Below are 461,373 nucleotides of genomic sequence, written 5' to 3' on the forward strand. Positions count from 1 at the left end.
CAGTTCGCCGTTAATGTTGATGCCTTCGCCGTACAGAATCTGGAACTCAGCTTGCTTAAATGGCGCGGCAATTTTGTTTTTCACGACTTTAACGCGAGTCTCGCTACCAACAACCACGTCACCATCTTTTACTGCACCAATACGGCGGATATCCAAACGTACAGACGCGTAAAATTTAAGCGCATTACCACCGGTGGTGGTTTCAGGGTTACCGAACATCACGCCGATTTTCATACGAATCTGGTTAATGAAGATCAGTAAGGTATTGGCGTTTTTCAGGTTACCAGCCAGTTTACGCATGGCCTGGCTCATCATACGAGCCGCGAGGCCCATATGAGAGTCACCAATTTCGCCTTCAATTTCGGCTTTTGGTGTCAATGCTGCCACGGAGTCAACAATGATTACGTCAACAGCACCGGAGCGGGTTAACGCGTCACAGATTTCCAGCGCTTGTTCGCCCGTATCTGGCTGAGAACACAGCAAGTTATCAATATCTACGCCTAATTTCTTGGCATAAATTGGATCAAGCGCATGCTCTGCATCGATAAATGCGCAGGTCTTGCCTTCACGCTGTGCGGCGGCAATAACCTGTAATGTTAGTGTTGTTTTACCTGATGATTCAGGGCCATAAATCTCAACAATACGCCCCATTGGCAGGCCACCAGCCCCCAATGCGATATCAAGAGAAAGTGAACCGGTAGAGATGGTTTCAACATCCATTGAGCGGTCTTCGCCAAGACGCATGATAGAGCCTTTGCCGAACTGTTTTTCAATTTGGCCCAGTGCTGCTGCTAACGCCTTTTGTTTATTCTCATCAATAGCCATTTTTACTCCCTCTCTGGTATGCCGGGGTTACCCCTACCATCACCACTGAATGTTGTTTTGTACAGGAAATTAACGCTAATTATACTGTACAATCATACAGTATCAAGCCTATTTTTACAGAAAATCATCGAATAGTGTTTGTAGTGCGAAAACAGCCGCTTGCAGCCTCACGGTGTCACGGTCACCGGAGAAAAGCTGCTTGTACGCCACGACTCGCCCTTCGCGCGCCGCAAAAGCGAACCACACAGTTCCAACCGGCTTATCCGCACTACCACCATCGGGCCCTGCAATACCGCTGATAGCGACCGCAAAGTCGGCGTTGGCCGCGCTCAGTGCCCCAAGCGCCATCTCTCGCACCACGGCCTCACTTACCGCACCATAATTTGCCAATGTGGTTTCGTCGACACCCAGTAAATCATGTTTTGCCGCATTGCTGTATGTCACGAAACCACGGTCAAAGTACGCGGAACTGCCTGCGATATCTGTCAGTGCTTTGGCAACCCAGCCACCAGTACAGGATTCAGCACAAGTCACCCAGGCAGCACGCGCTTTCAATTTATTACCGACCGCAATACTGAGCTGACGTAATTGTTTCTCGCTCATTGTTGCCCCCACAGTCATTAACTCTTCGCCGCCGATAGTAGCACTTCTTTGGCTCGAATCGACAACAGCTGTCAGTTATGCGAAACAGTTCGCAGGGTGAAATGAAAAAAAGCACTTTCCCGTACAAAGCTTTACCTCAGAGACTCAGCTGTTAGTATCGAAACAAAGAGATTCAGTTGGCGGCATCTGTGGTGCCGGTCATTTTTCCGGGATGATGAACAAAGGACGTGACAGTGAAAAAAATTCTTAACGCCTTCTTCCCGCTTTATAGCGCAACCGTTTTGATGTTACTTGGCTCTGGTTTACTGACCACCTATATCTCGCTGCGTTTGACCGCCATCCATGTATCAGGGGCATTAATTGGGGCAATCATTGCTGCCAACTATATTGGTTTGGTTATCGGCGGCAAGGTCGGTCACTTCCTGATTGCCCGCGTAGGGCATATTCGCGCTTATGTGGCTTGTGCCGGTATTATCACCGCCGCCGTGTTAAGTCATGGACTGACTGAATACATCCCCGCCTGGGTGGTTTTGCGCTTGATTATCGGCCTCTGCATGATGTGCCAGTTCATGGTTCTGGAAAGTTGGCTGAATGATCAGGCAGAGTCTAATCAGCGCGGCACTGTGTTTGGTTTTTATATGGCTGCGACCTATGCCGGTATGGCGCTAGGTCAAGTGGTGCTAATGTTCCAACCTGAGCTAGGTTTGAGCACCCTAATGATTATCGCGCTATTTTTTGCCCTCTGCCTGGTCCCTGTAGCACTAACCACACGCAGTAACGCCCAGCAGATGTCTCCGGCCCCTATGGAGCTAAAATTCTTTATCCACTCGATCCCCAAGATACTGGCATCAACCTTGGTCATTGGCATGATTGTCGGTTCGTTTTATGGGTTAGCGCCGGTCTATGCCAGCCTGCAATCGCTATCAACGCAACAGACCGGGCTGTTTATGGCACTCTCTATTTTTGCCGGTTTAGTGGCACAACTGCCACTCAGTTGGTTGTCAGATCGCTATAACCGTACGCTATTGATCAGAATTAACGCATTATTACTGGCATTAACGGCCCTACCTCTGGCATTGGTACCCCATATTTCGTTCCATTTATTACTAAGTCTGGGCTTTATCGTCAGTATGTTGCAGTTTACCCTTTATCCACTAGTGGTTGCGTTAGCAAATGATCTGATTGCCCCCGAGCGACGAGTGTCACTGGCTGCCTGTTTACTGATGTCATTCGGTGTTGGTGCCAGTATCGGGCCACTTGCCGTGGGTGCGCTGATTGCGCCACTGGGTGGCAATATTCTGTATGCGTTCTTCTCGCTCTGTGGTCTGGGTTTGATAGCACTCAGCAGAACCGTTAAGCAGGATCAAGACGAATTCGTTAATGATGCACCGCTGCCACATATGGCGATACCCGATAGTCTGGTGAGTTCGCCGCTATCTCCTGCGTTAAACCCCAGTTTTGATGAGCAGATGATTCACGACATCATGCCACCGCCCGATCAACCCGAAGTCGCCACTGCGCATAAAGAGCAGGAACCTGAACCATAATGCGGATAACGGTAATCACCACTATCCACTATTGGTCGGTGTAGAGCCTTAATGGCTATAAATACAAAAAAACGTGAGAATTCGGTACTGCTTGTTATTTATTCGGCTTTGAATAAAAATACCAACTCAGGTATTTAGCGGGATGGAACCATGTCGAGACAAGATGAACAACGGTTGTTGGTGAAAATAGCCACGCTGTATTACACCGAGGGCATGAAGCAATCTGAGATTGCTGACAGCCTGCATTTGTCTCAGTCATTCGTGTCCCGTGCGATAACCCGTTGCGTCAAGGAGGGGGTGGTTAAAATCAGCGTTATCCAGCCCGCCAATATGTTTATTGGTATCGAATCACAGATTCAAAAACACTATGGTATCGACCAGGCCATAGTGGTTGACGTTGCAGATGACGCCAATCCAGCCCAGTTAAAGCAGGCTATCGGCTCTGCTGCTGCTCACTATATGCAAACCAGTATTCGCCCAAATGATATGGTCGGTATCTCCTCATGGAGCAGCACTATCCGCGCGATGGTGGACAATCTCCATCCGCTGAACATCAAAACCAGCGGTGTTATTCAGCTGTTGGGTGGGGTCGGCCCCAACGGCAACGTGCAGGCCACATTGTTAACCCAAGCTTTGGCAAATATTTTGAATTGTCCGGCCTACTTGTTGCCAGCACAGAGTATTGAGCGATCCACTGAAGATCGTGCCCGTTTGATATCCAGCGGCGAAGTCGCCGACGTAGTGAATAAATTTGCTGAAGTTGATTTGGCATTAGTGGGGATTGGTGATTTGGAGCCATCGCAATTATTGAAAAACTCCGGCAACTATTACCATGAAGAGATGCTGAAGTTGCTGGCGGAACGTGGTGCCGTAGGCGATCTGTGTCTGCACTATTTTGATGCCGCCGGAAACGCCGTACTCAGTGATGAAGAAGATCCGGTAATTGGCATGTCACTGCCACAATTACGTGCTTGCCCACGGGTAGTGGCACTGGCGGGTGGCGTCGGAAAAAGTGCCGCTATTCGTGGTGCACTGACCGGTAACTATATTGATGTCTTGATTACTGACCGTTTAACCGCTGAGAGACTCCTGTAATGACCTCAATAGCCGCACCCTCTCGGGTGCGGAATGACTCAAACTTCGCATGTTCGCGGCTTGAAGTACCTCTATTTCCCATGCCAATAGCAATCAACACCCAGATATTTACTGAATGCTTCTTGCAGCACTTGAGCTGTGGCTGAATGGTTCATCGCCACATGGTGTTCGAAACCGTTGTTGCAGATATGCGTGAGTAAGCTTTCCAGTTGTGGAACCTCCACCACCGCGCGGCAGCCAACGGTATCCAACTCATCACTGACAGAGCGGCCTTCTCCCACATACGCCCGCACTTGCCCAGTAAAATCATCGGAAGAGAGGCGAAAATAGGTTAATGGCCCAGACTTCATGCGGCCATGAACGGCACCACATGTATTCTCACAGCCAACGGTTGTCCCGATAATATCTGCGGTACCCATGGTTGAGCTTTCCAGACTTTCGCTCGCAAAGTTGCCACAATGGAACAGCACGCATTTATCGCGTTCAGCGCCAAAGTTGTTATTCCAGTCGGCAATAGATGCTGGTGACAGCGAACAGCTGGCCAGCGCGTACATCGATAGCGCCCCCATTACATCCACTTCACAGGCGCTTGGCATCAGTTGCCCCGACATCACACTCATAATGGAGCAGACGTTGATCCCCAAATTCTGTTGCAGCGAGGTCCAGCACTGCATGGCGGTGGTATCAATATCATTGGCGATGATCCATTCGCTGATAACCACAAACAGCTTCGCCATTTTATGCAGCTTATCTTGCGGGATAGCGCTGGTGTCGCCATTGGCTTTTAATAACGCCAGTTTTTCACCCACGCGGATATCATTATCACTGAGGTTAGCGACGCGGAAGAACACCTCAGATAAATCGAGGGTTTCAACCGTAATCCCCAAATTCTCTAATAATTTTTCACTGTAGCGCACAGTATTAAAGTTAGTCGGGCGAGCACCGATAGCCCCCACACGCACCCGTTTCATGGCGTGAACCACGCGGCACAACTGCACAAATTGCTCTACGTCATGGCTAAATATTTCGCTGTTCAGGCTGCACACATGCTGTCTGGTCAAAGTGAATGGAATGCCGTATTGACGCAGGTTATTACATAGCGAGATTTTACCGCAGAAACTGTCACGACGGGTCGCCAGCCCCATTTTGTCCAGCGCATCTTCTTCGGCCTGCACCAGTACCGGCACTTTCAGGCCCGACAGGCGGATAGCATCGGAGACACTTTTTTCATCGCCAAAGTTGGGCAGAATAACCACTACACCGTGGATCTCTTCGCTGTGTTTACGGAACAACTCGGCACACACTTTGGCATCACGCCAATTCTCTACCCCACCCAGGGGCGTTTGCTCTTCATTGAGCATAATGATGTTGATGCCCAATCTATCGAACAGCGCCTGTGCATCACGGCGCGCGTCGGCGACCAGATAGCTTGGGAAGAAACCCCGGTTGCCGATAATCACCGCGAAAGTTAACTTACGAGGTATTGCTGACATATGCTTACTCCTAGTGTGGGTTATTTCGGCTGAAAACGCGCACGCGCGATGGCCGTTTGCCAGAGGCGATAGTTATCTTGCATCTCCGCACTTTGAGCGCGCGGTTCGATGTACTCCACTTCACGGGGTAGCGCCGCGAGTTGCTGGCTATCCTGCCACCAGCCAAGGGTTTTCCCGCCTAAATAAGCCGCCCCCAACGCCGACACTTCTGCGGTGTGATTGCGGATCAAAGTGCGTTGCAACAAGTCAGCTTGAAATTGCATCAGCCAGTGATTGCTGGTCGCGCCACCATCCACCCGTAGCTGTTCAAGGCGATGATTACCCGCCCGTTCCATGGCAAAAAAGACATCCGCGATTTGGTAAGCGATCGACTCCAATCCTGCGCGAGCCAGTACTGCCGGTGTCGTCGCATCGGTCAAACCACAAAATAGCCCCCGCGCCTGACTGTCCCAATAAGGTGCACCTAACCCGGAAAGTGCGGGGACGAAATAGACCCCCTGGTTACCTGGTTGGCTCTGCGCCATTTCGGTCAGGCGAGCTAAATCAGTGATGCCCAACATGCGTGAAACCCACGCCACACCTGAGCCGGTATGGGTGATATTGCCTTCGAGGGCGTAACGTAATTCGCCGTCATGCCAGGCAATAGTGGTGCTCAAGCCATTGCTCTGTGTCACGGCCTGTTTCACGGTAGTCATTAGAGAGGAGCCAGTGCCGTAGGTGGCTTTGATTTCACCGGCGCGGTCACCGCCCTGCCCATAGAGCGCGGCATGTGAATCACCAATTTGCGCCACAATTGGCACACCCGGTGACAAGCCGATAATACCGGTATTGCCAGTGTGTCCGTGGATAGCCGCCGAGGGTAAGACCGCCGGTAGGCAGAGGCTAGGGATACCAAATAGCGCCAACAGATCAGGGTCCCACTGCCCCGAATGGATATTAAACAGCTGAGTGCGCGCCGCATTGGAGAAATCGGTAGAGAAGCTTTGACCGCCAGTGAGTTGCCAGGTTAACCAACAATCAATAGTGCCGACACACAACTTGCCGTGAGCCGCCCGTTCAACGCCCCGTGGGATCTGCGCTAACAGACCGTGGACTTTAGCCGCGGGGAACAGGGGATCAATCTGCAATCCGGTGCGCTCTGCAATCATGGCCGCTTCCGGCAACTGACTCAGGGTCTGGCAGAAAGTCTCAGAACGCCGGCACTGCCAACTAACCACTTGCGTCAGTGGGTTGCCGGTTGCTCGTTCCCAAATCAGCACCGATTCGCGCTGGTTGCTGATAGCAATACCCGCAACGCGCGCGCCAACCAATTGACTCAGGCAGCCTTCAATCGCCAGAGAAACCGCCTGCCAGATTGCTAGCGGATCTTGCTCCGCCCAGCCGGGCTTTGGGTGCTCCAGCTGTAATGGCTGCGAGGACTTAGCCAGAATCTGTCCTGCCATATCCACCGCAATAGCTTTAGCATTGGTGGTGCCTTCATCAATAGCCAAAATAATCGGCGTCGACACCGCCGACCTGCTCGGCGTTAGCATAGTTACTCTCCTCGGCAAAACCGCAGCGCACGAGCCACAATGCCTGCCGTATCAAAGCCATGATAGGCACGCATCTCTGCTCTATCGGCAGCAATCGCATAACCGCCATCGGGAATACCGAGTCTAACCAGCGGAATAGCACAACCCGCTTCAGCCAGCACTTCAGCCACCAGACTGCCCACACCGCCATTAATATTGTGTTCTTCGATGGTAATCACCCGCTGGCTGTTTTTGAGGATGGTTAACAGTTGTTGAGTATCACACGGACGAATCGAAGAAACATTGACCACCGCAGCAGAAACCTGGTTATCCGCCAACACTGCCGCGGCACTAACAGCCTCATGCACTGTAGAACCCATTGCTACCAGAGCAATATCCTGCCCTTGCTGTAAAACATCAATCTGGCCGGGGATAAATTGGTAGTGCTCATCATGTAGTTGCGGTAAAGATTTACCATCGAGACGGATATAGACCGGCCCTTGATGGGCCAGGGCATAATCGATTATCTGGCGGCACTCTTCTGGGTCTGAGGGCGCATAGATTTCGATATTGCCAAAGCCGCGCAAGATAGAAATGTCGTCGATACAGTGGTGGGTACTGGCCAGCGGCCCATAACTGGCACCTGAATTGAGGCCAAACAGTTTTACATTGCTGTTGTTGTAGCAAACATCAATTTTGAGCTGTTCGTTGGAGCGCGAAATCAGGAATGGCGCGGCATTACAGGTCACCGCTACTTTGCCGCCCATGGATAGACCCACCGCCGTGCCGACCATCGCCTGCTCGGCAATACCGACATTCACCACCCGATCAGGAAAGCGGGTCATAAATGGCCCGATTTTGGCCGTCGAGGTGGAGTCTGCCACTACTGGCACCAGATCCACGCCGTTATCCACCGCGTTAATAAACTGCTCAACCATCACTGAAGCCAAATGTTCTGCGTTACTCATCATTTAATTCCTCCAGTGCCAGATCAATTTCAGCACCTTTTGGCACCCGGTGGTGCCACTCCACACGCCCTTGAATAAAGGAGATCCCGGCCCCTTTTTCGGTGTTAGCAATCACCACATTGGGTTTGCCGTTTTGTTGCAGCCCCTCCAGGGTTTCCACCACCGATTGCATATCATTGCCACGACATTCAGTGACTTGTAGGCCAAATGCCTGCCACTTATCCGCCAACGGATCAGTGTTCATGATTGATTTAGTGGTTCCTGCCAGCTGGAGCTTATTTTTATCGTTGATGATTATCAGGTTATCTAGTTGGTAGTGAGCAGCCACTAGCGCGGCCTCCCAGTTGCTCCCCTCCGCCAGTTCACCATCACCAGTCAAAACAAAGACCCGACGTTTGCTGTTGGCACGTTTTGCCGCCAGCGCAATCCCCACCGCGACCGGCAGGCCATGGCCCAAAGCACCGGTATTTAGCTCAATACCCGGCGTTTTATGTTTTACCGGATGGCCCGGTAGATGGGAGTTCGCATGTTGATAGGTCGCCAACCAAGCTTCGGGAAAATAGCCGGCCTCGGCCAGGCAGCAGTAATAACCGCCCACCGCGTGGCCTTTAGATTGCACGTAGATATCGCGCTCAGGATCAGTGGTGCGATCTGGTGCGCAATTAAGGAGGCGAAAATAGAGTGCGGTCAGAATCTCTACCTGCGAAAGATCAGCACCGGTATGCCCCCCTGCCGGGCTATTCGCATTAAGCAGGACTATCCGGCGGCGGATAGCACGCGCCTTTTTCACCAACTCATCGACTGACAATGAATACGGATTCATGACATTACCTCTCTTTAATTTTTATCCGCCAATGAATTTTTACTCATTACCGAATATTTATTCCTGATAGTGCTAAAAAATAGCTCTCATCAAGCCTGTCCGGAAAACGCCCTCCGGCATGACATCTTCACTGTTCTGTGGCCCACAGGTCGATATCGCCCGTCGGCCGGTGATAGGTGCTGCTATCTATTGACGCTAGATTTTTGCGAGACTATCGCCGCTTTGTGCTGCATCCGGTTTTGCATTTGGTCGATAATGACCGCCACAATAATCACGATACCTTTGATGACCATTTGCCAGAATTCACTGACCCCCATCATCACCAGCCCGTCGGCCAAAATACCGATAACAAATGCGCCAATTAATGTCCCGAGAATGGTGCCCCGGCCCCCGGCCAGAGAAGTTCCGCCCAATACCACCGCGGCGATGGCATTCATCTCAAAGCCACTGCCATTCGCTGGATGGCTCGCCACCAGTTGAGCAGAGACGATGATCCCGGCAATGGCAGCGCAGAAACCAGAGATGGTGTAGACCCAGACTTTGACCTGCCGAACTTTGACGCCGGAGAGCTCTGCGGCCCGCTCGTTATCACCAATGGCGTAAACATGGCGGCCAAAAGGCAGGCGACGTGCCACATAAGCAATCACTAACGCCAGAATAAACATAATCCAGATGGCAATCGGCAACCCCAGTAGCGTGCCGGAACCCAGTAGGTCAAAGCCGGTATTCCCCAGTTGCGGATTCCCTTGTAAACCTGGGAAGGTTTCGCCGCCGGAAATCAACATCGCCGCACCGCGTACCACATACATGGTGCCGAGGGTGCAGATAAAGGGCGCGACGTTATAGCGGGTGATGATCCAGCCATTGAGCGCGCCTATCAGTGCACCAATAACCAATACCACCGGAACCACAACCCAAACACTGGGGAAGATGGCAATACCAAACATCGGTAAAACAATACCTTGGGTGATCATCCAGCCAGCAATCATGCCGCACAGGCCCAAAGTTGCACCGATAGAGAGGTCGATACCGGCGGTGATAATGACAAAGGTGATGCCCAAGGCGAGGAAGGCATTGATTGCAATGTGCTTCACCATAATGATCAAGCTACCGGTCGCCAAAAATCCCGGAACCATCACGGAGAAGAAACCCAGAATCAGGAACAGGGCAATAAAGGTGCGCATCTTGAGCAGAAGCAGCAGCATATTTTCCCGTGACCAAGACGCGCCACCGGGCTGGTGACTCGCCAACGCAGTGCCAGTTGTTGCTTTCATCATTCAAACCCTTGTGCGCTTGCCGTAACCAATGCCGACTCATTGGCCGACTGACGAGAAACATTCGCGGTCAGTTTGCCGTTCGACATCACCAGAATGCGGTCAGATACCGCCATGATCTCTTTCAGATCTGAGGTGGAAAACAGAATGCAGATCCCCTGCTCAGAGAGTTTCACCATCATTTCAAACACATCTGCTTTTGCGCCGACATCAATACCCCGTGTCGGCTCATCCAGCAGCAAAATGTTCGGACTGGTAAGTAATGAGCGCCCAATCACCACTTTTTGCTGATTGCCACCACTGAGTGCCTGAATCTCCACCTGCGGCGAAGAGACTTTGATCGACAGATCACCAATCACCGTCGCCACCACCTGCGCTTCACTCTCCTGCCAGATAGCAAAACGATGTTTTAGCCGACGCCATAAGCTGGAGATAGTCAGATTATTCGCCACCGATGACACCGGGAAAATACCGGTTTTTTTACGATCTTCCGGTACTAAACTCATGCCCAAGCGGATGCGTTCTGCGGTAGAGGTTTTGCTGCTAATCGCCGTGCCATTGAGCCGGATGGTGCCGAGATAGTTCTGTTGTGTGCCCAACAGGCACTCAAACAGTTCGGTGCGCCCCGCCCCCATCAACCCGTAAATGCCGACAATCTCCCCCGCCCGCACTTGCAGTGAGACTTGATTTACCACGGTGTTACCGGATTCATTGATTAAAGTGACATTATCGACTTCCATCATTGGCGCGCCGAAAGTCCGGTCCGGATGGAGGAAACTGGATACCGGGTCGCTGCCTAGCATTTCACGCACAATCCACGGCACATCAATCTCTTTGACCGCCGCTTCGGCTTGAAAACGACCATCACGTAAAATGGTGATGTAGTCGCCAATCGCCATCAACTCCTCCAGCCGATGGGAGATGTAGACGATAGAGACCCCCTGCCGCGTCAGCTCGCGAATCACCCGGAACAGAATATCGACTTCAGTTTTACTCAGTGCCGAGGTCGGCTCATCCAGAATCAAGATATCCGCCTGCTCAGCCAGCGCCTTGGCAATCTCAATCAATTGCTGCTGGCCCACTTTCAGGTTGGAAACCATCTCTTTCGGCGAGATGGCCTGATCCAGACGCACCATCAACTGTTCTGCGATCAACTCCTGTGCAGCCTGATTAATCGGTTTCAAACCTTGCTGGATCTCACGCCCCAGAAAGATGTTCTCCGCGACGTTGAGATTCTCCGACAAATTCAGCTCCTGATGCACCATGCCGATACCCAGCGCTGCTGCCTCGCGGGTATTGGCAATGGTCACCGACTGCCCGTTCAGGTAGATCTGCCCTGACGTTTGCTGCTGTACTCCAGCCAGAATCTTCATCAGTGTCGATTTACCCGCACCATTTTCACCGATGATCACATTCACTTTGCCGCGATACACGTTATAACTGACGGCATCTAGCGCCAATGTGCCGGGAAAACGCATCGAAATGTCCTCAGCACGCATGACGATGTCAGGTCTGTGGTCCATTAGTGGCTCTCCTTATTTAAGCTGAGCGGCACCGCATTACTGAGACCGGTAGCGGTGAGTGTCACCGCCGCCAAGACTTCGACTTGCTGCCCCACCCAACTGGCGTCGGGTTTTGCCACATCCTGTAAAGCACGTTTACTGAGCGCCTTAGAGAGCTGGGCGTATTGCACCTGATTTTTAAAATCTTCGAAGCGGATAAAAGTTGATGCATCACGAATAGCATTGCCCTTGACGATTGGCCCCAATTGCAGCACTTGCTCATCGCCATCGACCGCCAACTTAATCGCCCCCTCCCGCCCTTCGGTGTCTAGCGCCACCACTTTGCCGCTGAAGCGGACAAAATGACTTTGGCTATTTTTCCCTATTGCTGGCTGACTTTGCTGCTGTTTCACTTGCTGCCAACTGAGTGCATTGCTGTTGGCAAACGGCATCACTTTACTCACCCAAATGGTGGCGGCGACTTTGTCCGATGGTTGGTTATAGTCACTGACTACCGCATTGGGATCGACCGGCAGAATAGGTTTGCCGTTCTCATCTAAATCCACCACGGTGCAAGCCACCAGCAGCGCACTTATCACCAACAAACCGCCTGCTTTCGCTAGAGCACTGAACCACATACTGCCTCCTGTCAGGAGGGGCTGTTACGCCCCTCATTGCCTTTTAATCGCGCGTTTTAGCAAACCCGCTCAAAGGGTTACTCTTTCAGCGCAAAGACATTCAGGTTTTTGGCATTGTTTTCATCAATCAATACGCAGTCCATCAGCTGTTTTTCTTCCTGACCGGTAGAACCGGTTTTCAGGTATTTATCCGCCTGAACCACCGCCATCTGGGCCTGTGCCCAACCTGGCTGAAGCACGGTGGCTTTGATATTGCCTTTGTTGATGATGGAGTCGCGAACATAGTCGCTGCCGTCAAATCCAACCACGATGACATCCTTGCGGCCTGCGGCTTTTAATGCAGCTTCAGCGCCTAATGCCATGGTGTCGTTACCGGAGATAACCCCAGTGATATCTGGGTTAGCCTGCAAAATGGACTCCATACGGTTGAAAGCTTCAGTCTGGCTCCAGTTTGCAGTCTGTTGGGCGACCATCTTCATGTCGCTATGTTCATCGATCACGTCGTGATAGCCCTGTGAACGGACGTGGGCGTTGGTATCAGATTCACGCCCCAACAACTCAACATATTTGCCTTTGCCACCCATCAAGGTGACAAATTTCTCTGCGCCCAGCTGTGCGCCCTGGTAGTTATTGGAGACTATTTGTGAAACGGCAATCCCGGTTTCATTGATTTCACGATCAATCAGGAAGGTCGGAATACCAGCGGCTTTAGCTTTTTTCAATGGCCCGATAGTGGCATCAGAGCCGGCGTTATCCAGAATGATCGCCTTGGCTTTACGGGCGATGGCGGTCTCCAGCAGTTGGTTCTGTTTGTTCACATCGTCATCATGAGAGGCCACCAGGACGGTGTATCCCAACTCCGTCGCTTTGGCTTTAGCACCTTCTGCCTCGGCTTTAAAAAAGGGGTTGTCGTGAGAGGGGGTGATGATGGCGATCAGGCCATTACTGGCGGCACCAGCAACACCTGCCATGGAGATCAATGCTGCGGTAAGACAGGATTTCAGTAGGGTATTTTTCATTATTTTTCTCCGCATTGAATATATATTCACTATTAAATTTATATTCAATCTAATAATACAAACCCCTCTCGGCTTGTCCAATATGAGAGCAAGGAAAGTAGAAGCCGGTCACAAATTGGTCGATTGTCGGTAGGGATAGGTTGGAGAAAAATCGTTTTTTTAGCCGGTAGCCACAGTAAAAGCGTATTGATTATCCCAACAAACGGTATAAAATTTTATACATGCATCAAGGAGTGATGAATGAGTAGAAAAGTAATAGATTGGCGTGGCAGTGCACTTGAAGATTTGAAGGCTTTTCCGGAAAGTACGCGTGCAGTGGCAGGAAAGCAGCTAAGGAATATCCAATATGGCCTAGAGCCTAACGATTTCAAACCAATTAACAATTGGGGTGCAGGCGTCATTGAGATACGATTGGATGATAATTCAAGAGCTTTTCGTGTCGTGTATGTCGCTAAATTTGAAGAAAAAATTTACGTCTTACATAGTTTTCAAAAGAAATCACAAAGTACCAGTCTGAGAGACGTCAACATTATTAAAGCGCGTTACAAAGAAATTATTCATGAGCGGAGGACAAAAGATGAGAGATAAAATTGACACAGCATCACGTCACATTACAACCGCTGAAGACAATATTTTTGCTGATTTAGGTTTCTCAGATATTGAGGCAACTCAGTTGTTGGCTGAATCAAATGCAGAAATTGAACAGGCTTTAGCAATGAAAAAAACACTGATGACGTCAATTGCCAGTTGGATCAAATCAGAAGGAATACGGCAAGTAGACGCGGCCACATTATTGCATGTGTCGCGTCCAAGAGTTTCCGATGTGGTTAATCAAAAAACTGAGAAATTCACCCTTGATTCATTGATAAGCATGGCCGGACGTATTGGTAAAAAAGTCACGCTAGTTATCAAATAGCTCAATCTTTTAATTCAGCGATATAACTCAACCACAGTCGATGTTACCTGTAATTCATCTTGCCAATGGGTCAGTGTGAGGGTCGTCAGCTCAGCCAGCCCCTGATAAAACGGGTGGTTGGCATCGGCTTGTAGTAAGGCCAGATAGCGATAACTCCAGGGGAGCAAGTGCTCTGCCAATAGAACAGGTAAATCCGTCGGTTGATGCTCAGCCAGCCAGGCGGCCATCATCAGCAATAAACCAATATGATCCTCCGGCTCTTGCTGTGCCAAGGTCACCTCCACCTGCTGTTGCGCCATCCAGCCACGCAGTTTTAGCGTCGAGTCGCCAAACAGCACATTTTCTTTATCCCGATAGACCGACCCCCATGGCGGCGCGGGCAGTGCATAGGGGCCGATAAATAGGCGCTGCCAAGCCTCTTCCCGCGTCTCTTCCGGCTGATGTTGCGCCAATAGTGCAGCAATGGGCATGAGCTGCGCTTCAAGGCCATAAGGCCACTCCGCGCCCCACGCACCGCAGCTCAGTTGCGCCACCATATCACTGCACGCCGGACTGTCCGGCGCATAATAAAACAGCGCACCCAACACCTGTCCCGTCAGCGCAATCCGTTGATAAATAGAATCTATTTCAACCATCCCTCAGCCTCCCACCGCCATACCCACCGTCATATACAGCCCGTAAAACACCCCGCGCCCAATCAATTCACCAGCAATAATGAGCAGCATGGCAAATATCAGGCCGAGCATCATCGGCGTGCGGCCTCGGATCAGCGGACAGATCCAGCACCCCAACCCCAGTACCAATAGCACCAAGCGCCAGACCATCAGTGTGCCGTAATGGGGGATGAGGTAGGCTGCCTGCTGAACTGAGCTGTAGAGAGTCGACAAACTCGCCGCCTGCATGATGACACTGGCCACACTGACAATCAGCGCCAGGAGAGTGATCATCGGCAGTTGTAGCATCATGCGCCCATTAATATCAGCCAGTTGCAGCAGCAGATAGCCCAACAGCGGCCCACCAATCAGCGCGGTCAAGACAAAGCCCAGCGGGGTGTAGAGGTTGTCCCAAGTCGGCACCGTATCAATGGCATAGACTCGACACATGGCATAAACAAATACCACGCCCAAGACCATTGCCACCGTCAACCATATTTTGCCAAGCATAGCGGGCATTTTGCCCCAGACCGCCAACAGCCAGTAAAAGCCAGCCACCGCAAAGAAGGCTGAACCCGCGGCAATCTCATTGCTCAGCGCCGACTCACCAACCTGACTGAGTGAATTGAATGCCCGCATTGGCGAACCTAAATGCAGTGTCGAGGCGATAAAGGCCAGTGCCATCAGTAGCCACAGCACCAACATGCTGCGGTGCAGCCGCTGCTGCTGCCCGCGACTCAAATCGCCAAATATTAGTGCCAGACCGAGCACTATAAAGCCCCCGACCACACACTGCCCCAGAACTGTAAAGAGCATCAGTGGCCATTCATGCCATCCCGTACCCATGTTATACCTCCTTCGGATTTGCCAGATGACCGGTGGTATCTCTGACCGGGCGGCTGTTGGCATTCGGTTTCACGACAATATTGGGCAGCGTGAAATGGGCGGCGGGCAGTGGCGCGACCTCAGCCAACTCGCCATACTTCTCACGCAGTTCATCGATCGGCGCCATATCCAGCGCTCGCAGTGGGCAGGAGTCGACACAAATCGGCTTTTTACCGGCGGCGACGCGCTCGTAGCAGCCGTCACACTTGGTCATATGCCCTTTTGTTTCGTCATACTGCGGCGCGCCGTAAGGGCAAGCCATATGGCAGTAGCGGCAACCGATACAAATGTCTTCGTTCACCACCACAAAACCATCATCCCGCTTATGCATAGCACCACTCGGGCAGACCTTGGTACAGGCCGGATCACTACAGTGGTTACAGGCGATGGAGAGATAGTAAGCGAACACATTCTGATGCCATGCGCCATTATCCTGCTGCCAATCACCACCGGCATACTCGTAGATGCGGCGAAAGCTGACGTCAGTGGATAAGTTTTTGAAATCCTTACAAGCCAGCTCGCAAGTTTTGCACCCAGTGCAACGGCTGGAGTCGATGTAAAAACCATATTGCGTCATCTGTTAGCTCCTTATGCCTTGCTGACTTGAACGAGGTTGGTGTGGGAGGGGTTCCCTTTCGCCAATGGAGAAGGGCGCTGCGTGGTCAAGACGTTGATACTGCCCGCCCGATCAATGCGCTTCTCATCCGGGCTATACCACGCCCCCTCACCCAGTGCGACCACCCCCGGCATCATACGTGGCGTCACTTTGGCATTGATTTGCACTTCACCACGCCCATTAAAGATCCGCACCATATCGCCGTTTTTGATCTCGCGCTCTCCGGCATCTATCGGGTTAATCCACATCTCCTGGCGGCAGGAGGCTTTCAGCACATCAACATTGCCGTAAGTGGAGTGAGTTCTGGCTTTGTAGTGGAAGCCCGTGAGCTGCAACGGGTATTGCTGATTAAGCGGGTCGTCAAAGCTCTCAAAACCGGCGGCATAGACCGGCAGTGGATCGATAACGTCATCGGGTTGCAGCTCCCAAGTGGCGGCAATCTGTGCCAACGCAGCGGAATAGATCTCAATTTTGCCCGAGGGAGTGGTGAGTGGATTGGCCACAGGATCAGCGCGGAAAGCTTGGTAAGCCACATGGTGACCCGCCGGATCGCGCTTTTTAAAGATGCCCTGTTCGCGGAACGTCTCGAAAGAGGGCAGCTCAGGGATCACTTGCTGCGACTGCTGGTAGAGGTGACGTAACCACCCCTCCTGTGTGCGCCCTTCGGTAAATTGCGCCTCGACCCCCATGCGTTTTGCCAGTTCACTGGTCATTTCATAGATGTTTTTACACTCAAAGCGCGGTTTGATCACCTGATCAGCAAAAATCACATACGCCATGTTGCCACTGGAGGCATCGAGGCAGAAATCCATCTGCTCGGAGGCGGTGCAATCGGGCAAGATAATATCGGCGTACTTAGCCGACGAGGTCATGTGGTTATCGATTACCACAATCATTTCGCATTTCTTATCATCTTGCAGAATGTCATGGGTGCGGTTGATTTCAGCATGCTGATTAATCAGGCAGTTACTGGCGTAGTTCCAGATAAACTTAATTGGCACATCCAGCTTATCTTTGCCCCGCACACCATCACGGGTGGCGGTCATCTCCGGGCCACGCTCAATGGCATCTGTCCACAAGAACATGGAAATACTGGTTTTGACGGGATTTTCCAAGGTGGGCATCCGCACAAACGGCAAACCATAAGAGCCTTCACGCGCGCCGGAGTTGCCGCCATTAATGCCCACATTACCGGTCAGGATAGCTAGCATCGCAATGGCGCGGCTGCTGTTTTCGCCGTTGGCATGGCGCTGCGGCCCCCATCCCTGCGCGATATAAGCCGGTTTGACCGAACCTATTTCGCGCCCCAACTTAATGATTTTTGCAGCTGGAATGCCGGTGATGGCGGCCGCCCACTGCGGGGTTTTGGCGGTTTTATCGGCCCCCTGCCCCAAAATATAGGCTTTATAATGGCTATTTTTGGGCGTACTTTCCGGCAGGGTTTTCTCGTCATAACCGACGCAGTATTGGTCGAGGAACGGTTGATCGACCAGATTTTCGCTGATCATCACATGGGCCAGCGCAGAGGCGAGTGCGGCATCAGTGCCCGGTCGCAGTGGGATCCACTCATCCTCACGGCCCGCAGCGGTATCAGTATAACGGGGGTCAATCACAATCATCTTGGCATTGGATTTTTCCCGCGCCTGCTCCAGATAATAGGTGACACCACCGCCACTCATTCGTGTCTCACCGGGGTTGTTGCCAAACAGCACCACCAGCTTGCTGTTTTCGATATCTGACGGGCTGTTGCCATCAGCCCAGCCACCATAGGTGTAGTTCAAACCGGCGGCAATCTGCGCGGTGCTGTAGTCACCATAATGATTGAGGTAGCCGCCACAGCAATTCATCAGCCGCGCAATAAGGGTTGAACCCGGCGGCCAGGAGCGGGTCATGGTGCCGCCCAGTGTCCCTGTGCCGTAATTCAGATAAATAGCTTCGTTACCATAATCTTTGATGATGTGTTGTAGGCTGGCGGCGAGAGTGTCATACGCCTCCTCCCACGAAATCCGCTTGAATTTACCCTCTCCGCGCGCACCAATGCGCTTCATCGGGTACTTCAGGCGGTCTGGGTTATAGACCCGTCGGCGCATCGAGCGGCCACGTAAACAGGCTCGCACCTGATGCAGCCCATCAAAATCATCATCACCGGTGTTATCGGTTTCGACATATTTTATTTCGCCATCCACCACATGCATACGCAGCGGGCAGCGACTGCCGCAGTTAACCGTGCAGGCACTCCAGACAACTTTGCCATCGTCAGCAGTGGCGGGGTTAATGGCAGATTGAACAGCCTGAGCGGTACGGGAAAAGGGTAGCGAAAATGCCCCTGTTGCCACGGCAAGGCCGCCGACCAGTGTGGTTTTGACCAGTTTGCGGCGCGTGACTTCTGCCGTTAACAGTCGGGATTCGTTGGTCTCTTTCATAAGATTCCCACTTGGTTGCATTCCAGAAAAGGGAGGACACCCGCAATGGGTGAAATCCGATTAATTCAAAAAAATGAGTAATTCCGCGGGAGGGGAAGAGAGATCAGAAGCGGCACCTGAGTGCCACTACAGCAATTGTTATAATTAGGATAATAAATAGACCGCCCCCGCCAGTATGACCCTACCCTTTTTGGGTAGTGCGGGAGTTGTTTGGTATCAATAAAGCAATGAGGATTACCCCCTCCTCACGGCTTTATGATGAATTTGTGATGGATAACCGTTCTAATCAGCACGCTTGATGATACAGCGCCATAATCTCATCAACTGAGGCTTCACGCGGATTTCCCCCGGTACAGACATCAGCAAATGCAGCGGCGGCCAGTGCCGGAATATCATCGGCCTGCATCCCTACGGCACTCAAGGAGGCTGGAATGCCAATATCACGATTCAATGCAATTACCGCCTGAATAGTTTGTTCCCGCACCTGTTCCAGCGGCGAATTCAACGCATTATCGACCCCCATCGCCATAGCGATTTGGCGGAAACGTTCCCCGGTATAAGCGGCGTTATAGCGCATGATATAGGGTAATAAAATGGCATTGGCGACACCATGGGGCATGTTATAAAACGCCCCCAAAGGGTGCGCCATCCCATGCACCAACCCTAGCCCCACATTCGAAAATCCCATGCCGGCAATATACTGCCCCAGTGCCATATCTTCGGTTGCGGCCGCATCTCCTTGCACCGAGGCACGCAATGAGCGACTGATGACCTCAATGGCTTTAAGATGCAGGGCATCGGTTAGCTCCCACGCCCCTTTCGTCAGGTAGCCCTCGATCGCGTGGGTCAAGGCATCCACGCCAGTGGCCGCTTTAAGGGCGGCTGGCATACTGTCCATCATATCGGCATCAATAAACGCCACCGCCGGAATGGCATGGGGATCGACACAAACAAATTTGCGCCGCCGCTCTTCGTCGGTAATCACATAGTTAATGGTGACCTCTGCCGCAGTACCGGCGGTGGTTGGGATAGCCAGAATCGGCACACTAGAATTGTGGGTGTCGGCCACCCCTTCCAGACTGCGCACATCAGCAAATTCAGGGTTATTAATGATGATACCGATGGCTTTGCAGGTATCTTGCGGTGAACCACCGCCTAGGGCTATCAGGTAATCCGCCCCACTTTGGCGAAAGGCGGCAACCCCTTGCTGCACCATGTTGATGGTGGGATTGGGTTTGACGGCATCAAAAACCGTAAAATCCAGGCCAGCCTGCTCCAACCGATTGATTAGGCGAGTCGCGACGCCACATTCGAGTAGCATTTTATCCGTCACCACCAGCGCTTTTTGATAGCCACGCCGCTCAACTTCATCGGCCAGTGCTGCCAGTGAACCACGACCAAACCACGACATCTCATTTAAAATCATTCTGTTCATGATGACTCCTCGGTGTTTTTAACCGCCACTAATTTTTACCCAAAAACGCCTCTTTTGGCCTCAAAGCTACTCTTCGACGCGCAAACCGTAGGTTTTGAATTTTTCCAAAACCACACTGATCTCCTCTTTGGATAACACCGGAACCTCATCGACAATCGGCAAGATAGCCAACAGCAGTGTTGCCAACACCTCTACCTCATGGGCCAGCCACAGCGCTTTAGCCAGACTCTCCTCACAGGCAATTAAACCGTGGTGTTGCAGTAGTGTCGCCTTACGATGTTTCATCGCCACCGCGACATGCTCCGACAGCGCTTTGGTGCCAAAAGTGGCGTATGGGGCGCAAGGAATATCATCACCACCCGCGGCAGCAATCATGTAGTGAATCGCCGGAATTGGGCGGTTAAGAATTGAAACCGCCGTGCAATGGACAGAGTGGTTATGGACCACTGCATTCGCATCTGGCCGGGTCTGATAGACCGCCTGATGAAAACGCCACTCGCTGGAGGGAACTTTGCCCGCTTCATGGTGACCGCTAGCATCGATATAAACGATGTGCGACTCGGTCAGTTTGTCGTAAGCAATACCGGATGGTGTAATCAGAAATCCATCCTGATAGCGCACACTAACATTGCCGGCCGTCCCCTGATTTAAGCCCAAGCGAGTCATTTCCAGGCAAGTATTGATAATATCGCGCGCCAGTGCTTCTCTCTTCATTTGTTCCTCTCTTAGGATACGAATACCTAAATATAAAATTAATTGAATAATAGATACGAGCTAATGAACATTACGATGGTTAATATGAGATATATCATTCGCTCATTTAATTAATCTTAAAAATAAATCATATAAAAATGTGAGCCATGTCATGACTATTTATGACTTAACTGGCATTTCGTGATTATCTTTTTTTATAAAATGTCCGTTTGGAAAAACAATATAATTAAACGGTCAAGGCGCTGCTGATTGGTTAAATAAGCAGTTAGCCTTCAAGAATTGACCGTTTGTGATGAAAATAGAAAAATCGGTCATTGCAGTTGTGTATTTGAAACACAATTCATTTCAAACGGTCATGAAATGCTTTTATTTAAAGTGACTATCATCACAAAATATCAGCATTGAGTTATCAATGTGATTCAGCTCATACTTTTTAGAATCTTTTACCTTATAAATAACGGAACTTATCGCAATGAGGATATTTTAAATTTGTCACTCTGCGACTCATATCAGTCATGGGAAACAAAAATATCATTCATTAAGTAAAAGATTTTCGCCGATTATTACGTTTCATTGAATAGTTAAAAACAGTTAAAAATAGCTAAATAAGTGCAACTTCATCCGACGAGGGCACCATGGGAAACATACTCATACAAACAGATAGCACCAAAATTTCCGCCTCGATAAGTAACGAGTCGGCTAATAAAAAAAGATATCTGATTCCTTTTGCATTGCTGTGCTCACTGTTCTTCCTTTGGGCAGTAGCAAATAACTTGAATGATATTTTATTACCGCAGTTTCAACAGGCATTTACCTTAACCAATTTTCAAGCCGGATTGATTCAGTCATCCTTCTATTTTGGCTACTTTTTGATCCCCATCCCCGCAGGGATCTTGATGAAAAAATTCAGCTATAAAGCGGGGATCATTACTGGATTGCTGTTCTACGCCTTTGGTGCTGCTTTGTTTTGGCCTGCCGCTGAAACAATGAATTACACCTTGTTTTTAATCGGCTTATTTATTATCGCCGCAGGTTTAGGTTGCCTTGAAACTGCCGCCAACCCCTTTGTTACTGTATTGGGGCCGGAGGAGACCGGGCATTTCCGTATCAATCTGGCACAGACCTTTAACTCCTTCGGTGCCATTATTGCCGTGGTGTTCGGACAAAGTTTAATACTCTCCAATGTTCCCCATCAGACACAGGAAGTATTAGATAAATTGTCGGCCGAGGATTTAAATAGCTACCACCATAGCCTGGTAAAAGCGGTTCAATTGCCCTATTTGATTATTGTGGCGGTGGTCATTTTTGTTGCGCTATTAATTCTTATCACCCGCTTCCCAACAATAAAAAGTGAGTCTGACGATACACATAATGGATCATTCTTCTCTTCATTGCCGCGCTTATTAAAAATAACTCATTGGCGTTGGGCTGTATTAGCACAGTTCTGTTATGTCGGCGCTCAAACTGCATGTTGGAGTTATTTAATTCGCTATGCTATTGAAGAGTTGCCGAATATCACCCCTGGCTATGCAGCTAATTATCTCACCGCGACCATGGTCTGTTTCTTTATTGGTAGATTCAGCGGCACCTGGTTAATTACCCGCTTTGCGCCAGAGAAAGTATTAGCAGCATATGCATTTATTTCGATGCTGTTATGTATTGTCTCCGCCGCGTTTGGTGGCCATATCGGATTATTAGCACTCACGTTATGCAGTATGTTTATGTCAATACAATATCCGACCATATTCTCTTTAGGGATTAAGAACCTAAATCAAGACACAAAATATGGTGCGTCTATTATTGTAATGACCATTGTCGGTGGCGGTATTGTCACCCCTATTATGGGTCTGGTCAGTGATGCTGCGGGGAATATACCGACAGCTGAACTTATTCCAGCACTCTGCTTCGCCATTATCTTTATTTTCGCCAAATTCAAAACTACGCCGGTGAATTAACTCCATCGGCGAATGATAAATCAAATTTCGCTAAAGAACACAAGGATCAATGATGAAAACAACAATTAAGTTACCAAAAATTGGCATTCGCCCGGTTATTGATGGACGCAGAATGGGTGTCCGTGAATCACTGGAAGAGCAAACCATGAAAATGGCCCGCGCCACTGCGGAATTTCTGCAAGAAGTGGTGCGTCACCCTTGCGGTACGCCAGTTGAATGTGTGATTGCCGACACCTGTATTGCCGGAATGGCCGAGTCTGCCGCCTGTGACGATAAATTCAGCGCCCAAAATATCGGGCTGACCATCACCGTGACACCTTGCTGGTGCTACGGCAGTGAAACTATCGATATGGATCCGTTCCGCCCGAAAGCCATTTGGGGCTTCAATGGTACTGAGCGCCCCGGCGCGGTTTATCTGGCGGCGGCACTGGCGGCACACAATCAGAAAGGGTTGCCTGCTTTCTCCATTTATGGTCATGACGTACAAGATGCCAATGACACCCGCATCCCCGCCGACGTACAGGAAAAACTGCTGCGATTTACCCGCGCAGGTTTGGCGGTTGCCAGCTTAAAAGGCAAAAGTTATCTCTCCCTTGGCGGGGTGTCGATGGGGATTGCCGGTTCTATCGTTGACCACAACTTCTTTGAGTCTTGGTTAGGGATGAAAGTCCAGGCGGTTGATATGACCGAACTGCGTCGGCGCATTGATCACAAAATCTATGATGAGCAAGAGTTGGAACTGGCACTGTCATGGGCGGACAACAACTTCAAATATGGGCCGGATAAAAATGCCGAACAGTATCGCCGTTCAGCAGAGAGTAGCCGTGCGGTGCTGCGCGAAAGTTTGCAAATGGCGCTCTGTATTCGCGACATGATGCAGGGCAACCCAACACTGGCAGCTAAAGGTTTTGGTGAGGAGGCGCTGGGCTATAACGCCATTGCCGCCGGTTTCCAGGGTCAACGCCACTGGACAGATCAATACCCCAATGGCGATACCGCCGAAGCCTTGCTCAATAGCTCATTTGACTGGAATGGGGTGCGCGAGCCAATGGTTATCGCCACCGAAAATGACAGTCTGAACGGCGTGGCGATGCTATTTGGCCATACCCTCACGGGCACCGCGCAGATCTTTGCCGACGTCCGCACTTACTGGTCACCCGAGGCGGTGCAACGGGTCACTGGTCATCAACTGGAGGGGGTTGCTGAACACGGCATTATCCACCTGATTAACTCAGGTTCAGCCGCACTGGATGGCACTTGCCGCCAAAATGATGCCCAAGGTAAACCGACGATTAAGCCGCACTGGCAAATCAGTCAGCAAGAGGCCGATGCTTGTCTGGCGGCCACCGAATGGTGCCCGGCGATCCATGAATATTTCCGTGGCGGCGGCTTCTCCTCCCGTTTCCTGACCCGTGGCGGTGTGCCATTTACCATGAGCCGCATCAACCTGATTAAAGGTGTCGGGCCAGTGTTGCAAATTGCCGAAGGCTGGAGTGTTGAGTTGCCAAAATCAGTTCATGACACCCTGGATAAGCGCACCGACTCAAGCTGGCCAACCACTTGGTTTGCGCCGCGTCTGACCGGTAAAGGGCCATTTAACGATGTCTATTCAGTGATGGCAAATTGGGGCGCGAACCACGGAGTGCTGACTATCGGCCACGTGGGTGCGGACTTAATTACACTGGCATCAATGCTGCGTATTCCGGTCTGTATGCACAATGTGGAAGAGGAGAGTGTTTACCGGCCAACGGCTTGGGGCGCACACGGTATGGATATCGAAGGGCAGGATTACCGCGCTTGTCAGAATTACGGCCCGTTATACAAAAAACAGTGAGTCGCGATTTTTGAATGACGTTAGCTGACCTGACTCAGGTGGGGGACGCGCCTCACCTGAGTCAAATAACAATCCTTGCTGTTAGCAGGAGTATTTATGAAGCGCGATGTGGTCATTGTTTTGGATTGTGGCGCAACCAATATTCGGGCGATTGCCGTTGATCCCCATGGGGTGGTGGTCGCTAAAGCGGTGCTACCTAACCAGAGTTTGCCCGACCCGGCCAATCCGCAATGGCAGTTATGGCCGCTGGAGGGCATATTGCACAGTTTCGCCCAGTGTTGCCGCCAATTATTGCCACAGATTCAGCAGGATAAGATCCATGCTGTCACGGTGACGACCTTCGGCGTAGATGGCGCACTGGTGGATGCCAAAGGCAATATGCTCTACCCGATTATCAGCTGGAAGTGCCCGCGCACAGTGGCGGTGATGGAGGATATCGCCCGCTATATCTCGGCTGAAAAATTGCAGCAGATATCCGGCATTGGTCAGTTCAGTTTCAACACGCTGTACAAGCTGATCTGGCTACAAGAGAACCGGCCCGATTTAGTTGAGCAGGCCCATGCCTGGCTCTTTATTTCCTCGTTGATCAACCAGCGCCTCACCGGAGAATTTACCACCGACCGCACCATGGCGGGCACCAGCCAACTGCTGGATGTGAAACGTGAACAATTCAGCAGCGCAATTTTACAAAAAATAGGTATTCACGCCGATCTCTTCCCAGCGATGGTCGCTGCCGGTGAAATCATCGGCCCGCTACTGCCGGGCAGCGCCGCCGAACTGGGGCTACCACCAGGTATACCGGTCATCTCAGCCGGTCACGACACTCAGTTCGCCCTATTTGGTTCCGGTGCCGAGCTAGATCAACCGGTGCTGTCATCTGGCACCTGGGAGATTCTAATGGTGCGTACGCCGCAAGTGAACACCGCCCTACTACCCCAGTTTGCGGGTTCCACCTGTGAACTGGACAGCTGTCCACAGCTCTTTAACCCCGGTTTGCAGTGGCTGGCATCAGGTGTCCTGGAGTGGGTTCGGCAGCTGTATTGGCATGATGCCGCCTGTGCCGATGTTTACCAGCAGATGATTGCCGAAGCCAAGATGATAGCTCCGGGGGCTGACGGCGTGCGCATGGATTGTAACTTGCTGGGCAACAGCCGCCACCCTCTATCCGGCGGCTGGCAAGGGGTATCACTGTCGAGTGGGCGTGGGCATTTTTATCGTTCCGCACTTGAAGGACTGGCCTGGCAATTGAAAAACAATCTGGCCGTGCTGGAGAAAATTGGTGAGTTCCGCACTCGTGAGTTGCTGCTGGTCGGCGGGGGTAGCCGCAATACATTGTGGAATCAGATCAAAGCTGACGTACTCAACTTGCCAGTGAAAGTGATTGATGAAGCCGAAACAACAGTGTTGGGTGCGGCACTGTTTGCCTGGTGCGCGGCCGGTTACTACGCCAGTGCTGAAGAGGCGCGGGCGCAGGTCAACTATCGTTACCAATATTATCAGCCGGGTGACCAACAACCGCTCTATCAGGCATTGACCACCAGCACCGCCCTAATAGCCGAAACTATGCCATTTGAAACTATGTCATTGTAAACTATGCCTTTGAAAGGAGAGTGTCATGCTTAAAACCATCTCGCCGTTGCTGTCGCCACAACTGCTAAAAACCTTGGCTGAAATGGGACACGGTGATGAGATTATCTTCTCAGACGCCCATTTTCCGGCCCATACCTTGGGTAGAAATGGCGGGCCGCAGGTGATTCGTGCTGATGGGTTATCCGTCAGTGCACTGCTGGAAGCCACCATTCCACTGTTTGAACTGGACAGTTACGCACCACCACTGGTGATGATGGCCGCCGTTGATGGCGACACACTGGATGCCTCGGTTGAGAGACGCTATTTACGCGCCCTGTTTGGCACTCAAAAGGCGTTACCCGTAGAGCGCATTGAGCGCTTTGCGTTTTACCAACGTGCTCAGCAAGCATTTGCGATCGTTATCACAGGAGAGACCGCCAAGTACGGCAATATTCTGCTAAAGAAGGGGGTAACGCCTGTTTTTTAATCGAGTGATCACGTAACCTCACCCCTTTAGCCATCTATTTCATGTTGGTACTCTTTGGTATGAAATAGATGGCTTTGCTGACGGAGAGGATCATGAAAGCGTCTCGTCACCAGGAAATTCTGCAACACCTCAAACAGCAAGAGACATTGACGACCGCCGATCTGGCCCGCTTGCTGGCGGTCAGTCAGGAAACAATTCGCCGTGATCTGAATGAGTTACAGGCTCAGGGCTTGATCATCCGTCAGCATGGGCGCGCAAAAAGCATCAAGCGAGCAACCAAAGATAGCGGCGACCCCTTCACCACTCGGCTGAAAAGCCACCTCTCCAGCAAAGCCAGCATTGCCGACCATGCACTGTCACTGATTGAAAGCGGGATGGTGATTGCGCTGGATGCCAGCTCCACCTGCTGGTATTTAGCCAAAAAGCTGCCAGATATTGATATCACGGTGTTTACCAACAGCGTGCGGATTTGTCAGGAGTTGGCGAAACATCAGAATATCGAATTGATAAGTGCGGGCGGCCACTTACAGCGCAAATATGCCTGCTACGTGAATCCAGCGCTCTTTTCGCTGCTGAAAACCATCGAGATTGATCTGTTTATCTTCTCCTGTGAGGGCATGGATACTGATGGCATTTTGTGGGACTCAAACCCCTTTAACGCCGAATTCAAAACCATGCTACTTAAGCGCGCCACACAATCCATTTTATTGATTGATAAAAGTAAAATGTGCCGGACTGGGGAAGTGAAAATCGGCTCGCTGGAGGATGTGGAACAAGTTATCTCGAATGTGGATGCCGAGTAACTCACCGCAACTTGTGCTGCATTGAGGGCTGATTGCAGCGATATATCATGGCGGTCAGCCAGTTTCCCACTGTGATGCTGTCAGAGCCATCGATAAGTGCGGAAAATGAGATCCACCCTTTATAAAGAGGGTGGAGCCATCGCGTCACCATCACAATCTATAGTAGGATCATGACCAAAGTCATAGTTAAAAATATATCGGCTTGGTTCTGCTAACGATTGTTTCTGTTATCGAACGCTTTCGCTAACTGATGTTGAATGTGAGAAAAATATGTCAAACAAACCGTTCCACTATCAGGATCCCTTCCCGCTAACGGAAGATGATACTGAGTATTACCTTGTCAGTAATAATCACGTCTCGGTTGCACAGTTTGAAGGCCACGACATGCTGAAAGTCGAGCCAGAAGCCCTGACCCTCCTCGCCCAACATGCTTTCCACGACGCCTCCTTCTTACTTCGCCCCGCTCACCAAAAACAGGTCGCCGCAATTTTGGATGACCCAGAGGCTAGCGAAAACGATAAATACGTAGCCCTACAATTCCTGCGCAACTCCGAAATCTCCGCCAAAGGGATTTTGCCGACCTGTCAGGATACCGGCACTGCGATTATCGTGGGGAAAAAAGGCCAGCGCGTCTGGACTGGCGGCAATGATGCCGAAGCGCTATCTCGTGGCGTGTATAACACCTTTATCGAAGATAACCTGCGCTACTCACAAAACGCAGCGCTGGATATGTATAAGGAAGTGAACACCGGCACCAACCTGCCAGCACAGATCGACCTCTACAGCACCGAAGGGGAGGATTATAAGTTCCTGTTCGTCACCAAAGGCGGCGGTTCGGCGAACAAAACCTATCTGTATCAGGAGACCAAGGCACTGCTCTCACCGGGCAAGTTGAAAGAGTATCTGGTTGAGAAAATGCGCACCTTGGGTACTGCGGCTTGCCCGCCCTACCATATCGCCTTTGTTATCGGCGGCACCTCCGCTGAAAGCACCCTCAAAACTGTCAAACTGGCCTCAACCAAATATTATGATGGCCTGCCGACGGAAGGGAATGAGCATGGGCAAGCTTTCCGTGATATCGCGCTGGAGCAGGAGCTGCTGGAAGCCGCCCAAGAGTTGGGGCTGGGTGCGCAATTTGGCGGCAAATACTTTGCTCATGACGTGCGCGTAGTGCGCCTCCCTCGCCACGGTGCATCCTGCCCTGTCGGGATGGGGGTCTCTTGCTCTGCCGACCGTAATATCAAAGGCAAAATTAACCGCAAGGGCATCTGGCTGGAAAAACTGGAGCAAAATCCGGGGAAATATATCCCAGAACATCTGCGCCAGAGCAACGAAGGTAAAGTAGTTAAAATCGACCTTAACCGCCCGATGCCAGAAATATTAAAAGAGCTGTCGCAGTATCCGGTCTCAACCCGCCTGTCACTGAGCGGCACTATTATTGTTGGCCGTGACATTGCCCATGCCAAATTAAAAGAGCGGCTGGATAATGGCGAAGACTTGCCGCAATACATTAAAGATCATCCGATCTACTACGCAGGCCCGGCGAAAACACCGGAAGGTTATGCTTCGGGATCACTCGGGCCAACCACCGCGGGCCGCATGGACTCTTACGTCGACCTGCTGCAATCCCACGGTGGCAGCATGATCATGCTGGCAAAAGGTAACCGCAGCCAACAGGTCACCGACGCCTGCCATAAACATGGCGGCTTCTATCTGGGCAGTATCGGCGGCCCTGCGGCGGTATTGGCGCAAAATAGTATTAAGAGTCTGGAATGTGTGGAATATCCGGAACTGGGTATGGAAGCCATCTGGAAGATTGAAGTGGAAGATTTCCCCGCCTTTATTTTAGTTGATGATAAAGGTAATGACTTCTTCCAGCAGATTCAGGCATCAAGATGTAATCGCTGCGGTTAAGATTACTATTCAGCCCCAGTGGTTTCACTGGGGCTGAATAAATCACCCAGGGCAGTTATTTCAGATAAAAATTTGAATATTTTTTAAGCACCCTACTGGTTGACGAGTCCTGATATAGGTTGACACATTTCAGCCTTAAAACGCCTGATGAACTTCATCGGGTGTTTTGTATTTTAACGACAGATGCGGCCGCCGTTGACTCATCCGTGGTTGCATCATTCTCTACTGCACTCAGCAACACAGCCAACAGCCCGGGGAAACGGGCATCAATATCCTCACGCCGCAGTGATAATAAACTCTCACGTCCGCAGGGCCGCTGCCAGATAACGCCACTTTCACGCAACACACGCCAATGATGGGTCAGGGTTGATTTAGATAGCCCCTGCACCAAGGTGCCACAAGCATGTTCGCCCCCGGCGGCTAGCCGACGAACCACCGCTAACCGCAGCGGATTACCTAAAGCCGTCAGCACATTTTCCAAACGGATCTGCTCACGCTCAGGGTGATTTGCAATCATAGTGTTCCTATTGATAAACGACAGCCTTGGGCAAATATCCCCCACATGGTCTGATTTGGCCACATCGACTGGCCCTTAGCCGGCGGCAATATAGCCTATACTTCATCTCGACCCTACTCATAATTCTAGTGTCATGCTGAAATCCTCTCCAACCCTGACTTATCGCCATTATTGCACACTTTCAGAACAAATAATTAAATTGTACGTGTATATTAGTACAATGAGACTATACTGATCGCGATCATGTGATCATCAAGGATCACCTGGCACATAACCACACAACTTCCCGGCAGAGCATCAAACCGCCCGCCCCGAAATTGCCATTATCTACTAAGGACTTCATATGGCACGTAAAACTCCTATCGAGCGCTATCGCAACATCGGTATCTCAGCCCACATCGACGCCGGTAAAACCACCACCACTGAGCGTATTTTGTTCTACACCGGCGTTAGTCATAAGCTGGGTGAAGTGCATGATGGCGGCGCAACTACCGACTGGATGGCTCAGGAGCAGGAACGTGGCATTACCATTACATCGGCTGCCGTGACCTGCTTCTGGCAAGGGATGGACCATACCTTGCCGGAGCACCGCATTAATATTATCGACACCCCTGGGCATGTGGATTTCACCATTGAGGTGGAGCGCTCCATGCGGGTACTCGACGGTGCAGTCATGGTGTATGACGCGGTCGGCGGCGTACAACCGCAATCAGAAACCGTCTGGCGTCAGGCCAATAAATACCGGGTGCCGCGTCTGGCGTTCGTCAACAAGATGGATCGTCCCGGTGCTGATTTCTTCCGCGTGCGCCAGATGATGATTGATCGCCTGAAAGCCAATCCGGTGCCGATCGTAATCCCGATCGGCAGTGAAGATCACTTCACCGGCGTGGTGGATCTGCGGCTGATGCGCGCCATTATCTGGGATGAAGCTTCGCAAGGCATGACCTTCAGCTATGAGCCAATTCCAGAAAACTTGCTGGCGACCGCCAATGAGTGGCGCGAGAAGATGGTTGCTGAAGCGGCTGAAGCCTCTGAGGCGCTGATGACAGAGTATCTGGAGAGCGGCGATCTGACCGTGGATGAGATAACCCTGGGTCTGCGAATCCGTACTATTGCCGGTGAAATCCAGCCGATGATGTGTGGCAGCGCCTTTAAAAACAAAGGGGTGCAGCGCATGTTAGATGCCGTGGTTGAACTGATGCCATCACCAGTGGATATTCCACCGGTCAGTGGCACCGATGAAGATGGCAACGAAGTGAGCCGTCAGGCCGATGATAATGAGAAATTCTCGGCGCTGGCGTTCAAACTGATGACCGACCCCTATGTCGGCCAGCTGACTTTCGTGCGCGTCTACTCTGGTGTACTGCGCAAAGGCGACAGCGTTTACAACCCAATTCGCGGCAAGAAAGAGCGTATTGGTCGTATCGTCCAGATGCATGCCAATACCCGGATCGAGGTGGACGAAATACGTGCCGGTGATATCGCCGCCTGTGTCGGTTTGAAGGATGTTACCACCGGTGAAACCCTGTGTGACCCAGATGCGGTGATTACACTGGTGCGCATGGAGTTCCCTGAGCCGGTGATTTCGCAGGCGATTGAGCCGAAGACCAAAGCGGATCAGGAGAAGATGGGGATCGCGCTGCAACGGCTGGCCTCGGAAGATCCGTCGTTCCGCATTCGTACTGACGAAGAGTCCGGCCAGACCATTATCTCCGGTATGGGTGAGTTACATCTGGAGATCATTGTCGACCGCATGAAACGCGAGTTTGGGGTGGAAGCCAATATCGGTAAGCCGCAGGTGACCTATCGTGAGACAGTGCGCAAAACCGTGACCGATGTGGAGGGTAAATTTGTTCGCCAATCCGGTGGTAAAGGGCAATATGGTCATGTGGTCTTTACCCTTGAGCCACAGCCGGCGGGCAGCGGCTTTGCCTTTGTCGATGCCACCAAAGGCGGCGTGGTTCCCCGTGAGTTTATCGGCGCAGTAGAAAAAGGGGTGATCGAAGCCACCAATACCGGGGTTTTAGCCGGTTATCCGGTGGTAGATGTGAAAGTGACCCTAACATTCGGCTCCTATCACGAGGTCGATTCATCTGAGCTGGCGTTCAAAATGGCGGCGATCTTTGGCTTCAAAGAGGCGGTCAAACGAGCATCACCAGTGATTCTGGAGCCGATTATGAGCGTCGAGGTGGAAACACCGGAAGAGTACGCCGGTAACGTGATGGGTGATCTCTCTTCACGCCGTGGCATGGTACAGGGCATGGAGGAGATGATTGGCAGCGGGAAGATTATCCGCGCAGAAGTGCCGTTATCCGAAATGTTCGGTTACTCCACCGTATTGCGCTCAATGTCACAAGGCCGTGCAACCTACACCATGGAGTTCAAGCACTACGCCGAAGCACCACGCAATGTTGCCGATGCCATTATTGCGGCACGAGGCAATAGGGGCTAAACCAGGCCCCTATAGATTTCGTGGTGCAGGAAGGCGGCAACTGAGGGCATCCCGATGAGCTGACACCCGTCAGTGATTCGGGTAACCGAGGGCAGTCAACACACCTGCAACCTGAAAGATGACCATCGAATTAGGCAATCCCCTATAGATTTCGTGGTGCAGGAAGGCGGCAACTGAGGACATCCCGATGAGCTGACACCCGTCAGTGATTCGGGTAACCGAGGGCAGCCAACACACCTGTAACCTGAAAGATGACCATCGAATTAGGCAATCCCCTATAGATTTCGTGGTGCAGGAAGGCTGCAACTGAGGGCATCCCGATGAGCTGACACCCGTCAGTGATTCGGGTAACCGAGGGCAGCCAACACACCTGTAACCTGAAAGATGACCATCGAATTAGGCAATCCCCTATAGATTTCGTGGTGCAGGAAGGCTGCAACTGAGGGCATCCCGATGAGCTGACACCCGTCAGTGATTCGGGTAACCGAGGGCAGCCAACACACCTGTAACCTGAAAGATGACCATCGAATTAGGCAATCCCCTATAGATTTCGTGGTGCAGGAAGGCGGCAACTGAGGACATCCCGATGAGCTGACACCCGTCAGTGATTCGGGTAACCGAGGGCAGCCAACACACCTGCAACGTGAAAGATGACGGGGATTTTAGAAGGTGACGGGCGTATTCACCCACAACACCCTCGCGGCGGTCTCACCGATATTGCGGTAACCGTGGGGGACATTACTGGGGAAATAAAATGAATCGCCCACACTGAGAGTATAGGTCTCCTCGCCGAGATAGAGTGCTATCTCCCCCTCCAGGACATAGCCCATCTCCTCACCATGGTGCTCTATTTGCCCATCACTGGCGACACCTGCCTCGATGATGTGAATGTTTCCCTGTAGCAACCCACCTTTGTGGTGATGAGTCAGATTCTCCAGTGCAATACCGCCGCGCTTATTTCGGTGGACAAAGTGCTTACGAATGCGCTGCTCTGGCTTCAATACCGGCGAATCTGCCACCCAGCTCTCTGCCATCAGATCTGAAATATTGGTTTCCAGTGCGCTCGCCAGCCGATGCAACATGGCAAGGGAGGGCGATGCGACCTCATTTTCCAGTTTGGAGAGCAAACTCTCTGAGCAGCCGACTTTCTGCGCCAACTGTTTTAGCGTGATCTCTTGCGCCAAACGAGCATGGCGTAAACGCATCCCTAAATCAGATAAAACAAAACCGCCGTTATCGCCGTTTTTTTTCATAAGTTGATATCTGCTGCTGAAAGAGGCTCAAACGCCCGGCGTATCCATGCCGGGCAACATTATCGATATCTGTACCTGCGCAAGCAGAGTGGCCGATTATTCGGTCACACTAAAATGCACATCCTGCGGGTTACAACCATTGATTGGCACAATGTCTTGCGGGCAAGCAGACATAACCACAATACAATCTAGCTCGGCGCGGATCTCGACGTAATCCCCAGCTTTGCTCACGGTCGGTAACCAAGAGATCGTGTAATCCGGATTAACGGGGATATTCATCCACAGATTCAAGGGCTGCGGCACTTCGCGCGCCCGTAAACCGATAGCATTTAGCGCCAGACGCATATTATCGGCACAACTGTCGTGGTATTCAGTGATCCCCATATTGCTATAGCGATAAAGGTCGCAAGCGGCAATCAGAGTATCGTGCACACCCGGCGAAGTATCGGTGAGTAATGTCCCAATGGTACGACGCTGATTGGTCACCAGCGCATCTCCCGGCTGTGGAATGATTTTATCAATAAATGCGCGCGTATGTTCCATTGATGAGAACTCACTCAGATCGGCGCTATTGAAGAGCCAAGTGTCACACACCTGACTTCCGGGAGTATTGGTAATGCGAATAACCTGCCCTTTATTTAGTTTCACCGCCCGCCCACAGCGGGCAGGCACGGTATACACCTCACCAATGACCGGTGTACCGTCGGCAGAGATCGGGGAAGATAACGTGGCATTGGTGCCCAGCGCGCTACCATTGTCTTTTTCACAGCAAGCAGGATAAGTGTGGGTGCTCATGGGAGACTCCTATGGGTTGATTGGCCAGTTCTGTCAGGCAACAGGCTAATGCCTTCGCGCCAAGATACAGATACTGAGGGTCGGTATATTCAGCCGGGTTATGGCTGATGCCGTTATGGCTAGGAACGAAAAACATACTGGTGGGGCAATGAGTGGCCAGATGCATCGCATCATGGAATGCACCGGAGGTTAGGGTCGCGGTATCTATCTGTAGCGCCTGCGCACAAGCATATTGTTGAGTCAGCAGTTGGGCATTGAAGGCCACCGGCTGATGGCTGAAAACAGACTCAACCACCACATTGTCAGCGGCAACCTGCTGCATCCAGCCATCAAACTGCGCCAATACCGCAGGATCAGCATGACGAAAATCCAGAGTAAAGGTGGCACGACCGGCAATCGTATTGATGGCATTTGGCTCCACCTCCCAGCGCCCAAAGGTCAGTCGTAATTGATCTGCCGGCAGTGTCGCGGCCTGTTTTTCCAACTGATCGACTATTTGGCGCGCCAGTGACATGGCATCTTGGCGATCGGCCATCGGGGTAGTCCCTGCATGGGCTGATTGCCCCAGGCAGCTCACCTGATACCAGCGCACTCCCTGAATCCCTTGTACCACCGCTAAGGGTTGATTGGCCTGCTCCAGCACCGGCCCCTGCTCAATATGCAGCTCAACAAAAGCCGCCATCGGCACCGTGGCGCGTCGCGGGAGATGTGGAAAACGTTGATGACAGTCCGCTAGCGCTTGCCGGAGCGTAACCCCTTGGGCGTCCTGATTATTCAGGTAATCTGACAGCCGCTGCGGCTGCACAAAGGCGCTCGATCCCATCGCACCGGGGGAAAAACGGCTCCCCTCTTCATTCATCCAAATAGCCACTTCAATCGGGCGCAGTGTGGTGACCTCCGCCTGAACCAATGCGCTCAGGCACTCCATCCCTGCAATCACGCCATAACAGCCATCAAGGTTGCCACCACATGGCTGCGTATCAATATGACTGCCGGTGACCACTGGTGGTAAATCTTCGCGACCCGCGCGGCGAATAAACAGATTTGCGCAGTCGTCGGTCATCACTTCACAGCCCAATGCAAAAGCCCAATCTATCAACCAGGCCCTGGCATCCAACTCCTCGGTGGATAGTGCCTGCCGGTTCACTCCGCCGTTCGCCAGTGCGCCAAATTCGGCCAGTTGCGCCAATCGCGTCATCAAGCGCTGCTGGTTGATGTGACCGGCAAGCTGTAAGCCTGCGGAATTAAGCATGGCCAACCTCCGTTTCATCCAGTTGCAGTGGGCGCTTAAACCACGGAGCCAGAAATGCTTGCAGACGGGGGGTTTGTGGTTGACGGAACATCGTGGCAGGCGCACCACTCTCCACAATGGTGCCATCGGCCATAAACACCACGCGGGAGGAGATTTTGGCTGCAAATGACATTTCATGTGTCACCATCACCATGGTCATCCCGTTGTTTGCCAAAGTTTTGATCACATCGAGCACCTCTTCGACGCGCTCAGGATCAAGCGCGGAGGTAGGTTCGTCCAGCAGCAGTAATTCCGGCTCAAGGGCCAATGCTCGGGCGATCCCCACTCGCTGTTGCTGTCCACCGGACAGACGTGATGGGCGGGCCTGTGCTTTGTCTGACATCCCGACCTGCGCCAGTGCAGCGGCCGCTTTTTGGCGCGCTTGCTCCCGTGGTAGTTTTTTGCCTAGCATCAACGGCGCGCAGACATTTTCCAGCACCGTCATATGGGGCCACAGGTTAAATTGCTGGAACACCATGGCCAGCGGGCGGCGCACCTCGGCAATTAATGCCGCACTGTCGCGGTGCTTCAGCTCGCGCCCCGCGCTGCTATAGCCCAGCAACTGCCCCTTGATCAAAATCTCCCCTGCGTCATAGGCTTCGAGAAAATTCATGCAGCGTAACGCGGTGGTTTTTCCTGAACCGGAAGGGCCGATCAAGGTGACAATCTCGCCGGCATTGACTGTCAAATTCACTCCCGTCAGTACCCGATTGGCGGCGAACGATTTGCCCACATTACGTAATTCAATGATAGGTCCAGTACTCATCATGTTATCCCTCCACGGCCTGACGGCTAAGTAAGCGCACACTGACACTGATGCCTTGCGCCAACAGCCAATAACTGAGGATCAACAAGGTATAGGGCACAATGTAGGTATAGGTATTCGCGACTATTTGCCCGGTGGTCATGGTCAGCTCAGGCACGGTGATAATGGAGGCCACCGCGCTCTCTTTGATGGTTAAAATAAATTGGTTACCTAATAGCGGCAGACTAAAACGCAGGGCTTGCGGTGTCTGAATGTGCCAAAAACTCTTCCAGGCTGAAATATCATGCACTTGCGCTGCTTCCAACTGCCCCTGCCCAATGCTTTTCCATGCCGTGCGGAAGATTTCACCAAAATAGGCCGAGCTGTAGATGGCCAGTGATAGCACCGTGGCTTCGACCGCCGTTAATGTCACGCCAATGGCGGGCAAGCCAAAATAGAACAGCGCCAGCTGTGCCAGATAGGGGGTGCCACGGATAATCCACACATAGGTGCGCCACGGCCAATAGAGCCAAAGGTGGTGGCGACAGAGGGCTTGCAATATAAATCCCGCACATGCCCCGATGATCGCCGCACTCATGCTGATACCCAGTGTGACACCTAATGCGCGAGCAAAATCAGGCAGATAAAGGAAGAGATCGTTCATCGGGTCTCCTTATGCCAGCGCCGTTCAACATAGCTGCCTAGCAGGGCCAGCAAGCTGGTCAGCACCAGATACATCAACGCAATCGCCACATAGACCTCTAAAGGCCGGTAAGTTGCTGATGCCAGTTGCTGCCCTACTCGCATCAAATCGGTAATCGCGATCACCGACACCACCGCCGAAGCTTTGATGACATCAATCAGCTCTGAAATCAGTGATGGCAGGGTCAACCGCAGCACTTGTGGGATCTGGATATACCACAGTGTCTGGCGCGGACTTAGCCCGCACATTGCCGCCGCCTCTAGCTGCCCCGGCGGGATAGCGGCAAAACCGCTGCGCAGGATCTGCGACTGATAGGCTGCCGTATTGAGTGTTAGTGCCAATACGGCAGCCAGATAACCGGGTAGTGACACCCCCAGTTCACCCGGCAGGTAGAAGCACAACAGCACTTGTGCCAAAACCGGGGTGCCACGGAATAAGCTGATGTAGACCTGGGCGAATCCTCTGCCAAATCGTGAGCGGCCGCTTTCCATCAGGTAAATCACCACACCGATAAAAAAACCGGCCACAATGGCGACGACACACAGCGAGGCGGTAGTCAGCGCGCCGTCTATCAACATCGGCAGCCAAGCCGTCAGCCGCTGGAAAAAGTCCGCCATAATCTCTCCTCTTACAGGCTGGGGGCTGGCATCTGATCAGCGGGAACATCCATCACGAAGCCAAACCATTTTTGCTGTAACGCTTTCATTGTGCCGTCACGATTGGCCTCGCTGATGCCATCACTGAACAGTTTGACTAAGGTGGCGCTGTCGTCGCCCTTACGCCCGACCCAGCCAAAATAGGTAGTTGGCCCCAACATCGGTTTCAGCGTGGTGAAAATACCCGGGCGAGTTTTGATTAATGGGCCAAGGTTCGCCAACGATTGGGCAACACCATCCAGGCGCTTGTTGGCCAAATCGGCATAAGCTTCATCGAAGGAGACGTACTGCTTGATCTCTTTGAGGCCCGGCTTGCCGCTGGCTTTCAGTTTTTCGTTAAACTCTTGCAGCACCTGAAGCTGACCAGAACCGGCTTGTGAACCGACAATTTTGCCACTCAGATCCTCTAACGTACTGATCGAGCTGTCATTATCACGTTTGAGCAACGCCACAGTAGATTCGGCAATGGGTACGGTAAAGGCGAAGTGATCCATCCGCTGCTTGTTCACTGTCACGGCGGTCACGACGAAATCGAATTTTTTGGCATCCAGACCCGGCAAGATGCCCTGGAAAGGTAAATCAAGCTGTTTGACCGCCACACCCGGCAGGCTTTTATTCAAAATATGGTTCATTAAATCAACGTCATAGCCTACTATCTTGCCATTTTCTACCGACTCGAACGGCGCATAACGCGCTTCTGTAGCAATGGTCATCGTCTTATCGGTTTTAATGCGATCCAGCAAATCTGCGCTATGAGCAGTAGCAGAGAATACGCTGGCAGCACACAGCATTGCCCAGCACAGAGGTATCGCCTGTTTACGTCGTGTCATGATTGCCGCCCTATTTAAAGTGGTGTGAAGTGTATTCAAGTGACTTGAATATAATGACATAAGCATGAACTATGCCATCCACAAAAAAGTGCGCGGTAAAATGAAATCAGGGCGTATAACATCATGTAATAAAAGTGATATTTTTTCGCTTTCACTTAACTGCGGAAATAGCTAAAACGGAAAAGTGGCAGATAACGTCAGCCAAGGTGATGACTCATTGCACAGTTAGCGCACAGTAAAAGTGCAAAATTGCGCTCTTTCTGTGCATCGCGATAACATGGCGGAGTTGGAGAATTGGAGAGTTGGAGAATTGGAGAATTGGAGCGGAAGTTGGCGCTTCCGATCAGAAGCGCCAATGTGGGTTACGACATTTCAGCGGCTTTCTGCGCCAAATCACGGCTGTATTGGCGGCTGGCGTCTACCAGCATATGGGTATAGGCGGTTTTTTCGCAGTCAGTGGTTAAATCTGCGGTGTTCAGGGTTTCCAGAATTCGGCCATGTTGCATCACCGCCACCCGATGGCAAAGGTGGGCAATAACCCCTAAATCATGGGTCACCATCAGATAGGTCAGCTTCTCCCGCTGTTGCAGTTCAGCCAGCAGATTCAGAATTTCGGCCTGTACCGACACATCCAGCGCCGAGGTGGGTTCATCAAGCAGCAGGACGCGCGGCTCCAGAATTAACGCCCGTGCAATGGCAACGCGCTGGCGCTGACCGCCGGAGAGTTGATGTGGATAGCGCTGGCGAAATAGGCTGTTGAGGCCCACCTTCTCCAACATAGTGTCAATCCGCTGCTCGCGGTCACCAATACCGTGGATCATCAGCGGCTCAGACAGAATGTATTCGATGGTATGACGCGGGTGCAGCGAGCCATAGGGGTCTTGGAACACCATCTGGACATGGCGGCAGCGATCACGTTCAATCCGGTGCGCCAGGGGAATTTGGTTGAGGGTTAACTGCCCCGTCCAGTGGTTAAATAGCCCCGCCAGACATTTTAGCACCGTGGTTTTACCGGAACCGGATTCGCCCACCAAACCAAAAATCTCGCCATTTTTTACTGCCAGATTGACATCAAATAGCACCTGATTCTGCTGGCTACCCTCGCCAAAGATCAGGTTAAGATTATTGATTTCAATCATCGCGTTTGCAGACATAGCAGGCTCCTTAACCATTCATCCAAGCGGGATCGCGCACCATCACGGGCAAACGATCACGGCGGTTATTCAGATCAGGCAGCGCATTGAGCAAGCCACGGGTGTAGGGGTGCTGCGCATGGTCAAGATCACAAGCGGCAATAGACTCCACCACCCGTCCGGCATACATCACCAGTACCCGATCACAGAAGCTGCGTACCAGATTGATATCGTGGCTGATAAAAATAAGCCCCAGCCCGCGTTCTTGCACCAAATCATCCAGCATCGCCAGCACCTGCAACCGCACCGAGACATCCAGTGCCGAGGTTGGCTCATCGGCGATCACCATCTCCGGGCCGGTAATCAGCATCATCGCTATCATGATGCGCTGCCCCTGACCGCCAGAGACTTCGTGCGGATAGAGGTTATACACCCGCAGCGGTTGGCGGATGCGCACCACTTCGAACATCGATAGCACCCGATCTCGCGCCTCTTGACGTGAAACTTTATGGTGCGCCAGATAAGCCTCCGCCACCTGATCGCCGACACACACCACCGGATTCAATGAGTATTTGGGATCTTGCATAATCATCGACATCCGCTTGCCGCGCACCTCGCGCATTTTGGTTTCGTTGGCGCGCAGTAGATCCACTTCAGCAAAGCGCAAGATATTGGCATCAATCCGCGCACTGCCGGGATGTAGCTTGAGCAGCGCCCTGCCGACCGTTGATTTACCTGAGCCGGACTCACCGACAATCGCCAGCTTCTCTTTGCCGAGGGCAAAGGAGACACCGCGCACCGCGTCGGTGACCTGTTTACCATTGACGAAACTGACCCGCAGGTCGTCCACTTCCAGCAAGGGCACTGATTTATTCTGTTCTGGGATCGAGAATGTCACGTAGGCCATCTCCTAGGAAGTTAAACGCCAGACTGTTCAGCAGAATCGCCAAACCCGGGATGGTCACTAACCACCAGCACTCCATCATGTAGCGGCGACCACTGGAGATCATCGCCCCCCACTCAGGATCTGGCGGCTGAGCACCTAAACCGAGGAAGCCCAACCCTGCGGCGGTCAAAATAATACCGGCCATATTCATGGTGATACGGATGATCACCGACGGTAGACACAGTGGCACAATATGGCGCAACAGGATCCGCAGCGGCGATGCCCCCTGCAATTTCACCGCAGAGACGAAATCGGCATTGCGCAAAGAGAGGGTCTCAGCCCTTGCCAGACGGGCAATCGGCGGCCATGCCGTTAAGGTAATCGCGATCACCACATGCTCCAGGCCGGGGCCTAAAGCGGCGACAAAAGCCAGTGCCAACACCAAGCTGGGGAAGGAGATGAAAATATCGGTAATGCGCATCAGGATGCTGTCGACTTTACCGCCGAAATAGCCCGCCACCACGCCAAGTAATAGCCCAATTGGCCCGACGGTCACTGACACCAACGCCACGATATATAAGGTGGTGCGAGCACCATAAATCAGCCGACTGTATTGATCGCGGCCAAACTCATCGGTGCCAAACCAGTGTTGGCTACCGGGTGCCTGCAAAGCATTGCCGAGATCCTGCACCAGCGGATCATGGGTTGCCAGCCAGGGGGCAAAAAATGCCACCACCAGTAGCAAGCCGATGATCGAGACGCCGATGGCGGTCAGCGGATTTTTCATTAAGGTGCGCATAAAGTTCAGCACCCGCCGGAGTCCGCGCCTCCAGCCCTGATTGTTGTGCTCAGAGCGGGTGACAGTGTTATCCGGTTCAGAGGAAAGCATCATTGATTCGTCCTCGGGTCAAAGATCTGATACAGCATGTCAGAGAGTAAATTCAGTGAAACGAAGATCAGGCCAACCAGCAACACGCACCCCATCACCGCATTCATATCGCCGAGCAGTAAACTGCCGGTCAGATAGGAGCCAAAACCGGGCCACGAGAAGACGGTTTCGATCAGTACCGCGCCTTCCAATAGTGAGCCGTAGGCCAGTGCGACCACCGTCAGCAGCTGCACCAGAATATTGCGGAATGCATGGCCCCACAGCACCTGAAACTCAGATAACCCCTTCACTTTGGCCGTGATAATGTACTCCTGCGACAGCTGCGCCAGCATAAAACTGCGGGTCATGCGGCTGATATAGGCCAGCGAGTGGAAGCCGAGAATGGTAGCAGGCAGCACCAGATGATTGAGTGCGCTGCGGAACACTTCCCACTCCCCCGCCAGCGCCGAGTCAATCAGCAGCAAGCCGGTACGACGATCCACCAGACCGTCATAAGCCATATCGACCCGCCCGGCACCGCCCACCCAATTTAACCAAGCATAAAACACCAGCAGCCCCATCATGCCGACCCAGAAGATCGGCGTGGAGTAGCCCGCCAGACTAATAAAGCGCACCACATAGTCAGCAAATTTGCCGCGTCGCGCCGCAGCCATCACCCCCAGCGGAATCCCCAGACCGGCACCGACCAGAATCGCCATGGTCGCAAGTTCGATGGTGGCAGGGAAGACGCGGATGATGTCATCCACCACCGGCCGACCGGTCAGCAAGGCATTGCCGAGGTCACCGTGGATCAGCGAGTTAAAATAGATAAAAAATTGCGTCCAAAGTGGCTTATCCAGCCCCAATTGCAGGTAAACCTGCTGATAGGTGCTTTGATCCGCATCCTGACCAACAATTGCCAATACCGGGTCAATTGGCATCACCCGACCAATGATAAAAGTCAGAATCAATAAGCCAAATAAGGTCACCACCACTTGTAAAATGCGCTTTGATAAGCGCCGCGCGATGCCATGGGGGGCCAACCAGTCTGAAACCTTCATGCTATCCTCCCGAAACGGGCAAGGCACACAACACCCTGCCCCTTAGGTTGCGTGCAGTGAGTTAGCGCTGCTTGTACACCTGTAGCAGGCGGGTCGTGGTTGATGGGTGCGGCACATAATCCATCACGTCTTTGCGCACCACCACGGAATCAACCATTTGTGAGATGGGTAAAATGGCAGGATATAGCGCGTCGTAGCGCTCCTGAACTTCAATGTACATTTGCTTTTGTGTGGCCGGATCTTTCTCGATTAATGCATTATCAATCAGGTCGTTAAGTTGCTTATCATAGAAAGAGGTGCGCCAGCCTTGGAAGTTGGTCAGCTTGGCGGCATCACTGTTATCCGGGTTATAGGCAATTGAGCGCAAGCTAGAGTGAGGATGCGGGTCAACGCCACCACCACCACGGCCGACCAGCATGTCGAATTGACGATCACGCATCGCGCCATAGACCTGATTACCAGTGCCGGTCAAAATTTTGGCCTGAATCCCCGCCTGTGCCAGTGTGGATTGCACGGAAGTCGCCACATTGATAAAGGGTGGATCAGAGAGTACGCGCAGTGTGGTGGTGAAACCCTCTGGATAGCCCGCTTCGGCTAACAGCGCCTTGGCTTTCGCGACATCCAATTTATAGCCAGGATCCGGCAGTGTGACATCCATCCCTTTCTGAATGGGGCGCTGATGGAAAATCCCATACCCCGGCATTATCGTGCTATTAATACCATCATAATCAATTAGATAACGTACCGCCTCGCGCACTTTAGGATTAGCGAAGTGCGGCTCCTTCAGACTCATGGCCACATAGTAAATGGTGCCGCGCTGGACCTCATCGACCTTGATTGCAGGGTTACTTTTCAGCGCGTTGATATCCGGCACCGACATGCCACTGGCAATATCAATATCACCTTTTTCGATCATTAACCGCAGCGCCTGTGACTCCGTCATATGGCGGAATATCGCCCGTTTTATCTTGGCATCACCCTGCCAGTAGTTCTCTACCCGACTCATGCGCAAGACATCTTTCGCCTGCCAGACATCAAGCTTAAAGGGGCCGGAACCCGCTTCGTTGGTGGTCAGCCAGCCATTGCCCCAGTCGCCGTTTTTCTCATGTTGCATTACGGTGGCACGATCCAGAATCGAACCACTACCTAAGGTGCCCAGTGAATAGATCACCAGTTTCGGGTCAGTGGGTTTAGGCAGCTCCACTTCCACTGTTAAAGGATCTTTGGCGCGAATCAGTTGTTCCACGTTATCGGCAGTGAAACCGTAGGATTTCCAGGTGGTGGCTTGTGCCAGATTGAGGTGCATCAGGCGATTCATCGACCAGGCAAAATCGGCTGCCGTCACCGGGTTGCCGGAGTGGAACTTCATGCCATCCCGCAGGGTAAAGGTGATTAACTGACCATCATCACTGATGCTCCACGCCGTCGCCGCACCGGGCAGCACTTTACTCGGCGTGTGTGGGTCCAACTCCACCAGTGAGTCATACAGGTTCACAATGATAGAAACCGCATCATTGCCAGTCATAGCTGCCGGATCAAGAGACAGTAGGTTATTCATATTCATGCCAACAATCAGTTGGTCATCGGGTGTTTTAGCCACACTGACGCCAGCCGATGTCAGGGTGACCAGCAGGGTAAGGAGGAGTGTTCTAACTATTATTATCGCGTTCATGGACCATCTCCGGTAAGAAAAGGCTAGATCTGAATGCTTATTTTTATAGTCGATACAACGGGTTATTATGACCCAAAGACATTAGTGTGCCGGTGAGCTACCGGGTTAAAGGTTATTGCGCACTCAGGGTATGGGCCTTGATATAGTCGAAATTGATATCCTCACCCAGGCCAGGGCGTGTTGGCAGTGAGACATAACCTTCACTGTCCATTGGGTCGATGATGCTATTGAGGTAAGCGGCTGGCTCGTCGTAATCGAGGAACGGATGCAGTAGCCCGCGCTCATACCAGCGGCAGTTACGGATAGCCCCGACCACCGCCAAATTAGGCGCGCCGTTACCGTGGATTTCGCAATCCATGCCGAAAGATTCCGCCAAATGCGCCACTTTCAAGCAAGGGGTAATGCCGCCCACGCCCTGAACACCGGCACGTAAAATATCGCAGGCGCCAGCCTTCACCCAATCAGCACGGCTAAAGTATTTACCCGCCAGACTTTCAGGCCCAATAATGTCAATCTGTAGGTTCTCCCTTAACCAGCAATAAGAGGCCATGCTCTGCTCCTCCATCGGCTCTTCAAACCAGCTGAAATTCAGCTTTTGTAGCTCACGGCCAATATAGAGTGCGTCGCTGCGGCTGTACCAGTGGTAGCCATCGAGCATCAGAGCAATATCCGGCCCAACCGCTTCGCGCACTGCGGCACAGGCACGGACGTCCATTTGTGGACTCGGCGCAAAGGAGACCGGCGGCATCCAGGTATGCAGCTTAATCCCCTTGTACCCTCTGGCGACCAGCTGCTCGGCAAAGCGCGCATACTCATCGGGTGTCGACAAGCCATCGGCCAACTCGTCACCACACATGGTGCTGCCGTAGGCCAACACTTTATCGCGATAGCCGCCGAGTAACTTATAAACGGGCTGGCCCAGCTTGCGCCCTAACAGATCCCAGATAGCTTGCTCGGCAATCGCCAGCGCCCGATCGGTTAGTTGATTGGCGCTGCCCCGCTGCCAGTGTACTAAATCATTCCATAGCCGCTCGCGGTCAAAGGGGTTCTGCCCAATCAGCACTTTTTTAAAAAAGCTATTGATGATGTGCGGGCGAATAACTTCTGGCGGAGCAAAGGCGTAGCCACAATCGCCTTCATCGGTGGTCAAGGTCAGCATCGCCATTTTGGCCTGCGACTCCTCACCGGGATGCGAGTGCCCGGCAGTATCAGAAACACGCCGGGTGGGATAAGAAAAAACGGTTACATCTACTGAGATTATTTTCACCTGATTACCTGCCTTTAAAGTTCATCTCGTTTTCAATCGAAACTGGGGTCGCTTCGCGACTTAGGCTGCTAACAAACCTATTTTATAGCTCGGTGACTCGCGGGGTGACTGCACCGATGGGCGCTCCGACGGCTTACGCCGTTACGACCCATTCGGCACATTTCCCCGCTGACCAACCTGGTCAATGGTCTGGGTCTATTCGCGACTGTTTTCTGACTAAATGGCCTTCATCCCTTGGCGCGAGAAACAGCAATCCCTTATTTTTAATAATGATTTAATCACCTAAAATATTAGAACGGCAGATCTTTTTAAGTGGAATATCATTTCACTTACTCAGTATTGAAGATAACCATCAAATAGTCATTAGGAAATTCGCTGCAAAAGTAGCAATAAAGGCGAGGTTTTTTAGGCAAATGCCCAGTTTGTTGTGAGCAGTATCACGATGAGATCGAGGGAGGGTGTCATACATCACAAAACAGGGCATAACCCTAGGGTTCAGCCTTGCTTTTTAAATGAGTGGCGAGCCAACCTGGCTAACCATTGCCCGCGAAGGGTTAGCCAGGATCTATTGACGCCAAACTTAAGCCGTTAACCCGCCATCCAGCACCAGTGTCTGGCCAGTCATGTAGCGGCTATCATCGCCAATCATAAAGGCGCTAGCGCGGGCGACTTCCTGCACCTCACCCAAGCGCCGTAACGGTATCTGTTTCCGCAGCCCTTTTAAGGCATCGGCAGGCATCGCGCGTGTCATGTCGCTGTCGATGATCCCCGGCAGTAGGCAGTTAACCCGAATACCAAAACGCCCCATCTCCAGCGCCAGCGAGCGGCCAAGGCCAATCATCGCCGCTTTACTGGCACCATAGGCGCTCTGCCCGATATTGCCTTTGATGGCAGTGACTGAAGAGATCAGCAGCACCGCACCCTCGCCCTGCATCATCATCTGCGGCAATAGATGCTTATTCCAGTAGAAGACCGCGTTCAGATTGGTGTCCAGCACATTGCGCCAGTTATCACCATTTTGCTGAATGTGTAAGCTGTCACCGGTAATGCCAGCATTATGAATTACCGCACCGGGCGGGCCATATTTCGCCAACAGCTGCGGGGCCAAGTGGTCAACATCCGCCTCGTGACTACCATCACAACGGTAACTGGTCACCGAGCCGGGTAGCCCTGCACAGCTTGCTATCACCTCGCAGCTCTGCTGCTCACCGCTACGCCAGGTAAAAACCACATCCCACTCTTTAGCCAGCTCTTCGACCAATGCGCGGCCAATGCCACGGCTGCCGCCGGTAATCAATACCCACTTCCTGCTCATTATATTATCTCTTCTGCTCAGCTAATTTCTGGCAAAGCTCGCCTAAAGTCATGTCTGGGTTTTCCATAAACATCTCGGCATTTAGCGTGGCCCCGAATTCGCGCTTTGCCAAAACCATCAATTCGACGTAATCCAGGCTGTCGAGTTTCAGTTGATGCAGCGACATCTCAGGTGATAGCGCTGACATTTCCAGATCTTTGGCGTCACACAACATTTCGCAAACGGTGTCATAAACGTGTTGATAATTTTCCATGGTCAAATCCTTATTGAGTTCGCGGCTAGCGGCCACGTTTTTAATGTTACGGCGGTGGTGATTAAAGGCCCGGCGTCTGACCGGGCCTGAATAGCCGCGCGCAATACCCAGCCATCCTCGGCGTTACCGACGATTAATGTCGGTTCGATGCTGTATTGCAGCGCACTACGGACAAATAGATGCGGGTTGGTGCGCAGTAAATCCGCACTGAAATGCACGTCATGATGTGTCTGGATGACCGGCACATGCTCGAAAATATCAATCAAGGTGTCCGCCTGAATCCCCGGCAACACTGCTTTCGCGGTCGCTAAGGTTTCAGGGGCGGCCACTAACAGCTTAAACAGCAGCGCGTCGAAAAATCCCCAACACTCTGCGGGTTCTGCCGCATTGCCAGGGAATTGCTGACTGAACTGATGCACTTTTTCAGCCGATAGCGAACTCCATTGGTCACTTTTCATCTGTTTCAGCGCAGGCCCGCTGCGCAATTTGCTGTTGAAGCAACTTTCGCCAGTGCCAATATCCAGCAAATTGCCACTAACCTGTCCCACCGCCTCACTGAGTTGCAGCTGATAGGCGGTGTGGCACTGCACTGGCTGGCGCAAGCGCACGTTAAACCGCAGGAAATCCGCCTGAGGCATAGCGAGTAATAGCGCCGCACTGAGCTGATATTTAATATCCAGCATCGCGCGCATACCGTGCACAGTCAGTTGCTGTAGACCAAGGTGCTGCGCATGTTGCAGATCAAAATGGATCGGGTTGTAATCGCCGGAAAACTTAGCCCAGCGTTCAGCATCACTGAGGGTGTAGTTAAAGATCATGCTCAATCCAGCCCGATAACCAATGCCGCGTTCGCCCCACCAAAGCCGAAGCTGAGATTTAGCGTATTACGCAAGGCTTTTGGCCGATGTCCTTCGCTGATGTAGTCCAGATCGCACTGCGGATCGGCATTTTTCAGGTTACAGGTCGCCGGCATAATCTGATGCTTCAGCGCTTGCAGGCAGATGATCGATTCAAAGCTGCCAGCCGCTGCAATCAAATGGCCGGAGTAGGATTTAGTGCTGGAAAGTGGCGTGGTATAAGCCGCGTCACCAAACGCCTGCTTGATAGATTGAGTTTCATTCAGGTCGTTAAGCTGAGTCGAGGTGCCGTGCAGGTTAACGTAATCGATCTCTTCGGCGCTCAAACCCGCCTGCTGTAAGGCGTGACGAATGGTTTTCACCCGTGCCACCCGGTCTTCTGCTGGTGCAGTAAAGTCAAAGGCATCGGAGTAGTTACCGTAGCCTTTGATCTCGCCGAGGATAGTCGCGCCGCGTGCCATCGCCCCTTCGCGCTCTTCAAGGCACAAGACTGCCGCCCCCTCTGAGAGTACAAAACCGTTGCGATCCAGACTAAACGGGCAGCTGGCTTTGGTCACATCCTGTTGCTCGCGCGCCAGTGCACCCAGAATATCGATATTCCACACCGCCGCATCGCTGCGCAGTGATTCACCCGCCCCGGCTAGCATCATTGATGCGCGGCCGCTGCGGATAATTTCAAATGCATCACCAATGGCAATAGTTCCGGTGGCACAAGCGGCGATCGGTGAGTTCTGATAACCCCGTAGTCCCCAGTACAAACTACAGGCGGCAGTACCGGCATTCGGCATCGACAGGAAGCAGCCGAAAGGTGTGCCCAGCCCGGTTTCCAGATAGCCTTCGTAGTTATCATGGGTCTCATCTTGTCCCGCCCAGCCGCTGCCGATGATGGTGCCGCAATCTAGCAAATCATAATAGGCCTCTGGTGACTGTTCGCCGAACGCCATACCCATGGCTTCACGTGCGGCCGCCAGTGCCAGTCGGGCATAGCGCGGTAGGCGGCGGCGAATGGCCGCAGGAACCGATTTCAGATTGGGTTCAGCGTCAAGCAAGCCAAAAAAGCGCGACTTGATGCCTTGCTCAGATTTATCGTAATAGCGGTAGCCCAATTGGTAATCCATAATGGCATCCCAACTCTGCTGTGCGGTCATGCCCATCGGGGTCACGCTGCCGTAACCGGTCACGACAACACGGCGCTGTGTATCTCTCTTCGTCATGGTTTGGTTCCTTTACTGTCCTTATCAACTCCGCTGCTAACCACACCGCCGCCGAGGGCTAACCACAATTTCATAGTGGCATTCAGGTAGTTATATTGCAGTTCGAGCAAACTGGTTTCACTGGTCAGCAGGGCGTCCTGCGCGTCCAGTAAGGTCTGAAATGAGATGGCCCCCGCCTGATACTGACTGTTGGTCAGGCTCAATCGGCGTTGGCTGAGTTGCAGGTTCTGCCACTGATTCTGTTTCTGTTTCTGGTAGCTCAGCCGCTGCATCATCGCGTCATCCACATCTTTGAGCGCGCTATAAACTTTGCGGCGAAAATCGACAGCAGCCAATTGCACCTCCAGTTTTGACTGGTCGATGGTGAGCTGCACACTATTCCACTGTAAGAATGGCAACGCGCCGCTGGCACTTAGGGTGCGGCTCGGGTTACTAAACCATTGTGAAAACACCGCACTACCGGCATCCAATGTGGCCCCCAGCGAGAGTGTCGGGTAGAAGTTCAATTTAGCCACATCCGATCCGGCCAATGCGGCACGCAAGCGCCACTCGGCGGCCTGTACATCGGGTCGCAGGGCAATCACCTGTAGTGGCAAACTTTCCGCTATCGGCACCTGCTGCTGTAGATCCAATGAGTGACGTTCTGCCTGACGATAATCAGGCGCACGGTTAAACAGCAGCGCCATAGCATTACGCGCCGCTTCCCGCTGCTGTTCGAGATTTTGGTACTGGTTTTGGCGATCCAACAACGTCTGCTGCGCCTGCAACAGCTCGATCTCACTGGCATCACCTGCTGCCAGCCGTGATTGCACCATGTTTAGGGTATCCTGCGAGATAGCCAGTGCCGCCTGTTGATAGCCCAATTGCTGATTGAATTTGGCAATCTGCCAGTAGAGATCCGCAGTAGTACCAATGAGCGAGAGCGCCGTTTCCTGGCGATCCTGTTCGGTGGCATTCACCAGCCACGCTGATTGCTCGCGGGCGCGGGCCAGTTTGCCCCACAGATCCAGCTCGTAGCTCAACCCCAGCGAGGTGCTATAGCTCTCTCGTGGCTGAGTATTTTCATTCAGCGCGCGGGTATTACTGCCCGCACCGCTCAGCGTGACATTGGGGGTCATATTGGTATTGGTCAGCCCCGCAGTTAGCCGCGCCTGCTGCAATTTCAGCCCTGCGGCGGCCAGATCGTTGTTGCTGAGCAACATGCGGTTGATGCTTTCCGATAGCTGTGGATCGTCGAAATTCTCCCACCAGTGCACACTGTGATTCAGATAACCGCCGCCACTCTCCTTAACCCGCCACTCGTCGGGTACTGACAACATCGGCCGCTGATAATCACTTTTCAGCAGGGAGCCGCAACCGGTGAGCAGCAGTGCCATAAGCCCGGCATTAATCAATCTATTCATTCTCTAGCCAACGCCTCGGTCGGGTGCAAACGAGCGGCATTGCGTGCTGGGAAAAAGCCGAATCCCAGCCCGATAAGCGCAGAAAAACTGCACGCCAGCGCCAACGGCTGCCAAGTGAAAATCATGGTGAATGTCTGCGTCACCCACGAGAAAACCACCCCAGCCAGCGCCGAGCCAGCAATGCCAATCAAACCGCCAAGGGTGCAGATCACCACCGCTTCAATCAGGAATTGGAGCATGATGTCACTTTGGCGCGCACCCACTGACAGGCGAATCCCTATTTCGTGGGTGCGCTCGGTTACCGACACCAGCATGATGTTCATCACGCCAACCCCCCCGACCAGCAGTGAAATAGCGGCGATTGCCGTGATCAGCAGTGTCATCGAATCAGAGGTTTTCTGGATGGCTTTGCTCATTTCATCATTGCTCAGAATAAAAAAGTCACGCTGACGGTGGGCCTGATCCAGCAACACCTCAACTTCGCGCTGTGCTGCATTGAGTTCGAAACCGTCACGCACCCGCAGGGTGATCGACTCCAATGGCATCTCACCAGAGATGCGCTCCGTCAGCGAGGTATAGGGCATCCACGCGCTCAGTAATCCACCAAACTGCATACCTGAACGTTTGGCCACCCCCATCACCCGCAACGGAATACCATCGAGCTGCACAATCTCACCAATCGGGTTTTCCCCACCAGCAAACAGGGTGTCACTCAGTTCAGGTTGCAGCACCACGACCGGCTCACGGGCGCTGACATGGCCTGGGTCAAAACCCTCGCCGTTAATAAAGTTCAGCCCTTCCACCTGAAAATAGCCGCTGCTGACCCCAGCAAGATTGATCATCACTTTTTTATCGCCCCGCACCGCAGTCACCATTTTGCTGACCACCGGCGACAAGCTATCGACATAAGGTTGCTGGCTGAGCAATGCCACATCCGCTGGCGTGAGGGAGCGTTCCAGGTCAGGGCGTGGTTTATCCCAGCCCAATCCGGGGCGAATATCCAGCGTACTGGTGCCAAGTTGACTGATTTCGCTAAGGATCTCTTGTCGTGCCCCCTCCCCTACAGCCATGGAGGAGACCACTGACGAAATGCCGATAATGATGCCCAGCATCGATAAAAAGGCACGAATGCGGTGCCCAAGCAGTGAGCGCCAGGCCATTTTGATAGCCTCTCTGACACTCAACCACCAGTGTGGGCGGCCAGTGGCAACAGTGGCGGGTAACGCCGCATGAGCCACCGCGCTTTCGGCGACGTCGTTATGAGCGTCGGCGATGATCTCACCGTCGCTTATCTCGATAATGCGCTGCGCCTGATTGGCGATATTGCGGTCGTGGGTCACGATAATAATGGTGTGGCCGGACTGATGCAGGCCGTGGAGTATCCCCATCAGCTCCTGCCCGCTGGCACTGTCCAGCGCACCGGTCGGTTCATCCGCCAGAATAATTCCCGCGCCATTCATCAAAGCGCGAGCAATACTGACCCGCTGCTGTTGCCCCCCTGAGAGCTGTGCCGGTTTATGCAACAGGTGCTGGCCCAGCCCCAAGCGGCGCAGCAAGTAGGCGGCACGTTCCTGGCGCTCGGCGGCAGTCATGGCGGTATAGAGTGCCGGAATGACCACATTTTCGCTGGCCGTTAAGTAGGGCATCAGGTGGTAGCGCTGAAAAATAAAACCGATGTACTGGCTTCTTAATTGCGCCAGTTGTTCACTGTTGGCTTCGCGCGTTGGGATGTTATGAATCGACATCTCGCCCTGCGTCGGCTTATCCAGACAGCCGATGATATTCATCAGCGTCGATTTACCGGAACCAGAAGCGCCGATGATCGCCACCATTTCACCGCGCTGAATCGACAGAGAAATGTTCTTCAGCACCGCGACAGAGTGCGCGCCAGAAGTAAAATGGCGATAAATGCCCTTGAGCTGGATCAGCGGCCCCACGCCCGCCTGAGCAGGGTTATGGCTCATGGGTCGCTCCCGATGGCGCACCCATCAGCACCACCTGATCACCCTGAGCTAACCCCTCTTTCACTTCAGCATATTGACCATTGCGCAGGCCAAGGGATACCCAGCGAGTCGCTATCTGTTTGCCGTTAACCACCTGCACTCGATAGCGCTTATTCGGCTGCTGTTCACCCAGCGCGGAGAGTGGCACCCGCAACACACTCTTCGCCTGCGCGGTGATAATAAACACCTGTGCCGTCATTGAGGTACGCAACAGCCGCTCGTGGTTGGCGATATTAAATATGCCAGTGTAATAGATAGCCGAGGGCCGCTGGTTGGGCTGCTGTCCGGCGCTATCTTCGCGCAAACTCTCCGCTGACGCTTCCTGAATAGCATCCATTTGGCTTTCATAACGGCGCTCAGGATCGGCTACCACATAGAACCATAACGGCTGCCCGACACTAACTTTAAGAATATCGGTTTCGGAAATGCGGGTATGTACCGTCATGGTATCGACATTCGCCAGTACCAGAATGGTGGGTGCACTTTGTGAGGAGACAATGGTTTGCCCCTCTTTGGTGACGATGCCCAGCACTTCGCCATCAATGGGTGCCATAATGCGCGTAAAGGCCAGATTGGCTTTGGCGGTTTCCATCGCCATTTGGCTCTGCACAATCAAGGCTTCATTAACGCGTAACTGCGCCACTTGGCTATCATATTGCGCCTGCGCTTTTTCCAGGGTGCTTTGCATACCTGAACCCTCTTTTATCAAGGTCTGCTGGCGGCGAAGCTCCAGTAAATATTGGCGTAACAGTGCCTGCGCGGCCTGTTTCTGCGCCTGTGCACTCTCTAATTCAGCTCCGGTTTTACGTAATTCGTTCTGCTGTAACGTGGGGTCGATCTCAGCCAGCAACTGGCCTCGGGTCACGCGGTCGCCCTGCTTGACATAAAGTTTGGTCAACTGCCCGTTGACTTGCGCACCAACATTGACTTGCAATGAGGGTTTTAAGCTGCCGGTTGCCATGACATTTCTTTCAATATCACCGCGACCAATGGTTTCAGTTAATGGTGGTGCGACCTGCTGGCTATCCGATAACCACAGCGCAACCCCAGCGCCCACCACCAACAGCAGCACAATCAGCAGGATCAGTGCTAAGCGCCCTGTTTTGCTCGTCATATTGATGCGCATCAGTTAACCGCCGCTGGGGTGAGGTGGTTTGAGGTCACCGATTGAGAGAAACGCACCAGTTGGCCGTCGTGCAAGCGGAAAACCCGATCAAACATCGGCAGTACACTGTCACTGTGGGTTACGGTTATCAGTGTTTTCTGGTATTCGCGGCAGTGAGCCAATAGGGTCTGCATCACCTGATGGGCGGTCTCTTCATCCAGATTGGCGGTGGGTTCATCCAGCACCAAAACCGAACAATCGCTGTACATCGCGCGGGCCAGTAATAACCGCTGGCGCTGCCCTAAAGAGAGCGCGGCGTGACTTTCACGCACCAGTGCACTAAGGCCGCCCGGTAATCTATCGATGACCGAGGTTAATTGCAGCCCTTGCAGTGAGCACTCAATACGTTGGCGCTTATCCGCATCTAACTGACCATCAAACAGGGTGATATTTTGTAATACCGAGGCGTTGAACAGGATGTCCTCCTGACTTTGCAGGAAGAACAGTGCGTGGGCCTGCTGAAAATCAACCGCTTCGCCATCGACCAACACCTGCCCTTGCTGTGGTGGCATCAATCCCGCCATCACTTTCAGCAAGGTGCTCTTCCCGGCACCGGACTCACCGATGATCGCCACACTCTCTCCACGGGTCAGTGACAGTGACAAATCGCGCAATACTGGCTGGCTGGCGTCGTAGGCAAAACGGATATGCTGGTAATCCAACTGGCGGGTAAACGCCGGGATCGCCGGAGGAATCGACGAGCTGTTTTCAGGCGGCGTTGATTGCCCCGCCGGGAACAGATCACGGGCGCGGATATCAATCACATGTAATTGGTTTTTCTGCAAAATCGCATAGAAAATCTTGGTGATATATGAGGTGAAAATTTCGCGCACAAAACTGTAGGCAAAAAACTCGCCCAAGCTGAGGGTGCCCTGCTTCAACATCGGTAGAGCCAGCAGCATAAAGAACACCATTTCGAGGCTGCCGATCAGTTGATAGAGGCTGTTTTTGACCTGATCGTAGATTTTTTTCTTCTGTAGTGCGCTGAACAGTGACAGCGCCAGACCGGCAAACACCCCTTGCCGTTGGCTGGCTAAACCGGCAGATTTAATGGTGGAGAAGCCCTGAATGGTTTCTAAAATGAAATCACTTTGCTCAGCACCTTTGACCTGCAACTGCTGGGTGTAATAGCGGTCACGGTAGATGGCCCAAATACTGATAAGCCCCATCAACATCACGCCAACCGCAGAGACCATCGCCAGCAACGGGCTCATATAGCACATCACTACTAATGCAATGGCGCCGATAATCCAGTCGGTGCGCAGGCCATTATCCAACTCAATTTTTTGGGTAGCGGCCATTTGCCAGTTCGAGAAGCGGCTGAAGATATCGCCCGGTGCCCGCTTATCAAAGAAGTTGAGTGAATGGCTGAGCAGACGGGCGAAACCCGCGACGCTATTGAGCACCACGAACTGCTTGATGTAGCGCTCGGTGATGTACCGCACACAGAAAGCGAGTGAGGTGGAGACCACAAAGGCCAGCAGAAAATAGAAGTAGGGGAACTCTTTATCACCCGCAGAGGAGAACACATCATTGATAGCGCTGCTGACCATGGTCGGCATGATAAATAGCGTCAGGGAGATCAAAAACGCCAGCGTCATCAGCCAGTAGATACCACGAACACTCGCGGTCTCTTTTAGGCTCATGCAGTCGAGTGCACTAAGTCGCTTGCTGTGCTCCATCTTCTTCACCGCTTCAGGCGAGGCTGGAGTTTCGGGGTCCAGCACCAGTGCATAGCCGCTGATTTCTGCTTTTAGGGCATCCATCGGCAGTAGCTGCTGCCCGATCGCCGGATTCATCACGCAGACATAGTTACCTTTACGGTAAGCGAGCAGCACATAGTGGCTCGCACCGTAGTGCAAAATGGCCGGCAGCGGAATAGCTGACAGCTCTTGATGCTCAAACACCACCGGATAAGCGGGTATCGCCAGCTCAGACAAAATAGTGCACAGCGTGGCCAGTGAGGTGCCATGCTGTGAGGCAGGATAGCGCTCCCGCAAGCTTTCCAACGGTGCATTGATGCCCTGCGTCTGTGCCAGCATCGAGATACAGGCCAAGCCGCATTCATTGGTTTCGCTTTGAAAAACTTGCGTCGGGATTATCTTTTCCATTTTCTACTATTCTTGATGAGTGACATTATTCATTAATAAAAAATAACGAATGCGAGTGCCATAACAGCCAATCCTGTGGATGCTGCTTCATTGACGTTTCGATCAATTCGGGTAATCTCTTTTTGACTTCCCGTGCGCTAAGCGCAGGGTAAATATGGATTTTTATCCCTTTGTCGTAATACAGGTAATAAAAAACCACCTGTGCCGACAGTGCTCTGGCAATGCGAATAATGCCACTGTGCAAATTGGCGGCTCGGTTAAACAGCTGGCAGGGCATTTTGGCGGTTTCTGCCATCTGGTTATTGATGGTGTAATCCGGCGTAATATCCGGAAAAACCATGATATTTCGCTTATGCTCAGCCGCTTCCATAATGGCGTCCATCAGGTTACCGGCAATCGCCCGACTATCAGCATGAATGGAGCAATAAGAGATATTCACCCCACCCATTTGCCGCGCCTGCTCTTCATAAACCTCAGCGCTAGCCGAGACCACAACTGTCGCCTGCCCCGGATAAGCCCCGGCGCCCACCATGCCGGCGAGCACATCCGAAACCATGTGCAGTGGTGCCAAAACAACCGGTGAACCGGCGGCGTGCAGTGCGCTGACCTGACAGTCCAACTGCTGGGTACAGGCAGCCAACTGCGCTAAAATCCGCCGATTCTGCCCATAGGTTGCCGCCAACTCCAACACCTGACGCCGCTGTGCGGTGCGAATAAAATGGTGCGCCGACGGGCTTTTCTGACCGGCCAATAAGCATTGGCTATTGGCCGCCGCCACATGGGCCAGATTCTTCTGCCGCCGTGACACCAAACCGAAAGCCCGGCGCAGAGCACCGAGCATCAGTAGAAAGCGATAATCACCGTGCCGTAATAGCCAGATAGCCAGTTGGGCCTGCCTGCGGGTGAATGCTTGCCCGCTAAAAGCCAGCTTATCCAGCTGGTTTCTCCAGGCAAAATACCCCCATACGGCTAGCAGTCTCATTATTTCTCCAGCGCCTTATCGTGCTCGAGCAATGACAAGAGGTGATCCGAGAATGCCGGGAACTCACGATCCTGCAACGCTATCCATTTTTTGCCGACAATAAAGGTCGGGGTGGCGTCAATTTTGTAGTGCGCCGTCACTGCCGTCATATAAGCGATTAGCGCTTTGGCTTCCGCAGACTGGCTAGCTTGCTGATATTTGCCGACATCAATGCCATTAGCTTTTAACCAGTTCTCGAGTTGACTGTTATCGCTGAAATCGATGTTATCTTCGAGTACCGCTTTGTAAGCACTTTGCCGATGCTGCGACTCAATGCCCATCACAGATAATGTGGCGAACATTGGCGCGAAACGCCCCAGCCCCGTGGTTTTATCACTGCTGATATGTAGGCGAATAAAGCGGCTGCCCTCTGGCATACGTTTTTCTAATTGGGCGACGTTCTCTTCATTAATGGCGCAGTAATGGCAGCCATAGGAGAAGATTTCAATAATTGTTTTATCGTCTTTGATTGGGCTGTTTGCAACTTCACTTTCGCTGACAGAAAACAGCGTTTCCTGGGTATCTTGATTAAGCACGAAATAGTGAAAATAGGCTGTTGTTATCAATGAAGAAATAAGGATAACCAACAGTGTGTAACCGATAAAAAATCCCTTATTTCTAAATATACTGTTTTTTGTCGACATATCGTTTTTTATAGACATAAAGGTGTATTCACATTCAAGGTTCAGGTAAAGACATAAACAAGTGTTAAATCATATTTATGTCGGCTTAAATTCGTGTTTCTTAACATTCAGTTAATGCGAAAATTCTTGAATCTGAAAATCAATTACGCATTAATAAAAAATAAAGCAGGCAAGCACAGTCATTCGCCCTGCACTTGCCAGAGGCATCGTTAAATATCAATAGAAATTAACGAAGACTTAAAGCCACATCTTATTTGCAGTTAGCAACATTAGAAGGTGCAACTGTACGGCTAACAACTTTACCGTGTTTGTCAGTACAAGTCGTGATTGCCTGACAAGTTAAAGTGGTGCTACCAGTCAACCACTCAAAAGTATCTTTACAAGTAGTCCCAGTACCGCCAACGATTGTATTGGCATCAGCCAGGTTCATTTTTTTCATGAGTTTTTCCTTAAAGAAAAAATAAAAAATTACAGCCTATTATTTAATAGCCCATTGAAGTATGCGTTTTTAGCTATAGATTTAAATCTTAATAACCAACCACCAAAACACAGTGGATTTATACTATATAAACGCAATGAATTACAACTCAAAAATAACATTTATTCATTTTAAAATAACACACAAATAAATGCCGAGCGGGTTCGCTATTATATTTAAATAACAGTTAAACACCTCGATTTATGAAACTTAAAATAGCGCATTTGAAACGCTATTTTATCTTCATAATAATCACGCACTCAGATTAAGAGTGCATATAATTCTATATTTAGAGGTATGACATAATCACCACTCCACTTCCGCTAAATGTGCCCGCGTCAGGTAATGCTGGCGCATGAAGTGTTGATTCAATCAGGAAAGGGGTGTTTCCCACCGCAGCGGTTACCGTGACACCGCTGGACAGGTCTTGCCCCGACACTTTCAATGTCGAGGTCAAATTCCCATTTTGTCCAAGATTGATACTTTTGCCACCCACCAGTGTCAATATCACTGATGTTCTGGCGGTGCAGTTGATAATCAATGGCTCAGTTTTTATTGCACCATCAACAGATTGCTGATTAAGCGAACCATGGTTGATATAGACATCACCGGTGACTTCACAGGTCTCAGGTGTTGGTGGAACCGCGCCGCAGTAGGAGCCGGGAATGACTCTACCGGTGAGATTTCCATCATTGGATCCCTGCCAATACATCACACCAAAGCAGCTGCCAGCAGCACGTAATGGATCAGGTGTCACGGTGCCCCAACTTCCTGATACTCCATTTTTAGCCACAAAAGCTGCTCTCATCATCTCCGCAGTCGCCCCCTGCGAAACAATAACCCGGGTCAGGGCATTGGATGGGTTACCACATATTTCAGCATTCGCCGCCGTCGAGTAGTGACATATCGCCACAGAACAAGATGCAGCCGTACAAAGTACCCCCTGCATCTCCTCAGTCGGCCAGGCGAATGTCCCCTGATATTGGGTTCCCACTCTTGTTTGGGTAGAAACCCAGGCACTGGCCTGGCTATAGAGCGGCAATAAGAACAGCACGCAAGCTATTAGCCAGCAATATCCAGTATTCGATCGCATATTAGGCTGTTCCATTTATTTAAGTTCCATTGTCCTATCAGCATTCGTGCTGTTGATAATAAATTTCAGCGGCAACAACTTGGCGTTGGAATAACATCAGGCGGGAGAACTCACCGCTCAATAGTATTGCAAGCTAAATGTAGCAACTGCATTAAACTCACCGCGCTTAATCGTGCGCTGGGTAATGGCATCTGGCTCACCCTGAACATAAGCTTTCAGAGTAATAATATTGCTATCCGCGTTTAGTGAAATATCTTCACTGGCCTGGTCTAGAGGTAGGGGTCTACCCGCCAATGTTTCGATACCAATACCTATTCCCATATCAGCATCAGTAACCGACAATAACCCCGGTAATTTAAGATTATTGTTACCGGTAAACATTATCTTGGCGGCATTACCCAAACTAATATCACAATCGACCAGATGAATTTGAAATTGCTTACCTAAAGTACGTTGATTCGAATACAGATATTTATCGACCACCGTGCCAAAATTCAACGCAATAGCTTCGTCACCAGGGCGTATTGTGCAAGGCTCCGCGACTAATGCACCGTGAAAACGCATATTATCAGCGGCCCATGTTGGCATCGCCCAGACAATATTCAGCATCAGAATGCTGAATATAATTCGTTCAGGGCGCATCAACAGATTAAAATTAGCCATCATGTGATCCTATTGATAATCCACTAATAGTGTGGCGGTGGCGGCAAAGGCCCCTTCAGTTAATGTCGCACCCGGTGCCTGGACCGGTACTGCCTGAAGTACCGGCGGGTTATTTTTGTCATATGGAACACGTGTATTCAGTGTAAAAGCGGTGCCATTTTTCAGTATTCGAATACCCAGATCCGAGGTATCAGTTTGGATCGCGGCAGGATCAAATGTGGTCACAGAACCGCTAATAATCGTCAGACCCAATTCCGAACCACCGGCCGGCGTATCACAGGTGACGGTGTAGGGCACATTCTGGGTATAATTGATGCCATTAATTTTGTTCACCCCCAGATTTTCCCCGAAAGGCACATCAATGGTGTTGCCACCACTAATAATGCAAGGTGGGGGATTAATTAATGTGCCCGAGAACGTCATATTCTCGGCAAATGCCAGCGAGCCACTCAGAACCAAAACCACCGCAGCAGAAACGCGCGATATCAATACGCTGTTTTTCATTATTGATACTCCACAACCATGGTGGCTGCTGCGGTAAAAAGACCGGTTGCCAGCGCAGCACTTGTTTGTTTTATCGGTACAGCCTGCAACACAGGGATTGTCGGATAGGTAAAGTTGAATGTGCTATTGAGCGGTAATGCTTGCCCACTGCGCATCAACTTGATCCCTAAACCCGTGTTACTCGTTCTTAAATAGCTGGCGTCGAGCGCAGCGCCATCACCTTTGATGCTCATTTTCATGGCATTGGATGCTGCCGCAGTACAGTTCAGGCTATAGCTTATTGGCTTCATGTAATTAGCGCCGTCGATACGCGAAGTCAGTAGGTCATCACCAAAATCGACGGTGATCATACTGTTGCTGTTAATCACACAAGGCGGCGCAGCAAAAATATTGACCGTGACATTGACTGCCGCAACTTTATTCAGCGCCCATGCAGAGCTGCTTAACAGTGTCGTCGCGCCGATGAAGGTCATCATGACCATCGGGACCAGCCGACTAGCTATGTAGCGACCAACCGGGCCGCGACAAACAGAGCGGCGATAAACAACACTCATCCCATATTCCTTTTTCATCGTTCAGTCTGACATCCGCGCTGTCGTCTCATCTGCTCAACTAAAGCCATACCGAGATAAACAGCTATTTAACGCTTTCAACCACTGAGCAGGTGCTGCCAGTACAACCAAAGATCATTTTTGGTCGGCCACCGAAATCATTGACATAAGTCAGTACCGGTTTGCTGCCCAATGCGCCTGCGCTGACATCTAACATGCCCTGTGATTTTGGTGCGATCATCAGCGGCTTGAAGCCCGCAGCTGTTTTGCCATTTTTGCTCTCACTGGCATCAACCAGCGTGATGTAATACGGCGTCGGGTTATTCACCTGGTAGCGATCGCCCTGTCGAGTCAGCTGTACTTTTTCTTGCCACGGTGTCGCCATGTCGGCCTTTTGTGGCACGATGCTGACTGGGCGGTAAAACAGCTTGATGCGGGTTTGCAGCGCAATCTGCAAGGTATTGGCTTTTTCCGAGCGCGGTGGAATTTCACGCAAGTTAAAGTAGTAGAGCGTTTCGCGGTCTTGCGCCAACTGGCTCACCGCCGGTAACGTCTGTATTTTTAACTGGCTGAGCGCACCCGGCTCCACACGCTGAACCGGTGGAACCACCGTCAGCGGGGAGTTAATCTTGTTCCCCTGCTCATCTTCAATCCATCCCTGCGCCAGATAAGGTAATTGCTTATTCTGGTTGCTGATGTTCAGGCTGATCGACTTATCGCCGCCATTGAGGATCACCCGGGTTCTGTCCAGTGCAATCGCTGCTGTCGCCTGTTGGGCCATCAATGCCGTCACCAAAAGGGTGGCGATGCGCAGTTTGTTATTCAATTTCATTACCTTTTCCTTCGAATTAATCATGTCAGAACCTAGTGGCGCCGATCGTTTTCTATTCTCTAAACGAGCTGTTATCCGCAGGTCCATTGCTAAACCTTTCTACTGTGATACCGGGGGTTTATCCCCTTCCGTTATCGGCTGACAAGGCAACAGTAGATTCGTCAGTACTGCTGGAGTCAGTATCTTCGGAAGTGTCACGCTACATTGCGCCTTCCCATTCCAGTGCACTGACATGGTTTCACCGGCTTTGATCCCACTGAGATAAGTAGAACCATCGTCATTAACTATGCCGGTCTCTTGCTGATTTTCATTTAATACCGTGGCACCGAATGGCGGTGCTGAACCATCAGCCATGCGCAGCATGGCCATCGCTTTCTCACCAGCAATCACATTAAAGCGGCGATAACCGATAGCGCCTTCAGTCAGTGTGACTTGTGCTACCGTGCCTCGGGCTTCCACGTTATCCGACAAGTTATCGATATCAATACTCGCTCGGTTGCGGTGATAACTGTTCACATCACTGACGATGGCTTTACCAAAGCGGTTGGTACGTACAGTTGAGCCATAGCCCTGAACCGGAACATCCTCCACACCTTGAGTATCAAGTAGCAGTCGCGTGCCGCCCATGACATTTGCCCGATGCAGTGCCGCACCTTCAGCCGTGACGGTAGCGCCCCCCTGAATACCTAAACCGACGGAGGAGTACTGCCCTGCCTGATAGCTGGCGTTGGCGTTAATATCTGCGCTATTGCCAATATGGTTATAGTTACCACTCACCAACGCGCCGCTACGTGCTACACCGGTATTAATCTGGTAGTTGTTGTGAGCATCCGGACGATTGGCGTATCCGACTCGATGCGTATTTTCACCACTACTGACTGACGCGCTATAACTCAAGGTTGCGTTGTTGCCAAATGGCATAGATAAGGACAAGTACATGCCGTCATCATTGCTGTCGTTATACCGGTTACGGAAAGCAGACAGTGACAGACTGACATTCTTGAATTTACCCACGTCAAAATAGCGAGCTAATGAGAGGTTATAGCGGTCATTCGCCGAACGATCCCAATAGGTCTGATGGCTATAGTTCAGATAAGCACTTAACCCCAGATCACGGAACTGCTGGTTGAAGCTGATGGTATACATCTCTTTATTGCCGCCAACTCTGTCGCCGCGATATCGCGCATCGAGATACTCGGTCATGCTCATAAAGTTACGTTCAGAGAAGCGGTAGCCGGCAAACGTCACCTGGCTGCCCGTTTCCTGGAAGTTTTTCGAATAGTTGACTCGGTAAGAGCCACCACTCAAGGTGCCTTGATCCGGCAAGTTGGCCCACGATTGAGTCATATCAACCGATACAGCACCAAACTCCATCAGATCACGCCCCACCCCCATGGATGCGGCTTGATATTCATTTTCACCGCTGATCCCACCACCAAACAGTGACCAACCGTTATTGATCCCCCAAGAGAACTCCCCGGTGGCAAATGCTGGCCCTTCAGCCCGATGCCCAATATTCGAGGGCTTACCGGCGGCAACTCTATAGCGCACCATGCCGGGGCGAGTCAGGTAAGGAATACTGGCGGTATTGACCTGGAATTGCTGGACTTGGCCATCAAGCTCCTCCACCCGCACATCCAACGCCCCAGAAACAAAACTGTTCAGGTTCTGAATACGGAATGGGCCAGCGGCGACCAACGTTTCACTCAACACACGTCCTTGTTGACTGACAATGACCCGCGCATTGGTACGAGCAACACCCATAATTTCAGGTGCATAACCGCGTAAGTTCGGCGGTAACATGTTGTCATCAGTGACCAGACTGGCACCGCTAAAGCGGAAGCTGTCAAAAATCCCTGAGTTGAGAAAATCCTCACCCAGCGTCAACTTGGCACCCAAACTCGGTATCGCACGGTAGGCGTAATAACGACTCCAATCCCATTGGCGTTCAGTGGGTGAACCGGAAGCCTGCTCGATACGCGTCTGCCAATCAGCACGGAACCGCCAGGCACCAACGTTGGCCCCAGTAGTACCGTTACCGCTCAAACTGTTGTTATTGGTATTATTCGTCTGCTGACGGTTCAATTGCCCCAACAGGTTATAGTCGAAAAGCACCCCAGGAATCCCCTCCTCCCAACGAGAAGGCGGGTCCCAATCTGGCTCGCTATACTCCAACCAAGCTTGCGGCACACTCAGGTAGAGTGATGAGGTCGCCAGATCACCTTGCACAGTCAAACCGGGCAAGCTGCTGATATCCAGACACTCGCCATTGCGCCACCAGGTCAGCTTATGGAGGTTCTCTTCTTTCAGCGCCAGCAACTCAACCAACTCGGGTGATAAACACGCCTCACTAATTTTTGGATCTTTCTCAGAGGCGTAGAACACCACAGGCTGCTCGTTGAGCTCCTGCTTATTCATATGAACTAATAAGTTATAACTCCCAGGCATGATATAACCACGCTGGGAGAATTGGCTCAGATCGATATTGGCGCGATCCTTGGTATCCAACACATCGGTATTAAACTGAATATCATCGCTGGCTGACACGCCATAGGCATTGCCACTTAACGCAACTGCAATCAAAATGCGTAATAAACCGCTACGGGCAATACCGTGGGTGATGGAACGAGCGGATACCATGGGATATGTCACCTTACTCATTGAAATCAGTAATAATCCAATTTGAAACGAACACTGGAGTAATAGTTTCCAGCACGCAGCATCTTGCCATTGCCCACTAACCGCAGGGCATAATTGAGTCTCATATCATCAGTAGGGATAATATTAATTTCCGGTGACGGCACACCTGGAGTAGAAGCATTGCCTTTATCATCAATGATTTGCATTGCAACTCCCTCGGCTTCACCGTAAACCGCGAAATTATTGCCATCCGCCGCACCATCAAATGACACCGTAAAATGCTGCCGATTAGACTTATCGGGATCCGCATGAACTAACGTGCAATCCAGTAAGCGAATCGCAAACGGGTGCTCATTCCCCACGCCATTCTCAACCAACTGACCAATCGGCATAATCGCCATATCGATGGTCTGCTCCAGACTTCCTGGGTCTATCGCGCAAGATGTGTCAGTAATACTTCCTTCCATACTCACGTAGCCCAAATCTGTCTTCATGGGATCAGCCATTGCAGAAACACTAATCAATGACGCCATTAGTAAGGAGGGAGGCACTAGCAAAAAAAATGACCTGGACATAAATCACCTAGCTCATCCAACACGTATCTTTCTCAAGATAAAAAGACATGCGGATAAATCCGCATGTCCAATTAAAAAAGGGGTGCTTATTGGTAAGCCAACATGAAGTTAGCTACGCTTGAGAAGCTACCTGGTTTGATGGCGTCAGAAGCAGTGCTGCCCTGCAGGTAAGCAGAGAAAGCCAAGGTGTTGTTGCCAGTGATCAGAGTCTGTTCAGCAGTTGCATCACCCAGAGTAACAACAGAGCCAGTACCATCAACGATGGCAATGCCAGCGCCTTCAGCCAGACCAACGATACCCAGCAGGCCAGGGACTGCAGCTGATTCTGCACCGCTAAAAGTAGTGGTTACTGTTTTCAGAGTAGTGGTATCGCAGTTTTCCAGTTTGATGTCGAAATCATGGGAAGAAGAACGACCACCATTCTGCAGAGCTACGTTAGAGATCTGACCCATTTCAACAGTCTGAGAATCAGAACCTGCTGCGATTGAGCATGGCGCATCAATGATAGAACCATTGAAAGTCACAGTACCTTGACCTTGATCTGCTGCGTTAGCTACAGAAGCAAAACCTAATACCAAAGCTGCTGCCAAGATCGTTTTATTCAGTTTCATTACGTAATTCCTTTATACACAATTTAAGTTTTGCAAGTTCACCTACCTTAATAGACTCAAGGTAAATACCGCATCGAAGTAGTTGAAACATAAGAACTCATACATCTTATTTTCGTTAAAATACGAAGAAATAAGTCGCAGACAACAGAGAGCTATAGATTCAACATGCAGACATTGAAAGACGCCTGCATTTAAAAAAAACCTTTAAATAACGTTTAAGACCTTTTTGTTCGACGCAGATAATACAAATATAGATGCTCACTTCATAGGTAATTAATTCAAAAAATCAAAATTCAGAGTGTTTAACTTAATTAATTACACTTACCAATTAATCTCGATAAGATTGATCGATAAACACCACACCTTCGATACTTACCACTATCAAAAATGACATGTCGACACATTAGATCGCTAAAAGTCATTTTTTCGAAATTAACGATTGCTTATTCCATAAGTCAAATTATAATCGACATTAAATCCTCAAGACCTTAATTCCAAAAGCAGAAAAAGCTTAGCGTCGATAAAACCCAGACTTAATAACAGCTTAAAACTCAAAAAAACACTTGGATCTAAAGCCATGAAAATCACCACAACACATTGAAATACATGAATAAAAAATAGCAAAATCAAAACTTTATTTTATTGAAGAATAAAGGTGGATTGTTTTCTTATACATTTGAGAATGGTATTTATTTGGTGCTAAAATCCGGATTAATTATTAATTTTCGCACTCTGATTTATGGCCGTTAAATAAAAATTACAAAAACAATATAAAATAAATAAGACGATACCTTAATGCCTGTAAGAACTATCCTTTAAATTTGTAGGAAAATACCTACCCGCACGTAGGAAATATAAATAAAGAATAGAGAATGTAAGAAATAAAAAACAAGACATCCTTAATAAAGATATTGCATGAGGAAAAATCAATGAAACCTAAGAATCAACGTAAAGAAGAAGTCATGGAAATCTTGGCAGAAACATGTCATGTATTGAAAGAACAATTTAATGAGTCTGTACCACCCGTGGATAGTTGGCCAAAAACCCGAGAGTTGGCTGATAAAGCACAATTAGATATTTATACCGCAAGATTGGTATTAATGAAGTTGGTTGATGAGAACAGAGCCAAGATGTCAGAAACAAAAGTGCTGAATTCATTACGCTGGTTTATTGCTCAGCCCGCAGAAAAATAGAGACGCCCGCCCTAACGGGTATAGTGGCTGAGTGCGCTGATAAAACGTGAACCAATCATCGTGTCATGTTTTGTTCGATATAAAAGTAACCTGTTGATAGATAATGAAACTCTGCTTACCCAAACCAATAAAAAATGCCCTCCCAGCGAAAGGGAGTCACCCTATTGTTATCGCGATCATCGCCATAACCTTTATTGCCATGATGCACTATGAGATCAATAGAGGCGGTGCCGGGCTTCATCTCCCCACCAACATTGTCATTTGGGCCATGATGGCGCTACTGACGATGGCACTCTATTGGCCACGCCAAGAAGCGGGCCATGCCCTGAACTCTCCGGGCTATCTGTGGCTACTATCCGGGGCGCTGATGATGAGTATTCCTGGACTATTTCCCGCCTCCTTGCAGCACCCAGGGGCTTGGTTACCGCGCATTTTGGGTTTGTGGGGCGGGATAATAGTGCTGTTTGGGCTATTTCGCCTGAAGCTGAACACAGGTGCGCGACAAGTGTGGTTGATGCTCATCCTCTTGTCCGCTTGGGGGCAGGCCATGCTGGCCCTACTGCAATTATTTGTTTTTACATCCAATAACTGGATGGAGTTCGATATTGCACAGCGCCCTTATGGCATCTTTCAGCAAACTAACGTGCTGGCCAGTTATCTGGCAACGGGTTATGCCATCGCCGCCTATCTGTTTATGGTCTCGGGCAGCCGAGCCGTACGCGGTGTCAGCACACTGAGCCTACTGGTTTTCCCTGGCTTATTGATGCTACTGCAATCGCGGATCGGCTGGGTCGGTGGAGTCTCAACCTTACTCTTGCTTTCGCTCTATTACTGGCGTCAGCGGCAAATCGCCTGGCTGTGGTTATCGAGCCTGATAAGCATACTGGCTGCTCTTTATCTATTAAGCCAATTGAGTGAGAACTTGCTGCTCGCCAAAGAAGCCAGTAACCGCGAGCGCGGGTTAATCCTCAAATATACCTGGCACATGATACAGCAGCACCCCTGGCTAGGCTGGGGTTACGGTAGCTTTGAGTCTGCTTTTGCACAAACACTGGCGCAAGCCGGGCAAGTTCCGCATCACTTTATTTTCCCTTCTCACCCCCATAATGAAGTGCTGTATGGCTGGGTTGAGGGTGGCATCGTGACACTGATAGGAGTGTTGCTACTCGCTATCGGCTATGTAAAACCACTGTTGATGCAGCCCAAAGCGGTGTTCCCGTTGTGGGTGCTCACTTTGCCGATCGCGTTGCATCTGATGACCGAGCTGCCTCTTTATCAATCCGCCGCCCACTGGCTGGTGCTTATTCTACTTGGCCGATTGATGATCCCGGAAAACATGTTGGTGGCAGCCACTACGCCCCTCGTGCGATGGCAGCGTGGGCTGCACTACATCGTCATTTTATCCGCACTATGTACTCTGCTATTTATGATGACGGGCTACAAAACTGGCCGGGTGCTAACAGTGGCCGAAAGAGATGGGCTAGTTGATATGCGGCCATTAAATACGCTGACAAATCCCTACATTCAATGGGAAAGGTATGAGTACAACCGCCATATCAATCTGTTACTGCAATTTAACCAGCACCAAGATCCTATGTTGCTGACGCAGTTTAGTGCATGGGCAGAACAGTACATTCAGCTACACAATGATCCGAATGTTTATCTAAGTCTCATCATGATTAACCAGTATCAGAACAATGTTGCTCAAGCCAATCGCCTGTACCAAACGGCAAAAACTCTATTCCCCGGCAACCCCGCTTTTAAATAACATTTTGAAAAATATTACGTTAGAATTTTATAGCCTCTAAATTTAGGGGCTGAACTGCATCATTGCGAGGGTTCTCGAATTTTTACCTATGTCAGTTTTCAGGCCACTGGGCTAGTATGTTGACTGGAAAAAGGACTTAACTAGAAAACATAAAACGCATGAATAATCCTGATAAACTCGATAGCCACACCCCAATGATGCAGCAGTACCTTCGACTCAAAGCCCAGCATCCGGACATACTGCTGTTCTACCGGATGGGGGATTTTTATGAGCTGTTTTACAGTGATGCGAAGCGCGCCTCACAACTGCTGGATATCTCATTGACTAAACGGGGTGCTTCCGCCGGTGAGCCGATTCCCATGGCCGGTGTCCCCTATCATTCGATTGAGCCATATCTGGCGAAACTGGTTCAGTTAGGTGAATCAGCGGCTATCTGTGAGCAAATCGGTGACCCGGCAACCAGTAAAGGGCCGGTTGAGCGTAAAGTCGTGCGGATAGTGACGCCGGGAACAGTCAGTGATGAGGCTTTACTCCAAGAGCGGCAGGATAATCTGCTGGCGGCTATTTGGCAGGATGCCCGTGGATTTGGCTATGCGACCCTGGATATCAGCTCTGGCCGCTTCCGGGTTGCAGAACCTGACGATATTGAAACCATGGCCGCCGAGCTGCAACGCACCAATCCCGCCGAGCTGTTGTATCCAGAGAACTTCGAGCAGATGTCGCTGATTGAGCAGCGCCATGGCTTACGCCGCCGCCCATTGTGGGAGTTTGAGCTGGAAACCGCTAAACAGCAGCTTAATCTGCAATTCGGCACACGCGACTTAATCGGTTTTGGTGTTGAGCAAGCCCATCAGGCATTACGTGCCGCGGGCTGCCTGCTGCAATATGTCAAAGATACCCAGCGCACCTCCTTGCCCCATATCCGTGGTTTAACCATGGAGCGTCAGCAAGATGGCATTGTTATGGATGCCGCCACCCGCCGTAATCTCGAACTGACCCTTAATTTATCCGGCGGGACAGAGAATACGCTGGCGGCAATTCTTGATTGCAGTGTGACCGCCATGGGTAGCCGAATGCTGAAACGCTGGCTCCATATGCCCGTGCGCGATATCAAGGTGCTAACGGATCGCCAGCAAGCCATTGGCGGCCTACAAGATATTACCGCTGAGCTGCAAACCCCGCTGCGCCAGGTGGGTGATTTAGAACGTATTTTAGCACGTCTGGCACTGCGCACCGCCCGTCCACGAGATCTGGCCCGTATGCGTCATGCTTTTCAGCAATTACCGGAGATCCATCGTTTACTGCAACCGGTCGATGTTCCCCATGTACAAAACCTGCTATCACAAGTCGGCCAATTTGATCAGTTACTCGACTTACTGGAGCGGGCCATTGTTGAAACGCCGCCAGTATTGGTGCGCGATGGTGGCGTTATTGCACCGGGCTACAATGCCGAGCTGGATGAGTGGCGAGCATTGGCCGATGGCGCGACCGACTATCTGGATCGGCTGGAAATTCGCGAACGTGAGAAGTTGGGTCTGGATACGCTAAAAGTGGGCTTCAATGGTGTCCATGGCTACTACATTCAGGTGAGTCGCGGTCAGAGCCATCTGGTTCCCATTCATTATGTCCGCAGACAAACGCTGAAGAATGCTGAGCGCTACATTATTCCTGAGCTGAAAGAGTATGAAAACAAAGTTCTGACCTCTAAAGGCAAAGCGCTGGCGATTGAAAAAGGGTTATACGAAGAGATTTTCGATCTGCTATTGCCACATCTGTCCGAATTGCAAACCAGCGCCAATGCGCTGGCTGAGCTGGATGTGCTGTCGAATCTGGCGGAAAGAGCAGAAACACTCAACTACAGTTGCCCGACCCTGAGTGATAAACCGGGGATCAAAATTATCGGTGGCCGCCATCCGGTGGTTGAGCAAGTGTTGAGCGAGCCCTTTATCTCTAACCCGCTAACGCTATCACCACAACGGCGTATGCTGATCATTACTGGCCCGAATATGGGGGGTAAAAGCACCTATATGCGCCAAACAGCACTGATTGTGCTGCTGGCCCACATGGGGAGTTATGTACCTGCGGATCAGGCCACTATTGGCCCGATTGATCGCATCTTTACCCGCGTTGGTGCGGCGGACGATCTGGCATCAGGCCGCTCTACCTTCATGGTGGAAATGACAGAAACAGCCAATATCCTGCATAACGCCACCGAGCAAAGTTTGGTGTTAATGGATGAAATTGGGCGCGGCACATCAACTTATGATGGCTTATCACTGGCCTGGGCCTGCGCTGAAAATCTGGCTAGCCGCATTAAAGCAATGACGCTGTTTGCCACCCATTACTTTGAGCTAACTACCCTGCCGGAAAAAATGGAGGGCGTGGTAAACGTACACCTTGATGCATTGGAGCATGGGGAAACTATCGCTTTTATGCACAGTGTACAAGATGGCGCAGCCAGTAAAAGTTATGGTTTGGCGGTTGCAGCACTGGCCGGTGTGCCGCGAGATGTGATCAAGCGGGCACGTCAGAAGTTGAAAGAGCTGGAGTCGCTCTCCAATAGTGCCGCGGCGAGCAAAATTGATGGTTCGCAACTAACACTGCTCAATGAAGAGACGCCACCCGCCGTTGAAGCATTAGAAGCACTAGACCCTGATTCGCTGTCACCTCGTCAGGCACTGGAGTGGATTTACCGCCTGAAAAGCATGGTATAGCGCCCATAAAAAAACGGTGAACATCAGTTCACCGTTTTTGTGTTTTATCGGAATAACGCTCTATACCCTAAAGACAATCTGAAGTATGACGGGTATCTCTATTCGCGAAACAGCGCCTCAATACTTAAACCTTGAGTTTGCAGAATTTCCCGCAGACGGCGCAAGCCTTCAACCTGAATCTGGCGGACACGTTCGCGTGTCAAACCAATCTCCCGGCCAACGTCTTCTAACGTTGCGGCTTCGTATCCTAACAGACCAAAACGACGGGCCAATACTTCGCGCTGTTTTGCATTCAATTCAAACAGCCATTTGACGATACTTTGTTTCATATCATCATCTTGCGTTGTATCTTCTGGACCGTTTTCATTCTCGTCAGAGAGAATATCCAACAAGGCTTTCTCTGAGTCGCCGCCTAAAGGCGTATCAACAGAAGTGATACGTTCGTTGAGGCGTAACATACGGCTCACGTCATCGACCGGCTTGTCGAGTTGCTCAGCAATCTCTTCAGCGCTCGGTTCATGATCCAATTTATGAGAAAGTTCTCGGGCGGTACGCAAATAAACGTTTAATTCTTTAACGATATGGATAGGTAAACGTATGGTTCGGGTTTGATTCATAATTGCCCGTTCAATCGTTTGACGAATCCACCATGTAGCATAAGTGGAGAAACGAAAACCGCGTTCAGGATCAAACTTTTCCACCGCCCGGATCAGGCCGAGGTTACCCTCCTCAATCAGATCCAGCAGCGCTAAGCCGCGATTGCTGTAACGACGAGCGATTTTCACCACCAACCGCAAGTTACTTTCAATCATACGCCGACGTGAAGGCACATCTCCGCGCAATGCACGCCGGGCAAAATAAACCTCCTCTTCTGCGGTCAGCAGTGGCGAATAACCAATCTCACCAAGGTAGAGCTGTGTTGCATCCAGCACGCGCTGGGTAACGCCTTGCGCCAACAGCTCATCTTCCGCTAACTCGCTTTCAGTAGGTTCATCTTCTACTGATGCTTTTTCATCGAAAATTTCAGTTTCCGTACTGTTTTCATCAAAATCAGCATCTTCATGCAACTCGTTAACTTTCAGCGTATTTTGGCTCATATGCTGCTCCTACCCGTGAATCCGGCGAGCAGAATACAGCGTATTCTGCCCAATCTATCGCTGCGGAAGGTAACGCAGCGGGTTTACGGATTTCCCCTTGTAACGAATTTCAAAGTGCAATCTTACTGAACTGGTTCCGGTGCTACCCATGGTGGCTATTTTTTGACCCGCCTTCACTTCTTCTTGTTCCCGGACCAGCATTGTATCGTTGTGAGCGTAGGCGCTCAGGTAATCATCATTGTGTTTGATGATGATTAGATTACCGTAACCACGCAGTGCGTTCCCAGCATACACAACCCGCCCATTTGCTGTAGCGAAGATTGGTTGCCCACGAGAACCGGCGATATCAATCCCTTTATTGCCCCCTTCGGAAGCAGAGAAGCTATCGATCGTTTTACCCTCAGTTGGCCATTTCCAGCTACTAACTGGACCCCCATTGCTGGTTGGATCACTGATGGGACTGCTTGGCGCAGTAACAGGTGCGGTTGTCGCGGCAACTGCCCCTGACGCTGGTAACATTTTACCAACATTCTGTTTACCCGAGTTTCCAGAATACGCGCTAGTTGGTTGAGAATCAACCGTTGTAGTTGTGTTCTGAATATTTGACGGCGGTTTTGCTATTCCGCCTGATGTGGCATCAGTTGCAGCTAACATTCCACCGCCAGAGCTATTACCCAACTGAATGGATTGCCCCACATTTAGGCTATATGGCTCAGCAATATTATTTTTTGCCGCCAGATCACGGAAGTCATTTCCCGTTATCCAGGCGATATAAAACAGCGTGTCGCCACGCTTAACGGTATAGGTATCACCGCTGTAACTTCCTTTGGGGATAGTGCCATAACTGCGGTTATAAACGATGCGCTCACCCGAACTGTTGGTGTCCGAGCCATTTAGCATAGTACCTGAACGATCACCACCGACACTGCTGATTGGCGCAGAGGTTGTATTATCATTGCTACAACCTACCAACCATAAACTCATAACCGTACATGCCGCGATTCGGCGTAATGTAATCATTGGGCTTCCCGTGCTCATGCTTCCCCCATGACAGCAATAATAAGCGATGTATCAAATACAGAAGCGCGCATGCTATCAATACCACGCCTGCCATACCATAAAATTTATGTTACTGATTTTTTTGCCGATCTTTTACGTAAACCTACACGTCTCGGATGAGATAAAAGATTTAGGGCTGAATTAAAAAGATTGAGTTCAGGCCAATTCCCCTTTGACCAAGGGGACAAAGCGGACAGCTTCCACCGTTTCAATCTGAAATTCATTGTGACGGCGCTGCACACATTTCAATGTTTGAGCTAGCTCTCCGACCGGCAGAACCAATATCCCACCATCATCTAACTGCTCAAGTAATGCCTGCGGGATCTCTGGTGGTGCCGCTGTCACAATGATCGCATCAAATGGCCCGCGTGATGCCCAGCCTAGCCAGCCATCACCATGGCGGGTAGAGACATTATGCAGATCCAGCTGTTTCAGGCGGCGTTTTGCCTGCCACTGTAACCCTTTGATTCGTTCAACTGAGCAAACATGTTCGACTAAATGCGCCAGAATTGCGGTCTGATAACCCGAACCGGTGCCAATCTCCAATACCCGCGAGGTCGGCGTCAATTGCAACAATTCGGTCATTCGCGCCACCATATAAGGCTGGGAAATAGTTTGACCCGAACCTATTGGTAGAGCTGTATTCTCATACGCTTTATGCGCCAAAGCTTCATCAACAAAACGCTCGCGCGGCACCGCTTCAATCGCCTGTAACAAGCGATCGTCCTGAATACCTTGCTGACGTAACTGCATCAACAATGTTTGCATGCGTTTATTTACCATTCCCCGTCAACCTCATGAATGCTGGCTAACCAGTTTTCAACTACGTCTTGCGCCCCATAGGCGGTTAAATCAACCTGAAGTGGCGTGATAGAGACATAACCTTGCTCAATTGCCGCAAAATCTGTGTCCGGTGCCACATCAAATTTCTCACCCGGAGGGCCAATCCAGTAGAGATCTTGCCCTCGCGGGTCTTGTTGACAAAATACCTGCTCCGCTGGATGGCGGCTACCACAACGTGTTACCCGGATACCTTTAATCTCAGATAAGGGTAAATCAGGTACATTAATATTCAGTATTTTGCCGGTACGCAATGGAATATGTTGTAACGTGCGCAATATGCGGCAAGTGATCGCCGCCGCCGTCTCATAATGCTGATGCCCATTAAGTGAGATAGCCAAGGCAGGAAACCCCAAATGCCGCCCCTCCATCGCGGCCGCGACCGTCCCGGAATAGATAACATCATCACCGAGATTTGCGCCGGCATTGATACCGGAAACCACAATGTCGGGCCGAGGGCGCATTAATGCATTCACCCCCAGATAGACACAATCGGTTGGCGTACCTTGCTGAACCGCAATATCACCATTGGATAATGTGGTGATGCGCAGTGCGCTATCCAGCGTTAATGCATTGGAAGAGCCACTGCGATTACGATCAGGAGCCACGATTTGTACCTGCGCGAATGTCCGCAATGCGCTGGCGAGCGTTTGGATGCCCGGCGCAGAGATACCATCGTCGTTACTCAGCAATATCCGCAGCATCAGCATTATCCTGATTCATGATTTCGCGCACCACACTGGTGGCAAAGCTGCCGGCGGGTAACCAGAAACGGAGTTCGAGGGTCACATCATCCCACCAGCTCCACGCCATGTTCTGCGGTTGCAGCAGGATTGCCCGACGTGCGCCCTCGACACCTTCGCGCTTTACCAGCGCCAGTAATTCGCTCTGCTCCGCCAAACAGGCCAGTTCGAAAGCCAGTGCCTCGCCCTGAGTGCCCAGCTCACCCTCCCCTGGCAACGGGGCGGTGATATTCAATTCGCCTGCATCGACGCGCTGCTGTAGCGCGGTCAATTCATCAATGGCGGCAACAAACCAACTGCCGCGACCGGAAAGCTGCAATGCATCGCCCTCCAGCACTGTCGTGGCCTGCTGTTGTGCCAAACGGATGCTGCTAATCAGATTGAACATTGCGCTACGACTGGCTGACAGATAAAAGCTACGCTTACTGCGCTCTTTGACCCGGATTTGGTTGTTCGCCCACAAACGCGCCTGCACCAGATTATTGCCACCACGGCCAAACCGCTGGCTGCCAAAATAGTTCGGCACGCCATGCTCCGCAATTTGCTGCAACCGCTGCTCGACATCCTGATTATCGGTAATGTGGCGCAATACCAGGGTAAAAGCGTTGCCCTTCAGTGAACCAATGCGCAGTTTTCTTTTTTGGCGCACCGACTCCAGTACTTCGCACCCTTCCAGTTCAAAGGTGGAGAGATCCGGGGCCTCTTTACCCGGCAGGTGCAGACAGAACCACTGTTCGGTAACGGCGTGGCGATCTTTCAAGCCGGCGTAGCTCACCAGGCGGGGATGTATCTTGGCAAAACGCGACAGATAGTCAGCGACAAATTGAGTATTACAACCGTTTTTGCGGATACGAACCAACAGATGCTCGCCTTCGCCATCTGGCTCAAAACCCAAATCCTCGATCACTACAAAATCTTCCGGATTAGCTTTTAGAATGCCACTCGCTTTGGGTTTGCCGTGCAGCCAGGTGAGATTTTCCATGTCCATGTTTTATGCCTTAACCAGCAGAGCTACCGCTTCACAAGCAATACCTTCGCCACGCCCCGTGAAACCAAGCTGTTCCGTGGTGGTAGCTTTGACGTTGATATCATCCATATGACATTGTAGGTCTTCCGCCAAATGAACGCGCATCTGCGGGATATGGGGGGCCATTTTAGGCGCTTGGGCAATAATGGTAATGTCCAGATTCCCCAACTTATACCCTTTAGCCAGAATACGGCGGTAAGCTTCGCGCAGTAAACCACGGCTATCGGCCCCTTTAAATGCCGGATCAGTGTCGGGAAATAACTTGCCGATATCACCTAAAGCAGCAGCGCCTAACAAGGCATCGGTGGCCGCGTGCAGTGCCACATCACCATCGGAGTGTGCCACCAGCCCCTTTTCGTAGGGGATGCGTACACCGCCAATAATCAGGGGGCCACTGCCATTCTCACCAAATTTATGAACATCGAAACCGTGACCGATCCGCATTAGTGCTTCTCCATATGATGTAACCGGGTTAAGTAAAACTCTGCCAGCGCCAGATCCTCTGGACGCGTCACTTTGATATTGTCCGAACGGCCAGAAACTAATATCGGATGATAGCCGCAGTGCTCTAATGCAGAAGCTTCATCGGTGACCACCGCCCCCTCTTTCAAGGCGCGGGATAGACACAATTTTAATAACTCAAGCGGAAAAAGTTGAGGTGTCAAAGCATGCCACAGTGCTTGACGATCAACAGTGTGGGCAATGGCTTGAACCCCTGCCTCACTGCGTTTCATGGTGTCACGCACGGGTGCTGCCAGAATACCGCCCACTTTGCTATGCCCAATAATCGACAGCAATTGATCAAGATCGTCACGGTGCAAGCAAGGGCGCGCCGCATCATGGACCAAAACCCACTCCGCCTGCCCGGCACATTGTAAACCAGCCATCACCGAGTCGGCCCGCTGTTCACCCCCGTGAACAATATGAATGCGGGGGTCCTGCGCGATAGGTAACTTGGTAAATTGCGTGTCCTGCGGATGTATGACGACGATAATCTGCTGAATTTGCGGGTGATCAAGCAAAGAAAAAATTGCGTGCTCAATGATTGTCTTACCGCCCGCAGTTAAATACTGTTTAGGGCAATCAGCCTGCATACGGCTGCCAATACCCGCAGCCGGTATTACAGCAATGACTTCAGGAAGGGAAACTGCAAAATTACTCATTATTATTGCGCGTTATTTTGCGTCGAAGGGGTACTCGCATTGCGTCTGGATTGGTCAGGAACCAGACGATAGAAACTTTCGCCGGGTTTAATCATACCCAGTTCGTTACGTGCGCGCTCTTCGATCGCCTCTTGACCACCGTTTAAATCATCAATTTCAGCAAATAGCTGGTCGTTCCGGGCTTTAAGTTTGCCGTTGTTGGTCTCTTGAAGAGCCACGTCATCCTTAACCCGAACAAAATCATGAACACCATTCTTGCCCAACCACAGTGAATACTGGAGCCAGCCAAGTAAAATCAGCAAAAGAAGTGTAAGTTTTCCCATTCCCGCCCCCCGAAAACTGCCTAATCATCCCACAACTTTTCGTCGGACTCCACTCTGTGACGGAAATAGGCCATAACACCCAGATTAAGGGCGATTTCCAGCCCAATAACAGCACTACTTTTCGCGAATTTCACTTAATAAATGTGATTGACCTTATTTTAGCCGAATCCTCGCATAACAAATGAGCAACATACGTACTTTTGTTTGTGGTTATACGCGGCAAATCAAGAGTAATAAAAAGAGAAATAAGCCACCAAATGGATTAATGCGCAGGTTAATACCTTTTATCTCCAATAAATGGGATTTTTCTAAGTTAGAACGAAAACACACAAAGAAATAAGGATATTTTCTGTTCACTATATTAAACAAATGTTCTACTATTTTACTCAATCCGACAGGATAATTCTGAATTTTAGGTGTTCGGTAAACACTGTCAAAGAGGCCGACTCTTCTTTTGCCGGGGGCAAAACCCATGGAAAAACAAACAATTCCGCCAGATAATGAATTGTTAACTGAAATTGCAGTGTCTTATTACCAAGATGAAATGACGCAGGAAGAGATTGCACATAAGTTTGGTATTTCAAGGATCAAGGTCGGGCGGCTGCTTAAGCGGGCAAAAGCCGAGGGCATTGTTGAGATTACAGTACGTTATCATCCGGTGTTTAGCACCCGCCTCGAACAGCAGTTGATTGAGCATTTTGGCCTGAAACGGGCATTGATCGCGCTGGATTATCAAGATGAAGATGAGCAGCGGCGTCAGGTTGCCTCGCTGGTTTCCGGCTATCTGGCAACAAATTTAAAAGACAACACGGTATTAGCGGTTGGACAGGGGCGTAATATCGCCGCCATCGCCGATCACGTTAGCATCGTGCCGGAAAGGCAGTGTAAGTTCATCTGCGGCATTGGCGGAACACATCGCCCCGGTGATGCAATTAATGCCGACCATATCAGCCGTCGGCTAGCCAAAAAATTTGGTGGTTCCAGCGAAACCCTTTACGCCCCCGCGTATGTGGAAAATCGTGCGTTAAAAGAAGCTTTTATGCAAAATGGCACCATCAAAGAGACCCTCGATCGCGCCAGAAAAGCGGATATCGCCCTGGTCGGTATTGGTGATATGAATGAAAACAGCTATATGGTGAAACTGGGCTGGTTCACGCCGCAGGAGATTGTTGATGCCAGTATGCATCAAGGTGTGACCGGTGAGATCGCCGGATACGATTTCTTTGACGCCCAGGGCCTGCCGGCGAATACCGTTATGAACGATCGGGTTATCGGCATCAGTACTCAAGAGTTGCGCCAGATACCTTGCGTGATAGCTATCGCCTCCGAAAGCACCAAAGCATTGGCTATTTTGGGTGCTTTGCGCACCGGTGCGATTGATATTATTGCCACCAGCGCATCAAATGCGCGGACAATTTTGAAGATGATCCAGCAACAACCTTAAGCTGGCTTTTACTGCTGGCGACAATACGGCGGTCAGCGTCCCGGCTAACCGCCGCCTAGCGGTTGACTAGACCAAACGCTGCTCTACCGAATCAGCCAATTGACTCAATATTAAGCAACATGATGTTGCCCCCGCGTCTAAAACACCGCGAGAACGCTCACCCAAACGGCTGGCCCGGCCAATTCTGGCGACTAAATCAATGGTGGAGTCGCGCCCTGCATGGGCCGCATTTTTCATCAGGTGGAGTGACTCAACGAAGGACTTATTCTGCTGTTGCGCCAGTTCGAATGCTTCGACCGTGGGGATCAGCGTATCCATAATGCATTTATCACCCACACCGGCATCGCTAATATCCTGTAAGCTGGAAAGTCCGCCTCTCAACATGGTGCCAAATGCCGTGGCATCAATGTTATCGCAGTTGCGGATACTATCCGCCATGCCCATAAAAATGCTGCCATAAAGCGGCCCCATCGAACCACCAATTCCCTCCATCAGGGAGTCAGACAGTACATCCAGCGCCTCGGATACCGTCAGATCTTTACCTTTGATACTGTCGGCACAAATATTGAATCCTTTCGCCATATTGATGCCGTGGTCGCCATCGCCAATCGCGCCGTCGATCTCACTGAGATAGTCGCGATTGGCGATAATAGTCTCCACCAACTCCTCAACAATCGGCGTACCATCTTGGTTACAAAATACGCTCATCATCCCTTACTCCACCTGCGTTAAGCCTAATGAATGAGTCGGCACATCAATTAGCGCCTTTAATTCATCATCCAATTTCATCAATGTCAGCGTGACACCCATCATGTCCAGCGAGGTAAAATAGTTACCAATATAGGTGCGGTATATATTTATCCCTTTATTTTTCAATAAGCTGACAACTTCAGCATAATAAATATACAGTTCAAGGGTCGGCGTGGCCCCCAAACCGGAGATCAAAATCGCCACATCATCACCATCGACAAAAGGCACATCATCCACCACGATATCCACCATGGTTTGAGCAATCTGAGCCGCAGATTGTAATGGCTCCACCCGAATCCCCGGCTCGCCATGATGACCAATACCCACTTCCATCATGCCATCTTCAATATGGAAGTTAGGTTTACCTACCGCCGGAATGGTGCAAGAGGTTAAACCCACCCCCACCGAGCGGCAGTTATCTATGGCTTTTTGCGCCACATCAATGACGGCATCTAACTCATAGTGTTGAGCCGCAGCCGCAGCGCCCACCTTCCACATGAAAATTTCACCGGCCACCCCACGACGTTTCTCTTTTTCTGTCGCAGGCGCGGAGGCCACATCATCATTGGCGACGACAGTTCTGACTTTGATGCCCAGCGCTTGCGCTTTTTTGACCGCCATTTTGACGTTCATATTGTCACCGGCATAGTTGCCATACAGACAAGCAACACCAGCCCCTCCGTCAGCCGCTTTAATGGCGGCTAAAAATGCGCCAGCCGCCGGTGAGGAGAAAATCTCCCCGATAGCGACTGCATCCAGCATATTTTTACCAATGTAACCTAAAAATGCCGGCTCATGGCCAGAGCCGCCCCCAGTCACCACACCGACCTTTCCTTTATAGGGGGCCTCGGGGTGCTTCAACACTTTCTCATGATCCGTTTTAGCGAAAAAATGTGGGTAAGCCGCCAGATACCCCTTGATGGCATCCTCAACAACGTGGTCGGGATCGTTAATAATTCGGTTCATGACAATCTCCTCGCAACAGAAAATAGATAGCGGACTACTGGATGGTATAGCCGCCATCAATCACCAAATTTGCCCCGGTGATCATGTTAGCAGCGTCACTGGACAGGAATAGCGCGCAGGCAGCGACCTCGACCGGGTAAGCAAAACGACGAGCGGGAATTTTCAGTTTCATCTCTTCCGCCACCTCTCCTGACCATGCCTTTTTGCCCAATTCAGTTAATACCACGGTGGGTGAGATCGCATTAACTTGTATCCCGAGCGGCCCCCACTCGAGCGCCAGCACTTTCGTCATGCCGATCACCCCGGCTTTACTGGTGCAATAGGCCAAGTGATTGGGTAGCGCCACGATCCCCGCTTGCGATGCCAAATTAACGATCTTGCCATAGCCCTGGGCAATAAAATGCTGCCCCACTTCCTGGCTCATGAGGAAAACCCCTTTCAGATTGACATTAATTGTCCGGTCCCAATCTTGCTCCGTGGTCTTTTCCGCCGGATTCAGCGCCACAATTCCGGCACAGTTGACTAAAATATCCAGTCGGTTAAAGGTATTGATCGCCTCGGCTACCGCTATTTTGACCGATTCGCTATCACTGACATCACAAAACAGTCCGCTCGCGCTATCGGCATTTAGCTGCTTTGCCACCTCAGTGACGCTATCATTACAGTCAATCAAGATAACTTTCGCCCCCTTAGCCAAAAATAGCTCGGCAATGGCGTAGCCAATTCCTGCTGCGCCGCCGGTAATGGCGGCAACTTTACCTTGCAGAGAAAAATCAACATTGAATCTGTTGTATTCAACTTTCATGTTTTAACTCCCTTTCAATGGCTCTCTGGTTATCACGGCTGATCTGCTAGTAATGTGCTGAGTTACAATGTTTTGTTCACCCTGTAGATCTGCTCGTGCTCCTCCAGTTGCTCATCAGGGCTGTCTGCTGGCAAGGTGACAAACCTCATCAAGATGGCGGCAACCAGGTATAGCCCTGAGAAGAGCCAAATAATGCCTTCGATACCTAAAGGAGCAATAAAGAGAGTGACGATCAGTGGCCCGACGAAGGCACAAAGTCCGGCCCCCAGGTTCAGCACTGACATGGCTGCACCTTTATCATTGGGCGCAAGACTTGGCATAATGGCTGACAGGGGAACAAATCCGGCGAAGCATGCGCCCAGCGCCCCGGCGGCCAGCATTGTGTAGCTGTAGCCTTCAACGCCAAAATTCGTTGGGATGTAATAGAGCAGCAGGATAGAGATGGCGCTGCCCACACAGCCAAACCACATCACGGTATTCGTCCAGCCCCACCGGTCACTGATCACACCGGACAATAAATTGAAGACAATATTGACCGTCCACATAAAGGCATAGATAGACAACCACTGGTCACGGGTAAAACCAATCTCATCTTGCAGATAGGTCGGCAGGAAAACGATCATGCCGAAAGCAAACGACAGGTTGATGGTGCGCACAAGGCCACCCAGCCCGATTTTGTAATTCTCAAAGGCGATCGACACCCCTTTGAACAGATAAGTGAAGGTTTTAGGTGGCGCATCCGTTGGCGCAGTAATTTTGCTCTCTTTGCTCAACATCAGGCCAATCACCGCCCCGATCAAAACAAACACAATTCCGCTCCACAGCGTGTGGATCTCCCCTAATATCGGCAGCGCAATACTGGCGTAGAACACCCCGAGGACACTTAGCCCGCCGGTAAACACAAACCAGAAAATACCCACCGCCGACCCCAATTTGGCTCTAGGGGCTTCATAGGCAATCCAAACTAAAAAGCCGTATGAGAACAAGGGGTAGCCGAGTCCGCGTAGCGCATAGGTCGGGATCATAATTGACAAGTTATTGCTGGGTAAGCCGAGTGATAAGAACAGTACAGAACCTATCAGGAAAATCACGACACCGGCCGCCATCACCTTTTTAGCGGTAAACATTTCAGCTAATACACCGGACAGCCATGCGGCAATCGCCACGGCAAAGCCGTACACACTGAACATCAGGCCGGACTCTTCAACCGTCAAACCGCGACGAATTATGAAATCAGATAGCCAACTTTGCTCCAGTCCCTCCCCGGCCATAAATATCAGTACACCGATATAACCTAATAATATTTTCTTAGGCAGCCCTATCTTTTTAATCAACATGTTTAACATGGTGCATCACCTGTGATTTGGAAATAATGCGCTGATTACTGGATATTGGGATTGAGGACGACTTTAAGAGAGCCGATGCCTTTGGTGACCATCTCAAAGCCTTCGGCAAATCTCTCCAGCGGTAGGATATGCGTCACCACGCCATCGGTTGGCAGGTCACCGTTACAGATGCCCTTGATGACCAGCGGATAGCAATAAGGCCCCAGATGTGATCCCAACACATCCAGCTCTTTGCGGTCACTGATGATGCTCCAGTCAACCGTCACTGGCTCTTTGAAGACCGAGAACTCCACAAAAGTACCCAACTTGCGTAGTAGCGTTAGTCCCTGCTCTACCGCCTTTTGCGCGCCAGTGGCCTCAATGTAGATATCGCAGCCATAGCCGTCGGTCATCTCTTTAATAATAGAGATCACGTCATCTTTACTGGGGTTAAGCACTAAATCGGCACCAAACTTCTTCGCCAGTGCCAAGCGATCATCGGACAAATCCAAAACAATCAGCTTGCCGGGGCCTGATTTTTTGATAGCCCCCACCATGCCTAGCCCTAATGTCCCTGCGCCAGCCAGCACCACAACATCGCCGAGTTTGATATTGGCGCGCTGCACAGCATGGAAAGAGCACGCGTATGGCTCGATCAGAATTGCTTTTTCCAAGGGAAGATCGTCAGGAACGCGGTAATTAATTGCCTCTTTGGTGAATTTCATATATTCAGCCATTGCGCCATTAACGTTGTGCTGAAAACCGTAGAGATCGTGTTTTTCACACATCCAATACTGCCCACGATTACAGAACCGACACTCCCAACAAGGAACGATCTGTTCCGAGGTCACCCGATCGCCTAACTCAAACCCCTCAACTTCAGCCCCAAGACCCACCACGTGGCCGATAAACTCATGACCGGGGATCATCGGTGCTTTGATATAGGCGGGTTGCGTCTTATCACCCCAAAAACTGGGCGCGCCGCCAAAAGCTTTTGTATCACCAGCACAGATACCGCAGGCTTCAACCTTAACTAAAATCTCTTTCGCATCAATTGTCGGTACCGAAACTATCTCAAGCCGATAATCCCCTGGCCCATAGGCAACAACTGCACGCATATTTTTAGGAATATTTTCCAGCATCTGAGCATCTTTAGAACATTCGTTATACATAATTGACTCCTTCGACAATTCTTCTTTGTCATAAATTTAAGTTCGCCATAACACGAGATGAACATAAGATCTTTAAATGTACTATTGAACAGTACGATTAAGCACCAGATTTACGCTATTAAAAAATACTCAGGCTGTGAGGGAGATCATAAATAAAAGTAAAATGGTAATAGCCTCTATTTTAGTGGGAGATTAGTAGGCTAAGAGAAAGGCGACAGGAGATCCAAACGACATCAAGATTTGCTTAAAATGAACATAAGTTTATTGACTGATCAAATGAAAGGAGTAAATATAATAAACATATGAACACATTAATAACTTTTGTTAATGACATTATGTTGTGTTCTTGAGGCCGAAATGCCCAGTAATCAGCTCGCTAATAATGTGTGGCGGCAATAAAAGTGGTTAATCGGATTACCGTTCAATTTGTTAAGGGGTGAAATATGTTATCTATTGCCATCGGCTGTGATGATGCGGCTATTGATATGAAAAATCAGATTCTTGCCTTTCTGCAAAACAAAAACATAACTGTTGTCGATTACAGTTGCGACCAACAACGCGAACCCACCATCTACCCCGATATCGCCGTTCAGGTTGCTCAAGCCATTAAGGATGGCAAGCATGAACGCGGAATTTTGATCTGTGGAACCGGCATTGGAATGAGCATCACGGCCAATAAAGTGCTGGGCATTCGTGCCGCACAGTGCCATGACCCCTTCTCAGCCCAGCGGGCCAGAAAAAGCAATAATGCACAGATCATCTGTCTGGGGGCGCGGGTGATTGGTGTTGAGTTAGCCAAAACCTTGGTCGATACCTGGCTTGAGTGTGATTTCGATGGCGGCAGCTCAACTGAAAAAGTGGAACGCATCAGCTATTACGAGCAGCGACAAAATCTCTGAGAAATGCCGCTGCCATTCATCAAGCTGGCGGCAACAGGGAAGGAATACGATAACGATAGTGGAAAATCATTGCGGGCTGTTAGCGTATTACACCTTAGTAGCCCGCGGATTCAGCGCTCACCAGCCAGTGAGAAATGAGAACAGCATCCAGAATAAGCACAATACTGCAATCCCGGCGCCCCCGATGGTTACCAGCAGATTACCGCGCGATAACACACTGAGTACAATGCCAATTAACACTGAAACCGGCATCAGCGCCAAGAAAAACGGCCAGGTGTACAGCAGAAAGAAGACGGTATTGGGGCCGTAGACAAAGAAGGGGATCGCAAACGCCAGCCAATAAAAAACAAAACCAGTGACGCCACCGAGAAAGGAGTATGAAGGTTCATCCCGCTCCCGCTGTTCGTCGATCATCATTTGGGTGACATTCTGCATAGAAATCCTGTAGGTACAATTTACCGGCACGTTCTGAGGACGTTTTGCCAGTTTAGTCATTACATCCTAAGCCATTGACGTTACAGGTCGGCAGCAAGCAACAGTCCCGAGACGCTAACTTAAGTCAGTGACTCGGGTGAGTGTAGCGAGCGAACAACCCAGTAACGGCAGGGGTGAAGGATATACGTTTAGGATTTGATAATAGCGCGACCACGCAGTACGTCTAACAATTGTTCAATCAAATTTGTTACTAATTGTTCACCCTGCAAATGAATATCTGCGTGCTCAGGTGATTCGTAAATAGAGTCGATGCCGGTGAAGTTTTTCAGCTCGCCAGCACGGGCTTTTTTGTATAAACCTTTAGGATCGCGAGCCTCACAAATCGCCAACGGCGTATCAACAAAAACCTCGATAAACTGGCCTGACGCCAACATATCTCGCACCATTTGCCGCTCGGCACGATGAGGCGAAATAAATGCCGTCAGCACCACCAAACCGGCGTCCACCATCAGTTTAGCCACTTCGCCGACCCGCCTGATATTCTCGCGCCGATCATCATCCGAGAAACCCAAGTCACGGCACAAGCCATGGCGCACATTGTCACCATCCAGCAAGTAAGTGCTAACACCACGGGCGAACAGCGCCTGTTCCAGCGCGCCGGCCACCGTGGATTTTCCTGAGCCGGACAACCCGGTAAACCAGAGCACTACGCCCTGATGCCCATGCTGCTGCTCACGATCCTGCCGAGTCACCGCATGGGGGTGCCAGACGATATTCTCATCGGCTGGCGTCACTTGATCGACCGGCACGCTATTTCCCCCCCAACAGATCGCGCGCACCCCAATGTGGGAAGTGGCGACGAACCAGCGCATTCAGCTCCAGCTCAAAGGCACTGAAGGCGGTGCTTTCCTGATAAACCGACGCCACTGTTTCACGAATTAAGCCCGCGCCGACCGTGACATTACTCAGCCGATCAATAAAGATCATGCCGCCGGTATCGCGATTGCGTTGATAGCTGTCCAGCACCAGCGGCTCATCGAACGCCAGTTCAACTAAGCCGATGCCATTGAGCGGCAGACTCTCCACCACCCGCTGAGTTAGCGAATTGATCTCGACCTGATATTGGATATTTTCAACCCGTGCACGGCTCTTTTTACCCGCCACTTTGATGTCATAACTTTGCCCAACCACCAGCGGTTGCTCCGCCATCCAGACAATATCCACCAGCGCATTCTGCGCAGCTTTTAGGGTTTCACCGGCATCTACCAGTAAGTCTCCACGGCTGATATCGACTTCATCGGTCAGCACCAGCGTGATGGCTTCACCGGGGACGGCCTGGGCCAAATCGCCATCAAAAGTGACGATACGTGCCACCGTCGACTCCACACCAGAGGGCAGCACTTTCACTTTTTGCCCAACCCGCACAATGCCCGCCGACAAGGTGCCGGCATAGCCACGGAAATCCAGATTGGGCCGATTAACGTACTGCACCGGGAAACGCAATGGCTGTTGGCGGCTGGAGTTCACCACATCGACACTCTCCAGCACTTCAAGTAGCGTCGGGCCGGAATACCACTTCATTCTCTCGCCAGGTGAGGCCACATTGTCGCCATCTAGCGCCGAGAGCGGGACAAACTTAATATCCAGATCTGTCGGCAACTGCTCGGCAAAACTCAGGTAATCCTCTTTAAATTGCTCGAAGACACTCTCCTGATAATCCACCAGATCCATCTTGTTCACCGCCACCACCAGATGGCGAATACCCAGTAAGGTGGCAATAAAGCTGTGGCGACGGGTTTGATCCAGCACCCCTTTGCGGGCATCAATCAATAAAATCGCCAGATCACAAGTCGAGGCCCCGGTGGCCATATTGCGGGTGTACTGCTCATGCCCCGGAGTGTCCGCAATGATAAATTTGCGCTGTTCAGTTGAGAAGTAACGATAAGCTACATCAATAGTAATGCCCTGCTCGCGCTCGGCCTGTAAACCATCCACCAGTAGCGCCAGATCCAGTTTTTCGCCCTGCGTACCAATGCGCTTGCTATCAGTATGCAGCGTAGTTAGCTGATCTTCGTAGATTTGGCGGGTATCGTGCAGTAAACGCCCAATCAGGGTGCTTTTGCCGTCGTCGACACTGCCGCAGGTCAAAAAGCGCAGCATGGTCTTATGCTGCTGTGCATGCAGGTAAGCTTCGACCCCGCCCTCGTTGGCGATTTGCTCGGCAATAGAGCTGCTTTGTAAAATCATCGACCTGTTTTCTGCCGCTGATTTTTCAGGCGCTGATTGTTGGGCTGCAACAGGTTGATGTTGTAATTTGGTGTTCATCGGGCGCTCCTCAGAAATATCCCTGACGCTTTTTAAGCTCCATGGAGCCGGATTGATCGCGGTCGATCATTCGACCCTGGCGTTCACTGGTGGTCGAGATAAGCATCTCTTCGATGATGGCGGGCAAGGTTTCTGCCTCAGACTCCACCGCACCGGTAAGTGGCCAGCAACCCAATGTGCGAAAACGCACCATCTTCTGAGTAATGACCTCACCCGGCTGTAAATCGATGCGATCATCATCCACCATCAGCAACATACCATCACGTTCCAGCACTGGCCGTGGCTTCGCCAGATAGAGCGGCACAATGTCGATTTTTTCCAGGAAGATATATTGCCAGATATCCAGCTCAGTCCAGTTGGAGAGCGGGAAGACGCGGATACTTTCGCCTTTGTTAATCTGGCCGTTGTAGTTGTGCCACAACTCAGGGCGCTGATTTTTCGGGTCCCAGCGGTGGAAGCGGTCACGGAAAGAGTAAATTCGCTCTTTAGCACGTGATTTCTCTTCGTCACGCCGCGCACCACCGAAAGCCGCATCAAAACCATATTTGTTCAGTGCCTGTTTGAGGCCCTCGGTTTTCATGATATCGGTATGTTTGGCACTGCCATGGACAAACGGGTTGATACCCATCGCCACCCCTTCCGGATTGCGATGAACTAGTAATTCACAGCCAAAAGCTTTGGCTGTGCGGTCACGGAATTGGTACATTTCGCGAAATTTCCAACCAGTATCCACATGCAGTAGCGGGAAGGGCAAGTTACCGGGGAAGAATGCCTTGCGCGCCAGATGCAGCATCACAGAGGAGTCTTTGCCGATGGAGTAGAGCATCACCGGGTTACCGAATTCGGCGGCCACTTCACGGATGATATGGATGCTCTCCGCCTCCAATTGCCGCAAATGAGTGAGTCGTTTTTCGTCCATAACAGATCCTTTATGCCAAATTCACGACTGACGGGCTGATGGCCTGTTCAGTCTGTCGTTGTTGCCCAAACCAGGCGATTTGGTGATGCAAATCCACCACTTCACCGATAACCAGCAGTGCCGGAGTGGGGGCCTGATGCGCTAATGACTCTAGCTGTGCCAATGTGCCGATGCGAACTTGTTGGTCTGCGCGGGTGCCCCGACTGATGACCGCCACTGGCGTGGTGCTCGCGCGGCCATGAGTGATTAACTGCTGGCTGATCTCAGCCGCTTTCACCGTGCCCATGTAAATCGCCAGGGTCTGACGACCACGGGCCAGTGCTTGCCAATCCAACTCATCGCCATCACTACGGCAATGGCCGGTAATAAAAGTCACGCTCTGTGCATGGTCACGGTGAGTCAGGGGAATACCGGCGTAGGCTGTCGCCCCAGCCGCCGCCGTCACCCCCGGCACCACCTGAAACGCAATACCCGCACGCGCCACCACTTGTAACTCTTCGCCACCACGGCCAAAAATAAAGGGGTCGCCCCCTTTCAGCCGCACCACCCGCTTCCCTTGCTGCGCGAGGGTGACCAGCAATTGATTGGTCTCCTCCTGCGCCACTGAGTGCGCGCCCGCCCGCTTGCCAACACAAATTCGTTCAGCATCACGGCGAACCAAATCTAAAACCTCTGGGCTGACTAAATGGTCATACAGCACCACATCAGCCTGCTGAATAACTTGCAGACCGCGTAAGGTCAGCAAACCGGGATCACCGGGGCCGGCTCCCACCAAGGCAACCTCACCGAGGGTACTGCCCTGCCCCTCAAGCGACTGTTGCAGCTCCTCCTCCGCCTGCGCAAATTGACCACGGCTGATCAAGCTGGCAAAACGACCACTAAAGGCGTTCTCCCAAAAGCGGCGTCGTGCGCCCATCGAGTTAATCTGCTGCTTAACGCGACTGCGCCAGCGCCCGGCAACTGCCGCCATCTCAGCCAAACTGGCCGGTAACAGTGCCTCCAGTTTCTCGCGCAATATCCGCGCCAACACTGGGGCCTGACCGGCAGAGGAGATAGCCACTACCAAGGGGGAGCGGTCGACAATCGATGGGAAGATAAATGAGCAGAGAGGTTGATCATCTACCACGTTAGCCAAAATATGCCGTTGATCCGCAGCGGCGAAAATAGCGGCATTCAGTGCGGCATCATTAGTGGCCGCAATCACCAGGAACACCTCATCCAACTGTTCGGGCAAGAAAGCCTTTGCCTGCCAGTGAATGCGCTCATCCTGATGCTGTTTTTCGAGTTCAGATGAGAGCGTCTGAGCCACTACCCGCACTTGAGCACCTGCGCGGTGCAGCAATTCAATTTTTCGCGCAGCAACTTCACCGCCGCCAACCACCAGTACTGGGCGCTGTTTTAAGTCGGCAAAAAGAGGTAGATAATCCACAACGGCCTTCGATTACATGATAAAGCGTAGGGTGACTATAGGTGGGGGGCCTGACCTTATGAAATGACGAAAAGTAATTACAAGTTCCATAATGATATATAGCCACAATAGTATAGCTCACAGCTATGTTCGGCCGTTTTCACGGGAGCTATTTTCGGGCCTATCTTTCTGCAATTTAAGAATCATACAAATTGTTAATTTGTGCAGACAGTTTCATACTAAGCGTCGTGTTATCCATGCCAGCAGGCATGCCCCAGACTATAACAAGGATATTTCGGTATGTTTTCCCGCCGTCGCCTAAAGTGGGCACTATTCACCCTCTGTTTCAGTGCCGCGCTGCCATTGCAGGCCGCCACGACTCAAGCCGCTGGCAACATTGCTGAGCAGCAAACTCGCCACATTAGCACCTACTTCCCCGGCCGAATGGCGGGTAGCCCGGCTGAATTACTGGCAGCCGAGTATATCAATCATCGCTTTCAGCAGATGGGCTACCAAAGCAATATGCGCGGTTTTAATACCCGCTATCTCTATACCAGCAAAAATGGCAAGCAGAGCTGGCGGACACTGAGTGCAACTTCAGTGATTGCGGCGCGCAGCGCAACAGCCACGAACAGTGATGCGGCCAGTAAAGCGGATGAACAGCAGCAGATAGTGATCATGGCGCACTTTGATACTTACACGCCGCAAAGTGATGCCGATTTAGATAAAAACCTTGGTGGCCTGACACTGCAAGGTGTCGATGATAATGCCGCCGGGGTAGGTGTCATGCTGGAACTGGCCGAGCGCCTGAAAACAGTGCCGCTGCGCTATGATTTGCGTTTTGTCGCCCTCAGCGCGGAGGAAATTGGAGCGCAAGGCACCGAGAACTATCTGCAACGGATGAGTAAAACAGAGAGGGCCAACACCTTGTTGGTGATCAATCTGGATAACCTAATTACTGGCGACCGCCTCTATTTTAATGCCAGCAACCAGCCCTCGGCCATTGCCGCCAAAGAGCAGGCACTGAAGCTGGCACGCCGTTATGGCATTACCGCAGCGACCATTAAAAATCAGGTCAACGCCCCGTGTCGGGTAGATAAATCTCTGTTCGCGACTGCCGGATTGCCGCTGCTATCCGTCGAAGCCAGCAACTACAGCTTGGGTAACAAAGATGGCTGCCAGCAACGCGCCATCAGCAGCCACTTCCCACAAGGCAGCACTCGTCACCAGAGTCAGTTGGATAACTTAAATTATCTGGATAAATTCTTGCCGGGCCGAATCACTAAACGCACCCATGACACGGTAAAAATATTGCTCCCGCTGATAGAAGAGTTAGCTGGCGCGAAGCAGTAATTTTAGCGCTACGCGCGCTGGCGATAAGGATCGCCGCCAGTTTTTGGCGAAGCTGGCTCGAGCGAATTTCTAGCTAATTTTGATACTGGTTCATCGCGACACGGGTTCATCATGACAAAAAGTAAGGGCGGACTCTGCGCCCTGAGGTTATTGACAAAGTGCTGGTTGCGGAGAGAACAGCTAGATCGTAAAGACGCCGTAAATCCATCCCTGGAGGCTCGAGCCGCGCCATCCCTGGCGCGGACGCTTTACTCTTCTACCCGTCCTCTCCGTTCCAGATCGCGTCATCGGGGTTTGTCAGCAGTCTGAGAGCGCACTCTGCGCCCCTTATTATCACTAATCAGCCACATCAGCCCTCATGCAGGCCGCACTCACGTTTTAGGCCAAAGAAGCGGGTCTCTTCCTCACTCATACCGGGTTCCCATTTACGCGTTGTATGGGTATCACCGACAGATAGATAGCCCTGCTCCCACAGCGGATGATAGCTCAACCCATTTTGCGTCAAATAGTGATAAATCTGGCGGTTATCCCAGTCAATGATCGGCAACAGCTTAAATACGCCGCGCTGGATAGCCAAAACAGGTAGCTGCGCACGACTACCCGATTGCTCGCGGCGTAAACCAGCAAACCACGTTTGCGCGCCCAAGGTCTCTAGCGCCCGATTCATAGGCTCTACTTTGTTCAGATCATTGTAGCGCTCAATGCCCTCAACCCCCTGCTCCCACAACTTACCGTACCGTGCTTCCTGCCATGCGGGGCTTTGCGGGGCGCGGAATACCTGCAAGTTAAGTTGCAGTTGCTCGGTCAACGTATCAATAAACTGATAGGTTTCTGGGAACAGATAGCCGGTATCCGTCAGAATGACCGGAATATCAGGGCGCTGACGGGTCACCAGATGCAAACAGACTGCCGCCTGAATCCCAAAGCTGGAAGAGAGCACAAACTCACCGGGCAGATTTTCCAGCGCCCAGCTCACGCGCTCTTGAGCGGTTAAATGCTCAAGTTTGCCATTAATCATGGCTAATGCCGCCGCTTGTTCCGCTTTCGGTAGCGCATTAAGTTCGCTTAAATTCATTTGGCTCACACCGCCTCCAGCACTTCATAAAAGTCACGGGCTGAATCAATCACTGGCGCAATAACACCTGCGCGAATAACAAAGTCACCAAAGCCTTCATCGGTATGGCGCTCTTTGGCCCAACGCCCGACCAGTTGATCAGTGATAGCCAATATCTCATCTTCAGTAATGTTTTCGCGGTACATCCGTGGGATGCGCGTGCCCTCACGGTTGCCGCCCAGATGCAGGTTATAACGGCCAATCGCTTTCCCCACCAGCCCCATTTCAGCCAATAAAGCGCGGCCACAGCCGTTCGGACAGCCCGTTACGCGCATCACAATATGTTCATCGGGCAGACCGTGCTGCTGCAAAATGCCTTCAATGCGGGTGACAAATTCCGGCAAGAAACGCTCGGCTTCCGCCATTGCCAGCGGGCAGGTTGGGAATGAAACGCACGCCATGGAGTTTTCACGCTGCGAACTAACAGTGTCGTCCATCAAGCCATGTTCGCGCGCCAAAGCTTCAATGCGCGATTTATCTTTTTCCGGCACGCCCGCCACAATCAAGTTCTGATTAGCCGTCAGACGGAAATCGCCCTGATGGATTTTAGCAATCTCGGCGACGCCGGTTTTCAGGCTGCGGTCGGGGTAATCCAACAGACGCCCATTCTCAATAAATAGGGTCAGATGCCATTTTTTATCAATACCTTTTACCCAACCGATACGATCACCACGACCAGTAAACTGGTAGGGTTTGATGGCAGCAAAACTCACCCCGGCGCGTTTTTCAACTTCAGCTTTGAATGTCTCAACACCAACGCGCTCAAGGGTATATTTGGTTTTGGCATTTTTACGATCGGTGCGGTTACCCCAATCACGTTGAGTCGTGACCACCGCTTCAGCGATCGCCAGAGTGTGTTGCAGTGGGATATAACCGAATTCACTGGCCTTACGTGGATAAGTATTCTTATCACCATGAGCAATGGATAACCCGCCGCCCACCAGCACGTTAAAGCCCACTAATTTGCCTTTTTCCGCCACTGCAACAAAGTTGAGGTCGTTAGCATGGAGATCGACATCATTTTGCGGCGGAATAACGACTGTGGTTTTAAATTTACGCGGCAAATAGGTCGCACCGAGAATCGGCTCTTCATCCGTGGTGGCAACTTTTTCCGCATCCAGCCAAATTTCGGCATAAGCACGGGTTCGTGGCAGCAGATGTTCAGAGATCTTTTTCGCCCATTCATAGGCCTCTTGATGCAGCACCGACTCAACCGGGTTCGACGTACAGAGCACATTACGGTTGACATCATTTGCCGTCGCCAGCGCATCTAGCCCCAATTGATTCAGCAACTGGTGGGCCGGTTTTACATTGCCCTTCAAAATGCCATGGAACTGAAAGGTCTGGCGGTTGGTGATACGGATGCTGCCGTATAAGGTGTTATCCGCCGCGAATTTATCAATACCCAGCCACTGCTGCGGGGTAATAATCCCACCCGGTAAGCGGCAACGCAGCATCATGGCGTGGCGAGGTTCCAGCTTCTGCTCAGCACGTTCTGCGCGGATATCGCGGTCATCTTGCTGATACATACCGTGGAAGCGGATCAGCAGGAAATTATCGCCGTTGAAACCACCGGTCAGCCCCTCATTCAGATCTTTGGCGATGGTTCCGCGCAGGAAATTGCTTTCCGACTTCATCCGTTCGCCATCGGAGAGTTTTCCGGTCACGACCAGTGGCCCTGGGTGTTTTTCATTCATCAGTACACATCCCGCTGATAACGGCGCGCCAGGCGCAGCTCACTTAAATATTCATCAGCCTGCTCGGTATCCATTGCACCGTGCTCAGCCACCACGTCCAGTAAAACTTGCTCGACATCTTTTGCCATGCGGTTTGCATCGCCACAGACGTAAATGTGGGCGCCTTGTTGGATCCAGCTCCACAGCTCTGCGCCCTGTTCGCGCAGTTTGTCTTGTACGTATATTTTATCAGCCTGATCACGGGACCAGGCTAGATCAATGCGGGTCAGCAAGCCCTGTTTGACGTAGCGCTGCCATTCAACCTGATAGAGGAAGTCTTCGGTGAAGTGCGGGTTGCCGAACAGTAGCCAGTTCTTACCACTGGCACCAATAGCCTCACGCTGTTGCATAAAGGCGCGGAATGGGGCGATACCAGTGCCCGGCCCAATCATTATCACCGGCGTTTCTGGGTTAGCTGGTAAACGGAAGTTATCGTTATGTTCAATGAAGATGCGGATGTCGTCATCTACCTCCAGCCGATCAGCCAGATAACCTGAAGCGCCACCCGCGCGTGGTCGGCCATCAATGTCATAACGCACCACGCCCACAGTGATATGAACTTCAGTTTCGGTTTCTGCCTGCGAGGAGGCGATGGAGTAGAGGCGCGGTGTCAGCGGGCGCAGTAGCGCTACCAGTTGATCGGCATTCAAGTCCGATGGAGCCTGACGCACCATATCAACAATTGGCGTGTTTTTCGCATAGTGTTGCAGCGCCGGTTTATCTGCCAGCAAAGCAATCAGGGTTTGATCACGCGAGAGCGCCGCGTATTTATCGACGATCACAGTGGTGTTTTGTGTCAGTTCAAGATGGCTACGCAGCGCTTGTACCAGCGGCATGTTCTGCCCATCAATGCCAACTGGCTCATCACCTTTGAGCCACAATAGCGCCAGCAGCTCATCGACCAGTGCCGGGTCATTATCAAACCAGACCCCCAGCGCATCACCCGGCTGGTAACGCAGCCCTGAGTCACCTAAATCAATTTCAATGTGGCGCACATCTTTTTCTGAGTGGCGGCCAGTCACTTTTTGCTGAACGGATAACTGCGCCGTCAGTGGCGCGGTTTTGCTGTAGGGGCTGGAGGTAATCTCATCAACAGCGCCACTTGGTGTTGCCGCAACTACCGCCGTCGATTGGGCCGGAACTCTGGCCTGCAATGCCGCAACCACCTGCTGACGCCACTGCAGCGCTGACTCCTGATACTCCACATCCGCATCGACGCGATCCAATAGCCGCTCAGCCCCCAACTCGGCCAGTTTGCTATCAAAATCTTTGCCCGCCTGACAGAAATGCTCATATGACGTGTCCCCGAGACCAAATACCGCAAACGCGGTTTCTGGCAATTTCGGGGCTTTTTTAGAGCAGAGGAATTTGTGCAATGCGACGGCTTCTTCCGCAGGCTCGCCTTCCCCCTGAGTGGAGGCCACCACCACCAACAGGCGCTCTTGCGCAATTTGTTTAAACTTGTAATCGCCCGCATTGACCAGATTGACGCTAAGCTTAGCGGCCAAAAGGTCATCACGTAACTGTTCCGCTAAGCGCCTTGCATTGCCGGTCTGAGAGGCCGAAATTAGGGTTACTGTCACCGCCGGAGGGGTTACCGCCGCAGGAGCCGCAACCACGCCAGGCTGCTGATCCACCCTGCCCCAGAAGTAGCCGGACAACCATGCCATTTGGGTTGGAGATAGCTCACCAACTGCCGCTTGTATGCGGGTCAACTGATCCGGCGATAGCGGAAGTACAGAGGTAGGGGGGGCCTGAGTCGTCATTGCAGTACGAATTCCTTTATGCTTGAGCCAGTGTCAGTCGATTATTTTGGGCAAAAAATCTTTATGTTTGTAAGGTTAACCATCTCGATAATAACAATTAAAGAAGCGATGGAAATAATAAATAACTAAAACGACTAAGCAGTTTTTCAGGTAATCAATACGAGTTAAAGTGTTCAACTTATTGGGGAAATTCCCAACAGCGGATATCAACCCCTGGGTTTGCTATCTCTGCATATAAATCAGTAGGCTACGTCATGATTACCACGGCGCGCTGGAGTAAATTGACGGCGCAATGACGGGCTTTCATAGCCAGCATCGGTGCTTTCCGGTACTATGCGGCGGTTTTTTGAGTCAATTAAGGTCAGAATGATGAGCACCACCCTATTTAAAGATTTTCAGTTTGAAGCCGCTCACCGGCTGCCCCATGTTGCAGCAGGGCACAAATGTGGCCGTTTGCATGGTCACTCATTTATGGTTCGTATCGAGGTGACTGGTGAAGTTGATGCTCACTCCGGTTGGGTGATGGATTTTGCTGATCTAAAAGCGGCATTTAACCCTATTTGGGAACGTTTGGATCACCACTATCTGAACGATATTCCTGGCCTGGAAAACCCAACCAGCGAAGTGTTGGCGTGCTGGATTTGGCAACAGCTGAAACCGCAACTACCTGAGTTAAGTGCCGTGATGGTGAAAGAGACCTGCTCTGCGGGCTGTGTTTATCGCGGTTAAATCATTCGTCAGGGCGCTGCCACGCCCTGCACCTTAAGCTATGTTTAGGTATTTATGCGTCTGCATGGAGAGCCGCCAGTTCCTGGCGATACAGGTTTCAATGCAGAGTTTGGTTGCATCATCTTTCTGACTGATGGGCTGCAACGCAATTATCCGTTTTTTATCATCATGTAGAGTAGCCAATAACACCTCCAGCGCTTCGATATCCCGTAAGCGCCCCACCGGATGCTTAATTTCATCTGCGCGCTGCAATGCTTGCGGCAATATTTTCAAGCCACCGCGCATCTTCACTTTCGGCGAAACAGTGACCCAAGTGGCTGCTGAGCACTGCACCTCGTGCGTGCCGCTGGTTTCAATCTGGCAGCTGTAACCGGCTTGCTCCAATACAGATGTTAGCGGTAGCAGATCGTAGATAGCCGGCTCCCCGCCGGTTATCACCACATGGCGAGCGGTATATCCTTGCTGAGAAAAGATAGCCAATAGCTGCTGTTCGCTGGCAGAACCCCAGGCATCACTTTCAGCGGTTTTCACCATAATGCGCTGCATATCGACTTCCCGATCTGCCTCTTTTTCCCAGGTATGCTTGGTGTCGCACCAACTACAGCCTACCGGGCAACCCTGCAAGCGCACAAAAATCGCCGGAACGCCGGTGAAGTAACCCTCGCCCTGCAAGGTCTGGAACATCTCATTAATCGGGTACAGCATCAGTATCTCTATATCGTGATTAGGCCAATGGGCAATTATTGCAGATTCCCTCGCCTTCACCAAACCGGCAGCCCCCAGAGTGCCAGTTTGTTTGTATCAGAGCGTTACTCAATAACACCGCAGGCCATGCGAGCACCGCCACCACCCAGTGGCATTGGATGGTCAGCATAGTTATCACCACCGGCATGGATCATCAGCGCATGTTGTTTCAGCTCGGATAACGATTTCAGGCGCGGAGCCAAGAGCTGATAGGTGGCGGTGCCATCAGCATTGACCACTAGCCCCGGTAAATCCCCCAGATGCCCTTTATCATTATAAGGGCCAAGGTGAGTGTCGGTTTTTTGCGGGTCAAGGTGGCCACCAGCGGCAAGGGCAGGCACGGCTTTACCCTCTTTCTGGCCCGGTGCACAACTTGGCTTTTCATGCAGATGGAACCCATGGATACCTGCTGCCAGCCCAGTCAGATTGGGGGTAAACAATAAACCATAAGCGGTTTCTGTTACTGTAACAGTACCCAGCACCTTGCCATTACCTTCGGGCAGAGATTCATTCATGGTCACGGTAACGCTGGCAGCCAGCAAGCTACCGGAGAACAGCATCGCCGGTAACAGTAAGTATTTCAATTTCATCAGTTATCTTCCTTTATGCATGATTATCGAGTCATTCGGGTGATTAATAAGGATAACTGTTGATGAATTATCTGCACGATAGCAGTGTTATAGATGTGAGTCAGATGAGGGTTATTTGCCAGATTCAGATGAATCTGGCAAAGGGCAATCAATGACAACAAAAAGTAGAGTGCAGTCATGACTGACTTTTAACGTCTGTCAGAGCGTTGCTCCGTGGCCTAGCACAATAGCTTTGAATAAAGAAGAAGGTATGGCGGTTGTTTCCTGGTTTAATCGCTTCTCAAAAGCAAAAGATAATAACTCATCACGAAATTCCGGCATTGCCGCTGTCGCGTCACTAAGAATAGCGCTATCAACTGCATGGCCACTATCTAGATAAGTATCGCCAAACATTTCCTTATTTAAGTCATCCATTTCTTTCTGTAACTTTGCCGTTTTTTCATTATAGTCAAATTTGATCTCATCTATTGTTAACTTGCCAAGAGTAACATCAATAAATTCTTTTTCAGTAATAGGGGTTTTACCTAAATCAATAAATATACTTTTTATTACCTCATGACTATCCACAGACTTAATCGCGGCGAAAAGAATATGATTCTCTATATTTTTCTCCTTAGCCGAAATTAACAGATCGTCAGTCAATTTATGAGCAGATAATACAATCAATGATGCTAGATTTCCTATGTGCACCATTCCGCGGCTAGAAGATGAATTAATCAGTTTGCTGTGTTCAGGATATTTATTTATGTAATAAGATTGTTCATTCACATAAGAACCCATCTCCTTCGGTTGAAGGAGATCCTTTATTACTTCCCTTACTTCCTTTTTATACCGTATAATTTCTTTATAAAAAAGATAGGTTTCTATATCCTTAACGCCACACTTCACCATTTTAATGAAATCAAGCACATCAAAATTAGAAATTTTCTTAGCAACATACTCCAGCGAGTGGTCGTCAACCTTCAGTTTCTCAAGTATGTATAATGCTGCCACATCGGTTTTGCCATAAACACCATAGCGATGCATTAGTTTAGCGACTTTATCGCTTACCTTATCAGACTTAACCGAGCTAAAGTCAGCTCTGTGTGCCCCATCAATATAAATCCCTTCACTAATTAACTTAATATCTTCAGCTATCTCTGTGGATAAAGAACTAGAATTGTATTCATTTTCAAAATGATAATCCATTATATACTCCAATTAGTTTTTATTAACACTAGCATACTTACTAATTGATACTATATAAAATTAAATTATATGCCTAATGATATTATCTTTATAATACTTATTTTTATAACAATAAGAATATAACATTATTATTGAGAAAGAATAAAAAATACACCTAAATTATAGTTAACAATCGGATAGCTATATTAATGATAATATTAAGACTATAAGTCTATGGTTATCTCCACTTTGGCAACACTGATTATATTTCATCTTGGTTTTGCCTAAACAGACAATCTTCAGATAACACATTGAAGTTGATAGTGGATTAACTGCCAACTCTGCTGTTTTTTTAGATGATGCCCCAAAATAAAACACCCTGTCAGCTTATCGCTCACAGGGTGGGGGTGATCATCTCATTAACCCACCGAAGTGGATTTTTCAATCAACTTTTCAGAAGATAAGGCGCAGTAAGATTACTGACCTTTCACTTCTTTCAGACCGTTGAATGGTGCGCGGTCGCCCAGCGCCTCTTCAATACGGATCAGTTGGTTGTATTTAGCAACACGGTCAGAACGGCTCATAGAACCGGTTTTGATTTGGCCTGCTGCAGTACCTACTGCCAGATCGGCAATGGTAGCATCTTCGGTTTCGCCTGAACGGTGAGAGATAACCGCGGTGTAACCTGCATCTTTCGCCATCTTGATAGCAGCCAGAGTTTCGGTCAAAGAACCGATCTGGTTGAATTTAATCAGGATAGAGTTAGCAACACCTTTCTCGATACCTTCTTTCAGGATCTTGGTGTTGGTTACAAACAGATCATCACCAACCAGCTGGATTTTGTCACCCAGAACTTCGGTCTGGTATTTGAAGCCAGCCCAGTCAGATTCGTCCAGGCCATCTTCGATAGAGACGATTGGGTACTGTTTAGTCAGATCTTCCAGGAAGTGAGTGAACTCTTCAGAAGTGAAGGCTTTGTTGCCTTCGCCGGCCAGAACATATTTGCCGTCTTTGTAGAATTCAGACGCCGCACAGTCCATCGCCAGAGTCACATCTTTGCCTAACTCGTAGCCAGCTTGTTTTACCGCTTCAGCGATAACAGCCAGTGCTTCAGCGTTAGAACCCAAGTTTGGTGCATAACCGCCTTCGTCGCCGACTGCAGTGCTCATGCCTTTGGATTTCAAAACCTTAGCCAAAGTATGGAACACTTCAGAACCGATGCGAACAGCTTCTTTCAGAGTTTTAGCGCCGACTGGCTGAATCATAAACTCTTGAATATCAACGTTGTTATCAGCATGTTCGCCGCCGTTGATGATGTTCATCATAGGCAGTGGCATAGAGAACTTACCTGGGGTGCCGTTCAATTCAGCAATGTGCTCGTACAAAGGCATGCCTTTAGACGCTGCTGCTGCTTTCGCTGCTGCCAGAGAAACAGCCAGGATGGCGTTAGCACCAAACTGGGATTTGTTCTCAGTACCGTCCAAATCGATCATAATTTTATCGATGTTAGCCTGGTCTTTGGCATCTTTACCCAAAACTGCCTGAGCAATTGGACCATTTACTGCGGCAACGGCTTTCAGAACGCCTTTGCCCAGGAAACGGGATTTGTCACCGTCACGCAGTTCCAGTGCTTCACGGGAACCAGTAGAAGCACCTGATGGTGCCGCAGCCAAACCAACAAAACCGCCTTCCAGATGAACTTCGGCTTCTACAGTTGGGTTACCACGGGAGTCGATGATTTCGCGACCGATGACTTTAACGATTTTGGACATTAGATTTTCCTCAGTACAAGTTAAACTAAAACTCCAGACAGAGGGGGCGACATCGCTGCCGCCCCTTCTACCAAATATTTTATTTCACCTGGCGCTTCTGATAATCACCAGCCGCTTTCACAAAGCCGGCGAACAACGGGTGACCATCACGTGGCGTCGAAGTAAATTCTGGATGGAACTGACAAGCCACAAACCATGGATGGTTTGGCAACTCGATAATTTCCACCAGTTTGTTATCCGCAGAACGCCCGGCAACACGCAACCCGGCAGCTTCAATCTGCTTCAACAGCATATTGTTGACTTCATAACGATGACGGTGGCGCTCAACGATGGTAGGTTCGCCATACATCTGACGTACCAAGCTACCTTCAGTCAGGTTGCAAGGTTGCCCACCTACACGCATAGTACCGCCCAAATCGCTCTCTTCCGAACGCACTTCAACGTTGCCGTTTTCATCACGCCATTCGGTGATTAATGCAACCACCGGATACTTACAGTCTGGCACAAATTCTGTGGAGTTCGCGTTTTCCATTCCCACAACATTGCGGGCAAACTCCATCAGTGCAACTTGCATCCCCAGGCAGATGCCCAGGTAAGGAATATTGTGTTCACGGGCATAGCGTGCCGCCAGAACCTTGCCTTCCACACCACGGTAGCCGAAACCACCAGGAATAAGGATAGCATCCAGCCCTTTCAGCATCTCTTCGCCGCGTGTCTCAACATCCTGCGAATCAATCAGCTTGATGTTCACCGTCAGGCGATTTTTCAACCCACCGTGCTTCAGGGCTTCAATTACAGACTTATAGGCATCCGGCAGTTCTACGTATTTACCAATCATCCCGATGGTCACTTCGCCACCTGGATTTGATTCTTCGTATAATACCTGTTCCCACTCAGCGAGATTTGCTTCAGGACAAGTTAAGCTGAATCGTTTACAAATATAATCGTCAAGGCCCTGTGATTTCAATAGCCCTGGGATTTTATAAATGGAATCAACGTCTTTTAGGGAGATAACCGCTTTTTCTGGCACATTACAGAACAGCGCGATTTTGGCACGTTCATTAGCAGGAACTGCGCGATCAGAACGGCAAATCAGCACATCTGGCTGAATACCAATTGAAAGTAGCTCTTTTACCGAATGTTGCGTTGGCTTGGTTTTCACTTCACCAGCCGCAGCCAGATAAGGAACCAATGTCAGGTGCATGTAAAGCGTGTGCTCGCGGCCAACATCAACCGCCATCTGACGAATAGCTTCCAGGAATGGCAGGGATTCGATATCACCTACGGTGCCGCCAATCTCAACCAATACCACATCGTGGCCTTCGCCGCCTTCGATGATGCGCTCTTTGATGGCATTGGTGATATGAGGAATAACCTGAATAGTTGCACCCAGATAGTCGCCACGACGCTCTTTACGCAGGACTTCAGAATAGATGCGCCCCGTAGTGAAGTTATTACGACGGGTCATTTTGGTGCGAATAAAGCGCTCATAGTGCCCTAAGTCCAGATCGGTCTCAGCACCATCTTCGGTGACAAAAACTTCCCCGTGTTGTGTCGGGCTCATGGTGCCCGGATCCACGTTGATATACGGGTCCAGTTTCATGATGGTAACGTTGAGGCCACGGGCTTCAAGTATAGCCGCCAGAGAGGCTGCGGCAATGCCTTTACCCAGAGAGGATACGACCCCGCCGGTCACAAAAATATAATTAGTTGTCATGCTGAACCTGAGAGTTTAGGTTTAAAGACGATGGAAGTACCAGGACGGGAAAGTAGTATACCGGAACCTTGGTTTCGCTACAAATGATCTCCACGACCATGGCGGTTTTCGCTGCCAAAACCGCGCGGAACATCGTCTTACTATCCGTTATAATTCAATATATTAACGTAATTAAAATTCAACAACCATCCGTAAAATGAATTAAAACACCTTACATTTCAGTTTCTTGCTTTTTAACTTGCTGCCAGGCGGCTTCCATCTCAGCGAGTGTGGCACTCTCCATGGTACGACCTGATGCTGTAACTATTTGTTCTACCTGACGAAAACGCCGCTCAAACTTACGATTAGCCGCCTGTAGAGCATTTTCCGCTTTATGACCTAAATGGCGGGATAAATTCACCGTGGCAAACAACAAATCACCGATCTCTTCGCCCAACTTATCCTCATCGACCACCGCTTGACGCGCCTCGAACATCACCTCATCAATCTCTTCGTAGACTTTATCCAGCACTGGCCCCAGCGTATCCCAATCAAAGCCCACCGACGCACAGCGTTTCTGGATTTTATGGGCTTTCATCAATGCGGGCAGTGCATCAGGGATATCATCCAAAGCCGAATACAGTGCCTTTTCGGCCCGCTCCTCCGCTTTACGGGACTCCCAACCTGCCAGCGCGGCTTCACTGCCAATAGTCGCCTCAGCGGCGTGCTGAGCTTCATTGGGGAACACATGCGGATGGCGGCGCACCAGCTTATCACTGATGGCGTGACACACATCATCAAACGCAAACCGCCCCTGCTCCTGCCCCATTTGCGCATAAAACACCACCTGAAACAGCAGATCACCCAATTCGTCGCGAAGATCGTCGAAATCCTTGCGCTGAATCGCATCAAGCACTTCATAAGTCTCTTCCAACGTGTAGGGCGCAATAGTGTCAAAAGTCTGCTTACGATCCCACGGACAGCCGTGCTCAGGGTCACGCAAGGTGCGCATAATATCCAACAAACGTTGCAGAGCTAAGGCGGTGGAGTTGGGAGTCGAAATTTGGGTCATGACGATTTATCACTTTTGTTATTTGCACAATATCAGCGGAAAGGATAGGCAGAAGAGTAAAGTGTCCGCACCACGGATGGCGCGGCACCAGCCCCCAGGGGTGGGTTTACGGCGTCTTTACGATCTGCCTAATTCTCTCCGCAGCAGATACATTTTTTATCAATATGCCAAAGCGCAGTAGCCGCTTATACCCTTCGCCCTTGAAGCCGCAGGGTTGTTAGCTGCGCTCACTCACCCGAATCACTTACCTGAGTAAGTTCATCGGGATTTGTTTGCTTGCCGCCTAGCTGCAACCCCAATGGCTTTGGGTATAGATAGTTTTAATTGCCGTGCAGCCGACGGGCATCTATCACATCCGGCAACTGATTCAACTTCGCCAATACCCGCCCCAACACCTGCAAGTTATAGATCTCGATATCCATATCAATAGTTGCCATCATCTTTTTGGTATCACTACGGCTAGCAACACCCAGCACGTTGACTTTTTCATTCGCCAAAATGGTGGTGATATCGCGCAACAATCCACTGCGATCGTTGGCGCTTACTCGCACCACCAGCGAATAGCCGCTGGAGTAGCTTTCACCCCAGACGGCATCAACAATCCGCTCTGGCGCATGAGATTGCAATTCAGCCAACTGCTCGCAATCGGCGCGGTGGATTGATATCCCCCGCCCCTGGGTGATAAAGCCAATAATTTCATCACCGGGGATCGGCTGGCAACAGCGAGCAATGTGGTGCATCAGATTGCCGACACCCTCGACCACAATACGCCCACTGTCTTTGCTGGCATTGCGCGGCGGTTGCTGCGTTTTATTCTTCAGGTGGCGTAATGCTTCTAAATCAGCCTCTTCCGCCGTCGGCTTGTTCAGTTTCCCCTGCAGGAAGTTCACCATCTGATTCAGACGGATATCACCACCACCAATGGCCGCCAACACTTCATCCATAGAATTCATGTTATAGCGCGGCACCAGTAGCTTCTCAGCCTCTTTCAGGCTGATATCCATATGCTCCAGCTCGTCATCCAACATCTGCCGACCAGCAAGAATATTCTTGTCTCTATCTTGTTTTCGGAACCAGTTATGTATCTTGGATCGCCCACGGCTGGTGGTGACGTAACCGAGGTTAGGGTTCAGCCAGTCGCGACTTGGATTCGGCTGTTTCTGAGTGATGATTTCAATCTGATCACCCATCTGCAACTGATAGGTAAAGGGCACAATGCGCCCACTGATTTTTGCACCAATACAGCGATGGCCCACATCACTGTGGATATGATAAGCAAAGTCCAGTGGCGTAGAACCGGCTGGAAGATCAATAACATCGCCTTTCGGGGTAAACACATATACCCGATCGTCAAATACCTGACTGCGCACTTCATCCAGCATCTCGCCGGAATCAGCCATCTCTTCCTGCCAGGCAATCAGTTTGCGTAACCAGGCAATGCGCCCTTCATAACCAGAGCGGCCTGCGACCACGGCCCCCTCTTTGTACTTCCAGTGCGCAGCAACCCCCAGCTCGGCATCTTCATGCATCTGGCGGGTACGAATCTGAATTTCCAGAGTTTTTCCGCGCGGGCCTAATACCACGGTATGGATCGACTGATAACCATTGGGTTTAGGGTTAGCGACATAATCATCAAATTCATCCGGTAAATGACGAAAATGGGTATGCACAATCCCCAGCGCGGCGTAGCAATCCTGCAAGCGCTCCACCACCACCCGCACAGCGCGCACATCAAATAGCTCATCAAAAGCGAGCGATTTTTTCTGCATTTTGCGCCAGATACTGTAGATATGCTTGGGGCGACCATAAATCTCAGCTTTGATACCTTCATCCGCCATCGCTTTGTGCAATGAAGCAACGAAGTCATCAATGAATTGCTCACGATCGATACGTCGTTCGTGGAGTAATTTGGCAATTTGCTTATATTCGTCGGGGTGCAGATAACGGAAACAGAAGTCTTCCAGCTCCCATTTTATCTGGCCGATCCCGAGGCGGTTAGCCAGCGGCGCATAGATATTGGAGCACTCTTTGGCGGCCAAAACACGAATCTCTTCTGGCGCATCTTTCACTTCGCGCAGATGGGCGATGCGTTCTGCCAGTTTGATCACCACGCAGCGGAAATCTTCCACCATCGCCAGTAGCATACGGCGCACGTTATCCACTTGCTCGGAGCTCATGGAGTCATTGTGGGTGGCTTTCAACTGACGAATGGCGTCCATATCGCGCACACCGTGCACCAGATAGGTGATGCCTTTGCCAAATTGCTCGGTCAGTGTGGCTTCATCCACCACATTGGCATCCGCTAGCGGGAACAGCAGCGCCGCGCGCATACTGTCATTATCCATGCTTAGGGTGGAAAGAATTTCAACCATTTCAAGGCCGCGCCACAGCAGCAACGAGGCGTCGGGATGGTTTTGCGTCTGCTGCTCACAGTAACGCCAGGTTTCGGCTAATCGCTCACATGACTGCGGATTGGGAAGCCCCAAACTGGCGATCCAATCGTCGAGAGCAAACTCGCCCGCTGGATTCAAATGTGCACTTCGTACCGCAACCATAACTTCTCCCTACTTTGCGACCCCTGACGCCTGCATGAACAGCGCCATAGATTCAAGATGCCCGGTGTGGGGGAACATATCCAACATTCGCACCTGAGCAAGACGGTAACCGGCGGCTAACAACACCTGACTATCCCGTGCCAGCGTAGTGGGATTACACGAAACATACACCACCCGCTTTGGCGCCAGTTTAACTATATGTGACATAACCCCAGCAGCGCCAGCGCGTGCCGGGTCTAATAATACTTTGTCGAATCCTTGAACCGCCCACGGCTGGCAACTGATATCGGATTCCAGATTTTCATGAAAAAATGACACGTTAGGCAATGCATTATTCCGCGCATTATACTGCCCATTCGCCACCAGCGCCGCAACTCCTTCCACTCCGACAACTTCCCGCGCGCGCTTTGCCAGCGGCAAGGTGAAATTACCCATGCCGCAGAACAGATCCAGCACCCGCTCCTGTGGCTGTACATCAAGCCAGGCGATAGCCTGAGCCACCATTTTCTGGTTGACAACATCATTGACCTGAATAAAATCTCGCGGGTGAAATGCTAAACGTAGACCATCAATCTGGTAATAGGGTTCCTCACCAATGAGTTTTTCCAGATTCTCGCCATCACCAGCCAGATAAAACGTCACCTGCTCACGTTTAGCAAAATCAATTAGCGCGGTGCGATCTACCTGTTTAAGGGTATCAAGGTGACGTAAAACCAGCAACGGCCCATTGTCGGCCAACACCAACTCCACATGCCCTAGCCGCTGCACCGCCTGTAAGGCGGATAGACACTGATAAAGCGGTTGCAACAGGCGCTCCAACTCCGGCCGCAGAACTGGGCAGTGCTTCACGCTGACCAAATCGTGAGACTCGGTTTGGCGAAATCCCATCTGTAATCGATGCTGTTTTGGCTGATAGAGCAGCCCCAACCTCGCCCGCCGCCGATAGCCATACTCAGGCCCGCAGATAACCGGCTCTAACTTAGGGCAGAGACCTGTTGCGTGCGCTATCAACCGCGAGAGCGAATCGGCTTTGCTCGTTTGTTGCAGTTGGCTACAGGCGTGTTGCTGCTGACAGCCTCCACAAATTCCAAAGTGAGGGCAAGGAGGCGCGACCCTTTCGCTGCATTGGTTCAGCAAACGTTTAATTTTGCCACGGCCATACTGGCGTTTTTGCTCAACCAGCTCAATTTCAGCTTGCTCTCCCGGTAAAGCGCCAGGGATAAAAATAGCTTTACCTTGATGGCGCGCAACGCCCTGACCAAAAGGGTCGAGGGAGTTTACGGTCACAGTTATCGTTTGTCGGGTCGTCACACGTCGGTTTGCAGAGTAGAATTGCGCCATAATGATTGATCGAGCGTCAGTTTTATAAGCTGCCAATTCTCCCACATTGGAATACCATGACCAAATACAGTCTTCGCGCGCGCATGATGATTTTAATCCTGGCCCCCACGCTGCTTCTTGGGCTGTTACTCAGCACTTCCTTTATGGTCAATCGCTATAATGAGCTGCAAAACCAAATAGTTAACGCTGGCACTAACATTATTGAACCGCTGGCGGTTGCCAGTGAGTACGGAATGACCTTCCGTAACCGCGATACCGTCCGACAGTTGATAAATCTCTTTCATCGTCGTCACTCAAATATTGTTCGGTCAATTTCGGTTTTCGACGCAGATAACCATCTTTTTGTCACATCTAACTATAATTACAACTCCTCACAATTAAGGTTACCCAAAGGCGAACCCATCCCCCGTTCGCTGATGCTCTCCTATCGCGGCGACTCTCTGGTCATGCGTATGCCCATTGTCTCCGAATCTAATTTATCCAGTGATCGGGAGTCAGATTCAGATATCACCAGTCGGCCACTGGGCTATATCGCCATCGATCTGGATCTGCAATCCGTGCGTTTGCAGCAATATAAAGAGATCTTTATTTCGACCCTACTGTTGCTGTTCTGCATGTGTGTAGCGATTTTGTTTGCTTATCGTCTAATGCGTGATGTCACCGGCCCGATCCGCAACATGGTGAATGCCGTCGACCGGATCCGCCGTGGGCAGTTAGATAGCCGCGTCGAAGGGCATATGCTCGGTGAGCTGAATATTTTGAAAAATGGTATCAATTCGATGGCGATGTCGTTGGCGGCCTATCACGAAGAGATGCAGCAAAATATCGATCAAGCCACATCCGATTTGCGTGAAACCCTGGAGCAGATGGAGATACAAAACGTCGAGCTTGGGTTGGCGAATAAGCGCGCTCAGGAAGCGGCTCGCATTAAATCTGAGTTTCTGGCGAACATGTCCCACGAGCTGCGAACTCCGCTAAACGGCGTGATTGGCTTTACCCGGCAAACACTGAAAACATCACTGACTCCGACGCAAACCGACTATTTACAAACAATCCAACGCTCGGCCAATAATTTGTTATGCATCATTAATGACGTGCTGGACTTCTCCAAACTGGAAGCCGAAAAACTGATTTTGGAACATATCCCCTTCTCGCTCCGTAGCACACTGGATGAAGTGATTATCCTGCTGGCGCACACAGCTCATGAGAAGGGGCTGGAACTGACACTGCATATTAACAATGATGTCCCGGAGCAGGTGGTCGGGGATGCGATGCGTTTGCAGCAAATTGTCACAAACTTGCTCGGTAATGCGATTAAATTCACCGAACAGGGCAATATCGATATTCTGGTTACCGCGCAAGTACTAACGGCGCAGAGAGTGACCCTAGTGGTTGAGATTCAGGATACAGGCATCGGAATTTCTGAATCGCAGCAGGCCCAACTATTCCAGGCGTTTCGTCAAGCGGATGCCAGTATCTCACGCCGCCATGGCGGCACCGGGCTTGGACTGGTGATTACCGAACGATTGGTCAAAGAGATGGGGGGCGATATCAGCTTCCTCAGCCAGGTGGATCGCGGCTCAACCTTCAAATTCCACCTCACTCTGGATCTCAATGAAACGCTCTCTTATCGCCAACCGGATATGTCATATTTAGAGGGGAAAACGCTGGCCTATATTGAGCGCAACGCCTCTGCCGCCAGGGCCGCACTTGATATTCTCAGCATCACGCCGTTGCAGATAACCCATAGCCCGACATTAGCGCAATTGCCAGTGCAACATTATGATTTTCTGCTGGTCGGCGTACCCATTCCGTTCCGTAATAACATGGCTGTTCATCAGGATAAACTGGTGGCGGCGATGAAGATCTCCGAGCGGGTTATTCTGGCGCTGCCAAGCCAATCACAGGTGGAGGCCGAGCAGCTTAAACAGCTGGGCGCAAAAGCATGTCTCATCAAGCCATTATCATCTAATCGTTTGATTCCTTTATTTTTATCTGAAGAGCCGCTTGAGGTATCACTGGTTGAAGAGCAAGCAGAGAAACCGCTTAAATTACCGTTTAAAGTGATGGCAGTTGACGATAATCCGGCTAATCTGAAATTGATTGGCACCCTGCTGGAAGAGCAAGTTGCAGAAACCGTGCTCTGCGACAGCGGGGCGAAAGCCATTGCCTATGCCCGCGAAAACACCTTGGATATCATTTTAATGGATATTCAAATGCCAGAAATTGACGGCATCCGCGCCAGTGAAATCATTCATCAGATGTCCCATCATCTGGACACTCCGATCATTGCCGTCACCGCTCATGCGGTCAGGGGGCAGCAAGAGCAGTTATTAAAATTGGGTATGGCTGATTATCTGGCAAAACCTATTGATGAAGCCCGATTGATACAAGCGCTCTCCCGTTATAAGCACGATAGCTCGTCACCACTCGAGATGAAGGATGATATCCGGCCAATCGTGCCGCTTGCATATGCAGGAGCAATAGATTGGCCATTGGCTATCAGGCAGGCAGCAAATAAAGAGGATCTCGCCAAAGATCTACTCACCATGCTGTTAGCGTTTATGCCGCAGGTAACAGATCGTGTGCAGGCGATTCTGGCAGGAACAGATGATGACGATATCCTGAATCTGATTCACAAATTCCACGGCAGCTGTGCATGTAGCGGTGTACCACGGCTAAAACAGCTGTGCATGACAATCGAACAGCAATTGCGTCAGCAAACTGATTTGCAGGATTTGCAACCTGAATGGTTTGAATTGTTAGATGAGATAGAGAATGTCCGCTATGCCGCTAAAAGCTACTTAGGGGCGGCGTAGCACTCATCCGAACCGCAGAAATAAAAAGGGCACAGCGATAAATCCCTGTGCCCTTTTTGACGCTATTTATTGGATGCTTAGCGCCACATAAATATCGGTTACTGCATCAACAAATAGAGAGAAGTATCACCACGCTGAATGTTCAATGCCAATACCGATGGTTTGGTATCGAGGATTTTCCGCAACTCACCTAGATTCTGGACCGGTTGCTGGTTAATCCCAATGATGATATCGCCTTTTTTCAGACCGATACGTGCAGCTGCACTCCCCGCTTTCACGTTATCGACTTTCACGCCTTTCTTACCATTCACATCAGAGTTGCTCAGTTCAGCACCTTCAATGCCGGTATAGATATTGCCTGAATCAACCTGTGCCTGGCTGCTCTGCTCCAATGTTACTTCCACATTGACAGGTTTGCCGTCACGCAGCAGACCTAAGGTCATTTTGCTACCCACTGGCAGAGTACCAATTTCGGCACGGAAGCCGGCGAAGCTATTGATTGGTTTACCATTCATGCTAACAATTACATCACCAGCTTTGATCCCGGCTTTTGCCGCAGCAGATTTCGGCACGACCTGGCTGATAAAGGCCCCTTTCTGCGCATCAACATTCATCGCTTTTGCTAGCTCAGAGTTCAGCTCAGCACCCATGATACCCAGCTCACCGCGTTTCACCTGACCAAACTCAACCATCTGAGATGTCAGGTTTTTCACCATGTTGCTCGGAATGGCAAAACCAATCCCAATGTTGCCGCCGTCTGGTGCCAAAATAGCGGTATTGATCCCGATCAGCTCACCGCTCAGGTTGATCAAAGCCCCCCCAGAGTTACCACGGTTAATCGCCGCATCAGTCTGGATAAAGTTTTCGTAGTTTTCCACGTTCAGACCGCTACGGCCCAAGGCAGAGACAATACCAGAGGTGACGGTTTCGCCCAGACCATATGGGTTACCGATAGCAACGGTATAGTCGCCTACGCGCAGTTGATCAGAATCTGCCATTTTAATTGCGGTCAGATTTTTAAAATCTTTCAGCTGCAATAACGCAATATCAGTACGTGGATCTTTACCAATCACTTTCGCTTCATAGCTGCGGCCATCGCTCAACTTGACATTGATTTTGGTCGCATTATCCACCACGTGGTTATTGGTAACGACGTAACCTTTAGCCGCATCAATAATTACACCCGAACCCAGTGCACGGAACTCCTGCTTGCTTGGCACAGCGCCTTTACCGCCTTGCCCCCCCTGACACATCGGAGAACCCTGGAACGGAGAACCGTCCTGGCAGAATGGTGAATCATCACCAAAGAACTGCTGGAACTGTGGTGGTATACCACCAGCAGCTGCATTGCTTACCTGGGTGCTGCCTTCCACATTGATACTGACCACGGAAGGCATGACTTTCTCTAGCATTGGCGCCAGGCTAGGGAGCAGCTGGCTGCTAGAAGGCGCCGTTTCTGCCGAAATGGCAGAAGAAACCGGCCCCATGACTAAACCGATGCTCAATGCCAATGCACTTAACACTAAAGTTGTTTTCTTCATCTATTTTGTTTCTCGCTATACAATTAATAATGATTCAATAAATGGTGAGTCGCAGACTAATGCCGTCTTGCATAGTAAGATTAAATATGGGGGATGAAGTTCACAGACCCAAGAATCAGAATAGTAAAAAATATTGTCCGTCTTTACAAAACTACAGTTAATTAAACGGACAATTAAATTTGCCTGCATACTATTCCGCAGCCATTAAGCGCCGATATTCATCATAAGCATAAAGATCAGTCATGCCACTGATATAATCCTGAATTAAACGAGCACGATAATAATATTCATATATCTCATATTGTTCAGGCGGTAATTTACGTAACCGCTCCACGGATTCAGCATAAGCCAACCGGTGCTTAGTTGATAATTTATGGAATAATCGGGTTTCAATGAGATACTGACGGTGGTTATCTTCTGTGACTAATGCCGTAAATGCCGTTTGCGGCATAGCTAATAGCGGACTATAAATATCGAGCAACCCACTAATAACTCTATACCCTTGTAATTCAAGCTGTTCTACTTCAGGATGATTAAATACGTGCTTTACAGCTACCTTTTTAAAAATTTGCAGTAATTTACATGCAGCACTGGAATCTTCTAATAATGCCTGATTAAAGGAACCGGAAAATACTGCGGGTAGATTCTCAATAAAACGCTGTGCGGCATGTGGAACTAATTTCCCTACCGTATTGACTCGTAAATACATAAAAAATTGATCTTCGGTACTTCGCCGACCTTGTTCGCGTCCTAATTGCCGAAATGCCCCACCCACCACTTTATCAAACAGATCACCATGGGTAACATCGCCCCACTCCTTCACCATATGATCATAAAGTTGCTCGACGCTGAAAATATTTTTTTCCACTGCGTCTTCTAAATCGGCAATACAATAAGAGATATCATCGGCAGCTTCCATAATATAGGTCAGCGGAAAACGGTCAAACTCTCCCATATTGAGTTCACGGCGCAAATCTTTAACATAGTTCTCTTCGGCAAGATAAAAACCGGGTTTTTTCATCAAATAGTTATGGGAAGGTGGAATATCGCCTGACCAATAAGCCGGTTTGGTATATTTAAGGATACAGCCCACCTGAGCATAGGTCAGATTCAGTTTTAATAAGCTGTAAACCAGCCGTATCGCTTGTGCGTTACCTTCGAACTGACTCAAATCATGGCGAATTTTGCTGCGCAGCACATTAAGTTCTGCTTCCCCTTCCCGCAGCCTCAATGCATTTACCTGACAATGATCCTTGCCCCGTGGCTCGATCCCTCCTCCATTTGGATCCATCTGCTTGGTAAACCAGTTATTGATTGCTGACTCACCAAAATGACCAAAGGGCGGATTGCCGATGTCATGCATCAGACAGGCCATTTCCACAATACTTTCAAAGGGATCAAGCAACTTATCCAGCCCATAAGTCGTGATTTTCTTATCCTGCTTAAAGCGATTAAGGACTTCTTTGGCAATATAGCGGCCCACCTGCTGGACTTCTAGTGAGTGAGTTAAGCGGCTGCGTACCGCGGCATTACGCTCCAGCGGAAACACCTGGGTTTTTTGTTGTAAACGCCGAATAGCGGCAGAGTTTACAATACGCCCACGATCGCTTTCAAATACCCGGGTAATCTCATATTCATCTTCCGCCGAACTAGATTTACCAAATGGCCGCTGAAAACTGATTTTCTGCTTAAAGTCGATCCCAGACATATTTCCCCCTGATATTTCAATACAAACAGTGATACCCACTCTTGCTCGTAGAAGCAATTGATAACGTATGAACTGCGGCACATTACGCATTATCTTTGCTTAGCTACCCGAAGATCTCACTTAGCTGATAAACTGTATGCCGATAATTACAGATGAATTCACTCGTTAAAATCAGCAGGTATCCCTATGAAAGTTGGCATTATTGGTGCAATGGAAGAAGAAGTGACGCTGCTGCGTGACAAAATTGAAAATCGCCAAACCTTATCCCGGGCGGGTTGCGAAATTTATAGCGGCCAACTCAATGGCGTGGATGTCGCATTACTGAAGTCAGGTATTGGCAAGGTAGCAGCCGCAATGGGTAGCACCTTGCTGCTAGAACATTTCCAACCTGATATCGTGATCAACACTGGTTCGGCGGGTGGCCTGGCTTCCAGCCTGAAAGTGGGCGATATCGTGGTCTCGACTGAGGTTCGCTACCACGATGCCGATGTCACTGCCTTTGGCTATGAACCGGGCCAGATGGCCGGTTGCCCAGCCGCTTTCGTTGCTGATGCCAGCCTGATTGCGCTGGCGGAAAGTTGCATCAAGCAATTGAATTTAAACGCAGTACGCGGCCTGATTTGCAGCGGAGATGCATTTATTAATGGTGCCGCCCCTCTGGAGCGTATTCGCACCACCTTCCCGACCGTAGCCGCAGTTGAAATGGAAGCCGCAGCAATCGGCCATGTTTGTCATCTGTTCAAGACGCCATTCGTTGTCGTACGCGCTATTTCAGATGTCGCAGATCAAGAGTCTCACCTGAGCTTTGATGAATTCCTGGTTGTCGCCGCTAAACAGTCGACACTGATGATCGAAGCCATGTTAACCACGCTGGCTCAACGCGGTTAATGGGGCAGTTCAGTATTGCCCCCCTGGCGCGAGCTGCAATAACCTTGCCCCGAGCAATTATCCTATTATTGCTCGGGCTGTTTGCCCTTAGCCTGTTCTCCTTGCAGGCACTGGCAGCAGAGCGGATTATCAGTCTGTCGCCCAGCACGACTGAGCTGGCCTATGCCGCTGGATTGGGGGATAAGCTGGTTGCTGTAAGTGCTTACTCCGATTATCCCGAAGCGGCAAAGAAACTGGAACATGTGGCATCGTGGCAAGGGGTAAATGTCGAGCGTATTCTGGCACTCAAGCCCAGTTTGATCCTCGCCTGGCGTGGCGGAAATCCACAACGCCCACTGGATCAACTGGCCTCTTTTGGCATTCCGATCTTCTATTCTGATCCGGTAAATATTGACCAAATAGCCGGTGATCTGGATAAGTTGGCACAGTACAGCCCTCATCCTGAGCAGGCCCATCGAGCCGCTGAGCAGTTGCGTCAGCAAGTCACGGAGTTACGCCACCACTATGCCCGTCAAACCCCATTACGTACTTTTCTGCAATTTGGGACACAGCCCTTATTTACCAGTTCCGGGCATACATTACAGAGCGAGATAGTTTCCCTCTGTGGTGGAGAGAATATTTTTGCGGGCAGCCGGGTTCCCTGGCCGCAGGTGAGCCGCGAACAAGTGATGATCCGCCAGCCACAAGTTATTGTGGTGAGTGGTGATAAGTCTCAGGCAGAGAGCATCAGCGCCTTTTGGCGGCCTCAGCTTGCTGTACCGGTGATAACCCTCAATGAGGACTGGTTTAATCGCGCTGGCCCACGTATTCTGCTGGCCGCTAAGCAGCTGTGCCAACAAATGGCCAGTCTTCCATCCCCTGTGGCGGAGTCACATTAATGCTGGTTTATTGGCTGGATATTTTAGGTACTGCGGTATTTGCTATCTCTGGTGTATTGCTGGCGGGGAAGTTGCGCATGGACCCGTTTGGCGTGTTGGTTTTGGGGGTGGTGACGGCTGTCGGGGGCGGCACAATACGTGATATGGCATTAGCCAATGGCCCGGTATTTTGGGTAAAAGATCCCACCGATTTAGTGGTCGCGATGGTAACCTGTCTGGCAACTATTTTGCTGGTACGTCAGCCGAGGCGAACACCAAAATGGATCCTGCCAGTGCTTGATGCCATTGGTTTGGCGGTGTTTGTCGGTATTGGCGTCAATAAAGCCTTTGCTGCAGGTGCCAGCCCACTGGTAGCTATCTGCATGGGTGTCATCACCGGTGTCGGCGGCGGGATTATCCGCGATGTATTAGCCCGTGAGATCCCGATGATCCTGCGGACTGAAATCTACGCCACCGCCTGCATCATTGGCGGCATTGTCCATGCCACAGCGTTCTATACTTTTGGCATGCCATTACAGCAAGCAATGATGCTGGGGATGGTGATAACACTCGGTATCCGCCTTGCCGCCATCCGCTGGCGCTTAAAACTGCCAACATTTGAAATTGAGCATTAATAGCGGCCCTCGCAAGATTCCCTGTGCAATAAAGCGTATTTTTTGTACTATGCGCTGGTTTTTTAGGTTCAGCGCCGAACTTTTAGACTTTCACCCAGTCTATTAGCTCTCTTTATGATCCTATCAATCAAGATAGAGCATTTGTGTTGATGTGATTCAAATCTTCAAGTTTTTATATAATTAGCCGATATCTATCTATAGTTATTGCTTTTGCAGCTAGGCAGCAAACGAATAAATCCCAATGAGCTGACACTAGTCAGTGATTTGGGTGAGTGAGAGCAGCTAACAACGCTGCGGCGTCAAGTAAGAAGGATATCCCCATTTGGCAGGCTAAATGGGACACCGACAGGTTAACTGCAGTTAAAATCATGAAAGCTATTTTTCTTATGTTTTGGCTGGTATTTTTTGCCAGTTCGTCGCTAGCTCAGGGGCTTAGCGGCACAATAGATATACGCCTGACTATCGTGTCATCTTGCCAGGTGAAATCATCGAATCAGAATGTAGATACCACCCATGATTCAAAAGCGAATTACCCAGCAATACAATGTCATAAAGGAGGTGGATTGGTTACAGAACCTAAAATCAGCCATACCTTTATTGCTCCTGATGGCATGCTGCTTAGTAAAAACAGCACTCGTCAGATGGCGCAGTTGATTACTGTTGAGTGGTAAGGTGCAGATGTAAAAAAACCGCAGCTCACACAACGTTGCGGTTTTTTTTATCGAAATTTTGATGGTAGCTTTATTTCCAACGTAGAGATAAAACGATTACCCAAAGTCATTGGCGTTTCAGCAAGGGGGACGGGTAATTTAAATACTGAAGGAAGAACCGCATCCACAGGTACTCTTCGCATTCGGGTTAGTCACGACAAAGCGCGAACCTTCTAGCCCTTCGGTGTAATCCACTGCACCGCCGACCAGATATTGCAGACTCATTGGATCAACTACCAGCTCAACGCCTTGTTTTTCAATGGTCATATCACCATCATTGATCTGATCATCAAAGGTAAAGCCATACTGGAACCCGCTGCATCCGCCACCGGTAATGTAAACCCGCAGCTTCAGATTTGGATTTTCCTCATCAGAAATCAGCAGCTTAACTTTTTTAGCTGCTGCCTCGGTAAACTGTAGGGGCAGTACTGTTTCGTCGCTCATACTCATCACTCCCAACCGATATTCGAGTTGCAGGTTACTACAATGGCAGCCTGATCTATGCATCAATTATCCAATACCTGAGTAGTTCATTCAAGTATTGCTGACTAATGTTATATATTACTTACCTGTTTGAGCATGACTTTCAACCACCGGTTGTTGCTGTGCTGCCGCAGATGCTGCTTGTTCTTGTCTCTCTAAAGTGCGGGCCAAAATAGCTGAATACAAGGGCTTACCCCCCATAAACTGGGCAATTAATGTCGCCCCCAGACAGGTAACAATCATCGGCAAAATAAGTTGATAATTATCGGTCATTTCCAACACCAATACCAACCCAGTCAATGGTGCGCGTACTGAAGCGGCAAACAGTGCGCCCATCCCGGCGATAGCGAAGGTTCCAGCCTCAATACCATATTCTGGGAAAAAGTGTGCACAAGATAGGCCAAAAGCGGTGCCCAGTATGGTCCCCAGAGCCAACATCGGGGCAAATATTCCGCCCGGTGCACCCGAACCAAAGCACAGCAAGGTAGTAATAACTCGGGCAACAAAGATGAAGATCAACATACCAATGCTGAAGTTGCCGGCCAGCGCGATAGGAATTAATGTAAAGCCGCCGCCCACCGCCTCGCCATGAATCAATGCCAGCAGGCCGCACATCCCCCCCAATAAACCACCGATCAACACCAGCTTGCGCCAATCGCCACCGTGGAAGCGCATAAACAGATCCTGCGTGCGAAATATCAGGGCGTTGAACATTACGCCCACCGCACCAAAAATAGTGCCGAGCAGGAGGTAAAGCCATAGGGTATTCAGCGGGACATCACCAAGTTTACCCACCTCAATAATCGCGCGCTCGCCATTAAAATAGCGATAGACAATGGTTGAGGTAATTACCCCGACAAATACCGCTTTGATTGAGACCAGACTGTAGCGGAACTGCGAGCGCATCTCTTCAATGACGAACAAAATCCCCGCTAACGGGGCATTAAAGGCGGCAGAAAGACCCGCTGCTGCACCCGTCGCCAATAATGAGTGCCGTGCTTCAGGGCTGCGCAGACGGAAAATATCGACAATCATGCGCCCACTGTTACCCCCCATCTGCACCATCGGCCCCTCACGGCCTAACACCATGCCCGCCCCTAATGTCCCAAGGCCGCCAATAAACTTAACGGGGATGACCCGCCACCAGCGCACCGGGCGCATCTCCTCCATCGCGCCTTCGATCTCGGGGATCCCCGAACCACCGGCCTCAGGAGCAAAACGACGCACGAGAAAATAGCCCAGCATCGCCAATAGCGCCGACATAATAAATGCCAGTGGCCATACCAAAATGGCAGAATCTGCCACCTTCGCCAGCGTCGCTAATCTTTGTTGTTGAATCCAATCGACACCGCGGTCAAAGGCGACCCCCAGTAACCCCGTCACGACCCCGACAACACCCGCCATAATAAGAATGATCAGTGGGGTTTTATCACGGTTAACCAGAGCATGGATAAAGCGCCCACGCTTGAGTTTAGTCTCGCCTTCGGAAGAGATATTTTGCGTTGAATCAGTCATGGTTTGTATGATTTTCAGCCAAATGATAAGTAGTACAAATAAACAGTAGCCTAAGTCTAGTCTAGCTACCCATGATGCGCTTGGTTAAACGCCGATGAAATGATCTGCCTCAGTAAGGCTATTTGAATGGTATCGAGTTGGATTTGCGGCACGCTGCGCAAGCTAGCGGTTAAATATGCCCAATCATTTGATAACCGCTGCCAGTTCTTTAGAATGGGCAGCATTATTCTATTGCTAAGGCGGATGTTATTAGCGTCGATGTCATCAATACTAATATCGCCAACCCCAATTCAGGAGCCAGTTTATGAGTAAGTCCGAAAATCTGTATGCCCAGGCAAAACAGTTAATCCCAGGCGGGGTTAACTCCCCGGTGCGTGCATTCACTGGGGTTGGTGGCGTCCCACTATTTATTGAGCGTGCTGATGGCGCCTACTTGTTTGATGTAGATGGTAAAGCTTACATTGACTATGTCGGCTCTTGGGGGCCAATGGTGTTGGGCCATAACCATCCGGCGATCCGTCAGGCGGTAATTGAAGCTGTCGAGCGCGGTTTGAGCTTTGGTGCGCCAACAGAGATGGAAGTGAAAATGGCTAAGTTGGTCACCGACTTAGTGCCAACCATGGATATGGTGCGCATGGTCAACTCAGGCACCGAGGCGACCATGAGTGCTATTCGTCTGGCTCGTGGCTTCACCGGTCGCGATAAAATTATCAAGTTTGAAGGCTGCTATCACGGCCACGCGGACTGCCTGCTGGTCAAAGCCGGTTCCGGGGCGCTAACACTCGGCCAACCCAACTCGCCGGGCGTACCCGCTGATTTCGCTAAACACACGCTGACCTGCACTTATAACGATCTGGCCACAGTGCGCGAAGCTTTCGAGCAATATCCGCAAGAGATCGCCTGTATTATCGTCGAACCCGTCGCCGGTAACATGAACTGCGTGCCACCACTGCCAGAGTTCCTGCCGGGCCTGCGCGCACTGTGTGACGAATTTGGTGCGCTGTTGATTATTGATGAGGTGATGACCGGTTTTCGTGTGGCATTAGCCGGGGCGCAAGATTATTACGATGTCATCCCTGACCTGACCTGTCTGGGTAAAATCATCGGTGGCGGTATGCCAGTCGGTGCTTTCGGCGGTCGCCGCGATGTGATGGATGCACTGGCACCAACAGGCCCGGTTTATCAGGCTGGTACACTGTCCGGTAACCCCATCGCAATGGCCGCAGGTTTTGCCTGTCTGACAGAAGTTGCGCAGGTGGGTATCCATGAGACCCTGACTGAACTGACCGACTCGCTGGCGACAGGCCTGCTACATGCCGCTAAAGCAGAGAATATTCCGCTGGTGGTTAACCACGTCGGCGGCATGTTTGGCATCTTCTTTACCGATGCACAAACCGTGACCTGCTATCAGGATGTCATGAATTGCGATGTTGAGCGCTTCAAGCGCTTCTTCCATCTGATGTTGGAAGAGGGCGTTTATCTGGCGCCTTCTGCTTTTGAAGCAGGTTTTATGTCAGTGGCGCATAGCAAGGAAGATATCCAGAAGAGTGTGGATGCTGCACGTCGCTGCTTTGCTCAGCTTTAATATCAGTGAATTGACTAACCACCGCCTAATATTAGGCGGTGGTTAACAAGTTAAATTAAATGAAATTAAAGAAATTTAATATTTACGAGGAAATTCAAGTGGCTTATTTAATCAAAATCAACGTACTCAGGGTTACTAATTAGTTCCGACAGTCGATGCGATTAAATATTACCGCCACTACCATTCCAACTTGGCCCCATGGGAATAACAGGCATTTTAACTTCAACAGGACAATGGTTTGTCATGTTATTTATTACGGGCTGAACGGTGTCAGTAAGCATCCCTAAATAACCAAAAAACAGATCAGAATTGAGTATGACCCCAAGACCGACGACCAGTAGACTATAGGCTAGCACAACTTTAGCTATTCCTTTGTTATCAACAGAGTATAGGGCTGACTTAGAGTATGGGAGTGACTTACTTTCCTCACAGTTTAGTTCAGTCATATTATTTCCCTCTAATATAATTGTTACTAACGGCTAAGATGACCAGATAAAAAAAGTATTTATATCAAATATAAATAGTCATAAAAGAGTAGTAATCAACCACAAAACAACAGGCTAATAGCTGATGAAAATTTATCTGGCGTTTGACATTACCATAGAATACTTGATGTACAATATATTTATTTCAGCATTCAAGCTAAACCGCATTAGAAAATAATTAGCACTCTTATTTTTAATATGTGATTTTTGTTTTTCTTTATTTCAAATATAACCATTAGCTATAGAGTGATATTACCTGCTCATTTACTATTTTATAGCGCATATTATTGGAATATGCCCATGGATGTCTCTGACATCAGCCCCAGTTATCCTTAACTGAAGCTGATGACGGTGCAAATAAGTCTTTACCGCTCCTGTTTGCGTAATAAGTAAACAAAATAGGGGGCGCCAATAAAGGTTGCCAGCAATCCGGCAGGGATCTGGTTCGGGAACAGCAGCATCCGCCCGCACCAATCGGCAAATACCATCAATAAGCCGCCCAAGATAGCGGCAATAAACAGCTGCGGGATAGCACGTCGGAAGCCCAACATGCGGGCCATATGAGGCGCCATCAGCCCGACAAAGCTCAATGGCCCTACTGTCAGCGTAGCCGCCGCTGTCATGGTCGCCGCCAAGAGCAAAATAGCTAACCGGCTAGGTGCCAGCGCGATACCTAAGGCTCTGGCCGTCACACTGCCCAAAGGCAGAATCATTAGCCAACGGCGGCACAGAGGTGCCAGTGCAATCAACAACAAGGCAATTAAGCCAGTACTCAATGCTTGCGAGCTATCAACAGCATAGGTGGAGCCGGAAATCCACGCCAGCAAGCCGTGCATGCGCGGGTCACCACTGGCCAACAACATGGTGATTACCGTGGTAAAGGCGGTACTCAGCGCAATCCCCGCCAATAACATTCTGCTGGGGGAGAAGCCGCCCCGCCCGGCCACCACCAGTATCATCAATAAGGTTGTGGCCGCGCCCAAACTCCCCGCAGGTAGCAGCCATGCCAGCGCATTACCTGGCACGATAAACATCATAATCACGACACCGAAAGAGGCACCGGAGCTGATACCCAATACTTCTGGGCTAGCCATCGGGTTACCCGTCAGTTTTTGAATCAGTGTCCCTGCCACTGCCAGCATCATACCCGCCGCCAGCGCCGCTAACACCCGTGGCCAGCGCCAGTGCAGTAGAGCCTGAAGCTCATCACCACTAATCCAGTTCCAGCCTTGGCTATCGCGACCAAACATCAGCGCTACCGTCAATCCAGCCAGCAGCAGCAGTAAACCGGCGCTGATCCATAACCCCAAACGCTGTCGTTCGGCAGGAACATTGTCGCCAAAATCCATCGACGGCGCGGTGGCACTGTGCAAACGAGGTAGCAGCCATAATAGCAGTGGCGCACCAATCAGCGCCGTCGCCGCACCGGTTGGGATCTCCCGCCAAACTTGCGCCAACCAGACAATGCCTTGGTCAGTCACCCACAGCAGCAATGCACCCAATAGTGGTGCCAATATCAGGCGTTGTGATAATCGCCGCGCCCCCAGAATTTTTGCCAGCAGAGGAGCAAATAAACCGATAAATCCAATCACACCCACCGCATTAACCAACATTGCGCTGAATAGGATTGCCAGCCCCAGCGCACTCAGGCGCGCCAGAGATAGCCCTAACCCCAAATTACGGGCGACGCCATCATCCAGCCCGAGCAGAGTTAATGGGCGGATCAGTAACGCCGCTAAGAGCGCGGTAATCAGCAAACGTGGCAGGAGAAACTGTACCGTGCTCCAGTCCTGCTGGTTCAAGGCCCCACTGCTCCACAAGAACAGCCCTTGCAGCTGGTCATAATTAAATAGCGCCAGTAAGTTACTGACTGCGCTACAGTAAAGGCCGAGAACCAGCCCTGCCAAAATCAGGGTGACAGGTGACATTCGTTTGCCCCATGCCACACCAAAGACCAGCAGACCAATAGTGATACCACCGGCCATTGCTGCCAGTTGGCGGGTCAATTCACCGCCGGGTAGCATCCACAATGTGGCGATAGTCAGGCCGAGCTGAGCACCTGCGGCCACCCCTAATGTCGCCGGTTCAGCCAGTGGATTGCGCAGAACTTGCTGGAACAACACCCCCACCAACCCTAACCCGGCCCCAGTCAATAGCGCCACGGCCAAACGAGGTAACTGGCTGTAATGGAATAACATTTGATGCACATCATCAGGGTCGGGCTGCCAGAGTGCTTCACCCCAAAGTGATGCCGGTAATAACTGGCTGAGGTTATGCAGTGTCAACGCGATGGCAATGAGCAGCAGCAAGCCCAGTAATCCCGCGGGCAGCAGCCAGCTTTTACGCAGTGTTTTTGCCATCATGAGGCTTTACCCCACACCGGCTCTAAAAGACGCACAAAACGCATGGCGGACAGCGTCGAGCCGTAGAACCACACCGGCGGCAATATACGTAATTGATTTTGGCGGACAAAGGAGAACGACTGCCACAATGGGGTGCGGGCAACCTGCTGTAAAATCTCGCTATTTCCATGGCTAAAGCAGATGGCTTGCCCCGGTTTTATCGTCGCCAAACGCTCAATACCGACCACCGTGCTGCCCCAGAGATTAGTCTCTCCCTGCCAGGCATTTTTAATGTTCAATTCATTCAAAACATCCTGAAACAGGCTGCCTTGACCGACCACCAGTGCATGGCGGGTGTCCAATAGGGAAAACATCAATAGTGATGCCTTGCTGGTATCAGTAAAGCGCTGGCGGGCGGCCTGCATAAAGTGGGTAAAATCGGCGATATGTTGCTCCGCAGCGGCCTCTAGTCCCAAACGCTCGCCCAGGGCACGCAATGAGTTCTTACCCACCGCCAGCGGCGAGCTGCCCTCTTCATTGAAGGCGAAACTCATGGAAGGGGCGATAGGCGCGAGCATCTCCGGTGAGGGGCCAAAACCTTGCGACATCAGGATCAACGACGGTGCCATTTGTTGAAGTAACTCCAGATTAGGCTCAGTGCGCTGACCAATATCAATGACACTGGCGGGCAGTTCTGGCTCCTCAACCCATAGCCGGTAATTATGGGTGTCTGCTACGCCATAGGGCGTAACCCCTAATGCGAGCAGTAACTCGGTGGGCAGCCACTCCAGTGCAACGACACGCCGACTATCCGCTTTAGGCGGATTCACCGCCCATCCGGGTAATGAACACAGTAATGGCGATAGGGCCAATGCGGTGAGTAGCCTGCGCCGAGTGAGATCTGGGGCGGATAAATGGGGCTGTTCCATGGAGAGATATGTTTTCATTAATAGACGAAACTTACCGGCGCGCCACCGGCCGGATGCGGCAATATTCCCATTGGGATACCGTAAATTTGTTCCAGTACCGCGCCCTGCATCAGGCTGTTAGCCGGGCCTTGCGCGATCATCTCCCCACCACGCAATGCCACTAAATGGTCACAGTAACGGGCCGCCATATTAATATCGTGCAGTACCGCAATCACCGTCAGGCCACGTTCACGGCTGAGGCGCTGAATCAGCCCCAGCACTTCAACCTGATGCGCAATATCCAGTGCCGAGGTTGGTTCATCGAGCAGCAGGCAGCGGCTGTTTTGGGCCACCATCATCGCTAACCAGGCACGTTGGCGCTCACCACCGGATAAGCTATCGACTAACCGATTCGCCAGCGGTTTTAAGTCCACCAGCGCAATCGCCTCTTCCACTTGTTGGCGGTCTTCCTGACGAAAACGGCCTAATGCGCCGTGCCACGGATAGCGGCCAATAGCGACCAATTCGCGCACCGTCATCCCCTCTGCTGCGGGTAACTGTTGCGGCAAATACGCCACTTCACGGGCAAAGGCTTTGCTCTCCCACAGGGACAATGGCACATCATTAAGCAGCACTTCGCCACTCGATGGCGGTTGATGGCGACCCAGCATTTTTAATAGCGTTGATTTGCCGGAACCGTTATGACCAATAAGCCCGCAGACTCTCCCTTCGGGAAACGTCAGTGACAGTGGCTGCAATAAAGTCCGCCCTGGAACTGAAAAACTCAGTTCACGGAGTGTGAAAATGCTGGATTGGCTTGCCTGTTGGTCCAAGATAGTGCCCTGCTTTGCGCGATTAAGTATCAAGCGAGAAGATGAATCTAAACGATAATAGTTATCAAAGTGAAATAATTATCAAAGCGAGTAGTTTATGCGTAACCCACAGCGGACTGCAAGCGCTAAGCCAGCCGATTGAGCCGGACGCAAGGCAAAAAAAAGACCCTTCGAAACCGAAGGGTCTTGGTGAGCAGGGTTACAACTTACTGACCGAACATATCTTTGATCCAACCGGCGACACCGTCACCATCGGCTTTCGGCTGTTCAGTCGGTGCGGCGGCCTGACACAGCCCTTGCGGGTTCTCGGTCCACACCGGAATCGAGCGCATACCGCCAGCATCACCGCAGACAAAATTGCCTGCCGAATCAATGTTCATCTGGCTAATCCCTTCCGGTGGCTGCAATACCAGCGGCAGCGGTGTTTGGTTCTCCAGATAGCGGCGATACAAGGTCAATGCGCCGTTGGCACCGGTCAATTTAGCGGGGCCGTTATTGTCGCGACCGACCCAGGCAATCGCCACTTCCTTGCCATCAATACCGGCAAACCAGCTATCACGCAGGTCGTTGGTAGTACCGGTTTTAGCCGCCAGATTGTATTTAGAGAATTTCACTGACAGCGAACGGGATGTCCCACGGGCAACCCCTTGTTGCATGGCGTAAAGTGTCAGATAGGCGGCCTGTGCCGGCACCATGCGCTCCGCCTGCGGGAAGCTCTGATACAGCACGGTGCCATCTTCAGCAATCACCGAGCGCACCGCTGATAACGGCGCTCGATTCCCGCCACTGGCGATAGTCTGGTACTCCTGCGCCACCTCAACTGGCGTCAAATCGATAGCCCCCAGCAACATAGCCGGAACCGGGTTGATCACCGCTTTCGGGATACCCAGACGTTGCAACATGGCGGTAATTTGATCCAGCCCAACTGACATACCCAGATTCACTGTGGGTACGTTTAGCGAGTTCGCCAGCCCATCAATCAACATCACCTGACCACGGAACTGGCGGTCATAGTTTTTCGGCTGCCACAATGAACCATTGGGTAGCTTGATCGACAGCGGTTGATCCGCAAGCCAGGTATTGAGGCGGTATTTATCCGGCTCACTCAGGGCGGTCAGATAGGTCGGCGGCTTGGCGAGTGACCCCACCAGACGGCGGGCCTGCATCGCGCGGTTAAAACCAGCAAATTGCGGCTGCGCGCCACCCACCATGGCGCGAACTTCACCACTGAAGCGATCTACAATCACCATCGCCGCTTCCAAATCATCCAAATGACGCGCGGCCCTCAGGGCCGGAATGCCGTCTTCAATGGCTTTCTCTGCCGCATCCTGTGAAACCGGGTCTAGCGTGGTGAAAATCTTCACGCCAGACAGATCATTAATCTTGTCACCCAGTTTTTGTTGCAGCTCCTGACGCACCATCTGCATAAAAGCAGGCTGAGGGGTGATAACCCCGCCTTTCGGCTGGACCCCCAATGGGCGAGCGCTGAGCATGGTGTAAAGCTCGGCGTCGATCACCCCCTGATTCTGTAACAAGCGCAGCACCAGATTGCGGCGTTCAAGTGCCAGCGTCGGGTTGCGCCACGGGTTATACAGCGAGGCCCCTTTTACCATCCCCACCAGCATCGCTTGCTGATCGAGGCTCAGTTCATTCACCGGACGCCCGAAGTAATAGAGGCTCGCCAGCGGGAAGCCGCGGATCTGATCACTGCCACTCTGGCCGAGATAAACTTCATTCAGATAGAGTTCCAGAATCCGGTCTTTGCTATAGCGGTAGTCCACCAACAGCGCCATATAAGCTTCGTTGGCTTTACGCCACAATGAGCGCTCGTTGGTCAGAAACAGGTTTTTGACCAACTGCTGCGTCAGCGTGCTGCCGCCCTGCACTGCCTTTCCGGCGGTCAGGTTAGCCAACATGGCGCGGCCAATGGAGTAAGGGCTGATGCCGTCATGCTCATAGAAATGGCGATCTTCTGTTGCCAGTAAAGTATCCACCAGCAAATCAGGGAAACCGGCACGTGGCACAAACAGGCGCTGCTCACCATTCGGCGATTGCAGCATGGTGATCAACTTAGGATCGAGGCGCAAGAAGCCGAAATCGCGTTGACTATCCAGGTTTTGGATCTGCGCCAGGCGATCGTCTTTAAACACTAAGCGCGCACGAATTTGGCCCTCTTTCGCATCGGGGAAATCAAATGGACGGCGCAAGATATCAATGCTGTCGCCCTGCACGGTGAACTCGCCCGGTCGGGTCATGCGGGTGACTTGACGGTATTGCATCCCCTCAAGCAAATCGACCATCTCTTTTTTGCTGTAGGACATGCCCGGTTCGAGGTTAACCATGCGGCCATATACGGCAGCGGGCAGTTGCCACACTTTGCCATCAATACGGCTGCGGATTTGCGAATCAAGGTAGACCCCGTAAATGGCTAACACCACCGCGCCGACCAAGAACAGTTTGATAAATAGGCCAAGCCAGCGGCGTTTTTTGCGGGGCGGACGTGATGCTACCTTTCTTGGCATCGGTTCTTCCTCGTCGTCATAGTCATCATCATCGTGATCTTCATCATCTAAATAGTCATCTTCTTCGTATTCATCTTCATCACGCCGCCGGCGCAGTGGCCGTTTCGGTGCGGCTTTGGGTAGGGCTTTCTTGCCCTTGCGCCCGATTGGCTCGCGATCATCCCCAGACATGTCTTTCTCTCCACGCGCATTGGCGATTATTGCGGCTTAATGTGTTCCCCAATCCAGCGAATAGAAAGGGGAAACATCTGAAATTATTGGCTCTTAGCCATGGGATATTATCTATCCTGATACTTCTTGGTTCTGCGGGTCGGGCGGGTATTGGCGGGATCATCCGGCCAAACATGCTTGGGATAGCGCCCTTTCATCTCTTTTTGTACTTCACGATACGCGCCCTGCCAGAAAGCGGCCAAATCACCGGTAATCTGTAAAGGTCGATGGGCCGGAGAGAGCAGTTCAAGCACCACGGCCACCCGCCCACTGGCGAGCATTGGGCTGTGTTGCTCACCAAAAACCTCCTGCAAACGCACCGCCAGCACCGGAGGCCGGTCAACATAATAGCGGATTGGTAAACGGCTGCCAGTGGGCACAGTGTAATGAGTTGGTAGCTCAGTATCCAGCCGTTGACGTAGCTGCCAGTTCAACAGGCGAGTTAATGCCTCCACGATATTCACTTGCCGCAACCCACGGAGATCGCGCACGCCGGATAATGATGGCTGTAACCATAGCTCAAGCTTAGCCAATAGCTGGTCGTCATCGACAGCAGGCCACTGCTCTTGCGGTAACCAGCGGCTGGCACATTGCAATCGCGTGCGGAGCTGTTCAGCATTTTCATCCCAATTCAGCACCTGTAGCCCCTGCTCGCGCACCCAGTTCAGGAGTGCCGATTGCAGTGCCTCGTCACTCGGTTTCGCCAATGGCTGCGCTCGTAGGGTCAGTCGCCCGATTTGCCAGCGCCGCCAGGCCCGCAGCGTCCCTTTGCCCTCATCCCACTCCACAACCGTGCGCTCCTCCACCAGCCGTGGTAACTGCTTCGCCAATTTTTCGATATCAATGGGCAGTGCCAGTAAAATGCGCGCATCCGGCCCGCTGTTGCTTTGTAGCAAGCTGGCAGCCACCAGCCAGGGCGAACGTGACAGCGCTTCATCTTGCGCCATTGCCGCCCCCATACCATTCGCCAGCAGGTAGCGACCATCTTGTCCGCGCTGCTGCGCAATGCGATCGGGGTAAGCCAGCGCCAATAGTGAGTCGGCGATATCACTGTCAACAGCACCCACGCGCCCGTTGACTCGTTGTGTCAGTTGCCTTGCTCGCCGCTGCCAGTGGGGCTGCGGGCGACTAAGCCAGTGATGCAGATCAATCTGGCCGCTGCGGGGCGGCTCTTCCAAAATCGCCGCCAGCAGTGCGGCGGTTGCCAGCGCATCTGGGCTATGCTCGGCGGCAAAACAGAGCATTGCGGCCAGACGCGGCTCGCAGCCCAGGCTGGCCATGGCGCGCCCGGTGCTCGTCAGGTGGCCGGAGACATCGATAGCCCCTAGCCGCCGCAATAACTCGCGCGCGGCAGCCAATGCCGACGATGGCGGTTGATCAAGCCAAGTCAGCTGCGCCGCGTCCTGACATCCCCAGTTCAGCAGCTCCAGCCACAAGCTACATAAATCACTGTTCAGGATCTCCGGTTCGCTGTATTCCGCCGCCCTTTCGGCCTGCTCTTTGGCAAACAGGTGCCAGCAGATCCCTGGTGCCAACCGCCCAGCTCGCCCCGCCCGCTGAACCATTGAGGCCTGACTGATGCGCTGAGTCACCAGTCGCGTCAGACCGTTTTTGACATCAAAGCGCGCTACCCGTTCCAATCCGCTATCGACCACCAGCCGAATGCCTTCAATCGTCAGGCTGGTTTCGGCAATATTGGTTGCCAACACCACTTTACGCCGCCCAGCAGGCGCGGGTTGAATCGCTCTTTGCTGCTCATTTAGCGGCAGCGCACCATACAGCGGGCAGAGATCCGTGTCGCTGGCGACCTCGCCATGCAAGCGCTCCAGCACCCGATGGATCTCGCCGACACCCGGTAAAAACAGCAGTAAAGAGCCAGATTGCTCATTCAGCAAGCGCTTCACCCGATTGGCGACGCCATCCTCCAGCCGCTCATGGCTCGATAACGGCTGGTAGCTGCGCTCGACAGGGAAGCTGCGCCCTGCGGAAACAATGGCGGGCGCGGCGGGCAGCAGCGCACAAAGGCGCTGATTATCCAGCGTCGCGGACATAATCAGCAGCTTCAAATCATCACGTAGCCCCTGCTGCACATCCAGCAACAGTGCCAGCGCCAAATCAGCCTGCAAGCTGCGCTCATGGAACTCATCAAGGATCACCAGGGAGACACCAGTTAGCTCGGCGTCTTGTTGCAACATGCGCGTCAGGATACCCTCGGTCACCACTTCCAGACGGGTATGCGGCCCGCTTTTACTTTCGGCCCGCATTCGATAACCCACAGTCTGCCCCGGCTGTTCGCCCAGCTGCTGCGCCAGACGGTAGGCTACATTTTTTGCCGCCAGCCGCCGGGGTTCTAGCATGATAATACGGCCCGATAACCCGCCATACTTCAGGATTTGTAGTGGTAACCAGGTCGATTTCCCCGCGCCAGTGGGGGCATGGAGCAGGATTTGCGGTGAGCTTTGCAACGCGGACAATATCTCGCTGAGCACTTCACCTACCGGCAAAACGGCCCTCGCAGCATCACTTTCTCTCTGACTCACCACCACATTCTTCCCCATGCTCTCTACTTTCATCATCAGCCATTGTAACATCATGGCCGTATAGCGTATTTAGCCGAGTGATTATGCCAACCTGATGATTAATACCGTAGATAAAACTATTGTTAATAAAACACGCGAAAATAAGCGCCTGTTCTTTGCGCTGGCGCTGCCTAATGCCCTTCAGCAAAACATTGTGCAGTGGCGAGCGGATAACTTCTCACCAGAGGCCGGCCGCCCCATTGCCGCCGCTAACCTCCACCTGACACTGGCGTTCCTCGGTGAGGTCAGTGCCGCCAAAGCGCAAATATTACAGCAACAAGCGGGTCGCATCAGTCAGTTGGGCTTTAACGTGGCATTGGATGATATCGGCCACTGGCCGGGTTCCGGGGTGATATGGCTCGGCTGCAAGAATCCGCCCCGTAGCCTATTGCAGTTGGCGCAATTGCTGCGTTCACAGGCCGCACGCAGCGGATGCTACCAAACGCCGCTCCCCTTTCATCCCCATGTCACCTTGCTGCGTGGCGCGGTACATCCGGTCGCCCTGCCGGCTAAAACCCATAATGAAAGCTTCCGAGTGAACCATTTTTCATTGTACGAATCCGTTTTCGCGCGCGGACGTACCCGTTATAACATGGTACAAAGCTGGCCGTTGGTGGGCAGTGAACGGAGATCTGATGCCGATTAATCCCCTGCTGTTATTCACCCCACGGTTACAACCAGCCACACTTATCCAGCGGTATAAGCGCTTTTTAGCTGATATTGTGACGCCCGCCGGAGAATCATTAACCATTCATTGCGCTAATACCGGAGCGATGACCGGTTGTGCCACGCCAGGGGATACGGTTTGGTATTCAACCTCGGATAATCCGAAACGTAAGTATCCCCACAGCTGGGAGCTGACTCATACCCAAAGTGGTGATTGGATCTGCATAAATACGATGCGTGCCAATGAGTTAGCTAGTATCGCGATAGATAATAATCAGATTATTGAATTATCTGGTTACACTTCTGTCAAACGAGAGGTTAAGTATGGGGATGAGAACAGCCGTATAGACTTGTTATTGCAGGCAGAAAATAGGTCTAACTGCTATATTGAAGTCAAGTCGGTCACCTTATTACAGCAACAGTGTGGGTATTTCCCGGATGCTGTTACCCTGCGGGGTCAAAAGCATCTCAGGGAGCTACAAAGCATGGTTGCCGAGGGTCATCGGGCGGTACTTTTTTTTGCCGTATTGCATACGGGTATCAGACAAGTCGCTGCAGCCCGACACATTGACAGTCGCTATGCAGAATTGCTGGCCCAGGCTCAGCAAGCAGGAGTGGAAGTTATTTGCTACGGTTTTCAACTATCGCCTGACGGTATCGTGCTGGATGTGCGTTTACCGTTATTACTGGACGAAACGCGGTAACCAAAAACGCTGAATAAAGAAGCAATTATTGGATATTGTGGTGCGCCAAATACGCCTTCCTTCACACCATTGTCAAGCAGGCGACAGGAATAATTGCCAACCTACCTCCCTTCTGTTATTTATAGCGGCCTGATTTTTCCCCGTCTTGGGGATTTCGATAGTGCGTATGAATGTAGGAGAAGCATCATGCAAGAAGGGCAAAAACGTAAAACCTCGTCCTTGAGCATTCTCGCCATCGCTGGGGTAGAGCCGTACCAAGAGAAGCCCGGCGAAGAGTATATGAATGCCGCCCAGTTGTTGCACTTCAAGCTGATCCTTGAAGCATGGCGCAACCAACTCAGGGATGAAGTAGACCGTACTGTATCGCACATGCAAGACGAAGCTGCTAACTTCCCAGATCCGGTGGACCGTGCCGCGCAGGAAGAGGAGTTTAGTCTTGAACTTCGTAACCGCGACCGCGAGCGTAAATTGATTAAAAAGATCGAGAAAACGCTGAAGAAAGTCGAGGATGACGATTTCGGTTTCTGCGAGTCTTGTGGCGTAGAGATCGGCATTCGCCGTCTGGAAGCACGGCCAACTGCAGATTTGTGCATTGACTGTAAAACCCTGGCCGAAATCCGCGAAAAGCAGATGGCAGGCTAACACAGCAATAACCTGTAACACGGTGCCAGAGTCACCTCCGGCACCGTATTTATCAGGCTGGACTCCCTTTCCCTTTTTATGTCCGAAGATACCCATATTCAGCCGTCTGATTCTCAGCAATCCGATCATAAGCAGAATCAGTATGTTGGCCGTTTTGCGCCCTCTCCATCCGGCGATTTACATTTCGGTTCACTCATTGCCGCACTCGGCAGTTACCTGCAAGCTCGCGCTCAAGGTGGGAATTGGCTGGTTCGCATTGAAGATATTGATCCCCCCCGTGAAATCCCTGGTGCTGCCGCGCGTATTTTGGCCACATTGGACCACTATGGCCTCCATTGGGATGGCTCCGTCATCTACCAATCACAGCGCCATGAAGCCTACCGCGCCACCTTAGCGTGGTTAGAGCAACAAGGGCTGAGCTACTACTGCACCTGCACTCGCAGCAGAATTCAACAAATCGGCGGCTTCTATGACGGCTATTGCCGTGAACGTCATTTGCCAGCCAAAGGCGCGGCCATCCGTTTGCGACAGACTCAGCCGGTTTATGCCTTTTATGATAAATTACTCGGTGAGTTGCATGCTGAACCAGCGCTGGCGAAAGAAGATTTTATTATTCGCCGCCGAGATGGCCTGTTCGCCTATAATCTGGCAGTGGTGGTTGATGATGCATTTCAGGGGGTAACCGAAGTGGTGCGCGGGGCAGATTTGATTGAACCAACCGTGCGCCAGATAGCTCTCTACCAACAGTTACAGCAACCGGTTCCCGGCTATTTGCACCTGCCACTGGCGCTGAATCATGAGGGTAATAAGTTATCCAAACAAAACCATGCACCACCACTGCCGGACGGTGATCCGCGCCCAGTTTTGGTCGATGCACTGAAGTTTTTGCGTCAGCCACTGCCCGAATGCTGGCAAGATCTTGATTTACCGTTATTATTACGTTTTGCAGTCGAAAACTGGACGTTGGCAGCCATTCCTGCTTCAGGGGCCAACAACGCCGCTTCAGGAGGCGATAACTGCCACTGAAAACACAACGGCATTCTCAAAGGAAGCACGGTGAGCTATGATTAGCCGCTGTTTTTCTGTAGTTCTGTTATTTATTAGCCACTATCGAGGTGTACCATTTTTACCCGAGTAGCCAATTTCTGCCGTAAGGTACTGATTCGCGATGATAAATCAGCTCGCGATAGCAAAGCTGTCCGTGACGATACGGCCCGTGATAGCAGTACCCGTAAAGATAAAGTGCCCGGTGAAGATAACGTGGCCCGCAAAGAGAAAAGGCCTGCCAGAACAAATACTGGCCGCAAGAATCATGCGGTGCCTGCTTCGGAACAGAGTCCGATGACGATTATTCCGCGAGATCAGCACAATATTTCCCGTAGGGAGATCAGCGATAATGCGCTGAAGGTGCTCTATCGCCTGAATAAATCAGGCTATGAAGCCTATTTGGTCGGCGGCGGTGTTCGCGACTTACTGCTGGGCAAAAAACCAAAAGATTTTGATATCACCACTAGCGCAACCCCTGAGCAGGTGCGGAAATTATTCCGGAACTGCCGTCTGGTGGGTCGCCGCTTCCGTCTGGCCCACGTGATGTTTGGCCCGGAAATCATTGAAGTCGCCACGTTCCGTGGTCACCACGAACAACAGCAAGCGGAAGATAGTGACAAAAACTCTTCCCAGCAGGCGCTAAATGGCATGCTGCTGCGTGACAACATTTTCGGCACCATCGAAGATGACGCCCAACGCCGCGACTTCACCATTAACAGCCTCTATTACGGCATTTCAGATTTTGCGCTACGTGATTACACCGGCGGCTTACGTGATCTGAAAGAGGGCATTATCCGTCTGATTGGTGATCCTGAAACCCGCTACCGTGAAGACCCGGTGCGGATGCTACGCGCGGTACGTTTTGCCGCGAAACTGGATATGACGATTAGCCCGGAAACCGCAGAGCCGATCCCGCGTCTGGCGTCATTGCTGCGCGAGATCCCCCCTGCCCGTCTGTTTGAAGAGTCACTCAAACTGCTGCAATCGGGTTATGGCTATAAAACCTACTTAAAACTGTGTGAATACCAGCTGTTCCAGCCACTATTCCCGCTGATTGCCCGTAACTTTACTGAACAGCATGACTCGCCGATGGAGCGCATTCTGGTTCAGGTGCTGAAAAATACTGATCATCGTCTACATAATGACCAACGGGTCAACCCCGCGTTCTTATTTGCAGCTATGCTTTGGTATCCGCTGATCGAACATGCGCAAAAACTGACGCAAGAGAGCGGGCTGGCCTATTACGACGCTTTCGCGCTAGCAATGAACGACGTGTTGGATGAAGAGTGCCGTTCGCTGGCAATTCCAAAGCGCATTACCTCGTTGGTGCGGGATATCTGGTTGCTGCAATTGCGTCTGTCGCGCCGTCAGGGTAAACGTGCGCACAAGTTGATGGAGCATCCGAAATTCCGCGCCGCTTACGATCTACTGGCGCTACGTGCGGAAGTGGAAAACAACCATGAGTTACAGCGTTTGACCCAGTGGTGGAGTGAATTCCAGGAGGCGACGCCGCTACAGCAGAAAAATATGCTGAATACGCTAGGGGCTGATCCGGCACCGCGTCGCTCTCGTCCTCGCCGCCCACGGAAACCTTTACCACGCAAAGAAGGGGCATAATTCGCACCATGATCCGGGTCTATATCGCGCTGGGAAGTAATCAGGCCATGCCACTACAGCAGGTTAAAACCGCACTGGAAGCGCTAGAGCATCTGCCGCGCACCCGGTTAGTGGCCTGTTCACCTTTTTATCGTACCAAGCCCTTAGGCCCACAGGATCAACCGGATTTCCTCAATGCCGTGGTGGCACTGGATACCTCGCTACCACCGGAGCAACTGCTGGATCACACCCAAGCCATTGAGCGCAATCAGGGGCGGGTGAGGAAAGAGCAGCGCTGGGGGCCACGAACTCTGGATCTGGATATTATGCTGTATGGCGATCAAGTGATAAAAACTGATCGCCTGACGGTGCCGCACTATGGGCTGAAAGAGCGTGAATTTATGCTCTACCCGCTGGCCGATATCGCGCCTGAGCTGATTTTCCCCGATGGCGAAGCCTTATCAGCGCGCCTGACATTGGTGGATAAAAATGGTCTGGTCCCTTGGTGACCTGCGCTAAACCGTGATAATCGGCCACAAGTCATATTCCTATCTGATATCTCCTTTCCATTTTAACCCCCTATTTCAGGAGAAAGCGCGATGAAAGCCACCACCATAAGCCAGTTACGCCAATGGAAACAAGATAAGCGTAAGTTCGCCACACTGACTGCCTATGATGCCAGTTTTGCCCAGTTATTCGCCGAGCAAGGTATTGAGGTGCTGCTGGTGGGTGATTCGCTCGGTATGACGTTACAAGGGTTCGATTCAACTCTGCCCGTTACCGTCGCGGATGTGGCCTACCATACCCGTGCCGTGCGCCGTGGTGCGCCTCATTGCCTGTTATTGGCTGATATGCCGTTTATGAGTTATGCCACACCGGAGCAAACGTTCACTAACGCCGCAGAGCTGATGCGCGCTGGGGCCAATATGGTCAAACTGGAAGGCGGTAGCTGGTTATGCGATACCGTTCGCATGTTGGCAGAGCGCGCAGTTCCGGTTTGTGGGCACTTGGGGCTAACGCCGCAATCAGTCAATATTTTTGGTGGTTACAAAGTGCAAGGGCGAGAAGAGGTCGCGGCAAATCAGCTAATTAAAGATGCATTGGCCCTTGAAGATGCCGGTGCGCAATTATTGGTATTGGAGTGTGTGCCAGTAGAGTTGGCGCAGCGGGTGACCGAGGGGCTAACTATTCCGGTGATTGGTATTGGTGCGGGGAATGTCACCGACGGTCAGATTCTGGTTATGCATGATGCACTGGGCATTACTGGCGGCCATACCCCAAAATTCAGCAAAAACTTCTTAGCACAAAGCGCAGGTGACATTCGCGCCGCCATTAAGCTGTATATTCAAGAAGTTGAAAGTGCTCTCTACCCTGCTGAAGAGCACACATTCCAATAAACTTTTACTGCTTAAATATTGCTATTACACCCTATTTATACCCGAATAGATTTCGAGATGCAGGAAGGCGGCAAGCAAGAGAATCCCGATGAGCTTACATTAGTAATGTGATTCGGGTGAACGAGTGCAGACAACACACCTGCAACTTGAAAGATGACGGGTATACCGGAGGAAATAATGCTGATAATCGAAACCCTACCACTGCTGCGCCAGCAGATCCGCCGCTGGCGTCAAGAGGGCAAGCGCGTGGCACTGGTGCCCACCATGGGCAACCTGCACCAAGGGCATATGACCTTGGTGGAAGATGCCAAAACCCGCGCTGATGTGGTGGTAGTGACTATTTTTGTCAATCCGCTGCAATTTGAGCGCCCCGATGATTTGGCCCACTACCCGCGCACCTTGCAGGAAGATTGCGAGAAGTTGACCCGCCACGGCGTTGATTTGGTATTCGCCCCCGCAGCCGATGATATTTATCCCGCAGGGCTGGAAAGCCAGACCTATGTTGAGGTTCCGGCGCTGTCGACTATTTTGGAAGGGGCCAGCCGCCCCGGTCATTTCCGTGGTGTATCAACCATCGTGAGCAAATTGTTCAATTTGGTGCAGCCAGATGTGGCCTGTTTTGGCGAAAAAGATTATCAGCAGTTAGCGCTGATCCGCAAAATGGTGGCGGATATGGGCTATGACATCAATATTGTTGGCGTCCCGATTGTTCGCGCTAAAGATGGCCTGGCACTAAGCTCCCGCAATGGATATTTGACGGCTGAAGAGCGCAAAATTGCGCCGCAGCTCAATAAGATAATGCAGGCGCTGGCCAAGAAGCTGAGCGCAGGTGAACGGCAGATTGATGATTTGCTGTTTGACGCCGCGGAGCAGTTACGCAGCGCCGGTTTTACGCCGGATGAGCTATTTATCCGCGATGCCAACACCTTACAACCACTGACCGTAGAGAGCAAACACGCGGTAATTCTGATGGCAGCCTGGCTAGGCAAAGCACGGCTGATCGATAATCAGCAGGTTGATTTACGCGATTAACTATATGTGGTGAATATTTGTTAGTGCGGTGAGGATTGGTTAGCGCGGTAAATATTGGTAGAGCGCTGATTTCACCGCATCGTCATAGACAAGTGATATAAAATCAGCAAAACTGAGCGCTTCTCTCGGGATCAGTTGATGATGGAATCTGGTACCAGGCTTAATCGGGATCAAAGGTAAGAGTTATGATACGTACTATGTTGCAAGGCAAACTGCATCGGGTCAAAGTCACTCAAGCTGATTTGCACTATGAAGGTTCCTGCGCTATTGATCAGGATTTTCTGGAAGCCGCAGGTATTCTGGAATATGAAGCCATTGATATTTATAACGTTGATAATGGTCAGCGTTTCTCTACTTATGCGATCGCCGCCGAGCGCGGTTCACGGATTATCTCCGTGAATGGTGCTGCTGCGCGCTGCGCCTGTGTCGGTGATAAACTGATTATCTGCTCTTATGTGCAGATGTCTGATGCTGATGCCCGCCTGCACCACCCGAAAGTGGCCTATTTTGAAGGTGAGAATCAGTTGCAGCGCAAAGCTAAGGCCGTGCCGGTTCAGGTCGCCTAAACCCCCTTCGCTCACCAGCCGAATGACTGACTTTATAAGATAAAAAATGGCGCCTCGTTAGAGCGCCATTTTTCATATCACCATCATACTAACAAGCCGCTAATCAGACTCCATCACCGCAGGGGCAGGGGCAACCTGACCGGGTTCATTGGCAATGCGCTCTGCCATGGTCGGGATTGAATCAGTGCGCAAAATATAGAGCCGCTTTAGGGTAAATGGATTATCGCCCGGTTTTACCTTGCCCTGCATGGTGGTGACCGCTAAATGGAAACCTGCATTTTTTGCCGCATCAATGGCGGTTTGGTTAAACCCGCCAAAGGGGTATGACAGAAAAATCACATGGGGATTAAACTGAGATAGCGCCCGGCGTGAGTGTTCAAAATCAAAAACAATATTGTGATAAGAACGACTCAATAAAATGGGGTTACGCTTATTATCAGTTCGATGTAAAAAATGCGTATGAGACTGAATATCAAATACATCCTGAATCTCTTTTAGTTCAGCAATACTCATAAACTGTAATGAGTCAGGATTCCATTTCTGCGGGTGGCGTTTAATGCGCGATGAAATAATAAACGCCGTGGCACGGAAACCATTCTCTTTCAAAATCGGATAAGCATAGCGATGAACTGATTTAAGACCATCGTCAAATGTCAGCACCACGACTTTTGCCGGTAGGTTAATCTTGTTATTAATATAACCTTCAAGCTGATAGAGCGAAATGGTGTCGTAACCAGTCTGCTTGAGATAGGTCATCTGGTTGCTGAAAGCCGCATCAGAGGTGGTGGTTGAGGTATTCAGAAAACGTTTATTTTCTTCATTTTTCAACATGTGGTGATAGGTCAGAATCGGAATGCCGTTATCTATTTCAGCATCGACACTGCTGACATATCCCAAGCGATCGCCAATATTGACCTGATACCAGGTATTACCTAAACGATCTTTCAGCTTACCCACAATCGGGTAGCGCAGGTTATCTACCAGGGTCGCAAATTGCTCACTGTCGACATTTGCCGCGAGATAAACCGCCGTTTCCCGCTTGATCAGAATATTTTGATTCGGCAGCGGTTTATTCAAATCACCCAGAATATCGTTGGTTTTTCGTGCCTTATTGATATCGCGTAAATCGCCTTTATCAATAAAGCCAATGCCGTTACCAAATTTAAATTCGTAGTACTCTGCCGCCGCAGGCGAAACCTGAATAAGTTGGTCTTCTTTTATCTCACCGACGGGAATGACGCGCTCGCCGACCAGCGAATATATTTCGCTATCACGCTGCGCAACCATATATTTAGGTACAAGTACCGATTCATCAGGCAAGAGATCTGCATGGGTCGCCGGTATCATTACCGACATGACAACACCGAGTAGCATCCCAATAGCTATTCTGTTTTTATACCACATTATCGTTCTACTTATGCGCATTCGGCGCTGAATTGAAAAGGGGAAAATCTGGTGCGCCAGCATAGCACGAGACACTTAGAGTTGAGAAAGGCGATATTAGACGGGGACATTATTTATTACGATTAAATTCCAGCATTAACAACAATTAACTCACTATTTATTTACGAGCCACACCAAAACTATATTGGCGTTACAGCAAGTGAAGGTAGCCAACACTGCTGCAACGCCAAGGCCAAGGCCGAAGGTGATTAGGTGCGCAGGCCGCGACCACGCTCAATCAGATACCAAGCCCAAGCATAAAATATCGCAATAAACACCACCAGCACACCAATGGTAAACACCAGCGGCACATCGGTAATGCCGAGGAATCCATAACGAAAACCACTGATCATATATACGATAGGGTTAAGCTTCGATACCGCTAGCCAGAAAGGCGGCAAGAGGGATAGCGAGTAAAATACCCCCCCTAGGTAGGTCAATGGCGTCAACACAAAAGTGGGCACCAAACTGATATCGTCAAATGTTTTGGCAAATACCGCATTCAACAATCCACCGAGAGAAAAGACTATCGCCGTCAGCATTAATGTCAGCGCAATCATTGACCAGGAGTGGACATGCAGTGGCACAAAGAACAGTGAGATTATCGTGACCAGAATACCGACACAGATCCCACGTGCCACCCCGCCACCGACATAACCGATAATCACGATATGGGTTGGCACTGGCGCCACCAGCAGCTCTTCAATGCTACGCTGAAATTTTGCGCCAAAAAAGGAGGCCGCCACGTTGGCATAGGAGTTCGTGATCACCGCCATCATGATCAAGCCGGGCACGATAAACTGCATATAATCAAAACCGCCCATATCACCAATTCGGGAACCAATCAGATTGCCGAAAATAACGAAATAGAGCGACATGGTAATCACCGGTGGCACCAATGTTTGGATCCAGATACGGGCAAAACGCGTGATCTCTTTGATCCAAATACTCTGTAATGCTACCCAATACAGGCGGGTCATGCTTTCTCTCCCCCGTTGCCATTAACCAAGGTGACAAATAGCTCTTCCAGACGGTTAGCCTTGTTGCGCATACTTTGTACCTGAATTCCCTGTGCGTTTAGTTGGCTGAATAGACCATTCAGCCCCTGCTCACGTTTAACATCGACTTCCAGCGTTGAGGTATCCGTCAGACGATAGCTATAGCCTTCCAGCTTAGGAAGTGGGCTCTTAATCGCCAGATCAAAAATAAAGGTTTCGGATTCAAGTTTACCAAGCAACTGTTTCATCGTGGTATTTTCCACCAGCTCACCATTCTGGATAATGCCGATATTGCGGCATAGCATCTCAGCTTCTTCCAGATAGTGGGTGGTCAGAATGATGGTTGTCCCCTGTGCATTCAGCTCTTTCAGGAAGCCCCACATAGAGCGGCGTAGCTCAATATCCACCCCTGCGGTAGGTTCATCAAGGATCAGCAATTTAGGTTCGTGCATCAAGGCGCGAGCAATCATCAAACGGCGCTTCATCCCGCCCGACAGACGAATAGCACGCTCATTACGTTTGCCCCAAAGATCCAACTGGCTAAGATATTTTTCAGCACGTTGCAGGGCTTCGCGCCGTGTCACACCGTAATATCCCGCTTGGGTTACCACAATCTGCAATACCGTTTCAAAGGGATTGAAGTTAAATTCCTGCGGCACTAACCCGAGCTGACGTTTGGCATTCACGATATCTTGATCGATGTCGTAGCCAAAGACCGTCACCTTGCCCGATGTTTTGTTCACCAATGAACTGATAATGCCGATGGTGGTGGATTTACCTGCACCATTAGGCCCAAGAAGAGCATAAAAATCGCCTGCCTCTACGCGCAGATCAATGCCACGCAGTGCCTGAACGCCACCTGCATAGGTTTTGGTCAGTTGCGTTATTTCCAGTGCATATGTCATAAGTAAAAAAGAACCTTATTCAATGGGTATCTCGGCGTCGCAGCACATAATGGCTTGCTTAACCCACCTTCGTCGAGGCGGATCACAGCTGGCAGAGGGGAACCAAACAGACACCGAGAAGATGTTACGCAGATAAAATTGCGCAATCACAGGAACCACAGTTCCGATTTCAAAATCCTAATCCTTGCCGTATATTATCCTATCGCAATCCGTTCATTACAGGCTATTTACATTCATGAAAGAAATAGAAAAGCTCATCGCGAATAATCGGACATGGTCAAACACCATCAGTAAAGACAATCCTGATTTTTTTGAGCACCTGGCGCAAGCCCAGAAACCCCGTTTCCTGTGGATTGGCTGTTCCGATAGTCGCGTCCCAGCCGAGCAGCTTACCGGCTTGAAATCCGGCGAATTATTTGTTCACCGTAACGTTGCCAATCTGGTTATCCATACCGATTTGAACTGTCTGTCCGTGGTTCAATACGCCATCGATGTTCTGCAAGTAGAACATATCATTATTTGTGGTCACCTTGGCTGTGGTGGTGTTGAAGCCGCCATCAAAGGCGAGGAGATGGGGCTGATTGACAACTGGTTACTGCACATCCGCGACCTTTGGTATAAGCACAGCTCGCTGCTAGGTGAACTGCCGCAAGAGGAGCGCAGCAATGTGTTGTGCCAAATCAATGTGGTAGAGCAGGTGTACAACCTGGGTCATTCTACCATTGTTCGCTCGGCGTGGAAGCGCGGGCAGAAAGCCATGATCCACGGCTGGGTATATGGTATTGAAGATGGCTTGCTACGTGATTTAGAAGTGTCCGCCACCAGTCTGGGCAGCCTTGAAATGGTGTACCGTAAAGCCATGGCCGAGTTGTTACAGCAAAATAACAAAGAAGACTAATTAGTCTATGGGAGGGTACGTTTATACGCGCCCTCTCCCATCAATAAATTCCGCTAGATTTGTTGCCTAAATTCGCAGTAGCCGATTACTCGTCCAACATCACCACTTTACCCACATACGGCAAATGTCGGTATCTTTGCGCATAATCGATACCATAACCCACCACAAACTCATCGGGGATGGCGAAACCAACCCACTCAACCGGAACTTGTACTTCGCGGCGCTCTGGTTTGTCCAACAAGGTGCAGATAGCCAATGATTTCGGGCCGCGCAGTTGCAGAATCTCACGGACTTTACTCAACGTGTTACCGGAGTCGATGATATCTTCAACAATCAGCACATCTTTGCCACGGATATCTTCATCCAGATCTTTCAGGATTTTCACATCGCGGGTGGTGCTCATGCCGTTGCCATAGCTTGAGGCCGTCATAAAATCGACTTCATGAGAAACATCTATGGCACGACATAAATCAGCCATAAACATAAATGAACCACGGAGTAACCCAACCAACACCATTTCACTGCCGCTATCGCGATAGTGTTCAGAGATTTGGCGGCCTAACTCGGCAATTCGGGTTTTTACTTCCTGTTCGGAAATCATGACTTCTACGGTGTGTTTCATAGGTATTAACGTCGCTTTTTTACGTTGGATGCCGGAAGAAAGCCGCTGAGTTTACCATAGCCCGTGTCAGGTTGCGACGGGCTGACCCACCGACAAACGGAGCATCCCCGGCAACCTTACCGGGGATTAACTCAAGCACTGACAGTAAAGCCCATCATCATGCCGGTGTCCTCATGTTCCAGCAGGTGGCAATGCGCCATATAAGGCATACTGGCTGGTGCCAGATGATTAAAGCGCACTAAAATTTCACTGCGCGCCCCTTCCACCCTCACAGTATCTTTCCAGCCACGGCGATGCTCTGCTGGCGGCTTACCATTTTCTGTCAAAATACGGAACTGCGTGCCATGGACATGGAATGGATGCAGCATCATGTCGCCTTCACCGGAAATCGTCCACTTCTCGTATTTGCTCTGTTTGGCATCAAACGCCGCTTCACTCATTGAGAATGTTTTGCCGTTAATCATATTGGCATGACTGAAATCAAAGGCGGGGGCGGCTTTCATCGCGCCATGATCCATGCCTTTCATATTCCCGTGATCCATACCCGCCATGTTGCCATTATCCATCATAGTGCCGTGATCCATGCTCATACCAGCCATCGCCTGCATACCATAGCGGCTCATCAGCGCCTGCATACCCAGCATATCCAGTTTAGGGTCCATCATCAGTTGGAACCAACGCTCCTGCAAACCGCTAACATCGGCGAGCGCAGGCACCACCACCAGCGAATCCGGCAGCACCTTGCTCCCTGCCGTCAGTGAAGGCTGAATACGTAATACCGGCAGCGGCTTATCAAAGGGCGCTAACGTCATGCCCATCTGTTTCACCGGTAGGGTGACCAGATCAAAGGCCTTGCCATCCGAGGTATCCACCAACACTTCGAAACGCTCCCCCATAAGAATTGGCAACTCTTTTACCGCCACCGGCTCCGCCAGTAGCCCGCCATCACTGCCAATGACATACATGGGGCGGCCATCACTCAGTGCCAGATTTAGTGAGCGGGCGTTGCAACCATTGAGTAGCCTTAATCGCACCCAACCGCGCGGGGTAATTTGTTGCGGATAATGTGCGCCATTGGTGAACATGCGGTCACCAAACCAGCCAACAGCGGCGGTCATGACATCCAGCTGATAGTCAATCTGGCCATCTTTTCCCAGTAATTTATCCTGCAAAATCACCGGAATATCATCAACACCCCACTGTTTCGGCAGTGGCAGTTTTTCACTATCACTATCATCAATCAGTACCAAACCGCCTAACCCCATCGCCACCTGATGGCCGGTTTTACCATGGGTATGAGGGTGGAACCAGCAGGTAGCCGCCGGTTGTTCGACGGTAAATGTGATCTGACGTTTTGCACCGGGCTGAATCAGCGCCTGCGGGCCACCATCCATTTCGCCGGGGATCTCCAGACCGTGCCAATGCACCGTCGTCGCCTCCGGTAGGGAGTTGGTGACATTGATGGTGACCGGCTTGCCCCGTGATAAACGAATGGCTGGCCCCAGTAAATTGCCATTGTAGCCCCAAGTTTGGGTAGCAGCAGATGGCAGCCAAGCCATAGTGCCGGTCTGAATATTCAGATTAATGTTGCCAGTGGCGTCCGGCTGGAGCAGTGGCGGGATAGGCAGTGGTGAAAAATCTGCGGCCCAGGCCGCGCGGCTCCATAAAGGCAGTGAAGTGGCGGCTCCAAGAGCTGCCGTTAATTTGATAAAATCACGGCGATGCATGGTCGTCTCCATTCGTGATAGCCGATAAATACTGATGAAAAGTCAGCAGTTATCGCGGGTGAGTGCCTAAGTGGCAAAAAAACAGCATTATGCGCGAGCATAAACCCTCCCCTAACAGGAAGGTCAAGGTGCAATCAATCACTCTGTGAATCATCCCCAATGTAATATTGTTTACATTGTGGCATCACAGTGTGATAACGTCTGTTAACAATGAACAAGCCTGTTTCCGCTATGAAAAGAACAACGTTAGTTATGCTGCTGCTTACTCTGTGCGGATTCTCATCTGCCAGCTCTGCATTAAGTGAATCTGAAGCAGAAGATCTCGCGGATCTGACTGCGGTATTCGTCTATCTAAAAAATGATTGTGGGTACAACGATTTACCCAATAATGAAATCAAGCGGGCAATCGTCTATTTTGCCCAACAAAATCGCTGGGACCTGCGTAACTACAATAGTTTTAATATGAAAGCGTTAGGTGAAGATAGCTATCGAGACCTACGTGGTATTGCCATCCCCATTCCAACCAAATGTAAGTCTCTGGCCCGTGACTCTTTAAGTTTATTGGCCTACGCTAACTAGCGATCCCACCTTTATCCTTTCAGTCTGGAATTCCGCCGTGCAACCTCAGGCAGAGTTGGCTATGATGTTGCCCCCCATTTTTCATGGCTGTTACTGCGAAGGAGAAGCCCCGAACATGTCACAGAAAGAACTATGGTATGAAACATTACATGCCAACTTCGGCCAGTACTTTTCAGTAGAGAATGTCCTGTACCGCGAAAAAACCGAGCATCAGGATCTGGTGATTTTTGAGAACCCCGTGCTGGGTCGGGTCATGGCCTTAGATGGCGTGGTGCAAACCACCGAGCGTGATGAATTTATCTATCACGAAATGATGACTCACGTCCCTATACTGGCCCACGGTCAGGCGAAGAGCGTGCTGATCATCGGTGGTGGTGACGGTGCAATGCTGCGTGAAGTCAGCCGCCATAAAAATATCGACCAAATTACCATGGTCGAAATTGACGCGGGTGTGGTGGCGTTCTGCCGCCAATATCTACCGAATCACAGTGCTGGTGCCTATGATGATCCCCGCTTCACATTGGTGATTGATGATGGTGTTAACTTCGTCAATCAAACCACGGAAAAATTTGATGTCATCATCTCTGACTGCACCGACCCCATCGGCCCAGGAGAAAGCCTGTTCACCTCTGCTTTCTACCAAGGGTGCGCCGGTAGCCTGAACGACGGTGGTATTTTTGTCGCGCAAAACGGCGTTTGCTTCCTGCAACAAGATGAAGCGGTCGACAGCCACAATAAGCTTAGCCACTATTTTAGCGATGTCAGTTTTTATCAGGCCGCCATTCCAACCTATTACGGTGGCATTATGACGTTCGCTTGGGCGACTCAAAATCCCTCGCTGCGTCAGTTAGATCAGGCCACACTGCAACAACGTTTTGCCGATGCGGGCCTAACTTGCCGTTACTATAACCCAGCCATTCATGTCGGCAGCTTCGCACTGCCACAATATCTGTTGAATGCCTTAACGGCCCGTGTTGATAATCCATAAGGAGCGGAACCAAATTGTCCAAGCTTAAACTACATGGCTTCAACAACCTGACGAAAAGCCTGAGTTTTTGTATTTACGATATTTGTTATGCCAAAACCGCAGACGACCGCGACGGCTATATCGCCTACATTGACGAACAGTACAACGCCAACCGCCTGACCGAGATCTTGAGTGAAACCTGCTCAATCATTGGTGCCAATATATTGAATATTGCGCGTCAGGATTACGATCCGCAGGGTGCCAGTGTCACCATTTTAGTCAGCGAAGAGCCGGTCGATCCTCGTGATGTCGATACCTCAGAGCACCCCGGCCCGCTGCCAAATGCGGTGGTTGCGCATTTGGACAAGAGCCATATCTGCGTCCATACCTACCCAGAAAGTCACCCTGAAGCGGGGCTATGCACTTTCCGTGCCGATATCGAAGTCTCGACCTGCGGGGTAATTTCACCGCTAAAAGCCCTGAATTACCTGATCCATCAGTTGGAGTCCGACATCGTCACCATGGATTATCGGGTGCGCGGATTTACCCGTGATATCAACGGGGTTAAACACTTTATTGATCATAAAATTAACTCGATTCAGAACTTTATGTCAGATGATATGAAGTCGCTTTATCACATGATGGATGTGAATGTTTATCAGGAAAATATCTTCCATACCAAGATGATGCTGAAAGATTTCGATTTGAAGCATTACCTGTTTAATGCCAAGCCAGAAGAGCTGAGTGCGGAAGAGCGAGAACGTATTACCCGCCTGTTATACAAAGAAATGCAGGAAATCTACTATGGCCGCAACATGCCAGAAGTGTAATAAGTTGCGGGTAATATCAGACTTTAAAATCCGGTTCTTAGCCGCATTGCCGATCAGTTAACTGATCGGCAAGATTACGTGATCGTTAGTTGGCCTGATGCTCGGATTTAACCTGCCACTGCTGCGAGAATATGATGATATCAGTGCGATAACATCACCGGATAAGAGTTCTGTTCTCTAGCAAGAAGTACACATAATAAAAATCCCAGCACGCTGGCTGGGATCTATATTAGCGCAACCAAAATGGTGGATCATCAGGACCAAGAGCATCATATTTATCTAATGACCGATGTTGATCATCTAAATATAAGGGCATGTCTGTAATCACTACTTTTAATGGCTCATATTGATAGCCAGGATAGGATTTAAATTCTTCGAACATAACTTCTGCAGACTCAATACATTCGAAGAATGCACTAAAGTAATGTGAAAAAACATCAGCAAGTGTCAACAGTTCAGGATTTAGCTTACTGCTTTCATTATCCACTTGATTAATCTTACCCCCTTCAACAAATGAGCTTGGCAGTTCTGCGAATAGCTGCCTTACTTGCATCATCTGATCCTTGGCAGCCAATACTTCTCCCTTCCTTAGATAACGCTTGTAAAATCTATCGGTTAAAAGGTGCCAGTTTTGTTTTGGATATTTCCACTCAGTAAAAAATTTCAAACACTCAAAAAACAATGCAACATCATTAACTGTACCTAGCTCGACTGTAAGAGCTCCTCCGCTAAATCCTATGTGTCTCATTCTGCCTTAAACCTTACCGATGAAATGGATATTGCACCGTTTGATTTTTCAACGATACCTCGTCTGATTTCAGCTTGTTGTTTAGCGGTCACAACTTGTCCCCTAACATCAATAACAACTTCTTGTCTCATCCCTGAGGGAAGGTTCTTTTTCCTTTCAATTGCTTGCGTAACAACATTATTAATCAAACCATTTTTGTTTGTGGCAATGTTATAATTTTTCACTTCGATACTGCAAACATTGCCATAGCACCAATCTGGACGAACACTGCCTTTAGTGCCATAAGGAACTTCCTGACCATCTTTGAAAGAGACTTGCTCACGCCATCCATCCCCCAAATCTTTCCCTATATCAACTTCTGACTGCCTGTGGTCAGGCCGCCATACTGGGATAACTTCATCGATTTCAGCTAGTGATTTTCCTGGCCCCGCAAACTTCTCTATCTGCCTGCTGGCAACGCGTACACCGCTTTTCGCTAACCCGCCAATACCCACAGCGTAGCCGCCAAACTCAAACAGCAGTTTACCCGCTTCAACACCCGAGGCATAGGCGCCACGGGTTCCGGCCCGCTGATAATTCGCCATTATTGCCGATTAAATTAGCGCCCTCAGCATGCAACTGAGACCCCACACTGGTTAGTAATGCCGTGGCCAGATTATCTTTAAAGCTGCCACCATTAATGGCGGTGTTCAGGCTGGAACTGATAATCGACTGACCGGCCACCCGCTGGGCGACCTTGCTCCAGTCACCCTGGCTCAGACGCGGTAATTTGGCGGCATTGACACCGTCGGCAGCTTTTTCCCACCCCATCAGCCCATCAAATCCACTCAGCGCCCCGCCAATCGCCATTGAGGTGACCAGTGATTTAACTGATGACTGACTCCCCAACTCTTTGAACTTATTGGATAAATCCCCCTAATGCGCTACCAGCAATGAATCCGATGGGTAAACTGAAATGTTGGGATTTGACTGTTGATAATGCCAAGCTTCAAAATCCCGGTTTTTAGCCGGGATGTTTGATTAAGAGAGTTGAGCAAGTAACGTATTGACTTTATTTATATCTTCCGGATGGAGTTGAAGATACTTTTCACAGGCTAATCTGACATATTCGAAACAGACGTCTTCACTTACAATAACTGTATCGTCTTCTTCCGGTGGATAGCCATAAGCAAACTCAACACCATCAAAGTGTTCTTCCTCATAATAGCTATCCATATTGGGGAAATTACAGTAGGCACCATCACAGCTAAAGCCAACTCTCTTCACCATGCTACTTACTGCATCCAAAAAAGTATCATCATTATACATCCTGTCAAAATAACCTTTTATAACCCAATATGGTTCTGATTCGTTATATGGTTGCCCAAAGAGTTCTTTCATTAACGCCTCCATTTTATTTGGGATGAAAATTTCGAACAGTACCCGTTTCTCGATCTATATATATTCTAAAAGTAACGCCGCCAGCAGTACTGTCATACTGCCTTAACCCTTTAGATATAGCATCTTTATATCCATGGCTTGATGCTTGTTGACCAAGCTCTAGTATTTTTTGATCAGAGAAAATTTTTGGGTCATAAATTGTCTTAGGGTATTCAGTCGATTTATATCCAATTATATTTCCAGCCCGATCATATGCAGGTATTTGGTATTTAACTTGAGTAATACCATTGATCCCACTTGGTGTACTACTCACAATTTTCACATCATTTTGGATTACCGCAGAATAAAACTCATCTGCATTATGAGCCCCTTTAATGCCTGTTTTTTGTGTAAACCCGTCAAACTTAGCTAGATGAACCTTCTGATTGATATTAAAGCTAATTCCTGTCGGATAAGTTGAAACTACTTGCCCAGCCTTACCCCTAACTGTTCCCGCCAAAGATATCGACAACCCAAGGGCTTCTATTGTCCCTTTAGACCAGCCTGTGATATTACTGGCATTTTCAACCCACTGATTTTTGGCGAAAAGCTGACTATCAGAAAGCTTATCTGTCTCAGTGTAGGTAAATAATTGTATCTGTTCAACACCAGTAAAAGCAGGGTAATGGCCAAAACGTTGTTTTTCTTTTTGTATCCAATAGCGGGTTAAAATACCCTCTTCTTCTGCCGTATCAGGATACCTCGCCATTAACGTCTCAGCCCGTGCTCGCTCAGCAGAATTTAATGACTCTTGTGCAGTACAATTGACTTGTCTACAGGATGCAGCCAGAAAGCGCTCTTGTTTAACATGGTTACCTTGCGCCAGCTCGTTAACAGCCTTGACTTCCGCCAGATGTAATTGGCGGTTAAACCGCTCGACCAATTCGGCAGCATTCGCACCACTGTAGGCTCCCTCTGCTCTTCCGGTGACTAACGCCCCGGCAACAGCGCCCGCGATACGGCTGAGTTGCGCTTGCCGCTCCTGCCACTCCTGTGGGCCGATGATATCAGTGCGATAACATCACCGGATAAGAGTTCTGTTCTCTAGCAAGAAGTACACATAATAAAAATCCCAGCACGCTGGCTGGGATCTATATTAGCGCAACCAAAATGGTGGATCATCAGGACCAAGAGCATCATATTGCTCAAGAGGACGGTTTTTGTCTTCTATAAACCAAGGCAATTCAGTAATCACTATTTTTACTGGTTGATAAATTTTGAATATATCCAAAAATGATTCAGCAGACTCTTTAGCCTCATAAAAATGATGAAAATAGTCTACAAATACAAGATTTAATGTGGGTTGATTAATATCTAGTTTAGTTAATTCAAAATCGACTCCCATCATTATCCAGTTAGCTGTATTACTTGGAATTTTACAAAATAAAGACTCAACAGTAGACATAAGATCCATGGCGGGAATAAGCTCGCTTTCTCTCAGATAACGACGATAAAGACGGTCTGTTAATAAGCTAAAATCATAATCAGTTTGAATATTCTTTCCGTAGAGAGCTATGCACTGAAAAAAAACAATCATATCAGCAGCAGGACCATGCTCATAAACTGTATGTCCACCATGAAAGCCTACATTCTTCATTTCGTTTTAAACCCTATATCTGTTGGACTGATGATCTTATTAGATTTCTGGACAATACCTTGAATGATCATGTTTTTTTGATTTTCCGTTACATTTTGTCCGCGAATATCAATAACAACTTCTTGTCTCATCCCTATGGGAAGGTTCTTTTTCCTTTCAATTGCTTGCGTAACAACATTATTAATCAAACCATTTTTGTTTGTGGCAATGTTATAATTTTTCACTTCGATACTGCAAACATTGCCATAGCACCAATCTGGACGAACACTGCCTTTAGTGCCATAAGCAACTTCCTGACCATCTTTGAAAGAGACTTGCTCACGCCATCCATCCCCCAAATCTTTCCCTATATCAACTTCTGACTGCCTGTGGTCAGGGCGCCATACTGGGGTAACTTCATCGATTTCAGCTAGTGATTTTCCTGGCCCCGCAAACTTCTCTATCTGCCCGCTGGCAAAGCGCACGCCCCCTTTAGCTAACCCGCCAATACCCACAGCGTAGCCGCCAAACTCAAACAGCAGTTTACCCGCTTCAACACCCGAGGCATAGGCGCCACGGGTTCCGGCTCGCTGATAATTCGCCTCCATGCTATTAATCCGCGCCAGCCACTCTTGCTTGACACTCTGCGCCACCGTGCCAATAACATCATCGCTGCTAATCAGCGCTCTCAGTGCTGCTATAGCTTGCCGTGGCTCTTTTAGCACCCCGAGTAATTCAACACTGCTGTCGTATAGCCCTTCTGGAACACTGGCGACAATCCCGGCGGCAAAAGCGCCATCCTGGGTCGCGCTGGTCAACCCCCAGTCAATAAAGACTCTCCCCTTATCTGCCAGTGTTGCCGCAGCCGCCATTTCGGCTTCCATCAGTTTTTGTTGATGGTGGCTAAGGTAGTTGTAGCGGAAGGTGGTTTCGGCGGCATTGGCACCACTGTACGCGCCTTCTGCTTTGCCGGTAAAGACCGCCCCAACCACGCCACCGAAGAAGCGGGTTAACTGGGCCTGACGCTCGGATTTAGCCTGCCACTGCTGCGGGCCGATGATATTCTCGCCCATCACCACTCCGGCCAGCTCCGCGGCCAGTGCGCCTGCCGCGGCACCTTTCGCATTACCACCACCGATTTCAGCGGCGATCCCGGCCATAATGGCATGGCTGATCGCTTTGCCGGGTGCGCCCAAAACTGCGCCGTTATTACCAATCAAATTGGCCCCTTCGGCATGTAACTGCCCGCCGAGATTGGCGAGGAGCGCGAGGGTCAGATTATCTTTAAAACTACCCCCGTTGATGCCGGTATTGAGGCTGGAACTGAGCAGAGATTGACCTGCGACTCGCTGGGCAACTTTGCTCCAGTCGCCGTCACTCAAGCGCGGTAATTTGGCAGCACTCGCCCCCTCGGCGGCAGCCTCCCAGCCCATCAGCACATCAAATCCACTCAATGCGCCCCCAATTGCCATTGAGGTGACCAATGATTTTACTGAGGATTTGCTGCCCAGATCTTTGAAGGTTTTCGAGATATCCCCTTGATTATCCACCAGAGAGACCGCCGCCTGCGATGCCAGTGCGGAGATCCCCCCAGTCACTGCGCCGCCCGCGACACCGCCGCCCACCGCACTATTGGCGGTGGCGACCAGCCCCGACCCAGCAGTGGCGACAGCCACGCCAATGCCTATTACTGCAGCCACCACCGGGTTCAGGCGCTCGCTTTGGTGATCCCAACTGTGATAGGCATCCATCACTTTTTGCCACTGCACATCATCCCGCAGATGCAGGTCTTTTAACCATTCATTACCGGGGATCACTGCCAGTGCGTTAATCGCCGCCTGAATAGATTGGCTATTTTTTGCCTTCACATCGGCACTGATACCCTGCGCGGCATTGACCGTTAATTCACCGCCGGTATGAATCGTCGGCAACACCCACTTGCCCTGCTGATAGCCGCTATCGGTCTGCTAATTATTAGCTAAATCTAATGCAATGAGTAGGTCTAACTTAGCTGACTTACTTTTTATCAATTTTGAGTAATATGAAACTGGAATTTCTTCAATATCACTTATCTTTGAATCAAATTTTGATATTTCAAACTCTATAACAATACATCCATTAACAAGGATACGGTAAATATCTTCCCCCTGCTCTGGCGTATACGCTAATAGATATGCAGATTTAACTGGAGAAAATTTTTTATTAAGGAAGTTAACTATAATCTTATTTTTCTTTATAAATATTTCGGATTGCTGTAACTCCTCTCTCCGAAAAAACTCGGTTCTTGACCCGATAAGTCTCATTGAATTCTCCCTGGCGTAGCTGTGATTAAATTACCATGCTTATCAGTTAAGACAGTCATAATTGAGGTTGATGCCCCCCCACTAAATTTATCAAAACCAATTGGCTTACCTACATCAATAACTCTTTCATATCTAGGACTATCATTGCTTGAAATCGTACGGATAATTGGTGTTTGAACACTATTTTTATCTTGCAAGATAGTCCTTAGTTCTTGTTGGCTTATACTAAATTGGCTGGCATTTGTTTTACCTGAAAAATGACGTTCAACAACATGCTCCCAACCAGCGCGCTTGTCTCCCTTCATAAGATTAATACGCGACTGAGTAATACCATAAGTATTTGGGGCAACTTTTGTTATCCCCCTCTTTTGTCCCCTAACTGTTCCCGCCAAAGATATCGACAACCCAAGGGCTTCTATTGTCCCTTTAGACCAGCCTGTGATATTACTGGCATTTTCAACCCACTGATTTTTGGCGAAAAGCTGACTATCAGAAAGCTTATCTGTCTCAGTGTAGGTAAATAATTGTATCTGTTCAACACCAGTAAAAGCAGGGTAATGGCCAAAACGTTGTTTTTCTTTTTGTATCCAATAGCGGGTTAAAATACCCTCTTCTTCTGCCGTATCAGGATACCTCGCCATTAACGTCTCAGCCCGTGCTCGCTCAGCAGAATTTAATGACTCTTGTGCAGTACAATTGACTTGTCTACAGGATGCAGCCAGAAAGCGCTCTTGTTTAACATGGTTACCTTGCGCCAGCTCGTTAACAGCCTTGACTTCCGCCAGATGTAATTGGCGGTTAAACCGCTCGACCAATTCGGCAGCATTCGCACCACTGTAGGCTCCCTCTGCTCTTCCGGTGACTAACGCCCCGGCAACAGCGCCCGCGATACGGCTGAGTTGCGCTTGCCGCTCCTGCCACTCCTGTGGGCCGATGATATTATCACCCATCACCACTCCGGCCAGCTCAGCTGCCAGTGCGCCTGCCGCGGCACCTTTGGCACTGCCGCCGCCGATTTCAGCGGCGATCCCGGCCATAATGGCATGGCTGATCGCTTTGCCGGGTGCGCCCAAAACTGCGCCGTTATTACCAATCAAATTGGCCCCTTCGGCATGTAACTGCCCGCCGAGATTGGCGAGGAGCGCGAGGGTCAGATTATCTTTAAAACTACCCCCGTTGATGCCGGTATTGAGGCTGGAACTGAGCAGAGATTGACCTGCGACTCGCTGGGCAACTTTGCTCCAGTCGCCGTCACTCAAGCGCGGTAATTTGGCAGCACTCGCCCCCTCGGCGGCAGCCTCCCAGCCCATCAGCACATCAAATCCACTCAATGCGCCCCCAATTGCCATTGAGGTGACCAATGATTTTACTGAGGATTTGCTGCCCAGATCTTTGAAGGTTTTCGAGATATCCCCTTGATTATCCACCAGAGAGACCGCCGCCTGCGATGCCAGTGCGGAGATCCCCCCAGTCACTGCGCCGCCCGCGACACCGCCGCCCACCGCACTATTGGCGGTGGCGACCAGCCCCGACCCAGCAGTGGCGACAGCCACGCCAATGCCTATTACTGCAGCCACCACCGGGTTCAGGCGCTCGCTTTGGTGATCCCAACTGTGATAGGCATCCATCACTTTTTGCCACTGCACATCATCCCGCAGATGCAGGTCTTTTAACCATTCATTACCGGGGATCACTGCCAGTGCGTTAATCGCCGCCTGAATAGATTGGCTATTTTTTGCCTTCACATCGGCACTGATACCCTGCGCGGCATTGACCGTTAATTCACCGCCGGTATGAATCGTCGGCAACACCCACTTGCCCTGCTGATAGCCGCTATCGGTCTGCTTGATGTAAAAACCCTTTGCCAGCGTGGTTTTTTGTTCAAACGCGCTATCTTTAACCGCCTCGAAAATCACTTTGCCGTGGGTGCTGGTGAGTTTGGCATTCTGCCCCGCCGCGATTTTACTGGCCTGATAGGTGCTGTCATCGCGGCTTAACAGACTGATATCACCGCCAGCAGTGAATTCTGTGACTTTATTGATGCTGGAGTGGCTGACATTATGGTGCGACTTTTTCCGCCCATACCATCTGCGGGTGGTCCAGCGCTCTTCGGCATGGCTGGTCTCTTCCATTGCCTGAGCAAATAAGTAGCCCCCTTCAGCGGCGATATCCATCAGGCTTTTAGCGGCCAGTTGGGTGGCCTGAAACAGAATACTGCCGTTTGAAATCAGTGTCAGCACACCGCCGCTGTTCAGTTGCGTCGGTTGCTGGAGCTTTCGATAGCTGAAATTATCGCCGCCGCCATGATGCTCTTCGTTGAGCAGTGACTCAAAGCGCATATTGCCGCCCGACGTGAGGGTCATGTCACCGCCAGAAAAGAGTTCTGCGCCGTAGCCAAGGAGCTGGCTATTGGCTGCTGCGCTAAGGTTTTCCCCCGCCTGTACGCGGGTGACCATCTGGCGATCCTGACGTGGCGTCACCGCCGGATAAGGTAAGGCGGGCAGTTGGATATTCTGACCTGCCAGCAAGGTGATATTCTTATCCGCCGTGATAGTGCTGGCTTGAGCCAAAATATCGCGGCCAGCATTGATTAAGATATTGCCGTTGGCATTAATCTGAGCATTCAGTTCAGGTATATGTGAAACGGAGAAAGCCAAGGAAATATCATCATGTGGGTAGAATATACTATCTATTGTCTTGTGTTTCTCTGATAGTAATGTAGCCATCCACGGGATATTGCGTGGTGACAGATTAATGTCGCGGGCAGCATGAAGATTAACATCTTGCCCCGCATCCAGAGTGACGCCTCGCAGCGACAGGTTATTGCCGGCATTAAAAGTCATATTTCCGTGACTTTTTAACTGGCCGGGCAAAGAGAATAATTTATTAAACAGCTCTATATTTTCTGCTCGGGTAAAAATCTTACTTAAAAGAGCTAATGTTATCAGGCTATCAGTGTGAACTATATTGACATCCTGATTGGCCAACAGGCTAATATTACGGGCGGGATGCAGTAAGGTATCCGTTAGATTAATATTTTTACCGGCAATCGCGGTAAAATCACCGCGGGCATTAATCTGGCTAATGACCCGCTGGTAATCAGGTTGAAAATAGTGCGGGATATCATCTATCGGCTTGAACTCAATATGACCTTGTCGACTAGATACCAAAATATCTCGCCCGGCAACCTCACTGTTTATCACATTAATATCATTAAGTGCGGTAAGAGAGATATCTCTACCTCGCAGCGTGCTGCTATTTAAATCAATCGTATCCTCAGCAATAAAGGTGAGATCACCCCGTGCATGTATCAGGTCATTACTGATGATGCGATTACCATGTAGCAGGATATTATTACCGTGCAAGATAGGTTGTGTCTGTTGTTTTAACCAAAAGCTGATATCAGAGTCTTCTTCGTTTTTCGGCCAACCCGCATCTAAATGGATCTGGTTATTAAAATCCAGCACGACATTCCCCTGAGCAGTGATAGCTGCAGGATATTTCTCAGCTTCAGTCCATACGGTATACCATTCATGCTCCATGGCCCTATCTCGATTATGCATGCCTCCTTGCACCTCATAATCAATAAACTCATCCTTTATCCAACTGCTGTGGCTGCTATTTAAGAAGTTATCTCCAGTAAGGAAGATATCTTTGTCTGCACCGATATTGCTTACTTTATTGGCTAACTGGCTGGCATTAATATACAGGTTCCCTCCTGAATAGAGGGTGGCAGCGGGTGCCTCGGCAGTGACTTGATACAGGCTTTTCTCGGTATTAACTTTATATAAGCTCCATTGTGCTAATTTATGAATAACTCTAAAGTCTGTCGTGCCAAACCATTTTCTCGGGAAGTCATAGGGGAGTTGATCTTCAGACAAGTTGACTGTTTTTATGACTGGGTGATAACGATAATCCTCATTGTCATAAACGTTAGCACTGGTCGAATCGGGCGTTAATCCCTCCCAATCTGCATTAAAGATCTGGCGAGTATTCTCCAGTTTATCCGTGCGAATAATTAAATCACCAGTACCGGTTTTGATGCTGCCGGACTTATTTTCAACTAGTGCATTTTTATTCCCTTCAGCATCTTTTTGTATCCACATCTGGTTATTAGCATACAGTTTCGCCGATGATCCGGTATTACGCACCTGATCACTGAACAACCGCATATCACGATCGGCTTTCACCTGACCAAAATTATTAAGTTCAGCATTCGCTAAGGTAATATCGCGCCCACTGTGTAATGTACTGCCCACTGTGACAGTGGTATTTTGGCCGATAACATTGAGATCTTTTTTGGCCGTGACATTGCCGAAAGTAATATTACCGGCTGCATCAAGTGAAATATTCCCCTGATGGCTGGTGATATTTTTAGCATTGAGATCAGCCCCTTTTTCCGTCGCAACCAACCGGATACGGTTGGCGTACATGCCGCCAAGCTCTTTGGTATCCAGCGCCAGTACCGGTGCCGCTTCGCCTGGTTGCGCGGACTGAATATGACCATTTTGGTAGTCAACCTGATTAACACCCAAAATTATATCAAGGTGACTGGCGTGGGCTTCACCTTCAAGGGTTAGGGTACGGCTAATAAATTGGGTATAATCATAGGATTGACCATTGAATCCTTTCTCACCCACGGTAATAGCGCCGCCCGCAACATTCAGCCGTTCCAGTTCACCCTGCGAGTTAAAAATAGGAGTCCCGGTGGTTAAAGTAACGCCGCTGGCATTAATAAAACTGCAGCCATCACAGGTCAAACCATTGGGATTGGCAATGAGCAGATCAGCTTTCTGACCAAAGATCTCCAGCTTGCCGGCCAGAGTTGATGGATCGTTGCTGACGACCTCATTGATAATTAATTTCGCACTGTTGCCATTAAATTTGTGATTGGCCGCCAACTTACCTGCCAACACTGATTGACCTGCCTCGGTGGCGTTATTCAATACCCCACCATAGGCGTTAATACTGAAGTCGCGATAGCGGTTATGGGAGATCCCATTTGCATTAGGCGCATTAATATTAACTATCTGTGCCCTGTTGTAAACATCAGCCAATAGCTTATCCAGTGAGGTGCTACCACCGCTTAATATAATGTGGCGGGCATTAATAAAACTGCAGCCATCACAGGTCAAACCATTAGGATTGGCAATGAGCAGATCAGCTTTTTGACCAAAGATCTCCAGCTTGCCGGCCAGATTTGAGGGCTTGCTGCTGACGACCTCATTGATAATTAATTTCGCACTGTTGCCATTAAATTTGGGATTAGCGGCTAACTCCCCGGCTAGCACTGATTGCCCCGCCTCGGTGGCGTTATTCAATACCCCACCAGAGGCGTTAATACTAAAGTCGTCATAGAGGTTATGGGAGATCCCATTCGCATTGGGCGCATGGATATTCACCACTGGTGGGATCTCTTGTTGCTGAGCAGCAATGGCCGGGTGAAGCGGCTCTAGTGCGGTAAGATAAATCAGTAGCCAGCTGGCTATACGTCTAGATCGACAAGCAAATTCTTCCATAAAATTACCTTCCTGGTGTGGTACAGGGTTAGCAGCAAACTTGCTATCTGACAGTTAAACGACAAGTTAGCCAGAGAACATCTCACTTATTAACCTACGCAATTTAGGGGGAAAATCTTATGGTGGTTTGGCTGATTTTCTGTTTCAACTGCTTATTATTTCGACTAATTATCATTAGCATCCCACCAAAAAATATTGGTCACTCGCTAGAGTGAGCAGAGCAAAAGGGATAACTTGCTAATAATTGATCTCTGGCTATTCCCATCATCCTGATTGACGATGTATAAGAAGATCCTATTTTTCGTCTGACGTTGCACAAGGAAGCTGCCCCGCCCATGAACCGCCTCCCTACCCTGTATGGCATTATTGCGATTTTACTTTGGAGCATGAGTGTCGCTTTGACGCGCGGGCTAGCTGAAACACTGGGGCCATTTGGCGCCGGTGCCGCCATTTACACTGTCAGTGGGGTTTTGGTGTGGTTGGTGGCGGGTAAGCCGACTTTGCGCGGGCAACATCCCGCGTATCTGTATGGCTGTGGTGCGCTGTTTGTGATCTATATGGTGGCGTTCGCGCTGGCGATTGGCATGGCCAATGATCGTCAGCAGACACTGGAGATTGGCCTGATCAACTATTTGTGGCCCAGTTTGACGCTACTGTTGGCGGTGCCGCTACTCAAACTTCGCGCGCGTTGGTGGCTCTGGCTGGGGGCCGCCCTGGCGCTATTCGGCGTTATCTGGGTGGTCAGTGGTGGAGATGGGCTGGATATTAAAACCGTTAGCGCCAATGTCAGTAGTAACCCACTGGCCTATAGTCTGGCGCTGATCGCCGCATTTACCTGGGCGGCTTACTCCAATTTGGTGCGGCTGTATAGCCGAGGGCCGGGGGCGCTGCCGCTGTTTTTACTCGCCTGCGCGCTCTGTTTGTGGTTGATGTTCTTTATGCTGACACCCGGCAAGTTGCATTTTACTCAGCGTGCCACTTTTGAGCTGCTGCTGATGGGGGCAAACACTGCGCTGGCCTATGTGTGCTGGGATATCGCCATGAAGAGAGGCAACGCCACACTGGTCGCTGCCCTCTCTTACTTCACACCACTATTATCGATACTGATTGCCAGCTTGTGGCTCAATACCCTGCCGTCGGCCGCATTCTGGCCGGGGGTTGCCATGGTGGTAGTCGGTTCGCTGCTATGCTGGTCTGCCAGCCGCACGGCTATTTCGACATGATGAAGTCGCGATAACCCTTCAAGACCAGGAGAAAATCCTCTAAGCCGCACAGGCAAAGACTCTCCTCATCGTAGTAATTCATCCCCTCCTCCATCTCATCGCCGTCGAGATCCAGCTGATTGGCCCGCACCATCACCTCTTCGCCATCCAGCCACAAGGTGTATTCATGACCAGTCAGTTGCCACTGGCGTTCACTGCCTTTCACTTCAATGGCAGCAGCTTCGATTTGATCCAGTTTTGCCAAATCGCCTTTGATCTCTTCATTGAGCCAGTGGCCAATCACTTCATGCCCCATGGAGAATCTAACCAGCACTTGCCCGGTTAAATCACGCAAGAATTCATAGTCCATAGCACGCCCTCCTGATGTTAATACCCCCAAAATTATTGAGACGCCAGCACCGCCATGGCCTCAAGTAAGAAGGGCATATTATTAGTTTAAACCTTATTAGCAGCCTCACTTGGCGCAAGTTCGCAAAGCCGGTAAATAGCGGCAGAATTTCAATCGAACGTGGTTTTTAAAATAGAAACGGGAGGCCAATGGCCCCCCGTTTGTTTAGCTGGTGCGAAATATAGCGGCTTACACCGCGGTTTGGAAGATCACGCCGTCAGCTTTTTCCGTGTATTGGCTCAACTGATCAAAGTTCAGATAGCGATAGGTATCCTCAGCGGTCTTATCAACCTGAGCCATATACGTTTGATATTCATCCGGTGTCGGCAGACGCCCAAGCAGCGAGGCTATCGCGGCCAGTTCAGCCGAGGCCAGGTAAACATTCGCCCCGGTTCCCAAGCGGTTCGGGAAGTTACGAGTTGAGGTAGAAACCACAGTCGCGCCGTCAGCTACCCGCGCCTGGTTGCCCATGCACAGTGAACAGCCGGGGATCTCAATGCGCGCCCCACTGTTACCAAAGATGCTGTAGTAGCCCTCTTCCGTCAGTTGCGCGGCATCCATTTTAGTCGGCGGTGCAACCCATAAGCGGGTTGGCAGTTGACCTTTATGTTGCCCCAGCAACTTGCCCGCAGCACGGAAGTGACCAATGTTGGTCATGCAAGAGCCGATAAAGACTTCATCGATTTTGCTGTTGGCCACATCAGATAACAGGCGGGCATCATCGGGATCGTTTGGCGCACACAGAATCGGTTGGGTGATATCAGCCAGATCGATCTCGATCACTGCGGCGTACTCTGCATCGGCATCACCTTCCAGCAGATTCGGGTTCGCCAACCAACTCTCCATGCCATTGATGCGGCGCTCCAGCGTGCGGCGGTCGCCGTAGCCTTCAGCAATCATCCACTTCAGCAGCACCACGTTGGATTGCAGATATTCTGTAATCGGCGCTTTATCCAGCTTGATAGTACAACCCGCCGCAGAGCGTTCCGCAGAGGCGTCAGCCAGTTCGAATGCTTGCTCTACTTTCAGCTCTGGCAGACCTTCGATCTCCAGAATTCGGCCAGAGAAGATATTCTTCTTGCCCTGCTTCTCAACCGTCAGCAGCCCTTCCTGAATGGCGTAGTAAGGGATAGCATGGACCAGATCACGCAAAGTGATACCCGGTTGCATTTGGCCTTTAAAGCGCACCAGCACCGACTCAGGCATGTCTAGAGGCATCACGCCTGTTGCGGCCGCAAATGCCACCAGACCAGAACCCGCAGGGAAGGAGATACCAATCGGGAAACGAGTATGGGAGTCACCGCCAGTACCAACAGTATCCGGCAACAGCATACGGTTCAGCCATGAGTGGATAATGCCATCACCCGGGCGCAGCGAGACACCGCCACGGTTCATAATGAAGTCAGGCAGTGTGTGGTGGGTGGTCACGTCAACCGGCTTAGGATAAGCCGCCGTATGACAGAATGACTGCATCACCAAATCAGCCGAGAAGCCCAGACACGCCAAGTCTTTCAGCTCGTCACGGGTCATCGGGCCGGTGGTATCTTGTGAACCGACCGAGGTCATTTTAGGTTCGCAGTATTCACCCGGGCGCACGCCAGTCACGCCGCAAGCGCGACCGACCATTTTCTGCGCCAATGAGAAGCCTTTGTTGCTTTTGGCAACCGGCTTCGCCACACGGAACACTTCGCTCACGGGCAGACCCAGTGATTCGCGGGCTTTGGTGGTCAAGCCACGACCAACGATCAGCGGAATACGCCCACCGGCACGGACTTCATCCAGCAGCACATCAGTTTTCAGCTCAAAAGTGGCTAAGATCTCACCGGTATCATGGCGACGAACTTCGCCCAGATATGGGAAGATATCAATCACGTCGCCCATGTTCAGATTGGCAACATCCACTTCGATTGGCAGTGCGCCGGCATCTTCCATGGTATTAAAGAAGATAGGGGCAATTTTGCTGCCCAGTACCACACCACCGCCGCGCTTATTCGGCACGTAAGGGATGTCGTCACCCATAAACCACAGCACGGAGTTAGTGGCGGATTTACGGGAAGAACCAGTACCGACCACATCACCGACGTAAGCCAGTGGGAAGCCTATTTTGTTCAGCTCTTCGATCTGCTTGATCGGGCCAACGCTACCCGGTTTATCTGGATGAATGCCTTCGCGGGCATTTTTCAGCATCGCCAGCGCATGTAGCGGAATATCCGGGCGTGACCAGGCATCAGGGGCCGGAGATAAGTCATCAGTGTTGGTCTCACCGGTCACTTTAAACACGGTAACAGTGATTTTCTCTGCCAGTGCAGGGCGAGAGAGATACCATTCGGCATCAGCCCAGGATTGCATCACTTTCTTGGCGTGCGGATTGCCAGCTTTGGCTTTCTCTTCCACGTCGTAGAAGTTATCAAACATCAGCAAGGTGTGAGATAGCGCTTTACCGGCAATGGGAGCCAGCTTTTCATTATCTAACGCATCAATCAGTGGGTGAATATTATAACCGCCTTGCATGGTGCCAAGCAGTTCAATCGCTTTTTCAGCATTAATCAGGGGGGAGTGGGCATCGCCTTTGGCGATGGCAGCCAGAAAGCCCGCTTTAACGTAGGCTGCTTCATCAACACCGGGTGGTACGCGGTTAATCAGCAGGTCTAGCAGGAACTCTTCTTCGCCCGCAGGCGGATTTTTTAATGATTCAACCAGCGCGGCCATTTGTGATGCATCTAATGGCTTGGGGACGATACCCTCAGCAGCACGCTCGGCTACGTGCTTACGGTATTCTTCTAGCACGACTCTCTCCTCGCTCTTATTGTCATTTATTTTGCCAGGCTATCTGTTGCCACCAGCCATCATCACTGAGGCAGTAGGTATAAGGTAAGACGCCTAGTTTCGCTCAGCCAGCATATCAGTATTTGAACTCAGTGTTAATTCGTTCACATAAAAGCAACATTAAATTTTTGCTGAATCGTTGTGCGCAGAGCATTCACCTGAGCTATTGATAACCGCTCTCAGTTAGCCCCTTGCGGTAGAGCAATATCCGCAAAAACCGCCCTCGCATTTATCCCACAATCAATGAATGGATACCATCTCTCTCTGAGCATCTCGTGCTTTTGGTATGACTTTTAGGGCGAGGAGTGACGAATGGAAAATATTGTGGTGCAAAATGAGGCAGAAACAGCCGATAACGACTGTTTCTCAGACTGCTGACAAACCCCGATGACGCGATCTGGAACGGAGAGGACGGGTAGAAGAGTAAAGCGTCCGCGCCAGGGATGGCGCGGATCAAGCCTCCAGGGACGGACAGACGGCGTCTTTACGATCTAGCTGTTCTCTCCGCAACCGGCACTTTGTCAATAACCTCTGTTTCTGTTATTGAAGCGGTATGGGGTATTAGAACTGGGTATTCAAGCTAACAAAGAATGTCCGCCCCGGTTCATTGTAGGTTGCGGCCCCTGCCCCGGCGATACCCGCGACACTCTGGGCATTACCCGCACGGAACTGGCGTTTATCGAACAGGTTTTCAATACCGGTGGTCACGCTGACATTTTTGGTCACAGTGTAGCTACCACTCAAACCAAAGATGGCGTATGGGCTGACTTCATTAAGTGCTGTTCCGGTGACGGGCAGCCCCTGATAATCATATTTCTTCGGTTTTTGGCGGCCATACCAGGTCACAGTTGAGAGCAGCGATAGATCCTCTGTTGCCTGCCAGCTCAGTGAGCTATTCAGGGTAAACTCCGGGGTGATCGATAAGTAATCGCCAGTGGTTTTGTTCTTCGATTCGAGCATATAGGTCAGATTGCTGCTCCATTGCACCGTTTCGCTCACTGGCACGGTCAGGTTACCTTCCAACCCTTCAACCAACGCCTTAGGCACATTTTCCCACTGGAAAATATCGGAGTTAGCATAAGTACCAGTCCCGCCACTGGCGGTGCCCAAAGAGACCAGACCCGGTTCAATTTTATTGCGATAGTCATTACGGAAGTAAGTGACACCGGCAATAATGCCGTCATTGTTATGGAACTCAAATCCAATCTCTTTGTTGACGCTGGTTTCCGCTGAGAGTGAATCATTCCCCATCAGATAGCAGCTACCGCCACCACCATAGCAGCCCTGACCACGGCTATATAACAAGTAGTTAGGGTTAGTTTGATACAGGTTTGGTGCTTTATAGGAGCGGGCAATCCCCATTTTCATGGTGAAGTAATCACCCAGTTCCTGGGACAGGTTCAGCCCTGGGCTCCAGTTACTACCTGCGGTGCTGTGATGATCAAAACGCAGCGCTGGGGTGAGCATCGTGGTATCAGTCAACTCGATATTATCTTCCACAAACAGCGAGGCTATCTGCGCAGAACTGCGGGTATTGCGCCCGGTTCCGGTCAGGCCGCTGACACTGCCGCCCTCAGTGGTGGTTTGGGTATTGGAGCTAGGATCATTCATTTTCTGATCATTCCACTCCGCCCCCACCGTCAGCACCTGATTGACACCCAATTCGAATGGCAGGTTAACTTCAGAGTGAGCAAGATAGTTCTCAAGTTTAATGGTTTTGAAATTATTATTGGAGAATATACCTTCCGTTCCGCCAGCCAGCCCCTCATTAATTCGTGAGTTACGTGTCTCCTCATACTGAACATAAGAGGTTGAGCTAACGCCATTATCCCAAAAACCACGATGGGTTACCGCGAAATTCTCGCGGTACATGCGGTTAGTTTCAGCGCCGTATAAACTGCGAACAATGGCGTTACTGTTGGTATTTTGGGTATCACCGGCGTAGATGTTCCCCTGGCGGCTATAACCCGCCTCGAACTCCAGTGATTGGCCTTTGGCGAAGTCCCAGCGCAATAACCCATTGATATCTTTATTGCGCACCCCTTCACGGCCCGCCGGTAAGGTGCCAACCTGATTGCCTGTTCGCGCCGATTCATGGCCCTGGTTGATATTCCAGTCATCCGCATCGGTTTTATTGTAGCCGCCGTATAAACGGAAGCTGAGGGTGTCACTTAATGGCCCCATCAGGCTGAAGTCGGTACGACGAGTCGCCCCCTCTTCACTGTGCTGCGGCACATTCATGTAGGCGTTCCAGCTACCATGTAGCTCTTTATCTGGCTGTTTAGTGATGATATTCACCACGCCACCGGCAGCACCGTTGCCGTAGCGTGCTGCTGACGGCCCACGTAACACTTCGATTTTCTCGACCATATTTGCAGGAACCCAGTTGGTATCACCACGGGTATCACGTTCGCCACGCCAGCCATAACGTACCGCATTTCGGCTTGAAACCGGCCGACCATCAACCATAATCAGGGTGTTTTCCGGCCCCATGCCACGAATATCAATCTGGCGGTTGTTCCCGCGTTGACCGCTGGCAGAGTTACCGGAGAGATTCACACCGGGCATGGTGCGGATAATTTCGGACAGATCATTCGCCGGAGGGCGCTTGCGGATATCTTCTGCGGTGATAGTTGAGGCACCCAGAGCCTGGCGAACTTGCTGCTGCGCGGTAACCACCAGTGTATCGCCAGTGGTAGCCCTATTTTCAGCGGCAGTGGTTTCCTGTGGTTGGGTCGTCGTGGTGTCAGAGGCGGCTTGACTGGCCGCCCAGAGCGGTGTTGAGAGACAGATGCTGATCAGACTCGCTAAGGTCGTCAGAGAGCGCCGTTGCCATTTTACGTTCATTAAACTTTCCCCGATGCAAAAGCCCACAGCAAATGTCAGCAGAGGAAAATCTCTACCAATCTATTCATAGGGCAACAAAAACGAACAAGATTGATAATTATTTTCATTATCAATTCATACTGCTAATTGTTACATTTGCCACCAAAGAAAAGGTTTGCTTAAACGGCAAAGCTGTTTGTTGTAGAGTCAATGTTGCCATCAGGTCAATCGAGTCATAACCTCAATGTCAGTGGAGAGCCATCATGTCGGCGGTGAAGAAAAACAAGTTACGCAATGTCTCTCCCTCATCTAAACCAATTTATCGTGACCAAATTGTGCAGCAATCCAATTTGGTCGCCAGCGACTACCAGTTGAGCGGTACGAAGTCACTGCCCACTGACCCGGTGCTATTTGGTGATTTTCAGGTATTGCGCCTCAATCCACATCTGATTTTACATACCGCGAACGTCACCAATCTCTACGATATCAAGACACAAAACCAGCTCAATCCGGCACTAAAATTGGCGATTGTGGTCAATGGCAGCGCCCATATCTCTTTTGGTGGTAAGCAACTGCATTTGCAGGAAAAAGGCGATGCATCACTGGTTTCACTCACCGAAAGCACCCTCTTTACCCGCCACGGCAAAAATAATAGCCATGAGCGCACGCTAACACTGACCTTTGACCGCGAGTGGCTGTATGGCGATTTACTGCCGCAAGATGGCGCATGGGATACGCTGTACAACTTTACGCAGCAGCATCTGGCGATTCATTTATGGCAACCATCAGTGCAGGCTCGAGCCATCGCCCAGCAAATTGCCAGTGCTCCCCCTTACACCACACCGCTGGCGCGTATGCGCTGTGAAACCCAATGCATCGGGTTGATTATTGAAGCTTTTAGCTCACTGGAGCAACAAGCCCAGCAACAGAATAAAGTGGTGTTACGCGGGTTAAATCGGATTCAGCAAGTCCGCGACTGGCTGGAGAGTGGTGAGGCTGATCATCTATCAATGAGCCAGTTAGCTCAATCGATTAATATGAGCCCCAGCACCTTGCAGCGGCGCTTTCGTGAGAGTTATCAGGTCACGGTGTTTGAGTATCTACGCCATTGCCGCTTAAAACGCGCCATGCTGGCATTAAAAAAAGAGGGGGTCAGTATTGACCAGGCGGCGACTATTGCGGGATACACCAGCCCGGCCAATTTTGCCACGGCGCTGCGTCGCACATTTAATATCTCCCCCAGTCAGTTACGGGCGGGACACTATCTTGACCTATAAAAGCGCCTAACTGATAACTTTTAAGCAAAAAAACGGCCCCTACCAAGGAGCCGCTTCAACTTTTTACCGCAACAAATTTTCACATCGGCAAACTTCTACAGTGGAAAATTCTGCTTTTGCAAAAAGAACTTATCTCTTTTTCGCTTTCGGGTTAGGCAGGTCGGTAATGCTACCTTCGTAGATTTCCGCCGCCAGACCAACAGACTCATGCAGTGTTGGGTGAGCATGGATGGTCAGCGCGATATCTTCCGCATCACAACCCATCTCAATTGCCAGACCAATTTCACCTAACAGCTCGCCGCCGTTAGTCCCGACAATGGCACCACCAATGATACGGTGAGTCTCTTTGTCGAAGATCAGTTTGGTCATGCCGTCGGCACAATCAGAAGCGATAGCACGGCCCGATGCCGCCCACGGGAAGGTGGAGGTTTCGTAGCTGATGCCTTTCTCTTTTGCTTCTTTCTCAGTCAAACCAACCCATGCGACTTCTGGTTCAGTGTAGGCAATAGATGGGATCACTTTCGGGTCGAAGTAATGTTTCATGCCAGCGATAACTTCCGCGGCAACATGGCCCTCGTGAACACCTTTATGTGCCAGCATTGGCTGACCCACGATGTCACCGATAGCAAAGATGTGTGGCACGTTACTACGCAGTTGCTTATCCACGTGGATAAAGCCACGTTCATCAACTTCAACGCCAGCTTGACCGGCATCCAGCAACTTACCATTAGGTACACGGCCAATAGCCACCAGCACCGCATCATAACGTTGTGGTTCTGCCGGCGCTTTTTTACCTTCCATCGTGACGTAGATACCATCTTCTTTGGCTTCTACCGCCGTCACTTTGGTTTCCAGCATCAGGTTGAACTGCTTGCTGATACGTTTGGTGAAGACTTTCACCACGTCTTTATCAGCCGCTGGGATAACCTGGTCGGCCATTTCGACGACGTCAATTTTAGAGCCGAGCGCGTGGTAAACGGTGCCCATTTCCAGACCGATGATACCGCCGCCCATCACCAACAGACGTTCAGGAACTGTTTTCAGTGCCAGTGCGTCGGTTGAGTCCCAAACACGTGGGTCTTCATGAGGAATGAATGGCAGTTGGATTGGACGAGAACCCGCAGCGATAATGGCGTTATCGAAGGTGATAGTCGTTGGGCCATTTTCGCCTTCAACCACTAAGGTGTTTGCACCCGTAAATTTACCAAAACCGTTAACCACTTTGACTTTACGGCCTTTAGCCATACCTGCCAAACCACCGGTTAACTGATTGATAACTTTCTCTTTCCAAACACGTACTTTATCAATGTCAGTTTTAGGCTCGCCAAAAACGATACCGTGCTCAGCCAGTGCTTTGGCCTCTTCGATCACTTTAGCGACGTGCAACAACGCCTTGGAAGGGATACAACCCACATTCAGGCAAACACCACCGAGCGTGGAGTAGCGCTCAACCAGAATGGTTTCTAAACCTAAATCCGCGCAACGAAAAGCAGCAGAGTACCCTGCTGGACCTGCCCCAAGTACCACGACCTGAGTTTTAATTTCAGTACTCATCATGACCTCTTAATTGTTTGTCCGGCGGGTCTGACGCCGTTCATCCACCGGGATACTGACACGCGGCAGTTTACAGAATTGTTAATAATCTGAAAAGCTGCATCACGTGACGAGTGTCTCAACAACCTTATCGACTTATGTAAAAACAAGGCCGGCGCAAAGCCGGCCTTACCGATTACATCACCAGACGGCGAATATCGGCCATAATGGTCGCGATATAGGCTGCGAAGCGAGCACCTGCTGCGCCATCGATCACACGGTGGTCGAAGGAGAGAGACAGAGGCAACATCAGACGCGGAGCAAACTCTTTACCATTCCAAACCGGTTTCATGGATGATTTTGACACACCCAAGATAGCCACTTCTGGCGCATTAACGATTGGCGTAAACGCCGTACCGCCGATACCGCCCAGGCTGGAGATAGTGAAACAGCCGCCTTGCATATCAGATGCTGTCAGTTTGCCATCACGCGCTTTCTTCGAAATAACAGTTAGCTCGCGAGACAACTCGACAATACCTTTTTTGTTCACGTCACGGAATACCGGAACAACCAAGCCGTTAGGGGTATCAACCGCCACGCCAATATTGATGTATTTCTTCAGGGTCAGCTTTTGACCATCTTCGGAAATGGAGCTGTTAAAGCGCGGGAACTCTTCCAATGCCTTAGCAGCCGCCTTCATCAGGAACACCAGCGGGGTGATTTTCAGATCTTGTCTTTTCTTCTCAGCTTCGATGTTCTGTTGCTTACGGAAGGCTTCAACTTCAGTGATATCCGCTTCATCGAACTGTGTCACATGTGGGATCATGACCCAGTTACGGCTCAGGTTCGCACCAGAGATTTTCTGGATACGGCCCAATTCGACCTCTTCGATTTCACCAAACTTGCTGAAATCGACTTTCGGCCAAGGCAACATACCAGGCAAGCCGCCGCCGGAGACTGCCGGAGCAGATTCAGCGCGTTTCACCGCATCTTTCACGTAAGCCTGAACGTCTTCGCGCAGGATACGGCCTTTACGACCACTGCCTTTGACTTTCGCCAGGTTGACGCCGAACTCACGGGCCAGGCGACGGATAACCGGAGTGGCATGCACGTAAGCATCATTCTCGGTAAATTCGCCTTTGCTCGCGGCGGGAGCAGTTGGAGCTGCTGCTGGAGCCGCCGCTGGTGCTGCAACCGATGCCGCTGCTTGCGGTGCTGGAGCCGCAGTTGCCGCAGGTGCTGCGCCTTCCACTTCGAATACCATGATAGGAGAGCCGGTTTTCACTTTGTCGCCGGTGCTGATTTTGATCTCTTTCACGATACCGGCGAAAGGTGCAGGCACTTCCATCGAAGCTTTATCGCCTTCAACGGTGATCAGGGATTGTTCAGCTTCAACTTTATCGCCGACTTTCACCATCACTTCAGTCACTTCAACTTCGTCGTCACCGATATCGGGCACTTCAACGTTCTTAGCCGCTGATGCCGCAGGCGCTGCTGCCGGAGCAGGTGCCGCCGCAGGTTCTTCTGCTTTAGCAGGAGCCGCAGCGGCCCCTGTTGCTTCGAAGATCATCATCAGTTTGCCGGTAGCAACAGTGTCGCCAACCGCAATTTTGATCTCTTTAACCACACCCGCCTGCGGTGATGGGACTTCCATAGAAGCTTTGTCACCTTCAACAGTGATCAGCGATTGTTCCGCTTCAACGGTATCGCCAACTTTCACCATGATTTCGGTGACTTCAACTTCATCCGCACCGATGTCCGGTACATTGATTTCGATAGACATTATTCTTTACCTCTTATGCCAGACGCGGGTTAACTTTATCGGCGTCGATACCAAACTTAGTAATTGCTTGTGCAACTACGCTGGTGTCGATGTCACCACGTTTAGCCAATTCACCCAGCGCGGCAACCACAACGTAAGAAGCATCAACTTCAAAGTGGTGACGCAGATTCTCACGGCTGTCAGAGCGGCCGAAACCATCGGTACCCAGAACACGGAACTCGCTGGCAGGAATAAAGTTACGAATTTGTTCAGCGAACAGCTTCATGTAATCGGTAGAAGCAACGGCTGGAGCATCGTTCATCACCTGAGCCACGTAAGGAACACGTGGAGTTTCTGATGGGTGCAGCATGTTCCAACGCTCACAATCCTGACCGTCACGGGCCAGTTCAGTGAATGAAGTTACGCTGTAAACGTCAGAACCTACGCCGTAGTCGTTAGCCAGAATCTGCGCGGCTTCACGAACGTGGCGCAAAATGGCACCAGAACTCATCAGCTGCACTTTGCCTTTGCTACCTGCAACAGTTTCCAGTTTGTAGATACCTTTACGGATACCCTCTTCTGCGCCCTGCGGCATGGCTGGCATGTGGTAGTTTTCGTTCAGCGTGGTCAGGTAGTAATAAACGTTTTCCTGCGCTTCACCGTACATACGCTCCAGACCGTCATGCATGATGACTGCCACTTCGTAAGCATAAGCGGGATCGTAAGAGATGCAGTTCGGGATAGTCAGCGACTGAATATGGCTGTGACCATCTTCGTGTTGCAGACCTTCGCCGTTCAGAGTGGTACGACCTGAAGTACCGCCGACCAGGAAGCCACGCGCCTGTTGGTCACCTGCCGCCCAGCACAGATCGCCAATACGTTGGAAACCGAACATGGAGTAGTAGATGTAGAACGGGATCATTGGCAGATCGTTGGTGCTGTATGAAGTCGCAGCCGCCAGCCATGAAGAGGCCGCACCCAGTTCGTTGATCCCCTCTTGCAGGATCTGGCCTTTTTCGTCCTCTTTGTAGTAAGCAACCTGTTCACGGTCTTGCGGGGTGTACTGCTGACCATTCGGGCTGTAAATACCAATCTGACGGAACAGACCTTCCATACCGAAGGTACGGGCTTCATCGGCGATGATTGGAACGATGCGATCTTTGATCGACTTGTTCTTCAGCATCACGTTCAGCACGCGCACGAAGGCGATAGTGGTAGAGATCTCTTTATTCTGCTCTTCCAGCAAGGAGCTGAAATCTGACAATGCAGGGATTTCCAGCTTCTCGGTGAACTTAGGCATACGGGTTGGCACATAGCCTTCCAGCGCCTGACGACGTTCGTGCAGATATTTGTACTCTTCTGACTCTTTATCGAAAGTGATGTAGGGCAGTTTTTCGATATCAGCATCAGCCACTGGCACATTGAAACGATCGCGGAAGTGGTGAACCCCTTCCATGTTCATTTTCTTCACCTGATGGGCAATATTTTTGCCTTCAGCGGTTTCGCCCATGCCGTAACCTTTAATGGTGTGGGCCAGGATAACCGTTGGTTTGCCAGTGGTATCTTGTGCTTTTTTCAGTGCCGCAAAGACTTTCTTAGGATCATGACCGCCACGGTTCAGAGACCAGATCTCGTCGTCGCTCATGTCTTTCACTAATGCAGCAGTTTCTGGGAAACGGCCAAAGAAGTGTTCGCGCACATAAGCGCCGTCTTTGGATTTGAAGGTCTGGTAGTCACCATCCAGGGTTTCGTTCATCAGTTGGATCAGTTTACCGCTGGTATCTTTACGCAGCAGCTCATCCCAACGACCACCCCAAATCACTTTCAGAACTTGCCAGCCAGCACCGCTGAAGATGCCTTCCAGCTCATTAATGATTTTGCCGTTACCGGTAACTGGGCCATCAAGGCGCTGCAAGTTACAGTTGATAACGAAGACCAGGTTATCCAGTTTTTCACGGGTGGCGATGGTGATCGCACCTTTGGATTCTGGCTCATCCATCTCGCCGTCGCCCAAGAAGGCGTACACGGTCTGTGCTGAAGTGTCTTTCAGACCACGGTGAGAGAGATATTTCAGGAACTTAGCTTGATAGATGGCACTGATCGGGCCAAGACCCATTGATACTGTCGGGAACTGCCAGAATTCAGGCATCAGTTTCGGGTGCGGGTAAGAAGAGAGACCTTTACCGTGAACTTCCTGACGGAAGTTGTTCATCTGATCTTCAGTCAAGCGGCCTTCAAGGAAAGCACGAGCATAGACGCCCGGAGAGATGTGACCTTGGAAGTAAACCAGATCGCCGCCATCTTTTTGGGTACGAGCGCGGAAGAAGTGGTTGAAGCAAACCTCGTAGAAGGTCGCGGAAGATTGGAAGGATGCCATGTGGCCGCCCAAATCCAGATCTTTCTTCGACGCGCGCAACACCGTCATCACGGCATTCCAACGGATAGCAGAGCGAATACTACGCTCCAACTCCAGGTTGCCAGGGTAAGCCGGTTCGTCTTCTACTGGGATCGTGTTGATGTAATCACGGCTGGCTGAACCTGCTGCAACACTCACACCACCTTTACGGGCTTCGCCCAAAACCTGATCAATCAGATACTGAGCACGCTCAACACCCTCTTCACGGATAACCGATTCAATCGCCTGTAACCAGTCGCGAGTTTCGATCGGATCCACGTCATTATTTAAACGTTCTGACATGGTGGTATTCCTTATCTGTTTCTAATGGTTTATTTGGAGCCTATCTTCCTGTGCTTTAACCCCAGGCTAAAGCACGTGCCCTGGTGAAAACACCGGAAGATAGGCCCATCAGTTTAGTTGCCGCTAATGATTCTCAAATGAGAATCCAAAACGAATTATTGAGGTTTTGCAGAGGCGCAACCTAAATGAATCGTTTCTAGTCCTTGCGCTGTTGGAGCCGACGCAAAGATCGCTCACGGCGACTGTGCTCCCGACTAAGATCCAACAGAATTTCCTCAATAAACGCCAAGTGACGGTGTGAAGCTTCGCGGGCTTTCTCTGGCTCGCGTGCCACAATCGCCTCAAAAATCCCGGCGCGGTGACTGCTCACCGTTGCCAGCATTTCGCGGCGCGAGTAAAGCAATTCGAAGTTTTGTTTAACATTTTGTTCGAGCATCGGCCCCATGCAGCGCAACAAATGCAGTAAAACCACATTATGTGCCGCCTCTGTGACAGCCACTTGATACTGCATAACAGCATCGGCCTCAGCATCTAAATCACCGCTGTCTTGGGCTTGCTGAATAACAGTATGGCACTCACGGATACGTTGCAGGTCTTCATCAGTACCGCGCAGGGCTGCGTAATAGGCAGCAACACCTTCGAGGGCATGACGGGTTTCTAATAGATCGAATTGTGATTCGGGATGGTCGGCCAGCAGTTCAGCCAACGGATCGCTAAAGCTTTGCCACAGATTGGTTTGCACGAAAGTACCACCACCCTGACGGCGCAGCAGCAGACCTTTAGCTTCCAGACGCTGGATTGCTTCTCGCAACGAAGGTCGGGAAACATCAAATTGCTTCGCCAACTCACGCTCTGGCGGTAATTTCTCCCCCGGGCGTAGCGTCCCTTCCAAAATCAGGTACTCAAGCTGTTGCTCAATGACATCTGATAATTTGGGCTGACGGATTTTGTTGTAGGCCATATTTTATGAGTCGCGCTGTAAGCCGTATTGAGTGAATCGTCTCTGCAAATAGCGCGGAGTCAATTGGTAATACCAATTCAAAAAACGTGACGATAAAGTAACAAAGTATTCACCACCTGTCCATACGGACCTTGACCAAAATCATGAAACCCAGCACATTTTAACAACTCCACTAATAAAGTGACGCAAAGTGATAACGCACCGTTGGTAATACCATTACCTGACATCAATGAGTTTTAACTTTTATGAAACGGGTATTTAGGCAAGCTGAAGCGTTATAGTTATTTTATTTATGAGTTTATATTCTTAAGTTATGAATAAGCATTCAATCAATACACAGGAAAATGTGTCCTTCTCTTTTCTCTGACCTGGACACAGGTTTGACCATGGTAGAAATGGCCAACTGATGAGTTTTCGTACTAAAACTACCCATTACTGCTTTTTCGCCAAACAACAGCTTGATCAGGCATCACAATTTTATTTGCATTTTTGACCAAATATTCACCGGTTAAAATAAAAAGCAGGTGCAATAATTCCCGCCTACCACTATTCTCTGTTAAACGGTAGCCAAACAAGAAAACTCCATGCAAAGCCACCGTAAACAAAACAATACAGATAATGTAATCAAAATATTACGCATAGCATAAGGCTCGGGTTTGCCGGCTAAAAGTGACAACGACAGAGGATGCAATAATGAGTGTTCAGCAGGAAGGTGCGGAGCTAAAGCGGGGGCTTAAAAACCGCCACATTCAGCTAATTGCCTTAGGTGGCGCAATTGGTACTGGACTATTTCTGGGTATCGCGCAAACCATAAAAATGGCGGGGCCTTCAGTTTTACTGGGGTATGCAATCGGCGGTTTTATCGCGTTTCTGATTATGCGCCAGTTAGGTGAAATGGTGGTTGAGGAGCCGGTCGCCGGTTCGTTCAGCCACTTTGCGTATAAATATTGGGGTAATTTCGCCGGTTTTGCTTCCGGTTGGAACTACTGGGTGCTGTACGTGTTAGTGGCAATGGCCGAACTGACTGCGGTCGGTATCTACGTGCAATACTGGTGGCCGGAGATCCCAACCTGGGTCTCTGCCGCGGTCTTCTTTCTTGCCATCAATGCCATCAATCTGGCAAACGTCAAAGTCTATGGTGAGATGGAGTTCTGGTTCGCCATTATTAAAGTGGTCGCCATCATCGCCATGATTCTGTTCGGTGGATGGCTATTACTGAGCGGGCAAGGCGGCCCGGAAGCCACAGTGACCAACTTGTGGGCGCAAGGGGGATTCTTCCCCAATGGCATCATGGGCTTGGTGATGGCCATGGCGGTTATTATGTTCTCCTTCGGTGGCCTTGAATTAGTGGGCATTACCGCCGCAGAAGCTGAAAACCCAGCTAAAAGCATCCCGAAAGCCACCAATCAGGTTATCTACCGTATCCTATTGTTCTATATCGGTTCTTTGGCTATTTTGCTCTCTCTCTACCCGTGGGGCAAAGTGGTCGAAGGCGGCAGCCCGTTTGTGCTGATCTTCCATGCATTGAACAGTAATGTGGTCGCCACGGTATTGAATATTGTGGTACTGACGGCGGCACTGTCGGTCTACAACAGTTGTGTTTACTGCAACAGCCGCATGTTGTTCGGCCTGGCAAAACAGGGCAATGGCCCGAAAATACTGTTGAAAGTCGATGGTCGCGGTGTACCGGTAATTGCCATCGCCGTCTCAGCATTTGCCACCGCCTTCTGTGTGCTGATTAACTACTTAATACCGGGCCGTGCTTTTGAATTATTGATGGCACTGGTGGTCTCCGCACTGGTCATCAACTGGGCGATGATTAGCCTCGCACATCTTAAATTCCGTGCGGCTAAAAACCGTCAGGGCGTCATTCCGCAGTTCAAAGCATTCTGGTATCCGTTCAGCAACTACCTGTGCTTACTCTTCCTGAGTGGCATTCTGGTCATCATGTATTTGACACCAGGCATTCAGATTTCCGTGCTATTGATTCCAGCGTGGTTACTGCTACTGGCGGTCAGTTACGTCCTGAAAAATCGGGGTCAGCGGGTAACAGCTTAGTAGCAGAAAGTCACTGATTATCCTCAGAATCTGACGATAACACCTCTAACGGGCCAGCCTCCAGTGCTGGCCCGTTCATTCATTTTTAATCGGATTGCCGTAAGCATCAGCAATTATGGTATTGAGAGTAATGCTATCTATGTCTTGCCGCCGACTCTCGCTATCACTTTAGCCACTTCTGTTTTGGTACTCGCCGACTCAATACAGGTTTCTCCATTAGCATCAGTCGTGGTGCTACCTTGAACAGAAGCTACACTAAGCAATGTATTTTCTTTATTAGTAAGAAAAATAAGAATAATTCACAACAGAAAACCATATCAAAAGGGCTGATCACTCATGACCAGCCCTGCTCGCTAAACCAAGGCTCCATATATCGTCAGCAAAGCCACTACTACAATCATCGCCAGCGTCACTTTTCGTGCCAATGAGACAGCCGCTCTTGGCGTCTGCACGGGATCTAAGTGGGGCTCCCGAGCCAGAGAATACTGCGCAAGCCTAGTCAGCACTTGGTATTGCTGAGAGTGGAAATCACCCAGCGAAGCAAACCAGGCAGGTAATGCTCTTTCGCCATGGCCCAACAATGCATAGGCAGCACCCACTAATCGCACGGGTATCCAATCCAGCCAATGTAGAATGCGATCAATCCCCGATTGAGAGCGCTGTAAAGGGGTATGATGCCGCGCCAGCCAAGTTTGGTAGCCACGTAACATCGCGTAACCCGCTAACGCCACAGGACCATAGTTAACACAGGCTACAAACCAGAAAATCGGGGCCAAATAATAGCGGAAATTTATCCACAAAAGTGCATTTTGCAAGGATTGCAATCTGGCTTTCTCACCACTCTCCACGGGTAAACCATGGATTAGCGCTAACTCCTCGGCCATTTTATCTGTGGCATGTACATCACCTTGCCGCGCAGCTTTTAAGTACGCACGATAATGTTTACGAATGCCACCTGCACCAATACATAGCAGGCAAATCAATATCCAGATAAGTAACGCAGGGAAACCGAACAACATATTTTGCACTAACTGTAAAATCAGCCATACCAGCACCATCCACACTGCGGCCAGCAAAATAGTTTGTACTAACGAAAAGTGGCGTAAACGGGCAAATACAACTTCAAGACGGTGATCTAACTGCCAATGTTCGCCCAGTTTAAATAAGCGCTCCCACGCCAGCACCAGCAACAACGTAAACAGTGTCATTAGCTCTTACTCTCCCTTTACATTTAACCACCCTAAGCAGGGCATATGCCTCCCGGCATTCATAAACAACAATATCAGTTGAGGCAGTAAAACAATGCCCCCTTGACACTCAACCCTTGGCTAATATTCAGTTACCAACATCACTATTATGGTGATAACTTTGCTAAACCCTGCTGGTACATGGCCCAATCAAACGCAGGGCCTGGGTCTGTTTTACGTTCTGGCGCAATATCACTGTGGCCAGTCACCCGATCAGCAGTGATCGGATAATGAGCAAATAGCAGCGCACTTATCTTATGTAGGCTGTGATATTGTGCGGGCGTAAACGGTAGCACATCCGTCCCTTCCAGCTCGATTCCAATAGAAAAATCGTTACACCGCTCACGCCCGGCAAAAGTTGATACTCCGGCGTGCCACGCACGTTTATCAAACGGAACATATTGGATAACTTCACCATCACGGCGAATCAGGCAATGGGCCGAAACTCGCAGGTGAACAATATCAACAAAATAGGGATGTTCATCGGCATTAAGTGTGCCAGTAAATAGTTGATCGATATACGGGCCACCAAATTCACCGGGAGGCAAACTGATATTGTGAATCACCAGCAGCGAAGGCGCTTCACCTTCTGGGCGCTGATCAAAGTGGGGAGAGACAACCCGTTTAACCCCTGAAATCCAGCCATTTTCTAACTGCCAGTCACTTTCTAACTGCATAGCTTACCTAAGCCCCCGAATAGTACACTTCTGCCAGCTCTTTTATGGCACTTCGACCAGCAACAGAGTAGCATGTTTGGACCACTATCCATCCGCCATTTCGGAGTTTTCTATGCCGACCCGCAGCTATAACGCTGACAGCCGCCGTGCCGAGCTATTGGAACGAATTCAACGTGATATCCCTTCAACTGTCGCTCAAGCTTTGAGTGAAGATCTCGGTGGTGAGGTCAATGCAGACCGCGATCTCACTGCACAATTACTCCCAGCAGATAGACAGGCTAGCGCCACAGTCATTACTCGCGAGCCGGGTATTTTTTGTGGCCAGCGCTGGTTGAATGAAGTGTTCATTCAACTTGGTGCTCAAGTATCAGTTGAGTGGCTCGTTAATGATGGCGACAAGCTAACGGCGAATCAGACGCTTTGTCATCTGGCAGGCCCTGCCCGTATCTTGCTCACTGGTGAACGCACCGCACTCAACTTCCTGCAAACGTTATCGGGTGTCGCGACTGAAGTAAGCCGCTATGTGGCGGTACTCTCAGGATTGCATACACAGCTACTTGATACCCGAAAAACATTGCCGGGCCTACGTACTGCTTTGAAGTATGCCGTTCTCTGTGGCGGCGGCAATAACCACCGACTCGGTTTGTCTGATGCTTTTCTTATTAAAGAAAACCACATTATTGCCGCTGGTTCGATCAAAGAAGCAGTGGCGAAGGCGTTTTGGATACATTCCGATGTCCCTGTCGAGGTTGAAGTTGAATCCCTTGATGAGCTGCAACAAGCACTAGAAGCCGGTGCAGATATCATTATGTTAGATAATTTTACCATTCCAATGATGCGTGATGCCGTTCAGATACGTGATGAGCTCGCCAAAACTCAGGAAAGCGCGCAACTGGAAGTTTCCGGCAACGTGACGCTGGAAACACTACGGAGCTATGCCGAAACAGGCATTGACTTCATTTCAGTCGGCGCCTTAACCAAACACATTACGGCCCTAGACCTTTCTATGCGTTTCCAGTAAATCCTACCCCCGTAGAGGCGAGGCCCAAGGATGGGCCGAATAACGAATACGCCAGCACACCTACAAAGTGGAACAACAAAGGTATATCAAATTATTTTCGCAGGTTCACCGCTATTAACAGACGCTAATTCTGTTTTGCGAACGCCGCCGAAGTTATCTGTGAATCCATTGCAACAACCTAAATATCCGACAGTAAGCTTCGCAAATCGATGTAATGCCCCTTTTCTCCTGAATTGAAAATCTGCACTCTTGCCTCGTTTTCTCAAACACATGGAGAGTGGTAAATGGCTAATCAACATCAACATCAACAAGGTTTTACATTAATTGAATTGATGGTAGTGATCGCGATAATCGCAGTTCTCAGCGGTATTGGTATCCCTTCCTATCAACGTTACCTCCAAAAAGCAGCGCTCACCGATATGTTACAGAGTATCGTCCCCTACAAGATGGCAGTAGAACTTTGCGCACTAGAACATACCAAGCTTGATGGCTGCAATGCGGGTAATAACGGAATACCCACAGGGCAGTCCTCGCGTTATGTCAATGCAACAGCCATTGATAAAGGTGTGATTACACTTACAGGTCAACAGACACTCGCCGATCTGACTCTAGTCATGTCACCAACAATAAGTAGCAGTGGAAATATAGTCTGGTCGAGAACCTGTACCACAACAAATGTCAGCCTTGCTGATAGTTGTAAAAACACATTCCAGTTCAAGGATGGGGCTAAAATCAAATGACTAAATATATGACATCCTCACGAGAGGTAATCAGTGACGAATTGCACGCACTCTGTCGCCGTCATAGAGCAATCGCTCTAAGACTCGATGGAAAGAACCTCTTCATCGCTTCATCTGGCCCAGTAAATGATGAGTTATTAACTGCACTGCGTTTTACTTGTGGCCGAAAAATCAGAGTGGAGTATTGGCCGGAAGCTAAGATTGAGCAATCGTTGAATCTGGCTCCATCCAGCAAAGAACAACGAAGCAAGGGAATCGACTCCACGACTCACAATCAAAGTACATCCCAACAAATAGGCGAGCGGCAGGGAGCCAGCTCATCAAACTTGTCATTACAGGACCAGAATGAAACCTTGCTTGATAAAGAAAGTGATATACCCGTGACCCAATTTATCACGCAAACACTCAGGCTAGCGATTCAAAAGCGCGCATCAGACATCCATTTTGAACCTTATCAACATCGCTATCGTATCCGTTTAAGAATTGATGGTGTATTACATGAATCCCCACCCCCCACGCCTGAGTTAGCCAGTCGAATCAGCAGCTATCTGAAGGTGATGGCGAAATTGAATATCGCAGAAAAACGGCTGCCGCAAGATGGTCAGTTAAGTCTGCAACTAAATGGCACTCGCTACTCAATGAGGATAGCGACCCTTCCTGTGCAGTATGGTGAAAAAGTGGTGCTGCGTATCCTTAATATGCAGCAGCAGTCGACATTGGAAAATCTCGGGTTACCAAAAGTCGGCGTCCAACAATTAACGCGAGCTTTATCAGCTCCACAAGGTCTGATACTGGTAACCGGACCTACTGGCAGTGGCAAGACCGTGACACTGTATTGCAGCTTAGGGCACCTTAATCAGCCGCAAAGAAACATCTGTAGCGTTGAAGATCCCACCGAGATCCAGCTTGATGGTATAAATCAAACCCAGACCAATAGTAAGATTGGGCTGGATTTCTCTCAGGTATTACGTGCGATGCTACGTCAGGATCCGGATGTGGTTATGCTCGGTGAGATTCGTGACAATGAAACCGCAGAAATAGCCGTTAAAGCAGCGCTGACAGGGCATCTGGTGCTCTCAACACTGCATACCAATTCAACGGCGGAGACACTGATACGCCTGACTCAAATGGGAATAGAGCGTCACCTCATTGCCTCGAGCCTGAGCTTAGTCATCGCCCAGCGCCTCGTCCGTAAGCTCTGCATACACTGCCGACAAGTATCTCCTCACCTTTTTCAGCCCCCAGCAGAGACACATACCGCCCCATTACAACACTATCAAGCTCGGGGCTGCGAGCACTGCTGTGCGGGTTATTATGGCCGAACCGGAGTTTACGAGATGTTAAATATCACTCCGCAAATACAACAAGCCTTACTCAATAATGTCAGCCCTCGTGAACTTACACAAATTGCGCGGGAGCAGGGCCAAAAAACATTACTCTCCGCAGGTCTGGTGTTGGTCGAACGTGGAGTCACGACTCTCGAGGAAATTAACCGTGTTGTGGGGCTCTTAGTTGAAGTTGATGCTGAGGTAACATCGTGAACCAGCAGCGCTTATTTTATTGGAGAGCAATTGGAACTTCTGGCCAATTACAAACAGGCGCGCTACTGGCGACAGAGAGAAACATTGTCTACGAATATATGTTTCGTCATGGATTGCAACCTCTGGGGATTAAAAGCGGTAAGCGGCTATCTGTAAGCTATTGGCGAGGAGAGCGTTTGGTTACTGTTACTCGCCAGTTAGCTACGCTACTACAAGCGGGTTTGCCTCTAGTCAATAGCTTGCAGTTATTAGCAAAAGAGATGGATGCTCTTCCATGGCGATGCTTATTACAGGAAATCAGCCAACAAGTTTCACAGGGCCAATCATTATCCGAAGCAATGACACATTACCCACGTATTTTTCCGCGATTATATCCCCCAGTAATTGCTATGGGGGAGTTAACCGGGAATCTTGAGCAGTGCTGTATTCAGTTGGTCGAGCATCAGGAACGGCAACAAAAATTACAAAAAAAAGTGATCAAAGCACTAAAGTATCCCGTGTTTGTCTGCATTATCGCGTTAGTTGTCAGTGTGTTAATGTTGGTAATGGTGCTACCTGAATTTGCACAGATCTATCAATCATTTGATACGCCACTGCCCACGCTTACTGCCTCGCTTCTTTGGATGTCAACACGCCTTACAGATTATGGGCTAGGTATCGCCGTCATACTGATATCACTCAGCACCGGATATTTTTATGCACGACAACATAAGGCCCGCTGGCAAATATGGGAGCAAAAAATTTTATTACGTATTCCATTAGTTTCGGCATTAGTTCGTGGCAGTTGCCTTAGCCAAATTTTTCAAACATTGGCTATCACTCAACATGCAGGATTACCACTAACAGCAGGATTAGATGCAGCACTTCTTTCCGCCAGTAACGAGACCTATCGGCAAGCACTACAACATATTCAAAAGCAGATAAATCAAGGTTCCCCTCTATATACCGCTCTTGATCAATACCATTTATTTCCCCCACTGTGCCAACAACTGGTGCGAGTAGGCGAGGAGTCAGGCGCTCTGGATGTACTGCTAGATAAGCTGGCAGATTGGCATCAGCAACAAACACAAGATTTGGCTGATAATCTCACTCAAATGTTGGAGCCACTTTTGATGTTGATTATTGGCGGTATTGTTGGTGTTTTGGTGATAGCAATGTATTTACCGATCTTCCAGTTAGGGGATGTCATTGGGTAGATAGGGGAAAGCTCGCTGGCACTGTGATAGGAGAAAATATGACTAGTCCTACTATAGGTTGATACTTTTCAGCCTTATAACGCCCGATGAAGCTCATCGGGCATTTTGTATTTCGCGACAGATATGGCCGGCGTGTGTGGTAGATTTCTACCAACTCCCTGACCATCTTTCTTTATCGCGTCCTGAAATAAGTTGTCACTCTGAAATGAATAAGCTTCAGATATTCATTGACCACCGCATCCAGAAAGACATTATCACCGGAAGTTTGGGATTAATTACTGCCAAATACGCGGTTTTCTTGCTCTGCTACACGAATAAACGTAGTGCGTTTAGTTAGCTCTTTTAAGTGTGAAGCACCGACGTAAGTACAGGCTGAACGCAGGCCGCCCATGATGTCACGTACTGTGTTATCAACCGAGCCACGCAATGGCAATTTAACAGTTTTGCCTTCTGCTGCACGATACTCAGCAACACCACCTACATGGCGTTTCATAGCAGATTCAGAGCTCATACCATAGAACAGCATGAACTTCTCGCCATTCTCTTCAACGACACGACCTTCACACTCATCATGTCCAGCTAGCATGCCACCCAACATCACAAAGTCAGCACCGCCGCCGAACGCTTTAGCTACATCACCCGGTACGGAACAACCGCCATCACTGACAATCTGTCCACCCAGACCATGCGCCGCATCAGCACACTCGATAACAGCGGATAGCTGTGGATAGCCAACCCCAGTTTTCACTCGTGTAGTACAAACTGAACCTGGCCCAATACCAACTTTAACAATATCAGCACCAGAGAGGATCAGCTCCTCTACCATCTCGCCGGTGACCACATTACCCGCACAGATCACTTTATCCGGGCAAGCTTCACGGGCTCTTTGCAAGAAAGCGACAAAATGTTCTGAGTAGCCGTTAGCCACATCGATACAGATGAATTTTAAGGCGGGTGATAACGCCAAAATTTGTTTCATTTTGTCGAAATCAGCAGAAGAGGTGCCGGTGGAGACCATAACATGGCGCAGTACTGATTCAGGGACACGTTTCACAAACTCGCCCCACTGCTCAACAGTGTAGTGCTTATGAACTGCGGTAAGAACATCGAATGAGGCCAAGACTTCAGCCATGCGGAAGGTGCCAACGGTATCCATGTTAGCGGCGATGATAGGTACACCGGACCAATTCCAACCTGAGTGTTTGAAGGTAAACTGGCGCTCCAGCTCCACTTCAGAGCGACTTTTCAGTGTTGAACGTTTAGGGCGGATTAATACATCTTTGAAACCTAACTTCAAACCTTCTTCAATACGCATGGCTTATTATTCCTGGTTAGTGGCGATAGATCGCAAAATTGATCGGGCGTAAATCACGCCATCCCAGTGAAGCTATCATACGCATGAATAATTCTTCGGCAAGACTGCGAATTCACCTTTATTTACGCTACAATCCCACAAATTACCTGAAGAGTCGCAACCATGTGTCCGGTGATATACCTACTTCACGTATTTCTCCACGCAGTTCAAATAGAATGCACTCCTTGCTATGCCTGATCGCTTGCTTTCAGATACAATTCGGCCACTCACTAACAGCATGTAAGGTTAGGCAATGACCTATATTGTGGCCCTCACCGGCGGAATTGGCAGCGGTAAAAGCACCGTAGCAAATACATTCGCTAATTTTGGTGTGCCCCTTATTGATGCTGATATCATCGCCCGCCAAATCGTTGAGCCGGGAACGCCAGCGTTAGCAGCTATTGCTTCCCACTATGGCAAAACCATTTTACAAGCTGATGGCACATTGAATCGTGCAGCATTACGCGAAAAAATTTTCAGTGAGCCGCAGGAAAAAGCATGGTTAAATTCATTATTGCATCCGCTAATTCAGCAAGAAACTCAGCGCCAATTTGCCGAGATAGATACACCATACATACTTTGGGTTGTCCCGCTACTGGTTGAAAATGGTTTACACCACCGAGCGAATCGTGTGTTAGTGGTAGATGTTACACCTGAAATACAACTTGCTCGAACGATGGCAAGAGATGGTATTACCCGCCAACAGGCAGAACATATTTTAGCATCACAGGCTTCGCGACAGCAGCGGCTGGCCTGTGCTGATGACATTATTGACAATAGCGGCGATCCATTAATTATCGCCCCGCAAGTTGCTTCATTACACCAGCAGTACTTAAAATTAGCAGCAGCGGCCCAACAGGATCTACATCAATGAGTGACCTCACCTCAACAATACTATTTGAACACCCGCTCAATGAAAAGATGCGGACCTGGCTGAGAATGGAGTTTTTACTACAACAATTAGTAAGTCAGTGTTCATTAGATAATATCGCCAGTGCGTTAACATTTTTCCGCACTGCATCTGATTTAATTGATGTTCTTGAGCGCGGTGAAGTGCGTACTGATTTGCTCAAAGAGCTTGAGCGCCAACAACAGAAATTGCAGCAATGGAGTGATATGCCCGGCGTTGATATGTCGTTAATGGATACCCTGCGCAGTCAGCTAAAAAGCCGGGCATCGGTATTGATGTCAGCACCACGTATTGGGCAAGCATTAAAAGAAGACCGCTTAATCAGTGTTGTTCGCCAGCGGTTAAGTATTCCCGGCGGTTGCTGTAGTTTTGATTTACCCACTTTACACACTTGGTTGCACCAACCGCAGGAACAGCGGAATCAGCACATTGATAAATTGCTAGCAAGTTTAGCTCCACTCAATCAGTCGCTGACCCTCATTTTAGACTTAATCCGCCAGTCTGGCCCATTACGCCCACAAATCAGCTTGAATGGCTTCTTCCAAGATAACGCCGAAGGTGCAGATCTGCTCCGATTACGTCTGCCGCTAGATCCCCAGCTATACCCGCAAATTTCTGGCCATAAAACACGATATGCCATTCGCTTCTTACCACTCGACAGTGAAAATGGTACTGTGCCAGCTCGTTTATCGTTTGAATTAGCCTGCTGCTGATTTAGTTATAATGATACCCAATGGATTCCAAGGGTTGGAAGGTGGCAAATTCATTCACCTGTGACTTGAAAGATAGAGGGTAGAGAAAGATTTTGAGGAGAGAACATGGAACCCGAAGTCATCGAGGTTAACTGCCCAACTTGTGGGAAAATCGTAGTTTGGGGTGAACAAAGCCCGTACCGCCCTTTCTGCTGCAAACGTTGCCAGCTTATTGACTTAGGTGAGTGGGCGGACGAAGAAAAACGTATTTCCAGTAGTGGCGAGTTATCTGACAGTGACGAATGGAGCGAGGAAGAGCCTCCTAAGCACTGATGCTCATACCAAAATGGAGCAAACTACCTTGCTCCATTTCAGTTATAACGCGGTACTATGCAGTGAGTAGTTCGATGATTGCTGCATTCGCGGGTGGAAACTCTTCAGCCAACAACTCAGATTGTCTCACCCAGCGCATCGGTTGCCCTTCGCGACCAAAAGGTTCGCCATCCCACGCTTCGACCATATAAAAAGTTAATGTCACAATACGATCAGTAAAAGTATGCTCTAGCACTTTGAGTAGCGTCGCCTTCTGCACCACAATTCCGGTCTCTTCCAACAGTTCACGTTTTAAGGCCAGTTCCGGCGTTTCACCCTGTTCAATCTTCCCGCCAGGGAACTCCCAAAAACCCGCCATATGGGAGTCAGCAGCGCGCTGGGTAATAAAAATCTCTTGCTGGGCGTTGCGAATAATCCCTACCGCAATATGCAAATGTTTCAATTCTTTTCTCCTCATCAGAGAGCTGACTCATGTGGCCCTCTGTTTACTTGTCCTAAGGCAGCTCGACAAAAAACAAAATAAAAGGGCGGTGTTTAGCCGCCCTTATTGTCAGTGACACCGTGGCCTAAATATTACTGTAGGCTACCATGGCACTGTTTGTATTTTTTGCCTGAGCCACATGGACACGGATCGTTACGACCCACTTTGCGCTCAAGGTTGGCGGCAACATTGATCTCTTCCTGTGACATCAATGCGCTGTTGTCAGACTGGTGGCTCAGTTGTTGCTGTTTAGCCAAACGCTCAGCTTCTTCACGACGTTGTACTTCCAGCGCTTCTACCTCTTCAGGCATCCGCACCTGTACTTTGCTCAGCACGCTAATCACTTCATATTTCAGTGATTCTAGCATGGCGGCAAACATAGCGAAGGATTCGCGCTTATATTCTTGCTTAGGATCTTTTTGCGCATAACCACGTAAATGGATACCTTGACGCAGGTAGTCCATCGCAGCCAAATGCTCTTTCCACAAGGAATCGAGCGTTTGCAGCATCACGCCTTTTTCGAAGTTGCGCATCATTTCAACGCCAACAACCTCCTCTTTGCGGTGATAAACTTCGATCGCCTGTTGAAGAATGCGCTCACGTAATGTCTCTTCATGCAGTTGCGGCTCATCTTCCAGCCATTTTGCAATCGGCATATCAAGATCGAAATCATTTTTCAGGCGCAGCTCTAACCCTTCAACATCCCACATCTCTTCTAGTGACTGGGTTGGAATGTAGCCATCAATAACCGTTTTAAAGACATCTTCACGGATACTGTTGATGGTTTCGCTGACGTCGGACACATCTAACAGCTCGTTACGCTGGCTGTAGATAGCGCGACGCTGGTCACTGGCAACATCATCATATTCCAGTAATTGCTTACGAATATCGAAGTTACGGCTTTCAACTTTACGCTGTGCGTTAGCAATGGCCTTGGTTACCCATGGATGCTCAATGGCTTCGCCCGGTTTCATACCCAGTTTACGCATCATGCCAGACACACGGTCGGAGGCAAAAATACGCATCAATGCATCTTCCATAGACAGGTAGAAGCGTGAAGAACCCGCATCACCCTGACGACCCGCACGACCACGCAACTGGTTATCGATACGGCGTGACTCATGACGCTCAGTACCAATAATGTGCAAACCACCGGAGGCCAGAACCGCATCATGACGAATCTGCCATGCAGCTTTGATGGCAGCGATTTGCTCTTCAGTTGGATCTTCGAGCAAGGCAATCTCACTCTGCCAGCTGCCACCTAACACGATGTCAGTACCACGGCCGGCCATGTTGGTTGCGATAGTAACCGCCCCCGGTTGACCCGCTTGGGAAACGATATCCGCCTCCATGGCGTGGAATTTGGCGTTCAGAACTTTGTGTTCAATACCCGCTTTAGTTAACTCAGCGGATACCACTTCAGATTTCTCAATCGAGATGGTCCCGACCAATACAGGCTGACCATTGGCGGTACGTTCACGGATATCTTCAATGATCGCGCCGATTTTTTCCTGCTCGGTCATATAGACCAAATCAGCCAAATCCTTACGAATCATTGGACGGTTAGTAGGTACAACAATGGTATCCAGCTTGTAGATTGAGCTAAATTCAAATGCTTCGGTATCTGCTGTACCGGTCATACCGGCCAATTTTTCGTACAGGCGGAAGTAATTCTGGAAGGTGATGGAAGCCAGCGTCTGGTTCTCGTTCTGGATTTCCACGCCCTCTTTGGCTTCAATAGCCTGATGCAGGCCATCGGACCAGCGACGCCCTTGCATGGTACGACCGGTGTGTTCGTCAACGATGATAACTTCGCCGTCTTTCACAATGTAATCGACATCGCGGGTAAACAATACATGCGCGCGCAGCGCTGCCGTGACGTGGTGCATCAACATGATGTTAGTTGGAGAATAGAGTGACTCTCCCTCTTCCATAATGCCCGCTTCTACCAACATTTGCTCAATCAGAATCAAACCACGTTCTGTCAGGTGAACCTGACGTGATTTTTCGTCCACTGAGAAGTGGCCTTCACCCTGGAAGGTATCTGAGTCCTCTTTTTCCTGACGAATCAGTTTTGGAATCAGTTTGTTAACCCGAATATACATCTCGGAGCTATCTTCGGCTGGGCCAGAGATAATCAGCGGAGTACGGGCTTCATCGATCAAGATGGAGTCAACCTCATCTACCAGCGCATAATGCAGCTTACGCTGTACACGCTCTTCAGGGCTGAATGCCATGTTATCGCGCAGATAGTCAAAACCGTATTCGTTGTTCGTACCGTAAGTGATGTCAGCAGCATAAGCCGCACGCTTGGCCGGTGCCGTCATATTCGGCAGGTTGATACCAACACTCAGACCAAGGAACTCGAACAATGGACGGTTATTTTCGGCGTCACGTTGAGCCAAATAGTCGTTGACAGTAACCACATGAACACCACGGCCACTTAACGCATTGAGGTAAGCGGGCAGCGTTGCCGTCAGAGTTTTACCTTCACCAGTACGCATTTCGGCGATGCAACGCTCATTCAGTACCATACCGCCGAGCAATTGTACGTCGAAGTGACGCATACCAAACACACGCTTACTGGCCTCGCGCACCACAGCAAACGCCTCAGGAATCAAGGTTTCCAGCACCGCACCTTTTGCCAGGCGCTCACGAAACTCGTCTGTTTTGGCGCGTAATTCAGCATCAGTCAGTTTTTCAACTTCAGGCTCCATGCGGTTGATTAGCTCAACCACTTTGCGCATGCGGCGCAGGGTACGATCGTTACGGCTGCCAAAAACTTTGGTTAATAATTTAATTAGCATGATTCTTAATATCTCTTACAAGACCACCAAACCGACGGTCAAAGGTTACATAAAATGGGGGTAGAAAAAGGGAATAATTAGCTGAAATTGGCAGGCCCGGCGCGGATGCCTTGCACTTGTGCAAGCCAAAGCCCAGGTTTGTGTAACGAAAGAACAGGCCGTTTAACCTGCTCGGTATAACGAATGATCGCGGGTGGCTTAAACTCGTGCGTCAGGAGGGCGTTCAGTGTATCCAGCAACGCAAGCTGCTGAATTTGTGATGGTTCTATCTGTTCGACCTCTGTAACTTCCTGCACTCGGGCATAAGCCGCTTGGGGTGCCAACGCAAATGAGAGGTGACGAATAACCGTCCGCAGTGCATGCTGCTGCCAATAGTCTACGCTGATTGAAGGACGGCGATGTATATCATGCAACAATGCTAAACTGTTAAAGTTTGTCGCAGCATGATTCTGACGGCTTTGGCTTGACGATGTATTAGGTATCGCGGTTTGATCTGGCACGCCAGACAGATTTGAAGGCACGCCAAGACTCGCCGCGACCATCCCCAATAAGAGATGCGGCCAGAAATAACGTCTACCAAATTGTCGCCAACGATTTAGAATACCGATCACGAGTTTAAAATCCGCCGGAGCCTTGTCAATGCGTGAAAACCGCCCACAATTATTAGATGTTCTGTTCGATGATGCGGTTGCAGCAGAAAATGGACCGCTACATAACGTACAACAACGCGCGACTGCACTGTTAAAACTTAACCGTGCGGTAAAAGGATTGCTCCCTTCACAATTACAGCCGTGGTGCCGTGTTGCTAACTATCGACAGAGTATTTTAGTGCTAGAAACCGCGAATGCCAGCTGGTTAATGCGCTTACGCTATGAGCAACCCGCTTTACTTTCTGCACTACGAGCGCAAATTCTACCATCATTGTCTTCAATCGACATCAGGATTAATCCATCGTTAATGGCTAAGGGTCATAACATGACGCAAGATGCCGCAAAATCGTCGGAAAATCCTGGGAAATCTCCGCCATTACGCCACTTAAGTTTGGAAAGTGCTAAGGAATTAAGAGGATTAGCGAGCCGTAGCCCTGAGAAACTGAGGACAATATTGGAACGATTAGCTGCGTTGGCCGGAGAGAGTGCCAACGCAACCAAAAGTGATGGTGATAAATAGCCTTAGTAAGCTAATACCGTAGACGGTGCTTTGAATGCCAATGGCATTTCGGCTTCGTCTTGGAACGTCACAAATTCCCAAGCTTCTTGCTTAGCTAACACAGCCTGCAATAGCTTGTTATTTAACGCATGACCTGATTTGTACGCAGTAAATGCGCCAATAATATTATGGCCACACATAAACAGGTCGCCAATCGCGTCCAGCATTTTGTGACGAACAAACTCATCTTCGAAGCGCAGGCCATCTTCATTTAATACGCGGTAATCATCAACCACGATGGCACAATCGAAACTACCGCCCAGGCACAAACCACGGGACTGTAGATACTCGATATCACGCATGAAACCAAAAGTACGTGCTCGACTGATTTGGCGGACGAATGAATCGGCCGAGAAATCCAGACGGTAACGTTGAGTACTTGAGTCAATCGCCGGGTGATTAAAATCAATGGTGAAATCTAAACGGAATCCATTGAATGGAGACAATTCAGCCCATTTATCACCGTCTTCAACCCGCACTGTCTCTTTTAGACGCAGGAATTTCTTCGCAGAGTTTAACTCTTCGATGCCAGCATCTAACAGCAAGTACACGAATGGACTGGCACTACCGTCCATAATCGGTACTTCGGGAGCGTTAACTTCAATAATAATGTTATCAATCCCTAACCCTGCCAAAGCAGCGTTGAGATGCTCAACAGTAGAAATACGCACGTCATGCTCATTGACCAGGCAAGTACAGAGCATGGTATCACGCACGGATTTTGCATCTGCCGGGAAATCAACCGGTGGATTCAAGTCAGTGCGACGATAGATGACCCCGGTATTAGCCGGCGCGGGTCGCATTGTCAGCGTGACTTTTTTACCGGTGTGCAAACCGACGCCAGTCGCCTGAACAATACGTTTTAAAGTCCTTTGTTTGATCATCGTTTTATCTCGCAATGTTATCCATCCTACCGACCTAGCTTATAACAAGATCGGCGGGACAGTTTAGCACAAAGAGCGGAGATTCCAATATTTTCGGAAATTAGTCGGCTTGCTTGCGCAAAAATGCCGGAATATCCAAATAATCGGGCTCTTTATTGGTTTGAGCAGTTGGGTCATTGACCACTTTAGCCGCAGGTTTAACTTCCTGAGGTAGAGGTGACATGCCATGCTGCTGGTAACGATGGTCCATCACAGGCTGAGTCTGCTTGTTGGTAACCAACGTGATTTCAGGACGTTTGTCCATGCCGATACCGGTCGCCACCACAGTGACACGCAATTCATCGTTCATTTCTGGGTCCAACGATGTACCGATAACCACGGTCGCATTGTCGGACGCAAATGCACGAATGGTGTTACCCACAGTTTCGAACTCATCTAAACGCAAATCAAAACCAGCGGTGATGTTGACCAACACGCCACGAGCACCAGATAGGTCGATATCTTCCAGTAACGGGCTGGAGATCGCCATTTCTGCAGCTTCTTCCGCACGATCTTCACCGCAAGCCACACCGGAGCCCATCATGGCATAACCCATTTCGGACATCACTGTGCGCACGTCAGCAAAGTCGACGTTCATCAGACCAGGGCGGGTGATAAGCTCAGCGATACCCTGAACAGCGCCTTTCAGTACGTCGTTAGCCGCACCGAATGCATCCAGTAAAGAGATGCCACGACCCAGAACTTTCAGCAACTTATCGTTCGGGATAGTGATCAGTGAGTCCACATGTTTGGACAACTCAGCAATACCTTGCTCAGCGAACGCCATGCGTTTTTTGCCTTCAAAATTGAAAGGCTTAGTCACCACGGCAACTGTCAAAATACCCAGTTCTTTTGCCACTTCGGCCACAACAGGGGCAGCACCAGTACCAGTACCACCGCCCATACCTGCCGCGATAAAGACCATGTCCGCGCCTTCAAGGGCAGCACGCAGAGCTTCACGGTCCTCTTCGGCTGAATTGCGGCCCACTTCTGGGTTCGCGCCAGCACCGAGACCTTTGGTAATACCGCTACCAATCTGGATGGTTTGGCCAACAGCCGTCTTACGTAGCGCCTGAGCGTCTGTATTAACGGCGAAGAATTCAACACCTTCGATGCGCTCGCGCACCATGTGTTCGACGGCATTACCACCGCCACCACCGACGCCGATGACTTTAATCACCGCGTCATTGGTTAGTTCCATAGGTTCAAACATAGTTTCTCTCCGTTTTGTGCCTGTCGCTTCGAGATCAAAAAATATGTTCAGCTTGATCTCTTTGTTGAAACATTAAAACTCTTTTCTCAGCCAGCTATTGATACGTTTAAACCAATTGCCCACTGAGGCACGTTTTTCTACTTCTGACTCACCACTGAGATGAGACTCTTTACCATAATGCAATAATCCAACAGCAGTGGAGTAATAAGGTTCCTGTGCATAATCCGTCAGCCCGGTGATATTGAGCGGTTGACCGATGCGAACCTGGGCATGGAACACCCGCTGTGCGCATTCAGCCAGACCATCAATTTGTGCCGCGCCGCCAGTCAGCACGATACCGGCTGCCAGATGGTGCTTCACGCCTTGCTGACGCAGTTGCTCCTGCAATTGTAAAATCTCGTCGTTAACTAAATTCAGCAACTCGGTGTAGCGTGGTTCTATAACCTCAGCGAGCGTCTGTCTTTGCAGACTACGAGGAGGGCGTCCGCCAACACTTGGCACTTCTACACTTTCATCCTTGCTGACTATCGACCCGAGCGCACAGCCGTGCCGAACTTTAATCGCTTCCGCATCTGTTGGCGGTGTACCGAAGGCATAAGCTATGTCGCTGGTGACCACGTTCCCGGCGTAAGGGATAACTTTGGTGTGCCGTAATGCGCCACCGGTATAAACCGCCATATCCATGGTGCCACCGCCGATGTCGACCACACAGACACCCAGCTCACGTTCATCTTCCGTCAATACAGCATAACTTGCTGCCAAACCGGCGAAAATAAGTTGGTCCACTTTAAGGCCACAACGTTCCACCGCTTTGACGATATTTTTTGCCATATCGTTATGGCAGGTAATCAGGTGCACTTTGGCCTGCATCCGCACGCCAGAAAGACCAACAGGATTTTTGATGCCCTCCTGATAATCGATGGCATACTCCTGCGGAATAACGTGCAGGATACGATGCTCATCACGCACACGTACCGACTTCGCGGTATGCACTACGTTCTCTACATCTTCCTGAGTTACTTCTTCTTCTGAAATAGGAACCATCCCTATTTCATTCTGACAACTGATATGTTTGCCCGATAACGCCAAATAGACAGATGAAATTTGGCAATCTGCCATTAACTCAGCCTGATCGATAGCGCGCTGAACGCATTTCACTACCGATTCAAGGTCGTTAACCCCACCCTTATCCATGCCACGGGATGGGCAGCTGCCTACCCCAATAATATTGACCATGCCATCGGGCAGAACTTCCCCTACCAATGCGGAGACCTTTGCCGTTCCGATCTCAAGACCTACTACCAGTTTTCTGTCCGTCGACTTGATCATTGTTGTTTTGCCTGTGCCTGATTCTGTTGCGGATTACTGTTCTGCTGGCCATTTATGGGTGGCTCACCACCCTGACTGCCGATGAATACCGGAGCCCAACCTATTGCCGCCCCTGTCTCATAGCGCAAATCTACATAACTGACGCGTTTATCTGGCTGCTGTTGCAACAACGGGTATAACTCGATGAAACGTTGTAAACGCCCCATCCGGTCATCCCGACCCAGCTCCAGCCGAACATCATTATCTAAGGCCAACTGCCAAGAATGCCGGGCGCTCATTGCCGCCATTTTTAGCTGATACTTGCTGGCCGCTAACACCTTGCTCATTGCCCGATAGCCTTCCAGAACATCCTGTTCACTGCCTTCCGGGCCATACAGTAGTGGCAATTGCTGTTTACCAATGCGCTCAGAGGGCACACTGAATGACCGCCCCTGCTCATCAACCATATGCAAATCATTCCAGCGGGCAAAGGGCACATACTCCACCAGATGGATTTTCAGCTCATCCGGCCACTGTTTACGCACACTGGCCTGCTGAATCCAAGGTAACCGCTCAATCTGTTGCTGGATGATGTTCACATCCTGCGTCATAAAGGTACCCGGTGCGCCCAATGCCAGAATCGCCTGGCGAATATCATCATTGGTGGTGTAATGGCGCTCACCGGTCACCACCAGTTTCGACAGCGGCAGTCGGCTGGCATCCTTCATCCAACCCACTACTACCCAACCGCCCCAGAGTATGGTCCCAAGCACCATCAGCAGGAAAACCATACCCGCCAATTGGCCTCCGTTACTGCGCCGGGCTGCGGTGTTTTCCGCCGCACGTTCACGCGCATTGAGGGCAGCTTGCGACATCTCAGTCAGCCAACGTCAGAATTCGGGCCACTAACTGGGAGAAACTCAACCCATGTTGGCGGGCCGCCATCGGCACTAAACTGTGGCTGGTCATACCCGGTGAAGTATTCACTTCAAGCAGGTAGAAATTGCCGTCGCTATCTTGCATGACATCAACACGCCCCCAACCGCTGCAACCCAGCGCCTGATAAGCCCGCAATGCCAATGCGGCTAATTGCTGCTCCAACTCAGTGCTCAGGCCACTTGGGCAGAAGTACTGTGTCTCATCTGACAAATATTTGGCTTCATAGTCATAAAACACGCCCGGTACTTGAATACGGATCGACGGTAAAACGTCATCACCAAGGATCCCAACGGTAAATTCCGGGCCGCTCAACCATTTCTCAATCAGCACATCAGTGTCATGGCGGAACGCCTCAACCAGCGCGCCCTGTAGCTCATTGGCGTGATCCACCTTGCTCATGCCGACACTGGAGCCCTCATGGCTGGGCTTCACGATTAATGGCAGGCCAAGCTTAGCGACACGTGCCGCCAACTCCTCTGACGAAAGTGTTTCAAACTGTTGACGATTCAGCGCTACATAAGGCGAAATCGGTAAATCCAGAGCCTGCCACACTAATTTAGTGCGCAATTTATCCATGGTTAGAGCGGAGGCCATCACGCCGCTGCCGGTATAAGGCAGGCCAAGAAACTCCAAAACCCCTTGCAAGGTGCCATCTTCGCCACCACGGCCATGTAAGGCGATAAACACCTTATCAAAGCCCTGCGCTTTAAGCTGAGTTACCGGGAACTCTTTAGTATCAATGCCATGGGCGTCGATACCGGCTTCTCGCAGGCCCGCTAAAACGGCCTGACCGGATAGCAATGACACTTCACGTTCGGCAGAGGTCCCCCCCAGCAGTACCGCAACTTTCTCAGCCATGATGTTCCTCGTTTTTTATCTGTGGCTGCAATTTAAGCTCAGCCAATTTACGGGCAATTTTACCAATGTTACCTGCGCCCTGAACCAGAATCAGATCATCGCTATTCAGCACTTGCGCCAACACTTCTGGTACGGTTTCACTGTCTGAAACCAAAATCGGGTCTAACTTGCCACGGTTACGGATGGTGCGGCATAACGAGCGGCTATCAGCGCCAGGGATCGGCGTTTCACCCGCGGCATACACATCCAACATCAGCAAAACATCAACTTGCGATAGCACATTAGCGAAATCGTCATACAGGTCGCGGGTGCGGGTATAACGATGCGGCTGGAAAACCATCACAATGCGTTTATCCGGCCAACCAGCTCGTGCCGCTTTAACTGTGGCATCCACTTCCGTTGGGTGGTGGCCGTAATCATCCACCAGCATCACGCTGCCCTCTTTGCCGTTGACCGGTGCCAGTGGGAAGTTGCCAAGGAAATCAAAACGACGCCCCGTCCCCTGGAATCCTGCCAATGCGCGCAAGATGTCATCGTCTTCAATGCCCTCTTCCGTCGCCACCGCAACCGCCGCTGCGGCATTCAGCGCATTGTGACGCCCCGGTGCATTCAAGGTCACCGTCATCAATGGCTTATCCAAGCGCTTGAGTGTGAAGTGCCCCTGTGGGCCTTCCTGACGATAACTGGCGATCTGCACATCGGCATCATCACTGAAGCCATAAGTGGTGATATGGCGGCCAACACGTGGCAACAACTCGCGCACCACGGGATCATCGATACACATCACGGCACGGCCATAGAATGGCAAATTGTGCAAAAAGTTAATAAATGTCTGTTTTAAGTTCTCGAAGTCGCCCTGGTAGGTATCCATGTGGTCAGCTTCGATATTGGTGACAATCGCCACCATCGGTTGCAAATGCAGGAAGGATGCATCGCTTTCATCCGCTTCTGCTATCAGATAACGACTAGAGCCTAAACGCGCGTGCGTACCCGCCGCTTTAACCAGTCCACCATTCACAAACGTTGGATCTAAACCCGCTTCGGCATAAATGCTGGAAACCATGGCTGTGGTGGTGGTTTTACCGTGGGTGCCAGCAACGGCAATCCCATGGCGATAACGCATCAGTTCAGCCAACATTTCTGCGCGGCGGATCACCGGAATACGCGCCTCGCGAGCCGCGACAATCTCGGGGTTATCCGCAGAAATTGCCGTTGAAACCACCACCACACTGGCATCCCGCACATTCTCTGGGCGGTGATGAAAATAGATCTGCGCGCCCAATGAAGCCAAATGCTGAGTTACCGGGTTGGGTGCCAAATCTGAACCGCTAATCTGATAACCTTCGTTTGCCAACACTTCAGCGATACCACCCATACCGGCACCACCGATGCCAATAAAGTGAATGTGCCGGACGCGACGCATCTCGGGCACGATAGTACGTAGTTTCGCCAGTTGCTGTGTATTCACGTTTCTCTTCACTTTTTTGTTTGTTACACATCCATGACCAGCATTCGCTGCCAGCCATTCATTATCTCAATCTATTTCACTTACTGGCAGCGACCACTTCAGCCGCCACGCGCTCTGTCGCGTCAGGGATAGCCACGGCTCTTGCCCGCTCAGCCATCGTCAATAAAGTCGTGCGATCCCACTCAGCGAGTAGGCCGCTAACCGCTTGCGCAGTAAATTGCGGCTGCTCGATAATTTTGGCCGCCCCTGCTTTTTCCAGCGGCAAGGCATTCCAGTACTGCTGCCGATCTTTATGCTGAAATGGCACAAAAATCGCCGGTAACCCTGCGGCAGCCACTTCGCTGACGGTCAGTGCACCTGAGCGGCAAACCACCACATCAGCCCAGGCATAGGCGGCAGCCATGTCATCGATAAACTCGACAACTTGATGCTTATCGCCCTGCCCTGCTTGCTGGTAAGCCTGCAGTACGTCGGGCAGTGCGCCTTTACCCACCTGATGCCAAACAGTGACCTGTTCACCCAGTGTCGCGGCAACCTGCGGCATGGTTTGATTCAGTACCCGTGCGCCCTGACTGCCACCGATAACCAATACGCGAATCGGCCCCTCGCGGCCCGCCAAGCGCTCTGCTGGCAATGGTAATGCCAACACATCGGTGCGAACCGGATTACCTACCACATCTGCATCGGGGAATGCGCCCGGAAATGCCTGCAAAACTCGCTTCGCAATTCGCGCCAGCCAGCGGTTGGTCAACCCCGCAATGCCGTTTTGCTCATGTAGTACCACCGGGATACCACACAGCCAGGCGGCCAAACCACCGGGGCCGGAAACATACCCCCCCATACCCAGCACCACATCAGGCTGATAATCACGCATGATTTTCTTCGCCTGACGCACCGCACGATAAATTCGCACCGGTGCCGTCAATTGAGCCATCAGCCCCTTGCCGCGCAAACCAGAAATCTGGATAAAATCGATCTCAATTCCATGTTGGGGTACCAATGACGCTTCCATTCGGTCTGCGGTGCCTAACCAACGCACCTGCCAGCCTTGCGCCATCAGATGATGTGCCACGGCCAAACCGGGGAAGACATGCCCCCCAGTACCACCGGCCATCACCATTAAACGCTTGGTCTTGCCACTCATCGGGCACTCCTTACAAACGCCTGGGCTTTTGCCAAACGTGTTTCAAAATCAATACGTAACAACAGCACTATCGCGGTTGACATAATAATCAGGCTCGAACCACCGTAACTGATCAGTGGCAATGTCAAACCTTTGGTCGGCAACATCCCAGCCGCAGCCCCAACGTTAACCAGTGCCTGAAAACTAAACCAGACGCCAATCGAACAGGCCAAAAAGCCAGAAAATCGCTGATCTATCTCTAATGCGCGACGCCCAATGGACATAGCACGAAAAGCGACGAAGAATACCATTAACAATGCAAGAACCACACCGAAATACCCGAGTTCTTCACCTAAAATCGAGAAAATGAAGTCGGTATGCGCTTCCGGTAAATACTCCAGTTTCTGCACTGAATTCCCCAGGCCCTGCCCCCAGAACTCACCGCGCCCAAAAGCCATCAGCGACTGGGTTAACTGATACCCGCTGCCGAACGGATCAGCCCACGGATTCCAGAACGAGGTAACACGGCGCATACGGTAGGGTTCGGCAACAATCAGCAGACAAACCGCAAAGACACCGGAACCGATAATTGCCAGAAACTGCCACATTTTGGCTCCAGCCAAAAATAGCATCGCCAGTGTGGTAACAAACAGCACCACCACGGTGCCTAAATCGGGCTGCGCCAGCAGTAACACCGCCAGAATGACCATCACACCCATCGGTTTACAGAAGCCCCAAAAGTTGCTGCGGACCTCCTCAACCTTACGTACCAAATAGCTCGCCAGATAACAAAAGAGCGACAGCTTGGATAACTCTGCCGGCTGAATACGTAGCGGCCCCAAAGCAATCCAGCGTGATGCCCCGTTGACCGAGCTACCCACAACCAACACCACCAGCAGCATTACCAGCGAAATCAATAACATAACATTGCTGTAGCGCTGCCAGACCGCCATCGGGATGCGCAACGTCACCAGTGACAGACCGAACGCTAGCGCCAAATAGAGCGCGTCACGTTTAGCGAACAGGAATGGGTCACTGGCCAGACGCTGACCAATCGGCATTGAAGCCGATGTCACCATCACAAAACCGATAATCGCCAAACCGAATGTCAGCCACAGCAAGGTTCTGTCGTAAAGCACCATACTGGTGGTGTCGCTCTCCCGCGATCCCATCACAAAATGCTTTAGGGTATTAAACAGCCCTAGCCCCGGCATGCGCATCAGCCCAACTCCTCTGCCAAACGAGCAAACTCATCACCACGTTGCTCGAAGCTGCGGAATTGGTCCAGACTGGCGCAAGCGGGTGACAACAACACCATGTCACCCGGTGCCAGGCTCTTCGACAGCAGTACCATTGCCTGCTCCATTGTCTCGGTCAGTTGCGAGACCTCAGGGCGCAGTTCAGCCAGTTCTTCACCATCACGGCCAAAGCAGTAAATTTTGATGTGGTCGCCCTGCAAAAAGCGCGTCAAGCCAGAGAAATCAGCGGATTTACCATCGCCGCCCAGCAATAAATGCAAGGTGCCATCCACCTGTAAGCCATCTAACGCCGCTTCAGTGCTGCCCACATTGGTGGCTTTCGAATCATTAATCCAGCGCACGCCATTGTGCTCAAACACCAGTTGGAAGCGGTGCGGCAGACCGGTAAATGTCGTCAATGCTGTCAAGCTAGATGAGCGCGGGATACCCACAGCATCAGCCAGCGCCAACGCCGCCAGCGCATTGGTGTAGTTATGACGCCCGGTGAGTTTCATCTCACGGGTATTCAACACTTTCTCACCCCGTACTCGCAGCCAAATTTCGCCCTGCTGCTTGTTGAGGTGGTAATCACCTACATCGACCCCAAAGCTGATACAGCGGCTATCAGCACCACGCACGGGCATCGTCAGCGCGTCATCGGCATTCACGACACAAACTTTAGCGTTTTCATACACCCGCAGTTTAGCTGCGCGATACTGCTGCAAACCGAACGGATAACGATCAGTGTGATCCTCCGTCACGTTCAGTATGGTGGCCGCACTGGCCCGCAAGCTCGAGGTGGTTTCCAACTGGAAGCTGGACAGCTCTAGCACCACCAATTGGTTCTCTTGTTTCAACAGCGTGAGGGCCGGAACGCCGATGTTGCCACCGACGCCAACCTGCCAACCCGCCGCTTTTGCCATCTCGCCTACCAACGTGGTCACAGTGCTTTTGCCATTAGAGCCAGTAATCGCTACCACCGGTGCTTGATTCTCACGGCAGAACAGTTCGATATCACCGACAATTTCAACGCCCGCATCAGCGGCATCACTTAACGCCGGATGCGCCAGTGCAATACCGGGGCTGGCGACAATCAAATCCGCCTCTAGCAGCCACTGCGCATTCAAATCACCCACATGGCGCTCGATATTTTCGGGTAATTTATCCAGCCCAGTAGGGTTGATTCGGGTATCCATCACACGCGGCGTCACACCGCGCGCCATAAAGAAATCAACGCAGGAGAGGCCGGTTAGCCCCAGCCCGATAATGACCACTTTTTTACCCTGATAATCAACCATAATTACCGTACCTTCAGCGTCGCCAGGCCAATCAGCACCAGCATCAGCGAAATAATCCAGAAGCGCACGATCACCCGTGGTTCCGGCCAGCCTTTAAGTTCGTAATGGTGATGAATCGGCGCCATGCGGAAAATGCGCTGTCCACGTAACTTAAAGGACCCTACCTGCAAGATGACCGACAGTGTTTCAACCACAAACACGCCGCCCATAATCACTAATAAGAACTCTTGGCGCAGTAATACGGCGATAGTGCCGAGTGCGCCGCCCAGTGCCAACGAGCCGACGTCCCCCATAAAGACCTGAGCCGGATAGGTGTTAAACCAGAGGAAACCCAGCCCTGCGCCGACAATGGCGGTACAAACAATCACTAGTTCACCCGCGTGGCGCAGATAAGGAATATGCAGGTAGGCCGCAAAATTCACGTTACCGGTCGCCCAGGCAACCAGTGCAAAGCCGCCCGCCACGAAAACGGTCGGCATAATTGCCAGGCCATCCAGTCCATCAGTCAGGTTGACCGCGTTGCTGGTGCCGACAATCACGAAGTACGCCAGCAAGATATAGAGCAGGCCCAGCTGCGGCATGATGTCTTTGAAGAAGGGCACCACCAACTCGGTAGCTGGGGTATCTTTGCCGATGCTATACATCGCAAATGCCGCTGCCAGTGCAATTATCGACTGCCAGAAGTACTTCCAGCGGGCAATCAAGCCCTTGGTGTCTTTACGTACCACTTTACGATAATCGTCAATGAAACCGACGATGCCATAACCCACCAAAATGAATAGCACACACCAGACATAGGGGTTGGATGGGTAAGCCCACATCAGAACCGAAATAGTAATGGAGAACAGAATCATCAGGCCGCCCATGGTCGGCGTGCCGCGTTTACTGAAATGTGACTCTGGCCCATCGTTACGCACCACCTGACCAATCTGCAACTTCTGCAAATAAGCAATCAGGTGCGGCCCCATCCACAATGAGATCACTAATGCAGTCAACAGACTGACGATGGCTCGGAACGTCAAATAGGAAAAGACGTTAAAACCCGAGTAAAATTTCACTAAATATTCAGCCAACCAAACTAACATGATGCCTTCTCCTGTAACGCACGCACGACATTTTCCATGGCGGCGCTACGTGAACCTTTAATTAAAACTGTGATAACCGGATGTTCGCTCAGCAGTTCGCTAACGCGGGCTGCCAATGCGCTCTTATCCTGAAAATGTTCGCCGTTACCGCTAGCGTCGCTGAGTGTCTGACTTAACGTGCCAACACTCAGCACTTTATCGATACCCGCCTGTTTCGCGGCTTCACCGACCTGACGATGGCAATCAATCGCGGTATCGCCCAACTCACCCATATCGCCAACCACCATGACACGGTAGCCCGGCATTTCAGCCAGCACCTGCGCCGCTGCGGTCATGGAACCCACATTGGCGTTGTAAGTGTCATCCAGCAGCAACTTGCCAGCGGCGAGTTGAATGGGGAATAGCCGCCCCGGTACGGCCTGTAACTGCATCAGCCCCTGACGAACCGCCGCTAAATCAGCGCCAACCGACATAGCTAGTGCCGCAGCGGCTAGCCCATTGGCGATGTTATGTCGCCCCGGCAGTGGCAGCTCAATGGCGACAGTGCCAAATGGCGAGTGCAGAGTGAAATGCGTCGCCTGCGGGGTGATTTGCACGTCAGTGGCATAAAAATCGATATCTTCTGCTGCCTGAGGAGCAAAACGCCAGACCCGCTTGTTATGCAGAGTTTCCTGCCAGTGAGGCCAGTCGTTGCTGTCAGCATTAATAATTGCGGTGCCGTTAGCTGGCAATCCAGCAAAAATCTCGCCTTTGGCTTGCGCCACGCCGGCCAGAGAGCCAAAACCTTCCAGATGCGCGGCGGCTAAATTGTTAACCAAGGCGCTTTCCGGGCGGCTTAAATCCGTGGTGTAGGCAATTTCACCCACATGGTTAGCACCCAATTCAATAACCGCAAAATCATATTCTGGCGTCAAACGCAGCAGAGTCAGCGGCACTCCGATATCATTATTAAAGTTGCCGGCGGTATACAGCACCTTGCCGCATTGGCGCAAAATCGCAGCCGTCATCTCTTTGACTGAGGTTTTACCTGATGAGCCGGTTAAGGCCACCACGCGAGCAGGCACCTGCTGGCGAACCCAGGCCGCAAACTGCCCCAGCGCCAGACGAGTGTCTTTAACCACTAATTGTGGTGCCCCCACCAGTAAGCGTTTACTTACCAGCAAAGCGCCAGCACCAGCGGTAACAGCATCTTCTGCGAAATCATGCCCATCAAAACGCTCGCCTTTCAGCGCCACAAACAGACAGCCAGCCGTGACCTTACGGGTATCAATGGTCACTTCGGTGATCTCGAGGTTATTGCCACCTTTATCAGTGGCAATAAGCTCGGCGTTAAGCAGCTCGGACAAGAAATGCAGCGAGACTTTAATCATGCCACCACCCCCAACAGACGCGCGACAGTGACGCGGTCGGAGTAATCCAGTCGGCGATTGCCAACCAATTGATAATCTTCGTGCCCTTTGCCCGCGATCAGAACAACGTCGTCCTCTTTGGCTTGCATAATGGCACTGGTTACCGCTTCAGCACGACCATGGATCGCCAGCGCATGTCCGGCATCCAGTAAGCCGCTGAGGATATCGGCTACAATTGCCTGCGGCTCTTCGCTACGTGGGTTATCGTCCGTAACGACGACACGGTCAGCTAGCTGTTCCGCGATGCCGCCCATAAGTGGGCGCTTACCTTTGTCACGATCACCACCGCAACCAAACACACACCACAACTGCCCTTTACAATGTAAACGGGCTGCTGCCAGCGCTTTTTCCAGCGCATCCGGCGTATGGGCATAATCCACCACGACCGTAGGTTTACCCGGCGCGTTAAATACTTCCATCCGCCCGCAAACAGGTTGCAGATGAGGGGCAGCGGCTAAAAGCTGTGCTAATGGGTAGCCCAACGAGAGCAGCGTTGACAGTGCTACCAGCAAGTTACTGACGTTAAATGCCCCCATCAGGCGGCTCTCTATCTGGCCTTCACCCCAACTGGAGTCAAAGGTGATATTCGCGCCATTATCGTGATACTCCACCTGACTGGCGGATAACCACGGGCCTTTCCAGCCCGCAGGGAGATGACCTTCCATGCTGACGGCGACAGCTTGTGGCAACTGGCTTAGCCAGCGGCGGCCGACTTCGTCATCAGCATTGATAATTTTGTGTTCGGATTGATGGGTGGAGAACAGCAACCATTTTGCCGCCTCGTAACTCGCCATATTGCCGTGGTAATCCAGGTGATCGCGGCTCAAGTTAGTGAACACTGCGGCGGCAAACGGCAATGCGGCGACGCGATTTTGAATCAAACCGTGGGAAGAGACCTCCATCGCCGCAAAAGTGGCCCCTTGATCGACCAGATTGCGCAGTAAATGTTGGATATCAACCGCTGAGCCAGTGGTGTTTTCCGTCGGAATCACCTGCCCTAATAAACCATTGCCGACGGTCCCCATCACCGCACTGGTTTCGCCCAGCGCCTGGCTCCATTGCGCCAATAATTGGCTAGTGGTGGTTTTGCCGTTAGTCCCGGTCACGCCGACCAAACGGAGTGCCGCGCCCGGTTGATGGTAAAACTGCCCCGCCAGCGTGGATAAGTGCTGATTCAAATTACGCAAATAAATAACAGGAACGCCATGTATCTCTGCAACACTGGCATCCGGTGCCACACCATCGGCTTCGGCCACAATTGCCGCCACACCTTGTGCGATGGCTTGTGGGATATAGCGACGCCCGTCCGTCTGGTGGCCAACAATGGCAACAAACAGATCCCCGGCAGCGGCAACACGGCTGTCTAATGTCATTTCCCGTAGCGCACGCTCCGGGAGGTCTAGCCCCCAAGGAGCGAGTAAATCGCGCAAGTTACGATCTGCCACCTGAACCCTCTTTTGTATTAATCACTAATTCGCTTTTATCACCAGTGGGTAACGCATCGGGTTCAATGTTCATGGTGCGCAATACGCCCCCCATGATGGCACCAAACACCGGTGCAGAAACCGCACCACCGTAATATTTCCCTGCCTGCGGGTCATTGATGACCACAACCAGAGCAAATCGAGGGTTACTCGCGGGCGCAACGCCTGCGGTGTAAGCGAGGTATCGGTCCATATATTTGCCATCCGGGCCAACTTTCTTGGCGGTACCGGTTTTAATGGCAATACGGTAGCCTTTGATGGCCGCTTTGGTGCCCCCGCCGCCGGGCAGTGCCACACTCTCCATCATATGAACCACGGTGCGTACCAGCGGTTCAGGGAAAATGCGCTCACCAGCTACTGGCGGGTCAACTTTGGTGATCGACAGCGGGCGATAGATCCCCATGCTGCCGATGGTTGCATAGACTCGCGCTAGTTGTAACGGTGTTACCATTAGCCCGTAGCCGAAAGAGAAGGTGGCCCTCTCTATGTCAGACCACCGTTGTTTTTTAGGATATAAGCCACTGCTCTCTCCGACCAACCCCAAATTGGTCGCTTTCCCAAACCCAAACCGTGAGTAAGTATCTACTAACGCTGAGGATGGCATCGCTAACGCCAGTTTAGAAACACCGACGTTACTCGACTTCTGCAAGATCCCGGTCACGGATAGCTCTGCGTAACGGGCCACGTCTTTAATCTGGTGACCGTTAACAAAGTACGGCAAGGTGTTCAGCACGCTGTTCTCTTTCACTACGCCGTGCTGCAATGCCGTCATGACTACCATTGGCTTAACTGTCGAGCCGGGTTCAAAAATATCGGTTATTGCCCGGTTACGCATGGCATCTTTTGGCGTACCGGTCAGGTTATTCGGGTTGTAGGACGGGCTGTTCGCCATCGCCAGCACTTCGCCGGTATTCACATCCACCAACACCGCCGTACCTGATTCTGCTTTGTTGAATGCCACCGCATTGTTCAGTTCACGATACACCAGCGCCTGCAAGCGCTCATCAACACTCAACACCAGATTATGTGCCGCCTGACTATCAACAGAGGAGATATCCTCAATGACGCGCCCATAGCGGTCTTTGCGCACCGTACGCTCGCCGGGCTGCCCAGTGAGCCAGCGGTCAAAACTTTTCTCTACGCCTTCAATGCCTTGGCTATCAATATTGGTTACGCCAATAATGTGTGCCATCACCTGGCCTGCTGGATAGTAGCGGCGGGACTCTTGGCGCAAATAGATGCCGGGTAATTTCAGCTTGTGGATATAGTCGCCAATGGCGGGGTTAACCTGACGGGCCAAATAGACAAAGCGCCCTTTTGGATTGGCATTTATTCGCGTTGCCAATTGATCTAGCGGGATTTCCAGTGCATCAGACAGCGCTTTCCAGCGCGTATCCAGCGTAATGCCGCCGCGCTCGGTAAGCTCTTTCGGGTCGGCCCAAACTGCATTAACCGGTACGCTAACTGCCAATGGACGGCCTGAACGGTCGCTGATCATGCCACGAGCTGTTGGCACTGCTTGTACCCGCAGCGAGCGCATATCGCCCTCGCGCACCAGTTTGTCAGGGTTGATCACTTGCAGATAGGCAGTGCGCAGCAGCAATCCGATCAATGCCAATAAAATACAGCCGCACAGCAACGCAAAACGCCAGCTAATAAAGCTGGCTTGTTCTTCTTGGCGCTTTAACTTCCCGGGGCGCGCTGCTTTCATGCGTTACCTTGGCAACGTAGAGTCATGGTGGCGACTAATTCCTTTATTATTAGAAAAACCTATTGCTGAACCACAATATTTTCTTGTGATGGATCAACATGTTGCATCTTCAGCTTGTCAGTTGCGATACTTTCAACACGGCTGTGGTCACCCAATGCGTTCTCTTCCAGAATCAGGTTGCGCCACTCGATATCCAGCGCATCCCGCTCCAGCACCAACTGCTCACGCTCAGCGGTTAACAAGCGCGTGCGGTGGGCGGTGGTCACAACAAAAATGGCAGACACCAACACCGCGACCAGTAAAATCAACGGGATTTTCGCATTGCGGAGTAAGTCCCCGCCGATGACCCCAACTAAACCGTGGCGTTCGTTGCCTATCACTCTTTAATCCTCTCAGCAAAGCGTAATACTGAGCTACGTGCTCGTGGGTTTTCAGCCACTTCAGCATCCGCTGGCATCATCTTGCCAATGGATTTCATCGTGCGCCCACCCATGCTGCGTAACTGCGCTTCCGTCAATGGCAATCCCGCCGGAACCTGTGGCCCACGGCTGCGTTGACGGATAAAGTTCTTCACAATGCGGTCTTCAAGGGAGTGGAAGCTAATCACTGACAAACGGCCTTCGTCTGCCAGCACTTCATGAGCGCCATCCAGTGCGCGCTCAATTTCTTCTAACTCACTGTTGATATAGATGCGGATAGCCTGGAAACTGCGGGTCGCCGGGTGTTTATGCTTCTCGCGGAATGGGCTGGCGTTAGCAATCAAATCAGCCAGCTCTTTGGTGCGTGTCATCGGCTGCGTAAGATTACGCTCAACAATGGCCTTGGCCAGACGCTTGGCGAAGCGCTCTTCACCAAAGGTTTTTAGCACCCAAGCGATATCATCGGCGCTGGCTTTCATCAACCATTCGGCGGCAGATAACCCACGGGTAGGATCCATCCGCATATCCAGCGGCCCGTCACGCATGAACGAGAAACCGCGTTCAGGATCATCCAATTGCGGGGATGACACACCGAGATCCAGCAAAATACCGTCAATGCGGCCAACTAAATCCAATTCCCGCACATAATGCGCCAATTCAGAAAAAGGACCGTGTACGATAGAGAAACGCGGATCAGTAATAGATTTTGCTGCTTCAATTGCTTGTGGATCACGATCGATCGCTATCAAGCGCCCTTCTGGCCCAAGTTGGGACAAAATCAGACGCGAATGACCACCACGGCCAAAAGTTCCGTCAATATAGATGCCGTTATCGCGGATGTTCAGGCCATTTACGGCTTCATCCAGCAATACGCTGGTGTGCTTGTAGTTGTTATCTACAATTTTTTTGTTATCTACCATGCTTATAGCGATAAGTCCTGTAGCCGCTCAGACAGTGGTTCCTGAGTCGACTGTTCTGCGTCGATGTCATCCTTGACTTGTTGATACCAGGTCTGTTCATCCCACAGCTCAAACTTGTTGAACTGCCCAACCAGCATCACTTCTTTATTCAGCCCGGCGTGCTGACGCAATGTTCCTGCAATCAGTAAACGCCCAGCACCGTCCATCTGACATTCACTGGCATGTCCTAACAGCAAACGTTGAACCCGACGCTCAGCCGGGTTCATGCTCGACAGACGAGATAATTTTTGTTCAATGATTTCCCATTCAGGGAGTGGATAAAGCAACAGGCATGGTTGGTGAAGGTCTATGGTACAGACCATCTGGCCCTGCGACTCCTCATTCAGCAAATCCCGATAACGGGTAGGTACGGCGAGCCGCCCTTTGCTGTCGAGGTTAACCATCGTTGCCCCACGAAACATGACTGAGTTACCCCTTCATGACCCAATTCGCCACTTTACCCCACAAATCCCCACATTAAAGAGTTTACGGATGGTATGAAAACCTTGTCAAGCCAGAGCCGAGGCGCTTTGACAATATTTATGGGCCGTTTTTGAGATATATCTCGTAGAAGGGGCTATTTTAGTGCTTGAAATAGAAATTAACGTCATGATTAACGGGCTATTTTTCCGCCAGTAATTCCTGCAACTTAAATAAATAATTAATTGTCGATTAATTGTTTCATTATTTCCTTCTGCAAGGAATGTCTCATTTTCAGTATGAAAAACGTACGGTCTAAAATTCAACTGTCTGAGTAGAAAACCCGCGTCTGCTGGCTTCACTAAGGAAAAACAGCGGAAATCGGTGACAAAATCCACGACAAAACAATAATACCCTTGAAAACAACAAGTGTTATCGGCGCTGCATTTTACTTCAATTAAGCCGCAAGGATTAATCTATTTTGAAATAAATTATTGGTACATATTTTGGGGCAGCGCTGAAATATGAATGTCTTCAGACAGATAAATCTTAAATTAGGGAAATACCGCAAAATAGTTTTTTTCTCATCGATTCTTTTAAATTTGACTTAGATTGCATTCGTTTTCCTCGCCACCAAAGCGAAATCATAACATTTTGTTTTTAAACAAAAAATAGATACCCACCATTTTAAAAACCACCGAAAGCCCTATTCCTCACAGTAGAAAGTATAAAAATCAGGCAAATGTTAAAAATAAAAATTTTAAGCTGGTTATATTACCACCAATAGCACTGTAAACTGCAACAAAAGCATAATAGCAACACAATCAGCTAATATTTAAATGATGAGCAATACATAAATCCTGCTATTAATCTCATTGATTAGCGTTTTAGCAGATTTTTACCCCAAGTAGGGAGTTAATGACAATGTTTTCAACTGGGTCCCGTCTGCGTAGTGCCGCAGCCGATACTTTCGCACTCGTGGTGTATTGTTTTGTCATCGGCATGATAATTGAAATAGTGATCTCGGGGATGACCTTCCAACAGTCGCTCTCTTCCCGTCTGGTCTCAATACCGGTCAATATCCTTATCGCCTGGCCTTATGGTGTGTATCGCGATGCTTTTATCCGCTTCGCATATCGTCATGTGGGGGAGCATGTTTGGGCAAGAAATCTGGCAGACCTACTGGCATACGTCAGTTTCCAGTCACCGGTCTATGCGCTGATTTTGTGGTCGGTAGGGGCTGATTTAGAGCAAATCACCACAGCAGTCACCAGTAATGCCTTGGTTTCTATGGCGATGGGTGTGGCGTATGGCTACTTTTTGGAGTATTGCCGGAGGTTGTTCCGTGTTGCAGGCTACGTCTAATATACCCGTCATCTTTCAAGTTGCAGGTGTGTTGGTTACGCTCGTTACTCGGTCCATCCATGGACCTCGCCTCTGCGAGGCCGCGGGCAAGCGGCGTTCAAATCTGCTCCCGACAAATTTCTCTCTTGCTTGCCGCTTTCCTGCATCTTGAAATCTATTGGGTATAAATGGGATGGATTACGCAAGCACAATCAGGGCGCATTCGGCACCCTGATTCATAATAAAAGGCTATTTACGGCTCAAACTGCCGCGGCGGAACAAGTTACGACGGATGCGCGTTAAACCCGGCTTCGGCTTATGCGGCTCATCTAAGCTGGCTAATACCAATTCCAATACACGTTCGGCCACATCTCGGTGGCGCTGTGCGACCGCCAATACCGGACATTCTAGGAAATCGAGCAGTTCGTTATCACCAAAAGTAGCGATCGCCAGATTGCTGGGTAAGCGCCCACTCTGCTTTAAGGTGACATCCATAACGCCCTGTAGCAGCTGGAATGAGGTGGTAAACAGCGCCTGTGGCATCGGGTGGGTCTTTAGCCACTCGGCAAACAGCACTCCGGCGGCTTCGCGTTCATAGCTGTTGGCGTAGAGGTAATCGACCTTACGGGGATCATCCTTCCACGCTTCACGAAAACCCATCTCTCGCAGAAAGCTGACCGACAGCTCAGGTAACGCGCCGAGATACAGTACCGATTCCGCTGGGAAAGTCCGTAGCTCTTGCGCCAACATCAATGCATCTTCTTGATCCGCACCCACCACACTGATGAAATGTTCGCGGTCCAAGGCTCGATCAAGGGCGATGATCGGCAACGGGTCATTGGCCCAGCGCTGATAGAAAGGGTGCTCTGGCGGCAAAGCCGTTGAAACGATAATGGCGTCAACCTGACGCTGCAACAGATGCTCAATGCAACGCATTTCATTATCGGGCTGATCCTCAGAACAGGCGATCAACAATTGGTAGCCACGCTGGCGAGCCTGACGCTCCAAATAGTTTGCGATACGGGTGTAGCTGGTATTCTCCAGATCCGGGATCACCAGACCAATCGAACGGGTTCTGCCCGCGCGCAATCCTGCCGCAACGGCATTTGGGTGATAGTTATGTTCCCTGACCACAGCCATAACTTTATCTACTGTTTTATCGCTGACCCGGTACTGTTTCGCTTTGCCATTAATGACATAACTGGCGGTTGTGCGCGAAACGCCCGCAAGACGCGCGATTTCATCCAGTTTCACATTGACCCCTTATAAACCCAATAAAGTAATGAAAGGCATGATGTCTGCCAGAGCGGAGTATCTCAGAATTTCTCAATCCGTCGATCTACAGTAGCATTACAGCTAAACCATGAGATATAGACATAATTTAACTACGGATATTTCGCTATATAGATCTAACCGCAGAACTCACTATTGAGCAACCGCTTTAACCGCCATATAACACTACCTTGGTTAAATAATAAGAAAAAAAAAGCCCAGCATCTCTGCTGAGCCTGATAATGAGTATTAATCACTTTGGTTAACGCATTATCTTATCGCCACGGGAGACACCGACAATACCGGAGCGGGCAACTTCAACAATTTCGGCCACTTCCCGCACAGCATTTAAGAATGCATCCAGTTTATCGCTCGTCCCGGCAAGCTGGACGGTATAGAGCGTGGCAGTCACATCAACAATCTGCCCACGGAAAATTTCAGCGCAACGCTTCACTTCTTCACGCCCGTAACCGCTGGCCTGCAACTTCACCAACATGATTTCGCGCTCAACATGTGAGCCGGAAACCAACTCACTGACTCGCAAGACGTCCACCAGCTTATGCAGCTGTTTTTCGATCTGCTCCAGAACCTTGGCATCGCCCACGGTTTGGATGGTCATTCGAGACAGCGTTGGATCGTCGGTCGGCGCAACAGTCAAACTCTCAATGTTATAACCGCGCTGAGAAAACAGGCCCACAACCCGTGATAAAGCACCTGATTCGTTTTCCAGCAGAACTGATAAAATCCGGCGGCGCATAATTATGTCCTCTCCGTTTTGCTAAGCCACATTTCGTCCATGCCACCACCGCGAATCTGCATCGGGTAAACATGTTCCGTTTCATCAACAGTCACATCCACAAACACCAGGCGATTCGTCTCGGATAATTGTGACAAGGCATCGGCCAGCTTACTTTCCAACTCATCCGGCGTGCGGATTGCAATACCGATGTGCCCATAAGCTTCAGCCAATTTGACGAAATCAGGCAGTGAATCCATATAAGACTGTGAATGACGGCCTGAATAGATCATATCCTGCCACTGCTTCACCATGCCGAGATAGCGGTTATTCAGGTTCAGTACCAGCACCGGCAGGTTATATTGCAGTGCAGTAGATAACTCCTGAATATTCATTTGGATACTGCCATCACCGGTGACACACACCACGGTTTCATCCGGTAGCGCCAGTTTAACCCCAAGGGCCGCCGGTAACCCGAAGCCCATGGTGCCTAAGCCACCTGAATTGATCCAATGGCGTGGTTTATCAAATGGATAGTAAAGTGCGGCGAACATCTGATGTTGGCCCACATCTGAGGTGACGTAAGCATCACCTTTAGTCAAACGGTGCAGTGTTTCAATAACGGCTTGTGGCTTGATCTTGCCGCTCTCTTTGTTGTAGCCCAGACAGTTGCGCGCGCGCCACTGTTCAATGGATTGCCACCAGTCACGCAAACTATCAAAATCTTGTGCACTATCAATCTGAGGCAGTAGCTCCAGCATTTGTACCAAAACTTGTTTGGCATCACCGACAATCGGAATATCTGCATTGACAGTTTTCGAGATTGACGTCGGATCGATATCAATGTGTACCACACTGGCATCCGGGCAGTATTTAGCCAGGTTATTGGTGGTGCGGTCATCAAAGCGCACGCCAATGGCAAAAATCAGGTCTGTATTGTGCATGGCCATATTGGCCTCAAACGTCCCGTGCATCCCCAACATGCCAACACTTTGGCGATGCGTGCCAGGGAAGCTACCCAGCCCCATTAGCGAGCTGGTGACCGGAAGATTCAACTTCTCAGCAAACGCCAATAGCTCTTCGTGGCAGGCTGAATTTATCGCCCCACCACCGACATACATAATAGGTCTTTTGGCCGCGAGAATGGTTTGCAGCGCACGCTTAATCTGACCACGATGGCCCTGCACTGTCGGATTATATGAGCGCAAGCTAACTTGTTCTGGGTAGGCGTAAGGCATTTTGACCGCTGGCCCTACAATATCTTTTGGCAGATCAATAACTACTGGACCTGGGCGGCCTGTCGAAGCCAGATAAAATGCCTTTTTCAGTACAGTGGGAATATCTTCCGTGCGTTTAACAAGGAAGCTATGTTTAACCACTGGGCGGGAGATCCCCACCATGTCGCACTCCTGGAAAGCGTCGTAGCCAATCAACGAGCTAGGCACCTGACCAGAAAGCACCACCATTGGCACGGAATCCATATAGGCCGTGGCAATACCGGTAATTGCATTGGTCGCGCCGGGGCCGGAAGTGACCAGCACTACGCCGACTTCGCCGGTTGCCCGCGCATAACCATCGGCCATGTGTACCGCACCTTGTTCGTGGCGCACCAGCACGTGATCGATGCCTCCGACCGTGTGCAGGGCATCGTAGATATCAAGTACGGCCCCGCCGGGATAACCGAACACATGCTTAACGCCCTGATCGATTAACGATCGGACAACCATCTCGGCTCCTGACAACATCTCCATGGGTTTTGCCTCCAGGCTTAGTTTGCTCATCGGATAACGGGAAGTCATTTCCACGGGTTCCTGTAGGAAAGGCACAACGCCCCTTATTCCTATTCTTAGTTTGTTATAGTTAGGGTAACTAACTTATTAACATAACGTCAGAATTTCTGGCAGGCAAACAGCAATTATCTGCCCTAAAGACAATTCCGTTAGTCACATACTGGATTTACTCCAGTTACAAAAACAAAACACTACCAGAGTAGCCGCAACCTTGGTTTTTACATCGCATTAGCAGGTAATTATAGAACTTAATCAGGCTAATGATTTTTACATGCTGGATGCAGCAAAATGATAGGCACTACACAGAAATGGGTAGAGAAAGAGGGGTGTTGCAGGTAAAAACAGCGATAGCCAGCATCAATATTAAAGATGCCCACTATCGCCGTGAGAAGATGGATTATCAATCACGGTACATGGAGTCAATCTCATTCTGATAACGCTGGAGAATGATTTTACGCCGCAATTTCATGGTAGGTGTCAGCTCACCGGTTTCCATGGTGAATGCCTGCGGTAATAGCGTAAAGCGCTTAACCTGCTCGAACAGCGCCAGCTCTTTTTGCATATCTTTCAGCCGTTGTTCAAACAAACTGACAATATGGCTATGGCGTAATAGCTCTAACCTATCGTGATACTTCAGATTTATCGAACGCGCATACTCTTCCAGTGATTCAAAACAGGGAACAATCAGCGCCGACACAAACTTACGCGTATCCGCAATAATCGCTATCTGCTCGATAAAACGGTCCTGACCGAGGGTGCCCTCAATCATTTGTGGCGCAATGTACTTCCCACCCGAGGTTTTCATCAGATCTTTGAGGCGCTCGGTGATGAATAGATTACCTTTAGCATCCAATGCACCGGCGTCACCGGTTTTGAGCCAGCCATCTTCGGTGAAAGATTCTGCGGTCTCCTGCGGCTTATTAAAATAGCCGCGCATGACAATCGGGCCACGGACTTGAATCTCATTTTCAACCCCTAAACGGACATCAATCCCCGGCAGTGGCTTGCCGATAGAGCCGAAGCAGAAATTTCTCTCTTCCCAGCAAGAGACTGTAGCGCAGGTCTCGGTCATGCCGTAACCGTACTTAATATTGATGCCGATAGCTTGGAAAAACAGAATAATATTGTCATCCAACCGCGCACCCGCCGCCGGTAAAAAGCGCACTTTTCCGCCCAATAAGCCCCGTAACTTACTCAATACCAAGCGATCTGCCAGCTTATACATCAGCCCGGATAGCAGTGATGCTGTTTGCCCAGATTGCAGATTTTGGAATTTGCGTTCGCCACAGCCGACAGCCCAACGAAACAGCATCCGGCGGTGCCATTTTGCCAACGCGACTTTATCATTGATGGCACTGAACACTTTTTCGTAGAAGCGGGGAACTGCGCACATGACAGTAGGTTTTACCGCCTGCATTGCCGGGCGCACCCAATCCGTATCACTGATATAGACGTTTTGCGCGCCGGTATGCATCACATAGAAGCTCCAGGCCCGCTCAAACACGTGAGATAACGGCAGGAAACTAAGGGAAACATCATCAACTGTCAGAGTTAAGCGCTGATCGTGTAGGTAGAGTTGAGCCGCCATATTACGGTAGTCCAGCATCACACCTTTAGGTTCACCCGTAGTACCAGAGGTATAGATCAGCGTGAACAAGTCATCCAGGTCGCAACTATCTATACGTGTAGTCAATAGATGCTGCTGTACGGCATCGGGCTGCTGCTCAAAATCAGTCAAATGCTGGGCGTATTCACAACCACGTAAATCGACAGCAGGATCTAATACGATAATCTGAGCCAACTGAGGACACATTGGCTTTAGCGTGATAGCCACATCAAATTGCGGTTGCCCACCGACAAATAAAATACGCACATCGGCATCATTGAGCACGTAAGCGGCCTGATTCGTCGTATTGGTGGCATACAAGGGAACACTCACGCCGCGCAATTGTAAAATAGCCAAATCCGCCAACGACCAAGCCATACTATTATTAGAAAAAATCCCAATGCGCTCTTGAATTGCTGCATCCAAAGAGAGCAGTGCAGTAGAGATCTGAGTGACGTGTTGGTCAACCTGACGCCAGGTTAGCTGTTTTTCGCCTTCTGGCGACCATTCACGAAAGGCTATCTGATCAGCACGACCGCTGATTTGCTGGCGCAAACGGCGCACAAGGTGGTATTGCTCTAGTGTATGGTTCATAACATCGCCGCTCGCTGATCAATCATTCATTAAAGTGTACCGCAACTTTTCGCCTGTTGGCATTCAGCTTACATGTGTTCACTTTTTTTTCGCGCAGTCTACCCGCTCTAGAGGTTATGGCAAATAAAATTCAGCGCAGAAATGTGAGCTAAAATGGACTTTGATGAAAAATAGAGCGGTTAGGGCTGGCGACTGGGGATTTAGCAGAACAGTTATCTGTTACTGAAGGGGGTGACAAAAGAGGGAAGAAAGCAATATTCGATTCAATCTTACCCCTGCCTGCTACTGAGCTTAATATAATTTCAGCAGCAGGGCTTAACGGAAATGATTACAATGGGGTACTAAGTTGGCCGAGTAATTCCTTCATCCATTGATGGCCTTTATCTCTATCAGTAGATTCATGCCATGTAAGATAACATGGCCGACTGACATTCTCTCTCCAGGGTAAAGAGAGCAGTTTTAAATTAAGGGATTCACTGTATTTCTGAACAAGCCATCGAGGAGCAATGGCTACAAAGGAAGTTTGAGACACAATATTAAGCACGCTATTCATATCCGTGCTTTCATAAGCAATGCTCTGGGCACTGACTATTGATTCATAATAAAAATCACTAAAAGAACCCACTTTATCTAATGACACTACGGCGTGTGGTTCGGAAATGAGTTGCTCTTGGCTAATTGAATTATCAATCCGTGGATGACTTTTAGACACAGCCAGTACCGATTCATCATTAAATAATGATATATCGTGAAAGTCAGGGCGTTCAAACTTAGTATAACCGATAACAAATTCTGTTTCTTGATAACGTAATTGGTGCTCAATATTCTCATTAAGATTAGATCTGATAATGAGTTGAACATTGGGTGCCAATTGCTTAACGCGCTCTATTATTTGAGCCGTCAGCCTAATATCTAAAGGGCTACAAATAGATAAATTAAATACTCGCCCACTATTTTTCGCTTCAAAACCGGCACCCGGCAACTCATTTTGTACGAGTTGCAGCGCCTGCCTTACTGGCCCAAAAAGCTGGCGTGCTCTGGCGGTAGGCTGAATACCACGGCCATAACGAACAAACAATTCGTCATTAAACATCACTTTTAAACGGGCTACCGCGTTACTCACTGCGGGCTGGGACATACCCAGCGCTTGGGCTGCCCGTGTTACATTATGCATTTGCATTACTGCATCAAAAACAGTTAATAAATTGAGATCGACACTTCTTAAGTGAACTTCGCTACACTCTTTTTTAGTTGCTTGACTATCGGTGATTAAATTGTATTCAGACATGCTTAACTCCACTAAGCTTTATGCAGATGGCATGATTAATAAAAGAGCTCCGCTGATATTTATCACTATCTCAAAATATCTTTGATTTCTTACTATTAATGACGCCAATATTCTCATCATTACCGTTATAAGATAAAATGAGTCTCATCCTTGTATAAATGAAACGATATGAATTGCCTCCATGTATTTTCCGCTGATAATGCCCATAGATAAATACGTGAATAAGCCATCCACATAAAGTATCCCATATAGTATTTAAGACTAATTCATCTTAGAAATACAAACCTACTCTATCATATGCATCAATAATAAAAGCAATAGCATGATCACATCACAAAATGGGATGGTTGACAACTATGCCATTAACAAATAATAAATTCATCAATGAAAACTTATTAGTTATTAATTATAGTCGCGAATATGTTTAATCATGGATTGAATTTCATAAAACTTAATTATGACTTTACTCCATAGTCATAACACTTTAAACAAATAAATAATCCCATTCATTAAATCAATCAATATTTATATTCACAAAACATATAAGTGAAAGATAATAAGGTTTGCTGTGAATTTACTCTATTAGTGAGCAATAAATTACTCTCACTATTTTACGCTACTCTTATAAACTCTAAATATAACCTTCAGAACAAGGATTAACCCCTGATAAACAAGCGGCAATGTCTTTAGAAATCTGAAAAGCACAATAACCTATATTGTTATAGTTATGCCAAACAAACAAAAAGACACAATAGAAAATATCAGCTTAATCATCCTAAAAAATGACTTATAAGGTTTTTTGTTCCAAAATAAGGAATTCAAAGCCATCGGAACCAGTTGAAGAGACTACTTAAAACAAATATTGACATAACCATAGAATTAACGTATCAATTTAGGTAACGCAATATCATTAACCAATGAGAAACTGAAAAAATAATGTTCTACTCAACCCGCCTACTAAGCCTACTACTAAACGCATCTCACTTGCGCGGTATGTTGGTGGACGGAAATCAGAACTGATTCAGTCATCAAGATTAACAAGCCCGCGCAAATGCGCGGGTTTTTTTTTACCCGCAAAGCGCAAATGTAAACACGACAAGGAATACCCACCATGAGCCAACAGGTCATTATTTTTGATACAACATTGCGCGACGGTGAACAAGCGTTGCAAGCCAGTCTGAGTGTTAAAGAGAAGCTGCAAATCGCGCTGGCACTGGAAAGAATGGGTGTCGATATAATGGAAGTCGGCTTCCCGGTCTCCTCTCCTGGCGATTTTGAGTCAGTACGTACTATCGCGCAGCAAGTGAAAAACAGCCGGGTTTGCGCCCTGGCGCGTTGCGTAGATAAAGATATTGATGTCGCGGCCGAAGCCTTGCGTATCGCCGAAGCTTTCCGCATCCACGTATTCTTAGCCACCTCCACCTTGCATATCGAATCCAAGTTAAAGCGCTCATTTGATGATGTGTTGGCGATGGCGGTGCACTCGGTGAAACGTGCCCGCAACTATACCGACGACGTAGAGTTCTCCTGTGAAGATGCGGGGCGCACCCCAATAGATAACTTGTGTCGTGTTGTTGAAGCCGCAATTACGGCGGGTGCCACAACCATCAATATTCCGGATACCGTCGGTTACACCACCCCTTATCAGTTCGGCGGGATCATCACCGACTTGTATGAGCGCGTACCTAACATTGATAAAGCGATTATCTCAGTGCATTGCCACGATGATTTGGGGATGTCAGTGGCCAACTCCATCACCGCAGTGCAAGCGGGGGCGCGTCAGGTTGAGGGCACCATCAACGGCTTGGGCGAACGGGCGGGTAACTGCTCACTGGAAGAGGTGATCATGGCCATTAAGGTGCGCCATCAGATGTTGGGGGTGCATACCAATATCAATCATCAGGAAATTTACCGTACCAGCCAGTTGGTCAGCAAAATATGCAACATGCCTATTCCTGGTAACAAAGCCATTGTCGGCAGCAATGCTTTCGCCCACTCCTCCGGTATTCATCAGGATGGTGTGCTGAAAAACCGCGAAAACTACGAAATCATGACCCCTGAATCTATCGGCCTGAAAGAAGTGCAGTTGAACCTGACCTCTCGCTCTGGCCGTGCGGCGGTGAAACACCGTATGGAAGAGATGGGTTATCAGGATAAAGATTACAATTTGGACTCCTTGTACGATGCTTTCCTGAAACTGGCAGATAAAAAAGGCCAAGTCTTTGACTATGATTTGGAAGCCTTAGCCTTCATTAATAAGCAGCAGGAAGAGCCTGAATATTACCGTTTGGACTATTTCAGCGTCCAATCTGGCTCCAGTGTAATGGCGACTGCCTCCGTGAAATTGGTGTGTGGCGAAGAGATAAAATCCGAAGCCGCCACCGGTAACGGCCCCGTTGATGCGGTGTATCAGGCCATCAATCGTATTACCGACTATCCAATCGAGCTGGTGAAATATCAGTTGTCTGCCAAAGGTCAGGGTAAAGATGCACTGGGTCAGGTTGATATCGTGGTTGATCACCAAGGCCGCCGCTTCCATGGCGTGGGTTTGGCAACTGACATTGTTGAGTCATCCGCTAAGGCATTGGTTCACGTATTAAATAACATCTGGCGCGCTCATCAAGTAGAGATCGAGAAGCAGCGCTTGCAACAAAATAATCAGGAAATGGTGTGAACATGACGAAGACTTATCATATTGCCGTTTTACCCGGAGACGGTATTGGCCCTGAAGTAATGGCTCAGGCAAGTAAAGTGTTGGATGCGGTGCGCCAGCGCTTTGGTATCAAGATTTCAACCAGCGTTTATGATGTGGGTGGTGCGGCCATTGACCGCCACGGTAGCCCATTGCCACCAGCAACCGTCAGCGGTTGCGAGCAGGCAGACGCGATTTTATTCGGCTCAGTGGGCGGCCCCAAGTGGGAACATTTGCCACCGGCGGAACAACCGGAGCGCGGTGCCTTACTGCCATTGCGCAAACACTTTAAATTATTCAGTAACTTGCGCCCTGCGCGTTTATATCAGGGATTGGAAGATTTCTGCCCGCTGCGCAGTGATATTGCCGCCAGAGGCTTCGACATTCTGTGTGTGCGTGAATTAACCGGCGGTATCTATTTCGGTCAACCCAAAGGCCGTGAGGGCCAAGGCCAGTATGAACGTGCATTTGATACCGAAGTGTATCACCGCTTCGAAATTGAACGTATTGCCCGCATCGCCTTTGAATCTGCCCGCAAGCGCCGTGGCAAAGTGACATCCATTGATAAAGCCAATGTGTTGCAAAGTTCTATTTTGTGGCGAGAAGTGGTCAATACCATTGCGGCGGACTACCCGGATGTCGCGTTGTCCCATATGTATATTGATAACGCCACCATGCAGTTAATCAAGGACCCATCCCAGTTTGACGTGTTGCTGTGCTCTAACTTATTTGGCGATATTTTGTCTGACGAGTGCGCCATGATCACCGGCTCAATGGGCATGTTGCCATCCGCCAGCTTGAACGAACAAGGTTTTGGCTTATATGAACCCGCAGGTGGTTCGGCACCGGATATCGCCGGTAAAAATATCGCCAACCCCATCGCCCAGATCTTGTCATTAACCCTGCTGTTGCGCTTTAGCTTAGGCAAAGATGACGCCGCAGATGCCATTGAGCGCGCCATCAATCAGGCATTGGAACAGGGCTATCGCACTGCGGATTTAGCCGGTGATGGCAAAGCCATTGGCACCAACCAAATGGGCGATATCATCGCTAAATTCGTGGCGGAGGGGGTTTAACATGAGCAAAACCTTATATCAAAAACTGTACGATGCACACATCGTTCACGAAGCGCCCAATGAAACACCATTGCTCTATATCGATCGCCACTTAGTGCATGAAGTGACCTCACCGCAAGCTTTTGATGGCCTGCGAGCTATGGGGCGCCCGGTACGTCAGCCGGGTAAAACCTTTGCCACTATGGACCACAACGTCTCAACCCAGACCAAAGATATCAATGCCAGCGGTGAAATGGCGCGCATTCAGATGCAAGAGTTGATTAAGAACTGTGCTGAGTTCGGCGTCTCCTTATATGACCTGAATCACCCGTTTCAGGGCATCGTACATGTGATTGGCCCTGAGCAGGGCATGACCTTACCGGGCATGACCATTGTGTGTGGCGACTCTCATACCGCCACCCATGGCGCATTTGGCTCATTGGCCTTTGGGATCGGCACCTCAGAAGTTGAGCATGTGCTGGCGACCCAAACCCTGAAACAGGGCCGTGCCAAGACCATGAAAATTGAAGTCAATGGTGAGGTTGGCGCGGGGATCACCGCCAAAGATATCGTGTTGGCGATTATCGGCAAAACCGGCAGCGCGGGCGGTACAGGCCATGTGGTGGAGTTCTGCGGCAGCGCGATTGAAGCGCTGAGCATGGAGGGCCGCATGACATTGTGCAACATGGCTATCGAAATGGGCGCAAAAGCTGGGTTAGTGGCACCGGATGACACCACCTTCAACTATCTGAAAGGGCGTCAGTTTGCCCCGACTGGCGAACTGTGGGAGCAAGGCGTGGCTTACTGGCGCACCTTGAAATCTGATGCGGAGGCCAAATTCGATACCATCGTCACCTTAGCGGCAGAGGATATCGCACCACAAGTCACCTGGGGCACCAATCCGGGCCAGGTGATTGCGGTGAACCAAATCATTCCGGCACCGGACTCCTTCAGTGATCCGGTTGAGCGCGCCTCGGCAGAAAAAGCCTTGGCTTATATGGATTTGCGCCCTGGCATCAAGTTGACCGACGTGGCGATTGATAAAGTCTTTATCGGCTCTTGCACCAACTCGCGCATTGAGGATTTACGTGCCGCCGCCGCCGTCGCGCAAGGGCGTAAAGTCGCCAGCGGTGTACAGGCTATCGTGGTTCCTGGCTCCGGCCCGGTGAAAGCTCAGGCAGAAGCTGAGGGGCTGGATAAGATCTTTATCGAAGCCGGTTTCGAGTGGCGCTTACCCGGCTGCTCAATGTGTCTGGCGATGAACAATGACCGCCTGGAGCCAGGTGAGCGCTGCGCCTCCACCAGCAACCGTAACTTTGAAGGCCGTCAGGGCCGTGGTGGCCGCACCCATTTGGTTAGCCCGGCGATGGCCGCCGCCGCCGCCGTCAGTGGTCACTTTGCTGATGTCCGCGACTTAACCGCCGCTACCCACTAACCGGAGACTCCACCATGGCTAAATTTACTCAACACATTGGTTTGGTTGTACCCTTGGATGCGGCGAACGTCGATACCGACGCGATTATCCCAAAACAGTTTTTGCAGAAAGTCACTCGCACTGGTTTTGGTCAACACCTGTTTAACGACTGGCGTTTTCTCGACGATGCGGGCAAAGTGCCGAACCCTGAATTTGTACTGAACCAGCCCCGCTATCAAGGCGCGACCATTTTGTTGGCCCGCGAGAACTTCGGTTGTGGTTCATCGCGCGAACATGCGCCCTGGGCACTGACAGACTTCGGTTTCCATGTGGTGATTGCTCCGAGCTTTGCCGATATCTTTTACGGCAACTCATTTAACAACCAACTGTTACCGGTCACATTAAGCGAAGCCGATATTGATACGTTATTCCAGTTAGTTAAGAGCAATGAAGGCATTCAATTTGTTGTCGATCTGGAAGCGCAAACCGTAAATGCAGGTGGCAAAAGTTATGCTTTCGAAATCGATAGCTTCCGTCGCCACTGCATGATTAACGGCTTGGACAGTATTGGCCTGACCTTGCAGCACGAAAGTAATATTTCCGCATACGAAAAACAACAGCCAGAATTTCTGCGGTAATTATTTTTATAAGTGAGCAATACCAGCGCCCTACGGGGCGCTACAGGCTGCTGAAAAAACCCGATGACGCGATCTGGAACGGAGAGGACGGGTAGAAGAGTAAAGCGTCCGCGCCAGGGATGGCGCGGCTCGAGCCTCCAGGGAAGGATTTACGGCGTCTTTACGATCTAGCTGTTCTCTCCGCAACCGGCACTTTGTCAATAACCTCCAGCGCCCTACGGGGCGCTAAGCTTCCCGCACCCGTGCGCAAATAATCAGCGCCAGAATGGAGAGCACCATCGCCATCACATATACCGAATCATGTCCCCAGGTTTCGGTCAATCCCCCTTGCAGCACCCCCGCTAAAATCACCCCGGTTGAAATACTGTTAGTAAACAGCGTGGTAGCGGCCCCCGCCCTGCCCGGCATTAAATCCTGGAAATAGAGCATACCGATACCCGCGACGATCCCGATAAAAATGGCATTGAAAATCTGTAGCAACATCAACGCGGTTTTGAATTTAAACAGCACCAATCCGGTATAGAACAGCACGCCAGCCAGCACGGCAAATAGCATGATTTTGCGCTTGCCAAAGTACCGAACCGAATAGCCCGCCAGCAGCATGATGGGGATCTCAAGCCCGGCGGCAGTGCCCATCAACAAACCCGCTAAGCGCTCAGGCAGACCCAGGCTTGCGGTGATATACAGTGGCATATCAATGATATACATGGTGTTGCAAGTCCACATCAGCATTGAGGCAATAAACAGCAGCAACACGTTTTTATCGGCAAACAAGCTGCCCTGCACCACCACTGGCGCATCCACCACCGGCTCTGCGCGCGGCACTGACGGCAGAATAAACCACACTACTAACGCACTCAGCACAAAGATACCAGCGGCAATACTGAACATCAGGGTAAAACCATAATTCAGTGCCAGCATAAACGACAGCGGTGGCCCAATAACCCACGCCAATGAGAGCTGCGCACGCATAATAGAGCTGAACATCACCACTTCACGCGCCGAACTGTCGGCATATTCACGCGCGAGGGCAAATATCTGCGGCATGGCGGTGTTGGCGACCGACGCCAGCAACACACCCGCGGTGATTAATGTCAGATAATCACGGTTAAAGGCGAATAGCAGGCAGTTGCCCACCGCCATCAGATAACAGACCATGATGAGTTTGCGGCGATCACCACGTGAATCGGAGCGTTTTGCCAGAATAAAGCTGACAGTAATCCCGGCAATGGCATTCACGGTATAAAACAGACCAACCCAGAGTGGGCGAACTTTCACTTCGGTGCTTAAAAACAGGCTTAATGTCGGAGCCTGTAACGCGCCAGCGATACCAGAAAGAAAGGCCACCACAAAGAAAGCGAGAAAAACCGGGTTGATACGACGGGAAAAGGTGAGTGCAGATTTCATTCCAGGCTCCAGCGCCAGAAATAGCGATTTATCTCTATGCTACAGAAGCTCTTATATAAAGCAGCATAATTTTAATGGTAAAAATCATTTTTCTGATAACTAATTTGCGGCTAACAACGCCACAGCTTCAAGTGCCAAATATAATAAAAAAAGCCAGCGGGTAGTTAACCTGCTGGCTGGTGAAACACACCATTACTCAGAAATTTTTGATACTCAATACATTTGCTACTCAATACAGCAGCAGGACTCACTTCACTCAACTGACATCATCTAGCACAATCAATCACAGGGTATGCTCGGTGCGGGCGATAATATCGTCCTGCGCATCTGGCGACAGTGCGGTGAAAAAAGCTGAGTAGCCCGCCACCCTGACCACCAAATCGCGGTAACGATCTGGATGCTGCTTGGCATCCACTAATGTCTCGCGGGAGACAATGTTGTACTGCACGTGCCAGCCCAGATACTCCTCAAAGAAAGTACGCAACATCATCATTAATTTTTCACGATCGCGAGGGTTATCCAACGTGGACGGATTCAGCTTTTGATTCAGCAACACCCCGCCCAGAATCGAGGCGGTGGGGAGTTTTGACAATGAATTAAACACCGCCGTTGGCCCCAGATGGTCAGTGCCAGAGGCCGGACTTGCCCCTTCCGCCAGTGGGCTGTGCGCCTTGCGTCCATCCGGTGTTGCCATGGTCGCTGCACCAAATGGCACGTTGGCAGAGATGGATGATGTGCCGGCATAATAGGTGCCACCAATAGGCCCGCGACCAAAACGGGTATTGTGATACTGCTTCAGCTCATCAATGTAGGTCTGATAAGCCCGCACCAGCAGTTGGTCAACATCATCAACGTCATTGCCATATTTCGGGGCTGAATTAATCAGATGCTGGCGCAGTTGCTCGCCGTTTAGACCGGCGAAGTCATTGGTGAGCGCCGTTGCCAGCTGTTGCTGGCCGATAAGTTGTTGTTCGAACACCAGTTTACGTACCGCGGCCAGACTGTTGCCCAGATTGGCGATACCCACTTGCAGACCAGAAACCCAGTCGTAACGGGCGCCCCCCTGCTTGATGCTTTTACCGCGCTCAATACAGTCATCCACCAGCGCCGAGCAGACAATATCGTGGGCGTTCTCTTCCAGCACGGTATCCACCACACACTCGATTTCGATGGATTTACGGGTGTAGTAGCGGATCTGCTGATCCCACTGCGCCATCACTTGGGCGAAATCAGTAAAGTTGCCTTGCGACAGCCCCTGCTCTTGCGGCAAGAACACCTGGCCTGATGTGGCATCGCGCCCCTGTTCCAGCGCCGCCAACATCACGCGAGCAAAGTTGATAAAACTCATGCCAGTACAGCGATAGCCCCACTTGCCGCCGACCGCAGTCTCAATACAGCCAATCGCTGCATAGTCGTAGGCATCCTGCGGCTCCACGCCCAGCTTGATAAATTCAGGAATAACGATTTCGTCATTATTAAAGGCCGGCATCCCAAAACCGCAGCGAATGACCTGCACACAGGCATCGAGGAAATCGTCACTGATCCCCGCATGGTAGCGGACACTGAGGTTTGGCTGGGTTGATTTTAAGCGCCCGCACGACTCCAGCACCGCATAAGAGAGCGGGTTAACGGCATCAATGGCCCTACCCTGCACCAGTTTTTGTCCACCAATAGTGACGTTTTGATAGAGTGGGCTACCCGCCGACGCCTTAGAGTGCGAACCGGAACGGATTTTATTCACTTCCAGTAATTTCAGCCAGCAGCTATGCAGCATCTCAATCGCTTGCTCGCGACTCAGGCTATTTTCCAGCTCCACATCGCGGCGATACCATGGGTAGAGATACTGGTCGAGGCGACCAAAGGAGACCGAGTGACCATTGGATTCAATTTGCAAAATTAGCTGAATGAAGTAGCACAGCTGCAAAGCTTGCCAGAAGCTCTGCGGCGGTTGATGAGCAATCAGCGCGCAGTTTTCAGCAATAGCCAGCAGTTCAGCACGCCGCCAATCGCGCGTCTCGACCTCCACCATTTGCTGCGCCACAGCCCCATAGCGCTCAATATGTTCACTCAGCGCCACCAGCGAGATATCAATCGCTTTCAGAAATTGCTCTTTGTGCAAATCACTCCAGTCGGTCAGTTGCAGACGCGCGCGGCGACTGGCGACTTTGGTGCGTAGACCATCCAAGCCCTTCTCCAGCAGCAGCGGGAAGTTAACCGCCAGATGGGCATCACCGGAGGTCATATTGCCTTCCGCCTTGATGATACCGGTCGCCAGTAGCGCTTTTTGTTCGTCGGTAAACATACCGTAGCAGCGATCCTGCACGGTTTGACCGCGCCACCATGGGCACAACTGATGCAATACCGCTTTGTCTGCTTCACTGACCGAAAAGCCCGCCCCAGGGCGATCAGCCAGCTGGTCAATTTCACTTTCAATCCAACCGACGGTGTATTCAGGGAAAATCGGTGCCGCTCGCAGTTGGCTGGCCTGATTACCGATAATCAGCTCATCGTTTTTGATCCAAACAGTGCGCTGCTGTAGATGGTGAGCCAGCGCCAGCGCACGGCGAACTGGCAAGGGTTTATCCTGATGCTGCTGATAACCCTCGGTATAATGCAGCGCCCGCTCGGTACAGACCGGTGGTTTAACAATGTGGATCAGTGCGTTTTTATGCTGTTTTGTCCGTTCGCTTAAGGTTACCAAATCGAGTGTGGTCATTGCGTCATCCTCTTAAAATTGCGGTCAGGCCCTTGTCACGGGCATAACTTTCCGCGAAGGCCAGCAGGTCAGGAGCATCCAAAGGGCTATTGGCGGCCAGATAGGCTTCACCCAGCAACGAATATTTATTGATGCCCAGCGTGTGGTAAGGCAAAAAATGGATCTCTTTCACCCCAATCTCATCAGCAGCAAAATCGACAATTCCTTTCACCGAGTCACAATCTGCATTGAAGTCGGGGATCAGCGGCACCCGCACCGTAATAGCGGTGCCTGCCGCGGCTAACTTGCAAAAGTTATCCATCACCCGCCTGGCCGAACCGCCAGTCCACTGCTGAAAACGGCGCTCATCGGTATGCTTGAGATCCGCCAGCATCAAATCAAGCCATGGCAAAGCCGGGGCGATATAGCGCCACGGGGTGTGTAAGCAAGATTCAACCGCGGTATGAATGCCCAGTTGATGGCAGCGCTGCAATAGTTCAGCAGCAACCTCCGGCTGCATAAAAGGCTCGCCGCCTGATAGGGTCACCCCGCCGCCGCTGCGCCGATAAAACGGCATGTCACGCAGCAAGGTTTCCATCGTCGCCTCAAGATCAATCGGGCGGCCACACACCGTCAGCGCACCACTGGGGCAACGAATGGTCAGCGCCTGAATATCCTCTACCGCCAATAATTGACGCTGAATAACCAGTTGATCATCAATACGTTGGATCGCCTGCGGGCAGCTCTGCTGGCACAAATCACAGCCAGATAGGCACAGGCGCGGGTCAAATAACACTTCAGGTTTAGGTGAACGACTCTCCGGGTTTTGGCACCAGCGGCAGCTCAGCGAGCAACCTTTGAGGAATACCACACTACGAATGCCAGGGCCGTCATGAGTGGAATAGCGCTGCACATTAAAAATCATCTTATTCCCCCATTAGCAGTGACTGCATCAGCATCGCGGTGATAACCCGCTTTCCATGGCAACCAGTATCTGGGTAATATAAGGAAAGAAAAATTGATGAAATTTGCCGTGGAGTTCCTCTTTTATGTCCGCCTCACGTTTGCAACAGCAATTTATTCGCCTCTGGCAACGGTTTAATGGTCAGCCAACGGAAACCACCTTACAGGAGCTGGCCGAGGTGCTCTGCTGCTCACGTCGCCATGTCCGATCCTTGCTGGGCAGTATGCAGCATGAGGGCTGGCTGAGTTGGCAAGCGGAAGCGGGGCGTGGTAAGCGCTCACAATTGACCTTCCTCTACTCCGGGCTGGCACTGCAACAGCAGCGGGCCGACGAGTTGCTGGAGCAGGACAATATTGATCAGCTGGTGCAGTTGGTGGGGGATAAAAAAGCGGTACGCCAAATGCTGCTATCCCAGTTGGGGCGCAGTTTCCGTCAGGGAAAACATATTTTGCGCGTGCTCTATTATCGCCCGCTCCCCAATCTACTCCCGGGCACCGCCCTGCGCCGCTCAGAAACCCACATGGTTCGGCAGATTTTTAATGGCCTGACGCGAATAAATGAGGAAAATGGGGAACTCGAGCCAGATTTGTCTCACCACTGGCAAGCCATCAGCCCACTGCATTGGCGCTTTTATTTACGCCCCGCCATCCATTTCCATCATGGCCGTGAACTGGCAATGGAGGATGTCATCACCAGCCTGACCCGTCTGATCCCACAACCGCTGTTCTCGCATATCACGGCGGTGCGCTCGCCGACCCCCTATGTCATTGATGTGCATCTCAACAGCCCGGATCACTGGTTACCCTGGCTGTTGGGCAGTGTACACGCCATGATTTTGCCGCAGGAGTGGGAAAGTCAGCCCGACTTCCCGCGCCACCCTATCGGCACTGGCCCCTATTCAGTGATCCGCAATCATCGTAGCCAATTGAAAATTCAGGCGTTTGATAACTATTTTGGGTTCCGCGCATTGATTGATGAGGTGAATATCTGGGTACTACCGGAGCTGTCCGAGGAGCTGGTCTACTCCGGTGTGCAACTACAAGCGGATGACACCAGTAAAAATGAGCTGGAGAGTCGGTTGGAGGAGGGCTGCTACTTTTTACTGTTTGATCAGCGCTCCCGCCAAACCAGTCATCCCGAGATCCGCCGCTGGCTCTGTAGGCTTCTCACCCCTGTCGCCCTACTCAGCCATGCAGACCCCTTTTATCAGCGCTACTGGTCACCGGCTTACGGCATGTTGCCGCGCTGGCACCACAACCGGCTAACCACACTGGAACCCAAGCCGGAGGGGTTGAGCGAACTGACGCTCACCTTTTACAGCGAGCACTCCGAGTTTGATGCCATCAGCCAGACACTGACCACCCTGCTGGCCGCCCATGGCGTCAAGCTGGTGATTCAGGCGGTGGATTATGTCAGTTGGTATCAAGGCGACGCGCAGAGCGATATCTGGCTCGGCAGCGCCAACTTCTACCTGCCGCTGGAGTTCTCTCTATTTGCCACCCTGTATGAGCTACCGCTGCTGCAACACTGCCTCGACGATGAGCTGCATCACGACGTGGGATCATGGCGCAATAATAGCCTGCCGATGGCGGACTGGAGCCAACGATTAGTCAGCCAAAATCAATTCCACCCGCTGTTCCATCACTGGCTAGAATTATATGGGCAGCACAGTATGCGCGGCGTGCGCATGAACACCCTCGGCTGGTTTGACTTCAAATCAGCCTGGTTTACCCCACCTGAGGTATAAACGCCCTTTCACCCGCCCGAATTAATCACTACAATAGCGCCGTCTCAACGGGGTGCTAACTGGCAGTAAAACCGCCAGTTAGCTGAGAGCAAACCCGTCGAACCTGATCCGGTTAACACCGGCGGAGGGATTTGAGAAAAATAACGTCTTATCATCATGATAGTGACGTTATTGACCGCCTCAGATACCTTTGCCACCTTTATTCTTAAGGAGTGCAAAGTGTTTAAACGTATAATTCCCTGCTTGTTTTTGCTGTCTGCTGCCGCTGTTGCTGCCGATAAACCCACCCTGACGGTTTACACCTATGACTCCTTTGCTGCCGACTGGGGGCCAGGGCCGGCGATTAAAAAAGCCTTTGAAGCCGAATGTGATTGTCAGCTTAAATTTGTGGCGCTGGAAGATGGAGTTTCACTGCTGAATCGCCTGCGGATGGAGGGTAAAAACAGCCAGGCCGATGTTATTTTAGGCTTAGATAACAATCTGGTACAGGCGGCGGAGCAAACCGGCTTATTCGCGCCAAGTCAGGTGGATACCAGCACGCTGACACTGCCTGAGCCGTGGCAGAACAGAACCTTTGTCCCTTACGACTACGGCTACTTTGCCTTTGTGTATGACAAAAACAAACTGAAAAACCCACCGAAGAGCCTGCAAGAGTTGGTCAGCAGCAAAGCGCCGTGGAAGGTTATCTACCAAGATCCCCGCACCAGTACACCGGGCCTTGGCTTAATGCTGTGGATGCAAAAAGTGTATGGCGATAAAGCCCCGCAGGCGTGGCAAGAGCTGGCGAAAAAAACCGTCACGGTCACCAAAGGCTGGAGCGAAGCTTACGGTCTGTTCCTGAAAGGGGAAGGGGATCTGGTGCTGAGCTACACCACTTCGCCGGCTTACCATCTGATTGAAGAGCAGAAAAGCAACTACGCCGCCGCCGATTTCAGCGAAGGCCACTACCTGCAAGTGGAAGTCGCGGGTCAAGTGGCGTCCAGCAAACAGCCGGAGCTGGCACAGCGCTTTATGAAATTTATCGTCACCCCCGCCTTCCAAAACCATATTCCCACCGGCAACTGGATGTATCCGGTGATCAAAATGGATCTTCCGGCAGGGTTTGAAACGCTAACTGTGCCGCAAAAAGCATTGCAGTTTGATGCCAAAGAGGTAGCCGATAACCGTGGTAAATGGATTCAGGCATGGCAATCCGCCGTCAGCCGCTAATCCCGCCATGGTTGTGGCCGGGGCTGCTTGCCGCCGCGCTGATAGTCGGTGTCGCCTTATTGGCGTTCACCGCTATTTGGCGACATGCACCCGCGGCAGAGTGGCAAAATCTCTGGCATGACAGCTATCTGTGGCATGTGATCCGCTTTACCTTCTGGCAGGCGTTTCTCTCCGCGCTGCTGTCGGTGACACCCGCCATTTTTCTAGCCCGCGCCCTCTATCGCCGCCGCTTTCCAGGCCGTCAACTGATGCTACGTTTATGCGCCATGACACTGGTGCTGCCGGTGTTGGTGGCCCTGTTCGGTATCCTGACGGTCTATGGCCGCCAGGGCTGGCTGGCGGGGCTGTTTAGCTGGCTGGGGATGGATTACCGCTTCTCGCCCTATGGTTTACAAGGCATTTTGCTGGCGCATATCTTCTTTAATATGCCGCTGGCGACCCGCTTATTGCTGCAATCACTGGAGAGCATCGCCGTAGAGCAGCGCCAGCTGGCCGCGCAGTTGGGTATGAATGGCTGGCAGCATTTCCGCTGGGTCGAGTGGCCCTATCTGCGCCGCCAAATTCTGCCCACTGCCGCGCTGATTTTTATGCTCTGTTTTGCCAGCTTCGCCACCGTGCTGTCACTGGGCGGCGGGCCACAAGCTACCACCATCGAGTTAGCGATTTATCAGGCGCTTAGTTACGATTATGATCTCGGGCGCGCCGCACTATTGGCGCTAATCCAACTGGGCTGCTGCTTGGGGTTGGTGGTGCTAAGCCAGCGGCTGAACTCGGTACTGGCGGTGGGAAACACTCACGGACAGATATGGCGCAACCCGCAAGATAGCTATTGGTCGTGCATCAGCGACACTCTGCTGATTGGTGCGGCTTTGCTATTGATGGTTCCTCCTTTGCTCGCGGTCGTCATTGATGGCAGCAATCAAACGATACTCACCGTGTTGCAGCAACCCCCGCTCTGGCAAGCCTTCTTTACCTCATTGACCATCGCCATTGGGGCCGGATTACTCTGTGTCACCCTGACCATGATGCTGCTGTGGAGCAGCCGTGAGCTGAAACTGCGTCAGCAGATGGCCTACGGGCAAGCGCTGGAAGTGAGCGGCATGGTGATTCTGGCGATGCCGGGTATCGTGCTGGCGACCGGCTTCTTTTTACTGCTAAACGACACCTTGGGCTTGCCACAATCCCCTTACGCGCTGGTGATCCTGACCAATGCGCTGATGGCGGTGCCCTATGCCTTGAAAGTGCTGGATAACCCGATGCGCGATCTGGCCGAGCGCTATACGCCGCTCTGCTTATCGCTGGATATTCGCGGCTGGCACCGGTTGCGCCATATTGAGCTAAGCGCCCTAAAGCGCCCATTGGCGCAAGCGCTGGCCTTTGCCAGTGTGCTCTCCATCGGCGATTTTGGCGTGGTGGCGCTATTTGGTAATGAGCACTTCCGCACCTTGCCATTTTATCTCTATCAGCAGATAGGCTCTTACCGCAGTAACGATGGCGCAGTGACCGCCCTGCTGCTGCTGCTGCTCTGTTTCCTGCTATTTACTCTGATTGAACGACTGCCGAGCCGCCATGCTAAAACTTGAGAAAATAACCTATCTGTACGACCACTTACCGATGCGCTTTGATTTGCGCATTCAGCCCGGTGAGCGGGTGGCGATCCTTGGCCCGAGTGGCGCGGGTAAAAGCACCCTGCTGAGTCTGATTGCCGGTTTCTTAGCGCCGGCCAGTGGCCGTATGTTGCTGAATAATCAGGATCACACCACCACAGTACCCGCCCAAAGGCCGGTATCGATGCTCTTTCAGGAGAATAATCTGTTCTCACACCTCAATGTGGAGCAGAACATCGGGCTGGGGCTGCATCCGGGGCTGAAACTCAATCAACAGCAAAAACAGTTACTCAGCCAGATTGCCCAGCAAGTGGGATTGGAGTCGTGCCTCGACCGCCTGCCCGCGCAGCTCTCCGGTGGTCAACGCCAGCGGGCAGCACTCGCGCGCTGTCTGGTGCGCAGTCAGCCAATCCTACTGTTGGATGAGCCATTTTCTGCGCTGGACCCCGCATTACGTAATGAAATGCTGCAATTGGTCGATCAGGTGTGCCGCCAGCGCCAACTGACGCTACTGATGGTGTCACACAATCTTGATGATGCCGCGCGTATCGCCGACCGCACCTTACTCGTGGTTGATGGCCGCATTTACTATGACGGCCAGACTCAAGCACTGGTCAGCGGCAGTGCGCCAGAAGCTAGCGTGCTAGGCATCCCGTTATCCGCCCAAGACTTTCCATAACAGATGGCGATAAATCGGCATCATCGGCTGCATATGCAGCCAGACAAAACTGGCGATCGCGAGTGCAATCGCCAGCAGCGTCATCCAGCGCAGTCGGGCAAGGGGCAGCCACTTGCTGAGGCGATCTGGACTACGTTTATCAAAACGCCACCAGCGCCATAATAACCCGCACGCCAACCAAATCAGCAGCACCACCGCCACTAACAGACACTTAAACATAAAGCTATTGGCGCTCGGTGGGATATCAATGGCAACACCGGCCAGGATGCCAGGGAAGAAGTAGACCGGCGGCCAGGTGAGGCAACCAATCACATTGGGTAGCGCGAATTTTGCCGGCGGCAAATTCAGCATCCCCGCCACCATTGGCACGATAGGGCGTGCCGGGCCGATAAAGCGCCCCAGCAGAACCGTGGCCATGCTGTGGTTGTGCAGTGCATGTTCGGTTTTCGCCAGCATCGATTTATGTTTTTTCAGGAAAGACCAGCGGTGCAGCGGCGCTTTGAAACGGCGACCAATAAAGTACGAAAGCCAATCCCCCGTCAGACAACCGACTGTAGCTGCGGCCCAGGCCCAATAAAAATCCATCTCCCCGCTGCCAATCAGCGCCCCCACAGTGGTCATCATGATAGTGCCGGGCAGTAGCATCCCCACCAGCGCTAAAGATTCGAGAAAAGTCACGAACATGACGACAAATAGCGCGAAAGCCAGTGATTGTGTCAGCAAATGTAATATGTAGGCTTCCATAAATTTGTCCGTTGGTTAACAACCCTGTTTCAGGCGCGGGGGATTGTCCGGCTCCCCGTCAAATGAGTCAATGGGGAATCATCATTGAAATAGACAATCACTGTATAAATACCCATACTAAGGGAGCTTAAGCCCCAGGCGTTATTGTTGCAGCCAGTTTGGATGCGGACAGCGCGCAGAAACCGGAGCGTACACAGAGTACGTGAGGATTTCGAGCACTGCCCAAATTCAAAATGGCAAATAAAATAGCCTGTACATAATTTAAATAGTTTCTCTTACTAAAGGTAGCAGTGTGGGGCACACCCGTCAGGGCTTCCTGCTCACACGCCACTGGCGTGACACGCAGGCAGGCACCGAAGTTGAATTCTGGCTCGCCACCGATGAAGGGCCGCAGCACGTTAGACTGCCGCCTCAGCCATCGGTCGCCTTTATCCCGGCCGAACAACGGCAACGGGTTGAAACCCTGCTGCGTGATGAACGCCGTTGGCAACTGCGCCCCCTTGAGCTAACCGACTTCCATCACCGCCCAGTTCTGGGGCTGTATTGCACCCAGCATCGCCAGTTAATCCGCCTGGAAAAACTGCTCAGGGAGAGTGGCGTGAATGTTTATGAAGGTGACATTCGCCCGCCCGAACGTTTTCTGATGGAGCGCTTTATTACCGCGCCAGTCTGGTTCAGCGGGGATGAGAACGGCAACGGCCCACTACTCAACACCCAAATGAAACCGGCGGATAACTATCGACCCGCGCTAAAACTGCTGTCATTGGATATCGAAACCAGCGAACACGGCGAGCTTTATTGCATTGGTTTAGAAGGTTGCGGTCAGCGGCAGGTTTACATGCTGGGGCCGCCCAATGGCGACGATGCCGAGAGTGCCGCACTGGATTTCAATCTGGAATATGTCGCCAGCCGCCCGCTGTTGCTGGAGAAGCTGAACCAGTGGCTGGAGCGGTATGATCCCGATGCCATAATTGGTTGGAATCTGGTGCAGTTTGATCTGCGCGTGCTACAAAAACACGCAGATCGCTATCAGATCCCGCTGCGCTTTGGCCGTGGCGGTAGCCTGCTGGAGTGGCGCGAGCACGGCTTTAAGCAGGGGCATTTTTTTGCCTCGGCGGCCGGACGGCTGATTATTGATGGCATCGAGGCGCTGAAATCGGCGACCTGGAACTTCCCCTCCTTCAGTCTGGAGTCTGTCTCGCAAACCTTGCTGGGCGAGGGGAAAGCCAGTGATAACCCCTATCAACGCATGGATGAGATCAATCATCGCTTCGCCAATGATAAGCCAGCACTGGCCCGCTATAATCTGAAAGATTGTGAGCTGGTGACGCGGATTTTTGCCAAAACCGAGCTGCTGAGTTTCTTGCTTGAGCGCGCAACTGTCACTGGGTTGGCGGCGGATCGCAGCGGCGGTTCAGTGGCGGCCTTTACCCACCTCTATCTGCCACGGATGCACCGTATCGGCTATGTGGCCCCCAATTTAGGTGAGCTACCAGAAGAGCACAGCCCCGGCGGCTTTGTGATGGACTCCCGGCCCGGTTTGTATGACTCGGTGCTGGTGCTCGACTATAAAAGCCTCTATCCCTCGATTATCCGCACCTTTCTCATTGATCCGGTCGGATTAGTCGCGGGTATGCAGCAGCCGGATGATGAGCACTCGGTGCCGGGTTTTCGCGGGGCCTGGTTCTCCCGCGAGAAACACTGCCTGCCGGCGATTGTCAACCAGATCTGGCAGGGGAGAGAGGCGGCAAAACGTCAGCAAAACAAGCCGTTATCGCAAGCATTAAAGATAATTATGAACGCTTTTTATGGCGTACTTGGCTCCAGCGGTTGCCGCTTCTTCGATCCAAGATTGGCCTCCTCGATCACCCTGCGCGGCCATGAGATCATGCGCCAAACCCGCGAATTGATTGAAGCACAGGGCTATCAGGTGATTTATGGCGATACCGACTCAACATTTGTCTGGCTGAAAAATGCCCATAGCGAAGCGCAGGCAGCGCGCATCGGCAAAGAGCTGGTTCAGCACGTCAATCAATGGTGGCAAAACCATATCCGGCAAACCTTTAATTTGCCCTGCGCACTGGAACTGGAGTTTGAAACCCACTATCGGCGCTTTTTGATGCCCACCATCCGTGGCGCGGAGCAAGGGAGCAAAAAACGCTATGCCGGGCTGATATCAACACCCACCGGCGATCAGATGGTGTACAAGGGGCTGGAGACAGTTCGCACCGATTGGACCCCGCTGGCACAGCAATTCCAGCGCGAGTTGTACTTGCTAATTTTCCAGCAGCAGCCCTATCAGGACTATGTGCGCGATTATGTGGCGCGCACCCTCAATGGTGAGCTGGATGAGCAGTTGATCTACCGCAAACGCCTGCGTCGGCGGCTCGACGACTATCAGCGCAATGTGCCACCACATGCCAGAGCTGCCCGTCTGGCGGATGAGTTTAACCGCAAGCAGGGCCGCCCACTGCAATATCAAAATGGTGGCTGGATAAGCTACGTCATGACCACTGCTGGCCCCGAGCCACTGGAGACCCGCCAATCCCCCATCGATTACGATCACTACCTGACCCGCCAGCTACAACCGGTAGCTGACGCTATACTTCCGTTCATGCATGATGACTTCACCACACTGATAACCGGACAAATGGGGCTATTTTAATCGTAATTCAGCTGTTTTACAGGTGACGCAGCGCTCGCCTTCCATTACCATAGCGCCCTTGCCAAAATTCGCATCAACGCACTGACAAACACTTTTCTACTCATAACTGTCCAACAAAAAAATCGAGCCGATAATTTATGCCTTTTACACTTGGTCAACGCTGGATCAGCGATACAGAAAGCGAACTTGGATTGGGTACCGTCGTTGCCATCGACGTACGCATGATCACCTTACTGTTCCCCGCAACCGGTGAAAACCGCCTTTACGCCAGAAATGACTCGCCTATCACTCGTGTCATGTTCAATCCAGGCGACACCATCACTCACCACGAAGGCTGGCAGCTGAAAGTGGAAGAGGTGACGCACGAAAACGGGCTGATTACCTATATCGGCACCCGTCTGGATACAGACGAGAACGGCGTCTCGATGCGTGAAGTGCTGCTCGATAGCAAACTAACTTTTAGCAAACCACAAGATCGGTTGTTTGCCGGTCAAATCGACCGCATGGATCGTTTTGCCCTGCGTTTTCGCGCCCGTAAGTATCAAAGTGAGCAGTTCCGCTTGCCATGGAGCGGCCTGCGTGGCGTTCGTGCCAGCCTGATCCCACACCAACTACATATCGCTTATGAAGTGGGGCAGCGCCATGCACCGCGCGTATTGCTGGCCGATGAAGTCGGCTTGGGTAAAACCATCGAAGCGGGGATGATTATCAACCAGCAACTGCTGGCAGGCCGTGCTGAGCGTGTACTGATTGTAGTACCAGAAAGCCTGCAACATCAGTGGTTAGTTGAGATGCTGCGCCGCTTTAATCTGCGCTTCTCGCTATTTGATGACAGCCGCTACTCCGAAGCCTTGCAAGACAGCACCAATCCGTTTGAAACCGAACAAATGGTGATCTGCTCCCTGGATTTTGTGCGCCGTAATAAGCAGCGTTTGGAGCAGTTGGCAGACGCCGCTTGGGATCTACTGGTGGTGGATGAAGCGCACCATCTGGCGTGGAGCGAAGAGGCGCCGAGCCGCGAATATCAGGTTATTGAACAGTTGGCTGAAAATATCCCCGGCGTCTTACTGTTGACCGCAACACCAGAGCAATTGGGCCAGCAGAGCCACTTTGCTCGCTTGCGTTTGCTCGATCCTGATCGCTTCCATGACTACGAAGAGTTCATCAATGAGCAGCAGAAATATCGCCCGATTGCCGATGCCGTGACACTGCTGCTAGGTGGCGAGCGCTTAGCCGACGATAAGCTGAATTTGTTGGGTGAACTCATTGCTGAGCAAGATATTGAACCACTGCTGAAAGCCGCTAATAGCCAAAGTGAAGATAGCGAAGCCGCCCGTAAAGAGTTGGTGACCATGCTGATGGACAGACATGGCACCAGCCGGATCTTGTTCCGTAACACCCGTAATGGGGTGAAGGGCTTCCCGCATCGCGTCTTGCATCAAATTAAGCTGCCGTTACCGACTCAGTACCAAACGGCGATTAAAGTGTCGGGCATCATGGGCGCCAAAAAAACATTGGAAGCGCGCGCCAAAGATATGCTTTATCCGGAGCAAATCTATCAGGAGTTTGAAGGCGAAAATGCCACCTGGTGGAACTTCGATCCTCGGGTTGAGTGGCTGCTCAACTATCTGATTGCTAATCGTGGCGAAAAAGTGCTGGTTATCTGCGCGCAAGCCGCCACAGCATTGCAGCTCGAACAAGTGCTGCGTGAGCGCGAAGCTATCCGCGCCGCCGTGTTCCATGAAGGTTTATCGCTGATTGAACGCGACCGTGCCGCCGCCTACTTTGCCTCTGAAGAGGATGGCGCACAGGTATTACTCTGCTCTGAAATCGGTTCGGAAGGGCGTAACTTCCAGTTCGCCTGCCAGTTGGTGATGTTTGACCTGCCGTTCAACCCAGATTTGCTGGAACAGCGTATTGGCCGTCTGGACCGTATCGGCCAGAACCGCGAAATCCAAATCATGGTGCCCTATTTGGAAAATACCGCCCAAGCGGTGCTGGTACGCTGGTATCACGAAGGTTTGGATGCTTTCGAGCACACCTGCCCAACCGGCCGCACCATCTATGATACCGGCTATCAAACACTGATTGGTTATCTGGCGACCCCCAATGAGCAGGAAGGGCTGGATGAGTTTATCCACACCTGCCGCCAGCAGCATGAAGAGCTGAAACTTCAGTTGGAACAAGGCCGTGACCGTCTATTGGAGATGCACTCCAATGGCGGCGAACATGGGCAGGAGCTGGCGCAGATTATTGCGGATCAAGATAATGACGTGAATTTAGTCAGTTTCGCCCTTAACTTGTTCGATATTGTTGGGATCAACCAAGAAGATCGTAGCGATAACCTGATCGTACTGACACCATCTGACCACATGTTGGTGCCGGACTTCCCTGGTTTGCCGCAAGATGGCTGCACTGTCACCTTTGATCGCGAACAGGCACTGTCGCGGGAAGATGCCCAATTTGTCAGTTGGGAACATCCGATCATCCGCAATGGTTTGGATCTGATCCTGTCTGGCGACACGGGCAGTTGCGCAGTTTCTTTGTTGAAAAACAAAGCATTGCCTGTTGGCACCTTGCTCGCTGAATTGGTCTATGTGGTCGAAGCGCAAGCGCCAAAACATCTGCAATTGACCCGTTTCTTGCCACCGACTCCGGTGCGGATGCTGATGGATCGTAACGGCACCAATCTGGCGGCACAGGTTGAATTTGAAACCTTTAACCGCCAGTTGAATGCGGTTAATCGTCATACCTCCAGCAAGTTGGTCAATGCGGTGCAGCAAGAGGTTCACACCATGTTGCAGCAGGCAGAGGCGCTAGTTGCAGAGCAAGCGCAGCTGTTGATTGATGCCGCTAAGCACGAAGCTGATGATAAGTTGAGTGCGGAACTGGCGCGTTTGGAAGCCCTAAAAGCGGTTAACCCAAATATTCGTGATGATGAGCTGGAAGCATTGGAACATAACCGTAAATTGGTACTGGAAAGTCTAAATCAAGCGGGCTGGCGTTTAGATGCTATCCGCCTGGTGGTGGTCACTCACCAGTAATCTCAAAGAGGAAAACTGAGACTGGATGCTCGGTTTTCCTTCTGCGGGGCTTTGCGCAGCGGAGCCACGCTCATGACTTTCAGCTCATATTTTTGGAATAAAAATGGAACCCTATAATCCTCCACGCGACCCCTGGCTGCATATTCTGTATCAAGATCAGCATATTATGGTGGTCAATAAACCGAGCGGGTTGCTCTCTGTACCCGGCCGCGCGCCAGAGCACAAAGACAGTGTCATGACCCGTATTCAGGCCGATTATCCGACTGCGGAATCTGTTCATCGGCTGGATATGGCAACCAGTGGTGTGATTATTGTGGCGTTGACCAAAGCTGCTGAGCGCGAGCTTAAGCGCCAGTTTCGTGAGCGCGAACCGAAAAAAACGTATATCGCGCGGGTATGGGGCCATCTGGCACAAGATGAGGGCCTGATTGACCTACCTTTAATCTGCGACTGGCCCAATCGGCCAAAACAGAAAGTCTGCTATGAGACCGGTAAATCCGCCCAAACTGAGTATCAGGTGCTTTCACGGGATGCGGATGGCAGTACCCGGGTGAAATTGTCACCAATCACTGGTCGCTCACATCAGTTACGGGTTCATATGCTGGCAATGGGTCATCCGATCCTCGGCGATGGCTTCTACGCCCATCCTGAAGCCAAAGCGATGGCACCCCGGTTGCAGTTACATGCGCAGGAATTATGTATTACTCATCCAGAGTTTAGCACCCTGATGCATTTTAAGTGTGAAGCAGGATTTTGATAGTAATTAGTTTGCATGATAGTTTTTGAATTGTGCTGGCATCTTTTAAATATGATGTTAAGTATTAGAAAAAAATATATTTAAGAATATAAAACAACAATGAAATAGTAAGCTAAGTAATAATATTCCATCAATCACAAATGAAATGAAGGAATATTATTATGGCTGTCGTAACACCCCGCACCGAAACTTCTGATAAACCAATCATTCCTCAAGGGAAGAAGATCAGAAGTCATATGCATAGATTTGATCAAAATAGTGTAGCGGCATTATCAGGATATTCGGTCAGCATGAGTACCCCCACACAAAACTGGCATCCAAAAAGAAACACCACTTCGGCTAAAATAAAAAAAGAAAATACCAAAGCTCTTGAGTCTCAGTACATAACGATCCAGTCGAAAAATGAAATAGATAAAAAAGATAACGCCATTACTTTTTATTTACCCAAAGAACAAGGCAATTACCGTGCAGAGATCTCAAACTTCAGTCCCATTAATGTCGCAGCAAAATCAATATACTCATTTGATTTCAAAGCAACACATCTCCCAAACGATCTTATTCTCTTTCAGGTAAGAGAGTTGGGGGGGAGCATGAAAAAATTGGGAGGCGACCGTCCTCCATTCTCTTTACATATCAAACAAGATGGCACATTAGTCGCGGCAATAGCCACTGTTAATCAAAATTCAGACTCCATCGGGCCTGATGCCAAAACTTATCAGAATGAAAATATATGGTTGAAGCAAATTGAATTAGCCAAATATCATCATCTCACTATCGAGATGGTCATGCATCGAGATACCCCCTCAATTAAAATATCTATTGGCGATGAGAAAATATATCAACGTGACACACCTTTTGGGGCGGCAGATTCAAAAACGTTTTATAGTAAACTTGGCGCTTATGTTCCACAGCAGGAAAATGAAGCAGGAATAAGTGACTCAAAGGTCAGTTTTGACAATATCAAAGAAGCACATTACCTATATACCCCCCCTGGTATTACGGAGAAAAAAATAACTCCCTCCTTACCTTCAGCGTCAAAAAACATAAGCTTATTACCCGATGCGATAACAACCTTCGATACTGTTTCGCATAATATGACAAATGTAGATCTACCCAGTATTGGCAGACATATGCTAACTCTCGGCATGGCCGTAATAACACCTTTTCTTATTTTTTAATGCACCTTAAAATAAGAAGCGAAAGATGCCTGATAACAGGCATCTTATAAAACCAGCCAAGCTTATTTAAATCCCTTCTCGCGCTTAATTAAGTCATAGGCGGCTTGAATTTCTTGGGCTTTTTGCTTCGCCATCTCCATCATTTCTGGCGGCAAACCTTTCGCCACCAACTTATCCGGATGATGCTCCCCCATTAGCTTGCGGTAAGCACGTTTGATGACCACGCTGTCGTCACTGCTACTCACCCCCAGCACCTTGCAGGCATCCTCCAGTGTTGGGCCATTCGACGCTTGCTGGTAACCACCTTGAGAGTATCCTCCCTGCTGGCCCTGCCATCCGCCGTGACCACCAAACTGGCGACCACCTTCAATCATGCTCAGGAATTGATCAAATTGACCACGGGAGATCCCCAGCTCTTCAGCGATGACATACAGCACCTGCCGCTCATTGGGATGCAACGAACCATCGGCAAATGCGGCCTGCAACTGAATTTCCAGAAACATCCGAATTAAGTCAAAGCGACCAAAGCAGACACCGCGCAACTCCTGCAATCTTTCACGCAGCGGGAATCCACTCTCTTTCCCCTCACGAAATGCTTGCTGTGCCGCTGCCCGGGCCTCGCCATGCAATTGCATTCTATCCATCAATTGGCTGGCAAGCTGAATATCAACCTCCGTCACCCGCCCTTTGGCCTTGGTTAAGTGCCCCATCACCTGAAAAGTGGCGCGGAAAAAAATTAATTGTCGTGTTTGTTGATCGGCAAAATAGCCGCGGCGCTTCGTGCTTCGCACCCTGTCTACCATATGGCCGACAAGCAACCCCAGTACCACACCCCAGAAACCAGTACCTGACATTAAGCCCAATACCAGACCGAGCAGTTTTCCCCAATACTGCATATACTCCTCAATTCATCATGCCGTCAGTCAAAATTTGCATTATCATACTCGGCATTCAGCTCAGCGCCTAACAGCGAGACGTGTAAGCGGCCGGATTTAACACTAGCGCAACTGTGATGAGTAATATAGTCTCAGACCGTTTGCCGGCATGATGCCCCCCGATGACGGAACACCAAAACCGCGTATGAAAAAAAGATTCCCAACACTGCTGGCCACATTGATATGGACGGCACTATATAGCCAGCAATCGCTGGCTGACCTCGCTGAGCAATGTATGCTCGGTGTACCTACCTATGACCAACCATTGGTCACAGGCGATCCGAATCAGCTACCGGTCCGCATTAATGCGGCTAAAACCGAAGCCAACTACCCGGATAACGCACTGTTCACTGGCAATGTTATTGTCCAGCAAGGTAATCGCACGTTAACCGCTAATCAGGTTGAGCTGACGCAAGTACAAAAAACCGGTGAAGCTATCCCGGTGCGTACGGTCACCGCCACTGGCGACGTGAATTATGACGATCCGCAAATCAAGCTAAAAGGCCCCAAAGGCTGGTCAAACCTGAATACCAAAGACACTGATATGGATAAAGGTAAATATCAGATGGTCGGTCGACAGGGGCGTGGTGATGCAGATTTGATGAAATTACGGGGTCAGAATCGCTACACCATTCTGGAAAATGGTACTTTTACCTCCTGTCTGCCGGGTGATAATAGCTGGAGCGTCGTGGGTTCCGAAGTCATACACGACCGTGAGGAAGAAGTAGCGGAAATCTGGAATGCCCGCTTTAAAATTGGCAAGGTGCCGGTGTTCTACAGCCCGTATATGCAATTGCCGATCGGTGATAAGCGTCGCTCAGGTTTCCTGATCCCTAATGCTAAATACACCAGTAACAACGGCATCGAGTTTATGCTGCCGTACTACTGGAATATTGCGCCAAACTTTGATGCAACCATTACCCCGCACTATATGGAGCGCCGTGGGTTGCAGTGGCAGAATGAGTTCCGCTACCTGCTGGCACCTGGTTCAGGCACCATGGCGTTAGACTGGCTGCCAAGTGATCGTTTATACCACGGGCAAGATGGCAAAGAGCAAGACCCTACCCGCTGGTTATACTACTGGGGCCATTCCGGTGTAATGGATAAAGTCTGGCGTTTCAACGTCAACTACACGCGTGTGAGTGATCCCAATTACTTCACCGATTTAACGTCGCAATATGGCTCGACCACTGATGGCTATGCCACGCAAATATTCAGCGCAGGCTATGCCGACCAGAACTGGAATGCCACCCTGGCCTCAAAACAGTTCCAGGTGTTTAGTGATGCCGGTAATAGCAATGCTTACCGTGCCCAGCCGCAGCTGGATATGAATTACTACAAAAATGACATTGGTCCATTTGACTTGCATGTCTACGGGCAGGCCGCCAAATTCACTAGCGTTAATCTGAATAATCCGGAAGCCAGTCGTTTCCACATTGAGCCATCGGTTAACCTGCCACTGTCCAACAGTTGGGGGAGTTTGAATACCGAAGCCAAATTACTGGCGACTCATTACCAGCAGGATACCCCGACTGGTTTTGCCAACTACTATTCCAGCGTGAATAAGGGTGAAACAGCCCCAGATCTAAAAGACTCAGTTAACCGGGTGATGCCGCAATTTAAAGTTGATGGCAAAGTGGTATTTGACCGACCAATGGATTGGAGTGAAGGATTCACCCAAACGCTAGAACCGCGCGTACAATATCTCTATGTTCCCTACCGGGATCAGGATGATATCTATATTTACGACACCACGTTGATGCAGTCGGACTACTCTGGCCTGTTCCGTGACCGTACCTATAGTGGCCTCGACCGCATTGCGTCGGCGAATCAGGTATCTACCGGTTTAACCACCCGCATATATGATGATGCACTGGTTGAACGATTTAATGCTTCTGTGGGTCAAATCTATTACTTCAGCCGTTCGCGTACCGGTAATAGCGAAACTATTGATAACAGTGATGATACCGGTAGCCTTGTTTGGGCTGGCGATACATTCTGGCGAATCAGTGATCAGTTTGGCCTGAAAGGTGGTGCGCAGTATGATACCCGTTTAGGGAATTTGACCCTGGGTAACGCGGTAATGGAGTATAGGAAAGACTCGGAGCGTATGATTCAATTGAATTATCGCTATGCTAGCCCAGAATATATTCAGGCCGCTGTCTCTAACGTGACCAGCCCAGGTTACCAACAGGGTATATCTCAGGTTGGTGCCACCGCCAGTTGGCCAATTGCCGACCGCTGGGCGTTGGTAGGATCGTATTACTACGATACTAAAGCTAATCAGCCCGCCAGCCAGCTCGTTGGCGTACAATACAACACCTGCTGTTGGGCAGTAAACTTGGGTTATGAGCGTAAAATCACCGGCTGGAACTCACAAACTGAAGCCAGTAAATATGATAACAGAGTCAGTTTTAACATCGAATTACGTGGTCTGAGTAGCGACCATAACCTGGGGACTGCACAAATGCTGCGCTCAGGTATTCTGCCTTATCAAAGTGCATTCTGATACTGTGTAACACACTGAATACAGTGAATTTTAACCCGCTAAAGCGGATTACATAAATGGAAAAGGTATGAAGAACTGGAGAACGCTTATTCTCGGATTGGTTGTCTGTGCCAATACCGCGTTCGCAGCACCACAAGAAGTTGATAAAGTTGCCGCAGTGGTCGATAACGGCGTTGTTCTGCAAAGTGATGTCGATGGTCTGTTGCAATCAGTAAAACTGAATGCACAGCAGGCCGGGCAGCAGGTTCCGGATGATGCAACCTTGCGCCATCAGATTCTTGAGCGCCTGATTATGGATAGTATCCAGTTGCAGATGGCCAAGAAAATGGGCATTACCGTCAGTGACGAAGCACTGGATAAAGCTATCGCGGATATTGCAGCACAAAACCGCATGACACCTGCCCAGATGCGCAGCCGCTTAGCGGCCGATGGCTTGAATTACGACACTTACCGTGAACAGATCCGTAAAGAGATGTTGACTTCAGAAGTGCGTAACAACGAAGTGCGCCGCCGGATAACTATCCTGCCGCAGGAAGTTGAATCATTGGCCAAACAGATTGGTAACCAGACCAGTGGTGATGCCGAGCTCAACCTCAGCCATATTCTGATCCCGCTGCCAGAGAATCCCTCTCAGCAGCAAGTTGATCAGGCAGAAGAGTTAGCGAACAAACTGGTGTCCGATATTAAAGGCGGCGCTGATTTTGGTAAATTGGCTATCGCCAACTCCGCTGACTCTCAAGCGCTGAAAGGCGGCCAGATGGGTTGGGGGAAATTGCAGGAGCTGCCTTCACTGTTTGCTGAAAAACTGCAATCTGCAAATAAAGGTGATGTGGTTGGCCCTATCCGTTCCGGTGTTGGGTTCCATATCCTGAAGGTGAATGATATCCGTGGTGCAGATAAAACGGTTTCGGTGACTGAAGTTCACGCACGCCACATCTTGCTCAAACCGTCACCGGTAATGACTGACGATCAGGCGCGCGCTAAGTTAGCGGCGGCGGCGGCTGACATTAAAAGCGGGAAAACGACCTTCGCCAATATTGCCAAAGAGATCTCTCAGGACCCAGGTTCTGCGGTGCAAGGGGGTGATCTCGGTTGGGCATCACCAGACATTTATGACCCTGCGTTCCGTGATGCTTTGATGAAGCTGCAAAAAGGCGAAATCAGCGCACCAGTTCACTCCTCTTTCGGCTGGCACTTAATTCAGGTTGTTGATACCCGCCAGGTCGACAAAACTGATGCTGCACAGAAAGATCGTGCCTACCGTATGCTCTTTAGCCGTAAATTCGCTGAAGAAGCACAAACCTGGATGCAAGAGCAGCGTGCTGCTGCTTACGTAAAAATTCTTGATGGTAGTAATGCACAACCACAATAAACGCATTGTCATTACCCCCGGCGAGCCTGCCGGGGTTGGGCCGGATTTAGTCGTCGCCCTAGCTCAACAGGATTGGCCTGTTGAGCTAGTGGTATGCGCTGATCCGGCCTTGCTACTGACACGTGCTGGCCAGCTAAATCTGCCTTTGCAGCTACGTGAGTATCAGCCAGATCAGCCTGCATCAGCACAGCAAGCAGGCTCCCTCACTATTTTCCCCGTGAAAACAGCGGCTGAGGTGACACCAGGCCAGCTTGATGTCAATAATAGCCACTATGTTGTGGAAACCTTGGCGAAAGCTTGTGATGGCGCGATAAGCGGCGAATTTGCCGCATTGGTGACAGGCCCAGTACAAAAAAGCATTATCAATGATGCCGGTATCCCTTTTATCGGGCATACCGAGTTCTTTGCTGATCGTAGCCACTGTCCACGGGTGGTGATGATGCTAGCAACAGAAGAGCTACGAGTTGCTCTGGCAACCACCCATCTGCCGTTGTTGGCAGTGCCGGGGGCCATCACTCAGGCTAGCTTGCATGAAGTGATCACCATTCTTGATGGTGACCTGAAAACCAAATTTGGCATTCAGCAGCCACAGATTTATGTCTGTGGGCTTAATCCTCATGCGGGTGAAGGTGGCCATATGGGCCATGAAGAGATCGATACCATTATTCCTGCGCTGAATGCATTACGTCAGCAGGGGATAAACCTTATCGGCCCTCTTCCCGCAGATACCCTATTCCAGCCCAAATATCTGCAACACGCCGATGCAGTACTCGCGATGTATCATGATCAGGGGCTACCGGTGCTGAAATATCAAGGATTTGGCCGCGCAGTCAATATCACTCTTGGTTTGCCTTTTATCCGCACCTCAGTGGATCACGGTACCGCTTTAGAACTCGCCGCAAGCGGATCTGCCGATGTCGGCAGCTTCATTACGGCATTAAACTTAGCCATTAAAATGATAAATAACAGCAATGAATAATAGAGTCCACCAAGGGCATTTTGCCCGCAAACGCTTTGGACAAAACTTTTTAAACGATCAGTTTGTCATCGACAGTATTGTCTCTGCTATCCACCCCGTTCCCGGTGAAGCGGTAGTTGAGATCGGCCCCGGTTTAGGTGCATTAACCGAGCCAGTCGCAGCACGAATGGATCGCATGACGGTTATTGAGCTGGATCGTGACTTAGCCGCTCGACTGGCTAGCCATCCTCAGTTAAAAGACAAACTCACCATCCATCAACAAGACGCGATGAAGGTCAATTTCGCTGAATTGGCGGAGCTTGCAGGGCAGCCATTGCGGGTGTTTGGTAACTTGCCATACAACATCTCCACCCCGCTGATGTTCCATCTTTTCAGCTATACTAATGCTATTCGTGACATGCATTTCATGTTACAAAAAGAGGTCGTTAACCGCTTGGTTGCCGGGCCTAACAGTAAAGCTTATGGCCGTTTGACCGTAATGGCGCAATACTATTGCAACGTTATCCCCGTGTTGGAAGTACCGCCAACTGCATTTACCCCGGCCCCGAAAGTTGATTCGGCTGTGGTGCGCTTGATTCCACATGTGAACATGCCAAACCCGGTGGGTGATGTGCGTATGCTTACCCGCATTACCACGCAAGCATTCAACCAACGCAGAAAAACAGTGCGTAACAGCTTAGGTGATCTATTCACTGCAGAGCAGTTAATCGAATTAGGTATTGACCCAATATTGCGGGCAGAGAACATTTCGGTAGCGCAGTACTGCAAGCTGGCGAACTGGCTTTCAGCCCAATCGACACCGCAAGAATAAGCAGGAGCAGATCATGATTGAACAGCCTCGCGTTTGTGTACAGGTGCAAAGTATCTATGTGGAAACCCAATCGATACCTGATGAAGAACGTTTCGTCTTTGCCTATACCGTGACAATTCGTAATTTAGGCCGTTCAAATGTGCAACTGATGGGCCGCTATTGGTTAATCACCAATAGTAATGGCCGGCAGACTGAAGTTCAGGGTGAAGGGGTTATCGGCGAACAGCCGCTGATCCTGCCAGGTAATGAGTTTCAATATACCAGCGGCGCTGTTTTAGAGACCCCGCTGGGTACCATGGAAGGGCACTATGAGATGGTTGACCACCTGGGTCAGGCTTTCCGTACTGCGATTCCGGTGTTCCGCTTAGCGATCCCTACCCTGATCCATTAATTCTGACCTCAACTATGTCTACTTATCTTATTGGCGATGTGCATGGCTGTCTTGATGAGTTGCTTGCGCTATTGGCGCAGGTAAACTTCGATCCGCAGCAGGATAGATTGTGGCTAACCGGTGATTTAGTCGCCCGTGGCCCAGCTTCACTTGATGTTTTACGCTATGTTCGCTCATTAGGCCCGGCGGTTCGTATGGTTCTGGGTAACCATGATCTGCATTTACTGGCCGTCTTTGCAGGCATCAGCCGCAATAAACCTAAAGATCGTATCACACCGCTGCTAGAAGCACCTGATGCTGACGAATTGATTAATTGGCTACGTCGCCAACCGGTTTTGCAGGTTGATGACGAGTTAAAATTAATCATGGCCCACGCGGGGATCACCCCACAATGGGATATAGAAACCGCCAAGATGTGCGCCCGTGAAGTCGAATCAGTATTAAGCAGTGACAGCTACCCGCTATTCCTTGATGCAATGTACGGAGATATGCCGAACAACTGGTCACCCGAATTGACCGGGCTGGGGCGCTTGCGCTTTAGCACCAATGCACTGACCCGTATGCGTTTCTGCTTCCCTAATGGGCAGTTGGATATGATTTGCAAAGATACGCCAGATAATGCCCCAGCCCCACTTAAACCTTGGTTCGAACTACCAAGGCTTGTCGATCCTGAATATTCGATTATTTTTGGTCACTGGGCATCACTGGAAGGTAAAGGTATTCCGGAAGGTATTTATGGGCTGGATACGGGCTGCTGCTGGGGTGGCGACTTAACCATGCTCCGTTGGGAGGATAAACGCTATTTCACTCAACATGCATTTAAAGTTGCAGCCGAAACCAGTGGCGTTGATGACTCTGCCGCTGCATCAGAAGATCCACCAAACTACTTATAAAGTGGTGAGGGAGTAAAGCGTCCGCGCCAGGAATGGCGCGGGTCAAGCCTCTGGGGATATTTTTTCAAAGGGCAGACGGCATCTTTACAATCTACCTGTTCTCTCCGCAAGCGGCGCTTTGTCAATAACCTCAAAGCCCATTTTAGCTTTTCTGCAAAATCTAAATAGGGGCAATAGCCTTTAGCGACGTTCCAGAATCTCGAAGCAATAGCTGTGAGAGTTGGCTTCGTCCGCATCATGAAACTCGCTGAATGTGCTTTCCCACTCATCTGGTTCATAGTCAGGGAAATGGGTATCACCACCAACTTCAGCATCAATATGGGTTAGATACATGCGATTGGCACGGTCTAAAAATTGGTTATAGACTCGCCCCCCCCCCATGACCATCACCTCTTGCGCATCACCAGCGAAAGAGAGCGCCTCATCAATAGAGGTTGCCCAGGTCACACGGTCATCAGTGCCCGGTTGACTACTGATAACAATATTCAAGCGCCCCGGTAGAGGGCGACCAATGGATTCGAAAGTTTTACGGCCCATAATAACCGGCTTATTGAGCGTGTTACGTTTGAACCACGCTAAATCCGCAGGTAAGTGCCATGGCATGGCGTTTTCCATACCGATAACGCGATCCGCTGCCAGTGCAGCGATCAGGCTGATAATCATTGTTAAACCCTGTATGTAGGCTACAAGAGCCAGTACCGAAAAATTGCTCACACTATACGTAAAGCCGAAACCAGCGTCGATAGCGATAAGCAGGCTAATCACACATATAAGACAGCTCTTAGCCCGATACCAAAACAGAGAACAAAAAAAGCCTTATACACCAGGACGTTTGCGATATAGCCATAATCCCGGCAAAGATAAACCAATCGACAACGCACCAACAATAAATGATGCCTTCAAGAAATTAGTCACCATAGTGGACATCAATGCCTCGGTGTAACCCATATGCGAAATCTCCACCACTGATATCATCGCGGTATAAGCAGAGATTCCGGGGAACATTGGGATCACAGCAGCAACAGTGAAAACTTTGGGGTGCGCCAGTAGCCAGCGCGACCAATTAATCCCGATCACCCCAATCATAATCGAGGCCAATAACGAAGCCAGTTCGATATTCATGCCAAAATGAACCATCAACATGCGCGAACCGTGACCTATTGCCCCCAGTAGTGCGCAATAGCGCAATGCACGCACCGGCACATTAAACACCATCGCAAAACCCAATGCCGGAATGGCGGCCAACACCATATCTTGCAGTAACGCCCAGAGTAAACTCACGACCACCCCCGCAATCCCCAAAGCGCCATAGCAAATATCACCCCAATACAGGTGGATAGAGTAAGCAAACTGGCCATCGCCCAACGTGCTAACCCAGTATTAACATGCCCTTTGAACATATCCGCGACAGCATTAATCAGCGGGAAACCGGGTACCAAGAGCAATACACTGGCGGCCATCGCCACACTGGATGCCTCATGGAAAAAGGGTAGCCGCATCAATAAGCCAGATGCCGATGTCGCGACAAATGCTGTGATGCAGAAATTGATCAGCGGATTCATATGGCGAGCCGTCAGGCTTTGACGCACAAACATCGCCAACCCACTGGCAATAAAGGCGATGGAAAATGCATCCCAACCGCCGCCATTGAGTTTACTAAAGCAGCCACAAGACAGTGCGACCATCACAACCACCAGCCAGCGCGGATAACGCAGCGGTTTGATATTCTCAAAACGCTTATCTACCCCCTTCGCATCCAGCAGATGATGCTCCACCAAAATGACAATATGCTGAACCTCAGTGACCACCTGCATATTGATACCGCGGTCAGCATTTTTACGGGTAGAGGTCAGGCAATTACCCTGACTGATGGTGGTCAAAACAACCGCATTGGCTGAGATGGAGCTTTCGACACTGTCCATTCCCAGTGCGATACCCAAACGGGCAGATAGCTGCTCAACCAGCATACTTTCTGCGCCATGTTGCAACAGTAGCAGAGCGCATTTGATGCACAATCGTGTAATCTCCCGCTGCTGCTGATGCGGCACTTCACTGCTTATTACATTCTCCAGGCTCATATTTGTGCATCACTATCCGTCAAAAGAGTAAAAACCCGTCAAAAGAGCAAAAGATGAGTGCTCAATATCATCACTACCGACAATCAAACCATCACAGATAACTAATAAGGATAATGCAAGGAGAGTCCAGTGGCGCTATTATCGCCAGAACGCACCACTCTGACTGGGTAATCCTTATGCTTGAAACTTCATTATTCGTCGCAACTATTGCTACCTTAGGGATGCTCTCCCCCGGCCCCGATTTTTTTCTGGTCATTAAAAACGCCGCCCGCTATCGCCGCCCTGCAGCCATGATGACCGCACTCGGCGTCATTTTGGGTGTAGCCACACATATGTCTTACTGCGTGGCGGGTCTGGCCGTGGTTATCACCACCACCCCCTGGCTATTCAATCTGCTGAAATATGCCGGTGCCTGCTATTTGATTTGGATTGGTATCCAAGCCCTGCTGTCGCGGGGAGAGAGCAAGCTCAGTATTGATAACGCAGCATACTCTCCCATCACGCTGAAAGCCGCATTCTTGCAGGGATACCTTTGCAACTTATTGAATCCCAAAGCAACACTGTTCTTCCTCGCCGTTTTCACTCAAATATTGCAGATAGACTCCGGCGTGGGTGAAAAACTATGGTACGCCTCAATCATCTGGGTACTGGCCGTGATCTGGTGGCCTCTGCTGGTGATTCTGATTCAAAGTGCGCCAGTGCGCCGTGGTTTGGCAAAAGCACAAAAAGTGGTCGATAAGCTACTGGGTGGGCTATTAATCGGTTTGGGTATCAAAGTCGCTTTAAGCTAGTTAAACCGGCTGTGAGCCACCGGGCTATAAGCTACTCCCCATAACCCGCATGAATATTGATCTTCACCAATGTTGTTTATGAACAATACTATCGTTTATGAATAATACTTTTGCGCATAAGAAACACTGTATCTGCAAGTAAAAAGCGCGATCTTATAAATAATAAGCATAAAAAAGGGCGATGTTTCCATCGCCCCCAGACTGCTGACAAACCTCGACGACTCGATCTCAGGTGGTGAGGACAGGCAGAAAAGTAAAGCGTCCGCGCCAGGGATGGCGCGGCTCGAGCCATCAGGGACGATTTTACGGCGTCTTTACGATCTGCCTGTTTTCACCGCTACGAGCACTTTGTCAATAACCTCAGGGCGATGTTTCCATCGCCCCCTTTCTGACAACCAAAATTAGCCTTTCATATTCTTAATCTTGGCGTGCATCTCTTGCACTGAAATCACTTGTTCGGTTGGGTCTGCATTTAAGGCCATTGCCGTTGCGAAGCCGCCATTCAAGGTGGTGTCGTAGTGCACCTTATATTGCAAAGCGCTGCGGCGGATCAGTTTGGAATCTTCAATCGCCTGACGCCCTGCCGTTGTATTCACGATATAGGTGTACTCGCCATTCTTAATACGGTCCTGAATGTGTGGACGGCCTTCATGCACCTTGTTGACCAAGCGCGGATTGATCCCTGCTTCGCCCAGCACCACCGCAGTACCGTGAGTCGCATCCAGTTCAAAGCCCTGTTTCAGCAGTTTCGCCGCCAGATCAACCACCCGATGCTTATCACCCTCACGAACCGATAACAGCGCCCGACCACTCTTTTTCATGCCTGATTGACTGCCCAGCATCGCTTTAGAGAAAGCTTCTGCGAAGGTACGGCCAACCCCCATGACTTCACCGGTAGAGCGCATTTCTGGCCCTAAAATCGGGTCAACACCAGGGAATTTATTAAACGGCAATACCACCTCTTTTACCGAGTAATAAGGCGGAATAATCTCTTCGGTAATACCTTGCTCAGCTAGTGACTGCCCCACCATCACGCGCGCGGCAATTTTTGCCAGTGGCATACCGGTCGCTTTAGAGACGAATGGTACGGTACGGGCCGCTCGTGGGTTAACTTCAATCAGGTAAACTTCATTGTTCTTGACCGCAAACTGCACGTTCATCAGGCCACGAACACACAACTCGAAGGCCAGTTTTTCTACTTGCTGGCGCATCACATCCTGAATCTCTTTGCTCAGGGTGTAGGCAGGCAATGAGCAGGCTGAGTCACCGGAGTGAACCCCAGCTTGCTCGATATGTTCCATAATGCCGCCGATGAGCACGCGCTCGCCGTCGCAAATGGCATCTACATCCACCTCAACCGCATCATCAAGGAAGCGGTCCAACAGCACCGGCGCATCGTTCGAGACACTCACCGCATTTTGGAAGTAACGGCGCAGGTCGACTTCGTCATACACGATCTCCATTGCGCGCCCACCCAAGACATAGGATGGGCGAACCACCAGCGGATAACCCAGACCGGTCGCTTTCTCTACGGCCTGTTCAATCGTGGCAACCGTGGCGTTCGCTGGCTGTTTCAGGCCCAGACGATTAACCGCCTGTTGGAAACGTTCACGGTCTTCAGCGCGGTCGATAGCATCCGGGCTAGTCCCAATCACTGGCACACCAGCCGCTTCCAATTCACGGGCCAATTTCAATGGCGTCTGGCCACCATACTGCACGATAACGCCCTGCGGCTTCTCGATACGCACGATTTCCAGCACATCTTCCAGCGTAACTGACTCGAAGTAGAGGCGATCAGAGGTGTCGTAGTCGGTTGATACTGTTTCTGGGTTACAGTTCACCATGATGGTTTCGTAACCATCTTCACGCAGCGCCAATGAGGCGTGCACGCAGCAATAGTCGAACTCAATCCCTTGGCCGATACGGTTCGGCCCGCCCCCCAGCACCATCACTTTCGGACGATCACTGGTTGGGTTGGATTCGCACTCTTCCTCGTAGGTCGAGTACATGTAGGCAGTATCGGTAGAGAACTCCGCCGCACAGGTGTCTACTCGCTTGTAGACCGGATGCAGACCATGCTTGTAGCGCAGTTTACGCACTTCGCTCTCCGCCGCGCCGACCAATTTCGCCAGACGAGCATCGGCAAAACCTTTGCGTTTCAACTGGCGCATAAACTCGGCATTCAGGCCATTAATGCCGCACTCCGCCACATTCTCTTCCAGGCGAACCAGCTCTTCAATCTGCACCAGGAACCAGCGATCAACGTTGGTCAGATTGAAAACGCCATCAACCGACATCCCAGCACGGAAGGCATCGGCGATGTACCAAATACGATCAGAACCCGCCTCTTTCAATTCACGACGAATTTTGGTCAGCGCTTCGGGGTCATCCAGACTCACTTTCGGATCAAAACCTGTTGCACCCACCTCCAAACCGCGCAGCGCTTTTTGCAGTGACTCCTGCAACGTGCGGCCAATAGCCATGACTTCACCGACAGATTTCATCTGCGTAGTCAGACGGTCATTAGCACCGGCAAACTTTTCGAAGTTAAAGCGAGGGATCTTGGTCACAACGTAGTCAATGGATGGCTCGAAGGAGGCAGGGGTACGACCGCCAGTGATGTCATTCATCAACTCATCCAGCGTATAACCCACCGCCAGTTTGGCGGCAATCTTGGCAATCGGGAAGCCCGTTGCTTTAGAGGCCAGCGCGGAGGAGCGGGAGACACGTGGATTCATTTCAATCACAATCAAACGGCCATTTTTCGGGTTAACCGAGAACTGCACGTTAGAACCACCGGTTTCTACGCCGATTTCACGCAGTACTGCCATCGAGGCATTACGCATGATTTGATACTCTTTATCGGTCAGTGTTTGGGCAGGGGCGACAGTGATGGAGTCACCGGTATGGATACCCATGGCATCGAAGTTTTCGATGGCGCAGACGATGATACAGTTGTCGTTTTTATCGCGAACAACTTCCATCTCATACTCTTTCCAGCCAATCAGTGACTCATCGATCAGCAACTCTTTAGTTGGCGACAAATCCAGGCCGCGCTCACAAATTTCTTCAAACTCTTCGCGGTTATAAGCAATACCGCCACCCGTGCCACCCATGGTAAAAGAGGGGCGGATGATGCAAGGGAAGCCCACATCTGCCGCGACGGCCAGCGCTTCTTCCATATTATGGGCAATACCTGAGCGGGCGGTATCCAGACCAATTTTCTTCATCGCGATATCAAAGCGACGGCGGTCTTCTGCTTTATCAATGGCATCGGCGGTGGCTCCAATCATGGTGACGCCAAATTCAGCCAGCACACCTTGGCGCTCCAGTTCCAGCGCACAGTTCAGTGCGGTTTGCCCCCCCATGGTTGGCAAAACGGCGTCTGGGCGCTCTTTTTCGATGATCTTACGCACCACTTCCCAGTGGATCGGCTCGATATAGGTCGCATCGGCCATCTCAGGGTCGGTCATGATGGTCGCGGGGTTTGAGTTCACCAGAATGACGCGGTAACCCTCTTCACGCAGCGCTTTACAAGCCTGAGCGCCGGAGTAGTCAAACTCACAAGCCTGGCCGATAACGATAGGGCCTGCGCCCAGAATCAGGATGCTTTTTATATCTGTACGTTTTGGCATGGTAATCGCTCCTGATTAATTATGGGTATGGCTAGCGGCGGTGGCGCGATAAGCTTCAATCAGCTCAATAAAGTGATCAAACAACGGGGCGGCATCATGTGGCCCTGGGCTGGCTTCTGGGTGACCCTGGAAGCTGAAGGCTGCTTTATCGGTGCGGTGAATCCCTTGCAGAGAACCATCAAATAGCGAAACGTGCGTCTTACGCAGGTTGGATGGCAATGTGCTTTCATCTACTGCGAAACCATGGTTCTGTGCAGTAATCATCACGCAATCTGCATCCAAATCTTTCACTGGATGGTTGCCACCGTGGTGACCAAACTTCATTTTTACCGTTTTTGCACCACTGGCCAGTGCCAATAATTGGTGACCTAAGCAGATACCAAACACCGGGATATCGGTTTCCAGGAAGCGCTTAATCGCCGCGATCGCATAGTCGCATGGCTCTGGGTCCCCTGGGCCGTTGGACAAGAAAATGCCATCTGGATTCAGCTTCAGAACCTCTGAAGCCGGGGTTTGCGCCGGAACCACCGTCAGGCGGCAACCGCGATCGACCAGCATACGCAGGATATTGCGTTTCACACCGTAATCGTAAGCCACGACGTGGAAGGGCAAATCTTCTGGCTGCTGCGCTGCAGGCAGATCATCTTCCAGTGTCCAACTGCCTTGCAGCCACTTATAGCTATCCTTGGTGGTCACTTCTTTCGCCAAATCCATCCCTTTCAAACCGGGGAAGGCTTTCGCTTTTTCCAACGCCAAAGCGGCATCAGATAAGTCACCCACAATAATGCAGCCGTTTTGCGCACCTTTCTCACGCAGCAACCGGGTCAGCTTGCGGGTATCGATATCAGCAATCGCCACAATGTTGTGACGTTTGAGATACTCAGCTAAGCCTTCTTCACTGCGGTAGTTGCTGGCGATCAATGGCAGGTCACGAATAACAAGACCTTGGGCGTGTACTGCGGAGGATTCTTCATCGGAGGCATTAGTGCCGACATTGCCGATATGAGGATAAGTAAGAGTAACGATCTGGCGGGAGTAGGAAGGATCAGTGAGGATTTCTTGATAACCGGTCATCGACGTATTGAAGACCACTTCCCCCACTGCCGTACCCTCTGCCCCGATGGCCCGACCGTGAAATTGGGTTCCGTCTTCGAGAACCAATAGCGCTGACTTAATCAAAACACCCTCCAAGGAATAAACAGTCACATTATTTGCATATTAATTCACATCTAGCGATCTAAATCAATGCAAAAACCGCCCTCAAAGCTAATTTTTGGCAAATTGGGCGCATTTTAATGATGAGTGATGCTCTTGTCTAGCCAAAATGCCACTTTTTCTCTATTTTTTGCCGTTCTTATCAAAAATAGTGGGTTATAGCGACAAAAACAGATGCTAACTTAACATAGTAAACGGTTGCGAGGGTAAGTGACTGGAAAATATCCTTCTGGGGAGATAAAAATCAGTACCAGTGCCTAATGAGAGGATAAAAAGATAGGAAATCAGATGAAAACATGAAAAAACAGAGATTACATAATGAATAAATGACAAAACACTCTATTTAATTAGAAAACAAAAAAGGACAATAAAATATTGCCCTATTATCAAATGATTATGATAAAAACAACCACATCACTGGCTGTGCTTTACACCTTTAAAGTTGATTCAAATTCAGTACATCTCGCATATCAAACTGACCATTATCACGCTCAGACACCCAAATGGCAGACTTAACTGCACCATTGGCAAATGTCATGCGGCTGGTTGCTTTATGTGTGATTTCAACCCGCTCGCCAATGTCAGCAAACATCGCGGTATGTTCACCAACGATATCGCCAGCCCGCACCGTCGCAAAGCCTATCGTGCCGGGTTTACGCTCACCGGTATGACCTTCACGACTATAGACTGCATGATCTTTTAGTGACCAGCCCAATGAATCGGCAATAGCTTCGCCCATGGCAAGAGCCGTCCCTGAAGGCGCATCAACTTTGTGTCTGTGGTGCGCTTCAATAATCTCGATATCGGTGTAGTCGCCCATCACTTTTGCTGCTTTTTCGAGCAACTTGAGCACTACATTCACCCCAACACTGAAGTTGGCCGCGAAGACAATGCCAATATCAGCTGCCGCTGCACTGATGGCCGCCTTACCTGCATCATCAAAGCCAGTTGTGCCGATAACCATCGCTTTGCGGTGCTGACGGCAAATGGCTAAATGTACCAGCGTACCTTCTGGGCGAGTAAAATCGATCAACACATCAAAATGATCAATTACACTTAATAAATCATCACTTACAGCAATACCTAGCAAGCCTGTTCCGGCCAACTCACCAGCGTCACTGCCGACCAAAGTGGAACCGACGCGCTCAACTGCTGCCCCCAACACAACGCCATCTGTCTGGGTAATTGCCTGAATAAGTTGCCGGCCCATACGGCCACCCGCGCCGACAACAGCGATACGAATAGTTGAATTGGTCATGATTGCTCCTAATGTTGTGTCATCTACCCTGACAAGAGTTCAGATTAGCCGCCCGCTATGGACTCTGCCAGTCTATTTAATCTGTATTAGAAAAAAATGATATACGTTCACTTTTATCAGCAATACCACTTAGCGGCTTAAATAGCGCCAATTGATCTCACTTCAGCAGCGCCCAACTCATCTGGCCTCAATGCCATAGCGCTTAGTCTGCCATTTTGGTGTTATTCCGCATATTCATTCAGTTAAGGCGCAATATATTCCATCGCTCACGATTATGGGTTCTGCTGGATCTACCTTGCCACCATAATAAAAATGCCGTTTTGCCGATAAAAAAAGCAGCCACTGAGGGCTGCTGATATCACTTAACGAATACATGCTGAGAAATTAAAAGTGAGGTTAATCGATCTGTTTAATATCAACACGTAATTCTTTGGGAACTTCGAAGACAATACTCTCTTCGCGGCCACTAAGTTCAATGGAGCCGCCGGCGCCGAGTGCTTGCAGGCGAGCAATCACTTGCTGTACCAGTATATCCGGGGCCGAGGCACCTGCCGTGACACCAATCCGCGCCGCTCCCAGCAACCATGACTCTTGGATATCAACCGCAGAGTCAATCAGGTAGGCCGGTTTCCCCATGCGCTGTGCCAGTTCGGCTAAACGGTTGGAGTTAGATGAGTTTTTCGAGCCAACCACCAGCACCAGATCGGCATCATTCGCCAAATTCCGCACCGCTTCTTGCCGGTTGGTAGTGGCGTAGCAGATATCATCTTTACGCGGGCCAACAATCTTCGGAAAACGTTTATGTAAGGCATCGATAACCGCAGAGGTGTCGTCGACAGACAAGGTCGTCTGTGTCATAAAGCACAGATTATTCTCGTCTTTTACATTCAGCCCCCAGACATCATCCGGTGACTCAACCAGATACATCCCCCCTTTCGGGTTACTGTATTGCCCCATCGTCCCTTCGACTTCTGGATGACCTGCGTGGCCTATCAGGATAGCTTCTTTACCTTTACGACTGGCGCGCGCAACCTCCATGTGCACCTTAGTCACCAACGGGCAGGTCGCATCAAACAGCATCGTCAACTTACGCTCACGGGCTTCTGCGCGAACGGCCTGCGAAACGCCATGGGCCGAGAAAATCAGAATGGAGCCATCGGGCACCTCAGAGATCTCTTCGATAAAGATAGCCCCGCGCTCACGCAGGCTATCAACCACATAGCGGTTATGGACCACTTCATGCCGCACATAAATTGGCGCGCCATACATCTCGATAGCACGCTCAACAATACTGATAGCCCGATCAACGCCTGCGCAAAAGCCGCGTGGATTAGCCAGCAATATCTGCATGGATAGCCTCCTGTTGGGGGTCAATCTCCAGCACTTCAATTTCAAAGCTGACGACATGCCCTGCCAACGGGTGATTAAAATCAACAGTAATGGACTCTTCTGCCACCTCTCGCACCACACCTGGCATTTCACTGCCATCGCGAGCGGTAAACAGCATGATGGTACCAGCATCTGGCACCCCGGTTAGCGCAAAGTCACGCTGAGTAAAATACTGAACCAGATCAGGACTTTCTAAGCCAAACGCATCTTCAGGTTGTAAAGTGAAAGTGTGCTTAGCACCCACTTTCAAACCAATCAGCTGCTGCTCTAGCGCGTCAGAAAGACTATCATCACCTAAACGAAACAGCGCAGGCTTCCCGTGAATATGGGTTGATTCAGCCGTGGAGCCATCTTCCAGCTTCAGAGTAAAGTGCACCAGTACAGCACTGCTGTCTTGTACCTGATAGCCTTGTACAACTTCGGACATATCACTCACCTTTATCAATCGCCGTTTTATCAGCCGGACTCAAGAAGCCTTCAAATATCACCAACGCAGCACCAATGCAGATCGCGACATCAGCTAGATTGAACGTCGGGAAATGCCAGTTATTGACGTAAAAATCGATGAAGTCGTTCACTGCGCCATGCACTAAGCGGTCAAATAAGTTGCCGAGTGCACCACCGATAATTAATGCGTATGCACAGTTTATCAGGCGTTGTTTTGCTGTTGAGCGATACATCATCACCATCAATATAACTGAGATGCCGATGGCTATCCCAGCAAAGAACCAGCGCTGCCAGCCACTTTTGTCCGCCAGGAAGCTAAATGCCGCGCCATAATTCTGTGCGTAAGTCATATTGAAAAAAGGAATCAGTGGCATAGATTCATACAGCGCAAAGTGGGTCATGACCCACTGTTTGCTGCCAAGATCCAAAATCACCACCAGCACCGCCAGCCATAGCCAGCGCAATCCGGTCGAACAAATTGGCTTACTCATTAGGCAAATTTACGCTCTTCACCGTCACCGGCAACGTTAGTGACACAGCGGCCGCACAGCTCAGCATGTTCCGCTACCAAACCGACGTCTTGAGTGTAGTGCCAGCAACGTGGGCACTTCTCACCGTCAGCTTTATTAAAGGTAATTTTCAGCCCTGCAATCAGTTCACTTTGCAGCGCATCATCACCTGCTTCGGCATAATCTGCGACTTTCGCAGCAGAGGTCAGTAACACAAAGCGCAATTCGTCCTGCAAACTGTTCAAACGTGCAGCCAATTCAGACTCTGCGTATAGGGTCACTGCGGCTTCCAGAGAACCGCCGATACGTTTATCGCTACGGGCTTGCTCTAAGACTTTGTTCACTTCGCCACGGACTTTCAACAGCTCGGCCCAGAAAGTATCGTTCATGCTCTCGTCGCCCGCCAATCCGAACAGCCCGTCATACCACTCTTCAGTGAAGACGTATTGCGGACGTTCCCCTGGCAGTTGATTCCAGATCTCATCTGCAGTGAAGGACATGATTGGTGCCATCCAGCGAACCAATGCTTCGGCGATATGGAATAGCGCAGTCTGGCAGCTACGGCGGGCAACGCTGTCGCCTTTCGCGGTGTACTGGCGGTCTTTGATGATATCCAGATAGAAGGAGCCCATCTCAACCGAACAGAACTGCATCAATCGCTGTACCACCAAGTGGAAATCATAATTTTCATATGCTGCCATGATCTCGGCTTGAGCGGCTTGAGCACGGCCCACGGCCCAGCGATCTACCACCACCATCTCTTCGAGTTTCACCTGATGCTGCGCTGGATCAAAACCATTCAGGTTAGCCAGCAAGAAGCGTGCGGTGTTACGGATACGGCGATAGGAGTCAGCGGAACGTTTCAGAATTTCGTCAGAAACAGCGATTTCGCCGGTATAGTCAGTCGATGCCACCCACAAGCGCAGAATGTCGCCACCCAGTTTGTTCATCACATCTTGCGGGCTGATGGTGTTGCCGATGGATTTGGACATTTTACGGCCCTGACCATCAACGGTGAAGCCGTGAGTCAGCACCTGACGATAAGGCGCTTTGCCCTTCATCGCGGTTGCAATCATCAGTGACGACATAAACCAACCACGGTGCTGGTCAGAACCCTCCAGATACATATCTGGGCTATGACCACCAAACTCTGGGCGCACGTCAACCACCGAAGAGTGAGTTGAACCTGAGTCAAACCAGACGTCTAGCGTGTCTGGCACTTTGGTGTAATCGGCAGCATCGGCACCTAAAATCTCAGCAGGATCCAGATCCCACCATGCTTGAATACCGTCTTGCTCAACACGTTTGGCCACTTCTTCCATCAGCTCAGTGCTGCGCGGGTGAAGTGCTTCGGTCTCTTTGTGCACAAACAGAGACATCGGCACGCCCCAAGTACGCTGGCGCGAAATACACCAATCTGGGCGATTAGCCACCATGGTTTCGATACGCGCCTGACCCCAATCTGGGATCCACTGCACACCTTTGATCTCTTCCAGTGACTGCTTACGCAAACCTTTCTGATCCATGCTGATAAACCATTGTGGCGTAGCACGGAAGATAATTGGCGTTTTGTGACGCCAGCAGCATGGGTAGCTGTGGACCAGTTTTTCAACTTTCAGCAGTGCGCCTTTCTCGCGCAGCAGCTCAACGATCACATCGTTGGCTTTAAACACAAACAGACCATCTAGCGTTGGATAAGTCCCCGCCAAATAGCAGCCGTTCGGGCCAACCGGATTCGCCACTTCCAAACCATATTTTTGACCGATAACAAAGTCATCTGGGCCATGGCCTGGGGCCGTGTGCACCGCGCCAGTACCGGCATCCAGTGTTACGTGATCGCCTAAAATCGCCGGGACGTCAAAGCCCATAAACGGATGGTTAAAGCGCAGCAGTTCGAGATCAGCGCCTTTGCAGCTTCCCAACACCGCCCATTCAGCGATACCGGCGCGCTTCATAACACTCTCAACCAGATCTTCCGCCAGAATCAGGCATTCGCCGTCAACCTGCACCAGTTGATAGATGTACTCAGCATTCAGCGAAATTGCACGGTTGGCGGGCAGGGTCCATGGCGTGGTAGTCCAGATAACCAGTGAAATTGGGCCGTTGACCTGAGTTGCGCCAAATTTTGCACTCACGGCGGCAGCATCGACGGCATTAAAACGCACATCAATAGAAGGTGAGGTTTTGTCGTAATATTCAACTTCAGCTTCAGCCAATGAGGAGCCGCAATCAGTACACCAATGTACCGGCTTCGCGCCTTTGTGCAGGTGGCCGTTATCAATGATTTTGCTTAACGCACGAATGATATTGGCTTCGGTTTTGAAATCCATCGTCAAATAGGGATGGTCCCAATCGCCCAATACGCCCAGGCGGATAAAGTCCGCTTTCTGGCCTTCAACCTGTTCAGCCGCATATTTGCGGCAGGCAGCACGGAACTCCGCGGCACTAACTTTCTCGCCCGGCTTACCAATTAGCTGCTCAACTTTTAACTCGATCGGCAGACCGTGGCAGTCCCAACCTGGGATATAAGGTGAGTCGTAGCCAGCCATTCCTTTCGATTTAACAATAATATCTTTGAGAATTTTGTTAACAGAGTGACCAATGTGAATGTTGCCGTTCGCATAAGGAGGGCCGTCGTGCAAAATAAAGGTCTTTTTACCTTTCTTGGCCGTACGAACAATCCCATACAGATCCTGCTCATACCAACGTTTCAGCATGTCAGGTTCACGCTTAGCCAGATCGCCGCGCATCGGGAACCCTGTTTCAGGTAAATTCAGGGTATTCTTGTAGTCACTCATTAGATTCTCGGTTCCGTTTCGGCTAGAAATATTAAACCGGTGTCTTTAGCCCGAAAAATGTTCGGGCCGTCACCACATCATTGGCGATTTGCTGCTTCAGGGCATCGAGCGAAGCAAAACGCTGTTCATTGCGCAGTTTTGCGCGGAGCACCACATCAATATGACGCCCATAAAGATCCATTGTGACATCAAGCAGATGAACCTCTAGCTGCTGGCGAACACCGGCAACAGTAGGCCGGGTGCCAATATTGGCAACACCGGGCAATGGCTCTGGACCCAAGCCATAAACATCAACCGCATACACTCCTTTTACCGGAGCGACTAAACGTTTTAACGGCAAATTCGCCGTGGGGAAGCCAATCGTCCGCCCCAGTTCATCACCGTGAACCACACGGCCAGAAATACTGTACGGGTGACCAAGTAACACCTCAGCCTGCACCAGATCGTCATCATGAAGCGCCTGACGAATCGCGGTGCTGCTAATGCGCAACCCGCTGTCACAGAAGCTGTCAGTGCTGATGACATCAAAGCCAAATTCAGCCCCCGCCTGTTGTAACAGTTGAAAATCCCCCTGACGCTCTGCGCCAAAGCGGAAATCATCGCCAACCGTTAAAAACTTAACACCCAACTTCTCTACCAGCAACTGAGCAACGAAAGCTTGCGCAGTATTCGCTGCAAAACGCGGATCAAATTTAACGCACAATAAGTAGTCAACACCCGCTTCGGCCAGATATCGAGCTTTATCACGCAAGCGCGTCAGCCGTGCTGGTGCTTTGTCCGCTGCAAACAATTCCAGTGGTTGCGGTTCAAATATCATGACCATAACGGGCAGCCCTAAACGCTGACCTTCGCGCTTTAACTGCTCCAATAGGGCTTGATGTCCGCGATGGACACCATCAAAGTTACCGATAGTTAGCACGCAACCATGGTGGCGTGCCCGGATATTATGTATACCGCGAATTAGCTCCATAGCTGGCTCAAAACAGTGGAAATCGCCGGATTATACCTTGTACAGCGGTTAAGGTTAACCCGCGATTGGCACCTTTAATCGAAAGTCATACCATTTTGCCAATATTATGCAGGTAAAATCCCTTTTACTGACTTTATCCTGTAGAATACGCTCGCCGTTGAATACAGAAGCAGGCTGAGATTTTTACAAGAACCACCGTCGAATCCCTTCGAGGCAGTGAACTGTGGAATTTTCTTTCGAAAGACTGTATTCCACAGCGCGAAGCTGGTAAAATCCCGCTCCATCACAACGTAGCAAGTGCCGCCCGTACAAACGGCGCTTATTTGCACAAATCCATTGACAAACGAAGGCTAAAAGGGCATATTCCTCGGCCTTTGAATTGTCCTCAATAGAATATATTTGGGAGTTGGACCTTGGCTAATATCAAATCAGCTAAGAAACGCGCCGTACAGTCTGAGAAACGCCGCAAGCATAACGCTAGCCGTCGCTCAATGGTGCGTACCTTCATTAAGAAGGTGTATGCGGCAATTGCAGCTGGCGATAAAGACGCAGCGCAAAAAGCATTTAATGAAATGCAACCAATCGTGGATCGTCAGTCCTGTAAAGGTCTGATCCACAAAAACAAAGCAGCACGTCATAAGTCAAACTTAGTCGCGCAAATCAACGCAATGCAGTAATGCATTATGTTGGTTGCTTAGTAAAAAGACCGGCCTAGGCCGGTTTTTTTATGTCCATCGTTTGGCTATCATCCCACTGTTTCACTACCTCACCGCCAGCAGAACAATAGTGCCATCACCAAATAGCGCATATTTTAGCCACTCAATCACCAAAACCATTCATTAGCCGGTAAAAAGGGCTGAAAAATCTTTATTACATACCCGCTGTACTGCTGGATGTTGGATCATCCGTTCAGCAAAAATGACGTAATACTCTTCCTGCACATTATCCAGTCGGCCAATTTCAACAATTTGATCATCTTTGGCATAAGTATCAGCAGCGTAAATTGTGGGTGCGACAAAAATGGCATTGTTATAGATAGCAAAAGCGTTCATCAGCGCTGCATCATCAAACTCCCCCAAAATTTCTACTTGTAGCCCTTTGCTGTTAATCCAGTTCAGTAATTTGCGCCCAAGCATGGAACGGCGCCCGGGGATCAACAGCGGTTTCTGTTGCAAACAGGCTGGGAAAGATAAATCTGGGATAGGTTGACGGCAATAAAAACTTACACTGCATTCACCAAGTTTGACCGAGAACAGCCCCTCTTGCTGGCTAGAATCTACCGGGCAATCTGACAGAATCATATCCAGCTTATGCTGGCTTAACTGCTCGAGCAGCATCTCATGGGTTGATTCGAAACAGCGCAGATGAATTTTTTCATTATCAACTACCGCCGTTTCCAGCACCTGGCTCACCAGGCGTTTGGATAAAGCATCGGCAACACCCACGTCGAAGAGCAGATTGGACTCTTTGCGATAGTTAACAATATCCAGCATTTCATGGCTGAGCATGAACATTTTATCGGCATAGCGGAAGACCAATTGCCCCAACTCCGACGGCACTAAGCCTCGCCCCTGGCGCTTAAACAGTTTACCGCCCAGCCGCTCTTCCAAGGCTTTAATTTGGCCGGTAATGGTTTGTGGCGTCAGGAATAACGCGCCAGCCGCTCCCACAACGGAGCCCTCCTTGCAGACCTGCCAAAAATAGTAAAGATGATTGAAATTGATATGTGACACTCGCATGTTGTTATCTCCTTAACATATCGCGAAGCCAGGTATGGCCCCATGCACGATAAAACACTCCCTGTTTTAGACTTCACAGACTGTGAGCCAGGAATTCCATCAAGTAAAACTGCTGATGCCTTTGTCTGACATCGGCAATACCAATACATTGGGTAGCTATTACATTGGACTTTTTAGCTGCTTTTTTTATTTGCCGGAAGCACCAGGCGCAACAAGCTGTAACCCACAATCGCTGCAGCGGTCGAACCTAGCAATATCCCCAGTTTGGAATAGGTGGTCAGAGCAAGATCCGCGCCTTCAAACGCCAGTGAAGCAATAAATATCGACATTGTAAAGCCGATACCACAGAGCACTGAAACGGCGAAAATCTGCTTAAAGTTTATCGCATCGGGCAGTTTAGCAATCCCTAACTTAACCGCGAGCCAACTAAAGATGAAAATCCCCAGTGGCTTACCAATAAACAGACCACTCGCGATCCCTAAGGGCAGTAACGATGTCAGCCCGGAGAGAGAGACCCCCTGTAGCGAAACCCCTGCATTGGCAAAAGCAAATAGTGGCAGAATCAAATAAGCCACCCACGGGTGCAAACCATGTTCCAGCGATTCAGAAGGTGAATGCTTATTTTTGGTATGCAGCGGGATCATAAAGCCAACAATGACTCCAGCTAAGGTTGCATGTACGCCTGACTTAAGAATGCAGACCCACAGCACCAACCCCACCAGCAAATAGGCAGAAGTTTTCCCAACCCCACGCCAGTTCATGTAGCCCAGTAGCGCAATGGCCGCAGCGGCGATCCCCAAGGCTTGCACCGAAACCTCATGGGTATAAAACAGCGCAATAATAATGATGACACCCAGATCATCAATAATTGCCAGTGCCAATAAAAACACTTTCAGACTGGTCGGTACGCGGTTCCCCAAAAGCGCCATGACACCAAGGGCAAAGGCGATATCCGTTGCGGCCGGAATTGCCCAGCCTTGGCGAGTGACTTCATCCGCCCCATTAAACAGTAAATAGATCAGGGCAGGTGCCAACATGCCGCCCAAGGCCGCAATCGCCGGAAAAACCGCTTTATCACGGCCGGCCAATGAACCTTCCATCAGCTCGCGCTTAACTTCCAAGCCAACAACAAGAAAGAATACCGCCATTAAGCCATCGTTAATCCACAACAATAGCGGCTTACTGATATCCAGCGACGCAATTTTTACTGATACCGGCACATCAAGAAATGATTGATAAATCCCTTGAAGCTGGGTATTAGCCATAAATAGGGCCACGATGGCGGCAAAGATTAGAATCAGGCCACCCGCAGCCTCTTGGCGCAAAAATTGACGAATCATGTTTGTCACAATGAATACTCCCTACATCGGACAGAAAAACCAGCCTGAGTGGCTGGCAAATAATCTATAAATTCTAGGCTAATTATTAGCTCGTAAAAAGTCGTTTTTATAGCAAAGATTACTCGGAATTACCGACCTGTTTGCCATATCAATCACATTAATTTGCGACTAAAGCGCAAAGTATCTGCTGATATATGTTCGCGATAGAGATAAAATCTATGGTTCGGGGTGTCACAAAACGCATGGATGGGCGTAACGTACTGCGGCAACACATCATGACAAATAACTTAAATGAATCGATTTCAGCATCAAATCAGCCATAAAGCGCAATGCCGACCAACTAAGGAGCTTTGGGCTTATCCTTAATTGATCGGCATTGTGCTGTTGGTGGCTTAAGCTGCATAACTCACAGGCTAAGCTATTTATTAACGGGTTAAATCATCAAAGAATTTTTTCACGCCATCGAGGAAGCTTTTAGAGCGGGGGCTATTTTTCTCACCCGCAGCGCCGACAAAACTCTCCTCCAGTTCGCGCAGTAGCTGTTTCTGCTTTTCGCTCAGATGGACTGGTGTTTCAACCACGACGCGGCATAACAAATCACCTTGACTCCCGCCACGAACGGATTTAACACCTTTGCCACGCATACGGAACAGCTTGCCAGTCTGGGTTTCCGCAGGCACTTTCAGCTTAACGCGACCATCTAGCGTTGGAACTTCAATCTCGCCACCCAAGGCTGCCATTGCAAAGTTAATTGGCACTTCACAATACAGATTGTTGCCTTCGCGCTCGAAGATTGGGTGCGCTTTGACCTGCACCTGAACATATAAATCGCCTGCTGGTGCACCGTGCTCACCCGCTTCACCTTCGCCCGTTAAGCGAATGCGGTCACCGGTATCAACACCAGCCGGGATCTTGACCGACAGCGTTTTTGATTTCTCAACGCGACCATGCCCATGACACTTGTTGCACGGATCTTTAATGATTTGGCCATTACCATGACAAGTAGGACATGCCTGCTGTACGGTAAAGAACCCTTGGCGCATATGCACCTGACCCGCACCACGGCAAGTCGAACAGGTGACCGGAGAGCTTCCCGGTTTAGCACCGCTACCATGGCAAACGTCACACTCATTTAGCGTTGGGATGCGGATCTCTTTAGTTACACCGCGTACCGCTTCTTCCAGTGTCAGATCCATGTTGTAGCGCAGATCCGAACCACGGGATGCACGCTGACGCCGCCCACCACCAAATATATCGCCGAAAACATCACCAAAGATATCGCTAAAATCAGCACCGCCACCACCACCGAAACCGCCGCCGCCCATGCCACCTTGTTCGAAAGCGGCATGACCATACTGATCATATGCTGCGCGTTTTTGTGGGTCGGTCAAAATTTCGTAGGCTTCTTTAACTTCCTTAAAGTTTTCGCCGGTATCGTTCTCGTCCTGATTACGGTCCGGATGATACTTTACTGCCAGGCGTTTATAGGCCTTTTTGATTTCACGTTCATCGGCGTTCTTTTGAACACCCAGAACCTCGTAATAATCTCTCTTCGCCATTCTCTTATTTTCCTACCCTTAACATGCGTGCACGGGCGTAGAGTTTCCTCGACGCCCGTGCTGGTTTCCAGCAACAGTAAGGCCTACCACTGCTGTGCCCGCTTAAGGGCGATTATTTTTTGTCTTTCACTTCTTCGAATTCGGCGTCTACAACGTCGTCTTCTTTCTTGGCACTGGTATCGCCGCCAGCATCACCGCCTGCGGCAGCTTGTTGCTGCTGAGCCATCTCCAGCAATTTGCCAGAAACCTGCACCAGAGCCTGAGTTTTTGCTTCAATTTCAGCTTTGTCTTCACTTTTCAGAGCCGCTTCCAGCGCTTTCAAAGCATCTTCAATGGTTGTTTTGTCTTCTGCTGGCAGTTTATCACCGGCTTCTTCCAACTGTTTACGTGTACCGTGAATCAGATGGTCAGCCTGGTTGCGGGTCTGTACCAGCTCTTCAAACTTACGGTCAGCTTCGGCGTTAGCTTCCGCATCCCGTACCATTTTCTGGATCTCTTCCTCATTCAGACCAGAAGATGCTTTGATGGTGATCTTCTGCTCGCGACCGGTATTTTTGTCTTTCGCAGACACATGTAAAATACCATCGGCGTCGATATCGAAGGTCACTTCGATTTGCGCCATACCACGCGGTGCCGCCTGAATACCATCCAGATTGAACTGACCCAGAGATTTGTTATCCTGAGCACGTTTACGTTCACCCTGTAGCACATGGATGGTTACCGCAGACTGGTTATCTTCTGCAGTAGAGAACACCTGGCTGTGCTTAGTTGGGATGGTGGTGTTTTTGGTAATAAGCGGTGTCATGACACCACCCATAGTTTCAATACCCAGTGACAGTGGAGTCACGTCCAACAACAGAACGTCTTTCACTTCACCAGACAGAACACCACCCTGCACTGCCGCACCAATCGCTACAGCTTCATCTGGGTTCACGTCTTTACGTGGTTCTTTACCGAAGAAATCAGCTACTTTCTTCTGAACCATTGGCATACGAGTCTGACCACCCACCAGGATAACATCCTGAATATCGGAAACAGACAAGCCAGCATCCTGCAGAGCCACTTTCAGTGGTTCAATAGAACGGTTGACCAGATCTTCTACCAGTGACTCCAATTTAGCGCGGGTCACTTTGATGTTCATATGTTTTGGACCGCTACCATCAGCCGTGATGTACGGCAGGTTGACGTCGGTCTGTTGAGCTGAAGATAGCTCAATTTTTGCTTTTTCAGCGGCTTCTTTCAGGCGCTGCATTGCCAGTGGATCAGTACGCAGATCCATACCTTGGTCTTTCTTGAATTCATCAACCAAATAGTTGATCAAGCGGCTATCGAAGTCTTCACCCCCCAAATGGGTATCACCGTTGGTTGCCAGAACTTCGAAGGTTTTTTCGCCATCAACGTCATCGATTTCGATAATAGAGATATCGAAAGTACCACCACCGAGGTCATAAACCGCGATAGTGCGGTTACCCATCTCTTTGTCCAGACCGTAGGCCAGAGCCGCAGCAGTCGGTTCGTTGATGATACGTTTTACTTCCAGACCTGCGATACGGCCCGCATCTTTCGTTGCCTGACGCTGAGCATCGTTGAAGTACGCCGGTACAGTGATAACAGCTTCAGTGACTGGTTCGCCCAGAAAATCTTCAGCTGTTTTCTTCATTTTTTTCAGCACTTCAGCAGAGATCTGCGGTGGTGCAACTTTCTGGCCTTTAACTTCAATCCAGGCATCACCATTGTCAGCTGCCACGATTTTGTACGGCATGATATCTTTATCGCGCTGTGCTTCTTCATCCTGGAAACGACGGCCAATCAAACGTTTGATAGCAAACAGTGTATTTTGTGGGTTAGTGATAGCCTGACGTTTAGCAGGTTGACCAACCAGAATTTCACCATCTTGGGTATAAGCGATGATAGAAGGTGTAGTACGGTCGCCTTCGCTGTTCTCCAGCACACGCGCTTTTGTACCATCCATAATAGCTACACAAGAGTTGGTAGTACCCAAGTCGATACCAATAATTTTACCCATCTAAAACGCCTCCACTAAAAAGTCATATTCGGTCAAGTTACTAATCTATATGTGGGCGGATTGCTTATTTTCAACTGCCCGTATTTTCTTAATCAATGTTTTCACGCCCAACGTTCTGTTGATGCATGTCTCCGCTGATCCACGATTAGCTCCTGCGGTTGGGAATAAGATGGGGCCAGGAAACGCAGCATCAAGGGGGGAGATGAAAAAAAATTACTTTTTATCACCCTCGAGATCATTGTTTCCTACCGCGCGGATCATTATGATGCCGCGCGCACTGACGGAATAGGCCACTTTTTGGTCATTCAGGCGCTTTATATTTATTTAAATAATTATACCAAATTTGCAGAGGACTTATGAACACCACCAAGTTGGCGAATCCTGGCCCATTAGGCCTAATGGGCTTTGGGATGACTACCGTCTTGCTTAACCTGCACAACGCAGGCTTCTTTCCCCTGACCTCTGTCATTCTGAGTATGGGGATTTTTTACGGCGGTCTGGCACAAATTTTGGCCGGTTTGTTGGAGTACAAAAAGGGGAATACCTTTGCCGCAACCGCCTTTACCTCATATGGCGCATTCTGGCTGAGTCTGGTTGGCTTACTGATGTTGCCTAAAATGGGTCTGGCGGAGGCAACTGATGCACAATTCCTCGGCGTTTATTTAGGTCTGTGGGGCATCTTTACACTATTTATGTTCTTCGGCACCTTACCTGCTAACCGCGCCTTGCAGTTTGTTTTCGGCAGTCTGACACTGCTATTTGCGCTACTGGCCGTGGGCAATTTCACCGGTAACCATTCATTGCTGGTCTTTGCTGGCTTCGAAGGGATTATTTGCGGTGCCAGTGCAATTTATCTGGCCATGGCTGAAGTGCTGAACGAACAATATGGTCGTACTGTGCTGCCAATTGGCGAACCAAGCCAAAGTTTACAGCTGCAACCTGTGGCTTAATTTCCGCATAAACTAAAATTTATATTTAGTAACACTGAATGTTAGAGAGTATCTAATATTCAGTGTGTTTTACTGCTCATCATTAAATCCCCTCTTAACGCTATAATTATATATTATTTAATAGAACTATTTTTTTAATATATACCACCACAAAAGAGACAGCATAATATTATCACTAAGAATGATTGAAAAATAGATAAGGTGAATTTCTCGACATATCATATAATCCCCAAGCCTAGATAATAATAAGTCAACTCTAATTAACGAAGTTAAGGGGATACTTATGAAAACAGCAACTAAATGGTTAGTTAGCATTATATTGGCACTATCAAAACCGGGCTACTCAAATAATGATAGCGTCTGTTTCTATATGGAAGACGACTATCAAGGTGAGAGCACTTGTTTACACTCTGGTCAAGAAATAGATTTATATCTTGAGTATAAAAAATCATTCCATTCAGCCTACCCTTCACCTTTTATTGATAATGATAGTATAAGATCAATAAAGATCCCATCAGGAATGATGGCTAAAATATATAAAAATGATAACTTCAACCCCATTTTTTTTTCAGTAACAGAAAGCATTAGCGCTAAGGAATTAAGTGCAATAGGGATGGATAATCAGATAAGCAGTATGAAAGTATTAAAAAATGAAAAACTCAACTGTAATCAAAATTGTCTTATATTAGATGCATACGAAATAAAAATACCTGAATCATTCGGTCAGCACTGGTATGACAAACGATTAATTAACAAGCAAATTCTACTCGTTTTTAAAAATAAGACTCTAATGCAGGGTGATGGCTATAGTATTAACTTAATCAATGGGCCAAACATTAACGTAACTGAAAAAGGTATTGTTTTTTCTGATCTTTATATGCTTAATGAATTTATTTTTGAATATCAAGAATATTCGGATGAACTTGCTTTTATTATACAACCAAGTAATGGCATAGTACAATTTCAATATATTAAGACATTAAAAGAGCAGTTGGTTTATATATCACCTATTATCTCATTTAAGTGGCAAGAACCTGCTGGTATAGAGCCAAGAATAATTATCGAGAATTATAACTATAATAGTAACAGCCCGTTGATATTAGATAGATCTATACTGACTGCCGACACTGGTGAGCAACATTGGGAAAAAAGGGATTTATCTGAAACAAGTAAAATAATATGTTCATTCACTCCATTCCTCAATATCTATAACTATATTACTCAAGGTTCATGTCAACAACTTGATCAAATCATCTTCAGTTCCGAAGAGTATTTTCGTAGTAATACAAAAGAGAAAACATTGCATATTGCCGGAGATAGTCGACCACTCAAGAAAAATTTATCAACAAAAGAAATATCAAAAGAGAGAGGTGATAATGGACCCACTGAAAATTATATGATGCTAAGTTACATCGATAGCACAAATCATCATCAATCATTGAGTCTACCCGCTGCAGCAAAAACCTGTATGACTTCGATCTATTTACTAATGAACCCACGTTCATCCCGCCAAATAAGGCCCCCTTGTATTGATTGGACGCTAGAGATCATGACTGATTTTACTCTGTTATTTGGCAACGATCTACGAACCTGGAATTCCGAGTATTTTAGCAAAATCATAAACTCAATTATAAAAACAGGGAGTACAGGTGCGGTAGTAGAAGATGCAGAAATAGAACAACGATTCAGTAAAGCGATAAGAGACAAACTCGCAGATAGAAGTACCGGGAATGCCCTTAGTGATATAAAGACTGCATTTGATTATGCTCAATTAAGTTATTTGGCCTTTGGCTTCTATTACTCAACCGATGATATGCCAGTCCATGTAGAACAGCTACCTCTGGGTGTTTATGAGTTGCTGCTAGAAACATATGTATACAAACCAACAACGCCTATGGTTATTCAACATGGTGAGTTAGTCGCACAACCTGAGTCAAATTTTGAAATAGAAATAATAACTACCCCCACAGCTGAAGAAGCAGAGAAATTATCCGATGCTGAAATTGAAAATAATCGAGCTTTGCGGGATGAACTTACCAAAACTATTGAACAATGGGGCCAACGATATCAAGGTACTCATGTTGTTGATCTCGATGCTGATTCCGATGCAACTGTAGCATTAAGCAAGACCCTTCATGCCGGACATATTGTCACTGGGATTATTCACCGCAGATTGATCATTAAGCGTCCTGGTGAAATTTATGTTGTCGTCAAATATCGGGGAGAGATTATCGCCATTGTTCTGGCCGATTGTTTCAATGATAGAAAACAAGTCGAACTGGTTGCCTCTGCAACACAACCGGAGTATGTGTTAACACCACATAGTGAAGGAACCGTAAGAGGGGCGGGAACCGCCGCCGTAAACGAATTAGCGCGATATTTACAGCAGCGCGGGGCCAGCACACTATTTTCTGAAGTCATTTCCCAACCCTCAGCTCGCGTCAAACAAAAGGTCGGGTTTAACTTTAAATCAGAATTCTAACTGACTTAGCTGAAAAAATAGCCCATAAATTTATCACGCATTATGGGCTATTCTTCAAACTGAGTTGGCTTTAATTGATGAGGAGTGGGTCAGCTCATCACCTTCTTGGCCATATTGATTTTCACTTCACTGTTAATATCATTACGTAGATAAACTCCTAACAACAAGCCTACCAGCGAGAGCAGCAGCATATAATATGCTGGCGCCATAGGGGTTACCTTCATTAATAGGGTCACTAAAATAGGTGTCAGGCCGCCAAATATGGCGTAAGCCACATTATAAGAGAATGAAATACCAGTGAAGCGAACCTCTGCCGGGAAAGCGCGCACCATCACATAGGGTACCGCCCCAACAATTCCGACACAGAAACCCGCCATCATATAATGGGTAAACAGTTGAGTCGGATCAGTCAAATTGGTGTGGTAGAACGACCATGTCGATAGCGCTAACATCAAGCTGCCGACAATAAAGGTTTTACTGGCACCGAAACGATCAATAGCCAGGCCTGCAATCACGCAGCCACAAACTAGCGCAACAATTGCTAAACTGTTCGCCTGCAGTGCCAGCGCGGGTAATACACCAAACTGTTTCTGTAAATAAGTTGGCGTCATCAGGATAACCACCACAATACCGGCAGAAAGTAGCCAGGTGAGCAGCATCGAAACGACCACCTCTTTTTTGTAATTGACCACCACAGATTTCAGTGGCAACTCTTCAGCCAAGGCTTTACGTGCCTGCATCTCTTTAAAGATAGGTGTCTCTTGTAACCAGCGGCGCAGATACATGGCGAACAGACCAAAAATCCCACCCAGGAAGAACGGCACACGCCAGCCGCCATCCAGAATAGCCTGATGACTCAACGAGGTATTCATTGCCGTTGCAACCAGCGACCCCAGCAAAATCCCCGCCGTTAAACCAGCAGTTAAGGTGCCACAGGCAATCCCAATACGTCGGCGTGGCACATGTTCAGCCACAAAGACCCATGCCCCGGGGACTTCACCACCAATCGCCGCACCTTGCAACACGCGCATAAGGAGCAGTAGCAGTGGTGCCGCGATGCCGATAGAGGCGTAAGTCGGCAGCATACCGATCGCCAGCGTTGGCAGTGCCATCAATAGAATACTGAGGGTAAACATCTTCTTACGGCCAACCAAGTCGCCAAAATGCGCCATGATGATGCCGCCCAGCGGACGAGCCAGATAACCGGCGGCAAAAATACCGAATGTCTGCACCTGACGCAGCCATTCAGGCATATCCGTCGGGAAGAAGAGGTCACCAATTACCGCGGCAAAAAAGACAAAAATAATAAAATCATAAAATTCTAACGCCCCGCCTAATGCAGCCAGTGTCAGCGTTTTATAATCTTGCTTATTTAATCGACGATTATGATGCTGCTGCGGGCCAGCATCATGTTGGGAAAAGTCGCTTTGAGATGAGTTGTGTTCTTGAGACATATGACACCGTAGTAAACCAGAGTTGGGGAAGAAAAATATTTTCATCTTTTTGTAAAGTAAACATGACTATACCGTACAAAATTCCCCACACTCGTATAATGACATCTAATGCTGTAGAAACTTTCAATTTAGCTTTTTATTTCAATTATGGCACTCTTAGGACGAAAAGCTGCTACTACTGCGCTGTTCGTTTCGATATAAGGCCCGTCCAGTAATTGAATGCAATAAGGTACGCTGGCAAAAATACCGGCGACCATAACGTTAGATTGCGCATCTTTCACCCCTTCCAGCGTCTCTTTAATCGATTTAGGCTGCCCCGGTAAGTTGATGATCAGTGCTTGCTTGCGGATAACCCCTACCTGACGGGATAAAATAGCGGTAGGAACAAAATGGAGGCTGATTTGACGCATTTGCTCGCCAAAACCTGGCATCTGCCGATCGGCGATAGCCAGAGTGGCATCAGGGGTAACATCGCGCCTTGCCGGGCCAGTTCCACCGGTGGTCAACACCAAATGGCAGCCCATTTCATCGACCAACTCACACAATGTTTGTTCAATCAGTGTTTGCTCATCAGGAATAAGGCGCGTTTCTATTTCAAAGGGGGTGGTTAACGCACTTGCCAGCCACTCTTCCAGCGCCGGAATGCCTTTATCCTGATAAACCCCGCTCGACGCCCGATCAGAGACAGAGACTAAACCTATACGTAATGTATTCATGCGATTACCTCAACGAAATGCCTTTATCTGATCAAATGATAACATACCCAAAGTGATTGCAGTGGCGGCCCGGGCAGTAAACCTCTCCAGTGCAGAGGCAGTAGAAAAACAAAAAAGGCGGCTTACGCCACCTTTTCGTCAAATCTCGCGTGATCTGCTCAGATTACAGCAGGTCTGAGATCATTTTCTCAAGTTTGCCCTGATCGATAGCAAACTTACGAATACCGTCAGCCAGTTTATCAATCGCCATTGGGTCCTGATTGTGCTGCCAGTAGAATTCAGCTTCAGTCAGCGGTGTAGGTTTCGGCTGAACTTCACCGGTGTAAGAGAGTTTACGCTCGACTGGACCTTCGCTTTCTGCCAGCTCTTTCAGCAGCGATGGGGCGATAGTCAAGCGGTCACAACCGGCCAATTCAATGATTTCACCCAGATTACGGAAGCTTGCGCCCATCACTACAGTCTTATAACCATGTTTTTTGTAATACTGGTAGATCTCAGTCACTGAAACCACACCTGGATCTTCGTTTGGTGCGAACTCTTTTTTGTCGCCATTGGCTTTGTACCAGTCAAGAATACGACCAACAAACGGAGAGATCAGGAACACACCCGCTTCAGCACAAGCACGTGCCTGAGCAAAGGAGAACAGCAGGGTCAGGTTGCAGTTGATACCCTCTTTTTCCAGCTGTTCTGCGGCACGGATACCCTGCCAGGTAGAGGCCAGCTTGATCAGGATGCGGTCATTGCTGATGCCCGCTTCGTTATACAATTTGATCAGGCGTTTAGCTTTTGCCACGCTAGCAACAGTGTCATAGGAGAGACGCGCATCAACTTCGGTAGAAATACGCCCAGGGATCAGTTTCAGAATTTCCAAACCAATATTGACGGCCAGTTTGTCCGTTGCATCGACAATCTGCTGAGCATGATCGCTACTTTGTTCACGCGCCCAAGCAATGGCTTCATCGATCAGTTTGCGATATTCAGGAATTTGAGCGGCATTCAGAATAAGGGATGGGTTGGTGGTTGCATCTTGCGGCTGATACAGCTTCATTGCCGCGATATCCCCAGTATCTGCGACTACAGTGGTGATTTGACGTAGGGAAGTAAGTTTATCGGTCATGTTGTCGTTTCTCGTCGTTTGTGCATGAACTTTTGGCATTTCGCAGCCCTGCCTTGTTCTGATAATAACATGCGTAAGCCTCGGTGCAAGGCAGTTAAACTGATTAAAAAAAGCGCAACCTTGCGCTCTCCGCTTCGCAACCGTTTACGCCTTTCAAAACAGCTGGAAATCATCTGATTAATAGCAAATTTGTCCATTATTGTGGGGCTGAGACGATTTAGCTAAGCTATATATCCTTTGGAAACTATACCCCCGATAAAGAAAGCAGCCTACCTATCTTAGCAATCGCCCAATCTTCTTTTTGCTGACGCGCGCTTTTTGCTACAGTGTGCTATCTGGATTAACAGGATGCCGTGATGCTTATTATTATCTCCCCAGCCAAAACCCTTGATTATCAAAGTCCATTAGCGACCAACAAGTTCACTCAACCTGAAATGTTGGATAAATCACAAGCGCTTATCGAAATCTGCCGCGAGTTGACGCCAGCTCAAATCAGCAGCCTGATGGGGATTAGCGACAAACTGGCGGGCTTAAATGCGGCTCGCTTTAGCGAATGGCAACCTGATTTCACGCCAGAAAATGCCCGTCAGGCCATTTTGGCCTTCAAAGGTGATGTCTACACTGGGATGCAGGCACAGACTTTTAGCGATGCCGATTTTGATTTCGCCCAACAGCATCTACGCATGCTCTCGGGCCTATACGGCGTGCTACGCCCGTTGGATTTGATGCAGCCCTACCGGCTGGAAATGGGCATTAAGTTGGCGAATCTACAGGGCAAAGATCTCTATACATTTTGGGGTGATCAGATAACCGAAAAACTGAATCAGGCGCTGGCGCAGCAAGGAGATAACGTGCTGATTAATCTGGCTTCTGATGAGTATTTTAAGGCCGTGAAAACGGCCAAAATAGCCGGTTCACTGATTAAGCCGGTATTTTTAGATGAGAAAAACGGTAAATACAAAATCATCAGTTTCTACGCCAAGAAAGCCCGTGGCTTGATGAGCCGTTTTATTATCCAGAACAGATTAACCAAACCTGAACAACTGGTTGATTTTAATCTGGAAGGTTATGAGTTTGATGCCGGGCTGTCGGCGAAAAACGAACTGGTATTTAAGCGGGCTGAACAGCACTGAAATTGAAAGGGCCATTAGAAAACTGAACTGGCCCTTTCACCTTGATGCTAACAACAGATTACTTTGGCAAGGCCATTAAAAACGCCCGCATTGTCGCAAAATCTGCTGGTAAATCATGGGATAGCAATGGTAATTGCGCCCGTATCGCCAGTGGTTTTGGCAAGGGTAGCTCTTGGCCCAAAATGGCTTCCACGCTCTCTTTGAATTTCGCCGGGTGTGCCGTACCAATGAACAGCCCGAACTCACCATCTTGCAACTGATCACGCAATACACGGTAAGCAATAGCGGCGTGAGGCTCTGAAATGTAACCCAGCTTCGCCAGCTCGCGCAGGGTCTCTTTTGTCACCTCATCACTCACTGCACCGTGGCCCAAATCCTTCAACTGCCAGACCTTACGGCGATATAGCTCCTCTACACGCGGCCAGTTATTCGGCTGGCTGACATCCATGGCATTCGATAAGGTCGCAACCGTGGATTTTGGCTGCCACTGGCCGTTGACCAAGAAACGCGGCACGGTGTCATTGGCATTGGTTGCCGCGATAAAGCGCTTCACCGGTAAACCTAAGGATTTAGCCAGCAAACCTGCGGTCAAATCACCAAAGTTGCCGCTTGGCACAGAGATAACCAGTTGATTACGCGCTTCTTGTGGCAGTTGGGCCACTGCTTCAAAGTAGTAGCAAATCTGCGCCAGTAAGCGGCTGATATTGATTGAGTTCGCCGAGTTAAGACTCAGTTCCTGCTTTAATTCTTCATCATCAAAGGCTTGCTTGACCAGCGCCTGGCAGGCATCAAAATCGCCATCAATCGCCACGGTGTGGATGTTGCCCCCCAGCGTACAGAACAATTTCTCTTGCAGTGGGCTGATTTTTCCGCGTGGATAGAGGATAACCACACGCACATTTTTCAAGCCGTAGAAAGCATGGGCCACCGCCGCACCAGTATCACCGGAGGTCGCCGTTAAGATGGTCACCGGCTGGTCACCAGCGACTTCAGCCAGCATTTGCGCCATAAAACGAGCGCCGAAATCTTTAAACGCCAAAGTCGGGCCGTGGAACAGCTCCAGTGTGGCGATATCATTCTCAACTTGCGCTATCGGTGCCGGAAACTCAAAAGCGGCCTGGACGCGTTTGGTTAACACCTCAGGGGCAATTTCGCTGCCAATAAATGCAGACAAAATACGGCTGCTGCGCGTCACAAAGTCCAGATCCAGCAGTTGGTCTATCTCTGTAACGTTAAATTCGGGCAACTCCAGCGGGAAAAAAAGCCCCTGCTGCTTACCCAGGCCCTGCTTGATCGCTTGCGAGAAGCTGACCTGCTCGTTGTGATCTTTAAGGTTATACAGTTTCATGCGTTATCCCAGTAGTCGTGCGCCTGCGGTATCCAGACGGCAAATATGAACAAAACCTTCGTCGTTTTGCAGGTAGTGATTTTGTAGCCAGCTCGCCATGCGCTGCGCGGTTTCAGTGTCGTTGCAGACAGCAAACAGTGTCGGGCCGGAGCCAGAAATGCCACAGGCCAGTGCGCCGATATCCTGTGCCGCTTGTCGTGCAGCCGCAAAGCCTGGCAGCAATTGGGTGCGGTAAGGCTCGGCAATCACATCTTTCATCATTTTGGCGGCTAAATCTGGCTGCTGCGTGTGGCAGGCATGAATGAATCCCGCCAGGTTGCGCCCATGTGCGATGCAATCCTGGCGGCGATACTGTGCCGGCAAAATGGCGCGTGCCTCAGCTGTTGAGACTTTAATACCCGGATAGGCCATCACCCACAGCCAGTCGTCAAAACCGGGGACGCCCTGACTGATGTAGCCCTCCTGCTCAAGAATTAGCTGCATCCCACCCAAATAGCAGGGCGCGACATTATCAAAATGGACACTTCCAGAGACGCGCCCTTCCAGCTCACCCATCAGCCCCAGCAGCGTCACCTCATCCAGCGGCTTGCCACAGAACTCGTTCATTGCCATCAAACCGGCCACCACCGAGCAAGCACTGGAACCCAGCCCTGAACCAATCGGCATGTTCTTTTCCAGCACCATCGCCACCGGAATCGTTTTGCCGATCGCCTGACAAAAACGCTCCCAACATTGATAAACGATATTCTCTTTCGGGTCATTAGGTAATTTACTAACAAAGCGACCTTCATTGCGCAGGCTGAAACGATCAGCCGCCGTCACACTGACGCAATCGCCAAGTAGGGTGCCATCTATCGGTGTCACTGCCGCGCCCAACACATCAAAGCCGACGCTGACATTGCCAATCGATGCCGGAGCATAGATTTTAACCATATTTAAACTCCCAACTTCCATGATAATGTGCGTAAAAGATCGGCAAACACCCCTGCGGCAGTCACATCATTACCTGCGCCATAACCGCGTAATACCAACGGAATCGGCTGATAATAGCGGGTATAGAACGCCAGCGCGTTTTCACCACTCTTCACTTTATACAGTGGATCGTTACCATCAACCGCATCCATCCGCACTTTACAACGCCCCTCTTCAATGACCCCGACATAGCGCAGTACTTTCCCCTGCTCTGCGGCATTCGCCACCAGACGGGTAAATTCTGCATCCAATGATGGCAAACGTGCCAGGAAGCTCGCTACATCACCAGAGGCATCAAAACTTGCAGGTAGCACAGGCTCAACCTCGATATCTGCCAGTTCAAGTTTGTACCCCGCTTCACGGGCCAAAATCAACAACTTGCGGGCAACATCCATTCCAGACAGGTCATCCCGTGGATCTGGCTCGGTATACCCCATCGCCTTGGCCTGCAAGGTGGCCTCTGATAGTGTCATCCCTTCGTCCAGCTTGCCGAAGATAAAGGAGAGCGAACCTGACAGGATGCCAGAGAAGCGCATCAGTTCGTCACCGGCATTGAGCAAATTCTGTAAGTTTTCGATCACCGGCAGACCCGCGCCGACATTGGTGTCATACAAGAACTTACGGCATGATTTTGCCGCCGCCGCGCGCATCTGGCGGTAGTAGTTCATTGATGAGGTGTTGGCTTTCTTATTTGGCGTGACCACATGGAAACCATCTGCCAGGAAATCAGCATATTGATCCGCCACCGCCTGGCTAGAGGTACAGTCAACAATCACCGGATTGAGCAAATGATACTCTTTCACCAAGCGAATCAGGCGGCTCAGGTTAAATGGCTCCTGCACTTCAGCCAATTCGTGACGCCAGTTATCCAGCGCAATACCATGCACATTGGTCAACATGGCTTTGGAGTTGGCGATACCGCAAACGCGCAGATCAATGTGGCGCTGTTTCAGCCATGGCTGCTGGCGATAGATTTGCTCAATCAATGCCCCGCCCACGCCACCGACACCAATCACGAACACTTCAATCACTTGATCAGTGTTAAACAGCATTTGATGGCAGACACGCACGCCGGTGGTCACCGCATCATTACTGACCACCACCGAAATAGAGCGCTCGGACGAACCTTGGGCGATGGCGATAATATTGATGTTGGCACGGGCCAGTGCCGAGAAGAAGCGGGCTGAGATCCCACGCAGGGTGCGCATACCGTCGCCGACGACAGAGATGATAGCCAGATGCTCCATCACATCTAGCGGCTCCAGCACGCCATCTTTAAGCTCTAGATAAAACTCCTCCTCCAGTGCCTTACGGGCGCGCAGAAGCTCCCCTTGTGGCACACAGAAGCTGATGCTGTATTCGGAGGAGGACTGAGTGATCAGCACCACAGAGATACCACTGCGCGACATCACGGCAAAGACGCGGGCAGCCATACCGACCATCCCTTTCATTCCCGGCCCTGAAACATTGATCATCGCCATGTTATTCAGGTTGGTGATGCCTTTTACCGGGAAACCGTCGTCACTGCTCTCGCCGCCAATCAGTGTGCCGGGAGCTTGCGGGTTAGCGGTGTTTTTTATCAGGCAAGGGATCTGGAACTGGGCGATGGGGGCGATAGTGCGGGGGTGAAGAACTGAAGCGCCAAAGTAAGATAGCTCCATCGCCTCCTGATATGACATCGATTTCAATAAGCGCGCATCAGGGACAACACGGGGATCGCAAGTATAAACCCCATCAACATCAGTCCAGATTTCACAACAGTCCGCGCGCAAACAGGCGGCCAACACGGCGGCTGAGTAGTCGGAACCATTACGCCCCAGCACCACTAACTCACCTTTGTCATTACCGGCAGTGAAACCTGCCATCAGAATGATGTGATCGGCAGGAATATTGCTGGAGCCAATACGGCGAGTCGATTCAGTGATATCCACCGTGGATTCGAGATAGTGGCCTTGAGCTAGCAGTTTCTCGACCGGATTAATCACGCTGACTTGATAACCTTTCGCTTGGAATAGCGCTTCCATAATAGCAATGGAGAGTTTTTCGCCACGGCAAATGATAGCCGCATTGATGCTGTCCGGGCACTGTCCCAGCAAGGAGATACCATGTAAAACGTGCTTGAGTTGCGCAAACTCATGGGCGACCAAGGCTTTCAAACGCTCATAGTCAAAGCCCGGTTGGGCATCGGCTAATCCGCGTAAAAGCTCGGAAAAAATCCGCTCGGCATCACTGATGTTTGGCGAGATATCTTGCCCGGCGACCATTTTGTCGATCATCGCGACCAGATGGTTGGTAATTTTAGCGGGGGCGGATAATACCGTAGCCACTTGTCCCTGACGCACATTACTTTCAATGATATCGGCAACACGCATAAAGCGTTCTGCATTTGCTACTGATGTCCCGCCAAATTTCAGCACTCGCATTTCTGGTTCTCTCCCGCTTTCGCGCTTTTTTATCGCAAACTTTTTTGCAAAGATTTGATTGAAAAAAAAAGCCCGCACTGTCTAGGTGCGGGCTTTTTTCTGTTGTTTCCTGTACGCGTCAGCCCGCCCCGTAACCAGTGGTTTCGGTGGTGGTAATAATCGTTGTAGTCAGGCTGATGTATCGCATGTCGTCTGTCTGTCTCATAAATGAAGCTCTCCCTATATTGGTTAAAGCAATCGCCCGATGAAGTCAAATTTTTTCATCTAATGCCGCTAATTAACTCATTACTCAATCAGGGTTAATCCTCTAAACCTACAGGGGTTATCTGGCAATACAATTAAAAATAATGGTTAACAGCCAGATAATAAAACTGAAATATTAACTTTAATCCATATAATTAACTTTAACGTTTTTTTTCAACTTAATGATAGAACCCCCTGACAGGCCATTGATACCAGCTCTATGATAAAAACCGCTTAAAGCAACGAAATAGTCATTTTCTGACTCGCTATTCAGACTAGCTTTCTAAAAAGTAGCAAAAAATGCCTCTTGCCCTTGTTGCTTTACATTTGGCTAACATTGGCGATAATTCTTCTTATGCTTTTGTGCGAAATAGCGCACTGGCAAGAAAAACCGCTTCATTGCCGCCATGGCGGAAGAATATTGATTTTAAACAATAAAAATCAACAGATTAGAAAAGTGTTTTTTTTGTTACGTCTGACAATCAATTTTTAATATTAATAACACTGAATCGAACACATATTTTAGCCCACCATCACTTAAGCTGGTATTCTTGTAAGTCTTTTTCACAAAAGTGTTAACGTGCTACAATTGAATTTGATATATGTCAACAAAGCGTAGTTTTGTTGGGTGGTAGATTCGGCTTACACTGTTATATTGCTGTTAATAGGGTTAGGATATGCGCCGCTTTTGTCACCTTTGGGGCTGTAGGGAGTAACACCCCGACCAAGCTAGTGATGTTGTTGACGTTGATGGAAAGTGCATCAAGAACGCGTTTACGTACTTTAGTCATGTGATGAACGGGATGACGAGTAACAAGTCAATAAAAATCCTAATATAACAAAGACTTCTGTACTTCCTATTTCTATTTTGTTGGCAATTTTAGGTAGCAAACATGCAGACCCCGCACATTCTGATCGTAGAAGATGAGATAGTTACTCGTAACACCCTGAAGAGCATTTTCGAGGCGGAAGGCTATGTTGTTCATGAAGCCAATGATGGCGCAGAAATGCACCACATTCTGTCTGAGAATGATATTAACTTAGTTATCATGGACATCAATCTGCCGGGCAAAAATGGCCTGCTGCTGGCACGGGAACTTCGTGAACAAGCCAGTGTTGCCCTGATGTTCCTGACAGGTCGTGATAACGAAGTAGATAAGATCCTTGGCCTGGAAATTGGCGCTGATGATTACATCACCAAACCTTTCAATCCGCGTGAATTAACTATTCGGGCACGCAACCTGCTGTCGCGTACCATGAATCTGGGCAGCGTCGGCGAAGAGCGCCGTTTGGTTGAGAGCTATAAATTTAATGGCTGGGAGCTGGATATCAATAGCCGCTCACTGATAAGCCCTGCGGGCGAGCACTATAAGCTGCCACGCAGTGAGTTCCGCGCCATGCTGCACTTCTGCGAAAACCCGGGCAAAATTCAATCCCGTGGTGAATTGCTGAAGAAAATGACCGGTCGTGAGCTGAAACCGCATGACCGTACAGTTGACGTGACTATCCGCCGTATTCGTAAGCATTTCGAATCCACACCGGACACGCCTGAAATCATCGCCACTATCCATGGTGAAGGTTATCGTTTTTGTGGTGATCTGGAAGAGTAATCTTTCGCGAACACACAAAGATAAAAAGGCCAGCTTAGATGCTGGCTTTTTTATCTCTTTATTCTGTTAAATTAGACGGTTGCCACGGCATAATCGGCACGGCACTGATGGCATTTTTCGGTGAACCATCAACCACGCGATCCGAATAGGTCAGATAGATTAGCGCATTGCGTTTTTGATCGTAGAAACGCACCACCTGTAACTTTTTAAATACCAGTGAAGTACGCTTCTGGAAAACCACTGTACCGTCAGATTTCTTATTCTGAATCTTGTCACTTAGCTCTATCGGCCCCACTTGCTGGCAAGAGATTGCTGCGTCAGACGTATCTTCCGCCAACCCTAACCCGCCTTTGATACCGCCGGTTTTTGCCCGGCTGATATAACAAGTTACATTTTTAACATCAGGGTCATCGAAGGCTTCAACCACGATTTTATGATCCGGCCCCAGCAGCTTAAATACCGTATCGACTGAACCAATCTCCTCCGCATGGGCGCTAATTGCCCCCAAAGAAAGTAAACAACCAAGCAATATCCAACTTTTTTTCATACACTTACTCCATTCCGTTGAATAAAGTTATTCAACGCTAACTATTTTTAGCAAAAATAAAATATCCGCTAAAAAACCATTTTATAGATCTTAGATGCTTTTTTAACACATAACGATAGGAAATTCTTAAGCAGTCGGGAACATAAAAAGTTGCTACTATGCGCCAGAGTTATTATTTCCATACTATTAACACCCTAAATTTAGGCCGCTTTACGAGGAAGATCTATGGATCAAGCCAGTATCATTCGTGATTTGCTCAGCTGGCTAGAAAGTCATTTAGACCAGCCTTTAGCACTGGACAATGTCGCTGCTAAAGCAGGCTATTCAAAATGGCATTTGCAGCGAATGTTCAAGGATGTCACCGGGAGTGCTATCGGTGCTTATATTCGTGCAAGAAGGCTATCTAAAGCCGCTGTCGCGTTACGACTCACCAGCCGCCCTATTTTGGATATTGCTCTGCAATATCGCTTTGATTCGCAGCAAACCTTTACCCGCGCCTTTAAAAAACAGTTTGCGCAAACACCGGCGCTATACCGTCGGGCGGAGGATTGGCATTCAGCGGGAATATGTCCGCCGATCCGGTTAGGTGCCTATGCTCTGCCTGAACCTGAATTCATCACCTTACCTGAGCAACATCTGGTCGGTTTAACCCAGAGCTACTCCTGTACCCTTGAGCAGATATCGACCTATCGCACTGAATTGCGGAGCCATTTCTGGCAACAGTATCTGGGGGAAGCCGATCAACTGCCGCCGGTACTCTATGGCTTGCATCACTCCCGACCGAATCAGGAGAAAGATGATGAGCAAGAGATTTTCTACACCACGGCCATTGAACCACAGCATGTGCCGGGTAACGTGCAGGAGGGGCAAGCGGTTATCTTGCAGGGTGGCGAATATGTGCTGTTTAGCTACGAGGGGCCGCTGGACGGTTTACAGAACTTCATCCTGACACTCTATGGCACCAGCTTGCCGCAGTTAGGATTAACCCGTAGACGTGGCTATGATATCGAACGATTCTTCCCGCAGGGGAGGCCAAAAGATCAGCCTCCGACCTCGCTGAAATGTGAATATCTCATCCCTATCCGGCGTTAACGCTGTAGCTCATCAAGTGCTGGCATATCCAAGTGAGCGGTATCGCCAGCACTTTCAATCACCCACCCCGAAGCCAGCCAAGGGCTCTCCTGATAATCAACACGCGACAGCGAACAGTTGCGCAAACGTAGACGCCGTTCGGCATGTGCGGGTAAACCAAGCAACGTACTCAGCAAGCACCCCAGCGCCATACCATGGCTGACTAACAGCGGCTTGCTGCCAGCAGGTAACTCAAGGCAGCTATCTAGCGCCGCACGCATACGCTGCCCCAGCTCTGTCATCGACTCCCCTTCAGGGATACGACCACCTTCAGTGCCATTGACCATCTGCTTACGCCACTGCTCCTCTTCTGGTGTTAAGCTCTCAATCGGACGTGTTTCCAGCACCCCCATATCCAGCTCGCGCAAACGGGGATCTGTCACCATTTTTAGCCCGCAAGCATCGGCGATAATTTTTGCCGTCTGCTGCGTACGCCCAAGATCACTGGCGATAATATGTGTGATCCCTTGGCTGCGAACCCGTTGTGCAACCAAGTACGCCTGACGTATACCGTTGTCGGTTAGCGGGCTGTCTGACTGGCCTTGAATACGGCGTTCCGCGTTCCAAATGGTTTCGCCATGACGCACGAGATATACCTGTAACATGTCTTTTTTCCGTTATACTGCGTGAAATAACCCTGCGACTTCATATGCGAAGGGTATAGGTTCTTAAATATATCGAGACTTATTATGTACCATGTTGTTGCCGCAACTACCAACCCTGCAAAGATTAAGGCTATCAGCCTCGCCTTCGATGACGTTTATGGCGCTGACAGTTACCGCATTGAAGGTGTCAATGTTGATAGTGGTGTCCCCCTGCAGCCTATCGGCAGTATTGAGACACGCACCGGTGCCAGACAACGAGTGACTCATGCGCGTCGGCTTCGCCCTGAGGCTGATTTTTGGGTCGGGATTGAAGCCGGTATCGAAGATAATATGACCTTTGCATGGATGGTTATTGAGCACTTACAATCACGGGGAGAGTCGCGTTCTGCCAGTTTGATGCTGCCCGATATTATATTGCAAGGAGTTCGCCAAGGCCGTGAGCTAGGCGACGAAATGGCAGTTTTAACCGGGATAGCGAATGTTAAGCAGAAAGGCGGGGCCATCGGCATTTTCACCGACGGCAAGTTGACTCGTACCAGTGTTTATCATCAAGCGTTATTGTTGGCGCTAGTGCCATTTCATAATGAAATTTATCAACAGTCAGCCCAGAGCTAAATCGCCGCGAAAGAAGCTACTTTTTATCTGCCAGTAATTGGGCCTCGAGCCAGCTTTTAAGCCGTGGTGGCGCAGCCTTCAGGCTATTGGAACCCCGGGTGATGGTGGCGATACCGGCACCCAACTGATTTTTCAGTTCACGCTGACTCAACTCACCACGCATTAACTCCTCAATGATACGGACACGGGTGCCCAGCGCGGTGCGCTCATCGGGTGTCAACATCAATTGTAACAACGGCAAATGGAGATCTTGCGCAATCGCATTTTGCAGCAGTGCAACAAAGCTCAGCCAGTGCTGATTATCTTCAGTCGACAGATTCGGATCGGTCAATCGTAGTTTTGTCATAATAAGTACCCAAGGGAGAGCTGTCATACTATTTAACTAGTACAACAGCTTATCATAACCTCAGATATAGCCAAAGAACTTGGCGCTACAGGTAGGCCGGCAACTCATTGAGTCCCGAATCACTGACTCCAATACATGATTCGGGTGCTGCAGCGCCGCTAACACCGCCGTAGCGCCAAGGATAACGAAAATCCTCAAAGTCATTGGTGTTGCGGCAAGGCAGCAAGCGAGCAAATCCCGATGAGCTGACATCAGTCAGTGATTCGGGTGCTGCAGCGCCGCTAACACCGCCGTAGCGCCAAGGATAACGAAAATCCTCAAAGTCATTGGTGTTGCGGCAAGGCAGCAAGCGAGCAAATCCCGATGAGCTGACATCAGTCAGTGATTCGGGTGCTGCAGCGCCGCTAACACCGCCGTAGCGCCAAGGACGAAGAGGATCAGTAGCGCCGCTGCCACTCGGCATCACTCAACACCTTCGTTGGGCGATTCATAAAGTGGCGATAAAAAGCATCATACGCCAACACATTTTTCACATAGCCACGGGTTTCGGAGAAGGGAATACTCTCGATAAATGCCACTGCATCAACCTGTCCGGCACTGTTGCCTAGCCAGGTATTGACCCGTGATGGACCCGCATTATAGGCCGCACTGGATAGAATGCGGTTGCGCCCGAACTGTTGATAGACCTCTTCCAGATAGCTGGTACCAATCTCAATATTCTTGACAGGATCGAGCAACTGGCTGCTATTCACATAGCCACTGATATTATTCAGTTTTACCGTGTGTTCTGCGGTGCGCGGCATCACCTGCATCAGCCCAGTTGCGCCGACCGGTGATTGTGCTTTCGGGTTCCAGGCACTCTCCTGACGCGCAATCGCCATGGCATAGCTTGGGGTGATCCCTTTGCCGTCTGTCGCCTGACGGAACTCCGCCGGCCATGCCAGTGGGAAGCGCTCTTCCAGATGATCCCACAGCTTGGCGACGATGGTCGCCTGTACACTGAGATCGGCCCACTTCTGGTTAAACGCGTAGCGGGCCAGTGCTTCCTGTTCAGGTTTACTGCGGCTAGCGACCAAATAGCTCCACTCGTTGCGGGCCAGATTATCCATATTCCAGTACATCAACTCGCGCACTCGGGCGATTTCTGGCCGCTGTGCCAGCGAGGCATCGGGTTTGGTGGCAATCTCGACATTAATCGGATAAGGAACCCCCAGTTTCTGGGCCGCCACCATCGGATAGAAGCCACGCTCTTGCATCAGGCCGCGTAAAATAGCTTCGCCCTCGGCTCTCTTGCCCTGCTCCAATAACAGTGATGCGCGCCAGTAACGCCACTCATCTTTATTTTGTGCCTCTGCTGGCAAGCGCGCTAACCAAGCGGCTAAGCCCTGGCGATCGCCACTGCCCAGAGACATGCGGATTCGGCGCTCGAGCAAGGGGGTGGAGTGGCTACGTAATGTCACCTGATCTCGCCATTTGGCTTGATCGTAAGTTGCATCCGCGCCCATTAAACGCCAGGCAACGGCCTCTTCCAGCTCCAGCTTCTCGCTGTCACTCATTTTCTGTAGCCGCGCTAATGTTGGGATCATCGCGCGGGCATTCTCTACGTCCTGACGGGCCAAACGGGTAAATGCAATCAGGGTCGCTGAGCGGGTAAAGTCCGTCGGCCCGACCGTACGGGCGAAGCTTTCAACACTGGCAGGGTCGCTTTGCAGTTTCGCCAGTGCTGTGCCCATGGTCTGGTAATCTGCCGGCAGCTGTTTGAGCAGATAGCTGACCAAACTGGCATTGCCCTCTTTCAGCGCCAGCTTCATCCGCGCCAGTGTCGCCAAGGGTGTTTGATGCCCGGCTTGTTGCCAGACACTGAATAATTTATCGCAGCTAGCGGGGAGTGCCTGACCATTAAGCCAGATTTCACTTGCCCCATCCCAAGCAGCTTGCTGTTCGCCTGTCGCCCATTTGGCATAGTAATAGTTACAGCGGGCGGCAACCGGTTTCGGCGCGGTTGGGCTGAAGGTCAATAACCCGCGCCAATCCTCTCGGCGGGCCAGCTCATTAACAAAGCGGGATGGGAGCGAACTTGCAGGCGGCAATGTTGGGTTACGGCTCAGGAAATCATTAACTTGCGCCGCGCTCACTTGGCTCAAATCTTGTGCTAACTGGCGGTATTCCAGATATGGGTACAGCGGATAGTCACGTAACGTGGGCATTAGCTGCGCCACGGTATCCATCTGATTGCTGTCCCAGGCCAGTTTAACTTGCTGATAGCGTTGTCGTTGGGCATCAAGGGAGTCAGCGGATGCCGCTGCTGAAATCGTCACCAGACACACGCCAATCGCCAGATATCGCCACTTTTCCATACTCACTGTTTCCTCACTGGTTGTTGGCTACTGCATTTCACTTACCGCAACCTCTTGAGTAGCATATGACGAGCAAAGTCATAATTAGTTCCGGCAGCGGGATATACTAACCAAGAGTTTCACTTGATAGCCAGTGATTACACACACTAATGGATTTGTAGGATTAATCTTTTTGAGTGATGATTAAAATCGGCAAGAGTCTTCTATGCTTTGTTGAGGATATTTTGTGCCTTGAAAAAAAGAAACCACAGAATGAAAAATCATATATTTAGTTATAATTCAATAGATTAAAACCAACCCGCTGCCAAATATTTCGTATTTATTATCTCAGATCAAGGCACTGTTTTCATAAAAATCTACTATCCTTGCTTAATATCACTATGCTGTTGTAAATATTTCATTTATATCCAAAGTCATTGACATTGCTAACCTCCGGCAGGGCCGAAGATGAATGGTAATATCTTTGCGGCAAATAAATGAAAGCAGATTGATAGATTGTAGATTTATTCATTTTTAAGAAGGTTCTTTCAATGCAAAACTCATCAGACCATAAATCCGCCTCCCCGCCCCCAGAGGGAAAGGCCTGGTATCAACTTACTACGGAAGAATCTTTGCAGCACTTAAGTAGCCGCGAAGAAGGATTAAGCCAAAAAGAGGCCGAAGAGCGCCTTAAACAGTATGGCCCCAATGCTCTACCGGCTAAAAAAAGTAAGCACCCCCTGCTACAGTTCTTAGCCCATTTTAATGATGTCCTGATCTACATTTTGCTTGCCGCCGCCTTAGTTAAGGGCCTGATGGGTCACTCCGTTGACACCATTATTATCCTTTGCGTGGCAGTCATTAATGCCTTAATTGGTTATGTTCAGGAAAATAAAGCTGAAAAGTCACTGAAAAGCATACAAAACATGCTCTCCAGTAAAGCTGTGGTCATCCGTGATGGCAGCGCACAAACCATTGACGCTCAAAATCTTGTACCGGGTGATATTGTTACGCTGAAACCAGGGGACAAAATCCCTGCCGACCTGCGATTGCTCGAAGCCCATAATCTTCAGATTGAAGAAGCTATCCTGACCGGTGAATCGACCGTGGTGGAGAAGCAGACTGGGGTGATTGAGGACGAATCTGTTATTGGCGATCGCAAAAATCTGCTGTTCTCAGGCACCACTATCAGCGCCGGTACGGCAAAAGGCGTGGTCATTGCCAGTGGCGGCAATACCGAGCTGGGCCATATCAACCAAATGATGTCAGCGGTTGAATCGATTCGCACACCATTACTGCAACAGATGGACCGCTTGGGCAAAGCCATTTTCATCCTGATTTTAGTGATGATGGCATTTTTGTTCGTCTTCGCCTTTATTCTACGGGATCTGCCGGTCAATGAACTGCTGCTGGCGCTGATAAGCCTGGCCGTCGCCTCAGTACCGGAAGGGTTACCGGCGATTATTTCGATCATCCTCTCCCTGGGTGTGCAAGCGATGGCGCGCAACCGCGCGATTATCCGCAAGCTGCCAACGGTAGAGACTTTGGGTGCCATGACAGTCGTCTGTTCCGATAAAACCGGCACATTGACGATGAACGAAATGACCGTTAAAGCGGTGATTTTGGCTGACAACTGCTATCGCGTCACCGGTGAAAGCTACGAGCCGGTCGGCAATATCTACCCAGAGGGCAGCGAGCAGCAAGCCTCACTGGCGGGGCCGTTAAAAACATTTATCACTGCGGTGAATTTGTGTAATGACAGCCAGATTCAAAAGAACGATCAAGGCCACTGGACCATTGTCGGCGGGCCAACCGAAGGCGCATTAAAAGTATTGGCTGCCAAATCGGGGATCGAGCTGGGTCAAGTTGCGCAGCACGGTAAAATTCCTTTCGATTCGGCTTATAAATATATGGCCACCAGCCATCAGGTTGAGTCGGAAAACTGCATCTTCCTGACCGGTGCGCCTGACGTGCTGTTCACTTTCTGCCAGCAAGAGCTGACGGACCAGGGTGTGGTGCCATTCCGCCGTGATTACTGGGATGCCCAGATGACGCGCTATACCCAGCAGGGTTTGCGTATGTTGGCTGCGGCCTACCGCCCAACAGAGCAGACCATCAGCGAGTTAGGCCACAGCGACATCCAGCAAGGGATGGTATTTGTCGGTATTGCCGGCATGATGGACCCACCGCGCCCTGAAGCTATCGACGCCATTGCCACCTGCCAACAGGCCGGTATTCGCGTGAAAATGATCACTGGCGACCATCAGGAAACCGCCATGGCGATTGGTGCCATGTTGGGGATAGGTAATGGGAAAGACTCCATTACTGGCGGCCAGCTGGAGCATATGGACGATAAGGCGCTGGCGGAAGCGGCCGTCCGTTATGATATCTTCGCCCGAACCAGCCCGGAACATAAGTTACGTCTGGTCAAAGCCTTGCAGGAGAAAGGCGAAATCGTCGGCATGACCGGCGACGGTGTTAACGATGCGCCGGCGCTGAAACAGGCCGATGTGGGTATCGCCATGGGCATCAAGGGCACCGAAGTGACAAAAGAGGCCGCCGATATGGTGCTCTCTGATGACAACTTTGCCACCATTGCCCATGCGGTTGAAGAGGGTCGTCGTGTCTACGATAACCTGAAAAAAACCATTCTGTTTGTGTTGCCGACCAACCTGGCGCAAGGGCTGTTAATCATCTTTGCTATCCTGGTGGGTGCGGTGATTCCGCTGACGCCACTGCAAATCCTCTGGATAAACATGGCGACCTCCACCACGCTCTCATTCGGTTTGGCCTTTGAGCCGGCAGAGCGCGGCATTATGCGCCGTAACCCACGTGATCCATCAAAACACGTGTTAGACGGCCACGCTATCTGGCGCATCGCGTTTGTCGGCACCTTGATTGCCTGTAGTGCTTTTGCCCTGGAAGCCTATATGGAGCCGCGCGGCTACAGCACCGAATTTATCCGCACCGTGCTGATGCAGACCTTGGTCACCGCACAGTGGATTTACATGTTTAACTGCCGCGTGATGGATCGCTTCCCACTGAACAAAGAACTCTTTGTCAACAAGGGGTTGTGGTTAGTCTCTGGTGTCCTGATTCTGTTGCAGTTAGCTATTATCTACCTGCCGTTTATGAATACCGCGTTCGGTACCGAGCCATTACCGGCTTACTATTGGGGCGTAACATTGCTGGTCTCTATCGCTATCTTTATCATCGTAGAGATCGAAAAATGGATCATCGGGCGCTTCAAAGGCGCTTCAAGCGTGGTCTGATTTTCAGCAACAATCATCAAGCCCGGCTAATCAGTCGGGCTTTTTTATAAATTCGAGATATTATTTAAGATAAATCTTATATTGCCGATACCACGACTATTATTGCATCAATTAAATCTTATAATGGTATCGCGGCTTACTATTTGTCTGCTGCCATTAGCGTGTCAACCGTGTCGCCCTACAGGAAGCGCAAAAATGAATATCGTCACTTGCGCAATTAACGGCGTCAGTAGTGATAAACACTATCATCCGCTTAAACTGATTACGCCACAGCGTATCTGGCGGGCATGTGCCTCTGTTTTATTCCTTATTTCGCTCCTGTTCACCGCGTTGCCCTTAAGGGCCGCGAATACTCTTAGCCCCGAACTCCTGCATGAACGCAATGATGCCGCCGCCAAAATGGTGCTGGGCATTATCAGCTATGCGCGTTGGCCAACACCGCCTGCGGTGATTCGCTTATGTATCGTGGCTCAAACTGATTACGCTGAAGCGCTATTCAATCCAGCATTGATGCAAACCGCCCATCCGATCAAAACGGCGCGCTACCCACAGCCCGACGCTTCGGTTGCCGCCAGCTGTGATGTGGTTTATCTAGGGCGTGTCACAGTACAGAAGCGGCAGGAACTGGCGGCACTCCTCTCGGGGCACTCGGTGCTTACCATCAGTGAAGATTATGACGAATGTACGCTGGGCAGTGCATTTTGTCTGCTATTGGAAGATAAGCAGGCCTCTTTCAAAGTCAATATGGATGCATTAGCACGCGGTGGGGTTCGAGTTCACCCCAGCGTGTTGCAACTTGCCCGTAAAAAGGCTGACGCATTATGAGTTCAATAAAGAATAAGTCTGCCAGTCAGACCCAACATCACCATGATGCAGCCAGACTCCCCACGCTGGGTCGTGTACTGGGGCGGATTCACTTAACGGTGGCACTGGTTTCCGTGGCCACGGCAGGTATCTTCCTCACTCTGGCGGCACTGTTCGCCCTGCGGGTTTATGCTGACCATAATCTGCATTTAATTGCCCGTTCGATAAGCTATACCACTGAAGCTGCGGTGGTATTTGGTGACAATGTGGCCGCTAACGAATCTCTGTCGCTGATTGCCGCCAATGAAGAGGTGGCCGAAGCAAAAATTCTGGATGTGAATGGTCGCGAGGTGGCGAGCTGGACACTGCCTGATGATGGCCCCATACACTATATGGAGCAAAGTGTTGCCCGCTGGGCGCTACCTCAACCGGTGGTGCTGCCGATGGTTCATTCCGGAAATGAGATTGGCACGATAGTGATTGTCGGCCATGGCGGCAGCTTGCTGCGTTTTCTGCTGCAAGGGCTAGCAGGCTTACTGGCCTGTCTGCTGCTCAGTACTTTGGTCGCGTTAGTTCTGTCACGGCGTATGCTCTTTGGTATCATCGGTTCACTGAACCAAATTACCAAAGTGGCCCATAATGTCAGCCGCAACCGCAGCTTTGGTCAGCGAGTCCCGTCGGCCAAAATTGCCGAGCTAAATGAGTTAAGTAATGACTTCAATGGCTTGCTGGAAGAGCTGGAAGTTTGGCAAAAACATCTGACGCAAGAGAATGACTTCCTCGCCCATCGGGCGGCACACGATAGCCTGACCGGCCTGGCAAACCGTGCCTTTTTTGAAGGCCGCTTAAGCCGCACACTCAATGATTGCAAGTCAGACCAACACGCTGCCGTTCTTTTCCTGGATGGCGATCGTTTTAAAGAGATCAACGATAGCTATGGTCATGCGGCAGGTGATGTGGTGCTGACCACCATCGCTGACCGTATTCGTGCCCTGCTACGTGAAACCGATTTAGTCGCCCGCTTGGGTGGGGATGAGTTTGCCGTGTTACTGGCACCTATCCACGAAACAGATGATGTGCTGATTATTGCTAACAATATCATTGAAAGCATGAGTCAACCCATCATTCTGGCGGATGGGATTGAAATTACCACCTCGCTGAGTATTGGCATTGCGATTTATCCTGATCATGCACAAACACCCGAAGAGCTGCTACAGCGGGCAGATGAGGCGATGTATCACGCCAAGAAAAACTTCCAGTCCAGTGGCGGAAGAGCTATTGCTCAGCCATCGGATATTACTCTCACAGAAAGCTTAGGGTAGGTGACATGCAGGGATTGAAAAATAGGGATCTGATCAGCCGTATCTGGCTTAGTTTTTTTGCTATCTGCTTATTGGTACTGGCGGGCTGCCAGACCAAACCAGCAGGGCTGAGTGCTGAGCAAATTGCCGCATTACAAGAGCAGGGGTTCAAGTTAACAGATAACGGCTGGGAGTTTGGTCTGGCCAATAAAGTGCTGTTTGACAGTGATGTCAGAAAGTTAAATCCGTCAGGTGTGCAAACAGTACAAAATATTGGTAAAGCATTAACGGCCGTAGGCATCACCCATTTGCGGGTTGATGGTCATACCGACGCTATGGGCGAAGATAGCTATAATCAGCAGCTCTCCTACCAACGGGCGGCGGCGGTCGCGGATACCCTGACAACCATCGGCATTCTAAGAAAGAATATTGATGTTCGTGGTCGTGGCAAGCTCGAACCCGTCGCCGATAACCGCACCGCCAAAGGGCGGGCGGAAAACCGCCGTGTCGCGATGATAGTCACCGCGCCATAACCCTTTTTTGTTTTCCGGTTTACGTTGGTAAACCGGTTTCTGCATTTATCCCGCGAAATCTGTCGACACAGCTCGACTATCCACTTTGGATACTGGTTCGTAGAATCCAAACGGGCTACACTCCGCATCAGAGATCACTACTAATAGAGAGGCAGACGCAACGTGGCTCAATACGTCTATTCCATGCATCGTGTCGGCAAAGTCGTTCCGCCGAAACGGCATATTTTGAAAAACATCTCCCTGAGTTTCTTCCCTGGGGCCAAAATTGGTGTACTGGGCTTGAATGGCTCCGGTAAATCGACCCTATTGCGCATTATGGCTGGCATCGATACCGATATTGAAGGTGAAGCTCGCCCACAACCTGGCATCAAAATTGGTTACTTACCGCAGGAGCCTAAGTTAAATCTTGAGCAAACGGTACGTGAATCAGTTGAAGAAGCGGTTAGTGAAGTCAAACGTGCACTGACCCGTTTGGATGAAGTTTATGCGCTATATGCCGAGCCTGATGCTGATTTCGATAAACTCGCTAAAGAGCAAGGTGAGCTAGAAGCCATTATCCAAGCCCAGGATGGCCATAATCTGGATAACCAGTTAGAACGTGCTGCTGATGCACTGCGTCTGCCACCTTGGGATGCCAAGATTGCCAACCTGTCTGGTGGTGAACGCCGACGTGTCGCCATCTGTCGCCTGTTGTTGGAAAAACCAGACATGCTGCTGCTGGACGAACCGACCAACCACTTGGATGCAGAGTCCGTGGCATGGCTTGAGCGCTTCCTGCACGATTATGAAGGTACGGTGGTCGCTATCACCCATGACCGTTACTTCCTCGATAATGTGGCGGGTTGGATTCTGGAGCTGGACCGTGGCGAAGGTATTCCATGGGAAGGCAACTACTCCTCATGGCTGGAGCAGAAAGATGCCCGCCTGGCGCTGGAAGCCTCTTCTGAAGCTGCACGTCGCAAATCCATTGAGAAAGAGCTGGAGTGGGTTCGTCAGAATCCAAAAGGCCGTCAGGCGAAAGGTAAAGCACGTCTGGCTCGCTTTGAAGAACTGAACAGTGTCGAGTATCAAAAACGTAACGAAACCAGCGAGTTATTCATTCCACCAGGCCCACGGTTAGGCGACAAAGTGCTGGAAGTTGAGCATTTGAGCAAATCTTACGGTGACCGCCTGTTAATTGACGATCTGACCTTTGCGCTGCCGAAAGGCGCGATAGTGGGGATAATCGGGCCGAACGGCGCGGGTAAATCAACACTATTCCGCATGTTATCGGGTCAGGAACAGCCGGACTCCGGCACCATTTCACTGGGTGATACCGTGCAGTTGGCCTCGGTTGATCAGTTCCGCGACAACATGGATGACAGCAAAACCGTCTGGGAAGAGGTGTCTGGTGGTCAGGACATCATGAAGATCGGCAACTTTGAAATTCCAAGCCGCGCTTACGTCGGCCGCTTTAACTTTAAAGGGATTGATCAAGGTAAGCGTGTCGGTGAGCTGTCCGGTGGTGAGCGTGGCCGTATTCATTTGGCTAAGCTGCTACAGGTTGGCGGCAACATGCTGCTGCTCGATGAACCGACCAACGATCTGGATATCGAAACCCTGCGCGCACTAGAGAATGCCTTGCTGGAGTTCCCAGGCTGCGCGATGGTTATCTCCCATGACCGCTGGTTCCTTGACCGCATTGCCACTCACATCATCGATTATCAAGATGAGGGTAAAGTGCAATTCTTCGAAGGTAACTTTACTGAATACGAAGAGTGGAAAAAACGCACTCTAGGTGCCGAAGCACTGGAACCCCACCGTATTAAGTATAAGAAAATGGTTAAGTAATCATTAACCTGATTTATTGAGACAAACGGCCTGCCATTGCAGGCCGTTTTATTCTGGAAACCTAACTCGGTAGCGGGTACTCCGCCCTTCCCCCGGCAACTTTTCAATACATTCCCGTTCCAATAACTCTGCGAGATGGCGGGTTGCTGTCGCTTTACTGACCTTGGCGACTTTTTGATATTGAGACGCACTGATACCTAAAGCAAAACCGTTTTCACCGCCATCTAACAGGCGATTAAGCACTTTTATCTGCTCACCCCTCAACCCGCAGTTATTGTGCTTTAACCAGAAGCGATTCTTGGCCAATGTAGAGCGAACTCCTTCAGATGCTTGATTCAAGCTCTGTTCCAGAGTGGCGATAAACCATAGTAACCAAGGTGTGATATCCAGACGTCCACGTTGGCATTGCTCCAAAATAGCGTAATACCCATCGCGGTTCTCAAGGATGGCGACTGACATGGTGTAAAGATGAATACTTTGGCTATCCGCTTGTGATAATGCCATGTCGGTCAGTGCCCTAGTAATACGACCATTACCATCCTCGAAGGGATGCAAGGTGACGAACCAGAAATGTGCTATTGCGGCTCGTAAAAGTGGATCAACCGCGTTATCAATGCGAGATACATTAAACCAATCGATAAACTGTTTTAGTTCCGCAGACAGAACATCGCGAGGTGGTGCTTCAAAATGAACCTTTTCCTTGCCCATTCGGCCTGAAACGACCTGCATCGGCTCCCCCCCTCGCAATTGACCGCTCTTAATAGGATTCAGCATCCATGAATTATGGGGAAACAGCCATTCGTGCCATTGATACAATCGTTCAAGCGTTAAATCCGCATTACATTCATGAATGGCGTCGAGCATGATGTCAGCCAAACCATCAGAACGATCAGATGTCGGGTCACTCTCTGTCAAAGTCATCCCAAGCTTTTTTGCCAGCGATGAACGCACCGAGCGGACATTAAGTTGCTCATTTTCTATTTTTGATGACGCGACAATATTCGCCAAAAGCACATCTAAGGTTTTTAAGGCGCTTTCAGCCGAGGTATTTCCCCTATTTTCACCAAGGAGTTGGCCGAGCTTAAACCGGGTGTTGCGGAGCTGGGGCTGAATAAGCGCCTCATCCCAGTAAAAATGGGGCCACTTCTCATGCTGCCACACCCATAGGTTTTCGTGCATCGTTATCTCCAGAGTTGAGAGTGAGCCGATTAGTCGCCATATTCGGCTCATTTTTTGAGCCGAATAAGCAGTATATTCGGCTCATCAAGACATTGCCAGCCCTTGCATGTAATCCTCAAATACCGGATGACCCATCACCACATCAATAAAGCAGCTCAGCGCGGGTGAGTTTAATTTGCGGCTTGGATAGACCAAATAGAGCTCATTGCCCTCGGCTTGCCATTGGGGCAACACTTCAATTAGCTGGCGGCTCGCCACCACGTCACGGCTTAAAAATGCGGGGAGTAGCGTGATCCCGCCACCTGCGAGGGCGCATTCGCGGGCATACAGCAGATTATCCGTGACATGCTGCACTGGCACTTGCCAGCGATAAAACTCACCTTCACGGCGCAGGATTAGCGCCTGCCAGGCGCGATGGGCAATACAGTGGTGCATCGCCAATTGGCTGGGATGAGACAAGGGTGGATGCTGTGCCAAATAGTCTGGCGCAGCCAACAGGTAGCGTGGTGCATAGCCCAATCTGCGGCCAATCAGTGACGAGTCCTGTGGCTTCCCGGTGCGCAGCGCCACATCAAAGCCCTCCTCCACCAGATCCACCATGGTATCCGACACCAACACCTCCAGCAGCACATCCGGATATTGCCGCTGAAAATCGGTCGCCAGCCGCGCCAGCAAGGTGGCACCTAATCCTGCCGGCGTTGAAATACGCAAGCGCCCACTGGGGTTATCTTTCAGCCGTTGCAGTGCCAGATCTGCGCGCTCAGCCGCGTGTAACATCTCTTGGCAATGCACCAAATAGCGCTCACCGGCAAAGGTCAGATTCAACTGACGGGTAGTGCGGTTGATCAGCCGAATCCCTAGACCTTGCTCTAACTGACTGATGCGCTTACTGACACTCGACTTCGGTAAACCGGCCATTTCAGCCGCGCGGGTAAAGCTGCCACACTCTGCGACTCGCGCGAACAGCGCCATATCCTGCAGTTGCTTAAACATGATTGTTTACCTCAGACGAACACTGCGTTAGTGATTGTCCATCTTATCACTGCCATCAGATAGGTCTAGACTCCATCAATACGCTAAACAGGAAGATAAAAATGACGATGAAAGCTATTGCCGTGAACCCACAACAACCCGCTGATTTTATTGAAATCGCGCTAGATCTGCTTACCCCCGGCCCCTTTGATCTGCTGGTTGAAGTCAAAGCGGCATCCATCAATCCGGTTGATACCAAAGTGCATAGCAGCTTGCAGAAAAACGGCCTGCAGCAGCCACGAATTCTGGGTTGGGATGCAGCCGGAGTGGTAGTCAGTGTCGGCGAGAAGGTCAGCGATTTTCGTGCTGGCGATGAGGTTTGGTATGCCGGTGATATCACCCGCCCCGGCAGCAATGCCAATCAGCAATTGGTCGATGCCCGCATTGCGGCCCATAAACCCCGCACTCTCAACTGGGCGCAGGCCGCCGCGCTACCATTGACCGCCATCACCGCCTGGGAAGCACTGTTCGAGCACCTGAACATCCAACATGCCAGTGCCGAGCAAAACTTGCTGATCATCGGTGGCGCGGGCGGTGTCGGCTCACTGGCTATTCCATTGGCCGCATTGCGCAGTCCGGTAACCGTGATTGCGACCGCATCACGGCCAGAATCAGCCGCCTGGTGCCGTGAACGGGGGGCAGATTTGACGGTAGATTACCGTGACCTGAAAGCGCAGTTAGCAAAAGAAGGTATCGATAAAGTAGATTATATTCTCTGCCTGAATGACACTGACGGCCACTGGCCCGCTATCAGCGAACTTATCGCGCCACTGGGGCAGATCTGCACCATTGTTGAGAATGAAAAACCCTTGGATCAGAATCAGTTAAAGCTAAAAAGTGCGGCCTTGCATTGGGAGTTTATGTTCACCCGCAGCATGTACTCTACGCCAGATATCGCCCAACAAGGGGAGATTTTACAGCAGGTGAGCCAGCTCGTGGATGAGGGCAAACTGCAAGGAACCCTGAGCGAAACACTGCACGGTCTGACGGTAGAAAACCTGCATACTGCCCATGCACAAGTGGCAAGCGGGCATATGCAGGGCAAGATAGTGATTGCTTACTAAGGTTACTCTTCCCGCGCTTCAGCCAGTACTGAAGGGCGGGCAAGACGTTGCAGGTCGGCGGCCAGGAGCTGCTGAACCAACTCGACACAGCGTAGGAAACGCGCGTCATAATCTGCCGATTCAACATGCACATATTCAATATTATTGCTGCGCAACATCTGCTCCAGCAAATGCTGAAAAGCTTTGCGGTCACGATCACTGCCAAGGCTACGCAGCCCATCGGCGACCCATGGCGTGTTGTTCTCCAGCAAGATAACCAGATCAAAGCGGTATTCATCAATCAGCGCCTGCACAAAGGGGTGCTCGCGCCCCTCATATTTTTTGCAGAATGCCTGGGTGGTGACAAAATCGGTGTCGATAAAGGCCACTTTATTAGCATATTTCACCGCAAAATCCACGTACTGCGCTTGCCCTAGTGCAATCTTGTCATAATCGGAATATTGCAGCGCCATCTCATCGCCGCCAAGATGAGAGAAAACATAGTCGCGGCCATACTCCCATGCACTGGTGGTATTGAAGATATTGGCTAACTTATTGACCAAAGTAGATTTTCCGCTGGATTCGCCCCCCAATATCGCCACGGTACGAACAAAAAAGGGCTTCACCTCTGTCGGAATGTAGTCCCAGTAGCGGAAAGGATCGCGGCGGATTTGGCGGCCACTGATGTTCATAAATGAGCGCTGTGGATCAATCAGGATGGTTTCGATACCTAACTGCTCGCGGTAACGTGGCGCATCCTGACTTTCGCTGGAGTAAATAAAACTGGGGACGATACTCTTTTCAGCCATGAATTTTTTGACGCCACGGCTCCAGACATCCCAACCATGGGGATAAGGTTCAATGCCATGCTCATCAAATGAGTGAATATGGATATTTTTCTGATATTTAAAGGTTTGTAGCAACCAGCGCAGGCGGTCACTGACCGTGGGCTGCTGTGACATCGAACTGTTTTCGAACAGCTCGCGATCACGGGGTTCATCGTGACACAAAATGACATGCAACTCGTCGACCTGGCTACAGGCGCGCTGGATTAAAAAGATATGACCGGTGTGGAGCGGGTAAAATTTACCAAACACCACACCCACTTTTTTCTCGCGGCGTGGGAACTCCAACTCCAGAAAACGGTGTAAAGCTTCCAGCTTTTGCGCACTGGGGCTTTTGATTTTGTCATTGAGTAGCTGGCTTAAATACCCCTTGGTCATGCCGCTGGCTTCAGCCACCTGCTGTAAGGTACAGCCTTTCTGCTTAATTGCTGTTTTGAGATAGTCGAACTGCAGCATGCCGCCTCCTTGTTTAGTGCGCTAAACAAAAATAACACAGTATGCTGCGAGATTCGTACTACTAAATGCGCGGTTACAAATCTTCCAAAACGGCCAAAGCATCAGCCAGTTTCTTCACGCCGAAAACCTGCATATTGGGCAGCGGTTTCTTCGGCATATTAGCGTAAGGCACAATAGCGCGCTTAAAGCCGTGTTTAGCGGCTTCGGAAATACGCTCCTGACCACTGGGCACCGGCCGGATTTCACCCGCCAGCCCCACTTCACCGAACACCACCAGATCTTGTGGCAGCGGGCGGTCACGCAGGCTAGAAACCAGCGACATCAGCAGCGCTAGATCGGCGCTGGTTTCCGTCACTTTCACGCCACCGACCACATTGACGAACACGTCCTGATCCGACATCTGCAAACCGCCATGACGATGCAACACCGCCAGTAAGATCGCCAGCCGGTTCTGTTCCAGCCCGACCGCTACCCTGCGGGGGTTAGACATCATGGAGTGATCCACCAGCGCCTGGATCTCGACCAGCAGCGGGCGTGTCCCTTCCCACACCACCATCACTGAACTGCCCGCCGTCACTTCATCCCCTCGGCTAAGGAAGATAGCCGAGGGGTTACTGACCTCCCGCAGACCTTGCTCGGTCATGGCGAATACACCTAGCTCATTGACGGCGCCAAAGCGGTTTTTGTGGCTGCGCAGTGTACGAAACCGTGAGTCACCGTCGCCATCGAGCATCACTGAGCAGTCGATGCAGTGTTCCAGCACTTTTGGCCCTGCCAGCGAGCCATCTTTGGTGACATGGCCGACCATCACAATGGCGACACCACGCGTTTTAGCGAAGCGCGTCAGATAGGCGGCGGTTTCGCGCACTTGCGCCACACTGCCCGGCGACGATTGGATATCCGCCATGTGCATCACCTGAATGGAGTCGATCACCATCAGCCGTGGCTGCTCTTGCTCGGCAATCAGGCAGATCTGCTCAATACTGGTCTCTGATAGCATATTCAATCCCGCGGTGGGCAAACCCAAGCGGTGGGCGCGCATCGCAACCTGTTGCAGCGACTCTTCGCCGGTGACATACAGGGTTTTCATATTTTCGGATAATTTGCAGAGCGTTTGCAGCAACAGGGTACTTTTCCCCGCCCCCGGATTGCCACCAATCAGAATGGCACTGCCCGGCACCACCCCACCACCCAGCACCCGGTCAAACTCAAGAAAACCCGTTGAGAAGCGCGGTAGCTCGTCCAGGCTGATATCCGATAGTTTCTGTACCCGGCTAACCCCCGTATCACCGGCATAGCCGCCAAAACGTTCAGTTCGTGACGACGAGGAGGAGACCGCCGCCAACCGCACCTCAGTAATGGTATTCCAGGCATTACACGCGCTGCACTGCCCCTGCCAGCGCGGATAATCCGCCCCGCACTCATTACAGACAAATGCCCTTTTTGGCGCTTTAGCCACGATTCACCTCAATCAAATAATAAAACATCCCCAAAATCATTGGCGTTGCAGCCTGTGAACTCATCCCTTTGGTCAGTGATTCGAGTAACCAGCGCCGCTAACAACACTGTAGTGCAGGACGAAAGGGATTAGCGCTCCTCGTGCTTTAGGCTACCGGTTAGAATGCAGAGCACACTGATCAAATCACCGTGACGGATAGCCACTTTCGCTTTCGCATAAACCTTTGGTTTAGCATGGAAAGCCAGCCCCAGACCGGCGGCTTGCATCATTTTCAGGTCATTAGCACCGTCGCCTATCGCCACCGTTTGCGCCACTGGAATATTCAACTTTTCGGCTAGTTTGAGCAGGGTGTCAGCTTTATATTGCGCATCGACAATCGGCCCCAGAACTTTGCCCGTCAGCTTGCCATCTTTGATCTCAAGCTCGTTGGCGGCAACATGCACCAGCCGCAATTTGTCGCGCAGATACTCGGCATAATAGGTAAAACCGCCGGAGGCAATCGCCACATGCCAATCCAGCGCCTGAAGCTTGCGCACCAGACTGCTCAGCCCCGGCATAAGTGGCAGCTCGTCGCGTACCTGTTTTAGGATATTGGCATCGGCCCCTTTCAGGGTAGCCACGCGTTGACGTAGGCTGGCGGTGAAATCCAGCTCACCTTGCATGGCGCGCTCAGTGACAGCGGCCACCTCCTCACCCACACCGGCTAGCTTGGCAATTTCATCGATACATTCAATTTGGATGGCTGTGGAGTCCATATCCATCACCAGCAGACCTGGGGTGCGTAAATGTGGAATGGCCCCCAATGGCGCGACATCAAGACCACTCTCATCAGCCAGCGTTTTAATCCGTGGCGTCAAGCTGCCCGCGAGACGGATAACCTGATAATCCTCCACGCACCAGGCGGAAACAATCACCATTGCCGCACCCAGTTGGCGTTGAAAATCGGTAATGCGCTTTTTATCCAGTTTCCTGCCGTACAACAGCCAACCTGTGTGACCAGCACGATAATCCAGCGGCATAACTTCATCGCCACTGAGTGAAAGTGGCAAACCCGGCCATTGGTAGATCTCCGCGGGAAGATCACAATAGGTCAGACTATTAGACATGAATAACTCCTGTAGAGAACGGGGTAAAGGCAAGACAAAACAGCGCATCAAGCTATCCTATCGCCCTTGCTTCTGGCAACATATACCCTAAATAATTCGAGTTGCGGGAAGGTGGCAACTGAGCAAATCCCCAAGAGCTTACCTTAGTAAGTGACTGGGGTGAACGAGGGCCGTCAACACACCTGCAACTTGAAGGATGACGGGTATAAAGTCACCGAATTCGGCAAGGAACCTGCATGGCCAAGGCTAAATTAAAATTCCGACTGCACCGGACCGCCATTGTACTGATTTGCCTGGCATTGTTAGTCTTGCTAATGCAAGGTGCATCCTATTTCAGCCTCAGTCATCAACTGGCACGTTCAGAACAAGTTGAAGAGCTGGCGAAAACATTGGCGAAACAGGTCGCCTTCAGTCTGTCGCCCATCATGGACAGTGGTGATGACGATATCGATAGCCAGAAGGTCGATGCCATCCTCCAGCAACTGACGCAATCAAGCCGCATTCTGGATGCCAGTGTCTATCAGATTGACGGTACACTCGTGGCCGCCGCCGGTGAGAACGTAAAAGTCCGTGATCGGCTAGCTTTAGATGGTAAACGCCCCGGTAGCTATTTCAACCACCAGATTGTTGAGCTTATCCCCGGCAAAAGCGGGCCAAGTGGATTTCTGCGTATGACGCTGGACACCCATGTGCTGGCGACCGAATCCAAGCAGGTGGATAATACCACCAATTTACTGCGCCTGATGATATTGGTCGCGCTGGCCGTGGGCATTATTCTGGCACGTACCCTGTTACAAGGCCGCCGCAGCCGCTGGCAGCAATCGCCCTATCTGCTAACCGCCAATACGCCGGTGAAAGAGGATGAAAGTGAAGATGACGCGCCGGAGTCAGATAAAAAACCTGATGAAAAGTAGTGCCGCGAACAAAGCGGTGACAACAAGAGCGAACAGATTATGCCATGCGCTCAATGACAGGGGTCAGTGAAGCTATCTTTTCCTGCATCTGACTAGCTATCACTTTAAAGCCGGTACTGATAGCTGAGTGTGCCCCCACTTTTTGCCAGAATTGCAGTGCTAACTCTTGCGCTAGCAACCAATGCTCCCGGCTTATATCAATAGATAACGTTATATCGGGTGCTGTATGTCGCATATTCCCCGTATTTGACGGAGCAAAAGCCATTGGCAGCATGTCGTAAATAGGGGCAAGAGATAAAGGCCTATTTTCGGGATGCAAGAATGATAAATTTCCATGATGCATGTCTGTATTCGCAATCAATATCCCGAAAGCCCAGATTAAGTGCACTTGCTCAAGTTGTGCGGAGCTCAGTAAGCCTTTTGCCGCCAGTTCGCGACAAACTTTTGGCCAACTGGCCACTGGCATACCAACAAATTCAGCATTCACGGCTTCCAAAGACACCATACCAACGCGGCCACGCGCCCCATATCGGTCAAAGCGCTCAACCTCAAGGAAAATTTGCCGATCCTGATTTTGCAAGATATGGGTGGCGGCTGCCGGGTAGCCGGCGCCCTTTAATGTGTTCAGCGCCAGAGACTCGGCAATGAGCAGGTCCGCCCAGCGTTGTGAGTTAGGGTTATCCTGTGTGGCGGTAAATTTAACAATAACATACGCCGGTGGTTGTTCTGAGTATCCGGCATAACAGGTAAATTTGGGTTGTTCCCCCCCCGCAGAAGACCCCACCATTTCACCGGCAAGTGCCATTTGGGACAATTCAGTGTAACGAGCTAACTTATTCGCTGGCTCAATCGGTATTGCATCAGGGGCCGCTAGCCAATTTTGATAGCTTTGCTCTCCAATCAATAGATTGCCATTCATATCATCCGCCTGACGGGACAGCGCAAGTAAAATATGATCTTCACTCCACAAGCGGATATCATCCGTAAGCTGCAACTTAGTTGCGACTGACTTTCCCCAAATTCGCCCAAGAAATCCCTGAGGGCGCATATCGGTCAAATACCAAGGCAAGCTATCAAATTGCTGCCAACTATCTAATTCCAATTGATGCACACAGCACATCTCGACTGGATGGATAAGATATAGTGTTGCGAAATGAGCAGCATGGCCTCGCTCGTCAATACGATACAGGGGAAATCGCCCCTCTTCTGTGCAATCTCCGGCAATAGGACGCCGTAAGGCATACTGTGTTGCTCTGCCTTTGCCTATTTTCAGCACCTTGTCTTTTAACCCGTTTAAGTGTCGTGAAACAGTGGGCTGACTGATCGCCATGGTATGAGCCAAATAGGACGCCGTTGCTGGCCCTTGACGTAATAGCGCTTCCAGAGAGAGCATATGAATAGATTCTTGAATAGAAAGATGAATAGAAGATTGAATGGATTTATAGCGTTAATTAGCTGATGTGTAAATAAGTTTATTTTTCACAATGATTTTTATGAATAGATTCAGCAGCAGAATAGCCTGCTGCTGAATAGAAAACGCAGTACGAGTGTTAAGCTTTGTCGCCCAACAACACGGATTCCAATGCAATCTCAATCATGTCATTGAACGTGGTCTGGCGTTCGGCGGCGGTGGTTTGCTCGCCGGTACGGATATGGTCAGACACGGTACAGATAGTCAGGGCTTTCGCGCCGAATTCAGCAGCGACACCATAGATACCTGCGGCTTCCATCTCCACACCCAGAATGCCGTATTTTTCCATAACATCAAACATTTGCGGATCTGGCGTGTAGAACAGATCAGCAGAGAAGATGTTGCCCACACGGACATCAATACCTTTCGCTTTGGCAGCATCAACGGCATTGCGGGTCATTTCGAAATCAGCAATCGCCGCGTAGTCGTGATCTTTAAAGCGCAGACGGTTTACTTTGGAATCGGTGCAAGCCCCCATACCGATAACCACATCGCGCAGCTTAACATCAGCCCGTACTGCGCCGCATGAACCCACACGGATAATCTTCTTCACGCCAAAATCGGTGATCAACTCTTTTGCATAAATGGAGCAGGATGGAATGCCCATACCGTGGCCCATCACCGAGATTTTGCGGCCTTTATAAGTGCCGGTGAAGCCCAACATGCCACGCACGTCATTCACTTGCTTCACATCTTGCAGGAAGGTTTCGGCGATAAACTTCGCACGCAGCGGATCCCCTGGCATCAGTACAACGTCAGCGAAATCACCCATTTCAGCATTAATATGTGGCGTTGCCATAATCACTTTCCTTAAAAATCAGATAATTAAATTTTGTATTACCAAACCGTTTTCAAATTTTAACTACTTTGTGCAGTTCGGAAAAACTTTGGTATCACGAGCGTAGATGAGCACAGGCAGTTTGGGTGCGGCCAGCGCGCAAAAACCGGAGCGTACACGAAGTACGTGAGGATTTTTAGCTCTGCCCAATCCCAAAATGACACGCTCAGCTTAGCTTCATGCCCTAAAGCATACTCTTACCGTAATCCATTGGGGATAGGTTGAAATACTTCGCCACCGTCTGCCCAATATCAGCAAAGGTCTCACGATGCCCCAACGATCCCGGCTTCACTTTTGGGCCATAAACCAACACCGGAATATGCTCACGGGTATGGTCGGTGCCTGGCCAGGTTGGGTCACAGCCGTGGTCAGCGGTCAGGATCATAATGTCATCTTCTTTCACCAGCGCCAGCAATTCTGGCAGGCGGCGGTCAAACAGTTCCAGTGCCGCGGCATAGCCAGCAACATCACGGCGATGGCCGTATGAAGAGTCAAAATCAACAAAGTTGGTGAACACGATGGTGTTATCACCCGCTTTTTTCATCTCTTCAATGGTGGCGTCAAACAGCGCGTCCAGACCCGTGGCTTTCACTTTTTGCGTGATGCCCACATGGGCGTAGATATCGGCGATTTTACCAATAGAAACCACTTCCCCGCCCTTCTCATCCACCAGTTTTTTCAGCATGGTCGGTGCTGGCGGTTCAACGGCTAAATCATGGCGGTTGCCGGTGCGCTGGAAGTTACCCGGCTTATCACCAATGAATGGACGTGCAATCACGCGGCCAATATTGTAGCCGCCCTCGGTCAGCTCTTCACGGGCAATTTCGCACAGCTCATACAGGCGATCCAGACCAAATGTCTCTTCATGGCAGGCAATCTGGAACACCGAGTCAGCTGAGGTGTAGAAAATCGGCTTGCCGGTTTTCATATGCTCTTCGCCCAGTTGGTCGAGGATAACCGTGCCGCTTGAGTGGCAGTTACCCAGATAGCCCGGCAAGTTGGCGCGTTTGACTAACTTATCCAGCAACTCCTGCGGGAAGCTATTTTCTACATCGCTGAAGTAGCCCCAGTCGAATAAGACCGGCACACCGGCAATTTCCCAGTGGCCTGATGGCGTATCTTTACCGGAGGATAACTCACTGGCATAACCATAAGCGCCAATGATATCAGCATCTTTATCCAGCCCTACCGGGAATTTACCGGTCGACTCTTCCGCCGCTTTACCCAGCCCTAAACGGCTCAGGTTCGGCAGCGTCAATGGGCCGCTACGACCCACGTTAGCTTCACCACGGGCGCAGGCTTCAGCGATGTGGCCCAGTGTATCCGCCCCTTGGTCACCAAATTTGTTAGCATCTGCGCTCGCGCCGATACCAAACGAGTCTAAAACCATAATAAATGTACGTTTCATTATTCTCTCCTGCAAAGATTCACCCGCCTGGCGGGGATCATCAAAATGGGGCGATTATTCCGTGATACGGCGATAGATAACGGGCGTCTCTTCCGCTGCTTTGTCACCCAGTGTAATGGCCGTGCGCACGGCATCTGCCGCCTGCTGCCAATCATCTTCGTTATTGGCATGAATCACGGCTAATGGCAGTTGACCATCAACATGAGTACCCAAACGGGCCATATCGGTTAAACCAACACTGTAATCAATAGCATCTGTGGCGCGACGACGACCACCACCGAGGGCTACCACGGCCATACCTAATGCACGTGTATCCATGGCAGTGATAATCCCCGACCGCTCAGCAAAGACCGGCTTACTCAACATGGCAACTGGCAAGTAACTGTCATAGCGCTCAACGAAATCACTTGGGCCTTTTTGCGCCGCCACCATACGACCAAAGAGTTCCGCCGCTTTGCCGTTATCCAGCACCGCTTGCAGCTTGGCTCTGGCATCGGCATCATCTTGGGCCAGGCCGCCGGACAGCAGCATCTCCACACACAGCGCCATGGTCACCTCCAGCAGGCGCGGGTTGCGATACTCGCCAGTCAGGAAACGCACCGCTTCGCGCACTTCAACGCCATTACCCGCGCTGGAGGCCAAGACCTGATTCATGTCAGTCAGTAGCGCCGTGGTTTTGCAACCAGCACCATTCGCGACGCCGACAATCGCCTGCGCCAAATCAGAGGATAGCTGATACGTTGGCATAAATGCACCAGAGCCGACTTTAACGTCCATCACTAACGCATCCAACCCTTCCGCCAGTTTCTTAGCCAGAATAGAGGCGGTAATTAGCGGAATAGAGTCCACTGTCGCGGTGATATCACGGGTGGCATAAAAGCGCTTATCCGCCGGTGCCAGCGAGCTGGTTTGGCCGATAATTGCCACGCCGACATCCTGAATGATTTTGCGAAATGCAGTGTCATCGGGGAAAATATCAAAACCGGGAATGGCTTCCAGTTTATCCAGTGTGCCACCGGTATGCCCCAAACCACGGCCTGAAATCATCGGCACATAACCACCACAGGCGGCGACCATTGGGCCAAGCATCAGTGATGTTACATCGCCTACACCGCCCGTGGAGTGTTTATCCACAATTGGGCCATTGAGATTCAGGCTCTTCCAGTTCAGTACCGTGCCTGAATCACGCATCGCCATGGTGAGCGCCACACGTTCAGGCATGCTCATATCATGGAAATAAATGGTCATCGCCAAAGCAGCAATCTGCCCTTCGGAAACCACATTGTCGCGAATACCATTGATAAAGAAGCGAATTTCTTCTTCGCTTAGTGGCTGACCGTCGCGTTTTTTACGAATAATTTCTTGTGCGAGAAACAAGGCATCCCCCTGTTTATGGAATGAAAGCCGCACTGCGAGCAAATTGGCCCGCAGTGCATCTGCTAAATTCAGTTATTGGCTAAATTCAAATCGGCGCAGACAGTTAATAGCCGCTGCTTTTGCTATCGCTCTGATGACCCAGAGTTGTTAATAAGCTGGCTAACAGACTGGACGCCCCAAAGCGGAAGTGGCGAGCATCTGCCCAGCCTTCACCCATCAATTGATCGGCCAGTTGTAGGAACTGCGCGGCATCTTCAGCGGTGCGTACACCGCCCGCTGGCTTGAAGCCCACGGTTTTACCCACCCCCAAATCGCGGATGGTGCGCATCATGATGCCCGCACTCTCCAATGTGGCATTCACCGGCACTTTACCGGTGGAGGTTTTGATAAAGTCAGCGCCTGCTTTGATGGCAATTTCAGAGGCCTGGCGAATCAAATGCTCTTGCTTTAACTCCCCTGTTTCGATAATGACTTTCAGCAATACATTTGCGGCAGCGCAAGCTTCTTTGCACTGTTTCACTAATTCGAAACCGACCTTATCATTACCCGCCATTAAGGCGCGGTAAGGGAACACCACATCAACTTCATTAGCACCGTAAGCAATGGCAGCACGGGTTTCGGCCAGAGCAATGGCAATATCGTCATTGCCATGTGGGAAGTTAGTCACAGTCGCAATGCGAATTTCAGGTGTACCTTGCTCGCGCAATGTTTTACGCGCAATAGGAATAAAGCGAGGATAAATACAGATTGCTGCCGTATTACCGGCAGGGCTTTTTGCCTGACGACACAACGCGATAACTTTATCATCAGTGTCGTCGTCATTCAGGGTGGTTAAATCCATCAAACTCAGCGCGCGTTTGGCATAATCATGCAGATTCGCGCAGGCGGTTAATTCGGTCATAAAACTCTCCAACACTATTTCAGCCCCGGCACCTTGCCAGAACTGAGCATTTATTTATGAGTGAACCAGAGAGTGTATTGATATCTCTGGCTTTGAACTCAAGACGTTGGCGAGCGGACTTGGTTCCTTGAAGAAAGCCCCATGGGTAATCCCCTAGGTTGCAATTGAGATCCTTCTCACCGCAATACTCTTCTTACTGGAAGTTGCCGCAATATTCGCAGCTCTCACTCAGAAAAGTTAATCATGCTATTTGAACACGTTATCAACACCTGAGGTGTGTTCAATTTCACACTAATCAATAGTAATTTGTAACGCGCCAATATTATATGTGATTGGAATCACAAAATAACCTGATTTATGGCTTACCAACACTATTATGCCCACTAGCATCAAGAATAGCTTATGGGCAGAAATAGGGTTAGCTAGCCTAATTACAGGGCCAGGAAGAAGCCGGCGATGGTAGCACTCATCAAATTCGACAGTGTCCCTGCGGCAACCGCTTTCAGACCAAATCGCGCGATATCATGGCGGCGATTCGGGGCCATGCTGCCCAACCCACCGAGTAAGATGGCGACCGATGACAAGTTAGCAAAACCACAGAGCGCGAAGGAGATAATCGCTTTCGTGTGATCAGAAAGCACCTGCAAGCCTGCCGCTTTAACTAACTCTTCCGCCTGTAGATATTGACCGAAATTCATAAATGCCACGAATTCGTTGACGATGATTTTCTGGCCAATAAAGGAGCCAGCAACCATTGCTTCACTCCACGGCACACCAATCAGGTAAGCGATTGGGGAGAATACCCAGCCCAGAATCAGCTCCAGCGAGAGTTGCGGGTAGTCGAACCAGCCACCAATTCCGCCCAAAATACCATTTAGCAATGCAATCAATGCAATGAAAGCCAGCAACATTGCGCCGACATTCAGCGCCAGTTGTAGACCAGAGGCAGCACCGGAAGCCGCAGCGTCAATCACGTTAGCTGGTCGGTCATCTTCAGCAATCAGGGTGGTGGCATCGACGGTATCGCGGGTTTTTTCAGTTTCTGGCACCATCAATTTAGCAAAGAGCAGCCCGCCCGGAGCCGCCATAAAGGAGGCGGCGATCAGATATTCCAACGGCACCCCCATCTGCGCGTAACCGGCCAAAACTGAACCGGCGACCGAGGCTAAACCACCACACATCACAGCAAACAGTTCTGATTGAGTCATGGTGGCAATATATGGCCGCACGACCAGCGGGGCTTCCGTTTGCCCAACAAAAATGTTGGCGGTCGCGGAGAGGGATTCGGTACGTGAGGTGCCGAGCAGCTTTTGTAAGCCGCCGCCTAACACCTTAATCACAATTTGCATAATGCCGAGATAATACAAAACCGCGATCAATGATGAGAAGAAGACAATAACCGGCAATACTCGCAGGGCGAAGATAAAACCGCCACCGCCAAAGACTTCAAACATTTTGTCGGAAACCAAACCGCCAAACATAAATGAAATACCGCTATTACCGTAAGCGATAACGTTCGCCACACCTTCAGACATCCCGCCCAGGATACGACGTCCAATCGGCACATATAACACTAGTGCCCCGACGCCCACCTGAATAATAAATGCCCCCACCACAGTGCGGATATTAATCGCCCTAAAATTACTGGAAAGAAGCACGGCTATTAATATCAGAACTGCCATCCCGACCAAGCTCATAAGCATGTAAGATCATCCTGTTAATGATTTGTATGAAAATAATATGGGCGGGATTATACCGACAAGCGCGCGCTATCAAACAATCTCTGTCACAAATAAACACAACTCAGAGCAACTGTTTGATATTTATTGTGATGATGGTCACAGAAAAATCACAATAGAAGAAATGGCACGCTAATTATTAGTTAGCTTTTCATGTGCAATCGAGGGACGGGGTTATCGCGAAAGCTTATCAGCAGAGGGTAAGCGAAATAAGCGCTGACTATTCGCCAGCAGATGGGTGGCTATCTCTTGCGGCGCTTCTGAGCGCAATTCACACAAGGCCGCGAACACATGGGCAGCACGCTCGGGTCGATTGGGTTGACCTTGGAAACCGGCCAATGGCATGTCCGGCGCATCAGTTTCCAGTAACAGAGCCGAGAGCGGTAATGCCGCCATAACCTTGCGGGTTTTCTGCGCCCGCTCATAGGTGATGGTTCCCCCAACGCCAATGTAATAACCCAAACGAATGAATGCCTGCGCTTGCGCTAAGCTGCCAGCAAAACCATGCACCACACCAGTGCGCGGCAATGCAGCTTTGCGCAATGCGGCAGCCAGTTGATCATGGGAGCGGCGGGAGTGCAAAATAACCGGGAGATCGTGCTGTTTAGCCAGCTTAAGCTGAGCCTGTAATAGCGCTAATTGTCGTAGAAACTGCGGCTCATCCATATAGAGATCCAGACCAATCTCCCCCACCGCCACCAGTTTTTCCGGTTTATTCGCCAAATAAGAGGCCAGCGCCGCTAAATCTGCCTCCTGATGCTCAGCAATATAGAGCGGGTGCATACCCAGTGCGGCAAACAGCGGCGGATAGCGCTCAGCCAAAGCTAAAATGCGGGGGAAGTAAGCCACACTCACAGCAGGGATAATCAGTTGCCTGACATTCGCCTGCGCAGCGCTCGCTAAGCTGGCAACCTCCTCACCGCTGAATGGTGGAAAGTCAAAGTGACAGTGGGTGTCAACAAAATAGGGGGGATCAATAAATGAGGGCGTCGGCCCCGCTATCAGTGTCATTAGGCCGTATCACCTTTGTTTTTTGCCGCGCTCGGAGGCGAAATAATCTCGCCCGCCAACAGCTTACTTTTGCTTTTATTGTGCGTGGTGGTCGGCACAATTAGCCCGCTGTCTGCCACGGTCATCTGAGGTGGAATATGTTGATTTGCCACGGCAACTGAATCGACGGGAGTGATGATATCTGGCGTTTGAATGATATCAAATGAAGAATCATCGCTATCAATCAACTCAGCCATATCATCTAGCTGGTTAATATCTTGTGGCTGGATCATACGGCGGGAGAGAGGGATCGCAGTTTTCTCGCCCCCCATTTCAGCTTGATACTGCCGGTCACGGGGCAAGAGCCAGTGCCCAACAGTGGCCAGGAAATAGCGGCCACAGCGGCGGCCCAAATGGTAATCTTGATTCAGTGCCGCCACACGGCTCCCCAGTGCATTACTGGCGAGGGGTTTGGGCGGGAAAATCTCGAAAATCCGCAGGTCACCCGGCGGCTTTTCAATGAATTGCTGAATGCGATGATAGCTCTGTTCATGCTGTTGCATGATCCGCACCAGCTGCTGCAAACTGCTCTCACTCAGCAGGTGCTCCATCCGCTTCATCCATTGCGGGGTACAGTAAGCCTGCGAAGGAACAGTACGGATAACCACGATAGTATCCGCGCCACGGCGATAGGCCTCTTCAACCGGAATTGCATCACTGATGCCGCCATCCTGATAACTTATCCCATCCAAATCAACGCCTTGACGATAAAAACCGGGAATGGCACTGGAGGCTTTAAGCGCCGGTAGCCAGCTTTCACGGGTGGGAGCGATATAGGTTGGCTCGAAATCATCACTACGGCAGGCGCACATTAAGAATTCGCGCCCATTAATCAGGTGCTGTTCGGCGTGATCGAGTGCCAGCGGCAGTTGCTGTGAAGTGATATCCACCAGCCAATCGAGATCAATTAAGTGCCCACCACGGACAAAACGTAATGGATTGAAGAAATTAGCGGTTGTGGTGTAACGGGTAATGACGCGACGGGCATAGCCGGGTTGGCCGCAAATAAAAGCGGAGAGGTTTTGTGCGCCAGCGGATGTGCCGATCATCAGATCAAAAGGGTTAAAGCGGGCGCGCTGGAACTCATCCAGCACACCGGCTGTAAAAATTCCCCGCTGCCCGCCCCCCTCACACACCAACGCCATTTTACCGGGTTGATATGGTTTATAGGCGAGTGGCTCAATATTTCCGAGCGTGATAGGTATTCTGTATCCCACCATCCATCCTTAATTCGGCTACAACAGGTGTCGAGGATACCCCTTCTTCACCTTTGCTGTAACCCTCTCGCCATACTAAAGGCGCTTACGTCCTGTAAACAAACTGATGAGAAATAGCACAATACCGACGACGAAGACGACTTTCGCCGCCCAGGCTGCAGTGCCCGCCAGCCCACCAAAACCTAATGCCGCAGCGATTAATGCAATAATCAGAAATATGATGCCCCAGCGAAACATAAGCTTCTCCTTACCGTTTTAATTAATATTCCGTGGGCTAATCAATAACCCACGAAACACCCGTCAGTCGGATAACAATTAAGGCTTGATGCTCAGATCATTTTTGACACTTTTCACGCCATCTACCGCTTTGGCGATACTTTCAGCACGTTCGGACTGAGCTTTATTCTCAACAGTACCGGACAACTGCACCACACCCTCGGTGGTTTCAACTTTTATTTTACGTGACGGGACAATGTCATCAGCCAGTAATTTGGCCTTGATGGAGCTGGTTGTCGCAGCATCGCCAGCATATTCACTAACCGATTGTGTTTTCTGATCTTTCACATGCAGCTTATCGCTAACGGATTTTACACCTTCAACGTTTGCGGCAATTTCAACGGCAGTTTCAGCTTCTGCCTGAGAAGTAACGAAGCCACTCAGCGTCACGACGCCATGGTTGGTTTCAACTGAAATATCAGTACTTTTGAGGGATTTCTCCTCCAGCAACGCGCTTTTCACTTTTGCCGTTGCTGCGCTATCCCCCATGTAATTATCCACTTTCTTCATGGAGCTATCGATTTTGGCACCGGTCCTGTCCACAGCGTTGGAGGCTTTATTGAGCATAGTGTCTTCGGCCAGCACACTACCGCTGATAAGCGCAGTACCTAAAACAACAGCCATCACTGAACGGGCAAATTTTGTGTTTTTCATCGATTTCTTCCTTTTATTGTTTTGAACCCCAAACTGGCTATAACGCCCCAATTTGCGGATTCTTATGCCACCGCAGAGGGGTAGCCATTTGATGAATACTTTACGATTACTACAGGTTAGTCGCCCCAAAGTAAATGCGACTCAATCCTGTGCGTAGTTATAAAGATAGAGCATTTGAGGAGAAATAGAGTCGGAATCGGCCTAAAGGCAGATTTTTATGATTAAGTCAGAGTTATCTTAGGGATGAGTTCATGAGGGAGTTTAATGAATCGGGGTACGCTGTACCCCGATAGCGTGCGGCTTGCGGCGGGATTAATGCTCGCGAGTTTTACGGAAACGGACTTCTGGGTAACGCTCTTGCGTAATATTAAGATTGACCATGGTTGGCGCGATATAGCTCAAATTATCACCACCATCCAATGCCAGGTTAACTTCATTCTTACGTTTAAACTCTTCGAATTTCTTCACGTCGTCACACTCAACCCAACGGGCAGTTGAGACGTTAACGGATTCATATACCGCTTCCACGTTATATTCGCTTTTCAGCCGTGATGAGACCACTTCAAACTGCAGAATACCGACCGCGCCGACAATCAAATCGTTGTTGGTCAATGGGCGGAACACCTGCACCGCGCCCTCTTCTGACAGCTGAACCAAACCTTTCAGTAGCTGCTTTTGCTTCAATGGGTCGCGCAGACGAATGCGGCGGAACAGTTCAGGGGCGAAGTTCGGAATACCGGTGAACTTCATATCTTCACCTTGGGTGAAGGTATCGCCGATTTGAATCGTGCCATGGTTATGCAGGCCGATAATGTCGCCAGCATAGGCTTCTTCAATATGCGAGCGGTCACCGGCCATAAAGGTCAGCGCATCGGAAATCACCACATCTTTCTTGGTGCGCACCTGACGCAGTTTCATGCCTTTCTCGTAACGGCCTGAAACTACACGCATAAAAGCAACGCGGTCACGGTGTTTCGGGTCCATATTGGCCTGAATCTTGAATACAAAACCGGTGAATTTCTCTTCAGCCGCAACCACGACCCGTGTGTCGGTTTTACGTGGCATCGGGGCTGGCGCCCACTCCACCAAACCATCCAGCATATGGTCGACACCAAAGTTACCCAGCGCAGTACCAAAGAAGACCGGCGTTAAGTCCCCCGACAGGAAAGCTTCATGATCAAACTCATGGGAAGCGCCCTGCACCAGCTCCAGCTCCTGACGGAACTGCCTGGCGATATCTTCGCCCACCGCAACATCCAGATCCGGGTTATTTAGCCCTTTAATAGTGCGCACTTCCTGAATGGTGTGGCCTTTGCCGGTCTGATACAGGTAAGTTTCATTTTTATAGAGGTGGTAAACCCCTTTAAACGACTTACCACAGCTAATCGGCCAGGTGATTGGCGCACAAGCAATTTTCAGCTCACGCTCCACTTCATCCAGCACTTCCATCGGATCACGGATCTCGCGGTCCAATTTGTTCATAAAGGTCAGGATCGGCGTATCACGCAGACGAGTGACCTCCATCAGTTTGCGCGTGCGGTCTTCAACCCCTTTAGCCGCATCGATCACCATCAAGCAGCAGTCGACCGCGGTCAGAGTACGATAAGTATCTTCAGAGAAGTCTTCATGCCCTGGGGTGTCGAGCAAGTTAACCAGGCAACCGCCGTACGGGAACTGCATCACCGAGGTGGTGATGGAGATACCGCGCTGCTTTTCCATCTCCATCCAGTCAGATTTGGCATGATGACTTGAGCCACGGCCTTTTACCGTACCGGCGGTCTGGATTGCGTGTCCAAACAGCAACACTTTTTCGGTAATGGTAGTTTTACCGGCATCGGGGTGGGAAATGATGGCGAAAGTACGTCGTTTCGCCACTTCCAGTGCATATTCACTTGGAGACATAGTTTGAAATTTCTACTTTTAGGCCGCCCTGCTCTGGGCCGCACATCCTATTGATGTGCCAGTCAGGCAAAGCAAGGCATTGAATTATGGCGCTATACCCCGCTTATTTGACGTTGCTGCCTATTCAGCGGCAACACCCGTCACTTGGGGTATAAGTGGTTATAGCGCGGTATTTTCCCTGATTTATGCGAGATAGACAATTTATTCAAGACAAACCAGCGGTTATTCAAGACAAACCATCGGCAAAAACAGTGCTATCCCATGGGTAACGCCATCATAATGGCATCTTCACGCCCATCAGCACTCGGGTAGTAGTTGCGGCGCACCGAGACCTCGTTAAAACCGAGACTCTCATACAGGGCAATAGCGCCGGCGTTTGAGGCCCGAACTTCAAGCCAGAGTGTGACAATACCCCGTGTTTCCAACTGGGTAATCAGGTGTTCAAGCAGCAGGCGTCCATAGCCCTGACGCTGATACTGTGGATCAATGGCGATATTAAACAGCGTTGCTTCATCCAATACGATTTGGGTAATGGCGAAACCAACCATGTTCTGGTCGACACTCAACTTAAAATTGAGGTAGCGCTCACCCTGATTGCTGGCTAAGGTTTTTTCCGTCCACGGGAAAGCGTGGCTGGCTTGCTCAATTTGGTACGCTGTGGCCAGATCGGCTGGCGTCAGGATAGAAATCTGCTTCATGGTGACAAATCTGCTGCCAAAGTGCGCGCTTCGCGCTCGCGTCTTGATAAAGGCCGGCCAATGCCGGGCTGTGTAACTGTGCACCCGCGACCGCTAGTGGTTCACTGATGCCCAGCCGCCAACTGTTGCACTGCGTATCCGCTGGTAACATGGCTACCTGATCCGGTGTCAGCCCATAGGCCTGACGAGGAGTAAGCCCTAAGCTGCGCAATACATCGCACAACAGCGGATCATCATCTTCAGGGAGCGTATCTGCCACGATCAGCAGGCGGGTATCTTCGGGTAAGCGCACTGCAATTTCACCCTGCAAGACCGCTGGGCGGCGCAATGTCCACTGCGTAATGCCAAGCTGTTGTAACAGCAAGTCTCGTCTCGATGCCATGCCATTTCCTGTCAGAGCGACCCCTATTTCGACGCTATGCTAGCAAACCCATCGAACATGCGCCAACAAACCTCTACTTATCAGGCTCAGCGGATGGCATATTGGTGATAAATATAGTTAGCTAATCAGTTTCAGATCCGCTTTACGTAGGCGCTTTTGCTCCTGATAGAAATTTTCATGGGAACTGAGGCTCAAAAGATACAATTCAATTTTCTGCTCGATCCAACTGTAGCCCAGCAGCGTCAGTTGATTATTGAGCTGAAACTTATGCACCCGAAGATAGCTCAGGTCACCTTTCTTTAATTCACCTATTTCTGGGCTGGTAATAATGAGCTCAATGTGATCTTCAACCACAATAAGTTGTTGTTCAGAGAGCCTACTCAGCGCTTTTGCGAAGCGGCTACTTTCATAAACATCAATCTTCCGACCGCTTGGTTCTTCTGACATAACGTGACACCTTCTTATTCTCGATTTCGCTCTTCGCCAGTAAGGTTTCCAGAATAAAGCTGTAGGGCAGATCAGGGTTATCCTCAGCGATACGACCAATTTTTGCCCAGTGCTCGATCTGCTTTGGCACGCTGCGACTTGATGCTTCGGCGTGAATTTTAACGTCAGTGACAAAATCCTCATCCAGACGAATACTGATTGCCATAGTTTTACTCCTTTTTGCGCAATTTTTAACGTGCGTAGCTGCACTTTTTGTCGTGTAAAACGCACTCTTTAATGTACAGATTACACACTCCGCAATAATGTGGCACAAGAGCGCAAAATGCAACAATTTGTCGCGATAGCATCACCTCTATTTTGTCTAAAAAATACAAAAATAGAGGTTGAGCCAACAAACCTCTATAATCCCCGATTATATTATTGAGGAGCCAAAGACTGATGTCAGCATTAACCCCAGCCAGTGAAGTGATACTGCGCCATAGTGATGAATTTATAGCCCGCCACGTGTTGTTTGCCGGTGACTTGCAAGATGCGCTGCCAGCGCAGTTTGATGCCGCCGGGGTACGGGTTCACTCCAATCAATATCACCACTGGCAATTACTGAGCAATACGCTGGAAGAGAGTGTGCAATTCGGGCTTTTGGCGACACCTGAAATCGTCGCGACCTGCGACACGCTGGTCTATTACTGGCCAAAAAGCAAACAAGAAGCCCAATTCCAATTGGCGAATCTGCTCTCCTTATTGCCGGTCGGCACCGATATTTTTGTGGTGGGTGAAAACCGCAGCGGCGTGCGCAGCGCAGAAGAGATGCTCGCTGATTTCGCACAGTTGACCAAGATAGACAGTGCTCGCCGTTGTGGCTTGTACCATGGCCGCCTGGATAAACAGCCAGAATTTGATGCCGATGACTGGTGGGAGAGTTATCAGGTGGGCGATGTGACAGTGAAAACCTTGCCGGGTGTGTTCAGCCGTGATTCGCTGGATTCAGGCAGCCATCTGTTGCTCTCCACATTCAGCGAGCCATTTAAAGGTAGCGTGCTGGATGTCGGTTGTGGTGCCGGTGTCCTGGCCTCGGTTTTGGCGCAACAATCGCCAAAAATCAAATGGACCCTGAGTGATGTCTCTGCGGCAGCTATCAAAGCCAGCCGGGCGACACTGGCGGCGAATAATATTGATGCGCAAGTGATTGCCAGCAATGTCTATTCCGACATCAAAGGCCGTTTCGAGATGATTATTTCGAACCCACCTTTCCATGATGGGATTCAAACTAGCCTAACAGCGGCTGAAATGCTGATCCGTGGTGCGACCGCGCATCTGCATGTCGGCGGTAAATTGCGTATCGTGGCGAACTCCTTCTTGCCTTATCCTGCCCTGCTGGATGCCGCATTTGGCAGCCATGAAGTACTGGCGCAGAATGGCCGTTTTAAAGTGTATCAGGCAACCGTCGGGCGCGCGCCACGAGACGCTAAGAAAAAACGTTAAGATCAGGCGTTAAGATGGGCCATCCCTTCCGCGCCGTAGCGTTCACCTGCTGCGGCATGGAACGGGAACACCGCATCCAGCGCTGCCAACTCTTGCGGGCTGAGTACCACCTCTAATGCCGCCAAATTCTCTTCCAAATAGCTGCGACGTTTGGTGCCAGGGATCGGCACAATGTGTTTCCCCTGCGCCAATACCCACGCCAATGCCAGTTGCGACGGTTTAACCCCTTTATCTTGCGCCATTTTTATCACGCTATCGGCCAGCGCCAGATTCAGTGCAAAATTATCGCCCTGAAAACGCGGGTTATGGCGGCGAAAGTCATCGGCAGCCAAATCGTCTGGGCTACGAATCGCGCCAGTCAAGAAACCGCGCCCTAGTGGGCTATAGGCGACAAACCCAACACCTAATCGTTCGCAGGTCGCCAACACAGAACTCTCTGCATCTCGCGTCCACAGTGAGTATTCACTCTGCACCGCAGTAATCGGATGCACCTGATGGGCTATCTCCAGGGTAGCCGCCGAAACCTCGCTCAGACCGATATAACGGATTTTACCCGCGGTGACCAGATCAGCCAGCGTGCCAATCACCTCTTCAACTGGCACTGTGGGATCACCACGATGCTGGTAATAGAGGTCAATCACCTCGACACCCAGCCGCTTCAAGCTGCCATCGACCGACTGACGAATGTAGTCAGGGCGGCTGCTGACGCCACGTACCGCCGGATTTGCCGGATCACGTACAATACCAAATTTGGTGGCTAAAAAGACTTGATCTCGCTTGCCCTTAATCGCCCGACCCACCAACTCTTCATTGGTAAAGGGGCCATACATATCTGCGGTATCGAGCATCGTCACCCCCAGCTCCAGCGCCCGATGGAGGGTTGCAATGGACTCGTTGTGGTCTTGATTGGTGGAGTAAAAATCACTCATTCCCATGCAGCCAAGGCCCAGTGCCGAGACTTGCGGACCATTCAAACCTAATTGACGTTGTTGCATTGTGATACTCCCCATTAGTGATGTCGGAAGAAAGTGTGGTTGTTTCGTGAGGAAAGATAAATAATGCAAACTGCTCACCACTGTTCAAAAAACACCAACAATAGGCGGATGTAATCATGGATCAAATTCAAGCCATGCGGATTTTTGTCCGTATTGTTGAGTTGGGCAGTTTCAGCCGTGCGGCAGAAAAACTGCAATTGCCACGTGCGACGGTCAGCCACACCTTAAAACGGCTGGAGCAGCGGCTAGGTGTGCGTTTACTGGTGCGCACCACCCGCCAGGTGAATATCACCGCCGAAGGCACGCTCTACTACCAGCGCTGCCTGCAATTACTGTCGGCGTTTGAAGAAGCGGACTCACTCTTTAGCCACCAACGGCTGCAGCCCGAGGGGAAAGTGCGCATCGATATGCCCCACTCGCTGGCCCGCAATGTCGTGATCCCGGCACTCAGTGACTTTTATCAGCGCTATCCCCATATCACACTCATTCTTGGCGCCAATGACAGCACTATTGATCTGATGCGCGAAGGGGTGGATTGCGTGTTGCGCGCCTGGTTGCCCCACGACGAACAATTAGCCGTGCGCAATATTGGCCAGCAACCACAGATTACCTGCGCATCACCGGCTTATCTGGCGAAATATGGCGTGCCAACATCACTGGACAATTTGGCGGGGCATCAAGCGGTGGGCTATTTTTCACAGCTGACTCACCGTGATTATCCTTTGGAATTTACTTATCAAGGGCGGGTTGAAACGCGGGAGTTGCCCAGTATTTTGAGTGTTAATGGCGCGGATGCCTATATTGCCGCAGGGGTGGCGGGCTTGGGGTTAATTCAAGCGCCAACCCAGGGTATCCAGAGTCAATTAGCGCAAGGGCAGCTGATTGAGGTGTTACCCCACAGCCCGCCGCCCGCCATGCCGCTGTTTATTATGTTTCCACCAGGGCGATTTCTCGCCCCCAGAGTCAGAGTGCTGATTGACTGGCTGATCGCGCTATTTGCCCATTACCCGCCACCGCCGAGCGGGGTGCGGTGAAAGATGTTGTTCAGCAGATAAAACGAAAAATACCTCAAAAATCAAATCAATTGAACAACATATGATGCTTTTTACAGCAAACGTCCCGCTTAGGGGAAATAAGTATTGACCTGAACGTGAAAATCTCTAGAATTCGCCTCCGTGGTTGCATCAAAAAGTCATGTTTCCGGTACGCGATGGTGGCGGAATTGGTAGACGCGCTAGCTTCAGGTGTTAGTGTTCTTACGGACGTGAGGGTTCAAGTCCCTCCCTTCGCACCAAACATTATTTTTATACAACCAGCAGTACAGATTTATATTGCACAGCACATGCGATGGTGGCGGAATTGGTAGACGCGCTAGCTTCAGGTGTTAGTGTTCTTACGGACGTGAGGGTTCAAGTCCCTCCCTTCGCACCAAGCTGGTGATATAAATCTAAAAAATATCATGCTACGCAAATTAGCTGATAAGCAGTAAGAGATCATTTGGGCGATGGTGGCGGAATTGGTAGACGCGCTAGCTTCAGGTGTTAGTGTTCTTACGGACGTGAGGGTTCAAGTCCCTCCCTTCGCACCACAATGATTTCAATCTTCTTCCGCTTCATATCTCCGCCAATTGTTATCTGTTTGTTCTCCCCTTACTTTTTCTTTTATTCAAAAAAATAGCTCGCGGATGCCACTGTGCATCAATACTGCAACCATCCCCCCCAACAACGCCAAACAAGATGGTAGCAACAGAAAATGCCGCAGCCGAGTGTGATATAGCATACTAATGGTTGCCAGCATCGCGAGTACTATCACTATTCGCAACTGACCGACGGTGATATCGGCCCACTCCAGCAGCGGCAGCAACGCAAAAGGGAGCAGTATTCCCCAACCACTGGACATGCCACGGCTCAATAATCCACCAATCCCCCACGAACGGTAAGCGGCTAATCTGGCTGAAATCATAGTAACGCCCCACCCAAGTGATAATGATAACTAATATCATATATCACTCTTTGCCAGTCTGCATCATGAAGTTGCCATGGGCTAGCACGATGCTGGCATCAGCGAAGAAACATCATGATGACAGGTGGAAACAAAAATGGTAATTTTACTTAAGAAAATTCCTAAAACGATATTAAACGCTTCAAACAAAAATAATTACTTAGAAAAACTATTTATCGTGATGCCTGAATAATATGGCTTCATGAGGATATTGTTTATTTGTCTACTGACAGCACGACATTATGCAGAGTGAATTGAATATGAATAGCCACTCCTACGATCAGCTTCTGAAAAGTAAGCATCGGCTCTCTTTACTGCTTTTTCTATTTCTTAATGCGTCGTCAGCTATTTTTAGTATGATATTACCGTCACCAAAAACACCTGCGGTGACATTGCCGATTGTTATGATCGCAGTTATCAGCCTAGGTTCCGCCGCTTATTTAATTTTTATTTCGAGGAAATATGCGGATAAACTGAATTTATTTTCAATCATCATGGGCGTGTTATGGGCCTGGCAAATCATTCTAAAATACGAATATCTAGGCACTAATGAAAATAACTACTTATTGCTTAGCCTGTTTACCATTTTCTTTATCAGCACCATTGCGCTGTCTGATAACTTTATCGCTTTTTGCCTGCACACTGCGCCAGCTGCATTAACCGTTATTTTCCTGGATGATTTTCAAAATATCTTCCGCATAACATTCACTCTTATGCTGCCTCTGATTGGCTTCTCTTTGCATCATTTAATGTCGCGGCGCAGCGATGATTTTACCCGAAAACTAGTCGCACATCTTTATAATGAAAGAGAAAAATTCAGTGATTTAAGCATGATAGATCCCTTAACCAGTTTGTATAATCGCCGTGGTCTGGAGAACAAACTTGAGACACTGCTGGCACAGTCTCCAGGTAATCATTATGTGTTACTGCTCGATATCGACCATTTTAAGGCCTATAACGATAACTATGGACACACCATGGGCGATCAAGCGCTGGTGCGGGTTGCTGCGGCGATCCGTGATGCCGTGCGTTCACGGGATATCGTAGTGCGTTATGGTGGCGAGGAGTTTTTGGTTTTACTGACACATGTGAGTGAAGAGTATGCCAGCCAATTGGCTGAGCGGGTGCGCCAGAGGGTGTTAGGTCTTGATATCCCACATGTTTTCAATCATAAAGTATCAACAACCGTAACACTGAGCGCGGGTATATCCCCGCTGCAAGCCTACGATTTGGCATCCTCACTCAAAGCAGCAGATGAGGCGCTCTATCGGGCTAAAAAAGATGGTCGCAATAAGGTCGCTTTTGCTGGAGAAAAATTGTCAAATGTGGAGTCTTCACCCTGATAAAATGGTAGAGCACAGCACTCGACTATTATTTTCTCAGCCCGTGGTTGAGCTTAATACTGCGCTATTATTTTTCACTCTCTTTATGTTATTAAGCCGTGCCATCCCATATACAAAAATAAATTATTGGCTCATCCTTTGGTAGAAAACATCTATTTAAGCGAATCATTCCAATCTCCAAATGCACATAATGAGTTCTTGAATGATGGCGAATCTATTAATCCCACACCAATACCACCCTACCACCCAGATAATGCCCCTACTCCTTCCGGGTCAGGAGTTGAATAAAATTCATCCTCTGGAATAGAGTGCAATAATGATTATCATTTAAATAAAGGCGCGATAGTTCAGGAAAAGAGAGCACAGCAGGCGGGGAAAAGCATAAGCCCGACAAATGATTAACATGCCGGACTTAGCCAGACGGCCGACAATATCTGTCACCACAATTGGTGCGGCCAAAATAGAGAATGATGCCGTTAGCGTTAAAAATTGAGCGACGAATAGTAGCAAGCTGCTGATAGTAGACCGGGCATGAAATGTCCTTGGATAAAGTTGAACGCTCATGATAATCCATATCTTTTCATAAATTGAATCATTGTCTTCAGTGTCGCGATTAATTATTTTTTCATGCTGCTATCTGCGGTTTCCTACCCTAAATGATTATTTTGTTGCTTTGCTAAACCGATTCTTCTACTTTTAGCAGCAAATAGGATGGAAGAGAATAGGGGTTTATCATGGAAAACACCATTTGGGTTTTGGGCGATGCGGTAATTGATTTAGTCCCAGAAAATTCAAATAGTTACCTTAAGTGCCCTGGTGGGGCACCCGCAAATGTGGCCGTCGGCATTGCCAGATTAGGCGGCAAAAGCGCTTTTATTGGCCGAGTGGGGCAAGACAGCTTTGGTCGCTTTATGCAGCAGGTATTGCAGCAAGAGAGTGTCGATACCCGTGCCATGATTTTGGATCCAGCGCACCATACTTCAACAGTGGTGGTGGATTTGGATCAACACGGCGAGCGTACCTTTACATTCATGGTGACACCGAGCGCGGATTTATTTCTCCAAGTCGCTGATTTACCTGAATTCAAGCCTAATCAGTGGCTACATTTGTGCTCTATTGCTTTGAGCCAGGAACCCAGCCGCAGCACAGCATTTGAGGCTATGCGGCGCATGAAAGCTGATGGTGGATGGGTCAGTTTTGATCCCAATATTCGTGCCGATATTTGGCGCGCACCACAAGAGTTACTCCCCTGCCTGCAACAGGCATTGCAGCTGGCCGATGTGGTCAAATTATCGCTGGAAGAGCTGAACTTTATCTGCCCACAGCCAGATATCGCCACAGCCATGGCGCAGGTGATGGCTGACTACACCTGCAAATTGCTGCTGGTGACTCTAGGGGCTGAGGGCGTTTGGGTGCATAACCGCCGTGGCCTGAAAAAATATCCCAGCCACAAAATTACCCCGATAGATACCACCGGCGCGGGGGATGCTTTTGTGGCTGGGCTGCTCGCCGCTTTGGCACAACACCCAGATTGGCACTGGAGCCAAGATCTCACGGCGGCGATAGAGAAGGCGCAAGCCTGTGGTGCGTTAGCCACCAGCGCCAAAGGGGCCATGACCGCCCTGCCTGATGCGCAACAACTGGCGCAATTTCTACAACGGAATAACTAACTGCTTCGCGACATCCGGATACTCCTGGCCCCGGTATCCGGTCTCCTTACTCATTTGACACGTTTTTTTGCTAAACACCCCAGCACAGCAATCTCGCCAGACGCCTATTGCTTGCTCTCTCGATTCCCGCCCCCTCTGCCATATCACTCAATTTGCAGCGCAGATCACAATAGCTGAACCGGGTTAGCAAAATATTTTGCTAATCCACGAGGATCCTCCTTATGTTAGCCATGAAAAACCGGTTTAGCTGTTTAGCATAAATACAATCAATCACATACCGAGTGATATAAAAATGATGATGAAACCAAGCTATCTTGCTGTATCAATAGGACTTATCCTTTCCTGTGCAGCGATTACCGCCTCAGCCGCCCCAAAGAGTGATATCGAAGCGCGCCTCAATGCATTAGAGCAGCGATTGCAGCAAGCAGAGCAACGGGCGAAAAATGCAGAAACTCGCGCCGAACTGGCAGAAAAACAAGCACAAAAATTGGAAGTTCGCACACTTCAAGCAGAAGAAAATAGTGCTCAGGTCGCAAAACGTACCGAGAAATTAGAGAGCAAAACATCCAGTGACAATGGTTTTGAGTTCCATGGTTATGCCCGTTCCGGGCTGCTGATGAACTCATCTGGTACTGGCACCCAAGGTGGCCCATATGTTTCACCGGCCGGTAGCACTGGCGGCGCGATTGGCCGTTTAGGCAATGAGCCAGATACCTATGTTGAGGTGAATCTGGAGAAAAAACAGAAACTTGATAACGGGGCGACCACCCGCTACAAAGTGATGCTGGCCGATGGTCAACGCAGCTATAACGACTGGACCGCCGACAGCAGTGACCTCAATGTGCGTCAGGCGTTTGTTGAGCTGGGCACCCTGCCGACCTTCAATGGTATTTTCAAAGAGAGTACCTTGTGGGCCGGTAAACGTTTCGATCGCGATAATTTCGATATCCACTGGCTGGATTCCGACGTGGTATTCCTCGCCGGTACTGGTGGCGGCATTTATGACATCAAGTGGAGCGAGAGTCTGAAGAGCAATTTCTCGTTATATGGCCGCAATTATGGCGAGATTGAGAATGTTAATAGCGATATTCAGAGCTACATTTTCACCGCTAATAACTATTTCTCTATCAATAATGACAGCGACCGCTTCCAGTGGATGGTGAGTGGCTTGCGGGCCAAAGATAATGAGGCGCGCGAAAATCGTGGTGAAATCGTCAATACCCATGCGGCGGATAAAGGTATCCATAGCATGTTGGCTTACCATGGCGACAGCTTCTATGGGCTGCGCGCTGGGACATCAAAAACCGCGCTGTTATATGGGCATGGCTTAGGGGCTGAAGTTAAATCTATTGGTGCCGATGGTAATTTGACCCATGGCGCAGAGACCTGGCGTTTAGCCACCTATGGGACTACCGCACTGAGCAAGGATTGGAGTCTGGCTCCCGTCCTCATGGCGCAGCAGAGTCAAGATCGTTATGTTGATGGTGATAAATATCAGTGGGTTACCTTTAATGCCCGTCTGATTCAGGAGATCACTGAGAACTTTGCGCTGGCCTATGAGGGCAGCTATCAGTACATGAATCTGGAGCCGCAAGGCTACAAGGATTACCACAAAGTGAGCGGGGGCTTCTATAAGCTGACCTTTGCTCCGACCTTTAAAGCGGGTGATATCAGTAACTTCTTCAGCCGCCCGGAAATACGCCTCTTCGCCACCTACATGGATTGGAGCCAAGATCTGGATAATTACGCCAAGGATGATGCTTTCGGTAAAAATGATTTTGCTGCCGGCGGTCAATGGAACTTTGGTATCCAAATGGAAACCTGGTTCTGATCCTCCCCCGCTGTGACAGGGGATAGGCCGCCACAGCGGGAAACTTATTTGACAACAATCCGCCTACGACAGGTAGAAAGCGGAATGAATATGCGAGGGATATAATGAATATTAATGAGACCGTAAAGGCTCTGCTCCCGTTGCTTGGCGGTAAAGAGAATATTGTCAGTGCTGCGCACTGTGCTACTCGCCTGCGTTTGGTGCTGGCAGATGACTCACTGGTGCAGAAATCGGCGGTGGAAAAACTCGATGGCGTTAAAGGCTGCTTCAGTAATGCCGGGCAATTGCAGGTCATTTTCGGTACTGGGCTGGTCAATAAAGTCTATGCCGAGTTTATCCAAGTCGCGGGGATCAACGAATCCAGTAAATCAGAAGCCGCCGATGCCGCGGCCCGCAAACTGAATCCATTCCAGCGCATTGCGCGTTTGTTATCCAACATTTTTGTCCCAATCATCCCCGCAATTGTCGCCTCTGGTCTGCTAATGGGCCTACTCGGCATGGTGAAAACCTATGGCTGGGCTGATGCCAATAGCGCACTCTTTATCATGCTGGATATGTTCAGCTCCGCCGCGTTTATTATTTTGCCGATTTTGATTGGTTTCACCGCGGCTAAAGAGTTTGGCGGTAACCCCTATTTGGGGGCGACGTTAGGCGGCATTCTAACGCATCCGGCGCTGACCAATGCCTGGGGCGTTGCAGGTGGTTTCCATACTATGAATTTCTTTGGTATGGAGGTGGCGATGATTGGCTATCAGGGCACGGTGTTCCCGGTGCTACTGGCCGTGTGGTTTATGAGCCTACTGGAAAAGCGCCTGCGCAAAGTGATCCCAGATGCGCTGGATTTGATCCTCACGCCATTCCTGACGGTCATTATTACCGGTTTTGTCGCGCTGCTGTTTATCGGCCCTGCCGGACGCGTACTGGGTGATGGGATCTCGCTGGTGCTCAGCACCCTGATTACCCATGCCGGTTGGCTAGCCGGATTGCTGTTTGGCGGGCTATATTCAGTGATTGTGATAACCGGTATCCACCATAGTTTCCATGCTATCGAAGCGGGCTTGTTGGGTAATCCCAATATCGGCGTTAACTTCCTGCTGCCGATTTGGTCAATGGCGAACGTCGCACAAGGGGGAGCCTGCTTGGCGGTTTACTTTAAAACCCGTGATGCCAAAATTAAGGCCATTGCTATTCCATCCGCTTTTTCTGCCATGTTGGGGATTACCGAAGCGGCAATTTTCGGGATTAACCTGCGCTTTATCAAACCCTTCCTGGCGGCACTGGCCGGCGGTGCTTTAGGTGGTGCATGGGTGGTGGCCAACCATGTCAATATGAGTGCGGTGGGCTTAACCGGTATTCCCGGCATCGCCATCGTGCAGGGCAACTCAATCATTAACTATCTGATTGGATTGGTGATTGCCTTTGGTGCGGCATTTATTATTTCTCTGCTACTTAAATACAAAACGGACAGCGAATAATGCAAGAAGCCAGTTTACTCAAACAGCTTACGCTGGCAGTGATGCGCGGTCAGTGTCGCGCATCGCAAGACCCGCACCGCCCCGGCTGGCATCTGGCCCCCAGTGTCGGATTGCTGAATGATCCCAATGGATTCATTTATCACGCTGGTTATTATCATCTGTTCTATCAGTGGAATCCATTAGATTGCCGCCACGGCAACAAGTTTTGGGGCCACTGGCGCAGCCCTGATCTGGTTCATTGGGAGCATCAACCGGTGGCGTTAGTTCCTAGTGAGGAGTACGAAAGTCACGGCTGCTACTCTGGCTCGGCAGTGATCGTTGATGACCTTATCACCCTAATTTACACCGGTAATGTGAAGTATCCCGATGGCTCCCGCACCGCTTTCCAATGTCTGGCGCAGGAGAATGCACAGGGCGAATTCGACAAACTGGGGCCAGTGCTCCCGCTACCTGCGGGCTATACCGGCCATGTGCGCGATCCAAAAGTGTGGCAGCACAACGGCCAGTGGTACATGGTTCTGGGCGCGCAGGATAAGCAACTGCAAGGTAAAGTCCTGCTGTGGCGCTCCGCTGATCTGCATGAATGGCAAAATTTGGGTGAGATCGCCGGTTCCGGGCTGGGTGGTTTGGGGCCATTCGGCTATATGTGGGAGTGCCCAGACCTGTTCACCTTGGGGGCGCAGGATATCTTGATGTTCTGCCCGCAAGGGATACCCGCCGAAGCTGAACGTTATCGTAATACCTTCCAGGCGGGCTATTTGCTGGGCAAATTGGATTATGCCAATGCTGTGCTTGGCCATCAGGATTTCCGTGAAATGGATGCTGGTTTTGAATTCTACGCGCCACAGACCACACTGGCCGCAGATGGTCGCCGCCTGCTTTTCGGCTGGATGGGGATGCCTGATGAAGATGAGCTGTTCCAGCCGACTACCGCTTATGGCTGGATTCATATCATGACCTGCCCGCGCGAGTTGAGTTTGAACGGCGATAAATTGATTCAGCAGCCCGCGCGCGAATTAACGGCCCTACGCGGCGAGCATCACCAGTGGCAAGGCCGCGCGCAGGATGCACCGGCACTGCCTATCAGTAGCGCTGAGATCATCGTCGACATCAGTGCGCCATTTGTCCTCGAATTGGGCAATGCCCTGATGCTGACCTGGGATGGTGAACGCATCACCCTGAGCCGCCATAATCTGCGCAGCGGATTGCCAGAGTTCCGCTACTGGCGCGGTCAGTTGCAGCAGTTACAGCTGCTTTGCGATCGTTGCAGCATCGAGATCTTTATCAATCAGGGGGAGGCGGTCATGACCTCATGCTACTTCCCGACAGAAGAACCGATGGCTATCTTCAACGGAAATGCCGAACTGTGTCTGCGGCACTGGTTGTTGTCTTCGCCCATGTTAGAATGAGTTATCTTTCAAGGCGACAGATTCACTCAGTGAAAAACGATAACCTGTTAAAAAACAAGAAACGCATCACCATCAATGATATTGCCAAGCTGGCGGGTGTGTCGAAATCGACCACCAGTCTGGTGCTCAATGGGCGCAGCAAGGAGTATCGTGTTTCGGATGAGACGCGGGATCGTATCATTGCCCTCGCCAGTGAGCATCACTACCAGCCGAGCTTCCATGCCCGTTCGCTGCGGTCAACCCGCAGCCACACCATCGGGCTGGTGGTGCCAGAGATGACCAACCACGGCTTTGCTCTGATCTCCCGTGAATTGGAGATGCTCTGCCGCGAGGCCGGTTTACAGCTGCTGATCGCCTGTAGCGATGAGAATCCCGCTCAGGAGATGATGGCGGTGAACAGTCTGGTACAACGTCAAGTGGATGGCCTGATTGTCGCCTCTAGCCAGCTTAATGATAGCGAATACCAAAAGATCAATGCCCGCCTGCCGGTGGTGCAGATGGATCGATTGATTGGTGAGTCGGATTTGCCGCTAGTGATCACCGACTCAGTGGCCTCCACGAGCGCATTGGTTGAAAATGTGGCTCGCCAACATCCTGATGAATTTTACTTTCTTGGCGGCCAGCCACGTATCTCGCCGACCCGCGATCGTTTAGCCGGTTTTCAGCAAGGGCTGCAACACGCCGGGGTCGAATGCCGAGCGGAGTGGATACTCAGCGGTCATTATCTGCCCAGTTCTGGCTATGAGATGATAGCCCAGCTCTGCGCGCAATTAGGTCGCCCACCCAAAGCGGTATTTACTGCGGCCTGTGGTCTGCTGGAAGGGGTGCTGCGCTATCTCAATCAGCATCAACTCATGGACAGCGATATTCATCTTTGCAGCTTTGACGATCACTATCTGTTCGACTGTCTGCCGTTGAAAATAGACACCATCGCCCAGGACTGCCAAGGGCTGGCGCGCCATAGCTTTGAAATGATCACCGCCTTAATTGCCGAAACACCACTGGCGCAAAATCAGCTGATTCTGCCGGGCCAGATCCATTGGCGGCATCCGGGTTCTAAGGCGCTGAATGAGCCACACTGAGCCGGTTGATACACCGGCACTGATTGGCTCCTGGCAGCGCTGCCAAAAACTGATGCAAACCGAGCAATGGCGGGCGCCTCACCGTGCGGCCGGGGCCACCTTTCAATCAATTTGTCAGCGCAAAAATGACTTATTAGTGTTAGGTCAGGCCGCACTGGAAGATGCTTATGAGTACATGGAGTCACGCCACTGTGTACTATTCATTCTCGATGAAAGTGGCTGCACCCTGTGGCAATGCGGCCATCCGCAGACCCTAAATCAGTTAAAAGAGTTGGGCATTGATTGTGGCAGCTATTGGACTGAAGGATTAATCGGCACCAATGCACCCGCACTGGCAATAGCTGAAGGGCATCCGATTCAAGTCAGTGGGCAGCAACATTTTAAGCAAGCACTGCACCCGTGGCGTTTTTGTGCCACTCCGGTGTATGACAACAGCGGCCGCCAACGCGCGGTCATTGTTTTGGGGAGCTTGCTGGCCGATAACGCCGCCAGTGATCTACCGCTCACATTGGCGATCGCCCGCGAAATTGGCAATTATCTCCATGCCGACACCTTACTGGCAGAGACCAACCGCCATCTGAATGAGCTAAATGCCCTGCTAGATGGGGTTGAGGATGGGGTCATGGCATGGGATCAGCGCGGTTACCTGCTCTATCTCAACCACCGCGCTGCCGCGATTTTGCAGCTTGATGAAACCAGCAGTCTCGGCAAACCGGTCACAGATCTGCTTACCCTCCCCGCCCTGCTGACCCAGGCTATTTTGCAGCGTCACCCCCTCAGCCATGTGGAGGTGACCTTTGAAAATCAGCAGCAGTTTATTCCGGCGCTGTTGACCCTCAAGCCCATTCCTGATGGCGATCGCTGCGGCTATATTGCCTTGTTGCACCCACAAGAATTGCTGCGGCGCATGGTTTCCAGCCAATTAGGGCGGGCCAGTTATACGTTTGATCATATGCCAGTCGCGTCGCTGGAAATGCGCCGTTTAGTGCGCTATGGCAAGCAGGCCGCCAAAGGCCATCACCCGATTTTACTGCACGGAGAGGAGGGGGTGGGCAAACAGCAGTTGGGGCAGGCGATTCATAATGCCAGCAATCAAGCCGAAGGCCCTTATATCGTGCTGAATTGTCAGGCATTGCCGCAAAATTTAATGGCGCGCGAGTTTCTCGGCAGTGATGCCAGTGAAGGTGAGTCCGGCCAGCCCAGCAAGTTTGAACTGGCGAATAGCGGCACTCTGTATCTGGAGCAAGTCGAGTATCTGTCGCCCGAAATGCAGTCCGCACTGCTACAAATCGTCAAAACCGGCATGGTGATGCGGATCAACTCCAATCGTGTTATCCCGGTAGATGTCCGAATTATTACCGCCACTGGCGCAGACCTGCCACTACTGGTCAAGCAAGGCCGCTTTCGCCGCCAGCTATTTTACACCCTGCAGGCTTTTGAGTTACATATTCCCCCCCTGCGCCAGCGCCAACAGGATATTCCACTGCTAGTCCAGCATACGCTGGCGAGCCTTGGGCAGCATTTCCACTGCCAATATCAGCCTGATGACAGTGTCATCCGCCAGCTCTGCCAATACCCATGGCCGGGCAATGATCAAGAACTGAAAAGTGTGGTTGAGCGGGCAGCCATGGCCTGTCACAACAACCGAATTAATCTCAATGACTTGCCGGAGCACTTACTGGGGGAAAAACTGGTATTGGAACCCGATATGCCACAACCTCAGCCAGTATTATCACTGCAAGAATTAGAAAGACAGGCCATTATTCGTGCCGCGCTGGTATGCCAAGGTCAACTCAATGAAATGGCGAGTTTATTAGGCATAAGCCGCACCACATTATGGCGAAAAATTAAACTCCATCAGATAGATATCCAGCAATTTAAGGGGAGTGAGTCGCCCTCAGCTAAATAACCCCACCTCCTCTGCCGGAGAAAATCATCGGCAAAATAGATCATCTCACTTTCTAATCTTGCTTATTTTTATCATGCAGTTAACCTCTGTTATAAATAGAACCAGCATCATCAAATAAAATATCATCTGCCAAACATAATTATCTTAATATTCTAAAAAATATACAATTATAAATACTTGCTGAAAAGAGATCTTTGAGATATAAACAATATAAATAAAAAACAGTCCAAACATATAAGCAAAGACATATAATTTAATACATTCTATTTTAGTGGATTACATTTACCAATCTAGAATATAAATAACACCCTATTTAACTAGGATATGCTTGCCATGGACTTAAAATATAAAATAATTAAATTCAACACAAATGAATTTGAAATAAATATAGATTCAATCAAGCAAGAGATGCCATTCAAATTATTAACCTGGGATGTAAATGATATAAAAATATCTCAATTAAAACTATTAATAGACCTACACTTTGATGATAAAGCAATCATTTTACAAGAGGCACAGCACTACCTTGATGATGAATTAGCACCGAAAAACATTCAAAACTTAATATCAATGCTAACAGATGAAGCGAAAAATATTTTTTACGCCTATAAGCCCTTTAGAAAAAGGAGCATAAGCCGATTTATTGCTGAGTATATTAATGAACGATGGGTGGTAAATAATATTGAATTACCCGAATTAGTCGGTTTCACTCAACGAGCTGATCATCCCTTAGATCTAAGGCAATTAATCCGTAAATTCCCCCCCATGGCACTGGCAACCCGTCGCTCCCCCACATTAAAAGCACTAATTAAAAATTTCGTGGAGATTTTGTGTGAATGTGAACCTCATAAAAAACCAACAAAAATTGAAGTTACCTGTCATCAAATATCTTTACAGATTGATGACTCAACACCTTCAGTTTGCAATTCCCCTGAAGGTTTACATCAGGATGGAAGCGACTATATCGTATCAGCATTAGTTATTGATAAATACAATATTGAGGGCGGCACAAGTCAACTCTACTGTGCTGAAAAACAGGAATTTATTAAGTCACATACATTAGAACCGGGTGAAGGTTTATTCCATATTGATAATAACTCGACGATTTGGCACAAAGTCACGCCGATAACGCTAAAAGAACCCTCAATGAAAATAGGTTACCGAAACATACTCGGTTTTGATTTCAACTGTATATAGTGAATATAACATTATTCGAAATTAAATTAATGAATATTGAAAGTCAGCAAAAAAAGAAAAGCATAATATTATCACTCCTATTTTTTATTCATGGGGCGGTATACGCCAGCTTAGTACCTTGGCTGCCTGAAATAAAAGAGCGTTTTGAGCTAAGTAACTCTATGGTTGGGATCATGGTTTCAGCAATTCCAGCAGGTTCGATTACTTTTGGTTTGCTCTCTAACAGATTTATAAACTTCATTGGCTTATATTGGGCGACAAATATAACTTTTTTATTTCTCATAATTTGTATATCAATAGTCCCTTTTTCATCATCATGGTATGGCATAATTCTAACACTTTTTTTATTTGGTATTTCTGACTCTTGGGGAGATACCTGCATCAATGTGCAGGCTATTAATGTACAAAAATCATCAGGTCAGAGCCTCATTAATCGGTTTCATGGTGTCGGCAGTATTGGCACAATTTGGGGAGGAGTCATCGCCGTAACTGCTATTGGTGTTGGCCTTTCAATGGCACAATTTAGCCTGACCATATTTTGTATAAATTTAACCATGCTAACGACTTACATTATATTTTTTCGAGGCGTAAAACCACAAGGTGAAGTTTTTAGTCAAGGAAGTCATAAGCAAAAAATAAGTTATTCAGAGAACCAACTATATGTTATTGCATTAATTTTACTTGTATTCACATGTGGTATAGAGGAAACAGCCAGTATCTGGGGTGCAATCTACATGAAGGAGTATTATGAGGCCTCTCCGGCTATTTCCGGCTTGCCCTATTTAGGTTGTCAAATATGCATGGCTATTGGTCGTATCTTTGGTGACTATTTCACCAACAAGTTCGGTAAGATGAACACATTAAAGTGTGGCGTTATCATCGCTGCATTAGGTGTAATAACTGTAGTAACTATTTATTCATCCCCTTTCACAATATTAGGTTTCTCATTAATAGGATTGGGAATTTCAGTTGTCTTTCCATTAGTTATTTCATTTATTGGCCAACTGCCTAATATCAATGCCACTAACGGGATCACCTTTGCCACCTGGACATCAAGGATTGGTCTACTGATTACCCCGCCAATACTCGGTATATTGGCGGACATAACATCATTAAGATTCGCATTAATTGCTATATTTATTGGCTGCTTATTTATTTTGCTATTAATTAATATCTTATCCAGGAAATTAATTGAATTAGACAGTTAACCTTAGGAGATAGATAATGAAGAAAATGAAGTGGGCGGTTATATCAGGAGATGGGCTTCCGACCAGTGGGCTACTAACCATATTTAGGAATGTAGCAGAAATTGCGATGAGAAATAATATTATCATTAATGAAATACCCGCGGATTTAGGGTTTTCCTGGCGGCCAGACAAAAAATGCTTTTTCCCTGCTGGCAGTGAAAGATCTCATTATCCAACATGGATGAAAGTGAGTTATATCCATCAATATTCAACCTGTAATAATACTTATGGCGATGGTTTTTCTCGTATCAGAAGTAAAATTGCAAAATATGAGTCATTAACAACTACAGAAATTAACGATGTTAAGCAGGAGATGGCTTCAATTTCTGAAGTCTATGAAGATTACTTTATTAATTGGTTTGAAAATAATGCGGTTGATTGGGTGTTCTGCTTAAATATAACACTTTCTGATGCTGCCCCTGTTAGCCTTGCGCTCCATAACGCCGCAAAAAAGTATTGGGATAGAAAAGATAACGGCGGTATTATTTTCTGGGATCATGACCTCTTCAATAGTTATGCCATTTATGAAAATGAAGAGAGATTATACCCGAAAGAGCCAAATCCATTGACACCAATACCACAAAATAATGCTTATACTAAATGGATAGTCGCCTCTGAAGCACTGGCAAATGAGTGTAGTTGCTACCCAACAAATATTAAGCCAGATGTCATCCCAAACATATTACCAACGATTGAGCTATCTGGCCTCAAAGAAGAACATATCGCGTTTTTAAGCCAACATAATATATTGGCAGGTTCAACTATTATTATAGTCCCTGTTCGAGTATTTAGAGTTAAAGGGATCGAAATATCAATAAGTGTATTTAGTGAACTAATTAATATTTATCAAGAGAAAAAACTATGTACCCCAAAGTTACTGATATTCGGCAATGTGAATGAAGATCCTGAGTATGCATCAGAGTTAATAGCACAGGTAGAGCACCTCAATCTAGAGGATGATATTATCTTCTTAGATGAAGTCCCATTGCAAACTTATAAAGACAGCGATAATAAGTGGTATTTAGATGAAATAGACTTACTGACAATTTGCCATGCTTTGTCTGGGGCGGTTTTATTTACCCCTAATGTAGAAAATGTCGAAAGCGTCGGTTTAGGCCCGGCTCTTGCAGCTATTGCCGAACTCCCCTGCGCAGTAACCCACTATTCTGCTTTCACCGAGTTCTATGGGGCTGGATATCAACATATAAAAGTGATGCCAAATCACCCAAAGGATGCCGCACAACAGTTGTGCGAGTGGATGCACCAGCATGCAACTGGAGAAGAGAAGATTAAAAAATTATTAGCCAACAATCAGCAGCTTGTTCAAGAAAAATTCCCTCAAGCCCCCTGGGAAAGATTTATACATCAATTGCAGTAAGGTTATGTCGCTAAATTAACAATGATATCTCCCGGAAACTCGGACTATTAAAGGACAAACAATGAATATTATAGATAGCCATACTCTCAATAATGAAAATGACCTCTCCTCTGAGATAAACGTTTTAATCCTGGGTGCCGGGATGTCAGGTTTAGAATTGGCCAAGCACTTAAATCTTCGATCAGTTAAAAACATTGTTGTTATTGACGTAGGGCCAACAGGTGATTGTCGCCATATAAATGTCGGTGACGAATATCAGTATGCTGATGAGTTTTGGAAAAATGAGGAGTCAGATAAGTATGCTTTCCGGCCCTGGCGATCATTAAGTGAACCCCATTTCTCAAAAGGGAGCTGTCTACGTCGAAGAGTCGGCGGCCGATCACTTTACTGGCATGGCGTAATTCTTCCCATTGAAGCCGATGCCCTTAAATTTTGGCCAACACAAATTGTCAGTGACCTCACTGAAGCCTGGTTAGATGGCCCACCACTTTATACTCAGGTACAGTCTGAAATATTGGCATGGGCAGAAAAGAGTCATAATGCTGATGACTCATTCAAATTTGCTAATTTTGAATTTGAAATCACGCCTCAAGCCATCCGTAATATGGGTTCATCAGACCGCTGGGAAGCCTACTCACCATTATCCTATTGGACCGAAGCGGGGCCATCAGACACTCTTCCGCCCATTATTTCTGGCTATGAAGCTATCGCGATTATGATTAAAAATGGGTACTGCATTGGAGCAAAATTACGCAATATTGAGTCAAACGAAATACATCACGTATTAGCAGATAAGTGTGTTCTCGCCTTAGGCACTATTGAGAATTCACGTTTAGCCGCGCAGGCACTTTATGACTCAGGACATTTGATAGAGAAGAAAATGACCGGCCTTGTTGACCATATTGTACAAGGATTTAATGTGACACTCGAGTATCACGCCGTGCCTATTATGATCAGGGCATTAATTGAAAAGCATCCGGATACTATCTTTTTTAGTCGCAGTCTGTCCGGTGAACGATTTAATCTGTTCTTTACACTTAGCCAATCAAGCTTTGGGGTTGAATTAGAAGTATGGGCTATGGGCGAACAGATTCCATCGATTGATGGGTTTATTAAGGTTGAGAGTGATTATGACGTTATTCCATTATCAATTTCATGTCATTTAACCAATGAGGACAATATATTAATCCATAAAGAACAAGATGAATTAAATATATTTTGGCATGAAATATGCCAACAAATAAAGATACCATTTGCACCGCTAGATTTTGACGGCGGTTTTAGTGTCCATGCCAGAACCATGGGTGATGTCTATTATGAGTTTCACTCGCCATCAAGAAACGTTAACTATAATGTCCCTGCAACATGGATAAGCCCGCTGGGAACAGAAAATCATGAAAGCAGCACCCTTCCTCTTGGGGGAATACTGAATGAAAAGCATAAATTCAATAATATAAATAACTTATATGCTATCGGCCCGAGTACATTCCCACGTCCCGGCGCAGCTAATCCTTCGTTAACCACACTCGCCCTATCTCGTCGACTCGCCTATATTTTAGATTAATGCGATAATAAATAAGGGTATTAATTATGTGCAAACCCATTTATATTCTCGGCACCGCCTTATCTCATGATGGCTCAACCTGCTTAATGAAAGATGGAGAGATTATCGTTGCCATTGAGAAAGAGAGGTTATCCAGAGTTAAACATGATGGCTTTAATGATAATAAAACTATCCAATACTGTTTAGAGGCTGAGGGTATTGAATATCATGACCTCTCACTGATAGTAGAGCAAAACTGTTACAATCCATTATTTAGTGAACAATTAGCAGAACGAAAAAATAGAGTTTTACCCGCAATGGTTCCTATTGTGACCATTTCTCATCATTTGGCACATGCTTATAGTGCGGTAGGCACATCACCTTTTGATGATATGGGTGTGGTAGTTATTGATGGGCATGGTGGTAGTTTAGATAACTGTAATGACATTGTTGAAAATATTGACAGCATAAACAACATTCATATTAATAATCGTTACCGCTACTGGGAGATCTGTAGCTACTACGTTTATCAAGATGGCAAAATGAAACCCATATTCAAAGACTTCTCTCGCTGGGTTAATCGAAAAAAACGCAGAGATTACCCCGTCTCAACCTGGGAAATAGAGAACTCTATTGGTGAGTTCTATGAAGGGATCGCGCTGTATATTTTTGGTGAGTTGGATTGTGCCGGTAAATTGATGGGGTTAGCCCCTTATGGCAGGCCCCATATTATTGATTGGGAACCCTTCTTTTTCGACGCTGGCAAAGTTGTACTGCGTAATGATTGGTGGGTGAATATAGATCCACTGCTCAATACCAGCCCAACTCATTTTAAGGATAATTTCCAATACTATTCAGATCTAGCTTATTGGGCGCAATCTAAGCTTGAGGAGGCGCTATTTTATCTATTTGATTATTACTATCATCTTCATCCGATGAAGCACTTTGCTTATGCCGGTGGTGTCGCCTTAAATGCCACAGCAAATGAGAAACTGATTAATGGATGTGATTTTGAGGATCTCTATATTCAACCGGCGGCGGGTGACAATGGGTTATCTATCGGTTGTTGCTATTATGGTTGGTTAGAGGTACTGAAAAAAGAGCGAGTCAGACACTCAGGTTCCACCTATTTTGGTAAAGTCTATGGCGATATAATCGTCGCACAAGAACTTGAGAAACATGCAGAGAGTATCGAGTACCATTATTATGATGATATTGAAACTATTGCAGCGAAGTCTATTGCTGCAGGTGATGTTATTGCCTGGTTTCAGGGCGCGTCTGAATTTGGGCCACGTGCCTTAGGCAATAGAAGTATTTTGGCCGATCCCCGAAACTCAAATATGAGAGATCATATTAATGCTAATGTGAAGTACCGAGAGGATTTTCGACCTTTTGCACCGGCGGTTTTACACGAAAAAATGCATGACTATTTCGAGTTGAATCATGATAGTGACTACATGTTATTTATTGCCTATGTGAAAGCACAGTACCAATTTGATTTACCCTCAATTGTCCATGTCGATGGCAGTGCCCGGGTGCAGACAGTAAAAAAGGAGATTAATAAGAAATTCCATAAATTGATAACGTCATTTTTTGCAGAGACTAGAATACCTATCCTACTGAATACTTCGTTGAATACGAAAGGAATGCCCATTGTTGAGACGCCCAGCGATGCCATTAACTTATTTTTAAGTTGTGGTTTAGATTTATTGTTTATTGATAATTACAAGATATCCAAGAAAAAAACCAATTTAATAGCGCAAGGAAGGTCGAACTATTAATCATATGCCGATAAAAATGAGGTTTTTATGTCGAGAAATAAGCTATCGGAGAATGAAACCAAAAAACTGAAAATTGGCATTATTCATTTAGCCACTGAAGGTATTCAACTGTTCGTGGGGGGCGTAGGATCGTATATTCGAGGGCAGATTCAAGCATTGCCCGCTGTTATTGATCTGTTGGCTGATAATAATATCACTCTGGAACCTCATTTTATTGAGATTGCCTGTAGCAAATATCATATTTTCTTTGATAACAATTGTCGCACCCACTATGTAAATAAAATCCACACTATGGGGGGCACTTTTTCTACTGTACCCAATATGACTCAAGGGAAAGGCGTGGGGTGCTCATGGCCCTATGGTGATACTTTTCTTGGTAATTTACAGAACTGGCAAACATCCTCTGCCGCAGGGGCAGCAAAAATTATAGATATCAGTGCAAATTATGATATCACTTTGGCTTTCTGCCATGAGCTTCCCTTCTCATTTACCCCATTAATTGCGCGTCTACATGCGGCGATGGAAGAGATTAATTTAAAGATTATCTATATCTCTCATGGCACCGCATTTAATCATGAAATGCCATTGCCGAATCCTGAACGTCTGATGGCAGAATCATTCCCCATCCACTGGGCCAAGATCGATACTAATATCAAACTCGGTCATATCAGCCAGTTTATGGCGGGCCATTTAATGACACAATTCGGCGCTGATCCACACTCATTTATTCCAGTACCGGCTGGGATAAATATCAATGACCCCTGGTTTCGGCTACGCAGTGATCAGGAAATAAGCCACATACTGTCACAACATGAGATCCCGCTAGCACGCCCATTAGCGATAACTCTCGGGAGAGGGGTGCATTACAAGCGCCATGATTTATTACTCAAAGCGAGTTGTTATCTGGGTAATGACATTCATCCGGTGATTGTCAGTGATCCTGTTTTACCCGAATTATTGGCATTAGCCAGCCAACTTAGGATACAGCCCTCAATAATAAATTCGTTTGATCGAGAACTTATGGCGTGCCTTATTCAATGGCGCAACACCCGTGTTTGCGTGCTTTCGGCCGAAAATGAGCCAAATGGTTTAATTCCAATGGAGTCGCGCTGGCTAGCCAGAGAGCAGGGGGCGTTATTAGTTGTTGCCGACTCCGGGGGGTTAAGTGAGCAAGTCGAACATGGTATTGATGGATTCCGACATATTGCCGGAGATGCAGAAAATCTGGCGGAGGTGATACATCATATTTACCAATTATCTGAAGTTGAAATAGATAATATTCGGCGGGCGGGCGCAACACGAATAAAAACACGACACCAATGGGAAAACCAAATTTTGGCACCGCTGGCATGTCTCATTCCTCAAATAGCAGCCCTTGATTGATTCCGGGCTGCCTATTGAACTGACTATTTCGAGCTCACGGACTATTGGAGTTTCAATATCCCAACTGCGGTATCTAATAAAGCGGTTTGCCCATTACGACTCGCCTCAAGGCAACCCACAGCACCGACTAGCATTGGAATATCCAACTCTTTCGCCAAAATAGCGCTATGAGACATAATATGCCCTTTGCTTAAACAGATGCCTTTTACCTGCCCGTGATGCAGCCCAATCATCTGGGATGGCAGCAACTCCTCGGCTAATAGTATAATTTCACCCTCAACTGAAAGTGGAACCGGTGGTAATCCCGTCAGGTGGCCCAGTGTGCGATGCAGAATATCGCGGATATCCAGTTCGCGGACACGCAAATATTCATCATCCAGTGCCAGATAATCTGCCACCATCGCCATCAATTCATCCTGCAATGCCGATTCCGCGCAGATAAGCTGATTCGCTATACGTGCATCCAGCGCTTGATGCAAATCATCATCGTCAATCAACATCCCGTGAGCATTGAAAATCGCCGCTGCCTCAGTGCTTATCTGCTGTTCTGCCTGCTGCATCAATTGCTGCAAATCTTCCATTGTTTGCGCTAACGCTTGATGTAGACGCTGCTGTTCATGAGCAATCTGCTCAGCATTAATAGTGCGCGGCATAAATACAGGGAGCGCGGGCAGCCACTGTAGCAGTGGTGCGCTAATTGCTCGGCGAGGAACCATTACGCCAGTGAATCCACTGGCGCTGGTTGTGGTCACCGACTCACCAAAGTGCTGTTGAGCCAGCTGCATAAAAGCATCCAGCGCCTCACCAGCCTGCTGACCACTGGCGAGCAGACGGATGGTATCGCCCTTGCGCACTTGCAAAATAGCCAGTTGATTCAGGCTACGTGGATTGACACACTGCCCATTTTTCTCCAGCAGTAAATCAGCGGCGAAGGGGGCCAGCACTTCGACCAATTTAGCCGCAGGCCGCACATGCAAACCATTGGGGTTGCGCACCACCCAACTGACACTCTGGGCATCGGGCGCTGATTTGGCCACCGCGCTACTGACAGGTTCCGCGACATTTTCCCCTAACTGAGCGGCCTTAGCTGCCAGCGCCCCCATGGCTTCAGCGCGAACATCGGCCAATGAAGCGCCGGATGATGCTGCCACCACTGCGGCCAGTGTCCCTTCTACCAGTGGCGCGGCGCAGAGTTCCACGTGCTGCGCGATATCGGGGGCCAGTAGCTCAAGTGCGGTTTCTGCACTGAGCAAAGCGCTGCCTAAATCCATCAATACCAGTACACCCGATGGGGTATAAACTGATTCAATGGCCTCCATCACTTTAATGGCATCCGTGCCAATCGGATGATCCAGGTCGTCTACACCGGCGGCAACCGCTAGCTGGCAGCCCCCTTGTGTCATTTGCTGTGCCAGTTCGGCCACACCCTGAGCCAGCAGCGCGCTATGAGAAACTACAACGAGATTGACCATCTCTCCTCCTGATAAAGGTGTTGGTTGCGCCAGATTAATGGCTGGCAACCTGCCATAGCGCCTGCATCATCAGCATGGCTGATGTTGCCCCTGGGTCTTGATGACCAATGCTGCGCTCGCCAAGATAGCTGGCGCGCCCCTTGCGGGCCTGCATCGTGATAGTCCCGGCCAGTGCTTGTTGAGCGCGATCAACAGTTTGCTGCAAAGCATCCACCAGCGGCACCCCCTGCTGATTTGCCTGCTCAAGTTGCGCGACCACCGCCCACCAAACATCACACATGGTTTTATCACCCGGCTCAGCTTTACCGCGCATCACCACCCCTTCAACACCATCTTTGAACATCTGACACACGGCTGCCAGATCCAGACTCTGCTTAGCATTGGTGCTTTGCGCGGCGCGGATAAAGAAGGTGCCAAACAGTGGGCCACTCGCCCCTCCGACACTTGAAAGCAGGGTCATGCCGGTATTTTTCAGGATAAAACCAATATCTTTATCGGCAAAAGAGGGTAACTTTTCGACCACTTTATTAAACCCACGATTCATATTCAGGCCGTGGTCGCCGTCGCCGATTTCGGTATCCAACTGCGTCAGAAAATCGCGCTGTTCACTGAAAACCTCAGCACAAAGCTGTAACCAACTGACAATTTGTTGTTTGGTGAGTCCCATGGTTTTCTCCAGGCACATTGTTGTTTTATAAGTGATTTTCACATAAAGGAATGCTGATTATACCCAATGGATTTCAAAGTGCAGCCAACACACCTGCAATTTGCAAGATGATGGGTATCAAGTACGAAGGGCAGGCGTATTCACCGGCGCATCCCACAACGACAACAACTCATCATCCACTTTCAGTAGCGTGATCGACATCCCCTGCATATCCAGTGAGGTACAGTAAGAACCAATCAGCTTGCGTTCAATGGTCAAACCAAAATCGGCGCAGCAGGCGGCCAACCGATGCCAAACACCATAAAGCTCTGATAGCGGAGTGGCACCCAAATTATTCACCAGCACAATCACCCGATCGCCTTTTGCTAGTGGCTGCTTACTTTGGCGCGTCTCGCACCAGTCACCGGCTTGTCTATCCCAATGGCGTAAAGTGCGCTGATAGCTACCGTGCTCAATCAGGGTCTGGAACATGGCATCAACAGTGTCATTTAGAGAGGTAAATGGCCGCCGTTCAATTCCTGGTTCACCATGAATACCCACACCAAACTCCATCTCGTTTTCAGCCAGAGTAAATGATGGCTTACCCGCAGCTGGCACGGTACAAGCGCCCAGCGCGATGCCGATAGAGTGACCCTGATTATTAATTTTCTGGCCGAGCGCGGCACACTCATCCAGTGAGTCACCACGAACCGCCGCTGCACCCAGTAATTTCTCAATAATGACAGTATTCGCCACCCCACGCCGCCCGGCGGTATAGAGGCTATCTTTAACTGCCACATCATCGTCAATCACTAATGTTGCGACCGCCGTACCATCGGCATGCAACAATTCTGCGGCCGTTTCAAAATTAAGAATGTCGCCAGTATAATTCTTAATCAACATCAGCACACCCTGCCCGCCATCAATGGCTTGGCCGCACTCATACATTTGATCAGGGGTTGGCGAGGTAAAAATTTCGCCGGGGCAGGCACCATCCAACATGCCTTCGCCGATAAAACCACAGTGCATCGGTTCGTGACCACTACCACCACCAGACATCAGGGCAACTTTACCCATCACCGGAGCATCTGCTCGAGTAATAAAAAGCGGCTCCTGATGCAATTTCAGCTCAGGATGGGCTTCAACCAGCCCCTGAATTTGTTCCTGTAACACACTCTCTACGCTGTTAATTAATTTTTTCATTTTTTACTCCGCGAACGGGAATGGCTGGAGAACAGAGCTGCCGATGATGAGGGGCACCGGCAAACTCGGTCAGTTAGCTTGTCTATCTATCAATGGGCCTGCCGAACCCTTTAGTTAAGAAACGCCTGTCCTAAACTGTCAGCCACGATGATGGCGGCATAAACACTGTCTGGAGTCACGGCAAACGGCATGTTGTGGATGGTCTCACCTTCCGCACAACTTGCCTGTGCCACAGCTTGGATTTTGCGCTCAATATCTTGTGTGACCCCCATTTCTGCCAATGTAATTGGCAGACCCAGTTGCTGGCAGAATGAGAGCACAGTTTCGATCTCTTCCATGCTGCTGTTTTGTAGCACGAGCTGTGTCAGCGTACCGAAGGCGACTTTCTCACCGTGGTAGAGGTGGTGGCACTCTTCCAACACCGTGAAGCCGTTGTGGATAGCGTGAGCCGCTGCCAGGCCACTACTTTCAAAACCAATACCACTCAGATAAGTATTGGCTTCAATGATGCGTTCTACCGCCTCAGTGACGACACCCGCTTCTACCGCCAATTTGGCTTTATAGCCTTCTGCCAGCAGAGTTTCGTAACATAAGCGAGCCAGCGTGACGGCCGCCAAAGTGGACGCGCCCCCCGCCATGCTGATGGCTTTGGCATCAAAACAAGCTTGCGCTTCAAAGTAAGTGGAGAGTGCATCACCCATCCCTGAGATCAGCAAGCGCACCGGTGCTTTGGCGATAATAGCTGAATCCATCAGCACGATATCTGGGTTTTTCGGGTATATCAGGTACTCAGCAAACTCGCCCTGTTCGGTATAAATCACTGACAAAGCACTGGTCGGTGCATCGGTAGAGGCAATGGTCGGCACCACAATAACCGGGATGTGCTGATAGTGAGCAATTGCTTTAGCCGTATCGAGAGTTTTCCCACCACCAATACCAATCACCCCATTACAGTGGTGTTTTTTCAGCTCAACCGTCAGGCGTTCGATTTCCTGACGAGAGCATTCGCCGTTAAAGCGGCTAAAGTGATTTTCCAGCTCACTGCCATGCAGGCTGGAACTGACTGTATCCGCCGTCAACTTCATGACAAAATCATCAGCGATGATAAAATAGTTATTAGCCAACAACTTAGCAAACGCACCAATGGACTGTAGCGCATTGGCACCTTGGATATATTTAGACGGAGATTGAATGACTTTCAGCATATCTTGCTCCTGTAGCGTAAGAGTTAAGGCAATAATGAATGATTTTTAGACTAATTAATGAAACTGTCATTACTATAAGCGCAAAAAATAGGCTGAGAATCATTGGTGAAAACGTTCCATTATGGAACATAGTTGCATGAGTTAAGTTTCATATTGGAACGCGAGGAGTCGTGCACAGGGGCAGGAAGAGAAGTGGCGCACAGAATTATAAATGTGCTCATTGCAGGATAGTATCGTGGCTATCGACCATAAAAAAAACTGCCCGATAAAAGGGCAGCTTTTTAAGACTCTCACGCGATGTTAGCGGTTATTCACTCACTGGCTCATCATGGGTTTTTTCTTTAGGCTCTGGGTTCATGGAGCTATAAATCACTGGCAGCACCAGCAATGTCAGCACCGTTGCGAAGCCCAGACCAAACATAATTACCACCGCCATACTTTGGAAGAAAGCATCACTAAGCAGCGGTGCCAGCCCCAGTACTGTGGTAAATGCGGTCAGCATGATAGGTCGCAGACGGGCGGTAGAAGCATCGATAATGGCCTCGCGTAGCGGTTTTTCCTGCCGCTGTAAGCCAATCTCTTCCACCAGCACAATGCCGTTACGTATCAACATTCCGCTCAGACTGAGCAGCCCCAGCAGGGCCATAAAGCCAAACGGGATACCGGTGAGCAAGAAGCCAAAGGTCACACCGATTAATGCCAACGGGACAGTCAGCCAGATAGCCAGCGCGTTACGCACTGAGCTGAACATCAAGACTGTCACCACAAACATAATCAGGAATGCGATCGGTAAACTGATAAAAATACCCCGTTGTGCTTCTTTGGTACTTTCGTAGTCACCGCCCCATTCGAGCTCATAGCCGCGTGGCAGTTGAATTGCGTCAACACCTGGTTTGATGCGCTGCAGCAGCTCGGAGGAGGTTTCGTCCCCCTGTTGAGTCGGGTCGGTCTGAACCGTCAGTGTGCGCTTACGATCCAGGCGCATAATTAGCGGATCTTCCCACTCAGTTTCAAAACTGGTGACCACGTTGTCGATCGGGATAAAAGCTTGTCGCGCCTGACTCCACACCATCACATCGTTGAGCCGTTCAGCATTGAGCCGCTCTGAGTCTGGTGTGCGCAGGACAATCGGCATCAAGCGGGTGCCATCACGGTATAACCCGACCGGAAGACCGCCAAAACTCATGCGCAACGTACCATCAACTTCACGTTTATCCACGCCCAACTCGCGACCCAAATAGTCGGAGAATTGTGGCCGGATCATTTTGCTACGATCTTGCCAATCATGCCTTGCCCCATCGGCCATCGGATCAGCAATGATCGCTTTCTCCGCTTGGGCTGCCAATGTCCGCAGCACATCGGGATCTGGCCCAATAAAGCGGGCTTCGATAGAGCTATTGTTTGACGGCCCGAACATGATGCGCTTGATCTGCGCGTCAACCTGCGGGTACTCGTCATGCATGTAGGATTCGATTTCACTTACCAAGCCCGGGATTTGGTCCAGCTGTTCGGCACGGACCATCACCTGCGCGTAGTTCGGATAGTGGCGCTGGGCGTTGTAGGTCAGCATAAAGCGCATCGCACCCTGACCAATGGTCGCCATGGTGTCCTCAACGCCTTTCTGCTGTTTGATGTATTGCTCAACTTTCGCCGCAACGTCTTCGGTATAGCCGATATCTGTGCCGTATGGCAGCCAGATATCCACGAAGAAGATTGGCGTGTTCGATGGCGGGAAGAAGCTTTGGCGAACATTACCAAAACCGACCACCGAGGCCACCAACAGTGCCGCCAGCAGCAGCAAGGTGATACTGCGATGTTGCAGTAATTTATTCAGGATGATGCGGTAGTAGCGGAATAACCAGCCATCATAAGGCTGCCTGGCGGGTTTATCAGCCTCCTCTTGCGCCGGTTTTTGGCCCTGAAATGCCCATTTGGAGAAGACTGGCGTGAGTGTCAGCGCGGTAATCCAGCTCAACATCAGCGAGATCAGCAGCACTTGGAATAGTGATTTACAATATTCGCCGGTCGCATCATTGGACAGGCCAATAGGTGCAAAGGCGAGAATCGCGATGACTGTCGCCCCAAGCAGCGGCATCATTGAGCGCTTCACCACATTGCCGATGGCCGTCGAGAGGCTTTCACCTCGCTGGCGGCCAACCACCACGCCCTCCACCACCACAATGGCGTTATCCACCAACATACTTAGCGCGATAATCAATGCCCCGAGCGACACCCGCTGTAGCTCGATATTGAATAGCCACATAATAAGCAAGGTGCCGAGTACGTTAAGTGCCAGCGAGATGGCTATCACCACGCCGCTGCGTACCCCCATGAAAATCAGCAGGGTGACAACAACAATCAACAGCGCCAGTAGGAAGTTAAGGATAAAGCCGTTAACCGCCCCTTCCACTTCATGAGATTGGTCGTAGAACACGTTGATATGCATACCTGACGGGCGCTCACCTTCGAGCTGTGCCAGTCGGGCTTTGATGGCATTACCCACATTGACTACGTTGACATTTGGAGCAAATGAGATCCCCAAGGCCAGCGCGGGCTTACCATTAGCACGATAGATATTGGTTGGCGAATGACCAAAGCCCTGCGTTACTGTCGCGATATCGCGCAGATAGACACTTTTTGGGCTGCCCGGCTGGCTGACTAATAGATTTCCCAGCTCTTGTACGCTTTGGAATTCACCAGTCGGATGCAAACGTATCGACTCACTACCTACCTGTAGCTGACCGGCATCGGACACCACGTTTTGGCGGGCGAGTAAATCGGATAGCTGTTGTGGCGTGATACCGGCAGCCGTCATCTGAGCGCGGGAGATCTCCACCTGCACCTCTTCCGGCAGAATCCCCACGATGCCCACTTTACCGACCCCCGGCACCAGTACCAGTTCACGGCGCAGCTGTTCGGCAAAATTGCGCAGATCCTGATTACTGTAGCCATCACCGGTTAGCGAGAAGAAGAAGCCGTAGACATCGCCAAAGTCATCGTTGACCATGGGCGCACTGGCCCCCGGTGGTAAGCGCACACTGTTATCGTTGATTTTACGCCGCAATTCATCCCAGATTTGCGGTAACTCATTCGCGCCGTATTGTGCGCGAATATTGATGGTGATTTGCGATAAGCCAGCACTGGAAATCGACGTCACATCATCGACATAGGATAGCTCCTGAATGGCATTCTCCAGCGGCAGCGTGACCTCTTCCTCAACTTGTTGCGCCGAGGCACCATCATAGCGGGTGACAACCACCGCCGTTTTGATGGTAAAAGCCGGATCTTCCAGCCTACCTATATTGAGATAGGCAATAACACCGCCAATACCCAGCAACAGAATCGTTAGCCAGATACGGGTGTTATTACTGATAAAATTATCAAGAACTTTCATCAGAGACCTCGCTCACGAACCCAGGCCCGGACCACTTGATTTGGCCGAAGCTCACCGGTGCCTGCAGAGACGATCTGTTCGCCATCCGCCAGACCGGAGGTCACTTGAATGCCGTTCTCGGTCAACTGGCCCACCTGCACTTTGCGCTCTTCAACGTGCATCTGACCATCATCACTCTTGATGACCCATACGCGCGCATCATTTAATTGGGCGCTGTCAGGGTTAAATACCGCCTCCACAGGCACCACAATGGTCGGATGGTCAGTGCCAGACAGAGTGCCGGAGTTGATTCTGACCCGACCACTAATCCCAGAAAGCAGCGGCATATCCGCTGGGCGCTTCATGGTCAGAGTGACCTGGAAGGTCTGCGAGGCTGAGCTGGTGGTGGTGGTATGCTCTTTATATTCAGCAATAAATTCGCGCCCTGGCATATGGTTGAGTAATACCGTTGGCTTATAGTTGCGATTGCTGATGTCCAGCGTGGTAAACAGGCGCTCCGGCACACTGAACACCACATCTAAGGTATCCAGCGCACTCAATGTCGCCACCGCCTGACCTGGGGCCATGACCTGATGGTTACGCGCACTCACATTGGCGATAATGCCATCAAATGGTGCGGTGATGGTCGCATCACTCAGCTCTTTTTGCGCAATTTCCAGACCCGCACGGGCAGACTCCATCTCAGCGCGACGAACATCTAATTCGGCACGAGAGACCGCACGCTGGCCTTGTAAGGTATTGAAACGGTTGAATTGATCACGCGCCAGATTAAAGGTCGATTGGCGATCGCGAACACGTAAGTTGAGATCAGTGTCGTTCAGTTTGGCGATAACCTGGCCTCTCTTCACCTGCTCACCTTCACGTACCAGCAGCTGTTGCAGCTGCCCACTGCGTTTAAAGGAGAGCTGAGTTTCATCGCCAGCTTGTAACCGCGCGGGAAAATAGCGCGTCCCATTTTGACCGCTATCTTCGACGATAAATATTTTTACCGGACGTACACTCTCTACGACTTCAGGGGGAGTTCGGTCGCAGGCCGCGAGTAGAAACGTTACTAGCAGAGTGACTACTGTTTTTATCTTCACTATAAGATCTCATTGAGTCGGATTTTAAAAATTATCGCAGATTGATTATTCACACTTTTTTATCTGTTTTTTGCGCCACTTTTTCCTGTGACATACGGCGCACTAGCGCTCTTATCAGTGTGATTAATAATCCCCCGGTAAACATTCCTAAAAAGTAGATCAGCACAATTAGCACCGGAATGGGTAGTGTTATTTGCGCGTAAAGTAAAGATAAGTTCACTGAGCCGCTATTTTGGAAGGCAAACAGGGTAGTCAGAGTCACTATCAGCAAAAAACACCCGCCATAAAGGTATTTCAATCGGTAATACTTTTCATCTCAGCCCATCACTTTTCAACATTAAAACGCCGATAGCAAAATAGCGCTACACGCTACTCACTATCGGCGATTTTTTTAAGAGCACCGAGCTAATCAACCCAATTAATGCCCAAAGCCATTGGCGTTGCAGCTAGCCCGATGCAACACAATGGGATAAAAGCATTAGTAATCAACGGTATCCCGGATGATTGGGCAGGTCATGCAGTGACCGCCTCCACGTCCACGGCCCAATTCACTACCCACAATCTCAATCACTTCCACCCCCTCTTTACGTAGCTGAGTGTTGGTTTTGGTGTTGCGGTCATAAGCCAATACCACACCAGGAGAGAGCGCGACCATGTTATTGCCGCTGTCCCACTGCTGACGTTCGGTGTCGTAATCGTTACCTTCCGTCTCAACCACACGCAGTTTTTTCAGGTTCAATGCGCCGGCAACCGCTTCAACAAAGGTGCCTTTATCGCGGCTTAACTTAATGCCGGTCGGGCCATTGTCTGGGCGCAGTGAGAAGGTTTGAATCTGATTAACAATCGCCGGATACAAGGTCACCACATCGCGATCGCAGAAAGTGAACACGGTATCCAGGTGCATGGCGGCACGCAGTTTAGGCATGGCGGCAATCATCACGCGCTCCACCTGCCCTTCGCTATTTTTAAACAGCGATTGTGCCAATTGGGTGATAGCCTGATGAGAGGTGCGCTCACTCATGCCAATTAATACCGTTTTGTTGCCGATTGGCATCACATCGCCGCCTTCCAATGTGGCGGAGCCATGATGCTGTGTCGGGTCACCCCACCAAACTTTCACATTGGCGTCGCCAAAGTCAGGGTGGAATTTATAGATTGCGGTGGTCAGGATGGTCTCTTCATGACGCGCTGGCCAATACAGCGGATTCAAGGTGACGCCGCCATAGATCCAGCAGGTAGTATCACGGGTGTAGAGTGTGTTTGGCAGCGGCGGCAACAGGTATTCAGTGATGCCAACCGCTTCGCGAATCAGCTTAAGTTCCTCTTTGTCGCATTTGCCGTCATTATGCAGCTCTGTGGTCGATAACCCACCAATCAACACTTCAGCTAATACACGCGGCTCCAAACTCTCCAGATAGCTGCGGGTTTCATGCAAAATGCCTAGTGAGACTTCATTGGGCACAATTTGCTGATCCAGAATCCATTTTTTCGCTGCCGGAATAGCCACCGTTTCGGCCAGCAGATTGTGCATCTCGACCACATCGACACCACGTTCGCGCATTTTGGTCATAAAATCGAAGTGGTCGCGCTTGGCTCTCTCTACCCACAACACATCATCAAATAATAATTCATCACAATTACTGGGGGTCAGGCGGTTATGGGCGCGACCGGGGGCGCATACCATCACTTTATGCAACTGGCCGACTTCAGAGTGAACGCCAAACTTGGTCTTGGCGTGAGTTTTCTTAGCTTTATCTGACATAAGAACTCCAATAAATTATATAGTGATAATTCCGGTGGCGATGCTATATATCGCAGCGACCGCAGCAACAATCAGAACAATAAACAGTACTCTTTCGTAGCTATTAAAGGCTTTTTGCTGCTGCTCACGTTTGGCAATCAGATACAAAATGGTGCCTGGACCATAAATAATGGCCGACAGCAGCAAGTACTTCATGCCACCTGCGTAAATCATCAGTGCAGAGTAGAGAGTCGCAATGAGGGCAAAAATTAAATCTTTTCTGTGACCAACTTTGTTGGTTTCGTAAGTCTCACCCGTCCATGCCAGTTTTAACCCGTAAGCCCCGACCAACAAATAAGGGATCAGGGTTAATGAACTGGTTAACTCCAACGCCAATTGGAAAGCATAATCCGTAAACAGTGTCAGAATTAAGAACACTTGAATAAAGATATTGGTCAGCCAAACGGCTGCGGAAGGTACTGCATTGCTGTTTTCTGTCCCGAAGACTTTTGGCATACTTTTACTCTTAGCCGCTGAGAACAGCACTTCTGCTGCCAGCAGTGACCAGGATAAATAAGCCCCCAACACCGAGATAATCAGACCAATACTGATGAAAATTGCGCCCCAGCGGCCGACAATAGCTTCCAGTACCCCCGCCATGGATGGCTGACGTAGCGCCGCCAGATCTGGGCGCAACAGCACACCGTAAGAGAGCATGGTGATCAGTACCAACAGACACAGCACACCAATGAAACCCAAAACGGTTGCAATACCCACATGGCTGCGTTCTTTGGCATAACGTGAATAGACGCTCGCCCCTTCGATGCCCAGGAAGACAAAGACGGTAACCAACATGGTGCTACGCACTTGGGAGAATAGAGACTCAGGTTCAGCAACTGGCGGCATAACCGCAGCAGCATGACCAACATAGCCATAATCATTCAGGTGGGATAGATCCACACTTTTGACCACATCAGGTGCGCCCCAGAAGTTCAGTGCGAACACATCGCCCTTAAAGGCAAAAATCAATACAATGACGAAAATGAATATAGGAATTATTTTTGCGAAGGTGGCAATGGTATTAATGGCCGCCGCTTCTTTAACACCCCGCAATATCAGGATATGGAATCCCCATAAAATAACTGAGGCAACTAATACAGCTGGAATGGTATTGCCATCACCAAATATCGGGAAGAATGCCCCTAGCGTTGATTTGATAAGAACGAAATAAGAGACGTTACCAATACAGGTCCCCGCCCAAAAACCTAATGCCGAGGCAAAACCAAGATAATCCCCAAAGCCCTCTTTGGCATAAATGAATACACCAGAATCAAGATTAGGTTTACGCTGCGCTAATGTTTGAAAAACAAAAGCCAGCATTAACATACCACCACCGGCTATACACCACGCAATAAGTGCGCCAAACCCACCCGTAGCTCGTCCAAATGTCGCCGGTAATGAAAATATACCTGCCCCGATCATTGACCCAACCACTAATGAGGTTAGGGCCGGTAAAGATAATTTATTCGCAGATGAATTGGCCATGATGATCTCAGTGACGTTGGATAAATTAAGTTAAATGTAAGTTCTGTTTATCCCACAAACAGATTAGCCCGGACCCACTTATCAATATAAATACATAGTGATCATAGCTTCCTTTAAAACTATTGCATCAATGTCGGAAAAGTAGACCAAGGCTTTCAATATGTAAATGTTTGCAAAAATTATTACATACATCAAAATTTCTTAATAGTGATCCACATCATCTTTTTACCTATTCAAAAAACCACTCATCAGCTTAATTCACTGTATTAACGCCACACCACTAGCATAGATATCTGTTTCCCCTATCTGCTATTTGAGATATTTCTTGCATGTCCGTTTATTCAACAGCACAAGAGGAGAAATAAGTGTGCATGTTATCTTGCTCTCTATAGAGGGCTGGTCTAATCTTAATGCTCTACTATTGATTGAAAAATAAAAATATCATTTATTTTCAATGAATTAATGAAAATTCAGCTATATTGAAAATATAAAATAGCCTTATATTAAAACTCTCTACTCGCTCACGTTTTCGCCCCTCCATTAGCTCTTTTTTTGAGCGCCATAATCAGATAATTACAGTGTTGACACACCCTATTTTGATTTTTATCAAATAGGACAACAGGCCATTTTTATATCTTTCTCACCTGACTGCTCTGGTGAAAAAAATCAATTAAGCCTGCATGAAAGTAATCACTATTTTCATTTCATTTAGACTTCATTTATGTTTCATCGGCGATTGTCACTCAAATTTTAACAATTGCTCTCTACCGCTATCCTGATGAAAACACTAAGAATACAAGGCTATCAACACACCATCATTCAGCACTTTTCGTTTTAAAAAGCAAAACGTAAAGAAAATATGTCGATTTAGTGTGAACTTACATCTCATTCAATACCCCCTAGCTCAAATATACCTATTGTTAGTTTTGTTAAAGTTATCTCTCTCATTTTAGGGGCGTCTTATCATGAACTAATCTTTGATAACGTTAGATCTGCAGTAGAAAAAATATAACCGTACAACGAAAAACGGCTCCCATTGGGAGCCGTTACTTAGCATATTATATTCGCGAGAGGTGTGCGCTATTCGGTCAGCCGCTTATCCGATACCTGTTGCGTACCCGCAACGGAATAACCCGCCAGAATCGCCACGAAGATCATAAACAGGTGACCCTCTGATGAATCCAACAGGAATGAGTTGAAGAAGTTGCATGCCATATAGCTGGTTAATACCGCCAGTAGCACATTGCGCAACAGTGGTGTTTGTTGCCAAATCACGCGATAACAACAGACAATCCACGCTAGGAAGATCAGTAAACCAACCACACCTGAATGAACCGTTTCGATCAAATATTCATTGTGCGGATTATTAACTGAATAACCGTTTTCTGGGTTGCCATAATAAAATCCGCCCGCACCGTGGCCTAAGATAGGGGCTTCTTTAAACAAACGGCTGGCTTCAATCGCAAACGCAAAGCGCTGCCCCATTGAGGAGCTACATGCCTCATAGGCATCACTTGATGAAGCGGCGACACACACTCTTATTTCATTGACGCCCTGTACGATACGGTCAGTGGCTTTATTGGGGATGAATACCAAAGCCGCGAAAGCGACGATGCCGAGCAGCACTAAGGTTAACCGCTGACGATTGCCCAGTGAGAAGAATAGCCACACACCCAAGCCCACCACCAGCGCCACATAACCGGTTCTGCCCAGAACTAAGAACAGGATGCTGTAACTGGCAGCCACTACCAGCAGACCGTAACCCCAGCGTTTCCAACCCTGGCTCTTAAACGCCAGAGCTAACCAGAGCAACGCCGCCAGTGCCATAAAGAAGTTTTGGGTAATTTGCAGCTTAAAGATGGTTGGATTGGTTGGATCTACGTTGCCCAACGGAATATGTAACACCCCGACCATCAGTGTTCCGACCAATATCACCGCATTAGCGACCAAAAACCCGATACAAAACAGTTTGATCAACCGAGGCTGGTGCACAAAGAACAGCGCCAATGGCAATACATAGAGAAGTTTTTTATATTTCTCCACCATATCAGGGCCATAGCTGTTGTTTTGATACAGCAATGATAGCGCTAGCAGTGCAAACATCACGGCCGGCAGATAGACCAGCGGGCTGGTTAGGAATGACTTAATTTCAAGTGATTTTCTATTGATAATCAGAGAGATAATAATCAGCACCAATGAAATATTCATCAATTGATTATTAGTTGCTATACCAATACCCAACAGTAATGCAGCGACACTACACAGCATCTCACTGCGACGATTGACCGGATTTGCCGGCGATAAAGTTGTCATAATTCTCTCAGCTCAGGCTGGTTGGGGGAAACAAAACGGCTGATACATTAATTTCCTTTGGCAATTCGCCAGGAATCCACTGCATCTATCACCTCATTAACTGGAATGGCGTTCAGATAACGGTCGGTGGTGTCGGTATCTATCTCATTAGGCTGTGGCAAAGTGCGGTAGTGTCCGGCCCACAACAGGGTGTGCGGAGCCTGCCACGGATGCCATTGGTTAAGGTTGCTGGGGCCAAATAGCACCACAGCCGGCGTTTGTAAGGCGGCGGCCATATGCATTGCTACTGAATCGACACCAATGAATAGCTTCGCGTTATCAATCAATACTGCCAGTTCTGGCAGCGCTAAGAGGCCAGATAGATTGATGACACGCTCTGGTTGCGCACATCCTGCAATGATTTCAGCGATATAGTCCAGCTCAGCCTGATCTTTACCGCCAGTTAACAATACCGTTTCACCTTGCTCAGTGAGATGGTTTATCAGTTGACTGAATGACTCACTGGCCCAAGTTTTGAATTTCCAGCGGGCAGAAGGTTGAATCAAGATGTAATCGTTGATATTGCGCTGTTGGCACAGCTGTTTTACCCGCTCAATATCCTGTGGGCCATATGCCATAGTGACATCAGTAATGATATCAGTTAGTTGCAGTGGCGCGAGGATATCGAGATTATTGAGCACCGTATGCCGTTCTGCGGCATGGGGGATGTCAACCAGGGTGGAGTGGCAGTAGCGCCATAGCCAGGTGTCCCGTTTCGGGTAATGAAAACCAATACTGAAACCCGGTTTGAGTAAGCGGCAATAGGCGGCGGCACGCCATTGATCAGATAAGTTGAGGATCAGATCATAATGGTCTGCTTTCAATGCGCTAAATAGGGCTTTTTCGCCGCTAATTTGTGCGGTGAAGCCCGCATGTTTGAGGCCACGATCGACAATAAACGCATGATTGACGGTGCTGTTCTCCCGTAGCATCTCTTGCGTGCCGCCATACAGTAGCACATCAATTTTTGCCTGTGGGTAGTTGGCTTTTAGTGTGCTCAGGAGCGGCGTCGTTAAGAGAACATCGCCGAAATGGCGTAACTTTATGACCAAAATGCGCTGAATATTGCCTTTCTCCCGCAATATTTCCGGCAAGTGATGTGGCCCTTGCTGAGCAATAGGCGTGGGTTGCCCGGCAGTTGATTCTGTCTTGTTTGATGTATTCATCATCGAATGCGCCATCATCGGCAACGAAAGGGGGTAATAATGCTATATCAGCCGTTTACTGCATGGCAATCGTTTATTTAATTCCCGGCGCTTTCCAAAGCGATGTCGTCAACCCGCTGTCCACCAGTGTCAACTGATCGGTATACACCGCTTGCCAATTGGTTTTTGCCGCCTGATAGAGCGCTTGATGCTCAGTGTTTGGCGTATACTCCCGCTCCCAGCGCACCAGCCGCTCACCGGTAGTATCCAGCGTCTCATAAAGCCCGACACCCACGCCCGCGGCGATGGCGCAGCCCAAGGCGGTGGCCTCTTTAACCACTGGCACACGAACCGGAATTCCCGTCACATCAGCCAAAATCTGGCTCCACAGTTTGCCTTTGGAACCGCCACCCGCAAAGACCAGCGAGGAGGCTTTGACCCCAGAGAATTCGGCAATTTGCGCTAAATTGCAGGCCGAGACGATGGCGGCATTCTCCTCCAATGCACGAAATAAGGTGGCTTTGTTACACTTTTCAGGGTCGAGGGAGAGATTTATAAAGGAGGGGGCGGCGTGATACCAGGATTTAAAGCGCATCACATCAGAGAAAATCGGCATCACGCCGTAAGCGCCTGCCGGCACCCGTGCCGCCATATCCTCCAGTAAGCTATAGGTATCAATACCCAGCCGCTGCGCCAGTAACTTCTCTTCCGCGCAAAATGCATCGCGGAACCAACGCATGGTCAGGCCGGTAAAGAAGCTGATGGATTCCGCTTGCACCATGCCGGGAATGACATGGGGGTTAATCCGCGTATTCATATTGGGATCGGTAATCGGCTGCGGCAAGTTGACCACCTGCTGCCAAAAAGTGCCGCCCAGTACCGCCGTCTGCCCCGGTTTCACAACCCCCAAGCCTAAACAGCCAAGCTGTACGTCGCCGCCCCCCATCACCACCGGTGTGCCGACCAACAAACCACACTCTGCGGCGGCTTGCGCCGTGACATGGCCGAGCAAGGTGCCCGTCTCTTTGACCGGCGAGAGAATATCGGCACGTAACCCCGCCATCTCCAGCAGGTTGGGTTGCCAGTTGCGGGTGACTAAATCCAACATGCCAGTCGTGCCGGCATTGGAGGGGTCGACCGCCAGTTCGCCACTGAGCATATTGGCCAGCCAGTCGCTAATCATGGTCAGTGTCCCCGCCTGACGATAGATATCCGGGCGGTAGTGCGCCAACCACAATAGCCTCGGCATCGCGCTCAGTGCCAGCGTTTGGCCAGAGCACTGATACACCTCGAACTCAAAGCCGTTATCGTGCAGCTCTTTCAGCTCGCTAACTTCACGGCTGGCACGCGCATCCACATTGGCACAGGCCCAGATAGGTTTGCCGCTGCGGTCATAGAGCACAATGCCCTCGCGCATTGAGCAAGCCGCCACGGCGCGGATAGCACTGGCGGGCAACCCCGCCAGATGCAGTGCCTGACGGATGCACTGACAAGTGAGCTTCCAGTTGGTGGTTAAATCAAACTCCATCGACCCTGGGACATCGGGCACCGGCAGATGCAGCCACTCAGCCTGTCCGGCGGCAATCTGATTGCCATTAAGGTCAAATATCACAGCCCGAACACTGCCAGTACCGGCATCCAGTGCCATCAGGTAGTCAGTCGATGAGAGTTGATTCATTATTCGATCCTCTGCTTCGATTAGTTTTTATATAAATTCGTGAATAAATCTATCCTCTACTGCCATAAAAAAATCTGCTGAAAATAACTGAAAACCATGGGTGTTATTGCTACAGCCACATTAGGTGCGCACCGCGTAAACTGCAGCTGGTGAGTAAAATAGCCAATCAAATCAATTTAATCATAGCCCGCGCGGTCAGCTCATCAGTCACCAGGGCATTCACATACCTCCCTTTCAACGCGGCCACTATCGCTTCTGACTTCTCAACCCCACCTGCGACGCCAATGACTGTCGGAATGTTGGTCAGATCCGCCAGTGAAATACCAATCAACTCTTGGTGAATCTGCATATCGGCGGCCAGTGCACCATCCGCCTGCATAAAGTAGCCGAGGATATCGCCGACCGCGCCTTTGCGGCTGAACATGAGCTGCTCGCCTTCACTGATATAACCGGAGCGCAAAATGGTGGCTTCCCGTTGCTGATTCACCGAGCCAATACCAACCACCGCGACATCTGCGGCACAGGCCGCCAGCATCACATCACGGACACTGTTCTCCTGTCGGAAAGTGTCGGCAACCTTGGCGCTGGAGGCGCGCAGTGGCGCTGGAATAATGCTGACCTGACAAGCCGCATCCAACTGACCAATTCCGGTCATATAAGAGCCAACACCGCCCGAGAGTGTCACCAGCCGAACCTGCTGCGAGGCAATAAAACCACTCAAATGCTGCAACGCGCACATGGTGGTTTCACCAAAACCCACCGCCAAAAGTTGCTGCGGTTGAATCAGCGCCATCAATAAATGTGCAGCACCAATCCCCAATCGACTACTGATACTAAGATCAGCCAGCGAAGGCAGGATGCGGATATGCTTGAGGCCAAAATGCTGTTGCAGCTGGTTTTCCAGTTCCAGACACCCTTCATAGCGTGAATTAATCTGTACCCGGATGACCCCTGACTGACGGCCTTTCTCCAGCAATCTGGAGACCTTCAATCGGGTCAGCCCCAGCAGTTCGCCAATATCCCCTTGTGTTAAGCCATCGTGATAATAAAACCACGCAATGCGAGCGAGCAGTTCCTCTTCACTCATGCTATTACCCGGATATTTGTATTCATCATTGGACGACATGGGTTTTTCTTTTACGGCAACTAGCGGTTTCTCTTTCATCATTGCTCTTTGGGTATCTCGACGCAAAAACGGCGTCATCAATGTTAAATATTCATTGATAACTACGCTAACAGCTTAGCCAATACATTTGAACATATTTTCATTTAAATTTTTTTATTCACAAAAATGTGATCTTGATTACGCCACAAATGGGAATATGCAGCTATCTTTTTTGAACACTTTTAATTTTAAATTATTTTTGTTCACATCGGGAGCTACTGATGCCGCACACCGTCACCCCCTCGCCACCCCTGCTCCAGGTACGTGGTATCAGCAAGCAGTTTTCCGGCGTCGTGGTATTGAAAAGTATCGACTTTACCCTGCAACCGGGTCAGGTTCATGCTCTGCTGGGGGGGAATGGCGCGGGTAAATCGACCCTGATGAAGATCATCGCCGGGGTGCTTCCGCCCGATAGCGGCACCATTGAGATCAATGGGCAGCCCTGCTTGAATCTTACCCCCGCTAAAGCCCATCAATTGGGTATTTATCTGGTGCCGCAGGAACCGATGCTGTTTGCCAATCTGTCAGTACAGGAGAACATTCTGTTCCGCTTGCCTAAGCATCAGGCCGACAAAAAGAAGATGGCGCGGCTACTCAAAGATTTGGGTTGCCATTTAGATCTGTCGGTTCGTGCCGGTTCGCTGGATGTGGCCGATCAGCAGTTAGTTGAGATCATGCGCGGCTTGATGCGTGACTCACTAATTTTGATTCTTGATGAGCCAACCGCCTCACTAACACCCGCAGAAACCCACCGTTTATTTAGCCAAATCAAAATGTTATTGCAGCAAGGCGTCGGGGTGGTGTTTATCTCCCATAAACTACCGGAAATTCGTCAACTCGCGGATTGGGTCAGTGTGATGCGCGATGGCGGCATTGCCCTGAGCGGCGCCACCGAGGATTTCTCAACCGACACCATTATTCAGGCGATTACACCGCAAGCCAAAAATAGCGAATTATCCGCAACCCAGAAGCTCTGGCTGGAGCTGCCCGGTAACCGCCGCTCTCAAGCCCGCACGCAATCTAATCAACCGGTGATTCAGGTGACCGACCTGAGCGGCGAAGGTTTTGCCCACCTCTCTTTTGAGGTCCATGCCGGTGAAATTCTTGGGCTGGCGGGGGTGGTTGGCGCGGGTAGAACCGAGCTGGCCGAAACCCTGTATGGCCTGCGCCCTGCCAGCGGCGGCACTGTCCGGCTGGAGGATATCGATATCACCACAATGAAAACCGTCAACCGCTTAGCGGCAGGTCTGGTCTATCTGCCGGAAGACCGCCAGGCCTCCGGCCTCTATCTGGATGCGCCACTCAGCTGGAATGTCTGCTCGCTGACCCAAGGCAGTCAAGGAGTGTGGACTCATCCGGCGCAGGAGGCGGCTATTTTGGAGCGCTATCGCCGTGCACTGAACATTAAATTCAGTCATCTGGAGCAGCCGGTGCGCACTCTGTCCGGCGGTAACCAGCAAAAGCTGCTGATTGCCAAATGTCTGGAGGCCAACCCATTGCTACTGATTATTGATGAGCCGACCCGTGGCGTTGATGTCGCCGCCCGCAGTGATATCTATCAATTGATCCGCAGTATTGCGGCGCAACATGTGGCGATCATTTTTATCTCCTCTGATCTGGAGGAGGTGGTGCAGATGGTGGATCGCGTTTTGGTCATGCATCAGGGGGAAGTCAGTGGCGAACTCAATGGTCAGGCAATGAATGTCGATACCATTATGCATCTGGCTTTTGGTGAACAAACGGCCTTAGGTGAACCTCATGCCAGCGCCCATCCATCGACCCAAAATGAGGGCGCATCATGTTGAAATTTATTCAGAATAATCGTGAAGGCACCGCGCTGCTGGCGATCTTGGCCCTGTTTGTCCTGCTCGGCGTGATCGACAGCAATTACTTCAGTATGCAAACCTTCACCATGATCTTCAGCAGTGCGCAGATCCTGATCCTACTGGCGATCGGCGCAACACTGGTGATGTTGACCCGCAATATTGATGTCTCCGTCGGCTCCATTACTGGGCTATGTGCGGTGACAGTCGGCATGGCGCTCAATGCCGGATTCGGGCTGGCGCTCTCCTGCCTGTTCGCCCTACTGGTCGGCATGGTGGCGGGCTGCTTCAACGGCATTCTGGTCACCTGGCTACGCATTCCGGCGATTGTCGCCACACTGGGGACACTGGGGTTATATCGCGGCCTGATGCTATTGCTGACAGGGGGCAAATGGATCGAAGGATTACCGGCGGATCTGAAAAGTTTATCAACGCCAATACTGTTTTCAGTCTCGCCCATTGGCTGGCTGATTATGTTGCTGATCCTCACCATGGCTGGGTTGCTGGGCAAAACCGCCTTTGGTCGCAGCTTCTACGCCACTGGCGATAACTTGCAGGGCGCGCGCCAACTGGGTGTCCGCACCGACAGCATTCGCATTTTTGCCTTCTCAATGAATGGCGTGATGGCGGCACTGGCGGGGATCGTTTTTGCCTCACAAATTGGTTTTATCCCCAACCAGACCGGCAGCGGGCTGGAGATGAAAGCCATTGCGGCCTGCGTACTCGGCGGGATCAGCCTGCTCGGCGGCACCGGTACTATCATTGGTGCCATTCTCGGGGCTTATCTGTTGACCCAAATCGATAGTGTGCTCGTGCTGCTGCGCCTACCCGCGTGGTGGAATGATTTTATCGCCGGTTTGGTGCTGCTGGGGGTGCTGGTGTTCGATGGCCGCCTGCGCTGCGCCGTTGAACGCAATATCCGCCAGCAGAAATATGCCCGTTTCACTGCCCGACCGTCACTCACCAATAAAAAAGTCGCCTCCAACCCAGCAAAAGCGGCCAGCAGCAAGACGGCGAATGGCAAATCATTCAACAGGAAAGGAGTAGCACGATGAATCTTTATCGACGTTACGGATGGGAGCTGGCGCTGGCCGCTTTGTTGGTGCTGGAGATCCTGCTGTTTGGCCTCTCGAATTCGCGCATGTTGGATATCAATGTGCTGCTGTTCAGCACCAGTGATTTTATCTGCATCGGCATCGTCGCCCTGCCGTTGACCATGGTGATCGTCAGTGGCGGCATCGATATCTCATTTGGCTCCACTATCGGATTGTGCGCCATATTCCTTGGTGTGATGTTTCAAGCGGGCGTGCCAATGAGTGTGGCGATCCCACTGACCCTGATCGTCGGCGCATTATGCGGCTTGATTAATGCCGGATTGATCCTCTACACCGGCGTCAATCCGCTGGTTATCACCCTTGGCACCATGTATCTGTTCGGCGGCAGCGCCCTGCTACTGTCGGGGATCTCCGGTGCCACCGGCTACGAGGGTATTGGCGGCTTCCCAACGGCCTTTACGGATTTTGCCAACCAAACCCTGTTCGGCCTGCCCATCCCGCTGGTGATCTTTATGCTGTGCGTGCTGCTGTTCTGGCTGTTGATGCACCGCACCCACAGTGGCCGTAATGTTTTTCTGATTGGGCAAAACAGTCGCGTCGCCCGCTACAGCGCCCTGCCCGTCGCCCGCACCTTATGCCTGCTCTATGCCCTGACTGGCATGGCCTCCGCCATTGCTGCCGTTTTGCTGGTCTCCTACTTCGGCTCTGCGCGCTCTGATTTGGGGGCATCATTCCTGATGCCCGCCATCACTGCGGTGGTGTTGGGCGGGGCCAATATCTACGGCGGTTCCGGTTCGATTCTCGGCACAGCACTGGCGGTATTGCTGGTGGGTTATTTGCAGCAGGGGCTGCAAATGATCGGCACCCCCAACCAGATATCCAGTGCGCTATCCGGCGCGCTGCTGATTTTAGTGGTGGTCGGGCGCTCCATCAGCCTGCACCGACATTTGATTCAAGAGTGGTTACAACGCCGTCGCAGTAGAAATACCCTGAGTTAATGCCTGTTTTTCTTTTATAGCGAAATGCCAACACCTCAGTACCTCAAGACCTGGATGCGGAGATAACAATGAAAACACTAAGATTAAAAAAACTGGCACTGGTTTGTGCCCTCGGATTTGCCTGTATCACCGTCAGCTCTATAAATGCTGCACAAGCTGCGGAGCGCATCGCATTTATCCCGAAATTGGTCGGGGTCGGCTTCTTCACCAGTGGCGGTAAAGGGGCCGTCGATGCCGGCAAAGAGTTGGGCGTGGATGTCACCTACGATGGCCCGACAGAGCCGAGTGTTTCCGGTCAGGTTCAACTGATCAATAACTTCGTCAATCAGGGCTATAACGCCATTGTGGTTTCCGCCGTCTCGCCAGATGGGCTATGCCCGGCGTTAAAACGCGCCATGCAGCGGGGAGTCAAAATCCTCACCTGGGACTCTGACACCAAACCAGAGTGCCGCTCGGTTTATATCAACCAGGGCACCCCGAATCAACTGGGTTCGATGCTGGTCGATATGGCGGCAAATCAGGTGAAAAAAGAGAGAGCCAAAGTGGCATTCTTCTACTCCAGCCCGACGGTGACCGACCAGAACCAGTGGGTCAATGAAGCGAAGAAAAAAATCCAGCAGGAGCACCCCGGCTGGGAGATAGTCACCACTCAGTTTGGCTATAACGATGCTACTAAATCGCTGCAAACCGCCGAGGGCATCTTGAAAGCCTATGGCGATCTGGATGCAATTATCGCGCCGGATGCCAACGCCCTGCCCGCAGCGGCACAAGCCGCAGAAAACCTAAAACGCGACAATGTGGCGATTGTCGGTTTCAGTACCCCAAATGTGATGCGCCCCTATGTTGAACGCGGCACGGTGAAGGAGTTTGGCCTGTGGGATGTGGTTAACCAAGGCAAAATCTCGGTTTATGTCGCCAATGAAATGCTGAAAAAAGGCGATTTGAACGTCGGCGATAAGCTGGATATCCCCAATATTGGCGTGGTTGAAGTGGCACCAAACAGTGTGCAGGGCTATGACCATGAAGCGAAAGGCAGCGGCATCGTGTTGCTGCCACAGCGGGTCATTTTCACCAAAGAGAACATCGACAAATACGATTTCTAGTCTCAGCGGCCCGCCCCTGCGGCGGGCTAATACCCATAGTAATTGGAGTGATGACAGATGGCTGATTTAGACGATATCAAAGATGGTAAAGATTTCGGTATTGGCGTCCCGCAGCACAATCCTGCGTTTACGCTGAAAGGTTCCGGCTCACTGGATTGGGGGATGCAGTCGCGTCTGGCGCGGATTTTCAATCCAAAAACCAATCGCACAGTGATGCTGGCATTTGACCACGGCTATTTTCAGGGGCCGACCACCGGTCTGGAGCGCATTGATATCAATATTGCCCCCCTATTTGAGTACGCCGATGTCTTAATGTGCACCCGTGGCATTCTGCGCAGTGTGGTTCCCGCTGCCGCCAATCGCCCGGTGGTGCTGCGCGCGTCCGGTGCCAACTCAATCCTGACGGATCTATCCAACGAGGCCGTGGCCGTCGCGATGGAAGATGCTTTGCGGCTCAACGCCTGTGCCGTGGCCGCGCAGGTTTATATCGGCACCGAACATGAGCATCAATCGATTAAAAATATCATTCAATTGGTCGACCAAGGGATGCGCTACGGCATGCCAACCATGGCGGTGACGGGGGTCGGCAAAGATATGGTTCGCGATCAGCGCTACTTCTCGCTGGCGACACGGATCGCCGCCGAAATGGGCGCGCAGGTGATCAAAACCTACTATGTCGACAGTGGTTTTGAACGCATTGCCGCCGGTTGCCCGGTGCCTATCGTGATTGCTGGTGGGAAAAAACTGCCGGAACATGAGGCGCTGGAGATGTGCTATCAAGCTATTGATCAGGGCGCATCTGGCGTGGACATGGGCCGCAATATCTTCCAGTCCGAAGCACCAATTGCCATGCTAAAAGCGGTTCATGCCGTGGTGCATAACAATGAGAGTGCAGAAGCGGCTTATCAGCTGTTCCTACACGAAAAAGGTTGAGCGGTGACAAGGAGGAAAGTATGCACGTTACTCTCGTCGAAATTAATGTGAAAGATGACAAAGTTGACCAATTTATTGAGGTTTTTCGCGCCAATCACCTCGGTTCTATCCGTGAGGCGGGCAATTTACGTTTTGATGTGTTGAGGGATGAGACCCTGCCGACCCGCTTTTACATCTATGAAGCCTACATTGACGAAGAGGCGGTAACAGCCCATAAAAAGACCCCCCATTACCTCGCGTGTGTCGAGCAACTGGAGGGGTTGATGACTGGCCCACGCAAAAAAACCGTCTTTATCGGCCTGATGCCTTAGCCGACATGGGCAGCCGATACACTATCGCTGCCCATTCTGTTTCCCCAATTCCTCGCTCGCAATATTCCCTCAGCCCCAGGATTCAGGCACATTATCTGCGCTCTGTTTTTTTAATCACCCAGCCGGATGAAGCAGAGAGTCGTCACTCCAATGAGAGCCGCAAGATAAATTGATAGGCGCGATATCAGACAACACCTATCAGTAAAATGTATACAGTGCGGTATTCTTAGCGCTGAAGATAATGATTGGCAGCCTTTCTGGCCATATCGCGCCTCATCTGCTGTGATCCACACCATAAAACAGGAGTTTCTATGCACACCACTCATCGCTTGATCTTGGCCCTGGCTTGCTCCACCACACTACTGACGGGTGCGGCGAGCGCGAACAGCTTATTGGATTCAGTTAAAAGTGCCGCAGACCAGTACAGTAAATCAGGCGATAGCTCATCTTCATTGTCGTCGCTGACTGGCTTACTCAATGGGGGCGATAAAGGTTTGAGTGCTAGCACCATGACCAATGCTGCGGGTATCTTGCAATATTGCGTCCAAAATAATGTGCTGTCAGCCAATGGCACCACCGCAGTTAAAGACCAATTGATGAGTAAATTGGGGATCACCAGCACCGAAAATGCCAAGAGCCAAGATTACCAAGAGGGTTTAGGTGGTTTACTGAAAACCGGCGAAGGTAAAAGCCTGAACCTAAATGACCTAGGCAGCGAACAAATAACCGAAAAAATCAAAACTAAAGCCTGCGATCTGGTGCTAAAACAGGGTCAGTCATTCTTGTTGAAATAGTGACAATACGCAGCTTGGGGCTGCGTTCTTTATTTAAATATTTAATCTAAGAAAATATTCTGGCGATGATAAGCCATCTGCCCCTCATCAGGGAAAAATTGAACAGGTAGCCGCAGTTTCCGCCCTTCATATTTAGCAAAATTGTCTTCACTAATACTACTTTTAAGCTTTTTGATTTGTGTGGAGAGCACCATTTCAAAATGTTCGTTAAAGGTAATTAATCCCTGATCAAAAGCTCGGTCATGCAAGCTGGAAAGACATAAGCCATTACTGGGGTTAAGACGATGCTCTGTACCATGACTCCAAGGGCGAATATGGCTGGCAACTAATAACGCCGGCTCTTCCAGCTCGGTAATACAGCAGCGATTTTGATAGACCTGCAAAACATTTTTACGGAACAGTTGCTGACCGACCCGAGCTTTAATAATGGTGGTTTTTTCTTTCCCACTAAAATCTTTAACACCGCTATCAAATAATTGGGTGACAGGTTTTTCAAGTTGACTCATTGCCTGCTGGCATTGCTGCTCAAAGACCCCAGCATTTTCATTCATTTCCAGCCATAAGGCGCGATCAGCATTTGAGGCCCCGCTTAATCCCTTGCGCCCCGAGTCGAGAATAAAAGGGTCCAGACTGGCGAAATTAACCAATTTCATGGCTAAAGCCGAAGGTGTCCGGCCAATCAATGCAGCGTAATGGATAATATCGGGATTTCGGGAATGTAATTTGCCGAAGGGAATTTGGCTATATAGTGTAAATGCAACTAACAGTTGATCCCGCGTCCAGTGGTTTACAGCCATGGCACTAACATCCAAAATTAATGAACTATTTTATTGAATGCGTTAACTATGCCAGGTGCAAAGGGAAATGGGTATGGTTGTAAATTGATTTACTCGAGATTTCCTAACACATCCTCGACCTTAAGCCCCAATAACCTCGCTATATGCACAAATTCGACGACATCCAAGCGCCTTTCGCCATTTTCTACTTTCGCAACAAAGGATTGGGGGCGACCAAGCGCGGTGGCGAGACTCTCTTGAGTGATACCTTTAGCAATACGCTGCTTGCGTAACGCTTTGATAACCGATTGATATTCATCTGAATAAATAGAAACCATCTGTCCAATTCCTTTTAGAACGTTGGAATTGAATATCTGTCACCACCCTAATAATCCCAAAATAGGATAATTAGGCCAACACATCACAGGGATGGATAAAAATTAACTGTTATCAATACCTTACTCTATAACCAATTCATCATAAAATGGGGTGTCGTTCAGCCTCAGGCCGTAGCAGTGTTCGAGCAGATACGTTAATAGTTGCTGCTAGATTTCCATGGATGACAGATGCGAAGGCCGGAATCGTCAATATAATACAACCTACTGATATCAATATTATTTATTTTTAACACTAAGAGTTTGTACCCGCACTTGTACCCACAAACAAAAATCCGTACAAACATCAGACAGCGCAAGTAGGTACAGAGCCATATCAGTACAACACCGTTATGGCTAATTGTACGAAAGAGAATAACACGGTTTTAAATCAATATTTTCCCATCAGGGAAACGCAGATCAGAACTTTGCAAACTGTCACCAATGAAAAATGGCACAACCCATAAACGCAGCGGGTTTTCCTTTTGATGGCTGAATTCATATGGATAAGGTAACGGCTGACTAAAACCCTCATGCGAAGGATAAATCAGCAGCATATCCCCTATCCCCTCCTGATAGTTCACACCGTAAGCTAGCATCTGGTAGAGGTCAGCCTGCGATTGTTCGAGTGTCGCCTTTCCGCTCTCCACCATTTTCCATTTAACATCACAAATCATCGCCTGATCCCCATTCTCCCCACGAGGTCGTAGATGGATATCGGGTCTAAGCTTAAATACTCCTTTGCCATTGAGACGAACCAAGGTGTGTGAATCCACCTGTGCCTTCACATGCCAGTTATCGTTATAACGATGACGCATCCATGCAGTCACAAAAGATTCAAACACAGCTTCCATTGGGAAAAGCAGTGAAATTGCGTTAGCGTCGCCCTGCATGCAGTGGGGCGACTGCCCCATCAAAATCAGCCGCGCCCACGCCAAGGCAAGTTCATAGTGACGCATATGTCGGTCAAGACGTACCTGGTCGAAGGCGATGCGAACATCACCGACAGGCGTAATGTCGTCAAAGTGCACCTGCAAAGAGTTAACTTGTAGTAGTAGCTGTGGGTTGCTGATCTGACGGCGAATTTTATCGATGGCGGTTTTCAGTATCCGGTTCTCCGGACGTTCAGAGCTATAATCGTCAAACTCCACCTGAAAGCGATCCCGACGCACACAGTTTTTACTTATTTGAGCTGAGACCCGTAACTTCCCTTTCATCCAAGGCAGATTGTCCTGCTGGCGTAAATAGTCACGCTTTAGACCCTGGCGCACAATCTGCTGTACGCTATCGATAAACTGCTGAATAAAAACATCCATCAGCGGCATCTTCGAGGTTCGAACTCTGGATGCTGAAGTGGCTATATGGCGAAATGATTTTAGCGTGCGTAGCATCATCAAAAGCTGCTGACGTGCAATATCAATGTTCTCATCACGCCGCCCCGTTTTTGGCAACACTTCAATAAACGCATTACCCGGAAGAGAGATAACACCAGCATAGTTTTTTACCTGCAGCGTTTTTACGCCCCCCCGACTTCCAAGGGTGAGCAGACGGTGAGTGTTATCCGCGTCATCTTTCAGGCAACGTTGCTCAAGCCACTCAAACAGCTGCGGAGGCAGCGAGACCGCATTATTTATGCGGCCACTGTCTTTGTCGCTAATCAGGTGCCCATATTCGAAGACGGTAAAGTCCTTACGAGACTTCATTCCCCACTCACCGGGTTACCTTTATGTGGCGCATAAATTTGTTGCCAGGCGAGCGGGTTATCCCAAACCTTGTCGTCCTCAGGGGCTAGATGGAAACTGGCACCTATATCATGCAGATCTTCAGTTCCGTTATTGCCAAAAAGATCGGCAAACTGTTTCTGGTCTTTCACCTCGCACACGAACTGTAGCTGCGGGTTTCCGCTTTTCTGATTGTCGCCCAACACCATACGAATTTTTTGCCAGTCGTTGTAGAAGTACTCCTCCAACAGAGGCAGCACCTTGTTTCGCATGATCCGCTTGAGCCTTTCAAATGCCAGGTCTTCGTCCTCTTTTACCTGAACTACTGGGATGAAAAAGGCATGGCCTAGTGTATGTTCTCTGTCGTACAGCACCTCAATGCGGTCATTCAAGGTCTGCAGTAGACGTGGCAGATCAATACCTTTGACAACAGTTTCTTTTAGAACGGTGATATCCGGCAGCATCGCTTCAAACTCGAATCGGCGACGCAGGGCGGTATCCAGTGCGGTGAGCGAACGGTCAGCAGTGTTCATGGTGCCGATTAAATAGAGATTATTCGGTACGCTGAACGAACTGGAAGAGTAAGGCAGAATCACGCTAAGCGCCTCCGGTTCCCCGGCACGTTTAGAGGTTTCTATCAGGGTGATCAGTTCGCCGAAGATTTTGGAGATGTTGCCACGGTTAATCTCGTCAATAATCAGAACGTAGTTTTGCCGTTTTTCAGATACAGATTCCTGTGGGTTGGAAGGCAAACCTTCCTGTTTAATGAGGTAATTAAGGATACTACGTACATATGAAGGATTGTGTACCTTTGCCTGAGGGTTTTGGTAAACCAGACTGATATTCTTGAGGTAAGCATTGTAACCCTGCCCTAAATCCTCTTTTTTCGATTGCGACGGGAAGATACCAAAGGTGGTCTGGCTCTTGTAAGCCAGTTGGAAGGCTTTGCCCTGCAGCGTTTCAAGGGTAATGCTTCCACTTTCAGATAAACGTTCTTGTAGGCGGGCAAGCGCCTCGTCAAGCTTCTGCTGAACACCGGCGTGACCAAAAGCAGCATCTTCACAAATTTGCTTAAAAATGCCCGCTTTGACTTCATAGCGTACATTGCCATCATCGGTGGTTTCTGCTCTTAGCCCTTCGATAAACTCTTCATAGCCAAAACTCTGATGGAAGGTGATAAAGCGCACCCGCTTTTCAGCAATCAGGCGGTCATAAACCTTTTTCAGCTCACGGCGTTTTTCGTTCTCTTCTTTGCCTTCCTGCAGCGAGTAGGCTGCTGGTTCGCAGGCGCGTACGGCTAGCTCGATGGTACAGTAAGTTTTACCGGTACCTGGAGGTCCGTAGAGGATAGTATTTTTTGGCAGTTGCGGAGTGGTAACCTCCTCGTCTTGCTCATCCTCTGGCAAGGCAGTCTCACTACCGATTAACCCAATATCATTCTTCTTCTGAATCACCTGCGTGTAGAGATGCCAGAGCGACATATTCAGTTCGATAGGATCGATATCATCGCCCAATGCTCGATGCAACACTTTCTTGAGATCAAGGTTGCGAGCGAACCACTCCTGATCCTCAGAAAGGTCAAGTTGAAAATGGTTATTGCAATAGTTATAACTGCTGAAAAAATTGCTGACATTCACAACGTTGGTAATTTTCGACGGGTAGAGCGCGGCAAAGGCACGATGGCAAAGTGCCCAATATACTTTGTTTAATATCCCATCTGTTTTAAGTTTAACAAGGCGCTCAATCACCCGATCGTAGTTCTCCTGCGTACACTCATCTGCCATCTGACGGGTGAGAACGAGCAGCTGTTTTTGCGCCGTTTCGAATTCAAACTGGGACATACCGCCCTGCCTGAGGCTGGAGATACCATTGCTACGTTCGTACCAAATCTGCCGAATTGTATCCGCAGAGAAGTTGGGTTTTTCGGCTTGGACCTGTTCTACGAGCTGACGATAGTGTTTGCCCCAGTCGGGGCTGTATTGATTATTTTTTGCGATATGAGAACGAAAGAAAGAGGCTAACGCAGAGGAATCCTGAACCATCACATACTCCGTGTGTAGGGCGATTAAAAAATGAGATATCTGTATCTTATCGGATTAATCTCAATTACGTCACTGCCGGTTCAGGGGGGCAGCAAGAAATTCAGTTAAATGTGATTTAGACCAAATTCAGTAAGTTACTTCCCAACCAACTCAATTCGGTATCTGAAGGCGTCAAAATTCACTGTAACTACTGCTCCAGTATCCCCAAATAGTGCTTCTCAATAATATTCTATCAGCTCTGGGGCTTAAACATCAGTTGGCCCACCGCCTTCTGAAAGTAACAAAGACAGTTCCTGATACACCGCGATATAGACATAACCGTGACTGCCCAGCGTATCCGCTTCACAGACAAATTCTCCATGCCGAACCGTAATGCCTTGCTGGCGGCGTGGATCCAGCGCCCCGGACAGCAGTTGCGATTCCAGTTTGGTTATCAGCGCGGGAAACGCTGCATCAAGAGCCTGAGTGGCTTCAAGGGAAAAGGTGCCGACAATGTGGGCTCTGTCGCTCAGAAAATGCAGATGCGTTCCCTCCTGAACTAGTCTGGCTCCCAACCGCGGCGTAATATCACGTTTCAGGCCCCATGTTGGGGAAGTAGTCATGTGGTTATTCATGTTAACGGTCTCTGTGGAATAGGATTGAGGGATTCGGTTGGGTACAGCAAGGTGGGCGGGAAATGAGCACGCCACAGACCCGCAGCCTGGCGAGCCCGCACGATATCGCCTTTGCTTAACATCGGGTCTTGCGCCAGTGCGCTGAACCCGGCACGACCAATTCGCACTAATACATATTTATCAACCAATGCATTAATGGTATCGCCCACTGAAATCCCTTGTTCTATCTGCTGTGCAATCACCTGTTCATCGTGATAGGGCGTATCGTTGAGGCTCAGGCCGTAGTGGTGATCCAGCAGGAAAGCGAGCAGTTGTTGATAAATAGCAGGCACGGGTAATGCACCCGCTGTTGTGGGGTTTGGTTTCATGGGGATGTTCTCCATGTGGATAATTTGGGATTAAGTCAGGAAGATGCTAAGGGTTACCAAATCGTTTGGTTGAATGGAACATCACCTTATATCAATCGATTAATGCAAAAATGGCATGACTTTCTGGATGATGCAGCGCGTAAGCACGCAACCGATAGAAGTGTTCCGTCATAAGCTCATTTTCAGTACGGCAGGCATGGTGGCTGTAGGTCATCAGGCAGGCGATGATCCCCGCAGCTTCACGACTGACGGTGGCCCCGTTGCCATTGAGTGCGTTAAACAACGCGTAGTCTTGCTCCGTACCCGGCACCATAAATGCGCCGCCGCCGCTGAGCGTATAGTAATCCCAGAAGTCGCCGCGATAGTCATCACACAATCGATCCAGCCAACCAAACACCTGTGGTTCAATCAAAATCCATTGCGGTATCTCACCAAAATGGTCTGGCCAGAAGTGAATGCGCTGAGAGTCGGTAACCGGCGTGGCGGTTAGTGTATCCATCTGAGTTGTCGTTGGGATATTCATGAGTAATGTCCTTCTTTAATAAAGATAAATAGCAAAACAGCCCTCCGGGAATACCGGGGAGCCTGTTTATTTAATGGGTTAAGAATTTGATTCAATATTTAAAGTCGTGAGTGAAGATAGGACGCGGGGAGAGGCAGGACCTCTTAGATTAAAAACCCGTTATCGTCGGGATAACGGGCGGTGGTTTTCCCTGAATATTGGCATAACGCCTGTCCCTGACTGCTGTTTTGAATACATTTTGCTGACAGGTAACCCTATCAATTTTATCGATGGGTAAAGAGAAAAGATAATGGGTTGTGCAGATCAATAACACGAAACCGATCGTTGAAATCGATCGTCACTGGAGGTGTGAAGCAGCATCAGAGCACGGCCTGCTTAAGCTGTTCAGCCATGACCCACAGTGCCCGATTGAGTTTGATGTCACCATCGATACCACTGATAGCACGGGTCCGGGCACGTTTTCCTCCAGTGCTCTTACCCGATAACCCGCCTTTGGTCAGATTCTCCTGCACACGCTGAAATGTTGTCCAGAGGTCATCTTTCTTATCTTCCCAACGACGAGGCATCAGGATTTGCGACTCTGTGACCGGATGGTGCTCCTCACCGTAACGATAGGTCAGTGCGGCGTGGGCCAGTGCATGTTGGTGCTCCGCAGATAGCGTCAATGCCTGCATGCTTTCACGACTTTCTTCTATCTGGTCAAATATCCCCAACACTTCGTAGGCCCCTTCAATCACCTTTTCCACCACATCCCCTTTATGCGGTACACGAATTTCGCCAAAACTCTGACCACAAACCAGGCCGTTGCTACAAATTTCCCGAAACATACCCGGCAGCATTTGATAGCTGCTGGAGCCATCATGGCTGTTGAGCAGAACAATCTCCTGCACTTCTCTCTGCGTGATTTGCCCTGTTCGACGTAACCGCACCATATGCTTGGTATGCTCACGTTTATCCAGGTCTCGTACCCGGGTCTGGCAGGCAAAGAACGGCACAAATCCTTCTTCGCGCAATTTATCCAGCAAGGTAATAGTGGGAATATAGCTATAGCGGGCGCTGCGGGAGGCATGCTTGTCTTCGCCAAATACACTGGGGACATAGTAGGCCAGTTCATCATGGGTCAAGGGGCGGTCGCGGCGAACAGAGTTCACCCGGCCAAAGCGGGAGGCTAAACGGGTCATGATTCATTCCTTAACAAAAAGTGGGCATAAAAAAGCCACCCCGAAGGATGGCCCTGATTGAGTGGCAAGATTGTTTACGGTGTCACGGGGGGCAAAACCGGTTGGGCAATGTGTTCCTTATCAGGCAACGCTGCGGGCTCTTCAGCCCGGCTTCTTTCATCCCGATAAAGCTGCAGTTTCACCAGAAGCGGTGTCTTACGCGACTGCAGGTAGCTCAAACACCATTCCCGCTTCACCACCATTCTCACCGGTGCGGGTAAAAGCTCATAGGCTTTGGTGAAGACAGATTCAACAAAAATATCGTCGTTTAATTTATCTTCAGCGATATTCAACAGCCCATTGATAACGATATTTTCAAGCAACGGTTTATATTTTGATAAGCGAGAAACCGACGGTTCAACAGGGCTGCCCAGTTCAGGCTCTTCAACTGTTTCAATTGGTATATCGACAGGAGACGTCTTTCGGGCAAAGCTTAATTTATCTTTCAGCCTGCCGAGTTTCCCTTTGGTATTTTCAGGCATATGACACTTATCCTCCTGGCCAGCAGGTCGGGTGTTCAGGCCAATATGGCGAGTTTTTTGACAATCCGGATTAGGTGTAACGTCGTGAGCGCTGCCCCCATACTTTTGATTGTTATAGAGTCGCTGCGCATTAAAGTGATCCCTGTAACGACCAACACAACAGGCCAGGTAACATCCGGCATTTCAGGTTTGCAGGTGTCTTTCGGCATAAAGAGTTCCTTTCTATATACTGCTCTGCGGATTGAGGCATTGTTTCCAGGAGATCCCCTTTAACAGTTCAGATAAGCCATGACTGGAAAAACTCCCGTATTCATGACCCATTTGTAATACAACGATTTTACTGCTGGGTGGAAGGTTGCTGAGTGATTCAAAGAATGTCTGGTCCGGGCTAAATTCATCTGATCCGACCTTCAGGGTCAGTTGTGACATAGGACCTGAAGACGTCCAGTGACCTTCTGTTCCGTATCGGACTGCAAAATCACCATTTTCACCACAGGCCAGTTCAAGCTGTTTACCCGATTCATTTTCTGTCGTGAATATTATTGAGCTTTCATTGCGGGCCATTTTCCAGGCACTACTTTGTGTCGATGTGGTGGAAGGCTGATTATTAGTGGGATCCTCAATGTCCACGGCATCAAAATTATCGCCACCTTTAAAACGAATTAAAGTCGTATCGCGATAGGTCAGCTTGACAGGCCATTGCACTCGCCAGCCAGTACCTGCTTCCGCATAATCAATTTCATAAGATCTGATACCCTCGCGATCCATACCTTTCCCTGTAACCACTTCAATCACTGAGCCACATTGAGGAGGAGATTGCTTATATTTGTTGATGATTGCGCAGCCATTGGCTTTCAGGTCGGCAACGACTTTGCTCACAATTGCCGGATCAGTTTCCTTTGGTGCCGGTCCGGGAAGAGCTTGTGGTTTTGGCGGATGTACTGGAACGAAATTAACAGAATCATCCCGCACAGTGGGATCGTCGTTCTGCAGAGTCAGATAGACAGGGCAATCATTGTCACCCACACGGCAAGACTTGGCTATTGCACTGCGCAACGGCCACCCGTTGAAGCCAATGTATTCGGCACCCACTTCATCCTTGCACCAGGTTCTTTCCATTGTGATATGACGGCTAGCGTGTGGGACCGTGACAGTGGACATCAGGCAAGTCACTGCTTTTACAGGTTGATCGTCGTCACGTACCGTCGATTTCTGGATACTCTCAGGGACAAAAGATGCAATTCCGACCGAGTCATATCCTTCTTTCTGCAAATTACTCATGTTCAGGGCATCCTGCATATTACCAGGACGAACCTTGCCAATAGCGCTGACCATCTTATTATTTAAACGCTTTAAATTGTCACCGCCTTTATCATTGAGAAAAAAGGTATAGCGTTCAGGATGAATTTCCCCATAGACATCCAGCGCTGAAGATACGGCGGGAATAAGCAACGTTACGCTGCTGAGTGATAACATAATGAATCTACGCATGAGATTTCCTTTCAATTAATTAATGGCTGGTGCAATCCTGCCAGGTGATGTCCTGCAGAGCCTCTTTCAGGCCCTGAGCACTGAAGGGGGCTGATTCCCCGCTCTGACGCGAGGAGAAAGTGATATTGTCTTTTGCACTGCTGTATTTGAGTGCGGAAAAGGCTGAACTGTTCAGGCTGTACGCCTTCTTGCCTATTAGCAATTGGACATCATTAAGGCCTTCGCTATTGACACGGTAATGTCCTTTTGTATCTTCATAAGTCACTGCCAATTGGCTATCACTGCAACGCAGCGTCAGGGTTTCTCCTGCTTTATTATTCGTGTTCAACGCAAACTCCATGACATCGATATTGCCGTACCATTTCCCCCACTGCTGCTCCCCGACGACGGCTTGTGTCGTTGCGCTAAAGAGCGTCATCCCTGCAAGTAGCAGTCTTGCACGTATAGTTTTAGTCATTGAGTCTCCTTAAAACCCCGTTTAATGGGAGCATGTTGTCGATAGGCTCGATGGCCTAATGTAATGAAAATCAGAGTATTCTTTTGATAGATACAGAGAATGCTTCTGTGCAATCGTATTCATTTTTCGGGAGATGGGATAATCGTTAGTGCAGATCAATAAGCTGAAACCGATCGTCATAACCTATCGATAATGCCGATCGTTTTGCAATAATTGATAGTTTATATCTATTTATTGGGGTGGGTTCGATCGGTATGGCAGATCGATGAATGACAATCACGTCCATTAATTCACATCGGTGTGACTTCATGTAAGTGATATAGGAACGAAATAATCTGGGCTAAGTACAGCAAATTATTCACAGGGTCAGTTTCATCGATGATTACTTTTCACGCTTATTCTGTTGTTCGTATTCATTGCAGATCAGCCACTCTAGGACTTCGGAAACACGTATTCCCCTTTTAGTTGCAATTGCATCTAGTTTATTTCTTGTGTCAGAACGGAGAGTGGTTGTAATAATTTTTTTCTCCACCATGCTGCTTCGATAACGCTTCTGAGACATCGTTTTATTCATTTTCAATAAAAGCAATTCTTTGAATTCTGAACTATCACCCCAAGTATCTAAGACACCATAAATAGAAAGGTATTTTTCATGATCACTCATTGGAGAAAGTCTTCCTGCTGATGTGTTGATGTAACTCCATCCACACTTCTCAGTTCTTTCTTTTAACTTCTCACTGAGGTATTGCCATGCCCACTGACACAGTTCCTCATTTTTCTTATCAAGTTTTTTAAAATATGATGGTTCGTTACTCTTTCTAATCCAAGTTGCCTTCGACATTTCCAATGAATTTATTTTTGAACTAGGACTCATTTCAATTCTGTCATAAAAATTCCTTATCGCATCAAGTCGATTTTGATGTGAGAACGGATTTTCAGATAAATATAATGATTCATATATAGGTCTGTTATTTTTCTCTTTGTCAGGGAATCCATTCCTGATAAATATCCACATGTACATACATGCGCGATCTGAGTTTTCCAGCCATTCAAAATCCTTATCAGATATAGAAACCATTGCACGTGCATGCTGTATCATTTTATCTATGAAAGCATCATTTGAAATTATAGAACCATCAGACAACCTAATGCCATCACATTTTTCCAGTGTGCTGTTTATTATGTATGTATATTCACTGGTGGACTCTCTTGCAGGATATGAAATATAGAATCCGTGAACTCGAATGTAATAAATACAATACCTATAGATACGAATGGAAAGATTTTTGTCTTTTTCTTTTAACATAATTATCACTTTTTGGTTTTTTTTGTGAGCTTATCTCCAGATTATAACACGACATAAAAGTGATGCACTACTGTTGATGACTGACTTTAACACGTGGTTCTCATGAATCACTCACGATGACTACATGTAGGTTTTTATTTCTGATTATCTTGTCAACCCCTTTCAGAAATGGTATCAAATGCACTTTTAGAGCAAAACAGTTATACGAGACATGCTTTGCCTCAATTTTCAGATGGTATCTGTATATGTGCAGAGAAACTGAAAGACTCCAGCGATTAATATAGTTCTGGGGAATGTAGAAAATTAAAATTATACATATACGAACTATGACAGGAAAGGATGCCACACGGGTGTCCTCTTGATACATTCCCGAAGACTTTCATGAGCATGATTGATATTCACCATGACCAGGTGATCGACATGGTATCCATTGTCCGTTTTACAGGTATGACTGATAAATGGATTTATAAATTGACCTAGAAAGAGGAGTTTCCCAAGCCAATTAAACTGGGTTGTAGTTATCGCTGGCTTGAAAGTTAAATAATAGAGTGGGTTAATGATAAAGTGATGAGTTCACGTAATAAAGAGCATAAGGATTAAGTTAAGGTTATTGGCGCTTAGCGCTTTATTAATCTTAATTTGGGTTAATTAGTGTTATTGGTTTAAGAGTCTATCTATTAACACCTACATTCAAACCCATATCCATACCTATTCACAACCTTATTGACAAGCACTCCATTACTCCAATGTATAAGCTATTACATCATGATGTGTGTTTATGAAAGATGTTTGAAAATTAACTTAATCACCTATCAGTATTTATTTCCTGATAACTATCAGGAATACGTTTTACTTAACATAATCACACAATGACATGAGTTAAAAACCCAAAAGAGGATTTATCATGTCAAATGTCAACACAAACTATGCGCTGAACCCGGTATTGTTATCTCATCTATTTTCACATGCAGAAGCATTGAGAGGGACGTACTCCAGACTCCTTACGTTCAGAATGGATTTCTTTTATCTCAAAGGAACCCCTTTATTTGAGCAAAGAATAAATGACTGGTCTTGTCGGGATATGTATATGCTGGCTGAGCGGCTTATCGATACCAGTAATATTGTGGGTTACAGTTGGGTAATGGAACGAACAGCGCAGCACGGTATTCATTTTCATGCCATGTTTTATCTGAATGGTCATCTGCATCAGAAGTATTATCCGACGGCACAGGATGCATTACAGCTCTGGTCATGTCTGACTCAGGGTCAAGGGTATGCGCATATCTGTGACCCTGGTAATAATAATTATCCGGTTAATGGTCAGGGTAAATTCAATTACCACCATGAGCAGCGTTTTAATGAGCTGTATTACACATTAAGTTATCTGGCGAAAGAAGAACAGAAAGAAGGGTTGTATTGTTATGGCCTGAGTGATGTCCCAGAGCCTGATGGCAGAGGAAGACCAAGAAAAGAGATGTAATAGTTATTCATGTCGAATATCAATGCCAGCAGCTCTACAGTGTCCCACAAGGTTACTTGCTGGCATTTGTCATTTAATGCCGGAGTTCATCATGTCTGAATTTGTATTTGCACCACACGCCATCACGCGCCACGGAGAATGGGTTACACCCTTAACCGCAGCGCAGGAAGATTACGATATTCTGTTTTGTGAATATTGTAGATTGAAAATTGGCGTTGTCATTGACCCCTTAACGAAGGTGATAAGTTTTATCCATGCACCCGGTAGCTTAGAAAATGTAAAGCGGCTGGTTAGCTGTCGCTTCAGTTCTGCAAATGACCGCCAGAAATCTAAGACCGGTGAAAATGACCAACAAACCGAGTGGGGGATAATCAAACCCCGTCGACTTCCCTGTAATACCCTCAAACGACGCTGGAAATGCTGCTTGTGCACTCATCACTGGCACGGGCCCAAACAGTGCCCCGAGTGCCAAGATTGGCTGTACGCGCTACCTGCGTGATGAGAGTTTGCCTTCAGACAGTTCTGTCATAGCGGCCAGTCACCGCGTTCACTTATCCCGTCATTCTTAACATCACTGCACCACTGCACCAGATACGGACGTATCTGGCCGACCTTTACGACCCGGATCCACAGGTGGGTCATTCTGGTGCAGTGCCCTGCAGCACACAATGCTGGCGTACTTTCTGGGAAGCCTCTTGCCATGGCGGATACGCGGGAAAGGCCTGACAGAGCAGCATCATCACGCGTCCCGCCAGCCCGCCGAAGCAGGTCAGGTATTTTTATACATATGAACCCTATCCTCTGAGGAGAAACGACGTCTACCCATTCCACAGCGTCGGCCTTCTCCCGCCATTAACCACTCAGAGGGAGAGATAGAATGAACACCGCACACACCAGCCAGTTCTCAGTCGAAGACCCACTTATCGATATGACCTTTATCACCACGTTTACCGGGATGACCGATAAGTGGTTTTACAAACTGATTAAAGACGGGGACTTTCCAAAACCAATAAAACTGGGCCGCAGCTCTCGCTGGTTCAAAAGCGAAGTGGAAACCTGGATGCAGCAGCGTATCGCCCAGTCCCGCCAATAACACCTTATTTAGCAATTAATCGACACCAACCTCCTCCACAATTTCTGCCTACTGCTCGTATCGGTATCTGCCCTCAAGGGATGGATGAGCCATGCCTGTAGTCCGGCGAAAAGGAGTCATACCGTGTACGCAAAATCATTTATCGCCATCAACACCACCGGTCGATTAACGTCAGCACGCTCAGCGTTATCAGCATTCAATCATCAATATGAGTGTCATCTGTGTGGCTGCCCAATGGTGCTCCATGATGCTGGAACAGTCAGGGCCTCTTGGTTTGAGCATATCGAGCAGTCTGTATCAACACGCCGTCGCAATGACTACCCTTACCTCAGTCCTGAACAGGAAGAAATCGACAGGGTCAGAGCATTACGCAGGTTAGTCCCTGAGGCTAAACCGTTGGTTCAAAAAGCAGACTGGCACTGTACGAAATGCAAGGCTCACTACCATGGGGAGAAATACTGTAAACCCTGCCAGACAGGTATTCACAGTGTCAACACATCCCCGCTCGGCTTTTAAGACCCGATCTTCCCACCGCAATTCACCAACAGCGGAACACTGCGCGGTGGTAACGGTAATGTCCGTATCGATGCCGCTGGTATCACACAAAATGATACTGCCAGGCTGGAGGCTGCCACCCCCTTTGATAAAATGCGAGAACTGGCATTATCTGTTTCGCCCCTTTCAATCACCAGCAAGGGAGTGGCCGGACGTATATCTTGCGGTAAAGATCTTATCATTACCGCTCAAAGGCTCGATAACCTGGCCAACAATAACCAGCATACCTATACGCATTCCAGCATTGGTGACGTTCACTACCTGGATCATGCGAAACGAACAGCATTGCAGAAGGCCATTACCTACCTGACCAAGGCCTGACTCATTAGTGTGTCTGACACTATCTGGAAATGCCCGCACATTTGGATGCGGGGAATGCCTTGTGCAATCAGAGACTAAACGCGGCAGACACCGCCAGCCACCCCCGTAAATTTTTACTCCAAAGCGCATCTTCACTGAAGTGGAAGAATAAAGTATTTCACTTCTTGATTTATCCATAATTTTTATGTGAAAATCATGAAGTAATTAACTCAAAGGGTTCCATCTATGAACGTGCCACAATGCAGGACCTTTTCTCAGCAGGATTCCCAGACTTGCTTGGCGAAAATGGGGATTGATGAACAGGACATTATCGATGCCCTAACCGCGGCTCTTTACGAGAGGCGTCGCACAACGAAACTACACCCTGTGATTGATGGTGGTTTTCGATTTTGGAGTGAATTGGTCGCATCGCTGCGTAGCCTATTGATTTCCAAAGATTGCGGATGGACAATGGTACGTCAAAATCGCATGGAGCTAGTATCCAACCCAACGCATGGTATCAATCTGATCATCACATCAGGGGATAAAGATACAGGACTAGCTGATGGATGGCCGAAGACTAAAAATGCGAAAGGAGAAGCGACGATGAGTATCGTGAGCAGTAACTCCGATACGATTGAAATGTTCCCGTCAGAACATCCTATGCACTCAACCGATGGCCTAGCTCTGATTCCAGTTTCTTCTGCTGACAGCACTAAAACATATATCGTGCTTTACTACTATGATGCGGGCAAGCAAGAAATCCGCTGTGAGATTTCTTTCCCTGTAGGCATGAAGGTGGTGAATGGTTTCGCGAAAGTCAATTACTGGAGCGAGAGGTTAATTATCAGTCCTCTACCGTTTGATGGTGCAGACATCTTCCCAGAAGAAGATTTCACGGATGATGTTTCTATTTCTATTGAAATGAAATGAATACAAACGATAAAGAAAGCAGGCGTCTGTTTAATCCCTCCAGACTTAAGCTGGCACGAATCAGGAGAAAATTGACGCTGAAAGAGCTTGCCGAAGCGACAGGGTTGTCTTCACGTATCGTCATCGAGTATGAAAAAGAATATTGCCTGTATGAACCCACTCCAGCTACGGTAATTGCTTACTCAAAAGCATTGAATTATCCAGAGTCATTTTTCTTCGGCGATGATCTTGAGAATATAGATCCATCTACAGTGTCATTCCGATCTCTACGAAGAACAAAAGCTGCCGATCAGCATGCAGCAATTGGTGCAGGAGGGCTCGGTGTTATTGTCGCGAACTATTTTGATGCCAGATTCAATTTGCCTGTTCCCAGCCTTCCTGACATGAGAGGCACCACTCCAGAGGCTGCTGCTGAGGCGCTGAGGGAAGAGTGGCATCTTGGGAAGAAAAGTGTTCCTAACATGGTCCATCTCCTGGAAAAAAATGGCGTTAAAGTATTTTTCTTGTCAGAGAACACTGCTGATATTGATGCATTTTCATTCTGGAAAGACAGCATCCCTTATATTTTCCTGAACACAAAAAAAACAGGTGAAAGAAGTCGTTTTGATGCGGCTCACGAACTAGGACATTTGGTCATGCATCGGCATGGTGTGTTGCAAGGAGCTGACATCGAGAAAGAGGCGGATGCATTTGCTTCCGCATTCCTTATGCCAAAAGAGAACGTGCTGGCAGTCAAAATGGTTGTTCCCACGTTAGATAAGATTATTCAGCTTAAATCGAACTGGCTCGTCTCAGCTATCGCGCTTATCGTTCGTATGCGGAACTTGGGCGGATTATCTGAGTGGCAGTATAACAGTCTGATGAGAGATGCCTCTACCAAAGGTTACCGTTATGGGGAACCTGGTGGAATCGAAAGGGAAAGATCACTGATCATTGATAGAGTTTTATCAATGCTTCAGGCTGAAGGTGTGACATTGCCAGTGATTGCCAAAAAACTAAATATTCCGCTGGATGAGCTATCTAGCTTGTTATTCGGCGTTGCGGCTGTCGGTGGTGGCGGGCATTCTTCACCTGCTGCGAAACCAGCCCTTAAACTTGTATAACCTTCCTAAGATAAGCGTCAAACTCGAACCGGCTGTCGAAATTTACGATGCTCATCGATAATACCCACTTGCTTCAACCACAGGTATCGAGACCTGAGCCCGCTTAAAACGGGCTCAGGCTGCTGACGAACCCCACTTTTGTGTGGTTCTGTCTTTCTAGCGACCGAAGGTCGCATTCGCGATATTTTTCCCCGGCCAGTCACTCAGATTTTTTAGCAACGCCCTCAACATGTTTCCGCATCCTGCTGCGTTGTTTTGAACGGAATATGTCATTAATAAACAATACAATAGCGTCAACAGCGCCATCTTCTTGGTGTTTTGCACCGTCGCCGCCAACAAGCACTGCATTAGTACTTTCATCAAGGGGAACGTTGGCACAGCCGCGCCACTTGACTCGCGCGACGCCGTCTGCAATAAGATCTCAGAATTTCACGGGTGCAGACTATATCCACCCCCCAAGCTGTAACCCCAATATTGGGGCACTTTATGACGAATCGGGGGCGGCGAACACGACGTCGTACCCGAGCGCCATTGGTTTCACATTGCCGTCCAGTTTTGGTGCTGTATTCGTTGGAGCCCTATCGCAATATGCCATGGAAATTTACGCCACAAATGATGCACGTGACTAATTATGCTGACCATAGTCATAGCTTCTCCCGTGCATGCCGACTACAATCATTACTTGATTTTTGCGGGCAGCATTCCGGATTTTTGATGACAAATACCATGATAAAAAATGATAAACGCTGGATTGGCGATCTGCTGGGCGGTCCGCTGATGGTTAGAGAGAGCCGGACTATTGCTGAGTTACTGCTTTCTGAACCAGACGAAATGACCTGGCAGCAGCAAATAATCGATGAAAACATCCTTCAGGCATCCTCCATAAGTACTGCGAATCGATACGCCAGAACAATAAAACTTCGGCTTATGACACTGGACCGCGAATGCTGGCAATTGATTGTCAATGGTAGTGAAAGTGAACGTCTGCAAATGCTGTTAGTCGCCTTGATGATTCAGTCTCCCATTGTCGCGGAATTTGTCGCTGATGTGGTGAACCCGGCACGTCAGCAGTTTAAAGAAAAACTCGGCGTAAATTGCTGGAATGAATTTGTGGACGAGAATCTGCGTTTGCATCCAGAACTAACGACTTTCTCTGACTCATCTATCAAAAAAATGGGCAACAACCTGATTAAGGCCCTGGCAGAAGCCGGGTACCTGGACACTCCACGCCGTCGCAATCTTCAAACTATTTTCTTGCTACCTGATGTCGCTGCGGCGTTGCATCGTTTAAACAAAGCCGAACTACTGATAATCCTGGAGGGCAACGCGTGAATGACCCAATCCTTGATTACCGTTTAAAGCAGTTAGAAGAGCGTATCGGCGATGACCGTTTTTTAAAAAACCAGGGCTCCGGCAATGAGATTGGCTTCTGGATTTTTGATTATCCGGCACAGCAGGAGCTACAGGTACGTGAGTACCTGGCGTTTCTTTTTAAGAAACTAGAAAAAAAATACACATTCACCCAGTTGAATATTTTTCAGGTCATCATCGACATGCTGGAGGAACGTAAGCTATTCGAGCGTATCTGTCAGCGTGAACCTGAACTTGGGCTGGAAACATTGAAAAAGCATCTGGCAGCGCCGCTCAGCCAGAAAAAAATCGCTGAATATATTGCCCGTACGGTAGATCTTCCCGCCCAGCAATTTGTCATTCTGACTGGGCTCGGCAACGCCTGGCCGTTGGTGCGCGGGCATGAGCTAATGAGTGCTTTACAGGATGTAATGGGTTTTACGCCACTTCTGATGTTTTACCCTGGCAATTACAGTGGATATGACCTGTCTCCGTTAGCTGGCATTAACTCCCGTAACTATTATCGAGCCTTCAGACTGGTACCCGAAACCGGTCCTGCGGCGACTTTGAACCCTCGTTAAAAGACGACAGCAATGAATATTGAACAGATTTTCGAAAAACCGCTAAAACGTAATATTAACGGCGTGGTTAAAGCCGAGCAGACCGATGACGAAAGCGCCTGGGTTGAACTGGATGAGTATGTCATCACCCGAGAACTGGATGGCCACCTACGCCAGTTTTTCGAGGTGTACGCCCCCGCCACAGGCCCCGGTAGGTTGCAACTTGCCGATAAGATGGGTGTTTGGGTTTCCGGCTTCTTTGGCTCCGGTAAATCTCACTTCATTAAAATCCTTTCTTATTTGTTGGCGAACCGCGAGGTCAGCCACAATGGCGTAACACGCAATGCGCTCTCTTTCTTTGAAGAGAAAATCGACGATGCACTGTTATTGGCCGATATTCGCAAAGCGGTTCAACACCCGACCGATGTGGTGCTGTTCAATATTGATTCGCGCGCAAACGTTGAAGATGGCGTTGATGCGATCCTCAAAGTTTTCCTGAAAGTCTTTAACGAGCTTGCTGGTTATTGCGGAGACTTCCCGCACATTGCGCATCTGGAACGCGAGCTCGATAAACGCGGTCAGTTTGATACGTTTAAAGCAGCCTTTGCCGACATTACCGGCTCTCACTGGGAAGATGAACGCGATGTCTATCTGATGATCAACGATCAGATGGCGCAAGCATTAAGCATTGCTACAGGGCAGAGTGAGGAGTCCTCTCGCCAGTGGATCGAACAACTGGATAAGAACTTCCCGCTGGATATTAAGAACTTCTGTACGTGGGTGAAGGAGTGGCTCGACATCCAGGGCAACCGTAACATTCTGTTTATGGTCGATGAGGTTGGTCAGTTCATTGGTAAAGATGCCCAGATGATGCTGAAGCTGCAAACTATCACCGAAAACCTGGGCGTTATTTGCGGTGGTCGCGCATGGGTGATTGTTACTTCCCAAGCTGACATTAATGCCGCCATTGGCGGTATGAGCAGTCGCGACGGTCAGGACTTTTCCAAAATTCAGGGGCGTTTCTCCACACGCTTACAGCTCTCCAGTTCCAATACTTCAGAAGTTATCCAGAAACGACTATTGGTCAAAACCGACGCGGCAAAACCGGCGCTGGAAGCCGTCTGGCAGGAAAAAGGCGACATTCTGCGTAACCAGTTGGCGTTCGACACAACAACCACAGCCACGCTGCGTGCTTACACCAACAGCAAAGAATTCGTTGATAACTATCCGTTTGTGCCATGGCACTACCAGATCCTACAAAAAGTCTTTGAATCGATCCGTACCAAAGGGGCTGCGGGTAAGCAGCTGGCAATGGGGGAACGCTCTCTGCTGGATGCCTTCCAGTCAGCAGCTGTGCAAATATCTGCCGATGGACTGGACAGCCTGGTCCCGTTCTGGCGTTTCTATTCCGCGATTGAAAGTTTCCTGGAACCTGCGGTCAGCCGCACCATTATTCAGGCCTGTCAGTCTTCATCGCTGACGGAATTTGACGGCAAGCTGTTAAAGACGCTGTTCCTTATCCGTTACGTCGATGTGTTGAAAAGTACCCTGGATAATCTGGTCACGCTTTCCATTGATCGTATTGATACCGACAAAGTTGAGCTACGCCGTCAAATTGAATCCAGCCTCAATCGCCTACAGGCAGAAATGCTGATCTCGCGTATTGATGACAAATTCGTTTTCCTCACCAATGAAGAAAAAGAGATCGAAAACGAAATCCGCAATATCGACATTGAGTTCACCACCATCAATAAACAACTCTCGACTATCATTTTTGACGAGATCCTGAAAAGCAAAAAGTACCGTTATCCGGCGAACAAGCAGGATTTTGATATCAGTCGTTTCTGTAATGGTCACCCGCTGGATGGTGCAAACCTTAACGATCTGGTGGTGAAGGTTCTCACGCCATTGGATTCGAACTACGAAAGCTATAGAAGTGCACATTCCAACAGCCTGCTGATGACTGACAGTAAAGACTGCATTCTGATTTGCCTGCCTGATGAAGCCCGAACCTGGCAAGACCTGACCATGTATGCGCAGACCAAATCTTTCCTCAGCAAACAAAGTGGGCAGCGCCCGGAGCAAGCAACGCTGTTGGCCGAAAAGGGCCGTGAAAATGGCATGCGCGAAAAAACACTCAAAACGCAGATTGAAGCCCTTTTGGCGCAGGCCGATGTCTGGGCGTTGGGGGAACGGCTGGATAAAAAATCCTCCTCGCCGTCGACGATTGTTGATGCCGCCTGCAGCTATGTGATCGAAAACAGTTTCTCCAAACTGAAAATGTTGCGTCTCAGTACCGGGGATGTGAACCGTGAAACCCATGCTTTGCTGACGGTAGAAAATGATACGCAGCTTGATTTGGGAGAAATGGAAGAGTCTAACCCGGAGGCGATGCGTGAAGTGGATAACTGGATCAGCATGAGTATTGATACTCACAAGCCAGTGTATCTGCGAGACATTCTCACCACCTTTGGCCGCCGTCCGTTTGGCTGGCCGGAAGATGAAGTCAAACTGCTGGTGGCTCGCCTGGCGCGTAGCGGTAAATACAGCTTCACTCTGCAAGGCAGCGAAATCGCACTCAAGCAAGCGTGGGATGCGTTTAATAATTCACGTCGCTACAGCGATTTGCGTCTGCATAAAGTTCGTCGCCATGACGAAGCACAGTTAACCAAAGCCGCGCAGTTGATGGCCGAGATTGCTGGGGAACCCTTCAACGAGCGTGAAGAGCAGCCGCTGGTATCCCACATTCGCGAATTGTTTGGCCGTTGGAAGAGCGAGCTGACTGTCTTTAAAACGCGTGCCGAAAGTGGACAAAATCCAGGCCGTAAAGAGATTGAAGAAGGTCTGGTCTTATTGAACGGGATTCTCAGTGAGAAAGAAGAGTACGCCGTTATTGAAAAAGTTACCACAGCGGCTGGCGACCTCAAAGATTTCGCTGAAGACTGGGACGATCTGGTCAGCTTCTACAAGAACCAGTATGCCACCTGGCAACGTCTGAGTGGCTCGTTGAACGGCAGTTTTAAAGCTAACCGTAATGCGCTGGAAAAAGACGAAACCGCCCAAAATACACTTCGGGAACTGGAAGCTATCTACGGAAAACCGCGACCTTACGGTGAACTGCATCGTATTATCCCGCTGATTGAAACTGTTGAGTCTGTTAACAAGCGTCTGGTGGAGGAATACCGCAACCATGCGCTTATGCAGATTACCAACCACATTGAAGATCTGAAGCAGAGCATGCAGGAGATGCACGTTCCTACTGATTTGCAGCATACGCTCTTGCATCCAATGCAGCAGTCACGCAAAAAAGTGGAACAAAACGGTCTAATCCCGCAAATTATGGACGAACAGTCTGAGGTACGTGCGCTTTTGCTTAAAGCGAACGAGCGCCTGAACGCATGGGTTGAAGAGCAGCGTAAAAAAGAACCAAAACCTGAGCCAAAACCAGGTGGCGTAGTGCCCCCTCCGGTTCCTCAACCGAAGTTGAAAAAAACCATCTACGTCAACACGCGTAAAACCATGGAACGAGCAGCGGGTGTCACAACGCTGGATAACGCCGAACAGGTCGACAAAGCGCTGGAACAATTACGTAAAACTCTAATGGATGCCATTAACGCAGGCGAACGCGTCCAGCTTCAGTAATTTCCCCATTTCAGGGCAGGCGCTGTCTGCCCTTTTCAGGATTTCACATGAATACGTCAAACATCAAAAAATATGCCCCGGTGGCACGTAAACAGTTCCGCGATGCAGTTATGCAAAAGCTGACCACGCTGGGCATTGAGGCCGATAAAAAAGGCAATCTACAAATTTCGCAGGCGACAGATCTCGGCGACAGCGTGCGTTTCGGCCAGTTTACGCTGGATAAGTCGCTGGTATCACGTCGCGAACGTCTGGTTAAACGAGCAGAAAAACAGGGTTACGAGGTGCTGGTAGAGCACATCGCTTACACCTGGTTTAACCGCTTCTGTGCCATCCGTTATATGGAGCTACATGGTTATCTGGATCACGGCTTCCGTATGCTGTCTCACCCGACGCTGGAAGGTGGTTTTGAGGTGCTGGATCATGTACCGGAAGTGGCGGATTCTCTGGGGTTGGACAAATCGCGCCTGGTGGAAATGAAGCTTGCTGGCGATCGTGACGAAGAGCTGTATCGTGAACTGCTGCTTGCGCAATGCCATACCCTTCAGGGCGCGATGCCCTTCCTGTTCGAAGCCGTCAACGATGATATCGAGCTGGTGCTGCCGGATAACCTGACCCGTACCGACTCCATTCTGCGTGGGCTGGTAGACACCATTCCTGAAGAAGACTGGGCGCAGGTCGAAGTGATCGGCTGGCTGTATCAGTTCTACATCTCAGAGAAGAAAGATGACGTGATCGGCAAGGTGGTAAAGAGCGAAGACATTCCTGCCGCTACCCAGCTGTTTACCCCGAACTGGATTGTGCAGTATCTGGTGCAGAATTCTGTGGGTCGACAGTGGCTGCAAACCTACCCGGACTCCAGCCTGAAAGGCAAAATGCCGTACTACATTGAGCCAGTAGAACAGACGCCAGAAGTTCAGGCACAGCTGGCAGCAATCACCCCATCCAGCATTGAACCAGAAAGTATCAAGGTGCTGGACCCAGCCTGCGGCTCCGGGCATATCCTGACCGAAGCCTATAACGTTCTGAAGGCGATTTACGAAGAGCGAAGCTACCGCACCCGTGATATTCCGCAGCTGATTCTGGAAAACAATATCTTTGGTTTAGATATCGATGACCGTGCAGCCCAGCTTTCTGGCTTTGCGATGCTGATGCTGGCACGTCAGGATGACCGTCGCATTCTGGCCCGTAGCGTGCGTCTGAATATTGTCTCCTTGCAGGAAAGTAAGCTGGATATCGCTGAGCTGTGGACCAAGCTGAACTTCCACCAGCAGGTACAGCGCGGCAGCATCGGCGACATGTTTGCTGAAAGGACGGCACTGGCCAATACTGACAGCGTAGAATATAAGCTGTTGATGCGTACGCTAGCACTGTTCACCAGTGCAAAAACGCTGGGGTCGCTGATTCAGGTACCTCATGAAGATGAAGCGCCGCTGAAGACATTCCTGGATGGGCTGTATCGTCTGGCTGTCGAAGGTGATATTCAGCAGAAAGAGGCAGCGGCGGAGCTAATCCCGTATATCCAGCAGGCGTGGATACTTGCGCAGCGCTATGATGCAGTTGTGGCGAACCCGCCGTATATGGGTGGGAAGGGAATGAACGGTGAATTGAAAGAGTTCGTTAAAAAACAGTTCCCCGACAGCAAATCAGATTTGTTTGCGATGTTTATGCAACATGCATTTTCTCTGTTAAAAGAAAATGGATTTAACGCGCAAGTGAATATGCAGTCGTGGATGTTCCTATCGAGCTATGAAGCGCTTCGTGGGTGGTTGTTGGATAATAAAACCTTTATTACGATGGCACATTTGGGGGCGCGGGCGTTTGGGCAAATTTCTGGTGAAGTTGTTCAAACTACGGCATGGGTGATAAAAAATATTCATACAGAGAACTACCAACCTGTATTTTTCCGATTAATTGACGGTGGCGAAGAACAAAAGAAAAATGCTTTGCTTGGGCGGGAAAATCGTTTTGATAATACTGAACAGAATGACTTCAAAAAAATCCCGGGCGCACCAATTGCTTATTGGGTAGATGAATCATGGAGATCCTCTTTCAAAAAGTATGAAAGCGTTGAGTCAAATTTTAAACCTAGAAAAGGTATTGATACCGGCGATAACGAGAAATTTCTGCGTGGATGGCATGAGGTTAGCTTCGATAAAATTGGGTTTAATATGCTATCAGAAGAGCTTTCTGAACGTTCTGGGTTAAAATGGTTTCCGTACAATAAAGGTGGAGAGTTTAGGAAATGGTACGGAAATTTTTACTATGTCATCAATTGGGAAAACAGTGGGCACGCGGTAAAAAACCATACTGATAAAAATGGAAAAATAAAAAGTAATATCAGGAATAAAGGTTTCTTTTTTAAGGCTGGAATCACTTGGACTGATATCAGTTCATCATATTTTGGCGTGAGAATTCTTCCTCAAGGATTTATTTGCGACAATAGTGGCTCTGCTTGCTACGGTAACGAGAATAAATACCCGCCATTTTTGGCAATGCTGGCATCAAAACCAACTTTCAATTTGCTTAAAATACTTAATCCTACATTGCACTTTCAAGCGGGCAATATTTCATCGCTCCCTGTGTGGGGGATTGAGAATAAAGATGTGATAAGAAATGCATCTAAAGCAATAAGTATTTCAAAGAATGATTGGGATGCTTACGAGACGTCTTGGGATTTTCAACGTAACAATTTAGTCGGAATAGGAAGGTTAGAAGATATTTATTCTTATGTAAGGAATGAACACTGCGATTGTGTAAATGAATTAAAAATAATTGAAGAATTTAATAATCGACATTTTATAGCCGAACTGGGGGTTGCATCAGCAATGGTCCCAGAAGTTGAGATAGATAGTGTGACTTTAAAATCAAACATATACCATAGATATGGCATTGGTATTAGTAAGAATGAAGGTGAAATCAGGCTCCGTTCTGATAGTTTTGCCGAGTTGCTATCTTACACAATAGGTTGCATGGTGGGCCGTTACTCCCTCGATCGCGAAGGCCTGGTCTACGCCCACGAAGGCAACAAAGGTTTTGCCGAGTTAGTCGCTGAAGGTGCTTACAAAACCTTCCCTGCCGATGAAGATGGCATCCTGCCACTTATGGATTCCGACTGGTTCGACGATGATGTCACCGCCCGCGTTAAAGAGTTTGTCCGCACTGTCTGGGGTGAAGAGCATCTGCAGGAAAACCTCGATTTCATCGCCGAAAGCCTCTGTTTATACGCTATTAAACCGAAAAAAGGCGAATCGTCACTGGATACCATCCGTCGCTATCTTTCCACGCAGTTCTGGAAAGATCATATGAAGATGTACAAGAAACGCCCGATTTACTGGCTGTTTAGCTCCGGTAAAGAGAAAGCCTTTGAATGCCTGGTGTACCTGCACCGCTATAATGACGCCACCCTGTCGCGTATGCGTACCGAATACGTAGTTCCGCTGCTGGCACGCTACCAAGGTAATATCGATCTGGTTAGCGATCAGCTTAAAAGTGCCGAATCTGGCGCAGCTACCACCCGCCTGAAAAAAGAACTGGATGGACTGAGCAAAAAATTCAACGAGCTGCGTAACTTCGATGACCGCTTGCGCCACTATGCTGATAGACGTATCACTATTGATCTGGATGACGGCGTTAAGGTTAACTACGGCAAATTTGGCGATCTGCTGGCGGATGTGAAGGCTATTACCGGTAGCGCACCTGAGGAAATCTGATGAAAATAGCGGCGATTTATACGCAGAGTGTCGGCCCATTGGGCGATGCAGAAATTAGCTTCAAAAACGACTGGACGGAAGAGGTGGAGGAGAATGTACTCCTCACCGGCCCGAACGGCTGTGGTAAATCGACGCTGCTTCGTGGTATTGCCATGCTTTGGGATGCCCTGGGATTTTGGCTGGATCGTGAAAAACCGTTACCCGCTACCCACAATGCTAAAAAATGGCTCCAGCGCTGGGAAACCTTTGCTGTCGTCATAGATGGATTAGAGTGTTCACATTTTTCTCCCGCCAGTTTTGGGTTGTTCTATGGTGATGAACGTGCTCTTGAAAGAATCATCAAATCCAGCCCAGGGGTTTATTGGGTTGGTGAAACACATTCCGACAGGAAAAAACATGCCTTTTTCGCCCAAAGCGCATACTCAAATGAATCCCTGCAAGAATATCTCAAGTTGTTACGAGTCACGCGTGCCCAGGTTGTGCTGGGGATGCTGAGTTCTGGTATGGATTTATCCATCCCGAACGTTGTTTACTTGGATGCAGAAGAGCGTCGCTGGATTATACCGAGACGAAATATTTCCGATCTAGTACAAGACGACTTAAATCAACGCTGGCTGGCAACCTATACCCCAACTTCGGACTGGAAAGGGCAGCTTGAGGCATCGCTGTTCAATATGAAAGCCACCCTACCCAATCTGTACCCTGAAATGATGAAAAATCTGAATCAGTTTTTCTCAGGGAAGGTCATTGAAGAGGACATTCATCCAGGGCAGCGCCAGCAGGTCAGGCTGGCTAACGGCGATACTCATACGCTGGATGAACTGAGTTCCGGTGAGCATCAAGTTTTGATCATGCTATTCATGGTGCAGCGCTGGCTTCAACCTGGCGGTGTTGTATTGATCGACGAACCGGATCTGCATCTTCATCCTTCCTTGGTTTCGCCACTGCTTGCGACACTGGAAAACATTATCCAGGAAAAACGTGGTCAGCTCATTTTAACTTCCCACGCTACTGATGTTTGGCAACGCTACGAAAGTTTAGGACTCCGTTATCCTCTTTCAGTTGAAAAGGGTGATGAGCAATGAAGGAGTTTGAGTGGCATATCAAGACCATACTTGAAACAAAGATCACCGAAGGAAAAAGAGCGTTAATCGTTGAAGGAAAAACGGACGAGCTTGTTTTTACTCAGTTCTTAAAAAAGGTTGATTCCCAGTGGGAAACGAGATGGGTTCTTGCTGAAGTTGGCGGTAAACGTAACGTTGTTGACATCCTTGCAGCGCAGCCTATGTGGCTGGGTATTGTTGATAGAGATGAGTGGGATAATGCTCAACTTAGCCAGAGGCAGCAGCAACTTCCTAATCTGTTAGTTTTGCCAAGGTTCTGTATTGAAAACTATGTTGTTGTCCCGAGCGAACTTTGGCATTGCTTGCCGCAGAAGCAAAAAGCAAAGCTTCCAGATGAACGAGAAGCAGCAATCCTGTCTATTGCTACGCCAATTACTGAGAATCTTGAGCGCTGGGTTCAGTTTGGCGCTCTGTGGGCAATTATTAACCCACTCTGGGATGAACTGCGGTTACTTGGTTTCAACCGCGACCTTCTCGACCCTGAGCTGGTTGTGGATGAGCAGGGTTTTCGGGCACAGTGCACTAGCTGGCATAGTCATCTTGAGCCTCAGGGACTATGGGAGAGATATCAGGATAAACTTACTGAAATTCAGGCACAGCCAGTTGATGAACAACTACGCACCATTATTCATGGCAAAAAATTTTTTAAAGCGGTTGTAACCCCAGCTTTCAGGCAATTATTTGCAATTCAGAGCGCCATTTCTGTAGAGGATTTATTCCGGAAAATGCTAGTACCCGCTGATTTGAACTTTATCTGGCAACGCATGAATTTAGCCCTAGAAGATAATTAATTATGCAATTTAAAGAACTGGAATCAGGGCTTCGTCAGAAGTTTACCGACAATCGCATCGTCTTCTGGCACGACCCGGAACAACGCTTCATCGACTCGCTCAATGAGCTGGATCTCGACGACGTCTCGCTGCTGGATATGCGCGGCGTTTCTGTGCTCGCCACAAAAAAAAGAATCGAAATCGACGAGCCAACACAGAAATTTTTACTCTATTTCACCAGTGACGTTCCTGCTCGTGAGCAAGACTGGCTGCTGGATATTCGCCTTTATAGCACCGAATTCCACGCTGACTATGCCTCTATCACCCTGAACTCATTGGGCATCCCACAGCTAGGGTTGCGTGAGCATGTTCAGCTTCGCAAAGCCTTCTTTACCGTCAAACGTACCCAGTTGCTCAAAGGCTGGGTCACCGAACGCGAAACAGAAAAATCCCTCGATAAGAAGATGCTAGCGGTAGTTGCCGGAGCCAGCACCTTTGAAACCAAAGAAATCCTGTTTGCTCTGATCCAGCAATTTGTTGCCGCAAGTCAGCAGGATGATAGTGCTCTGGAAAATACTTTCGCCGTGCTGAAAAAGCTGGAGCTGGATAAGGTCCTCTGGGAAGTCCTTAGTCTTGAACTGGGTTACCAGGCAGAAGTGCCGACGCTAGAAAACCTGTTGCTGAAACTATTCTGTACCGATCTTTGGGCACAAGGTGATGACGATCATCGCGAGTGGTTGAGTAAAAATGTGCTGACTACTGCCGCAGGTCGTGCGTCTGCTCTGGCCTTTATGGGGGCGTGGCGGAACGATCGTCGTTATAAAGCGGAATACGATTATTGTGCAGCCGATCTCCAGCAGACACTACAGCCGAAAGAGCATTACAACCACAGCTCGCCGTATGCGCTGGCAAAATGTGACACTTTCGAAGCTATCGAGCAATTGATTATCCGTGGCCTAGTTACTCAACTACAGGAAGAAAGCACGACCCTGGACAGGGACGCGTTTAAAGCGCTGGTGTCAGAGCGTAGTGCGAAATACTGGAGTCAGACCCGCCCGGAATACCTTGCCATTTGGAATGCATTACGCCAGGCTGAGCGCCTGCTGAATCTGCGTAATCATTATACTGATGGGTTTAATTTCCCCGATACCAGCGCGTTCTGGAAAGCCTACTGCAACGAAATTTATCGTTTCGATCAAACCTACCGCCTGTTCAATGAATATGCCGCCCCGGTGCATAGCAAGGGGGCGATGATCCTCCATGAACTGGATAAATTCATCGAGGAGTTGTACAGCAACTGGTATCTGGCAGAGCTGAGCCGTGGCTGGAACAAACTACTGGAAACGGAAAATCGCATGCAGACTTGGCAAATTAGCGATGTACCGTTGCAGCGTAATTTCTACAAAGATAATGTGAAACGCCAGTTTGACACTTCGCAGGTGAAACGTGTTTTTGTCGTGATTTCAGATGCATTGCGCTACGAAGTAGCAGAAGAACTGGGTCGACACATCAATCATGAGAAGCACTTCAGTGCCGAACTGCGCTCCCAGACGGGAGTGTTGCCGAGCTACACGCAGCTAGGTATGGCGGCATTGTTACCTCATGAGTCGTTGAGTTATCTGCCTGACAATTCCGGCGTGGTGTATGCCGATGGGATGTCTACCTCAGGGTTTGAAAAACGCGCCGCTATCCTAGCGAAGGTAAATGGTGTTGCGCTGAAAGCGAAGGATCTGCAGAACGCCAACAACCAGGAAGTGAACGATCAAATCCGCAACGCCTCAGTGGTGTATATCTGGCACGACACTATTGATGCTATCGGTGATAAGGCGGCAACGGAAGACAAAACCTTTGAAGCCTGTAGAAGTGCGATCACGGAGTTGAAAGATCTGGTCTCACGCCTGCGAAATCGATTTAACGCCAGCCGAATTTTTGTCACTGCCGATCATGGGTTCCTGTTCCAACAACAGGCGCTGGTGGAGCAAGATAAAACGAAGCTGGAGAGTAAAGCCGTAAATGCGATTGAAGCGAATAAGCGATTCATTATTGGGCATCAACTGCCTGAAAGTGAGTTTTGCTGGCACGGCAAACTGGCAGATACCGCAGGCGCAAGCGATGAGAGTGAATTCCTGTTACCCAAAGGGGTACAGCGTTTCCACTTTGTAGGTGGTGCGCGTTTCGTTCATGGCGGTGCCATGTTGCAGGAAGTGTGTGTTCCCGTCTTGAAGATTCGCGCGCTTGAGAAAAAAGCAGCCGAGAAACAACCACAGCGCCAGCCAGTGTCAGTTGTTGCACGGGACCACGTAATAAAACTGGTTAACAGTATTGATAAAATCGGCTTTATCCAGACGACGGCGGTGGACGACCTCAATGAACCGCGCACGCTGAATATCTTTATCGTTGATGAAAATAATCAGGTTGTCTCCGGCATGGAAACGGTTTGCTTCGATAGCGACAATGACGATATGGGTAAACGCACCCGCGATGTGACCATGAAACTCATGGGTACGGCATTCAATCGTAAAAACAAGTATGTTCTGATCCTGGAGAATGCGGACAGCGCAACAGAGTATGGCCGCTACCCAATTACGATCGATCTGGCCTTCCAGGATGACTTCTTTTAAGTGAGGCGTTATGCAACAGCAGGATAACTCGGCTAATAACATGGAAATGGCCTCTGCATTGGCTCAGGACCTGGATTCATTATTGAATCAGCACTTTCGCGGTCGCGTCGTGCGTAAGGACCTGACTAAACAACTTAAAGAAGGGGCTAATGTTCCGGTCTATGTACTGGAATATTTGCTCGGTATGTACTGTGCATCCGATGATGATGAAGTAATTGAGCAGGGCTTACAGTCCGTTAAACGCATTCTCTCTGATAACTACGTTCGTCCCGATGAAGCGGAAAAAATAAAATCTCTGATCCGTGAACGTGGTTCGTACAAAATCATCGACAAAGTCACCGTAAAGTTGAATCAAAAGAAAGATGTTTACGAAGCTCAGTTATCGAACCTGGGCATTAAGGATGCCTTGGTGTCATCTCAGATGGTTAAAGATAACGAGAAGCTACTGATGGGCGGTATCTGGTGCATGATCACCGTGAACTATTTCTATGAGGAAGGACAGAGAACGTCTCCTTTCTCGTTGATGACGCTGAAACCTATCCAGATGCCGAATATGGATATGGACGAGGTGTTTGAGGCTCGGAAACAGTTTAGCCGTGACCAGTGGATTGATTTGCTACTGCGTTCTGTGGGAATGGAGCCAGCCAATATTGAGCAACGTACAAAATGGCACTTAATTGCTCGCATGATCCCATTCGTGGAAAACAATTATAACGTTTGTGAGCTGGGGCCACGAGGTACCGGTAAAAGTCATGTTTATAAAGAGTGTTCACCTAATTCGCTGTTGGTATCCGGTGGGCAAACCACCGTGGCTAACCTGTTCTACAACATGGCCAGCCGCCAGATTGGTTTAGTCGGCATGTGGGACGTGGTGGCGTTTGATGAAGTGGCGGGAATTACTTTCAAAGACAAAGACGGCGTGCAAATCATGAAGGATTACATGGCGTCAGGATCATTCTCTCGCGGACGTGACTCCATTGAAGGAAAAGCCTCCATGGTATTTGTCGGCAACATCAATCAGAGCGTGGATACGCTTGTGAAAACTAGCCATTTACTCGCACCGTTCCCGGATGCGATGATCGATACTGCATTTTTTGATCGCTTCCACGCCTATATTCCAGGATGGGAAATTCCCAAAATGCGCCCGGAATTTTTCACCAACCGCTACGGTTTGATCACTGATTATCTTGCCGAGTACATGCGTGAAATGCGTAAGCGTAGCTTCTCAGACGCGATTGATAAATTCTTCAAGCTGGGAAACAACCTCAACCAACGTGATGTGATTGCTGTACGCCGCACTGTATCTGGCCTGTTAAAGCTAATGCATCCCTATGGGGCCTACGATAAAGAAGATGTACGTGCTTGCCTGAGCTATGCGATGGAAGTACGTCGCCGCGTGAAAGAACAGCTGAAAAAACTCGGTGGTCTTGAGTTCTTTGATGTGAACTTTAGTTATATCGATAACGAAAGCCTGGAAGAGTTTTTCGTCAGTGTGCTAGAACAAGGCGGAAGTGAACTGATACCTGTGGGGACGCCCAAACCTGGAGTAGTACATTTGGTAACCCAAGCAGATTCAGGAATGACTGGCCTCTACCGGTTTGAGACCCAGATGATGGCCGGTAATGGCAAACATGCTGTTTCAGGTTTGGGATCAAATACTGCGGCGAAGGAAGCTGTTCGTGTTGGTTTCGACTATTTTAAAGGAAACTTGAGCCGAATTAGCGCTGCAGCGAAATTCTCTGAACATGAATATCATCTTCATGTGGTAGAACTACACAATACAGGCCCAAGTACAACAACCAGTCTTGCATCGTTGATTGCCTTCTGCTCTATGTTGCTGGCAAAGCCCGTACAGGAACAGATGGTTGTCCTGGGCAGTATGACTCTGGGTGGGGTGATTAAGCCAGTACAAGATCTAGCTGCATGTCTGCAGGTGGCATTCGACAGCGGAGCCAAACGAGTGTTGCTACCAATGGCATCAGCTATGGATATCCCAACAGTGCCGACTGAATTGTTTACCAAATTCCAGGTGAGTTTTTATGCTGATCCGGTGGATGCAGTGTATAAAGCGCTTGGTGTAAATTGATCTGACGGAAACTAAGCATCCAGGAATAAATGGTTTGTCACGCTACTACACCTTTACCTACTAGTGCTTCCTTCCTGGAGATGAATTGGCAGTTAACTGTATTACGAGGAATAGCCCGCGTTGAAAAAACAAGGCATAAGAGGTAAATGCCTTGTTTTTACTATTGCGTCATATCGCTTTCAATTTACCAAAATCAAACGGACTAATCCCCTTTTCCCGATTCGCATCCAGATAATCTGCCCACCACTGGATCATCAGTCTGCGTTCATCTAAGTGCTCGGCCTTATGAATATAAGCCGCACGCACAGAGTTGCGCTCCTGATGGCTCATCTGCCGTTCTACTGCATCCCTCGACCACAATCCAGACTCAATCAATGAACTACAAGCCATGGTTCTGAAACCGTGGCCACAGACTTCAACCTTCGTGTCATATCCCATAACCCGCAGGGCTTTGTTTACCGTATTCTCACTCATGGGCTTACGTGGGTCGTGATCACCGATAAAAATCAGCTCACGGTTTCCACTCATGCTTTTGATCTTTTCCAGAATGGCGAGCGCCTGGCGGGATAAGGGGACAAGATGAGGAGTACGCATTTTTGAACCCCGGTGCGAATGCTTAACACCTTCCAGTGGTTCACGTTCTCCGGGAATGGTCCACATGGCGGTTTCAAAATCCACTTCTGACCAACGGGCAAAGCGTAATTCACTGGAGCGGATAAAGACCAATAAAGTCAATTCTACCGCTAGCCGAGTGAGTGGCCTGCCACTGTAGTAGTCGATGCGATGAAGCAACTCTGAAACGCGGTTTAACTCAAGTGCAGCACGGTGCTTTCTTTTACCAGTAGCAACGGCACCAGCCATCTCCTGCGCGGGGTTATAATCAATTAAACCGCTTTGTACTGCATAGCGCATTATTGCTGTGGTTCGTTGTTGCAGGCGGGAAGCCACCTCAAGACGCCCAGACATCTCTACGGCTTTGATTGGAGGCAAAAGATCACGGGTTCCGAGATCTGCAATATTCCGTTTGCCTATGGCTTGAAAGAGATTGTCCTCTAAGCTTTTGAGCACTCGAGCACTGTGAGCTTCTGACCATTGACGATTACTGGCATGCCACTCTCTGGCTACCACTTCAAAAGTTATCGCTTCTTGCTCCTGCTCTACCTTAACGGCTTTCTTGCTCTCACTTGGGTCCACACCGTTAGCTAACAGCTTACGAGCTTCGTCACGCCGTGCCCTGGCATCAGCCAGTGATATTTCAGGGTACTTCCCCAACGCCAACATCTTTTCTTTACCGCCAAAGCGATAGCGTAGCCGCCAGTATTTCGAGCCGTTAGGGTGAACCAGTAACACCATGCCTTCGCCGTCGGTAAGTTTATAGGCTTTTGCTTCAGGCTTGGCTGTACGAACCTTCACATCACTCAGAGCCATGTTGAGTATCCTTTCAAGGGTTCTGCGTGGGTACAAACATTATCGAACCGGGATATACCCGCAATTGTACCCACATCAGTAAGTTGATGTAGATTGAATCAGGTTGACTTATGTTGAGTGAAAAAGCGAGAAGAGCCTTGCGGGGACTGGATTTTAGACATAAAAAAAGACGTCCGTAGACGTCTCTTTACATACTAATGGTGCCGAAGGCCGGAATCGAACCGGCATGCCTCGCGGCGGTTGATTTTGAATCAACTGCGTCTACCGATTTCGCCACTTCGGCACTGAAGTAGTATGCGGAGAACGAGGTGAATTATACCTACCAATGATCCGCATGCAACTGTTATCCAATCAAGTTTAGTCTAAGTGTTGAAAAAACCGCCATCAACGCCGTTTTAGCAGCAAATAAACACTGATTAGGAGGAAAAGTATACTCGGCAACAGCGCGCCAATCACTGGAGGGATGTTGTAAACCAAACTCAGTGGACCAAATATCTGATCCAGTACGTAGAAAACAAAGCCAAAGAAGATGCCGGTGACAACCCGAACACCCATCGGCACACTGCGTAATGGACCAAAAATAAATGACAGCGCCATCAACATCATCACCGCCACCGAGAATGGCGCAAATATCTTGCCCCACATGTTCAGTTCGTAGCGACTTGATTCCTGGCCACTTTGCCTCAAGTATTTGCTGTAGTCATGCAACCCGCGGATGGAGAGTGAATCTGGATTCATGGCAACCACGCCCAGCTTCTCGGGTGTCAGGTTAGTTTTCCACTCACCGGTTAACGTCTGCGAGCCAGTCACCTGAGTCGGGTTGGTTAAATCAGATTCATCAACCTGCGATAACCGCCACAGATTGTCTTCATAAGTGGCTGTCGCCGCGTAACGAACCGACAACAGGCGGTCTTGTTTATCAAAGTGATAAATATTGACGCCAGTCAGCTCTTTGTCGCCCGATACCCGCTGAATATAGATAAAATCAGAGCCATCTTTTGCCCACAAACCAGACTGCGTCGATAGCAATGAACCACCGTACATCTGCTGTGCACGGAAGTTGCGCGCCATCTGCTCGCCTTGCGGCGCCACCCATTCGCCGATTGCCATGGTCAGCAACACCAGCGGAATGGCGGTTTTCATCACCGAAGCAGCGATTTGCATGCGGGTGAACCCCGACGCCTGCATAACCACCAACTCACTGCGGGTCGCCAATGTACCAAGGCCCAGCAAGGCACCTAACAGCGCTGCCATCGGGAAAAATATCTCAATATCCTTGGGGACACTGAGCAAGGTGTACATGCCGGCGGATGCCGCCGAGTAGTCGCCCTGCCCGACTTTTCGCAACTGATCGACAAATTTGATGATGCCAGACAACGATACCAGCATGAATAATGTCATCAGGATGGTATTGAGGATAGTCCGTCCGATATAACGGTCTAATACACCAAACATCAGGCAGCACCTCTCAATCGAGCACGTAACTTACGAGCCGGCAGGCCATCCCACAGGTTCAATATCACCGCAATAGCCAGATAAACACCATTCACGGTCCACATCCAGAGAAGCGGGTCCAGCTTGCCGTTACCTGCATTTGAGCGCAGGGAGCTTTGCAACAGGAAGAAAATCAAATACAGCAACATCGCCGGCAGCATACTGAGGACGCGGCCCTGACGCGGGTTGACCACACTCAGCGGCACCACTAACAGCGCCATGATAACCACCGACACAATCAGTGTCAGCCGCCAGTGAAACTCCGCGCGGGCGTCCGCTTCATTCGAGCGCCACAGCTGTTTCATGGTCATCTGCTCAGCCACATTGCTGTTTTGCTGCACTTCCTGATGCCCAATAATGGCCTGATAGTCGACAAAATCGGTGATGCGGAAATCGCGCAGCAGTGCGGTGCCCTCATAGCGAGTGCCTTTATTCAGGATAACCACTTGCGAGCCGTCAGGCCGCTCGGTCATATGGCCGCTATCGGCCACCACCACGGAGGGGCGCTGATTACCGTTTGGCCGCAATTGTGCCAAAAACACCCGGTTGAACTCTTTGCCCGTGACATTGCCGATAAATAAGGCTGAATTACCATCGGTTGAGGATTTAAACTGCCCGCCCGCTAATGCGGCGAGACTGGGGTTAGCCCTGGCGTCATTCAGCACTTCGTCTTGATGTTTGGACGACCAGGGGCCAAGCCAGATTGTATTGACCGCCGCCAGCGCAGAAGTGCCCAGCGCCAGAATCAGTGCCGCCAGAATCAGGGATTTTTTGCCCATGCCGCAGGCATGCATCACGGTGATTTCACTCTCCGTATACAATTTGCCTAACGTCATCAACAAGCCAAGGAATAGGCTTAATGGCAAGATAAGTTGTGCCATTTCCGGCACACCGAGCCCCAAAAGGGATAAAACCAGATTTGTTGGGATTTCACCGTCAACCGCAGCGCCTAATATCCGTACTAACTTCTGGCTAAAGAAGATTAATAGCAGGATGAACAGAATCGCAATTTGGCTCTTAAGTGTTTCCCGTACCAGATATCTAATGATGATCACGCTAATACGCCTGTGAAAACTTGTCTTTTTGCAGGAAAATCGATAGTTTCATCGTTAATCCGCCATTTATTCTCATCATATGGCAACCTTCACAACTAAAATAGTATTACAGCATCTAGCGTTTAGGTGTCCTATAGGAACATGCTTATAGTCGCCAAAACAAAACAACTTATACCGTTAAGGTTAACACACGTCGTTAACACAACGGAGCAGAGATCGTTGCGGAGCGCTATATTCTAGCGATAGCGTCCGCCTTTGTCTTTAAGATTCAGGAGAGTGCATGGAGTTCAGTGTAAAGAGCGGCAGCCCGGAAAAACAGCGCAGTGCCTGTATTGTAGTCGGCGTTTTCGAACCTCGTCGTCTATCTCCCATTGCCGAACAACTCGACAAAATTAGTGATGGCTACATCAGCGCTTTATTGCGCCGTGGTGAACTTGAAGGCAAAGTCGGGCAGACGCTGTTACTGCACCATGTGCCGAATATTCTCTCCGAGCGCATCTTGTTAATTGGCTGTGGCAAAGAGCGCGAGCTTGATGAGCGCCAGTACAAGCAAGTGATCCAGAAGACCATCAATACCCTTAATGACACCGGCTCAATGGAAGCGGTCTGCTTCTTGACTGAGCTGCATGTAAAAGGCCGCAATACTTACTGGAAGGTGCGTCAGGCGGTAGAAACCGCCAAAGAGACGCTTTACACCTTCGATCAGCTTAAAAGCAATAAAACCGAGCCTCGCCGCCCGCTGCGTAAAATGGTGTTCAACGTGCCAACTCGCCGCGAATTAACTAGCGGTGAGCGCGCAATCCAGCACGGTCTGGCGGTGGCATCCGGTATCAAAGCCGCCAAAGACTTGGGCAATATGCCGCCAAATATCTGTAATGCCGCCTATTTGGCGTCGCAGGCGCGTCAACTGGCCGATGCATTCAGCACCAATATCGTCACTCGCGTGATTGGCGAGCAGCAGATGAAAGAGCTGGGTATGCACTCTTATCTGGCGGTTGGTCATGGTTCGCAGAACGAATCATTGATGTCGGTGATAGAATATAAGGGTAATCCGAACCCTGACGCTAAGCCAATTGTGCTAGTGGGCAAAGGGCTGACCTTCGATTCCGGTGGTATCTCCATCAAGCCTGCCGAAGGCATGGACGAGATGAAATATGATATGTGCGGTGCGGCAACGGTTTATGGCGTGATGCGCGTGGTGGCTGAACTGCAACTGCCATTGAACGTGATCGGCGTGCTAGCGGGCTGTGAAAACATGCCGGGTGGTCGCGCTTATCGTCCGGGTGATATCCTGACTACCATGTCCGGCCAAACTGTTGAAGTGCTGAATACCGATGCGGAAGGCCGCCTGGTGCTGTGTGATGCGCTGACCTATGTGGAGCGTTTCGAGCCAGAGCTGGTGATTGATATCGCGACTCTGACCGGCGCGTGCGTTGTGGCGTTAGGCCACCACATCACCGGTTTGATGTCGAACCACAACCCATTGGCGCATGAGCTGATTGGGGCATCAGAGCAAGCCGGTGACCGTGCATGGCGCTTGCCGTTAGGTGATGAGTACGCCGAACAGTTAGACTCCAATTTTGCTGATATGGCAAATATTGGTGGCCGTGCCGGTGGGGCGATTACTGCGGGCTGCTTCTTGTCACGCTTTACCCGTAAATATAGCTGGGCGCACTTGGATATCGCGGGCACTGCATGGCGTTCAGGCAAGAACAAAGGCGCAACAGGCCGCCCGGTCGCGTTGTTGTCTCAGTTCCTGCTTAACCGTGCAGGGTTAAACGGCGACGATTAATCGTTTGATATACATTACGTTACTTCAAGGGCACACTTTCGTGCCCTTTTACGTCGTAGAGAACTTATGAAAAACGCCACTTTTTATCTGCTCGAACACGACACGCCCGCCGGTGAGCTGCGCGCTCATGAAGCATTGGCCTGCGAGATTGCCGCTGCTCGTTGGCGGACGGGCAAACGGGTGTTGATCGCCTGTGAGAGTGAAGAGCAGGCCCAGCGGCTAGATGAAGCCCTGTGGCAACGCGCACCTGACCAGTTTGTACCGCACAATCTGGCCGGTGAAGGGCCAAAATATGGCGCACCGGTTGAATTAGCCTGGCCTGAACGGCGTGGGAACTCCCCCCGTGACCTGCTTATTAGCCTGCTACCCGAGTTCGCAGGTTTTGCCACCGCTTTCCATGAAGTGGTAGACTTCGTTCCTTACGAAGAAAATTTGAAACAGTTGGCGCGCGACCGATATAAGTCTTATCGCAGCGTCGGCTTCCACTTGACCACGGCAACGCCGCCAACTAATTGAAATAAAAAGAAAATGGAAAACACACCTTCTAGCATCGACAAAACTGAGCCGTCCCTCGATAAAACCTACAGCCCGCAAGAAATTGAGCAGCCGCTGTATGAACACTGGGAAAAACAGGGTTATTTCAAGCCGAACGGCGATACCAGCAAAGAGAGCTACTGCATCATGATCCCGCCGCCGAATGTAACCGGCAGCCTGCACATGGGCCATGCTTTCCAGCAGACCATCATGGACACCTTAATTCGCTACCAGCGTATGCAGGGGAAAAACACCCTGTGGCAAGCGGGTACTGACCACGCCGGTATCGCTACCCAAATGGTGGTTGAGCGCAAAATTGCCGCCGAAGAGGGCAAAACCCGCCACGATTACGGCCGTGAAGCCTTTATCGATAAAATCTGGCAGTGGAAAGATGAATCAGGCGGCACTATCACCCGCCAGATGCGCCGTTTGGGTAACTCCGTGGATTGGGAACGTGAACGTTTCACCATGGACGATGGCCTCTCCAACGCGGTTAAAGAAGTGTTTGTCCGTCTGCACAAAGAGGATCTGATTTACCGTGGCAAACGCCTGGTAAACTGGGACCCGAAATTGCGCACTGCCATCTCTGATCTGGAAGTGGAAAACCGCGAATCCAAAGGCTCGATGTGGCATCTGCGTTATCCGCTGGCCGATGGGGCCAAAACCGCTGAAGGCAAAGATTATCTGGTCGTGGCAACCACGCGTCCGGAAACTGTGCTGGGCGATACCGGTGTTGCCGTCAATCCAGAAGATCCGCGCTATAAAGATCTGATCGGGAAAGAAGTGATCCTGCCACTGGTTGGCCGCCGCATTCCGATCCTCGGTGACGAACACGCGGATATGGAAAAAGGCACCGGCTGCGTGAAAATCACGCCAGCCCACGACTTTAATGACTATGAAGTGGGCAAGCGCCACGCCCTGCCGATGATCAACATTCTGACCTTCGACGGTGATATCCGCGCAGAAGCGGAAGTGTTTGATACCAATGGCGAAGCGACCGATACATGCAGCGGCGCAATTCCAGAGCAGTTCCAAGGTCTTGAGCGCTTTGCGGCCCGTAAAGCGGTGGTCGCTGAATTCGATAAGCTCGGCCTGCTGGAAGAGGTTAAGCCGCACGACCTGACAGTGCCTTATGGTGACCGTGGTGGCGTGGTCATTGAGCCAATGCTGACCGACCAGTGGTATGTCCGCACAGCCCCGCTGGCGAAAGTCGCCATTGAAGCGGTGGAAAACGGCGAGATTCAGTTCGTACCTAAGCAGTACGAAAACATGTATTACTCATGGATGCGCGACATTCAGGACTGGTGTATCTCCCGTCAGTTGTGGTGGGGTCACCGAATCCCAGCCTGGTATGACGAGCAGGGTAAAGTGTATGTCGGTCGCGATGAAGCTGAAGTGCGCCGCGAAAACAACCTCGGCCCTGAAATTGCCTTACGCCAGGACGAAGACGTGCTGGATACCTGGTTCTCATCTGGTCTGTGGACCTTCTCCACACTGGGCTGGCCTGAGCAGACCGAAGCACTGAAAACCTTCCACCCCACCAGTGTGGTGGTCAGTGGCTTTGACATTATTTTCTTCTGGATTGCCCGCATGATCATGATGACCATGCACTTTATGAAAGATGAAAATGGTAAACCGCAGGTGCCGTTTAAAACCGTGTACATGACCGGCCTGATCCGCGATGACGAAGGGCAGAAAATGTCCAAATCGAAAGGTAACGTCATCGATCCACTGGATATGGTTGACGGCATTTCGCTGGAAGAGTTGCTGGAGAAACGTACCGGCAATATGATGCAGCCGCAGCTGGCAGAGAAAATCCGCAAGCGCACTGAGAAGCAGTTCCCGAATGGCATTGAGCCACACGGCACTGATGCCCTGCGCTTCACTCTGGCAGCACTGGCCTCCACTGGCCGTGATATCAACTGGGACATGAAGCGCCTGGAAGGGTATCGCAACTTCTGTAACAAGCTGTGGAACGCCAGCCGTTTCGTGCTGATGAACACCGAAGGGCAAGATTGCGGGCAGAATGGCGGCGAAATGGTGCTGTCACTGGCTGACCGCTGGATTCTGGCTGAATTCAATCAGACCATCAAAGCCTATCGCGAAGCGATGGACACCTACCGCTTCGATCTGGCGGCCGGTATTCTGTACGAATTCACCTGGAACCAGTTCTGTGACTGGTATCTGGAGCTGACTAAGCCGGTGATGAACAGCGGTTCTGAAGCTGAGCTGCGTGGGACTCGCCATACGCTGATTGAGGTATTGGAAGCGCTGCTACGTCTGGCACACCCCATCATTCCTTACATCACTGAAACCATCTGGCAGCGGGTTAAGAGCCTGAAAGGCATTACCGCAGACACCATTATGTTGCAGCCTTTCCCTGAATATGACGCCAGCCAGGTTGATGAAAAAGCGCTGAGTGATTTGGAATGGATCAAGCAGACCATCATTGCTGTACGTAATATCCGCGCAGAAATGAATATCGCCCCAGGTAAACCACTGGACGTCATGCTGCGTGGCGCTAGTGCTGAAGCTCAGCGCCGGGTCCTGGAAAACCAGAGCTTCATCCAGTCGCTGGCTCGCTTATCCTCCCTCACTCTGTTAGCTGACGGAGATAAAGGCCCAGTCTCAGTGACCAAATTGGTTGAAGGTGCAGAAGTGCTGATCCCAATGGCGGGTTTGATCGATAAAGCCACTGAGTTGGATCGTCTGGCGAAAGAAGTGGCGAAGCTGGAAGCAGAAATTGAGCGTATCGAAGGCAAATTGAGTAACGAAGGTTTTGTCGCACGTGCGCCAGAAGCCGTGGTTGCCAAAGAGCGCGAGAGAATGACCGCCTGTGCTGAAGCCAAACAGAAGTTAATTGAGCAGCAAGCGACTATCGCCGCACTGTAAATTAATCTGACATGAAGTAAGTACTCACTGGGGGCCATGATAATCTGGCTCCCAGTTTTTTTACCATTGCATTAATTCAGTGTTAAATGGTATTACAGATTATAACTAAGATATTACCTTTGGGTTTATAGAGCATGACCACAGCTACATCTATCCACCTGCTGGTGCGCCCCATCCTCGCCGCAGACAATCTCGCTATCGCCAATGTTATCCGCGACGTCTCGGCTGAATTTGGCCTAAGCGCAGATAAAGGCTATACCGTGTCTGATCCGAATCTGGATCACTTATATGAGCTGTATAGCCAGCCGCGCAGTGCTTACTGGGTGGTTGAAGTGGACGGCAATATTGCCGGTGGTGGTGGTATCGCCCCCTTGTCGGGTGGTGACACCGATCTGTGTGAATTGCAGAAAATGTACTTTCTGCCACTATTGCGCGGTAAAGGTTTGGCAAAGCAATTGGCATTGCAGGCGCTAGAGTTTGCCCGCCAGCAGGGCTTTGGTCGCTGCTATCTGGAAACCACCGCCAGCCTGACCAGCGCAGTAGGTTTATATGAAAAATTAGGTTTTGAGCATATTGATGGGCCGATGGGCAACACCGGTCATGTGGATTGCGAAGTGACGATGCTGAAAACATTGTGATTATTCAGGGCGCATTAAGCGCCCTGAAACTATTGGCTAACACCCCTGCGGCTGCCAGGAAAAAAAATTTCCCAAAGCCATTGGAGTCGCAGGTAGGCAGCAAGCAAACGCATCCCGATGAGCTTACTCAAGTAAGTGATTCGGGTAAGTGCGTGCAGCTAACACCCCTGCGGCTTCTAGGGCGAAGGGAAATTAGTGACGCTTACCGTCGTCATCCTCATCCACCAACTCTTCATCATCGAACTCACCCTCTTCATCATCTTCTGCGTCGGGATCTTCGTAGTAGGTGCCCCAGCCGTCGTAATTTACGCCGCATTTTTCAGCTAATGCGATTAACTGTTCAACCTGCGCATCAATAATTTCAGCATTCAGAGCAACTTCGCTGATCACGTCACAGCACATCACCATAGAGCCATCTTCCACTTCCAGCTCTTCAGCATCTGTCACTTCATAACCCAGTTTGAATGCTTCAACAGCGGCTTTTTCCAGCACTTCGAACTTTTCAGAAGAGAGGTGGTGTTCAATCGTGTACAGCGCATCGGGATCACTACCATCGTCCAGCAGTTCTTCAATGATCAGGCGGGTCTCGTCACGTTGTTCGTCCAGCATTTCGCGGTTTGCCATGCCTTTATCCTCAGTCAATGGGCTTAATATGGCGCTATTTTCCCACACCCACGCGGTTGCCTCCACTATAAACGAGAAAGATTTATTGATGGGGGTTGTAATTGAATATTTATACGTATAAATTGAATTTAAATTCAATTAGACTATTCAGGATGCAAGCTATGAGCACTATGAGTCAGTTCTACAATCGTCACTTTCTAAGGTTACTGGATTTTACCCCCACTGAAATTACAGCCCTGCTGGATTTGGCGGCTGAGTTAAAGCAAGCCAAGAAATCCGGCTGTGAGCAGCAAAAACTGGTAGGTAAGAATATCGCGCTCATCTTCGAAAAAGAGTCGACCCGTACTCGATGCTCTTTCGAAGTTGCCGCATATGATCAAGGTGCGCGCGTGACTTACCTCGGCCCAGGGGGAAGTCAGATTGGGCATAAAGAGTCAATTAAGGATACCGCCCGTGTATTAGGCCGCATGTATGACGGTATCCAGTATCGTGGTCATGGCCAGCAAGTGGTTGAAACATTGGCTGAATATGCGGGAGTTCCGGTGTGGAATGGCCTGACCAATGAATTCCACCCGACTCAATTACTGGCGGATTTATTGACTATGCAGGAGCACCTGCCGGGTAAGCCATTGAGTGAAATGAAATTTGCCTATCTCGGTGATGCGCGCAACAACATGGGTAACACCATGTTAGAAGCCGCCGCACTGGTGGGGATGGATTTACGTCTGGTCGCGCCAAAAGCGTGCTGGCCGGAGGCCCAACTGGTGGCGGATTGTCAGGCGCAGGCGCAAAAAACTGGCGGTAAAATCACACTGACAGAAGATATTGCCGAAGGCGTGAAGGGCGCTGATTTCCTGTATACCGATGTTTGGGTCTCAATGGGGGAACCCAAAGAGGTCTGGCACGAGCGGGTTGCACTGCTGAAACCCTATCAGGTCAATATGAGTGTGGTGAAGCTGACCGGTAACCCACAGGTCAAGTTCCTGCACTGCCTACCTGCATTCCATGATGATCAAACCACTCTGGGTAAGCAGATGGCAGAGCAGTACAACTTGCCAGGCGGAATGGAAGTTACCGATGAGGTGTTTGAATCCGCGCACAGCATCGTGTTTGATCAGGCAGAAAACCGCCTGCATACCATCAAAGCAGTGATGGTCGCCACATTGGGTCAACACTAAACATAACAGGGTCGGCTATCTGAAGTATCGGCTTTTGATTATTTTTACACCTAATCAATAAGCGTTATTGGCGCAGGCAGATTGAGTGCGGACAGCGCGCAGCCAACGGAGCATACACGGAGTATGTGACGGCGGCGAGCACTGCCCGAAGCTCAAGCTGGCAAGCAAAATAGCCTATTTCACCGCCATCTTCACGACGGCTTTGCGCACATTCGCTGGCTCACCGACGGCACACAATGGCTTATGCACTTCTCCGGGATAGAACACCACAAAATCACCGGTTTGCATAATAAACTGCTTTTCATCGACACCCGCCGGTAAAAAAGCAATATCTTTGTCCGCCAACCAGTCGGTATCTGGCTTACCGGCTGGTTGATTACTGAAGGTCATCCCCTCAACGCCTGCCAAAACAATCTGAATATCCAGATACCTGGCATGATATTCCGCTCGGCGATTTTCCAGATAGTCAGTGCTGTCATTGGAAATCAGCACGAACAGATTATTGCCATCAATATCATGCTTACCCAAAGGGGTTTCTGCGGTGATATGGCTTTTCACATATTCGATGGCCTCTTTCAATTGCGTAGGCAGATAGGGCAACAACTCCAAATGATGAATATTTCCGGTAATCATGGCTTTCCCTTTCGTGAAGATAAAATGAAATAACGTTCCATTATAACCAATTCACCGTTCATGGCGTGGGAAGATTTCGCGATAAATAAGGGTTTTTATTGTTAGCCCGAAATCGCCTCATAATCATTACTTTTCCGCAATACTTTCTTATCACTTATTGTTATAACAAATAACTGTTGAGACTTTGACCACAGACAGCAAAGCCACTATCGTGAGAAACTGCGATGAAATAGTCGAAAAAACAATAATTTCCTCGTGATGTTAACCGGCGCTACTTACTATCAATGCAAGCAGCATTGATGGTCGAATCCATGTCAGGGAGTCTCAATGAAAGCTAAAATTCTGTCATTAATGGTTTTGACAGCACTATCTGGTAGCGTACTGGCAGCAACGCCAGCAGATACGCTGGTGGTTGTACAATCCCTGGATGATATCGTCAGCCTGGATCCAGCAGAAAGTAATGAACTCTCTAGCATTCAGACTGTGCCAAGTCTCTATCAGCGCCTGATACAAGCCGATCGTGATAATCCGGCGCAAATTGTGCCAGTCTTGGCTGAGAGTTGGCAAGGCGATGCCGCCGCCAAAACACTAACCGTGAAGTTGCGCCCAGACGCCCTGTTTGCATCCGGTAACCCAGTGCAAGCCGATGACGTGATTTACTCTTTCACCCGCGCAATCAAGATGAACCGTTCACCGGCCTTTATTCTTAACGTTCTGGGCTGGGACGCGAGCAACATCGATCAACATCTGAAAAAGATCGACAAAAATACCGTGCAACTGAGCTGGAGTGCAGATGTCAGCCCGGCGGTTGCCCTGAATATCTTATCAACGCCGATCGCCTCGATTGTTGATAAAAAAGCGGTCACCGCCAATGTAAAAGAGAATGACTACGGCAATGCTTGGTTGAAAATGCATTCAGCTGGCAGTGGCCCGTTCAAAATGCGGGTTTATCAGCCGCATCAGGCTATCGTGTTGGATGCCAACCCAACATCGCCGGGTAACAAGCCGCTGATTAAAAATATTATTATCAAAAACGTGCCAGACCCAAGCGCTCGCCGCCTGCTGATTCAGCAAGGTGATGCCGATATCGCCCGCGAATTAGGGCCAGACCAGACTGCCGCGTTGAAAACACAAGCGGGCGTCCAAGTGGTTGAGATCCCCTCGGCGGAGCAAAACTATTTGGTGTTTAACACCGCTAACCCAGCCAACCCGCTGCTGAAAAAACCAGAATTCTGGCAGGCCGCACGCTATCTGGTTGATTATCAGGGCATTACCAAAGACCTGCTGAAAGGCCAATATTTTGTGCATCAAAGCTTCCTGCCTGTCGGTTTACCGGGTGCGCTGGAAAGCAATCCGTTTACCTTTGATCCGGCTAAGGCCAAAGAAATTCTGACCAAAGCGGGCATTAAGGATGCAACCCTAACCCTGGACGTTGAGAACAAACCACCGTTTATCACCATCGCCCAATCGTTACAGGCAAGTTTCGCCCAAGGTGGCGTGAAGTTGGTGCTACTGCCAGCCGCAGGCAGTCAAGTCTATGGTCGAGTGCGCGCCAAGCAGCATCAGTCCGCTATCCGCTTGTGGATCCCGGATTACTTCGATGCGCACTCCAATGCCAGCGCCTTTGCCTATAATGATGGTAAGAGCAGCACTGTTGCCGGTTTAAACGGCTGGGTTATTCCTGAGCTGAATAAGCAGACACTGGCAGCCGTGGCAGAAGCCGATCCGGCGAAGCGCACTGCGCTCTATACCCAGTTGCAACAAGAGCTACAACAGAACTCGCCTTACATCTTTATTGATCAAGCCAAAGCGCAAGTTGTGCTGCGAGACAATGTTAAGGGCTATCAACAGGGCCTGAATGCAGATATGGTCTATTATGACCGTGTCAGTAAATAGGGTATTACCTTACTTTGGGTAGAGCCTCGCTGACTTATCAATAAAGTTTTTATGAAATATAAGTAGGTTGATAGTCGATGTCTGTCGCACTAAATCAAACGCCGGGAACCCAATCCCGGCGTCGTCTTTGGGGGTTTCTACAGGGATTATTGACCCTGGCCCTAACCCTATTCGGTCTACTGGTGATCACCTTTTTCCTGTCGGCTATGTCGCCAGTGGATCGGGTGTTACAAATTGTCGGCGACCACGCCAGTGAGGCCACTTATCAGCAGGTCAAGCACCAGCTCGGGCTGGATCAACCATTAGCGGTGCAGTTCTGGCACTATCTGGTGCGGCTGGCCCATGGTGATTTGGGACTTGCCAGTGCCAGTGGTCAGCCGGTATTGCAGGACTTGCTCACCGTCTTCCCCGCGACACTGGAGCTGGCGACCTTATCGCTGATCATTGGTGCCACACTCGGCGTTATTCTCGGTTTATTGTGTGCTCGTTGGGCGGGTAGCAAGCTGGATGCCGCAATTCGCTTTGTCACCTTGCTAGGTAACTCGGTGCCTATCTTCTGGCTTGGCTTGCTGATGCTATTGCTGTTTTATGCGCGCCTGCAATGGAGCCCCGGCCCCGGTCGCCTCGATGACATTTATCAATATACCGTGGAAGCAAAAACCGGTTTTGCCCTGATCGACAGCTGGCGCTCTGGTGATGCCGGAGCTTTTGGCAATGCCATCGCCCACTTGATTCTGCCGGTTGCCCTGCTCTCTTACTATGCGCTAGCCAGTATCACCCGTCTGACCCGTTCGGCCTGCCTAAGCGAACTGAATAAAGAGTACATTACGCTGGCGAGGGCCAAAGGTGCCGGTGAAATGCGCATTCTGCTGATGCACGTGCTGCCAAATATCCGGGGCACCCTGCTCACGGTGATTGCGCTGGCCTATACCAGTATGCTGGAGGGGGCGGTGTTAACCGAAACTGTCTTTGCCTGGCCGGGGATTGGTCGCTACCTCACCAGCGCCCTGTTTGCCGGCGATACCACCGCCATAATGGGCGGAACACTGCTACTCGGTATGTGCTTTATTGTGATTAACAATGTAACGGATCTGCTGGTCCGCTTGCTGGACCCGAGAACGCGCTGATATGTCGATAACACTTATATGTCTATAACCACCGTCTGCTACACGCTAAAGCGTTCCCCCTCCACCAGCATTGGGCTGTTGATTCTCTCCTTGCTGGTGATAATTGCGATTTTCGCCCCGTGGATCGCCCCACAAGATCCTAACTGGCAAAACGCTGCCGATCGGCTGCTACCGCCCGGTGCCGCAGGTCATTGGCTGGGAACTGACAGCTATGGTCGCGATATGCTGTCGCGCCTGATTTATGGCACTCGCCCCACTCTCGGCTTGGTGCTGTTGGTCACGGTGATCACGCTGCCGCTAGGATTGCTGGTTGGGGTGCTTTCCGGCTATTACGGCGGCTGGCTCGAACGTGTTCTGATGCGTGTCACTGATGTGGTGATGTCGATGCCACGGCTGATTTTAGCCTTTGCTTTTGTCGCAATGCTCGGCCCCGGATTGATTAACGGTGCATTGGCGTTGGCGCTGACCACCTGGCCTGCCTATGCCCGTCAGGCGCGCGCCGAGATCCAATTATTACGCCAAAGCGACTATCTGGCGGCGGCTGAAATGATGGGCATCAAGGGGCTGCGTCTGCTTTGGGGCCACATTTTACCTATGTGCCTCCCCTCAGCGGTGGTGCGACTGGCGCTGGATCTGGCCGGAATTATCCTGGCAGCCGCAGGGCTAGGTTTCCTCGGTTTAGGCGCTCGCCCGCCGATGTCGGAATGGGGATCGATGGTCGCTGACGGTATGCAGGTTATCTTCGATCAATGGTGGATTGCCGCCATTCCGGGCTGCGCTATCTTGCTCAGCAGCATGGCGTTTAATCTGTTAGGCGATGGCCTGCGCGATATTTTGGACCCTCACCATGACTGATAAAATTTTCGCCGTAGAGAATTTGTGTGTCGATTTTCAGCAGCAGCGGGTGGTGGATAACATCTCCTTCCAGCTTGGTCACGAGCGCGTCGCATTAGTGGGCGAATCTGGCTCCGGCAAATCCATTACTGCCAGAGCGTTGATGGGATTAGTCCGCTCACCGGGAAAAGTCAGCGCCCAAAAGCTGAGCTATTACTCGGATAATACCGATGACCAAGGGGAGCCAGGCCAGGTTATTGAGCACGATTTATTGCAGCTGAAGCCTAAGCAGTGGGGGGCGCTACGTGGCAAAGAGGTCGCTATGGTGCTGCAAGATCCCCGCTATGCGCTAAATCCAGTGCGCACTGTGGGCAAACAGATTGCAGAGTCTCTGCTGCTACACAATGCACTGTCCGGTGCTGACACCCATGAGCGAGTGTTAAATGCGCTGGCGTCAGTTGGCTTAAATGAGAGCGCCTACCACCAATACCCCGGCCAGCTTTCCGGCGGTATGGGGCAGCGGGCGATGTTAGCCATCGCGTTGGTGAATAACCCGCGAGTATTAATTGCTGACGAACCAACATCAGCGTTGGATGCCAAACTGCGTAACCAGATCCTTGAGTTGATCGTCGAGCAGACCGAGCAGCGCAATATGAGCTTGCTGCTGATTAGCCATGATCTGCCGTTGGTATCAGAGCATTGCCACCGCGTGTTGGTGATGTATCAGGGGAAACTGGTGGATCAGGGGCTGGCAGCCGAGTTGCCGCACTCAACTCACCCTTATACCCACACCTTATGGGCTTGCCGCCCGAGCGCCAGCACCTATGGCAGTGAACTGCCGGTATTGGATCGCAGCGCCGATTTCTCTGGAGGCTCCCGTGGCACTGATTGAAGTCAATAACTTACGGGTCAGTTTCGCCCAGAAGAGTCAGGTGAAAACCGCAGTTGAGTCGGTCAGCTTTGCGGTTGAAGAGGGGGAAACTTTTAGCCTGATCGGCGCATCCGGCTGTGGTAAATCCACCGTGTTGCGCACACTGGCCGGCTTACAACGGGAGTGGCAAGGCGAGATAACCTTACTGGGTAAGCCATTACGGCCGGGGCAGCGTTTCACCGGCCAACTGCGTAAAGATGTGCAGATGGTGTTTCAAGACCCTTATGCTTCACTGCACCCGCAACATAATATTCAGCGCACGCTGGGTGAGCCGTTAAAAATTCACGGCGAGAAGAGTATTCAGCAGCGGATTGATCAAGCCTTAGCGCAAGTGGGCCTGCCCGCTTCTGCGGCGCTACGTTATCCCCATCAATTCTCTGGTGGCCAGCGCCAGCGTATTGCTATCGCCCGCGCCCTGCTGCTGCGACCAAAACTGCTGCTGCTAGATGAACCCACCTCGGCATTAGATATGTCGGTTCAGGCCGAGATACTTAACCTGCTCAATCAGTTAAAACGCGAGCACGGCATGACCTATTTGCTGGTGAGCCACGACAGCGACGTGGTGGCACATATGTCCGAGCGCGCAGCCATGATGGAGAGTGGCCGGATAGTGAGAACCTTCTCACGCCGCGATCTAGAACTGGCGGAACATTTTATGGGGTAATTTTGGATGGGGCTGATTAGGTTTTTAAGCTAAACATCGGCCCCATAAAAAACGCCTGCCTCCCCCCGCTGAACAGCAAATAACCCTAACGTCAATTTCCTTGCTCTACGTCAATTTAGTTTATCGCCACCTATATATAGTGGTTGTGGCAACATAGACACCTATATGTAGTAGTTATCCACAAAAGCATCCACACCCCCTCGCAGCCCTTATGTGCTGCGGGTCGCCTTGTGGATAACCCTACGCGGCAGGATACAGGAGCGACATTGTGAAAACAGTAGTGATTAAACGGGACGGTTGTCAGGTGCCTTTTGATGAGGTGCGTATCAAGGAAGCCGTCGAGCGCGCAGCTTTAGCTGTTGGCGTTGTAGACGCAGATTATTGCGCAACTGTTGCCCGGGTGGTCGCTCAGACGATGGAAAACCAGCCGAAGGTTGATATCCGCGATATCCAAAATGCGGTCGAAAACCAACTGATGGCCGGTCAATACAAGCAGTTAGCCCGAGCTTATATCGAGTATCGCCATGACAGGGATATCTCGCGGGAACTGCGTGGTCGCCTGAATCAGGAAATCCGGGGTTTGGTAGAGCAGAGCAACAAAGCACTGCTGAACGAAAATGCGAATAAAGACAGCAAAGTTATCCCGACGCAGCGCGATTTGCTGGCCGGTATTGTCGCCAAGCACTACGCCAAACAGCATATCTTGCCGCGTGATGTGGTACTGGCCCATGAGCGCGGTGAGATCCACTATCACGATCTGGATTACGCGCCATTCTTCCCAATGTTCAACTGCATGTTGATTGATCTCGATGGCATGCTGACACAGGGCTTTAAAATGGGTAACGCGGAGATTGAGCCGCCGAAATCCATCTCAACCGCCACCGCTGTCACGGCACAAATTATCGCGCAGGTCGCCAGCCATATCTATGGCGGCACAACCATAAACCGCATCGATGAAATTCTGGCCCCGTTCGTCACTGAAAGCTTTAATAAGCATAAATCTGTGGCGCAAGAGTGGCAGATCCCTGATGCCGCCGGTTATGCCATGTCGCGCACTGAGAAAGAGTGTTACGACGCCTTCCAGTCGCTGGAATATGAAGTGAACACCCTGCACACCGCCAATGGTCAGACGCCATTTGTCACCTTCGGTTTCGGGCTGGGCACCAGTTGGCAGTCGCGCATGATCCAGCAGGCTATTTTGCGTAACCGCATTGCTGGCTTGGGCAAAAATCGTAAAACTGCCGTCTTCCCGAAACTGGTATTCGCTATCCGTGACGGCCTGAATCACAAATTTGGCGATCCTAACTACGATATCAAACAGTTAGCGCTGGAGTGCGCCACCAAACGCATGTATCCCGATATTCTGAATTATGACCAGGTGGTGAAAGTCACTGGCTCCTTTAAAACGCCAATGGGCTGCCGCAGCTTCCTCGGTGTTTATGAAGAAGAGGGCAAACAGATCCACGATGGCCGTAACAATCTGGGGGTCATCAGCCTTAACCTGCCGCGCATCGCGCTGGAAGCTAAAGGCGATGAAGAGAAATTCTGGCATTTGCTGGATGAGCGCCTGCTGTTAGCCAAGAAAGCGCTAATGACCCGCATTGCCCGTCTGGAAGGGATCAAAGCACGAGTCGCGCCTATTTTGTATATGGAGGGGGCGTGCGGCGTGCGCTTACAGGCGGACGACAATATCTCTGAAATCTTTAAAAATGGCCGCGCATCCATCTCACTGGGCTTTATCGGGATTCATGAAACCGTTAATGCGCTGTTTGGCCATCAAACTCATCTCTTTGATGATGAAAAGTTACGTGAAAAAGCCGTGGCGATCGTCGAGCGCATGAGACAAGCCACGGATAACTGGAAAGAGGAGACCGGTTACGCCTTCAGTCTGTACAGCACGCCAAGTGAAAATCTGTGCGACCGCTTCTGTCGCCTTGATACCGCTGAGTTTGGCGTGGTCGATGGTGTGACAGACAAAGGTTACTACACCAATAGCTTCCATCTGGATGTCGAGAAGAGAGTGAACCCCTACGACAAGCTCGACTTCGAAGCGCCTTACCCGCCATTGGCTAACGGCGGTTTCATCTGTTATGGCGAATACCCTAACTTGCAGCATAACCTGCGGGCGCTGGAAGATGTGTGGGACTACAGCTACAGCCGAGTCCCCTACTACGGCACCAACACGCCGATTGATGAGTGCTACGAATGTGGCTTTACTGGCGAGTTCTCCTGCACCAGCAAAGGTTTTACCTGCCCGAAATGCGGCAATCACGAGCCATCGAAAGTGTCGGTCACCCGCCGGGTGTGCGGCTATCTGGGTAGCCCCGATGCGCGGCCATTCAACGCCGGTAAGCAAGAAGAGGTGAAACGCCGGGTGAAACATTTGGCTAATGGGCAGTTGGGCTGACTGAGATAAAGGGGCGGTTTGCCACCGCCCATGCATGGAGTTAATACCATCAATTACCATCAATACTACCCGGTCGATGTCATTAATGGCCCCGGCACTCGCTGCACGCTGTTCGTCTCCGGCTGCGTGCACGAATGTGTCGGCTGCTATAACAAAAGTACCTGGCGGCTTAATTCGGGTAAGCCGTTTACCTCAGCAATGGAGGATAGGATCATCGCAGATCTGAATGACTCCCGCATTTCGCGCCAGGGGCTATCCCTCTCTGGCGGCGATCCACTGCATCCGCAAAATTTGTCCGCTATCCTGCAACTGGTAAAGCGAGTGCGTGACGAGTGCGACGGCAAAGATATCTGGGTCTGGACCGGTTATACACTCGCCGAGCTGACAGACGATCAACAGCAAGTGGTTGATTTAATTAACGTGCTGGTCGACGGTAAATTCGTGCAGGATCTGAAAGATCCCTCACTTATCTGGCGCGGCAGCGGCAATCAGGTGATTCACCACCTACGTTAGATAGTCTGACCTATCTATAAACCATTAAATTAATTCGCAAAGTTATAGGTTAAAGTCGCATTAAAGCGCCAGTCACGGCGCGAACTATCACTGGGCAGGTCGCCAATCGGCCTCGCCCCTTCCAGTGATAGCGAATAGTGTTTGTTGTCACCTAAAGTCACGCCCACCGCGTAAGAAGCCAGTTTTTGTGCGCGGAATATTGGCGAGTTGTACCAGGTATGGGCACTATCCACCACCACATAGGGCTGGATTGATTTCAGCCAGACGCCGTTTTCCCGAGTGTGCATATAGCGCATTTCAACCTGCCCACCGTAGCCATAATCCCCTGTAGCCTCGCTATCTGGATAACCACGACCAAACCGCAGCCCGCCAAAGGTGACATGCTCGGCTTGCGGCAAATCATTGTCAGACCAATCACCTTCTGCTGCTGCACTTAAGCGCCATTTTTCATCTATCAGATAAGCACCATCACCGGTCAGTTTCCAGCGGGTGAAGTCTAAATCACCCCAAGGAACTGAGCTGGATGCCAGACCGCCATTGATACCTTTGCGCACACTCGCACGGGTACTCCAATAGGCTTGCGTATATTCACGGTAACCCGTCAGCGCCAATTCAGCCGCTGGATAACGCATCCGCTGATTATTATCTGCCAAATCGACCAATAAGTTATTTTGGCTATTTAGTCGGGCGCGTTGTTTCAGGGTATAACTTTTCTCCAGATAGTCGAGGCCACCACTGACCATCCATTGGCGCTTGCGGGTTAATTCCAGCGGATAGCTCAATACTACACCGCCGATATATTGTCTCTGCTCAGTGCGGCCAGCTAATGTAATATCCTGCGGATAGAAGGTCAGTAAATCCGTATAATCTTTCGGGTCCTGCTTATAATAACTGCCACGCGTTTGCAGCAATAATCCATTACTGCCTAAATATTGCTGATAGTTTACGCCTAGGTATTGATCTCTATTTTTATTATTGAGCGGCAATAGTGTCGCGATACCAAATTGCTCGGCATAGGGCGTAAAACCACTTAAGGTCGCATTAAGCACCCCACTGTATACCCCTTTGCGGCTATCCAGTGCGGAACTGATATTCCAGTTACGCGGATGATCCGCTTTAATATCCAGTAATGTCGCGCCATAAATATTGTCCGGATCTTTCGCCGTGGCGATCACTTTGGTGTCCGGTGTGCGGCTCATCAAAATATTGTAGCGCTCAAAAGTATCCTGTGTCAGTGGCTTCTCTGCCATGATGTGCTGAGCGAGTTTAGTCAGCCAGCGGCCAATCATCGCGTTGTCACTTTGAATTCGGGTATTCGCAATATAGCCCTCAACCAATCCTATTTTTAATGTGCCATTGGCGAAATTATCAGAGGGCAAATAAGCATAAGAGAGCACATAGCCCTCTTGCTGATACCGCTGAGTAATAGATTGCGTCGCCACCAGCAGACTCTTTAATGGGACTTTTTTGCCAATATAGGCATTAAATGGCTCGCTCAGCAGTTTAATGTCATAACGGGTGCCGCCGATAAATTGAATATGTTGCACATCAATTAATGTATCGAGTGTCAATTTAGGGCCGGGTGCAGCAGTTGAAATAGCGGGTGGAGCTGTTCGTGCTGGTTGTGGCTTGGTGATATCACGAGATATTCTGGATGGGTTATTCTGATCGATTAACATCGGCACAGTATTAGCCAATGCACTGTATTGCCATCCCAAAAACAATAATAGCCACACTCTATTATTCATAGAATATTTCCTTATGCGCACATAAAATTATAATCTTAATGGCCTATTGTTATTATCTTTAAATAAGATGCTCCCCACAGAGATGAGGGGAGCAAATCTTGCTATTCACTAATTGGATTTCGGTTTCAACAATCCGCCCACACCGCCGAGCAAACTCCCACTCGCGCTGGCATTCGCAGATCCCCCAGCGCTCAGCCCACCGGTTACCCCACCCACGCTACTATTCACTCCAGCCAATAAGCCATTGGAGCCACTGGTGGAGGTCGGTGATGCCACCAAGCCACCCGCACTCGAAACCGCCTGTCCAGTGCCTTGCAGCACTTGGCCCACCCCGGCTAAAGCAGGTGCATTGGTGCCTAGTTGTGTGCCAGAGCTAGAGACCGTTCCACCCACCGAAGTTAATAAGTTGTTCACTGGCGCACCAATACCGGTGGTGGCGCCCACTGATTGAGTCACGTCTTGTACCTGACCCACCACCGGTGTCACTATCCCGGTCGCCGCCGTCGTCAGCTTGCTGGTGGTGCCGGTTTGCAGATCTTGCGCCAATCCATTGCCGATAGCGCTGACTGTTCCGCCAGTTTTATCGACCAATCCACCCGCAGTACCGGTCACGCCCGCCAGTGGCGTATTGGTGCCGATAGCTGAAACTGTACCGCCTAATCCTGAAACACCGGTACCCACATCAGCCACCGCTTTCGGTACACTGGCCGCTGTCGTGCCTAAAGCATTAGGATTATTTCCCAATTGACCCACACCGGTCTGTAATCCAGTCCCGACCTCACTGACCGCATTGCCTGCACTGTCAACCACGGTGACCAGACCTGAGCCGACCACCGGCAAGCTACCAATCGGGGTTTGGCTGACCACATCACTAACGGTATTGCCAACGCCATCCACCGCTGTGCCTACACCACTGACGACATTGCCGGTCGCAGAGTTACTGCTGGTCGTTCCGCCGCCAGCCCCGCCATCCATGCCTCCGTCCGTCCCTGACCCCCCGGTGGTTTGGCCCGAATTATTCTTCGCCGCATTGTGAGAACCGCCGCCACTGCCGCTACAGGCGGCAAGGGAGCACGCAAGCAATATTGCCAAACTTATCTTGCTCAGATGGCTGATATTATTAGGGTGCATAGTATAACCCCTCAGAGAGAACGCCATAGCGGCGTGGATTAACTATAAGAGACACTTATGTTTCTCTCAAGTTGCACTAATGTTTATTTTTTGTTTAATCAGATAAATTATCGAATGAAGATGTATCAGATTGATAATGCGATAAATCTTTTTCATATAAACAGCGCATTTTTATCACACCAAAAGTTCACCGTTCCGCCATCTCAGCTTAACCCTACTGTCATGAAAAAAAGCCAGCATAGCGGTGAGTTCACTTACCGGTTATCGCCATGACAATCACCCCACTGCCTGTCTGTTTGACTCTTTCTGCTGCTTCAGTTTGTCTGGCCGTCAGTGGTGATTGTGCTGAGAGAGGATATATCTGCCATGCACTTATCTAGACCACCGACCAGTTTCCCTACCCGCTATCAACAGATTGCGGCCCAGTTAGAACAAGAGCTTCGCGGCAACTATCGCTGTGGCGATTACCTGCCTCCCGAGCAGCAACTGGCTGATCATTATCAGGTTAATCGCCATACTCTGCGCCGTGCCGTCGACCAATTGGTTGAGCGCGGCTGGCTGCAACGCCGTCAGGGTATCGGTATTCTGGTATTGATGCGCCCATATGACTATCCGCTGCATGCCAACGCGCGCTTTAGCCAAAACCTGCTGGATCAGGGTAGTGACCCCACCAGTGAGCGCTTACTAGCGGTCTTACGCCCTTGTGTCGAGCATGTCGCCAAAGCACTCTCGCTGGAAGAGGGCGCACAAGTGATCCACTTACGCACCTTGCGGCGGGTCAATGGCGTGCCCGTCTGTGTGATCGATCACTATCTGCCAGACCTCACTTGGTGGCCCGCGCTGCAACAGTTCAACTCCGGCTCGCTACATCAATTCATCAGCCAGCACCTGCAACAACCACTAAGCCGCAGCCAGACACGTATCAGCGCCCGTCGCGCACAGGCCAAAGAGAGCCGCTTGCTGGAGATTGCCACCCATGCGCCCTTGCTGTGTGTGCGCACCTTAAATATCTGTGTTGCTAGCCAACAGGTGGCGGAATACTCCGTCAGTCTGACCCGCGCAGACATGATTGAACTGACCATGGAGCACTGAATGGAAAGCACCTCAACCACCCGGCAGCGCTGGATGTCAGTGCTGGCACACAGCCAACCGGCTGAGCTTCTCGCCCACTGGCAGCCGCTGAATCTCTCTCCCATGTATCAAGTGATCCGTGCGCCAGAGATTGGCTTAAACCAATTGCAGGCCAGAATGGGGGCCACTGGCCGCCGCTTTATTCTCGGCGATATGACCATGACCCGCGCGGTCATCATGTTGAATGGCACTCCCGATATTTATGGCTACAGCTACATTGCCGGGCGCAACAAATCCCATGCCGAACTTTGTGCGCTGCTGGATGCCTTGCTGCAACTCTCTACCCTCAACAGAGATCCATCCACCGCCCACGGCAAGCCGGCCGGGCTGAATGAGTTGCTGCTGAGCACGGTGATTTACCCACTGGCAGCGGCGCAACAAGAGCGCCGACAGCTTCGCGCCCGCGCTATTGCCGCCAGCAAAGTGGATTTTTTCACCTTAGTGCGAGGTGAAGATTGATGCGCATATTCAGCCATTTTGACCATCCGGTTGACGATGCTCAGCACACTTTTCGCCGCCTTCTCAAGGCGTTGAGCGAACCTGGAGTGTTAGTCGCGCTGCCCCCGCTCTCCGGTTGGCAGCCACTGAATCCCGCCACCACCAGTCTGCTACTGACACTGGCGGATCAGGAGACCCCGCTCTATCTGGACGCCGCGCTAAGCAGTGCTGAGGTGCAACACAATCTGCGCTTCCATACCGGTGCGCCGCTGACGGCAAGCAGTGCTACGTCCAGTTTTGCGCTATTTGGCGAGGCGGTCACGGCGGAGCAATTGGCCGCCTGTTCCGCGGGTGATGAACTCTCGCCAGAAGACGCCACCACAGTGGTGATTCAAACCGGCAGCTTGCACCACGGCATAGCATTACGTCTGCGCGGGCCGGGCATTGAACACAGCCGCATGGTCGCACCGCAACTGCCCGCTGCCGTGCTGAATTATCTGCTTAATCGCCCCGCCGCCTTCCCTGCGGGTATCGATTTTCTGTTTACCTGTGGTGAGAGCCTGATGGCGATCCCACGAACCACCCATGTGGAGGTGTGCTGATGTACGTTGCAGTCAAAGGGGGCGAAAAAGCCATTGCGGCAGCCCATCAATTGCTGGAACACCAGCGGCGCGGCGACACCCAGATCCCGGCGATCGATTGCGAGCAGATCGAGCAACAGCTGGGGCTGGCAGTCGATCGGGTGATGACCGAAGGGGGCATCTATGATCGCGAACTGGCCGCCCTGGCGATTAAGCAGGCCAGCGGCGATCTGGTTGAAGCCATCTTCTTGCTACGCGCCTATCGCACCACCTTGCCACGTCTCGCGATAAGCCTGCCACTGGCGACTGAGAACATGCGGCTGGAGCGACGCATTTCCGCCATTTACAAAGACCTACCCGGCGGGCAGGTGCTCGGCCCGACCTACGATTACACCCATCGGCTGCTGGATTTTACTCTGCTGGCCTCCGGTGATGCCCCTACTCCCCCCCGTGGCCGCGAAGCAGCGCCGGATGATTTACTGCCGGATAACTGCGCCCATGTATTTGATTTACTGGCGCAAGAGCAGTTAGCACATCCGGAGCAAGATGACGGCACACCGCCGGAGGATATCACTCGTCACCCGCCAGTTTACCCCTGCGGTCGTTCGGCGCGGCTGCAACAATTGGTGCGGGGCGACGAAGGTTTTCTGCTGGCGCTGGGCTACTCCACTCAGCGCGGTTATGGTCGCACCCACCCGTTTGCCGCCGAAATACGTACCGGTGACCTGACCATCTCCATCCAGCCGGAAGAGCTGGGATTTGCTATCGATATCGGCGAGATCCTGCTGACCGAGTGTGAAATGGTCAATGGCTTTGTCGATCCGGCGGCAGAACCGCCGCACTTTACCCGTGGTTACGGGTTGGTCTTTGGTCGCGGCGAACGTAAGGCGATGTCGATGGCGCTGATGGATCGCGCCCTGCAAAGCCGCGAATATGACGAAAAAGTCACCAGTCCGGCGCAGGATGAGGAGTTCGTGCTCGCCCACGCCGATAACGTCGAGGCCGCTGGTTTTGTCTCCCACCTCAAGCTGCCCCATTACGTCGATTTTCAAGCTGAGCTGGAGCTGCTAAAGCGCCTGCGCCGTGAGCACTTCTCCTCTGCTGAACCCACCCAAACACAGGAGCCGCACCATGACTGAGGTTCTCACCGGTTACAATCTGGGTTATCTGGATGAGCAGACCAAGCGGACATTGCGCCGCGCGCTGCTAAAAGCGGTGGCGATCCCCGGTTATCAGGTGCCGTTTGCCGGGCGGGAGATGCCGATGCCTTATGGCTGGGGTACTGGCGGCATTCAACTGACCGCCTGCTTAATTGGCCGCTCGGACGTGCTGAAAGTGATTGATCAGGGGGCGGATGACACCACCAATGCGGTGTCGATCCGCCGCTTCTTCCAGCGGGTCAGCGGTGTGGCAACCACGGAAAAAACCACCGACGCCACACTGATCCAGACTCGCCACCGCATTCCAGAAACGCCGCTCACCGCAGATCAGATCCTGATCTACCAAGTGCCGATCCCTGAGCCGCTGCGCTTTATCGAACCACGGGAGAGCGAAACCCGCAAAATGCATGCGCTGGAGGAGTACGGCGTGATGCAGGTGAAGTTGTACGAAGATATTGCCCGCTACGGCCATATCGCCACCACCTACGCCTATCCGGTGAAAGTGAATGATCGCTACGTCATGGACCCCTCGCCGATCCCGAAATTTGATAATCCCAAAATGCATATGATGCCCGCCCTGCAACTGTTCGGCGCGGGTCGCGAGAAGCGCCTGTATGCCCTGCCGCCATTTACCAAGGTGGAGAGTCTGGATTTCGACGATCACCCCTTCACCGTGCAGCAGTGGGGTCACCCCTGCGCCCTGTGTGGATCACGTCACAGTTATCTCGATGAGGTGGTGATAGACGATCAGGGCAGCCGGATGTTTGTTTGCTCGGATACTGATTTCTGCCAGCAGCAACTGGCGCAGATAGCCGCACAAGATAGCCTGACCCACGAGGTAAACACCCGATGATCTCTGCACCCTCAGTTTCCGCCCCCCATCCGCTGTTATCGGTGGAGAATCTCACCCATCTGTATGCGCCGGGTAAGGGATTCAGCGACGTCTCTTTCCAGCTCTATCCCGGCGAAGTTTTGGGGATCGTCGGTGAGTCTGGCTCGGGGAAAACCACACTGCTGAAATCCATTTCAGCGCGGCTGGCCCCGCAGCAGGGGCAGATTATTTACCGCCCTGACGCCCAGCAACCGGTTGATTTATATCAGATGGCCGAGAGTCAGCGCCGCCGTTTACTGCGCACCGAATGGGGCGTGGTGCATCAGCACCCGCTAGAGGGTTTACGGCCACAAGTCTCGGCAGGCGGCAATATCGGCGAGCGCTTAATGGCTATCGGCCAGCGCCATTACGGCGAGATTCGCCAACAGGCAGGCCGCTGGCTGGAGGATGTCGAGATCCCCTTATCCCGTCTGGATGATCTCCCCACCACCTTCTCCGGCGGTATGCAACAGCGGCTACAAATTGCCCGTAATTTGGTGACCCATCCGAAACTGGTGTTTATGGATGAACCCACTGGCGGGCTGGACGTCTCGGTACAGGCGCGGCTGCTGGATTTACTGCGCAATCTGGTGGTAGAGATGCAGCTCGCCGTGGTGATTGTCACCCATGACCTCGGCGTCGCCCGCCTACTGGCGCACCGCCTGTTGGTGATGAAAGAGGGCCTGGTTATCGAAAGCGGCCTCACCGACCGGGTACTGGACGACCCCCACCACCCCTATACCCAGCTACTCGTCTCATCAGTGCTGCAAAACTGATCCAACTGATTTTCTTGGCTTTTGATTTTTGATTTTGACCTTGATTTTGACCTTAAAGCGCAATCGGAAATATTACCGACCAAGATTGCAGACCGAATGAGCCGCATGGACGCGGCGAAAGGGGCTGTCGAGCTGGGAGCGAGTCAGCCCCGATTCGAACAGTCGGCAAGCGAAACAATCACCGGATCTAAACAACAGCACACAAAAAAACAACCACGAGAACTCACCATGAATCAGCTACAACTCAAAGTCGAAAATCTCAGTAAAACCTTCGTGCTGCACCAGCAGCACGGGATTCGTCTGCCGGTACTGCATCACACCGCCCTTGAGGTCAACAGTGGCGAATGTGTGGTGTTGCACGGCCACTCAGGCAGCGGCAAATCTACTCTGCTACGCTCTTTATATGCCAACTATCTCCCTGACAGCGGCCATATTTGGGTCAAACATCAGGGGGAGTGGCTGGATATGGTGGCAGCCGAGGCACGGCAGATCATGGCAGTGCGCCGTCATACCCTGGGTTGGGTCAGCCAGTTCTTGCGGGTGATCCCCAGGATCAGCGCTTTGAATCTGGTGATGCAACCGCTGCTGGAGTTGGGCGTCGATCGCCCGACCTGCCAACAGCGGGCGCAAGATCTGCTCACGCGCCTGAATGTCCCACCACGGCTGTGGGATCTGGCGCCCTCGACCTTTTCCGGTGGGGAGCAGCAGCGGGTCAATATCGCCCGTGGCTTTATCGTGGATTACCCCATTTTGCTGTTAGATGAGCCAACAGCATCACTGGACAGCAGCAACAGCGCCGCCGTGGTGAGCCTGATTGATGAGGCCAAGCGACGAGGTGCCGCCATTGTTGGGATTTTTCATGATGAAAACGTGCGCAATCATGTCAGTGACCGCTTACTGATCATGACGCCGCCCCCCTCTCATATCAGCACGGAGATCCCAGCATGATCCTCAATAACGTCAATCTCATTCTGGAAGATCAGGTGGTCAGCGGATCACTGGAAATTAAAAATGGTGAGATCAGCAGTTACAGTGATCGCCCGACTCAACTTTCAGCGGCGATAGATGGACAAAATGGCTGGCTACTGCCGGGGTTGATCGAGCTGCATACCGATAATTTGGACAAATTTTTCACCCCACGGCCCAATGTCGATTGGCCCGCCCATTCGGCGATGAGCAGTCATGACTCGCTGATGATCTCCTGCGGGATCACCACGGTGCTGGATGCCGTCGCCGTCGGTGATGTACGCGACGGCGGCCATCGGCTGGATAACCTGCAAAAAATGATTAATGCGGTGGTGGAGAGTCAGCGGGCGGGGCTAAACCGTGCTGAACACCGAATTCATTTGCGCTGTGAATTACCCCATGAGAGCACCCTGCCGCTGTTTGAAGAGTTGATGTTGCAGCCGGAGCTATCATTGGTGTCGCTGATGGATCACTCACCGGGCCAGCGCCAGTTCGCCTCTCGGGCAAAATATCGTGAATATTATCAGGGAAAATATCACCTTAGCGATCAGCAAATGGCTGAATTCGAAGAGGAGCAAGTCACACTGTCGGCACGTTGGTCCACGCCAAACCGAACCGCCATTGCGGCGCGGTGTCGTCAGTTGGGCATCCCGCTCGCCAGCCATGATGATGCAACCGCCGAGCATGTGGCGGAATCTCAGGCGCTGGGCACGGTAATTGCCGAGTTCCCGACCACCGAGGCGGCCGCCAGCGCCTCCCATCAGCAGGGCCTGCAAGTCTTGATGGGCGCGCCGAATATTGTCCGTGGCGGTTCCCACTCCGGTAATGTCGCCGCGCACCAACTGGCCGCACTGGGCGTATTGGATATCTTATCCTCTGATTATTACCCGGCCAGCTTGCTGGATGCGGCATTTCGCATCGCGCAGGATACGAGTAATGACTTTAACTTGCCGCAAGCAGTTAATTTGGTGACCCGCAACCCCGCCCGCGCACTGGGGCTGGAAGATCGTGGCGTGATTGCCGAGGGGAAACGGGCTGATTTGCTTCTGGCACGTGAGCACCATGGCTCGCAGGGGAGGCATATTTATGTGCAAAACGTCTGGCGTCAGGGGATACAGGTGTTCTGATGGCGCGCTTAATCTATCTAATGGGCGCATCTGGCGCAGGAAAGGATTGTCTGTTGTCGGCGCTGCGGGCGGCAAAACCGGCAAATATTATCGTCGCTCACCGCTATATCACCCGCGAGGCCCATGCTGGCGCGGAAAATCATATCGCGCTGAGTGAACAAGAGTTTCTCCAGCGGGTAGAGCAGGGATTGTTCGCCCTGCATTGGCAGGCGCATCAATACCGCTATGGGGTGGGTATTGAGATCGATCTCTGGTTGCAGCACGGGCTGGATGTGATGGTCAATGGCTCCCGAGCTTATTTACCTGAGGTTGAGCGGCGCTATCCCGGTCAACTGCTACCACTGTGTCTGACCGTCTCACCCGCCACTCTGGCGCAACGATTGCAGCAGCGCGGGCGAGAAAACAGTGAGCAAATTAGTGAGCGCTTACAACGGGCGCAGCACTATCAGCAGCAGTTGCCGGTTAACTGCTTGCGGCTTTGCAATGATGGCGAACTGCACCATACCCTACGGCAGTTGCAACAATTGCTGGCCACTCATCCCACCACAGATAACGACATTGGAGGTCAAAAATGGAGCTGACATTGTTAGGCACGGGCTGCGCCCAACAGGTGCCCGTCTTTGGTTGCAACTGCGTGATTTGCGTCAACGCCAGAGCGCAACCCGCATTGGGCCGTAAAGCTTGCAGTGCCATGGTGCGCTATCAGGGGGAAACCAGCTTAATTGATGCGGGATTGCCGACTCTGAATCAGCAGTTTGCTGCGGGGGAAATTCAGCGTTTTTTGCTTACACATTACCACATGGATCACGTTCAGGGGCTATTTCCATTACGTTGGGGGTGCGGAAATTCGATCCCAGTCTATGGGCCGCCAGATCCAGACGGCTGTGATGACCTGTATAAACACCCCGGAATACTGGCCTTTCAGCCGCCATTACAGCCATTTCATGGGGTTCGATTCGGTCAACTGCGGGTGACTCCGGTGCCGCTAAATCACTCCAAAATCACCTTCGGCTACTTGCTGCAAAGTCACAATCGCACCATTGCTTATCTGACCGACACCATCGGGCTACCCGCCGACAGCGCACTATTTCTTGCCAGTAAAAACATTGATTTACTGGTGATGGATTGCAGCCATCCGCCACAGATCCCGCCGCCACGCAATCACAATGACGTGACCATGGCACTGGCGGTCGCTGACCTATTGCGGCCAACCGCAATGCTATTGACCCACATCAGCCACCAGCTTGATCGGTGGTTACTCGATAACCCACTCCCCACCGGGGTCGCCGTCGCCCATGATAATCAGACGATTCTCCTGCCATGATTAACCTTGCATTTGGGCGGATGATAATATGGTCACACCTGCGTGTGGTGGCGCGAAAGCCTGATCCAGCATGGCCTGCGCCACATCTTTACCCTTAATCAGCCGCCACTTATCTGGCAATAGCGCAAACAACGGCGCGCTGATACTCTCCATCAACCGTGGTGTGGCGCGCTGACCCGCCAGCATGGAGGGTCGGGCAAAGGTGAGTTGTGGCCAGCCCTGAAGCTGCAAATCCCGCTCGGCTTCACCTTTGGTACGATTATAAAACAGCCATGAGCTGGCATTGGCCCCCATTGCACTGACCAGCAGGAGATGCCGTGCACCCAAGCGCAGACCGGTTTCACCCGCCGTCAGCACCAGTCGATAATCCACCTGACGAAACGCCGCCTGACTGCCCGCTTGCTTGCGGGTGGTGCCCAGACAGCAAAACACCAGATCCACCGGTTCAGCCAGTGTTTTTAGCAGTTCGCCGATATTCTCGCCCTGCGGATTGATCAGCTTATTCATGGCAGGCAATGGCTTGCGGCTGGGTGCAATGATAGATGTCACTCTGGCATCCAAACGTAGCAGGCGCAGCAATTCGCCCCCCACCAAACCACTTGCCCCCAGTAATAATACCTTCGCCATCTGACCTCCCAATAAAAGCGCTAGCGCCTCCCAACCACTGGAGGCAATCACCGAAATCAATTCTTAGGGATAATACATACCAGAAATACTATGACACCACACCGAAAAACAGCCAGTTATCATCAAAATGGATGAAACTATGCCCAAAATCATTGGTGTTACCGCCAGGCAGCAAGCTAACCCCCGGCAACTTCAAGGGCGAAGGGCGTGCCAGTAGAGTTTTTTGCCAAAACCTAGGGTGTTATTGGTCATTTTGATTTCCAGCAGATTCAACTGCCAAATAGGGGCAGAGGCGACCTTCGCCACAGGGAAACGGCGGCAATAACGCTGGCGGGCACTCTGTTCGGCAGCGCCACTTAACTCAGCAATTTCACCGCGATATTGAATGCCTTTGATGAGGGCAACAGTGCGTGGCTGGGTGGCGATAGTCCCGACAACCTGTGGGTTAACTTGCATCAGTTCACCATGACGGGTCTGTTTTTCGGTCATGAGATAAAGCGCCATCTGCACATCATCAAAGAGGTAAAAACAGTTGGCGCACCACATATCCATACCGCTGCCAGCGCACAGTGTCAGCACATGCTGCTGGCGTAAGAAGCGGATAATTATCGACAAATCATCAGGCGAGTTCACGGCACTCATTAGTCACAACACCTTCCGGCTTAATAATAGCCTTGAGTGTACATCAACTTTGCCACAGCAGACGATCACGGGATGTCAGGGTTTCTGTTGGGAAAGTCGCGAGCACCGCCTGATAGCGCTTGGCATCTTTCGGGTAACCCCGTGCCGCCTGCAACAGCAGCCGCAATGCGCTGTCATAATCGATGCCGCGCAAGTCACGGTAAGGCCACAGTTCAGGTTCTGCAATAAATGGCAGTAGATAATCTATCCCCTGCTGCACATTACGGCCATCTTGCACCCGCTCCCAACGTTCAATCTCGACATGTTCACCATAGCGGCACAGCAGCAGATGCGCCTCTAAATTGAATAGGGAGTAGTGGAACGGCACAGTGCGCTCCAGTTCCATCCACTGCTTACCATCTTGGGCTATCTGCGCCGCCAGGCGCTGAGTTATACCTTGCTGGATAATGGTGGAAACCAACCCACGATCGCCGTAAAACATCGCATTGACTGCACGCTGCACGTCATACCAAGTGCCGTGGTTGTTATGCCAGACATACTCGGAATGGCCCACTTCACTGTGGAACATCCAGTGGTTAAAGTCGCGGAACCACTGCTGCAATACCGCCGTATCTTCGGTATCCAATAGTTTGGCGGGCAAGATCAAACCAATAGTATCAATGACCATCCACATCAGCCGAGTATCAATCAACCCGGTCCCACGACCAGAGACAATACCGGGGATCGCCTGACCATAATTAAGGTGCGGATTCATTCGGGTTTTGGCATCTAAAAACCAGCAACGGATCTGTTCTGCCGCCACCTGTGCATAGCGGCTGTTACCCGTGAAATAGTAAGCTAATCCGAGGGTTAGGCAGTGATCGCACATCCGCACAATGCGCTGTGTATCAGTATCATCATTCTGGCTTTGCGGATTGGTATGGCCGTCTCGGCGTACATAGGGCAACCCGTTGGGCTTGCGTGGATTCGGCCACCAGTAAGTGCCAAAACTGTAGTAATCGTGGATATCACCACTGACCGGTAGCAAGGTTTTGTGCGTGACACTCTCCGGCTGCTGGTCACGCAAGGCATCAGCTTCACTTAATAACCGACGTAATGCCGGTTGCAGAGGCGAAAAAGGTTGCTGTAATACCGCTTTTGCCTTAATCAGGCAGTTTATATCCAGCGTGTACAATTTCATTGGTGTTACAGACGTTTTTATTGGCGTCATGGGCATTACTTCCTTTATGCGGCCTGACAGGCAACCCGCACGCCAGTGGCGGCATCAAAAATGTGGATACCGGCAAGTTTAGGTTGCAGGTAGACCGTTTCCCCTTCATTGACCGCCAGACGCTGTTTAAATACCGAGGTAAAGCGGCCACCGCCAGTGCGGCAAAATAGCTGCATATCCGAGCCAGTATTTTCAATGGCGGTAATGGTGGCTTTCAGCGCGCTGGCGCTGTGAGTGGCATCTACCACATTGACCTGCTCCGGACGAATGGCGTACACCACACTCTGCCCGTCGGTCACTTGCAACCCGACAGGCAGTGTCAGCATGGAACTATCCTCCAATCGCAGTAGGAACTCACCGCCCTGCTGCACCACCGTGCCTTTCAACTGATTGATCTCCGGCGATCCGATAAACCCGGCGACAAATAGATTCGCGGGTCGATCATAGAGATCGAGCGGTGAACCAACTTGCTCAATCCGACCTTCACGCAGCACCACAATCATCTGCCCCATGGTCATGGCTTCTATCTGATCATGGGTGACATACACGGAGGTGGTTTTCAGCCGTTGATGCAACTCGCGGATCTCACCGCGCACCTGAGTACGTAATTTAGCATCCAGGTTAGACAAAGGTTCATCGAATAAGAATACTTGCGGATTTCGCACGATGGCGCGCCCCATGGCAACCCGCTGGCGCTGCCCGCCTGACAGATCTTTTGGCAGGCGCTCCAGCAAAGCCTGTAAGCCCAATAGCTCCGCGGTAGACTCAACTTTTTTGCTGATCTCCGCTTTGGACATTTTGGCCATTTTCAGCGCAAAGCCCATGTTTTCGCGCACCGTCATCTGCGGATAGAGGGCATAGCTTTGGAACACCATGGCGATGTCGCGCATCTTGGGTTCAACGTCAGTGACATCAATATCATTGATGCCGACCGTGCCGCCTGAGATCTCCTCCAGCCCGGCAATCATGCGCAGTAGGGTGGATTTTCCGCAGCCGCTCGGGCCGACCAGCACACAGAACTCACCGTCAGGGATCTCCAGCGATACATCGCGGATCACATGGGTGTCACCGTAAGATTTACAGACATTTTTAAGTACAACCGATCCCATTTTGTTTCTCCCTAGCCTTTAACCGCGCCAGACATGATCCCGCGATTGAAATGTTTTTGCAGACCCAGATACACGATGATGCTCGGCAACATCGCCAACAGGGTGATGGCAATAAAGATGTTTGGTGTGATGCTCTCGTCAGTACGTAGTGTGCCGAGGATCACCGGAATGGTATTCAGACTGTCCTGATTCACCACAATCAGTGGCAACAGGTATTGGTCCCAAATCATGATGAAGCCGAACGTCACGACAGTACCCAGTGCAGGCTTAACCAGCGGCAGGATCACATGGAAGAAGATTTGCCATTCACTAGCACCATCAATACGCGCCGCCTCCTCTAGCTCTTTCGGGATAGCCGCCATAAACTCGGTCAGAACAAAAATAGAAAAGGCCCAGCCCACCACCGGCAAAATCATGCCCAGATAGCTGTTGTAGAGCGAAGTGTCGATCACCGGCAGCTGCCAGTTGATGATCATATACAGTGGGATGGCGATCACCTCTTCCGGCAGCATCATGGTCGACAGAATGACCAGGCTGGTCAGAGAGACTCCGACAAACTTTTTACGTGCCAGCGCATAGGCCGCCAGCGCACTGACGGATACCTGCAACACCGTGCCAAAGAACACCACGATGATCGAGTTCAGCAGATATTGCCAGACGCCGATATCCATCCAGGCGAAGATAAAGTTATCCCATGAGAACTGATTGGGCCATGCCAGCAGCTCACCGGGTTTCACCGGTGCACCACTGAATGCGGTCGCCATAATGCCCCAGTACGGACCAACAAAAACCATCAGCAACAGACCATAAATTATCCAGCGGCCGATACTGTTCCAACTTTTACTTTTCATTACCACTCTCCGGCTCGGGTTAGTAACGGGCGATGCGCTTTTTCAAGGTGAGATGACAAATCGTCAAGACCACAGTGAAGGCGAATAACAGGAAGGAGACCGCTGACGCATAACCATAGTCAAACTGCTCAAAGCCCAGTTTGTAGATATGGGTCATGATCATTTCCGTCGCATTAGACGGGCCGCCGCCAGTGGTGGCATACACTTCGGCAAACACGCGGAAACCACGAATAAATGACAGCATCAACACCACAGAAAGTGCGGGGATCATGCCCGGTAAGGTCACATAGCGCAGGCGGTTCCACCAGTTGGCGCCGTCTACATTCGACGCGTCATATAGATCACGGCTAATCCCTACCAGTCCGGCGATAAAGATCACCATGTTGTAAGGTACTGCTTTCCAGATATGCAGCAGCATCACCGTCCATAGCGCTTGATCGGTATCCGCCAGAAACCCCTGAGCTTCAATGCTAAACCACGACAGAATGTGGTTCACCACGCCATTACTAGTCGGGTTAAATAGAATTCGCCACATTTCGGCGACGATCGCCGCACTGGTCACCGCCGGCAGGAAAATCGCGGTACGAATAAAGCGCAGATGCCGTGCCGGCCCCTCTAGCAACATTGCCAAAAAGAAGGCGATAAAAGCGGCCACCACCATGGTGACCACCACATATAACAGGGTATTGAAGACCGCAGAGTGCAGCGCTTCATCACCAAAGGCACGGGAAAAGTTGGCAAACCCGACCCACTCATTTGGCTGGTTAAAGTTAACCTTGTAGAAGCTCATCACCAACCCTTGCAGCATTGGGATGAATTTAAACCAGGTGAAGATGACCAGTGCCGGAGCCAGAAACAGCCACGGAACCAGATTACGTTTTAGTCGGGGATTCAGCGTTATCATGATTAACTCACTGCCCTAAGACATTCTGTTTAGCCAGCTCATCATTGACCTTCTGATTCACGGCTTTTAATTCAGCGGCGATATCACCATCACAATTGGCTAAGATGCGGTTGAAACCTTCAGCAGTCACCTGACGAATTGGCGTCCAGTTAGGCACTTGTGGAATATAGCGGCCATGTTCGGCGTACAGATCAGCAAACATTGCCCAGCGCGGATCGTTATAAACCGCTTTGGTATCCACCTGTTTGTTAATCGATAAACGCACTACCGGCATATTATTACTGCCCATACCCATGCCGATTTGCTGCCCTTCTGGTGAGATCATGAACTCAATAAATTTCTGTGCAGCCTCTTTTTTCTGGCTACTTTTCATCATAAACACCGTGGTGCCTTCAGCCAGCGTCGCTTGCCCCTTCGGCCCTGTTGGTGGTGGGATCACCTCAAAAGCCTCTTTACCGGGATCTTTATCAAATAGAGCAATGTGATAAGGGCCGGAGAAGAACATGCCACTTTGACCGGAACGGAATGAAGGTATGGCATCAGCAGTGGTGGCATTGATAGCCCCCGGCTGTACTGTTTTGTCGCACACCATGCCACGCATGAAACTCAGGGTTTCAGTGGCAGCAGGTTCATCCAATGCGGCTTTAAATTTGCCCTCACCTGCTGGGCGAATGAAGTCACCACCAGCTTGCCACAGATATGAGCTGATAAACCAACTGGCATAGCCGCGTGTGGTTGAACCCGGCAGAATAAAGCCGTAAGTGTCATTTTTGCCGTTGCCATCCGGGTCATTAAAGGTAAAGGCTTTTGCCAGCGTGGCGATCTCTTGCCAATTTTTCGGCTGTGCTAAGCCCAACTTTTCCCGCCAGTCTTTGCGCATGAATAGAGCAAAGGTTTGAGCTGAGGTCGGCACACCATAATATTTACCATCAATATATTGGGCACTCTTCCAAGCGGTATCGAAGATATCTTCCCCACCAATAATATTTTTGGGTTCAATGGGTTCAACAATACCCAGTTGGACAAACTGCCCAATGGCCACCGCATCATTGAAAATCAGGTCCGGCAGCGCATTACCCGCTGCAGCTCGTGCCAAACGCTGCTCAAAATCAGTTGTCGCATTGAAATATTCAATTTTGATGCCGGTTTTCTTCTCAAAAGTTTCAGCTTCTGTTTTATAAATATTCTTGGAATCATTACTGGCGCGTATCCATACCTGTAATGTTTCTGCGGCGTGGAGAGATGGAACTCCCGTGGCTAAATAAGTTAACAACAGCAAAGATTTTATTTTTACGTTTGACGTTATCATTTTTTTCTTCATCTCAGCGTCCTCGTTGAAATCTATTTTTTATAGATTTACCCAGAAAGTTAAATAGCAGAATAAAATCATGAAACACTCGACAACATTAGAACCCAGAGCAAAGCAAAAAACTACACCATAAAAAACAAAACTTAATTCCATTTTAAAATTTCTGCTTGAGATCACACTTGAAAAATGATTAAAAAATAGATAAATAAATTTTTTTAATTAAAAACAATAAGTTAAAATCTTCACTTTAAAAATAAAAAAATAATGCAATGGTTGAAATTAACTCAAAAATATCTAAAACAGAGATTTAATTTGATGGTGCTCACAGTTTAAGTTATTTATTTATAGAGAATTTACAATGTAGACTTGGATCACAAAAAACCAGAAACTTTACCCTAGAATTCAAATCCATCCGAAATAGAACCGCATTATTTTTATAAAAATGCTGGCTATACATTTCATAACCTTTTTATTAATGGGTGTAATTTTATTTACATAAAAACAGAGAAATAGATAGAAATAACTTTGTAACTTTTGTTTTTAATAAAATAAACCATCAAAAATAAGGAAAGTAGTGATGAACATGCTGGGGAAAAAAAACCTATTACTGGCTATTCTCATGGGATCTTCACCCTTTATTTATGCCGCTGAGAGTCATCCACTATTATTGAGAATGGATGATATAAATTATAGCGTTACCCAAGTTAAGCAAAACAACCCTTTGTATGAAAAATCTTATAAAAATCTGATAGCTAAGGCTGACAAAGCGCTGGGAAAACCACTGTACTCGGTGATGGATAAAAACTTATTAGCCGCCAGTGGTGATAAGCACGACTATTACAGCTTCCCGCCTTATTGGTGGCCAGACCCAAGTAAGAAAGATGGCATGCCTTATTTGCGTAAAGACGGGGAAACAAATCCGGATGCCAATAGTGATGCAACTGATAAAAAACGCATGAACAGCTTCAGTGACGATGTCTATTATCTGGCGTTAGCTTATAGCTTTACTGGCAAGCCCGAGTATGCCGAAAAAGCGCGGGATCAATTGGTCAATTGGTTCGTCAATCCAGATACCCGAATGAACCCAAATCTGCAATATGCCCAAGCCATTCCCGGTATCAATGAAGGTCGCGGCATTGGCTTAATCGATAGTCGGGCGCTGGTAGATGTCATAGACGCAGTGGAATTGATAAGGCCTGCGAATGTACTTAAGGATGCCGATTATCAGACAATCAAAGACTGGTATCACGATTTTTATCAATGGATGACTACTAGCCAAAACGGGTTCGAAGAAGATAATTGGCACAATAATCACGGCACCTATTTTGATATGCAGGCCGCCTCCTTTGCCCTGTTTAGCGAGCAAAAAGCCACAGCGCAAAAGCGTCTGGAGATCACCCAGCTGCGCCGGATCCCATCACATTTTGATATGCAGGGTCGCCAAAATGCTGAGTTGGAGCGCACTCGTCCGTGGCACTACAGTAATTTTCATCTGGAAGCCTACAACAAACTGGGTCGGCTGGGTGAGGTCGCTGGCAAAGATATCTGGGACTTCACTCTCGACGAACATAGCCTCAAAAAAGGCTATCAATACGTCGCGGGCTTTATCAATACCGACCAAGCCTGGCCATATAAAGATCTGGATGGTATTCAGGATAAAAAAGCACTGGTAAACATGATCACCGCCGCCCGTGCCTACCCAACAGACCCTGATTTCCAACAGAAAGCGCAATATCTGATTGCCAAATATCCGGATGCTGTCGAAATCCTGCTCTACCCGATAACACAGCCCCTGATCGCAAAAAAATAAGCATTGTCGAGGACACACCAGCTATGAAGCAGTTTACGGATCGGCAGATGGTTAAAATCCGCCAGCGGGTCATGCAGCAGCCGGAGATTATCACCACGCTGATTGCGGGTAATCAGGTTGTCTTGAACTCAGAAACCCTGGTTCCTGCCACCGGTATCGCCACCTGGAACCACTACTATTATTGCCCCGATCACGGTGTGCAGTTGGAGTGGGAGCGCTATTCACCCACCCAGCACCGTTGCCCGGTAGACACTCATCTATTTAGTGGCGAACCCTATGATGGCGCCTGGTGGCGGGCGCTTAACGGCCTGAATGCCAAAGCCTGCAATCAGCTCGGCTTGTTGTGGCAACTGACCGGTGAGATAGGCTACTTCAATAAAGTGCGGGATATTTTGATCGATTATGCCCACTACTATCCTGACTATGAAGTGCACGGCGGTATTCCGTACAACGGGCCGGGCAAAGCCAATGCACAGACACTGTGTGAAGCTAATTGCCTACTCGATTTTACGCTGGGATATGATTTTATTGCCGATGCCCTCAGTCAGGATCAACGGGACTGCATTGCCGGGCGGTTATTGCGGGAGGGCGCGGATTTTCTAATGCAACACCGTACCCGCCAGTTACATAACCATGAAGTTAAAATCAACAGTGCCATCGCCATTATCGGTTTGATCCTCGACGATGAGCACTACATTGAGTCTGCGGTTAATGCGGATTATGGTCTGCGCTATCAGTTAGAGCACGGGCTATTCAGTGAAGGAATGTGGTTTGAAGGCTCGGTACATTACCACTTTTATGCGCTGCAAGGCTTCTGGTCATTCGAAAAACTGGCCGCAGGCAGTCGCTATAGCCTGTTGACCCTCCCCTATTACCGCGACATGCTGAGTTTCCCGCTCAAACTGTTGATGCCAGATGGCACATTCCCCCGAATAAATGATTGTACCGCCGGACAGGAGCAACTCAGCCATACACATTTATATGAATTTGCTTTCAATATTTATGGCAATGATGAGTATGCCGCTGCCCTGCACCATATTTATCGCCAACAACCCCGTTTAAATCTGGATGCGCTGCTGTATGGCGTTGACGAGTTACCACAACAGATCATGGATGTGATCCCAACGGATACACTCCATGCACCGGACTGCGGATTAACCATCTTACGCCAGCCACAAGCAGGTCGGGCATTGCTGGTAAAACACACTCCCTACGGTGGTGAACATGATCACTATGATCGACTGAACTTAATTTTGTTTGAGCAAGGGCGAGAGATCTTGCCCGATTTAGGTACAACTGGCTATGGTGCACAATTGCATTATGGTTACTACAAAAACAGTTCCACCCACAATACGCTCAGTATCAATCAGAAAAATCAGCCTCCAGCGGTGCCCATTATTCATAACTGGCATCAATCGGCGGCTTTCAGTTGGCTGGATACCGAGGTGGATTGGGGTCAAAAAGCACCAGAGCTGGACAGTCACACCCGTATACAATGGGATAGTGCAGCTTACCGTGATGTAAAATTCCGCCGCCGTATTTTGTGGCTGGATGACGCCATCATCGATCTCAGCAGCATTATCAATCCACATCAACAACAGTGGGACTGGGTACTGCATCTCGATGGCATGGCAACAGAGCAACTGGGTGAACCCACAACTTTTAGTGACCACGGGCCAATGCAATACTTACATCAGGTTACCGCTCGCCCCCTGAATGGAGTGCTCCAGTGCCATTATCAGACTGTGGCTCGTCCACTCTCACTTTGGTTGGCCGCCGACGCCCTGCTTTTCCAAGGGTTAGCACCGGCAAATCCATCCGTGCGCGATATCAGCTATCTGATTTTGCGTAACAGTCAGCCGGAGGCGCAAGTGGCCTGTGTATTTGATTTGAATAACCACGACCCGTTATTGCAGGTCCGGGTAGAGAATGATGGCGAGATATTCTCCCTCGAATTAACCCGCCAACAACAGATCATACAAGTAAAAATTCCCTTTACCGGCAATAACCTACCGCTATTCAGTTAACCTTATCCAGACTGGGGCAGCCACTGCCCCATTTCCCCGTACTTATCGCTAATGAGAGTAGCATTCCCAGCATATCCTCCCTAAGAACAGGGTTTATGGCGAGAAAGTGCCTAATAACGTGATTTAGCTAACATTTACTGCATAAGATGATTATGCATTTATATGCAAAATTTGCGTATAACATGAAGGTGTAACAAATAATTATGGATTAACAAATAAAATACAAAATATATTAAGAACCCGCTCTCATTGCCCATGTTGAATAATAATAAGCCCGCCAATGTATCCTTCGTGTTAAATATAATCCTACTGTTTTGCATAACATACAGTACAGTTTTGAATAAAAACCGTTTAAAACGAATAAAATCGATTATTTATTCATTTTTTAGTCAAGGTGTGTTTTAAAATAGAATAAAAACATGACGTGAGTCACAGAATGAATAAGTGTTATGACTAAAATAGCCGGCATCAGCTCGTTTTTCGAAAATCTTACTTAAAACGAAAACCTTGTTTAAAACCAAAATTTGTTTAAAAAAACAGAGATCTTACGCAAATGGAAAATAACAACAAGAAAATGGCGCATATAAGGCGGACAACGCATTTAATGATGCCGGCACACCGTAGTTATTTTAGTTTTTCCTATTTCCATTTTAGATAATCCCCCTCTTGCGATGGCATCCGTTTTTATTGGATAGTCATTGTCTATGCACAATATTTGACAGAGACGAAAAGTGATTTTTTTGAACTTTGCGTTATGTTAACTATTGTCTGCGTTCTTCAAAGATGCTAATACTCGGTTTTAATCTTATTGCTATCAGCACTGGTAACGCTATTACCCGGCCGATATCAACCCAGTGTTAATTATCTTTCAGCAGAAACATAGCTATCCCGTAAAAAATTAAATGTCACCTTTGTCATTAATGCTAAATGACATGAGGATCACTGCGCCTGAAATTCAGATGCCGTGTTTCGCAGAAAAGAGATAAAGCAGAAAAAATATCAATGAACATTATTTCATTGATACGGCCTGCTATATATCGAATTTATTAAGCGACTAAATCCAATTTGCAAAAATGTTGGACGGGTTTATATACCCTAAATAAAATAAAAGAGAATCCATAATGAAAAAACTAAATATTGCGGCAAGTACTTCAGCTATACCCTGCTTTGAATCTCAGCGCGAAGTAGTAGATGTCTTACATACAGATTTTACCGATATTGCGGCGGTTGTACTGTCAGTCCAAGACATTAATAATGGTGTCATTGATAGCATTCATGCATTAGGACTTGAGATCCCGATTTTTGCGGCAGTTTGCTGTGAAGAAGAGCTTAACACCGACGTATTACCCTCATTAAATGGGGTATTTGAGCTCTGCGGTGACAACACTGATTTTTATGGTAAACAACTGGAATCAGCGGCAGAAAAATATGAAAAAGAGCTGCTGCCGCCATTCTTCAGTACATTAAAAAAATATGTTGAAATGGGGAACTCTACCTTTGCTTGCCCAGGGCATCAGGGTGGTCAATTCTTCCGTAAACATCCAGCGGGCCGCCAATTCTTTGACTTCTACGGCGAAACTATTTTCCGCTCTGACATGTGTAATGCTGACGTCAAATTAGGTGATTTACTTATTCACGAAGGTGCACCATGTGATGCACAAAAACATGCGGCGAAAGTCTTTAATGCCGATAAAACTTATTTCGTCCTGAACGGGACATCCGCCTCAAATAAAGTGGCGACCAATGCGCTGCTGGCCCGTGGCGACCTGGTGCTGTTTGACCGTAATAACCATAAATCCAACCACCATGGCGCACTGATTCAAGCAGGTGCAACTCCGGTATATCTGGAAACTGCCCGTAACCCGTTTGGCTTTATCGGTGGGATTGATGCCCACTGTTTTGAAGAGAAATACCTGCGCGAACAGATACGTAGCGTCGCACCTGAGCGCGCTAACGAAGCACGTCCATTCCGCCTGGCCATTATCCAACTGGGTACCTATGACGGCACCATTTATAATGCCCGCCAGGTGGTGGATAAAATCGGTCACCTTTGCGACTATATTCTGTTTGACTCTGCTTGGGTGGGCTACGAACAATTTATTCCAATGATGAAGGATTGTTCACCATTATTACTTGAACTGAATGAGAACGACCCCGGTATTATCGTTACCCAGTCAGTCCATAAACAACAAGCGGGTTTCTCACAAACTTCGCAGATTCATAAGAAAGACAAACATATTAAAGGTCAGGATCGCTACTGCAACCATAAACGCTTTAATAACGCCTTTATGCTGCACGCCTCCACCAGCCCATTCTATCCACTGTTTGCAGCATTAGATGTCAACGCAAAAATGCATGAAGGCAAAAGTGGTCAACGTATGTGGCTGGATTGCGTTAAGACCGGTATTGAAGCGCGTAAAATGATCTTAAATACCTGTAACATGATTAAGCCGTTTGTTCCGGTCGAAGTTGATGGCAAACCTTGGCAGCAATATGACACCGAGGCCATGGCACAAGATTTGCGTTTCTTTAACTTTATTCCTGGCGAAAAATGGCATGCATTTGAAGGTTATGAAGAGTCACAATATTTTGTCGACCCATGCAAACTGCTATTAACCACGCCAGGGATTGATACCAATACTGGTGAATATACGGCATCTGGTATTCCAGCCACTATTTTGGCTAATTTCTTACGCGAAAATGGTATCGTGCCAGAAAAATGTGATTTGAATTCAATTCTATTCTTATTAACGCCAGCAGAAGATTTGGCAAAAATGCAACATTTGGTCGCGCAAATTGCCCGATTTGAACGTTTCATTGAAGAAGATGCCATGTTAAGCGATGTATTACCAACCGTGTATCGTAATAATGAAACTCGCTACAAAGGTTATACCATTGGTAAATTGTGCCAGGAGATGCATGATCTTTATGTTAGCTACGATGTTAAGCAGTTACAAAAAGAGATGTTCCGTAAACAGTATTTCCCTAAAGTTATGATGAATCCGCAGGATGCGAATATTGAATTCGTCCGTGGTCATGCTGAATTAGTGCCATTGTGTAAAGCGGAAGGTCGAATTGCCGCTGAAGGCGCACTTCCTTACCCACCGGGAGTATTGTGTGTAGTCCCTGGTGAAGTTTGGGGTGGCGCAGCTCAACGTTATTTCCTGGCATTAGAAGAGAGTATTAATTTACTGCCTGGTTTTGCACCTGAATTACAAGGCGTTTATTTGCAAGTCGATGAAGATGGATGGAACCGTGCATACGGCTACATGATGAAATAATAATAAAATAATTTTTATTTTTACAACACCAATACTAGCTTTCGCTCAATCTGCGGGAATAGCTTATTCCCGCAGTCTCTGAAATTAAAAAAGAGATAATAAAAATGAGTAAAACAAATAATAAGATGGGAGTCGTACAGCTGACTATTCTGACCGCCGTCAATATGATGGGGTCTGGCATAATTATGCTGCCAACCAAACTCGCCGAAGTTGGGACGATCTCTATCGTCTCATGGTTAGTCACAGCAGTAGGTTCTATGGCGCTGGCCTATGCCTTCGCCCAATGCGGGATGTTTAGTCGTAAATCAGGTGGGATGGGGGGTTACGCAGAGTATGCCTTCGGTAAGTCTGGCAACTTTATGGCTAACTATACCTATGGTGCTTCGCTGCTGATTGCCAATATCGCCATTGCCATTTCAGCCGTGGGTTATGGTACTGAATTACTGGGCGCGACGCTGACCCCGCTGGGTATCTGTATCGCGACCATCGGTGTTCTGTGGCTGGCAACCGTGGCCAACTTTGGGGGCGCACGTATTACCGGCCAAATCAGTAGTGTGACTATCTGGGGGGTGATTATCCCAGTGGTGGGTATCTCAATTGTTGGCTGGTTCTGGTTTAGCGGCTCTGCCTATATGGCGGCGTGGAATCCACATGGCGTGCCAACCTTCGAGGCTGTAGGCTCATCTATCTCAATGACACTGTGGGCTTTCTTAGGTTTGGAATCTGCCTGCGCGAATACCGATGCCGTAGAAAACCCTGAACGTAACGTTCCGATCGCCGTATTGGGTGGGACTTTAGGTGCAGCGGTTATCTATATCATCTCAACCAACGTCATTGCCGGTATTGTGCCGAATATGGATCTGGCTAACTCTACCGCGCCCTTTGGTCTGGCGTTCGCCTATATGTTCACCCCGGCAGTCGGTAAAATCATCATGGCATTGATGATTATGTCCTGCGTCGGCTCACTGCTCGGCTGGCAGTTCACCATCGCTCAGGTGTTCAAATCCTCTGCTGATGAAGGTTTCTTCCCGAAAATCTTCTCTAAAGTCAGTAAAGCAGATGCGCCGGTCAAAGGGATGCTGACCATTGTTATCATCCAGAGTGTACTGTCGCTGATGACCATTAGCCCGTCGCTGAACAAGCAGTTCAACGTGCTGGTGAATCTGGCGGTAGTGACTAATATCATCCCTTATATTCTGTCGATGGCAGCACTGGTGATTATTCAGAAAACCGCTAATGTCCCACCGGCGAAGGCCCGTAAAGCAAATATCATTGCCTTTATCGGCGCGATGTACAGCTTCTATGCGCTCTATAGCTCAGGTCAGGAAGCCATGACTTGGGGGGCGATTGTGACCTTCCTCGGCTGGACACTATACGGTTTGGTTTCACCACGTTTTGAATTTGCAGCAAAGACTAAATAATCGGTAAAGAACCGGTAGTCAGTAAAAAGAGAGTCATCAGTACGCTGATTTAGCAGGATCAGGTGCCAGCAGATAAAAAAATCAGGATACGGCCCGCAATTCCGGTAATAATGTTCCAAACCGCTACCCCCGGACTGGAATAAGATGATGACGGATAGCCTTTGGTATCTCTATCTGCTGCGCACCGCCTCCGGTATGCTCTATACCGGTATTACCACCGATGTAGTACGCCGGTTGGCACAGCATCAGAGTGGAAAAGGGGCAAAAGCGTTGCGAGGGAAAGGTGAGTTAACACTGGTATTTCATTGTGAAGCAGGGGATCGTTCGACAGCATTGAAGCTGGAATATCGGGTGAAACAGCTCAGTAAACCGCAAAAAGAGAAGCTGGTGATTAACCAGCCTCTTTCACTGCTCGCCATGCTTAGCGATAAAACCGTTAGCGGTTAGAACCGACTGAACGGAGCAGAAAACACCACTTCGCCATCAGCATCAGTCAGGGCATCTTCCGCCAAAGCATAAACCTGAAAAGCCTCTTCGGTGCCAGGCCAGCGACAACTCAATTGGTGACGGGCCGCCGGAACAAAACCGAAGCGCTGATAGTAGGCCGGATCACCCAATACCACGACCGCGGCATAACCAAACTCATTGAGCGAATCTAGCCCCTCATACACCAGTTTTTCAGCCAAACCTTGCCGACGCAGACTCTCATCCACCGCCAGTGGTGCCAGCGCGACCCATTGACGGTCTTCACCACCAACTTCGACCGGGCTGAATGCGGCATAGCCGACTACACCGCCTTCGTCATCAGTCGCGACAATCCCCAGCGTTAGTAAGCCATCTTCGCGCAGTTGCTGCACCAATTCAGCTTCGTCATTACTCTCAAATGAGTGGCGTAATAGCGCGTCTATTCCCGGTGCATCCACCGGAATTTCTACTCTGATCAACATGATGCTAATGTGCGGGAAGCACTTGCCACACCCTCTTGCTGACCCGCTTCAATAAACTCTGCCAGCTGTTGCAGACCCACTCGCAGCAAGGTTGGCATGGACTCCAATTCAATGGCATCCATCAGATTCTTCACATACAAGCCCAATTCGGTATCCCCTTCAATTCGTAACCGGCGCTGAAAAAATAACGTATCCGGATCTTCTTTACGGGCAGCAATCAAAATCAGATCGTTGGCATCACCACTAAAGCTAACATCCGCTTCAGCCTGTTGGCTCACCACCAGCCTACCGTTTTCTACCGTCATAAACCATTGCAACGCGAGATCACGTACTTCAATTTTTAACCAGCGGGATGCCAAAAACTCCAGATCTCCGTCTAACAATGCCTGGCGGAATTGCCACCCCAGCACTTGCTCTATGACCTGCCGCTGTAAGGCAAATGGTGTTAACTTTAGCGGCCCCCGCAACAGCGCAGGCCCTTGACGCACAAGACGTGCTCGTAGTTCTCCCAACACAGGCTGGACTCCTTATTTGGTGATATCCCCTCCGCCTGAAGCCGCAGGGGATTAGCTTGCTGCCTACCTGCAACGCCAATGACTTTGGGTTTAGATCTCGATAATTACGTCTATATTGCCACATTGGCAAAACCGGAAAGCGCGTTAAATCAATAAAATTTGCATCAGAACTGGGCTAAATATCAGAAGAATGCCACCAATGCGAAAGAAGCTGCCTTATATCAAGGTCAGTTCAAAGTAGGTTAACTAAAATCGCCACTCGATAAAATACCAATATCATCTTCGGATGGGGAAAATTCTATGGAGCTGCTTTGTCCTGCCGGCAATTTACCCGCATTGAAAGCTGCAATCGATAATGGTGCCGACGCGGTGTATATCGGCTTGAAAGATGATACTAATGCCCGCCATTTTGCCGGCCTTAATTTCACCGATAAAAAGCTACAGGAAGCTGTTAATTACGTTCATAGCCGTAAACGCAAATTGCATATCGCCATCAACACCTTCGCCCATCCCGACGGCTACTCCCGTTGGCAACGGGCGGTGGATATGGCGGCGCAACTTGGAGCTGATGCCCTGATTCTGGCGGATCTCGCCATGCTGGAGTATGCCGCCGAACGTTATCCCGAAGTGGAGCGCCATGTCTCGGTGCAAGCCTCAGCGACTAACGATGAGGCCATCCGCTTTTATCAGCGCCATTTCGATGTGGCACGGGTGGTTCTACCGCGCGTACTCTCAATGCATCAGGTGAAACAGCTGTCACGTACCAGCCCGGTCCCGTTGGAAGTTTTCGCCTTTGGTAGTCTGTGCATTATGGCTGAAGGCCGCTGTTATCTCTCATCCTATCTGACCGGTGAATCCCCCAATACCGTGGGCGCTTGTTCACCCGCGCGCTTTGTCCGTTGGCAGCAGACCCCGCAAGGGATGGAGTCACGCCTCAATGAGGTGCTGATCGACCGCTATGACGACAATGAAAACGCCGGCTATCCCACATTGTGCAAGGGGCGCTATCTGGTAGATGGCCAGCGCTACCACGCCCTGGAGGAGCCGACCAGCCTGAATACCCTTGAGCTGTTGCCGGAACTATTTGCCGCGAATATCGCCTCAGTAAAAATTGAGGGCCGCCAACGCAGCCCGGCTTATGTCAGTCAGGTTGCCAAAGTCTGGCGACAGGCGATTGACCGCTATCAGGCCAATCCGGCGCAATTTGCCGCCAAAGCAGAGTGGATGGAACAACTGGGCGCAATGTCCGAAGGAACCCAGACCACACTGGGTGCTTATCATCGCAAGTGGCAGTAGCCGGAGGAAATATGAAGTATGCCTTAGGCGCAGTGCTCTATTACTGGCCAAAAACAGATATTGAAACCTTCTATCACGCAGCAACCAATAGCAGTGCCGACATTATTTATCTCGGTGAGAATGTCTGCACCAAGCGCCGTGAAATGAGAGTCGGCGACTGGCTGGCCTTAGCCAAAGAGGTCGCCGCCAGCGGCAAGCAGGTGGTGATTTCCACACTGGCGCTGTTGCAGGCCCCGTCCGAACTGAATGAGTTGAAGCGCTATGTGGAGAACGGCGAGTTTTTGCTAGAAGCGAATGATTTAGGTGCGGTGAATATGGCGGCGGAACGCGGCCTGCCTTTTGTCGCGGGTCACGCCCTGAACTGCTATAACGCCTATACTCTGCGAATTTTACATCGTCAGGGCATGATGCGCTGGTGTATGCCAGTGGAGCTTTCCCGCGACTGGCTGAGTAATGTTTTACAGCAGTGCGAAGAGTTGGGTTTTCGCCATCAGTTTGAGGTGGAAGTGCTGAGTTACGGCCATCTGCCGCTGGCGTATTCTGCCCGCTGCTTTACCGCCCGTTCAGAAGATCGCGCCAAAGATGAGTGCGAAACCTGCTGCATTAAGTATCCACAAGGGCGCAAGGTGTTGTCGCAGGAGCAGCAGCAGGTCTTCATCCTCAACGGCATTCAGACGCAAAGCGGTTACTGCTATAACCTCGGTAATGATCTGAACTCGATGCAGGGGTTGGTGGATATCGTCCGTCTTTCGCCGCAAGGTATTGAGACACTGGAAGTTATCGATCAATTCCGCGCCAACGAGCAGGGTTTGGCCCCGCTGGCACTGACAGATAAAGCGGATTGCAACGGCTATTGGCGGCGACTCGCCGGACTAGAATTGGTCTCCTGAATATTATTGGGGGAGCATAACTACTCTCCCAACAATTCAGGCTAGTGATTTATCCCCCTCCCTCGCCGCATTTATTCCCCTTCAGAGAATCGCCCTTTAGTTTATGCTCTTATCTGCATACCACGCGTTTACACATAAACGCACTCGCCCTTCAAGCGACTCGACATAAGGTTAAGATGGACGATTCTATGATTGATAATAATGTTTCTATCACAGATAAAAATACAATCCCCCTATCGGTGCTCGATTTATCACCAATAGCTCAAGGTAAAACCCCACGGGATGCTTTCCATGCTTCATTGGATTTAGCGCAACATGCCGAAAACTGGGGATATCACCGTTACTGGCTCGCCGAACACCACAACATGACCGGTATTGCCAGTACCGCGACCTCGGTCCTGATTGGCTATATTGCCGGTGGCACCAACACAATCCGCGTAGGCTCTGGTGGTGTCATGCTACCTAACCATTCGCCGCTGGTGATTGCCGAGCAGTTTGGTACCCTCGCCTCCCTCTACCCTGATCGTATTGATCTCGGTCTTGGCCGTGCGCCCGGCAGTGATCAGCGCACCATGATGGCGCTGCGCCGCCATCTGTCAGCTGAGGTTGATAACTTCCCATCGGATGTACGTGAACTGCAAAGTTACTTTGCAAAAGTGCAGCCAGGACAGGCAGTGCAAGCGGTACCGGGTCAGGGCTTACATGTGCCGCTGTGGCTGCTGGGTTCAAGCCTGTACAGTGCGCAACTCGCCGCAGCCATGGGCCTGCCGTTTGCCTTCGCCTCACACTTCGCACCAGATATGCTGTTCCAGGCGCTCTCGTTGTATCGGGAAAACTTTAAGCCATCAGCACAGTGGCCAAAACCTTACGCCATTGTCTGCGTCAATGTGGTGGCCGCGGATACAGAACGTGATGCGCGTTTCCTGTTTACCTCGATGCAGCAGCAGTTTGTCAGTCTGCGCCGTGGCACACCGGGTCAGCTACCACCGCCAGTGGAAAATATGGAGAAGATCTGCTCACCAGCAGAACAGTTTGGCGTCGATCAGGCGCTGCGCTTATCCATCATTGGCGATAAAAGCAAAGTACGCCATGGGCTACAGTCACTGTTGCGGGAAACGCAGGCCGATGAGTTGATGATCAATGGTCAGATTTTTGATCATCAGGCACGATTGCACTCCTTTAAGATAGTCGCGAGTTTGCAGCAAGATTTACAGTCGATTGGCCGCTTGTAACACGCACTCTGACGAAGAGTCGCAGACATAAAAAAACCAGCCCGGAGGCTGGTTTTTCACGTTTAATCATCTGGGATGACTAAGACTTATGCATCACCGAAACGACGACGCGCTGGCGCTGCTGCTGGTGCAGCGGCATCATCACGACGTGGTGCAGCTGAACGCTGACCATCACGGCTACCACGACGTTCGCCACCACCATTACCGGCTGGAGCACGGTCGCTGCCGAATGAACGACGAGGAGGAGCACCTGCGCCATCACGACGTTCGCCACCGGCTGAACGAGGACCGCCACGGCGCTCACCACCATTACCGCCAGCTGGACGCTCACGACGTTCGTGTGGCTGCGCATCACCCAACAGCTGCATGTTCAGCGGCTTGTTTAGGATACGAGTGCGGGTGAAGTGAGATAACATTTCGCCCGGCATACCTTTTGGCAGCTCGATAGTTGAGTGAGAAGCAAACAGCTTGATGTTACCGATATAACGGCTGCTGATATCACCTTCGTTAGCGATAGCGCCAACGATATGACGAACTTCAACACCATCATCACGGCCCACTTCAATGCGGTACAGCTCCATCTCACCAACATCACGACGTTCGCGACGTGCTGGACGCTCGCCACCATCACGGCTGTCAGCGCGAGGCTCACGGCGGCTATCACCACGGTCACGGCCGCGATCATTACCACGGTCATTGCCACGGTCATCACGGGAATTGAATTCACGTTGCGGACGACGCGGTGCTTCTGGTGGCAGAATCAGAGGACGTTCGCCCTGTGCCATCTTCAGCAGTGCAGCAGCCAGTGTTTCGAGATCAAACTCTTCTTCTGGTTGCAGCTTAGCCAGCAATGCGCGGTAGAGATCCAAATCACTGCTTTCCAGCTGTTGGCCGACTTTAGCAGCAAACTGTGCTAAACGACGTTCGCCCAGCAATTCTGCGTTTGGCAACTGAACTTCTGGAATGGTCAGCTTCATGGTGCGTTCAATGTTCTGCAACAGGCGACGTTCACGGTTCTCAACGAACAGCAACGCACGACCAGCACGACCAGCACGACCAGTACGGCCGATACGGTGAACGTAAGACTCTGAATCCATAGGGATATCATAGTTTACAACCAAGCTGATACGCTCAACGTCCAAGCCACGAGCAGCAACGTCAGTTGCGATCAGAATATCCAGACGGCCATCTTTCAGGCGATCCAGTGTCTGCTCACGTAAAGACTGGTTCATATCGCCGTTCAGTGCAGCACTGCTATAACCACTGCGCTCCAGGGCTTCTGCAACTTCCAACGTCGCGTTTTTGGTACGCACGAAGATGATAGCGGCGTCGAAATCTTCAGATTCCAAGAAACGAACCAAAGCTTCTTTTTTGTTGTAACCGCCACCCACTCTCCAGAAACTCTGGCTGATGTCAGGACGGGTAGTCACGCTAGACTGAATGCGCACTTCCTGTGGATCTTTCATGAAGCGGCGGGTAATGCGACGAATGGCTTCTGGCATGGTAGCAGAGAACAGCGCGGTCTGATGTTCAGCCGGGATCTGCGCCATGATAGTTTCAACGTCTTCGATAAAGCCCATGCGCAGCATTTCATCTGCTTCATCCAACACTAAACCGCTCAGGTTGGACAAGTTAAGGGTGCCGCGTTTCAGGTGATCTAACAGACGACCTGGGGTACCAACAACAATTTGTGGCCCTTGGCGCAAAGCGCGTAATTGAACGTCATAACGCTGGCCGCCGTACAGGGCCACTACGTTGACGCCATTAATATCTTTAGAGAAGCTGGACAGTGCTTCAGCGACCTGAATAGCCAACTCACGGGTTGGTGCTAATACCAGAACCTGTGGTGCTTTCAGCTCAGCTTTAATATTGTGTAACAGCGGCAGACCAAACGCGGCTGTTTTGCCACTGCCTGTTTGCGCCATGCCGAGAACATCACGGCCGTTTAACAGGTGTGGGATACATTCTAACTGGATTGGCGATGGTTTTTCATAACCAAGGCTAGTTAGAGCGGAAAGAATAGGAGCGGACAGCCCCAGATCAGCAAAAGAGGTTTCAAGCTCAGTAGTCATGTACACGTGCCTCATTAATAATGGCAGCCAGTCTACATAACTCGTCGAGAAAATTTTCAGTCATTTTCATTGAAAAGTGTGAACCGGCTCAAATTAGATTATAAAACGAACAAAAAGGCCATCACCTGCTAGGGTGATTAACATTGGTAAAAACCAAGGTATCTCAGGCTGATAGTTGTTCGTCAGCTATTGCTGGTCCGATTCCGATAGGTCGTCTTGTTCTTGGCCCAAAAGCGCCAATTCCAACAATGCATAGCGGTGCTCAACAAAGTTATGAACGTTGTTAGCTACCGTCAGTTTGAACAGCGCCGAAGCGGTGTTCTTGTCCCCCAGACTTAGGTAATGTTTACCTAAATAGAAGTCAGTTTCACTGAGATGCTCAGCGAGCGAAGTGTTATCCGTTGCATCTGCCTTGAGCCTTTCCATCAGCGCTTTTTCGCTGATCGTGCCCAGGTAGAATTCGACAATATTCCATCCCCATTGCCCTCTGTCCGATTTCTCATAGCGCTGTTGTAACGCTACTGCCGCTGCCTTGGGATCGATTTCTCTTTCCACCAGATACAGCCACAACGAACGGAAGGGATCATTTGGATCGTCTTGATAAAACGCCTGCAGATCATCCTGCGCCAACGGGAGTCGACCGCCATAATAGAGAGCGATACCCCGGTTTAAACGCGCGTAATTGTAAGTTGGATCAAGCTCTAGTACAGAATCAAACGCTTCATAGGCAGCATCAAAATTGCCTGCCTGCGTTAAATAAATGCCCAGATAGTTAAAAACTTCTGGCATATCAGGACGAATAGCTAACGCTTGCGAAAAATCATTTCGCGCTAGTGCCCGTAGCCCGAGGCTATCATACAGCACTCCGCGCTCATATAAAAGCTGTGCGCGCTCATCATCCGTAAGTGCCCGACTTGCAAGGATTTGTTCCATGCGCGCCAGAATCACTTCCTGCTGCAACGTCGGTTGCAACGGGATAGCCAACACCTCGTCTTTACGCCAATCATGGTTGCTGCATCCTGCCAGCATGAGTGCTGTCGCAACGTAACACCAGCGCAAGAAAGGCTTCATTTCCTACTCCCGAAGACAAACATTGGATAAATATCCTTTCATCCATTTGTTTAACACAAGAGCATCCTGCCCTCGAGATAACATAGCCCCTCACTCATCAGTCAGGGGCTATGGAATGCTTTATTACTCTGCTGCTTCTGGTGCCGGAGCTTCTGCGTCAGGAGTAGTGGCTTCTTTGATGCTCAGGCGGATACGGCCCTGACGATCAACTTCCATTACTTTAACTGGCACTTCTTGGCCCATCTGCAGGTAGTCTGTCACTTTCTCTACGCGCTTATCAGCGATTTGAGAAATATGAACCAGACCTTCTTTACCGCCGCCGATTGCCACAAACGCACCGAAATCAACGATACGGGTCACTTTACCCGCATAGATACGGTTCACTTCGATTTCAGCAGTAATCTCTTCGATGCGACGAATAGCGTGTTTTGCTTTGTCGCCGTCGGTTGCTGCAATCTTAATGGTACCATCATCTTCGATTTCGATCGTGGTGCCCGTTTCATCAGTCAACGCACGAATCACAGAACCACCTTTACCGATCACATCCTTGATTTTCTCAGGATTGATTTTCATGGTGTAGATACGTGGAGCGAACTCAGAGATATCACCACGAGGTGTGCTGATAGCCTGTTCCATAACACCCAGAATGTGCAGACGCGCACCCTTGGCCTGGTTCAGAGCCACCTGCATGATTTCGCGGGTGATGCCTTCAATTTTAATGTCCATTTGCAATGCGGTGATACCGTCACGGCTACCGGCCACTTTAAAGTCCATGTCACCCAGGTGATCTTCGTCACCCAGAATGTCAGACAGAACGACAAAGTTTTCGTTTTCTTTAACCAGACCCATCGCGATACCCGCAACAGCGGCTTTAATTGGCACGCCTGCATCCATCAGGGCCAAAGAAGCACCACAAACAGAAGCCATTGAGGAAGAACCGTTAGATTCGGTGATTTCAGAAACCACACGAACAGTATAAGGGAACTCGCTCGGGCTTGGCATAACTGCCAACACACCACGTTTCGCCAGACGGCCATGGCCAATCTCACGACGTTTCGGTGAGCCAACCATACCGGTTTCACCAACGCAATATGGAGGGAAATTATAGTGTAGCAGGAATGAGTCAGTACGCTCACCCATCAGCTCATCAATATTTTGCGCGTCACGTGCAGTACCCAGTGTTGCAGTAACCAGTGCCTGAGTTTCACCACGGGTGAACAACGCAGAACCATGGGTACGTGGCAATACGCCAGTACGCACATCCAGACCACGGATCATGTCTTTTTCGCGGCCATCGATACGCGGCTCGCCACGTAATACGCGGCTACGAACAACGTTTTTCTCAACATCGCCCAGAATGTCCTGAATTTCAGACGCATTCAAAGATTCGTCTTGTGCCAGCAACGCTTCAGTCACATCAGCTTTGATAGCATCAACTTGAGTGTAACGCTCTTGTTTCTCAGTGATGCGATATGCGTCACCCAGACGAGCTTCAGCCAGCTCAGCAACGCGCGCGTGCAGCGCTTCGTTAACTGGCTCAGCATGCCAATCCCACTTAGGTTTACCGGCTTCGGCAACCAGAGCGTTGATATTTTCAATCACAACTTGTTGTTGTTCGTGGCCGAAGACCACCGCGCCCAACATTTGATCTTCAGACAGAATGTCTGCTTCAGATTCAACCATCAATACTGCGCCCGCAGTACCGGCAACAACCAAGTCCAGACGGCTCTCTTTCAGTTCGTCAGTCGTTGGGTTCAGCACATACTGGTCGTTGATGAAACCAACGCGAGCAGCACCGATTGGGCCGTTGAATGGAATGCCTGACAGGCTCAGCGCAGCTGATGCACCAATCAGTGCCACGATGTCTGGGTTAATCTGTGGGTTAACAGAAACCACGGTCGCAATCACCTGAACTTCGTTCAGGAAGCTGTCTGGGAACAGTGGGCGAATCGGACGGTCAATCAGACGTGAAGTCAGTGTTTCGCCTTCACTTGGGCGGCCTTCACGACGGAAGAAGCTGCCTGGGATACGGCCAGCAGCGTAAGTACGCTCCTGATAGTTAACAGTCAGCGGGAAGAAGCTCTGACCTGGTTTAGCTTTCTTTTGGCCAACAACAGTCACAAATACTGCGGTGTCGTCCATGCTTACCATGACAGCAGCTGTTGCCTGGCGAGCCATCATGCCCGTTTCGATGGTTACGGTATGTTGGCCGTACTGGAATTTACGAATAATCGGAGTCAGCAAAATAGTATCCTTATACTATGCGGTGCCGGATCGTATTGACGATCTCATCCACCTATCACTATTACCTTCACACTGCATCCTCGCGACTAATGACAATCCTTAACCCGCATTGAGTTAAAGTCTCTCATTAGCCGCGCGAACCTCTGCACCGGAAGATCCTATTTTTAAAATTTACTCTTCTTACTTGAAGCGGAAGCGGTGTTAGCTGCCACTTTGAGTAATAAACAACAACAATATACTAACGTATTTTATCATTGCTTCTTAGAAAAAAGGGGCCTATTGGCCCCTTTTTCCCGAAACTCGCAGACTTAGCGACGCAGACCCAGACGTTCGATCAGGGAAGCATAACGCGCTACATCTTCACGCTTCAGGTAGTCCAGCAGCTTACGACGCGTGGATACCATACGCAGCAGACCACGACGGCTATGGTGATCTTTTTTGTGCTCGGAGAAGTGACCTTGCAAATGGTTAATTTGAGCAGTCAACAGAGCAACCTGAACTTCGCTTGAACCGGTGTCATTTTCACCGCGACCGAAGTCAGCAACAATTTTAGCTTTCGCTTCAACACTTAGAGACATGATACAACTCCAAATATATAGATAAATTAAGACAGGCGCCGATCTCTAATTCAGCAACCCAATATGTAAGCCGCACTATTCTACTCTTTGAACCGCGGGATCGCAAGAAAGGCCGCTAGGCCCTACTCGGCGTACTCCACAACCAAACGTTTCGGTGCAACCCGACCATCCTCTGCGATGGTGCCGATGCCAATAAAGCTATGCTCTTCGCCTTCAGTAATACGAACCATTCCTTCATCCGGTGCGCCAGATACATGCACCGGCTGCCCCTGCTTAACATAGGCAGCTACTGCGGGTAACAGATTGACTTCAGGAAAGTTTAATACCGCACTGTCCATCGGGAGCAGTAGTAGATCCAGTTCTGGATTTGGCGAGCGCTCATCTACCTGCGCCGCTTCAACCATCGCTTTCAGCTGTTCTAAAGTCACCATGCGGTCACTTGGATAGG

General features: G+C 50.0%; 387 protein-coding genes, 4 tRNA genes, 4 pseudogenes, 1 riboswitch and 1 other annotated feature (2 of these 397 cut by a window edge). Of the genes and pseudogenes, 152 read left to right on the top strand and 243 right to left on the bottom strand.

Annotated features, from left to right (window positions below; genetic code table 11):
• Together recA and pncC are read right to left on the bottom strand one after the other, a co-directional pair.
• Positions 1-825, bottom strand: partial view of a recombinase RecA gene (gene recA, locus FFE93_RS16800; RefSeq protein WP_005273986.1) — the 5' portion only. It extends 240 nt beyond the left edge of the window; the window shows 825 of its 1,065 coding nt (coding positions 1-825); the start codon lies at positions 823-825; the stop codon falls past the left edge of the window.
• Between the two features lie 114 nt (positions 826-939).
• Complete coding sequence (gene pncC, locus FFE93_RS16805; RefSeq protein WP_032897756.1) at positions 940-1,428, bottom strand: nicotinamide-nucleotide amidase; 489 nt, start codon at positions 1,426-1,428, stop codon at positions 940-942.
• Positions 1,429-1,661: 233 nt separating this feature from the next.
• On the opposite strand from pncC, the gene FFE93_RS16810 reads away from it, so the two are divergent.
• Together FFE93_RS16810 and FFE93_RS16815 are read left to right on the top strand one after the other, a co-directional pair.
• Positions 1,662-2,975 carry an MFS transporter gene (locus tag FFE93_RS16810; protein WP_032897758.1) on the top strand — a complete coding sequence of 438 codons (1,314 nt, stop codon included), beginning with the start codon at positions 1,662-1,664 and terminating at the stop codon, positions 2,973-2,975.
• A gap of 150 nt (positions 2,976-3,125) precedes the next feature.
• Positions 3,126-4,070, top strand: a complete 945-nt coding sequence (locus FFE93_RS16815) for a sugar-binding transcriptional regulator (RefSeq protein ID WP_054872251.1) — start codon at positions 3,126-3,128, stop codon at positions 4,068-4,070.
• Positions 4,071-4,141: 71 nt separating this feature from the next.
• Here the strand turns inward: FFE93_RS16815 and FFE93_RS16820 are convergent, their stop codons facing one another.
• The 8 genes from FFE93_RS16820 to FFE93_RS16855 form a co-directional block, all read right to left on the bottom strand.
• A complete protein-coding gene (locus FFE93_RS16820) occupies positions 4,142-5,563 on the bottom strand; it encodes an L-fucose/L-arabinose isomerase family protein (protein WP_005273998.1) in 1,422 nt (473 codons plus the stop codon).
• Positions 5,564-5,583: 20 nt separating this feature from the next.
• On the bottom strand, positions 5,584-7,071 hold the full coding sequence (locus FFE93_RS16825) for an FGGY family carbohydrate kinase (RefSeq protein WP_049600069.1): 1,488 nt from the start codon (positions 7,069-7,071) through the stop codon (positions 5,584-5,586).
• 26 nt (positions 7,072-7,097) lie between these two features.
• Positions 7,098-8,042 carry a transketolase family protein gene (locus FFE93_RS16830; protein WP_032897818.1) on the bottom strand — a complete coding sequence of 315 codons (945 nt, stop codon included), beginning with the start codon at positions 8,040-8,042 and terminating at the stop codon, positions 7,098-7,100.
• Positions 8,035-8,865: a transketolase gene (locus FFE93_RS16835; RefSeq protein ID WP_005274004.1), complete on the bottom strand. Its 831-nt coding sequence runs from the start codon at positions 8,863-8,865 to the stop codon at positions 8,035-8,037. The genes FFE93_RS16830 and FFE93_RS16835 overlap by 8 nt, the downstream gene beginning before the upstream one ends.
• A 182-nt stretch (positions 8,866-9,047) precedes the next feature.
• Positions 9,048-10,139, bottom strand: a complete 1,092-nt coding sequence (locus FFE93_RS16840; protein ID WP_049599616.1) for an ABC transporter permease — start codon at positions 10,137-10,139, stop codon at positions 9,048-9,050.
• Positions 10,139-11,662 carry a sugar ABC transporter ATP-binding protein gene (locus FFE93_RS16845; protein WP_032897762.1) on the bottom strand — a complete coding sequence of 508 codons (1,524 nt, stop codon included), beginning with the start codon at positions 11,660-11,662 and terminating at the stop codon, positions 10,139-10,141. Before FFE93_RS16845 ends, FFE93_RS16840 begins: the two co-directional genes overlap by 1 nt.
• Entirely contained in the window at positions 11,662-12,279 is a 618-nt protein-coding gene (locus FFE93_RS16850; RefSeq protein ID WP_057647932.1) for a DUF2291 family protein, read from the bottom strand. Before FFE93_RS16850 ends, FFE93_RS16845 begins: the two co-directional genes overlap by 1 nt.
• A 77-nt stretch (positions 12,280-12,356) precedes the next feature.
• The gene (locus tag FFE93_RS16855; RefSeq protein ID WP_032897764.1) at positions 12,357-13,298 is read right to left on the bottom strand and encodes a D-ribose ABC transporter substrate-binding protein; all 942 of its coding nucleotides are present in this window, start codon (positions 13,296-13,298) and stop codon (positions 12,357-12,359) included.
• A 240-nt stretch (positions 13,299-13,538) separates the two neighbouring features.
• Between FFE93_RS16855 and FFE93_RS16860 the strand changes: the two genes are divergently transcribed.
• Positions 13,539-13,886 carry a type II toxin-antitoxin system RelE/ParE family toxin gene (locus FFE93_RS16860; protein ID WP_032897766.1) on the top strand — a complete coding sequence of 116 codons (348 nt, stop codon included), beginning with the start codon at positions 13,539-13,541 and terminating at the stop codon, positions 13,884-13,886.
• Positions 13,876-14,214: a helix-turn-helix domain-containing protein gene (locus FFE93_RS16865; RefSeq protein WP_005274018.1), complete on the top strand. Its 339-nt coding sequence runs from the start codon at positions 13,876-13,878 to the stop codon at positions 14,212-14,214. The genes FFE93_RS16860 and FFE93_RS16865 overlap by 11 nt, the downstream gene beginning before the upstream one ends.
• A 14-nt stretch (positions 14,215-14,228) precedes the next feature.
• Here the strand turns inward: FFE93_RS16865 and dmsD are convergent, their stop codons facing one another.
• The 6 genes from dmsD to FFE93_RS16895 all read right to left on the bottom strand — a co-directional run bounded on the left by dmsD (position 14,229) and on the right by FFE93_RS16895 (position 20,940).
• The gene (gene dmsD / locus FFE93_RS16870) at positions 14,229-14,849 is read right to left on the bottom strand and encodes a Tat proofreading chaperone DmsD (protein ID WP_138775612.1); all 621 of its coding nucleotides are present in this window, start codon (positions 14,847-14,849) and stop codon (positions 14,229-14,231) included.
• Between the two features lie 3 nt (positions 14,850-14,852).
• Complete coding sequence (locus FFE93_RS16875) at positions 14,853-15,713, bottom strand: DmsC/YnfH family molybdoenzyme membrane anchor subunit (RefSeq protein ID WP_138775614.1); 861 nt, start codon at positions 15,711-15,713, stop codon at positions 14,853-14,855.
• Position 15,714: 1 nt separating this feature from the next.
• Positions 15,715-16,329 (bottom strand): DMSO/selenate family reductase complex B subunit, encoded by a 615-nt coding sequence (locus FFE93_RS16880; protein WP_005274026.1) that lies wholly within the window; start codon positions 16,327-16,329, stop codon positions 15,715-15,717.
• 11 nt (positions 16,330-16,340) lie between these two features.
• Positions 16,341-18,791, bottom strand: coding sequence for a dimethylsulfoxide reductase subunit A (gene dmsA / locus FFE93_RS16885; RefSeq protein WP_005274028.1), 2,451 nt, complete (start codon positions 18,789-18,791; stop codon positions 16,341-16,343).
• A 286-nt stretch (positions 18,792-19,077) separates the two neighbouring features.
• On the bottom strand, positions 19,078-20,226 hold the full coding sequence (fucO, locus tag FFE93_RS16890; protein WP_082153394.1) for a lactaldehyde reductase: 1,149 nt from the start codon (positions 20,224-20,226) through the stop codon (positions 19,078-19,080).
• A 66-nt stretch (positions 20,227-20,292) separates the two neighbouring features.
• The gene (locus tag FFE93_RS16895) at positions 20,293-20,940 is read right to left on the bottom strand and encodes an L-fuculose-phosphate aldolase (RefSeq protein ID WP_005274033.1); all 648 of its coding nucleotides are present in this window, start codon (positions 20,938-20,940) and stop codon (positions 20,293-20,295) included.
• A 635-nt stretch (positions 20,941-21,575) separates the two neighbouring features.
• Between FFE93_RS16895 and fucP the strand changes: the two genes are divergently transcribed.
• The 6 genes from fucP (at position 21,576) to fumA (ending at position 29,502) form a co-directional block, all read left to right on the top strand.
• Positions 21,576-22,895, top strand: a complete 1,320-nt coding sequence (fucP, locus tag FFE93_RS16900; RefSeq protein ID WP_005274037.1) for an L-fucose:H+ symporter permease — start codon at positions 21,576-21,578, stop codon at positions 22,893-22,895.
• Positions 22,896-22,947: 52 nt separating this feature from the next.
• A complete protein-coding gene (fucI, locus tag FFE93_RS16905; RefSeq protein ID WP_032897773.1) occupies positions 22,948-24,729 on the top strand; it encodes an L-fucose isomerase in 1,782 nt (593 codons plus the stop codon).
• Positions 24,730-24,825: 96 nt separating this feature from the next.
• Positions 24,826-26,319, top strand: a complete 1,494-nt coding sequence (gene fucK, locus FFE93_RS16910; RefSeq protein WP_138775616.1) for an L-fuculokinase — start codon at positions 24,826-24,828, stop codon at positions 26,317-26,319.
• Between the two features lie 25 nt (positions 26,320-26,344).
• Complete coding sequence (gene fucU / locus FFE93_RS16915) at positions 26,345-26,785, top strand: L-fucose mutarotase (RefSeq protein ID WP_005274044.1); 441 nt, start codon at positions 26,345-26,347, stop codon at positions 26,783-26,785.
• Between the two features lie 92 nt (positions 26,786-26,877).
• On the top strand, positions 26,878-27,588 hold the full coding sequence (gene fucR, locus FFE93_RS16920; RefSeq protein WP_032897775.1) for an L-fucose operon activator: 711 nt from the start codon (positions 26,878-26,880) through the stop codon (positions 27,586-27,588).
• A gap of 270 nt (positions 27,589-27,858) precedes the next feature.
• Positions 27,859-29,502, top strand: coding sequence for a class I fumarate hydratase FumA (gene fumA / locus FFE93_RS16925; RefSeq protein ID WP_005274053.1), 1,644 nt, complete (start codon positions 27,859-27,861; stop codon positions 29,500-29,502).
• Between the two features lie 154 nt (positions 29,503-29,656).
• Here fumA and FFE93_RS16930 read toward each other — a convergent pair whose 3' ends face one another.
• Positions 29,657-30,019, bottom strand: a complete 363-nt coding sequence (locus tag FFE93_RS16930) for an ArsR/SmtB family transcription factor (protein WP_138775618.1) — start codon at positions 30,017-30,019, stop codon at positions 29,657-29,659.
• A gap of 343 nt (positions 30,020-30,362) precedes the next feature.
• Between FFE93_RS16930 and fusA the strand changes: the two genes are divergently transcribed.
• On the top strand, positions 30,363-32,471 hold the full coding sequence (gene fusA / locus FFE93_RS16935) for an elongation factor G (protein WP_005274058.1): 2,109 nt from the start codon (positions 30,363-30,365) through the stop codon (positions 32,469-32,471).
• A gap of 662 nt (positions 32,472-33,133) precedes the next feature.
• Here the strand turns inward: fusA and FFE93_RS16940 are convergent.
• The 32 genes from FFE93_RS16940 to FFE93_RS17095 all read right to left on the bottom strand — a co-directional run bounded on the left by FFE93_RS16940 (position 33,134) and on the right by FFE93_RS17095 (position 65,564).
• A complete protein-coding gene (locus tag FFE93_RS16940) occupies positions 33,134-33,724 on the bottom strand; it encodes a cupin domain-containing protein (RefSeq protein ID WP_005274061.1) in 591 nt (196 codons plus the stop codon).
• Between the two features lie 96 nt (positions 33,725-33,820).
• Positions 33,821-34,519 carry a DUF1989 domain-containing protein gene (locus FFE93_RS16945; protein WP_032897778.1) on the bottom strand — a complete coding sequence of 233 codons (699 nt, stop codon included), beginning with the start codon at positions 34,517-34,519 and terminating at the stop codon, positions 33,821-33,823.
• Complete coding sequence (locus tag FFE93_RS16950) at positions 34,488-35,771, bottom strand: M20 family metallo-hydrolase (RefSeq protein ID WP_138775620.1); 1,284 nt, start codon at positions 35,769-35,771, stop codon at positions 34,488-34,490. Before FFE93_RS16950 ends, FFE93_RS16945 begins: the two co-directional genes overlap by 32 nt.
• Entirely contained in the window at positions 35,764-36,579 is an 816-nt protein-coding gene (locus FFE93_RS16955; RefSeq protein WP_138775622.1) for an amino acid ABC transporter ATP-binding protein, read from the bottom strand. The genes FFE93_RS16950 and FFE93_RS16955 overlap by 8 nt, the downstream gene beginning before the upstream one ends.
• Before the next feature lies 1 nt (position 36,580).
• Positions 36,581-37,219 (bottom strand): amino acid ABC transporter permease, encoded by a 639-nt coding sequence (locus FFE93_RS16960; protein WP_032897783.1) that lies wholly within the window; start codon positions 37,217-37,219, stop codon positions 36,581-36,583.
• Positions 37,216-37,875: an amino acid ABC transporter permease gene (locus FFE93_RS16965; protein WP_005274076.1), complete on the bottom strand. Its 660-nt coding sequence runs from the start codon at positions 37,873-37,875 to the stop codon at positions 37,216-37,218. Before FFE93_RS16965 ends, FFE93_RS16960 begins: the two co-directional genes overlap by 4 nt.
• A gap of 11 nt (positions 37,876-37,886) precedes the next feature.
• Positions 37,887-38,744: a transporter substrate-binding domain-containing protein gene (locus FFE93_RS16970; protein WP_032897787.1), complete on the bottom strand. Its 858-nt coding sequence runs from the start codon at positions 38,742-38,744 to the stop codon at positions 37,887-37,889.
• Between the two features lie 362 nt (positions 38,745-39,106).
• Complete coding sequence (locus FFE93_RS16975) at positions 39,107-39,883, bottom strand: ABC transporter ATP-binding protein (RefSeq protein ID WP_005274079.1); 777 nt, start codon at positions 39,881-39,883, stop codon at positions 39,107-39,109.
• A gap of 25 nt (positions 39,884-39,908) precedes the next feature.
• Positions 39,909-40,784 carry an ABC transporter ATP-binding protein gene (locus FFE93_RS16980; protein ID WP_050413687.1) on the bottom strand — a complete coding sequence of 292 codons (876 nt, stop codon included), beginning with the start codon at positions 40,782-40,784 and terminating at the stop codon, positions 39,909-39,911.
• Positions 40,747-41,562, bottom strand: coding sequence for an ABC transporter permease (locus FFE93_RS16985; RefSeq protein WP_371410622.1), 816 nt, complete (start codon positions 41,560-41,562; stop codon positions 40,747-40,749). Before FFE93_RS16985 ends, FFE93_RS16980 begins: the two co-directional genes overlap by 38 nt.
• Positions 41,563-41,651: 89 nt before the next feature.
• Positions 41,652-42,692: an ABC transporter permease gene (locus FFE93_RS16990; protein WP_005274085.1), complete on the bottom strand. Its 1,041-nt coding sequence runs from the start codon at positions 42,690-42,692 to the stop codon at positions 41,652-41,654.
• Between the two features lie 61 nt (positions 42,693-42,753).
• Complete coding sequence (locus tag FFE93_RS16995) at positions 42,754-44,364, bottom strand: ABC transporter substrate-binding protein (RefSeq protein ID WP_138775623.1); 1,611 nt, start codon at positions 44,362-44,364, stop codon at positions 42,754-42,756.
• Between the two features lie 112 nt (positions 44,365-44,476).
• The gene (locus FFE93_RS17000) at positions 44,477-45,631 is read right to left on the bottom strand and encodes a mandelate racemase family protein (protein ID WP_049599641.1); all 1,155 of its coding nucleotides are present in this window, start codon (positions 45,629-45,631) and stop codon (positions 44,477-44,479) included.
• A gap of 580 nt (positions 45,632-46,211) precedes the next feature.
• Positions 46,212-46,946: an SDR family NAD(P)-dependent oxidoreductase gene (locus tag FFE93_RS17005; RefSeq protein WP_005274093.1), complete on the bottom strand. Its 735-nt coding sequence runs from the start codon at positions 46,944-46,946 to the stop codon at positions 46,212-46,214.
• Positions 46,947-46,950: 4 nt separating this feature from the next.
• Positions 46,951-47,199: an acyl carrier protein gene (locus FFE93_RS17010; protein ID WP_057647956.1), complete on the bottom strand. Its 249-nt coding sequence runs from the start codon at positions 47,197-47,199 to the stop codon at positions 46,951-46,953.
• Between the two features lie 2 nt (positions 47,200-47,201).
• Complete coding sequence (locus FFE93_RS17015; RefSeq protein ID WP_390898804.1) at positions 47,202-48,017, bottom strand: MaoC/PaaZ C-terminal domain-containing protein; 816 nt, start codon at positions 48,015-48,017, stop codon at positions 47,202-47,204.
• Between the two features lie 2 nt (positions 48,018-48,019).
• Complete coding sequence (locus tag FFE93_RS17020; protein WP_032897794.1) at positions 48,020-49,270, bottom strand: beta-ketoacyl-[acyl-carrier-protein] synthase family protein; 1,251 nt, start codon at positions 49,268-49,270, stop codon at positions 48,020-48,022.
• Positions 49,267-50,673 (bottom strand): efflux transporter outer membrane subunit, encoded by a 1,407-nt coding sequence (locus FFE93_RS17025; RefSeq protein ID WP_057647957.1) that lies wholly within the window; start codon positions 50,671-50,673, stop codon positions 49,267-49,269. The genes FFE93_RS17020 and FFE93_RS17025 overlap by 4 nt, the downstream gene beginning before the upstream one ends.
• Positions 50,670-52,637, bottom strand: a complete 1,968-nt coding sequence (locus FFE93_RS17030; protein ID WP_032897799.1) for a MacB family efflux pump subunit — start codon at positions 52,635-52,637, stop codon at positions 50,670-50,672. The genes FFE93_RS17025 and FFE93_RS17030 overlap by 4 nt, the downstream gene beginning before the upstream one ends.
• Positions 52,627-53,790 carry an efflux RND transporter periplasmic adaptor subunit gene (locus tag FFE93_RS17035; RefSeq protein WP_409994324.1) on the bottom strand — a complete coding sequence of 388 codons (1,164 nt, stop codon included), beginning with the start codon at positions 53,788-53,790 and terminating at the stop codon, positions 52,627-52,629. Before FFE93_RS17035 ends, FFE93_RS17030 begins: the two co-directional genes overlap by 11 nt.
• An 11-nt stretch (positions 53,791-53,801) precedes the next feature.
• Positions 53,802-55,952 carry a peptidase domain-containing ABC transporter gene (locus tag FFE93_RS17040; protein ID WP_138775628.1) on the bottom strand — a complete coding sequence of 717 codons (2,151 nt, stop codon included), beginning with the start codon at positions 55,950-55,952 and terminating at the stop codon, positions 53,802-53,804.
• Between the two features lie 25 nt (positions 55,953-55,977).
• Positions 55,978-56,934 carry an ABC transporter gene (locus tag FFE93_RS17045; protein ID WP_138775630.1) on the bottom strand — a complete coding sequence of 319 codons (957 nt, stop codon included), beginning with the start codon at positions 56,932-56,934 and terminating at the stop codon, positions 55,978-55,980.
• Positions 56,934-57,560, bottom strand: coding sequence for a DsbA family protein (locus tag FFE93_RS17050; protein WP_049600074.1), 627 nt, complete (start codon positions 57,558-57,560; stop codon positions 56,934-56,936). The genes FFE93_RS17045 and FFE93_RS17050 overlap by 1 nt, the downstream gene beginning before the upstream one ends.
• 307 nt (positions 57,561-57,867) lie before the next feature.
• Positions 57,868-58,056 (bottom strand): DUF4762 family protein, encoded by a 189-nt coding sequence (locus FFE93_RS17055; RefSeq protein WP_032897804.1) that lies wholly within the window; start codon positions 58,054-58,056, stop codon positions 57,868-57,870.
• 328 nt (positions 58,057-58,384) lie between these two features.
• Positions 58,385-59,188, bottom strand: coding sequence for an exotoxin (locus FFE93_RS17060; protein WP_261369020.1), 804 nt, complete (start codon positions 59,186-59,188; stop codon positions 58,385-58,387).
• A gap of 117 nt (positions 59,189-59,305) precedes the next feature.
• Positions 59,306-59,851, bottom strand: a complete 546-nt coding sequence (locus FFE93_RS17065; protein ID WP_138776000.1) for a fimbrial protein — start codon at positions 59,849-59,851, stop codon at positions 59,306-59,308.
• 9 nt (positions 59,852-59,860) lie between these two features.
• Positions 59,861-60,355 (bottom strand): fimbrial protein, encoded by a 495-nt coding sequence (locus tag FFE93_RS17070; protein WP_138775634.1) that lies wholly within the window; start codon positions 60,353-60,355, stop codon positions 59,861-59,863.
• Positions 60,355-60,909, bottom strand: a complete 555-nt coding sequence (locus tag FFE93_RS17075; RefSeq protein WP_390898806.1) for a fimbrial protein — start codon at positions 60,907-60,909, stop codon at positions 60,355-60,357. Before FFE93_RS17075 ends, FFE93_RS17070 begins: the two co-directional genes overlap by 1 nt.
• Before the next feature lie 82 nt (positions 60,910-60,991).
• On the bottom strand, positions 60,992-61,738 hold the full coding sequence (locus FFE93_RS17080; RefSeq protein WP_005274123.1) for a fimbria/pilus periplasmic chaperone: 747 nt from the start codon (positions 61,736-61,738) through the stop codon (positions 60,992-60,994).
• 99 nt (positions 61,739-61,837) lie between these two features.
• Positions 61,838-64,378, bottom strand: coding sequence for an outer membrane usher protein (locus FFE93_RS17085; protein WP_005274126.1), 2,541 nt, complete (start codon positions 64,376-64,378; stop codon positions 61,838-61,840).
• A 26-nt stretch (positions 64,379-64,404) separates the two neighbouring features.
• The gene (locus FFE93_RS17090; RefSeq protein ID WP_049599656.1) at positions 64,405-64,911 is read right to left on the bottom strand and encodes a fimbrial protein; all 507 of its coding nucleotides are present in this window, start codon (positions 64,909-64,911) and stop codon (positions 64,405-64,407) included.
• A gap of 128 nt (positions 64,912-65,039) precedes the next feature.
• Entirely contained in the window at positions 65,040-65,564 is a 525-nt protein-coding gene (locus FFE93_RS17095; protein WP_005274134.1) for a fimbrial protein, read from the bottom strand.
• A gap of 929 nt (positions 65,565-66,493) precedes the next feature.
• On the opposite strand from FFE93_RS17095, the gene FFE93_RS17100 reads away from it, so the two are divergent.
• From FFE93_RS17100 to mutS, 3 genes are all read left to right on the top strand, one after another.
• Entirely contained in the window at positions 66,494-66,757 is a 264-nt protein-coding gene (locus tag FFE93_RS17100) for a hypothetical protein (RefSeq protein ID WP_005274137.1), read from the top strand.
• Between the two features lie 103 nt (positions 66,758-66,860).
• Complete coding sequence (locus FFE93_RS17105; RefSeq protein ID WP_005274140.1) at positions 66,861-68,525, top strand: PglL family O-oligosaccharyltransferase; 1,665 nt, start codon at positions 66,861-66,863, stop codon at positions 68,523-68,525.
• A gap of 158 nt (positions 68,526-68,683) precedes the next feature.
• On the top strand, positions 68,684-71,239 hold the full coding sequence (gene mutS, locus FFE93_RS17110; protein WP_138775636.1) for a DNA mismatch repair protein MutS: 2,556 nt from the start codon (positions 68,684-68,686) through the stop codon (positions 71,237-71,239).
• A gap of 98 nt (positions 71,240-71,337) precedes the next feature.
• On the opposite strand, the gene rpoS is transcribed toward mutS, so the two are convergent.
• The 8 genes from rpoS to ftsB form a co-directional block, all read right to left on the bottom strand.
• Positions 71,338-72,336, bottom strand: coding sequence for an RNA polymerase sigma factor RpoS (rpoS, locus tag FFE93_RS17115; RefSeq protein ID WP_005278950.1), 999 nt, complete (start codon positions 72,334-72,336; stop codon positions 71,338-71,340).
• Between the two features lie 54 nt (positions 72,337-72,390).
• Complete coding sequence (nlpD, locus tag FFE93_RS17120; RefSeq protein ID WP_049599662.1) at positions 72,391-73,356, bottom strand: murein hydrolase activator NlpD; 966 nt, start codon at positions 73,354-73,356, stop codon at positions 72,391-72,393.
• 195 nt (positions 73,357-73,551) lie between these two features.
• Complete coding sequence (locus FFE93_RS17125) at positions 73,552-74,178, bottom strand: protein-L-isoaspartate(D-aspartate) O-methyltransferase (protein WP_032898888.1); 627 nt, start codon at positions 74,176-74,178, stop codon at positions 73,552-73,554.
• Complete coding sequence (gene surE / locus FFE93_RS17130) at positions 74,172-74,939, bottom strand: 5'/3'-nucleotidase SurE (RefSeq protein WP_032898890.1); 768 nt, start codon at positions 74,937-74,939, stop codon at positions 74,172-74,174. Before surE ends, FFE93_RS17125 begins: the two co-directional genes overlap by 7 nt.
• Positions 74,917-75,966, bottom strand: coding sequence for a tRNA pseudouridine(13) synthase TruD (gene truD, locus FFE93_RS17135; RefSeq protein ID WP_032898891.1), 1,050 nt, complete (start codon positions 75,964-75,966; stop codon positions 74,917-74,919). The genes surE and truD overlap by 23 nt, the downstream gene beginning before the upstream one ends.
• Positions 75,967-75,969: 3 nt before the next feature.
• Positions 75,970-76,449 (bottom strand): 2-C-methyl-D-erythritol 2,4-cyclodiphosphate synthase, encoded by a 480-nt coding sequence (gene ispF, locus FFE93_RS17140; RefSeq protein WP_032898892.1) that lies wholly within the window; start codon positions 76,447-76,449, stop codon positions 75,970-75,972.
• Positions 76,449-77,168 (bottom strand): 2-C-methyl-D-erythritol 4-phosphate cytidylyltransferase, encoded by a 720-nt coding sequence (gene ispD, locus FFE93_RS17145; protein ID WP_005278961.1) that lies wholly within the window; start codon positions 77,166-77,168, stop codon positions 76,449-76,451. The genes ispF and ispD overlap by 1 nt, the downstream gene beginning before the upstream one ends.
• 2 nt (positions 77,169-77,170) lie before the next feature.
• Positions 77,171-77,491 carry a cell division protein FtsB gene (gene ftsB, locus FFE93_RS17150; RefSeq protein ID WP_032898894.1) on the bottom strand — a complete coding sequence of 107 codons (321 nt, stop codon included), beginning with the start codon at positions 77,489-77,491 and terminating at the stop codon, positions 77,171-77,173.
• Between the two features lie 472 nt (positions 77,492-77,963).
• Here ftsB and FFE93_RS17155 point away from each other — a divergent pair, with 472 nt between their 5' ends.
• Positions 77,964-78,935: a sugar-binding transcriptional regulator gene (locus tag FFE93_RS17155; protein ID WP_005278968.1), complete on the top strand. Its 972-nt coding sequence runs from the start codon at positions 77,964-77,966 to the stop codon at positions 78,933-78,935.
• Between the two features lie 66 nt (positions 78,936-79,001).
• Here FFE93_RS17155 and dhaL (FFE93_RS17160) read toward each other — a convergent pair whose 3' ends face one another.
• The 5 genes from dhaL (FFE93_RS17160) to FFE93_RS17180 form a co-directional block, all read right to left on the bottom strand.
• A complete protein-coding gene (dhaL, locus tag FFE93_RS17160; RefSeq protein ID WP_005278970.1) occupies positions 79,002-79,646 on the bottom strand; it encodes a dihydroxyacetone kinase subunit DhaL in 645 nt (214 codons plus the stop codon).
• Positions 79,647-79,649: 3 nt separating this feature from the next.
• Positions 79,650-80,651 (bottom strand): dihydroxyacetone kinase subunit DhaK, encoded by a 1,002-nt coding sequence (locus FFE93_RS17165; RefSeq protein ID WP_138775638.1) that lies wholly within the window; start codon positions 80,649-80,651, stop codon positions 79,650-79,652.
• 34 nt (positions 80,652-80,685) lie between these two features.
• Positions 80,686-81,456 (bottom strand): SDR family oxidoreductase, encoded by a 771-nt coding sequence (locus FFE93_RS17170; RefSeq protein WP_138775640.1) that lies wholly within the window; start codon positions 81,454-81,456, stop codon positions 80,686-80,688.
• A gap of 62 nt (positions 81,457-81,518) precedes the next feature.
• Entirely contained in the window at positions 81,519-82,802 is a 1,284-nt protein-coding gene (locus FFE93_RS17175; RefSeq protein ID WP_049599675.1) for an MFS transporter, read from the bottom strand.
• A gap of 35 nt (positions 82,803-82,837) precedes the next feature.
• On the bottom strand, positions 82,838-83,953 hold the full coding sequence (locus tag FFE93_RS17180; protein ID WP_005278980.1) for an erythritol/L-threitol dehydrogenase: 1,116 nt from the start codon (positions 83,951-83,953) through the stop codon (positions 82,838-82,840).
• Between the two features lie 443 nt (positions 83,954-84,396).
• Between FFE93_RS17180 and rpiB the strand changes: the two genes are divergently transcribed.
• Positions 84,397-84,852: a ribose 5-phosphate isomerase B gene (gene rpiB, locus FFE93_RS17185; protein WP_005278982.1), complete on the top strand. Its 456-nt coding sequence runs from the start codon at positions 84,397-84,399 to the stop codon at positions 84,850-84,852.
• Between the two features lie 117 nt (positions 84,853-84,969).
• On the opposite strand, the gene FFE93_RS17190 is transcribed toward rpiB, so the two are convergent.
• From FFE93_RS17190 to cysG, 5 genes are all read right to left on the bottom strand, one after another.
• Positions 84,970-85,287, bottom strand: coding sequence for a DUF3561 family protein (locus tag FFE93_RS17190; RefSeq protein ID WP_005278984.1), 318 nt, complete (start codon positions 85,285-85,287; stop codon positions 84,970-84,972).
• A gap of 188 nt (positions 85,288-85,475) precedes the next feature.
• Positions 85,476-86,159 (bottom strand): adenylyl-sulfate kinase, encoded by a 684-nt coding sequence (cysC, locus tag FFE93_RS17195; protein WP_186367668.1) that lies wholly within the window; start codon positions 86,157-86,159, stop codon positions 85,476-85,478.
• Positions 86,098-87,534, bottom strand: a complete 1,437-nt coding sequence (gene cysN / locus FFE93_RS17200; RefSeq protein WP_032898898.1) for a sulfate adenylyltransferase subunit CysN — start codon at positions 87,532-87,534, stop codon at positions 86,098-86,100. Before cysN ends, cysC begins: the two co-directional genes overlap by 62 nt.
• 88 nt (positions 87,535-87,622) lie before the next feature.
• Complete coding sequence (gene cysD / locus FFE93_RS17205) at positions 87,623-88,531, bottom strand: sulfate adenylyltransferase subunit CysD (protein WP_005278991.1); 909 nt, start codon at positions 88,529-88,531, stop codon at positions 87,623-87,625.
• A gap of 10 nt (positions 88,532-88,541) precedes the next feature.
• The gene (cysG, locus tag FFE93_RS17210; RefSeq protein WP_138775642.1) at positions 88,542-89,960 is read right to left on the bottom strand and encodes a siroheme synthase CysG; all 1,419 of its coding nucleotides are present in this window, start codon (positions 89,958-89,960) and stop codon (positions 88,542-88,544) included.
• A 279-nt stretch (positions 89,961-90,239) separates the two neighbouring features.
• On the opposite strand from cysG, the gene FFE93_RS17215 reads away from it, so the two are divergent.
• The gene (locus FFE93_RS17215) at positions 90,240-91,292 is read left to right on the top strand and encodes an aminopeptidase (RefSeq protein WP_138775644.1); all 1,053 of its coding nucleotides are present in this window, start codon (positions 90,240-90,242) and stop codon (positions 91,290-91,292) included.
• Positions 91,293-91,641: 349 nt separating this feature from the next.
• Here the strand turns inward: FFE93_RS17215 and FFE93_RS17220 are convergent, their stop codons facing one another.
• Genes FFE93_RS17220 through cysJ form a run of 3 tightly spaced genes read right to left on the bottom strand, consistent with a single transcriptional unit; the run spans position 91,642 to position 95,908 of the window.
• Complete coding sequence (locus tag FFE93_RS17220; RefSeq protein WP_032899035.1) at positions 91,642-92,376, bottom strand: phosphoadenylyl-sulfate reductase; 735 nt, start codon at positions 92,374-92,376, stop codon at positions 91,642-91,644.
• On the bottom strand, positions 92,373-94,103 hold the full coding sequence (gene cysI / locus FFE93_RS17225) for an assimilatory sulfite reductase (NADPH) hemoprotein subunit (protein ID WP_032899037.1): 1,731 nt from the start codon (positions 94,101-94,103) through the stop codon (positions 92,373-92,375). The genes FFE93_RS17220 and cysI overlap by 4 nt, the downstream gene beginning before the upstream one ends.
• Positions 94,103-95,908 carry an NADPH-dependent assimilatory sulfite reductase flavoprotein subunit gene (gene cysJ / locus FFE93_RS17230; protein ID WP_138775646.1) on the bottom strand — a complete coding sequence of 602 codons (1,806 nt, stop codon included), beginning with the start codon at positions 95,906-95,908 and terminating at the stop codon, positions 94,103-94,105. The genes cysI and cysJ overlap by 1 nt, the downstream gene beginning before the upstream one ends.
• A gap of 369 nt (positions 95,909-96,277) precedes the next feature.
• Between cysJ and queD the strand changes: the two genes are divergently transcribed.
• A complete protein-coding gene (gene queD / locus FFE93_RS17235; RefSeq protein WP_032899040.1) occupies positions 96,278-96,637 on the top strand; it encodes a 6-carboxytetrahydropterin synthase QueD in 360 nt (119 codons plus the stop codon).
• A gap of 33 nt (positions 96,638-96,670) precedes the next feature.
• On the opposite strand, the gene queE is transcribed toward queD, so the two are convergent.
• The 8 genes from queE to rlmD all read right to left on the bottom strand — a co-directional run bounded on the left by queE (position 96,671) and on the right by rlmD (position 107,574).
• The gene (gene queE, locus FFE93_RS17240) at positions 96,671-97,342 is read right to left on the bottom strand and encodes a 7-carboxy-7-deazaguanine synthase QueE (RefSeq protein WP_005279395.1); all 672 of its coding nucleotides are present in this window, start codon (positions 97,340-97,342) and stop codon (positions 96,671-96,673) included.
• Between the two features lie 104 nt (positions 97,343-97,446).
• A complete protein-coding gene (gene sodC, locus FFE93_RS17245; protein ID WP_138775648.1) occupies positions 97,447-97,971 on the bottom strand; it encodes a superoxide dismutase family protein in 525 nt (174 codons plus the stop codon).
• 198 nt (positions 97,972-98,169) lie between these two features.
• Positions 98,170-99,159 carry a hypothetical protein gene (locus tag FFE93_RS17250; protein ID WP_138775650.1) on the bottom strand — a complete coding sequence of 330 codons (990 nt, stop codon included), beginning with the start codon at positions 99,157-99,159 and terminating at the stop codon, positions 98,170-98,172.
• A 455-nt stretch (positions 99,160-99,614) separates the two neighbouring features.
• A complete protein-coding gene (eno, locus tag FFE93_RS17255) occupies positions 99,615-100,910 on the bottom strand; it encodes a phosphopyruvate hydratase (RefSeq protein ID WP_004875041.1) in 1,296 nt (431 codons plus the stop codon).
• Between the two features lie 79 nt (positions 100,911-100,989).
• Positions 100,990-102,627, bottom strand: a complete 1,638-nt coding sequence (gene pyrG, locus FFE93_RS17260; RefSeq protein ID WP_032899044.1) for a glutamine hydrolyzing CTP synthase — start codon at positions 102,625-102,627, stop codon at positions 100,990-100,992.
• Between the two features lie 211 nt (positions 102,628-102,838).
• Positions 102,839-103,678, bottom strand: coding sequence for a nucleoside triphosphate pyrophosphohydrolase (gene mazG, locus FFE93_RS17265; protein WP_057647984.1), 840 nt, complete (start codon positions 103,676-103,678; stop codon positions 102,839-102,841).
• A 320-nt stretch (positions 103,679-103,998) separates the two neighbouring features.
• Positions 103,999-106,233, bottom strand: a complete 2,235-nt coding sequence (gene relA / locus FFE93_RS17270; protein ID WP_049599698.1) for a GTP diphosphokinase — start codon at positions 106,231-106,233, stop codon at positions 103,999-104,001.
• A gap of 9 nt (positions 106,234-106,242) precedes the next feature.
• Positions 106,243-107,574: a 23S rRNA (uracil(1939)-C(5))-methyltransferase RlmD gene (gene rlmD / locus FFE93_RS17275; RefSeq protein ID WP_138775652.1), complete on the bottom strand. Its 1,332-nt coding sequence runs from the start codon at positions 107,572-107,574 to the stop codon at positions 106,243-106,245.
• A 56-nt stretch (positions 107,575-107,630) separates the two neighbouring features.
• Between rlmD and barA the strand changes: the two genes are divergently transcribed.
• The gene (gene barA / locus FFE93_RS17280) at positions 107,631-110,393 is read left to right on the top strand and encodes a two-component sensor histidine kinase BarA (protein WP_032899083.1); all 2,763 of its coding nucleotides are present in this window, start codon (positions 107,631-107,633) and stop codon (positions 110,391-110,393) included.
• 98 nt (positions 110,394-110,491) lie between these two features.
• Here the strand turns inward: barA and degP are convergent, their stop codons facing one another.
• Both degP and dgt read right to left on the bottom strand, forming a co-directional pair.
• Positions 110,492-111,934, bottom strand: a complete 1,443-nt coding sequence (degP, locus tag FFE93_RS17285; protein ID WP_138775654.1) for a serine endoprotease DegP — start codon at positions 111,932-111,934, stop codon at positions 110,492-110,494.
• 190 nt (positions 111,935-112,124) lie between these two features.
• Positions 112,125-113,642 carry a dGTPase gene (gene dgt / locus FFE93_RS17290; protein ID WP_138775656.1) on the bottom strand — a complete coding sequence of 506 codons (1,518 nt, stop codon included), beginning with the start codon at positions 113,640-113,642 and terminating at the stop codon, positions 112,125-112,127.
• Between the two features lie 186 nt (positions 113,643-113,828).
• Between dgt and mtnN the strand changes: the two genes are divergently transcribed.
• The 4 genes from mtnN to FFE93_RS17310 all read left to right on the top strand — a co-directional run bounded on the left by mtnN (position 113,829) and on the right by FFE93_RS17310 (position 116,693).
• A complete protein-coding gene (gene mtnN, locus FFE93_RS17295; RefSeq protein ID WP_138775658.1) occupies positions 113,829-114,530 on the top strand; it encodes a 5'-methylthioadenosine/S-adenosylhomocysteine nucleosidase in 702 nt (233 codons plus the stop codon).
• A complete protein-coding gene (gene btuF / locus FFE93_RS17300; RefSeq protein ID WP_054872222.1) occupies positions 114,530-115,408 on the top strand; it encodes a vitamin B12 ABC transporter substrate-binding protein BtuF in 879 nt (292 codons plus the stop codon). The genes mtnN and btuF overlap by 1 nt, the downstream gene beginning before the upstream one ends.
• The gene (locus FFE93_RS17305) at positions 115,408-116,022 is read left to right on the top strand and encodes a TRIC cation channel family protein (RefSeq protein WP_019211026.1); all 615 of its coding nucleotides are present in this window, start codon (positions 115,408-115,410) and stop codon (positions 116,020-116,022) included. The genes btuF and FFE93_RS17305 overlap by 1 nt, the downstream gene beginning before the upstream one ends.
• 272 nt (positions 116,023-116,294) lie before the next feature.
• Complete coding sequence (locus FFE93_RS17310; protein ID WP_138775660.1) at positions 116,295-116,693, top strand: hypothetical protein; 399 nt, start codon at positions 116,295-116,297, stop codon at positions 116,691-116,693.
• A gap of 138 nt (positions 116,694-116,831) precedes the next feature.
• Here FFE93_RS17310 and erpA read toward each other — a convergent pair whose 3' ends face one another.
• Together erpA and clcA are read right to left on the bottom strand one after the other, a co-directional pair.
• Positions 116,832-117,176, bottom strand: a complete 345-nt coding sequence (erpA, locus tag FFE93_RS17315) for an iron-sulfur cluster insertion protein ErpA (protein WP_005276505.1) — start codon at positions 117,174-117,176, stop codon at positions 116,832-116,834.
• A 117-nt stretch (positions 117,177-117,293) separates the two neighbouring features.
• Entirely contained in the window at positions 117,294-118,730 is a 1,437-nt protein-coding gene (gene clcA / locus FFE93_RS17320) for a H(+)/Cl(-) exchange transporter ClcA (RefSeq protein WP_005276507.1), read from the bottom strand.
• A 304-nt stretch (positions 118,731-119,034) separates the two neighbouring features.
• Here clcA and hemL point away from each other — a divergent pair, with 304 nt between their 5' ends.
• Complete coding sequence (gene hemL, locus FFE93_RS17325) at positions 119,035-120,315, top strand: glutamate-1-semialdehyde 2,1-aminomutase (protein ID WP_138775662.1); 1,281 nt, start codon at positions 119,035-119,037, stop codon at positions 120,313-120,315.
• A 161-nt stretch (positions 120,316-120,476) separates the two neighbouring features.
• Here hemL and FFE93_RS17330 read toward each other — a convergent pair whose 3' ends face one another.
• From FFE93_RS17330 to hrpB, 6 genes are all read right to left on the bottom strand, one after another.
• On the bottom strand, positions 120,477-120,761 hold the full coding sequence (locus FFE93_RS17330) for a hypothetical protein (RefSeq protein WP_049599710.1): 285 nt from the start codon (positions 120,759-120,761) through the stop codon (positions 120,477-120,479).
• Positions 120,762-121,165: 404 nt separating this feature from the next.
• Positions 121,166-123,163: a Fe(3+)-hydroxamate ABC transporter permease FhuB gene (gene fhuB, locus FFE93_RS17335; protein WP_138775664.1), complete on the bottom strand. Its 1,998-nt coding sequence runs from the start codon at positions 123,161-123,163 to the stop codon at positions 121,166-121,168.
• Positions 123,160-124,071 carry a Fe(3+)-hydroxamate ABC transporter substrate-binding protein FhuD gene (gene fhuD, locus FFE93_RS17340; RefSeq protein ID WP_409994341.1) on the bottom strand — a complete coding sequence of 304 codons (912 nt, stop codon included), beginning with the start codon at positions 124,069-124,071 and terminating at the stop codon, positions 123,160-123,162. The genes fhuB and fhuD overlap by 4 nt, the downstream gene beginning before the upstream one ends.
• A 17-nt stretch (positions 124,072-124,088) precedes the next feature.
• Positions 124,089-124,883 (bottom strand): Fe3+-hydroxamate ABC transporter ATP-binding protein FhuC, encoded by a 795-nt coding sequence (gene fhuC / locus FFE93_RS17345; RefSeq protein ID WP_005276514.1) that lies wholly within the window; start codon positions 124,881-124,883, stop codon positions 124,089-124,091.
• A 206-nt stretch (positions 124,884-125,089) separates the two neighbouring features.
• Complete coding sequence (gene mrcB / locus FFE93_RS17350; protein WP_049599713.1) at positions 125,090-127,576, bottom strand: bifunctional glycosyl transferase/transpeptidase; 2,487 nt, start codon at positions 127,574-127,576, stop codon at positions 125,090-125,092.
• A gap of 107 nt (positions 127,577-127,683) precedes the next feature.
• Entirely contained in the window at positions 127,684-130,206 is a 2,523-nt protein-coding gene (hrpB, locus tag FFE93_RS17355; protein ID WP_138776002.1) for an ATP-dependent helicase HrpB, read from the bottom strand.
• 43 nt (positions 130,207-130,249) lie between these two features.
• On the opposite strand from hrpB, the gene thpR reads away from it, so the two are divergent.
• The 9 genes from thpR to panD all read left to right on the top strand — a co-directional run bounded on the left by thpR (position 130,250) and on the right by panD (position 137,844).
• Complete coding sequence (gene thpR, locus FFE93_RS17360) at positions 130,250-130,840, top strand: RNA 2',3'-cyclic phosphodiesterase (protein WP_138775668.1); 591 nt, start codon at positions 130,250-130,252, stop codon at positions 130,838-130,840.
• Positions 130,830-131,564 carry a DNA/RNA nuclease SfsA gene (gene sfsA / locus FFE93_RS17365; protein WP_186367669.1) on the top strand — a complete coding sequence of 245 codons (735 nt, stop codon included), beginning with the start codon at positions 130,830-130,832 and terminating at the stop codon, positions 131,562-131,564. The genes thpR and sfsA overlap by 11 nt, the downstream gene beginning before the upstream one ends.
• 186 nt (positions 131,565-131,750) lie before the next feature.
• A complete protein-coding gene (gene dksA, locus FFE93_RS17370) occupies positions 131,751-132,206 on the top strand; it encodes an RNA polymerase-binding protein DksA (protein WP_004875059.1) in 456 nt (151 codons plus the stop codon).
• Positions 132,207-132,284: 78 nt separating this feature from the next.
• The gene (gene gluQRS / locus FFE93_RS17375; protein ID WP_049599716.1) at positions 132,285-133,232 is read left to right on the top strand and encodes a tRNA glutamyl-Q(34) synthetase GluQRS; all 948 of its coding nucleotides are present in this window, start codon (positions 132,285-132,287) and stop codon (positions 133,230-133,232) included.
• A gap of 96 nt (positions 133,233-133,328) precedes the next feature.
• Entirely contained in the window at positions 133,329-134,870 is a 1,542-nt protein-coding gene (gene pcnB / locus FFE93_RS17380) for a polynucleotide adenylyltransferase PcnB (protein ID WP_071984923.1), read from the top strand.
• Between the two features lie 8 nt (positions 134,871-134,878).
• Positions 134,879-135,358, top strand: a complete 480-nt coding sequence (folK, locus tag FFE93_RS17385) for a 2-amino-4-hydroxy-6-hydroxymethyldihydropteridine diphosphokinase (protein WP_005276529.1) — start codon at positions 134,879-134,881, stop codon at positions 135,356-135,358.
• Positions 135,359-135,448: 90 nt separating this feature from the next.
• Positions 135,449-136,246, top strand: coding sequence for a 3-methyl-2-oxobutanoate hydroxymethyltransferase (gene panB, locus FFE93_RS17390; protein ID WP_005276531.1), 798 nt, complete (start codon positions 135,449-135,451; stop codon positions 136,244-136,246).
• Between the two features lie 177 nt (positions 136,247-136,423).
• A complete protein-coding gene (gene panC, locus FFE93_RS17395; RefSeq protein WP_005276533.1) occupies positions 136,424-137,278 on the top strand; it encodes a pantoate--beta-alanine ligase in 855 nt (284 codons plus the stop codon).
• Positions 137,279-137,463: 185 nt separating this feature from the next.
• Positions 137,464-137,844 (top strand): aspartate 1-decarboxylase, encoded by a 381-nt coding sequence (gene panD, locus FFE93_RS17400; protein WP_005156780.1) that lies wholly within the window; start codon positions 137,464-137,466, stop codon positions 137,842-137,844.
• A gap of 99 nt (positions 137,845-137,943) precedes the next feature.
• Here the strand turns inward: panD and FFE93_RS17405 are convergent, their stop codons facing one another.
• The 3 genes from FFE93_RS17405 to FFE93_RS17415 form a co-directional block, all read right to left on the bottom strand.
• Positions 137,944-139,248 (bottom strand): polysaccharide deacetylase family protein, encoded by a 1,305-nt coding sequence (locus FFE93_RS17405; RefSeq protein ID WP_005276539.1) that lies wholly within the window; start codon positions 139,246-139,248, stop codon positions 137,944-137,946.
• A 248-nt stretch (positions 139,249-139,496) separates the two neighbouring features.
• On the bottom strand, positions 139,497-140,267 hold the full coding sequence (locus FFE93_RS17410) for an ABC transporter permease (RefSeq protein ID WP_032898323.1): 771 nt from the start codon (positions 140,265-140,267) through the stop codon (positions 139,497-139,499).
• A complete protein-coding gene (locus FFE93_RS17415) occupies positions 140,264-141,190 on the bottom strand; it encodes an ABC transporter ATP-binding protein (protein ID WP_005276542.1) in 927 nt (308 codons plus the stop codon). Before FFE93_RS17415 ends, FFE93_RS17410 begins: the two co-directional genes overlap by 4 nt.
• A 235-nt stretch (positions 141,191-141,425) precedes the next feature.
• On the opposite strand from FFE93_RS17415, the gene can reads away from it, so the two are divergent.
• Positions 141,426-142,088 (top strand): carbonate dehydratase, encoded by a 663-nt coding sequence (gene can / locus FFE93_RS17420; RefSeq protein WP_004875073.1) that lies wholly within the window; start codon positions 141,426-141,428, stop codon positions 142,086-142,088.
• A gap of 85 nt (positions 142,089-142,173) precedes the next feature.
• Here the strand turns inward: can and hpt are convergent, their stop codons facing one another.
• Both hpt and cueO read right to left on the bottom strand, forming a co-directional pair.
• A complete protein-coding gene (hpt, locus tag FFE93_RS17425) occupies positions 142,174-142,710 on the bottom strand; it encodes a hypoxanthine phosphoribosyltransferase (RefSeq protein WP_049599727.1) in 537 nt (178 codons plus the stop codon).
• Between the two features lie 131 nt (positions 142,711-142,841).
• The gene (gene cueO / locus FFE93_RS17430) at positions 142,842-144,437 is read right to left on the bottom strand and encodes a multicopper oxidase CueO (RefSeq protein ID WP_138775670.1); all 1,596 of its coding nucleotides are present in this window, start codon (positions 144,435-144,437) and stop codon (positions 142,842-142,844) included.
• A 231-nt stretch (positions 144,438-144,668) separates the two neighbouring features.
• Here cueO and FFE93_RS17435 point away from each other — a divergent pair, with 231 nt between their 5' ends.
• The 3 genes from FFE93_RS17435 (at position 144,669) to speD (ending at position 146,813) form a co-directional block, all read left to right on the top strand.
• On the top strand, positions 144,669-145,016 hold the full coding sequence (locus FFE93_RS17435; RefSeq protein ID WP_049599731.1) for a YacC family pilotin-like protein: 348 nt from the start codon (positions 144,669-144,671) through the stop codon (positions 145,014-145,016).
• Between the two features lie 115 nt (positions 145,017-145,131).
• Positions 145,132-146,004: a polyamine aminopropyltransferase gene (speE, locus tag FFE93_RS17440; RefSeq protein ID WP_049599732.1), complete on the top strand. Its 873-nt coding sequence runs from the start codon at positions 145,132-145,134 to the stop codon at positions 146,002-146,004.
• A gap of 14 nt (positions 146,005-146,018) precedes the next feature.
• Positions 146,019-146,813 carry an adenosylmethionine decarboxylase gene (gene speD / locus FFE93_RS17445; RefSeq protein ID WP_005276549.1) on the top strand — a complete coding sequence of 265 codons (795 nt, stop codon included), beginning with the start codon at positions 146,019-146,021 and terminating at the stop codon, positions 146,811-146,813.
• 229 nt (positions 146,814-147,042) lie between these two features.
• On the opposite strand, the gene FFE93_RS17450 is transcribed toward speD, so the two are convergent.
• The 9 genes and pseudogenes from FFE93_RS17450 to FFE93_RS17495 all read right to left on the bottom strand — a co-directional run bounded on the left by FFE93_RS17450 (position 147,043) and on the right by FFE93_RS17495 (position 158,378).
• The gene (locus FFE93_RS17450; protein ID WP_072083714.1) at positions 147,043-147,561 is read right to left on the bottom strand and encodes a hypothetical protein; all 519 of its coding nucleotides are present in this window, start codon (positions 147,559-147,561) and stop codon (positions 147,043-147,045) included.
• Positions 147,558-148,145, bottom strand: a complete 588-nt coding sequence (locus FFE93_RS17455; protein WP_261369022.1) for a hypothetical protein — start codon at positions 148,143-148,145, stop codon at positions 147,558-147,560. Before FFE93_RS17455 ends, FFE93_RS17450 begins: the two co-directional genes overlap by 4 nt.
• Positions 148,135-148,476: pseudogene (locus FFE93_RS17465) on the bottom strand (DUF637 domain-containing protein); the annotation flags it as partial. The pseudogene FFE93_RS17465 and the gene FFE93_RS17455, both read right to left, overlap by 11 nt.
• 105 nt (positions 148,477-148,581) lie before the next feature.
• The gene (gene cdiI / locus FFE93_RS17470; RefSeq protein ID WP_138775672.1) at positions 148,582-148,941 is read right to left on the bottom strand and encodes a ribonuclease toxin immunity protein CdiI; all 360 of its coding nucleotides are present in this window, start codon (positions 148,939-148,941) and stop codon (positions 148,582-148,584) included.
• Positions 148,942-148,954: 13 nt separating this feature from the next.
• Positions 148,955-149,863 (bottom strand): CdiA family toxin C-terminal domain-containing protein, encoded by a 909-nt coding sequence (locus tag FFE93_RS17475; protein WP_276530253.1) that lies wholly within the window; start codon positions 149,861-149,863, stop codon positions 148,955-148,957.
• Between the two features lie 213 nt (positions 149,864-150,076).
• Positions 150,077-150,577, bottom strand: coding sequence for a hypothetical protein (locus FFE93_RS17480; protein ID WP_054872215.1), 501 nt, complete (start codon positions 150,575-150,577; stop codon positions 150,077-150,079).
• An 863-nt stretch (positions 150,578-151,440) separates the two neighbouring features.
• Positions 151,441-152,523 (bottom strand): annotated as a pseudogene (locus tag FFE93_RS17485) (DUF637 domain-containing protein); the annotation flags it as partial.
• Positions 152,524-152,859, bottom strand: coding sequence for a hypothetical protein (locus FFE93_RS17490; RefSeq protein ID WP_138775675.1), 336 nt, complete (start codon positions 152,857-152,859; stop codon positions 152,524-152,526). It lies immediately after the preceding pseudogene.
• On the bottom strand, positions 152,856-158,378 hold the full coding sequence (locus FFE93_RS17495; RefSeq protein WP_261369024.1) for a DUF637 domain-containing protein: 5,523 nt from the start codon (positions 158,376-158,378) through the stop codon (positions 152,856-152,858). Before FFE93_RS17495 ends, FFE93_RS17490 begins: the two co-directional genes overlap by 4 nt.
• A 335-nt stretch (positions 158,379-158,713) precedes the next feature.
• Here FFE93_RS17495 and yddG point away from each other — a divergent pair, with 335 nt between their 5' ends.
• Positions 158,714-159,601 (top strand): aromatic amino acid DMT transporter YddG, encoded by an 888-nt coding sequence (gene yddG / locus FFE93_RS17500; RefSeq protein ID WP_005276557.1) that lies wholly within the window; start codon positions 158,714-158,716, stop codon positions 159,599-159,601.
• Here the strand turns inward: yddG and yacL are convergent.
• The 3 genes from yacL to FFE93_RS17515 form a co-directional block, all read right to left on the bottom strand.
• A complete protein-coding gene (gene yacL / locus FFE93_RS17505) occupies positions 159,588-159,950 on the bottom strand; it encodes a protein YacL (RefSeq protein ID WP_032898332.1) in 363 nt (120 codons plus the stop codon). The genes yddG and yacL overlap by 14 nt on opposite strands.
• 228 nt (positions 159,951-160,178) lie before the next feature.
• A complete protein-coding gene (gene acnB / locus FFE93_RS17510; protein WP_049599737.1) occupies positions 160,179-162,776 on the bottom strand; it encodes a bifunctional aconitate hydratase 2/2-methylisocitrate dehydratase in 2,598 nt (865 codons plus the stop codon).
• A gap of 600 nt (positions 162,777-163,376) precedes the next feature.
• The gene (locus FFE93_RS17515; protein WP_005275155.1) at positions 163,377-165,662 is read right to left on the bottom strand and encodes a TonB-dependent siderophore receptor; all 2,286 of its coding nucleotides are present in this window, start codon (positions 165,660-165,662) and stop codon (positions 163,377-163,379) included.
• 242 nt (positions 165,663-165,904) lie between these two features.
• Here FFE93_RS17515 and FFE93_RS17520 point away from each other — a divergent pair, with 242 nt between their 5' ends.
• The gene (locus FFE93_RS17520; protein ID WP_054872213.1) at positions 165,905-166,918 is read left to right on the top strand and encodes a helix-turn-helix domain-containing protein; all 1,014 of its coding nucleotides are present in this window, start codon (positions 165,905-165,907) and stop codon (positions 166,916-166,918) included.
• A gap of 129 nt (positions 166,919-167,047) precedes the next feature.
• On the opposite strand, the gene lpdA is transcribed toward FFE93_RS17520, so the two are convergent.
• The 4 genes from lpdA to pdhR all read right to left on the bottom strand — a co-directional run bounded on the left by lpdA (position 167,048) and on the right by pdhR (position 173,872).
• Positions 167,048-168,472, bottom strand: coding sequence for a dihydrolipoyl dehydrogenase (gene lpdA / locus FFE93_RS17525; RefSeq protein ID WP_161598531.1), 1,425 nt, complete (start codon positions 168,470-168,472; stop codon positions 167,048-167,050).
• A 175-nt stretch (positions 168,473-168,647) separates the two neighbouring features.
• Positions 168,648-170,234: a pyruvate dehydrogenase complex dihydrolipoyllysine-residue acetyltransferase gene (gene aceF, locus FFE93_RS17530; RefSeq protein WP_138775677.1), complete on the bottom strand. Its 1,587-nt coding sequence runs from the start codon at positions 170,232-170,234 to the stop codon at positions 168,648-168,650.
• Between the two features lie 13 nt (positions 170,235-170,247).
• Positions 170,248-172,911, bottom strand: a complete 2,664-nt coding sequence (gene aceE / locus FFE93_RS17535; protein ID WP_032898073.1) for a pyruvate dehydrogenase (acetyl-transferring), homodimeric type — start codon at positions 172,909-172,911, stop codon at positions 170,248-170,250.
• Positions 172,912-173,107: 196 nt separating this feature from the next.
• Positions 173,108-173,872, bottom strand: coding sequence for a pyruvate dehydrogenase complex transcriptional repressor PdhR (gene pdhR / locus FFE93_RS17545; protein ID WP_005275180.1), 765 nt, complete (start codon positions 173,870-173,872; stop codon positions 173,108-173,110).
• Between the two features lie 693 nt (positions 173,873-174,565).
• Between pdhR and FFE93_RS17550 the strand changes: the two genes are divergently transcribed.
• On the top strand, positions 174,566-175,930 hold the full coding sequence (locus tag FFE93_RS17550; RefSeq protein WP_005275187.1) for an amino acid permease: 1,365 nt from the start codon (positions 174,566-174,568) through the stop codon (positions 175,928-175,930).
• A 353-nt stretch (positions 175,931-176,283) separates the two neighbouring features.
• Here FFE93_RS17550 and ampE read toward each other — a convergent pair whose 3' ends face one another.
• Together ampE and ampD are read right to left on the bottom strand one after the other, a co-directional pair.
• Positions 176,284-177,138, bottom strand: coding sequence for a beta-lactamase regulator AmpE (gene ampE / locus FFE93_RS17555; protein ID WP_005275193.1), 855 nt, complete (start codon positions 177,136-177,138; stop codon positions 176,284-176,286).
• Between the two features lie 146 nt (positions 177,139-177,284).
• A complete protein-coding gene (gene ampD, locus FFE93_RS17560; protein ID WP_005275199.1) occupies positions 177,285-177,854 on the bottom strand; it encodes a 1,6-anhydro-N-acetylmuramyl-L-alanine amidase AmpD in 570 nt (189 codons plus the stop codon).
• Between the two features lie 112 nt (positions 177,855-177,966).
• Between ampD and nadC the strand changes: the two genes are divergently transcribed.
• The 4 genes from nadC (at position 177,967) to hofC (ending at position 182,352) form a co-directional block, all read left to right on the top strand.
• Positions 177,967-178,875 carry a carboxylating nicotinate-nucleotide diphosphorylase gene (gene nadC / locus FFE93_RS17565; RefSeq protein WP_005275201.1) on the top strand — a complete coding sequence of 303 codons (909 nt, stop codon included), beginning with the start codon at positions 177,967-177,969 and terminating at the stop codon, positions 178,873-178,875.
• Between the two features lie 284 nt (positions 178,876-179,159).
• Positions 179,160-179,615, top strand: a complete 456-nt coding sequence (ppdD, locus tag FFE93_RS17570; protein ID WP_054872211.1) for a prepilin peptidase-dependent pilin — start codon at positions 179,160-179,162, stop codon at positions 179,613-179,615.
• Positions 179,612-181,156, top strand: a complete 1,545-nt coding sequence (gene gspE, locus FFE93_RS17575) for a type II secretion system protein GspE (protein WP_032898074.1) — start codon at positions 179,612-179,614, stop codon at positions 181,154-181,156. Before ppdD ends, gspE begins: the two co-directional genes overlap by 4 nt.
• On the top strand, positions 181,153-182,352 hold the full coding sequence (gene hofC / locus FFE93_RS17580) for a protein transport protein HofC (protein WP_138775679.1): 1,200 nt from the start codon (positions 181,153-181,155) through the stop codon (positions 182,350-182,352). The genes gspE and hofC overlap by 4 nt, the downstream gene beginning before the upstream one ends.
• 271 nt (positions 182,353-182,623) lie before the next feature.
• Here hofC and FFE93_RS17585 read toward each other — a convergent pair whose 3' ends face one another.
• Positions 182,624-183,667, bottom strand: a complete 1,044-nt coding sequence (locus tag FFE93_RS17585; protein ID WP_004875550.1) for a GMP reductase — start codon at positions 183,665-183,667, stop codon at positions 182,624-182,626.
• Between the two features lie 292 nt (positions 183,668-183,959).
• On the opposite strand from FFE93_RS17585, the gene coaE reads away from it, so the two are divergent.
• From coaE to yacG, 3 genes are all read left to right on the top strand, one after another.
• On the top strand, positions 183,960-184,580 hold the full coding sequence (gene coaE / locus FFE93_RS17595) for a dephospho-CoA kinase (protein ID WP_005275209.1): 621 nt from the start codon (positions 183,960-183,962) through the stop codon (positions 184,578-184,580).
• On the top strand, positions 184,577-185,329 hold the full coding sequence (gene zapD / locus FFE93_RS17600; RefSeq protein WP_032898076.1) for a cell division protein ZapD: 753 nt from the start codon (positions 184,577-184,579) through the stop codon (positions 185,327-185,329). Before coaE ends, zapD begins: the two co-directional genes overlap by 4 nt.
• 105 nt (positions 185,330-185,434) lie before the next feature.
• Positions 185,435-185,641 (top strand): DNA gyrase inhibitor YacG, encoded by a 207-nt coding sequence (gene yacG / locus FFE93_RS17605; RefSeq protein ID WP_032814702.1) that lies wholly within the window; start codon positions 185,435-185,437, stop codon positions 185,639-185,641.
• A gap of 55 nt (positions 185,642-185,696) precedes the next feature.
• Here yacG and mutT read toward each other — a convergent pair whose 3' ends face one another.
• From mutT to secM, 3 genes are all read right to left on the bottom strand, one after another.
• On the bottom strand, positions 185,697-186,083 hold the full coding sequence (gene mutT, locus FFE93_RS17610) for an 8-oxo-dGTP diphosphatase MutT (protein WP_005275214.1): 387 nt from the start codon (positions 186,081-186,083) through the stop codon (positions 185,697-185,699).
• Positions 186,084-186,214: 131 nt separating this feature from the next.
• A complete protein-coding gene (secA, locus tag FFE93_RS17615) occupies positions 186,215-188,929 on the bottom strand; it encodes a preprotein translocase subunit SecA (protein WP_005275216.1) in 2,715 nt (904 codons plus the stop codon).
• 77 nt (positions 188,930-189,006) lie between these two features.
• Complete coding sequence (gene secM / locus FFE93_RS17620) at positions 189,007-189,540, bottom strand: secA translation cis-regulator SecM (RefSeq protein WP_005275218.1); 534 nt, start codon at positions 189,538-189,540, stop codon at positions 189,007-189,009.
• A gap of 28 nt (positions 189,541-189,568) precedes the next feature.
• Here secM and FFE93_RS17625 point away from each other — a divergent pair, with 28 nt between their 5' ends.
• Entirely contained in the window at positions 189,569-190,099 is a 531-nt protein-coding gene (locus FFE93_RS17625) for a DUF721 domain-containing protein (RefSeq protein WP_186367670.1), read from the top strand.
• Between the two features lie 2 nt (positions 190,100-190,101).
• On the opposite strand, the gene lpxC is transcribed toward FFE93_RS17625, so the two are convergent.
• From lpxC to mraZ, 16 genes are all read right to left on the bottom strand, one after another.
• Positions 190,102-191,022: a UDP-3-O-acyl-N-acetylglucosamine deacetylase gene (gene lpxC, locus FFE93_RS17630; RefSeq protein WP_004389005.1), complete on the bottom strand. Its 921-nt coding sequence runs from the start codon at positions 191,020-191,022 to the stop codon at positions 190,102-190,104.
• Between the two features lie 100 nt (positions 191,023-191,122).
• Positions 191,123-192,274 carry a cell division protein FtsZ gene (ftsZ, locus tag FFE93_RS17635; protein WP_004389003.1) on the bottom strand — a complete coding sequence of 384 codons (1,152 nt, stop codon included), beginning with the start codon at positions 192,272-192,274 and terminating at the stop codon, positions 191,123-191,125.
• 72 nt (positions 192,275-192,346) lie between these two features.
• Positions 192,347-193,603: a cell division protein FtsA gene (ftsA, locus tag FFE93_RS17640; RefSeq protein WP_002210431.1), complete on the bottom strand. Its 1,257-nt coding sequence runs from the start codon at positions 193,601-193,603 to the stop codon at positions 192,347-192,349.
• Complete coding sequence (gene ftsQ, locus FFE93_RS17645) at positions 193,600-194,457, bottom strand: cell division protein FtsQ (RefSeq protein ID WP_005275222.1); 858 nt, start codon at positions 194,455-194,457, stop codon at positions 193,600-193,602. The genes ftsA and ftsQ overlap by 4 nt, the downstream gene beginning before the upstream one ends.
• A gap of 1 nt (position 194,458) precedes the next feature.
• Positions 194,459-195,379: a D-alanine--D-alanine ligase gene (locus FFE93_RS17650; RefSeq protein WP_032898077.1), complete on the bottom strand. Its 921-nt coding sequence runs from the start codon at positions 195,377-195,379 to the stop codon at positions 194,459-194,461.
• Positions 195,372-196,847, bottom strand: coding sequence for a UDP-N-acetylmuramate--L-alanine ligase (murC, locus tag FFE93_RS17655; protein ID WP_005275228.1), 1,476 nt, complete (start codon positions 196,845-196,847; stop codon positions 195,372-195,374). Before murC ends, FFE93_RS17650 begins: the two co-directional genes overlap by 8 nt.
• Positions 196,848-196,923: 76 nt before the next feature.
• Positions 196,924-197,991, bottom strand: a complete 1,068-nt coding sequence (murG, locus tag FFE93_RS17660) for an undecaprenyldiphospho-muramoylpentapeptide beta-N-acetylglucosaminyltransferase (protein ID WP_138775683.1) — start codon at positions 197,989-197,991, stop codon at positions 196,924-196,926.
• Positions 197,988-199,190 carry a cell division protein FtsW gene (gene ftsW, locus FFE93_RS17665; protein ID WP_032898080.1) on the bottom strand — a complete coding sequence of 401 codons (1,203 nt, stop codon included), beginning with the start codon at positions 199,188-199,190 and terminating at the stop codon, positions 197,988-197,990. Before ftsW ends, murG begins: the two co-directional genes overlap by 4 nt.
• Entirely contained in the window at positions 199,190-200,506 is a 1,317-nt protein-coding gene (murD, locus tag FFE93_RS17670; protein WP_138775685.1) for a UDP-N-acetylmuramoyl-L-alanine--D-glutamate ligase, read from the bottom strand. The genes ftsW and murD overlap by 1 nt, the downstream gene beginning before the upstream one ends.
• 2 nt (positions 200,507-200,508) lie before the next feature.
• Positions 200,509-201,591, bottom strand: coding sequence for a phospho-N-acetylmuramoyl-pentapeptide-transferase (mraY, locus tag FFE93_RS17675; protein ID WP_032814707.1), 1,083 nt, complete (start codon positions 201,589-201,591; stop codon positions 200,509-200,511).
• Positions 201,585-202,961: a UDP-N-acetylmuramoyl-tripeptide--D-alanyl-D-alanine ligase gene (murF, locus tag FFE93_RS17680; RefSeq protein ID WP_138775687.1), complete on the bottom strand. Its 1,377-nt coding sequence runs from the start codon at positions 202,959-202,961 to the stop codon at positions 201,585-201,587. The genes mraY and murF overlap by 7 nt, the downstream gene beginning before the upstream one ends.
• The gene (gene murE, locus FFE93_RS17685) at positions 202,958-204,445 is read right to left on the bottom strand and encodes a UDP-N-acetylmuramoyl-L-alanyl-D-glutamate--2,6-diaminopimelate ligase (RefSeq protein ID WP_186367671.1); all 1,488 of its coding nucleotides are present in this window, start codon (positions 204,443-204,445) and stop codon (positions 202,958-202,960) included. The genes murF and murE overlap by 4 nt, the downstream gene beginning before the upstream one ends.
• The gene (locus FFE93_RS17690) at positions 204,432-206,195 is read right to left on the bottom strand and encodes a peptidoglycan glycosyltransferase FtsI (RefSeq protein WP_005275244.1); all 1,764 of its coding nucleotides are present in this window, start codon (positions 206,193-206,195) and stop codon (positions 204,432-204,434) included. The genes murE and FFE93_RS17690 overlap by 14 nt, the downstream gene beginning before the upstream one ends.
• A 59-nt stretch (positions 206,196-206,254) precedes the next feature.
• A complete protein-coding gene (gene ftsL, locus FFE93_RS17695; protein WP_032814710.1) occupies positions 206,255-206,575 on the bottom strand; it encodes a cell division protein FtsL in 321 nt (106 codons plus the stop codon).
• The gene (gene rsmH, locus FFE93_RS17700; protein ID WP_005275251.1) at positions 206,572-207,534 is read right to left on the bottom strand and encodes a 16S rRNA (cytosine(1402)-N(4))-methyltransferase RsmH; all 963 of its coding nucleotides are present in this window, start codon (positions 207,532-207,534) and stop codon (positions 206,572-206,574) included. The genes ftsL and rsmH overlap by 4 nt, the downstream gene beginning before the upstream one ends.
• A gap of 2 nt (positions 207,535-207,536) precedes the next feature.
• Positions 207,537-207,995 carry a division/cell wall cluster transcriptional repressor MraZ gene (gene mraZ / locus FFE93_RS17705; RefSeq protein ID WP_004875568.1) on the bottom strand — a complete coding sequence of 153 codons (459 nt, stop codon included), beginning with the start codon at positions 207,993-207,995 and terminating at the stop codon, positions 207,537-207,539.
• Positions 207,996-208,917: 922 nt separating this feature from the next.
• On the opposite strand from mraZ, the gene FFE93_RS17710 reads away from it, so the two are divergent.
• The gene (locus FFE93_RS17710) at positions 208,918-209,358 is read left to right on the top strand and encodes an L-alanine exporter AlaE (RefSeq protein ID WP_032898084.1); all 441 of its coding nucleotides are present in this window, start codon (positions 208,918-208,920) and stop codon (positions 209,356-209,358) included.
• Positions 209,359-209,586: 228 nt separating this feature from the next.
• Here the strand turns inward: FFE93_RS17710 and cra are convergent, their stop codons facing one another.
• The 5 genes from cra to leuO form a co-directional block, all read right to left on the bottom strand.
• Complete coding sequence (cra, locus tag FFE93_RS17715) at positions 209,587-210,591, bottom strand: catabolite repressor/activator (RefSeq protein WP_004875570.1); 1,005 nt, start codon at positions 210,589-210,591, stop codon at positions 209,587-209,589.
• A 280-nt stretch (positions 210,592-210,871) separates the two neighbouring features.
• The gene (gene ilvN, locus FFE93_RS17720; RefSeq protein WP_004388986.1) at positions 210,872-211,366 is read right to left on the bottom strand and encodes an acetolactate synthase small subunit; all 495 of its coding nucleotides are present in this window, start codon (positions 211,364-211,366) and stop codon (positions 210,872-210,874) included.
• Between the two features lie 2 nt (positions 211,367-211,368).
• Positions 211,369-213,096: an acetolactate synthase 3 large subunit gene (ilvI, locus tag FFE93_RS17725; protein WP_032898090.1), complete on the bottom strand. Its 1,728-nt coding sequence runs from the start codon at positions 213,094-213,096 to the stop codon at positions 211,369-211,371.
• Between the two features lie 439 nt (positions 213,097-213,535).
• Positions 213,536-215,335 (bottom strand): AMP-dependent synthetase/ligase, encoded by a 1,800-nt coding sequence (locus tag FFE93_RS17730; RefSeq protein WP_049599772.1) that lies wholly within the window; start codon positions 215,333-215,335, stop codon positions 213,536-213,538.
• 328 nt (positions 215,336-215,663) lie between these two features.
• Entirely contained in the window at positions 215,664-216,623 is a 960-nt protein-coding gene (gene leuO, locus FFE93_RS17735; protein WP_005275265.1) for a transcriptional regulator LeuO, read from the bottom strand.
• A 1,111-nt stretch (positions 216,624-217,734) separates the two neighbouring features.
• Here leuO and leuA point away from each other — a divergent pair.
• The 4 genes from leuA to leuD are packed head-to-tail and all read left to right on the top strand — an operon-like array spanning position 217,735 to position 222,422.
• Positions 217,735-219,297 carry a 2-isopropylmalate synthase gene (gene leuA / locus FFE93_RS17745; RefSeq protein WP_049599779.1) on the top strand — a complete coding sequence of 521 codons (1,563 nt, stop codon included), beginning with the start codon at positions 217,735-217,737 and terminating at the stop codon, positions 219,295-219,297.
• Positions 219,298-219,299: 2 nt separating this feature from the next.
• Complete coding sequence (gene leuB, locus FFE93_RS17750) at positions 219,300-220,391, top strand: 3-isopropylmalate dehydrogenase (RefSeq protein ID WP_054872206.1); 1,092 nt, start codon at positions 219,300-219,302, stop codon at positions 220,389-220,391.
• 1 nt (position 220,392) lies between these two features.
• Positions 220,393-221,805 (top strand): 3-isopropylmalate dehydratase large subunit, encoded by a 1,413-nt coding sequence (leuC, locus tag FFE93_RS17755; RefSeq protein WP_005275268.1) that lies wholly within the window; start codon positions 220,393-220,395, stop codon positions 221,803-221,805.
• Between the two features lie 14 nt (positions 221,806-221,819).
• A complete protein-coding gene (gene leuD, locus FFE93_RS17760) occupies positions 221,820-222,422 on the top strand; it encodes a 3-isopropylmalate dehydratase small subunit (protein ID WP_005275269.1) in 603 nt (200 codons plus the stop codon).
• Between the two features lie 225 nt (positions 222,423-222,647).
• Here leuD and FFE93_RS17765 read toward each other — a convergent pair whose 3' ends face one another.
• The 3 genes from FFE93_RS17765 to FFE93_RS17775 all read right to left on the bottom strand — a co-directional run bounded on the left by FFE93_RS17765 (position 222,648) and on the right by FFE93_RS17775 (position 227,449).
• Entirely contained in the window at positions 222,648-223,829 is a 1,182-nt protein-coding gene (locus FFE93_RS17765) for a sugar efflux transporter (RefSeq protein WP_005270570.1), read from the bottom strand.
• 283 nt (positions 223,830-224,112) lie between these two features.
• Entirely contained in the window at positions 224,113-226,545 is a 2,433-nt protein-coding gene (locus FFE93_RS17770; protein WP_138775689.1) for a formate C-acetyltransferase/glycerol dehydratase family glycyl radical enzyme, read from the bottom strand.
• A 4-nt stretch (positions 226,546-226,549) separates the two neighbouring features.
• Positions 226,550-227,449, bottom strand: coding sequence for a glycyl-radical enzyme activating protein (locus FFE93_RS17775; protein WP_138775692.1), 900 nt, complete (start codon positions 227,447-227,449; stop codon positions 226,550-226,552).
• 124 nt (positions 227,450-227,573) lie between these two features.
• Between FFE93_RS17775 and sgrR the strand changes: the two genes are divergently transcribed.
• The 4 genes from sgrR (at position 227,574) to thiQ (ending at position 232,730) form a co-directional block, all read left to right on the top strand.
• The gene (gene sgrR / locus FFE93_RS17780) at positions 227,574-229,235 is read left to right on the top strand and encodes an HTH-type transcriptional regulator SgrR (protein WP_005270574.1); all 1,662 of its coding nucleotides are present in this window, start codon (positions 227,574-227,576) and stop codon (positions 229,233-229,235) included.
• Positions 229,236-229,273: 38 nt separating this feature from the next.
• Positions 229,274-229,383: riboswitch (TPP riboswitch) on the top strand.
• 71 nt (positions 229,384-229,454) lie between these two features.
• On the top strand, positions 229,455-230,444 hold the full coding sequence (gene thiB / locus FFE93_RS17785; RefSeq protein ID WP_049600090.1) for a thiamine ABC transporter substrate binding subunit: 990 nt from the start codon (positions 229,455-229,457) through the stop codon (positions 230,442-230,444).
• Positions 230,420-232,027 (top strand): thiamine/thiamine pyrophosphate ABC transporter permease ThiP, encoded by a 1,608-nt coding sequence (gene thiP, locus FFE93_RS17790; protein ID WP_032896304.1) that lies wholly within the window; start codon positions 230,420-230,422, stop codon positions 232,025-232,027. Before thiB ends, thiP begins: the two co-directional genes overlap by 25 nt.
• Positions 232,014-232,730, top strand: coding sequence for a thiamine ABC transporter ATP-binding protein ThiQ (thiQ, locus tag FFE93_RS17795; protein ID WP_032896306.1), 717 nt, complete (start codon positions 232,014-232,016; stop codon positions 232,728-232,730). Before thiP ends, thiQ begins: the two co-directional genes overlap by 14 nt.
• Here thiQ and FFE93_RS17800 read toward each other — a convergent pair.
• Complete coding sequence (locus FFE93_RS17800) at positions 232,707-233,474, bottom strand: DedA family protein (protein ID WP_005270577.1); 768 nt, start codon at positions 233,472-233,474, stop codon at positions 232,707-232,709. The genes thiQ and FFE93_RS17800 overlap by 24 nt on opposite strands.
• A 292-nt stretch (positions 233,475-233,766) precedes the next feature.
• On the opposite strand from FFE93_RS17800, the gene FFE93_RS17805 reads away from it, so the two are divergent.
• From FFE93_RS17805 to FFE93_RS17820, 4 genes are all read left to right on the top strand, one after another.
• Positions 233,767-236,139, top strand: coding sequence for a DNA polymerase II (locus FFE93_RS17805; protein ID WP_005270578.1), 2,373 nt, complete (start codon positions 233,767-233,769; stop codon positions 236,137-236,139).
• A gap of 137 nt (positions 236,140-236,276) precedes the next feature.
• A complete protein-coding gene (gene rapA, locus FFE93_RS17810) occupies positions 236,277-239,183 on the top strand; it encodes an RNA polymerase-associated protein RapA (protein WP_138775694.1) in 2,907 nt (968 codons plus the stop codon).
• Between the two features lie 103 nt (positions 239,184-239,286).
• The gene (rluA, locus tag FFE93_RS17815) at positions 239,287-239,940 is read left to right on the top strand and encodes a bifunctional tRNA pseudouridine(32) synthase/23S rRNA pseudouridine(746) synthase RluA (protein ID WP_005270582.1); all 654 of its coding nucleotides are present in this window, start codon (positions 239,287-239,289) and stop codon (positions 239,938-239,940) included.
• A gap of 161 nt (positions 239,941-240,101) precedes the next feature.
• Positions 240,102-241,118, top strand: coding sequence for a hypothetical protein (locus tag FFE93_RS17820; protein WP_261369025.1), 1,017 nt, complete (start codon positions 240,102-240,104; stop codon positions 241,116-241,118).
• Between the two features lie 62 nt (positions 241,119-241,180).
• On the opposite strand, the gene djlA is transcribed toward FFE93_RS17820, so the two are convergent.
• The gene (djlA, locus tag FFE93_RS17825) at positions 241,181-242,014 is read right to left on the bottom strand and encodes a co-chaperone DjlA (protein WP_005270586.1); all 834 of its coding nucleotides are present in this window, start codon (positions 242,012-242,014) and stop codon (positions 241,181-241,183) included.
• Positions 242,015-242,198: 184 nt separating this feature from the next.
• On the opposite strand from djlA, the gene lptD reads away from it, so the two are divergent.
• From lptD to apaH, 6 genes are all read left to right on the top strand, one after another.
• Positions 242,199-244,562, top strand: coding sequence for an LPS assembly protein LptD (gene lptD, locus FFE93_RS17830; RefSeq protein WP_049599806.1), 2,364 nt, complete (start codon positions 242,199-242,201; stop codon positions 244,560-244,562).
• 67 nt (positions 244,563-244,629) lie between these two features.
• A complete protein-coding gene (gene surA, locus FFE93_RS17835; RefSeq protein ID WP_005270592.1) occupies positions 244,630-245,934 on the top strand; it encodes a peptidylprolyl isomerase SurA in 1,305 nt (434 codons plus the stop codon).
• A complete protein-coding gene (pdxA, locus tag FFE93_RS17840; RefSeq protein WP_032896315.1) occupies positions 245,918-246,913 on the top strand; it encodes a 4-hydroxythreonine-4-phosphate dehydrogenase PdxA in 996 nt (331 codons plus the stop codon). Before surA ends, pdxA begins: the two co-directional genes overlap by 17 nt.
• Entirely contained in the window at positions 246,906-247,724 is an 819-nt protein-coding gene (rsmA, locus tag FFE93_RS17845) for a 16S rRNA (adenine(1518)-N(6)/adenine(1519)-N(6))-dimethyltransferase RsmA (RefSeq protein ID WP_032814549.1), read from the top strand. Before pdxA ends, rsmA begins: the two co-directional genes overlap by 8 nt.
• 13 nt (positions 247,725-247,737) lie before the next feature.
• The gene (gene apaG / locus FFE93_RS17850) at positions 247,738-248,115 is read left to right on the top strand and encodes a Co2+/Mg2+ efflux protein ApaG (RefSeq protein ID WP_005270600.1); all 378 of its coding nucleotides are present in this window, start codon (positions 247,738-247,740) and stop codon (positions 248,113-248,115) included.
• Positions 248,116-248,129: 14 nt separating this feature from the next.
• Positions 248,130-249,008: a bis(5'-nucleosyl)-tetraphosphatase (symmetrical) ApaH gene (apaH, locus tag FFE93_RS17855; protein ID WP_057648260.1), complete on the top strand. Its 879-nt coding sequence runs from the start codon at positions 248,130-248,132 to the stop codon at positions 249,006-249,008.
• 180 nt (positions 249,009-249,188) lie between these two features.
• Here apaH and folA read toward each other — a convergent pair whose 3' ends face one another.
• The 3 genes from folA to FFE93_RS17870 all read right to left on the bottom strand — a co-directional run bounded on the left by folA (position 249,189) and on the right by FFE93_RS17870 (position 251,086).
• Entirely contained in the window at positions 249,189-249,671 is a 483-nt protein-coding gene (gene folA, locus FFE93_RS17860) for a type 3 dihydrofolate reductase (RefSeq protein WP_005270605.1), read from the bottom strand.
• Positions 249,672-249,824: 153 nt separating this feature from the next.
• Positions 249,825-250,289: a threonine/serine exporter gene (locus FFE93_RS17865; RefSeq protein ID WP_032814552.1), complete on the bottom strand. Its 465-nt coding sequence runs from the start codon at positions 250,287-250,289 to the stop codon at positions 249,825-249,827.
• Positions 250,286-251,086 (bottom strand): threonine/serine exporter ThrE family protein, encoded by an 801-nt coding sequence (locus FFE93_RS17870; RefSeq protein ID WP_005270607.1) that lies wholly within the window; start codon positions 251,084-251,086, stop codon positions 250,286-250,288. Before FFE93_RS17870 ends, FFE93_RS17865 begins: the two co-directional genes overlap by 4 nt.
• Positions 251,087-251,262: 176 nt before the next feature.
• Here FFE93_RS17870 and FFE93_RS17875 point away from each other — a divergent pair, with 176 nt between their 5' ends.
• The gene (locus tag FFE93_RS17875) at positions 251,263-251,877 is read left to right on the top strand and encodes a LysE family transporter (protein ID WP_005270610.1); all 615 of its coding nucleotides are present in this window, start codon (positions 251,263-251,265) and stop codon (positions 251,875-251,877) included.
• Between the two features lie 401 nt (positions 251,878-252,278).
• On the opposite strand, the gene carB is transcribed toward FFE93_RS17875, so the two are convergent.
• From carB to ribF, 8 genes are all read right to left on the bottom strand, one after another.
• Positions 252,279-255,512, bottom strand: a complete 3,234-nt coding sequence (gene carB / locus FFE93_RS17880) for a carbamoyl-phosphate synthase large subunit (RefSeq protein ID WP_005270612.1) — start codon at positions 255,510-255,512, stop codon at positions 252,279-252,281.
• A 15-nt stretch (positions 255,513-255,527) separates the two neighbouring features.
• A complete protein-coding gene (carA, locus tag FFE93_RS17885) occupies positions 255,528-256,691 on the bottom strand; it encodes a glutamine-hydrolyzing carbamoyl-phosphate synthase small subunit (protein ID WP_049599825.1) in 1,164 nt (387 codons plus the stop codon).
• 472 nt (positions 256,692-257,163) lie between these two features.
• A complete protein-coding gene (dapB, locus tag FFE93_RS17890; RefSeq protein WP_049599830.1) occupies positions 257,164-257,985 on the bottom strand; it encodes a 4-hydroxy-tetrahydrodipicolinate reductase in 822 nt (273 codons plus the stop codon).
• A gap of 396 nt (positions 257,986-258,381) precedes the next feature.
• On the bottom strand, positions 258,382-259,335 hold the full coding sequence (gene ispH, locus FFE93_RS17895; protein ID WP_032896324.1) for a 4-hydroxy-3-methylbut-2-enyl diphosphate reductase: 954 nt from the start codon (positions 259,333-259,335) through the stop codon (positions 258,382-258,384).
• Positions 259,316-259,801, bottom strand: coding sequence for an FKBP-type peptidyl-prolyl cis-trans isomerase (gene fkpB / locus FFE93_RS17900; RefSeq protein ID WP_005270622.1), 486 nt, complete (start codon positions 259,799-259,801; stop codon positions 259,316-259,318). Before fkpB ends, ispH begins: the two co-directional genes overlap by 20 nt.
• Position 259,802: 1 nt before the next feature.
• Positions 259,803-260,312, bottom strand: a complete 510-nt coding sequence (gene lspA, locus FFE93_RS17905) for a signal peptidase II (protein WP_032896334.1) — start codon at positions 260,310-260,312, stop codon at positions 259,803-259,805.
• Positions 260,312-263,128 carry an isoleucine--tRNA ligase gene (gene ileS / locus FFE93_RS17910; protein WP_057649176.1) on the bottom strand — a complete coding sequence of 939 codons (2,817 nt, stop codon included), beginning with the start codon at positions 263,126-263,128 and terminating at the stop codon, positions 260,312-260,314. Before ileS ends, lspA begins: the two co-directional genes overlap by 1 nt.
• Positions 263,129-263,159: 31 nt before the next feature.
• Positions 263,160-264,098 carry a bifunctional riboflavin kinase/FAD synthetase gene (gene ribF, locus FFE93_RS17915; protein ID WP_032896336.1) on the bottom strand — a complete coding sequence of 313 codons (939 nt, stop codon included), beginning with the start codon at positions 264,096-264,098 and terminating at the stop codon, positions 263,160-263,162.
• 413 nt (positions 264,099-264,511) lie between these two features.
• Here ribF and rpsT point away from each other — a divergent pair, with 413 nt between their 5' ends.
• A complete protein-coding gene (rpsT, locus tag FFE93_RS17930; RefSeq protein ID WP_002220715.1) occupies positions 264,512-264,775 on the top strand; it encodes a 30S ribosomal protein S20 in 264 nt (87 codons plus the stop codon).
• Between the two features lie 162 nt (positions 264,776-264,937).
• On the opposite strand, the gene nhaR is transcribed toward rpsT, so the two are convergent.
• From nhaR to dnaK, 4 genes are all read right to left on the bottom strand, one after another.
• Complete coding sequence (gene nhaR / locus FFE93_RS17935; RefSeq protein ID WP_032896340.1) at positions 264,938-265,837, bottom strand: transcriptional activator NhaR; 900 nt, start codon at positions 265,835-265,837, stop codon at positions 264,938-264,940.
• Between the two features lie 173 nt (positions 265,838-266,010).
• Positions 266,011-267,186, bottom strand: coding sequence for a Na+/H+ antiporter NhaA (nhaA, locus tag FFE93_RS17940; protein ID WP_032896342.1), 1,176 nt, complete (start codon positions 267,184-267,186; stop codon positions 266,011-266,013).
• 416 nt (positions 267,187-267,602) lie between these two features.
• Positions 267,603-268,736, bottom strand: a complete 1,134-nt coding sequence (gene dnaJ / locus FFE93_RS17945; RefSeq protein WP_004875371.1) for a molecular chaperone DnaJ — start codon at positions 268,734-268,736, stop codon at positions 267,603-267,605.
• 112 nt (positions 268,737-268,848) lie between these two features.
• A complete protein-coding gene (dnaK, locus tag FFE93_RS17950; protein WP_005270636.1) occupies positions 268,849-270,762 on the bottom strand; it encodes a molecular chaperone DnaK in 1,914 nt (637 codons plus the stop codon).
• Between the two features lie 356 nt (positions 270,763-271,118).
• Here dnaK and satP point away from each other — a divergent pair, with 356 nt between their 5' ends.
• Complete coding sequence (gene satP / locus FFE93_RS17955; protein WP_005270641.1) at positions 271,119-271,712, top strand: acetate uptake transporter; 594 nt, start codon at positions 271,119-271,121, stop codon at positions 271,710-271,712.
• Positions 271,713-271,995: 283 nt separating this feature from the next.
• A complete protein-coding gene (locus tag FFE93_RS17960) occupies positions 271,996-274,194 on the top strand; it encodes a GNAT family N-acetyltransferase (RefSeq protein WP_261369026.1) in 2,199 nt (732 codons plus the stop codon).
• 89 nt (positions 274,195-274,283) lie between these two features.
• Here FFE93_RS17960 and FFE93_RS17965 read toward each other — a convergent pair whose 3' ends face one another.
• The 3 genes from FFE93_RS17965 to tal all read right to left on the bottom strand — a co-directional run bounded on the left by FFE93_RS17965 (position 274,284) and on the right by tal (position 277,481).
• Complete coding sequence (locus FFE93_RS17965; RefSeq protein WP_005270647.1) at positions 274,284-275,648, bottom strand: MFS transporter; 1,365 nt, start codon at positions 275,646-275,648, stop codon at positions 274,284-274,286.
• Positions 275,649-275,776: 128 nt separating this feature from the next.
• A complete protein-coding gene (mog, locus tag FFE93_RS17970) occupies positions 275,777-276,364 on the bottom strand; it encodes a molybdopterin adenylyltransferase (protein WP_005270648.1) in 588 nt (195 codons plus the stop codon).
• A 163-nt stretch (positions 276,365-276,527) separates the two neighbouring features.
• Positions 276,528-277,481: a transaldolase gene (gene tal, locus FFE93_RS17975; protein ID WP_005270650.1), complete on the bottom strand. Its 954-nt coding sequence runs from the start codon at positions 277,479-277,481 to the stop codon at positions 276,528-276,530.
• 356 nt (positions 277,482-277,837) lie between these two features.
• Here tal and yaaA point away from each other — a divergent pair, with 356 nt between their 5' ends.
• The gene (gene yaaA / locus FFE93_RS17985) at positions 277,838-278,614 is read left to right on the top strand and encodes a peroxide stress protein YaaA (RefSeq protein WP_049599846.1); all 777 of its coding nucleotides are present in this window, start codon (positions 277,838-277,840) and stop codon (positions 278,612-278,614) included.
• A 58-nt stretch (positions 278,615-278,672) separates the two neighbouring features.
• On the opposite strand, the gene thrC is transcribed toward yaaA, so the two are convergent.
• From thrC to FFE93_RS21805, 5 genes are all read right to left on the bottom strand, one after another.
• The gene (gene thrC, locus FFE93_RS17990; protein WP_005270659.1) at positions 278,673-279,962 is read right to left on the bottom strand and encodes a threonine synthase; all 1,290 of its coding nucleotides are present in this window, start codon (positions 279,960-279,962) and stop codon (positions 278,673-278,675) included.
• A 3-nt stretch (positions 279,963-279,965) separates the two neighbouring features.
• Positions 279,966-280,895, bottom strand: a complete 930-nt coding sequence (thrB, locus tag FFE93_RS17995) for a homoserine kinase (protein ID WP_005270660.1) — start codon at positions 280,893-280,895, stop codon at positions 279,966-279,968.
• Between the two features lie 2 nt (positions 280,896-280,897).
• On the bottom strand, positions 280,898-283,357 hold the full coding sequence (gene thrA, locus FFE93_RS18000) for a bifunctional aspartate kinase/homoserine dehydrogenase I (RefSeq protein WP_005270661.1): 2,460 nt from the start codon (positions 283,355-283,357) through the stop codon (positions 280,898-280,900).
• A 61-nt stretch (positions 283,358-283,418) separates the two neighbouring features.
• Positions 283,419-283,537: a sequence feature (Thr leader region), on the bottom strand.
• Positions 283,476-283,562 carry a thr operon leader peptide gene (gene thrL, locus FFE93_RS18005; protein WP_071984879.1) on the bottom strand — a complete coding sequence of 29 codons (87 nt, stop codon included), beginning with the start codon at positions 283,560-283,562 and terminating at the stop codon, positions 283,476-283,478. Its footprint overlaps the feature before it by 62 nt.
• A 688-nt stretch (positions 283,563-284,250) precedes the next feature.
• Entirely contained in the window at positions 284,251-284,391 is a 141-nt protein-coding gene (locus FFE93_RS21805) for a hypothetical protein (protein ID WP_004706054.1), read from the bottom strand.
• 102 nt (positions 284,392-284,493) lie between these two features.
• Here FFE93_RS21805 and arcA (FFE93_RS18010) point away from each other — a divergent pair, with 102 nt between their 5' ends.
• Entirely contained in the window at positions 284,494-285,210 is a 717-nt protein-coding gene (arcA, locus tag FFE93_RS18010) for a two-component system response regulator ArcA (protein ID WP_004706052.1), read from the top strand.
• A gap of 58 nt (positions 285,211-285,268) precedes the next feature.
• Here arcA (FFE93_RS18010) and creA read toward each other — a convergent pair whose 3' ends face one another.
• On the bottom strand, positions 285,269-285,757 hold the full coding sequence (creA, locus tag FFE93_RS18015; protein ID WP_005270663.1) for a protein CreA: 489 nt from the start codon (positions 285,755-285,757) through the stop codon (positions 285,269-285,271).
• A gap of 225 nt (positions 285,758-285,982) precedes the next feature.
• Here creA and robA point away from each other — a divergent pair, with 225 nt between their 5' ends.
• Positions 285,983-286,849: an MDR efflux pump AcrAB transcriptional activator RobA gene (gene robA / locus FFE93_RS18020; protein WP_005270664.1), complete on the top strand. Its 867-nt coding sequence runs from the start codon at positions 285,983-285,985 to the stop codon at positions 286,847-286,849.
• Here robA and gpmB read toward each other — a convergent pair.
• Complete coding sequence (gene gpmB, locus FFE93_RS18025; RefSeq protein ID WP_138775695.1) at positions 286,846-287,493, bottom strand: 2,3-diphosphoglycerate-dependent phosphoglycerate mutase GpmB; 648 nt, start codon at positions 287,491-287,493, stop codon at positions 286,846-286,848. The two genes, robA and gpmB, sit on opposite strands and share 4 nt — an antisense overlap.
• An 84-nt stretch (positions 287,494-287,577) precedes the next feature.
• Between gpmB and yjjX the strand changes: the two genes are divergently transcribed.
• On the top strand, positions 287,578-288,108 hold the full coding sequence (gene yjjX / locus FFE93_RS18030) for an inosine/xanthosine triphosphatase (protein ID WP_054872294.1): 531 nt from the start codon (positions 287,578-287,580) through the stop codon (positions 288,106-288,108).
• 16 nt (positions 288,109-288,124) lie between these two features.
• Here the strand turns inward: yjjX and trpR are convergent, their stop codons facing one another.
• The 3 genes from trpR to sltY all read right to left on the bottom strand — a co-directional run bounded on the left by trpR (position 288,125) and on the right by sltY (position 290,811).
• Complete coding sequence (trpR, locus tag FFE93_RS18035; protein ID WP_032896350.1) at positions 288,125-288,454, bottom strand: trp operon repressor; 330 nt, start codon at positions 288,452-288,454, stop codon at positions 288,125-288,127.
• A gap of 85 nt (positions 288,455-288,539) precedes the next feature.
• Entirely contained in the window at positions 288,540-288,917 is a 378-nt protein-coding gene (locus FFE93_RS21595) for a hypothetical protein (protein ID WP_186367672.1), read from the bottom strand.
• On the bottom strand, positions 288,892-290,811 hold the full coding sequence (gene sltY, locus FFE93_RS18040) for a murein transglycosylase (RefSeq protein WP_005270670.1): 1,920 nt from the start codon (positions 290,809-290,811) through the stop codon (positions 288,892-288,894). Before sltY ends, FFE93_RS21595 begins: the two co-directional genes overlap by 26 nt.
• Before the next feature lie 530 nt (positions 290,812-291,341).
• Between sltY and FFE93_RS18045 the strand changes: the two genes are divergently transcribed.
• From FFE93_RS18045 to ettA, 5 genes are all read left to right on the top strand, one after another.
• Positions 291,342-294,062 (top strand): cation-transporting P-type ATPase, encoded by a 2,721-nt coding sequence (locus FFE93_RS18045; RefSeq protein WP_054872296.1) that lies wholly within the window; start codon positions 291,342-291,344, stop codon positions 294,060-294,062.
• A 195-nt stretch (positions 294,063-294,257) separates the two neighbouring features.
• Entirely contained in the window at positions 294,258-294,887 is a 630-nt protein-coding gene (locus FFE93_RS18050) for a YfiR family protein (protein ID WP_005270679.1), read from the top strand.
• Positions 294,884-296,188: a diguanylate cyclase domain-containing protein gene (locus tag FFE93_RS18055; RefSeq protein WP_032896360.1), complete on the top strand. Its 1,305-nt coding sequence runs from the start codon at positions 294,884-294,886 to the stop codon at positions 296,186-296,188. Before FFE93_RS18050 ends, FFE93_RS18055 begins: the two co-directional genes overlap by 4 nt.
• 5 nt (positions 296,189-296,193) lie before the next feature.
• Positions 296,194-296,700, top strand: a complete 507-nt coding sequence (locus tag FFE93_RS18060) for an OmpA family protein (protein WP_054872298.1) — start codon at positions 296,194-296,196, stop codon at positions 296,698-296,700.
• Positions 296,701-296,862: 162 nt separating this feature from the next.
• Positions 296,863-298,530 carry an energy-dependent translational throttle protein EttA gene (gene ettA, locus FFE93_RS18065; RefSeq protein WP_032896362.1) on the top strand — a complete coding sequence of 556 codons (1,668 nt, stop codon included), beginning with the start codon at positions 296,863-296,865 and terminating at the stop codon, positions 298,528-298,530.
• A 48-nt stretch (positions 298,531-298,578) separates the two neighbouring features.
• Here ettA and FFE93_RS18070 read toward each other — a convergent pair whose 3' ends face one another.
• Complete coding sequence (locus FFE93_RS18070) at positions 298,579-299,709, bottom strand: Fic family protein (protein ID WP_049599857.1); 1,131 nt, start codon at positions 299,707-299,709, stop codon at positions 298,579-298,581.
• Between the two features lie 84 nt (positions 299,710-299,793).
• Positions 299,794-300,702 carry a LysR family transcriptional regulator gene (locus FFE93_RS18075; RefSeq protein ID WP_005270693.1) on the bottom strand — a complete coding sequence of 303 codons (909 nt, stop codon included), beginning with the start codon at positions 300,700-300,702 and terminating at the stop codon, positions 299,794-299,796.
• Positions 300,703-300,803: 101 nt separating this feature from the next.
• Here FFE93_RS18075 and FFE93_RS18080 point away from each other — a divergent pair, with 101 nt between their 5' ends.
• Positions 300,804-301,805 (top strand): zinc-binding alcohol dehydrogenase family protein, encoded by a 1,002-nt coding sequence (locus FFE93_RS18080; protein ID WP_032896366.1) that lies wholly within the window; start codon positions 300,804-300,806, stop codon positions 301,803-301,805.
• 2 nt (positions 301,806-301,807) lie between these two features.
• Here the strand turns inward: FFE93_RS18080 and nadR are convergent, their stop codons facing one another.
• The 3 genes from nadR to serB form a co-directional block, all read right to left on the bottom strand.
• On the bottom strand, positions 301,808-303,085 hold the full coding sequence (nadR, locus tag FFE93_RS18085) for a multifunctional transcriptional regulator/nicotinamide-nucleotide adenylyltransferase/ribosylnicotinamide kinase NadR (RefSeq protein ID WP_049599861.1): 1,278 nt from the start codon (positions 303,083-303,085) through the stop codon (positions 301,808-301,810).
• Between the two features lie 73 nt (positions 303,086-303,158).
• On the bottom strand, positions 303,159-304,544 hold the full coding sequence (gene radA / locus FFE93_RS18090) for a DNA repair protein RadA (RefSeq protein WP_005270698.1): 1,386 nt from the start codon (positions 304,542-304,544) through the stop codon (positions 303,159-303,161).
• Between the two features lie 128 nt (positions 304,545-304,672).
• A complete protein-coding gene (gene serB / locus FFE93_RS18095) occupies positions 304,673-305,650 on the bottom strand; it encodes a phosphoserine phosphatase (protein WP_005270699.1) in 978 nt (325 codons plus the stop codon).
• 236 nt (positions 305,651-305,886) lie between these two features.
• Between serB and FFE93_RS18100 the strand changes: the two genes are divergently transcribed.
• Positions 305,887-306,564, top strand: a complete 678-nt coding sequence (locus tag FFE93_RS18100) for a YtjB family periplasmic protein (RefSeq protein WP_032896369.1) — start codon at positions 305,887-305,889, stop codon at positions 306,562-306,564.
• 37 nt (positions 306,565-306,601) lie between these two features.
• Here FFE93_RS18100 and yjjJ read toward each other — a convergent pair whose 3' ends face one another.
• From yjjJ to FFE93_RS18175, 15 genes are all read right to left on the bottom strand, one after another.
• Positions 306,602-307,957 (bottom strand): type II toxin-antitoxin system HipA family toxin YjjJ, encoded by a 1,356-nt coding sequence (gene yjjJ / locus FFE93_RS18105; protein ID WP_138775697.1) that lies wholly within the window; start codon positions 307,955-307,957, stop codon positions 306,602-306,604.
• A 157-nt stretch (positions 307,958-308,114) separates the two neighbouring features.
• Complete coding sequence (gene deoD / locus FFE93_RS18110; protein WP_032896373.1) at positions 308,115-308,834, bottom strand: purine-nucleoside phosphorylase; 720 nt, start codon at positions 308,832-308,834, stop codon at positions 308,115-308,117.
• Between the two features lie 223 nt (positions 308,835-309,057).
• A complete protein-coding gene (deoB, locus tag FFE93_RS18115) occupies positions 309,058-310,281 on the bottom strand; it encodes a phosphopentomutase (protein WP_005270708.1) in 1,224 nt (407 codons plus the stop codon).
• A gap of 54 nt (positions 310,282-310,335) precedes the next feature.
• Positions 310,336-311,658, bottom strand: coding sequence for a thymidine phosphorylase (gene deoA / locus FFE93_RS18120; protein WP_032896375.1), 1,323 nt, complete (start codon positions 311,656-311,658; stop codon positions 310,336-310,338).
• Positions 311,659-311,761: 103 nt separating this feature from the next.
• On the bottom strand, positions 311,762-312,559 hold the full coding sequence (gene deoC / locus FFE93_RS18125) for a deoxyribose-phosphate aldolase (RefSeq protein ID WP_032896377.1): 798 nt from the start codon (positions 312,557-312,559) through the stop codon (positions 311,762-311,764).
• A 431-nt stretch (positions 312,560-312,990) separates the two neighbouring features.
• The gene (locus FFE93_RS18130) at positions 312,991-314,262 is read right to left on the bottom strand and encodes a NupC/NupG family nucleoside CNT transporter (protein ID WP_072083719.1); all 1,272 of its coding nucleotides are present in this window, start codon (positions 314,260-314,262) and stop codon (positions 312,991-312,993) included.
• Positions 314,263-314,472: 210 nt separating this feature from the next.
• A complete protein-coding gene (locus tag FFE93_RS18135; protein WP_049599867.1) occupies positions 314,473-315,309 on the bottom strand; it encodes a TatD family hydrolase in 837 nt (278 codons plus the stop codon).
• Complete coding sequence (locus FFE93_RS18140) at positions 315,309-316,568, bottom strand: patatin family protein (RefSeq protein WP_049599869.1); 1,260 nt, start codon at positions 316,566-316,568, stop codon at positions 315,309-315,311. Before FFE93_RS18140 ends, FFE93_RS18135 begins: the two co-directional genes overlap by 1 nt.
• Before the next feature lie 72 nt (positions 316,569-316,640).
• Complete coding sequence (locus FFE93_RS18145; protein WP_004876076.1) at positions 316,641-316,802, bottom strand: DUF1328 domain-containing protein; 162 nt, start codon at positions 316,800-316,802, stop codon at positions 316,641-316,643.
• A 78-nt stretch (positions 316,803-316,880) separates the two neighbouring features.
• Positions 316,881-317,495: a molecular chaperone OsmY gene (gene osmY, locus FFE93_RS18150; RefSeq protein WP_032896384.1), complete on the bottom strand. Its 615-nt coding sequence runs from the start codon at positions 317,493-317,495 to the stop codon at positions 316,881-316,883.
• Positions 317,496-317,807: 312 nt separating this feature from the next.
• On the bottom strand, positions 317,808-319,397 hold the full coding sequence (gene prfC / locus FFE93_RS18155; RefSeq protein ID WP_005270758.1) for a peptide chain release factor 3: 1,590 nt from the start codon (positions 319,395-319,397) through the stop codon (positions 317,808-317,810).
• Between the two features lie 254 nt (positions 319,398-319,651).
• Entirely contained in the window at positions 319,652-320,095 is a 444-nt protein-coding gene (gene rimI, locus FFE93_RS18160; protein WP_032896386.1) for a ribosomal protein S18-alanine N-acetyltransferase, read from the bottom strand.
• A complete protein-coding gene (locus FFE93_RS18165; protein WP_032896389.1) occupies positions 320,040-320,477 on the bottom strand; it encodes a DNA polymerase III subunit psi in 438 nt (145 codons plus the stop codon). The genes rimI and FFE93_RS18165 overlap by 56 nt, the downstream gene beginning before the upstream one ends.
• 117 nt (positions 320,478-320,594) lie before the next feature.
• Complete coding sequence (locus FFE93_RS18170) at positions 320,595-320,924, bottom strand: type II toxin-antitoxin system RelE/ParE family toxin (protein WP_032896392.1); 330 nt, start codon at positions 320,922-320,924, stop codon at positions 320,595-320,597.
• Complete coding sequence (locus FFE93_RS18175) at positions 320,893-321,129, bottom strand: TA system antitoxin ParD family protein (protein ID WP_005270776.1); 237 nt, start codon at positions 321,127-321,129, stop codon at positions 320,893-320,895. The genes FFE93_RS18170 and FFE93_RS18175 overlap by 32 nt, the downstream gene beginning before the upstream one ends.
• Before the next feature lie 233 nt (positions 321,130-321,362).
• Between FFE93_RS18175 and rsmC the strand changes: the two genes are divergently transcribed.
• Positions 321,363-322,406, top strand: coding sequence for a 16S rRNA (guanine(1207)-N(2))-methyltransferase RsmC (gene rsmC / locus FFE93_RS18180; RefSeq protein ID WP_138775699.1), 1,044 nt, complete (start codon positions 321,363-321,365; stop codon positions 322,404-322,406).
• A 2-nt stretch (positions 322,407-322,408) separates the two neighbouring features.
• Here the strand turns inward: rsmC and FFE93_RS18185 are convergent, their stop codons facing one another.
• Positions 322,409-323,401 (bottom strand): aldo/keto reductase, encoded by a 993-nt coding sequence (locus tag FFE93_RS18185; RefSeq protein ID WP_138775701.1) that lies wholly within the window; start codon positions 323,399-323,401, stop codon positions 322,409-322,411.
• A 116-nt stretch (positions 323,402-323,517) separates the two neighbouring features.
• On the opposite strand from FFE93_RS18185, the gene FFE93_RS18190 reads away from it, so the two are divergent.
• The 4 genes from FFE93_RS18190 to FFE93_RS18205 all read left to right on the top strand — a co-directional run bounded on the left by FFE93_RS18190 (position 323,518) and on the right by FFE93_RS18205 (position 324,989).
• Positions 323,518-324,435, top strand: a complete 918-nt coding sequence (locus FFE93_RS18190; protein WP_138775703.1) for a LysR family transcriptional regulator — start codon at positions 323,518-323,520, stop codon at positions 324,433-324,435.
• Between the two features lie 173 nt (positions 324,436-324,608).
• Positions 324,609-324,695, top strand: a tRNA-Leu gene (locus FFE93_RS18195).
• Between the two features lie 50 nt (positions 324,696-324,745).
• Positions 324,746-324,832, top strand: a tRNA-Leu gene (locus FFE93_RS18200).
• 70 nt (positions 324,833-324,902) lie between these two features.
• Positions 324,903-324,989, top strand: a tRNA-Leu gene (locus tag FFE93_RS18205).
• Between the two features lie 77 nt (positions 324,990-325,066).
• Here the strand turns inward: FFE93_RS18205 and FFE93_RS18210 are convergent.
• Positions 325,067-325,363 (bottom strand): DUF1435 family protein, encoded by a 297-nt coding sequence (locus FFE93_RS18210; RefSeq protein ID WP_005270798.1) that lies wholly within the window; start codon positions 325,361-325,363, stop codon positions 325,067-325,069.
• A 281-nt stretch (positions 325,364-325,644) separates the two neighbouring features.
• On the opposite strand from FFE93_RS18210, the gene FFE93_RS18215 reads away from it, so the two are divergent.
• Entirely contained in the window at positions 325,645-326,745 is a 1,101-nt protein-coding gene (locus FFE93_RS18215; RefSeq protein ID WP_005270813.1) for a GGDEF domain-containing protein, read from the top strand.
• Positions 326,746-327,072: 327 nt separating this feature from the next.
• On the opposite strand, the gene FFE93_RS18220 is transcribed toward FFE93_RS18215, so the two are convergent.
• Positions 327,073-327,309 carry a hypothetical protein gene (locus tag FFE93_RS18220; RefSeq protein WP_138775706.1) on the bottom strand — a complete coding sequence of 79 codons (237 nt, stop codon included), beginning with the start codon at positions 327,307-327,309 and terminating at the stop codon, positions 327,073-327,075.
• A gap of 170 nt (positions 327,310-327,479) precedes the next feature.
• Between FFE93_RS18220 and FFE93_RS18225 the strand changes: the two genes are divergently transcribed.
• The 12 genes from FFE93_RS18225 to FFE93_RS18280 all read left to right on the top strand — a co-directional run bounded on the left by FFE93_RS18225 (position 327,480) and on the right by FFE93_RS18280 (position 344,650).
• Positions 327,480-328,415, top strand: coding sequence for an aminoimidazole riboside kinase (locus tag FFE93_RS18225; RefSeq protein ID WP_054872309.1), 936 nt, complete (start codon positions 327,480-327,482; stop codon positions 328,413-328,415).
• 292 nt (positions 328,416-328,707) lie between these two features.
• The gene (locus FFE93_RS18230) at positions 328,708-330,246 is read left to right on the top strand and encodes a carbohydrate porin (RefSeq protein WP_074007295.1); all 1,539 of its coding nucleotides are present in this window, start codon (positions 328,708-328,710) and stop codon (positions 330,244-330,246) included.
• Positions 330,247-330,350: 104 nt separating this feature from the next.
• Entirely contained in the window at positions 330,351-331,721 is a 1,371-nt protein-coding gene (locus FFE93_RS18235) for a sucrose-specific PTS transporter subunit IIBC (protein WP_057648630.1), read from the top strand.
• On the top strand, positions 331,721-333,130 hold the full coding sequence (locus FFE93_RS18240) for a glycoside hydrolase family 32 protein (protein ID WP_005270818.1): 1,410 nt from the start codon (positions 331,721-331,723) through the stop codon (positions 333,128-333,130). Before FFE93_RS18235 ends, FFE93_RS18240 begins: the two co-directional genes overlap by 1 nt.
• Positions 333,127-334,212, top strand: a complete 1,086-nt coding sequence (locus tag FFE93_RS18245) for a substrate-binding domain-containing protein (RefSeq protein WP_049599887.1) — start codon at positions 333,127-333,129, stop codon at positions 334,210-334,212. Before FFE93_RS18240 ends, FFE93_RS18245 begins: the two co-directional genes overlap by 4 nt.
• On the top strand, positions 334,199-336,121 hold the full coding sequence (gene dhaR / locus FFE93_RS18250) for a dihydroxyacetone kinase operon transcriptional regulator DhaR (protein WP_138775708.1): 1,923 nt from the start codon (positions 334,199-334,201) through the stop codon (positions 336,119-336,121). The genes FFE93_RS18245 and dhaR overlap by 14 nt, the downstream gene beginning before the upstream one ends.
• 333 nt (positions 336,122-336,454) lie before the next feature.
• The gene (locus FFE93_RS18255) at positions 336,455-337,318 is read left to right on the top strand and encodes a 2OG-Fe dioxygenase family protein (RefSeq protein ID WP_032896398.1); all 864 of its coding nucleotides are present in this window, start codon (positions 336,455-336,457) and stop codon (positions 337,316-337,318) included.
• Positions 337,319-337,347: 29 nt separating this feature from the next.
• On the top strand, positions 337,348-338,526 hold the full coding sequence (locus FFE93_RS18260) for an MFS transporter (protein ID WP_054872339.1): 1,179 nt from the start codon (positions 337,348-337,350) through the stop codon (positions 338,524-338,526).
• A 16-nt stretch (positions 338,527-338,542) separates the two neighbouring features.
• Positions 338,543-339,943, top strand: coding sequence for a glycosyltransferase family 4 protein (locus tag FFE93_RS18265; RefSeq protein WP_138775710.1), 1,401 nt, complete (start codon positions 338,543-338,545; stop codon positions 339,941-339,943).
• Positions 339,944-340,004: 61 nt separating this feature from the next.
• Positions 340,005-341,507, top strand: a complete 1,503-nt coding sequence (locus FFE93_RS18270) for a GMC oxidoreductase (protein WP_049599893.1) — start codon at positions 340,005-340,007, stop codon at positions 341,505-341,507.
• A gap of 26 nt (positions 341,508-341,533) precedes the next feature.
• Positions 341,534-343,267, top strand: coding sequence for a carbamoyltransferase (locus tag FFE93_RS18275; RefSeq protein WP_005270829.1), 1,734 nt, complete (start codon positions 341,534-341,536; stop codon positions 343,265-343,267).
• A 27-nt stretch (positions 343,268-343,294) separates the two neighbouring features.
• The gene (locus FFE93_RS18280; protein ID WP_005270833.1) at positions 343,295-344,650 is read left to right on the top strand and encodes a glycosyltransferase family 4 protein; all 1,356 of its coding nucleotides are present in this window, start codon (positions 343,295-343,297) and stop codon (positions 344,648-344,650) included.
• A 41-nt stretch (positions 344,651-344,691) separates the two neighbouring features.
• On the opposite strand, the gene dhaM is transcribed toward FFE93_RS18280, so the two are convergent.
• The 13 genes from dhaM to lsrR form a co-directional block, all read right to left on the bottom strand.
• Positions 344,692-346,122 (bottom strand): dihydroxyacetone kinase phosphoryl donor subunit DhaM, encoded by a 1,431-nt coding sequence (dhaM, locus tag FFE93_RS18285; RefSeq protein ID WP_005270836.1) that lies wholly within the window; start codon positions 346,120-346,122, stop codon positions 344,692-344,694.
• Between the two features lie 34 nt (positions 346,123-346,156).
• The gene (gene dhaL, locus FFE93_RS18290) at positions 346,157-346,789 is read right to left on the bottom strand and encodes a dihydroxyacetone kinase subunit DhaL (protein ID WP_049599902.1); all 633 of its coding nucleotides are present in this window, start codon (positions 346,787-346,789) and stop codon (positions 346,157-346,159) included.
• 117 nt (positions 346,790-346,906) lie between these two features.
• The gene (gene dhaK, locus FFE93_RS18295) at positions 346,907-347,971 is read right to left on the bottom strand and encodes a dihydroxyacetone kinase subunit DhaK (RefSeq protein ID WP_049599905.1); all 1,065 of its coding nucleotides are present in this window, start codon (positions 347,969-347,971) and stop codon (positions 346,907-346,909) included.
• 110 nt (positions 347,972-348,081) lie between these two features.
• Positions 348,082-349,176 carry a glycerol dehydrogenase gene (locus FFE93_RS18300; protein WP_054872316.1) on the bottom strand — a complete coding sequence of 365 codons (1,095 nt, stop codon included), beginning with the start codon at positions 349,174-349,176 and terminating at the stop codon, positions 348,082-348,084.
• A 307-nt stretch (positions 349,177-349,483) separates the two neighbouring features.
• Positions 349,484-352,570: an efflux RND transporter permease subunit gene (locus FFE93_RS18305; protein WP_138775712.1), complete on the bottom strand. Its 3,087-nt coding sequence runs from the start codon at positions 352,568-352,570 to the stop codon at positions 349,484-349,486.
• The gene (locus FFE93_RS18310; RefSeq protein WP_032896403.1) at positions 352,570-353,652 is read right to left on the bottom strand and encodes an efflux RND transporter periplasmic adaptor subunit; all 1,083 of its coding nucleotides are present in this window, start codon (positions 353,650-353,652) and stop codon (positions 352,570-352,572) included. Before FFE93_RS18310 ends, FFE93_RS18305 begins: the two co-directional genes overlap by 1 nt.
• Before the next feature lie 49 nt (positions 353,653-353,701).
• Positions 353,702-353,950, bottom strand: coding sequence for a lipopolysaccharide assembly protein LapA domain-containing protein (locus FFE93_RS18315; RefSeq protein ID WP_032896406.1), 249 nt, complete (start codon positions 353,948-353,950; stop codon positions 353,702-353,704).
• Positions 353,951-354,130: 180 nt separating this feature from the next.
• A complete protein-coding gene (gene arcA / locus FFE93_RS18320; protein WP_138775714.1) occupies positions 354,131-355,414 on the bottom strand; it encodes an arginine deiminase in 1,284 nt (427 codons plus the stop codon).
• 15 nt (positions 355,415-355,429) lie between these two features.
• Complete coding sequence (locus FFE93_RS18325; RefSeq protein WP_005270855.1) at positions 355,430-356,938, bottom strand: amino acid permease; 1,509 nt, start codon at positions 356,936-356,938, stop codon at positions 355,430-355,432.
• Positions 356,939-358,018: 1,080 nt separating this feature from the next.
• On the bottom strand, positions 358,019-359,251 hold the full coding sequence (locus FFE93_RS18330) for an O-antigen ligase family protein (RefSeq protein WP_005270857.1): 1,233 nt from the start codon (positions 359,249-359,251) through the stop codon (positions 358,019-358,021).
• Positions 359,252-359,298: 47 nt separating this feature from the next.
• Entirely contained in the window at positions 359,299-360,459 is a 1,161-nt protein-coding gene (gene rfaQ / locus FFE93_RS18335) for a putative lipopolysaccharide heptosyltransferase III (protein ID WP_138775716.1), read from the bottom strand.
• A 70-nt stretch (positions 360,460-360,529) separates the two neighbouring features.
• Entirely contained in the window at positions 360,530-362,113 is a 1,584-nt protein-coding gene (lsrK, locus tag FFE93_RS18340) for an autoinducer-2 kinase (protein WP_186367673.1), read from the bottom strand.
• Positions 362,114-362,279: 166 nt separating this feature from the next.
• Positions 362,280-363,278, bottom strand: coding sequence for a transcriptional regulator LsrR (gene lsrR / locus FFE93_RS18345; RefSeq protein ID WP_032896410.1), 999 nt, complete (start codon positions 363,276-363,278; stop codon positions 362,280-362,282).
• A gap of 221 nt (positions 363,279-363,499) precedes the next feature.
• On the opposite strand from lsrR, the gene lsrA reads away from it, so the two are divergent.
• The 7 genes from lsrA to FFE93_RS18385 all read left to right on the top strand — a co-directional run bounded on the left by lsrA (position 363,500) and on the right by FFE93_RS18385 (position 370,295).
• Positions 363,500-365,083: an autoinducer 2 ABC transporter ATP-binding protein LsrA gene (gene lsrA / locus FFE93_RS18355; protein ID WP_054872319.1), complete on the top strand. Its 1,584-nt coding sequence runs from the start codon at positions 363,500-363,502 to the stop codon at positions 365,081-365,083.
• A complete protein-coding gene (gene lsrC, locus FFE93_RS18360) occupies positions 365,077-366,156 on the top strand; it encodes an autoinducer 2 ABC transporter permease LsrC (RefSeq protein ID WP_138775718.1) in 1,080 nt (359 codons plus the stop codon). The genes lsrA and lsrC overlap by 7 nt, the downstream gene beginning before the upstream one ends.
• Complete coding sequence (gene lsrD / locus FFE93_RS18365; RefSeq protein ID WP_032896414.1) at positions 366,153-367,154, top strand: autoinducer 2 ABC transporter permease LsrD; 1,002 nt, start codon at positions 366,153-366,155, stop codon at positions 367,152-367,154. Before lsrC ends, lsrD begins: the two co-directional genes overlap by 4 nt.
• Positions 367,155-367,222: 68 nt before the next feature.
• Entirely contained in the window at positions 367,223-368,257 is a 1,035-nt protein-coding gene (gene lsrB / locus FFE93_RS18370; RefSeq protein ID WP_138775720.1) for an autoinducer 2 ABC transporter substrate-binding protein LsrB, read from the top strand.
• A gap of 57 nt (positions 368,258-368,314) precedes the next feature.
• Complete coding sequence (lsrF, locus tag FFE93_RS18375; protein WP_005270881.1) at positions 368,315-369,190, top strand: 3-hydroxy-5-phosphonooxypentane-2,4-dione thiolase; 876 nt, start codon at positions 368,315-368,317, stop codon at positions 369,188-369,190.
• 20 nt (positions 369,191-369,210) lie between these two features.
• The gene (gene lsrG, locus FFE93_RS18380) at positions 369,211-369,501 is read left to right on the top strand and encodes a (4S)-4-hydroxy-5-phosphonooxypentane-2,3-dione isomerase (RefSeq protein ID WP_138775722.1); all 291 of its coding nucleotides are present in this window, start codon (positions 369,211-369,213) and stop codon (positions 369,499-369,501) included.
• Between the two features lie 311 nt (positions 369,502-369,812).
• Complete coding sequence (locus FFE93_RS18385; RefSeq protein WP_005270901.1) at positions 369,813-370,295, top strand: DUF2501 domain-containing protein; 483 nt, start codon at positions 369,813-369,815, stop codon at positions 370,293-370,295.
• 41 nt (positions 370,296-370,336) lie between these two features.
• On the opposite strand, the gene FFE93_RS18390 is transcribed toward FFE93_RS18385, so the two are convergent.
• The 14 genes and pseudogenes from FFE93_RS18390 to FFE93_RS18450 form a co-directional block, all read right to left on the bottom strand.
• Positions 370,337-371,092, bottom strand: coding sequence for an HNH endonuclease (locus tag FFE93_RS18390; protein WP_049599919.1), 756 nt, complete (start codon positions 371,090-371,092; stop codon positions 370,337-370,339).
• A gap of 89 nt (positions 371,093-371,181) precedes the next feature.
• Positions 371,182-371,409: a helix-turn-helix domain-containing protein gene (locus FFE93_RS18395; protein WP_005270906.1), complete on the bottom strand. Its 228-nt coding sequence runs from the start codon at positions 371,407-371,409 to the stop codon at positions 371,182-371,184.
• Positions 371,410-371,532: 123 nt separating this feature from the next.
• Positions 371,533-371,616 (bottom strand): annotated as a pseudogene (locus FFE93_RS21980) (TA system toxin CbtA family protein); the annotation flags it as partial.
• Positions 371,617-371,831: 215 nt separating this feature from the next.
• Positions 371,832-373,148, bottom strand: a complete 1,317-nt coding sequence (locus FFE93_RS18405) for an McrC family protein (RefSeq protein WP_138775724.1) — start codon at positions 373,146-373,148, stop codon at positions 371,832-371,834.
• Positions 373,145-375,208 (bottom strand): McrB family protein, encoded by a 2,064-nt coding sequence (locus tag FFE93_RS18410; protein ID WP_138775726.1) that lies wholly within the window; start codon positions 375,206-375,208, stop codon positions 373,145-373,147. Before FFE93_RS18410 ends, FFE93_RS18405 begins: the two co-directional genes overlap by 4 nt.
• A gap of 245 nt (positions 375,209-375,453) precedes the next feature.
• Positions 375,454-375,810: a type IV toxin-antitoxin system YeeU family antitoxin gene (locus FFE93_RS18415; RefSeq protein ID WP_409994325.1), complete on the bottom strand. Its 357-nt coding sequence runs from the start codon at positions 375,808-375,810 to the stop codon at positions 375,454-375,456.
• An 8-nt stretch (positions 375,811-375,818) separates the two neighbouring features.
• Positions 375,819-376,190: a TA system toxin CbtA family protein gene (locus FFE93_RS18420; RefSeq protein ID WP_138775730.1), complete on the bottom strand. Its 372-nt coding sequence runs from the start codon at positions 376,188-376,190 to the stop codon at positions 375,819-375,821.
• Between the two features lie 91 nt (positions 376,191-376,281).
• On the bottom strand, positions 376,282-376,713 hold the full coding sequence (locus FFE93_RS18425) for an antirestriction protein (protein ID WP_050120324.1): 432 nt from the start codon (positions 376,711-376,713) through the stop codon (positions 376,282-376,284).
• 359 nt (positions 376,714-377,072) lie between these two features.
• Complete coding sequence (locus tag FFE93_RS18430; protein ID WP_138775732.1) at positions 377,073-377,894, bottom strand: DUF932 domain-containing protein; 822 nt, start codon at positions 377,892-377,894, stop codon at positions 377,073-377,075.
• A 74-nt stretch (positions 377,895-377,968) separates the two neighbouring features.
• The gene (locus tag FFE93_RS18435; protein WP_138775734.1) at positions 377,969-378,415 is read right to left on the bottom strand and encodes a hypothetical protein; all 447 of its coding nucleotides are present in this window, start codon (positions 378,413-378,415) and stop codon (positions 377,969-377,971) included.
• Between the two features lie 35 nt (positions 378,416-378,450).
• Entirely contained in the window at positions 378,451-378,624 is a 174-nt protein-coding gene (locus FFE93_RS21600; protein ID WP_019081230.1) for a hypothetical protein, read from the bottom strand.
• A gap of 13 nt (positions 378,625-378,637) precedes the next feature.
• A complete protein-coding gene (locus tag FFE93_RS18440; RefSeq protein WP_138775736.1) occupies positions 378,638-379,906 on the bottom strand; it encodes a hypothetical protein in 1,269 nt (422 codons plus the stop codon).
• 19 nt (positions 379,907-379,925) lie between these two features.
• Positions 379,926-380,363 carry a hypothetical protein gene (locus FFE93_RS18445; RefSeq protein ID WP_138775738.1) on the bottom strand — a complete coding sequence of 146 codons (438 nt, stop codon included), beginning with the start codon at positions 380,361-380,363 and terminating at the stop codon, positions 379,926-379,928.
• Between the two features lie 382 nt (positions 380,364-380,745).
• Positions 380,746-381,669 carry a hypothetical protein gene (locus FFE93_RS18450; RefSeq protein WP_050290733.1) on the bottom strand — a complete coding sequence of 308 codons (924 nt, stop codon included), beginning with the start codon at positions 381,667-381,669 and terminating at the stop codon, positions 380,746-380,748.
• Between the two features lie 904 nt (positions 381,670-382,573).
• On the opposite strand from FFE93_RS18450, the gene FFE93_RS18460 reads away from it, so the two are divergent.
• The 6 genes from FFE93_RS18460 (at position 382,574) to FFE93_RS18490 (ending at position 387,133) form a co-directional block, all read left to right on the top strand.
• Positions 382,574-383,149: an inovirus-type Gp2 protein gene (locus tag FFE93_RS18460; protein ID WP_072086356.1), complete on the top strand. Its 576-nt coding sequence runs from the start codon at positions 382,574-382,576 to the stop codon at positions 383,147-383,149.
• Between the two features lie 877 nt (positions 383,150-384,026).
• The gene (locus FFE93_RS18470) at positions 384,027-384,242 is read left to right on the top strand and encodes a helix-turn-helix transcriptional regulator (RefSeq protein WP_053011780.1); all 216 of its coding nucleotides are present in this window, start codon (positions 384,027-384,029) and stop codon (positions 384,240-384,242) included.
• 123 nt (positions 384,243-384,365) lie between these two features.
• Positions 384,366-384,758, top strand: a complete 393-nt coding sequence (locus tag FFE93_RS18475) for a putative zinc ribbon protein (protein WP_186367674.1) — start codon at positions 384,366-384,368, stop codon at positions 384,756-384,758.
• Positions 384,759-384,890: 132 nt separating this feature from the next.
• Positions 384,891-385,118, top strand: coding sequence for a hypothetical protein (locus FFE93_RS18480; protein ID WP_138775742.1), 228 nt, complete (start codon positions 384,891-384,893; stop codon positions 385,116-385,118).
• Between the two features lie 225 nt (positions 385,119-385,343).
• On the top strand, positions 385,344-386,030 hold the full coding sequence (locus FFE93_RS18485; RefSeq protein WP_053011782.1) for a hypothetical protein: 687 nt from the start codon (positions 385,344-385,346) through the stop codon (positions 386,028-386,030).
• Positions 386,027-387,133 (top strand): helix-turn-helix domain-containing protein, encoded by a 1,107-nt coding sequence (locus tag FFE93_RS18490; RefSeq protein WP_186367675.1) that lies wholly within the window; start codon positions 386,027-386,029, stop codon positions 387,131-387,133. The genes FFE93_RS18485 and FFE93_RS18490 overlap by 4 nt, the downstream gene beginning before the upstream one ends.
• Positions 387,134-387,289: 156 nt before the next feature.
• Here the strand turns inward: FFE93_RS18490 and FFE93_RS21815 are convergent.
• A pseudogene (locus FFE93_RS21815) lies at positions 387,290-387,496 on the bottom strand (IS5/IS1182 family transposase); the annotation flags it as partial.
• 363 nt (positions 387,497-387,859) lie between these two features.
• On the opposite strand from FFE93_RS21815, the gene FFE93_RS18500 reads away from it, so the two are divergent.
• Genes FFE93_RS18500 through brxL form a run of 8 tightly spaced genes read left to right on the top strand, consistent with a single transcriptional unit; the run spans position 387,860 to position 402,996 of the window.
• Positions 387,860-388,465, top strand: coding sequence for a DUF1819 family protein (locus FFE93_RS18500; protein WP_186367724.1), 606 nt, complete (start codon positions 387,860-387,862; stop codon positions 388,463-388,465).
• Positions 388,462-389,064: a DUF1788 domain-containing protein gene (locus tag FFE93_RS18505; protein ID WP_138775746.1), complete on the top strand. Its 603-nt coding sequence runs from the start codon at positions 388,462-388,464 to the stop codon at positions 389,062-389,064. Before FFE93_RS18500 ends, FFE93_RS18505 begins: the two co-directional genes overlap by 4 nt.
• 12 nt (positions 389,065-389,076) lie before the next feature.
• Positions 389,077-392,685 carry a BREX system P-loop protein BrxC gene (gene brxC / locus FFE93_RS18510; protein ID WP_138775748.1) on the top strand — a complete coding sequence of 1,203 codons (3,609 nt, stop codon included), beginning with the start codon at positions 389,077-389,079 and terminating at the stop codon, positions 392,683-392,685.
• 47 nt (positions 392,686-392,732) lie between these two features.
• On the top strand, positions 392,733-396,395 hold the full coding sequence (pglX, locus tag FFE93_RS18515; protein WP_138775750.1) for a BREX-1 system adenine-specific DNA-methyltransferase PglX: 3,663 nt from the start codon (positions 392,733-392,735) through the stop codon (positions 396,393-396,395).
• Entirely contained in the window at positions 396,395-397,480 is a 1,086-nt protein-coding gene (locus FFE93_RS18520; RefSeq protein WP_138775752.1) for an AAA family ATPase, read from the top strand. The genes pglX and FFE93_RS18520 overlap by 1 nt, the downstream gene beginning before the upstream one ends.
• Entirely contained in the window at positions 397,477-398,310 is an 834-nt protein-coding gene (locus tag FFE93_RS18525) for a DUF4435 domain-containing protein (protein WP_138775754.1), read from the top strand. Before FFE93_RS18520 ends, FFE93_RS18525 begins: the two co-directional genes overlap by 4 nt.
• A 2-nt stretch (positions 398,311-398,312) precedes the next feature.
• Positions 398,313-400,910 (top strand): BREX-1 system phosphatase PglZ type A, encoded by a 2,598-nt coding sequence (pglZ, locus tag FFE93_RS18530; protein ID WP_138775756.1) that lies wholly within the window; start codon positions 398,313-398,315, stop codon positions 400,908-400,910.
• A gap of 10 nt (positions 400,911-400,920) precedes the next feature.
• Entirely contained in the window at positions 400,921-402,996 is a 2,076-nt protein-coding gene (brxL, locus tag FFE93_RS18535) for a protease Lon-related BREX system protein BrxL (RefSeq protein ID WP_138775757.1), read from the top strand.
• Positions 402,997-403,164: 168 nt separating this feature from the next.
• Here brxL and FFE93_RS18540 read toward each other — a convergent pair whose 3' ends face one another.
• The 4 genes from FFE93_RS18540 to lptF all read right to left on the bottom strand — a co-directional run bounded on the left by FFE93_RS18540 (position 403,165) and on the right by lptF (position 406,973).
• Positions 403,165-404,424 (bottom strand): tyrosine-type recombinase/integrase, encoded by a 1,260-nt coding sequence (locus FFE93_RS18540; protein ID WP_138775759.1) that lies wholly within the window; start codon positions 404,422-404,424, stop codon positions 403,165-403,167.
• 198 nt (positions 404,425-404,622) lie between these two features.
• Positions 404,623-404,707, bottom strand: a tRNA-Leu gene (locus tag FFE93_RS18545).
• Between the two features lie 101 nt (positions 404,708-404,808).
• Positions 404,809-405,879, bottom strand: coding sequence for an LPS export ABC transporter permease LptG (gene lptG / locus FFE93_RS18550; RefSeq protein ID WP_049599989.1), 1,071 nt, complete (start codon positions 405,877-405,879; stop codon positions 404,809-404,811).
• Positions 405,879-406,973 (bottom strand): LPS export ABC transporter permease LptF, encoded by a 1,095-nt coding sequence (gene lptF / locus FFE93_RS18555; RefSeq protein ID WP_005276481.1) that lies wholly within the window; start codon positions 406,971-406,973, stop codon positions 405,879-405,881. Before lptF ends, lptG begins: the two co-directional genes overlap by 1 nt.
• A 280-nt stretch (positions 406,974-407,253) precedes the next feature.
• Between lptF and pepA the strand changes: the two genes are divergently transcribed.
• The 4 genes from pepA (at position 407,254) to FFE93_RS18575 (ending at position 412,829) form a co-directional block, all read left to right on the top strand.
• Positions 407,254-408,765, top strand: a complete 1,512-nt coding sequence (gene pepA / locus FFE93_RS18560; RefSeq protein ID WP_005276484.1) for a leucyl aminopeptidase — start codon at positions 407,254-407,256, stop codon at positions 408,763-408,765.
• A 66-nt stretch (positions 408,766-408,831) separates the two neighbouring features.
• Complete coding sequence (locus tag FFE93_RS18565) at positions 408,832-409,281, top strand: DNA polymerase III subunit chi (protein ID WP_005276485.1); 450 nt, start codon at positions 408,832-408,834, stop codon at positions 409,279-409,281.
• A gap of 12 nt (positions 409,282-409,293) precedes the next feature.
• Positions 409,294-412,191 carry a valine--tRNA ligase gene (locus FFE93_RS18570; RefSeq protein ID WP_138775761.1) on the top strand — a complete coding sequence of 966 codons (2,898 nt, stop codon included), beginning with the start codon at positions 409,294-409,296 and terminating at the stop codon, positions 412,189-412,191.
• Between the two features lie 134 nt (positions 412,192-412,325).
• A complete protein-coding gene (locus FFE93_RS18575; protein ID WP_005276489.1) occupies positions 412,326-412,829 on the top strand; it encodes a GNAT family N-acetyltransferase in 504 nt (167 codons plus the stop codon).
• Between the two features lie 192 nt (positions 412,830-413,021).
• Here FFE93_RS18575 and rraB read toward each other — a convergent pair whose 3' ends face one another.
• Positions 413,022-413,453, bottom strand: a complete 432-nt coding sequence (gene rraB, locus FFE93_RS18580) for a ribonuclease E inhibitor RraB (protein ID WP_032897072.1) — start codon at positions 413,451-413,453, stop codon at positions 413,022-413,024.
• Positions 413,454-413,623: 170 nt separating this feature from the next.
• Between rraB and argF the strand changes: the two genes are divergently transcribed.
• A complete protein-coding gene (gene argF / locus FFE93_RS18585; RefSeq protein WP_032897160.1) occupies positions 413,624-414,631 on the top strand; it encodes an ornithine carbamoyltransferase in 1,008 nt (335 codons plus the stop codon).
• Positions 414,632-414,805: 174 nt separating this feature from the next.
• Here argF and FFE93_RS18590 read toward each other — a convergent pair whose 3' ends face one another.
• Positions 414,806-415,264, bottom strand: a complete 459-nt coding sequence (locus FFE93_RS18590; RefSeq protein ID WP_005272529.1) for a YhcH/YjgK/YiaL family protein — start codon at positions 415,262-415,264, stop codon at positions 414,806-414,808.
• Between the two features lie 327 nt (positions 415,265-415,591).
• Between FFE93_RS18590 and FFE93_RS18595 the strand changes: the two genes are divergently transcribed.
• The 7 genes from FFE93_RS18595 to nrdG all read left to right on the top strand — a co-directional run bounded on the left by FFE93_RS18595 (position 415,592) and on the right by nrdG (position 423,636).
• Positions 415,592-417,160, top strand: coding sequence for an ABC transporter substrate-binding protein (locus FFE93_RS18595; RefSeq protein ID WP_005272530.1), 1,569 nt, complete (start codon positions 415,592-415,594; stop codon positions 417,158-417,160).
• A 77-nt stretch (positions 417,161-417,237) separates the two neighbouring features.
• Positions 417,238-418,287 (top strand): ABC transporter permease, encoded by a 1,050-nt coding sequence (locus tag FFE93_RS18600; protein ID WP_032897075.1) that lies wholly within the window; start codon positions 417,238-417,240, stop codon positions 418,285-418,287.
• An 18-nt stretch (positions 418,288-418,305) separates the two neighbouring features.
• Entirely contained in the window at positions 418,306-419,142 is an 837-nt protein-coding gene (locus tag FFE93_RS18605; protein WP_032897077.1) for an ABC transporter permease, read from the top strand.
• Positions 419,135-420,013: an ABC transporter ATP-binding protein gene (locus FFE93_RS18610; protein WP_138775763.1), complete on the top strand. Its 879-nt coding sequence runs from the start codon at positions 419,135-419,137 to the stop codon at positions 420,011-420,013. The genes FFE93_RS18605 and FFE93_RS18610 overlap by 8 nt, the downstream gene beginning before the upstream one ends.
• Positions 420,000-420,716, top strand: a complete 717-nt coding sequence (locus FFE93_RS18615) for an ABC transporter ATP-binding protein (RefSeq protein WP_032897081.1) — start codon at positions 420,000-420,002, stop codon at positions 420,714-420,716. Before FFE93_RS18610 ends, FFE93_RS18615 begins: the two co-directional genes overlap by 14 nt.
• Before the next feature lie 268 nt (positions 420,717-420,984).
• On the top strand, positions 420,985-423,123 hold the full coding sequence (nrdD, locus tag FFE93_RS18620) for an anaerobic ribonucleoside-triphosphate reductase (protein WP_005272539.1): 2,139 nt from the start codon (positions 420,985-420,987) through the stop codon (positions 423,121-423,123).
• Positions 423,124-423,171: 48 nt separating this feature from the next.
• The gene (nrdG, locus tag FFE93_RS18625) at positions 423,172-423,636 is read left to right on the top strand and encodes an anaerobic ribonucleoside-triphosphate reductase-activating protein (protein ID WP_049600109.1); all 465 of its coding nucleotides are present in this window, start codon (positions 423,172-423,174) and stop codon (positions 423,634-423,636) included.
• A gap of 29 nt (positions 423,637-423,665) precedes the next feature.
• Here the strand turns inward: nrdG and FFE93_RS18630 are convergent, their stop codons facing one another.
• Positions 423,666-425,384 (bottom strand): ShlB/FhaC/HecB family hemolysin secretion/activation protein, encoded by a 1,719-nt coding sequence (locus FFE93_RS18630; protein WP_138775765.1) that lies wholly within the window; start codon positions 425,382-425,384, stop codon positions 423,666-423,668.
• Between the two features lie 108 nt (positions 425,385-425,492).
• Positions 425,493-426,515, bottom strand: a complete 1,023-nt coding sequence (locus tag FFE93_RS18635) for a collagen-like triple helix repeat-containing protein (RefSeq protein WP_138775767.1) — start codon at positions 426,513-426,515, stop codon at positions 425,493-425,495.
• Positions 426,516-426,881: 366 nt separating this feature from the next.
• Between FFE93_RS18635 and phnF the strand changes: the two genes are divergently transcribed.
• From phnF to phnP, 10 genes are all read left to right on the top strand, one after another.
• Positions 426,882-427,607: a phosphonate metabolism transcriptional regulator PhnF gene (phnF, locus tag FFE93_RS18640; protein ID WP_032897083.1), complete on the top strand. Its 726-nt coding sequence runs from the start codon at positions 426,882-426,884 to the stop codon at positions 427,605-427,607.
• On the top strand, positions 427,608-428,105 hold the full coding sequence (gene phnG / locus FFE93_RS18645; protein ID WP_138775769.1) for a phosphonate C-P lyase system protein PhnG: 498 nt from the start codon (positions 427,608-427,610) through the stop codon (positions 428,103-428,105). It begins immediately after the preceding gene.
• On the top strand, positions 428,105-428,686 hold the full coding sequence (gene phnH, locus FFE93_RS18650; RefSeq protein ID WP_138775771.1) for a phosphonate C-P lyase system protein PhnH: 582 nt from the start codon (positions 428,105-428,107) through the stop codon (positions 428,684-428,686). The genes phnG and phnH overlap by 1 nt, the downstream gene beginning before the upstream one ends.
• On the top strand, positions 428,686-429,804 hold the full coding sequence (locus FFE93_RS18655) for a carbon-phosphorus lyase complex subunit PhnI (protein WP_054872530.1): 1,119 nt from the start codon (positions 428,686-428,688) through the stop codon (positions 429,802-429,804). The genes phnH and FFE93_RS18655 overlap by 1 nt, the downstream gene beginning before the upstream one ends.
• The gene (locus FFE93_RS18660; RefSeq protein WP_138775773.1) at positions 429,797-430,678 is read left to right on the top strand and encodes an alpha-D-ribose 1-methylphosphonate 5-phosphate C-P-lyase PhnJ; all 882 of its coding nucleotides are present in this window, start codon (positions 429,797-429,799) and stop codon (positions 430,676-430,678) included. The genes FFE93_RS18655 and FFE93_RS18660 overlap by 8 nt, the downstream gene beginning before the upstream one ends.
• Positions 430,675-431,472, top strand: coding sequence for a phosphonate C-P lyase system protein PhnK (gene phnK / locus FFE93_RS18665; RefSeq protein ID WP_032897091.1), 798 nt, complete (start codon positions 430,675-430,677; stop codon positions 431,470-431,472). Before FFE93_RS18660 ends, phnK begins: the two co-directional genes overlap by 4 nt.
• Positions 431,473-431,700: 228 nt before the next feature.
• Positions 431,701-432,420: a phosphonate C-P lyase system protein PhnL gene (phnL, locus tag FFE93_RS18670; RefSeq protein WP_032897165.1), complete on the top strand. Its 720-nt coding sequence runs from the start codon at positions 431,701-431,703 to the stop codon at positions 432,418-432,420.
• Complete coding sequence (phnM, locus tag FFE93_RS18675) at positions 432,417-433,565, top strand: alpha-D-ribose 1-methylphosphonate 5-triphosphate diphosphatase (RefSeq protein WP_049600013.1); 1,149 nt, start codon at positions 432,417-432,419, stop codon at positions 433,563-433,565. The genes phnL and phnM overlap by 4 nt, the downstream gene beginning before the upstream one ends.
• Positions 433,565-434,146: a ribose 1,5-bisphosphokinase gene (gene phnN, locus FFE93_RS18680; RefSeq protein WP_049600015.1), complete on the top strand. Its 582-nt coding sequence runs from the start codon at positions 433,565-433,567 to the stop codon at positions 434,144-434,146. The genes phnM and phnN overlap by 1 nt, the downstream gene beginning before the upstream one ends.
• Positions 434,137-434,889: a phosphonate metabolism protein PhnP gene (phnP, locus tag FFE93_RS18685; RefSeq protein WP_049600018.1), complete on the top strand. Its 753-nt coding sequence runs from the start codon at positions 434,137-434,139 to the stop codon at positions 434,887-434,889. Before phnN ends, phnP begins: the two co-directional genes overlap by 10 nt.
• Here phnP and FFE93_RS18690 read toward each other — a convergent pair whose 3' ends face one another.
• From FFE93_RS18690 to FFE93_RS18720, 7 genes are all read right to left on the bottom strand, one after another.
• Positions 434,890-435,516 (bottom strand): hypothetical protein, encoded by a 627-nt coding sequence (locus tag FFE93_RS18690; protein ID WP_049600116.1) that lies wholly within the window; start codon positions 435,514-435,516, stop codon positions 434,890-434,892.
• A 192-nt stretch (positions 435,517-435,708) separates the two neighbouring features.
• Entirely contained in the window at positions 435,709-436,158 is a 450-nt protein-coding gene (locus FFE93_RS18695; RefSeq protein WP_005272557.1) for a YhbP family protein, read from the bottom strand.
• A 43-nt stretch (positions 436,159-436,201) separates the two neighbouring features.
• Complete coding sequence (locus FFE93_RS18700; protein WP_032897099.1) at positions 436,202-437,368, bottom strand: alginate lyase family protein; 1,167 nt, start codon at positions 437,366-437,368, stop codon at positions 436,202-436,204.
• A 14-nt stretch (positions 437,369-437,382) separates the two neighbouring features.
• The gene (locus tag FFE93_RS18705) at positions 437,383-438,477 is read right to left on the bottom strand and encodes an ABC transporter ATP-binding protein (RefSeq protein WP_005272559.1); all 1,095 of its coding nucleotides are present in this window, start codon (positions 438,475-438,477) and stop codon (positions 437,383-437,385) included.
• 11 nt (positions 438,478-438,488) lie between these two features.
• Positions 438,489-439,328: a carbohydrate ABC transporter permease gene (locus FFE93_RS18710; RefSeq protein WP_032897101.1), complete on the bottom strand. Its 840-nt coding sequence runs from the start codon at positions 439,326-439,328 to the stop codon at positions 438,489-438,491.
• Positions 439,329-439,347: 19 nt separating this feature from the next.
• Complete coding sequence (locus FFE93_RS18715; protein ID WP_005272561.1) at positions 439,348-440,232, bottom strand: carbohydrate ABC transporter permease; 885 nt, start codon at positions 440,230-440,232, stop codon at positions 439,348-439,350.
• A 7-nt stretch (positions 440,233-440,239) separates the two neighbouring features.
• On the bottom strand, positions 440,240-441,553 hold the full coding sequence (locus tag FFE93_RS18720; protein ID WP_005272563.1) for an ABC transporter substrate-binding protein: 1,314 nt from the start codon (positions 441,551-441,553) through the stop codon (positions 440,240-440,242).
• A gap of 565 nt (positions 441,554-442,118) precedes the next feature.
• Between FFE93_RS18720 and FFE93_RS18725 the strand changes: the two genes are divergently transcribed.
• The 6 genes from FFE93_RS18725 (at position 442,119) to FFE93_RS18750 (ending at position 450,527) form a co-directional block, all read left to right on the top strand.
• Positions 442,119-443,351: an alginate lyase family protein gene (locus FFE93_RS18725; protein WP_138776017.1), complete on the top strand. Its 1,233-nt coding sequence runs from the start codon at positions 442,119-442,121 to the stop codon at positions 443,349-443,351.
• 23 nt (positions 443,352-443,374) lie between these two features.
• Entirely contained in the window at positions 443,375-445,378 is a 2,004-nt protein-coding gene (locus FFE93_RS18730; RefSeq protein WP_138775774.1) for a heparinase II/III family protein, read from the top strand.
• Positions 445,379-445,985: 607 nt separating this feature from the next.
• Positions 445,986-446,036, top strand: a complete 51-nt coding sequence (locus FFE93_RS21985; protein WP_409994342.1) for a hypothetical protein — start codon at positions 445,986-445,988, stop codon at positions 446,034-446,036.
• Between the two features lie 463 nt (positions 446,037-446,499).
• Entirely contained in the window at positions 446,500-448,659 is a 2,160-nt protein-coding gene (gene speF / locus FFE93_RS18740; protein WP_005272569.1) for an ornithine decarboxylase SpeF, read from the top strand.
• Positions 448,660-448,763: 104 nt separating this feature from the next.
• The gene (potE, locus tag FFE93_RS18745; protein ID WP_005272571.1) at positions 448,764-450,080 is read left to right on the top strand and encodes a putrescine-ornithine antiporter; all 1,317 of its coding nucleotides are present in this window, start codon (positions 448,764-448,766) and stop codon (positions 450,078-450,080) included.
• Positions 450,081-450,227: 147 nt separating this feature from the next.
• Complete coding sequence (locus tag FFE93_RS18750; RefSeq protein ID WP_032897104.1) at positions 450,228-450,527, top strand: GIY-YIG nuclease family protein; 300 nt, start codon at positions 450,228-450,230, stop codon at positions 450,525-450,527.
• Here the strand turns inward: FFE93_RS18750 and FFE93_RS18755 are convergent.
• Positions 450,524-451,027 carry a GNAT family N-acetyltransferase gene (locus tag FFE93_RS18755; protein WP_032897106.1) on the bottom strand — a complete coding sequence of 168 codons (504 nt, stop codon included), beginning with the start codon at positions 451,025-451,027 and terminating at the stop codon, positions 450,524-450,526. The two genes, FFE93_RS18750 and FFE93_RS18755, sit on opposite strands and share 4 nt — an antisense overlap.
• Positions 451,021-451,542, bottom strand: coding sequence for an SCP2 domain-containing protein (locus tag FFE93_RS18760; protein ID WP_032897109.1), 522 nt, complete (start codon positions 451,540-451,542; stop codon positions 451,021-451,023). The genes FFE93_RS18755 and FFE93_RS18760 overlap by 7 nt, the downstream gene beginning before the upstream one ends.
• 300 nt (positions 451,543-451,842) lie before the next feature.
• Here FFE93_RS18760 and FFE93_RS18765 point away from each other — a divergent pair, with 300 nt between their 5' ends.
• The 3 genes from FFE93_RS18765 to FFE93_RS18775 all read left to right on the top strand — a co-directional run bounded on the left by FFE93_RS18765 (position 451,843) and on the right by FFE93_RS18775 (position 454,960).
• Complete coding sequence (locus FFE93_RS18765; protein ID WP_005272578.1) at positions 451,843-452,838, top strand: peptidase U32 family protein; 996 nt, start codon at positions 451,843-451,845, stop codon at positions 452,836-452,838.
• 11 nt (positions 452,839-452,849) lie between these two features.
• A complete protein-coding gene (locus FFE93_RS18770; protein WP_049600032.1) occupies positions 452,850-453,728 on the top strand; it encodes a U32 family peptidase in 879 nt (292 codons plus the stop codon).
• 176 nt (positions 453,729-453,904) lie between these two features.
• Positions 453,905-454,960, top strand: a complete 1,056-nt coding sequence (locus FFE93_RS18775; protein ID WP_138775776.1) for a luciferase-like monooxygenase — start codon at positions 453,905-453,907, stop codon at positions 454,958-454,960.
• An 86-nt stretch (positions 454,961-455,046) separates the two neighbouring features.
• On the opposite strand, the gene FFE93_RS18780 is transcribed toward FFE93_RS18775, so the two are convergent.
• From FFE93_RS18780 to truB, 6 genes are all read right to left on the bottom strand, one after another.
• Positions 455,047-457,032 (bottom strand): DEAD/DEAH family ATP-dependent RNA helicase, encoded by a 1,986-nt coding sequence (locus tag FFE93_RS18780; RefSeq protein WP_032897112.1) that lies wholly within the window; start codon positions 457,030-457,032, stop codon positions 455,047-455,049.
• Positions 457,022-457,102: a protein YrbN gene (yrbN, locus tag FFE93_RS21990; protein ID WP_096335046.1), complete on the bottom strand. Its 81-nt coding sequence runs from the start codon at positions 457,100-457,102 to the stop codon at positions 457,022-457,024. Before yrbN ends, FFE93_RS18780 begins: the two co-directional genes overlap by 11 nt.
• 116 nt (positions 457,103-457,218) lie before the next feature.
• Entirely contained in the window at positions 457,219-458,103 is an 885-nt protein-coding gene (gene nlpI, locus FFE93_RS18790) for a lipoprotein NlpI (protein WP_032897116.1), read from the bottom strand.
• Positions 458,104-458,226: 123 nt separating this feature from the next.
• The gene (gene pnp / locus FFE93_RS18795; protein WP_005272588.1) at positions 458,227-460,347 is read right to left on the bottom strand and encodes a polyribonucleotide nucleotidyltransferase; all 2,121 of its coding nucleotides are present in this window, start codon (positions 460,345-460,347) and stop codon (positions 458,227-458,229) included.
• A 308-nt stretch (positions 460,348-460,655) separates the two neighbouring features.
• Complete coding sequence (rpsO, locus tag FFE93_RS18800) at positions 460,656-460,925, bottom strand: 30S ribosomal protein S15 (RefSeq protein ID WP_004875409.1); 270 nt, start codon at positions 460,923-460,925, stop codon at positions 460,656-460,658.
• 122 nt (positions 460,926-461,047) lie between these two features.
• A protein-coding gene (gene truB / locus FFE93_RS18805; RefSeq protein ID WP_005272591.1) for a tRNA pseudouridine(55) synthase TruB crosses the window boundary here: on the bottom strand, positions 461,048-461,373 show its 3' end. It continues 619 nt past the right edge of the window; only the last 326 of its 945 coding nucleotides appear in the window; the start codon falls outside the window, past its right edge; the stop codon is at positions 461,048-461,050.

Source organism: Yersinia sp. KBS0713 (assembly GCF_005937895.2).
Taxonomy (GTDB): domain Bacteria; phylum Pseudomonadota; class Gammaproteobacteria; order Enterobacterales; family Enterobacteriaceae; genus Yersinia; species Yersinia bercovieri.

Bases quoted from the DNA above. Each gene is read 5' to 3' on its own strand.
- FFE93_RS16950 (WP_138775620.1), bottom strand. From the start codon at position 35,771: ATGCTTAATTCCGCAGGCTTACAGCTTGCCGGTCACATCAACCAGCAG.
- yjjX (WP_054872294.1), top strand. From the start codon at position 287,578: ATGTACCATGTTGTTGCCGCAACTACCAACCCTGCAAAGATTAAGGCT.
- fhuD (WP_409994341.1), bottom strand. From the start codon at position 124,071: ATGGAACAGCCCCATTTATCCGCCCCAGATCTCACTCGGCGCAGGCTA.
- FFE93_RS18170 (WP_032896392.1), bottom strand. From the start codon at position 320,924: ATGTCAGAAGAACCAAGCGGTCGGAAGATTGATGTTTATGAAAGTAGC.
- pdhR (WP_005275180.1), bottom strand. From the start codon at position 173,872: ATGGCCTACAACAAAATCCGTCAGCCCAAATTATCAGATGTCATTGAG.
- FFE93_RS21600 (WP_019081230.1), bottom strand. From the start codon at position 378,624: ATGCCGAAAGACACCTGCAAACCTGAAATGCCGGATGTTACCTGGCCT.
- FFE93_RS17870 (WP_005270607.1), bottom strand. From the start codon at position 251,086: ATGAGCCTGGAGAATGTAATAAGCAGTGAAGTGCCGCATCAGCAGCAG.
- zapD (WP_032898076.1), top strand. From the start codon at position 184,577: ATGAGTGACCTCACCTCAACAATACTATTTGAACACCCGCTCAATGAA.
- carB (WP_005270612.1), bottom strand. From the start codon at position 255,512: ATGCCAAAACGTACAGATATAAAAAGCATCCTGATTCTGGGCGCAGGC.
- FFE93_RS18305 (WP_138775712.1), bottom strand. From the start codon at position 352,570: ATGAAAGTTCTTGATAATTTTATCAGTAATAACACCCGTATCTGGCTA.
- cysC (WP_186367668.1), bottom strand. From the start codon at position 86,159: ATGCGCTGGTTCGTCGCCACTTCCCACATTGGGGTGCGCGCGATCTGT.
- lpdA (WP_161598531.1), bottom strand. From the start codon at position 168,472: ATGAGTACTGAAATTAAAACTCAGGTCGTGGTACTTGGGGCAGGTCCA.
- FFE93_RS17710 (WP_032898084.1), top strand. From the start codon at position 208,918: ATGTTTTCAACTGGGTCCCGTCTGCGTAGTGCCGCAGCCGATACTTTC.
- secA (WP_005275216.1), bottom strand. From the start codon at position 188,929: ATGCTAATTAAATTATTAACCAAAGTTTTTGGCAGCCGTAACGATCGT.
- FFE93_RS17775 (WP_138775692.1), bottom strand. From the start codon at position 227,449: ATGATTTTTAATGTGCAGCGCTATTCCACTCATGACGGCCCTGGCATT.
- ispD (WP_005278961.1), bottom strand. From the start codon at position 77,168: ATGAGTAATTTTGCAGTTTCCCTTCCTGAAGTCATTGCTGTAATACCG.
- FFE93_RS17480 (WP_054872215.1), bottom strand. From the start codon at position 150,577: ATGAAGAATGTAGGCTTTCATGGTGGACATACAGTTTATGAGCATGGT.
- folA (WP_005270605.1), bottom strand. From the start codon at position 249,671: ATGATTATCAGCCTGATCGCTGCACTGGCAGCGGATCGCGTTATCGGT.
- pglX (WP_138775750.1), top strand. From the start codon at position 392,733: ATGAATACGTCAAACATCAAAAAATATGCCCCGGTGGCACGTAAACAG.
- lptG (WP_049599989.1), bottom strand. From the start codon at position 405,879: ATGTTTGGTGTATTAGACCGTTATATCGGACGGACTATCCTCAATACC.
- FFE93_RS18435 (WP_138775734.1), bottom strand. From the start codon at position 378,415: ATGCCTGAAAATACCAAAGGGAAACTCGGCAGGCTGAAAGATAAATTA.
- deoB (WP_005270708.1), bottom strand. From the start codon at position 310,281: ATGAAACGTACATTTATTATGGTTTTAGACTCGTTTGGTATCGGCGCG.
- FFE93_RS18075 (WP_005270693.1), bottom strand. From the start codon at position 300,702: ATGTTTAAGCAACTGCAGGATATGGCGCTGTTCGCGCGAGTCGCAGAG.
- FFE93_RS16960 (WP_032897783.1), bottom strand. From the start codon at position 37,219: ATGAACGATCTCTTCCTTTATCTGCCTGATTTTGCTCGCGCATTAGGT.
- hrpB (WP_138776002.1), bottom strand. From the start codon at position 130,206: ATGTTACAATGGCTGATGATGAAAGTAGAGAGCATGGGGAAGAATGTG.
- FFE93_RS17800 (WP_005270577.1), bottom strand. From the start codon at position 233,474: ATGGAAGCCTACATATTACATTTGCTGACACAATCACTGGCTTTCGCG.
- brxC (WP_138775748.1), top strand. From the start codon at position 389,077: ATGAATATTGAACAGATTTTCGAAAAACCGCTAAAACGTAATATTAAC.
- surA (WP_005270592.1), top strand. From the start codon at position 244,630: ATGAAGAACTGGAGAACGCTTATTCTCGGATTGGTTGTCTGTGCCAAT.
- phnG (WP_138775769.1), top strand. From the start codon at position 427,608: ATGGAAAGCACCTCAACCACCCGGCAGCGCTGGATGTCAGTGCTGGCA.
- rluA (WP_005270582.1), top strand. From the start codon at position 239,287: ATGGAACCCTATAATCCTCCACGCGACCCCTGGCTGCATATTCTGTAT.
- nhaR (WP_032896340.1), bottom strand. From the start codon at position 265,837: ATGCGAGTGTCACATATCAATTTCAATCATCTTTACTATTTTTGGCAG.
- fucR (WP_032897775.1), top strand. From the start codon at position 26,878: ATGAAAGCGTCTCGTCACCAGGAAATTCTGCAACACCTCAAACAGCAA.
- FFE93_RS18275 (WP_005270829.1), top strand. From the start codon at position 341,534: ATGTGCAAACCCATTTATATTCTCGGCACCGCCTTATCTCATGATGGC.
- satP (WP_005270641.1), top strand. From the start codon at position 271,119: ATGAACACCACCAAGTTGGCGAATCCTGGCCCATTAGGCCTAATGGGC.
- FFE93_RS16970 (WP_032897787.1), bottom strand. From the start codon at position 38,744: ATGACACGACGTAAACAGGCGATACCTCTGTGCTGGGCAATGCTGTGT.
- FFE93_RS17035 (WP_409994324.1), bottom strand. From the start codon at position 53,790: ATGACGAGCAAAACAGGGCGCTTAGCACTGATCCTGCTGATTGTGCTG.
- FFE93_RS17250 (WP_138775650.1), bottom strand. From the start codon at position 99,159: ATGGATTATCATTTTGAAAATGAATACAATTCTAGTTCTTTATCCACA.
- FFE93_RS16880 (WP_005274026.1), bottom strand. From the start codon at position 16,329: ATGACGCAATATGGTTTTTACATCGACTCCAGCCGTTGCACTGGGTGC.
- FFE93_RS16860 (WP_032897766.1), top strand. From the start codon at position 13,539: ATGAGTAGAAAAGTAATAGATTGGCGTGGCAGTGCACTTGAAGATTTG.
- truD (WP_032898891.1), bottom strand. From the start codon at position 75,966: ATGGACATGGAAAATCTCACCTGGCTGCACGGCAAACCCAAAGCGAGT.
- FFE93_RS17490 (WP_138775675.1), bottom strand. From the start codon at position 152,859: ATGAGACTTATCGGGTCAAGAACCGAGTTTTTTCGGAGAGAGGAGTTA.
- panD (WP_005156780.1), top strand. From the start codon at position 137,464: ATGATACGTACTATGTTGCAAGGCAAACTGCATCGGGTCAAAGTCACT.
- FFE93_RS21805 (WP_004706054.1), bottom strand. From the start codon at position 284,391: ATGACTAAAGTACGTAAACGCGTTCTTGATGCACTTTCCATCAACGTC.
- FFE93_RS18660 (WP_138775773.1), top strand. From the start codon at position 429,797: ATGACTGAGGTTCTCACCGGTTACAATCTGGGTTATCTGGATGAGCAG.
- FFE93_RS16990 (WP_005274085.1), bottom strand. From the start codon at position 42,692: ATGAAGGTTTCAGACTGGTTGGCCCCCCATGGCATCGCGCGGCGCTTA.
- FFE93_RS17305 (WP_019211026.1), top strand. From the start codon at position 115,408: ATGCTGGTTTATTGGCTGGATATTTTAGGTACTGCGGTATTTGCTATC.
- hemL (WP_138775662.1), top strand. From the start codon at position 119,035: ATGAGTAAGTCCGAAAATCTGTATGCCCAGGCAAAACAGTTAATCCCA.
- eno (WP_004875041.1), bottom strand. From the start codon at position 100,910: ATGTCCAAAATCGTTAAAGTCATCGGTCGCGAAATCATCGACTCCCGT.
- ilvN (WP_004388986.1), bottom strand. From the start codon at position 211,366: ATGCGCCGCCGGATTTTATCAGTTCTGCTGGAAAACGAATCAGGTGCT.
- yacL (WP_032898332.1), bottom strand. From the start codon at position 159,950: ATGGACTATGAATTCTTGCGTGATTTAACCGGGCAAGTGCTGGTTAGA.
- ppdD (WP_054872211.1), top strand. From the start codon at position 179,160: ATGGCTAATCAACATCAACATCAACAAGGTTTTACATTAATTGAATTG.
- sltY (WP_005270670.1), bottom strand. From the start codon at position 290,811: ATGGAAAAGTGGCGATATCTGGCGATTGGCGTGTGTCTGGTGACGATT.
- fkpB (WP_005270622.1), bottom strand. From the start codon at position 259,801: ATGTCCGAAGTTGTACAAGGCTATCAGGTACAAGACAGCAGTGCTGTA.
- FFE93_RS18395 (WP_005270906.1), bottom strand. From the start codon at position 371,409: ATGGTTTCTATTTATTCAGATGAATATCAATCGGTTATCAAAGCGTTA.
- rpiB (WP_005278982.1), top strand. From the start codon at position 84,397: ATGTTATCTATTGCCATCGGCTGTGATGATGCGGCTATTGATATGAAA.
- brxL (WP_138775757.1), top strand. From the start codon at position 400,921: ATGCAACAGCAGGATAACTCGGCTAATAACATGGAAATGGCCTCTGCA.
- phnK (WP_032897091.1), top strand. From the start codon at position 430,675: ATGATCTCTGCACCCTCAGTTTCCGCCCCCCATCCGCTGTTATCGGTG.
- rfaQ (WP_138775716.1), bottom strand. From the start codon at position 360,459: ATGATGAATACATCAAACAAGACAGAATCAACTGCCGGGCAACCCACG.
- rlmD (WP_138775652.1), bottom strand. From the start codon at position 107,574: ATGGCGCAATTCTACTCTGCAAACCGACGTGTGACGACCCGACAAACG.
- nadR (WP_049599861.1), bottom strand. From the start codon at position 303,085: ATGCTGCAGTTCGACTATCTCAAAACAGCAATTAAGCAGAAAGGCTGT.
- aceF (WP_138775677.1), bottom strand. From the start codon at position 170,234: ATGTCTATCGAAATCAATGTACCGGACATCGGTGCGGATGAAGTTGAA.
- dhaM (WP_005270836.1), bottom strand. From the start codon at position 346,122: ATGGTCAATCTCGTTGTAGTTTCTCATAGCGCGCTGCTGGCTCAGGGT.
- FFE93_RS18215 (WP_005270813.1), top strand. From the start codon at position 325,645: ATGCAGAGTGAATTGAATATGAATAGCCACTCCTACGATCAGCTTCTG.
- FFE93_RS18445 (WP_138775738.1), bottom strand. From the start codon at position 380,363: ATGACTAAAACTATACGTGCAAGACTGCTACTTGCAGGGATGACGCTC.
- FFE93_RS17625 (WP_186367670.1), top strand. From the start codon at position 189,569: ATGCGTGAAAACCGCCCACAATTATTAGATGTTCTGTTCGATGATGCG.
- FFE93_RS17960 (WP_261369026.1), top strand. From the start codon at position 271,996: ATGAAAACAGCAACTAAATGGTTAGTTAGCATTATATTGGCACTATCA.
- ispF (WP_032898892.1), bottom strand. From the start codon at position 76,449: ATGCGGATCGGTCACGGTTTCGATGTTCATAAATTTGGTGAGAATGGC.
- pncC (WP_032897756.1), bottom strand. From the start codon at position 1,428: ATGAGCGAGAAACAATTACGTCAGCTCAGTATTGCGGTCGGTAATAAA.
- FFE93_RS17170 (WP_138775640.1), bottom strand. From the start codon at position 81,456: ATGAAAGTTGAATACAACAGATTCAATGTTGATTTTTCTCTGCAAGGT.
- FFE93_RS18080 (WP_032896366.1), top strand. From the start codon at position 300,804: ATGACGATGAAAGCTATTGCCGTGAACCCACAACAACCCGCTGATTTT.
- FFE93_RS18725 (WP_138776017.1), top strand. From the start codon at position 442,119: ATGAACATGCTGGGGAAAAAAAACCTATTACTGGCTATTCTCATGGGA.
- FFE93_RS18410 (WP_138775726.1), bottom strand. From the start codon at position 375,208: ATGGTTCAGGATTCCTCTGCGTTAGCCTCTTTCTTTCGTTCTCATATC.
- FFE93_RS18700 (WP_032897099.1), bottom strand. From the start codon at position 437,368: ATGACGCCAATAAAAACGTCTGTAACACCAATGAAATTGTACACGCTG.
- FFE93_RS18755 (WP_032897106.1), bottom strand. From the start codon at position 451,027: ATGTTGATCAGAGTAGAAATTCCGGTGGATGCACCGGGAATAGACGCG.
- FFE93_RS17025 (WP_057647957.1), bottom strand. From the start codon at position 50,673: ATGAATAGATTGATTAATGCCGGGCTTATGGCACTGCTGCTCACCGGT.
- FFE93_RS17095 (WP_005274134.1), bottom strand. From the start codon at position 65,564: ATGAAACTGAATAAAACGATCTTGGCAGCAGCTTTGGTATTAGGTTTT.
- FFE93_RS18720 (WP_005272563.1), bottom strand. From the start codon at position 441,553: ATGAAGAAAAAAATGATAACGTCAAACGTAAAAATAAAATCTTTGCTG.
- coaE (WP_005275209.1), top strand. From the start codon at position 183,960: ATGACCTATATTGTGGCCCTCACCGGCGGAATTGGCAGCGGTAAAAGC.
- FFE93_RS18590 (WP_005272529.1), bottom strand. From the start codon at position 415,264: ATGATTACCGGAAATATTCATCATTTGGAGTTGTTGCCCTATCTGCCT.
- FFE93_RS16985 (WP_371410622.1), bottom strand. From the start codon at position 41,562: ATGCGCACCTTAATGAAAAATCCGCTGACCGCCATCGGCGTCTCGATC.
- ftsB (WP_032898894.1), bottom strand. From the start codon at position 77,491: ATGGGAAAACTTACACTTCTTTTGCTGATTTTACTTGGCTGGCTCCAG.
- FFE93_RS18420 (WP_138775730.1), bottom strand. From the start codon at position 376,190: ATGAAACCAAACCCCACAACAGCGGGTGCATTACCCGTGCCTGCTATT.
- ampD (WP_005275199.1), bottom strand. From the start codon at position 177,854: ATGCAGTTAGAAAGTGACTGGCAGTTAGAAAATGGCTGGATTTCAGGG.
- FFE93_RS18750 (WP_032897104.1), top strand. From the start codon at position 450,228: ATGACGGATAGCCTTTGGTATCTCTATCTGCTGCGCACCGCCTCCGGT.
- FFE93_RS17055 (WP_032897804.1), bottom strand. From the start codon at position 58,056: ATGAAAAAAATGAACCTGGCTGATGCCAATACAATCGTTGGCGGTACT.
- dapB (WP_049599830.1), bottom strand. From the start codon at position 257,985: ATGACCAATTCAACTATTCGTATCGCTGTTGTCGGCGCGGGTGGCCGT.
- FFE93_RS18635 (WP_138775767.1), bottom strand. From the start codon at position 426,515: ATGCACCCTAATAATATCAGCCATCTGAGCAAGATAAGTTTGGCAATA.
- relA (WP_049599698.1), bottom strand. From the start codon at position 106,233: ATGGTTGCGGTACGAAGTGCACATTTGAATCCAGCGGGCGAGTTTGCT.
- thrB (WP_005270660.1), bottom strand. From the start codon at position 280,895: ATGGTTAAAATCTATGCTCCGGCATCGATTGGCAATGTCAGCGTCGGC.
- lpxC (WP_004389005.1), bottom strand. From the start codon at position 191,022: ATGATCAAACAAAGGACTTTAAAACGTATTGTTCAGGCGACTGGCGTC.
- FFE93_RS18765 (WP_005272578.1), top strand. From the start codon at position 451,843: ATGGAGCTGCTTTGTCCTGCCGGCAATTTACCCGCATTGAAAGCTGCA.
- FFE93_RS18600 (WP_032897075.1), top strand. From the start codon at position 417,238: ATGTCTGTCGCACTAAATCAAACGCCGGGAACCCAATCCCGGCGTCGT.
- leuA (WP_049599779.1), top strand. From the start codon at position 217,735: ATGAGCCAACAGGTCATTATTTTTGATACAACATTGCGCGACGGTGAA.
- FFE93_RS17040 (WP_138775628.1), bottom strand. From the start codon at position 55,952: ATGGAAAAGATAATCCCGACGCAAGTTTTTCAAAGCGAAACCAATGAA.
- erpA (WP_005276505.1), bottom strand. From the start codon at position 117,176: ATGAGCGACGAAACAGTACTGCCCCTACAGTTTACCGAGGCAGCAGCT.
- FFE93_RS16830 (WP_032897818.1), bottom strand. From the start codon at position 8,042: ATGAGTAACGCAGAACATTTGGCTTCAGTGATGGTTGAGCAGTTTATT.
- FFE93_RS18385 (WP_005270901.1), top strand. From the start codon at position 369,813: ATGCACACCACTCATCGCTTGATCTTGGCCCTGGCTTGCTCCACCACA.
- FFE93_RS18605 (WP_032897077.1), top strand. From the start codon at position 418,306: ATGTCTATAACCACCGTCTGCTACACGCTAAAGCGTTCCCCCTCCACC.
- FFE93_RS17415 (WP_005276542.1), bottom strand. From the start codon at position 141,190: ATGACATATGCACTGGAAATAACGCAACTGACCAAAACCTATGCAGGT.
- lsrC (WP_138775718.1), top strand. From the start codon at position 365,077: ATGTTGAAATTTATTCAGAATAATCGTGAAGGCACCGCGCTGCTGGCG.
- FFE93_RS18490 (WP_186367675.1), top strand. From the start codon at position 386,027: ATGAATACAAACGATAAAGAAAGCAGGCGTCTGTTTAATCCCTCCAGA.
- FFE93_RS16965 (WP_005274076.1), bottom strand. From the start codon at position 37,875: ATGGCGGACTTTTTCCAGCGGCTGACGGCTTGGCTGCCGATGTTGATA.
- FFE93_RS17770 (WP_138775689.1), bottom strand. From the start codon at position 226,545: ATGACCACACTCGATTTGGTAACCTTAAGCGAACGGACAAAACAGCAT.
- fucI (WP_032897773.1), top strand. From the start codon at position 22,948: ATGAAAACAACAATTAAGTTACCAAAAATTGGCATTCGCCCGGTTATT.
- FFE93_RS18570 (WP_138775761.1), top strand. From the start codon at position 409,294: ATGGAAAACACACCTTCTAGCATCGACAAAACTGAGCCGTCCCTCGAT.
- FFE93_RS17125 (WP_032898888.1), bottom strand. From the start codon at position 74,178: ATGGTAAATAAACGCATGCAAACATTGTTGATGCAGTTACGTCAGCAA.
- potE (WP_005272571.1), top strand. From the start codon at position 448,764: ATGAGTAAAACAAATAATAAGATGGGAGTCGTACAGCTGACTATTCTG.
- speF (WP_005272569.1), top strand. From the start codon at position 446,500: ATGAAAAAACTAAATATTGCGGCAAGTACTTCAGCTATACCCTGCTTT.
- nlpI (WP_032897116.1), bottom strand. From the start codon at position 458,103: ATGAAGCCTTTCTTGCGCTGGTGTTACGTTGCGACAGCACTCATGCTG.
- apaG (WP_005270600.1), top strand. From the start codon at position 247,738: ATGATTGAACAGCCTCGCGTTTGTGTACAGGTGCAAAGTATCTATGTG.
- FFE93_RS16930 (WP_138775618.1), bottom strand. From the start codon at position 30,019: ATGATTGCAAATCACCCTGAGCGTGAGCAGATCCGTTTGGAAAATGTG.
- dhaL (WP_005278970.1), bottom strand. From the start codon at position 79,646: ATGATGAGCGTATTTTGTAACCAAGATGGTACGCCGATTGTTGAGGAG.
- FFE93_RS18390 (WP_049599919.1), bottom strand. From the start codon at position 371,092: ATGGCTGTAAACCACTGGACGCGGGATCAACTGTTAGTTGCATTTACA.
- FFE93_RS17515 (WP_005275155.1), bottom strand. From the start codon at position 165,662: ATGAACGTAAAATGGCAACGGCGCTCTCTGACGACCTTAGCGAGTCTG.
- FFE93_RS18730 (WP_138775774.1), top strand. From the start codon at position 443,375: ATGAAGCAGTTTACGGATCGGCAGATGGTTAAAATCCGCCAGCGGGTC.
- FFE93_RS18240 (WP_005270818.1), top strand. From the start codon at position 331,721: ATGCAAGAAGCCAGTTTACTCAAACAGCTTACGCTGGCAGTGATGCGC.
- FFE93_RS18265 (WP_138775710.1), top strand. From the start codon at position 338,543: ATGAAGAAAATGAAGTGGGCGGTTATATCAGGAGATGGGCTTCCGACC.
- FFE93_RS18525 (WP_138775754.1), top strand. From the start codon at position 397,477: ATGAAGGAGTTTGAGTGGCATATCAAGACCATACTTGAAACAAAGATC.
- hpt (WP_049599727.1), bottom strand. From the start codon at position 142,710: ATGAAACACACCGTAGAAGTCATGATTTCCGAACAGGAAGTAAAAACC.
- lsrG (WP_138775722.1), top strand. From the start codon at position 369,211: ATGCACGTTACTCTCGTCGAAATTAATGTGAAAGATGACAAAGTTGAC.
- FFE93_RS17030 (WP_032897799.1), bottom strand. From the start codon at position 52,637: ATGAGCCATAACCCTGCTCAGGCGGGCGTGGGGCCGCTGATCCAGCTC.
- lsrD (WP_032896414.1), top strand. From the start codon at position 366,153: ATGAATCTTTATCGACGTTACGGATGGGAGCTGGCGCTGGCCGCTTTG.
- arcA (WP_138775714.1), bottom strand. From the start codon at position 355,414: ATGTCAGATAAAGCTAAGAAAACTCACGCCAAGACCAAGTTTGGCGTT.
- FFE93_RS18325 (WP_005270855.1), bottom strand. From the start codon at position 356,938: ATGGCCAATTCATCTGCGAATAAATTATCTTTACCGGCCCTAACCTCA.
- murG (WP_138775683.1), bottom strand. From the start codon at position 197,991: ATGAGTGGCAAGACCAAGCGTTTAATGGTGATGGCCGGTGGTACTGGG.
- FFE93_RS18140 (WP_049599869.1), bottom strand. From the start codon at position 316,568: ATGGTGGGATACAGAATACCTATCACGCTCGGAAATATTGAGCCACTC.
- sgrR (WP_005270574.1), top strand. From the start codon at position 227,574: ATGTCCGCCTCACGTTTGCAACAGCAATTTATTCGCCTCTGGCAACGG.
- degP (WP_138775654.1), bottom strand. From the start codon at position 111,934: ATGAAGAAAACAACTTTAGTGTTAAGTGCATTGGCATTGAGCATCGGT.
- FFE93_RS16955 (WP_138775622.1), bottom strand. From the start codon at position 36,579: ATGATGAGTACTGGACCTATCATTGAATTACGTAATGTGGGCAAATCG.
- pglZ (WP_138775756.1), top strand. From the start codon at position 398,313: ATGCAATTTAAAGAACTGGAATCAGGGCTTCGTCAGAAGTTTACCGAC.
- sfsA (WP_186367669.1), top strand. From the start codon at position 130,830: ATGCCGATTAATCCCCTGCTGTTATTCACCCCACGGTTACAACCAGCC.
- FFE93_RS18300 (WP_054872316.1), bottom strand. From the start codon at position 349,176: ATGCTGAAAGTCATTCAATCTCCGTCTAAATATATCCAAGGTGCCAAT.
- FFE93_RS17875 (WP_005270610.1), top strand. From the start codon at position 251,263: ATGCTTGAAACTTCATTATTCGTCGCAACTATTGCTACCTTAGGGATG.
- FFE93_RS18405 (WP_138775724.1), bottom strand. From the start codon at position 373,148: ATGAAGTCTCGTAAGGACTTTACCGTCTTCGAATATGGGCACCTGATT.
- phnP (WP_049600018.1), top strand. From the start codon at position 434,137: ATGGAGCTGACATTGTTAGGCACGGGCTGCGCCCAACAGGTGCCCGTC.
- ispH (WP_032896324.1), bottom strand. From the start codon at position 259,335: ATGCAGATATTGCTGGCTAATCCACGCGGCTTTTGCGCAGGCGTTGAT.
- trpR (WP_032896350.1), bottom strand. From the start codon at position 288,454: ATGACAAAACTACGATTGACCGATCCGAATCTGTCGACTGAAGATAAT.
- lsrF (WP_005270881.1), top strand. From the start codon at position 368,315: ATGGCTGATTTAGACGATATCAAAGATGGTAAAGATTTCGGTATTGGC.
- yrbN (WP_096335046.1), bottom strand. From the start codon at position 457,102: ATGAAAATGACTGAAAATTTTCTCGACGAGTTATGTAGACTGGCTGCC.
- dmsA (WP_005274028.1), bottom strand. From the start codon at position 18,791: ATGAAAGAGACCAACGAATCCCGACTGTTAACGGCAGAAGTCACGCGC.
- FFE93_RS18480 (WP_138775742.1), top strand. From the start codon at position 384,891: ATGCGAGAACTGGCATTATCTGTTTCGCCCCTTTCAATCACCAGCAAG.
- dmsD (WP_138775612.1), bottom strand. From the start codon at position 14,849: ATGGTTGAAATAGATTCTATTTATCAACGGATTGCGCTGACGGGACAG.
- yacG (WP_032814702.1), top strand. From the start codon at position 185,435: ATGGAACCCGAAGTCATCGAGGTTAACTGCCCAACTTGTGGGAAAATC.
- pyrG (WP_032899044.1), bottom strand. From the start codon at position 102,627: ATGACAACTAATTATATTTTTGTGACCGGCGGGGTCGTATCCTCTCTG.
- dhaR (WP_138775708.1), top strand. From the start codon at position 334,199: ATGAGCCACACTGAGCCGGTTGATACACCGGCACTGATTGGCTCCTGG.
- thpR (WP_138775668.1), top strand. From the start codon at position 130,250: ATGATTAATACCGTAGATAAAACTATTGTTAATAAAACACGCGAAAAT.
- barA (WP_032899083.1), top strand. From the start codon at position 107,631: ATGACCAAATACAGTCTTCGCGCGCGCATGATGATTTTAATCCTGGCC.
- FFE93_RS17765 (WP_005270570.1), bottom strand. From the start codon at position 223,829: ATGAAATCTGCACTCACCTTTTCCCGTCGTATCAACCCGGTTTTTCTC.
- FFE93_RS18255 (WP_032896398.1), top strand. From the start codon at position 336,455: ATGGACTTAAAATATAAAATAATTAAATTCAACACAAATGAATTTGAA.
- mazG (WP_057647984.1), bottom strand. From the start codon at position 103,678: ATGACCCAAATTTCGACTCCCAACTCCACCGCCTTAGCTCTGCAACGT.
- FFE93_RS17435 (WP_049599731.1), top strand. From the start codon at position 144,669: ATGAAAAGAACAACGTTAGTTATGCTGCTGCTTACTCTGTGCGGATTC.
- FFE93_RS18655 (WP_054872530.1), top strand. From the start codon at position 428,686: ATGTACGTTGCAGTCAAAGGGGGCGAAAAAGCCATTGCGGCAGCCCAT.
- phnH (WP_138775771.1), top strand. From the start codon at position 428,105: ATGCGCATATTCAGCCATTTTGACCATCCGGTTGACGATGCTCAGCAC.
- rsmA (WP_032814549.1), top strand. From the start codon at position 246,906: ATGAATAATAGAGTCCACCAAGGGCATTTTGCCCGCAAACGCTTTGGA.
- leuO (WP_005275265.1), bottom strand. From the start codon at position 216,623: ATGTCTGAATACAATTTAATCACCGATAGTCAAGCAACTAAAAAAGAG.
- FFE93_RS18485 (WP_053011782.1), top strand. From the start codon at position 385,344: ATGAACGTGCCACAATGCAGGACCTTTTCTCAGCAGGATTCCCAGACT.
- rpoS (WP_005278950.1), bottom strand. From the start codon at position 72,336: ATGAGCCAAAATACGCTGAAAGTTAACGAGTTGCATGAAGATGCTGAT.
- FFE93_RS17410 (WP_032898323.1), bottom strand. From the start codon at position 140,267: ATGACCCGCCTGTATTGGGTAGCATTACAGAGTATTTGGATCAAAGAG.
- FFE93_RS18775 (WP_138775776.1), top strand. From the start codon at position 453,905: ATGGACGATTCTATGATTGATAATAATGTTTCTATCACAGATAAAAAT.
- FFE93_RS17190 (WP_005278984.1), bottom strand. From the start codon at position 85,287: ATGCAGAATGTCACCCAAATGATGATCGACGAACAGCGGGAGCGGGAT.
- panB (WP_005276531.1), top strand. From the start codon at position 135,449: ATGAAAGCCACCACCATAAGCCAGTTACGCCAATGGAAACAAGATAAG.
- cdiI (WP_138775672.1), bottom strand. From the start codon at position 148,941: ATGAAAGAACTCTTTGGGCAACCATATAACGAATCAGAACCATATTGG.
- panC (WP_005276533.1), top strand. From the start codon at position 136,424: ATGCTGATAATCGAAACCCTACCACTGCTGCGCCAGCAGATCCGCCGC.
- creA (WP_005270663.1), bottom strand. From the start codon at position 285,757: ATGAAAAAAAGTTGGATATTGCTTGGTTGTTTACTTTCTTTGGGGGCA.
- FFE93_RS16995 (WP_138775623.1), bottom strand. From the start codon at position 44,364: ATGAACGCGATAATAATAGTTAGAACACTCCTCCTTACCCTGCTGGTC.
- fucU (WP_005274044.1), top strand. From the start codon at position 26,345: ATGCTTAAAACCATCTCGCCGTTGCTGTCGCCACAACTGCTAAAAACC.
- FFE93_RS17075 (WP_390898806.1), bottom strand. From the start codon at position 60,909: ATGAGTGTTGTTTATCGCCGCTCTGTTTGTCGCGGCCCGGTTGGTCGC.
- robA (WP_005270664.1), top strand. From the start codon at position 285,983: ATGGATCAAGCCAGTATCATTCGTGATTTGCTCAGCTGGCTAGAAAGT.
- FFE93_RS17820 (WP_261369025.1), top strand. From the start codon at position 240,102: ATGGCTGTCGTAACACCCCGCACCGAAACTTCTGATAAACCAATCATT.
- mraY (WP_032814707.1), bottom strand. From the start codon at position 201,591: ATGTTAGTTTGGTTGGCTGAATATTTAGTGAAATTTTACTCGGGTTTT.
- FFE93_RS17165 (WP_138775638.1), bottom strand. From the start codon at position 80,651: ATGAACCGAATTATTAACGATCCCGACCACGTTGTTGAGGATGCCATC.
- dhaL (WP_049599902.1), bottom strand. From the start codon at position 346,789: ATGGGACTCACCAAACAACAAATTGTCAGTTGGTTACAGCTTTGTGCT.
- FFE93_RS17405 (WP_005276539.1), bottom strand. From the start codon at position 139,248: ATGTGGTATAAAAACAGAATAGCTATTGGGATGCTACTCGGTGTTGTC.
- FFE93_RS16940 (WP_005274061.1), bottom strand. From the start codon at position 33,724: ATGAAAAAAAACGGCGATAACGGCGGTTTTGTTTTATCTGATTTAGGG.
- FFE93_RS18210 (WP_005270798.1), bottom strand. From the start codon at position 325,363: ATGATTTCAGCCAGATTAGCCGCTTACCGTTCGTGGGGGATTGGTGGA.
- clcA (WP_005276507.1), bottom strand. From the start codon at position 118,730: ATGACTGATTCAACGCAAAATATCTCTTCCGAAGGCGAGACTAAACTC.
- rsmH (WP_005275251.1), bottom strand. From the start codon at position 207,534: ATGGTAGATAACAAAAAAATTGTAGATAACAACTACAAGCACACCAGC.
- prfC (WP_005270758.1), bottom strand. From the start codon at position 319,397: ATGTCTCCAAGTGAATATGCACTGGAAGTGGCGAAACGACGTACTTTC.
- FFE93_RS16850 (WP_057647932.1), bottom strand. From the start codon at position 12,279: ATGTGGTTCAGTGCTCTAGCGAAAGCAGGCGGTTTGTTGGTGATAAGT.
- FFE93_RS17015 (WP_390898804.1), bottom strand. From the start codon at position 48,017: ATGATCTTTAACTACACCCTCAGTGATGCTGAACGCTGGGCTAAGTTT.
- FFE93_RS18440 (WP_138775736.1), bottom strand. From the start codon at position 379,906: ATGCGTAGATTCATTATGTTATCACTCAGCAGCGTAACGTTGCTTATT.
- FFE93_RS18520 (WP_138775752.1), top strand. From the start codon at position 396,395: ATGAAAATAGCGGCGATTTATACGCAGAGTGTCGGCCCATTGGGCGAT.
- queE (WP_005279395.1), bottom strand. From the start codon at position 97,342: ATGCTGTACCCGATTAATGAGATGTTCCAGACCTTGCAGGGCGAGGGT.
- ampE (WP_005275193.1), bottom strand. From the start codon at position 177,138: ATGACACTGTTTACGTTGTTGCTGGTGCTGGCGTGGGAGCGCTTATTT.
- FFE93_RS17065 (WP_138776000.1), bottom strand. From the start codon at position 59,851: ATGGCTAATTTTAATCTGTTGATGCGCCCTGAACGAATTATATTCAGC.
- FFE93_RS17005 (WP_005274093.1), bottom strand. From the start codon at position 46,946: ATGAGCAGGAAGTGGGTATTGATTACCGGCGGCAGCCGTGGCATTGGC.
- arcA (WP_004706052.1), top strand. From the start codon at position 284,494: ATGCAGACCCCGCACATTCTGATCGTAGAAGATGAGATAGTTACTCGT.
- ftsQ (WP_005275222.1), bottom strand. From the start codon at position 194,457: ATGTCGCAAGCTGCCCTCAATGCGCGTGAACGTGCGGCGGAAAACACC.
- FFE93_RS18135 (WP_049599867.1), bottom strand. From the start codon at position 315,309: ATGACACTGATAGCGGGGCCGACGCCCTCATTTATTGATCCCCCCTAT.
- dnaJ (WP_004875371.1), bottom strand. From the start codon at position 268,736: ATGGCGAAGAGAGATTATTACGAGGTTCTGGGTGTTCAAAAGAACGCC.
- lsrK (WP_186367673.1), bottom strand. From the start codon at position 362,113: ATGAATCAACTCTCATCGACTGACTACCTGATGGCACTGGATGCCGGT.
- murF (WP_138775687.1), bottom strand. From the start codon at position 202,961: ATGATTAAAGTCTCGCTGCATTTCTTGTCCGAGCTGCTTAACGCCGAG.
- fumA (WP_005274053.1), top strand. From the start codon at position 27,859: ATGTCAAACAAACCGTTCCACTATCAGGATCCCTTCCCGCTAACGGAA.
- FFE93_RS18130 (WP_072083719.1), bottom strand. From the start codon at position 314,262: ATGCTTATGAGCTTGGTCGGGATGGCAGTTCTGATATTAATAGCCGTG.
- FFE93_RS18220 (WP_138775706.1), bottom strand. From the start codon at position 327,309: ATGAGCGTTCAACTTTATCCAAGGACATTTCATGCCCGGTCTACTATC.
- lptD (WP_049599806.1), top strand. From the start codon at position 242,199: ATGAAAAAAAGATTCCCAACACTGCTGGCCACATTGATATGGACGGCA.
- cueO (WP_138775670.1), bottom strand. From the start codon at position 144,437: ATGCATCGCCGTGATTTTATCAAATTAACGGCAGCTCTTGGAGCCGCC.
- apaH (WP_057648260.1), top strand. From the start codon at position 248,130: ATGTCTACTTATCTTATTGGCGATGTGCATGGCTGTCTTGATGAGTTG.
- djlA (WP_005270586.1), bottom strand. From the start codon at position 242,014: ATGCAGTATTGGGGAAAACTGCTCGGTCTGGTATTGGGCTTAATGTCA.
- leuB (WP_054872206.1), top strand. From the start codon at position 219,300: ATGACGAAGACTTATCATATTGCCGTTTTACCCGGAGACGGTATTGGC.
- FFE93_RS18185 (WP_138775701.1), bottom strand. From the start codon at position 323,401: ATGCAACAACGTCAATTAGGTTTGAATGGTCCGCAAGTCTCGGCACTG.
- FFE93_RS18245 (WP_049599887.1), top strand. From the start codon at position 333,127: ATGAGTTATCTTTCAAGGCGACAGATTCACTCAGTGAAAAACGATAAC.
- rpsO (WP_004875409.1), bottom strand. From the start codon at position 460,925: ATGTCTCTAAGTGTTGAAGCGAAAGCTAAAATTGTTGCTGACTTCGGT.
- thrC (WP_005270659.1), bottom strand. From the start codon at position 279,962: ATGAAACTGTATAACCTTAAAGATCACAACGAGCAGGTCAGCTTCTCG.
- leuD (WP_005275269.1), top strand. From the start codon at position 221,820: ATGGCTAAATTTACTCAACACATTGGTTTGGTTGTACCCTTGGATGCG.
- nlpD (WP_049599662.1), bottom strand. From the start codon at position 73,356: ATGATTACATTACGCCGAATCGCGGCATGTACGGTTATGAGTTTATGG.
- FFE93_RS18630 (WP_138775765.1), bottom strand. From the start codon at position 425,384: ATGAATAATAGAGTGTGGCTATTATTGTTTTTGGGATGGCAATACAGT.
- FFE93_RS17085 (WP_005274126.1), bottom strand. From the start codon at position 64,378: ATGGTATCCGCTCGTTCCATCACCCACGGTATTGCCCGTAGCGGTTTA.
- queD (WP_032899040.1), top strand. From the start codon at position 96,278: ATGAGCACCACCCTATTTAAAGATTTTCAGTTTGAAGCCGCTCACCGG.
- FFE93_RS18500 (WP_186367724.1), top strand. From the start codon at position 387,860: ATGATAAAAAATGATAAACGCTGGATTGGCGATCTGCTGGGCGGTCCG.
- FFE93_RS18045 (WP_054872296.1), top strand. From the start codon at position 291,342: ATGCAAAACTCATCAGACCATAAATCCGCCTCCCCGCCCCCAGAGGGA.
- FFE93_RS18280 (WP_005270833.1), top strand. From the start codon at position 343,295: ATGTCGAGAAATAAGCTATCGGAGAATGAAACCAAAAAACTGAAAATT.
- fucK (WP_138775616.1), top strand. From the start codon at position 24,826: ATGAAGCGCGATGTGGTCATTGTTTTGGATTGTGGCGCAACCAATATT.
- btuF (WP_054872222.1), top strand. From the start codon at position 114,530: ATGGGGCAGTTCAGTATTGCCCCCCTGGCGCGAGCTGCAATAACCTTG.
- FFE93_RS16855 (WP_032897764.1), bottom strand. From the start codon at position 13,298: ATGAAAAATACCCTACTGAAATCCTGTCTTACCGCAGCATTGATCTCC.
- FFE93_RS17450 (WP_072083714.1), bottom strand. From the start codon at position 147,561: ATGAGACACATAGGATTTAGCGGAGGAGCTCTTACAGTCGAGCTAGGT.
- FFE93_RS16835 (WP_005274004.1), bottom strand. From the start codon at position 8,865: ATGAATCCGTATTCATTGTCAGTCGATGAGTTGGTGAAAAAGGCGCGT.
- FFE93_RS16840 (WP_049599616.1), bottom strand. From the start codon at position 10,139: ATGAAAGCAACAACTGGCACTGCGTTGGCGAGTCACCAGCCCGGTGGC.
- phnM (WP_049600013.1), top strand. From the start codon at position 432,417: ATGATCCTCAATAACGTCAATCTCATTCTGGAAGATCAGGTGGTCAGC.
- surE (WP_032898890.1), bottom strand. From the start codon at position 74,939: ATGCTGCGGATATTGCTGAGTAACGACGATGGTATCTCTGCGCCGGGC.
- mraZ (WP_004875568.1), bottom strand. From the start codon at position 207,995: ATGTTTCGTGGGGCAACGATGGTTAACCTCGACAGCAAAGGGCGGCTC.
- cysD (WP_005278991.1), bottom strand. From the start codon at position 88,531: ATGGACGAAAAACGACTCACTCATTTGCGGCAATTGGAGGCGGAGAGC.
- FFE93_RS18260 (WP_054872339.1), top strand. From the start codon at position 337,348: ATGAATATTGAAAGTCAGCAAAAAAAGAAAAGCATAATATTATCACTC.
- FFE93_RS17045 (WP_138775630.1), bottom strand. From the start codon at position 56,934: ATGAGACTGCTAGCCGTATGGGGGTATTTTGCCTGGAGAAACCAGCTG.
- mog (WP_005270648.1), bottom strand. From the start codon at position 276,364: ATGAATACATTACGTATAGGTTTAGTCTCTGTCTCTGATCGGGCGTCG.
- FFE93_RS18460 (WP_072086356.1), top strand. From the start codon at position 382,574: ATGTCAAATGTCAACACAAACTATGCGCTGAACCCGGTATTGTTATCT.
- lsrA (WP_054872319.1), top strand. From the start codon at position 363,500: ATGCCGCACACCGTCACCCCCTCGCCACCCCTGCTCCAGGTACGTGGT.
- ribF (WP_032896336.1), bottom strand. From the start codon at position 264,098: ATGGAGCTAATTCGCGGTATACATAATATCCGGGCACGCCACCATGGT.
- thiP (WP_032896304.1), top strand. From the start codon at position 230,420: ATGGCAATCCGCCGTCAGCCGCTAATCCCGCCATGGTTGTGGCCGGGG.
- FFE93_RS18055 (WP_032896360.1), top strand. From the start codon at position 294,884: ATGAGTTCAATAAAGAATAAGTCTGCCAGTCAGACCCAACATCACCAT.
- FFE93_RS18715 (WP_005272561.1), bottom strand. From the start codon at position 440,232: ATGATAACGCTGAATCCCCGACTAAAACGTAATCTGGTTCCGTGGCTG.
- FFE93_RS18450 (WP_050290733.1), bottom strand. From the start codon at position 381,669: ATGTTAAAAGAAAAAGACAAAAATCTTTCCATTCGTATCTATAGGTAT.
- FFE93_RS17105 (WP_005274140.1), top strand. From the start codon at position 66,861: ATGAAACTCTGCTTACCCAAACCAATAAAAAATGCCCTCCCAGCGAAA.
- FFE93_RS18145 (WP_004876076.1), bottom strand. From the start codon at position 316,802: ATGTTTCGCTGGGGCATCATATTTCTGATTATTGCATTAATCGCTGCG.
- mtnN (WP_138775658.1), top strand. From the start codon at position 113,829: ATGAAAGTTGGCATTATTGGTGCAATGGAAGAAGAAGTGACGCTGCTG.
- FFE93_RS18330 (WP_005270857.1), bottom strand. From the start codon at position 359,251: ATGACAACTTTATCGCCGGCAAATCCGGTCAATCGTCGCAGTGAGATG.
- FFE93_RS17215 (WP_138775644.1), top strand. From the start codon at position 90,240: ATGTTTTCCCGCCGTCGCCTAAAGTGGGCACTATTCACCCTCTGTTTC.
- FFE93_RS18060 (WP_054872298.1), top strand. From the start codon at position 296,194: ATGCAGGGATTGAAAAATAGGGATCTGATCAGCCGTATCTGGCTTAGT.
- FFE93_RS17100 (WP_005274137.1), top strand. From the start codon at position 66,494: ATGAAACCTAAGAATCAACGTAAAGAAGAAGTCATGGAAATCTTGGCA.
- gspE (WP_032898074.1), top strand. From the start codon at position 179,612: ATGACTAAATATATGACATCCTCACGAGAGGTAATCAGTGACGAATTG.
- sodC (WP_138775648.1), bottom strand. From the start codon at position 97,971: ATGAAATTGAAATACTTACTGTTACCGGCGATGCTGTTCTCCGGTAGC.
- FFE93_RS17155 (WP_005278968.1), top strand. From the start codon at position 77,964: ATGGAAAAACAAACAATTCCGCCAGATAATGAATTGTTAACTGAAATT.
- deoD (WP_032896373.1), bottom strand. From the start codon at position 308,834: ATGGCAACGCCACATATTAATGCTGAAATGGGTGATTTCGCTGACGTT.
- cysI (WP_032899037.1), bottom strand. From the start codon at position 94,103: ATGAATGAAAAACACCCAGGGCCACTGGTCGTGACCGGAAAACTCTCC.
- gluQRS (WP_049599716.1), top strand. From the start codon at position 132,285: ATGTCCGAAGATACCCATATTCAGCCGTCTGATTCTCAGCAATCCGAT.
- gpmB (WP_138775695.1), bottom strand. From the start codon at position 287,493: ATGTTACAGGTATATCTCGTGCGTCATGGCGAAACCATTTGGAACGCG.
- nadC (WP_005275201.1), top strand. From the start codon at position 177,967: ATGCCGACCCGCAGCTATAACGCTGACAGCCGCCGTGCCGAGCTATTG.
- FFE93_RS18225 (WP_054872309.1), top strand. From the start codon at position 327,480: ATGGAAAACACCATTTGGGTTTTGGGCGATGCGGTAATTGATTTAGTC.
- FFE93_RS16845 (WP_032897762.1), bottom strand. From the start codon at position 11,662: ATGGACCACAGACCTGACATCGTCATGCGTGCTGAGGACATTTCGATG.
- phnF (WP_032897083.1), top strand. From the start codon at position 426,882: ATGCACTTATCTAGACCACCGACCAGTTTCCCTACCCGCTATCAACAG.
- mrcB (WP_049599713.1), bottom strand. From the start codon at position 127,576: ATGTCTGGGGATGATCGCGAGCCAATCGGGCGCAAGGGCAAGAAAGCC.
- FFE93_RS17020 (WP_032897794.1), bottom strand. From the start codon at position 49,270: ATGACGAAGAGAGATACACAGCGCCGTGTTGTCGTGACCGGTTACGGC.
- FFE93_RS17585 (WP_004875550.1), bottom strand. From the start codon at position 183,667: ATGCGTATTGAAGAAGGTTTGAAGTTAGGTTTCAAAGATGTATTAATC.
- FFE93_RS17730 (WP_049599772.1), bottom strand. From the start codon at position 215,335: ATGAACCATACACTAGAGCAATACCACCTTGTGCGCCGTTTGCGCCAG.
- dhaK (WP_049599905.1), bottom strand. From the start codon at position 347,971: ATGAAAAAATTAATTAACAGCGTAGAGAGTGTGTTACAGGAACAAATT.
- rsmC (WP_138775699.1), top strand. From the start codon at position 321,363: ATGTCAGCATTAACCCCAGCCAGTGAAGTGATACTGCGCCATAGTGAT.
- ftsW (WP_032898080.1), bottom strand. From the start codon at position 199,190: ATGCGCATGCCGGGGCTAGGGCTGTTTAATACCCTAAAGCATTTTGTG.
- thiQ (WP_032896306.1), top strand. From the start codon at position 232,014: ATGCTAAAACTTGAGAAAATAACCTATCTGTACGACCACTTACCGATG.
- FFE93_RS18575 (WP_005276489.1), top strand. From the start codon at position 412,326: ATGACCACAGCTACATCTATCCACCTGCTGGTGCGCCCCATCCTCGCC.
- phnL (WP_032897165.1), top strand. From the start codon at position 431,701: ATGAATCAGCTACAACTCAAAGTCGAAAATCTCAGTAAAACCTTCGTG.
- FFE93_RS16815 (WP_054872251.1), top strand. From the start codon at position 3,126: ATGTCGAGACAAGATGAACAACGGTTGTTGGTGAAAATAGCCACGCTG.
- lsrR (WP_032896410.1), bottom strand. From the start codon at position 363,278: ATGAAAGAGAAACCGCTAGTTGCCGTAAAAGAAAAACCCATGTCGTCC.
- FFE93_RS17090 (WP_049599656.1), bottom strand. From the start codon at position 64,911: ATGGCGTCATTGATTAGTGTTTCTGCAATGGCTGATCCCATGAAGACA.
- lsrB (WP_138775720.1), top strand. From the start codon at position 367,223: ATGAAAACACTAAGATTAAAAAAACTGGCACTGGTTTGTGCCCTCGGA.
- dksA (WP_004875059.1), top strand. From the start codon at position 131,751: ATGCAAGAAGGGCAAAAACGTAAAACCTCGTCCTTGAGCATTCTCGCC.
- FFE93_RS17180 (WP_005278980.1), bottom strand. From the start codon at position 83,953: ATGTATAACGAATGTTCTAAAGATGCTCAGATGCTGGAAAATATTCCT.
- FFE93_RS18050 (WP_005270679.1), top strand. From the start codon at position 294,258: ATGAATATCGTCACTTGCGCAATTAACGGCGTCAGTAGTGATAAACAC.
- FFE93_RS18100 (WP_032896369.1), top strand. From the start codon at position 305,887: ATGGCCAAGGCTAAATTAAAATTCCGACTGCACCGGACCGCCATTGTA.
- FFE93_RS18190 (WP_138775703.1), top strand. From the start codon at position 323,518: ATGGATCAAATTCAAGCCATGCGGATTTTTGTCCGTATTGTTGAGTTG.
- FFE93_RS18270 (WP_049599893.1), top strand. From the start codon at position 340,005: ATGAATATTATAGATAGCCATACTCTCAATAATGAAAATGACCTCTCC.
- FFE93_RS17550 (WP_005275187.1), top strand. From the start codon at position 174,566: ATGAGTGTTCAGCAGGAAGGTGCGGAGCTAAAGCGGGGGCTTAAAAAC.
- FFE93_RS16945 (WP_032897778.1), bottom strand. From the start codon at position 34,519: ATGAGCACCCACACTTATCCTGCTTGCTGTGAAAAAGACAATGGTAGC.
- mutS (WP_138775636.1), top strand. From the start codon at position 68,684: ATGAATAATCCTGATAAACTCGATAGCCACACCCCAATGATGCAGCAG.
- FFE93_RS16875 (WP_138775614.1), bottom strand. From the start codon at position 15,713: ATGGGTACGGGATGGCATGAATGGCCACTGATGCTCTTTACAGTTCTG.
- FFE93_RS18425 (WP_050120324.1), bottom strand. From the start codon at position 376,713: ATGAATATCCCAACGACAACTCAGATGGATACACTAACCGCCACGCCG.
- FFE93_RS16865 (WP_005274018.1), top strand. From the start codon at position 13,876: ATGAGAGATAAAATTGACACAGCATCACGTCACATTACAACCGCTGAA.
- deoC (WP_032896377.1), bottom strand. From the start codon at position 312,559: ATGACCGAATTAACCGCCTGCGCGAATCTGCATGATTATGCCAAACGC.
- FFE93_RS18430 (WP_138775732.1), bottom strand. From the start codon at position 377,894: ATGACCCGTTTAGCCTCCCGCTTTGGCCGGGTGAACTCTGTTCGCCGC.
- FFE93_RS18565 (WP_005276485.1), top strand. From the start codon at position 408,832: ATGAAAAACGCCACTTTTTATCTGCTCGAACACGACACGCCCGCCGGT.
- yjjJ (WP_138775697.1), bottom strand. From the start codon at position 307,957: ATGCTCTCTCTGGAAGCGCTATTACGTCAAGGGCCAGCAACGGCGTCC.
- FFE93_RS16895 (WP_005274033.1), bottom strand. From the start codon at position 20,940: ATGAAGAGAGAAGCACTGGCGCGCGATATTATCAATACTTGCCTGGAA.
- serB (WP_005270699.1), bottom strand. From the start codon at position 305,650: ATGTCTAATAGTCTGACCTATTGTGATCTTCCCGCGGAGATCTACCAA.
- ftsA (WP_002210431.1), bottom strand. From the start codon at position 193,603: ATGATCAAGTCGACGGACAGAAAACTGGTAGTAGGTCTTGAGATCGGA.
- FFE93_RS17650 (WP_032898077.1), bottom strand. From the start codon at position 195,379: ATGGCTGAGAAAGTTGCGGTACTGCTGGGGGGGACCTCTGCCGAACGT.
- FFE93_RS18415 (WP_409994325.1), bottom strand. From the start codon at position 375,810: ATGACTACTTCCCCAACATGGGGCCTGAAACGTGATATTACGCCGCGG.
- aceE (WP_032898073.1), bottom strand. From the start codon at position 172,911: ATGTCAGAACGTTTAAATAATGACGTGGATCCGATCGAAACTCGCGAC.
- argF (WP_032897160.1), top strand. From the start codon at position 413,624: ATGAGTCAGTTCTACAATCGTCACTTTCTAAGGTTACTGGATTTTACC.
- ileS (WP_057649176.1), bottom strand. From the start codon at position 263,128: ATGAGTGACTACAAGAATACCCTGAATTTACCTGAAACAGGGTTCCCG.
- thrL (WP_071984879.1), bottom strand. From the start codon at position 283,562: ATGAGACAGACAGACGACATGCGATACATCAGCCTGACTACAACGATT.
- FFE93_RS18780 (WP_032897112.1), bottom strand. From the start codon at position 457,032: ATGACTACTGAGCTTGAAACCTCTTTTGCTGATCTGGGGCTGTCCGCT.
- FFE93_RS17495 (WP_261369024.1), bottom strand. From the start codon at position 158,378: ATGGAAGAATTTGCTTGTCGATCTAGACGTATAGCCAGCTGGCTACTG.
- pdxA (WP_032896315.1), top strand. From the start codon at position 245,918: ATGCACAACCACAATAAACGCATTGTCATTACCCCCGGCGAGCCTGCC.
- murD (WP_138775685.1), bottom strand. From the start codon at position 200,506: ATGGTTGATTATCAGGGTAAAAAAGTGGTCATTATCGGGCTGGGGCTA.
- ftsZ (WP_004389003.1), bottom strand. From the start codon at position 192,274: ATGTTTGAACCTATGGAACTAACCAATGACGCGGTGATTAAAGTCATC.
- FFE93_RS16975 (WP_005274079.1), bottom strand. From the start codon at position 39,883: ATGATTGAAATCAATAATCTTAACCTGATCTTTGGCGAGGGTAGCCAG.
- FFE93_RS17070 (WP_138775634.1), bottom strand. From the start codon at position 60,355: ATGAAAAACAGCGTATTGATATCGCGCGTTTCTGCTGCGGTGGTTTTG.
- lspA (WP_032896334.1), bottom strand. From the start codon at position 260,312: ATGAGTAAGCCAATTTGTTCGACCGGATTGCGCTGGCTATGGCTGGCG.
- dgt (WP_138775656.1), bottom strand. From the start codon at position 113,642: ATGTCTGGGATCGACTTTAAGCAGAAAATCAGTTTTCAGCGGCCATTT.
- FFE93_RS17520 (WP_054872213.1), top strand. From the start codon at position 165,905: ATGTCGGCGGTGAAGAAAAACAAGTTACGCAATGTCTCTCCCTCATCT.
- thrA (WP_005270661.1), bottom strand. From the start codon at position 283,357: ATGCGAGTGCTGAAATTTGGCGGGACATCAGTAGCAAATGCAGAACGC.
- FFE93_RS18070 (WP_049599857.1), bottom strand. From the start codon at position 299,709: ATGCACGAAAACCTATGGGTGTGGCAGCATGAGAAGTGGCCCCATTTT.
- cysN (WP_032898898.1), bottom strand. From the start codon at position 87,534: ATGATTTTACAAAGCAGCTCTATTGCCGAGCAAATCGCCAACGAGGGC.
- FFE93_RS18695 (WP_005272557.1), bottom strand. From the start codon at position 436,158: ATGAGTGCCGTGAACTCGCCTGATGATTTGTCGATAATTATCCGCTTC.
- FFE93_RS17455 (WP_261369022.1), bottom strand. From the start codon at position 148,145: ATGGCGAATTATCAGCGGGCCGGAACCCGTGGCGCCTATGCCTCGGGT.
- speE (WP_049599732.1), top strand. From the start codon at position 145,132: ATGTCACAGAAAGAACTATGGTATGAAACATTACATGCCAACTTCGGC.
- FFE93_RS18690 (WP_049600116.1), bottom strand. From the start codon at position 435,516: ATGGCGAAGGTATTATTACTGGGGGCAAGTGGTTTGGTGGGGGGCGAA.
- fucP (WP_005274037.1), top strand. From the start codon at position 21,576: ATGGGAAACATACTCATACAAACAGATAGCACCAAAATTTCCGCCTCG.
- FFE93_RS18770 (WP_049600032.1), top strand. From the start codon at position 452,850: ATGAAGTATGCCTTAGGCGCAGTGCTCTATTACTGGCCAAAAACAGAT.
- tal (WP_005270650.1), bottom strand. From the start codon at position 277,481: ATGACCGATAAACTTACTTCCCTACGTCAAATCACCACTGTAGTCGCA.
- yaaA (WP_049599846.1), top strand. From the start codon at position 277,838: ATGCTTATTATTATCTCCCCAGCCAAAACCCTTGATTATCAAAGTCCA.
- FFE93_RS18705 (WP_005272559.1), bottom strand. From the start codon at position 438,477: ATGGGATCGGTTGTACTTAAAAATGTCTGTAAATCTTACGGTGACACC.
- cysJ (WP_138775646.1), bottom strand. From the start codon at position 95,908: ATGACGACTCAGGCCCCCCCTACCTCTGTACTTCCGCTATCGCCGGAT.
- FFE93_RS17175 (WP_049599675.1), bottom strand. From the start codon at position 82,802: ATGTTAAACATGTTGATTAAAAAGATAGGGCTGCCTAAGAAAATATTA.
- FFE93_RS18540 (WP_138775759.1), bottom strand. From the start codon at position 404,424: ATGGCTCTGAGTGATGTGAAGGTTCGTACAGCCAAGCCTGAAGCAAAA.
- FFE93_RS18595 (WP_005272530.1), top strand. From the start codon at position 415,592: ATGAAAGCTAAAATTCTGTCATTAATGGTTTTGACAGCACTATCTGGT.
- osmY (WP_032896384.1), bottom strand. From the start codon at position 317,495: ATGAAAAACACAAAATTTGCCCGTTCAGTGATGGCTGTTGTTTTAGGT.
- pepA (WP_005276484.1), top strand. From the start codon at position 407,254: ATGGAGTTCAGTGTAAAGAGCGGCAGCCCGGAAAAACAGCGCAGTGCC.
- FFE93_RS18165 (WP_032896389.1), bottom strand. From the start codon at position 320,477: ATGGCATCGAGACGAGACTTGCTGTTACAACAGCTTGGCATTACGCAG.
- FFE93_RS16820 (WP_005273998.1), bottom strand. From the start codon at position 5,563: ATGTCAGCAATACCTCGTAAGTTAACTTTCGCGGTGATTATCGGCAAC.
- yddG (WP_005276557.1), top strand. From the start codon at position 158,714: ATGAACCGCCTCCCTACCCTGTATGGCATTATTGCGATTTTACTTTGG.
- FFE93_RS17060 (WP_261369020.1), bottom strand. From the start codon at position 59,188: ATGCGATCGAATACTGGATATTGCTGGCTAATAGCTTGCGTGCTGTTC.
- FFE93_RS17080 (WP_005274123.1), bottom strand. From the start codon at position 61,738: ATGAAATTGAATAACAAACTGCGCATCGCCACCCTTTTGGTGACGGCA.
- rapA (WP_138775694.1), top strand. From the start codon at position 236,277: ATGCCTTTTACACTTGGTCAACGCTGGATCAGCGATACAGAAAGCGAA.
- FFE93_RS17010 (WP_057647956.1), bottom strand. From the start codon at position 47,199: ATGGAAAATTATCAACACGTTTATGACACCGTTTGCGAAATGTTGTGT.
- FFE93_RS16980 (WP_050413687.1), bottom strand. From the start codon at position 40,784: ATGGCCTACGTGACATTCTCGATCCCAGAACAGAATAAATCAGTGCCC.
- FFE93_RS18235 (WP_057648630.1), top strand. From the start codon at position 330,351: ATGAATATTAATGAGACCGTAAAGGCTCTGCTCCCGTTGCTTGGCGGT.
- ilvI (WP_032898090.1), bottom strand. From the start codon at position 213,096: ATGGAGATGTTGTCAGGAGCCGAGATGGTTGTCCGATCGTTAATCGAT.
- leuC (WP_005275268.1), top strand. From the start codon at position 220,393: ATGAGCAAAACCTTATATCAAAAACTGTACGATGCACACATCGTTCAC.
- FFE93_RS21595 (WP_186367672.1), bottom strand. From the start codon at position 288,917: ATGCCGAGTGGCAGCGGCGCTACTGATCCTCTTCGTCCTTGGCGCTAC.
- FFE93_RS18470 (WP_053011780.1), top strand. From the start codon at position 384,027: ATGAACACCGCACACACCAGCCAGTTCTCAGTCGAAGACCCACTTATC.
- fusA (WP_005274058.1), top strand. From the start codon at position 30,363: ATGGCACGTAAAACTCCTATCGAGCGCTATCGCAACATCGGTATCTCA.
- FFE93_RS17690 (WP_005275244.1), bottom strand. From the start codon at position 206,195: ATGAAAGCAGCGCGCCCCGGGAAGTTAAAGCGCCAAGAAGAACAAGCC.
- fucO (WP_082153394.1), bottom strand. From the start codon at position 20,226: ATGAACAGAATGATTTTAAATGAGATGTCGTGGTTTGGTCGTGGTTCA.
- fhuB (WP_138775664.1), bottom strand. From the start codon at position 123,163: ATGATGGCAAAAACACTGCGTAAAAGCTGGCTGCTGCCCGCGGGATTA.
- can (WP_004875073.1), top strand. From the start codon at position 141,426: ATGAAAGAAATAGAAAAGCTCATCGCGAATAATCGGACATGGTCAAAC.
- FFE93_RS17965 (WP_005270647.1), bottom strand. From the start codon at position 275,648: ATGTCTCAAGAACACAACTCATCTCAAAGCGACTTTTCCCAACATGAT.
- dnaK (WP_005270636.1), bottom strand. From the start codon at position 270,762: ATGGGTAAAATTATTGGTATCGACTTGGGTACTACCAACTCTTGTGTA.
- phnN (WP_049600015.1), top strand. From the start codon at position 433,565: ATGGCGCGCTTAATCTATCTAATGGGCGCATCTGGCGCAGGAAAGGAT.
- FFE93_RS17330 (WP_049599710.1), bottom strand. From the start codon at position 120,761: ATGACTGAACTAAACTGTGAGGAAAGTAAGTCACTCCCATACTCTAAG.
- rraB (WP_032897072.1), bottom strand. From the start codon at position 413,453: ATGGCAAACCGCGAAATGCTGGACGAACAACGTGACGAGACCCGCCTG.
- FFE93_RS18610 (WP_138775763.1), top strand. From the start codon at position 419,135: ATGACTGATAAAATTTTCGCCGTAGAGAATTTGTGTGTCGATTTTCAG.
- FFE93_RS18230 (WP_074007295.1), top strand. From the start codon at position 328,708: ATGATGATGAAACCAAGCTATCTTGCTGTATCAATAGGACTTATCCTT.
- FFE93_RS18710 (WP_032897101.1), bottom strand. From the start codon at position 439,328: ATGAAAAGTAAAAGTTGGAACAGTATCGGCCGCTGGATAATTTATGGT.
- folK (WP_005276529.1), top strand. From the start codon at position 134,879: ATGATCCGGGTCTATATCGCGCTGGGAAGTAATCAGGCCATGCCACTA.
- FFE93_RS18175 (WP_005270776.1), bottom strand. From the start codon at position 321,129: ATGGCAATCAGTATTCGTCTGGATGAGGATTTTGTCACTGACGTTAAA.
- rimI (WP_032896386.1), bottom strand. From the start codon at position 320,095: ATGAAGCAGATTTCTATCCTGACGCCAGCCGATCTGGCCACAGCGTAC.